The 461,373-nt window shown below is 41.9% G+C and carries 410 protein-coding genes, 2 tRNA genes, 3 pseudogenes and 1 riboswitch (2 of these 416 running past the window's edge); of the genes and pseudogenes, 208 read left to right on the forward strand and 207 right to left on the reverse strand.

The features are described from left to right. From ACT3IB_RS01595 to ACT3IB_RS01620, 6 genes are all read left to right on the forward strand, one after another. Positions 1-6,022, forward strand: the end of a protein-coding gene (locus ACT3IB_RS01595) for a translocation/assembly module TamB domain-containing protein (RefSeq protein ID WP_491537268.1). It extends 6,230 nt beyond the left edge of the window; the window shows 6,022 of its 12,252 coding nt (coding positions 6,231-12,252); the start codon falls outside the window, past its left edge; it ends in the stop codon at positions 6,020-6,022. A gap of 169 nt (positions 6,023-6,191) precedes the next feature. After that, a complete protein-coding gene (locus tag ACT3IB_RS01600; protein ID WP_491537269.1) occupies positions 6,192-8,198 on the forward strand; it encodes a fibronectin type III domain-containing protein in 2,007 nt (668 codons plus the stop codon). A 10-nt stretch (positions 8,199-8,208) separates the two neighbouring features. Continuing rightward, positions 8,209-10,278: a tetratricopeptide repeat protein gene (locus ACT3IB_RS01605; protein WP_491537270.1), complete on the forward strand. Its 2,070-nt coding sequence runs from the start codon at positions 8,209-8,211 to the stop codon at positions 10,276-10,278. 109 nt (positions 10,279-10,387) lie between these two features. Continuing rightward, positions 10,388-14,854, forward strand: coding sequence for an IPT/TIG domain-containing protein (locus ACT3IB_RS01610; protein WP_491537271.1), 4,467 nt, complete (start codon positions 10,388-10,390; stop codon positions 14,852-14,854). Between the two features lie 133 nt (positions 14,855-14,987). After that, complete coding sequence (locus ACT3IB_RS01615; RefSeq protein ID WP_491537272.1) at positions 14,988-16,736, forward strand: DUF1565 domain-containing protein; 1,749 nt, start codon at positions 14,988-14,990, stop codon at positions 16,734-16,736. A gap of 176 nt (positions 16,737-16,912) precedes the next feature. Continuing rightward, positions 16,913-18,529 (forward strand): IPT/TIG domain-containing protein, encoded by a 1,617-nt coding sequence (locus ACT3IB_RS01620; protein ID WP_491537273.1) that lies wholly within the window; start codon positions 16,913-16,915, stop codon positions 18,527-18,529. Between the two features lie 295 nt (positions 18,530-18,824). Here the strand turns inward: ACT3IB_RS01620 and ACT3IB_RS01625 are convergent, their stop codons facing one another. Next, complete coding sequence (locus tag ACT3IB_RS01625) at positions 18,825-19,373, reverse strand: hypothetical protein (RefSeq protein WP_491537274.1); 549 nt, start codon at positions 19,371-19,373, stop codon at positions 18,825-18,827. Between the two features lie 186 nt (positions 19,374-19,559). Between ACT3IB_RS01625 and gatB the strand changes: the two genes are divergently transcribed. The 4 genes from gatB to purD are packed head-to-tail and all read left to right on the forward strand — an operon-like array spanning position 19,560 to position 24,535. Next, positions 19,560-21,011, forward strand: a complete 1,452-nt coding sequence (gene gatB, locus ACT3IB_RS01630) for an Asp-tRNA(Asn)/Glu-tRNA(Gln) amidotransferase subunit GatB (protein WP_491537275.1) — start codon at positions 19,560-19,562, stop codon at positions 21,009-21,011. A 41-nt stretch (positions 21,012-21,052) separates the two neighbouring features. Then, positions 21,053-22,426, forward strand: a complete 1,374-nt coding sequence (locus ACT3IB_RS01635; RefSeq protein WP_491537276.1) for a TlpA family protein disulfide reductase — start codon at positions 21,053-21,055, stop codon at positions 22,424-22,426. Continuing rightward, entirely contained in the window at positions 22,423-23,193 is a 771-nt protein-coding gene (tpiA, locus tag ACT3IB_RS01640) for a triose-phosphate isomerase (protein ID WP_491537277.1), read from the forward strand. Before ACT3IB_RS01635 ends, tpiA begins: the two co-directional genes overlap by 4 nt. Before the next feature lie 58 nt (positions 23,194-23,251). Continuing rightward, positions 23,252-24,535 (forward strand): phosphoribosylamine--glycine ligase, encoded by a 1,284-nt coding sequence (purD, locus tag ACT3IB_RS01645; protein ID WP_491537278.1) that lies wholly within the window; start codon positions 23,252-23,254, stop codon positions 24,533-24,535. 16 nt (positions 24,536-24,551) lie between these two features. On the opposite strand, the gene ACT3IB_RS01650 is transcribed toward purD, so the two are convergent. From ACT3IB_RS01650 to ACT3IB_RS01660, 3 genes are read right to left on the reverse strand one after another with little or no spacing between them, the layout of a single operon-like run. Then, positions 24,552-26,066 carry an AMP-binding protein gene (locus ACT3IB_RS01650; protein ID WP_491537279.1) on the reverse strand — a complete coding sequence of 505 codons (1,515 nt, stop codon included), beginning with the start codon at positions 26,064-26,066 and terminating at the stop codon, positions 24,552-24,554. 2 nt (positions 26,067-26,068) lie between these two features. After that, complete coding sequence (menC, locus tag ACT3IB_RS01655; RefSeq protein ID WP_491537280.1) at positions 26,069-27,142, reverse strand: o-succinylbenzoate synthase; 1,074 nt, start codon at positions 27,140-27,142, stop codon at positions 26,069-26,071. Next, positions 27,139-28,035 (reverse strand): 1,4-dihydroxy-2-naphthoate polyprenyltransferase, encoded by an 897-nt coding sequence (locus ACT3IB_RS01660; protein ID WP_491537281.1) that lies wholly within the window; start codon positions 28,033-28,035, stop codon positions 27,139-27,141. Before ACT3IB_RS01660 ends, menC begins: the two co-directional genes overlap by 4 nt. 294 nt (positions 28,036-28,329) lie before the next feature. Here ACT3IB_RS01660 and ACT3IB_RS01665 point away from each other — a divergent pair, with 294 nt between their 5' ends. The 17 genes and pseudogenes from ACT3IB_RS01665 (at position 28,330) to ACT3IB_RS01745 (ending at position 49,424) form a co-directional block, all read left to right on the forward strand. Then, positions 28,330-30,501 carry a glutamine synthetase III family protein gene (locus ACT3IB_RS01665; RefSeq protein ID WP_491537282.1) on the forward strand — a complete coding sequence of 724 codons (2,172 nt, stop codon included), beginning with the start codon at positions 28,330-28,332 and terminating at the stop codon, positions 30,499-30,501. Between the two features lie 235 nt (positions 30,502-30,736). After that, positions 30,737-32,022: pseudogene (locus tag ACT3IB_RS01670) on the forward strand (amidohydrolase). A gap of 228 nt (positions 32,023-32,250) precedes the next feature. After that, on the forward strand, positions 32,251-32,880 hold the full coding sequence (locus ACT3IB_RS01675; RefSeq protein ID WP_491537283.1) for a rhomboid family intramembrane serine protease: 630 nt from the start codon (positions 32,251-32,253) through the stop codon (positions 32,878-32,880). Between the two features lie 59 nt (positions 32,881-32,939). Then, on the forward strand, positions 32,940-33,806 hold the full coding sequence (locus ACT3IB_RS01680) for a rhomboid family intramembrane serine protease (RefSeq protein ID WP_491537284.1): 867 nt from the start codon (positions 32,940-32,942) through the stop codon (positions 33,804-33,806). 74 nt (positions 33,807-33,880) lie between these two features. Further along, positions 33,881-35,140: a flavodoxin-dependent (E)-4-hydroxy-3-methylbut-2-enyl-diphosphate synthase gene (gene ispG / locus ACT3IB_RS01685; protein WP_491537285.1), complete on the forward strand. Its 1,260-nt coding sequence runs from the start codon at positions 33,881-33,883 to the stop codon at positions 35,138-35,140. A 76-nt stretch (positions 35,141-35,216) separates the two neighbouring features. Next, on the forward strand, positions 35,217-35,795 hold the full coding sequence (locus tag ACT3IB_RS01690) for a hypothetical protein (RefSeq protein WP_491537286.1): 579 nt from the start codon (positions 35,217-35,219) through the stop codon (positions 35,793-35,795). Between the two features lie 58 nt (positions 35,796-35,853). Further along, positions 35,854-36,624, forward strand: a complete 771-nt coding sequence (locus ACT3IB_RS01695; protein ID WP_491537287.1) for a tetratricopeptide repeat protein — start codon at positions 35,854-35,856, stop codon at positions 36,622-36,624. A gap of 85 nt (positions 36,625-36,709) precedes the next feature. After that, complete coding sequence (gene pfkA, locus ACT3IB_RS01700; protein ID WP_491537288.1) at positions 36,710-37,684, forward strand: 6-phosphofructokinase; 975 nt, start codon at positions 36,710-36,712, stop codon at positions 37,682-37,684. A gap of 24 nt (positions 37,685-37,708) precedes the next feature. Then, positions 37,709-39,484: a glycoside hydrolase family 13 protein gene (locus ACT3IB_RS01705; RefSeq protein WP_491537289.1), complete on the forward strand. Its 1,776-nt coding sequence runs from the start codon at positions 37,709-37,711 to the stop codon at positions 39,482-39,484. A gap of 2 nt (positions 39,485-39,486) precedes the next feature. Then, on the forward strand, positions 39,487-40,035 hold the full coding sequence (locus ACT3IB_RS01710) for a peroxiredoxin family protein (RefSeq protein ID WP_491537290.1): 549 nt from the start codon (positions 39,487-39,489) through the stop codon (positions 40,033-40,035). Beyond that, complete coding sequence (locus ACT3IB_RS01715) at positions 40,016-40,897, forward strand: aminotransferase class IV (protein WP_491537291.1); 882 nt, start codon at positions 40,016-40,018, stop codon at positions 40,895-40,897. Before ACT3IB_RS01710 ends, ACT3IB_RS01715 begins: the two co-directional genes overlap by 20 nt. Positions 40,898-40,902: 5 nt before the next feature. Then, entirely contained in the window at positions 40,903-42,183 is a 1,281-nt protein-coding gene (pabB, locus tag ACT3IB_RS01720) for an aminodeoxychorismate synthase component I (protein WP_491537292.1), read from the forward strand. A 159-nt stretch (positions 42,184-42,342) separates the two neighbouring features. Continuing rightward, a complete protein-coding gene (locus ACT3IB_RS01725) occupies positions 42,343-43,362 on the forward strand; it encodes a LacI family DNA-binding transcriptional regulator (RefSeq protein WP_491537293.1) in 1,020 nt (339 codons plus the stop codon). 15 nt (positions 43,363-43,377) lie between these two features. Further along, positions 43,378-44,040, forward strand: coding sequence for a beta-phosphoglucomutase (gene pgmB, locus ACT3IB_RS01730; protein ID WP_491537294.1), 663 nt, complete (start codon positions 43,378-43,380; stop codon positions 44,038-44,040). A gap of 37 nt (positions 44,041-44,077) precedes the next feature. Beyond that, a complete protein-coding gene (locus tag ACT3IB_RS01735; protein WP_491537295.1) occupies positions 44,078-46,399 on the forward strand; it encodes a family 65 glycosyl hydrolase domain-containing protein in 2,322 nt (773 codons plus the stop codon). Positions 46,400-46,431: 32 nt separating this feature from the next. Continuing rightward, positions 46,432-47,814 (forward strand): alpha-amylase family glycosyl hydrolase, encoded by a 1,383-nt coding sequence (locus tag ACT3IB_RS01740; RefSeq protein WP_491537296.1) that lies wholly within the window; start codon positions 46,432-46,434, stop codon positions 47,812-47,814. Between the two features lie 44 nt (positions 47,815-47,858). Next, positions 47,859-49,424: an MFS transporter gene (locus ACT3IB_RS01745; protein ID WP_491537297.1), complete on the forward strand. Its 1,566-nt coding sequence runs from the start codon at positions 47,859-47,861 to the stop codon at positions 49,422-49,424. Positions 49,425-49,566: 142 nt separating this feature from the next. Here ACT3IB_RS01745 and ACT3IB_RS01750 read toward each other — a convergent pair whose 3' ends face one another. From ACT3IB_RS01750 to ACT3IB_RS01780, 7 genes are all read right to left on the reverse strand, one after another. Then, positions 49,567-51,429 (reverse strand): glycoside hydrolase family 13 protein, encoded by a 1,863-nt coding sequence (locus tag ACT3IB_RS01750; RefSeq protein WP_491537298.1) that lies wholly within the window; start codon positions 51,427-51,429, stop codon positions 49,567-49,569. 34 nt (positions 51,430-51,463) lie between these two features. Further along, the gene (locus tag ACT3IB_RS01755) at positions 51,464-52,411 is read right to left on the reverse strand and encodes an alpha/beta hydrolase (RefSeq protein WP_491537299.1); all 948 of its coding nucleotides are present in this window, start codon (positions 52,409-52,411) and stop codon (positions 51,464-51,466) included. Between the two features lie 82 nt (positions 52,412-52,493). Next, a complete protein-coding gene (locus ACT3IB_RS01760; protein ID WP_491537300.1) occupies positions 52,494-52,928 on the reverse strand; it encodes a fibronectin type III domain-containing protein in 435 nt (144 codons plus the stop codon). Between the two features lie 11 nt (positions 52,929-52,939). Then, complete coding sequence (locus tag ACT3IB_RS01765; protein ID WP_491537301.1) at positions 52,940-56,761, reverse strand: alpha-amylase family glycosyl hydrolase; 3,822 nt, start codon at positions 56,759-56,761, stop codon at positions 52,940-52,942. Between the two features lie 71 nt (positions 56,762-56,832). Next, positions 56,833-57,882: a SusE domain-containing protein gene (locus ACT3IB_RS01770; protein ID WP_491537302.1), complete on the reverse strand. Its 1,050-nt coding sequence runs from the start codon at positions 57,880-57,882 to the stop codon at positions 56,833-56,835. Positions 57,883-57,933: 51 nt separating this feature from the next. Continuing rightward, positions 57,934-59,835, reverse strand: coding sequence for a RagB/SusD family nutrient uptake outer membrane protein (locus ACT3IB_RS01775; protein WP_491537303.1), 1,902 nt, complete (start codon positions 59,833-59,835; stop codon positions 57,934-57,936). Positions 59,836-59,860: 25 nt separating this feature from the next. Next, a complete protein-coding gene (locus tag ACT3IB_RS01780; protein WP_491537304.1) occupies positions 59,861-62,830 on the reverse strand; it encodes a SusC/RagA family TonB-linked outer membrane protein in 2,970 nt (989 codons plus the stop codon). A 350-nt stretch (positions 62,831-63,180) separates the two neighbouring features. On the opposite strand from ACT3IB_RS01780, the gene ACT3IB_RS01785 reads away from it, so the two are divergent. The 3 genes from ACT3IB_RS01785 to ACT3IB_RS01795 all read left to right on the forward strand — a co-directional run bounded on the left by ACT3IB_RS01785 (position 63,181) and on the right by ACT3IB_RS01795 (position 65,704). After that, entirely contained in the window at positions 63,181-64,677 is a 1,497-nt protein-coding gene (locus ACT3IB_RS01785; RefSeq protein ID WP_491537305.1) for a sigma 54-interacting transcriptional regulator, read from the forward strand. Between the two features lie 77 nt (positions 64,678-64,754). Continuing rightward, on the forward strand, positions 64,755-64,973 hold the full coding sequence (gene rpmE / locus ACT3IB_RS01790; RefSeq protein WP_491537306.1) for a 50S ribosomal protein L31: 219 nt from the start codon (positions 64,755-64,757) through the stop codon (positions 64,971-64,973). Between the two features lie 95 nt (positions 64,974-65,068). Continuing rightward, positions 65,069-65,704: an MBL fold metallo-hydrolase gene (locus tag ACT3IB_RS01795; protein ID WP_491537307.1), complete on the forward strand. Its 636-nt coding sequence runs from the start codon at positions 65,069-65,071 to the stop codon at positions 65,702-65,704. Positions 65,705-65,723: 19 nt separating this feature from the next. On the opposite strand, the gene ACT3IB_RS01800 is transcribed toward ACT3IB_RS01795, so the two are convergent. From ACT3IB_RS01800 to ACT3IB_RS01830, 7 genes are all read right to left on the reverse strand, one after another. Beyond that, positions 65,724-66,359, reverse strand: a complete 636-nt coding sequence (locus ACT3IB_RS01800; RefSeq protein WP_491537308.1) for a tetratricopeptide repeat protein — start codon at positions 66,357-66,359, stop codon at positions 65,724-65,726. A gap of 86 nt (positions 66,360-66,445) precedes the next feature. Further along, positions 66,446-66,964: an LPS assembly lipoprotein LptE gene (gene lptE / locus ACT3IB_RS01805; protein WP_491537309.1), complete on the reverse strand. Its 519-nt coding sequence runs from the start codon at positions 66,962-66,964 to the stop codon at positions 66,446-66,448. Beyond that, a complete protein-coding gene (locus tag ACT3IB_RS01810) occupies positions 66,951-68,255 on the reverse strand; it encodes a sigma-54 interaction domain-containing protein (protein ID WP_491537310.1) in 1,305 nt (434 codons plus the stop codon). Before ACT3IB_RS01810 ends, lptE begins: the two co-directional genes overlap by 14 nt. Positions 68,256-68,440: 185 nt before the next feature. Then, positions 68,441-69,808, reverse strand: coding sequence for a tRNA (N6-isopentenyl adenosine(37)-C2)-methylthiotransferase MiaB (gene miaB, locus ACT3IB_RS01815; RefSeq protein ID WP_491537311.1), 1,368 nt, complete (start codon positions 69,806-69,808; stop codon positions 68,441-68,443). A gap of 161 nt (positions 69,809-69,969) precedes the next feature. Beyond that, positions 69,970-70,611, reverse strand: coding sequence for an orotate phosphoribosyltransferase (pyrE, locus tag ACT3IB_RS01820; protein WP_491537312.1), 642 nt, complete (start codon positions 70,609-70,611; stop codon positions 69,970-69,972). A gap of 80 nt (positions 70,612-70,691) precedes the next feature. Continuing rightward, complete coding sequence (locus tag ACT3IB_RS01825; protein ID WP_491537313.1) at positions 70,692-71,165, reverse strand: phosphatidylglycerophosphatase A family protein; 474 nt, start codon at positions 71,163-71,165, stop codon at positions 70,692-70,694. Next, a complete protein-coding gene (locus tag ACT3IB_RS01830) occupies positions 71,152-71,748 on the reverse strand; it encodes a CDP-alcohol phosphatidyltransferase family protein (protein WP_491537314.1) in 597 nt (198 codons plus the stop codon). Before ACT3IB_RS01830 ends, ACT3IB_RS01825 begins: the two co-directional genes overlap by 14 nt. Positions 71,749-71,875: 127 nt before the next feature. Here ACT3IB_RS01830 and ACT3IB_RS01835 point away from each other — a divergent pair, with 127 nt between their 5' ends. The 3 genes from ACT3IB_RS01835 to ACT3IB_RS01845 are packed head-to-tail and all read left to right on the forward strand — an operon-like array spanning position 71,876 to position 76,146. Further along, positions 71,876-73,162 carry a competence/damage-inducible protein A gene (locus ACT3IB_RS01835; RefSeq protein WP_491537315.1) on the forward strand — a complete coding sequence of 429 codons (1,287 nt, stop codon included), beginning with the start codon at positions 71,876-71,878 and terminating at the stop codon, positions 73,160-73,162. Continuing rightward, positions 73,159-75,246, forward strand: a complete 2,088-nt coding sequence (locus tag ACT3IB_RS01840; protein WP_491537316.1) for a putative porin — start codon at positions 73,159-73,161, stop codon at positions 75,244-75,246. Before ACT3IB_RS01835 ends, ACT3IB_RS01840 begins: the two co-directional genes overlap by 4 nt. Positions 75,247-75,261: 15 nt before the next feature. Next, positions 75,262-76,146, forward strand: a complete 885-nt coding sequence (locus ACT3IB_RS01845; RefSeq protein WP_491537317.1) for a cell division protein FtsX — start codon at positions 75,262-75,264, stop codon at positions 76,144-76,146. 3 nt (positions 76,147-76,149) lie between these two features. On the opposite strand, the gene ACT3IB_RS01850 is transcribed toward ACT3IB_RS01845, so the two are convergent. Continuing rightward, positions 76,150-76,893 carry an NYN domain-containing protein gene (locus ACT3IB_RS01850; RefSeq protein ID WP_491537318.1) on the reverse strand — a complete coding sequence of 248 codons (744 nt, stop codon included), beginning with the start codon at positions 76,891-76,893 and terminating at the stop codon, positions 76,150-76,152. Between the two features lie 391 nt (positions 76,894-77,284). Here ACT3IB_RS01850 and ACT3IB_RS01855 point away from each other — a divergent pair, with 391 nt between their 5' ends. The 18 genes from ACT3IB_RS01855 (at position 77,285) to ACT3IB_RS01940 (ending at position 100,411) form a co-directional block, all read left to right on the forward strand. Beyond that, positions 77,285-78,214 (forward strand): PstS family phosphate ABC transporter substrate-binding protein, encoded by a 930-nt coding sequence (locus ACT3IB_RS01855; protein WP_491537319.1) that lies wholly within the window; start codon positions 77,285-77,287, stop codon positions 78,212-78,214. A 75-nt stretch (positions 78,215-78,289) separates the two neighbouring features. Beyond that, positions 78,290-79,165 (forward strand): phosphate ABC transporter permease subunit PstC, encoded by an 876-nt coding sequence (gene pstC, locus ACT3IB_RS01860; protein WP_491537320.1) that lies wholly within the window; start codon positions 78,290-78,292, stop codon positions 79,163-79,165. Then, positions 79,158-80,015, forward strand: coding sequence for a phosphate ABC transporter permease PstA (pstA, locus tag ACT3IB_RS01865; protein ID WP_491537321.1), 858 nt, complete (start codon positions 79,158-79,160; stop codon positions 80,013-80,015). Before pstC ends, pstA begins: the two co-directional genes overlap by 8 nt. A gap of 29 nt (positions 80,016-80,044) precedes the next feature. Then, a complete protein-coding gene (gene pstB, locus ACT3IB_RS01870; protein WP_491537322.1) occupies positions 80,045-80,875 on the forward strand; it encodes a phosphate ABC transporter ATP-binding protein PstB in 831 nt (276 codons plus the stop codon). A 42-nt stretch (positions 80,876-80,917) separates the two neighbouring features. Next, positions 80,918-81,622, forward strand: a complete 705-nt coding sequence (gene phoU / locus ACT3IB_RS01875; protein ID WP_491537323.1) for a phosphate signaling complex protein PhoU — start codon at positions 80,918-80,920, stop codon at positions 81,620-81,622. A 118-nt stretch (positions 81,623-81,740) separates the two neighbouring features. Further along, complete coding sequence (locus ACT3IB_RS01880; RefSeq protein WP_491537324.1) at positions 81,741-82,775, forward strand: hypothetical protein; 1,035 nt, start codon at positions 81,741-81,743, stop codon at positions 82,773-82,775. A gap of 97 nt (positions 82,776-82,872) precedes the next feature. Beyond that, on the forward strand, positions 82,873-83,901 hold the full coding sequence (locus tag ACT3IB_RS01885; protein ID WP_491537325.1) for a LacI family DNA-binding transcriptional regulator: 1,029 nt from the start codon (positions 82,873-82,875) through the stop codon (positions 83,899-83,901). 154 nt (positions 83,902-84,055) lie between these two features. Next, complete coding sequence (locus ACT3IB_RS01890) at positions 84,056-85,279, forward strand: glycoside hydrolase family 53 protein (protein WP_491537326.1); 1,224 nt, start codon at positions 84,056-84,058, stop codon at positions 85,277-85,279. Between the two features lie 6 nt (positions 85,280-85,285). After that, positions 85,286-87,697: a glycoside hydrolase family 2 protein gene (locus ACT3IB_RS01895; RefSeq protein WP_491537327.1), complete on the forward strand. Its 2,412-nt coding sequence runs from the start codon at positions 85,286-85,288 to the stop codon at positions 87,695-87,697. A 97-nt stretch (positions 87,698-87,794) separates the two neighbouring features. Next, positions 87,795-88,901, forward strand: a complete 1,107-nt coding sequence (locus tag ACT3IB_RS01900) for a glycoside hydrolase family 53 protein (RefSeq protein WP_491537328.1) — start codon at positions 87,795-87,797, stop codon at positions 88,899-88,901. A 39-nt stretch (positions 88,902-88,940) separates the two neighbouring features. Further along, a complete protein-coding gene (locus ACT3IB_RS01905; protein WP_491537329.1) occupies positions 88,941-89,924 on the forward strand; it encodes a DUF5107 domain-containing protein in 984 nt (327 codons plus the stop codon). Between the two features lie 24 nt (positions 89,925-89,948). Further along, positions 89,949-91,586, forward strand: a complete 1,638-nt coding sequence (locus tag ACT3IB_RS01910) for a sodium/sugar symporter (RefSeq protein WP_491537330.1) — start codon at positions 89,949-89,951, stop codon at positions 91,584-91,586. Positions 91,587-91,616: 30 nt separating this feature from the next. Continuing rightward, positions 91,617-92,798, forward strand: coding sequence for a galactokinase (locus ACT3IB_RS01915; RefSeq protein ID WP_491537331.1), 1,182 nt, complete (start codon positions 91,617-91,619; stop codon positions 92,796-92,798). A gap of 21 nt (positions 92,799-92,819) precedes the next feature. Beyond that, positions 92,820-93,863: a UDP-glucose--hexose-1-phosphate uridylyltransferase gene (locus ACT3IB_RS01920; protein ID WP_491537332.1), complete on the forward strand. Its 1,044-nt coding sequence runs from the start codon at positions 92,820-92,822 to the stop codon at positions 93,861-93,863. Positions 93,864-94,048: 185 nt separating this feature from the next. After that, positions 94,049-94,495, forward strand: coding sequence for a MarR family winged helix-turn-helix transcriptional regulator (locus tag ACT3IB_RS01925; RefSeq protein ID WP_491537333.1), 447 nt, complete (start codon positions 94,049-94,051; stop codon positions 94,493-94,495). Between the two features lie 58 nt (positions 94,496-94,553). Beyond that, complete coding sequence (locus ACT3IB_RS01930) at positions 94,554-95,741, forward strand: efflux RND transporter periplasmic adaptor subunit (RefSeq protein WP_491537334.1); 1,188 nt, start codon at positions 94,554-94,556, stop codon at positions 95,739-95,741. A gap of 45 nt (positions 95,742-95,786) precedes the next feature. Next, the gene (locus ACT3IB_RS01935) at positions 95,787-98,939 is read left to right on the forward strand and encodes an efflux RND transporter permease subunit (protein ID WP_491537335.1); all 3,153 of its coding nucleotides are present in this window, start codon (positions 95,787-95,789) and stop codon (positions 98,937-98,939) included. 32 nt (positions 98,940-98,971) lie between these two features. Further along, positions 98,972-100,411 (forward strand): efflux transporter outer membrane subunit, encoded by a 1,440-nt coding sequence (locus ACT3IB_RS01940; RefSeq protein WP_491537336.1) that lies wholly within the window; start codon positions 98,972-98,974, stop codon positions 100,409-100,411. Positions 100,412-100,545: 134 nt separating this feature from the next. Here ACT3IB_RS01940 and ACT3IB_RS01945 read toward each other — a convergent pair whose 3' ends face one another. Next, entirely contained in the window at positions 100,546-101,466 is a 921-nt protein-coding gene (locus tag ACT3IB_RS01945; protein WP_491537337.1) for a c-type cytochrome, read from the reverse strand. A gap of 188 nt (positions 101,467-101,654) precedes the next feature. Between ACT3IB_RS01945 and ACT3IB_RS01950 the strand changes: the two genes are divergently transcribed. From ACT3IB_RS01950 to ychF, 4 genes are all read left to right on the forward strand, one after another. Continuing rightward, positions 101,655-101,729: transfer RNA gene (locus tag ACT3IB_RS01950), tRNA-Val, on the forward strand. Between the two features lie 77 nt (positions 101,730-101,806). Further along, on the forward strand, positions 101,807-102,271 hold the full coding sequence (gene nusB, locus ACT3IB_RS01955) for a transcription antitermination factor NusB (protein ID WP_491537338.1): 465 nt from the start codon (positions 101,807-101,809) through the stop codon (positions 102,269-102,271). A 12-nt stretch (positions 102,272-102,283) separates the two neighbouring features. Then, entirely contained in the window at positions 102,284-102,949 is a 666-nt protein-coding gene (locus ACT3IB_RS01960) for a metallophosphoesterase family protein (RefSeq protein WP_491537339.1), read from the forward strand. 45 nt (positions 102,950-102,994) lie between these two features. Continuing rightward, positions 102,995-104,089, forward strand: a complete 1,095-nt coding sequence (gene ychF / locus ACT3IB_RS01965; protein WP_491537340.1) for a redox-regulated ATPase YchF — start codon at positions 102,995-102,997, stop codon at positions 104,087-104,089. 14 nt (positions 104,090-104,103) lie between these two features. On the opposite strand, the gene ACT3IB_RS01970 is transcribed toward ychF, so the two are convergent. From ACT3IB_RS01970 to deoC, 5 genes are all read right to left on the reverse strand, one after another. Beyond that, positions 104,104-105,288, reverse strand: a complete 1,185-nt coding sequence (locus ACT3IB_RS01970; protein WP_491537341.1) for a serine hydrolase domain-containing protein — start codon at positions 105,286-105,288, stop codon at positions 104,104-104,106. Between the two features lie 206 nt (positions 105,289-105,494). After that, positions 105,495-106,088 (reverse strand): SPOR domain-containing protein, encoded by a 594-nt coding sequence (locus tag ACT3IB_RS01975; RefSeq protein ID WP_491537342.1) that lies wholly within the window; start codon positions 106,086-106,088, stop codon positions 105,495-105,497. Between the two features lie 4 nt (positions 106,089-106,092). Then, positions 106,093-106,962: an aldehyde dehydrogenase family protein gene (locus ACT3IB_RS01980; protein WP_491537343.1), complete on the reverse strand. Its 870-nt coding sequence runs from the start codon at positions 106,960-106,962 to the stop codon at positions 106,093-106,095. 55 nt (positions 106,963-107,017) lie between these two features. Beyond that, positions 107,018-108,538: an aldehyde dehydrogenase family protein gene (locus ACT3IB_RS01985; protein WP_491537344.1), complete on the reverse strand. Its 1,521-nt coding sequence runs from the start codon at positions 108,536-108,538 to the stop codon at positions 107,018-107,020. A 78-nt stretch (positions 108,539-108,616) separates the two neighbouring features. After that, positions 108,617-109,516: a deoxyribose-phosphate aldolase gene (deoC, locus tag ACT3IB_RS01990; protein WP_491537345.1), complete on the reverse strand. Its 900-nt coding sequence runs from the start codon at positions 109,514-109,516 to the stop codon at positions 108,617-108,619. Positions 109,517-109,783: 267 nt separating this feature from the next. On the opposite strand from deoC, the gene ACT3IB_RS01995 reads away from it, so the two are divergent. Continuing rightward, positions 109,784-110,503, forward strand: a complete 720-nt coding sequence (locus ACT3IB_RS01995; RefSeq protein WP_491537346.1) for a hypothetical protein — start codon at positions 109,784-109,786, stop codon at positions 110,501-110,503. Positions 110,504-110,692: 189 nt separating this feature from the next. Here the strand turns inward: ACT3IB_RS01995 and ACT3IB_RS02000 are convergent, their stop codons facing one another. Continuing rightward, positions 110,693-111,349, reverse strand: a complete 657-nt coding sequence (locus ACT3IB_RS02000; protein ID WP_491537347.1) for a dienelactone hydrolase family protein — start codon at positions 111,347-111,349, stop codon at positions 110,693-110,695. A gap of 349 nt (positions 111,350-111,698) precedes the next feature. Between ACT3IB_RS02000 and ACT3IB_RS02005 the strand changes: the two genes are divergently transcribed. From ACT3IB_RS02005 to ACT3IB_RS02090, 18 genes are all read left to right on the forward strand, one after another. Next, on the forward strand, positions 111,699-113,093 hold the full coding sequence (locus ACT3IB_RS02005) for a PAS domain-containing sensor histidine kinase (RefSeq protein WP_491537348.1): 1,395 nt from the start codon (positions 111,699-111,701) through the stop codon (positions 113,091-113,093). Between the two features lie 18 nt (positions 113,094-113,111). After that, the gene (locus ACT3IB_RS02010; protein ID WP_491537349.1) at positions 113,112-113,783 is read left to right on the forward strand and encodes a response regulator; all 672 of its coding nucleotides are present in this window, start codon (positions 113,112-113,114) and stop codon (positions 113,781-113,783) included. Positions 113,784-114,011: 228 nt separating this feature from the next. Beyond that, positions 114,012-114,464, forward strand: a complete 453-nt coding sequence (locus ACT3IB_RS02015; protein WP_491537350.1) for an Hsp20/alpha crystallin family protein — start codon at positions 114,012-114,014, stop codon at positions 114,462-114,464. Between the two features lie 76 nt (positions 114,465-114,540). Then, positions 114,541-115,287 carry an SDR family NAD(P)-dependent oxidoreductase gene (locus ACT3IB_RS02020; RefSeq protein WP_491537351.1) on the forward strand — a complete coding sequence of 249 codons (747 nt, stop codon included), beginning with the start codon at positions 114,541-114,543 and terminating at the stop codon, positions 115,285-115,287. A gap of 15 nt (positions 115,288-115,302) precedes the next feature. After that, positions 115,303-117,714, forward strand: a complete 2,412-nt coding sequence (gene ppsA, locus ACT3IB_RS02025; protein WP_491537352.1) for a phosphoenolpyruvate synthase — start codon at positions 115,303-115,305, stop codon at positions 117,712-117,714. Continuing rightward, entirely contained in the window at positions 117,707-119,143 is a 1,437-nt protein-coding gene (gene atpD / locus ACT3IB_RS02030) for a F0F1 ATP synthase subunit beta (protein WP_491537353.1), read from the forward strand. The genes ppsA and atpD overlap by 8 nt, the downstream gene beginning before the upstream one ends. Then, on the forward strand, positions 119,140-119,544 hold the full coding sequence (locus ACT3IB_RS02035; protein WP_491537354.1) for a F0F1 ATP synthase subunit epsilon: 405 nt from the start codon (positions 119,140-119,142) through the stop codon (positions 119,542-119,544). The genes atpD and ACT3IB_RS02035 overlap by 4 nt, the downstream gene beginning before the upstream one ends. Positions 119,545-119,557: 13 nt before the next feature. Further along, on the forward strand, positions 119,558-119,857 hold the full coding sequence (locus tag ACT3IB_RS02040; RefSeq protein ID WP_491537355.1) for an AtpZ/AtpI family protein: 300 nt from the start codon (positions 119,558-119,560) through the stop codon (positions 119,855-119,857). Positions 119,858-119,878: 21 nt separating this feature from the next. Next, positions 119,879-120,169: an N-ATPase subunit AtpR gene (locus ACT3IB_RS02045; RefSeq protein WP_491537356.1), complete on the forward strand. Its 291-nt coding sequence runs from the start codon at positions 119,879-119,881 to the stop codon at positions 120,167-120,169. Between the two features lie 57 nt (positions 120,170-120,226). Then, positions 120,227-120,934, forward strand: coding sequence for a F0F1 ATP synthase subunit A (locus tag ACT3IB_RS02050; RefSeq protein ID WP_491537357.1), 708 nt, complete (start codon positions 120,227-120,229; stop codon positions 120,932-120,934). A 31-nt stretch (positions 120,935-120,965) separates the two neighbouring features. After that, positions 120,966-121,244 (forward strand): F0F1 ATP synthase subunit C, encoded by a 279-nt coding sequence (locus ACT3IB_RS02055; RefSeq protein ID WP_491537358.1) that lies wholly within the window; start codon positions 120,966-120,968, stop codon positions 121,242-121,244. A gap of 1 nt (position 121,245) precedes the next feature. After that, positions 121,246-122,046 carry a F0F1 ATP synthase subunit B family protein gene (locus ACT3IB_RS02060; RefSeq protein WP_491537359.1) on the forward strand — a complete coding sequence of 267 codons (801 nt, stop codon included), beginning with the start codon at positions 121,246-121,248 and terminating at the stop codon, positions 122,044-122,046. Positions 122,047-122,049: 3 nt separating this feature from the next. After that, positions 122,050-123,591, forward strand: a complete 1,542-nt coding sequence (locus tag ACT3IB_RS02065) for an alternate F1F0 ATPase, F1 subunit alpha (RefSeq protein ID WP_491537360.1) — start codon at positions 122,050-122,052, stop codon at positions 123,589-123,591. After that, positions 123,578-124,477, forward strand: a complete 900-nt coding sequence (locus ACT3IB_RS02070) for a F0F1 ATP synthase subunit gamma (protein ID WP_491537361.1) — start codon at positions 123,578-123,580, stop codon at positions 124,475-124,477. Before ACT3IB_RS02065 ends, ACT3IB_RS02070 begins: the two co-directional genes overlap by 14 nt. A 116-nt stretch (positions 124,478-124,593) precedes the next feature. Then, a complete protein-coding gene (locus ACT3IB_RS02075; protein WP_491537362.1) occupies positions 124,594-124,920 on the forward strand; it encodes a DUF5335 family protein in 327 nt (108 codons plus the stop codon). A 93-nt stretch (positions 124,921-125,013) separates the two neighbouring features. Continuing rightward, positions 125,014-133,632: a glycoside hydrolase family 94 protein gene (locus tag ACT3IB_RS02080; RefSeq protein ID WP_491537363.1), complete on the forward strand. Its 8,619-nt coding sequence runs from the start codon at positions 125,014-125,016 to the stop codon at positions 133,630-133,632. A gap of 133 nt (positions 133,633-133,765) precedes the next feature. Then, positions 133,766-134,902 carry a chemotaxis protein CheB gene (locus ACT3IB_RS02085; protein WP_491537364.1) on the forward strand — a complete coding sequence of 379 codons (1,137 nt, stop codon included), beginning with the start codon at positions 133,766-133,768 and terminating at the stop codon, positions 134,900-134,902. 45 nt (positions 134,903-134,947) lie between these two features. Further along, positions 134,948-137,608, forward strand: coding sequence for a cation-translocating P-type ATPase (locus ACT3IB_RS02090; RefSeq protein WP_491537365.1), 2,661 nt, complete (start codon positions 134,948-134,950; stop codon positions 137,606-137,608). 16 nt (positions 137,609-137,624) lie between these two features. Continuing rightward, a riboswitch (TPP riboswitch) is annotated at positions 137,625-137,721 on the reverse strand. 271 nt (positions 137,722-137,992) lie between these two features. On the opposite strand, the gene ACT3IB_RS02095 is transcribed toward ACT3IB_RS02090, so the two are convergent. Both ACT3IB_RS02095 and ACT3IB_RS02100 read right to left on the reverse strand, forming a co-directional pair. Next, positions 137,993-140,506, reverse strand: coding sequence for an efflux RND transporter permease subunit (locus tag ACT3IB_RS02095; protein WP_491537366.1), 2,514 nt, complete (start codon positions 140,504-140,506; stop codon positions 137,993-137,995). A 20-nt stretch (positions 140,507-140,526) separates the two neighbouring features. After that, a complete protein-coding gene (locus ACT3IB_RS02100) occupies positions 140,527-141,645 on the reverse strand; it encodes a DUF8173 domain-containing protein (protein WP_491537367.1) in 1,119 nt (372 codons plus the stop codon). A gap of 246 nt (positions 141,646-141,891) precedes the next feature. Here ACT3IB_RS02100 and ACT3IB_RS02105 point away from each other — a divergent pair, with 246 nt between their 5' ends. After that, complete coding sequence (locus ACT3IB_RS02105) at positions 141,892-142,311, forward strand: DUF1761 domain-containing protein (RefSeq protein ID WP_491537368.1); 420 nt, start codon at positions 141,892-141,894, stop codon at positions 142,309-142,311. 117 nt (positions 142,312-142,428) lie between these two features. Then, on the forward strand, positions 142,429-143,274 hold the full coding sequence (gene nfo, locus ACT3IB_RS02110) for a deoxyribonuclease IV (RefSeq protein ID WP_491537369.1): 846 nt from the start codon (positions 142,429-142,431) through the stop codon (positions 143,272-143,274). A gap of 130 nt (positions 143,275-143,404) precedes the next feature. Here the strand turns inward: nfo and ACT3IB_RS02115 are convergent, their stop codons facing one another. From ACT3IB_RS02115 to ACT3IB_RS02135, 5 genes are all read right to left on the reverse strand, one after another. Then, positions 143,405-144,334: an NAD-dependent epimerase/dehydratase family protein gene (locus tag ACT3IB_RS02115; protein ID WP_491537370.1), complete on the reverse strand. Its 930-nt coding sequence runs from the start codon at positions 144,332-144,334 to the stop codon at positions 143,405-143,407. A 225-nt stretch (positions 144,335-144,559) separates the two neighbouring features. After that, positions 144,560-145,309, reverse strand: coding sequence for a class I SAM-dependent methyltransferase (locus ACT3IB_RS02120; RefSeq protein WP_491537371.1), 750 nt, complete (start codon positions 145,307-145,309; stop codon positions 144,560-144,562). A gap of 1 nt (position 145,310) precedes the next feature. Next, positions 145,311-146,237, reverse strand: a complete 927-nt coding sequence (locus tag ACT3IB_RS02125; protein ID WP_491537372.1) for a DUF1684 domain-containing protein — start codon at positions 146,235-146,237, stop codon at positions 145,311-145,313. Between the two features lie 93 nt (positions 146,238-146,330). Beyond that, on the reverse strand, positions 146,331-146,942 hold the full coding sequence (locus ACT3IB_RS02130) for a hypothetical protein (RefSeq protein WP_491537373.1): 612 nt from the start codon (positions 146,940-146,942) through the stop codon (positions 146,331-146,333). After that, entirely contained in the window at positions 146,939-147,967 is a 1,029-nt protein-coding gene (locus ACT3IB_RS02135; RefSeq protein ID WP_491537374.1) for a glycosyltransferase family 2 protein, read from the reverse strand. The genes ACT3IB_RS02130 and ACT3IB_RS02135 overlap by 4 nt, the downstream gene beginning before the upstream one ends. A gap of 107 nt (positions 147,968-148,074) precedes the next feature. Here ACT3IB_RS02135 and ACT3IB_RS02140 point away from each other — a divergent pair, with 107 nt between their 5' ends. Beyond that, complete coding sequence (locus ACT3IB_RS02140; RefSeq protein ID WP_491537375.1) at positions 148,075-148,581, forward strand: metallophosphoesterase family protein; 507 nt, start codon at positions 148,075-148,077, stop codon at positions 148,579-148,581. Positions 148,582-148,583: 2 nt separating this feature from the next. Here ACT3IB_RS02140 and ACT3IB_RS02145 read toward each other — a convergent pair whose 3' ends face one another. Next, complete coding sequence (locus ACT3IB_RS02145) at positions 148,584-150,059, reverse strand: phytoene desaturase family protein (RefSeq protein ID WP_491537376.1); 1,476 nt, start codon at positions 150,057-150,059, stop codon at positions 148,584-148,586. 176 nt (positions 150,060-150,235) lie between these two features. Between ACT3IB_RS02145 and ACT3IB_RS02150 the strand changes: the two genes are divergently transcribed. After that, positions 150,236-151,735 (forward strand): S10 family peptidase, encoded by a 1,500-nt coding sequence (locus ACT3IB_RS02150; RefSeq protein ID WP_491537672.1) that lies wholly within the window; start codon positions 150,236-150,238, stop codon positions 151,733-151,735. A 20-nt stretch (positions 151,736-151,755) separates the two neighbouring features. On the opposite strand, the gene rlmD is transcribed toward ACT3IB_RS02150, so the two are convergent. The 4 genes from rlmD to ACT3IB_RS02170 form a co-directional block, all read right to left on the reverse strand. Further along, the gene (rlmD, locus tag ACT3IB_RS02155; RefSeq protein WP_491537377.1) at positions 151,756-153,165 is read right to left on the reverse strand and encodes a 23S rRNA (uracil(1939)-C(5))-methyltransferase RlmD; all 1,410 of its coding nucleotides are present in this window, start codon (positions 153,163-153,165) and stop codon (positions 151,756-151,758) included. A 32-nt stretch (positions 153,166-153,197) separates the two neighbouring features. Continuing rightward, a complete protein-coding gene (locus ACT3IB_RS02160; RefSeq protein ID WP_491537378.1) occupies positions 153,198-153,740 on the reverse strand; it encodes a cyclic nucleotide-binding domain-containing protein in 543 nt (180 codons plus the stop codon). A 73-nt stretch (positions 153,741-153,813) separates the two neighbouring features. Next, a complete protein-coding gene (locus tag ACT3IB_RS02165) occupies positions 153,814-156,264 on the reverse strand; it encodes a BamA/TamA family outer membrane protein (protein WP_491537379.1) in 2,451 nt (816 codons plus the stop codon). Between the two features lie 64 nt (positions 156,265-156,328). Then, entirely contained in the window at positions 156,329-156,583 is a 255-nt protein-coding gene (locus ACT3IB_RS02170; RefSeq protein ID WP_491537380.1) for a DUF2795 domain-containing protein, read from the reverse strand. A gap of 194 nt (positions 156,584-156,777) precedes the next feature. Here ACT3IB_RS02170 and ACT3IB_RS02175 point away from each other — a divergent pair, with 194 nt between their 5' ends. From ACT3IB_RS02175 to ACT3IB_RS02200, 6 genes are read left to right on the forward strand one after another with little or no spacing between them, the layout of a single operon-like run. Then, the gene (locus ACT3IB_RS02175) at positions 156,778-157,002 is read left to right on the forward strand and encodes a Sec-independent protein translocase subunit TatA/TatB (RefSeq protein WP_491537381.1); all 225 of its coding nucleotides are present in this window, start codon (positions 156,778-156,780) and stop codon (positions 157,000-157,002) included. Positions 157,003-157,022: 20 nt separating this feature from the next. Next, positions 157,023-158,555 carry an amidase family protein gene (locus tag ACT3IB_RS02180; RefSeq protein ID WP_491537382.1) on the forward strand — a complete coding sequence of 511 codons (1,533 nt, stop codon included), beginning with the start codon at positions 157,023-157,025 and terminating at the stop codon, positions 158,553-158,555. Positions 158,556-158,574: 19 nt separating this feature from the next. Further along, on the forward strand, positions 158,575-159,345 hold the full coding sequence (locus ACT3IB_RS02185) for an SDR family oxidoreductase (protein WP_491537383.1): 771 nt from the start codon (positions 158,575-158,577) through the stop codon (positions 159,343-159,345). Next, positions 159,338-160,324, forward strand: a complete 987-nt coding sequence (locus ACT3IB_RS02190) for a M28 family peptidase (protein WP_491537384.1) — start codon at positions 159,338-159,340, stop codon at positions 160,322-160,324. The genes ACT3IB_RS02185 and ACT3IB_RS02190 overlap by 8 nt, the downstream gene beginning before the upstream one ends. 23 nt (positions 160,325-160,347) lie before the next feature. Continuing rightward, a complete protein-coding gene (gene prmA / locus ACT3IB_RS02195) occupies positions 160,348-161,190 on the forward strand; it encodes a 50S ribosomal protein L11 methyltransferase (RefSeq protein WP_491537385.1) in 843 nt (280 codons plus the stop codon). After that, a complete protein-coding gene (locus ACT3IB_RS02200) occupies positions 161,187-162,098 on the forward strand; it encodes a Ppx/GppA phosphatase family protein (RefSeq protein ID WP_491537386.1) in 912 nt (303 codons plus the stop codon). Before prmA ends, ACT3IB_RS02200 begins: the two co-directional genes overlap by 4 nt. A gap of 59 nt (positions 162,099-162,157) precedes the next feature. On the opposite strand, the gene ACT3IB_RS02205 is transcribed toward ACT3IB_RS02200, so the two are convergent. After that, a complete protein-coding gene (locus ACT3IB_RS02205) occupies positions 162,158-162,646 on the reverse strand; it encodes an outer membrane beta-barrel protein (protein ID WP_491537387.1) in 489 nt (162 codons plus the stop codon). 282 nt (positions 162,647-162,928) lie between these two features. Between ACT3IB_RS02205 and ACT3IB_RS02210 the strand changes: the two genes are divergently transcribed. Next, positions 162,929-163,567 (forward strand): RNA polymerase sigma factor, encoded by a 639-nt coding sequence (locus ACT3IB_RS02210; RefSeq protein ID WP_491537388.1) that lies wholly within the window; start codon positions 162,929-162,931, stop codon positions 163,565-163,567. On the opposite strand, the gene queG is transcribed toward ACT3IB_RS02210, so the two are convergent. The 6 genes from queG to ACT3IB_RS02240 form a co-directional block, all read right to left on the reverse strand. After that, positions 163,564-164,523, reverse strand: a complete 960-nt coding sequence (gene queG / locus ACT3IB_RS02215; RefSeq protein ID WP_491537389.1) for a tRNA epoxyqueuosine(34) reductase QueG — start codon at positions 164,521-164,523, stop codon at positions 163,564-163,566. The genes ACT3IB_RS02210 and queG overlap by 4 nt on opposite strands. 45 nt (positions 164,524-164,568) lie before the next feature. Next, entirely contained in the window at positions 164,569-165,258 is a 690-nt protein-coding gene (locus tag ACT3IB_RS02220) for a hypothetical protein (protein WP_491537390.1), read from the reverse strand. Positions 165,259-165,372: 114 nt separating this feature from the next. Then, positions 165,373-166,056, reverse strand: a complete 684-nt coding sequence (ftsE, locus tag ACT3IB_RS02225) for a cell division ATP-binding protein FtsE (RefSeq protein ID WP_491537391.1) — start codon at positions 166,054-166,056, stop codon at positions 165,373-165,375. Further along, positions 166,038-166,832 carry a class I SAM-dependent DNA methyltransferase gene (locus ACT3IB_RS02230; RefSeq protein WP_491537392.1) on the reverse strand — a complete coding sequence of 265 codons (795 nt, stop codon included), beginning with the start codon at positions 166,830-166,832 and terminating at the stop codon, positions 166,038-166,040. The genes ftsE and ACT3IB_RS02230 overlap by 19 nt, the downstream gene beginning before the upstream one ends. Further along, complete coding sequence (gene pdxA / locus ACT3IB_RS02235) at positions 166,829-167,833, reverse strand: 4-hydroxythreonine-4-phosphate dehydrogenase PdxA (protein ID WP_491537393.1); 1,005 nt, start codon at positions 167,831-167,833, stop codon at positions 166,829-166,831. The genes ACT3IB_RS02230 and pdxA overlap by 4 nt, the downstream gene beginning before the upstream one ends. A 17-nt stretch (positions 167,834-167,850) precedes the next feature. After that, positions 167,851-169,260, reverse strand: coding sequence for a GWxTD domain-containing protein (locus ACT3IB_RS02240; protein WP_491537394.1), 1,410 nt, complete (start codon positions 169,258-169,260; stop codon positions 167,851-167,853). Between the two features lie 155 nt (positions 169,261-169,415). On the opposite strand from ACT3IB_RS02240, the gene ACT3IB_RS02245 reads away from it, so the two are divergent. Then, the gene (locus tag ACT3IB_RS02245; protein WP_491537395.1) at positions 169,416-171,050 is read left to right on the forward strand and encodes an acyl-CoA carboxylase subunit beta; all 1,635 of its coding nucleotides are present in this window, start codon (positions 169,416-169,418) and stop codon (positions 171,048-171,050) included. Positions 171,051-171,231: 181 nt separating this feature from the next. Beyond that, on the forward strand, positions 171,232-172,164 hold the full coding sequence (locus tag ACT3IB_RS02250) for a restriction system modified-DNA reader domain-containing protein (protein ID WP_491537396.1): 933 nt from the start codon (positions 171,232-171,234) through the stop codon (positions 172,162-172,164). A 163-nt stretch (positions 172,165-172,327) separates the two neighbouring features. On the opposite strand, the gene ACT3IB_RS02255 is transcribed toward ACT3IB_RS02250, so the two are convergent. After that, a complete protein-coding gene (locus ACT3IB_RS02255) occupies positions 172,328-173,554 on the reverse strand; it encodes an FtsX-like permease family protein (RefSeq protein WP_491537397.1) in 1,227 nt (408 codons plus the stop codon). 92 nt (positions 173,555-173,646) lie between these two features. Further along, positions 173,647-175,179 carry a lysine--tRNA ligase gene (gene lysS, locus ACT3IB_RS02260; RefSeq protein WP_491537398.1) on the reverse strand — a complete coding sequence of 511 codons (1,533 nt, stop codon included), beginning with the start codon at positions 175,177-175,179 and terminating at the stop codon, positions 173,647-173,649. Positions 175,180-175,845: 666 nt separating this feature from the next. On the opposite strand from lysS, the gene ACT3IB_RS02265 reads away from it, so the two are divergent. Then, entirely contained in the window at positions 175,846-176,100 is a 255-nt protein-coding gene (locus ACT3IB_RS02265) for a hypothetical protein (RefSeq protein WP_491537399.1), read from the forward strand. Positions 176,101-176,297: 197 nt separating this feature from the next. Here the strand turns inward: ACT3IB_RS02265 and ACT3IB_RS02270 are convergent, their stop codons facing one another. Further along, positions 176,298-176,702, reverse strand: a complete 405-nt coding sequence (locus ACT3IB_RS02270; protein WP_491537400.1) for a hypothetical protein — start codon at positions 176,700-176,702, stop codon at positions 176,298-176,300. Between the two features lie 239 nt (positions 176,703-176,941). Here ACT3IB_RS02270 and ACT3IB_RS02275 point away from each other — a divergent pair, with 239 nt between their 5' ends. From ACT3IB_RS02275 to ACT3IB_RS02315, 9 genes are all read left to right on the forward strand, one after another. Continuing rightward, a complete protein-coding gene (locus tag ACT3IB_RS02275) occupies positions 176,942-177,571 on the forward strand; it encodes a 4'-phosphopantetheinyl transferase family protein (RefSeq protein ID WP_491537401.1) in 630 nt (209 codons plus the stop codon). Between the two features lie 25 nt (positions 177,572-177,596). Further along, positions 177,597-178,361, forward strand: a complete 765-nt coding sequence (gene amrB / locus ACT3IB_RS02280; protein WP_491537402.1) for an AmmeMemoRadiSam system protein B — start codon at positions 177,597-177,599, stop codon at positions 178,359-178,361. 6 nt (positions 178,362-178,367) lie between these two features. Beyond that, positions 178,368-179,249 carry a Rossmann-like and DUF2520 domain-containing protein gene (locus tag ACT3IB_RS02285; RefSeq protein ID WP_491537403.1) on the forward strand — a complete coding sequence of 294 codons (882 nt, stop codon included), beginning with the start codon at positions 178,368-178,370 and terminating at the stop codon, positions 179,247-179,249. After that, positions 179,242-179,559 carry an MGMT family protein gene (locus ACT3IB_RS02290; RefSeq protein WP_491537404.1) on the forward strand — a complete coding sequence of 106 codons (318 nt, stop codon included), beginning with the start codon at positions 179,242-179,244 and terminating at the stop codon, positions 179,557-179,559. The genes ACT3IB_RS02285 and ACT3IB_RS02290 overlap by 8 nt, the downstream gene beginning before the upstream one ends. 9 nt (positions 179,560-179,568) lie before the next feature. Beyond that, positions 179,569-180,090: a TlpA family protein disulfide reductase gene (locus ACT3IB_RS02295; RefSeq protein ID WP_491537405.1), complete on the forward strand. Its 522-nt coding sequence runs from the start codon at positions 179,569-179,571 to the stop codon at positions 180,088-180,090. A 5-nt stretch (positions 180,091-180,095) separates the two neighbouring features. Beyond that, a complete protein-coding gene (locus ACT3IB_RS02300) occupies positions 180,096-180,722 on the forward strand; it encodes a redoxin family protein (protein ID WP_491537406.1) in 627 nt (208 codons plus the stop codon). A gap of 87 nt (positions 180,723-180,809) precedes the next feature. Next, positions 180,810-181,199 (forward strand): 6-pyruvoyl trahydropterin synthase family protein, encoded by a 390-nt coding sequence (locus ACT3IB_RS02305; protein WP_491537407.1) that lies wholly within the window; start codon positions 180,810-180,812, stop codon positions 181,197-181,199. Continuing rightward, a complete protein-coding gene (locus ACT3IB_RS02310) occupies positions 181,192-181,848 on the forward strand; it encodes a 7-carboxy-7-deazaguanine synthase QueE (RefSeq protein ID WP_491537408.1) in 657 nt (218 codons plus the stop codon). Before ACT3IB_RS02305 ends, ACT3IB_RS02310 begins: the two co-directional genes overlap by 8 nt. 80 nt (positions 181,849-181,928) lie before the next feature. Next, complete coding sequence (locus ACT3IB_RS02315) at positions 181,929-182,651, forward strand: SDR family NAD(P)-dependent oxidoreductase (protein WP_491537409.1); 723 nt, start codon at positions 181,929-181,931, stop codon at positions 182,649-182,651. A gap of 61 nt (positions 182,652-182,712) precedes the next feature. Here the strand turns inward: ACT3IB_RS02315 and ACT3IB_RS02320 are convergent, their stop codons facing one another. Next, positions 182,713-184,131, reverse strand: a complete 1,419-nt coding sequence (locus ACT3IB_RS02320) for an NAD-dependent malic enzyme (protein ID WP_491537410.1) — start codon at positions 184,129-184,131, stop codon at positions 182,713-182,715. A 307-nt stretch (positions 184,132-184,438) separates the two neighbouring features. Here ACT3IB_RS02320 and ACT3IB_RS02325 point away from each other — a divergent pair, with 307 nt between their 5' ends. The 4 genes from ACT3IB_RS02325 to ACT3IB_RS02340 all read left to right on the forward strand — a co-directional run bounded on the left by ACT3IB_RS02325 (position 184,439) and on the right by ACT3IB_RS02340 (position 189,466). After that, on the forward strand, positions 184,439-185,767 hold the full coding sequence (locus ACT3IB_RS02325; RefSeq protein WP_491537411.1) for an amidohydrolase family protein: 1,329 nt from the start codon (positions 184,439-184,441) through the stop codon (positions 185,765-185,767). 5 nt (positions 185,768-185,772) lie between these two features. Then, on the forward strand, positions 185,773-187,173 hold the full coding sequence (locus ACT3IB_RS02330) for an amidohydrolase family protein (RefSeq protein ID WP_491537412.1): 1,401 nt from the start codon (positions 185,773-185,775) through the stop codon (positions 187,171-187,173). A 5-nt stretch (positions 187,174-187,178) separates the two neighbouring features. Further along, positions 187,179-188,519, forward strand: coding sequence for an amidohydrolase family protein (locus ACT3IB_RS02335; protein WP_491537413.1), 1,341 nt, complete (start codon positions 187,179-187,181; stop codon positions 188,517-188,519). A 131-nt stretch (positions 188,520-188,650) separates the two neighbouring features. Continuing rightward, positions 188,651-189,466: a carbon-nitrogen hydrolase family protein gene (locus ACT3IB_RS02340; RefSeq protein ID WP_491537414.1), complete on the forward strand. Its 816-nt coding sequence runs from the start codon at positions 188,651-188,653 to the stop codon at positions 189,464-189,466. Between the two features lie 12 nt (positions 189,467-189,478). Here ACT3IB_RS02340 and ACT3IB_RS02345 read toward each other — a convergent pair whose 3' ends face one another. From ACT3IB_RS02345 to ACT3IB_RS02360, 4 genes are all read right to left on the reverse strand, one after another. After that, positions 189,479-190,639, reverse strand: a complete 1,161-nt coding sequence (locus tag ACT3IB_RS02345; protein ID WP_491537415.1) for a DUF445 domain-containing protein — start codon at positions 190,637-190,639, stop codon at positions 189,479-189,481. 79 nt (positions 190,640-190,718) lie between these two features. Beyond that, complete coding sequence (gene ybeY, locus ACT3IB_RS02350) at positions 190,719-191,171, reverse strand: rRNA maturation RNase YbeY (RefSeq protein ID WP_491537416.1); 453 nt, start codon at positions 191,169-191,171, stop codon at positions 190,719-190,721. 5 nt (positions 191,172-191,176) lie between these two features. Beyond that, on the reverse strand, positions 191,177-191,635 hold the full coding sequence (locus tag ACT3IB_RS02355) for a hypothetical protein (protein ID WP_491537417.1): 459 nt from the start codon (positions 191,633-191,635) through the stop codon (positions 191,177-191,179). A 106-nt stretch (positions 191,636-191,741) separates the two neighbouring features. Further along, positions 191,742-194,717 (reverse strand): protein O-mannosyl-transferase family, encoded by a 2,976-nt coding sequence (locus ACT3IB_RS02360; protein WP_491537418.1) that lies wholly within the window; start codon positions 194,715-194,717, stop codon positions 191,742-191,744. A 246-nt stretch (positions 194,718-194,963) separates the two neighbouring features. Here ACT3IB_RS02360 and ACT3IB_RS02365 point away from each other — a divergent pair, with 246 nt between their 5' ends. Continuing rightward, the gene (locus ACT3IB_RS02365; protein WP_491537419.1) at positions 194,964-196,466 is read left to right on the forward strand and encodes a sodium-dependent transporter; all 1,503 of its coding nucleotides are present in this window, start codon (positions 194,964-194,966) and stop codon (positions 196,464-196,466) included. Between the two features lie 3 nt (positions 196,467-196,469). Here the strand turns inward: ACT3IB_RS02365 and ACT3IB_RS02370 are convergent, their stop codons facing one another. The 4 genes from ACT3IB_RS02370 to ACT3IB_RS02385 form a co-directional block, all read right to left on the reverse strand. Next, complete coding sequence (locus ACT3IB_RS02370; RefSeq protein WP_491537420.1) at positions 196,470-197,006, reverse strand: PH domain-containing protein; 537 nt, start codon at positions 197,004-197,006, stop codon at positions 196,470-196,472. 63 nt (positions 197,007-197,069) lie between these two features. Then, on the reverse strand, positions 197,070-198,332 hold the full coding sequence (locus tag ACT3IB_RS02375) for an LA_2272 family surface repeat-containing protein (RefSeq protein ID WP_491537421.1): 1,263 nt from the start codon (positions 198,330-198,332) through the stop codon (positions 197,070-197,072). A gap of 103 nt (positions 198,333-198,435) precedes the next feature. Further along, positions 198,436-199,095 carry an acyloxyacyl hydrolase gene (locus ACT3IB_RS02380; protein ID WP_491537422.1) on the reverse strand — a complete coding sequence of 220 codons (660 nt, stop codon included), beginning with the start codon at positions 199,093-199,095 and terminating at the stop codon, positions 198,436-198,438. A gap of 48 nt (positions 199,096-199,143) precedes the next feature. Further along, positions 199,144-200,052, reverse strand: a complete 909-nt coding sequence (locus tag ACT3IB_RS02385; RefSeq protein ID WP_491537423.1) for a cation diffusion facilitator family transporter — start codon at positions 200,050-200,052, stop codon at positions 199,144-199,146. Between the two features lie 189 nt (positions 200,053-200,241). Between ACT3IB_RS02385 and ACT3IB_RS02390 the strand changes: the two genes are divergently transcribed. Beyond that, the gene (locus ACT3IB_RS02390) at positions 200,242-200,595 is read left to right on the forward strand and encodes a site-specific integrase (protein ID WP_491537424.1); all 354 of its coding nucleotides are present in this window, start codon (positions 200,242-200,244) and stop codon (positions 200,593-200,595) included. On the opposite strand, the gene tadA is transcribed toward ACT3IB_RS02390, so the two are convergent. Next, the gene (gene tadA / locus ACT3IB_RS02395) at positions 200,590-201,087 is read right to left on the reverse strand and encodes a tRNA adenosine(34) deaminase TadA (protein WP_491537425.1); all 498 of its coding nucleotides are present in this window, start codon (positions 201,085-201,087) and stop codon (positions 200,590-200,592) included. The two genes, ACT3IB_RS02390 and tadA, sit on opposite strands and share 6 nt — an antisense overlap. 68 nt (positions 201,088-201,155) lie before the next feature. Between tadA and ACT3IB_RS02400 the strand changes: the two genes are divergently transcribed. The 3 genes from ACT3IB_RS02400 (at position 201,156) to ACT3IB_RS02410 (ending at position 203,587) form a co-directional block, all read left to right on the forward strand. Continuing rightward, complete coding sequence (locus ACT3IB_RS02400; RefSeq protein WP_491537426.1) at positions 201,156-201,698, forward strand: adenine phosphoribosyltransferase; 543 nt, start codon at positions 201,156-201,158, stop codon at positions 201,696-201,698. A gap of 144 nt (positions 201,699-201,842) precedes the next feature. Next, a complete protein-coding gene (locus ACT3IB_RS02405; protein WP_491537427.1) occupies positions 201,843-202,340 on the forward strand; it encodes a hypothetical protein in 498 nt (165 codons plus the stop codon). A 2-nt stretch (positions 202,341-202,342) separates the two neighbouring features. Then, on the forward strand, positions 202,343-203,587 hold the full coding sequence (locus tag ACT3IB_RS02410; protein ID WP_491537428.1) for a hypothetical protein: 1,245 nt from the start codon (positions 202,343-202,345) through the stop codon (positions 203,585-203,587). Positions 203,588-203,646: 59 nt separating this feature from the next. Here the strand turns inward: ACT3IB_RS02410 and ACT3IB_RS02415 are convergent, their stop codons facing one another. Together ACT3IB_RS02415 and ACT3IB_RS02420 are read right to left on the reverse strand one after the other, a co-directional pair. Further along, on the reverse strand, positions 203,647-204,054 hold the full coding sequence (locus tag ACT3IB_RS02415) for a hypothetical protein (protein WP_491537429.1): 408 nt from the start codon (positions 204,052-204,054) through the stop codon (positions 203,647-203,649). Between the two features lie 6 nt (positions 204,055-204,060). Continuing rightward, positions 204,061-204,909: a 5'-nucleotidase, lipoprotein e(P4) family gene (locus ACT3IB_RS02420; RefSeq protein ID WP_491537430.1), complete on the reverse strand. Its 849-nt coding sequence runs from the start codon at positions 204,907-204,909 to the stop codon at positions 204,061-204,063. Between the two features lie 151 nt (positions 204,910-205,060). Between ACT3IB_RS02420 and ACT3IB_RS02425 the strand changes: the two genes are divergently transcribed. From ACT3IB_RS02425 to ACT3IB_RS02450, 6 genes are read left to right on the forward strand one after another with little or no spacing between them, the layout of a single operon-like run. Further along, complete coding sequence (locus ACT3IB_RS02425) at positions 205,061-205,522, forward strand: ATP-dependent zinc protease family protein (RefSeq protein WP_491537431.1); 462 nt, start codon at positions 205,061-205,063, stop codon at positions 205,520-205,522. Between the two features lie 6 nt (positions 205,523-205,528). After that, complete coding sequence (gene rimK / locus ACT3IB_RS02430; RefSeq protein WP_491537432.1) at positions 205,529-206,452, forward strand: 30S ribosomal protein S6--L-glutamate ligase; 924 nt, start codon at positions 205,529-205,531, stop codon at positions 206,450-206,452. After that, entirely contained in the window at positions 206,445-207,389 is a 945-nt protein-coding gene (locus ACT3IB_RS02435) for a succinylglutamate desuccinylase/aspartoacylase family protein (protein ID WP_491537433.1), read from the forward strand. The genes rimK and ACT3IB_RS02435 overlap by 8 nt, the downstream gene beginning before the upstream one ends. 27 nt (positions 207,390-207,416) lie before the next feature. Next, entirely contained in the window at positions 207,417-207,767 is a 351-nt protein-coding gene (locus ACT3IB_RS02440; protein ID WP_491537434.1) for a DUF952 domain-containing protein, read from the forward strand. Positions 207,768-207,769: 2 nt separating this feature from the next. Beyond that, on the forward strand, positions 207,770-208,621 hold the full coding sequence (locus ACT3IB_RS02445) for a zinc-binding metallopeptidase family protein (protein ID WP_491537435.1): 852 nt from the start codon (positions 207,770-207,772) through the stop codon (positions 208,619-208,621). Beyond that, the gene (locus ACT3IB_RS02450; RefSeq protein ID WP_491537436.1) at positions 208,618-209,493 is read left to right on the forward strand and encodes a diacylglycerol/lipid kinase family protein; all 876 of its coding nucleotides are present in this window, start codon (positions 208,618-208,620) and stop codon (positions 209,491-209,493) included. The genes ACT3IB_RS02445 and ACT3IB_RS02450 overlap by 4 nt, the downstream gene beginning before the upstream one ends. 4 nt (positions 209,494-209,497) lie before the next feature. On the opposite strand, the gene ACT3IB_RS02455 is transcribed toward ACT3IB_RS02450, so the two are convergent. From ACT3IB_RS02455 to ACT3IB_RS02520, 14 genes and pseudogenes are all read right to left on the reverse strand, one after another. Next, positions 209,498-209,947, reverse strand: a complete 450-nt coding sequence (locus ACT3IB_RS02455; protein WP_491537437.1) for a fasciclin domain-containing protein — start codon at positions 209,945-209,947, stop codon at positions 209,498-209,500. A gap of 808 nt (positions 209,948-210,755) precedes the next feature. Beyond that, positions 210,756-210,863: pseudogene (locus tag ACT3IB_RS02460) on the reverse strand (SDR family NAD(P)-dependent oxidoreductase); the annotation flags it as partial. Positions 210,864-210,891: 28 nt separating this feature from the next. Next, entirely contained in the window at positions 210,892-211,386 is a 495-nt protein-coding gene (locus ACT3IB_RS02465; RefSeq protein ID WP_491537438.1) for a cupin domain-containing protein, read from the reverse strand. Positions 211,387-211,446: 60 nt separating this feature from the next. Next, the gene (locus tag ACT3IB_RS02470; protein WP_491537673.1) at positions 211,447-211,851 is read right to left on the reverse strand and encodes a nuclear transport factor 2 family protein; all 405 of its coding nucleotides are present in this window, start codon (positions 211,849-211,851) and stop codon (positions 211,447-211,449) included. A 114-nt stretch (positions 211,852-211,965) separates the two neighbouring features. Further along, positions 211,966-212,325: pseudogene (locus ACT3IB_RS02475) on the reverse strand (cupin domain-containing protein); the annotation flags it as partial. Positions 212,326-212,336: 11 nt separating this feature from the next. Further along, on the reverse strand, positions 212,337-213,491 hold the full coding sequence (locus ACT3IB_RS02480; RefSeq protein ID WP_491537439.1) for an aldo/keto reductase: 1,155 nt from the start codon (positions 213,489-213,491) through the stop codon (positions 212,337-212,339). 25 nt (positions 213,492-213,516) lie between these two features. Continuing rightward, complete coding sequence (locus ACT3IB_RS02485) at positions 213,517-214,368, reverse strand: aldo/keto reductase (RefSeq protein ID WP_491537440.1); 852 nt, start codon at positions 214,366-214,368, stop codon at positions 213,517-213,519. A 22-nt stretch (positions 214,369-214,390) separates the two neighbouring features. After that, on the reverse strand, positions 214,391-215,374 hold the full coding sequence (locus ACT3IB_RS02490) for an aldo/keto reductase (protein WP_491537441.1): 984 nt from the start codon (positions 215,372-215,374) through the stop codon (positions 214,391-214,393). 74 nt (positions 215,375-215,448) lie between these two features. Next, complete coding sequence (locus ACT3IB_RS02495; RefSeq protein WP_491537442.1) at positions 215,449-216,072, reverse strand: flavodoxin; 624 nt, start codon at positions 216,070-216,072, stop codon at positions 215,449-215,451. Between the two features lie 64 nt (positions 216,073-216,136). Beyond that, positions 216,137-217,528 (reverse strand): PQQ-dependent sugar dehydrogenase, encoded by a 1,392-nt coding sequence (locus ACT3IB_RS02500; protein ID WP_491537443.1) that lies wholly within the window; start codon positions 217,526-217,528, stop codon positions 216,137-216,139. A 45-nt stretch (positions 217,529-217,573) separates the two neighbouring features. After that, positions 217,574-218,617 (reverse strand): SMP-30/gluconolactonase/LRE family protein, encoded by a 1,044-nt coding sequence (locus ACT3IB_RS02505; protein ID WP_491537444.1) that lies wholly within the window; start codon positions 218,615-218,617, stop codon positions 217,574-217,576. A gap of 80 nt (positions 218,618-218,697) precedes the next feature. Then, the gene (locus ACT3IB_RS02510) at positions 218,698-219,753 is read right to left on the reverse strand and encodes an alpha/beta hydrolase (RefSeq protein ID WP_491537674.1); all 1,056 of its coding nucleotides are present in this window, start codon (positions 219,751-219,753) and stop codon (positions 218,698-218,700) included. A 111-nt stretch (positions 219,754-219,864) separates the two neighbouring features. After that, positions 219,865-220,902: an alpha/beta hydrolase gene (locus ACT3IB_RS02515; RefSeq protein WP_491537445.1), complete on the reverse strand. Its 1,038-nt coding sequence runs from the start codon at positions 220,900-220,902 to the stop codon at positions 219,865-219,867. 34 nt (positions 220,903-220,936) lie between these two features. Next, positions 220,937-221,671 (reverse strand): carboxymuconolactone decarboxylase family protein, encoded by a 735-nt coding sequence (locus ACT3IB_RS02520; RefSeq protein ID WP_491537446.1) that lies wholly within the window; start codon positions 221,669-221,671, stop codon positions 220,937-220,939. Between the two features lie 192 nt (positions 221,672-221,863). Here ACT3IB_RS02520 and ACT3IB_RS02525 point away from each other — a divergent pair, with 192 nt between their 5' ends. Then, the gene (locus ACT3IB_RS02525) at positions 221,864-222,760 is read left to right on the forward strand and encodes a helix-turn-helix domain-containing protein (protein WP_491537447.1); all 897 of its coding nucleotides are present in this window, start codon (positions 221,864-221,866) and stop codon (positions 222,758-222,760) included. Positions 222,761-223,223: 463 nt separating this feature from the next. Here ACT3IB_RS02525 and ACT3IB_RS02530 read toward each other — a convergent pair whose 3' ends face one another. The 8 genes from ACT3IB_RS02530 to der all read right to left on the reverse strand — a co-directional run bounded on the left by ACT3IB_RS02530 (position 223,224) and on the right by der (position 230,955). Further along, the gene (locus ACT3IB_RS02530; protein ID WP_491537448.1) at positions 223,224-224,600 is read right to left on the reverse strand and encodes an FAD-binding oxidoreductase; all 1,377 of its coding nucleotides are present in this window, start codon (positions 224,598-224,600) and stop codon (positions 223,224-223,226) included. Positions 224,601-224,807: 207 nt separating this feature from the next. Continuing rightward, positions 224,808-225,317 carry a YybH family protein gene (locus tag ACT3IB_RS02535; RefSeq protein ID WP_491537449.1) on the reverse strand — a complete coding sequence of 170 codons (510 nt, stop codon included), beginning with the start codon at positions 225,315-225,317 and terminating at the stop codon, positions 224,808-224,810. Positions 225,318-225,489: 172 nt separating this feature from the next. Further along, complete coding sequence (locus tag ACT3IB_RS02540) at positions 225,490-226,593, reverse strand: nickel-binding protein (RefSeq protein WP_491537450.1); 1,104 nt, start codon at positions 226,591-226,593, stop codon at positions 225,490-225,492. Positions 226,594-227,167: 574 nt separating this feature from the next. Continuing rightward, positions 227,168-227,683 carry a redoxin domain-containing protein gene (locus ACT3IB_RS02545; RefSeq protein ID WP_491537451.1) on the reverse strand — a complete coding sequence of 172 codons (516 nt, stop codon included), beginning with the start codon at positions 227,681-227,683 and terminating at the stop codon, positions 227,168-227,170. Beyond that, entirely contained in the window at positions 227,643-228,269 is a 627-nt protein-coding gene (locus tag ACT3IB_RS02550; RefSeq protein ID WP_491537452.1) for a hypothetical protein, read from the reverse strand. The genes ACT3IB_RS02545 and ACT3IB_RS02550 overlap by 41 nt, the downstream gene beginning before the upstream one ends. 20 nt (positions 228,270-228,289) lie before the next feature. Next, complete coding sequence (locus tag ACT3IB_RS02555; protein ID WP_491537453.1) at positions 228,290-228,853, reverse strand: hypothetical protein; 564 nt, start codon at positions 228,851-228,853, stop codon at positions 228,290-228,292. A gap of 7 nt (positions 228,854-228,860) precedes the next feature. Then, complete coding sequence (locus ACT3IB_RS02560) at positions 228,861-229,559, reverse strand: NuoI/complex I 23 kDa subunit family protein (RefSeq protein WP_491537454.1); 699 nt, start codon at positions 229,557-229,559, stop codon at positions 228,861-228,863. Between the two features lie 88 nt (positions 229,560-229,647). Further along, the gene (gene der / locus ACT3IB_RS02565; protein ID WP_491537455.1) at positions 229,648-230,955 is read right to left on the reverse strand and encodes a ribosome biogenesis GTPase Der; all 1,308 of its coding nucleotides are present in this window, start codon (positions 230,953-230,955) and stop codon (positions 229,648-229,650) included. Positions 230,956-231,279: 324 nt separating this feature from the next. Here der and ACT3IB_RS02570 point away from each other — a divergent pair, with 324 nt between their 5' ends. From ACT3IB_RS02570 to ACT3IB_RS02600, 7 genes are all read left to right on the forward strand, one after another. Next, positions 231,280-232,551 (forward strand): lactate 2-monooxygenase, encoded by a 1,272-nt coding sequence (locus tag ACT3IB_RS02570; RefSeq protein WP_491537456.1) that lies wholly within the window; start codon positions 231,280-231,282, stop codon positions 232,549-232,551. A gap of 96 nt (positions 232,552-232,647) precedes the next feature. After that, positions 232,648-233,286, forward strand: coding sequence for a thymidine kinase (locus tag ACT3IB_RS02575; RefSeq protein WP_491537457.1), 639 nt, complete (start codon positions 232,648-232,650; stop codon positions 233,284-233,286). Continuing rightward, positions 233,283-234,617, forward strand: a complete 1,335-nt coding sequence (locus ACT3IB_RS02580; RefSeq protein ID WP_491537458.1) for a NupC/NupG family nucleoside CNT transporter — start codon at positions 233,283-233,285, stop codon at positions 234,615-234,617. The genes ACT3IB_RS02575 and ACT3IB_RS02580 overlap by 4 nt, the downstream gene beginning before the upstream one ends. Positions 234,618-234,623: 6 nt before the next feature. Then, complete coding sequence (locus tag ACT3IB_RS02585; protein WP_491537459.1) at positions 234,624-235,556, forward strand: peptidyl-prolyl cis-trans isomerase; 933 nt, start codon at positions 234,624-234,626, stop codon at positions 235,554-235,556. After that, complete coding sequence (locus tag ACT3IB_RS02590; protein WP_491537460.1) at positions 235,549-236,937, forward strand: peptidylprolyl isomerase; 1,389 nt, start codon at positions 235,549-235,551, stop codon at positions 236,935-236,937. Before ACT3IB_RS02585 ends, ACT3IB_RS02590 begins: the two co-directional genes overlap by 8 nt. Before the next feature lie 5 nt (positions 236,938-236,942). Next, positions 236,943-237,935: an AAA family ATPase gene (locus ACT3IB_RS02595; RefSeq protein ID WP_491537461.1), complete on the forward strand. Its 993-nt coding sequence runs from the start codon at positions 236,943-236,945 to the stop codon at positions 237,933-237,935. An 11-nt stretch (positions 237,936-237,946) separates the two neighbouring features. Further along, positions 237,947-240,070: a vWA domain-containing protein gene (locus ACT3IB_RS02600; protein ID WP_491537462.1), complete on the forward strand. Its 2,124-nt coding sequence runs from the start codon at positions 237,947-237,949 to the stop codon at positions 240,068-240,070. Positions 240,071-240,078: 8 nt separating this feature from the next. Here the strand turns inward: ACT3IB_RS02600 and ACT3IB_RS02605 are convergent, their stop codons facing one another. From ACT3IB_RS02605 to greA, 21 genes are all read right to left on the reverse strand, one after another. After that, positions 240,079-241,101, reverse strand: coding sequence for a S66 peptidase family protein (locus ACT3IB_RS02605; RefSeq protein ID WP_491537463.1), 1,023 nt, complete (start codon positions 241,099-241,101; stop codon positions 240,079-240,081). Continuing rightward, complete coding sequence (nadD, locus tag ACT3IB_RS02610) at positions 241,091-241,693, reverse strand: nicotinate (nicotinamide) nucleotide adenylyltransferase (protein ID WP_491537464.1); 603 nt, start codon at positions 241,691-241,693, stop codon at positions 241,091-241,093. The genes ACT3IB_RS02605 and nadD overlap by 11 nt, the downstream gene beginning before the upstream one ends. A gap of 5 nt (positions 241,694-241,698) precedes the next feature. After that, positions 241,699-242,583 carry an outer membrane protein assembly factor BamD gene (locus ACT3IB_RS02615; protein WP_491537465.1) on the reverse strand — a complete coding sequence of 295 codons (885 nt, stop codon included), beginning with the start codon at positions 242,581-242,583 and terminating at the stop codon, positions 241,699-241,701. 16 nt (positions 242,584-242,599) lie between these two features. Then, complete coding sequence (locus tag ACT3IB_RS02620) at positions 242,600-243,595, reverse strand: polyprenyl synthetase family protein (RefSeq protein WP_491537466.1); 996 nt, start codon at positions 243,593-243,595, stop codon at positions 242,600-242,602. Between the two features lie 65 nt (positions 243,596-243,660). After that, positions 243,661-244,683, reverse strand: coding sequence for a type 2 isopentenyl-diphosphate Delta-isomerase (fni, locus tag ACT3IB_RS02625; protein WP_491537467.1), 1,023 nt, complete (start codon positions 244,681-244,683; stop codon positions 243,661-243,663). 2 nt (positions 244,684-244,685) lie between these two features. After that, positions 244,686-245,414, reverse strand: a complete 729-nt coding sequence (locus tag ACT3IB_RS02630) for an SDR family NAD(P)-dependent oxidoreductase (RefSeq protein ID WP_491537468.1) — start codon at positions 245,412-245,414, stop codon at positions 244,686-244,688. A 78-nt stretch (positions 245,415-245,492) separates the two neighbouring features. Beyond that, positions 245,493-246,017, reverse strand: a complete 525-nt coding sequence (locus ACT3IB_RS02635) for a DUF2480 family protein (RefSeq protein ID WP_491537469.1) — start codon at positions 246,015-246,017, stop codon at positions 245,493-245,495. A gap of 3 nt (positions 246,018-246,020) precedes the next feature. Continuing rightward, a complete protein-coding gene (locus ACT3IB_RS02640; protein ID WP_491537470.1) occupies positions 246,021-246,359 on the reverse strand; it encodes a HesB/IscA family protein in 339 nt (112 codons plus the stop codon). A 15-nt stretch (positions 246,360-246,374) separates the two neighbouring features. Next, positions 246,375-246,926: a NifU family protein gene (locus ACT3IB_RS02645; RefSeq protein WP_491537471.1), complete on the reverse strand. Its 552-nt coding sequence runs from the start codon at positions 246,924-246,926 to the stop codon at positions 246,375-246,377. A gap of 87 nt (positions 246,927-247,013) precedes the next feature. Next, complete coding sequence (locus ACT3IB_RS02650; protein WP_491537472.1) at positions 247,014-248,261, reverse strand: cysteine desulfurase; 1,248 nt, start codon at positions 248,259-248,261, stop codon at positions 247,014-247,016. Positions 248,262-248,269: 8 nt separating this feature from the next. Continuing rightward, positions 248,270-249,604: a Fe-S cluster assembly protein SufD gene (sufD, locus tag ACT3IB_RS02655; RefSeq protein WP_491537473.1), complete on the reverse strand. Its 1,335-nt coding sequence runs from the start codon at positions 249,602-249,604 to the stop codon at positions 248,270-248,272. A 29-nt stretch (positions 249,605-249,633) separates the two neighbouring features. Continuing rightward, positions 249,634-250,398 (reverse strand): Fe-S cluster assembly ATPase SufC, encoded by a 765-nt coding sequence (gene sufC, locus ACT3IB_RS02660; RefSeq protein ID WP_491537474.1) that lies wholly within the window; start codon positions 250,396-250,398, stop codon positions 249,634-249,636. Positions 250,399-250,444: 46 nt separating this feature from the next. Next, positions 250,445-251,893 (reverse strand): Fe-S cluster assembly protein SufB, encoded by a 1,449-nt coding sequence (gene sufB / locus ACT3IB_RS02665; RefSeq protein ID WP_491537475.1) that lies wholly within the window; start codon positions 251,891-251,893, stop codon positions 250,445-250,447. 319 nt (positions 251,894-252,212) lie between these two features. Next, positions 252,213-253,199 carry a phosphate acetyltransferase gene (gene pta / locus ACT3IB_RS02670; RefSeq protein ID WP_491537476.1) on the reverse strand — a complete coding sequence of 329 codons (987 nt, stop codon included), beginning with the start codon at positions 253,197-253,199 and terminating at the stop codon, positions 252,213-252,215. 10 nt (positions 253,200-253,209) lie between these two features. Then, positions 253,210-253,986: an EamA family transporter gene (locus ACT3IB_RS02675; RefSeq protein WP_491537477.1), complete on the reverse strand. Its 777-nt coding sequence runs from the start codon at positions 253,984-253,986 to the stop codon at positions 253,210-253,212. An 80-nt stretch (positions 253,987-254,066) separates the two neighbouring features. Beyond that, a complete protein-coding gene (locus ACT3IB_RS02680) occupies positions 254,067-255,821 on the reverse strand; it encodes a caspase family protein (RefSeq protein ID WP_491537478.1) in 1,755 nt (584 codons plus the stop codon). 6 nt (positions 255,822-255,827) lie between these two features. Then, the gene (locus ACT3IB_RS02685) at positions 255,828-257,075 is read right to left on the reverse strand and encodes a hypothetical protein (protein WP_491537479.1); all 1,248 of its coding nucleotides are present in this window, start codon (positions 257,073-257,075) and stop codon (positions 255,828-255,830) included. Beyond that, a complete protein-coding gene (locus ACT3IB_RS02690) occupies positions 257,057-257,506 on the reverse strand; it encodes an NUDIX domain-containing protein (protein WP_491537480.1) in 450 nt (149 codons plus the stop codon). Before ACT3IB_RS02690 ends, ACT3IB_RS02685 begins: the two co-directional genes overlap by 19 nt. 8 nt (positions 257,507-257,514) lie before the next feature. After that, positions 257,515-258,465 (reverse strand): UDP-glucuronic acid decarboxylase family protein, encoded by a 951-nt coding sequence (locus ACT3IB_RS02695; protein WP_491537481.1) that lies wholly within the window; start codon positions 258,463-258,465, stop codon positions 257,515-257,517. Next, positions 258,455-259,789 carry a UDP-glucose dehydrogenase family protein gene (locus ACT3IB_RS02700; protein ID WP_491537482.1) on the reverse strand — a complete coding sequence of 445 codons (1,335 nt, stop codon included), beginning with the start codon at positions 259,787-259,789 and terminating at the stop codon, positions 258,455-258,457. Before ACT3IB_RS02700 ends, ACT3IB_RS02695 begins: the two co-directional genes overlap by 11 nt. After that, positions 259,790-260,260, reverse strand: coding sequence for a transcription elongation factor GreA (gene greA / locus ACT3IB_RS02705; protein ID WP_491537483.1), 471 nt, complete (start codon positions 260,258-260,260; stop codon positions 259,790-259,792). 180 nt (positions 260,261-260,440) lie between these two features. Between greA and ACT3IB_RS02710 the strand changes: the two genes are divergently transcribed. The 10 genes from ACT3IB_RS02710 to ACT3IB_RS02755 all read left to right on the forward strand — a co-directional run bounded on the left by ACT3IB_RS02710 (position 260,441) and on the right by ACT3IB_RS02755 (position 271,650). Continuing rightward, complete coding sequence (locus ACT3IB_RS02710) at positions 260,441-260,968, forward strand: TrmH family RNA methyltransferase (RefSeq protein ID WP_491537484.1); 528 nt, start codon at positions 260,441-260,443, stop codon at positions 260,966-260,968. A gap of 264 nt (positions 260,969-261,232) precedes the next feature. Beyond that, positions 261,233-261,481, forward strand: a complete 249-nt coding sequence (locus ACT3IB_RS02715; RefSeq protein ID WP_491537485.1) for a hypothetical protein — start codon at positions 261,233-261,235, stop codon at positions 261,479-261,481. Between the two features lie 227 nt (positions 261,482-261,708). Beyond that, positions 261,709-263,739 (forward strand): methionine--tRNA ligase, encoded by a 2,031-nt coding sequence (gene metG / locus ACT3IB_RS02720; RefSeq protein ID WP_491537486.1) that lies wholly within the window; start codon positions 261,709-261,711, stop codon positions 263,737-263,739. A gap of 192 nt (positions 263,740-263,931) precedes the next feature. Then, on the forward strand, positions 263,932-265,308 hold the full coding sequence (locus tag ACT3IB_RS02725; RefSeq protein ID WP_491537487.1) for a sodium-dependent transporter: 1,377 nt from the start codon (positions 263,932-263,934) through the stop codon (positions 265,306-265,308). A 66-nt stretch (positions 265,309-265,374) separates the two neighbouring features. After that, on the forward strand, positions 265,375-265,950 hold the full coding sequence (gene efp / locus ACT3IB_RS02730) for an elongation factor P (protein WP_491537488.1): 576 nt from the start codon (positions 265,375-265,377) through the stop codon (positions 265,948-265,950). A gap of 9 nt (positions 265,951-265,959) precedes the next feature. Next, positions 265,960-266,460, forward strand: a complete 501-nt coding sequence (gene accB / locus ACT3IB_RS02735) for an acetyl-CoA carboxylase biotin carboxyl carrier protein (RefSeq protein WP_491537489.1) — start codon at positions 265,960-265,962, stop codon at positions 266,458-266,460. Between the two features lie 16 nt (positions 266,461-266,476). Then, a complete protein-coding gene (accC, locus tag ACT3IB_RS02740; protein WP_491537490.1) occupies positions 266,477-267,823 on the forward strand; it encodes an acetyl-CoA carboxylase biotin carboxylase subunit in 1,347 nt (448 codons plus the stop codon). A gap of 15 nt (positions 267,824-267,838) precedes the next feature. Beyond that, positions 267,839-268,219 (forward strand): glycine cleavage system protein GcvH, encoded by a 381-nt coding sequence (gene gcvH, locus ACT3IB_RS02745; RefSeq protein WP_491537491.1) that lies wholly within the window; start codon positions 267,839-267,841, stop codon positions 268,217-268,219. 49 nt (positions 268,220-268,268) lie between these two features. After that, positions 268,269-269,819: a glutamine-hydrolyzing GMP synthase gene (gene guaA / locus ACT3IB_RS02750; RefSeq protein ID WP_491537492.1), complete on the forward strand. Its 1,551-nt coding sequence runs from the start codon at positions 268,269-268,271 to the stop codon at positions 269,817-269,819. 73 nt (positions 269,820-269,892) lie between these two features. After that, a complete protein-coding gene (locus ACT3IB_RS02755; protein ID WP_491537493.1) occupies positions 269,893-271,650 on the forward strand; it encodes an ABC transporter substrate-binding protein in 1,758 nt (585 codons plus the stop codon). A 2-nt stretch (positions 271,651-271,652) separates the two neighbouring features. Here ACT3IB_RS02755 and mltG read toward each other — a convergent pair whose 3' ends face one another. Then, positions 271,653-272,672 (reverse strand): endolytic transglycosylase MltG, encoded by a 1,020-nt coding sequence (gene mltG / locus ACT3IB_RS02760; protein WP_491537494.1) that lies wholly within the window; start codon positions 272,670-272,672, stop codon positions 271,653-271,655. A 72-nt stretch (positions 272,673-272,744) separates the two neighbouring features. After that, positions 272,745-273,470, reverse strand: coding sequence for a Bax inhibitor-1/YccA family protein (locus ACT3IB_RS02765; protein WP_491537495.1), 726 nt, complete (start codon positions 273,468-273,470; stop codon positions 272,745-272,747). 331 nt (positions 273,471-273,801) lie between these two features. Between ACT3IB_RS02765 and ACT3IB_RS02770 the strand changes: the two genes are divergently transcribed. Genes ACT3IB_RS02770 through ACT3IB_RS02790 form a run of 5 tightly spaced genes read left to right on the forward strand, consistent with a single transcriptional unit; the run spans position 273,802 to position 277,599 of the window. Then, positions 273,802-274,329: an RNA polymerase sigma factor gene (locus tag ACT3IB_RS02770; RefSeq protein ID WP_491537496.1), complete on the forward strand. Its 528-nt coding sequence runs from the start codon at positions 273,802-273,804 to the stop codon at positions 274,327-274,329. A 4-nt stretch (positions 274,330-274,333) separates the two neighbouring features. Beyond that, a complete protein-coding gene (locus tag ACT3IB_RS02775; protein WP_491537497.1) occupies positions 274,334-275,617 on the forward strand; it encodes an outer membrane beta-barrel protein in 1,284 nt (427 codons plus the stop codon). Positions 275,618-275,662: 45 nt separating this feature from the next. Next, on the forward strand, positions 275,663-276,154 hold the full coding sequence (locus ACT3IB_RS02780) for a c-type cytochrome domain-containing protein (protein ID WP_491537498.1): 492 nt from the start codon (positions 275,663-275,665) through the stop codon (positions 276,152-276,154). Between the two features lie 30 nt (positions 276,155-276,184). Then, the gene (locus ACT3IB_RS02785) at positions 276,185-276,742 is read left to right on the forward strand and encodes a YceI family protein (RefSeq protein WP_491537499.1); all 558 of its coding nucleotides are present in this window, start codon (positions 276,185-276,187) and stop codon (positions 276,740-276,742) included. 14 nt (positions 276,743-276,756) lie between these two features. Next, complete coding sequence (locus ACT3IB_RS02790; RefSeq protein ID WP_491537500.1) at positions 276,757-277,599, forward strand: DUF5777 family beta-barrel protein; 843 nt, start codon at positions 276,757-276,759, stop codon at positions 277,597-277,599. Positions 277,600-277,602: 3 nt separating this feature from the next. On the opposite strand, the gene ACT3IB_RS02795 is transcribed toward ACT3IB_RS02790, so the two are convergent. Both ACT3IB_RS02795 and ACT3IB_RS02800 read right to left on the reverse strand, forming a co-directional pair. Then, positions 277,603-277,947 (reverse strand): TM2 domain-containing protein, encoded by a 345-nt coding sequence (locus tag ACT3IB_RS02795; protein ID WP_491537501.1) that lies wholly within the window; start codon positions 277,945-277,947, stop codon positions 277,603-277,605. A 4-nt stretch (positions 277,948-277,951) separates the two neighbouring features. Next, positions 277,952-278,260, reverse strand: a complete 309-nt coding sequence (locus ACT3IB_RS02800; RefSeq protein ID WP_491537502.1) for a DUF2752 domain-containing protein — start codon at positions 278,258-278,260, stop codon at positions 277,952-277,954. 246 nt (positions 278,261-278,506) lie between these two features. On the opposite strand from ACT3IB_RS02800, the gene ACT3IB_RS02805 reads away from it, so the two are divergent. The 10 genes from ACT3IB_RS02805 (at position 278,507) to ACT3IB_RS02850 (ending at position 287,365) form a co-directional block, all read left to right on the forward strand. Next, entirely contained in the window at positions 278,507-280,513 is a 2,007-nt protein-coding gene (locus tag ACT3IB_RS02805; RefSeq protein ID WP_491537503.1) for a TonB-dependent receptor family protein, read from the forward strand. A gap of 94 nt (positions 280,514-280,607) precedes the next feature. After that, positions 280,608-281,198 carry a hypothetical protein gene (locus ACT3IB_RS02810; RefSeq protein ID WP_491537504.1) on the forward strand — a complete coding sequence of 197 codons (591 nt, stop codon included), beginning with the start codon at positions 280,608-280,610 and terminating at the stop codon, positions 281,196-281,198. A gap of 42 nt (positions 281,199-281,240) precedes the next feature. Continuing rightward, positions 281,241-281,567 (forward strand): hypothetical protein, encoded by a 327-nt coding sequence (locus tag ACT3IB_RS02815; RefSeq protein WP_491537505.1) that lies wholly within the window; start codon positions 281,241-281,243, stop codon positions 281,565-281,567. 549 nt (positions 281,568-282,116) lie between these two features. Further along, the gene (locus ACT3IB_RS02820) at positions 282,117-282,320 is read left to right on the forward strand and encodes a hypothetical protein (RefSeq protein WP_491537506.1); all 204 of its coding nucleotides are present in this window, start codon (positions 282,117-282,119) and stop codon (positions 282,318-282,320) included. 453 nt (positions 282,321-282,773) lie between these two features. Beyond that, the gene (locus ACT3IB_RS02825; RefSeq protein WP_491537507.1) at positions 282,774-282,950 is read left to right on the forward strand and encodes a YegP family protein; all 177 of its coding nucleotides are present in this window, start codon (positions 282,774-282,776) and stop codon (positions 282,948-282,950) included. A 247-nt stretch (positions 282,951-283,197) separates the two neighbouring features. Then, on the forward strand, positions 283,198-283,665 hold the full coding sequence (locus ACT3IB_RS02830; protein ID WP_491537508.1) for a GNAT family N-acetyltransferase: 468 nt from the start codon (positions 283,198-283,200) through the stop codon (positions 283,663-283,665). An 84-nt stretch (positions 283,666-283,749) separates the two neighbouring features. Next, a complete protein-coding gene (locus tag ACT3IB_RS02835; RefSeq protein ID WP_491537509.1) occupies positions 283,750-285,195 on the forward strand; it encodes a lipase maturation factor family protein in 1,446 nt (481 codons plus the stop codon). 73 nt (positions 285,196-285,268) lie between these two features. Beyond that, on the forward strand, positions 285,269-285,724 hold the full coding sequence (locus tag ACT3IB_RS02840; RefSeq protein ID WP_491537510.1) for a dCTP deaminase/dUTPase family protein: 456 nt from the start codon (positions 285,269-285,271) through the stop codon (positions 285,722-285,724). A gap of 43 nt (positions 285,725-285,767) precedes the next feature. Then, entirely contained in the window at positions 285,768-286,748 is a 981-nt protein-coding gene (locus ACT3IB_RS02845; protein WP_491537511.1) for a Gfo/Idh/MocA family protein, read from the forward strand. A gap of 62 nt (positions 286,749-286,810) precedes the next feature. Further along, complete coding sequence (locus tag ACT3IB_RS02850) at positions 286,811-287,365, forward strand: tetratricopeptide repeat protein (protein WP_491537512.1); 555 nt, start codon at positions 286,811-286,813, stop codon at positions 287,363-287,365. A 2-nt stretch (positions 287,366-287,367) separates the two neighbouring features. Here the strand turns inward: ACT3IB_RS02850 and ACT3IB_RS02855 are convergent, their stop codons facing one another. The 6 genes from ACT3IB_RS02855 to ACT3IB_RS02880 form a co-directional block, all read right to left on the reverse strand. Continuing rightward, on the reverse strand, positions 287,368-289,959 hold the full coding sequence (locus ACT3IB_RS02855) for an alpha/beta fold hydrolase (protein ID WP_491537513.1): 2,592 nt from the start codon (positions 289,957-289,959) through the stop codon (positions 287,368-287,370). Positions 289,960-289,982: 23 nt separating this feature from the next. Next, the gene (locus ACT3IB_RS02860) at positions 289,983-290,756 is read right to left on the reverse strand and encodes a lysophospholipid acyltransferase family protein (RefSeq protein WP_491537514.1); all 774 of its coding nucleotides are present in this window, start codon (positions 290,754-290,756) and stop codon (positions 289,983-289,985) included. Positions 290,757-290,767: 11 nt separating this feature from the next. Then, positions 290,768-291,529: a GNAT family N-acetyltransferase gene (locus tag ACT3IB_RS02865; protein ID WP_491537515.1), complete on the reverse strand. Its 762-nt coding sequence runs from the start codon at positions 291,527-291,529 to the stop codon at positions 290,768-290,770. 101 nt (positions 291,530-291,630) lie between these two features. Continuing rightward, entirely contained in the window at positions 291,631-291,963 is a 333-nt protein-coding gene (locus tag ACT3IB_RS02870) for a hypothetical protein (RefSeq protein WP_491537516.1), read from the reverse strand. 24 nt (positions 291,964-291,987) lie between these two features. Further along, positions 291,988-292,752, reverse strand: coding sequence for a ParA family protein (locus ACT3IB_RS02875; protein WP_491537517.1), 765 nt, complete (start codon positions 292,750-292,752; stop codon positions 291,988-291,990). 241 nt (positions 292,753-292,993) lie between these two features. Then, the gene (locus tag ACT3IB_RS02880; protein WP_322576172.1) at positions 292,994-293,122 is read right to left on the reverse strand and encodes a hypothetical protein; all 129 of its coding nucleotides are present in this window, start codon (positions 293,120-293,122) and stop codon (positions 292,994-292,996) included. Between the two features lie 123 nt (positions 293,123-293,245). Between ACT3IB_RS02880 and ACT3IB_RS02885 the strand changes: the two genes are divergently transcribed. From ACT3IB_RS02885 to ACT3IB_RS02895, 3 genes are all read left to right on the forward strand, one after another. Then, positions 293,246-293,737, forward strand: coding sequence for a hypothetical protein (locus tag ACT3IB_RS02885; protein WP_491537518.1), 492 nt, complete (start codon positions 293,246-293,248; stop codon positions 293,735-293,737). A gap of 87 nt (positions 293,738-293,824) precedes the next feature. After that, positions 293,825-295,042 carry a dipeptidase gene (locus ACT3IB_RS02890; RefSeq protein ID WP_491537519.1) on the forward strand — a complete coding sequence of 406 codons (1,218 nt, stop codon included), beginning with the start codon at positions 293,825-293,827 and terminating at the stop codon, positions 295,040-295,042. Between the two features lie 76 nt (positions 295,043-295,118). Beyond that, positions 295,119-296,216, forward strand: a complete 1,098-nt coding sequence (locus tag ACT3IB_RS02895; RefSeq protein WP_491537520.1) for an alanine racemase — start codon at positions 295,119-295,121, stop codon at positions 296,214-296,216. A 67-nt stretch (positions 296,217-296,283) separates the two neighbouring features. Here the strand turns inward: ACT3IB_RS02895 and ACT3IB_RS02900 are convergent, their stop codons facing one another. The 9 genes from ACT3IB_RS02900 to ACT3IB_RS02940 form a co-directional block, all read right to left on the reverse strand. After that, positions 296,284-298,218 carry a secretin GspD/PilQ domain-containing protein gene (locus tag ACT3IB_RS02900; protein ID WP_491537521.1) on the reverse strand — a complete coding sequence of 645 codons (1,935 nt, stop codon included), beginning with the start codon at positions 298,216-298,218 and terminating at the stop codon, positions 296,284-296,286. Position 298,219: 1 nt separating this feature from the next. Beyond that, positions 298,220-299,101, reverse strand: a complete 882-nt coding sequence (locus ACT3IB_RS02905; protein ID WP_491537522.1) for a hypothetical protein — start codon at positions 299,099-299,101, stop codon at positions 298,220-298,222. A gap of 17 nt (positions 299,102-299,118) precedes the next feature. Further along, positions 299,119-300,810: a PilN domain-containing protein gene (locus tag ACT3IB_RS02910; RefSeq protein WP_491537523.1), complete on the reverse strand. Its 1,692-nt coding sequence runs from the start codon at positions 300,808-300,810 to the stop codon at positions 299,119-299,121. Positions 300,811-300,833: 23 nt separating this feature from the next. After that, a complete protein-coding gene (locus tag ACT3IB_RS02915) occupies positions 300,834-302,084 on the reverse strand; it encodes a type IV pilus twitching motility protein PilT (RefSeq protein WP_491537524.1) in 1,251 nt (416 codons plus the stop codon). 240 nt (positions 302,085-302,324) lie between these two features. After that, the gene (locus ACT3IB_RS02920; RefSeq protein ID WP_491537525.1) at positions 302,325-302,828 is read right to left on the reverse strand and encodes a cyclic nucleotide-binding domain-containing protein; all 504 of its coding nucleotides are present in this window, start codon (positions 302,826-302,828) and stop codon (positions 302,325-302,327) included. 92 nt (positions 302,829-302,920) lie between these two features. Then, positions 302,921-304,693, reverse strand: coding sequence for a GspE/PulE family protein (locus tag ACT3IB_RS02925; RefSeq protein WP_491537526.1), 1,773 nt, complete (start codon positions 304,691-304,693; stop codon positions 302,921-302,923). A 164-nt stretch (positions 304,694-304,857) separates the two neighbouring features. Next, complete coding sequence (locus ACT3IB_RS02930) at positions 304,858-306,201, reverse strand: type II secretion system F family protein (RefSeq protein ID WP_491537527.1); 1,344 nt, start codon at positions 306,199-306,201, stop codon at positions 304,858-304,860. 91 nt (positions 306,202-306,292) lie between these two features. Further along, on the reverse strand, positions 306,293-307,768 hold the full coding sequence (locus ACT3IB_RS02935; protein WP_491537528.1) for an O-antigen ligase family protein: 1,476 nt from the start codon (positions 307,766-307,768) through the stop codon (positions 306,293-306,295). An 85-nt stretch (positions 307,769-307,853) separates the two neighbouring features. After that, positions 307,854-308,300 carry a hypothetical protein gene (locus ACT3IB_RS02940; protein ID WP_491537529.1) on the reverse strand — a complete coding sequence of 149 codons (447 nt, stop codon included), beginning with the start codon at positions 308,298-308,300 and terminating at the stop codon, positions 307,854-307,856. A gap of 879 nt (positions 308,301-309,179) precedes the next feature. Between ACT3IB_RS02940 and ACT3IB_RS02945 the strand changes: the two genes are divergently transcribed. From ACT3IB_RS02945 to ACT3IB_RS02975, 7 genes are all read left to right on the forward strand, one after another. After that, entirely contained in the window at positions 309,180-310,619 is a 1,440-nt protein-coding gene (locus ACT3IB_RS02945) for a carboxypeptidase regulatory-like domain-containing protein (protein ID WP_491537530.1), read from the forward strand. A gap of 174 nt (positions 310,620-310,793) precedes the next feature. Beyond that, positions 310,794-311,723: an acyl-CoA desaturase gene (locus tag ACT3IB_RS02950; RefSeq protein ID WP_491537531.1), complete on the forward strand. Its 930-nt coding sequence runs from the start codon at positions 310,794-310,796 to the stop codon at positions 311,721-311,723. A gap of 48 nt (positions 311,724-311,771) precedes the next feature. Further along, a complete protein-coding gene (locus tag ACT3IB_RS02955) occupies positions 311,772-312,395 on the forward strand; it encodes a carbonic anhydrase (RefSeq protein ID WP_491537532.1) in 624 nt (207 codons plus the stop codon). A 91-nt stretch (positions 312,396-312,486) separates the two neighbouring features. Continuing rightward, on the forward strand, positions 312,487-313,086 hold the full coding sequence (locus ACT3IB_RS02960; RefSeq protein ID WP_491537533.1) for a hypothetical protein: 600 nt from the start codon (positions 312,487-312,489) through the stop codon (positions 313,084-313,086). Between the two features lie 59 nt (positions 313,087-313,145). Beyond that, entirely contained in the window at positions 313,146-313,286 is a 141-nt protein-coding gene (locus ACT3IB_RS02965; protein ID WP_491537675.1) for an oxidoreductase-like domain-containing protein, read from the forward strand. 8 nt (positions 313,287-313,294) lie between these two features. Then, on the forward strand, positions 313,295-313,519 hold the full coding sequence (locus ACT3IB_RS02970) for a translation initiation factor (protein ID WP_491537534.1): 225 nt from the start codon (positions 313,295-313,297) through the stop codon (positions 313,517-313,519). Positions 313,520-313,553: 34 nt separating this feature from the next. Next, positions 313,554-313,733, forward strand: coding sequence for a hypothetical protein (locus ACT3IB_RS02975; protein ID WP_491537535.1), 180 nt, complete (start codon positions 313,554-313,556; stop codon positions 313,731-313,733). A gap of 3 nt (positions 313,734-313,736) precedes the next feature. Here ACT3IB_RS02975 and ACT3IB_RS02980 read toward each other — a convergent pair whose 3' ends face one another. The 4 genes from ACT3IB_RS02980 to nei all read right to left on the reverse strand — a co-directional run bounded on the left by ACT3IB_RS02980 (position 313,737) and on the right by nei (position 317,920). Next, entirely contained in the window at positions 313,737-314,654 is a 918-nt protein-coding gene (locus ACT3IB_RS02980) for a universal stress protein (RefSeq protein WP_491537536.1), read from the reverse strand. 30 nt (positions 314,655-314,684) lie between these two features. Further along, positions 314,685-316,313 (reverse strand): BCCT family transporter, encoded by a 1,629-nt coding sequence (locus tag ACT3IB_RS02985; RefSeq protein ID WP_491537537.1) that lies wholly within the window; start codon positions 316,311-316,313, stop codon positions 314,685-314,687. A gap of 167 nt (positions 316,314-316,480) precedes the next feature. Then, on the reverse strand, positions 316,481-316,975 hold the full coding sequence (locus tag ACT3IB_RS02990) for a putative metallopeptidase (RefSeq protein WP_445666094.1): 495 nt from the start codon (positions 316,973-316,975) through the stop codon (positions 316,481-316,483). Positions 316,976-317,095: 120 nt separating this feature from the next. Further along, the gene (gene nei / locus ACT3IB_RS02995) at positions 317,096-317,920 is read right to left on the reverse strand and encodes an endonuclease VIII (RefSeq protein WP_491537538.1); all 825 of its coding nucleotides are present in this window, start codon (positions 317,918-317,920) and stop codon (positions 317,096-317,098) included. A gap of 66 nt (positions 317,921-317,986) precedes the next feature. Between nei and ACT3IB_RS03000 the strand changes: the two genes are divergently transcribed. Continuing rightward, positions 317,987-318,385 carry a hypothetical protein gene (locus ACT3IB_RS03000; protein WP_491537539.1) on the forward strand — a complete coding sequence of 133 codons (399 nt, stop codon included), beginning with the start codon at positions 317,987-317,989 and terminating at the stop codon, positions 318,383-318,385. Beyond that, positions 318,378-319,589, forward strand: a complete 1,212-nt coding sequence (locus tag ACT3IB_RS03005) for a hypothetical protein (RefSeq protein WP_491537540.1) — start codon at positions 318,378-318,380, stop codon at positions 319,587-319,589. Before ACT3IB_RS03000 ends, ACT3IB_RS03005 begins: the two co-directional genes overlap by 8 nt. On the opposite strand, the gene ACT3IB_RS03010 is transcribed toward ACT3IB_RS03005, so the two are convergent. Genes ACT3IB_RS03010 through ACT3IB_RS03020 form a run of 3 tightly spaced genes read right to left on the reverse strand, consistent with a single transcriptional unit; the run spans position 319,586 to position 322,459 of the window. Then, entirely contained in the window at positions 319,586-320,362 is a 777-nt protein-coding gene (locus ACT3IB_RS03010; RefSeq protein WP_491537541.1) for a lysophospholipid acyltransferase family protein, read from the reverse strand. The genes ACT3IB_RS03005 and ACT3IB_RS03010 overlap by 4 nt on opposite strands. A 24-nt stretch (positions 320,363-320,386) precedes the next feature. Continuing rightward, positions 320,387-320,827, reverse strand: coding sequence for a hypothetical protein (locus tag ACT3IB_RS03015; protein ID WP_491537542.1), 441 nt, complete (start codon positions 320,825-320,827; stop codon positions 320,387-320,389). A 6-nt stretch (positions 320,828-320,833) separates the two neighbouring features. Further along, positions 320,834-322,459, reverse strand: a complete 1,626-nt coding sequence (locus ACT3IB_RS03020) for a DEAD/DEAH box helicase (RefSeq protein ID WP_491537543.1) — start codon at positions 322,457-322,459, stop codon at positions 320,834-320,836. 179 nt (positions 322,460-322,638) lie between these two features. Here ACT3IB_RS03020 and bamJ point away from each other — a divergent pair, with 179 nt between their 5' ends. Next, on the forward strand, positions 322,639-323,373 hold the full coding sequence (gene bamJ, locus ACT3IB_RS03025; RefSeq protein ID WP_491537544.1) for a BamJ family beta-barrel-assembly machinery protein: 735 nt from the start codon (positions 322,639-322,641) through the stop codon (positions 323,371-323,373). A gap of 69 nt (positions 323,374-323,442) precedes the next feature. On the opposite strand, the gene ACT3IB_RS03030 is transcribed toward bamJ, so the two are convergent. The 6 genes from ACT3IB_RS03030 to ACT3IB_RS03055 all read right to left on the reverse strand — a co-directional run bounded on the left by ACT3IB_RS03030 (position 323,443) and on the right by ACT3IB_RS03055 (position 334,940). Then, the gene (locus tag ACT3IB_RS03030) at positions 323,443-324,138 is read right to left on the reverse strand and encodes an inorganic pyrophosphatase (protein WP_491537545.1); all 696 of its coding nucleotides are present in this window, start codon (positions 324,136-324,138) and stop codon (positions 323,443-323,445) included. Positions 324,139-324,419: 281 nt separating this feature from the next. Next, positions 324,420-326,246, reverse strand: coding sequence for an exodeoxyribonuclease V subunit alpha (gene recD / locus ACT3IB_RS03035; RefSeq protein WP_491537546.1), 1,827 nt, complete (start codon positions 326,244-326,246; stop codon positions 324,420-324,422). Positions 326,247-326,250: 4 nt separating this feature from the next. Further along, positions 326,251-329,883 carry an exodeoxyribonuclease V subunit beta gene (recB, locus tag ACT3IB_RS03040; protein WP_491537547.1) on the reverse strand — a complete coding sequence of 1,211 codons (3,633 nt, stop codon included), beginning with the start codon at positions 329,881-329,883 and terminating at the stop codon, positions 326,251-326,253. A gap of 6 nt (positions 329,884-329,889) precedes the next feature. Next, on the reverse strand, positions 329,890-333,099 hold the full coding sequence (gene recC, locus ACT3IB_RS03045) for an exodeoxyribonuclease V subunit gamma (protein WP_491537548.1): 3,210 nt from the start codon (positions 333,097-333,099) through the stop codon (positions 329,890-329,892). A 152-nt stretch (positions 333,100-333,251) separates the two neighbouring features. Further along, the gene (locus tag ACT3IB_RS03050; RefSeq protein WP_491537549.1) at positions 333,252-333,998 is read right to left on the reverse strand and encodes a DUF1499 domain-containing protein; all 747 of its coding nucleotides are present in this window, start codon (positions 333,996-333,998) and stop codon (positions 333,252-333,254) included. 45 nt (positions 333,999-334,043) lie between these two features. Continuing rightward, a complete protein-coding gene (locus ACT3IB_RS03055) occupies positions 334,044-334,940 on the reverse strand; it encodes an EamA family transporter (protein WP_491537550.1) in 897 nt (298 codons plus the stop codon). Positions 334,941-335,132: 192 nt separating this feature from the next. On the opposite strand from ACT3IB_RS03055, the gene ACT3IB_RS03060 reads away from it, so the two are divergent. Beyond that, entirely contained in the window at positions 335,133-337,118 is a 1,986-nt protein-coding gene (locus tag ACT3IB_RS03060) for an alpha-ketoacid dehydrogenase subunit alpha/beta (RefSeq protein WP_491537551.1), read from the forward strand. A gap of 9 nt (positions 337,119-337,127) precedes the next feature. On the opposite strand, the gene ACT3IB_RS03065 is transcribed toward ACT3IB_RS03060, so the two are convergent. From ACT3IB_RS03065 to ACT3IB_RS03080, 4 genes are all read right to left on the reverse strand, one after another. After that, entirely contained in the window at positions 337,128-338,387 is a 1,260-nt protein-coding gene (locus tag ACT3IB_RS03065) for a SecDF P1 head subdomain-containing protein (protein ID WP_491537552.1), read from the reverse strand. A gap of 184 nt (positions 338,388-338,571) precedes the next feature. After that, positions 338,572-339,705, reverse strand: a complete 1,134-nt coding sequence (locus ACT3IB_RS03070; RefSeq protein ID WP_491537553.1) for a tRNA-queuosine alpha-mannosyltransferase domain-containing protein — start codon at positions 339,703-339,705, stop codon at positions 338,572-338,574. Positions 339,706-339,822: 117 nt separating this feature from the next. Beyond that, a complete protein-coding gene (gene mutL / locus ACT3IB_RS03075; protein WP_491537554.1) occupies positions 339,823-341,670 on the reverse strand; it encodes a DNA mismatch repair endonuclease MutL in 1,848 nt (615 codons plus the stop codon). A gap of 91 nt (positions 341,671-341,761) precedes the next feature. Further along, complete coding sequence (locus ACT3IB_RS03080; RefSeq protein WP_491537555.1) at positions 341,762-341,962, reverse strand: hypothetical protein; 201 nt, start codon at positions 341,960-341,962, stop codon at positions 341,762-341,764. 161 nt (positions 341,963-342,123) lie between these two features. On the opposite strand from ACT3IB_RS03080, the gene icd reads away from it, so the two are divergent. Then, positions 342,124-343,371, forward strand: a complete 1,248-nt coding sequence (gene icd / locus ACT3IB_RS03085; RefSeq protein WP_491537556.1) for an NADP-dependent isocitrate dehydrogenase — start codon at positions 342,124-342,126, stop codon at positions 343,369-343,371. Positions 343,372-343,452: 81 nt separating this feature from the next. On the opposite strand, the gene ACT3IB_RS03090 is transcribed toward icd, so the two are convergent. From ACT3IB_RS03090 to uvrC, 6 genes are all read right to left on the reverse strand, one after another. Further along, entirely contained in the window at positions 343,453-344,004 is a 552-nt protein-coding gene (locus tag ACT3IB_RS03090) for a hypothetical protein (protein ID WP_491537557.1), read from the reverse strand. A gap of 16 nt (positions 344,005-344,020) precedes the next feature. Next, positions 344,021-345,565 carry a trypsin-like peptidase domain-containing protein gene (locus ACT3IB_RS03095; protein ID WP_491537558.1) on the reverse strand — a complete coding sequence of 515 codons (1,545 nt, stop codon included), beginning with the start codon at positions 345,563-345,565 and terminating at the stop codon, positions 344,021-344,023. 2 nt (positions 345,566-345,567) lie between these two features. Beyond that, the gene (gene recO / locus ACT3IB_RS03100) at positions 345,568-346,305 is read right to left on the reverse strand and encodes a DNA repair protein RecO (RefSeq protein ID WP_491537559.1); all 738 of its coding nucleotides are present in this window, start codon (positions 346,303-346,305) and stop codon (positions 345,568-345,570) included. 70 nt (positions 346,306-346,375) lie between these two features. Continuing rightward, positions 346,376-347,062, reverse strand: a complete 687-nt coding sequence (locus ACT3IB_RS03105; protein ID WP_491537560.1) for an anti-sigma factor — start codon at positions 347,060-347,062, stop codon at positions 346,376-346,378. After that, the gene (locus ACT3IB_RS03110; protein WP_491537561.1) at positions 347,046-347,693 is read right to left on the reverse strand and encodes an RNA polymerase sigma factor; all 648 of its coding nucleotides are present in this window, start codon (positions 347,691-347,693) and stop codon (positions 347,046-347,048) included. Before ACT3IB_RS03110 ends, ACT3IB_RS03105 begins: the two co-directional genes overlap by 17 nt. Positions 347,694-348,133: 440 nt before the next feature. Then, positions 348,134-349,999: an excinuclease ABC subunit UvrC gene (gene uvrC / locus ACT3IB_RS03115; protein ID WP_491537562.1), complete on the reverse strand. Its 1,866-nt coding sequence runs from the start codon at positions 349,997-349,999 to the stop codon at positions 348,134-348,136. A 187-nt stretch (positions 350,000-350,186) separates the two neighbouring features. On the opposite strand from uvrC, the gene ACT3IB_RS03120 reads away from it, so the two are divergent. From ACT3IB_RS03120 to ACT3IB_RS03130, 3 genes are all read left to right on the forward strand, one after another. Next, the gene (locus tag ACT3IB_RS03120) at positions 350,187-350,879 is read left to right on the forward strand and encodes an RluA family pseudouridine synthase (RefSeq protein WP_491537563.1); all 693 of its coding nucleotides are present in this window, start codon (positions 350,187-350,189) and stop codon (positions 350,877-350,879) included. Between the two features lie 3 nt (positions 350,880-350,882). Next, on the forward strand, positions 350,883-351,761 hold the full coding sequence (locus ACT3IB_RS03125) for a class I SAM-dependent methyltransferase (RefSeq protein ID WP_491537564.1): 879 nt from the start codon (positions 350,883-350,885) through the stop codon (positions 351,759-351,761). Between the two features lie 128 nt (positions 351,762-351,889). Further along, on the forward strand, positions 351,890-352,798 hold the full coding sequence (locus ACT3IB_RS03130; protein WP_491537565.1) for an anti-sigma factor family protein: 909 nt from the start codon (positions 351,890-351,892) through the stop codon (positions 352,796-352,798). A 6-nt stretch (positions 352,799-352,804) separates the two neighbouring features. On the opposite strand, the gene ACT3IB_RS03135 is transcribed toward ACT3IB_RS03130, so the two are convergent. After that, on the reverse strand, positions 352,805-353,395 hold the full coding sequence (locus tag ACT3IB_RS03135) for a hypothetical protein (RefSeq protein WP_491537566.1): 591 nt from the start codon (positions 353,393-353,395) through the stop codon (positions 352,805-352,807). Between the two features lie 39 nt (positions 353,396-353,434). Further along, complete coding sequence (locus ACT3IB_RS03140) at positions 353,435-354,817, reverse strand: DNA recombination protein RmuC (RefSeq protein ID WP_491537567.1); 1,383 nt, start codon at positions 354,815-354,817, stop codon at positions 353,435-353,437. A gap of 254 nt (positions 354,818-355,071) precedes the next feature. On the opposite strand from ACT3IB_RS03140, the gene ACT3IB_RS03145 reads away from it, so the two are divergent. The 10 genes from ACT3IB_RS03145 to ACT3IB_RS03190 all read left to right on the forward strand — a co-directional run bounded on the left by ACT3IB_RS03145 (position 355,072) and on the right by ACT3IB_RS03190 (position 361,106). Further along, positions 355,072-355,281 carry a zinc ribbon domain-containing protein gene (locus tag ACT3IB_RS03145; protein ID WP_491537568.1) on the forward strand — a complete coding sequence of 70 codons (210 nt, stop codon included), beginning with the start codon at positions 355,072-355,074 and terminating at the stop codon, positions 355,279-355,281. A 139-nt stretch (positions 355,282-355,420) separates the two neighbouring features. Continuing rightward, positions 355,421-356,080, forward strand: coding sequence for a DsbA family oxidoreductase (locus ACT3IB_RS03150; protein WP_491537569.1), 660 nt, complete (start codon positions 355,421-355,423; stop codon positions 356,078-356,080). 103 nt (positions 356,081-356,183) lie between these two features. Then, positions 356,184-356,942 carry a lytic murein transglycosylase gene (locus ACT3IB_RS03155; RefSeq protein ID WP_491537570.1) on the forward strand — a complete coding sequence of 253 codons (759 nt, stop codon included), beginning with the start codon at positions 356,184-356,186 and terminating at the stop codon, positions 356,940-356,942. A gap of 12 nt (positions 356,943-356,954) precedes the next feature. Continuing rightward, positions 356,955-357,884, forward strand: a complete 930-nt coding sequence (locus tag ACT3IB_RS03160) for a matrixin family metalloprotease (protein ID WP_491537571.1) — start codon at positions 356,955-356,957, stop codon at positions 357,882-357,884. Positions 357,885-357,892: 8 nt separating this feature from the next. Beyond that, positions 357,893-358,405, forward strand: a complete 513-nt coding sequence (locus ACT3IB_RS03165; RefSeq protein ID WP_491537572.1) for a GNAT family N-acetyltransferase — start codon at positions 357,893-357,895, stop codon at positions 358,403-358,405. Positions 358,406-358,481: 76 nt separating this feature from the next. Continuing rightward, positions 358,482-358,829, forward strand: coding sequence for a cupin domain-containing protein (locus ACT3IB_RS03170; RefSeq protein WP_491537573.1), 348 nt, complete (start codon positions 358,482-358,484; stop codon positions 358,827-358,829). Between the two features lie 75 nt (positions 358,830-358,904). Then, positions 358,905-359,039 (forward strand): hypothetical protein, encoded by a 135-nt coding sequence (locus ACT3IB_RS03175; protein ID WP_491537574.1) that lies wholly within the window; start codon positions 358,905-358,907, stop codon positions 359,037-359,039. Continuing rightward, the gene (locus tag ACT3IB_RS03180; RefSeq protein ID WP_491537575.1) at positions 359,020-359,898 is read left to right on the forward strand and encodes a metal-dependent hydrolase; all 879 of its coding nucleotides are present in this window, start codon (positions 359,020-359,022) and stop codon (positions 359,896-359,898) included. Before ACT3IB_RS03175 ends, ACT3IB_RS03180 begins: the two co-directional genes overlap by 20 nt. Positions 359,899-359,980: 82 nt before the next feature. Continuing rightward, a complete protein-coding gene (locus tag ACT3IB_RS03185) occupies positions 359,981-360,823 on the forward strand; it encodes a CvfB family protein (protein ID WP_491537576.1) in 843 nt (280 codons plus the stop codon). Between the two features lie 136 nt (positions 360,824-360,959). Further along, positions 360,960-361,106: a hypothetical protein gene (locus tag ACT3IB_RS03190; RefSeq protein WP_491537577.1), complete on the forward strand. Its 147-nt coding sequence runs from the start codon at positions 360,960-360,962 to the stop codon at positions 361,104-361,106. A gap of 637 nt (positions 361,107-361,743) precedes the next feature. Here the strand turns inward: ACT3IB_RS03190 and ACT3IB_RS03195 are convergent. The 3 genes from ACT3IB_RS03195 to ACT3IB_RS03205 form a co-directional block, all read right to left on the reverse strand. Beyond that, positions 361,744-362,193: a hypothetical protein gene (locus ACT3IB_RS03195; RefSeq protein WP_491537578.1), complete on the reverse strand. Its 450-nt coding sequence runs from the start codon at positions 362,191-362,193 to the stop codon at positions 361,744-361,746. Between the two features lie 4 nt (positions 362,194-362,197). Then, positions 362,198-362,389, reverse strand: coding sequence for a hypothetical protein (locus ACT3IB_RS03200; protein ID WP_491537579.1), 192 nt, complete (start codon positions 362,387-362,389; stop codon positions 362,198-362,200). Positions 362,390-362,483: 94 nt separating this feature from the next. Further along, positions 362,484-363,122, reverse strand: a complete 639-nt coding sequence (locus ACT3IB_RS03205) for a SatD family protein (protein WP_491537580.1) — start codon at positions 363,120-363,122, stop codon at positions 362,484-362,486. A gap of 220 nt (positions 363,123-363,342) precedes the next feature. Here ACT3IB_RS03205 and ACT3IB_RS03210 point away from each other — a divergent pair, with 220 nt between their 5' ends. Then, a complete protein-coding gene (locus ACT3IB_RS03210; protein ID WP_491537581.1) occupies positions 363,343-366,051 on the forward strand; it encodes a UPF0182 family membrane protein in 2,709 nt (902 codons plus the stop codon). A gap of 33 nt (positions 366,052-366,084) precedes the next feature. Here the strand turns inward: ACT3IB_RS03210 and ACT3IB_RS03215 are convergent, their stop codons facing one another. After that, positions 366,085-368,556, reverse strand: coding sequence for a PAS domain S-box protein (locus ACT3IB_RS03215; RefSeq protein WP_491537582.1), 2,472 nt, complete (start codon positions 368,554-368,556; stop codon positions 366,085-366,087). Positions 368,557-368,764: 208 nt separating this feature from the next. Here ACT3IB_RS03215 and thrS point away from each other — a divergent pair, with 208 nt between their 5' ends. The 11 genes from thrS to ACT3IB_RS03270 all read left to right on the forward strand — a co-directional run bounded on the left by thrS (position 368,765) and on the right by ACT3IB_RS03270 (position 378,756). Continuing rightward, a complete protein-coding gene (gene thrS, locus ACT3IB_RS03220; RefSeq protein ID WP_491537583.1) occupies positions 368,765-370,711 on the forward strand; it encodes a threonine--tRNA ligase in 1,947 nt (648 codons plus the stop codon). 41 nt (positions 370,712-370,752) lie between these two features. Then, complete coding sequence (gene infC, locus ACT3IB_RS03225; RefSeq protein WP_491537676.1) at positions 370,753-371,313, forward strand: translation initiation factor IF-3; 561 nt, start codon at positions 370,753-370,755, stop codon at positions 371,311-371,313. A gap of 226 nt (positions 371,314-371,539) precedes the next feature. Next, entirely contained in the window at positions 371,540-371,737 is a 198-nt protein-coding gene (gene rpmI / locus ACT3IB_RS03230; RefSeq protein WP_491537584.1) for a 50S ribosomal protein L35, read from the forward strand. Positions 371,738-371,771: 34 nt separating this feature from the next. Next, positions 371,772-372,119, forward strand: a complete 348-nt coding sequence (rplT, locus tag ACT3IB_RS03235) for a 50S ribosomal protein L20 (RefSeq protein WP_342522742.1) — start codon at positions 371,772-371,774, stop codon at positions 372,117-372,119. A gap of 192 nt (positions 372,120-372,311) precedes the next feature. Further along, the gene (gene pheS, locus ACT3IB_RS03240) at positions 372,312-373,322 is read left to right on the forward strand and encodes a phenylalanine--tRNA ligase subunit alpha (RefSeq protein WP_491537585.1); all 1,011 of its coding nucleotides are present in this window, start codon (positions 372,312-372,314) and stop codon (positions 373,320-373,322) included. 106 nt (positions 373,323-373,428) lie between these two features. Continuing rightward, a complete protein-coding gene (gene pheT / locus ACT3IB_RS03245) occupies positions 373,429-375,837 on the forward strand; it encodes a phenylalanine--tRNA ligase subunit beta (RefSeq protein WP_491537586.1) in 2,409 nt (802 codons plus the stop codon). A 9-nt stretch (positions 375,838-375,846) separates the two neighbouring features. Beyond that, positions 375,847-376,104, forward strand: coding sequence for a hypothetical protein (locus ACT3IB_RS03250; RefSeq protein WP_491537587.1), 258 nt, complete (start codon positions 375,847-375,849; stop codon positions 376,102-376,104). Then, on the forward strand, positions 376,101-376,394 hold the full coding sequence (locus ACT3IB_RS03255; RefSeq protein WP_491537588.1) for a cell division protein ZapA: 294 nt from the start codon (positions 376,101-376,103) through the stop codon (positions 376,392-376,394). The genes ACT3IB_RS03250 and ACT3IB_RS03255 overlap by 4 nt, the downstream gene beginning before the upstream one ends. 88 nt (positions 376,395-376,482) lie before the next feature. Next, positions 376,483-377,304, forward strand: coding sequence for a TIGR00282 family metallophosphoesterase (locus ACT3IB_RS03260; RefSeq protein WP_491537589.1), 822 nt, complete (start codon positions 376,483-376,485; stop codon positions 377,302-377,304). Positions 377,305-377,313: 9 nt separating this feature from the next. After that, positions 377,314-377,997, forward strand: a complete 684-nt coding sequence (locus ACT3IB_RS03265; RefSeq protein ID WP_491537590.1) for an ABC transporter ATP-binding protein — start codon at positions 377,314-377,316, stop codon at positions 377,995-377,997. Positions 377,998-378,066: 69 nt separating this feature from the next. Further along, positions 378,067-378,756, forward strand: coding sequence for an outer membrane protein assembly factor BamD (locus ACT3IB_RS03270; protein ID WP_491537591.1), 690 nt, complete (start codon positions 378,067-378,069; stop codon positions 378,754-378,756). 124 nt (positions 378,757-378,880) lie between these two features. On the opposite strand, the gene ACT3IB_RS03275 is transcribed toward ACT3IB_RS03270, so the two are convergent. The 4 genes from ACT3IB_RS03275 to ACT3IB_RS03290 form a co-directional block, all read right to left on the reverse strand. Further along, a complete protein-coding gene (locus tag ACT3IB_RS03275; protein WP_491537592.1) occupies positions 378,881-379,657 on the reverse strand; it encodes a carboxylesterase family protein in 777 nt (258 codons plus the stop codon). A gap of 26 nt (positions 379,658-379,683) precedes the next feature. Further along, on the reverse strand, positions 379,684-383,178 hold the full coding sequence (locus ACT3IB_RS03280) for a methylmalonyl-CoA mutase family protein (RefSeq protein ID WP_491537593.1): 3,495 nt from the start codon (positions 383,176-383,178) through the stop codon (positions 379,684-379,686). Positions 383,179-383,269: 91 nt separating this feature from the next. Then, on the reverse strand, positions 383,270-385,822 hold the full coding sequence (gene mprF / locus ACT3IB_RS03285; protein WP_491537594.1) for a bifunctional lysylphosphatidylglycerol flippase/synthetase MprF: 2,553 nt from the start codon (positions 385,820-385,822) through the stop codon (positions 383,270-383,272). A gap of 26 nt (positions 385,823-385,848) precedes the next feature. Next, positions 385,849-387,471: an Ig-like domain-containing protein gene (locus tag ACT3IB_RS03290; RefSeq protein WP_491537595.1), complete on the reverse strand. Its 1,623-nt coding sequence runs from the start codon at positions 387,469-387,471 to the stop codon at positions 385,849-385,851. A 259-nt stretch (positions 387,472-387,730) separates the two neighbouring features. Here ACT3IB_RS03290 and ACT3IB_RS03295 point away from each other — a divergent pair, with 259 nt between their 5' ends. From ACT3IB_RS03295 to ACT3IB_RS03305, 3 genes are read left to right on the forward strand one after another with little or no spacing between them, the layout of a single operon-like run. Continuing rightward, positions 387,731-389,167 carry a nicotinate phosphoribosyltransferase gene (locus ACT3IB_RS03295; protein ID WP_491537596.1) on the forward strand — a complete coding sequence of 479 codons (1,437 nt, stop codon included), beginning with the start codon at positions 387,731-387,733 and terminating at the stop codon, positions 389,165-389,167. 10 nt (positions 389,168-389,177) lie between these two features. Next, positions 389,178-389,792 carry a bifunctional nicotinamidase/pyrazinamidase gene (gene pncA / locus ACT3IB_RS03300; protein WP_491537597.1) on the forward strand — a complete coding sequence of 205 codons (615 nt, stop codon included), beginning with the start codon at positions 389,178-389,180 and terminating at the stop codon, positions 389,790-389,792. A 2-nt stretch (positions 389,793-389,794) separates the two neighbouring features. After that, complete coding sequence (locus ACT3IB_RS03305; protein WP_491537598.1) at positions 389,795-390,886, forward strand: NAD(P)/FAD-dependent oxidoreductase; 1,092 nt, start codon at positions 389,795-389,797, stop codon at positions 390,884-390,886. Positions 390,887-390,901: 15 nt separating this feature from the next. Here ACT3IB_RS03305 and ACT3IB_RS03310 read toward each other — a convergent pair whose 3' ends face one another. The 8 genes from ACT3IB_RS03310 to ACT3IB_RS03345 form a co-directional block, all read right to left on the reverse strand. Then, positions 390,902-392,392, reverse strand: a complete 1,491-nt coding sequence (locus ACT3IB_RS03310; protein WP_491537599.1) for a DUF5723 family protein — start codon at positions 392,390-392,392, stop codon at positions 390,902-390,904. Positions 392,393-392,410: 18 nt separating this feature from the next. Beyond that, positions 392,411-394,627, reverse strand: a complete 2,217-nt coding sequence (locus ACT3IB_RS03315) for a hypothetical protein (RefSeq protein ID WP_491537600.1) — start codon at positions 394,625-394,627, stop codon at positions 392,411-392,413. A gap of 272 nt (positions 394,628-394,899) precedes the next feature. Next, positions 394,900-394,987 (reverse strand) — tRNA-Ser (locus tag ACT3IB_RS03320). 45 nt (positions 394,988-395,032) lie between these two features. Further along, entirely contained in the window at positions 395,033-395,716 is a 684-nt protein-coding gene (locus ACT3IB_RS03325; protein ID WP_491537601.1) for an energy transducer TonB, read from the reverse strand. Positions 395,717-395,878: 162 nt separating this feature from the next. Continuing rightward, positions 395,879-396,811: an N-acetylmuramic acid 6-phosphate etherase gene (gene murQ / locus ACT3IB_RS03330; RefSeq protein ID WP_491537602.1), complete on the reverse strand. Its 933-nt coding sequence runs from the start codon at positions 396,809-396,811 to the stop codon at positions 395,879-395,881. A 157-nt stretch (positions 396,812-396,968) separates the two neighbouring features. After that, complete coding sequence (gene accC / locus ACT3IB_RS03335; protein WP_491537603.1) at positions 396,969-398,480, reverse strand: acetyl-CoA carboxylase biotin carboxylase subunit; 1,512 nt, start codon at positions 398,478-398,480, stop codon at positions 396,969-396,971. Between the two features lie 9 nt (positions 398,481-398,489). Then, on the reverse strand, positions 398,490-399,200 hold the full coding sequence (locus tag ACT3IB_RS03340; RefSeq protein WP_491537604.1) for an alpha/beta hydrolase-fold protein: 711 nt from the start codon (positions 399,198-399,200) through the stop codon (positions 398,490-398,492). Between the two features lie 98 nt (positions 399,201-399,298). Then, positions 399,299-400,276 (reverse strand): phytoene/squalene synthase family protein, encoded by a 978-nt coding sequence (locus ACT3IB_RS03345; protein ID WP_491537605.1) that lies wholly within the window; start codon positions 400,274-400,276, stop codon positions 399,299-399,301. Between the two features lie 170 nt (positions 400,277-400,446). Here ACT3IB_RS03345 and ACT3IB_RS03350 point away from each other — a divergent pair, with 170 nt between their 5' ends. After that, positions 400,447-401,415, forward strand: a complete 969-nt coding sequence (locus tag ACT3IB_RS03350) for a phosphoribosylaminoimidazolesuccinocarboxamide synthase (protein ID WP_491537606.1) — start codon at positions 400,447-400,449, stop codon at positions 401,413-401,415. Positions 401,416-401,522: 107 nt separating this feature from the next. Here the strand turns inward: ACT3IB_RS03350 and ACT3IB_RS03355 are convergent, their stop codons facing one another. The 13 genes from ACT3IB_RS03355 to rimP all read right to left on the reverse strand — a co-directional run bounded on the left by ACT3IB_RS03355 (position 401,523) and on the right by rimP (position 416,129). After that, complete coding sequence (locus tag ACT3IB_RS03355) at positions 401,523-401,735, reverse strand: hypothetical protein (RefSeq protein ID WP_491537607.1); 213 nt, start codon at positions 401,733-401,735, stop codon at positions 401,523-401,525. 62 nt (positions 401,736-401,797) lie between these two features. Then, positions 401,798-402,412: a sigma-70 family RNA polymerase sigma factor gene (locus ACT3IB_RS03360; protein WP_491537608.1), complete on the reverse strand. Its 615-nt coding sequence runs from the start codon at positions 402,410-402,412 to the stop codon at positions 401,798-401,800. 75 nt (positions 402,413-402,487) lie between these two features. Beyond that, positions 402,488-403,546 carry a DNA polymerase III subunit delta gene (holA, locus tag ACT3IB_RS03365; RefSeq protein ID WP_491537609.1) on the reverse strand — a complete coding sequence of 353 codons (1,059 nt, stop codon included), beginning with the start codon at positions 403,544-403,546 and terminating at the stop codon, positions 402,488-402,490. Between the two features lie 67 nt (positions 403,547-403,613). Continuing rightward, positions 403,614-405,110 (reverse strand): asparagine--tRNA ligase, encoded by a 1,497-nt coding sequence (locus tag ACT3IB_RS03370; RefSeq protein ID WP_491537610.1) that lies wholly within the window; start codon positions 405,108-405,110, stop codon positions 403,614-403,616. An 87-nt stretch (positions 405,111-405,197) separates the two neighbouring features. Next, positions 405,198-406,457: a M16 family metallopeptidase gene (locus tag ACT3IB_RS03375; RefSeq protein WP_491537611.1), complete on the reverse strand. Its 1,260-nt coding sequence runs from the start codon at positions 406,455-406,457 to the stop codon at positions 405,198-405,200. 179 nt (positions 406,458-406,636) lie between these two features. After that, positions 406,637-408,757, reverse strand: a complete 2,121-nt coding sequence (gene pnp / locus ACT3IB_RS03380; protein ID WP_491537612.1) for a polyribonucleotide nucleotidyltransferase — start codon at positions 408,755-408,757, stop codon at positions 406,637-406,639. A gap of 147 nt (positions 408,758-408,904) precedes the next feature. Further along, the gene (gene rpsO, locus ACT3IB_RS03385; protein ID WP_491537613.1) at positions 408,905-409,174 is read right to left on the reverse strand and encodes a 30S ribosomal protein S15; all 270 of its coding nucleotides are present in this window, start codon (positions 409,172-409,174) and stop codon (positions 408,905-408,907) included. Positions 409,175-409,270: 96 nt separating this feature from the next. Further along, positions 409,271-410,206 carry a bifunctional riboflavin kinase/FAD synthetase gene (locus ACT3IB_RS03390; protein WP_491537614.1) on the reverse strand — a complete coding sequence of 312 codons (936 nt, stop codon included), beginning with the start codon at positions 410,204-410,206 and terminating at the stop codon, positions 409,271-409,273. A 26-nt stretch (positions 410,207-410,232) separates the two neighbouring features. Beyond that, the gene (gene truB, locus ACT3IB_RS03395; protein ID WP_491537615.1) at positions 410,233-410,994 is read right to left on the reverse strand and encodes a tRNA pseudouridine(55) synthase TruB; all 762 of its coding nucleotides are present in this window, start codon (positions 410,992-410,994) and stop codon (positions 410,233-410,235) included. A gap of 8 nt (positions 410,995-411,002) precedes the next feature. Further along, positions 411,003-411,383 carry a 30S ribosome-binding factor RbfA gene (gene rbfA / locus ACT3IB_RS03400; RefSeq protein ID WP_491537616.1) on the reverse strand — a complete coding sequence of 127 codons (381 nt, stop codon included), beginning with the start codon at positions 411,381-411,383 and terminating at the stop codon, positions 411,003-411,005. 23 nt (positions 411,384-411,406) lie between these two features. After that, the gene (infB, locus tag ACT3IB_RS03405) at positions 411,407-414,289 is read right to left on the reverse strand and encodes a translation initiation factor IF-2 (protein WP_491537617.1); all 2,883 of its coding nucleotides are present in this window, start codon (positions 414,287-414,289) and stop codon (positions 411,407-411,409) included. 100 nt (positions 414,290-414,389) lie between these two features. Next, entirely contained in the window at positions 414,390-415,643 is a 1,254-nt protein-coding gene (nusA, locus tag ACT3IB_RS03410) for a transcription termination factor NusA (RefSeq protein WP_491537618.1), read from the reverse strand. 24 nt (positions 415,644-415,667) lie between these two features. Beyond that, positions 415,668-416,129: a ribosome maturation factor RimP gene (gene rimP, locus ACT3IB_RS03415; RefSeq protein WP_491537619.1), complete on the reverse strand. Its 462-nt coding sequence runs from the start codon at positions 416,127-416,129 to the stop codon at positions 415,668-415,670. A 217-nt stretch (positions 416,130-416,346) separates the two neighbouring features. Here rimP and ACT3IB_RS03420 point away from each other — a divergent pair, with 217 nt between their 5' ends. After that, positions 416,347-416,832, forward strand: coding sequence for a DUF192 domain-containing protein (locus ACT3IB_RS03420; RefSeq protein WP_491537620.1), 486 nt, complete (start codon positions 416,347-416,349; stop codon positions 416,830-416,832). Positions 416,833-416,881: 49 nt separating this feature from the next. Here ACT3IB_RS03420 and fbp read toward each other — a convergent pair whose 3' ends face one another. The 4 genes from fbp to ACT3IB_RS03440 all read right to left on the reverse strand — a co-directional run bounded on the left by fbp (position 416,882) and on the right by ACT3IB_RS03440 (position 419,987). Next, positions 416,882-417,913, reverse strand: a complete 1,032-nt coding sequence (gene fbp, locus ACT3IB_RS03425) for a class 1 fructose-bisphosphatase (protein WP_491537621.1) — start codon at positions 417,911-417,913, stop codon at positions 416,882-416,884. Positions 417,914-417,974: 61 nt separating this feature from the next. Continuing rightward, positions 417,975-418,559, reverse strand: coding sequence for a dephospho-CoA kinase (coaE, locus tag ACT3IB_RS03430; RefSeq protein ID WP_491537622.1), 585 nt, complete (start codon positions 418,557-418,559; stop codon positions 417,975-417,977). Continuing rightward, positions 418,559-419,678, reverse strand: a protein-coding gene (gene prfB / locus ACT3IB_RS03435) for a peptide chain release factor 2 (protein WP_491537677.1) whose coding sequence is annotated in 2 segments (ribosomal slippage) — positions 418,559-419,617 and positions 419,619-419,678 — 1,119 coding nt in all. Because the reading frame shifts where the segments join, the coding sequence is not laid out codon by codon here. Before prfB ends, coaE begins: the two co-directional genes overlap by 1 nt. A gap of 54 nt (positions 419,679-419,732) precedes the next feature. Beyond that, a complete protein-coding gene (locus ACT3IB_RS03440) occupies positions 419,733-419,987 on the reverse strand; it encodes a DUF883 family protein (protein ID WP_491537623.1) in 255 nt (84 codons plus the stop codon). Between the two features lie 143 nt (positions 419,988-420,130). Here ACT3IB_RS03440 and ACT3IB_RS03445 point away from each other — a divergent pair, with 143 nt between their 5' ends. From ACT3IB_RS03445 to galE, 8 genes are all read left to right on the forward strand, one after another. Then, positions 420,131-421,297 carry a BtaA family protein gene (locus tag ACT3IB_RS03445; RefSeq protein ID WP_491537624.1) on the forward strand — a complete coding sequence of 389 codons (1,167 nt, stop codon included), beginning with the start codon at positions 420,131-420,133 and terminating at the stop codon, positions 421,295-421,297. Next, positions 421,294-421,929: a class I SAM-dependent methyltransferase gene (locus tag ACT3IB_RS03450; protein WP_491537625.1), complete on the forward strand. Its 636-nt coding sequence runs from the start codon at positions 421,294-421,296 to the stop codon at positions 421,927-421,929. The genes ACT3IB_RS03445 and ACT3IB_RS03450 overlap by 4 nt, the downstream gene beginning before the upstream one ends. 50 nt (positions 421,930-421,979) lie before the next feature. Next, positions 421,980-422,606, forward strand: a complete 627-nt coding sequence (locus ACT3IB_RS03455) for a tetratricopeptide repeat protein (RefSeq protein WP_491537626.1) — start codon at positions 421,980-421,982, stop codon at positions 422,604-422,606. A 293-nt stretch (positions 422,607-422,899) separates the two neighbouring features. Further along, entirely contained in the window at positions 422,900-423,286 is a 387-nt protein-coding gene (locus ACT3IB_RS03460; protein ID WP_491537627.1) for a VOC family protein, read from the forward strand. Between the two features lie 129 nt (positions 423,287-423,415). Next, the gene (locus tag ACT3IB_RS03465; RefSeq protein WP_491537628.1) at positions 423,416-424,210 is read left to right on the forward strand and encodes an alpha/beta hydrolase family protein; all 795 of its coding nucleotides are present in this window, start codon (positions 423,416-423,418) and stop codon (positions 424,208-424,210) included. Positions 424,211-424,314: 104 nt separating this feature from the next. Next, the gene (locus ACT3IB_RS03470; RefSeq protein WP_491537629.1) at positions 424,315-424,683 is read left to right on the forward strand and encodes an acyl-CoA thioesterase; all 369 of its coding nucleotides are present in this window, start codon (positions 424,315-424,317) and stop codon (positions 424,681-424,683) included. Positions 424,684-424,827: 144 nt separating this feature from the next. Further along, the gene (locus ACT3IB_RS03475; protein ID WP_491537630.1) at positions 424,828-425,181 is read left to right on the forward strand and encodes a taurine dioxygenase; all 354 of its coding nucleotides are present in this window, start codon (positions 424,828-424,830) and stop codon (positions 425,179-425,181) included. Positions 425,182-425,250: 69 nt separating this feature from the next. Next, positions 425,251-426,258, forward strand: a complete 1,008-nt coding sequence (galE, locus tag ACT3IB_RS03480; protein WP_491537631.1) for a UDP-glucose 4-epimerase GalE — start codon at positions 425,251-425,253, stop codon at positions 426,256-426,258. A gap of 4 nt (positions 426,259-426,262) precedes the next feature. Here the strand turns inward: galE and ACT3IB_RS03485 are convergent, their stop codons facing one another. The 10 genes from ACT3IB_RS03485 to trpE all read right to left on the reverse strand — a co-directional run bounded on the left by ACT3IB_RS03485 (position 426,263) and on the right by trpE (position 436,106). Further along, entirely contained in the window at positions 426,263-427,078 is an 816-nt protein-coding gene (locus tag ACT3IB_RS03485; protein ID WP_491537632.1) for a methyltransferase domain-containing protein, read from the reverse strand. Between the two features lie 52 nt (positions 427,079-427,130). Further along, positions 427,131-428,216 (reverse strand): DUF4837 family protein, encoded by a 1,086-nt coding sequence (locus tag ACT3IB_RS03490; RefSeq protein ID WP_491537633.1) that lies wholly within the window; start codon positions 428,214-428,216, stop codon positions 427,131-427,133. A 24-nt stretch (positions 428,217-428,240) separates the two neighbouring features. Next, complete coding sequence (trpA, locus tag ACT3IB_RS03495) at positions 428,241-429,053, reverse strand: tryptophan synthase subunit alpha (protein ID WP_491537634.1); 813 nt, start codon at positions 429,051-429,053, stop codon at positions 428,241-428,243. A 60-nt stretch (positions 429,054-429,113) separates the two neighbouring features. Then, positions 429,114-430,301, reverse strand: coding sequence for a tryptophan synthase subunit beta (gene trpB / locus ACT3IB_RS03500; RefSeq protein ID WP_491537635.1), 1,188 nt, complete (start codon positions 430,299-430,301; stop codon positions 429,114-429,116). Positions 430,302-430,376: 75 nt separating this feature from the next. After that, positions 430,377-431,051 (reverse strand): phosphoribosylanthranilate isomerase, encoded by a 675-nt coding sequence (locus tag ACT3IB_RS03505; protein WP_491537636.1) that lies wholly within the window; start codon positions 431,049-431,051, stop codon positions 430,377-430,379. Then, entirely contained in the window at positions 431,052-431,867 is an 816-nt protein-coding gene (trpC, locus tag ACT3IB_RS03510) for an indole-3-glycerol phosphate synthase TrpC (protein WP_491537637.1), read from the reverse strand. A gap of 3 nt (positions 431,868-431,870) precedes the next feature. After that, the gene (trpD, locus tag ACT3IB_RS03515) at positions 431,871-432,911 is read right to left on the reverse strand and encodes an anthranilate phosphoribosyltransferase (protein WP_491537638.1); all 1,041 of its coding nucleotides are present in this window, start codon (positions 432,909-432,911) and stop codon (positions 431,871-431,873) included. Further along, positions 432,908-433,501, reverse strand: a complete 594-nt coding sequence (locus ACT3IB_RS03520) for an anthranilate synthase component II (protein ID WP_491537639.1) — start codon at positions 433,499-433,501, stop codon at positions 432,908-432,910. Before ACT3IB_RS03520 ends, trpD begins: the two co-directional genes overlap by 4 nt. A gap of 5 nt (positions 433,502-433,506) precedes the next feature. Further along, positions 433,507-434,496 carry a tryptophan--tRNA ligase gene (trpS, locus tag ACT3IB_RS03525; RefSeq protein WP_491537640.1) on the reverse strand — a complete coding sequence of 330 codons (990 nt, stop codon included), beginning with the start codon at positions 434,494-434,496 and terminating at the stop codon, positions 433,507-433,509. Between the two features lie 134 nt (positions 434,497-434,630). Further along, positions 434,631-436,106 (reverse strand): anthranilate synthase component I, encoded by a 1,476-nt coding sequence (gene trpE, locus ACT3IB_RS03530; RefSeq protein ID WP_491537641.1) that lies wholly within the window; start codon positions 436,104-436,106, stop codon positions 434,631-434,633. Positions 436,107-436,513: 407 nt separating this feature from the next. Between trpE and ACT3IB_RS03535 the strand changes: the two genes are divergently transcribed. Then, on the forward strand, positions 436,514-437,467 hold the full coding sequence (locus ACT3IB_RS03535; protein WP_491537642.1) for a PorV/PorQ family protein: 954 nt from the start codon (positions 436,514-436,516) through the stop codon (positions 437,465-437,467). On the opposite strand, the gene pssA is transcribed toward ACT3IB_RS03535, so the two are convergent. From pssA to ACT3IB_RS03600, 13 genes are all read right to left on the reverse strand, one after another. Further along, on the reverse strand, positions 437,464-438,294 hold the full coding sequence (gene pssA / locus ACT3IB_RS03540) for a CDP-diacylglycerol--serine O-phosphatidyltransferase (RefSeq protein WP_491537643.1): 831 nt from the start codon (positions 438,292-438,294) through the stop codon (positions 437,464-437,466). The genes ACT3IB_RS03535 and pssA overlap by 4 nt on opposite strands. A gap of 1 nt (position 438,295) precedes the next feature. Further along, entirely contained in the window at positions 438,296-438,949 is a 654-nt protein-coding gene (locus tag ACT3IB_RS03545; protein WP_491537644.1) for a phosphatidylserine decarboxylase family protein, read from the reverse strand. Positions 438,950-438,965: 16 nt separating this feature from the next. Then, the gene (gene rseP, locus ACT3IB_RS03550; protein WP_491537645.1) at positions 438,966-440,303 is read right to left on the reverse strand and encodes an RIP metalloprotease RseP; all 1,338 of its coding nucleotides are present in this window, start codon (positions 440,301-440,303) and stop codon (positions 438,966-438,968) included. A gap of 15 nt (positions 440,304-440,318) precedes the next feature. Beyond that, positions 440,319-441,464 (reverse strand): 1-deoxy-D-xylulose-5-phosphate reductoisomerase, encoded by a 1,146-nt coding sequence (locus ACT3IB_RS03555; RefSeq protein ID WP_491537646.1) that lies wholly within the window; start codon positions 441,462-441,464, stop codon positions 440,319-440,321. An 85-nt stretch (positions 441,465-441,549) separates the two neighbouring features. Then, a complete protein-coding gene (locus tag ACT3IB_RS03560; RefSeq protein ID WP_491537647.1) occupies positions 441,550-442,389 on the reverse strand; it encodes a histone deacetylase family protein in 840 nt (279 codons plus the stop codon). 73 nt (positions 442,390-442,462) lie between these two features. Then, positions 442,463-443,227: a peptidoglycan editing factor PgeF gene (gene pgeF, locus ACT3IB_RS03565; RefSeq protein WP_491537648.1), complete on the reverse strand. Its 765-nt coding sequence runs from the start codon at positions 443,225-443,227 to the stop codon at positions 442,463-442,465. Further along, on the reverse strand, positions 443,208-444,068 hold the full coding sequence (locus ACT3IB_RS03570; RefSeq protein ID WP_491537649.1) for a shikimate dehydrogenase: 861 nt from the start codon (positions 444,066-444,068) through the stop codon (positions 443,208-443,210). The genes pgeF and ACT3IB_RS03570 overlap by 20 nt, the downstream gene beginning before the upstream one ends. A gap of 69 nt (positions 444,069-444,137) precedes the next feature. Beyond that, positions 444,138-444,647, reverse strand: a complete 510-nt coding sequence (locus ACT3IB_RS03575) for an SRPBCC family protein (protein ID WP_491537650.1) — start codon at positions 444,645-444,647, stop codon at positions 444,138-444,140. 273 nt (positions 444,648-444,920) lie between these two features. Then, entirely contained in the window at positions 444,921-445,526 is a 606-nt protein-coding gene (gene tmk, locus ACT3IB_RS03580; RefSeq protein ID WP_491537651.1) for a dTMP kinase, read from the reverse strand. 100 nt (positions 445,527-445,626) lie between these two features. Further along, positions 445,627-446,331, reverse strand: a complete 705-nt coding sequence (locus tag ACT3IB_RS03585) for a PspC domain-containing protein (RefSeq protein WP_491537652.1) — start codon at positions 446,329-446,331, stop codon at positions 445,627-445,629. A gap of 80 nt (positions 446,332-446,411) precedes the next feature. After that, positions 446,412-446,987: a 5-formyltetrahydrofolate cyclo-ligase gene (locus ACT3IB_RS03590; protein ID WP_491537653.1), complete on the reverse strand. Its 576-nt coding sequence runs from the start codon at positions 446,985-446,987 to the stop codon at positions 446,412-446,414. A 2-nt stretch (positions 446,988-446,989) separates the two neighbouring features. Beyond that, positions 446,990-448,606, reverse strand: coding sequence for a bacillithiol biosynthesis cysteine-adding enzyme BshC (bshC, locus tag ACT3IB_RS03595; protein WP_491537654.1), 1,617 nt, complete (start codon positions 448,604-448,606; stop codon positions 446,990-446,992). Between the two features lie 5 nt (positions 448,607-448,611). Then, positions 448,612-449,184, reverse strand: coding sequence for a bifunctional nuclease family protein (locus tag ACT3IB_RS03600; RefSeq protein ID WP_491537655.1), 573 nt, complete (start codon positions 449,182-449,184; stop codon positions 448,612-448,614). Positions 449,185-449,338: 154 nt separating this feature from the next. Between ACT3IB_RS03600 and ACT3IB_RS03605 the strand changes: the two genes are divergently transcribed. The 9 genes from ACT3IB_RS03605 (at position 449,339) to nuoH (ending at position 457,319) form a co-directional block, all read left to right on the forward strand. Further along, entirely contained in the window at positions 449,339-449,713 is a 375-nt protein-coding gene (locus ACT3IB_RS03605; protein ID WP_491537656.1) for an MTH938/NDUFAF3 family protein, read from the forward strand. A 175-nt stretch (positions 449,714-449,888) separates the two neighbouring features. Then, entirely contained in the window at positions 449,889-450,266 is a 378-nt protein-coding gene (locus ACT3IB_RS03610) for an NADH-quinone oxidoreductase subunit A (protein WP_491537657.1), read from the forward strand. Positions 450,267-450,287: 21 nt separating this feature from the next. Continuing rightward, positions 450,288-450,770, forward strand: coding sequence for an NADH-quinone oxidoreductase subunit B (locus ACT3IB_RS03615; RefSeq protein WP_322575111.1), 483 nt, complete (start codon positions 450,288-450,290; stop codon positions 450,768-450,770). A gap of 1 nt (position 450,771) precedes the next feature. Then, positions 450,772-451,284 carry an NADH-quinone oxidoreductase subunit C gene (locus tag ACT3IB_RS03620; protein ID WP_491537658.1) on the forward strand — a complete coding sequence of 171 codons (513 nt, stop codon included), beginning with the start codon at positions 450,772-450,774 and terminating at the stop codon, positions 451,282-451,284. 8 nt (positions 451,285-451,292) lie between these two features. After that, positions 451,293-452,585, forward strand: a complete 1,293-nt coding sequence (gene nuoD, locus ACT3IB_RS03625) for an NADH dehydrogenase (quinone) subunit D (RefSeq protein ID WP_491537659.1) — start codon at positions 451,293-451,295, stop codon at positions 452,583-452,585. A gap of 56 nt (positions 452,586-452,641) precedes the next feature. Continuing rightward, entirely contained in the window at positions 452,642-453,193 is a 552-nt protein-coding gene (locus tag ACT3IB_RS03630) for an NADH-quinone oxidoreductase subunit NuoE family protein (protein WP_491537660.1), read from the forward strand. Then, positions 453,193-454,482 (forward strand): NADH-quinone oxidoreductase subunit NuoF, encoded by a 1,290-nt coding sequence (nuoF, locus tag ACT3IB_RS03635; protein WP_491537661.1) that lies wholly within the window; start codon positions 453,193-453,195, stop codon positions 454,480-454,482. The genes ACT3IB_RS03630 and nuoF overlap by 1 nt, the downstream gene beginning before the upstream one ends. Before the next feature lie 73 nt (positions 454,483-454,555). After that, positions 454,556-456,295, forward strand: a complete 1,740-nt coding sequence (locus ACT3IB_RS03640; protein WP_491537662.1) for an NADH-quinone oxidoreductase subunit G — start codon at positions 454,556-454,558, stop codon at positions 456,293-456,295. A gap of 13 nt (positions 456,296-456,308) precedes the next feature. Next, positions 456,309-457,319, forward strand: a complete 1,011-nt coding sequence (gene nuoH / locus ACT3IB_RS03645) for an NADH-quinone oxidoreductase subunit NuoH (protein ID WP_491537663.1) — start codon at positions 456,309-456,311, stop codon at positions 457,317-457,319. Between the two features lie 82 nt (positions 457,320-457,401). Here the strand turns inward: nuoH and ACT3IB_RS03650 are convergent, their stop codons facing one another. The 4 genes from ACT3IB_RS03650 to ACT3IB_RS03665 all read right to left on the reverse strand — a co-directional run. After that, positions 457,402-458,484 carry an NAD-dependent epimerase gene (locus ACT3IB_RS03650; protein WP_491537664.1) on the reverse strand — a complete coding sequence of 361 codons (1,083 nt, stop codon included), beginning with the start codon at positions 458,482-458,484 and terminating at the stop codon, positions 457,402-457,404. A gap of 203 nt (positions 458,485-458,687) precedes the next feature. After that, the gene (rffA, locus tag ACT3IB_RS03655) at positions 458,688-459,881 is read right to left on the reverse strand and encodes a dTDP-4-amino-4,6-dideoxygalactose transaminase (RefSeq protein WP_491537665.1); all 1,194 of its coding nucleotides are present in this window, start codon (positions 459,879-459,881) and stop codon (positions 458,688-458,690) included. Positions 459,882-459,910: 29 nt separating this feature from the next. Next, the gene (gene rfbA, locus ACT3IB_RS03660) at positions 459,911-460,852 is read right to left on the reverse strand and encodes a glucose-1-phosphate thymidylyltransferase RfbA (RefSeq protein WP_491537678.1); all 942 of its coding nucleotides are present in this window, start codon (positions 460,850-460,852) and stop codon (positions 459,911-459,913) included. 29 nt (positions 460,853-460,881) lie between these two features. Next, a protein-coding gene (locus ACT3IB_RS03665) for a TDP-N-acetylfucosamine:lipid II N-acetylfucosaminyltransferase family protein (RefSeq protein ID WP_491537666.1) crosses the window boundary here: on the reverse strand, positions 460,882-461,373 show its 3' portion. 711 nt of this gene lie beyond the right edge of the window; only the last 492 of its 1,203 coding nucleotides appear in the window; its start codon lies beyond the right edge, outside the window; its stop codon occupies positions 460,882-460,884.

Consider the following 461,373-nt stretch of genomic DNA (forward strand, 5'->3'; position numbering starts at 1 on the left):
TAAAATACAGAACAAATCGTTCTATCTCGTTTTTAACGGTACCATATCAATGGAAGATGTATTGGGTGAACCGTTGGACGTGAGTGTTCAAAATCTTGAGGTAGGGGTGGATAATTATGATAGCAGTCCATCCATGCACTTTGCTTTGGGCGGTTCCTCAGGAACGTTGGCAGATCAAAGCTTTGTCCTATTTGAGGGGGCACTAAACGGTACCATTGAAAGTCCTACTGTTACTTTGACGGGACGCTCAATTGGGATCAGCTCAAATGCGGGTACCCTTACTTTCCTGGAGAAAGATATTGATTACCAAAACCTGACGCTCAACACTGACGGAGGATTTGATTTTGGCCAGATACAAGCCGGACAAATCGATCTCATTCCCGATTATTTGGAGATAAATTCAATGACTCTTACCAATAATAATGGCTTAAAACTTGATACAGACCTACAGGTAAGCCTGCCGGATCCCGTTGACCAATCCTCAACCACCACCATTAGTATTTACCGCGATTCGCAGAATCAGGTACAGGTCGATGCCACTGCGCCCACTTTCGACTTGCAGCAACAGTTTGTACTTGGCAGCTTCGGACATTTTAAGCTGACTGAAGTAGCGGCCGACATTGATCCTTACAACTGGAATCAGTCAGGTATTTATGCCAATGGGGAGTTGTATAAGCAGGGGCGAAACAGTCCAATCGTTACCTTTGGGGAAAGTGGGAATCTGACTGGCAATCCCGGCATCGGAATTTCTCCTGCTGATCAACCACCCGTGCAGTTTAATGCAACCGGGAATGGTGCATTCAATTTTAACTTCAGCATTTTTGATGTTAGCGTTGGTTTTGATCAGATATCAACTACGCAAAATGGCTTTGAAGTTGAGTTAAGTGGTTCAGCAGGAATAAACATGGGATCTCTGAGCAGCAGTTCGAGTTTAGGATTCGAAGGATTTGTGATTGATCAAAGCGGGGTGAAAGACACTGGAAATCTGGATGGTACCGGAAGTATTGATGTTCAAGGTATTGGCATGTTGGAAATTGGTCCATTCTTTTATGAGAAGTTTGCCAATGGCAAGCAGATAACTATTACGGATACCTCTCCCAAGGGACCAGATGAATTAAATGGTGATCGGGCTTCGGTTCCGCAGCGGCAAGAAGACGTTTCTGAGCTGCTCTGTTTTGGACCGTGTCCTGCACCAGATTATAGTAATTCAACCGCTGCAGCCCTTAAAATTACGATTAATGCGGGGACCGACGGCGGCAGCGGAAGCATCAGCGGAGGGGTTGAAAGTATTTATTTCATGAAGACGACCGATGGGGCTACAGAGTTTTTGGTTAATGACCTAAATACCAGCCTGATGGATAATTTTTCCATAACCGGAAATCTTCACTATATGAAAGATGGCAGTGACTTTCTGCTCCGTGCGGCGGCTTCTGGTAAATTCAGTTTCGGAGCGCCACAACCCCAAATAGTATCAGCAGCAGTAGCCGGGAAGTTTGCTAATATCGGCGGAGAAACCAGCTTTGGGCTTTTTGTAGCAGCACAATCGAGCGTAGGTATACCCATTGTGCCGGGTATTGTTGATCTCAAAGGTGCCGGAGCGGGTTTCTTTTGGAAACCTGAGCAGGCCGATATAGATATGGTACAAGGGGCAATGCCCACTGTGGGGCATACCTTGGTAGATTCAACTAAAATTAAATCAGCTAATAACCTGGATTTTGCCGCCTTTTTATACGCCAATTTGGGAATAGCAGGGGGCGGAGGAACAGGTCAGTATGTGGTTGAAGGAAGTACCTTCATTCAGATTACGAGCGCCAGCTTCTATATGGATGCCCGTGGGAATGTGCTGGGTATGGATGGCGGCTCAGATTCTTCTGCACCTGCCGGGACGATTGTTGAGGGGTCGATGTCGTTCACAGTGCAGAGTAACCCCAACTATATATACGGGACTATAGGAGTTGACATGGAGGTACCCGCTACTGTTGACGGAGAGGGGGGTATCGAATACTTTGCGAAAGATAATGGCAATAGAATTGATTGGGGGATTATGGGCAATGCCGATTATACCTTACTTAGTGGTGCCATGACCGGAGGAGGGGAGTTTCTTGCCTCTCGAGATGGTTTTCTACTCGAAGTAACGGCTGGTTTTGATGTGGACGTACCCGTAATTAAAGTTAAAAGTGAACTGACGGGTTCAGTGTGGATGATTACGGATCCCAGTTTTAGCATGCCGTTTGGGGCTTATGCCATTTTCGAAGGGAAAGCGTGTCTTGGAGTTTGTATAAGTGCAGAAGCTAAAGCTGCATTTGTGACCAAGCGACCATCAGGCTATGAGCTCTATGCGGCAGTTAAGGGGTGTGTAGATTTAAAAATTAAGGAAGCGTGCGTGGCAGCATGGGCCTCGTTGTCTAATGATGGGTTTAGGGGAGGATTTGGCAAGGGAAGCCATAACAACTTAATAGCAGAAGCCCGTTCGCAGCGCGATCAATTCAGGCAAAAAATCCAGTCGATGTTAGATGACATGGATGCTGTGCAACAGGAGATGAATCAGCCTCCTGAGTTCACCGGCCGGGCCTATAGCGGTAAACAACTTCGCAAAGCCGGTGCTAACTTCTATGCCATGGATTATTATGATCGGCTGTCGGCTGTAAATCTCATTCAAAATGAAGTAGAAACCAATTTTGTGACTGGAGCATCGTACCAGTTGCCGAGCAATTTCGGCCCGCTTATTACCGATGTGATGGAAGCACGCCGCATTTATAAGTTAGCTGATCTTTTACCTCAGCTTTCGCGCCAAGATGCGAAAACGGAAGTGGAAGATGCCATTACGAATGCCAAAACTCTTTCTAATCAGGTCAGTAGTAAATTGTCTGAGGGCCTGCAAACATCTATTGAAAATGTGGAAACGGCAGAGGCTGCTTTCGACGATATGCTCACCAGTATGGGGGAGTCACCGGTTTCAAACGTAAGGCGTCCCGCAATTTCTGAAAATGTATCGGAATCGCCTTCATTTAATGTGGATGAAACAAGAGCTGCCGATCAGGCCAGTAATACGGAGGCCCTGCGTGAGGAAATTGAAAAGCTTGACCAGCAGTTTAGGCAAAGTATTGCGGCTGTAGACTCAAGTCTGCAAGAGATGCATAGCCTGCTGAGCGCTGAATTTGAAGGAACGTTAAATGCGCCATCCCAGCAGCAGGGAACTGATTTGGGAGCGCTTAATCCTAATATTACTGGAGGAAATGGGGATAACAGTGGCAATACGCTGGGTTACACTCCAAGCGTAAATGCTTTGGCTCAGTCTTATTCTGATGTGTACTCAAAAATGCAGAAATACTTCGCTACACAGGCCAACTGGCGATGGATGGAACGGGGTTGGGTGCAAGATTTGCGGACTAAGGTGCAGCAGCAAAGAGGGCAGATTCAGAATGGTATTCAAACGCTCAACAGTGGGTTTAACAATGCCCTGTCGAACCGAAATCAATCTCCTGCCAACTTAACCAATGAGGCGTTCCGTGTGGCCCAGCGTAACCACGCTATTTTACGGTTTGCAAATGATAATTTTAGTAGCAATATCCCATTACCTTCATCTGGTGGATCGGTACCACAGCCGATCAACAATATTTATACGCAGCTTTCAAATCCTGGAAGTACAAGCACTCCTCTCAGCGACCTGCGTGATTCGGTGGCAACTGTTAATAATGATTTTTGGTATGAGATGCATAAGCAGGGCCTTGATTACTACTCTCAAAAAACAGCAAACGACGTTCGGGATGAAGTGTCTTCCATGGGGAATCAGATGACCGATGATTTAAGGACTGCCCATGAGAACCTAACGGAGCTGTTGGACCAGTTCTATACCAATAAATCGACGATGACTTCTATCTTATATAATATGATAGACAACTATCTGGCCTGGCGGCAGTCAGTGGATCTTACAGGATCTTCCGGTTCAACAAATTATTCTCAGCGTCTTCAGGATCTTTCGAATGAGTTAAAACCACCGCAAATTACGAATATCACAGCCAGTGCCGATCGTCCATCTAACGCTTATTTTGAATCTTATTTTAATATTACGGATATATCCTGGAGTGCTACACATCCCGTGAGAATTGTTGAGAACAGTGTGGATATCAAGGAGTTTGAGCAGAATGCAGGCGTATCAACAGGCCGAGATGATTATCTATCTGTTGGAGGTAATGAGTCTATTACGGTTTTTCCCTACAAACGGGCACACCCCCGTGGTGCAAACCCTTCCCAAAATTTGGTCGATTTCTATAATACACGCAAGATCAATGCCGGGGTTCGTGTGAGGGGCTACGCAGGTAATACAGCTATCCGGCGGGCAACATTTGATGTGGATGTAGGTCCGGGTGGGAGCACCGTTGGTAGTGGCGGTAGCGGATCAAGTGTATTAACCGAAGACACCACCCCTCCAGAAAAGCCCTCACTGTATATGGGATCCTATTACGAGAAATCTAGCCAAAGATTGTATAGCTTTGATCAAAATGAATTTATTAATAGAGAGAAATTTTGGACCTCAGATGGATCCATGATTAAACTGCAGATACACGCTCACGATCCCGAGTCAGATATTGCTACCTACGAGTATGCCGTAGGTACTTCCAAGGGCGGCACCGATGTGATTAACTGGACTGAACTACAGGGTACCCGTGAGTTTCTCTCGTATATTCCAACATCTCAGATGCTCGGGCAGACACGGCTCATTAACATGCAGGCAGGAACCGAATATTACGTAAGTGTGAGGGTGACTAATGGGGCTGGTGATTTGAGTCCGGTAAGAGAGAGCAGTATTCCAGTTATTTTTGACGATGAGGCCCCATCCAAGCCTGGTATGGCTTATACGCCAGTATTTAGCGGTCTTTTTACGGCAAACTTCGGCACCCCTGTTGATCCATTACTGCAAAGTGTTCCATCACCACTGGATGTTAGCACAGAGACCGTGGAGGATTGGGTTGATGTTGCTACACCTGAAATAACAACGAAATGGACGTCATCAAGTGATAACAATGAGGTGCAGTATTACGAATATATAATTTCTGAATCCGATGAAGTACCCTTAGAGGATTTTGATGATCCGCAGGCTGATACGACTGAAGATCTTCAAGTGACCTATACCGGGCAATTCAGCAGTTCACTACTTCAGGATTTTGAGACCGAACTTTACCTTCATGTGCGTGCCAAGGATTATGCTGGGAATTACAGTGAGGTGCTGACTATTGGTCCGCGCATAGCAACTGATCCCACGCCGCCTTCACAACCAAAGATGCGTGCCAAGGTTAACCCCAATGATGTGAAACTTTATTTCACGCAGTTGCCCTACGATTCGGAAACCGATATGGAGGGCATCCAATATGCAGTGGGTACGAGTCCCGGAGGTACCGATCTGCGTGATTGGCCGGAGGGTAAAACAGCTGATTTTGAGTGGGACAATAGTAAAAGCGGTAACTTGGTATTTTCCGGATGGGGAGGCGGCAGCCCGGATCGATATGTAACTATTCAAAAGTCGAACTTACCGCAAGGTGCCCGCTTTTATATCAGTTACCGGGCGGTGAATGGTCAGGGCATGAAGTCATCCGTGCGAGCTACCGGACCTATCAGTTTTGATGAGACGCACCCATCTTCTCCCTCGGTGGATGTTACCTATCGCAGCTCAGACGGGCAGTTGGAAATAGACGTAGATAATATTGAAGACCTGGAATCCGGCATTAAATCTGTAGCTTACTCTGTGCGGTATCCTAATTATTATTTGACTATCAAAGAATGGACTGAAATGCTCACCCAATCTGGTATAAGAAATGGCACATTTGATCTTTCAGAAACAGTCAATCTTAATGAAAATACAATCCAGGATTTCACCGATGTTTCAGTCATGATATACATCACCAATGGGGCCGGTCTGCAGCGAACTATCCGGCGTGATTTAACTTTTACTGACAGTTATCAGTTCAAAAACTATAATTCCAATACTGCAGGATCGTACTCATTACCTGGCCAAAGTTTTTGACAATTAATGATGGAAAGCTTGAAAGAATTACTTTATGGATTAATTCACAATATTGTTAATCGGAAATAAATGTGAGGATTGACTCTGGAAGAGGTCCGATTAGAACAAAGGCAAAAAGTATAATAGTAATTAGAATGTTGATTTTTTTGACAGGAATAAAACGAATAGCATGAAACAGATAATTATAATTTGCTTCTTAAGTTTAATTTTGAACGATTCTATTATAGCCCAGGAATCTGATCAATCAATATTTTCTGTTGCCCGCGAGGATGGTCGTGCTTTTGTGTATCATGGACAAACCATTCCGCTTTCACATGGTTTTAACGTGTACCGAAGCGCCAATGGAGAAGAGTGGAGCAAACTAACCGATAAGCCTTTTTATCCGGCTACCGATGGATATGACTTTAGAAATATGATTGATGATTTGTATCCACAGGCTGTCAGAATGGCTGAACGTAATGATCCACAGGCTGTTTTTCTGCGTCTACGGTCGGGTACAGATCTGGGACTGATTGCTACAGCCGCAAATCCCGAAATAGCTAAAGCTGTTGGGCGGCTTTATATTGATACTGAAGCACCTATTGGTGAAACCGTATATTATCGCTTTGAGATTGTTGATAATCTGGGTCGCGCTACCGGCGCAGAAATCAAAGGGCAGACCACCCTGGAACCGTTGCAGCCTCCCGCGCCCTCACAATTGAGAATTGAGAATAAAGCAGATCAAATCACCTTGAACTGGAACTATGTGCCGCAACAAAATCCGCAGGCTGAAAATGTGCTAAGGTTTGAAATATATTACCGTGAGGCTGGTAGTGAAGGTTGGCAGAAAGCTAATCAGGATTATGTGGCACGCACTATTGGTAATACAGAATTTCGATATCAATTTGAAGTCCCGCGCTTGGGAACTAATTACGTATTCAGAGTACATGCTGCCGATTTTAGTGGCCGGCTTTCTCCTCCCAGTGAGGAACTGACTGTTTCCATAACAGAGAATGTACCCCCTGGAATTATTCGTAACGTCAATGCTTCATTAAAAGACCGTAAAGCTGCACGGGTTACTTGGCCGGTGGCTACAGAACTTGATGTGGGGGGATATCATATTTATCGGGCCCGAGGTGATCAAGAGAATTATACAAAAATAACGGATAAACTTATTCCAGCTCTTCATACCGCGTATATTGACTCAACTATTCGGCCAGATCAGCAGTATCGTTACAGAGTAGCAGCCCTTGATACGCTTGGTAACGAGGGAGAAAAGAGTAATCCCGCAAATGTATTTGTAGTTGATTACCGTGTACCTGATCCAGTGTCTTCAATCTCAGCTGAGTACAGTGATAATGAAATGATACGGATACGTTGGGAGAGTACTGAAGTGCCCGGCGGTCTTCGGACCTATCAGCTACTTCGGCGACAAGTGAATCCACCCGGTGGGAGCTCCTACAGCCAGCTTAATGATGATTCGTTGTTGCAAACAACCTGGGCAGATTCTGGCATCGCCGGAGAACGTCTTGTGGAAGGGACTACCTTGGAATACGGTGTTTCCATTATGAGCGAAAATGGAAACCGCAGCGACACGGTGTATACCACGGTTAAAATTCCTGATGTGACCCCGCCCGAACCCCCAAACTTTGTTGAGGCGTCCATGCAAAAAGCACAGCGTGTGAGCCTTAAATGGCCAGCCTCAAAATCGCGTGATGTTATCAGATATCGTGTTTATCGCCGTGAGTTAGAGGAGTCTGTTGATTCCTTGCTTGCAGAAGTTACAAGAGGTAAGCGATACTTTCGGGATGAAGCCGTACCGCTTGGACAGAAATTCCGGTATTCTGTATCGGCAGTAGATTCACTGGACAATGAAAGTGTTGGCGTTGCCGATACACTTACGACACGCCGTACGCATGCTCCGGCTTCAGCCCGCAATGTACAGGCTGTATCTATCAACGAAAAGGTGCAGGTGGTGTGGGAGGGCGCATCAAATGAGCAGGTGGTTGGCTATAAAATTTATAGATCGGAGATCGCTACCGGTGTTTACGAGCCTGTAGGTCAAACGGAACGTGAAACAGTACGGTGGAGTGACCCTGAGGGTAAGGCCGGTCTGTGGTACAAAGTGTTTCCGGTGGACGCCTCTGGTCGGGAAGCACGGACGGCCAAGGCGACACAAGCTGTAGAACAAAAATAGTTTGCTAATTATGTTAAATGTCCAGCGTTTTTTAAAACTACTCTCTACTCCTTCAAAAGGAATTGTGATGATACTGTTTTTGATTGGGATAATCGGGACTTTAGATCTTCCTGAGGCTTCAGCCCAGTCACTTTCAGCAGAATTTTCAAGAGGGATGGAACTTTATCAGAATGGAGCGTATGAAAAAGCAATTCCAATTCTTGAAAGTGAGATCGAAAGGGATCCCCGCAACATAGATGCATATGTATATTTGGCATCATCTCAATTGGGAGCCAAACATTTTAAGGAAGTCGTTAAAACTGCTCAAAAAGGACTTGACATTGCTCCCGCCCATATCAGATTGATGCTTCTGGAGGCTGAAGCGCATTATCGGACAGATTATAAAAAAGCGATTCCGATCTACAAAAAAATTGCTAGCAAGTTGGAAGACGAAGAGAATCTGCAGCAACGAGGTATATCGCTTGCACAGATTAAGGCCTATTTGGGGCATTTATACCAGCGAAAAGGCAGTGAATCTTATAAAGCCAATCATCTAAATGCTGCCATTGCAGAGTATAAAACAGCCCTAAGCTATTCGCCTGACAGTCTAAATATTCATAACAACTTAGCGTATGTTATGCTGCAACAAAAGCAATGGGATGAGGCCGTAACGATGCTGGAAAAAGCGACCACCAAGTTCCCGGATTCTGAACGGTTGCTTATGATGAAAGCACAGGCTTATCGAGGTGCAAAGGAATTGCAACAAATGGCAGATACCTACCGGCAGCTGTATGAAAAGGATAAAGAGAACCTGAATTATGCACTTATCTACGGGCAGTCGCTATTGGCTGCTAATCAGGCTCAGAAAGCAAATGCTTTTTTGAATGGGTTGGTTCAAGAACATCCAAGAGAAGAAAAGCTTTACGAAGCACTAAAAAAGATGAATGATCAGCGGTTCGACTTTGCCGCAAAGCGGAATATTCTGGAACTGCAGAGACAGGCTTTTCCTGAGAATATAACGGTAGCTGAGGAACTTGCCGAGACTTATGTGCAGACGAAAGAGTTTGAATTGTCCCGTCAAGTATATGATTCTCTGGCAACAACAACTCAAAATGTAAAATTTGATATAGCCTCGGCCCAAACGTGGTTGTATGAAGAGGACTATCATAAAGCAGACTCGGTATATCAAGGATTGATAAACCAGTATCCGAAACAGCAGCAGGTATTGGTTGAGGCTGCCCGGGTTGCCGAGCAAATAGAAGAAAAAAATCGTGCATTAAGATTATTGGAGAAAGCATATGAAATAAATGAGCAACCAGAAATTGCACTAAACATTGCAGAACTTTTAACTGATCAAAATAAGGCATTAAGCTATACTCGAAAGCTCATGGGAACTCGTTATGAAGGGGTAGCTATATTCTATGAATTGAAAGATTCGCAAAAAAAGATAGATAATACGGTTCAAAAAGCAGAGAAAGCACTTATAAAAATGTTTCAACTTTATGCTTCACTGCAGAAAGAGTTATCTGGGCAGGCGAATAACGTCTTTGAGAGTCGTCAACTTAGACCACCGCCATTGTTGCAAAATAGACATAAGCTTACACAGCTAAATAAAGATATCGATGACTGGTATGACTACTTGGCTAATAACTTATCAGTGCCAAAGGCCCAAAAGATAATTAAAGGTGTGCAGTCTGAATATCCCGAAAGTCCCAAGCTTCATCTTTTTAAGGGTAAAGTTTTAATGAAGGCAGGTCATCTAAATTTAGCACAGCAATCATTCCAAAATGCAATACGGCAGGGAGCCCGTGATCCTGAAGTTTATTTTTTGCTGGGAGAAGTATTTAAGGATCGTAATAAGTTTTCGAAGTCTATTCTTTCTTATGAACGAGCATTAACTACAGATGCTTCATTTGAAAAAGCCTATCAAAAGATTGTGCAGACAAGCGAGCAGCAGGGGGCGCTGGATGAACTCTGCGATCGCTGGTCAAAACGTTATAAAAATAACAGCGATAACAAGATGCTTCGTGAATATTTGATATCGGCCCTGCACAAAGCCGATCGATTTGAAGAAGCAAAACATATAATTAATGAAGGATAAGTTACAGTACTTAGAAAATTACTGGTTCTATACTGAAATGAGCTTTTAAAGATGCAATTAACGTATATAAAACAAAGAGTATGCCTTATCCGACAAAAATCATAGCTTGATGCCTAGATTATTATTAAATATTTGTTTCATATTAATTGCATTTCTATTCATCAATATGGGCTGCAGAGATGTCAATCCTGTAGCATCAACAGATTCTGTGCAGGCTATTACATCGGTGGTACCTGCAGAGGCACCTTTTGGTGCAACGGTTCAAATCGGAGGTGAAGGATTTGGCAGTAACCTTTCTGATCAAGAGGTATATTTCAATAATACGTTAGCCCAAATTGAAGCTCTGAGTGATACCTCTATTCAGACTAAAGTACCACTTGAAGCTACAAGTGGTCCTGTAATGGTTATAACTAATAGTGGAGACACGCTTTCAGGACCTTCTTTTGCCGTAGACAGTACCAAAAATCTTTTCTTAAATATCGATTCCATTAACCCGACAAAGGGCCGTGCCGCTGATGAAGTTCAGATTGTTGGAAATGGATTCAATCCAAGTCCTGAAATGAATACGGTATTGTTTAACAATGTAAACGCGCCGGTTATCTCTGCTAGTGATACTATGCTAACAACCACGGTTACTCCCGAAGTCGAAACCGGTCCGGTTTCTGTTGTTGTAGATCAGGATACGGCTGTTGGTCCAGTGTTTACTGTTGAACGACTCAGTATTTCTGGGATTTCACCGGAATCGGGTCCGATTGGAACTGCGGTAACCATTTCCGGGAGCGGTTTTAGCAGTACTATTTCTGAAAACACCGTGACTTTTGCCGGAGTGGAAGCTCCAATAGAAACGGCTTCGGAAACCGAGCTGGTGGCTATTTTTCCTGATGGAGCAGAAACGGGCCCCGTAGCGGTAACCGTTGGAGATAACAATGTGAAGGGACCTACTTTTACAATTGAAGCGACTCAAAATCCTAAGAGCTTGCAGGTAATTACTGAAACGACGAATCCACCTGCTGGTTTTGATGGATACCGTTTATCAGTCACTGGAAGAGATCTTGTTTTCATTAATCCTAATGGTGAGAGAATATATTCAGATATTCTCGCGGATCAAGTGGAGGTTGAGTTGTTAAGTGTTCCAGAAACTTGTACCGTCTCTGGCCAAAATCCACGCACAATTAGTTTGAATAATCAGACTAACACAACAACCTTCAGCATAGAATGTGCGCAACCAGCGCCGCAAATTAGTAGCGTAACACCTGAATCAGGTTCTGTGGGAACACAAGTAACGATCAACGGAGAAAATTTCAGCACAACGCCTTCTGAAAATATCATCACATTTAATGGCACCGAAGCTCCGGTGAACAGCGCAAGTACAACTGAGCTTATAACAGAAGTTCCCGAAGGAGCCACAAATGGTCCGATTGAGGTTACTGTTAATGGACAAACTACCGAGGGACCTACATTTACGGTTGAGCCTGATGCTCCGGCCATCAGTTCGATAGATCCTCAAAACGGAGTTGTGGGAACCGAAGTAACCATCACGGGGGTGAATTTTAGTGGTACGCCTTCTGAGAATGTGATAACATTTAATGGAACACAAGCCCCGGTGAATAGTGCCAGCACTACCGAACTTCTAACTGAAGTTCCAGAAGGAGCTACTGACGGTCCAGTTGAGGTTTCAGTGGATGGTAAAACAGGTGCAGGTCCTGATTTTGATGTAGTAACGACCGGTTCACTTGATATAGTGATTGCAACTCAAGGTGAAGATCAAGACTCAAATGGTTACTTGGTTTCTATTGATGGAGCGGAAGGAGTACGGACAAGTATTAATGAAACTTATAACCAATCCGGATTGCAAGAGGGAACTCACCAAGTGGGTGTATCTGATATTGCTGATAATTGTTTTATTAACCAAGATCGGCCGAATCCCTATGATATAAATATTACAGCCGGACAAACCACTACCACTTATGTTGATGTTCAGTGTGAGGCGAAAAATGAACCCCCACAGGCAGCTTTTGAGCAGACTTGCATGAACCTTAATTGTGGTTTTGATGGCACATCATCCACGGATCCTGATGGTTCGATCTCAAGTTATGAATGGAATTTAGGGGATGGTACTACGGCTACCGGTGATTCAACTGTTCATGCTTACAGTACATCCGGGGGTTATGATGTTTCATTGACGGTGACTGATAATGAGGGAGCTACAAATACAGTAACAAAAAGCGTAACTGTAACAGAATTAGCAATAATAGGAATTTCTCCAAATTCTGGACCAATAGGAACAGAGGTAACCATTTCCGGAACTGGTTTTGGCACCGTTGATTCTTTAATTCAGGCTGGTTTTACAAGTGGAGAAACTATAGTAACAGCACCAATAAAATCACTGTCCCCAAATGAATTAATTGTAGATGTTCCGGGTGATGCCACAACCGGTCCTGTCTATGTGGCTCGCGGAGAGAATATGGAGCAAGGTCCTGAGTTTACGGTTGAGCAATCCAGAATGTTGGAGGTTGCAATTGCAACTACGGGCAATGAAATTGATCCGGATGGATATACACTTCGTGTTGAGGGTCAAGATGATCGTTTTGTAAAGGTCAATGATAATGTTACATATTCAAATCTTATTCTCGATGAAATACAAGTAGCACTGAACGGGCTAGCCGATAACTGTAGCGTTGAGGGTAATAACCCAAGAACAGTAACGCTTAATAATGCTGATAACGCTGGCTTCACACAGTTCGATGTTAGTTGTAGCGGACCTGCACCAACTATAGACAGTATTTCTCCCACATCAGGAACTACCAGCACGCAGGTAACGATTAGTGGAAGTAACTTTAGTTCAACTGCTTCCGATAATGTGGTCACCTTTAACGGGGTGCGTGCCGAACTGAACAGTGCTTCGACTACAGAATTGGTTGCATTTGTACCGTTTGATGCTACAACCGGCCCCGTTGAAGTAACGGTCAATGGACAAACAGTTACAGGTCCGACTTTTACTGTTATTACAACCGGCAGGCTCGAAGTCAATATTTCTACTACAGGTACAAGTATCGATCCCGATGGTTATGGCTTGATTTTGGATGGAGGGCCCGCCACTGCGGTGAGTGTAAATGATTTTGTGGGTTATGATGATTTATCAGAAGGCAGTCATTCAGTTGAACTCACAGATATTGCTTCTAACTGTTTCATTATGCAGGATCGGACTAACCCTTACGATGTAAATATTACAGCAGGTGACACAACAATTACGAATATCGATGTTCAGTGTGAGCAACCCAACCAAGCCCCCTCCGCAAATTTCAATAGCACGTGTTCAGGCGGTACTTGTGATTTTGATGGATCCGGATCGAACGATACCGACGGCTTTATTTCAAGCTATGATTGGAACTTTAGAGATGGGTTTAGTGGTGGCGGCCAAACGGTTACTCATACATATGAAACTTCTGGGACCTATACGGTTTCTCTCACGGTGACAGATAATGAAGGCGCTTCTGATACGATATCTGAGCAAATTTCGGTAACGGTAGGCGATGATGATTTAGATGCTGTGGTAGGTTCTAATCCCCGACTGGTATTTACCAATGATGGAAACGGAAATTTCACGCAAAGTGTGGAATTAGGGAATTTCCAGCCTGACGACATTGAGATGTCTGATGTAGACCGCGATAATGATCTTGATATCTTGATTGAAAGGGGGACAGGACTTGCTTTGTGGATTAATGACGGTACCGGACAATTTACGCTCAAGGCAGAATTTAGTGCTGATATGGACCAGTCTTACGATTTTGAAATGGGTGATCTAAATGGAGACGGATTCCCGGATATATTTCAAATAGGTTCCGGTGGTTCTTTGGCAGATCATCCCCATTGGGTATGGTTTAATAATGGAAGTGGGAATTTCACTGATTCGGGTCAGCGCCTGGGAGGGGAAAATAGCACCGAGGCAGATTTGGGAGATGTGGATGGAGACGGGGATTTGGATGCCTTTGTTACCAATGATGACAAGCAATATGGTAATGGAAATAATGCAAATAGAATTTGGATAAATGATGGAGAAGGTAATTTCGCCGATTCAGGATTACAATTGGGAGGTTTCTTGAGCGCAGATGTGAAACTCGGAGATTTGGACGGAGACGGCGATCTGGACGCTTATATCTTTAATGATGATGTGTTTGAGACCCAACAAAATCGAGTATATTTCAATAACGGAGATGGTATTTTAGAGGATTCTGGGCAACTGCTTGGGTCTTACAGGAGTATAAATGGTGCATTGGGAGATTTGGATGGTGATGGCGATCTCGATGCCTTTTTTGGTACTTTCGAAAATGGTAGTAGAGTATGGCTTAACGATGGTAGTGGTAAGTTCGTTAATAGTGATCAAATAATAGGAGGAAGTCGCGCAGCGAATGAGATCAAATTAGGAGATCTAGATGGTGACAAGGATCTGGATGCGTTAGTAATTAATGATTATACCACATTTATCTGGTTTAATGATGGTTCGGGAGTATTTACTAAAAGTGTTCAGATCCACGATAGGGGGGGATATTCGGGGGATCTTGGCGATGTCGATTAAAAGATGCATTAGCATTTTCTTTGGGTGGTTTTTTACTTTTTTCCTTTCGTCATAGTTTGACCTGTTTTTGAGTTCGGTTTCGTATCTAATACTGGAGGTACAAAATAAATACCGAATTCAAATTCATATTGCTATGAAAAATAAAGCTACGCTACTTTGTATTGTAATTTCAATCGCTTTAATTTTTGGGTGCAGTGATAGCAGTACGGGGCCTAGTAATGATAACGGAGGCGGAGATAATCCCTCTGCAGCAAGTGCAACAGCAGATGCTGGAAATGATTCAGATGAGATAGTAGGATTTGAGGTAATAGCAGATGGATCCGGTTCAAGTGGCAGTGGCAGCGTCAGCTATTCTTGGACAATAAGCAGTCAGCCGGCAAACAGCAGTGCTTCATTAAGCGATGCGAATTCAGAGAGTCCCAGTTTTATTCCGGATCTGCCCGGAGAGTATGAGCTACAGCTTGAGGTTACCTCAGATGGTGAGAGTGATACCGATGAAGTAGTTTTTTCGGCCATTGCCAAGCGCCTTTTTGTGAATGCTAACAATGGGAATGACGGAGATACCGATGGTTACCTTTCCGATACGCCTCTTAAAACCATTAATAGAGCATTGGAAATTTATGGCCAAAATGAATCAGATCCCTTTTTAGATATCGACACCCTACGAGTGGCCGAGGGATTATATGACCAAGCCAATGGTGAGAGTTTTCCAATGGATTTTTCCGGTAACCTTATTGTGAAGGGTAATCAAAATGTCGATCGGAATAATATTCATATTCTTAGTCCCGACGTCGATAGAGACCCGGCAGTAGAGCTTGGGGAAGGTGTCACTTTGCGTCATCTGCATATTGAGAATGGGTATACAGGAGGAACTTTCAATGGAGATCCTGATGCCGTATTTATTAAAAGTGGATCTTCGGTTGAGACCTCAAATGTGATTTTGGAGGATGTCTCAGTTACTATGAATGCTGAAGAGGGGGTAGCAATTTCAACCGGCTCATCAATGAATGTGGAAGTTAGAGGTTTTGAAGGTGCACGTAATACTATTAATGGGAAAAGTGTTGGTCAGGCATATGCAAACCGATTTAATAGCTCAGATACGCGGATTCATATCCAAGATACAGACGTAATAAATATGGGTGATGTTGAGGCCTTTGACATGGATGATGCTAATAATTTGAACCTTATTGTGACAAATACAACCGTAAGGCCGGGGGCATCTGTTATTGAACCCCCGACTGCTTTTCAGATAAATGCTGATAACTGCAGCTTGTCTCTTGATGGCGTTACGGTAACCACAAGCGACGGTACCGAAACTGGAAATCGATATCAGCGAGCGCTTGATATGGATGCCGACCAACCTAAAAGCAATATTGAAGTTCGAAACTCTACTTTCCAGTACACTTCAATCTCGACTATTGAACTGTATGCTGCCGATGTAAATATTATTGATACCATTATTGAAGGTACCAACACCGAAGAACGAGCAGCAGGTAGTATAACCTACTTAAGTAACGATGGTATTAAGCATCTCGACGGTTCGCTGAGGGTACGCGGTTCCACGATTAGAAATGTTTACGGCAATGCCATAGCTATTGAAGGCCCGGTAAGCCCAAATGATAACAATTTCACCGTCGACTTAGGAGCCGATGGATCAGCCGGGAATAATGTTTTTGAAAATATTGACGGTTGGGACATAGATCTTACCCGCGGTTCGGGAGAGGTATCTGGTGAAGTCCCGGCTATTGGCAATACGTGGTCAAATACGGCGGATCCCCGATGCGGTGCAGATCGCAGTCAGCCTGAAAATGGGGAGATTCAAGTGAGTGTCAGTGGAAATAGTCTTCGATGGGGCTTGGGAAGTGGTGAGGTCTGCAACTGACATTATATTCATGCATTCGTAAAATGCTCCGCCGTTTACTGAATTTAAAGTGGGTGGGCTAAATGGATTGATTAACAATTATCCTTAGTAAATAATTGAAAATTGAAGTCATGAAAAATATTACTATTACCAACATATGCAGACAGACACTGATTTTTCTTTCCTTATCAGTGATAATGATTTCTTGTGGAAGCAATGACGATCCAATATCTACCGATCCTGATCCCCAGATAGATAGTATTCAGCCCACTAGCGGACCGGTCGGATCCTCTGTTACAATTACTGGAAGTGGCTTTAGCCCAACAGTTTCTGTTAACACTGTCAGGTTTGCCGGAACGTCCGCTGATGTGAGCAGTGCCAGTGAATCACAGTTAATGGCTACTGTGCCCAGTAGCGCTGAATCTGGCAGGGTTGTAGTTTCGGTGAATGGTGCAACGGCTAGTGGTCCAGAGTTTACCGTAGAAGATCAAGCGCCAGGTATAAACTCAGTAGAACCGGAGAGTGGAAAGGTGGGCACCGAAGTGACGATAAGCGGAATAAATTTCAGCTCTACCGCATCTGAAAATTCAGTGAGCTTCAATGGGGTGGAAGCTACAATCCAAAGTGCAATGCCGGACGAGCTCAAAACGGAGGTTCCAATGGGAGCTACAGACGGGCCAATAGAGGTTACCGTGAATCAAAAGTCGGTGACAGGACCTAATTTTGATGTCATAACTGAAGGTGCTCTAAAGGTATCCACAAATACATCAGGTAAAATGCTTGATTCTGATGGTTATCGTTTGAGGATTAATCAAAATCGGGAATATTCAATCAATGCTAATGACGAGCGAATTTTCAGCAGTTTTTCTCAGGATCAATATAGTCTGAAAATATCTGATGTCGCAAATAATTGCTTTGTAGAAAACGAAAACCCGCATTCATTTTCTATTATTGCCGGTGATACAACTTCCGTTGCACTTGAAATTAATTGTAAGAAAGCGCTAAGGAATAAGATTGTATTTGCTAGCAATCCAGATTTACAGAATGCGGATCGCGATATTTATGTGATTAACCCAGATGGTTCAAATCAAGAAAAAATGTTTGATACACCTGAGATAGAAGATTTTCCGGAGATTTCAAATAGTGGTACTAAAGTGGTTTTTAGACAAACCAACAGTAGTGATAATAATTTATATGTAGCTGATGTGGATGGTTCCGGGTTACAACAGATCACGAATTTACTAAATTTTGCTTTTACTGCTTCCTGGTCGCCCGACGACTCTCAAATAATATTCAGTAATGGTACAGAGGAGGACGCGGAAATATATGTAGTAAATTCGGATGGAACGAATCTAACCCAGCTTACTGATGATACTGCCTGGAACCGATATCCTGAATGGGCACCGGATGGGTCTAAAATTGTTTTTGATAGCAATATCGACGGTGATTTTGAAATATATACCATGAACCCAGATGGAAGCAACGTCGAGAAATTAACAAATGACTCATACCGAAATTCTACTGCAAAGTGGTCACCGGATGGTAGTGAGCTCATTTTTGAAAGCACCAGAGACGGTAATCTTGGGGATATTTACAGAATGAATGCTGATGGGACTAATGTCCGACGAATAACGACAAATAATGGGGGAGCAAGTGCTCCAGATTGGTCACCTGACGGTTCAAGAATAGTATTTGAGGACAATAGAGATCTATTCATAATCAATTCCGATGGGTCGGGTTCAAGTTCTCAAATAACTAATAACCCAAATCCAAATTCGAACCAGATCGGTATTGCTGACTGGAGTACTAATTAAACCTCTCAACTAATATAGTTTTATTGTTTGGGTAAATTATTTTATAAGAATGAAATCTGAGTGGATAAAAGAGTCATTATTAATACGGGAAGCAACAATAGCATTGTTCTAGAAAGAAGTGACCCTTCGAACTACCAGCAAGTAGTTAACTACTGCTTTTCTTAATTACCTACTCTGATAGAGATAGATACCTTTGATGCCATCGCCTCAGGGCGGTGGCATTTTTATTTATTTTGACAGAAATAATCCAAGCAAATATGATGGTATTAAATATCTAATGATGTTAAAGTCAGTTTTATAAATTAAAATAGGTGGCTTGTTCTCTTGGAATTTGAATATTCGGATTTCGATTGCTGATGAAGCGCATTATGTCGGCTATATCGTCCACCTTTAGCGTGATTGATGCGGATTGATCTCCCAGTAATTTATAAAAGGATGCATCATCTTTTTTCTTATAAAGCAAATGATAGTTTGTGGAGAAGTCGAACAGGGCCTCATCGGCATCGCGCGGATTATGCGGAGCAAATTTCAGATGTTCAATACGATCAGCAGGGATCTGCAATGTATCGGTTTTTACGTCTCCTTTTTTGATATCGATAAGGAGTATATCATCGTCAAAATACAGAATGAAGTGATACAGCGGTTCTGATAGTTTGATAATACCGGCGAAGCTGATTCCAAATAATCCCAATGCTAACAGTTGTCTGATATTAAAAGGATACCACTCCATCGTAACAAAAGAGCCGACCAGCATATAGGTGCCTAACGCAGTGGCAACCAGGATGATTAATCCCCAGAAAAGGTGGTTGCTTTCTTCAAATACATGCAGTTCTTTGTGTCTCATTGTAGGTGCGTTACAATGTGTCGATTTTATATCAGAATGATTAATAAAAGTCCCAGACGTTTAATATCTTTGGTCATCAAAATGCGTTCACAAAAATAAACTTAGGTTTTCAGGTCATTTTGAACTTTTTCGGGATGGCCCGGTATTTTTAGAATATTCCATAAAGAGTAATATAAATTACAAGTAATGAGCAGTTCGGTTAACGATAATTACGAAGCAGTTATTGGGCTTGAAGTCCACGCCCAGCTATTAACAGAAAGTAAGGCTTTTGCCCCGGTTTCAACAGAATTTGGCGGATCACCCAACACGCAGGTTTCACCGCTTTGTTTAGGGCACCCCGGAACGCTGCCGGTACTCAATGAAAACCTGGTGCGCTATATAATCAAGATGGGGCTGGCAACCAACTGCGATATTGCCCGTAAATCAATTTTTGCCCGAAAAAATTATTTTTATCCGGATCTTCCCAAAGGGTATCAGATTTCTCAATACGACACGCCCATTTGTCACGATGGACATATTAATATAACGACGGATGGAGTGGATAAGGAAATCGGCATAACGCGTATACATATGGAGGAAGATGCCGGTAAATCTATTCATGACCAGGATCCTTTTAATACATTAATCGACCTAAATCGAGCGGGCGTCCCTCTTATTGAGATTGTATCTGAACCTGATATTCGGACAGCGAAGGAAGCATATGAGTATTTGAAGCGTATCAAGCAGATTGTGCAGTATTTGGAAATCTGTGACGGAAATATGGAAGAAGGAAGTCTGCGCTGCGATGCCAATGTCTCAGTCCGACCGAAAGGACAAGAAGAGTTCGGTACGAGAACAGAACTCAAAAATATGAACTCTTTTCGCAATGTGGAGCGAGCTATTGAATTCGAGATTGAGCGTCAGATAGAGCTCATCGAATCAGGTGGACAAGTGGTACAGCAGACGTTGCTTTGGGATGCCAACAAGATGGAAACTCGTACAATGCGTTCGAAAGAAGAAGCTCATGATTATCGCTACTTTCCCGAGCCGGATATTCCTCCGGTAGTGGTAACAGACGAGATGCTTGAAGATATCAAGGAAGAGTTGCCTGAGATGCCTGATGTGCGCAAACAGCGCTTTATTGACGAGTTTGCGATGAGTAGTGATGATGCGCAAACGCTGACCGAAGATCGGTATCTTGCGGACTTCTACGAGGAAGTACTGCTCCATGCGGGGAATCCGAAAGCAGTTTCCAATTTGATATTAACGGAGGTCTTGCGCACGTTAAATGATCAGAGTATTGGCATTCAGGAATTTCCTATTTCTGCGGAACGGATTGCGGGGCTGGTGCAGCTGAGAGAGGATGACAAAATTAACTCTTCAGCAATGACAGAAATTTATAATGCAATGCTTAAGGAGGAGAAGTCTGCCGAAGAGTTGGCAAAAGAAATGAATCTGGTGCAGGTTTCAGATACTGATTTCTTGGAGCCCATCGTTGATGAAGTTATCGAACAGCATCCTGATGAGGTAAAGCGCTATAGAAATGGTAAAAAGGGGTTGATTGGCTTTTTTATTGGACAGGTTATGCAGCGTTCGCAAGGCAAGGCTAATCCGGAAATGGTACGTGAGATGATTTCGAACCGTCTGGAGCAAGAGTAATATAGTTATCAAAAATAAAAATATTCATTCCAGTAAAATATATGCTAACTAAAGTAAAGTGCTTTTTTATTGTTCTGGTTATTGGGGTAACCAGTTGGGGATGTTCAAGCGAGACCGAAACTAAAACAGCACATGTCTCGGGCAGTTTTACGGTTTCCGATTCAATAGACTCAAGCGGTGACTTTTCAGGTATTGGATTTACTATCATCAAAAAAGATTCTGCCAATGCAGATGCTGATACACTTTACCATGCTGTTACTGATTCTAATGGTAGCTTTTCGGGGATGGCGACATTTCAGGAAAAACGCAGGTATCCCTTAATTATAAGTCGCAATAATAGAAACTTGGCGCGGGGTGGTGTTATACTAGCTGAGGACGACTCTGTTTTTATTACCGGACAGCTCCCCAATATCAGCGGAACGCTGAATATTGCATCACGTGAGCATGATGCAATGGATACCTATCAACGGTTGGGCAAGAATTTTAGCCGCGTTATGCAGGTGGCACGGGCCGGACAGCTTAAAGGAGATACCCTGCGCGAGGAGCTCCAAAAATGGACCAATCTGTATTGGGATGTTTACGAGGAAGAAAAGGGGACTTTTGCATCAAATTTCGCTGCTCGGGAAGCAATAAAAATCCTTGAAAGTTTCGATAAGCCCCAAATGATGAACCGCATTCGAATGGTTGATGATCACGATGATTTAAGTGATCTGGGAGCTACTTTTGGCAAACGGTATATGGCCGAAACCAAGGGACTCGATTCGGCGCTGGTATATCTGGATTCATTAGCACAAACAACGGAATCAGAAAATAGTTCTAAGCATATTGCCCGTGAAAGGATAAAACTGCTTTACGACAGTGCCCGTGTAGATAAAGCGCAGCAGCATCTGACTGCTTTTAAAGAGAAATATCCCGAAGATTCAACCAGTAACTGGGTTGAGTCTATGAGTTATGATATTAACTACTTATCTCCCGGTGATACTATTCCCGAGTTTGAGTTTTCGCAGAATGGAAAAGTTATTAGCCGTGATTCGCTTTCCGGAACGCCTTATATCCTTGAGGTTACCCGGTTGAGTAATCAATTATATCAGGAGCAGTTCGACCGGACCGTCGTCATTCACAGCATCTACAAAAACTATGGACTGGAGGTTGTAACTTTACCGCTTGATGAAAGCAAGGTTACCGTTGAGGCCTTTTTTGAAGAGCGCGTAAAGCCATGGCCGGTGGCCGATGCCCAAGCCTTTAACCGTGAAGAATTGCTGAAAAAATTTAATATCCGATTGATACCTACTCGCTTCTTGGTGGATGAGAATGGACGAATAGTTAGGAAGTATGTGGGCACTGAATTTGAAGATGTAATACAAGGTATTCAGAAAATCATTAATAAAGATAACAACGAGGAACCTGCATCATGAGACGATTTTTAATTGCCGGAAACTGGAAAATGAATTGTGGACCCAAGGAGACATCAACCCTTCTTCAGGGCATAAAAGATAGTATCGAAAATATGCCTGACGCCGTTGATGGTTTGGTATGTCCGCCAACTATTTCGCTGACTACAGCCTCAGTTGAATTGCAGGATATTGGAGGTCTTGCCTTGGGAGCCCAGAATGTTCATTCCGAAGATAATGGTGCCTATACGGGAGAAGTAAGCACCGAGATGCTTAAGGAGGTAAATTGTGAATATGTGATTTTGGGGCACTCCGAACGCCGTCAATATTTTTGGGAAACCGATAAAACAGTAAATGCTAAGGTTAACAAGGCGTTGAATGACGGAATAAAACCTGTGATTTGTGTTGGGGAGTCTCTGGAACAGCGTAAGGCTAATGAGCACAAACTGCGAGTTAAGAAACAGGTACAGGCAGCTTTAATTGATGTAGAAGTTGAGGATGCTTCTAATCTTGTTATAGCTTATGAACCTATTTGGGCGATTGGAACTGGGGAAACGGCAACCCCTGACCAAGCGCAAGAGATGCATAAGATGATTCGGGAAGTTATCGCAGACCTATATACTGATGAAGCCGCTGATGAGATTCGTATTTTATATGGTGGCAGTATGAAGCCTCATAACGCTGAAGAACTTCTGGAGCAACCTGATGTTGACGGTGGTTTAATCGGCGGCGCTTCACTTAAAGCTGATAGTTTTACGGATATTATCAATATTGCGGATGAACTTTCGTAGTGAATCTATCCTCCTGAAAAATATTATTTGAACCGTTTTTGAATTTAAGTAACTCTAAATGATGAATGTATTACTATTGGGCAGCGGCGGACGTGAACATGCAATGGCGTGGAGTATTGCTAAATCAGATCATTTGGATGAACTTTTTATTGCTCCCGGAAATCCCGGTACTGGTCAGGTAGGGACCAATGTAGATCTTGCTCTTTCGGATTTTGAGGAGATTCTGGCATTTATTGAAGAAAAGGAAGTTGCGTTAACCATTGTGGGTCCTGAAAAGCCATTGGTTGACGGCATTACGGATTTCCTGGAAGAAAAGGGACACAAGGTCTTCGGACCATCAAAGGTAGCGGCTCAGCTCGAAGGCAGTAAAAAGTTTGCCAATGAGTTCATGAAAGAGAATCGCATTCCTACAGCCGACTTCCAAACTTATGGACGGGATGAGTTTGATAAGGCGTTGAAAGTAATCAAAAGTAAGGATGAGTACCCGGTTGTCCTGAAAGCTGACGGTTTGGCCGGTGGAAAAGGCGTCTTTATATGTGAATCAGCCGAGGAGGTTGAAAAACGTTTAAATGAGTTGAAAGAAGATGAGCGTTTTCAGGAAGCAGCTCAAAAGTTAGTTGTTGAAGAGTTTTTAAGAGGAGATGAGGCCTCGGTATTTGTAATATCGGATGGGAAAACCGCTAAAATCTTACATTATGCCCAAGATCACAAGCGCATTGGAGAGGGGGATACAGGTCTTAACACAGGTGGAATGGGTGCTTATTGTCCTACTCCTGTAATAGGTGATCGCATGCTTCAGCGAGTGGAGAAAGAGATTATATTGCCTACCATATCAGCTATGTTGTTGGATGAACATCCGTATAAAGGGATTCTATACTGTGGATTAATGATAACCGAAGACGGTCCCAAAGTTGTTGAATTCAATTGTAGGTTGGGCGACCCTGAAGCCCAAGCGGTATTGCCTTCGTTGGAATCTGATTTTTTGGAACTAATGACTGCTGCCGTGAATGAACAGCTGAATACCAAAGAGGTTAACATTGATGATAAATATCGCTGTTGTGTTGTTATGGCTTCAGATGGATATCCGCTGGATTACGAAAAGGGAAAAGAGATTACAGGGTTAGATGATGTGGCTGAGGATGCTCTTGTATTTCATGCCGGAACCAGGGGCGAGGACGGGAAACTTTATAGCGATGGGGGACGAGTTCTGAGCGTTGTTGGTGCGGGAGATACCCTTCAGGATGCTATCAAGAATACATATACAGAAGTAAAAAAGATCAATTTTGAAAATAAATATTTCCGATCTGATATTGGGACCAAAGGCCTAAAATACATCAGCTAAAGAAGGTCGGTTATAGTTATGATTCTTCCTCTTTTTCAGTTTGGTTAAGAAATAAATCAGGCAATTTACTGCGGATAATTTTATCCGTCCGTGTTTTGGGAAGCTTGTTCACCTGAATGATCTCTTTTGGGATCTTATAATCGGCAACCTCTTTTTTTAAGTATTCTTTAATAGATGTCGAATTGATGGGTTCCCCGTTTTTTGTGACTACAGCTGCTACAACTTTTTGGCCCCACTCCTTATCATTTATTCCGAATACCGCAGCGTCTTTGATATCTGCTAGCTCTTTGAGCTTGGATTCAATTTCAAAAGGAGATACATTTTCTCCCCCTGTTACTATACGGTCGGAACGACGGGAATCAATAAAAAGCTGATTATTGGCATTAAAGTAACCAAAATCACCCGTTCTAAACCATCCATTCTTATCAAAAAAATCATTGTTGTCCAGATTTAAATATCCATCAAAAACCTGTGGACCCTTAATCCAAATTTCGCCTGTTGTATTAATGCTGACTGCTTCTTCATTTTTATCACGTATTTGAATTTTATTGGGTTCAAATACAGTTCCTACACTTTTTAAGGGTCCATACGTACCACTGGGCTTAAGTATCGGGTTGGCTGCAATTTGAGCACAGGTTTCTGTCATTCCGTAGCTTGGAACTAATGGAATGCCTTTATCTCTACACTCTTTGACAAGATCTGTTTCGATAGGACCGCCCCCAAGCAAAATTGCCTTGAAGTTTTGATGGACAAAAAAACCGGATCGTTCCAGCAAACGTTTAAGCATCGTTGGAACCAATGATGCTGCCTGGAAAAGCTTGTTTTCGGTTAAAAAAGTAGTGATCATTTTGGGATGAAAGCTTTTCATCCTGAAGATAGCAGATCCATAAAGGAGAGAACGCAAAATGATTGAAATTCCGCCGATATGATTTAAAGGCAAACAGAGCAGCCAGAAATGATTCTTTCGAGGTTTAAAGTTTTCGGCTGACGCTTTTGCTGCAAAAAGCATCTGGCGTCGTTTGAGGGGGACAATCTTTGGAGTTCCTGTAGTGGTTCCCGAAGTAAAAAAATATCCAAAAACGGTATCTGGATCAGTATCAGGTGTATAGTTTTTGGCTTCAAAACCCAGTACGACTTCTATATCTAATGATCGGGTTAAATCAACCTGTTTAATATCAATGGTATTGGGATGATCAATTTCTGCCTGCAGTTCTTGAGTAGTAAAAACCAACCCGGGATCAACTTTTTGAAATTGACGATTAAGTTCATTCGAGGTGGCTTTGGTATTAAAAGAGACGAAGGGAATACCGAGATTCCAGCATGAGGTTAATGCAAAAATGAGCGTGTCTGAAGAGGGAGCAAGAAATCCTACCGGTTTTTTAAAATCGTGATCAAAATCAAAGAGGAATTGCAGAAAAAAACGTTCAAATTTTTTGAGGTCGCCATATGAATGCAGGCCAAAGCTGGATCCCAAAAAGAGGTCATCTTCTCGGGGCGCAGAAAATGTTGGTATTTGATCTGAATTACCCACTTCTAAAAAAGTTTTGTAAAAAGCTGTTGTTGATCAAAATTGATCACCGGTATTTTTCGGGAAGATAAATTAATGGATCCTGCTGTAATAACATTTTTTTCAGGAAAAACATCTTCTGCTAATAAAAAGCCGGTTGATAGGCCATGAGCTGTATGTGGTGTTCCTAATCCCGCTGCCAATAAGCCAGTAAAATATCGTCCAACGCTACTTTCAAGGCTTGTTGTAACTACTATTTTATTGTTATGAGTGTTTGCAAGCCGTTTTGTTTCAATGTTTTTTCGGAAACTGCCAATAACCATCGGTTTTATAATAAGATATTTTGTAAAAGGAAGTAAGTTGGGCCAGTACGAATATTGAGTGGTCGATTCGTCCAGGGCAATAGGCAGTGAGGTATGCTGGGATAACTCTTCAAGTATTGCCGGCGTGATCTCTTTCAGTGGTTCTTCACAATATTCGATATCCAGTTTGTTGAGTTGATTGCAGTGATCGAGTGCTTCATCAAAATCCCAGGCTTGATTAGCATCAACTCTAATAGTTAGATCCGGATATTTTTTTCTGATTTTTTGAAGTAATGTAAGTTCTTTCTCAAAAAAGAGTCCAATCTTGCATTTTATCGTATTGAATCCTGATGCAACTTCGCGTGCTACGTTTTTTAGAACGCTTTCAGCTTGTAGGGAAATCAAAGTATTGACTTCAACTTTGGGAGAGATGCCTGTAAACAAATAAGAGAGTAGTGATTTTTCATTCTCACGGGCTTCGATCTGGTAGGCAAGTGCATCCAGACCAAACTGCAGCGACGGTGGAATTTCTTCATCCTGATAAAATTCTTGAAGCTTGGTAATTGGATTTGGCTCGGCTAATTTTTTACTGATTATGCCTTTATGGGAATTCAGCAGTATTTGAACTGATTTGTAGGACTCGGTTGAAAATCCGGGCAAAGGTGCTGCTTCTCCGTATAGTTGATTGTCTCCTGTTTGATATGATAAAATAAACCCCCTGCGATGATGAAAGGTTTGGCCACTAGTTTGCAGTGGTTTTGAAAAAGGGATCTTATATGAATAGCAGGAAAATTTCATAAATGATCTGCAATAATTCCGACGCTAAATAAGATTCCATAAAGGGTCATAAAGCGAGCAGTATGCTCCAATACTTTGTTGAACCTGTGCTTGTCATCCCAGAACCAAACTTTATAAAGTTGCAAAAATCCATAAGGACTGACCAAAAAAGGAAGAAATATGGCAGCGTTATAATCCAGTTGAAAATAAAAATGAGGAGGTATAGCCAATGCTAGTAATAACATCAGCAGGTATTCCCATCGGAGGGCATCCTCACCAAAAATAACGCCGAGCGTATTCTTTCCGGCTATCTTATCCTGTTCAATATCGCGCAGGTTGTTGATGACTAAAATATTTGTTGCCAGTCCGCCAACAGCTAGTGAAGCCCAAAACGAAGCATTACTCCACTCCAAAGCATTTACATAATAAGTGCCCATCACGGCAACAATCCCAAAGAAAATAAAGACAAAAACATCACCGAGCCCATTGTAGCCGAGTGGAAAGGGACCGCCGGTATAAAGAACTCCAAAAATGAGGGATGAGATGCCAATCCAGAAGATAGCCCAGCCGGCATGCCAAACGAGGTATAACCCTAACAAAAAAGCTACTCCCATTGTTATGATGGTGGCATTGCGCATGGCATCAGTAGAAATGAGTCCTTTTGCAGTAGCACGTTCAAAGCCGATGCGCTCGTCGGTATCGGCTCCCTTCTTGAAGTCAAAATAATCGTTGGCAAAGTTGGTGCCTATTTGAATAAGAAAAGCACAAAGCAGGGCAACAATGGTAGCATCCCACAAAAATAGCTGATCACGAAAAGCTATGGAGGCACCAACACAGACAGGGACAAAAGCAGCCGGTAGGGTTTGGGGACGCGCAGCTTTGATCCAAATGCTCAGCCTTTCTGAATTTATCATGTATATAATGAAGGAAAAGTTGTGGAAAAAGTTTGGGTCCAATTATAGGAATAAATTCCTCGCTTAAAAAAACAAGCTATTTTGTTTTTTAGTTAAATTTATTTAGCCCAAAATAGCAATAAGGTTATTTTTGGTTAAAAAAGTTAAATATAAGTTCTTTAATACCTTCAAAAATAATATGTTAATAAAAAAATAATTAAAAAATTTGTGTTATCGTTTGTGTAACGATTATATTAAGGGCAGTTAAAAATTCTAACAACAACTACACTTATTATTACTCCAATGACAAAAGCAATGAGACGATACGATCCTTTGGCGGCTGCTCGAAACTGGTCACCCAAATCTAATGGTGAAGGACGAGAGGCAATGAACATTACCGAAATATTCGGTAAAAATACGTTTCAGCAGGAAGACCTTGAAGAGCGGCTTCCTGAGGCGATTTGGAAGGATCTGGAAAAAACAATTGAGGAAGGGGAACAACTAAACTCTGAAGTGGCCGATGCTGTTGCTGTTGCAATGAAAGATTGGGCAACTGAGAAGGGAGCTACGCACTTTACCCACTGGTTCCAACCGTTGACAGGATTAACCGCTGAAAAACATGACAGCTTCATTACACCTAATCAGGGAGGTGGGGCAATTGCCGAATTTTCGGGATCAGATTTGATTCAGGGCGAACCGGATGCTTCCAGTTTCCCGAGTGGAGGATTGCGACAGACCTTTGAGGCTCGAGGTTATACGGCGTGGGATCCGACATCTCCGGCTTTTATTATGGAAAATGATAATGGTTGTTACTTGTGTATTCCTACAGCATTTGCTTCATGGTCGGGCGAAGCGCTTGACCATAAAACGCCTATTTTGCGTTCGAATGAAACATTGGATAAACAGACAAAAAGGGCTCTTAAACTTTTTGATGTTGAGGCCAAGAGAGTTACGTCTACGGTAGGATGTGAGCAGGAGTATTTCTTGATTGATCAGGAGTTTTTCTATCGGCGTCCAGATTTGATGACGGCCGGCCGAACTTTGGTTGGTGCCAAGCCTCCGCGCGGGCAAGAGCTTGATGATCATTACTTTGGCACTATCCAGGAACGGGTATTGTCGTTTATGCTTGAAGCTGAAAAAGAACTGTATAAACTCGGTATTCCTGTTAAAACAAGACACAATGAGGTAGCACCCGGACAATTTGAAATTGCCCCCATTTTTGAGACGTGTAACATTGCTGCTGATCATCAGCAGTTAATGATGATTACATTAAAGCGAATGGCTCGTAACTACGGCTTTGAATGCTTGCTGCATGAAAAACCTTTTGACGGATTAAACGGGAGCGGTAAACACCTTAACTGGTCGCTAAGTACCAGCGAGGGTATGAACTTGCTTGAACCGGGTGATAATCCGCATGATAATATGCAGTTTCTGTTTTTCTTTACCGCAATTTTAAAAGCAGTTTATGAACATCAGGACCTGCTTCGCATCAGTATTGCACATGCCGGTAATGATCACCGCCTTGGAGCAAATGAAGCTCCGCCGGCTATCATTTCAGCGTATATCGGCGAACAGCTTTCGGATGTTATTGACCAGCTGTTAAATGGTGGTGCTAAGGAGTCTAAGCAGGGTGGACTGCTGGGACTCGGAACTCCTGTGTTGCCTTCGCTACCGAAGCATGCTGGCGACCGTAATCGAACCTCACCCTTCGCTTTTACCGGGAATAAGTTTGAGTTCCGTGCTGTAGGATCCAGTCAATCTATCTCATTCCCCATTGTTGTGTTAAATACTATTGTGGCCGATGCCATTGATAAACTTTGCACTGACCTTGAGGAGAAAGTTGAAGATGGCGAACCCTTGGAAGAATCGCTGGGTGAAGTAATTCGAGGAGCACTTTCCGACTCTAAGGATATCATCTTTAATGGGGATGGATATTCCGAGGAATGGGAAAAAGAAGCGGAAAAACGAGGGTTGCTTAACCTGCGTACTACGATGGATGCGCTTCCAAAGCTTACGGATGATAAAAATATCGATCTGTTTGAAAGACACCAGGTGCTCAATAAGCGTGAGATACATTCAAGGCAAGAAATATGGGCTGAACAGTACTTGACGACGCTTAATATCGAGGCTGATACAACCGAATCGATGGCAAAAACCATGATTTATCCTGCTGCAGTGCGATACATGAATGAGCTTGCCGATAATGTGGAGCGCATTGATGATATTGGTCTTGAAAACAGGGGATCACTTGAGATGTTGAAAAAGGTGAACAGCGGATTGAATGATCTCAATGATGCTTTAGAGGAGCTTCGAGAGATTGTTCTGCAAGGTAATGGAGAATCGGTCTTGGAAAGTGCAACGTATGTGAAGGATAATGTTCGACCGGCTATGGTAAAGATTCGAGATTCGGTTGACTATCTGGAACGTCATGTGGCAGATGACTACTGGCCGCTACCTATTTATAGGGAAATGCTGTTTGTTAAATAACGGCATTTGATTAACGGTTATTTATTCAGCCCCCAGGGTATGTATATCCCCGGGGGTTTTCTATTTGGTAGTTACTGTGTCTTTGTATGTATGGGATTATGAGAGAATGGATTTGTTTTTTGCAGATTTGTAATTATTTCAACAAAATGAGAAGGGTTTATAACTACGACTTTGAATTAATCAAAATATTATGCATAAAACAGGAAGGGGACTGCTTATAGCAATTGCACTAATAATGGGGTCCCAATACTTGGTACTGGCACAACAAGAAGATCCCCCGAAACTGTATGAGAAGATTGATGAGCAGACCGACGAAATATTTAATCAGGTTGTCGATTGGCGGCGCCACTTTCATCAAAATCCTGAGCTGTCGAATAGGGAGACGAAAACGGCTGAATATATTGCAGATTATTTGCGGGATCTGGGAATGAAAGTTGAAACAGATATCGCACACACCGGAGTAGTAGGAGTTTTGAAAGGAGACAAAAAGGGACCGGTTGTAGGTTTGCGCGCTGATATTGATGCATTGCCGGTAAAGGAACGGACTGATGTCCCCTTAAGTCTACAAAAACGACCACCTATCTAGGCAAAGAAGTGGGCGTTAGCCACGCCTGTGGACATGATGCCCATATTGCAATGTTGATGGGCGCAGCAAAAATTCTAACTGACATGAAGGAGGATCTGCAGGGTACGGTAAAATTTATTTTTCAGCCTGCTGAAGAGGGGGCACCTCCGGGAGAGCAAGGTGGAGCCGAATTGATGGTGAAGGAAGGAGTGCTGAAAAATCCTGATGTTGATGTAATATTTGGACAGCATATCAACTCACAGACCGAAGTAGGAAAAATTCGATATCGCCCGGAAGGTACGATGGCGGCCTCTGACCGTTTTGTTATTACCGTAAATGGAAACCAAACTCATGGATCCACCCCCTGGACCGGTGTTGATCCTATCGTAACTTCAGCAAAGATTATCGAGGGATTGCAATCGATAATCAGTCGCCAAACTGAGCTTACAAAAGCAGCGGCGGTAATATCAGTGGGGAAAATTGAGGCAGGGGTTCGTAATAATATTATTCCTGAGAAAGCGGAGATGATAGGTACCATTCGCACGCTCGATCCTGGTATGCAGGATATCATACATAAAAAAATACGTCATGTAGTAACAAAGACAGCAGAAAGTATGGGAGCGACTGCTGAGATTGAAATTGAAAAGGGGTATCCGGTGACCTATAATGATCCTGATCTGACCGAGCAGATGTTACCTACGCTGCAGGGCATTGCTGGTTCAGAAGATGTTATTTTATCGGATGCCATTACCGGGGCCGAGGATTTTTCATTCTTCCAAAAAGAAGTACCCGGCTTATACTGGTTTGTCGGAGGAATGCCTGAGGGAATGGAGCCTTCTGAGGCTCCTCCTCATCATACTCCTGATTTTTATATTGAAGAAGAAGGTATGAAGCTGGGTATAAAATCAATGGTTGGTCTTACCGTTGATTATATGAATCATTATAACAGTCAGTAGCTGGATAATCAGCCCCGCCTTGTCAAACAAAGTGAGCGGTATTTTTGTTGTAGCATTATGCAGTCGCAATTTTTTGCGTTAATCATATCCTCATTAGAAAAATAACAACAATACGTTTCTGAATTCGTATCACTAATGGTCTTATTGTACAAAATATAAGCTGTTAGAATTGACGATCAGTACCCGTATATTCCACCAAAATAAATTACTAACAAATTTTATTTATTCTTGAATTATCAATCCCCACAATACAGTCCTAATACGCAACTCTCGATATTTCCTCCGGCAGTTAAACATCTGCTGATTATAAACTTACTGGCTTTTGTAGCATTAAGTACTCCTGTAGTGTCAGAGTATTTATTTACCTATGGAGCACTTTGGCCCATTGGTTCCGGACGATTTGGTGTTTGGCAACTTGTCTCATACATGTTTCTGCATGCAGGATTTGGACATATCTTTTTCAACCTCTTTGCACTGTGGATGTTCGGACAGGCTATCGAAAATTTTTGGGGTACCAATCGCTTTGTAGTCTATTATTTTTTAACTGGCATTGGTGCTGCTTTGCTGCACATGCTTATAGGCGGAGGGGGTGCTCCTACATTGGGGGCATCGGGAGCTGTCTATGGAATTCTTCTGGCTTTTGGGATGATGTTTCCCAACCGTCCAATTATGCTACTATTTCCACCTATTCCTATAAAAGCTAAGTATTTTGTTGCCATTTTTGGTGCTATTGAACTCATCAGCGGGTTAACAAGAGCCAACTCTGGTGTGGCTCACTTTGCGCACCTGGGAGGGATGCTTGTAGGCTTTATCCTGATAAAATATTGGGGATTAAAAAGTGAAGAATCTTACTACTAACAGGATATTTTTGTTAACTTTACTCTATGCAGCAACAGCATTAATTGCGGACGACCAATATGTATAACGACTCTTTCGGTAACTCAGTAAAGCGCGGCTATTGGGGATTGCCGGTGGCAATTCGTGTGATAATTACGATTAACGTAGCCGTTTTTATCCTCCAAACGCTGCTGAGTATTTTTAGTCCTGCCTACAGTAATTTATTTATTGATGCGTTTGCCTTTTATCCCGAGTGGCAGACCGCACTTTTTCAGCCCTGGAGAGCAGTTACCTATATGTTCTTACACGGAGGGGCGTTTCACCTGCTTTTTAATATGCTTTGGCTTTGGTGGTTGGGTCGTTCAGTTGAAGAATCGATTGGGCCCCGGACGTTTTCGGTCTTATTTTTTGGCGCCGGTATCGGCGGAGCGTTATTTAATATTATTGCGGCACCGGTATTGGGGTTCAATCCTGTAATTGGTGCCTCGGGTGCAGTTTACGGTATCATGGTTGCATTTGCGATGTTGTATCCTACCATGCCCATTATGCTTATTTTCTTTCCACCCATTCAGGCACGCTATGTAGTAGCCGGCCTCATTGCCATTGATGCTTTACTGTTGGGATCATCAGACGGTACTGCCCGAATTGTACACTTGGCCGGCGCTGGCATGGGTTATTTGTTGATGAAATATCATCGGCAGGGGAACGACCTCAGTCGCTGGGTATTACCAATTGAACAGTTTTGGTATCGCTTAAAAGGAACCTATCAAAAGAAGAACTCCAGTCCTAAAAATAAGAATATGTATTCTGTTTCTGATGTGGAAATTGTAGATGAAACGGATCAATCTGAGCTTGATGCTATTTTGGAAAAAATTTCTCAGAAGGGGTACGATGGTTTAACGGATGAGGAAAAGCAAAAACTCTTTGAGCTTAGCAAGAAAAATTAAATAGTACAATTTGAATGATTTTTACCGTACCTATGGTTCATTAGGGTACGATAAGAAAAAGGAATAAAGATATTATGTCTCACATAAAGCGAAGAGATTCTATTCAGGTAATGGTTGGCGATGTACCGGTAGGCGGAGGTGCGCCTATTGTGGTGCAGTCGATGACGAACACCGATACCTCTAATGTTGATGCTACTGCAGAGCAGATTAAGTACTTGCATAGAGAAGGGTCGGAAATTGTTCGTATTACTGTCAATAATGATGCTGCGGCAAAAGCAGTCCCCAAAATTAAGGAAAAACTGCTTGCTGAGGATGTAACGGTACCTATTGTCGGTGATTTTCATTACAACGGCCACAAGCTGTTGGTCGATTATCCTGAAGCGGCACAAGCTTTATCAAAGTTTCGCATCAATCCGGGCAACACCGGTACAAAAACGCGGGATGAGAACTTTTGTACTATTGTTGAGCAAGCAATAAAACATGATAAACCGGTTCGTATTGGAGTGAATTGGGGTTCGCTGGATCAGAAGTTATTGGCTAAGAAAATGGATGCCAACAGTGAACTCGAAGCGCCCAAGTCGTCCAAACAGGTCATGTTGGACACGATGGTTGAAAGTGCACGACGATCTGCCGAACTGGCCGAAAGCGTGGGACTTGCATCCAATAAAATTGTCATCAGCTGTAAAATGTCGCATGTACAGGATGTTGTGCATGTATATGAACGCATTGCCGAACTGCTTGATTATCCGTTACATGTAGGCCTTACCGAAGCAGGAATGGGCATGAAGGGAACAGTTTCAAGTACGGCTGCGCTTTCGGTATTATTGCAACAAGGAATCGGCGATACGATTCGTGTTTCGCTTACACCTAAACCGGGCGGAGACAGGGCCAAAGAGGTAAGAATCTGCCAACAGATTCTGCAATCACTGGGTATTCGTAATTTTGTTCCGCAAGTGACAGCCTGCCCCGGTTGTGGACGTACAAACAGTACCTATTTCCAAGAGCTTGCCGATGAAATACAGGATTATCTGCGCGAAATGATGCCGATCTGGCGCGATGTGTATCCCGGTGTAGAGGAGATGAATGTGGCGGTTATGGGATGTGTGGTAAACGGACCCGGTGAATCGCGTAATGCTAATATTGGTATTTCACTGCCCGGTACATTCGAAGAGCCAAAAGCACCCGTTTATATGGATGGTGATCACTACAAGACGCTACGCGGTGAAGGTATTGGCGAAGAATTTCGAAATATCCTGGATAATTATGTGATGCGTAATTATGGACAAACCAACGGGGAAGAAGAAAATGAACCCGCAGAAGAGGCATCCACATAACTGCAATTACGTTACTCCCATGGTCAAAAGGAAGTCCCTTTTCTTGTTCATTTTGCTTGCTGCATTGGTAAGTTCTGTGTCATGTTCTAAAGAGCAGGAACAGAAAGTTGATCAGCAGTATCTCAACTCACAAGACTATTCCGACTTCAGAAAAAGTACAGATGCGGAATTGAAAAGTAACAATGATTCCCAGAATTTAGCAGATGATTTAGTAAAAATATCGGATTGTGGCTACAGCCCTAACTTAGAATCTACCTTTTCACTGGACTGGGAAGTATTGGAAGAGTTAACAGCTAATAAAGAAGAATCATGCAGTGTTGAAAGGAAAGGCCAACAACTAACGCTGGCAGGTGTACAACCTTTTGGCACGCAGACAGTGCGATGGTTTTTATTAGAGCATCAGTCGGCTTACCGTGATGCTGAACTGATTACAGCTACTTTTAATGGAAAAGAGTTGCGGAGTTTTGACATTGTGGGGATATATGAACAGGTACCAGCACGAAGTATCCATACCGACATATCTGTGAATAGTAAGGGAAGTGTGATTTTTATTAGATCTGAAACAATTCGTGATATCAAGTATCCGTTAGAACAAAAAAATACCATTACAACCGAATATGAAATTGATGCCGATGGTAGTATCAATGAATTGTGATAAATATATTTACCCCGATTAATTCGACTAATACTAGTATAGAGTTAATATTAACGTTATGAGTATACTTCAAAAACATATTTTTTTGTTAGCATTCTTTCTTGTTACTCCATTAATGCTTTTGGCCCAGCAGGATATTGTGGATCAAAAACAGCGAGCCGACTCCCTATATGAGTCGTTTCAAGAAAAGCAGGCGCTGGAACTCTATCGCGATATTCTGGAAGAAGAGCCGGAAAACTATAAAGCACTTTGGCGGGCCAGCTTCTTGTATTCTCGGATTGGTAACAGGTTCAGTGATGAGGATGATCAAAAAGAATATTTTAATCGTGGGATTGAGCTTGCTGAACGTGCGCTCGGAGTCGATTCAACCGATGCCCAATCCCATTTCGTTATGGCTGTTGCCATGGGACGTAAAGCATTGATATCGGGAGCTCGCGAACGCGTAGCTGCATCGCGCGCTATTAAAAAACATGCTGACAAAGCCCTAGAATATGATAAAAACCATGCTGGAGCATGGCACGTACTTGGACGCTGGCATTTTAAGGTGGCAAATCTAAGTTGGGTGGAGCGTGCAGCAGCCAATACATTATTTGGGGGTATTCCCGGTGATGCAAGTAATCAGAAAGCTGCTGATGCTATCCAGAAGGCCATAGATCTTAATCAAAATAACATCTTATATTACTACGATCTGGCCAAGGTATATGAAGAAATGGGGCAGGCTCAACAAGCAATTTCAGTGTGTGAAAACGCAGTTGAGCTGGAAAGCCAAACTCCCGATGACCCCGGGTTAAAAGAACAATGCAGAAAACTTATTTATGATCTGCAATAATCGTTATGTTGTGCTGTTAAAATTTCACTTTTGGTATTTGCATTTAGCACATCGAAAAATTAAGAATTTCAATTCTCAGTAAAGAATGGAACGAATAGGTGTATTAACATCTGGCGGGGATGCGCCGGGCATGAATGCCGCCATACGTGCGGTCGTGCGAACTTGCGTGTATTACAATATAACGCCCTATGGTATTTACCAGGGCTATGAGGGACTAATCCAGAATGACATCGAAAAAATGGATGCCGGTTCAGTAAAGCATATAATTCACCAAGGAGGTACGATTTTAAAATCAGCTCGCAGTCTCGACTTCAAAACGGAAAAAGGCATGAAAAAGGCCTGGAAGAATGTTCAAAAGAATAATCTTGACGGGCTCGTGGTTATCGGTGGTGATGGTACATTTACCGGTGCAATGGAATTTGGCAAGAAGTTCGATTTACCCATTGTCGGGATTCCCGGAACCATTGACAACGATATTTATGGGACAGATTTTACCGTTGGGTTTGATACGGCTGTAAACACGGTTGTTGATGCCGTTGATAAAATCCGTGATACCGCAACTTCTCACAACAGATTGTTTTTTATCGAGGTAATGGGTCGTGATGCCGGATTTATCGCTGTGTATTCAGGCATTGCTGCTGGTGCTGAAGAGGTGCTCATTCCCGAGGAAGACCGAGGGGTCGAGAAACTTTTTGAGTCGCTGGCAAAAACATCTAAGCGTAATAAAACGTCACGGTTGGTCATTGTTGCAGAAGGAGATAATAATGGCAGTGTATATGATCTTGAAGAAAAAGTGAAAGATGAATTCGGGAATCGATATGAGACTAAAGTAACGATCTTGGGACATGTACAACGTGGTGGTCGACCGAGCTGTGCAGATCGGGTGTTGGCAAGCCGACTGGGGGTCATTTCGGTTGAGGCTTTGCGAGATGGTAAAGGAGATATCATGGTTGGTATCCGTGATCGGAAAATTAGTTATACCGATTTTGAAAAGGCAACGAAGCAAAATCCTAAAATGGAAAAAGAACTACTTCGTATTGCCGACATTATTTCTATTTAAGGATTCATACGCGTACTTAATTTGATGGAACACGGATTTGAACATACCTCGCACAACGGAAATCCCGTTGATAAGTCTTACGATGCACCTGAGTGGGCTAAACACGTAATTTGGTATCAAATATTTCCCGAGCGTTTTCGCAATGGAGATCCCTCTAACGATCCTACCCGCAAAAGAGTGGACGGACCTAAGGGATGGGAAATATCACCTTGGACTGGCGACTGGTACAAACGGGCTGGCTGGGAGCAATCATTAGGACATTCGTTTCGCGATGGGGTCTTTAAGCGTCGGTACGGTGGTGACATTCAGGGCATTATCGATAAGCTGGATTATCTTCAGGATTTAGGAATTGGTGGCATTTATCTAAACCCTGTATTTGATGCGGTGTCTCTTCATAAATATGATACTAGTAATTATCACCACATTGATCGCTTTTTTGGTCCTGATCCAGAAGGAGATGTAGAGATCATGAAGCAGGAGGATCCTGAAGATCCGGATACTTGGCAGTGGACATCGGCAGATAAGTTGTTCCTAAAGCTGATTGAAGCGGTCCATCAACGAGGAATGAAAATTATTATAGACGGAGTTTTTAATCACACAGGAACCGATTTTTGGGCTTTTCGGGACGTGAGAAAACATCAGTCAAATTCCAAGTATAAAAACTGGTACTCAATTAAGTCGTTTGCGGATGAAAATGACCAGAAATTCGATTACGAGGGATGGTGGGGTGTTAAAAGTTTACCCGAATTAAAAGAGATTGATGGTACCCTGATAAAACCTGTTCGAGAACATTTTTTTGCAATTACACGACGTTGGATGGATCCCGATGGGGATGGTGATCCGTCAGACGGCATCGACGGCTGGCGGTTGGATGTTCCCGAAGAAGTCGGGCAAAAATTTTGGAAAGAATGGAATGAAGTGGTTCGTAATATTAATCCCAAAGCCTATACGGTGGGAGAAATCTGGACGGACAAAGGTCGAAAGTGGGTCAACGGTGAACTCTTTACCGCGGCCATGAACTATCCCTTTACTGAGGCTGTGCAAAATTATATGATTGATCAGTCGTTGACTGTGTCTGATTTTATGAAGCGACTCCGGTCAATTCGGGAGGGATTACCCGAGGGTGCCGAATTCGTTCAACAGAATCTGATGGATAGTCATGATACGCCGCGTCTGGCATCGATGATTGTGAATCCCGGTCGTGAATTTGATACCAAAACCAAGCCCGAAGAGGGGTTTGACGTACGTAAACCGACCTCCGAAGAACGTCGCCTTCAAAGACTCATAGCGTTATTTCAATATACCTATGTTGGTGCTCCTATGATTTTTTACGGTACCGAAGCCGGCATGTGGGGAGCAGATGATCCCGATGACCGGAAGCCGATGCTTTGGCCGGAATTTGAATATGAGGATGAGCAAAGCCATCCGCTGGATAAGGAACGCCCCATTGATAAAAACTCATTTAATGAGGAATTATTTAACTGGTATAAAAAGTTAGGGGAAATCAGAAATAAGCACTTAGCATTGCAAAAGGGAAAATTCCAGGAATTGATTGTCGAAAATGATGCGAATGTATTCGCTTTTACCCGCTTTTTAAATAAACATATGTTTTGTTTGGTAGCTGTCAATCGTTCAAATCAGACACAAAAAATTAGCATACCACTTGATCATTTTGAGGTTGAAAAAGGAAAGCATCTTGAAAACATCGTAACGGGTAATCGAACAGAGGTAGCAAACAGTGAAGCAGTAATTACGCTTCCACCCATTGCTGGCGCTATATTATCTCCCGAAGAGAACTAATTATGCGTATAGATCCCAAATATTTTAATACTTTTTTGCTGATCGTTGCCATCGTGGCCACTTCCCTAATTGCCTATTTTATAATTAGCAATCGCAGTGCGGAAAAATCTGATTTTAAGCAGCGCATGTTAGCGCAGGATTCTCTTCAAACAACTTGGTGGAATAAAGTACAATCAGAAGACAGCCTACAAGTATCTGATTTTGAGGGAACTTATATTGTCTTGGATTTATGGTCGAATTGGTCAGATGCTTCACTTAAATCGCATACCGAACTGGCCAAAATTAAGCAGCAATACCCTGATGATCTGCAGGTTTTAGCAGCTGCTGTAGGGCTACAAAAGAAGGAAGTGGAAGAGTACATCCAAAAGCATCGGTTTCCCTTTCATTTTGTAGCAGGTTCCAGACAGTTCTCGGAGTTCAATATGCCCGGTTTGCCTGTCCAATTTGTGTACGATCAACAACTTGACCTTAAGCATGTATTCTTGGGATATTCGGATGATCGTCAATACGACAGCTTACGGGTGCTCATAAATGGTGGAAAGCAGCAATAACTGGCTTATTTTTGATGGTGACATTATTCCGGCGAATCAGCCGGTTGTGCCGGTAGTTTCTCGGGGATTGATGTATGGAGATGGTGTTTTTGAGACGCTTCGAATTTATAAGGGTAAAACGCTTTTCCTCGAGGACCATCTTACTCGCTTGCATTCAGGAATGCATATGCTGGGAATGCAGGTAGATACTTGTTTAAAAATTGATGCACTCAAAGAACTGATATGGAAACTGTTGGAAAAGCAGCAGTTGCTTGTTGTTGATGCTATTATTCGTCTTCAGGTGTGGAGGGACGGGCAGCGGGGCTATCATCCACAAGCTGATGGTAATATACATTACTCGATAACTGCCTCAGCCTGTCCGGAGGATTTTCGTCCCCTTACATTAGCTACTGTTAAGCAAAGGCGTATACCTTCTCAATCGATGCCATCATCGGCAAAATTCACAAACGGGATTAACTATATTATGGCTGCTCGGCAAGCTTCCGAGAAGGGAGGCGATGACGCCCTGATGCAAACAATCGACGGCTTTATTTCAGAGACGACCATTGCCAATATTTTTTGGGTGAAAGGGGATACTATTTTTACACCTGATAAAGAATGCGATCTTATTCCGGGGATCACGCGTAATATTATTTTAGAAATGATTGGAAAAAGTAATCGATGGAAATATCAAGAAGGTAAATATACACTCGATCATCTTTTGGATGCTGATTCGGTCTGGGTATGCAATTCAGTTCGAGAGGTATTAGCTGTAAAAAAAATTAATAATGTAAAGTTTGATGCTGGTCATCCTGCTATAGAAAAATTACAGGAGCGGTATACCGTATTTCGTGGAGCTAACACAAAGTTTTTAAAATCGTAAATGGGATGGCTGATCTGCTTTCATTGACGAATTATTTTGCCTCTCTTGGTAATGTTATCTTGTTGGAGTCTCAGTCGCAAGATCACCCTTCATCCCAGATTTCATATTTGGCCGCCCAGCCGGAGAGAATCATCAAGGCATATGACGATCAGATTTTTGAGATCAGCGGTACCAAAAAAGAGCAGTACACTCAAAATCCCTGGCAAGCATTGCAGGCATTCAGAAACCGGGTGGATGACTGGTTATTTGGATATTTGGGATATGACTTAAAGAATTATATCGAACAGTTAAGCTCATCTAATGCTGATCCGGTGGGAGCTCCGGATATGTATTTTATGGTCCCCGGATTTTTGTGGAGATACGATCATCATTCTGAAAAGGGAGAGGTAATACGTGGCAAAATGCCCAAAGAGACTGAAATTAAACAGGGTATTTCAGCTAAAAAAGAATGGGAGCTCAAAAGCATGCAATCACAGACAAGTCGAGGGTCCTATATTCCAAAAATAAAACATTCGCAGCATTTGATTGCTGAGGGGGATTTTTACGAAATTAATCTTTCGCATCAAATGAAAGCTCCTTTCAAAGGTTCTCCATGGCAATTATATCAAAAGATGCGTGAAATCGGTCCCGTGCCTTTTGGCAGTTTTTTACAGCTTGGTGAGCTTTCAATTTGTTGCCAGTCGCCCGAGCGATTTCTTCGAAAGGAGGGAGACACTGTTTATTCACAGCCAATTAAGGGGACGTCGAAACGGGGTGAATCTGTTGATGAAGATGAGTTTTTAAAGAAAGAGCTGACTTCATCAGAAAAAGAGCAGGCCGAAAATCTGATGATCGTTGATTTGGTCAGAAATGATTTGAGTAGAATCGCAAAAAAAGGAACAGTGAAAGTTCCTGAACTTTTTGCTATTCAGTCCTTTGGAACCGTGCATCAGTTGGTATCAACTGTCGTTGCCGAGGCAAAGGAGAAAGATCCGGTGACTATTCTGCGAGCTTGCTTCCCAATGGGTTCAATGACAGGAGCTCCTAAAATTAGCGCTATGAAATCAATTGAAGAACTTGAGGATGTTAAGAGGGGGGTATATTCAGGTGCTATAGGATATATCACCCCTGCTGGAGATTTTGATTTTAATGTTGTTATTAGGACAGCCATCATCAAAAAAAATTATTTGTATTACGCAGTTGGGGGTGCAATTACCAGTGACTCTAATCCCCGAAAAGAGTGGGAAGAAACCCAAATTAAAGCTCGCGCGCTCTTACATGTGTTTGAGAACTTGGAAAAAGAATAAGCACTTTTCATAAATCCTGTTATACGGCTCTGCAGGCCTATTATATCCATAAAATGAGAAGTTGCGAAATTCTTGAAATTGGTTATTATTAGAAATGTAAGCCCTTACATTTTTTACTTAAACTGTCATTTTAATCAGGATATTTAAAAGGATAATCAATTGGCTGGAAGTACAATATACGACATTGCAAAAAAAGCGGGCGTAAGCATAGCTACTGTTTCACGCGTTGTTAATAATAGTGATGGTATTGCGGATAAAACGAGAGAGAAAGTATTAAAAGTGGCTGATGAGTTGGGGTATTATCCACAGGCCTACGCCCAAGGACTGGCGCGTAAAAAAAAGAATATCATTATGGTGGTGGTGCCGGTATTATCCAACTACTTTTTTATGGAGGTTTTGGCAGGTATTCAGGATGAGATATCCAAGTACAATTATGATCTGAATATATTCAATGTGCAGAGCAATGGGGAAGGTAAGATGTTTTCCCAGGTAGAGAATATCATCAAACGCCAATGGGCCGATGGTTATCTTTTCATTTCAACACATTTGCGGGACGCCGAACTTGAGCAGCTTCAAAATTATGATATGCCGATTGCGCTTGTTGATGAGTCCTATCCCGGGATGGATTCTGTTTCTGTAGATAATGAAAAGGGCATTGAAAAAGCGATGCATTACTTTTTGAACAATGGGATGACCCGTATTGCTATGATCAGTGCTATGAAAACCTCGAAACCCGGAAGGCAGCGTATTGAAGGATATAAAAAAGCACTAAATGAGGCGGGCGTTGCTGTTGAGGAAGATCTTATTGTAACAGGCGATTCTATGTACCGCGATGGGTTTTCGGAACAGAACGGCTATGAGGCTATGATAAAACTGCTGGAGCTTCCAAATCCCCCACAGGCTTGTTTTTGTACCTCGGATATACAGGCTGTTGGAGCTATGAAAGCGATGGAAGAAAAAGGGATGGAGATACCCATTATTGGCTATGATGATATAACAATTTCGAATTTTATTGGTTTGTCGACCATACGTCAGCCAATGTATGATATGGGTGCTTTGGCAACAAAAAAACTTATGAAAAGAATGAAGAATAGAGAAGCAGAACCCGAGCATAAAGTTTTTGCACCGGAGCTGATTTTGCGATCCTCTACAGATAAAGAAATTAAAGAAGAAAGCTGATAAACATTGTAATCTATGATTAAACCTGACGCATGTATTTTTGATTTGGACGGGGTTATTGTTGAAACATCAGATGCTCATTTTAAAGCCTGGCAGCGACTTGCCGAATCGCTTGGGATATCTTTTGGTGAGGAATTTAATGAGCAGCTAAAAGGCGTGAGTCGACGCAAATCAATAGAAAAGATTTTGGCTATTGATGATCGAGAATTACCGGAGTCGGAAATTCAGCGACTGATGGATAAAAAGAATGGCTGGTATCAAGATGCCATTGCCGAATTAACACCCGGTGATATTCTTAATGGTGTTCCCGGTTTTTTAGAATCATTACAAGAGATGCAGATCCCTTTGGGAATCGGATCATCAAGCAAAAATGCACAGTATATCATTGACTATCTGCAGCTCAATGATACTTTTGGAGTAATTATTGACGGTACTAAAGTGGAAAATACTAAACCCGACCCCGAAGTATTTCTGAAAGGTGCAAAAGCATTGAATGCCGATCCCACTAAGACTATTGTTTTTGAGGATGCAGCATCGGGCGTAGAAGCGGCTAATAACGGCGGTTTTATGAGTGTTGGCGTTGGTTCTGAACAGTATTTGGGTGATGCCGATCTCGTTATTTCCAATTTTATTGGCTTAACACCGAAACAGTTGTTCAAAAAGCTCAATGACAAGTAACGGATAAGTAACAAGATTTTGATCTAAACATAGGATTATGGATAAGTATCTGGAAACTGACGAATGGAAAATTATTGAAAAAGGATTTGATCCGGAACGGCAGCGCTCATCTGAAAGTATTTTCAGTATTGGCAACGGACATATGGGGCAGCGAGCCAATTTTGAAGAGCATTACAGCGGTGATTCGCTTCAAGGCAGTTATATTGGTGGCATTTATTATCCCGACCCCACAAAAGTTGGGTGGTGGAAAAACGGCTATCCCGACTATTTTGCTAAGGTGCTTAATTCTGTGAATTGGATTGGTGTTGATGTCTACATCAACGGTCAGCAATTAGATCTGGCCGAGTGTACAGTTACTGATTTTACGCGCACTTTGGACATGAAAAAAGGGTTATTGGAGCGAAGTTTTGTTGCCGAGTTACAAAATGGTAATAAAGTGGCGGTAGAAGCATGCCGATTTGTGAGCATGGAACGCACCGAGGTCGGAGTGATTGAATATAGCATTAAGGCACTGAATTTTTCCGGTACCATTACGCTTACTCCTTATATCAATGGAGAAGTGTATAACGAAGATGCCAACTACGATGAGATATTTTGGGATGAGCGAACTCAGGATTCATTTGAAGATGGGGGAGTGGTAACAACACAAACAAAAAAGCTTGACTTCCATGTAGCAGCGGCAATGAAAAATGCCATCCATAAAAATGGAGAGTCTTTCGATCTTGATGCCACGGCTTCTGTTTCCTCGATGTATGTTGACCAAACCTTTGAAATTCCTGTTGAAGAAAATGACGTCTTTCAACTTCATAAATATTCCGTAGTTGCTTCTTCTTTGAATCATGATCGTAAGCGCTTACATGACCATGCCAGGCAAGCAGTGGAGGATACAGCTAAAGTCGGCTACCAACAGTTAAAGAAGGAGCATACTGCTTGCTGGAACAATATTTGGAAGGGCAGCGATGTGCATATCGAAGGTGATAAGGATGCCCAGCAGGGAATTAGATTCAATATTTTTCAGCTTTATCAAACCTATACCGGCGAAGATGAGCGCCTGAATATTGGTCCCAAAGGGTTTACAGGTGAAAAGTATGGCGGATGTACCTATTGGGATACCGAGGCATACTGTCTGCCTTTTTATTTGAATACAGCTCCCAACGAGGTGGCTCGGCAGCTGTTATGGTATCGGTATAGACATTTACCAAAAGCGATTGAAAATGCCGAAAAACTTGGCTTTTCCGATGGAGCAGCGCTTTACCCGATGGTAACAATGAACGGTGAGGAATGTCATAACGAATGGGAAATTACATTTGAGGAGGTCCACCGCAATGGTGCCATTGCGTATGCCATTTACAACTACATCCGGCATACAGGTGATGATTCATACCTCAAAGAAGCCGGCCTGGAGGTATTGATTGCTATTTCCAGATTCTGGAGCCAACGGTTTAACTTTTCGGAAAAGCGTCAAAAATATGTCATGCTTGGCGTTACCGGTCCCAACGAATATGAAAACAACATCAATAACAACTGGTACACCTCGTATATTGCCTGCTGGTGTATGCGATATACAATGGAAGCCATTGCAAAAGTTCGCGAAGAATCTCCCGAACGGTTCGAGGAAATTCAGCAGAAGACGTCTTATAAAGATGCTGAGACTGAACGGTGGAAGGATATTTTAGATCGAGTGTATCTTGGTGAAGATGAGGATCTCGGAATTTTCTTACAACAGGATAACTACTTGGATAAAGTGCAGCGAACGGCCGGTGAGCTTGAGAAAGGTGAACGCCCCATTAACCAGTATTGGTCGTGGGATCGCATACTGCGTTCGTGCTTTATCAAGCAAGGTGATGTGGTACAGGGTTTGTACTTTTTTGAAAATCATTTTGATGAGGATACTATTCGCCGCAATTTCGATTTTTACGAGCCCCGAACGCTGCATGAATCATCCCTTTCGCCCTGTATTCATGCTATAATTGCTTCAAAGCTTGGTTATAGTGATAAGGCCTACCAGCTGTATTTGCGTACAGCACGCCTCGATCTTGACGATTACAACAAGGAAGTACACCAGGGATTGCACATTACAAGCATGGCCGGTACCTGGATGTCGATCGTTGAAGGATTTGCCGGAAAACGCGCGAAAGAAGGGCAGTTGTATTTTTCACCATCACTGCCTGAAGAATGGAAGGCCTATTCCTTTAAGATTTTACACAAGGGCAATCGGCTTAATGTTCGGGTTGAACCTGAACAGGTTACCATAACCTGTGAAAAGGGCAGTGGATCAACATGTTATGTTTATGGAGATAAATATGAGATACCTCAAAATAAAGAAGTTGCAATATCAGCACCTGCATTGAGCAAATAACATCTTTTAAGATCAAATAAAATTATACCGCAATGAATAATCGTTCACCGTTTTATACCAGAATATTACCGCTTGTTTTACTGCTTTCCATCTCATTACTGACGTTGGGATGTACCGAATCCATTAAAGAGGATGTACAGGCTAGAGATCATATCGAGCATCCGGAATGGTCGAAAAGTGCCAATATGTATGAGGTTAATATCCGTCAGTATACCGAAGAAGGTACATTCAAAGCGTTTGAAGAGCATCTCCCGCGACTAAAAGAAATGGGGGTTGATGTTCTTTGGCTGATGCCCATTCATCCTATTGGAAAAGAAAAGCGTAAAGGAAAGCTTGGAAGCTATTACTCAATTCAGGATTACAAGGCGGTGAATCCCAATTTTGGGACGATGCAGGATTTCAAAGATCTGGTTAAGGCGACTCATGAGCACGATATGAAACTTTTTTTGGATTGGGTTCCTAACCATACCGCCTGGGATCATGCGTGGGTCGACGAACATCCCGAATATTACATGAAAGATTCTACCGGAGCAATTACCTATGAGGCCGATTGGACCGACATTGCTCAGCTCAATTACGAGAATAAGGAGCTATGGGATAAAATGATCGACAGAATGAAGTACTGGGTCGATGAGACTAATATAGACGGTTATAGAGTAGATCATGCAGGACATGATATTCCTCTGGATTTCTGGAAGAAGGCCATTCCCGAAGTAAATAAATCAAAAGAAGATTTTTTCTGGCTGGCTGAGTGGAATACGCCCGACATGCATCCCTGGTTTGATGCGACCTACACCTGGGAGTACTTTCATCTGACTACAGATATTGCAAAAGGCGAGGCTTCTGTTGATGAGATTACGGATTATATGGCCCAACAGAAAGAACGTTTCCCGTCCCATGCTTATCGACTCTATTTTACTACTAATCACGATGAAAACTCATGGAATGGAACCGACGAAGAACTCTTTGGTGATAATTTCGAGAATTTTGCTGTGATGGCGGCAACTATAGATGGCATGCCGCTGGTGTATAGCGGACAGGAAACCGCTCTTGATAAACGGTTGGAGTTTTTTGAAAGAGATCCCATTGAATGGGACGGATTTGAATATGAGGATTTCTACCGAACACTGTTCAAGCTGAAAGATCGAAATGAGGCGCTATGGAATGGTCAGTATGGCGGGGAATTCGTTGCTGTGCCTACCGAGTCCTCAGGACAGACATATGCTTATAAACGCGTGAAAGGGGATAATGAAGTTTTTGTAATCCTTAATTTCGAAGGCAGCGAGCAGAATATCTCCCTTCCCGGGCTTGAAGAATCTACCGAATATATCGATGTATTTAGGCAAGAGAATATTACAATAGACAAAGAAGGAGTGACACTCGATGCCCATAGTCATTTGGTGCTTGAAAAGTGATTCCAATAATAAATACGCTAATCTGATCCCCAAAAAGTGACGCTATGAATAAAAAAAATGAAAAGCCGAGACTAAGTTTCTGGGAAATATGGAATATGAGTTTTGGGTTTTTGGGCATCCAGTTTGGCTTTGCTCTCCAAAATGCAAACGTCAGTCGTATCTTTGAAACGCTCGGTGCCAGCGTTGATGATATTCCCATTCTCTGGATTGCTGCCCCCGTTACGGGATTGGTAGTGCAACCGATTATAGGTCACCTTAGTGACAGAACCTGGAACAGTATCGGGCGGCGAAGACCCTATTTTTTATTCGGAGCTATTTTTGCATCACTGGCACTGATTATCATGCCCAATTCTCCCGTTCTCTGGGTGGCAGCCGGTATGCTATGGATAATGGATGCCTCAATTAATATTTCGATGGAGCCTTTCCGTGCGTTCGTAGGCGATATGCTGCCTGCGGAACAGCATACCAAAGGGTTTGCCATGCAGACCTTCTTCATTGGTACCGGGGCCGTTGTTGCGTCGGCCTTACCTTATATTATGACCAACTGGGTAGGATTAGCCAATACCGCTGCTCCCGGCGAAATCCCGCCGGCCGTACAGTGGTCCTTTTATATTGGTGCTGCCACCTTTTTGGGTGCCGTCTTATGGACCGTTTGGACTACTGAGGAATATCCTCCTGAAGAACTCGAGCGGTACTCAGAAAATGAGCCAGGCGAAGAATCTATTATCGATGCTGCTAAAAAGGGAGAAGTTGATTCAGGAAATGCAAAGCGAAAATATACCATAGGATCCATTTTGATCGCTGTCGGACTTGCGTTAACCTATTATATTTACGGCGCTAAATTTGAGCAGGAGTTATATATATTCAGCATCGGTGTTTCTGTATTTGGGTTAGTGATGGCTGTGGCCGGGTTTATGCAGAAGAGTTTAGGTAAAGATGAACATGGATTAGTGGTAGTGGTCAGCGACTTTTTGAGTATGCCTAAGACGATGGTTCAGCTTTCTGCGGTACAGTTCTTTTCCTGGTTTGCCCTTTTTGCGATGTGGATTTATACTACCGCTGCCGTAACTTCTCATGTATATGGAACAAGTGATACGACCTCTGTGCTCTATAACGAAGGAGCTGACTGGGTGGGAATACTTTTTGCTATATACAACGGATTTGCCGCCATTATTGCTTTTGCTCTGCCATACTTTGCAAAACTTACAAGCCGCAAGATCGTACATGCCGTTTCGCTACTGATTGGTGGCGTAAGCCTGGCAAGTATCTATTTAATAAGTGATCCCATGATGCTCATTTTACCGATGCTGGGTATTGGTGTTGCTTGGGGCAGCATCCTGGCGATGCCGTATGCTATTCTCTCCGGCGCCATTCCTGCCAAGAAAATGGGGGTTTACATGGGATTGTTTAACTTTTTCATCGTTATTCCCCAAATTGTAGCAGCCAGTATTCTGGGAACAATGCTGAGAAATCTTTTTAACGGCGAAGCCATTTTTGCTCTCATCGCAGGAGGGGGGGCGATGGCATTTGCGGCACTCATGATGATTTTTGTAGATGACAAGGCCGCTCGGGAAATGAATGAGTCGGGAACCGTTGAAGCAACCGAGTAATTTGTTTATTACGTTAGATGGATGTATTCCCCTCGCATAATTTCAGTTGCTTTTTGGTTGTGAGGGGTAGTACCTACTACTTAATGCCCGTCATTATTTAAATGACGGGCATTTCAATAGTTTTGGTCAGCTACGTTCTGGGTTATTCCAGCTCCAGTATCAATACCGAACGAGATGAAACAGTTAATTCATCAAGTTGATAGTTTTTACCTGTAATAGCATCTGTTCCTTTGGTAAAGCCATCCAACTGTTCGTAAAAGTAATCTTTTTTTAAGGAAACAGCTTCTTCGCTTTTATTGAATGCAACCATCACCGATTCCTCTTCATTATAGCGAAAGTAAACATATACCCCGTCATGTTTGGGCGCATACTGCATCAGTTTTCCGTTGTGAATAACGGGATTGTTTTTTCGCCAGTTGACTAGCTTTTTTACATAATTTTGGGCTTGTTTTTGTTTGTCGGATAATCCTTCACCGGAAAACCCATTTTTTGTATCGCTTTTCCAACCACCCGGAAAATCTTCACGTATTTGTCCGTGATCATGATGTTTTTCATTGCTCATCAACAATTCTGTGCCGTAATAAAACTGCGGAACCCCGCGTATTGTCATAATGTAAGCCAGCCCCATTTTATAAAGGTCAAAGTCTTGTTCTACCTGCCGGTAAAATCGATCCATGTCATGATTATCGGGAAAAACAACCATATTATAAGGTTCCGGATAAGCATAGTCGAAGCTCAATGTCTCGTAAAGGTCAACGAATCCGCTGCCCCAGCTTTCTTCGCTGGTTAAAGCATCAACAAGGGTAATTTGAATGGGAAAGTCCATCAGGCTGGGCAGGCAAGAACTAAATTTGTCGGGCTTGTCGCTGCCGCGCTGCCATTTGGACAATACCAACGGATCAACCGCCCACTCTTCGCCTACGATGTTAAAGTTTGGGTACTCTTCCATAATACGACAAGTCCACTGCTCCATGAACTTTTGTCCGGCATAGGGATGGGTATCGTGACGTATACCTTCGAGATCTGCATATTCGATCCACCAGAGGCTGTTGTAAATCAGGTAATCGGCCAGCAGAGGGTTACTCTGGTTCAGGTCGGGCATTGACTTCACAAACCATCCGTCAGTCATTCTTTTCTTGTCAATATCAGCAGCGTAGGGATCATGCAGCGTCGTTCGGCGGTGGTTCGTCTCCTGATATTTATCGGGATAATGTACCCAATCGTCACTAGGGGGGTCATCCATCCACCAGTGGTTAGAGCCCGAATGGTTCATAATCATATCCATGATCAACTTAATGCCTCTCTTCTCGGCTTCCTTGCTTAGTTTTTTATAAAGCTCATTGTTCCCGAAGCGCGGATCTACTTTGTAATAATCGGTGGTGGCGTATCCATGGTAGGATGAGCTCTCCATGGCATTTTCCAGCACGGGATTTAACCAGATAGCCGTAAAACCCATCTTTTCGATATAATCCAAGTGATTGATAATGCCCTGAATATCACCACCGTGACGACCGTAATCGTCATCTCTGTCAAGGCTATCAACATATCCTGCTACACTGTCATTATTGGGATTTCCGTTGGCAAAGCGATCGGGCGTAATCAGGTACATTACATCCGAAGAGTTAAAGCCTTCTCGCTGGGCAGAATTTTGTTCACGCTCTTTAAGTTCGTATGCAAAGCTTAATTCAGTTTTTCCATTTTTTGAAAGCGTAATATCAAACTCTCCGGGGGCAGTATCTTTAGAGATATTTAGATAGACAAACAAGTAGTTATCGTTTTCTACTTTTTGAATGCGTTTGATTGTCACTCCCTGATAGTCGACGGCAGGAGAGAGGTCGCCAATATTATCACCATAGATCATGACCTGAAGTTCGGGATTTTCCATTCCAATCCACCAGTGGAGCGGTTCTACGCGTTCAATGGCATAGTCTTGGGCATCTGCTGAAAGATTGAATAGCAAGAGCAGTGCTAAAAATGTTGTTATAAAATGAAATGTACGCTTCATAGAAGTAGTGGTTAATTCTGATTGAAATTCGTGCCTACTTTTCTAACAAAAAAGTCAATGGTATATGTAGTCGATTTGACCAAGATTTTTCGGAGTGATCGGCTCCTTCAAATTCCCGGCTCATCCAGTTTTTGTTAGTATATCCTTTATCACGCATGATTTGATCAATACGATCTTGGTGGGGAGGATACAGTGAATCCAGCGTTGCTGTCCCATGATCAAAATAAATTTTATGATTTCCCGATGAAGGTAAATTGGCAGATAGATAGTCCTCGATAGCCCTGGGAATAATGGTATCGGATTCTGTAGTACCAACCCAGTGAGTGGATAAGCACCCAGCACCGCCAAATACATCCGGATATTCGCTTACAGCATAAATAGAAATAAGCCCGCCCATACTGGATCCCATCAAATAGGTATGCCCGGGGCCGGGTTGAGTTGAATAGGTACTGTCGACAAAAGGTTTGAGTTCACTGACGAGAAACTTCAAATAACGGTCTGCTTTCAAATTCACAGGACCTAACTTCATCAGCGAATCTCGCTGGGTCTTGGGGATATAATTGACAGCTTTCTCGGGGAAATACTCAGCAAATCGTTGATTATTATTGTTCCAGATCCCAACTATAATAACAGGTGAAATCTTATTTTCAGTAACTAACTTGCCTGCTACTTCATCTACTTTCCACTCTTGTTTATTCCAGGTTTTTGTAGAATCAAAAAGCATTTGTCCGTCATGCATATAGAGGACAGGATAATCGTTGTCGCTGTGGTAATTGTCTGGGAGCCAGACATCAATGTTTCGAGCATCTACAAAATTAGATGAGAAATGATACCGGTCTATATGCCCTGATGTTAGCTGTAAATTGTGGATGGTATCCTGCTGAATCTTATTTTGTTTAGGCTGTTCGGAGAAATCAGAATTGCAGCCAGACGCAAAAATAATTACCGATAGTGCCAATATTAGAGACCGGGCAGTTTTCATAGCATATTTATTATTTTACCATCATCATTTGATCCTCGTTTCTCCAACTGTTTAAACCAATAATATAATTCACAAATACTTCTCAAGGGCGGTCAGGTGGATCTGAAAATGGAGTAATCTCCAACTGGGAAGACATGGTACTTTCATGGTCATTTTCATCGACGGCCGTAAGCCGATAGTAGTAGGTTGTTCCATTCTCTACATCGGTGTCCGTATACTCAGCATTCTGTATCAGATTAGACCCGTTGATGGGGTCCATACCGGAGATACCTGAGATATTGCTGGTGGAACGGTATAAATGATACCCTGCCAGATCATCTTCGCTGTTGGCATTCCAGGTAAGCACTATTTCCTGATCTCCAGAAGTTCCATCCAGATTTGTCGGGGCAGATGGCGCTTCATCTGTGCCGTTACCCCCGCCATTACCCGGACCTGTTGACGAACCGCCACAGGAGGAGATTACCATCACGCCGCCCAGCATTAATATAATTGTTGGTATTAAGAATATGCGTCTCATAAAACTCTTGGCTATTTGATTAACGTCATTTTTTGAATAAAGCGCTGTTCTCCAATCTCAAAAACAGCAAAATACATCCCGCTGGCTCGTTGACTTCCATCAAACGTAACGGTATGAACTCCCGCTTGCCGGGTTTCATTGTTGATCAACGTGCTGACCTGTTGTCCCAGAATATTATATACCTGAACCTGTACCTCTGTTTGTTCCGGCAGTGAAAATCGCAGGGTAGTCGATGGGTTAAACGGATTGGGATAGTTAGGGTTGATTGTAATATTTTTGGGTAGGAATTTTTCTTGCTGTTCATTGATATACCGTGTATCTCCAATTACCAATAACATTGAAGTTTTTTCTTTATCGGGAGTAATCATTACTTCATTTCCGTTACCCAGACTGTATTTATTACCAGAATCGGTATCTAATAATGCCAGTTTAATACTCGGATTGTTATTCCATCCTTCGGCGCTAATGGTAACCGGTTCTCCGGGAGTAGCAGAAAGGGTGAGTTCTAATCGGTGTTCCTGCTTGTTTTGGTCACGGAAAATGTGGGCTAAAGAGTTAAGCCGAGAAGACTCCTCTTCTTTTGTATCAGTATTAAACCGCAATGAAGCACCTTCAAACCGCGAAGGGGGAGCTACGATATCAGCAGGCTGTTCTTCGGAGTTAACAAAAGTGAGGTTGCTCGAGGAGGTTATGTCACCGTTCTTTCGGGTAATCAGCTTGATTTCGCTTTGATCGGATTCCGGTTTTTTCTTGTTTGAAGTCTCCTCGAAAGGTATCAGCAGTTCACTTAATCCCTGATTATTCAAGAAGTAAAAAGCCTCTCCGGAACGAGCCGATACAAAATTAGTAGCCTGGCTAAAAGATCCATCAAAACTCCAGATAGGTGATAAGTTTCCGCCATTTGCCGAAGATACTTGACTCCATGCTACATCGGTGTGCAAGGGATTCGATATGATATTCCACCCATCATGGAGCGGAATTGAAGCTTGATTATTCTCATTTAGCTCTACGGTAGAAACGGTTTGACTATAAGTGAAATCTTCTTTGCTGGTGACCCAGAAACCATTACCTGAATTCATATTAAAAGTGGAACTGCCATCATACTTCACCATATAATTGGCATTCTCTCCATTGTCCCAGTACGCTTGCCAATCAACACTTGGAGTACCGTTTAAAACATTAGAAAGAGCTTCATTTGGTTGGCCGGGCAGGGCTACTAGTCGATAATCCTGTGGTGTGGATGCGCCATCAAATGCTTTTGAAATATCCAGATTGATCTGCGTTGGAAAAAAGTCAATTAGGTCGCCATCGGGTGCCTCAAACTTCTGGGAGGTGTAGATATGAAATTCACCGGCACTCATCGCAATGGTGGTATCCGTATTGTTCACCGAAAGGGTATCCCCGGAAAAGAAATCATACCAGTTTCCGGATTGCGAAAATTGGGGCTGTAGATCGGTATCCGTTACACCGAAATTACCGGCAATACGAACCTCCAATTCAGGATGACTGATCGCAATGCGCTTGGTGGCATCATTAACATCCATAGTTACATCGGAGGTATTCGACGTGAAAGCTTCGTGAGAATTACGAAGTCGAATTAATGCTTTGTATGTGTTATAGAGTTTCTTGCGGTTTTCATCTTGGTAATACTCCCAGCGGATTGGTTTTTCGCCCGTACGTCCATTCTGATTAATATCAACTTCATACCCAAGTTCCCCAAATTGCCAGAACATCTTGGGGCCGGGTACTGTGAAAAAGAAAGCCGATGATAGTTTTATTCGATTTAAAGCCGTGTTTAATTCTGTTATGTCATAAGATCCGCTGCTATTGCTGTTACCGTAATTGAGGTTTTCGTACATAATGCGCTGCTCGTCGTGGCTTTCCATATATCCCACCAGGTTGGGATTACTCCAATTCCTGTTTTTATGATAGATACCGGAAAAATCACTTTCATTCTCATATCCTATGGAGGCTTGCTTGTAGTTGTGGTGCATATTGCCCCAGAGTAGCATGCCGTAATCGGCTAATTCTTGTTCTTCACTGTTCGCTGTAAGATGCTCAAGAATTACATAGGAGGAGTCATCCACGGCCCATTGCTGGTCAGCCATTCGCTTTAGCAGTCGGATACGATCTTCATCACGAGCCCAGCCATCCCCGGCATTCTGCGTAAAGCCCTTGGTAAAATCAAAGCGGTAGCCATCGGCATTAAACTCCTCCAGCCAGTAGCGTGTTACTCGATCTACGTAGTACTGGGTAGCTTGGGATTCATGGTTGAAATCATATCCCCAGGAAAACGTTTGATTGGGAGATTGGACATTGAGATAAGGGTTCTCGGTAGTAGGTTGCCCATAGTCACCTTTGTTCCATAGCCGCACCAGCGGCGATTGTCCATATACGTGATTTAACACAATATCTAAAATGACAACGATGCCGCGGGAGTGGGCTTCATCGATAAAGGCTTTAAGGTCTTCGGCCGGACCGTAGTACTTATCGGGTGCTAAAAGAAAGGCCGAATTATATCCCCAGCTGATGTTGCCTTCAAACTCCATGACCGGCATCAGTTCAATAGCATTAACGCCCAGCCGGTCAAGATAATCGAGGGTGTCAGTTAGGGTTTGAAAATCATGATTTTCTACAAAATCCCGAACCAGCAATTCATAGACAACCAGGTTTTCTTTATTGGGACGATCATACACTTCGTGCTGCCATTGATAATCCGTTTTACCGGGTTGCAGAACGCTCACAGAAAAATCCGTCTGGTCGCCGGGGTAAGGTTTTAGATTCGGATAGGTTGCTTCGCTGATGTATTGGTCGTCGGGTTGGAGAACTTTTTCGGAATAGGGGTCAGCTACCCGAACTTCTCCATCCACAAAATATTGAAACCCATATTCTTCGCCGGGCGTAAGGCCAGAAATTTCAATCCAAAAATAGCTGCTGTCGGCATTGACAGTTTCTTTATTCATGAAGTAATTGGGATCCACTTCCCAATTCGTAAAATCACCGATTACGTATACAAAATCTTTGTTAGGCGCAAAAAGGGAAAGGCGAACCGTATTGTCATCCACATAAGTGATACCGTCTTGTAGGCCCTGCGGACGCACTTGCTGGGTAATTTCCGGGTTTACGACCAGTTGCTGAGTAACCTGATCGGTATTCGTACCATCGGTTCCCTCTAAACGTACTTCAAAGTTGCCGGCATTTTGAGCATTATAATCATACTGAATAGAATTACTATTTACTTGTGCAACCTGCTGATTGTCTACAAAAAGAGTAAGCTGCTCGTTACCGGTGTCGGTTGATGCAATCCCTTCGATGGTAACCGTACTGTTTTGTGAGGTAAATGCGGGATCGTCTGAGGGAGCGGTAATACTTACATTAAACTGATTTTGATATACCTCCGCGAAGATGTCTTCTCCGCCCGTAGCTTTTCCTTCGCGTGATCCGTCACTGCTCCGAAATACAAAAGCCATTTGTTCTATAGTTTCCCCTTCGGGAACACCGTAATAATCACGAATAGATGGGGTGATCTCCAGGGTATAGAGATTCGGATTATTGGCATCACGCTCCATCTTCGCTTTAGGAATATTTTCACCCCAATCAGCTACGACATACTTCCAGTCAGAACCATCAGTGCTTTGATCGGTAATAACCCCGGTATGGGCATAGACATCCCCGTCGTAACCTTCCAGACCGCCGGCGCCTTCGGTAGCATCAAAGGTAATCGTTACTGATTCTCCCGAAACAGGAAATTCCGGATTGGTTGTAATTACTTGTGCTTGGGCCGTAATAAAAAGCCCCAATATTAGGAGGAGTGTGGAGGTAATTCGTCGCATAACTGAATAATTAAGAAAAAGCCCACCCATCATTCGGATGAGTGGGCTTTAAAATAGATTGCGAATTAATGTTAGTTTTGGGTGATGCTATATGTATAAGGATCACCACTTAGATCTAACTCAATGGTATAATTGCCAGCAGATTCTATGGAGATATCAGCACCACCTTGTTCTAACGTGCCATCGGCACCATTGTCACCATAATTAATAGCCCAGTCATCATTGGCTCGGAATTTAATCAGGCCGGATGAGAGATCCGTAGTTATAGTCCAAACTTTGTTATTTGGATCATAGGTCATGTCTTGATCAGTTTCCCAGCTTCCGGTTGCATCACCAATTAAACCCCATTGTGTATTGGTTGCAGTATATTCCAAGCGATTTATGTTAACATTTATTTTATAATAACCTGGATCAGCCAGTTCAATGTTGGCACTTCCTGGCTCTAATGTTCCGTCGCCACTATCGTCGCCCCAATCAGCACTCCAATTACGCTCGGGGGTAAACTTAAATTGATTACCTCCATTAGCCATGTAAACATATCCCTCGTAATTATCAGTCAAGTCGACTGTTGTAAGGGCAGGGGCATCAGCTGGAGTCCAGTCACTGCCATAACTGCTGGCGCTTTGATAATTTCCAGGTACGTATATTCCCGGGCAATACTCACAAGTAGAAAATGGAGTAAAACCAAGTGTTATGGTTTCTGATACATAAGAGGTATCAGTTAACGTTGTTTTTACTCGAAAGTCTAGACTTGACTCTTCTAAAGGAGTAAAACCGAGTCCCAGCAGGTTAGCATTCATATCTCCAACCGTTACTGAATAAGAAGTACCGGTAGTTTTAGCAAATTCAATTGGGTCAGAGAAGTCATTCCCCGTTTCAACCATTTCTATGGTAACCTCGGGTGCAGCAGAAAATCCATAGTCGGGATTCTGCCATTCAAATGTAACCAGATTTTCATCTGATGCATCTTCAGAAAGTGTAAAGCTCTGACCGGATTCTGGAGAAGTAATTGAGGGTGAACCCGGATCATTGCTCATAACAGGCCCCATTTCCCCTTTGTCACAAGAGGAAAAAATCAGGAGCCCTGCAAGTAAGATTGATAATAGGCTAAGTTTCTTCATGATTATTCGTTTTTAGATTTAAAATCTTTTTTAATCAGATAATACCTTTGATTAATACCCATCGTTTTGGGTCAGGTTCAGATTTGAGTTCACCTCAGATGCCGGAATAGGAAATATCTCGTACTTTGAATCGGTACTACTTCCCGTGGACTCTTCACCTTTCCAGGCCCAGATATATTCATTTCCGGTATACTGGCCAAACCTTCTCAGATCAGTTCTGCGGTGTGCTTCCCAGTGTAGTTCACGACCGCGCTCATCAAGAATAAAATCAAGGGTTAATTCATTGGAGCTGATGTTTGCTACATCTGAACCATAGGCTCGTTCCCGAAGGTCATTAACCAAGGTAAGAGCTTTGTTCATATCTCCGGAGTTCCCTCGTAGGGTGGCTTCAGCATACATCAGGTACACATCGGCAAGACGGAACATGGGGAAGTCGATATCTACAAATTCAAGATCAGAACCAGTTTGGCCATTTTTAGTCAGATTCTTCCATTTGCTGAGTGCATAACCATTGGTAAACTCAGCTAAGGTTGGGATTTCCTTTTCCTGACCATCTGTATATAATGTGTTTCTATTATTGGCCAGTTCAACACTATATGTATTGTTGTTTAGGTTTACTGTAATATAGTGTCTTCCTGGCTGTTGGGCTCTTAAGTTAGAACCTCCTTGTTCAAGCGTGCCATCACCTTCATTATCCCCATAATCTACATTCCAGTTTGGGTCAGGAGTAAACTTAAATTCACTGCCGGTATTACTGATATAAATATATCCGTTATATATTCCATCATTATTATCATCTACAAGTGCCGGAGCATCAGATGGAGTCCAATCTGAACCATAACCACTTGAACTTTGATAACCACCTGGAACGTAAATTTCTGGATCTCCGTCTGGGTTTCCTACTGATTCGCCAGATTGACCTAGTACTTCGAATTTATCAGCGAATTCTGGTGTAACTCGGTGTCCGGCCCATGCAGAGTTGAGACCAAAGTCAGCAATGTCCATATTTCCACCTACTGCTGCATGAGCAATAAAGGTGGTTCCACCGTATGTTTGAGTATTTACGCCATCAAAGGGGATGGCAAAAATGACCCCATTGGCTTCATGGTTATCTGCGAGAAACAGATTCCCGTATTCATTTTCCAAGGTATAACCTCCTTGATCGATGACCTTGTTGGCATAGGTAACAGCATCATCATAACGAGCTTCGTCAATATATACTTCAGCATTGAGGTACAGCTTCGTTAGAAGGGTCCAAACGGCTGCTTGATCGGCACGACCATATTCATTTTGTCCCGGGGCAGGCATATTACCTTCGATCTCAGTGAGCTCTGTTTCAATATAACTGAAGAGCTCTTGAGCACCGATGGGTTCCGGCTGGTAAGCACCAACAGGATCGTCTTCGGTTACAAAGGGTACATTGCCGCCAAACATGTCAAGTGCATGCCAATAGCTGAGGGCGCGAAGGAATCGGGCCTCGGCAAGATACTGCTGCACTTGTTGATTGTCATTGCCTTGCGCGTTGCGAATAAACTCGTTGGCAAGAGCAATTTGATAGTAAATGCGACTGTAGAGCCCCATTACAAAGTCATTGGAAGATGTCCATGCCTGGTAATTATATGAAGGAAGACCGGGATCATTCCATCCGACAACGGCTTCGTCAGTTGGAATTTCCTGGGCTACCCACAGCTGACGAAGATAGCTTGAGAAGCCTTCGTCAATGCCCTGAATGTCAGGATCACCTGCGGGCCCTTGCTGTCCGGTAGTGGCAAAGCCTGCATACAATTTTGCAAGTACCTGCCGATAATTTTCCGGACTCGTATAAACAGATTCTGATGTTACAACATCCTCGTCGATGGGAGAGGTATTTAGATCATCCACACACGACGTAGCCGTAGCAACAAGCAGAGCGATTAATGCAATCGCAACGATTTTAAATTTTGTGTTTAACATAATGGTCGGATTTAGAAAATTTCAATTAAAAGTTCAGGCTTAATCCAAGGATAAAGGTGCGAGGCCGTGGATATACTTCATTGTCAATTCCACTGAAAACCTCAGGATCCAGCCCACTGTAATTGGTGATTACAAAGGCATTTTGCACGGTACCAGAAACACGCAGCGATTGAACCTGATCAAATAGGTTGTTGAATGTATATCCTACCGACATGTTATCCATGCGCAGGAAGGATGCATTTTCAACATAATGATCAGACATATACTGAGCGTTGCTGAAGCCATAGTCATTAATATCGCTCAATGCGTTATTTAAGTATCCCTGGCTGTTGTACATAAATTCATATACCGTATGGTTAGATGCTACGTTGTTGTAGACAAAGTTACCTACATTCGCTCGGGCAGAAAATGACGCATCCCAGTTTTTGTATTCAAACTTGGATGACAACCCAAAGGTGAAATCGGGAGCAGGGTCTTCATAACGGTATTTGTCATCGGCCGTTATTTGTCCGTCTTCATTACGATCAACATAAACACCGTCTAATGGGTTTCCATTTTCATCATAAACCTGTTCGTATACATAGAACGAACTTCGGGGATATCCCTCACTATGTATCTGAATATTATTACCGACACCACCCGAAATACCACCGGTTTCAACACCGATATAATCCTCGGATTGTACGTTTGTGAGCTTGGTGATTTCGTTAACGTTGTGTGTGGCATTAAATCCAACTTCAAGATAGGTATCCTCGGTAGAGATCAGCCGTCCTGTTATGTTGGCTTCAAGCCCCTGCACTTCGAGCGTACCAATGTTTGATAGAATTCGGTTCGTAAAGTTTGTGCCGGCAGGTACGGGAATCACGTTTAGCAGATCATCCGTTACCCGGTGGTAAGCTTCAAAAGAACCGAACAGTCGATCATTGAAGAAACCGTAATCCAGCGCAATATTATAGGTGGTTGTTTCTTCCCACTTGAGATTCGCATTGTATCCTTCCGGACGCAGTGTCGTAACAAACTGGTTACCGAATAGGTACCGTGCTGTTGGCTGACTTGCGGTATAACGTGCCAGGTAGGGATAATCACCTTCGTTAATGCGCTGTTGTCCGGTAATACCGTAACCTAATCGCAGTTTTAACTGCGAAAGATCTTCAAAGCCATCCATAAATGGTTCTTCATGGATTTTCCATGCCAGTGCAGCAGATGGAAACAGCCCCCATCGCTCATCCTCGGAGAATCGAGAAGTACCATCCTGACGAAGCGTTGCAGTCAATAGATACTTATCATTTAAGGTGTAGTTTAAACGACCGAAGAATGACACAATGTAGTGTTCGGTTTTAAAGTCGGTGTCCTCGTCAACTGCTACCGTATCTTGTATATTATAGTTGGTAACGTAGTTGGAGCTTTCTTCGTAGTGGTGCTCCCAGGAATATCCGGCGGTGACATCAAAGTTACTGTTAATAGATTCTACTTCCTTCTTATAGTTTAGATAGAAGTCGAGCAGTTCATTTTCCTTACGTTGATCATACTCCGTGCGAGTACCATTTGGCTGTCCCGGGCCAACATATTCAAAAGCAGCCTGGTCGGTAACCATATAATCACCGTTGCCCACATCTGAGTAATCATAACCTAAGTTCAGTGTAGCTGTTAGATTCTCCTCAAAGGGGAGGGTATAGTCAAACTTGGCATTACCGATAGATCGGTATACGGTCGACTCATCAATCGTTTGCTGCAACAATGCCAACGGGTTTGCTGGTGCAATATCAATGGGGTTGCCATTTTGATCCGTCCATGTATAGTAATTGCCAAAGTCATTATCAACGCTAACCGGCTTGGTCGGGTCAAAGGTCACAGCTGAGCCGATAGCACCGCGATTGGCAAAACGGTTGTCAACTTGTGAAGCCTTTATGTTGAGGTCAACTTTAAGGTCATCATCAAGGAATGTAGGGTTCACCGAGATAGAACCGGTTAAACGATCCATGTTAGATGTTTTAAGTATCCCGTTACTACCGTTGAATCCTAATGATACACGATAGGGAACACTTTTAAAGGCCCCTGTCAGGCTGATATTATGCTGTTGACTGAAGGCATTCTCGTAAATTTGGCTTTGCCAGTCGGTATCATTTTGACCAAGCAAGGCTTGTGCAGAAGGATTCAACTCATCTTCGACCACAGATCGAAATGCATCTGCAGAAAGAACGTCTAACTCCTCAGTTTTGGTTTGGAAAGAAAACTTTCCGGTATAAGAAACCTCTAGCGCCTGGTTAGCAGTTCCTCGTTTGGTAGTAATTAAGACTACACCGTTAGAGGCACGCGAACCGTAAATGGCTGTTGCCGAGGCGTCTTTTAGGATAGAAATTGACTCAATGTCATTCGGGTTAATCGTGTTGAGCGGATTTCTCATTCCCGATACGGCATTCCCGTCAAGAGGCACACCGTCAATTACAAACAGGGGATCGTTGCTTGCCGACAGGGAAGACCCTCCGCGAATTCGTATGGTAGCTCCGCTACCGGGTGCACCGTCATTTGATGTTACCGTAACACCAGCTGCCTTACCCTGGAAGAGTTCCTCGGGAGATGTGATCGCTCCTTCGTTAAAATCTTCTGAATTTACAGAGGTAACCGATCCGGTATTATCGTCCACTTCCTGTGTACCGTAACCGATAACCACAACATCTTCTAACTGTTGTACATCGGGTGAAAGGGCAACATCAATGGTTGTTCGTCCATTAATTGGAACTTCTTGCTTGACGAATCCTACAAAAGAAAATACCAGCGTATCTTGCAACGATGGTACATTTAAAGTATAGGTTCCGTTGGCGTTGGTAGCAGTTCCGCGTTCGGGCATGTTTTTAACGGTAATATTAACGCCCGGCAGGGATTCTCCTGACTGTGCGTCTGTTACCGTTCCCGATACGGAAGTCTGTGCTAATCCGGGAAGCGTGAGTCCCAGAACCAGACACGACGTAATGAGTAGCTTTTTGATAGGTATCATAGAGGTTGGTTTAGATTATTGTGGATAAGTCTTGAACATACTCTTTTAATAGAGGATAAAATGTGTTGATTATTTCAATTTATACTAAGGATGAAAGCGCTTACATGACGTATAAAAAATTTAAATCGTAACAGGATATGTAAGCGCTTTCATATCTCCTGATATCTAACAATTTATAAGGAGAGATTCAAGTAAATACGTACCCGATCGGTAATTTTTTTATACTGTAAATAAGCGGTTAATTTTTAGCAAGTATTGCGATAAAAAGATAAGGCCATTTTGATGAAATGATTCTACTTATTAATAGGTTGTTGGTAAATCAATAATGAAAAAAATAAGCAAGGTAGCAGATGGAAAAATTGCATAATACTATTCATACGTTAGGCGAATTAAAAAAGTCAGGCTGGCAGTCTGTTTCAGTCAAGGAAGAAATCAGGCAAAACTTAATCGAGAAAATACAATCAGGCGAAACGCTATTTCCTGATATTATGGGATATGACAAATCCGTAATCCCACAGCTGCAGCATGCTTTATTGGCAAAGCACGATATTATCTTACTGGGTCTTCGGGGCCAGGCAAAGACAAAAATACTGCGACAGCTCACTTCTTTTCTGGATGAGTATCTGCCTGTTATTGAGGGATCGGAGATCAACGACGACCCATATAATCCGGTGTCCAAGCATGCTCGCGAATTGGTAGAAGAAAAAGGGGATGAGACGCCTATTAACTGGATTCATCGCAGTCAGCGGTACGGGGAAAAGCTGGCGACCCCTGATACGGCTGTAGCTGATCTGATTGGAGATATTGATCCCATTAAAGCAGCGGCCGAAAAACTCACGCTGGCTGATGAAAATGTGATAAATTTTGGATTGGTTCCCCGCACGAATCGGGGGATTTTTGCCATCAATGAACTTCCTGACCTGCAACCCCGCATTCAGGTGGCACTCCTAAATATCATGCAGGAGCGTGATATTCAGATTCGAGGCTTTAATATACGTATTCCGCTGGATGTGCTGATGGTATTTTCTGCCAACCCCGAGGACTATACCAATCGTGGAAGTATTATTACCCCGCTGAAAGATCGTATCGATTCTCAAATTTTGACGCATTATCCCAAAGAGTTGGAAACAGGAATGAAAATCACACAACAGGAAGCCTGGATTTCGCGCGATGGAGCCGTGGATGTGACTATACCGCCTATAATAAAGGAGTTGCTGGAGCAGATTGCTTTCGAAGCCAGAGAGTCGGAATACATCGATCAAAAGAGTGGTGTTTCTACCCGGATGACGATTACGGCGATGGAGCAGCTTATTTCTGCAGCTGAACGCCGGGCACTGGTGAATAACGAATCAGAAACGGTGGCACGCATCACGGATGTGTTTCATGTTGTGCCTGCCCTGACCGGCAAGCTGGAATTGGTCTATGAAGGGGAACAGGAAGGAGCTATGAACGTGGCGAAGCATATTATCGGCAAAGCCATTAAGAAAACATTTGCCGGATATTTTCCTGATCCTGCTGAACAGAAAAAAAGTGATAAGAACATGTACCAGCCGGTGCTCGACTGGTTTGCCGATGGCCATACCTTGGATATCAGTGATAATATGAGTCGAAAAGAGTATCAAGCATTACTTGAAAATGTTAATGGTCTCTCATCATTAGCGGAGGAAAATTCATTACTCGATAAGGATAATGATAAGCATGTGCTGATGGACTTTGTTATTGAAGCACTCCACCAGCACTCAATGGTAGGAAAAGAGGATTTGGATAATGCTCGCAGCTACTCTGATATGCTGGGAAGTATGCTCGGATCTATTGATGATTTAGATGATTTCGAGGATTTTGAGTAGTGATTGTGATTGCAAGTAGGCTCCCAAAACCTTATATTTATCGACCGAATTAAGCAATAAAGAAATTTAATAATCCCATGAAAGACGGAATTCACCCAGAGTACAAAGAGATTACGGTTGTGATGAGCGATGGCACCGAATTTAAAACTCGCAGCACGATAGATACCGAAGACGGTGTATATCGCAGCGAGGTAGATTCTAAGAACCATCCTTTTTATACCGGCAATATGAACTTCCAGAAGAAAGCCGGTCGTATCGATCGCTTTAAGAAGCGTTACGGCAAGCAAGACGACTAAGGCTTGTTGGAAGATTAAGGAATTTAGGGATGCATTTCGTAAGGAGGTGCATCCCTTTTTTATTTGATTATGTTCTAATGTATTAAGCGTTATATATGAATGTCATTAAATTTACCGTCGGACCATTTGCTGAAAATACCTATCTGCTGACCGAAGGGGATCAGGCCCTGATTATAGATCCCGGGTTTTTGGAAGATTCAGAATATCAAAAGATGAAAACGAAAATTGATGATCTGGATGTAGAGCTGTTTGCTGTAGTGCTGACCCATGCTCATGTAGATCATGTATTGGGATTGCAGAGGGTGATTGATGATTTTGATATCCCTGTACATTTGAGTGATAAGGATCGACATCTTTGGAACAACTTTGGTTCCCAAGCAGCAATGTTTGGGTTCGCTTCTGATGGTTTTTCGTTTGATCCCGAGGTTTTACCAATCACGGATGAATGGAGCATCGGTAATTTTTCTTTCGATGTACGTTATACACCGGGCCATGCTCCGGACCATGTTTCACTTTATAGTAACTCTGACGGTATTGTGATTGCCGGGGATGCACTTTTTAGGGAGGGCATTGGTCGTACCGATCTGTATAAAGGAGATTTCAAAGTACTGGAACAATCTATTCAAGAGCAGTTATATTCGCTGCCGGATGATACGGTTGTGTATCCGGGCCATGGAGAAAAGACAACGATCGGGCATGAGAAGAAAGCTAATCCTTTTGTAAAGAAGTAGACGATGAGGCTCAGCCTTCCTATTCTTCGCTGCTGTCTTGCCCCTTAGCGGCTTTAAGCCGAATAATCTCTTCCTGGTATTGTTCTCTGTTACTGGGCCTTAATTCTTTGAGTCGTTCATACGTGCGAATGGCCGCATCCAGCTTGCCCTGTCGTTCATGGATTTGAGCCAGCGTTGCCGAAACAATATCATCAACATCATCGGTCGAGACGTTCTGATTATTTTCACCCTTTTTTTCTTCTTTTTTGTCAGGACGTATTCGCTTTGATTCAACAGAGGAGAGTTTTTGAATGAGCGAATCCAAATTTAAAACAGGTCCCGGTTCATTGATGGATTGGCTATCTTTTTTTGATGATATTTTTTCAGAATCAGGTGTCCATGCTTCAAAGGTATTGGGGTGACTCAGGTAATAATGCAACTTTTCGAAGAATGGGCTGCCCGGGGCAAAGATGCGGGCTTTTACAGCTTCATCAACAGCTTGGTCGTCCATCCCCTCTAAGTGATAAAACCATGCCAGCAAAAAATGCCCTACGGCATCAGGGCCTCTTTTTTTAAGTTGTTTTTGTAGGCGTTTTGTAGCTTCGATCGGCTCCTTGTCAAAATGTTCAGCATAAGAAGCCAGCGACTTTGGAATTTTAAACGGTAACTGAGGCATTTGTTGGTTTTTACTGATTCCCGACCAATTCTTTAATACTTATTATATAAATAGATTTGTGCTGCTCATCAAAATATTCTTCAACACTACCAGCCACTCACTGCGTCATTAAACATATTGTCAGCGATTTGATTGAGTGCTTCAACGGCTGCGTTTGTTTCTCCTTCAATGGGGTTTTCATTGGTATCATAGGTATCAGATCCATTGAAGGTGCTGCTCCATTCGGCCTGTTCTTTATCCGTATATTGAAAGGTAGCCCGTACCGAAATGGAAACTTCATTTAGGCTGCTTTGACCTTCACCGGTGACACTAAAAGGTTCATTGGCATAACTTATTATGGATCCTTCTAAAACGGCATCAGCAGAGTTTCGTGAGTTAGAGAGCTGCAGTTTTGTTTGATTGATAAATCGATTGACTAAGGCCGTATTAAGTTGATCACTCAGATTTCCAGTACCACCCGAAGATTGATCAGCAAAGAAAGGAATATAAACTGAGTTTACGTCATCGGGGATTGAAGTCCCGGTAAAGCTGTATCTAAAACAACCGCTTAACATAAAAGCGATGAGTAGTAGCGCAAGAATTCGCCGTTTGTTATTGTAAATCATACTGGTCGAGCTTGCGATAAAGAGTGCGTTCGCTTACACCTAACGCTTCGGAAGCCTTTCGACGATTGCCGTCGAATTTTTTTAGCGCCTGTTCAATTAGAAACTGCTCTGCTTTCTCAATTGAGGGGACTTCATCTTCGTTAAAAAATTGATAAAAAATATTTTCATCATCAGATTCTTCTTCCGAAATATCGGCCTCGGCAAACGATTCTACACCGCCAATTTCTTCATCCGCAGCATTACCGATATCTACATTCATATCCACATCAGACATATTGTTTTGGCTGAATTCGTCCTGGATGTTTTGGGGAAGGGCCTTCATATTCTTCTGGGAAAAGGTAGAGTAGAGGAAGGTTCCCAGCATTTCTTTTAAGTCCCCGATATCGCTTTGTAGTTCAACAAGTGCGCGATAAATCAATCGCTGATCGTCATTGCCGAATGCTCCGTTTGATCCTCCTTGCGAATCTTTATCAGCGAGGACAGGCAGATTATCGGCCGAGCCTTCATGTTGCCGTCCCTTGAGATACTTCTGGAGCTTTTCGGTATCAATAAATTGTGATTTTTCAAGCACTACCAGTTGTTCTGCTACATTACGGAGCTCGCGGACATTGCCCGGCCAGCGGTAGGATATTAAAAGTTCTTTGGCATCATCCGAAAAACCTTTGAAGACAGAGTCGTATTTGGCAGAGAATTCCGTAACAAACTTTCTGAAAATAGGGATTATATCATCAGGGCGCTCACGAAGAGGAGGGAGCTTTACTTTTACGGTATCGAGACGATAGTAAAGATCTTCGCGAAAATCATCGTCCTGAACCAATTGCCATAAATCCTTATTGGTGGCTGCTAATACCCGTACATCCGTTTTACGGACACTGCTTGATCCTACCCGAAAGTATTCTCCGGTTTCGAGTACCCGAAGTAATTTTACCTGAATATTGGCGGGAGTGTCGCCAATCTCATCCAGAAAGATGGTACCACCGTTGGCTTTTTCAAAATATCCTTCCCGTGCTTCATGAGCCCCGGTAAACGCTCCCTTTTCGTGACCGAACAGCTCACTTTCGATAATACCTTCGGGGATAGCACCACAGTTGACAATCACCATATTATTCTTGCTGCGGTGACTTATTTCGTGAATGGCTTTGGCCGTCACATCCTTACCTACGCCACTTTCACCTTCCAAAAGCACGGTGATATCGGTATCGGCCACCTGAATAACTTTGTCAATAACCTGCTTGAGCGCAACAGATTCTCCAATAAGTCCAAATCGTTCTTGAAATGCTTCACGATCCATAGGGGAGAAGCTCGTTTAAAATATTATTGTTAAAACTGTATCTATGGTTAAAGGTAATAATAACTGCTTTAGTTACATAAACATTCAAAGCAATTATGTAACTAGAACTGATTTACAAGCGTTTCTCACAAATTAATTTATTCCCCATTTACATGGGCTGACTAGTAGTAATCCAATCAAAAATGCTAAGCAGCCACTGTTTCTCGGCTATACTCTTGGATACTACTCTTTTTGATAACATCCCCCATCAAGGTGGCAGAGGTACAATCGGTAATTGTTACTTCCACATAGTCGCCTTTTTCGATGTGTTCTTCGCGGTCAAAAACGACCATTTTATTTGTGTCCGTACGTCCGCATAGCTGCTCATCGGAACGCTTGCTGGTACCTTCAACAAGTACCAAATGCCGGCGCCCGATTTCTTTCTTGTTGAGCTCCTCCTGAATGTTCATTTGTTGTTCAATGATCTCAGAGAGACGGCGTTTTTTAACGTCCTCCGGGACGTCATCTTCGTACTTGCGTTGGGCCAGTGTTCGTCCCCGTTCGGAGTAGGCAAACATATAGGCCAGGTCATACTTCACTTCGGCCATCAATGACATGGTGTCTTCATGCTCTTCTTCGGTTTCGCCACAGAAACCGGTGATGATATCTGTTGAAAGCGTAACGCCGGGAATGATATCGCGCATTTTTTCAACAAGATCTAAATACTGCTCGCGAGTATAGGGACGTCTCATACGTTCCAGCACCTCATTATTACCCGATTGCGCCGGAATATGAATATAGTTACAGAGGTTAGGTTGCTCGGCAATAATTTCGAGCAGTTCCTCTGGAAAATCTTTGGGGTGTGGAGACGAGAAGCGGATTCTCATTTCGGGATCTACCTGGCTGGCCTTGTACATCAGGTCAGCAAAAGAGTGCTCCCCATCATCATAGGAGTTAACATTTTGTCCCAACAGGGTAACCTCTTTATAACCTTGCTCACTGAGCTGTTGCAGTTCTTCAATAATACTTTCGGCCGTTCGGCTTCGCTCACGTCCACGTGTAAAAGGTACCACGCAGAAGGCGCACATATTATCGCAGCCGCGCATAATGGTAACAAATGCGCTGACGCCGTTATCATTACGGCGCACCGGCTTAATGTCGGCGTACGTTTCTTCGAGCGAGAGAATAGTATTGGCAGCCTTTTGCCCATTTTCAACATCCGATAGCAACTTTGGCAGATCGCGATAAGCATCAGGACCCACAACGAGATCAACAAGCTCTTCTTTTTCCATAATCTGCTCGCGGATACGCTCAGCCATGCAACCCAGTACGCCAACCGTCATGTCCCGATTTTGACGCTCCCGTTTCATCGCTTTGAACTCTTTTAGGCGATTCCAGACACGCTCTTCAGCATTTTCACGAATCGAGCAGGTATTGATAAAAATAATTTCGGCATCTTCTGGCTCATTCACCGGTTGCATGCCTTCCTCCATCAAAATAGAGTTGACGATTTCGGTATCAGAGACGTTCATCTGACAACCGTATGTCTCAATGTAAAAGTTGCGTTGATCCACTGTGAACAATGTTTTGTTCCTGATTATTTAGACTGATGAATATAAGAAGAGATTCGCTCTTTATGAAGCTGATAGTTGAAAAGGTAAAACGGATATTTATATGAAAATGACCCGCAAAGATTCATTATCTCCTCGAGTCTTAATCTATTAATTATCAATCCCTAATTTGGCCAGGTATCGGGGGTATTACGCCATTCGGCCAGTGTTTCGAGGTCTGATTCATTTACATAATCGTTATCACTGGCTACATCAATAAGGGTAGAATAGTCTGTAAGCGTAAACATAGGGACGCCCGCTTTCTCGAAGCGCTTGTTTGCTTTGTCAAATCCGTAGGTGAAAATGCTGAGTACAGCCTCGATTTCGGCGCCAATAAACTGCAGGGCTTCAACCACCGAAATTGCCGATCCGCCGGTGGAGATCAAATCCTCAATAACAACGGTTGTTTCTCCCTTTTGGATGCCACCCTCGATCTGGTTACCGAGTCCGTATGCTTTGGCCTTAGCGCGGACATATGACATGGGCTTATCCATATTTTCAGCCACCCATGCAGCGTGTGGAATACCGGCGGTAGCTGTACCCGTAATCACATCAACATCAGAGTACTCACTTGAAATAAAGTCAACGAACTTTTTGGATATTTTCTTACGGATTTTAGGATACCGCATAGTTAGTCTGTTATCACAGTATATGGGCGAATGCCATCCCGACGACCATGTAAAAGGGTCATTGGGGCGCAGGATAACCGCATTAATATCTAATAAATCAAGTGCTAACTCTTTTGCAAATGTTTGATCAATAATCATATAAAATTGTTTAGTAGTTCTCTTGCTAGAAGGCAACAATAATGATACAAAAAAGTTGCTACCGTTTGATTAGCATATTATTAAATAATTTCTAAAATGAATAAAAGTCCGTGTATACATAAAAAGGCATAGACGCCGGCTAATAGGTCGTCAGCTAAAATGCCCCAACCCCCGGGCAGGTTTTGCAATTTATTTACCCCGAGGGGTTTCTGTATATCAAAAAAGCGGAAGAAGATAAATCCAACGAGCAGCAAGAGCAGATCTTGTGAAAGGATTCCGCTAAAAGAGATGGCTACAAATGTCATGGCCTGTCCGGCAAATTCATCCATGACCAGGGGAGAGGGATCGCCGCCCCATTCTTTTTCGCACTCTTCGGATACCCATACAGTTATATAGGAAAATAGTACAGTTAAAAATGCCATGCCATACCATGGGCTGTATAAACCCACTATATAGATAGGGAATAGGGCAAAAAAGCTGCCCCAGGTTCCCGGTGCATTAGGTAAAAAGCCGGCGTTGAAAAAACTACCGAGTATCGGTTTAAGTTTTGGCATCTTTCTTTAGTGAAAATATTTTTCTATTGATAAAAATGTATTCAATGCCAGAATAAACGGTAATGGCAACGATGACCATCATCAGCCATCCCAATATTCCTGATTGAAGGAGTTGGACACAATAGCTGCTTAGCCATACATCTGTTTCGATAAAAACCCCCACCATAAGTATCAGGTAAAGGAAGAACATCTGGCTCAGGGTTTTTGCTTTGGCCGTCAGGCGGGTATCCATCGTGATGTTGCGGTAATCGGCCAACATTCGCATGCCGGTAACAAATATATCCCTGAAAACAATGATCCCAATTGCCCACCATGGAAACTGTGCGGGATCAATAAAGGGTAAACAGATAAAACCTGCAAAAGTTAAGAATTTGTCGGCCAACGGATCTAAAAATACCCCGTAATCAGTTTCGGCACCATACATACGGGCAATATAGCCGTCAAAAAAATCGGTGACCACGGCCACGGCAAAAATGCCTACACTTAGGGCACGCCATACCACTTCATCCTGCACATACAGGATTAAGAAGATGGGAGCCAAAATAATACGGATAGTACTTAATATGTTAGGTATTTGACGCACGGCCCAAAGATAGTAATTGTTATAGAGAATTAAATCTTTTTTGTGTTGGAATAATTAGCTTCGAAAAGCTGTCAGAGTTTGATATTTTGATCAACGATTTTTGCCGAATATAAAATTTATATGCTACATGCGGTGCCGAATATTATCTATAGGAAATGAATTATTGATTGGTGATACGGTAAATACCAACGCCAGCTGGTTGGGCGATGTGCTAACTGAGGCGGGCATTGATGTGACCCATATTTATACCATTGGTGATGACTTGGATACGATGAAAGGTATTTTATCGGAGGCATTATCTTCGACAGACCTGATTATAACGACCGGAGGACTTGGTCCCACACACGATGATATTACCAAACGTGCCGTCACTGAACTTTTTGATTGTGAGCTGGTGCTCGAAGATTCGGTACTGGAGTTTATTAAAAAGGTTTTTAAGAAGCGTAATATCCCTTTCAGTACGTCCAATTATCATCAAGCGGAGGTGCCTGATTGCTGCGAGGTACTCTTTAATACGCAGGGTACGGCGCCGGGCATGTGGTTTGATCAGGGATCAGTGAAGTTGGCAGTACTGCCGGGTGTCCCGCATGAAATGAAGCACCTGATGAATGAAAAGGTGATTCCAAAGATAAGAGCAATTAATGGGGATACAGAATTTCGTCGTTCACACTACATTACTACGGCCGGTATTGGTGAAAGTACGCTCAGTGACCAGATTGTTGGCCCACTTGGTGATGTGTTGCCCAACCATGTTAGCGTAGCTTATTTGCCGAGTCCACAGGGTACACGCATTAGAATTAGTGCGTACGGCAGTTCCGATAATGAAATTAATGAGCGGATAAATACTGTTCGAAACCATATTAAAAAGAAGGCTGGCAAATATATTATTGGTGAAGGCAAAGAACTTGATCTGCCGAAAGCGGTTGGTGACTTATTAGCGGAGCACGAGATGTTAATAAGTGTTGCAGAAAGCTGTACTGGCGGTTATCTGGCTAACGCAATTACAGATGTCCCTGGGAGTAGTCGCTATATGATGGGCGGTATTGTTGCCTATGCTAATAGGGTGAAGGTAGATCAGCTTGGAGTTTTACAGGATGATTTGAATAATCACGGTGCCGTGAGTAAACCCGTAGCTTTGCAAATGGCGAGAGGCGTTGCCGAAAGATTAGGGTCCAATTTCGGTATATCAACAACAGGCATTGCCGGCCCCGATGGGGGAACTGAAGAAAAACCGGTGGGTACCGTTTGGATTGGATTCTGGAGACAGGATGAGCATTTTGCATTGAAAGCTCGCTTTACGAATGATCGGCTGATCAACAAAGAGCGTTCGGCGGCGGTTGCTTTAGAAATAATCAGGCGATCAATCATGGGAATCGAAGAAATGCCATACGGACTTAAAAAGTATCCGGCTTGAAATTATTACGTGCTACATATTTGCTTTTAATATTGCTCACAGGTTGGCAGTCGGCGGCCATGGCGCAGGTTGATTCTACCACGGTCGATTCGGTAGCATTAAATTCTGCCGCAACAGATACGCTCTTTTTGTATCCTGTAGAATTTCCTACATCAGCTATTGATACCGTTGCACTTGATACTACAGCAACTGATACGCTTTTTCGGTTTCCATTAAACTTGGATGCGTTCAAGGACAGACCTCTCCAACCTGTAGCAGAAGAAGAGAAGAAGGAGCTTTTCAAGGTAAATCCATGGGAGTTTCATGCACCACTGGGGGCTGAACGAACGGCCACCGACAGCACATTGCGATGGCAATACTGGTCGGACTGGACCTACAGACTTAATCGAGAGCCGGGCGTTATCAGTTATCGTCTGGGGACCAATATTCGTTCAAATGCCGTACAGCGTAATGCTCACGAACCGCGCCATCAGCAGTTGTACTGGGAGGATATTTCGCTAAATGACCCCGTATCCGGAAACGTTAATTGGGAACTGATACCTCAAAATAAGATTGCTGATTTTTATTCTGATGATTTGGGTACAGTGCACGAATCACGGTTTTATCATCATCAATATTATATAAATAAGCCGCTTTCAAGGCTGATTTACAGCGAGAGCAAGTTCAATTACCGCAATCTGGAATTTGAGGTGAGCCATAATTTGTCGCAGCGGACCAATGTTGAGTTAAGCTACTGGGATCGGCGCTCCGGTGGAGAATATAGCAACTCTGAAATTACCGGACGTCAAATTTACCTTAAGGCGAGCCATCATTTGGATCAAAACAAATATCTGAAGTTAAACTACATTACCAACAATTATGATGTTGGGCAGCCTTTTGGATACAATATGTCGGATCTAGCGACTTTCAATTTTGATCGCTATTCCGCTTCTGCAATTCAGTCTTCAGCAACAACCAAGCGGAAAAACAATATTCTCGCATTAAATTATTATCAGCGTAATCCCGACAGTACGCAAACAGAAGACAATTTCAGAGCAGGGCTTTTCCATAGAAGTGATGAACGCTTTTTAACTCTACCGGGAGACAGTACAGGCTATAGCTTAACCACAGTGGGTATTAATGCGCGAAAATGGTGGCAATGGGGTGGTATACAGCTGGAGACGGGGGCTAAGGCTGATTACTCCTTTAATAAAACGCCGGAAAACAGAAGCTTTCCCGCTGACAACTGGGCTATGGCAAAAGCAGATGGTAGTTTACAGGTAGACTTTATCCCTTTTATTGATTTGATGGGAGATGCTGAAGTGCAGATGCGCTCCGATGGTTTCCAATCGTATCAGATTAATACTGAAGCAGAAATTTCTATTGGTGGATTCTCTTTAAAGACCGGGGCATCATCAGGAGCCATAATGCCCACACCGCAACAATTAAATTGGGATTCCGACCAGTTTCAGGGCAATCCAGATCTAAACAATGAAAAAATTCAGGATATACGGGGAACGCTGAGTTATGATTTTACGCCCGATATCAGGATTGGGCTTCGCGGACAGCACAAAGAGATTACTGATGGTATTATGATAGCAGACAGTCTCTTTACTAATGTAGAGAAGTATGCCTCACAATCAGCCACAGCTTTTTTTGAATGGAATTTGACGCACTTCGAATTTGAAGGTTCGGCTGTTTATCATCGCTTTACTGATAGTTACTTGTCGCCCTCCGGTAGCATCCCAATGTCTCCGCAGGAGCGGATTTGGGTGAAAGGCGGTGCCTACTGGAAGGGATATCTGTTTGATCGGGCTACTTATGTAAAAGCGGGTGTTTCCGGGATGGCGTCTCCATTTCGTTATCAAGCCGATCACTATAATCCCGAGCTAAACTATTGGCAGTCAATGAGCGACGATCAGCAGCTACCGATGTTCAATAGATTGGATGTCGATATTTCGGCTCGAGTGCGTTCTATCATGTTTATTTTACGGTGGGAAAATGTGCTTGACGATGTTAGTCAACTCGGCTACTTTGAAACTGCTCAATATCCCATGTCGCAAAGACGATTTATTTTTAGCGTGCGGGCACTTTTTAGAAATTAAAATGAGATTGATTCGATGAGTTTAGGTTACGTAGTTAAGGAAGGGATGGCCGGAATTGGCCGAGCAAAACTTGCGGCTTTTACTTCGATATTTTCGCTTTTTATTGCGGTATTGCTGTTGGGTTTACTGGCTCGATTGGGGTACAACGGCTACGAAGTTGCACAGTCGTTAAAAAAGTCGATAGATGTTGAAGTATTTTTGGTAGATTTGGATGAGCGGACCACTGATGAGCTGTCAGAGCGACTCAAAGATAAAGAGCTTGTTCAGGAGGTAACCTATATCTCAAAAGACAGCGCGGCCGCTGTTTTTGAAAAAGAATTTGGCTCCGCAGGAAGCTCGCTTGCAGATCTAAAATTTTTGCCCGCTTCTTTTAAATTGAACATTGATCCTAATGCGCAAATATCGCAGGTGGATTCGCTGGTTAACCAGGTTAAATCGTACCGTGGCGTGGATGAAGTACGGTTTAATCAACAGTTACTAAAGCGTATCGAATCCAACTTCGAAACGGCAGCAATGGTTGGGGGGGGGCTGGGGATCCTTATTTTGCTGGCTTCAATGATCCTAGTCTTTAATACCATTCGTCTTACCATTTATGCCAAGCGAGACCTCATTAAGGCGATGAAACTGGTTGGGGCTACAAATGGATTTATACGGCGTCCATTTGTGGTTGAAGGAATTATCCAGGGATTAATTGCCGGAATACTTTCGGTAGGACTCATGTATCTTGGGTTCCATTACATACTACCGGAATATATTCCACAGTTAGGCGTGTTGGAATGGCCTTTTGGACGTTGGTATTACCTTAGCGGCGCCATGTTGCTATTAGCAGTGTTTATGGGATTTTGGGGAAGTCAGTGGGCGGCCCGCAGGTTTATTAAAGAGACTTCTATTTCTGAATAATGCTTACTTGCGCTTGTCTTTCACATAGATAGCTTTTGATTGCCCTTCGCCAGTAGAGCGTTCTTCAATTTCAAAGAGTTTAATAGCCTTTACCAGGTTACCCAGTTTTCGATAGCCATAATTACGGGGATCAAATTCAGGAGACTGTTTGGCGATATAGCTTCCTACTTGTCCCAAATGTGCCCACCCGCTTTCATCAGATGAAGCCTCAATGGCATTGCGCATCAGATTGACAAGTTTGGTGTCTTGTTTCAGCTCATTGGTTGACATGCGTTGGATAGAAGAATCTTCATCAGTTTGCTCTTCACTTCGCAGTACCTCCGTATAAATAAATTTATCACAAGCCGCTACAAAGGGATCGGGGGTTTTTTGCTCACCAAATCCATATACATACAACCCGGCTTCGCGGATGCGGGCTGCTAGTTTGGTGAAATCACTATCACTCGAAACAATGCAAAACCCATCAAATTGATCGGTATAGAGTAGGTCCATGGCATCAATAATCATAGCACTGTCGGTCGCATTTTTACCGGTCGTATAACCAAACTGTTGGATGGGTTGAATGGAGTGATCGAGAAGATGATCTTTCCAACCGCGCAATTTTGGTGAAGTCCAGTCGCCATAAATGCGTTTAACATTGGCTGTGCCATATTTTGCAATTTCTGCCAAGAGTCCTTCTATGATTGAAGGTTGGGCATTATCAGCATCGATTAAGACGGCTAATTTATGTGATGTTTCCTGATCCATAAATTGAAATAACTCGAATTGAATTTGACATGATCTCTTTTGATACAAGAGGATCAATAAGTTACGATATTCAAGCTTAACTCCAAGACAGGGCGATTGGATTTTTTCAAGCCCAAGATTTTAAAACCTTTGGTGATCTAAACTTATAATAAAGGGAAGTATAAATAAGATTTCTCAGATTCGAAGCGGGAATAGATAATGATATCCCGATTTATGCACAGGAATTTACTGTCTGTCTATTGAAAAAGGCTTTTTATGGACATTAGAAAAGGGTTGGGGCTCAAGAATTAACATTGAGTTAACAATAGATTCGGAAATTTAAAATACATTTAGTCACAGAATTTCAGCACACAATCACATTCAAAAAAGTCAACTCAAAATATCCGAAATAATGATTAAAAAAGTATTTGCTCTCATCCTGTTTGGCGGACTGTTTTTATATTCCTGTGGTTCGGGTGGATCACAGCAAGAAATTAAAATCGATGGTTCTGGCACTGTTTATCCTATCACTGAAGCGGTAGCAGAAGAGTTTAGGAAGGTAGAACCCGACATTAGGGTTTCTGTGGGTTCATCCGGATCGGGTGCCGGATTTAAAAAATTTGTGCGGGGAGAAACCGACATTTCAAATTCGTCCCGAAAAATATCTGAGGAGGAAAAAGCGTTGGCAGAAGAAAATGGCATTGAGTACCAGCAATTTTCTATTGCATTAGACGGTATTTCGATCGTTGCTCACCCCGACAATGACTGGGTGAAAACACTTACGCCAGAAGAACTTAATGAGATTTGGAAAGCCAACAGTGAAGTGCAGCAGTGGAGCGATATTCGCGAGGGATGGCCGGATGAAGATATTCGTCTTTATGGTCCAAATACTGCTCATGGAACGTATGACTTTTTTACCGAAGTAATAAATGGAGAGTCGGGCGCCAGTCGGACTGATTATAATGCAGTGGCTGATTACAATGTGGCCGTACAGGGTATATCCTCCGATAAATATTCCCTCGGATATTTTGGATTGGCGTATTACGAAGAGAATGCAGATCAGCTCAAACTAATTGGGATTGATTCCGGAGATGGGGCAGTTGAACCATCGCTGGAAACTGTTAAAAACGGCACATATAAGCCGTTGTCACGGTCGCTGTATATCTATGTTGCTAAGAAAGCCGCAAAACGTCCCGCCGTGCAGAAATTCGTAGAATTTTATTTTGATAATGCCGGAGAATTAGCTCAGGATGTGGGATATGTGCCCATGCCAGCAGAGGATATTGATCAACAGAAGTCAGCATTTCGCAGTTTTGCTTCTGATACAGTAGCAGCAGATTAATTAATTGGAGTTCTCTGCTCTGATACGAAGATCCATATCTTGAAAGAGCGGAGAATTCACTCATTATCCTGGCTCATGAATATCAAAGAGAAAATAATTGAGAAGGTTCTGGCCCTATGTGCCTTGATAACCATTCTCACAACTGTTGGTATTATTGGGGTATTGTTATATGAGGCGATCGGTTTTTTTAGGGGAGTTCCAATTACCGATTTCTTAACCGGCACCGAATGGACGCCGTTATTTGCAGATAAGAAATACGGCATTCTGCCGCTGGTGTCAGGTACCTTATTAACCACTTTTATTGCCATAGCTGTAGCCCTGCCGGTTGGTTTGACCATTGCCATTTATTTAAATGAATATGCTCCCAAACGGTTTAAAAAGGTGCTAAAGCCGCTTCTTGAAGTCTTAGCAGTAGTGCCTACGGTAGTGTACGGTTTCTTTGCGCTGATGATTGTAACTCCTTTTCTTAAGCTTTTTATAACCGACTTGTCCGGATTTAATGCTCTTTCCCCGGGCATTGTTATGGGTATTATGATTATTCCCTTTGTCTCTTCATTAAGTGAGGATGCATTGGCTGCGGTACCGGACTCGCTGCGTCAGGCCTCCTATGGAATGGGCTCAACACGGTTTCAGACGGCTTTTCGAGTAATGGTCCCTGCAGCTTCGTCGGGTATCATGGTATCAATTATATTGGCTCTGTCTCGTGCTATAGGTGAAACCATGATTGTAGCTATTGCAGCCGGGCAAACACCGGTATTTACCTTTGATCCCACAGTACCCATTGAAACAATTACTGCTTATATAGTGAAGGTAAGCTCGGGTGATGTGCCCCAGGGAACCGTAGCTTACCAAACAATATTTGCCGCGGGAATCACCTTGTTTGTAGTCACATTTATCTTGAATAATATCAGTTACTGGATTAAAAACAGGTATCAGGAAAAGTATGAATAACGCTAAGATTAATAGAATAAAAGACAAGGCGTTTAAATACGTGGGGATCTTCTCCAGTATTATTGGGATCGTTATCCTCGCAATATTTATCGGTTTTGTGATCTATATGGGCGTGCAACGCCTGAGCTGGGATTTTATCGTTCAGTTGCCATCACGATTTGCCGAGGAGTCGGGGATATATACCGCCTGGATGGGTACCATTTGGATTATGGTATTTACAACACTAATCTCATTTCCACTTGGTGTGGGCGCCGGCATTTATTTAGAAGAGTACGCCAAGCAAAATCGGTGGAGTACTTTTCTTGAAATCAATATTTCTAACCTGGCCAGCGTGCCTTCCATTATTTATGGTCTGCTCGGTTTAGGAGTCTTCGTTCGCATGATGCAGATGGGCAATAGCATTTTGGCGGGAGCACTTACCTTATCACTATTGATTTTGCCGATCATTATCGTATCTACGCGAGAAGCTATTAAGGCCGTTCCAAGTTCTATTCGGGATGCCTCAAATGCGTTGGGTGCCTCTAAGTGGCAAACGATTTGGCACCAAGTATTGCCGGCTTCATTTGGCGGCATTTTGACGGGCGTGATCCTGGCGTTATCGCGTGCTATCGGTGAAACAGCGCCTCTCATAGTAGTTGGAGCGTTGGTATATGTACCTTTTGCACCACAAAATCCACTGGATGAATTCACGGTATTACCGGTACAAATTTATAACTGGGTATCGCGCCCGCAGGAAGAGTTTATAATCAATGCGGCAGCCGCTATTATTGTACTTCTGGGGATTACCTTTATGATGAATGGTATTGCGGTTTATTTGCGTAACAAGTGGCAGAGCAAAATGGAGTGGTAATCACGAATTTTAATTTTTAAGTGATCAGAATGGACTCAGAAACGACAAGTCAACAAACCCAAACATCACAAGTGGAAACAAGGCCAAAGCTGAATCCAAATAATCGTTCTTTTAAGCTTCAGGCTAAAAATATAGATGTTTTTTATGATGATTTTCAGGCTATTAAGAACATAAGCCTGGACATCGTCGAAAATTCAATTACTGCTTTTATTGGTCCGTCGGGATGTGGAAAATCAACATTTTTGCGATTGTTTAATCGCATGAATGACAATATTGATGGGTTCCAAATGAATGGTAATATCCTGATAGACAATAAGAATATTTATGACGAGTCAATAAAGGTAGAAGAACTTCGCAAAAAAGTTGGAATGGTTTTTCAAAAACCGAATCCGTTTCCAAAATCTATTTATGAAAATGTAGCTTATGGATTACGTATACAAGGGGTTAAAGATGAAGAGTTTATCGAAAGTCGAGTCATTGAATCCCTGAAACAGGCTACCCTTTACAGCGAAATAGAAGACAACCTGGAAAAACAGGCGCTCTCATTATCGGGGGGACAGCAGCAACGGCTTTGCATAGCCCGGGCTCTGGCGGTAAAACCCTCTATTTTATTGATGGATGAACCTACTTCAGCACTGGACCCCATCTCTTCGGGTAAAATTGAGGATTTAATTCACGAGCTTAAAAAGGAATTTACTATTGTTATTGTGACCCATAATATGCAACAGGCAGCCCGTGTTAGCGATAATACCGCTTTCCTCTATATGGGTAATTTGGTAGAATACGGTGATACTCAAAAAATATTTACAAATCCCGAAAAAGATCGCACACAGAATTATATTACCGGACGTTTCGGATAATAATTCATCAGTTAGTCAACTATTATATAAAAATTTATAAAGATGGCACCACAACATTTGGATAGCGAACTCAAGTTATTAAAAGACAATGTTTTAGAGTTGATGTTCTTGGTTAAAAATCAGCTTGAAAAGGGACAAAAATCTCTGCATGATTTTGACGAAGAGCTGGCCCACGAAATTATGGCCAATGAGAAACGAGTGGACAGCCTGGAGCTTACCATTGATCGGGATTGCGAAAATTTATTAGCTCTCCATAATCCGGTAGCCGTGGATTTACGTTTTGTGATGGCTTCTTTTAAGATCAATTCTGATTTAGAACGTATCGGCGATCATGCCAATAGTATTGCCAAATACATCGTGGATTTTGGTCATAAAATTGATGAAGAGACCTTGAAAACCATGCGTCTTGATGAGATGTATGATACGGCGAACAAGATGGTAAGCAACATTTTTAATGCCTTTATCACAGAAGATACCAGTCTTGCAAGAAAAGTTTTTCGTCTTGATGAAACGCTGAATCAAATCAATCGTGAGGTTTCGGGATCAACGGCAGAACTAATTGAACAGGATGTAAGTCAAACTAAAAATTATTTGTATCTCTTTTCCATCGTCAGAAAGCTGGAACGGGTGGGGGATCTATCCAAAAATATTGCCGAAGAACTTATCTTCTATCTTGAGGCTAAAGTGCTCAAGCATAAAAAGATGAAAACAAAAAATAATAACGACAACGGAGAATCAGATAGCTAGTTGTTTTATTTAAAGGATTAAAGCTGCAGCTCTAAAAAACCTATCGCAAAGTACCTAACCAACTTCTGCAGTTATACTAAGCACAAAAATTGATCAGCACATTTAAAAAAAATAAGCTATGAAACGTATTACAGCCCTGGGTTTACTATTTCTATGTTTTTTAACCACTGAAACAATTGCACAAATATCTTTAGGTGAGGATGCAAGCCTGAGCGGGCGGGTGTACAGTGATTACTACTGGATGGCTCAGCATCATGATGAAGATATTGAAGGCAAAAATGGATTTTGGATTCGTCGTATTTACGTAACCTACGATCGGGACTTAAATGAGGCCTTCTCAACTCGGGTCCGCCTCGAGATGAATTCAGCGGGTGATTTTCAGTCTGACCCGGAAATGATACCCAACGTAAAAGATGCATACTTAAAATGGCAGAATGAAAATCATCAGATTCTGGCGGGAATTTCATCCACTCCTACTTTTGGATTAACGGAAGATGTTTGGGGATATCGGTCAGTCCAAAAATCACCGCAGGATTTGTATGATTATGGCAGTTCACGGGATTTTGGACTAGCATTTAAAGGACAGTTTGGCCGGGACAAGGACCTTAACTATCACTTCTTTTTCGGTAACGGGAACAGTAACAAGCCCGAAATTGACCGAGGTAAAAAGGTGATGTTATCATTGGGATACGATCTTACCGACAACATTATTATAGAAGGGTATGCCGACTACAATAGCCAGACCAATGATCCGGACATTTACACCGGGCAGTTATTTGGCGGATATCAATCTGAAGATGTGAATGTAGGTGCGTTGTATTCTTACCAGTATCATGAAGGACAGCTGGGGTTACCAGCGAGAAAACTGGATCTCGTATCTGTCTTTACCAATTTTAAAATCAGTGAAACGACGAAAGGATATTTGCGTGCCGATCATCTTTTTGACGAATATAGAGGGGGAAGCGGTAATTCATATATTCCTTTTGCAGAGGGGGTTGAATCAACTTTCTTGGTTGCAGGGGCTGACTTTTCACTTGCCAATCAGGTACATTTGATGCCCAACTTGGAGGCGATTATATACGGTGAGAACAACCAGGGCATGTCTCCTGAAACCGATATAATACCGAGATTAACACTATATTGGTCCTTTTAATTAGTTGTTATCTTCAGATAGTATCATTCTGTATTAATAAAAAAGGATAAATATGATTACCTTAAGCGGGCACAAAGGGTAATTTAATACAAATCTTGTGGGCTCTAATGTAACGCTTAAACACATAGCTGAAGCGCTGGGCGTTTCGGCCATGACGGTTTCTCGTGCTTTGAACGACCGTGATAACGTTGATAAAAAAACCAAGCAGCGAATTCGGGAAAAAGCACAGAGCATGGGCTATACGCCCAATCGCGTGGCCAAAAGTCTGGTTTCTCGAAAAACTCACACGCTAGGGGTTGTGATACCTGAAATTACCCATGCATTTTTTCCCGAAGTGGTAAGGGGTATCGAAGAAGTGGCTTATAATTCTGATTATCAGCTTTTCCTCACTAATGCCAACGAGCAATTTGATCGCGAAAAGGAAGCAATTGAAACTCTGAGAAGCCAGCGTGTTGACGGATTGTTGATTTCCTCATCCCTTACCCGAGAGGATTATTCGTTTTATGAGAACATCATAGAGGGAGGGACAAAAATTGTTTTTTTTGACCGTTGCATTGAAGATATCGGCGCAAGTTGCGTTAGCGTTAATGATCGGGAGAGCAGCAAGAAAATTACTGAGCATTTGATTATTGAGCATGGTTACTCCCAAATCGCCCATTTGAGCGGGCCACAGAAAGTATCCATTGGTAAAGAGCGTCTTCAGGGATTTAAAGATGCACTTGATGCTCATGATTTAGCATGTAATAAAGATTGGATTATTCAGTCAGGCTTTCGTGAAGATACTGGGTATAAGGCAATGTGGAAGCTCTTGCAAGATAGTGCCGGCCATTTACCAGAGGCAGTAGTGGCTGTTAATGATCCTACTGCTATTGGAGCTATTGATGCCATTGGGGAATTTGGATTATCCATTCCAGATGATATTGCCATTGTTGGCTTTACGGACGATATCCGTTCTTCTTTGTTGGATGTTCCCTTGACGACCGTTCATCAACCTGCCTATAAAATGGGAGAACAGGCTGCTAAAAAGTTGATTACTTATATTGAAGATGATGATGCGGCGGTGGAAAAAATCGAGGTTCCCACTACTTTAAAAATACGATCTTCATGCGGTTGCCGCGCAGAGTAAAGACTCCTGAAGCTTTTTATTTCAAAAAGTTTATTAATCGTATTTGATATACTAATTTAGAGTCTTATATTTTTAAAACGGTATGTTATCGTTAACATATATCTAATTATTGCTCGGGGTGTAGCCGGTTACGCCCATTATTGAGGGTTTAATTATGTTGGTAAAAAAAATGCTGCTCCTTTTTTTCTGCTTGACCATCGTTTCTTGTCGGGGAGATTCGCCAACTGTCAACAGGGATAATAATAACGGAGGCAATGGTAACGAACCAACACCACCCGAGGAAACAACCGGGGATTTTGTAATGGGAGCCGACCTTTCTTATGTAAATCAGATTTTGGATCTGGGTGGTTCCTACCGCGATTCAGGCAAAGTCGAAAATCCCTATAAAATATTCAGTGATTATGGGACCGATGTGGCTCGATTCCGTCTGTGGCACAATCCGGAATGGACCGCAGAGTTATATGAAGGATCTGATAATCCCATGTACAACAATTTGGAAGATGTTACTGAGGCAATTCGCGAGTCAAAGGCACACGGTATGGAGGTGACGCTGGATTTTCACTATTCGGATACCTGGGCCGATCCCAAACAGCAAAATATTCCCAAGGCTTGGCGCGATATTACTGACTTGGATGAGTTGAAAGATGCCGTTTATGATTATACCAGGGAAACCCTCGAGCATCTTGACAGTGAGGGATTAATGCCTGAATACGTGCAAATAGGCAACGAAACCAACTGTGGACTGATGTACAGCAATGCACCTCAGGATTTTCCGGCGCTTAATGTGTGTGATGATAACTGGAGTAATGCCGGAGAAATTATTAATAGCGGTATTCAGGCGGTACGCGATGTCGCCTCCAGCAAAGATGGGGATACGAAAATCATACTACACATTGCCCAGCCCGAAAATGTATCTTGGTGGTTCGATAACATGACGACTACCGGTAATGTCTCCGATTTCGATATCATCGGGTTTTCCTATTATACCCCGTGGTCCGATGTCCAGCTCAAGGAAATTAGCGATTATATTGCTGATTTTCGTGATAGCTTCGATAAAGAAGTCATGATTGTAGAGACGGCTTACCCTTGGACGATGGATTATGCCGATGATTACAACAATCAATTTGGTCAGGATGCGCTTGTAAATGGATATCCGGCTACGAAAGAAGGTCAACGCGATTTTATGATCGACCTAACCAAAGAAGTTATGGAGGGCGGGGGCGCCGGACTTTTTTACTGGGAGCCGGCTTGGATAACCTCTGGTATAAAAACACAATGGGGCGCTGGCTCTTCGTGGGAAAATAATACGCTCTTCGATTTTGAGGGGAATACACATATTGGTTTTGAATTTTTGAGGCATGAACATGAACGCAATTAACTATTTATGAAATCAATGTTATCCATTTACAAATTCATACTTCTTATTCCATTGTTATTTATGGTGGGATGTCAGCCGGAGAGTGTAACGACGGATTTCTCCGATAACACTACAACAAATTTTAATAGCGACTGGCAGTTTGCCCGCGACATCGACACCACGGTGGTGGCGGACTATTTTGTTAGGGAGAGTGAAGTCAACTGGGAGAATATTTCCCTACCGCATACTGCTCATATCGAGCCCCTGGTGATTGAGGATCAGCAGTGGCAGGGAACGGCCTTTTATCGCAAATTTTTTGAGCTTGCATCTGAACACAACGACAAACGCATTGCCGTAAAATTTGGCGCGGCCATGCATGAGGCTGATGTCTATCTCAATGGCGAAAAACTGACCAAGCATAAGGGCGGATACCTGCCGTTTGTGGTGGATATTACCGATAAAGTACAATTTGATCAGGAAAACGTGCTGCTGGTGAAGCTCAATAATGAAGATAATCCCACCATCCCTCCCGGGAAACCCATCGACAATCTGGATTTCAATTATTTCAGCGGACTCTATCGTAACGCTTATCTGCTGATGGATGATAAGCTGCATATTTCTGATCCCATTTCCGCTGAGCGGGTAGCCGGTGGAGGATTACTGGTTCGAAGTTCGAAAGTATCGGATGAGTCGGCCATAGTTCATGTGCAGGCCGACCTGCTGAATTCAGGAAATCAGCCACAGTCAGGAGTAGTAAAAACCGTGCTTCGTGATAAGGATGGCAACGTTATAGGAGAAGCTCAAACATCCGCCAAAGAAATTGCTGCAGGAAATTTTAGGCAAATTGAGCAAGAATTTAGTGTTGAAAATCCCAGCTTGTGGTCGCCCGATAATCCGTATTTGTATTCGGTAACGGTAGAACTGGAAAAGGATGGAAAAGTCGTTGATTCCAAGCGGGAGAACGTCGGTATTCGTACCTTCCATTTTAACGAGGATGGACAATTTGTGTTGAATGGAGAAGTGCTGCAACTTCGGGGAACGAACCGCCATCAATCCTACCCGTATATCGGTTATGCGCTGTCGGATAAGGCCCAGTACCGGGATGCCTACAAAATTAAGAAAGCCGGATTTAACTTTATCCGCACGGCTCACTATCCGCCGTCGCCCACTTTTTTGGATGCCGCAGATAAACTCGGACTGCTTTTTATGAATGCTATTCCCGGCTGGCAATTTTTTGGCGATGAAGGATTTCAGCAGCTGGCCTACCGGGATGTCCGTCAGATGATTCGCCGAGATCGAAATCATCCAAGTATTGTACTTTGGGAGGCTTCCTTGAACGAATCAAATATGCCTGAGGCCTTTATGGATAGCGCTCATGCGATCGTCCATGACGAGCTGCCGTTCAATAATACATACTCTACTGGATGGATGGATTACGCTTATGATGTATTTATTCCCGCGCGTCAGCATGCCGATCCCCCGGAGTACTGGAATAATTACGAGACCGATAAACCCTATTTTATTGCTGAATATGGTGATTGGGAATACTATGCGCATAATGCCGGATTTAATCAGGATGAGTTTGAGGATCTCACAGAAGAAGCGCGTAATTCGCGTCAGTTGCGCGGGGACGGACAAAAGCGTTTAGCTCAACAGGCTTTAAATTTTCAGGAAGCGCACAACAGTAATCGAAGGGGGAATTCTTTCGGGGATGCCAACTGGGTAATGTATGACTATAACCGTGGCTATGCCGACAACCTGGAAGCTTCGGGCATTCGCGATATTTTCCGCATTCCCAAGTTTACCTATTACTTCTATCGAAGTCAGGCCGGACCAAATTTGAGTGATGATGCCAAATTCGGTAAACCAATGGTCTATATTGCTAACTATTGGTCGGATGAGGATTTCACCACGGCCAAAGTGTACAGCAACATCAAAGAGGTAGAGCTCTTTTTGAATGGGGAATCACTGGGACGACAATCGCCGGACAGCGACCGTGTTTCGAGCCATTTAAATCATCCGACCTTTACGTTTGAAATTAATGAATTTGAGCCTGGCACGCTGCGTGCTGTTGGATATATCGATGGTACAGAAGTGGCCGAGCATACCCAAATTACGCCCGGCGAACCATCTGCTATTGAACTGGATATCGACCTCAGTAATAAGCCTCTCGAAGCCGGACAAAAAGATGTGGTGTTTGTGTACGCTTCGGTAGTGGATGAAAACGGAACGGTTGTTCCTGATGCTGAAAATGATATCAGTTTTGAGGTAGAAGGAGGGGCAGAACTTGTTGGGCAGAATCCTATAAGTGCCGAAGCCGGTATTGCCACGATCTTGCTTCGAGCGGGTGATGAAGCGGATTTGGTAACAATCACTGCCACGAATGACGAATTAGAACAGGCAACCAGCCAGATAGAAATAGAATCTTACAAAGAATAAAAATCAGAAATTATCATTCCCTTTACGGGAAAAGCACTCGTATTTCCCCCTTCGAAGGGGGCAGGGGGATGATCAGCCAGTAAATAAATTATATCCTATGTTTCCACTTTTAAAAAAAGCCGCACTGATTACATTAATAGGAGTTTTAGCATTAGTTCAACCCGGATTTGCCCAAGACTCCACTAAATCCGAAGGTACCGCCGATATTACCTACGCTGTGGGCGCTGATATGTCTTTCCTTAAAAGTGCCGAAGATAATGGCAAGCAGTTCAAAGACAACGGGCAAGTAAAACCCGGACTAGATATTTTCAAAGCTCACGGCTACAACTGGATACGCCTCCGCCTGTTTCATTCTCCCAACGAGTTGCCCAACGACTTGGAATACACTATTGAATTAGCGCAAGAAGCAGAGAAGCGGGCATTCAAATTTCTGCTCGACTATCACTATGCCGACAGCTGGGCCGATCCCGGCAAACAGCCGATACCCGCCGCATGGAAAGGGTTGTCGGTAGATGTGTTAGCTGACTCAGTCTATCAATATACTAAGAATACGATTGAAGCTTTTCGGAAGGCAGGCGTCATGCCCGAAATGGTGCAGATCGGTAATGAAACACGTAACGGAATGCTTTGGCCTACAGGTAAGTTGCCTGAAAATTGGGACAACTTTGCCAAGCTGGTAAAAGCCGGGGTGGATGGCGTAGATGCCGGACGTGGGCAGGCCGCACGCCCACTGATTATGATACACTATGATCAGGGTGCAGATGCCGACGGCACCAAAAAATATTACGATAAGTTCAATTCTTATAATATTCCCTATGATATTATTGGACTTTCGTATTACCCATGGTGGCATGGAAATCTACTTGAGCTGCGCGAAAACCTATTATCACTGGTTGAAAATTTCACCAAGGATATTATTCTGGTAGAAACGGCCTACCACTGGCAACCATCCGAATATAAGGATGCGGTGGCTCCATATCCCGAAACGCCAGCCGGACAGCGCGAGTTTTTGGAATCCGTAAATGAGACGCTGCTCAATACCTCATCCCCCAAAATAAAGGGCATTTTTTGGTGGGAGCCAGCAGTAGAAGGGGGGCTGGGAGCACGAAGTTATTTCGATGAAGAGGGTAATGCTTTACCGGTGATGGATGTATTTAACAAATATCGACTGGGCCAAAAAGAAGAGCAGGGCATACCCGATTAGAAGAGATAAGTCTGAGATCGAACTAAATAAGATGTTATTATGGCTATTGATGTTTTAGATATGCAGCAAAAAAATCAACACACCATGCCGGTTGTAGAGATAGAAAATGAGAAACTTAAGATAGCGGTTATTCCGGATTTGGGGGGCAAAATGGTAAAATTGCAAAATAAACGGTCTGGCACGCAATTTTTGAAGGAGCCACGGATCGATTATCAGCTATTTTCAAAACCTCGTTATGGCGATAAGTTTCTTCCACCGAATGCAGCCGGATTTGATGAGTGTTTTCCCAATGTTGCGCCCTCGAAATATGAGTTCAAAGAAAAGGAAATTGATCTTCCCGATCATGGAGAGCTATGGACGAAAGCGTGGAAATACGAGGATCGTGAAGATGCGATATCATTGTGGACGCATGGCGAGCAGCTTAATTACCGGTTTGCTAAACATATCGAGCTCGATGGATCTCAAATTCAGATAACATACGAAGTGGAAAGTTTTGAGGAGGTTCCATTTGATTTTATCTGGTCGGCTCATCCGTTGCTGAAAATTAATGAGGGAGATGAGCTTCTTTTACCGGATGAGATTCGTGAAGTTATTTTGAATTGGTCATCAAATTCAGAAATTGGAGATCTTGGTGATCGGCTTTCATGGCCAAAAGTACTTGGGAATAATTCAAATATTGATTTTACTTATGTACAAAATAAATCGATGAATTTTGCAGCTAAATTATTTAGCAACCGGTTGAAAAAAGGTAGAGCAGGGCTTTACAAAAAACATAGTGATGAAAGCCTGGTGTTTTCTTTTAATACCGATCAGGTTCCTTTTTTGGGGATTTGGTTATGTTATGGTGGATGGCCCGAAGATGCTGGTTCAACAGAATATACTTTGGCTCTGGAACCCTGTAATGCACGTCCAGATTCTCTAAAGGAAGCCTGCAAATGGGGAGATCAGCTAAAAATATCACCGATGAGCATACAATGTTGGCAGGTTGATATTGAATTAATAGAAGGTAGACACAAAATTTAATAATTAGATTTACGGATACTCTTTATGGAATTTTCGCTAATTGACACGATTGTATTTTGCGCCTATGCTTTAATGATTGTCGGTATCGGTCTTTGGGTTTCACGAGAGGAAAAGGGATACCAAAAAACGGCAGAGGACTACTTTCTGGCAGGAAAGTCGCTTCCCTGGTGGGCTATTGGTGCTTCATTGATAGCTGCCAACATTTCGGCCGAGCAGATTATCGGGATGTCGGGTTCGGGCTTTGCCGTGGGTCTAGCTATCGCCTCCTACGAATGGATGGCAGCGGTTACACTGATTATTGTCGGTAAATACCTATTGCCGATTTTTATTGAGAAAGAAATTTTCACGATTCCGGAATTTGTTGAACAGCGTTTTAATACGACGCTTAAGACGATTTTAGCAGTTTTTTGGATCGCCCTCTTTGTTTTTGTGAATCTTACAACCGTGCTCTACTTGGGAGCATTGGCACTTGACACCATTATGGGTACGGGGGACGGTAGCTTGATGATGTATGCTCTGATTGGTCTGTCAGCAATAGCCGCTGCTTATTCGCTATATGGTGGCCTTTCGGCTGTAGCATGGACCGATGTGATACAGGTAGGGTTACTGGTTCTAGGTGGTTGTGTGGTTACTTTTGCTGGCCTCTACAACCTGACTCCCGATGGTGGTATTTTCAACGGTATTGCTCATCTTTATGAGGTGGCAGGGGACAAGTTTGATATGATTTTGGATCAATCAAATCCCGAGTTTAGTAATCTACCGGGCATCGCCGTATTAATCGGAGGGATGTGGGTTGCTAATTTGTATTATTGGGGATTCAACCAGTATATCATCCAGCGAACGTTGGCCGCAAAGTCATTAAAGGAGTCCCAAAAGGGGATTATTTTTGCCGGCTTTTTAAAGCTTATTATTCCCCTAATTGTGGTTATTCCCGGTATCATTGTGTACGTCTTGTTTACCCAGCCTGAGGGAACCACTCAGATTTCCGGTGTCGTCGATGTATTTACCAAAGCAGATGGAAGTATTCAATATGATAATGCCTATCCCTGGCTGATGAAGGTATTTCTGTCGCCCGGATTTCTTGGATTGGTGGTAGCAGCGCTTGCCGCGGCTATTGTTTCGTCCATGGCTTCGATGCTTAATTCAGTGGCGACTATTTTTACGATGGATATTTATATCCCGTATTTCAATAAAGATGCTACCGATAAACAGACGGTAAATATGGGACGAATATCCGCATCAATTGCCCTAATAACGGCTATTATTGTGGCACCACAGCTCGATAATGTGCCGCAGGTTTTTCAGTATATCCAAGAGTATACCGGCATGGTGAGTCCGGGCATACTGGCGGTATTTCTTATGGGACTATTCTGGAAGAAAACGACCTCCAAAGGGGCTATCTACGGGGTGCTTTCATCCATTGTAATTGCAGTGTTCTTAAAAACCCCGGCGGTTCAACTTCCGTTTTTGGATCAGATGCTGTATACGCTCATTCTCACAATCGTGATTATTATGGGCGTTAGCTTGACGACGAATCCGCATGATGAAGATCCCAAAGCCATACACACAACCGCCGAAATGTTTAAAACCAGCCCGGCCTTCAATATCGGGGCGTACATTATTCTGGTCATAGTGGCCGTATTATATGCTGTATTCTGGTAAGCAGAACACCAATGTTTTAATTATTGATTTATGGAGCAGTTGATTCAACAAATCGAAGAAGAGTTTCAAAGCCGTTTTGGGGATCGTTATGAGCTGGTAAAATCACCGGGACGGGTTAACCTTATAGGCGAACACACCGATTATAATGATGGATTTGTGTTGCCTGCTGCGGTTGATAAAAGCATTGTACTGGCGATATATCCAAATGATAAGAACACCTGTCGGTTTTATGCGGTGGATAAAGAGGAGTCATTTGAAACTGATATTTCCGAAGCTGTTGAGCAAAGTGATCTGGGATGGCCGAATTATCTGTTAGGAGTGGTCGACGAGCTCCGAAAGCATGGCTATAAGGTTGAGGGATTTGATTGTGTGTTCGGTGGGAATGTGCCCATTGGGGCGGGAATGTCATCGTCGGCGGCCTTAGAAGGCGGCGTATTATTTGGACTAGCGGAGCTCAACGATTGGGAGATTCCTCCGGTAGAAATGGCAAAAATAGCCCAAAAAGCAGAAAACGAATTTGTGGGTGTGCAGTGCGGCATCATGGATCAATTTGCCAGTTTAAATGGTAAGGAGGGATATGCCCTGAAGCTTGATTGCCGCAGCCTCGATTATGAGTATTTTCCATTTAACCGGGATGATATCCAGATCGTATTGTGTGATACGCAGGTGCGTCGTGAACTTGCTTCATCAGAATATAATGTGCGCCGGAAGCAATGCGAGCAGGGGGTAGAGACTTTGCAACAGTGGGATCCTGAAATTGAAAGCCTTCGGGATGTGGAGCTTTCTCTACTGTTTCGACACGAAAAGGATATGGATCCGACCATATTCAAGCGATGTAAATATGTGGTAGAAGAAAATAAACGAGTTATTCAGGCGTGTAATGACTTGCGGCAGGGGGCCTTGCATTCTTTTGGGCAACGAATGTATCAATCGCATGCCGGACTTCGCCACGAATATGAGGTTAGTTGCAAGGAGCTTGATGTCTTGGTTGATATTGCTCGTAATTTGAAAGGGGTATTCGGCGCTCGTATGATGGGCGGTGGATTTGGTGGGTGCACAATCAATATCGTTAAGAAAGATCATGTTGATTCTTTCACCAAGCAGGTCAGGGAAAAATATCAGCAGCAGATGGACAAACAGATAAAAGTATACCGAACGAACGTATCTTCCGGCACACACTTGATATCCGGGCAGAAGGTAACATCGTCGTAATTAATAATAGAGAGGAAATCTATGTCACTTGATCTCGATAACCATTCACATCGTCGCTGGAATCCATTAACCGGAGAATGGGTGCAAGTATCACCACACCGGGCCAAACGTCCGTGGCAGGGGCAAGAGGAGGAAACGCCCGGTGATACAAAACCTGAATATGATCCTGAATGTTATTTGTGTCCCGGTAACGATCGTGCGGGCGATGCCAGTAATCCGAAGTACAAATCTACTTTTGTATTTACCAACGATTTTAGCGCACTAAAGCCCGATGTGCCTTCTGAAGAGGTAAATACTGACGATTTGCTGGTTGCCAAAGGGGAGAAGGGTATTTGTCGGGTGATTTGCTTTTCGCCCCGTCACGATTTAACGCTGCCCGAGATGGAGCTTTCCCAAATCCGCGATGTGGTGGATCTGTGGGTTGATGAGTATACACAGTTGGGTAGTCGTGACTACATAAATTACGTGCAGATATTCGAGAACAAGGGCGAGATTATGGGGTGCAGCAACCCGCATCCGCATGGACAGATCTGGGCGCAGCAGACCATTCCCGATGAGCCCTCAAAAGAGTTGAAGCGACAGATTAAATATTACGAAGAGCACGGAAATACATTGCTATCAGACTATCTGGATTTAGAACTGGAACGGGATGAGCGAGTGGTGGTATCCAACGAACATTTTGTAGTAGTAGTGCCTTACTGGGCGTTCTGGCCGTTTGAAACATTATTGATTAGTCGCCGGCCGTTTGGACGTTTCACCGATATAAGTGAAGCCGAAAAGGATGGCTTGGCTGATATTGTGAAGCAGATTACGGTAAAATTCGATAACATATTCGAAGTCTCCTTTCCCTATTCCGCCGGATTCCATCCCGCTCCAACAGATGGAAAAGAGCATCCGGAATGGCATTTCCACATGCATTTTTATCCCCCGTTGTTGCGTTCCGCCACGGTAAAAAAGTTTCGGGTTGGATACGAAATGCTGGGAACGCCACAGCGCGATATAACGCCCGAAGCCAGTGCTGAACTCATTAAAGACTTATCAGATATTCATTACAAAGCAGAGTAACGGAAAACCATATAGTATACTTTCAGGGGCCCGGAATTAATCGGGCCTTTTTATTTTGAATACCGAAAAGTACTTATAAGGATATCAAACATATTGGGAGTAAATTTTTAGAACTTATTAGTTGATTATGTCAACTAAATATAGTTATCTTTGCTGATCTTATTTTATTGAACAGATATTAACTTATGGGTTTACGTCAAAAATTGTACTGTGAAACGACCGGATGCCGTATGGCTTATGTGGTCAAAGAAATGATCCGAAGTTTAAAAAAGCAATTTCAGAAAGAAGGAATTAATTTAACCATAGAACAGTTTTTTATCCTTAATATTTTAGATAACGAGGATGGACTTATTCTCCAGGAATTGGCTGAAATTGTGGATAGAGATAAGTCAGCAGTACTTCGACATATTGATGGGTTAGAAAAAAATCACTTCGTAACCCGGGTTAAAGATGAGAAGGATAAAAGAAGAAAATTGCTGTTAGTCACCAAGCCGGGTATTAAAGTTTTGGAAAAGGCTCGTGCTGTTGATCAACAGCTTGATAAAGCGATAACCGGGAAAATTGAAAACATTGAGACCAAAGAGTTTGAAGATGCGTTGTCAAAAATGTATGAATTTTTAAGTGACCAATAGTTGACGTTATCAATCAATTAAAGACCAATAAATAATTAATTTGAATAAGCAAAGTAACATGAGCAAATCGCATAGTTTGGGAATCACCTATTTGATTATCTTATCAGTAATACCTCTGTTAATTTCTTCTTGTGGAGGTGCGAATCAACAGCGTGGGCAGCAGCAGGTGCAACAATTTCCTGTGCTTGATCTTCAGCCTCGTAGTATTGAATTGACAAGTACCTATCCGGCAACACTGGAAGGGAAACAAACGGTTGAAATTCGTCCCCGCGTGCCCGGTTATATTGTAGAAATGCATGTGGATGAAGGCGATTGGGTATCCAAAGGCCAAGTACTGTTTACCTTGAATAACGAGGAGTATCAACAGGAGGTACGGTCGGCAAAAGCTGACATTCAGGCGGCCAAAGCACGAGTGAGTACAGCCGAGGATGAGGTGGAACGCTTGCAAAGTTTGGTAGACAAAGAGATCGTTAGTCAGTACCAGCTTCAATCCGCTAAAAATGAATTGGAATCGAATCAGGCGGCTTTAGCCCAGGCTGAATCCCGCCTAAAAAACGCTCAGGTAAATCTGGGTTATACTAAAGTTAAAAGTCCTGTTACCGGAATAATTGGAACCATTCCGTATCGTATTGGAAGTTTGGTGAATAGTTCTATTGCTCAACCAATGACAATTGTTTCTGATATCTCAGAGGTGTATGCCTATTTTTCTATGAGTGAGCGTGAGCTGTTGGAGATGGCGCAAACCGTATCTAGTAATGAAGGTAATAAAACAGTTCAGCAGCGGGTGGCAGAAATGCCTGAGGTGAAATTGTTGCTTGCCGATAATACAAAATACGAGCACAAGGGTAAGCTTAAATTGGCCAGTGGATTGATAGACAGAGAAACCGGGTCGGCTTCATTTCGTGCTACATTCCCAAATCCAAAAGAAATTCTGCGAAGCGGTGGATCAGGAAATGTGCAGATACCTTTTGACCAGGATGCAGCTATAGTCATCCCCAAAAGAGCTACTTACGAAATTCAAAATAAACGTTTTGCCTACGTTGTAACGGATAGCAGTACGGTTGAAAGTCGGGAAATTTCCTTACTGCCTGTCGATACGAAGCAGTTATTTGTTGTTAATGAGGGGCTTTCAAAAGGAGATCGTGTTATCAGCTCTGGAATTGCTCAGTTGGATGACGGTACAAAGATCCAGGCAAACCCTGTTGATGCAGACAGTTTATATCAGACTCTGTCGGCTAATAAGTAATACCCTGTCAAATTAATGTTTTTGTAAGTTTAGAGTTGTAATACAATGATTAAACGATTTATACAGCGACCGGTACTATCTACGGTTATTTCTATTATTCTTGTCATTCTGGGATATCTCGGCTATAACGCGCTGCCTGTTTCTCTGTATCCCGATATTGCTCCGCCAACCATTCAGGTTTCGGCAACTTATCCCGGTGCAAATGCCGAAACTGTATTAAACAGTGTTGTGGCTCCGCTTGAGGAACAGATCAATGGGGTGGAAGGAATGACTTATATGAGTTCCACGGCCAGTAACAACGGACGTGCTCAAATCCAGGTTTATTTCGAGCTCGGTACGGATCCGGATATCGCTGCGGTAAATGTGCAAAACCGTGTTTCGCAGGCTTCCAATCTGCTGCCACAAGAGGTAACACAGACTGGCGTTACTACTCAGAAACAGCAGACCAGCCGCTTGTTAATCTTTACCATGTATAGTCCTGAGGGTACTCATGACGGTACGTTTTTGGAAAATTATGCCCGTATTAATTTGATTCCGCGTCTTCAACGTGTAAATGGAGTGGGAACCGCCGATGCATTTGGTGCTAATACCTATTCGATGCGAATATGGATGAAGCCGGATAAAATGGCCTCCTACAATTTGGTGCCTTCGGATGTCATAACCGCTCTAAATGATCAGAGTTTTGTAGCGGCTCCCGGAACCATCGGAGAAAATAGTGGACAGGCTTTTCAGTATACCATGAAGTACAAGGGACGCCTTTCAACCGCGCCGGAGTACAGGGATATTATTATCCGCGAAGGTTCTGAAAACGGGGAGATGCTTCGCCTTGGAGATGTTGCCGAGGTGGAGTTGGGGTCCCAGACCTACAGTGTTCACAGTACTGCCAACGGTGGGCCCAGCGTGGGGATGTTTGTATCTAAAACAGCGGGCGCCAATGCCCAGGAAGTGGTCGAAAATGTGAAGGCCGAAATTGAGGCGGCATCAGCAGATTTCCCTGACGATATCGAATATACCACCGTGTTTGATGCAAACAGCTTTTTGACGGCATCCATCAACAAGCTATTTGTGACCTTTTTAGAGGCCTTTATCCTTGTATTTATTGTGGTATTTGTGTTTTTACAGGACTGGCGATCAACCTTAATTCCTGCTATTGCTGTACCGGTGTCTATTATCGGAACCTTTTTCTTCCTCAACATATTTGGATATAGCGTCAATTTATTAACGCTCTTTGCGTTGGTGCTGGCGATTGGAATTGTAGTAGATGACGCCATTATTGTGGTGGAGATTATTCATGCCAAGCTCGAGGAGGGGGCCGAGTCGGGAATGGAGGCTGCTATTGAGGGAATGGATGAAATTGCAGGCGCCATCGTTTCCATCACATTGGTTATGGCCGCAATATTTGTTCCCGTAACGTTCATAACAGGATCTACGGGAGTTTTCTTTCAACAGTTTGGTATTACCCTGGCAACGGCTATCATCATATCCGCAGTTAACGCTCTGACGTTAAGTCCGGCATTGTGTGCTTTGGTGCTTAAACCCGAGCAAAAACAGATCGGTGAAAAGAAGTCATTTGTTGATCGTTTTGCCATCGCTTTTAATGCAGTTTTTGAAGTAGGAAAGTATCGTTACCGGAAGGTGTTGGGCTTTTTTACGCGTAATGCTTGGGCAGCTGTAGCTGTTGTTATTGCCGCTATTGGAATTTTTGGGTTTTTGTTTCAAACGACGCCTACGGGCTTTGTTCCTGACGAAGACCAAGGAACATTCTTCGCAAATGTAAGTCTGCCGCCGTCGGCTTCACTGGAACGGACCAAAGATGTGATGGCTGAGATTGACCAGATTATGGCGGATACCGAAGTTATTGATTCTCGTCTTGCAATATCAGGATTCGGACTTCTAAGTGGATCCGGAAGTCAGTATGGATTTATTGTCGGCAAGCTAAAGCATTGGGATGATCGAGATATGGATGTTAACGCGGCAATCAACTTGTTGAGAAAAAAAACGTCGGGTTTAAAAGAGGCTAATATATCCTTTTTTGCTCCACCGGTTATCTCGGGCTTTGGAAACACCAGTGGCTTTACGGTAAATATTCAGGATCGATCAAGTGGTTCGCTTGAACAGTTAGATCAAGTAAGTAAAAGAGTCCAGCAGAAACTGTTTCAACGTCCTGAGATACAATATGCGTCATCATATTTTCAGACCGATTACCCACAATATATGGTAAATGTTGATGTGCCGAAGGCCCAGCGGGCCGGGTTTTCCGTACAGTCAATTATGAATGTGATGCAGTCGTATTACGGTGGATTGTACGTTTCCAATTTTACTCGTTTTGGTAAACTGTACCGCGTATATGTACAGGCAGATGCCGAAGCTCGGGGCTCTGAAGAAAGTTTACAGCAGATTTCAGTCCGCAATCAAAATGGACAGATGGCGCCTCTGAGCTCGTTTGTAGATCTTGAGCGCGTATACGGGCCACAAAATATATCACGATTTAATCTCTTTAATTCTGTGGAGGTGACCGGGGCCACCAATCCGGGGTACAGTTCCGGTGATGCTATACAGGCGATTGAAGAAATTTTTGAGGAAGAAATCTCTGATGACTATTCCTATGCCTATTCCGGACTGACGAGGGAAGAAAGTCAGTCCAGCGGGCAAGAAATTGTCATTTTTGCGCTTTGCCTACTCTTTGTCTACTTCTTTCTGAGTGCTCAATATGAAAGCTATTTGGTGCCTTGGGCAGTAATTTTGCCGCTTCCAATCGGACTGATGGGATCATTTATTTTTGCCAACATCTTTGGGGTAGCCAATAATATCTACCTGCAAATTTCGGCCATTATGTTGATGGGACTCTTAGCTAAGAACGCCATTCTGGTGGTCGAGTTTGGTCTTCAGCGTCGCCGAGAAGAGGGTATGAGTATTGTAAAGGCCGCTATTGACGGGGCTGAAGCTCGACTTCGACCAATCCTGATGACCTCTTTTGCTTTTATTGCTGGTTTGCTTCCTTTGGCCTTGGCAACGGGTATTAACGCAAATGCGAATCAATCTATTGGTATCGGTACAGCAGGAGGAATGTTCATTGGAACCTTTGTTGGATTGCTGGTGATACCGGTTCTTTTCATCATCTTTCAAAAGCTTCAGGAAAAGATTTCAGGTCCGCCGGAAGTCGTTAAAAAACGCAGAGAAAAAATTATAAATCCGTGATTAACGAATCTACAAATTATTTAACTGACTCTATGTTTTATCGTCATTATTCTACATTGATAGCGGCGCTGGTTATTATGGTTTCATTATCGTCATGTATTGCCACTAAATCGTACGAGCAGCCGGAAATGCAGTCCGAAAACTTGTACCCTTTTGAAAAGGTGAAAATGGATAGCACAACGCTGGCCGATATGCCTTGGCAAGAGGTGTTTAAGGATCCCCAACTGCGAGATCTTATTCAGGAAGCACTGCAAAATAATCTTCAGCTTCGGAGTGCCATCGAGCAAATTCGTATTGCAGAAGCTGACTTTTATCAGGGGCAAATGAGCATGTTGCCGACATTGTCTTTAGGAGCTGATGCCTCGTATAATGAGCAATCCGATAATGCCAGCAGTTTCGGTGGGGTAGGAATTGGATCAATTCCAGCCAGTGAGCGTTATTCAGTTTCTATGAGCTCCAGCTGGGAGCTTGATGTATGGGGAAAACTGACCAGTGCCAAGCAAGCAAGTTTTGCCGCATTGTTACAGGCAGAAGCCACGCGTCGAGCGGTGCAAACGCGGCTCATAGCTCAAGTTGCAAATTCCTACTATCGATTGTTGGCTCTTGACAAGCAGTTGGAAATTACCAAAGAAACCGTCAAAAATCGCAGGCAGGATGTTGAGGCTATCAGAAGTTTAAAAGAAAGTGGATTGGTAACAGGGGTTTCGTTACAGCAAAGTATAGCCAATCGCTATGCAGCTGAAGTGACGATTCCGGAATTACGCCAGCAGATTACGGAACAAGAACATGCACTTAGCATTTTGCTTGGCCGAGCTCCCGGAAGTATTCAACGTAACAGCTTAGCAGAACAGTCTCCTATAGATTCACTTGCTACCGGTGTCCCTGCACAATTGCTAAGAAATCGGCCCGATATTATTGCAGCAGAGCATTCGTTCCGATCTGCTTTTGAAATCACGAACAATGCCAGGGCCCAATTTTATCCTTCGTTTCGCCTTACGGCGGAAGGCGGCTATCAAAGCCTGAAAACGGATGATCTCTTTCAGCCGGGTTCAGTATTCTACAACCTGATTGCCGGTATTACACAGCCTATTTTAAATAGGGGGCAAAACAAAGCGCAATTAAAACGAAGTAAAGCCCGGCAAGAACAGGCCAAATTAGAACTTCGAAGCACAATCATTACTGCCAGCAGTGAAGTATCAAATGCCTTGAGCTCATATAACAATGCGGAAGAGAAAAGAGAACTGAGCAGAAGACAGCTGGAGGCTCTGGAAAAGGCTGTTGAGTACTCTCGGGAGTTATTGCAATATGGCGAAGCAAATTACACTGAAGTGTTGACAGCACAGCAGAATTATTTGTCAGCTCAGTTATCTGATATCAATAATAAGCTACAGCAATTGACCGCTGGGGTAAACCTTTATCGTGCTCTGGGTGGTGGATGGAATAAATCTGTTATCCAACAAAGTGACGAATAGTAATTCAATGAGTTTTTTTTGAGAACCTATAAAGCACAGTAGTCTAACCTGCTACTGTGTATCCCTAACGAGAGTCGCACTGTGAAAGGTGCGACTTTCCTTTATCTATGTGGTTCAATGAAAGAAATCTTTTCCTATTCACCTAATAGCTCATTCGGTTGCCATGGCATATTGCGATTTTGATAGGTTTTGGAAATTTCGATAACCTCTTCCTGGGTTATTTGAGGATGATCCCCATCACTTTTATCACGCAGATAATTAATTATAGCTGCTATTTCTGCCATGCTGAGTCGGGCTTTAAAAGAAGGCATTGTTCCATTGTAGGATGCTCCACTGACTTGAATTTTGCCACTCAATCCATCCATGACAATTCGAACCGGAACCGACTTTTCAGCGGTTATCCATTCTGAATTAACAAGAGGGGGAAAGGCATTGCCAATTCCCTGTGCACTGCTGCCATGACAAGAGGCACAGTTTTGAGTATAAAGGTTGGCGCCATTTAAAAAGGCAGGATCTGCATTTTGATTGACGGGCTCATTCGAAGATGGATTGTTTCCGGGAACCATGTTCTTCATCTTGCCATATCCTTCGCCCATTTTTCGATGCTGTTTCGCTTTTCGGGGGTGATTCATTTGCTCATGTTGGCGGGCCATTTGGTCATGCATGCTCTGCATTTGACTATACCATTCCCGACTCATTTTGTTTTGCATCTGCCTGCGCACCTGACGGCGCTTTCGCATTTTCTTATTATCCTGCTGCATGCCCATCCCTTTTTTCTTATGGCCGGACATCATGTGTTTGTGATTCTCAGACATCTGTTGATGCATTTTCCGCATTTGTGAGTAGAGCATTTTCATTTCATCTGGCATAGAAGCAGAATCTTTCTCGAATTGCGTAAGCATCGTTCTATGTGATTGCTGCATTGATTTAAAGGTCGACTGCATCTGTTGTTGTTGTGATCTACTCATCTGGGAAGAATCATCCATTTGACATCCGGACAGTAAAGCGAATATCATAAAAAGTGTAACTCCAAGAAGTGCCGATGGTAATTTCATAAATATGGGATTATTAGATTCTGAATATTTTATACAATAAAACAAAATGTTGATGTCAGTGCGAGTTATAAATTGGTACTTTTCTCTAAAAATAATGATGCAATATTAATGACGAAACAAGGTTGTCATCAAAGGTAAAAGATGTGTATATTTAGCGCTCTTGAATTGATGTAATGCCCCTCAATTTTGGGTGCTTAGCTCAGTTGGTTTAGAGCGCTACCCCGACACGGTAGAGGTCACTGGTTCGAATCCAGTAGCACCCACATACAGCTAAAGCCTGTTGCCCCATAGGGTATGACAGGCTTTTTCATTTTGACGGAAAAATTGGTGACAGATAGAAATGGCACAACGCAGAGAAGCACGAGAAGTAGTTTTACAGGCCCTTTATGCCAATGAGATAGGAAAAGGGAAATGGGAGGATATTATCAAATCGGTGATAAAACCGAGGTTGTCGAATGACACCGAGATCTTCAAATTTGCCGAGCGATTGTTTCTTAAAATCGTAAATAATCAAGATGAGATTGACGAAATTATCCAGAAGCATCTAAATAACTGGCGGTTGGGTCGACTCAATGCAATTGATCGTTTGTTGCTGCGTATAGCTATTACTGAGTTTCTATATTACGAGCAGATTCCAACCAAGGTATCCATCAATGAGGCTATTGAAATTGCTAAGAAGTATTCGACAAAGAAATCGGGGAATTTTATCAACGGCATTTTAGATTCTGCACTTGAACAGCTCAAAAGCGATGGCCGTATTAATAAAAAAGGCCGTGGACTTATTGAATCTTCCTTCAAATCATAAGGATATTCTATCGTGAGTGATCAGAAATATATAGCGATTGGTGATATCCATGGTTGTTTTCATTCTATGAAAGCTCTGTTGGAAAAGCTGGAGCCTTATTACGACCGTCAGTTCGTTTTTGTTGGGGACTACATAGATCGAGGTCCGGGATCTAAACAAGTCGTAGATTACCTGTTGGATTTTAGAGAAAAGGTTGACTGTGTTTTTTTGCGGGGTAATCATGAGCAGATGCTTTTGGATGCGCTCCATCAGAATAGAAAGGACTTATGGCTTATGAATGGGGGTAGGGCTACTATAGAATCGTATGAGCGAGAGGGGATAGAAATGAAGCTACCTGAAAGCCATAAGGAATTTTATGAAAATACGCGTTTGTATTACGACACCGAGCATTACTTTTTTGTCCATGCCGGCCTTTCACCCGCGAGAACGATAGCCGACAGCATTGAAGATGAAAATGAAGTACAGGAATTTTTATGGGAACGCTCTCATCTAAATGCGTTTGAAACTCCTTGGGAAAAAACGGTGGTATTTGGACATACGCCCCGCCCCAAACCTATTCAAAAAGAGAATATGATTGGCATAGATACCGGTTGTGTTTTTGATAGGGTGGGATACGGAAAATTAACAGCTGTGAAGTTGCCCGAAGAAGAATTTTTGCAGCAAACAGCAATCGACTGATTTTTTAATAACTAATTGATTAATATTTTTAACTACTTGTAATACATGAGTTTACGATGTGGAATTGTAGGACTTCCTAACGTAGGAAAGTCCACTTTGTTTAATGCGTTAAGTGATGCCGGTGCTGATGCGGCAAATTTCCCTTTTTGTACTATTGACCCCAATATCGGTGTAGTACCCGTCCCTGATGAACGGCTTGATACCTTGTATGATATTGTGGGATCGGAAGAAAAAATACCGACCAGCGTCGAATTTGTTGATATCGCAGGATTGGTAAAGGGGGCATCCGAAGGCAAGGGAAAAGGGAATGCTTTCTTATCTCATATACGCGAGGTGGACTTGATCGTGCATGTGGTTCGCTGTTTTGATGATGAAAACGTAGTACATGTTGAAGGAGATGTTAATCCCAAACGTGACATTCACATTATTGAAGATGAGCTTATCCTTAAAGATCTTGAAACCGTTGAAAAACGTTATGAAAAGCTCAAAAAGGAAGCCAAAAGCGGCGAAAAAGAGACTCTTCAAAAGCTGGAAATTGTGGAGCGACTAAAGGAGCATCTTGAAACGGGGAACGCTGCTCGTGCTTTCGATGCCGATGAAGAAGAGCGAAAGGCTTATCAAGAGTTGTTTCTGCTTTCTGACAAACCGGTGCTTTATGCTTGCAATGTTTCGGAAGAAGATCTTGATGACGGTAACGAATGGGTAGATGAGGTCAAAGAGATTGCCGCGCGTTTTGATGATGAAGTCGTAACCTTTTGTGCGAAAATCGAGGAAGAAATAGCCGAACTTGACGATGATGAACGGCAAATGTTTTTGGAAGAACTCGGAGTTGAAAGTGCCGGATTGGAGCGCTTGATTCGTGCGGCTTATAAAGAGCTGGGATTGATTACCTATTTCACCACAGGTCCAAAAGAAACACGAGCCTGGACCGTACGTAAAGGAGCCAAGGCACCCGAAGCCGCAGGGGTAATCCACAGTGATTTCGAACGTGGATTTATTCGCGCTGAAACGGTCAGCTATGAGACCTATAAAGAGCTCGGTTCAGAAAAGGCCGTTAAGAATGCCGGAGAAATGCGTCAGGAGGGAAAAGATTACATCGTCCAGGATGGAGATGTAATGCTTTTCCGTTTTAATGTCTGACGCTGGAGCATCGCTCAATTTTCTTTTGCAAACTGGTACACCATTTTTGGAAAGGTTCCAAAGTAATCAGTCTTTGGGTTAAAATCTTCGGTTCTTTGTATCATGCGAACCGCTACTATGTTTTCACTGGGATAAATGACTATATATTGACCAAGGTCACCGGATGCTTTATAACCAATAGCAGGGCCGCTGATTGATTTTGAATAAGGAGCTATGTCTCGGCCTAATGTGGCTTTACGAAATTCAACCATTTGTTTTCTATTTTTAAATTCACTTCGAATGGCATCTACTACGCCTCCTTGGGTGTCATATTCTCCTTTGATACTTTCCATTTTCGTTATAAAACGTTCCGGTACATCGGCTTCTTTCATTTCATTAATTTGTTCATCGCCTATGAGATATTTCTTATTTTTTTGAATTCGCCACCAAAGCAAACCGTATTCATTGGTATTTGAAGGTGTGTCATTTAACATTGTATTTATCCATTGTTTATCAATCAATTGGTTCCCATTCCAAGCACCTTTTTGCAGTACCAATTGACCAATTTTTGCCAGATCATAGGCGTGCATTTGCAACCCGGACATTGCTACATGATTTCCTTCCTCATCGGTTGCCCATTGGTAATCTGTGATATTCATCGTATTGAATAAATTCTTTTGTAGATAGTCATCAATAGGCTCACCAGTCACTTTTTTTATGATACCTGATAGAATATTCACCGCCTTGTTGTTGTAACTGAATGTCGATCCAGGATCATTGACGACGGAAGCACAGAGCCCGAGTTGGATTTTATCAGCTGCAGGATTTACCTCAACATTGGCATTTTTAACATTTTGTAGGCCGGAGGTATGGTTCATTAAATGTTTAATTGTTATGTCTTTTTTCTGACCTTGCTGCCATTCTGGATAATATTCGGCTACCGGCACATCAATGGAATCAATAACCCCATCAGAAAAAAGTTTTGTCATGGCCAGCCCAACTACCGACTTTGTAACTGACATGGTCTGTATTTTTTTGGTTTTATTGTCAGAGTAGAATTCCACAACCTTCTCACCGTCTTTGAGTACCACCAGTGCATCGGAGTTGGATTTCTTTGCTGATTTGAGAAGTGGTTTATATTCTTTTTCAACAACCTGTCCCATTAAAAGAGAAGGAAATACGCAAAGCAGTACAATGGCTTGTAGAGTAAGCTTTCTCATAATATGAATGAATTTTATTGTGAATAGCATCTTGATTACGAAAAGAGAAAGGTTCTGTTTCACGGAAATCCTTATGCTGTGACCACCTGTAAATAGCTATGGTAGGATAGGGAGTAACACTGATATGGAAATCTCACAATACACTCTTAAAATTGAGAAAAGGAGAGTGTTACTAACTTAACTTCAGGATAGAATCAATGTGCAGGTCAAAAATCGTCTTCTTGAGTAGCAGTTGTATCTTTTTTGATAAACGAGAATGATGCCGTATCGGCAGGTACATCAGAAGGTTCAATTCGGTCATGCACCACCCATGCATCCGGATACCGTTTTTTAATTAAACGGGAAAATCTATTGGCTTGTTCTCTGATTTGAAAATCTCCCACATGCACTTTGAATTGCGGTTGCCGAAATGAGACATAGGCATCCGCTTCATAGCCGGTAATAGTGGAATCGGACCACATCCGAAATGAATTGGCAACTGAATCAGCCTGTTCAACATTGCGGGTAGAAAGAATCTGTATGCGGTAGCCATCATATGGATTTCGATTGACCTGCTCTCCGGCTGAATCGGCCTTCAAATATATATCCGGGATATCCTGTTTTTGGGATAAATATACATCACTCAAGCTACTTCTGGTTGCATCAAGCATCGCTACAAATTTGGACAATGGTTCGTCGCCTTCAGTTGCAGTAGGATCTTCCTGATCGGGAGTTGTTTGCTCGGTTGTTTTACAACTGATGATTCCAACAACCAACAGGATAATAAAAGAGAGTGAAAAGCAGCGAGAAAAATAATTCATAAAATTAAAGGCCTACCGGATGCCACGTTGTTTTCGTTTCTTGGAAATCAGTGATGTAATAGGGAGATTGTGCTTCTTCTGACAGCCAATCCTCTATGGGTCTGCGTCTAACCCGCTTAAGGTTTAAAGTGGCGTTCTCCTCAATTTGTTTCCGTTGGTCTTGTTCAATGTCCGGATCGGTATAAAAGAATGCATTTACATCTTTATGGGTGGTCATATGTTCTAAAAGTTCATCTCTGAACCCCGTCAAAATATTGACTACTCCGCCGGGAACGTCCGAAGAATTAAGTACTTCTGCAAAACTGATGGCACTTAACGGATACTTCTCAGATGCCAGGATCACACAGGTGTTGCCACCTATGATAACTGGAGCCATCACAGAAACCAATCCTAAAAGCGGACGTTCTTCAGGCGCCCAAATATTTACGACACCCATCGGTTCAGGCATCGAAAAGTTAAAATGAGAGCTTGAAACAGGGTTTATGGTACCAAATACCTGCTGATATTTATCCGACCAGCCGGCATAGTAAATAAGACGGTCAATAGAAGCTTCAACTTCAGCTTTTGCCTTTTTTGTTTTATAACCAATCATTTCCAGCTCTTCTACAAATTGAGCTTTACGCGTTTCAAGCATTTCGGCGATGCGGTACAAAATTTGTCCACGGTTATATGCGCTGCGACCATTCCAGTCTTTCTGAGCATTGCGGGCTGCAACAACAGCATCTCTTAGATCTTTCCGGGAACATTGGCAGGCATTGGCTAAAATATTCTTATCTCCATCGTAGATCTTGTAATAACGTCCGGATTCTGTCCGTGGGAAATTGCCACCGACATATGTTTTATAGGTTTTTAAAACTTCAATTCTGTCAGACATAATATGCTATTTTAAAATCATTCTCATTTTAAGCGTAAGCCAGTAATGTATTTGGTTACTGCAATTTAACGTACGGATACAATCCCTGCAGACCGCCTTCACGACCTTCACCACTTTCTTTGTAGCCGCCAAAGGGAGAAGTAGGATCAAATTTGTTATACGTATTCGACCAAACCACGCCGTTACGAATTTCACTGCCGGTTTTGAAAATCTTGGATCCTTTATCCGTCCAAACACCACCAGCCAAGCCATAGGGGGTATTGTTGGCTTTTTGGATTCCTTCTTCGGCTGTACGGAATGTTTGAACGGTCAAAACCGGTCCAAAAATTTCTTCCTGTACAATGCGATTAGACTGCCCCACATTGGTGAACAGGGTGGGGCGACAGAAATAACCAGTCTCGGGAATTTGGCAGGAGCTTTGATACATCTCTGCACCCTCATTAACGCCAATTTCCAGATACTCGCTAATTTTGTTGTATTGCTGCTCAGAGTTAATGGCACCGATATCGGTATTCTTATCCAGTGGATCACCAACGATTAGCGTTTCCATACGGTCACGCAGTTTTTGGATTACGGTATCGGAAACCCCTTCTTGCACAAACAGGCGCGATCCGGCACAGCACACATGTCCCTGATTGAAGAAAATGGCATTAACGATACCCTCGACAGCTTGATCCAGCGGAGCATCTTCAAAAATAATATTCGGTCCTTTGCCACCAAGCTCAAGGGTATAGCGCTTGTCAGTCCCTGCCAACGATTTTTTGATGATCTTTCCGACTTCAGTAGATCCGGTAAATGCAATCTTGTCGATATCGTCATGATTGACAATTGCAGACCCCGTTTGTCCGGCACCAGTTACAATATTAACCACGCCATCGGGTAATCCGGCATCCTGACATAATTCTGCAAATTTTAGCGCTGTTAGGGAGGTCGTTTCTGCGGGCTTAAGAACAACAGTATTGCCCGTTGCAAGGGCAGGGGCAACTTTCCAGGCCAGCATTAGAAGAGGAAAGTTCCATGGAATAATTTGTCCCGCAACTCCGAGTGGTTCGGCTTTTTTGCCGGGAAAAGCGTAATCAAGCTTGTCAGCCCATCCTGCGTAGTAGAAGAAATGAGCAGCAGCAAGAGGCACATCGACATCCCGCGATTCTCGGATGGGCTTTCCGCCGTCCATACTTTCGAGTATGGCAAACTCCCGAGCACGTTCCTGAATAAGCCGGGCTAATCGGAAGATATACTTGCCCCGTTCTCTAGCTTCCAGTGTTGACCAGCTTTTGTCAAAAGCATGGCGTGCTGCTTTTACCGCTTTATTAATATCCTGCTGTGTAGCTTCGGCAAAAGAAGTTAACTTTTCTTCTGTGGCGGGATTCAATGAATCAAAATAGCGGCCTTTCTCGGGAGTAATGAATTCTCCACCGATGAATAGATCATACTGATCTTTATATTCCACGTGTTCTGCGCTTTGGGGGGCGTCATTATATTCCCAAAAACCATCAAAATTCAGTTTTGAACTTGGAGAAGTAGGTTTATAGGGTTTTTCTTCAACAGCTTCAGCTTGTTTTGAATCTTCAGACATAGCAATAAAATCTATAAAAGTTAATTAATCATAATCGTTGTATCAGGAACGTATGTAAACATCCGGCAGCAGTCTTGTTTAGTCATTTGAAAAGTATTCCACACCCTGATAGACTCCTGTTTGTTGTTTTACGATCTGCATTAACAGGTCATTGGTTAGTGAACTGGCGCCAAAACGGAAATATTCGGGGGTTAACCAATCAGTACCGAGTGTTTCCTTGACAAGCACTAAATATTGGATGGCTTGTTTGGCCTTACGGATGCCGCCCGCCGGTTTCATACCCACCATGCGTCCAGTATCATAAAAATAGTCACGAATTGCTTCAAGCATCACTAACGTTACCGGCTGTGTGGCGGCGGGTTTTACTTTTCCGGTGGATGTTTTAATAAAATCAGCACCGGCATGCATGGCCAAGTCGCTCGCTTTTCGTACGTTTTCATACGTTTGAAGTTCCCCGGTCTCTAAAATTACTTTTAAGTGAGCATCTCCACAGGCTTCTTTGACAGCCACGATTTCATCATACACATAGCTGTAATTGCCTTTCAAAAACTCACCGCGGGATATCACCATATCCACTTCATCAGCTCCGTCCTCGACCACTTGTTTCGTTTCCTCGATTTTGGCCTCAAGCGTACTCATTCCACTGGGAAATGCTGTGGCTACACTCGCAATATTGATGTCTGTTCCGCGTAGCGCTTTTTTAGCTACAGGCACCATATTAGGATAGACGCAGACGGCGGCAACAGTGGGAAGATCAGGAAGCGCAACATGAGGTTCCTTAGCTTTTTGACAAAGCTGGATCACCTTTCCCGGTGTATCCATACCCTCTAACGTGGTTAAGTCAATCATGCTGAGAGCCAGTTTCAGGGCCTGCACCTTAGATTCTTTTTTAATACTTCTGGAGTTGAGTCGAGCTACTCGTTCTTCAACGCCTACTTCATCGATGGGTACCGTTTTTGTGACTTCAGAAATCTTCAAAATGAAATTGTTCTTTGTTAATGCTGAAAGAGCGTCAAGTGCAGCATAAAAATGTACTTTTGTTTCCTTTTGAAGGTAAGAATAGATTGTAATTCCCCCAAAATATAACAATGATTTAATCGGGCTAATAAGTTTCTGAGGTTGTACAGCCTGTAGGTTTTTCCCTTATACCACGGGTGTACAAAATTTAGTATTCTGCAAAGCATAAATCTTAAAAGGGGAGGTCAAGTGAATGATATTGAGAGCTATGAGAAGGTATTAATTAATATGTCACCCAAACAATGGCCTGCATTTCTTATGGAGCACGCCTTTATTTCGGGAAATAAGATAAATGTTGAACTTGCAGAGACATTCGCCAGGGTAGGTACTTTGATGGATTTTAAACGATTTGTCCGCATAGACCACATTGAGGCACCTGAGGGAACAGCAGAGGCTTTTTTAACCTATTGCGGTGTTTTAGGATACGGAATGTACTTATCGAAATATTATGATCAGGGATTGCTTAATCAGCTGCGGGAGTGTGCAAATGATCCCAGACTTACTACTCGAAAAGCGGTTCTTAAAGCCTTGCGATATATCGGGCAAAAAAACTTTCATCGACTGATTGAGTACACTGCTGAATGGAAAAACGGAACGCCTCTGGAGCAGCGTGCCAGCTTGGCTGCTGTTTGTTGCGCTGAACTTTTAAAGGATGAGGAGTCAGTTCTTGAAGTCTTGGAGTTGTTGGAATGGGTTACAGCAACATTTGTAGGCAATTTTGTATGGAATCATGATTATAAAGTGTTGCAGGACGAGGTTGCCTGCTGTTGGGCCAGGGTGGTTGCTGACAATCCAATAAGGGGAAAACAAAAGATGGAGCGTTGGATGAAAGAAGAGTACCCAATGGTAAAAACTATTATGAAAAAAAGTTTGCTGAATGATTCGCTTCAGACTTGTGAACATGAATGGGCAAATGAGTGGCTTAGCAAGGTTAGAAAAATCAACTAGTGGTAAATCCCACATTAGTAATAGACTAAACAACTACAACTAAGATTTGTTTCTGGAAGATTAGAAATCTATACTGCAATAGTTGATTAATTTATTGGAAGCTTAGAGAGAGGTCCTTACTTCAGAGTTTTAGGGAGATGCTTTGAAGTAGTGCGCTTGGGGAGATGGGATAACACTCATCTCCCTTTTCTATATCGTCATTTTTTCTTGCCTGGCAGGCATATATTTTTTTAGCCATGAACTGATAATCTTGGCCACTTTCTCTTGTTTACCAATTTCCTCAAACAAGTGGGAAGCACTTGGAATAATGGCCAGCTGTTTTTGCCCTTTTACATACTTTAGTAAATGTTGGTTTATGTTTAAAGTTTGGAAATCAAGCTCACCTACAATAAACAAGCTTGGGCAGGATATTCCGGTAAGCTCTTTTCGAACGAGATCTACACGTCCACTTACCGAGATAATGGCCTCTACGATATGGGATGGCAACTTGTTTACAACTTCAATAGCAACGGCTGCTCCTGTTCCGCTTCCCAGATATGCGATATGTAATTTTTGATATTGTGAATGCCCGTTAATCCACTGGGTAGCTGTCAATAACCCCTCGGTTAAGAGTGTCATATCTTTAAGATTATCCGGCTGCTTGGCATTTCCTTCCCTTAAATCAAACATAAGTGTACCCAAACCTTCTTTTTGCAAATACTTGGCTATGGCGTGCTCATGTGGACTTTCTGATGTGTTTCCCCATCCATGGGCAAAAATAACTAAAGAGCGAGCCTTAACGGGTAAAACCATGGTACCGGTAATGTAAAAACTACGAAAAGGCAGTTGAAGTTTAATCTCGTACATATGATTACACTGTTTATAATTCTGATTTTCTATAGTTAAAATATCGAATTCTTATTAGTGACTTTAGAGGGTATTTAATCCTATCTGAAAGGAAAAATCGATGTTATGTAAGAAATACCCTGTAGGGATTTTCTTATTTCCTTTGTTTTGGTAGCAATAAATTGATGTGGGGAATATCCCCGCCTACTGTAAGGGAGGTTCTATTATATTACATATCTCAATTGGTTGGTATAATAATAAACGCAGCTTTCCCCTCTCATATCTGTGAGATGAAATATATATGAAGATGTGGATGTAATAATGACTTTTGTACGAATAAGGTGTATTATCTTATAAAAAGAGAGCAAATATGATACAGAATGAAATAACAGAAACTCCTGATCCCCGTCAGATTTTGGAGCACATAAATCAGGGGGTTATTAGTACAGATTTAGATGGGACTGTTACATTCTGGAATAGTGCATGCGAACAAATATTCGGCTATTCAAGCGAAGAAATGCTCAATAAGCCGTTAAGCAAAATATATCCTTTTGTAGCGGAACAAAGATATTACAAGGACATTCGAAAGTTAAATTCAGGAGAGGAAGTACAAGGACAATGGAAAAGTATTACTAAAGAGGGTGAAATAATCTGGGTTGATGTTTATGCCAGACCGCTGGTGGGTGATGATGGAAAGCCCGAGTCTATCATTGCTTCTGCACACGATATTGGCAAATTGAAGAAGATTGAACAGAAACTGGAAGAAAACAAAGCTCGGGCCCAAACAATTTTGGAGACAACGGTGGATGGAATAATTACTACTGATATTGAAGGTCGTATTCTGGATTTTAATCATTCTGCTTCTCGCATCTTTGGATATAGCGAAGAAGAAGTCATAGGTAAAAATGTGAATATACTTATACCGGAACCAAAAAGTTCGAGTGATAATTATGTAACGAGATATTCTGAAACAGAGGAAAAACGTGCGATTGGATACCGGAGAGAGATGGTTGGGCAGCGGAAAGATGGATCCACATTTCCGCTGGAGCTGTCGGTCAGTGAGGTTGAATGGGAAGGAAATCGACTGTTTACAGGAGTGGTTAATGATATCAGTGAACGCCGACGCCTTGAGCGGGAAATATTACGCATTTCAGAGGAAGAGCGCAGAAGTTTGGGGCAAGATCTGCATGACGGACTCGGCCAAATGTTGACCGGTATATATCTAATTAGCAAAAACTTAGCTAAAAAACTGGAGTCTAACGGGATACAAGGTGCTGGTGAAGTGCAGGAAATCGCTGATTTGATAAAAGAGGCTGATGAATATGCGAAGGCTTTGGCGCATGGATTGGTCTATATTGATTTTAAGAAAGAGGGGCTTGATACTGCATTAGATCAGTTGGCACAACAAGTAGAAAAACTTTTTGATGTACAATGCACAATTAATAATGAGCATGATATTAATATTCATAATAATATGCAGGGCATGCATTTATACAGAATAGCTCAGGAATCAATTAGTAATGCTGTAAAGCATGGGAAAGCCAGCAATATTGCGATAGATCTAAAAGAGGAAGATGGTTCTTTACAACTCTCAGTAAAGGATGACGGAATTGGATTTAGTGAATCCCAGAAGAACAAAAAGAAAAAAGGAATGGGTATAAATATAATGCGATATCGTGCGAGCATATTATCGGGCCGTATTGAAATTTTTGAAACCGAAGATCAGCTAACTAAAGTCGTATGTACCATTCCATATAACAATTAGAAAATAAGGTGAACTCTTATGTCAACCCAATTTAAAAAAAGTATTGTTGTAGTTGATGATCATCCTTTAATGCGTAAGGGACTTGCCCTTACCCTTGATTCTGATCCTGCATATGAGGTGATTGAGCAACTTGATCGCGGCGAAGAACTTATTCAAAGACTAGATGAACTCAGTCCCGATTTGATTATTGTGGATGTATCGCTTCCCGGGATGAGCGGCCTTGAATTGGTAAAACATATAATATCGCAAAAGGAAGACCAGAAGATGCTGGTTGTTTCACGACATGATGAATCGCTTTATGCTGAGCGGGTTATCCGGGCCGGAGCAAAAGGTTATGTGATGAAGCTGGAAGCCAGTGAAGTATTGCTTAAGGCCGTTAGGAAGGTTTTGAATGGCGGCATCTACGTTAGTGAGGAAGTAAGCGAGCGGTTACTGTTGGGAATGGCACGCGGTCAAAAGGAGGTGATGGAATCTCCCATTGAAAAACTTAGCGATCGCGAACTGGAAGTTTTTGAACTGACCGGCAAAGGCAACAGTACTCGTGATATTGCCGAAAAACTGCATCTCTCAGTAAAAACTGTGGAATCGTATCGCGCCCGCATAAAAACAAAACTTAACCTGGAGAATGCTACCGAGCTGATGGTTCATGCTGTTAAATGGGTGGAAAACGAGCATTCCGGTATTTATTAAAATATATTGATGACTGGGACTTGATATCCTTGTTGTCGGTTATAAAAAAGGGCGAAATTTGGTCAGTTTTGCGTAGGGAATTCACCTATTTGTAAAATTCTTTTTCACTTACAGCTCTACCATAGAACCTATTGCACATCTACTGCCTTGCATGTTTTATGTTCAACTTCAGTGGGATTTTCCCATGACATGACAACATAAATCACAAAAGAAAGGATAGGAGTTATTATGAAACAACTAACCAGATATCAGCCCACGACTGCCCCGGTAAGCAATTTGCGTAGAGAAATGGATCGCATTTTTAATGAGCTTATTCCCTTTAGCTGGAGACTTGATGAAAATGAAGCAGGAATGACTGCCTGGACCCCAACAACCGATATGTTTGAAACGGATGGAGAATATATTGTAGAAGTGGAGTTGCCAGGACTCTCCAAAAAAGATATTCAAATCAACTGCCAGGATAATGTGTTATCTATTGAAGGTGAACGTAAAAAAACTCACAAAGAAGAACGCCCGGGATATTTGCGTAGCGAGCGTTCATTCGGATCTTTCAAACGGTCTATAATTCTGCCGGCTTCAATTGTAGAAGATAAAGTAAAAGCCGTATTTAAAGAGGGCATATTAAGAGTAACCGTTCCAAAAGCTGAAAAAAGCAAGCGCAAAGAAGTACCTATTGAATAGTTAAAGATGCAATGTCAGGTTCTGGGGCTGCGTTTCAAGCGCAGCCCCTTTTAATATTTCATCAACGTAGACGGGTATGAAAAAAGTGGCACTAATAACGGGGGCAGCTTCTGGAATTGGCAAGGCAACAGCTTTTAAATTTGTTGAAAACGGATATCGTGTAGCTATTTCTGATTGTGATGAAAAGGGAGTTAATGTTGTTGGCCAACAAATTATAGAACGGGGAGGAGAGGCAATAGTAAAACCGTGCGATATTTCTGATCCCGGACAAGTTGCGTCAATGATAAAGTATGTAGTGCAAGAATTTGGTCAGCTTGATGTAGCCTGTAATAACGCGGGAATAGAAGGTAAAATGGCTAAAACAGCTGAGTACACTATTGAAGAATGGGATCACGTCCTCAATATCAATCTTAGGGGTCAGTGGCTATGTATGAAATACGAAATTCCTGAAATGATAGAACGGGGAGGAGTGGTCATTAATGTTTCTTCCATATTAGGAACCGTTGGTACAGCTCAGACACCGGCCTATACGGCAAGTAAACATGCCTTGGTGGGCCTTACCAAGGTTGCTGCTCTTGATTATGCTGAAAATAACATCCGAGTAAATGCCGTTGGTCCCGGGTACATCGAAACACCCATGCTTGAACGGGCTGGAATATTGTCAGATCCGGATATTAGAGCCAAAGCTGTAGGCTTGCATCCATTAGGAAGGTTGGGGACAGCCCGTGAAGTTGCCAACGCCATTGTTTGGCTTGCCTCTGAGGAAGCTTCATTTATAACAGGACATACCCTTTTAATTGACGGAGGATATATCGCTCAATAACTCAAGGAATAGATTATGGATAGCTCTCAAATACCATTTGTATATTGGCTGTACGATGTGGATCAAAATAATGTAGCAGAGGTGGGCGGGAAAAATGCATCTCTGGGAGAGATGTTGAAGCATCTAACAAGCAAAAATATTAATGTGCCACTGGGCTTTGCTACAACCTCAGAATGTTATCGTAAGTTTATTGATGATAATGATTTAAGAGAACCAATTAAAAATTATTTAGATCAATATCACCGCCAGAAAATAACCGTGGAGGAAGCCGGTAGAGCAATTCGAAAACTTATTGGAAATGGGATATTTCCAATCTCTATTGCCGAAGATATCCGCAATTTTTACCGGCAGTTATGTGAAAGATATGATATGCCAAGTGTGGATGTTGCGGTCCGCAGTAGTGCGACGGCTGAAGATCTGCCCGGTGCAAGTTTTGCAGGATTACAGGAAACCTATCTGAATATTCGAGGCGAAGAAGACCTATTGAAAGCATGTCGTAAGTGTTATGCCTCATTATTTACCGCTCGAGCTATAGTTTATCGCGAAGAAAAAGGATTTGATCATTTTAAGGTTGCTCTTTCGGTTGGGGTTCAGAAGATGATCAGGGCCAATAATTCTTGTTCCGGAGTCATTTTTACGCTGGATACGGAATCGGGATTTCCCGAAGTCGTTATCATCAATGGGGCCTGGGGACTGGGTGAAAATATTGTTCTTGGAGTGGTAAATCCCGATGAGTACACTGTTTTTAAACCTCTTCTCGATAAAAAGAGACTCACGCCAATACTTGAAAAAAAGCTGGGCAGTAAAGAGCAAAAACTGATTTATGCATTCAATGAAGACAGCAGAGTTCAAAATATTTCTACAACGGCCGAGGAACGGACTGCATTTGTATTATCGGACGACGAAGTTTTGATGCTTGCTCGCTGGGCTTCTACCATTGAAAAGCATTATGGGTACCCAATGGATATTGAATGGGTAAAGGATGATCGAACAGGGGAGTTATATATTGTTCAGGCACGACCCGAAACAGTTCATTCCATGGATCAAGATCAGCAAACTTTTCAGAACTACGTTTTAAAAGAGAAAGATGTTTCTCTTTTACTAACAGGACTAAGTATTGGTAATAAAATCGTTAACGGCACGGTAAAAAAAATTCATTCGGTTGATGATCTTGCCGATGTGAATAGCGATGATATTTTGGTTACTCAAATGACTGAGCCCGATTGGGTGCCTTCAATGAAAAGGGCTGCCGGCATTATTACCGATGCAGGAGGACGCACCTGTCATGCGGCTATTGTAAGTCGTGAGCTTGGTATACCTGCTATAGTGGGTACACAGCATGGCACTTCTATATTAAAAAACGATCAGTCTGTAACGCTATCGTGTGCCGAAGGAAATGAGGGGAAAGTTTTTGATGGGTTGCTGGATTATCAGGTCGAGGAGATTAATTTGGGCAAACTTCGAGTTCCTGAAACCAAGATTATGCTCAACCTGGCGGTTCCGGAATCGGCCTTTAAATGGTGGAAAATGCCCGTTCAGGGTGTTGGGCTGGCTAGGATGGAGTTTATTATCAATCAACATATTAAGATTCATCCAAAGGCATTAATTAATTTTGATAAGGTGTTACAGGAGCATGATCGAGAAAAAATCCGAAAGTTAACCCGTGGTTATGAGGACAAAACCACATTTTTTGTAGACCAGCTTTCCCAGGGGATTGCCAAAATAGCCGCTTCTCAATATCCCAATCCGGTAATTGTACGCACCAGTGATTTTAAGACCAACGAATATGCCGATCTGTTGGGTGGAAGCATGTTTGAGCCTAAAGAATCAAATCCGATGCTGGGATGGCGAGGTGCTTGCCGCTATTACAGTGAAGGATATGCCGAAGGATTTGCATTGGAGTGTAAGGCACTGAAGAAAGTCCGCGAGCAAATAGGACTGGACAACGTCATTGTTATGATCCCGTTTTGTCGCACGATTGATGAGGCCAAAAAAGTGTTAAAGGTCATGAAATCGCATGGGCTTAAACGTGGTCAAAAAGGACTTCAGATCTATATGATGAGTGAAATTCCTTCAAATGTAATTTTAGCTCGTGAATTTGCTAAATATTTTGATGGATTTTCTATTGGGTCCAATGATTTGACTCAACTGATTTTGGGAGTGGATCGCGATTCCGCAGAGTTGTCGTACCTGTTTGACGAAAAAAATGAAGCGGTCAAAGAAGCCATCAGGCAAATAATTGATCGAGCTCATGAAAAGGGGATTACGGTCGGCTTCTGCGGACAGGCACCGAGTGATGATCCAGCTTATTCAGCATTTTTAGTTGAGGCAGGTATCGATTCTATATCCGTAAATCCCGATAGTGTGGTAGATGTATTGCAGGCTGTCGGTAAGGCAGAGAAAAAGGTGAGGGCTGCCCATGTATAGCACGAAAAATCATACCGCAAAAGATCTGTCGCAAGATAAGCAGGTTAAAGAAACAAGCAGTGGAAGGGTTATTCGTATTCGCGGAAGTGTCATAGATGTTTTGTTTGATGATGAATTGCCTGCTATAGATACCAAGCTCATTATTAAGCGTGAAAATGCTGTTGGAGTAGTTGCGGAAGTCGTTGCTCACATAGATGGTAAAACAGTTCGTTGCATGGCCCTGCATCCCACTCAGGGATTATCCCGAGGGATGGAAGTTCAAAATAATGGTGAGCCCCTTAGTGTGCCGGTAGGCAGAGAGCTGCTGGGGAGAGTGGTTAATATTTTTGGTGATCCGCTTGACTTTGGAGATCCGATAACGGCCCAAAAAAAATCGATACACAGTAAAAGCATTCCGCTGACCTCACATTCCCGAAGCAGCGAAATTTTACATACGGGCATAAAAGCGATAGACCTTTTAGCGCCTATTCAGCGTGGTGGTAAAGCCGGATTGTTTGGCGGAGCCGGAGTCGGAAAAACGGTGCTCATCATGGAATTAATCCGTAATATTGTGGAGGGATATCAGGGGATAAGTATTTTTTGTGGCATTGGGGAGCGTTGTAGAGAAGCTGAAGAGTTGTATCGAGAAATTAGTGAGTCAGGAGTGCTCCCTAATACATTGATGTTGTTTGGTCAAATGAATGAAGCCCCGGGGGCACGGTTTCGAGTGGGACATGCTGCTTTAACAATGGCAGAGTATTTTCGAGACTGTGAACGTCGTGATGTTTTGCTCCTTATTGATAATATTTTCCGTTTTGTACAGGCAGGGGCAGAAGTTTCAGGTTTGATGGGGAAAATTTCCTCCCGCATGGGATATCAGCCGACCATGGGAACAGAACTTGCAGAGCTTGAAGAACGAATAAGCAGTACTAAAAACGGAGCCATTACTTCGGTACAGGCGGTTTATGTTCCAGCTGATGATTTTACTGATCCGGCAGTAGTACACACCTTTGCTCATCTTTCCGCATTTATAGTGCTTTCCAGAGAACGGGCCAGCCTTGGTTTATATCCGGCCATAGATTTGCTTGAATCGGGATCAAAGATGCTTTCACAAGCCGTTGTGGGGCAACGCCATTACCGAATTGCGCAGCAGGTTAAAGAGACTTTGGCGTATTATGAGGAGCTGAAAGATATCATTTCGATGCTGGGATTAGAAGAGCTGGCTCCGGAAGATCAGCGTTTGGTAAAACGAGCACGTCGGCTGGAGCGTTTTTTTACTCAGCCGTTTTCGGTTACCGAACAGTTTACGGGGACCGAAGGGGTAATGGTATCACTTGAAGATACTATCGAAGGGTGTGACGCTATTTTGCAGGATGAATTTCCGGATATGGATGAACAGGATTTTTACATGATTGGATCGATTAAAAGTGCAATAGATAAGAAGGTATGAGTGATAGGCATATGACATTGAACATTATGACACCGGAACAAAAGAAGACGTTCCAGGGAGTTGAAAAAATTATAGCCGAAGCACAGAATGGTTCATTCTGTTTAAAACCACGCCATATCGATTATGTATCAGCACTGGCTCCGGGAATACTGAATTTTATGATTGGTGAGAAGGAAACTTTTATGGCTATCAATTCAGGAATTCTCATAAAGCAAGCTGACCACGTTTTTATATCTGTACGGCACGCCATAGAAGGGCACAATCTTGATGATTTGGAAAGGGTCGTTCAAGAAGAATTTTATGTATTAGATAAGAAAGAACAAGAAACACAAATAGCACTTGAACAGCTACAGGCTGATTTTATTCGACGGTTTGTAGAGCTGCAAAAAATCAGGAATTAACGTCGTATGTAATATGGCTGAACAAGATCACAAAACCGAAAAGCAGTTTGAAGAGCAGATAAAAGAAAAATCCCGGCGTAAGATTGAGGCACGCAAGCAGAAAGATCGTGGTCTTTGGTACGGGGTTGGCATGTTTGGTCTTGTAGGATGGTCGGTTACTATGCCAACGTTGCTTTTTCTTGCGTTGGGTATATGGATTGATGCTCGATATCCAAGCCAGTATTCATGGACGTTGATGCTACTTGTGATTGGTATTGCCATAGGCTGTTTAAATGCTTGGTATTGGGTTAGCAGTGAGAGTCAACAAAAATGATAAAATATAAGGGTGTTGGTTATGGGTACGATATTCGCAGTTTTAGTCAGTTTTTTAGCAGGCATTGCAATGGGATATCTATTTTTCTGGGGACTCTGGAAAACCGTGGAATCCATACCAACAATAAAACATCCCTATTTCTGGATTTTTGTCAGCTTTTGTATTCGTATGACCATCGTTTTATCCGGATTTTATTTGTTGCTAAGGGTACAATGGCAGCTGATGGCCGTGGCATTACTCGGGTTTATTTTTGGCCGATTAGCGGTCACTCGAAAAACAATGGATCACTCAAAACCAATAAAAAGCGAATGATGTGGATACTGACATATCAATACCCAAGTATGATTATAATTTCTAATAAGGTAATCCATGGAGCTAACTACTGATCAGATCATTTTTTGGGAGTGGGGTATTGTCCGTATTACCGCTACGCTGGTGTACACTTGGGTAGTTATGGTGGTTTTGGTAAGTGGATCGTGGTTGATAAGTCGAAAACTACAATCTGATATTCAAATGAATCGGTGGCAAAACTTTTTGGAAGTACTTGTATCGATGATTAAAGATCAAATTCGAGAAGCAAGTCAGCAAAACCCGAACTACTATTTACCTTTTATCGGTACGCTTTTTTTATTCATTCTTGCATTAAACGTCTTAGATATTTTTCCGGGGATTTCAGCCCCCACAACATCATTGTCAACTACAGCGGCTTTAGCCAGCTGTGTATTTATAGCAGTGCCAATTTTTGGAATCGCCCGGCAAGGAGCAAAAGAATATTTTGCTCATTATATGCGGCCTTCACCCATTATGTTGCCCTTTAATATTATCGGAGAGCTTTCTCGTACTATTGCGTTGGCAATACGATTATTTGGAAATATGATGAGCGGAAGTCTGATTGTTGCCATTTTATTGAGCTTGGCACCGTTATTCTTTCCGGTATTAGTACAGGCGTTCGGGTTACTGATTGGTGTTATCCAGGCTTATGTGTTTTCAATTTTAGCTTTGGTGTATATTGCATCAGGACAGCGGGCCCATGAAGCTGACGAAAGTAGTTTATCAACAGAAATAAAAAAAGATTAGTAGTCTAATTTTAAAAAAATAGAGAGTAATTATGGATTCAGTTAGTATCATCGGTATGGTATCAATTATTATTGCGGGCGTTACTATTGCTGTTGGATCAGTGGGGCCGGCACTTGGAGAAGGGAGAGCCCTTTCACAGGCGTTAAATGCTATTGCTCAACAGCCGGATGAGTCGAACACAATTACGAGAACTCTTTTTGTGGGACTTGCAATGGTAGAATCTACCGCTATTTACTGTTTTGTGATCTCATTAATTTTAATTTTTGCAAATCCTTTCTGGGATTATGTGATTCAGCTCGGTGGAGGATAGCGTGCAATTCGATTGGTTCACATTTGTTTCTCAGGTCATCAACTTTTTGATCCTCATTTGGTTGCTGCAACGTTTTCTGTTTAAGCCAATCAATAAGGCTATGGCCGATCGTGAGCAAAAAATCATTTCCGAACTTGAAGAAGCAAGGCAAACAAAATTGGATGCGGAACAACAGGAGCAAGAGCTAAAGAACCGACTTAATCAATTTGAAGAGCAAAAAGATGAGTTATTGGGAGATGCTCGAAAGCATGTTGAAGAAAAACGAAAACAATGGCTCGACGATTTGCGGGCGGAGATGATGGAGGTTCGCAATCGCTGGGAAGAAGCACTTGAAACGGAAAAGAAGTTATTTCTCGATCAATTAAGCAAAGAAACAGCAGCTCAAATTATCGATTTGATTGAACGGGTTCTACAAGATTTATCAGAACGTAACCTCGAGGAGCAAACCGTAGATTATTTCTGTGAAAGATTGGAACAGCTTCCGGATGAAAAGAAACAGCAGCTACAAAAAAATAGTCAGGCCCAACAGGTTAATAAGGCAGAAATAAATAGCTCGTTTCCATTGACCGGAGATCAAAAACATAAACTCACGAATTTACTGCGACAAGTTTCTGAAACAGAACTCGAAATTGCGTTTAAGCAATCCGATGAATTAGGATTTGGGATAGAAATTAATCTAAAGGGTTGGAGCATGACCTGGAACCTTGCAAGGTATATTGAACAACTCACGAAAGAGATCGATCAATTTTTGGTTGAGCAGTCAACTATTGATCAAGTTGCAGAATCAGAGTCAGTAAAATGACATATGGAAAAACCTATTTTTAAAAATATCATCGGAAATGTATTTGAGATTTTAGATCAAACACTTGAGGATCATACTCACGAGCCTGTTTTTGAAGAGATAGGAACCGTTCTGTCAGTTGCAGAGAGTACGGCCATTGTGGATGGATTGCCAAATGTAGGTGCAGAGGAGCTGATCTATTTTCCCAATAATATTTTAGGGATGGCTTATAATCTTGACCCAAATGCTGTTGGTGTTATCTTGTTGGATGATCCTCAATCTATTGAAGCTGGGCAAAAAGTTCATCGATCCGGGCGTATTTTAGATATTCCAGTAGGGGAATCACTACTTGGACGAGTGATTGATCCGCTTGGCCGTGCCCATGATGAAAAAGGACCTATCCGCACAGTCGATCGGTATCCGCTCGAGCGTCCTGCGCCACCGATTATGCACCGGGCCCCAGTTTCTACACCACTACAAACTGGCATTAAAACAATTGATGCGCTTATTCCTATCGGAAGAGGTCAGCGTGAGCTTGTACTCGGAGATCGCCAAACTGGAAAAACTGCTATTGCTTTAGATACAATAATTAATCAGGCTGAAACCGGGGTCATTTGCATATATTGCGCTATCGGTAAAGAAAGTGCTGATATAGCCAAAGTCATTAATGAGTTAGAATCCTATGATGCCCTTAAACATAGCATAGTTGTATCAGCACCGGGTAATTCGCCTGCCGGCATACAGTATATTGCTCCTTATGCAGCAACAAGTATCGGGGAGTATTTTATGGAACAGGGTAGAGATGTCTTTGTTGTTTATGACGATCTTACCTGGCATGCGCGGGCTTATCGTCAGCTTGCGCTACTGTTGCGTCGTCCGCCGGGTCGTGAGGCCTATCCCGGCGATATTTTTTATATCCATGCCCGGCTGCTGGAACGTGCCACCCATCTTAAAACTGAATTTGGGGGCGGATCTCTTACAGCTATGCCAATTATTGAGACCGAAGCTCAAAACATATCAGCATTTATCCCAACGAATCTGATTTCAATAACAGATGGGCAACTTTATTTATCTCCCGAGCTGTTTCAAAAAGATATCTTGCCAGCTATTGACATCGGAATTTCGGTCTCGCGGGTAGGTGGCAAAGCGCAACTCCCATATTATCGAAATGTGTCTAAGAATGTGCGATTGTCGTATACACAATTCCAAGAGCTTGAAGCATTTGCACGCTTTGGAGCTCGTATGGATGAGAAAACAAAACAGATCATTGAACGGGGCAAGCGGATACGAGAGATTCTTAAACAAAAACAATTTAACCCAATGCCTGTATATCAGCAGATTATTGAACTGTGGGCGGTAACCAAAGGTATGCTTGATGAACTTCCTATTTCAGCAATTGATAGTTTTAAAGAAAAGGTTGCCGAGATTTCACAGAATGAACTCGGTGAAATATCCAAGAAAATTGCGGCCGGTGATATTTTGACTGATGAGGAACGATCTGAACTGGATGATATTATTAAAAGAATTGTAGCCTCAATGGCGGGGGTAATATATGGAATTGATTAAAGACATATCACGCAAAATAAAGAGTGCCAAAGATTTAGAGTCTATAGTTAAGACAATGAAGGGGCTTGCTGCTGTAAGTGTTAATCAGTACGATCATGCTGTGGAATCAATAAAAAGTTATTACTTATCTATAGAGAAAGGGCTTCAAATTGTATTGCAAAGCCAGCCGCAATTGGGACAATTGATGAATGTTTCAGTGAATGAAGACTCTTCTGAACAGCTCTTGATTGTTTTTGGATCTGGTCAACCGTTGTGTGGCACGTTTAATGAGGTATTGGCTTCTTATGTAGATCAACATTCCAACAAATGGGGTAATGGTGTACAAATCGTTACTCTTGGACATCGTATTATTGCTAATTTGGAGCGCTATGGATATTCCGTTGAATATAGCTATGAGATGCCAAGTACCATTGAGCGTATCAATACAACGGTACAAGAGCTGGTAAGTGCAGTTCAGCAATTAAATACCAAGGGAGAAGTACCAGGCGTTCAGCTTTTTTATAATCATCCCGTGACGAACTCAGCTTTTGAGCCCAACTATCAACAGTTGTTACCGTTTGATGCTGGCTGGATTCAAACCATCGTTGGCAAGTCGTGGGAGGGACGAAGCATCCCTACCTATAGCATGGAATCGAGCATACTGTTATCTGAGCTGACCAGGCAATTACTCTTTGTTTCTCTATACCGTGCGCTTGCTTCGTCGTTATCGGCTGAAAATAATAGCAGGCTTATAGCAATGCAGATTGCTGAAAAAAAAATTGGGGATATGATTCATGATTTGACAAAAAAATATCAAATGCAGCGTCAGGTGGCTATAACCGAGGAGATCCTTGATATTACATCTAGCTTTGAGGTATTGAGAGAAGAGGACGATTCAAATTTATAACTGGCTGCTGTAAGGAATAAACGGACAATGAAGTGGGGTATAACCTGTAGTAAGTCATTGCTGTTTTTTTATACATATCTGTAATCCACCGAATTAATAAAGCACAGAGGGCCGTTATGGAATCCAAAAAAATTAGTAAACGTCAGTGGCAAAAGTATTTTGATACATTCTCATTAAAATACTTGAAAGATAAACAGCCGGAATACATTGAAATTCAAGTACTTTCGGAGGATATGGGAGCGCAGCATGAGATTAACTGGACGCCTCTGAAAGGCATCACTTACGATCCCAGAAGCGATATTCTTGAAATACAGATTGATAAACTGGATCACCTTATTTCTCATCCCCAAGAGATTTACGTAAATGAAGAGCAAAATGGTTGGCTTACGGGGATGATGGTGGTTCGCCGAGATGGTGAGAAAAGTATCATTGACATCAGGTAAACAGAAATATCAAAAAGGGACAGAAATCATTAATAGTACGGCTAAGAATACACGTATTTTGGTTTGGATTGTCCGGATTAATACTGCCCGGTTATGGCTACAGAAACACAAGTCCACTTTAATAAACAATATCTTGAAGAGGAGATACGCCAACTTGCCAAGTTGCAAGAGTTTACACTTGAGGCAAGGCCGATGCAATCTATTGATGAAAGATTGCTTTCGGCCAAGAAGATCCTCACTCAGACCTACACGGTATTAGCCCGTGCGGCCAAGCTTAATCGCGAGTTGAGTTCGGCGGGGGAATGGCTAATTGACAATTTCTACATTATACAGGAGCAGATTGTACAGCTACAGGCAGACCTGCCCAAATCATACTACGAAAAACTGCCCAGACTAACACAAGGCGAATTTAAAGGATATCCGAGAACCTACGAGATTATTCAGCTGTTAGCATCGATTAGTGACAACATCATCGATCGGGAAAATACTACCATCGCCATCCAGGCCTATCAGGAAGTAGATATTTTAAATTTGGCAGAGATGTGGTCGGTGCCGTTAATGAATCGATTTGCCCTTATTGAACGATTAGCTCAACGAAGCGAAAAACTGCTCAGAGATCGAAAGATACAGGATGATATTGATGGGCTGTTAAATGATAAAATATCAGGGAATATTGATGAGCCAGGGTTCTTGCTTCGAAAACTGTCTGAAATTGTTGATCAGAAGCACAACACCATACGCTATTTGGTGATTTTAGCTCAGCGCCTTCAGTCACGTGGCATGTTTACTGAAAATGAACGCCGGTGGTTCGACTATAAACTATCGCGCTGGGAAACCAACTTGGAAGAACAGCTCCGTAGCCGAATCCAACAAACCTCGCGGCTGCATTTGAGTATCCAGAATGCGATTTCGTCGCTGCGAGAAGTTTCAGAGACTGATTGGTCACTTTTTGTAGAAAGTTGTTCTGTTGTAGAGCGAATTCTACGACTAGACCCGGCTGATATGTATACTCGTATGGATTTTAGCACACGTGACCGGTACCGCAAAATAGTGGAGAAGCTTAGTGCTCATTCACAATATAGTGAGCAGGAAGTAGCAGAACACGCTTTGATGATGGCCGAAAGTGCTGCCCAGAACGGGACCGGTCAGCGCAGAAAAAAAATGCATATTGGCTATTATCTTTTAGATGACGGATATGCGACCCTCAGTCAAAAACTGGCTTACCAAAAACCCTTTGACGAACGTTTCCGAGAGCTTTTACAACGGTATCCTGCAATCTACTTTTTCTTTATCGGCATTCATTTTGCCATTCTTCTTGCTATAGTCGGAATCGTTACGAATATAATAGCCCGGGAAAGCTGGGTGATTATCCTTACCCTCATTATATCCTGGCTTCCTGCGCTTGACTTATCCATCGTTTCTACTAATCGACTGCTTTCTTTTCTGATTCCTCCCCGTATTCTGCCTAAACTCGAATTCAAAGGAATTATTCCCGATGAGTATCGGACTGTAGTAATTGTGCCAACCATGTTGTCATCAACAGCCGATGTAGAAGCGCAATTTGAACTCCTTGAAATTCGTGCTCTTGCCAATACTAACGAATCGCTACAATTTGCCATTGTTTCAGATTTTCTTGATGCCGAGACTGAAACCAAAGATAACGATGATGCTATTCTAGAAGCTTCCCGCAGGCAGATTAATCGCTTGAATGTTCAATACCACTCTAAGTATGGAGATAAGTTTCTGTTCTTTCATCGAAAGCGACTATGGAATAACTCGGAACAGAAGTGGATGGGATGGGAACGAAAGCGAGGCAAAATCGAGGAATTTAATCAACTATTAAAAAGTAACGATGCCCAAACGAGCTTTATTGAAATCCCGGATGATTTTTTAGCATCAACCAAAAAATTTCCGGTTCAATTTGTAATTACACTCGATGCTGATACTAAGCTGCCACCGGGTAGTGCTCAAATGCTAATTGGTACGGCCGCTCATCCGCTCAATAAAGCAGAGATTAATTCTGAAAAAAACATTGTTACGAAAGGCTACGGAATATTTCAGCCGCGCATATCTATCCCGCCTAAATCAGCCAATAAAACTATGTTTGCCAAAATATATTCCGGAAACGTGGGACTCGATCCTTATACTACCGCTGTCTCCGATATCTATCAGGATCTTTTTGGCGAAGGAGTGTTTACCGGCAAGGGACTTTACGATTTGGATGTTTTTGAAACAGTGCTCGGGAGTCGTTTTCCAGAAAACCAAGTACTATCGCATGACTTGCTAGAGAGTACATATGTACGTACGGCCTTACTTACAGATATAGAGCTCTTTGATGATTATCCCACAACCTATTTAAGTTTCTCAAAGCGGCTTCATCGATGGATTCGCGGAGATTGGCAGATATTGTTTTGGCTCTTCAGTAAAGTACCTAAAGGGGATAAAGAGAAGGAAAGGAATCCCATCAATAGTATTTCAAGATGGAAAATACTTGATAACCTTCGACGATCATTGAATCCAGCGGCATTGTTGTTGTTTTTATTGGCCGGATGGATTTTTCTGCCCGGCTCAGCGCTGATCTGGACGGGAGCGGTCTTTGGTATTGTGGCATTTCCCATATATTCGACGTTCTCAACCGATATATTCAAACGTCCGCAGCGAGTAGGATGGCGTCTGTATCTGGATAAAATTCGGGTTGATATTAAAATGAACACCATCCAATCGGTGACCAGCTTTTTGAACCTTCCCCATCAAGCGTTTATCTCCCTAGATGCCATCTTTAGATCACTTTATCGGCTGTTTGTTTCTGGAAAGCATTTACTGGAATGGACAACGGCTACCCAGGTCGAAAAGCAGCATGCTAATGGATCGTTATGGGATTACTGGAAAAAAATGATGCCCAATATTATATGGAGCGGTCTTTGTTTAGGGCTCGTAAGTGTTTTTAGTACTTCTGTATTATTTATTGCTATTCCCATTTGTTCAGGATGGTTACTGGCTCCGTATGGAACGTATATTTTGGGCCGCCCTCTGAAAAGTGAAAAACGAAGATTATCAGATAAACAGTATCACGAGCTACGCCAATACGCACGCAGAACCTGGCATTTCTTTGAGCAATATGTCAACGAAGAGCATTCTTGGCTGCCTCCAGATAATGTACAGGAAGAACCATATATAGGAGCTGTAGGACGCACATCACCAACCAATATGGGTTTAGCGCTGACAGCGGTATACTCTGCTTATGAGATGGGATATCTGACCCTGACTGAAATGGTGAGACGGCTCGATAACATGCTGTCTTCGATGAACAAACTCGAGCGGTATCGTGGACATTTTTATAACTGGTACAGCACTAAGTTAGGAGCAGTATTAAATCCAAATTATGTATCCACTGTTGATTCAGGAAATTTGGCTGCCGCACTGTTGGTTATTGAACAGGCTCTGAATCAATTGGACCAGAAACCTTGTCCTAATCCTGTGTTTTGGACTGGATTGCAAGATACCACTCAGGCATTGAATGATCTGCTTATCGAATACAACAAAAGCGTGAATTACAAAAATTTAGTTGATGAAGTTACCGCAAATACCAAGCAAATAAGTGATAAAATTCCGCAAAATTCACCGAAATCACTTGAAGAATGGGAAGAGATTTTGTTGGAAATACGGGAGAACGCCCAAAAATTAAAGGACCTTTCTGCTGTGGTTTTGGAGTACTCCTTGGAAGATCAAAAAAGCCATGAGTTAAGTGACTGGCTTCAATGTCCGTTGGTCCAGATACAAGGCCAGCTGGATGAAATAGAAAAACTAAAGAATAACAATGTCTCAGTATCTGATAACAGGGAAACCATAAAAAATACTGCGTACATTAATCTTCTTATAAGGGCTGGGCAGTTAAGTTCAATTTGTCGCGAGATGGTTCAAGAGATGGATTTTTCCCTTGTGTACGATTCCGACCGAGAGTTATTTAGCATTGGATATAATGTGGATCGGGCCCAGAGGGATAACAGTTATTATGATCTTTTGGCCAGTGAGGCACGTCTGGCATCATTTATTGCGATAGCAAAGGGAGAAGTGCCACCTGAGCACTGGTTTCGGCTAAGTCGACGACTGACAAGCATCGAGCGCAATGAAATTTTACTTTCATGGGGTGGAACAATGTTCGAATATCTGATGCCATTGCTGTTTATGTCAGAATTTGAAAATACGTTGCTTAGCAATACCTATGAAAATGTAGTTCTTTGGCAGCGAAATTATGGGTCGCTGAGGAATAAGCCCTGGGGATTTTCTGAAAGTGGATATAATGTGCGAAATTTGGAGTTGCATTATCAATACCGGGCATTTGGCGTACCTGGTTTAGGGTTGCGACGGGGGTTGGCCGAAGATTATGTAGTGGCACCCTATGCCGCGATGCTGGCGTTGATGGTTGATTCAAAACATGCGCTAAGTAATTTGCAAAAATTACGGGATGTGGGCGCATATGGTGCCAATGGTTTTTATGAAGCCGTGGACTATACACAACGGCACTTGGCAAAGGAGGACAGGAATGAAAGTGCTGTCGTTAAGATGTATATGGCACATCACCAAGGGATGAGTTTATTGGCGTTGTTAAATGTATTGGATAATAATCGCATACAGCAATTGTTCCATAATCATCCATTAGTTCAGTCTTGTGAATTACTTTTACAGGAACGTATTCCAAGAGGAATCCCCATTAAAGAACCCCGTCCCATTGACGTAGAGCTTGAACCAGCTGAAGAGGAGCGGGCAAAAAATGTTGTGGATCATGCCAGTATGGAAGCTCTTGATGATACACCGCCTCGAACACATATCCTTTCAAACGGACATTATTCGACGTTGATTACTCATTCAGGTACCGGCTATTCTTATTCTGGCGATTTGATGCTTAGCCGATGGCGACCAGATGTGGTAACCGATGATTACGGCATGTTTTTCTATATCCGGGATTTGGAAAGTGGTAATTACTGGTCAGCAGGTCATCAACCGGTTAAGCGAAAAGCTGATCGGTATGATACATGGTATCATGCCGGAAAGGTTCAAATTGCTCGTGTAGACGACTGGATTGAAACATTTATGGAGATATGTGTTTCACCGGAAGATAACATCGAGCTGCGAAAAATTACATTGACAAACTATTCTGAACGGCAGCGTAAGATTGAGATTACCAGCTATGCTGAAGTGGTTTTAAATACGCAGCAGGCTGATCGTTCTCATCCGGCATTTTCAAACTTATTTGTACAAACCGAATACCTTCAGGAGCATCATACTATTTTAGCAAAAAGACGTCCTCGGGCAGAGGATGAAGATCCCGTTTGGCTCGTGCATACGATCGCTAGTGAGGATACGGAAAGTTTTGCTGAAGAACTCCAGATTGAAACAGATCGTGAGCAATTTATCGGGCGAAACCGCTCCATGCAATCACCACGTGCCATGGAAAAAGGAACACGACTTAGTGGTAGAGTCGGAAATGTCAAAGATCCGATTGTAAGCATTCGAAGGGTGGTTACACTTAATTCCGGCGAAAAAAAGAATATAACCTTTGGTTTTGGAAGTGCTAACAATCGTGATGAGGCGGTAGCTATGGGAGATCAATATGACAATCCCTATGCCACGGATCGCGTTTTTGAACTTGCTTCTATTTACGGCAATGTTGAACTGGAGCATGTGGGCCTAAGTGGTGAGCAAGCCCAGTATATTCAACATCTTACAAGTTATCTTGTCTATAATTGTGAAGCACTGAGGGCCGATGAAGGTACGTTAATATTAAATAGAAAAACACAATCCGGACTCTGGGCACACGGAATATCAGGAGATGTTCCTATTTTGGTTTATCACATTGATGATAAAAAGTATATGAGGGAGGTTACGCTATTGCTTAAGGCACATCATTTTTGGCGGCAACGCGGCTTAATGGTGGATCTGGTTTTTATGAATGATCATCCACCGTCGTACGTAAATGAGCTCCAGGAATTAATTCAGCAACAATTACAACAAACCACCGATCAACATACCCAGCGAGAAAAGGGGGGAGTCTTTATCCTTCGTAGTGACGAATTAAGCCGAGAAGATAATGTACTTATCAATACAGTTGCTCATGTGGTTCTTGCCGGAAAATTACCCAATCTTAAACAGTTGAAAGAGCAGGGGCAAGTAGATGTTCCTGAAAAGCAGATGTCATCATACAAGCCTGTTAAACACGTGCGTGTTGAAAATGAAACAAAAAATGTAGGTGAGGATTTACTGTTTTACAACGGGTATGGAGGGTTTTCTCCGAATGGGAATGAATATGTTATCAGGCTCCGGACTGATCCAAATACCAAGAAATTGCGTTTTCCTCCGGCACCGTGGATTAATGTTATTGCAAATCCGGACTTTGGGTTGTTGACGACCGAAAAGGGATCCTCATATAGCTGGAGTAAAAATAGCAGAGAGAATAAGCTTACCCCATGGTCCAACGATACAGTGTTAGATCCATCCGGTGAAGCTATATATATACGTGATGAGGATGAAAAGCTATTCTGGTCACCCATGCCGCAACCAGTTCCGGGATGTGCTGATTACGAAATAAGACACGGACATGGATATTCTACCTATCGAAGTACCACCATGAATATTTCGCAAAATGTTACTACATGGGTAGACAAAGATGATCCGATAAAATTCGTAAAGCTCAGGCTTTCTAATGAAGGTTTAATGGATAAAAATTTAACTCTTTTTGGATATACCGACTGGGTGTTGGGGGTATTCCGGGAGAAAAGTACCCCACAGATTGTTTCATCTGTGGATGAAAAAAAACAAGCCATTTTTGCCCTTAATTTTTATAACAATGAGTTTGCGGGTCGGGCAGCTTTTTCGGGTTTTGTAACAGACACCTATATCCACTCAGTTTCATATTCTTCAGATCGACAGTCATTTATTGGTCGAAATCGAAATCTACAAAATCCAAGGGCTCTGAAGGATGACACCGTATTAAATGGACGCTTCGGGATGAGATTTGAATCGTGTGCAGCCCATCAGTTTTCTCTTGAATTGAAATCGGGGGAATCCGCTGAAATATATTTCTACCTGGGCGAAGTGCAAGACCAAGAGGAGGGGCGCAGTCTGATAAATAAGTATGAGCAACCTGAGACCATCAAGCAGTCACTCAGTGATGTGAAGGCATATTGGCGAAAGAAACTGGGTGGTATCAGAGTTAAAACTTCGGAGCCTGAGTTAAATATATTAATGAATGGCTGGCTGCAATATCAGAATATAGCTTGTCGAATGTGGGGGCGAACCGGATTTTACCAGGCGGGTGGGGCATTCGGATTTCGCGATCAGCTTCAGGATTCTACAGCGGCGTGTTATCTGGACCCTGAACTTACGCGTAAACAAATTCTGCTGCATGCCGCTCATCAGTTTGAGGAGGGAGATGTATTGCATTGGTGGCATCCCCCGACCGATAGAGGTATTCGCTCAATCATTACAGATGACCTGCTTTGGTTGCCCTACACAACGGCTTTTTATATGAATAAAACGGGAGATGACGCGATTTTAGATGAGCGGATGGCCTTTTTAAAAGCACGTCAGTTGTACGAAGGAGAACATGAGGCCTACTTGCAGCCGGAAGTATCTCATCAAAAGGCATCTTTATATGAACACTGTTGCCGTGCTATTGATCGTTCGCTGACTAAGGGAGCGCATGGCTTGCCACTAATAGGTGGGGGAGACTGGAATGATGGAATGAATCAGGTAGGGGTTGATGGAAAGGGAGAAAGCATCTGGCTGGGATTTTTCCTCTATACGATTTTGGATGATTTTATTCCGATCGTTAAAAAATTTAACGACCAAGACCGCCTTGAAAAATATCAAATCTATAAAAAAGAGCTCAAACAACATCTCAATAATGAAGGATGGGACGGCGAATGGTACCGACGGGCTTATTACGATGATGGAACACCGCTGGGATCAGCCCAAAACGATGAGTGTCGCATTGATGCAATTGCGCAGGCTTGGTCGGTAATTTCGGACGCCGGAACGCCTTCCAAAACGGGAAAAGCCCTGCTTGCTGCGGAACAGCATCTGGTATCAAAGCAAGATGGAATTATCAAATTACTTACTCCTGCCTTTGACCAAACAGAGAAAAACCCCGGCTATATCAAGGGATATATTCCGGGTGTGCGCGAAAATGGTGGTCAATATACCCATGCTGCTTTGTGGCTGGTTAAAGCATTTGCAGAAGCCGGAGAAATTGAGAAAGCCATTTTATATATGAAGATGCTTTTGCCCATAAACCATGCTTTAAATAGTATAGATGTAGAGCGTTATCAGGTTGAGCCTTATGCGGTTGCGGCTGATATATATGGGGAACATCCCCTCGTGGGGAGGGGGGGCTGGACTTGGTATACCGGTTCGGCGGGTTGGATGTACCGCGTGATTTTAGAATCTATTTTGGGCATAACCATTATTGAAGGAGATGATGTCCAAGTTACACCTACAATTGTTTCATCATGGAAAAAGTACGAGTGCTGGATTAAAAACAGTGATCGTGATATTACCTTACACATCGAAGTATTGAATCCCAATAAATTATCCAAAGGTACTATTACTGCATCACTGAATGGCTCTACCGTTACCGTAAAAAATGACCTGGTTACGTGCCCGTTTCCCGATAATAAAGGAGACCATAAATTAATAATAGCTATCGAAGAGTGAGTTTTTCTGTATTAATAGCGTGGTAGAATTTCTTACATCTATAATATAGTAGCACGTACATTTCTTTGGTTAATATTTATATATGTTCATTTTCATGGAACTCCAATTTGACTGCCCCAAAATTTAATTTGCTATGGATGCCATAAAGGTTCTCATAATTGATAAAAATATTCTCGTCAGAAGGGCAATAACCACCATTTTACAACAGCATGAAAAATTCCGCGTCTATTGGTTAAATGATGAGTTTGATACCGTTGAAGCCGTTATTCGCAATAAAGAACCTGACGTTGTTTTATTAAGTATCGAAAGTATCGAAGGTGAAGGGTTGGATATCTTGCAGAAAATACGGTCGATTTTTAGCAATTTGCCGGTTGTTGTTATAACCCCTCGCAATAACGAAGGTGCGAAGGCGGCGATAACAGCATTGCGGTTGGGTGCTATTGATTTTATTACTAAGCCAGAGTCAAAAAATCTGATTTTATTTGCCGAACGGCATCTTAAAAAGCGATTAGAGCCTTTAATTACGGCTATTTATGAGATGAAACAGCGTAAAAGTCTGGACAATTTAATGCTCGAATCACTGACTCAGCCCCAGAAAAGTTTTGAAGAAATTACCCCGGGCATTAGAGAACAACAGCCGATCGAAGTTGTGGTAATGGGAGGTTGTACTGGAGGCGTACAGGCATTATTCTCGATTTTAAGCAGTTTGCCAAAGGGTTTGGCGATGCCAGTGGTAGTTGTGCAGCATTTGCCGCGGACTTATACCGAATATTTAGCTACTTGTTTGGATGCCTTTTGCCAAATACCCGTCAGAGAAGTGCAGGATGGAGACAAGCTAACGGCAGGTACGGTTTATATCGCGCCCGGCGGATATCAATGTGAAATTACTCAGTCTGCTTCAGGTGTTGTGGCCTCAGTGTACCGCGGGCCGCGAGAAAATAATATGCGTCCTTCAATCGATGTGTTGTTTCGTTCTGTAGCTAAATTATATGGCACTAAGACCCTTGGAATCTTACTTAGTGGTTGTGGTTGCGATGGGTTGGCGGGTGCTGAGGAAATAAAAAAACACTCCGGACAGATTATCGTTCAGGATCCCCGATCTTCAATTGCTCCCAATTTACCTTTATCGGCTATTTCGAAGGGACTTACCAAAACTTATTCTCCACCGCAAAATATTGCGCAGCAAATAACTAAGTACTCAGCTCTTATTGGTAGTGATTATTATAATCCCCGGGAAAAAGATGTAATAAATACCAATTTTTTATTTTAGATTATCCATAGATATATATCATGCAGAATATGATTTCATTCATCTATGGACCGATCACCCGAAGGCAATCCTTTCTTTGAAAAACAACCCTGGGCGCTGGATATTCCGGATGTTCTTGGAACCTTGGAGGTTGATACAGAACGTGGGCTTTCAAAAGAGCAAGTGGAAGAGCGTCAGCAAAAGTATGGCCCCAACCAACTTCGCCGCCATAAAAAGAGGAGTATTGTAGAAATTCTGATTGATCAGCTTAAGAGTATAATAATTGTACTTTTGGCGGTTGCGGCCCTGTTTGCCTTTTGGCTGGGGGAATATGTAGATGCTTGGGCTATTGTAGCTGTTATCGTCATTAATACGGGGATTGGATTTATTACCGAGTTCCGTGCGGTTCGTTCCATGGAGGCCCTTTTCGAGCTTGGGAAAGTGAGTACAAGGGTCCGTCGTGCGAGTAAAATTATTGAAATCGATGCAGAAGCATTGGTACCGGGAGATATAGCCATCATTGAGGGTGGGGATATCATTACAGCCGATCTGCGAATCCTCCAAGAATCCAAGCTTCAAGCTGATGAATCAGCGCTGACGGGAGAAAGTTTACCGGTGTCAAAACAGGCTGATGCAGTTACCGATGATGCGGTACTGGCGGAGCGGAGTAGTATGCTTTATAAAGGAACTTCGATTACCCGTGGGGCCGGTGAAGCAGTTGTCGTATCAACAGGACTGGATACCGAGCTGGGAGAAATTTCATCGCTTGTGGAGGAAGCTGATGAAGAGCAAACACCGCTTGAAGAGCGACTAGATAGGCTTGGTTATCGATTAATAGCAGTAACGCTAATAATCGCGGCCTTTGTGGTGGGGTCAGGTATTTGGGCAGGAAAAGAATTGTATCTGATGGTTGAAACGGGCATTGCCCTTGCGGTTGCGGCTATTCCTGAAGGTTTGCCTATTGTAGCAACGATAGCCTTGGCTAAAGGAATTCGACTAATGGCTAAAAAAAATGCCTTGGTTAACCGACTCTCATCCGTAGAAACCTTAGGGGCTACCGGTATCATCTGTACGGATAAAACCGGCACATTAACAGAAAACAAAATGACGGCTACCGGCATTTATCTGTCAGGAGATTGGGACATATCTTTATCAGAGCAAACACTCAAGGGCAATAGTGATTTGCGCTTGGCTCTGGAAGTGGGGGTTCTTTGTAATAATGCTTCGCTTGATCATCAAGAAAAGGGTGGAACAGGTGATCCGCTGGAGGTTGCTTTGCTTGAGGCCGCGAAAAAGGCGGGGATCGAAATTGATGAACTCTTATCTCAATATCCCGAAGTACGAGAGGAAGCCTTTGATGCTAATGTAAAAATGATGGCCACTTGGAATCAGCAGAATAATGAAGCCTATCGTGTATGTGTGAAAGGCGCACCGGAAGCGGTTTTGTACGCCTGTAGCACCGTTATGGTGAATGGAGAAGTACAACCTTTACAAAATGAGGATCGCGAACAGTGGGATGAGCTTAACCTGCAATTGGGGCAGAAGGGACTGCGTATGTTGGCATTGGCAGTTAAAACAACTGAAATGACCAAAGGGAATCCCTACGAGGATTTAACGTTGGTAGGCTACGTTGCATTAAGCGATCCACCTCGCAGTGAGGTCAAACCTGCAATTTTGCGATGTCAGCAAGCAGGAATTCGAGTGGTAATGATAACAGGAGATCAAAAGGCAACAGCCGAATCTATTGCCGAGGCAGTAGGCATCGATTTAGATAATCGAGAAGCAATACATGGAAGAGATCTGCCCGATATTGCAGAGTTGAATATCGACAGCAGCGAGGCAAACCGGATCTACCGTACGTCGGTCTTTTCACGCGTGAGTCCCAATCAAAAACTAGATCTTATTGAGCTGTTCCAGAAGAAAGGGCAAATTGTAGCGATGACCGGAGATGGGGTCAATGATGCCCCAGCTCTAAAAAAGGCCGATATTGGCATTGCCATGGGGCAACGGGGCACCCAGGTGGCGCAAGAGGCCTCTGATATGGTGCTTACTGATGATGCTTTTTCTACCATTGTGAGTGCCATTGAACAGGGACGCGTCATTTTTAATAACATACGCCGCTTTATTTTTTATTTGATGTCGTGCAATGTAAGTGAAGTGATGGTTGTTGCTATGGCAACCGTCGTTGGTACAACTTTGCCTATACTGCCATTACAAATACTCTTTTTAAATTTGGTTACTGATGTTTTTCCTGCATTGGCTTTGGGAGTTGGTGAGGGAGAAGAAGGAATCATGCGAAAACCACCGCGTAATCCCGAACAGCCTATCTTGGGCAGCAGTGAGTGGATGGGTATAGCCGGTTATGCCTTTATTATCACCTTATCAGTTCTTGGATCACTTTTTATAGGGATGGAATATCTGTTATTATCTGCGGATGAAGCGGTAACCCTTTCGTTTTTAACGCTTGCGTTTGCCCAGCTATGGCATGTATTCAATATGCGAAGCAGTGATTCCAAATTTTGGGATAATACAATAACAACCAATAGCTATATTTGGGGAGCACTTCTACTGTGTACGGGGTTGCTCTTTATGGCGGTTTATGTACCGATCTTTAGTGATGTGCTAAAGGTTACGCCTCCCACGTTAACCGGGTGGACACTGGTTTTTGTCATGAGTGGAATTCCACTTTTGGTGGGACAACTGTGGAAGCATTTGGACCGAGGTTGAAATCAGTTGAATCAATAAAAAAAGCCAACAGTTTCCTTATTTCGGCATTACCCGAATTAAGTCTGGAGGTATAATCTCAGCCTTGATTTCTCAAAGCACCCTCAACTGCTGGCTCAACATCGATATTTGCGTATCGATATTTAATAGACCGTTGCACACCACTTGAAATGCCTGATTTAGGCCAATTCCAACCGAAGTCTCCGGTCATTGATTTGGACTTACCTTAAATATTATGCCGTAGCATTCATAAGGCTGTGCAATCTCAAAATGTCAAACTCTCTCTCAGTTTAGTCTGTTAATATTATAATATAATTCGAGGTTCCTGTCTGTAGGTATAACTTTGCATAGCATGTAGAAATTTGCACTACATAAAGGGAAATCAGATCAACCTTTCTTCGATTTATATTCAAAAACCGTTAGGATAGCAGGTAGTAAAAAAAGCGCTGCGAAAAGGGTTAATCCAATGCCTAATACCGCCATTTCTCCAATAGAACGCATTCCAGGATGTATTGAAAAAAGGAGACCGCCAAAGCCAAGCATGGTCGTAAGTGCGCTGATGGTGATATGTTCGCCTGTTGAAGTAAGAACTTTATGAATGGAACCTTTGCCTTCTTCCAGATATCGGTGGACCAAATGAATGCCACTGTCATCACCAATTCCCAAAACAGTAGGAAGGACCACAAGATTATAGAAGTTGAGTTTCCATCCAAAAATTTCAAGGAATCCAAACATCCAAAGAAAACTTGCTGTAAGAGGAAGTAGCGCAAAAATCATCCATTTTATTTTTCGTAATACGATTAACTTAAAGATGATGATAAACAAGATGGTAAGGGTGACCATAATGGGAGTTTCTTCGATCATAAGTCGGAGCATATCGGAGGCAACAATAGAGGTTGATCCCGCATAGAAGGTTTGGCCTCCGGGGATAGTTATTTCCCCGACATCATCAGCGAATAACATAGAATTTCGGCCGTCAGCTAATCCTACAGATGGATGTATTATAACTAATGTGCCGATTTCTCCGGTTTTGGAAGTAAATGGATCTATGATAAACCCCGGTACTTCGTTCAAGGGAATAGGATGCTCAGTAGAGGCTGCCCGTTGCAGTTGACCTATTTGTGAATCATCAGAATCCTTTAAAAAGGGGTCTTCAAGCAGATCACGAATACCACTTATACGGTTTAATTTTTTTTCAGCAGTTGTTGTATCTATCGGATAGCGATCCTGAAATGTTTCCACCGATCGTATGGTCGGAGTTAACGTGTCAGTAGTCATATAATCGCGCAACCGGTTGGCTACTGCAACAGCTTGAGTGGGAGTATCTACAATAACGTAAGCGGCATTACGGGTCTTCCGGTCGCTGTAGACCTTGTTCATTTCATTCCGCAATACATTGTATTCTTCGTATTCGGGTTCCAATTCTGCAAAATCATACTCGAATTTTAGGTTGGGTAGCTCAATGATAGTTATTGCTGTTGTGACAATGGCAAGAGCGATAATCACATAAGATATTATTGGTTTTGGGTCCGTTCGTGGTTTTTTCTTGTTGGGGGCTAGAGCATTTGTTGTTTTATGGGGATGGTCGGACAAGTTGAGCCAACCTATTTTTTCAAGAAGCACCAGTAAAGCGGGTAAAACAAATATATAGGCAATGATTGATAGAAGGAGTCCGACCCCCGCAATGAATCCGAATTCACTGAACCCCTTAAAGTCAGCCAACATAAGGATGAAAAATGCTGCGGCCGTGGTAAGCCCGACGATGGCTATGGCTTGTCCGGTGGTCATAAATGTTTTTACAAGTGCCTCAGGTATGGCACAGGATTCCCTTTCTTCGGTATATCGGGCAAAAAAGTGGATACCAAAGTCGATTCCCATTCCAAAAAGAAGCAAGCCCAGCGTAGCCGTCATGATCGTCAGCTTTTGATAGGCTAGCCAGGCAATTCCAAAGGTAAGCGCCAGGCTGAAGGCCATGGGAAGGGCAAGGATTAGTACGTGAGCCGGAATATATTTAAGCTGTTTAAGCAGCAGGCCTAAAGAAAAATAATCACCTGCATGAGCGCGGTAGCTTTTGTATTGAAAGTAGAGGACAACAAAGAATAAAAGCATTACGATGCCGGCACCAAATGAGTTAAAAACATCACGGGTGATTGTTTGTACTTCGATGAGTGTACGGATCAGCCTCCCTGCTAAAACAATTTTCATTTCCGGATGAAAGCCGGCGGGGTGTATTCTATCAATTAACCTTTGTAATTCACTGTAAGTATTACGTACAAATGTGAGGTCCGTTTGTGAACCGCTGGGAAAGAGCTTTACAGCAAGTGCAGTTGAATCGGGTGAAGTGGGATACTCTGATCCGATAAGTTCGTCATACACAGCACTGAGTTCATTGCCCAGGGAATCGAGATCTGAAGATTCCTCTTCATCCAGCTCAAAGTAAAATGGATTAGCCTCCTCTTTTGCCTCATCAATTTTTTGTTGTAGATAGTCTTCAAGATCATCCAACTCACTATCAGTAGCGAAATAGAGTGCATTTTCTTTGATAAAATTGATCTCTTTGCGAAATTCAGCTCGGATAAAGTAGGGGTTGCCACTGGATTGATCCATATTCAAAGCTTGAGGAATAAGCGTCTCAGCAAATCTTTTATTTGCCTCGAACGAAGGACTTTCGATAATTACTGCCACCTCATGCTCAGCGCCTACTTGTTCCTGTAACTTTTGTAGTGCCTGAACGCTGGGATAATCATCCGGGATAAGCTCAGAAAGATCGGTATCGATTCGTAGATTTGTGGCCAGCAAAAATCCCAGAACCCCTAAAAAAAGGGTACCAAAGAGGGCTGTAACCGGGAAACGAATGATAACTTCAAGAATTTTTCTTAGTCCTTTAAAAATCGTTTCCATGGCTTATGCCCTTGAAAGAGTTAAATGGCATTGCCCCTCATTTTCCAGAAATACCGCAGTAAAGAACCAAGGCCGAGAAAAACAAGAATTATATTAATAATGGGACCTGCATAGGGGATGATCGTGAGCAAAAAGATGATGCCCATGCCTACCACAAGCCCCCAGTAATGGTCAGCGAACGATTCAGTTTTGAAATATCGAATCACGGTAGTGCCTACCAGCAGAGCTACAAGCAGATAACTTATGAGCAATGCTATAGCGTATAACATCCAGATTAGTAAAGCCAAAGGAATTGTAAAGAAGAGTAGTAACAGGAGTATGCTTATAATAGGAATTCCCAAAAAAAGAAGTAGTCCTACACCCGTATTTTTTAGATAATGCTCTTTTGAAAATCGGTATAGATCAACTGATGATTGCGGAAAAATGATTAAAAGTAAGAACCCAATGATCAATACTGATACAGAAGCCCAGAGACGAATCAGAAGCATTATTCCCCATCCGCCTTGCTCTTCAACAATAATTGTGAGGTTTTCGGGGGCGTTTGGCAAGGTTTCAGCATCAATATCTTTATAACTGATAATGGTAGTAGCCCCAAGCGGGTTATAGTCTTGAGTAAAAGTAATATCATTAATATAGAGCTCTACGTAACGTTGAATAGTGCCACCAAGGGTAACATCGTTACCATAGATTCGAACCCAGCCTTCGATGAGCCCATTTTCAATCATAATTTCATTACCTGCAATAACAACATTTCCCCGGATCACGGCCTCTTGGGTTATTCGTATATCATTGCCTGCAATAAAAAGGTCGCCTTGGAGTTCTCCACTTATTGTTATGGAATCACCTGCTGCAATGGTCATATCTCCAACTGTTCCACTTAAGGTGATCGTTTCGGCAGCAATGATGGCATCGTCGGTTATAACACCACCAACCGTAATAGTTCTTGCACCTGCAAATAAGTCATCTTCCAAATAGCCGTAAATTTCAAGCACCTGTGCAGCAGAAAGCACGTTTTGGGAGAGGGTGTCTCCAGAGTTAATTTGTACAGTTGTCCCCAATTTGTAGGTCGATGGTTGCCCGATAAGTATTAACGGTAAGCTAAGTAGCAGTATCGCCCAAAAGATGATTTTTGATTTCATAAAGCCCGGGATTTTTTAAAAGCCATTAAAAATAAATACACCTTTTTGGCGGGCAAATGCCGTAGCGTATTTCCCTTTCAGGTTGTACCTGATTGATGTAAAATATTGTAGTATTAACCCCTACATATTTATCAGAAAAATTTTTTAATCTATTGAAACATAGTGTTTTACTAAAATTTATTATAATTGATAGGGGGTTTTGATTAATTTCGATTATCCAATAATTAAATAAATGGGGATACAGTTATGGACTTTTCAAATATTAATGTTTTGGCAGTATTAGTAGCTACACTTTCTACTTTTTTAGTGGGATGGCTTTGGTATGGACCTCTTTTTGGCAAAGCCTGGATGAATGCCGTGGGATTATCAGAGGAACAAATTCAGCAGGGAAACATGGCAAAAATATTTGGTTTTGCCTTTCTCTTTGAATTAATCATGGCATTTAATCTTGCAATATTTCTAACAGGATCGCCGGAGGCTGCTGAGATGATGAATGCTCAAATGGGAGCTTTTTACGGATTCTTGGCTGGATTCGGATGGGTGTTTTTTGCTTTGGCGGTTAATAGCTTATACGAACAAAAGTCCTGGAAATATATTTTTATTAATGGCGGTTATTGGACGGTTACTTTTACAGTAATGGGACTCATTTTGGGAGCCTGGAAGTAAATTATCAATTTATCCTCAGGAATTATTTTTGAGGGTCTGTACATTATTTGAATTTGCATGTCTTTTTAGATTATTTAGCACTCTTTTAAGTAGCCTTATAATCAATCAGTAGATTCAATGAAATATATTGGAGCCCATGTCAGTGCTGCCGGCGGTGTTGAGAATGTCCCGAAGCGAGCCCACAAAATAGGAGCCAAAGCGTTTGCCTTATTTACAAAAAATCAGCGCAGATGGGAAGGTCCGCCGCTCACCAAAGAAAATATCGATGGTTTCAAAAAAAGCTGTCAAGAATTGGGATATTCAATGGATTATGTGATGCCGCATGACAGCTATCTGATAAATCTTGGACATCCAGAAGAAGAGCAGCTGCAAAAGTCCAGAAATGCTTTTTTAGACGAAATGCAACGCTGCGAACAGTTGGGAATAAAACTTTTGAATTTTCATCCGGGTAATCATCTGAACAAAATGACCGTAGAGGAGTGCTTGGACCGTAATGCTGAGTCGCTGAACTGGGCGTTGGAACGAACAGAGGGGGTGACGGCTGTTATCGAAAATACGGCCGGCCAAGGTACGAGTGTAGGGTATAAATTTGAGTATCTGGCTAGAATTATTGATGGCGTTGATGATAAAAGCAGAGTAGGTGTATGTATAGATACCTGCCATGCTTTTGCAGCGGGATACGATTTATCTACCCAAAAGGGATTTAAGGTTTTTTGCCAAAGGTTTGAAGAGAAAATTGGATTTGAATATCTGAAGGGTATGCATCTAAATGATTCTCAAAAAGAACTCGGAAGCCGAGTGGATCGCCATGATAATATTGGAGAGGGACAGATTGGGATGAAGGGCTTTGAAATGCTGATGCAGGATGAACGCTTCGACAATATTCCAATGATTCTGGAAACCCCTAATACAGAGCGCTGGCCCGAGGAGATTGAACTCTTGTACAGCCTAACTGAAAGGTAGATTACCTTTCAGTTTGTAAGTCAAATCAATTTTGGGATTACTGCCATGGCTACTTTTTTAACTGGCTTAACCCAGCAGGTGTTAAAATAAGTACAGCATATCATATGAGTATACCAGTGCTATGCTGTACTTAGCTGTAATCCTGATTGACGATCTCTTTGATGCCTTTTTCGTATGGCGTGGGGGACATGCCAAATTGTGATTGAAACTTGGAGCTATCAAATACATAGTCCTGATTATATTGATACATCATTTCAACCATCTCGGCCATCAAGGAATTGAACCATCCCATTATTCGGACAAAAAACTTTGGAGCGGTCCGATACTTTGGTTCGACCTCTAATTCATTTGCAATCATTTGAATCCATTGTTTGCCGGTCGGTGGATTTGAAGCAGTAGGTAAGTGCCAGATCTGATTATAGGCCTCTGGATAATTTCCCAACAGCGCCGTGGCTTTACCGGCATCGGGAGTGTAGGTAAAAGAGTGCTTATAGTTAACTGAACCAAGCCAGTTCGCTTTTTTACCATTGGCAAGGGGTTCGAAAACCATCTCGGTGAGAATGCTGGTATTTTGTATCGATGGGCCATAAAAATCTGCCGAACGTGCAATCAATGCTTCGACCTCCCCGCTTTTAACGTGATCCATAACCATGTTAGCCAGCTTTTTGCGTACTCTGCCTTTTCGGCTCTTAGGATTCACAGGCGTGTTTTCGGTCATCTTTCCAATATGATCCGGATCATACATGTAGACATTATCAAAAAAGACCAGTCTTGAATCGTGGGTACTACAAGCATTTAATACGTTTTGCATAATCTTTGGCCATACCGATTCCCATACATCAGTGTCATAGGGTAGGCCCACCATTAAATATACCACTTCTGATCCTTTAACAGCTTCATCTGTCTGTAAGGCATCTGTTAAATCTGCCTCAAGCAGTTGATCGGTAGGATTAATCTTATTGGGATTTCTGCTAACTAAGCGAATATCTTCAGTGTAGTTTAATAGTGCTTTTGCCAGCTCTGTGCCTGCAGCACCACCGGTACCGAGAATTGTTTGCATAACTGAGTTCCTTTCATTTTAAGCTCAGGTTTTTATTTAAAAAATCTCAAAGGGTGATCAACCTGGGTAAGTTAATATTTTTGCGATTGGTGTCATAGTAAGCTTATTGTTTTCGGTAGGAGTAATTTACACGATCAAAGAGTTCAAGGCTATATATAAGCGGTAAGGAGCAAGAGATGAGAAGAGGTTAACGCTTGGAAGTTAAACCGGAAGACCGAAAAATAATTATTCTTTAATCTTTCCCAGCTGCATGAAAACCGGGAAAGTAACTTCCACTTTTTTTGGATTTCCAAGCTTTTGTCGGAGCCTCTCCATGGCACTTTCTGCTGGGTTCTTTGACTGTTCCGTTTTCATTTTCTGGATTGCGGACCAGCTGTTAAAATATCCTTCCAGCTGATCAAGCGACCAATCATAGGTGATTTGAAAGTCAGGCGTGGAAATTTCATCAAATGGAAAAGGAATATTTTGATAGTGATCGTCTAAATATTTTCGATTTTCATTGAAGTATGTACTAAAAGCTTCCTCATAGAGATCATCGATAATGAGATTACTTTGCTTGTCAATACGAACCATGCCATAGCCGATCACGGCCAGCAATGCATTTTTCCGGGCAGTTCTGCGTACTTCATCATAAAACCGGTTAAAATTAAGCCAGTGAATAGCCTGTGCTATGGTAATCAAATCGAAAGTGTCATCGGGTAGTCCGGAGTGTTCTGCGGGGGTATTTAGATAGGTGATATTCGCTTTCTCAGGAGCATAGCTAAGTTGATCTTCGCTGATGTCGTTGGCAAAAACCTGATCAAAATGATTTGCTATATATCCAGCTACCTGACCTGATCCGGTAGCACAATCCCAGGCTGTTTTCTTTTGATCAAGGCACTCAAAAATAAAGCTATACAGTTCATCGGGATAGTCAGGCCGATATTTCGCATATAGAGCTGCTTGCTTAGAAAAGCGTTTTTCTAATTTTGACATATTAATAGGTTTGAGTTTCTTCAAACATTTTTTCTCCGGCCGGGATGGCTATGTCCAGCTTGTTTTGGGATGGTGGCAGCGGACAGGTAGCATGTTCGGTAAACACGCAGGGTGGATTGTATGCTTTATTAAAATCAATGTAGGTAATATTATTTTCATCAGGCGTAGGAATATAGATATATCGACCGCCTCCATACGTCGATTCGCCGTTGGTTTTATCCCCAAAAATGATGAAAAACTTATCATCTTTTTTAGGATGATTTAGCGGTGCCAGGCTGTACTCTTCGCCATCAATTGAAAATTCGAGCATACCATAAAGAGTATCAGACATGCCCTCATTTAAGACATCGGGAACGGTTATGAGCTTGGGATCATCAAATGGTTTAAACTCTGCCTTTATCTTCCATTTTTGATCAATGGGGAAGCGTTCAATACCGTCAAATGCAGCCAAATTTGGGTGTTGTTCATCAACCAGACGGATGTAGTAATCGCCTCTTCGGTCAAGGAGATACCAGACCAGGCTTCCTTGTTTTAAAACCGTACCGGACCTTGCATTACCGGGTATCATCGTAACTTTAGAGACAGTATCCTGATCATTTGTGACCACGACATCGTCATCTATTTGTACGGTAATAGTTGTGTCTTTTTTGGTGATCGTGCCGATTGAGGGAGACGCTTTGGGAGGAAATACGAGATCGTTCGTTGAGTCTGAGCCAAAGCTTTGTGTTCCTTCTTCAAGTTTGTAAAGACCGGCCAGCTTTAGCCAATCTTCAGGTCCCAATAAGTTATCAATGCGGAGTTGATGCCATTCATTTACTTCCTTGGCGTATTCGGCCTCGGTTTGCTTCTGATTGGAGCTACAGCTCATGGCATAAAACACGATGAAAGTTGCAAGGAATACTACCCAGAATGGTGACCGATTAGTCATTATGCAAGTACTACTATAATTACCGGATTAAATGAAAAAGTTATAACAGAAAAAATATTATATGCGTTTATGGAAGTTGGATGATGGATCGATTCAATCCAATGATAAATCGAGATCTACCTGTTCATGGTTTTGATAAAAAAGTGGAATAAATATGGCCAACAGATAACACAGAACGCCAAATACAATAAAAGCAATACCAATTATAAAATCGTATTCCAGCGCATTCATGCGAACCAGCAAATTGTACCAGTCGTGCGATTCCTTTCCTAATCCGCCGATAAGAGGTAGTTGTCGGGCACTTCCATCCGCGGCATAAGTAGCCACATCAAGCCAGCTAAAACCGACTAGCAGATAAGAAAATTGCAGTCCTAAATATTTTCGATTGATCCAGCTGTAACCGAGAATTGCCAACGGCAGCAGTATTTGAAAAAGCGATCCGCCTAGAATAGTTAAAAACCGAAAGCCAAGCAGTCCAAAGAACGTGTGCCCAGCTTCGTGAACAATGAGTAAAAAAGTGTCGCCAAACAGATAGATAATATTCAGGGGAAAGGGATAACTATAATTTACTGCAAAAAAAATATTATAGTTCAGTGCCCAGTAAATTTGATGCAGGGAATAGAACATAAATGGTAGCATCAACAGGGAAGCCCACCATTTTTTTAAAAATGTAATAGCTTGTTCTTTGATTTTTTCGGAATTCATTTCCGGTTAAACATTTCACTGAATTTTCGTTTTCCTCTGATAAAGTATTGCCAGACAATCGAACTTTGGAGCATTACAGGCGGATTTTCTTCTATCTTTCGTTTCTGTTGCAGCAAGTGACGTTTTTGATAAGTAGCGTGGAACCCTTTCCAGAAATCGCAATGAGCACGAACGATAGCTTTAAATGACTCAGTATCTCTATCCGTAAGTGATTTAAAAGCTGATGCTATATCAAGGAAATACCGCCCAATAAATTGCCAGGCAATAGAATGGGCACTGCTGTTTTTCCAGATCATCCTGAGATTATTGCGGTAGTTGTAGTATAGTTTGCGAGGGGAGTCCATGGGCAGAGATCCACCGCCTAAATGATAGACAATGCTTTCAGGGCAGTAGCGAACGCGGTATCCCATATTCCACAGACGCCAGCAGAGATCAATTTCTTCCATGTGGAATTCAAAATCCTCATCAAAAGGACCAACCTCTTCAAATAGCTCTTTGCGAACAGCCAACGCGGCCCCGCTGGCCCAAAAGATATCCGATTCGTAGTCGTATTGTCCCTCGTCTTTTTCCAGGGAATCAAAAATGCGCCCGCGACAAAATGGATATCCAAACTGATCTAAAAATCCACCGGCTGCTCCGGCGTACTCGAAAGAGGAGGGGGCCTCATCCCAAAGCATTTTCGGTTGTACTGCTGCAACTCTGTTATCCTTTTGAAAACAGGTCGCAAGTTTGTTAAGCCAATCGGGTTCAACCCGAACATCGTTATTTAAAAAAATGAGGATGTCTCCCTCGGCATGGGGCACAGCTCTGTTATTTCCTCCACAGTATCCATAATTTTTGTCGAATTCTGCGATTTTTACATCGGGATAATGCTCTCTTATCCACTGTTTTGATCCATCGGTAGAGGCGTTATCGGCAAGAATAATTTCGTAGTGAGAGTAGTTAGTGGCAGCAACGCTCGGAAAATATGTTTTAAGATGATGTAACGCATTCCACGAAACAATAATGATACTAAAAAAGGGCATATTCGATTTTTAATAACCAAGAAATTGTTTTTCTTAATGTTTTCCTGCAATCATAAAAAGGCAAGAAAAAACGTTATCACGGAGCTGAAGATGATAAAGAATCGACTATGATCAAAGTTGGATTAATTTCGGACACCCATTCGTATCTTGATCCACAGGTGTTGGAGTATTTTGAGGATCGGGATGAAATTTGGCATGCCGGGGATTTTGGTACTTTAGAGATCGCTGATACCCTGAAGGATATAGCACCTTTAACAGGCGTGTATGGCAATATTGACGGACAAGACATCCGCCAGGAGTATCCGCTGCATCAGCGATTTTCACGCGATGGTATTGATTTTTGGATGACTCATATTGGGGGCACGTTGGGACGTTATTGTATTCCGATCAGAGAGGAAATGGAAAAAAATCCGCCAGATGTTTTTATCTGTGGCCATTCGCATATTTTGAAGATTGGTCGGGATCAGGACAAAGATAAGATGCTTTTTATTAATCCCGGCGCTGCCGGACGATATGGTTTCCAGGTTTATCGAACCTGCGTTCGCTTTAATATTGAAGACGGAAAAATCCAGGATGTTGAAGTGATTAATCTTGGTCAAAAAGGAGAACAATAGCCTTATTCTTCAAATCGATTAATCAGCTCTACGGCGTGAAAAGCCGAAAGTGTGACCAACGGTATTCCACCGCCTGGATGTGTACTACCGCCTACCAGATATAAACCTTTTACCGAGCGGCTTTTATTTTTGGGACGCATAAAAGCAGCCAGCTTGCTATTGGATGAGGTGCCGTAAATACTCCCTTTATTGCTACGATATTTTTGATAAAAATCTCTGGGAGTGATGGTTTTTGAGTATTGAATATGATCACTCAAATCTGTTAACCCGTGTTCCTGGAGCTTTCGGATAATCTGTCTTCTGTACCGTTGTTCTTCATTTTGCCAATTCATATTATCGCTCAGGTAGGGAGCATTCACCAGAACAAATAAATTTGAATTACCTTCAGGAGCATGCTGAGGATTTGTGTGGGAGGTGTTGGCAATGTAGATCGTGGGATCATCGGGCATAACTTTGTCCTCAAAAATTTGCTCAAATTCCCTCTCATAATCCTCTGAAAAGAAAATATTGTGATGGGTCAGTGCATTGTATGATTTATCAACTCCCAACATAAGTACAAAGCCGGAACAAGAGGGTTCTACATTGGCAGCTTTCTTCCGTTTCAGTAGCGAAACATCTTCTTTTTTTATTAAATGAAGGTAGGTTTCAGAAGCATCTGAATTGGAAACTACGATATCAGCTTTGTGAATACTACCTGTGCTATCAGTGACACCGGTAATTCGATTATCATCTGTATTAATTTTTGTTATCTCGGTATCATATTGAATGTTTGCACCCTTACTTTCTGCAAGTGAGGTAAGAGCTCTTACAAGTGTGTACATGCCTCCATTGAGATAGTATCCACCCAGAGAAATCTCAACATAAGGAATGACATTAAGGGTGGCCGGGGCTTGATAAGGTGAAGAACCGTTATAGGTCGTAAATCGCTTAAAAAATTGTCGCAGTTCTTGCGACTCAAATTGTTTGTCTATACGACCGGATACGGTTTGGAAGGCGTCAATTTTAAAAAAATCAGTAAAGTCGAGATTGCCCAAGTCCGAAAGCCCGTATAAAGGGTTATACAGGAAAGCATCTTTGGTGTGTTCGAAAAGCTGCTCTGCGTATGTTATAAATTGTTTATATGCCTGAACATCATTTGGGGCAAATTCTTGAATTTGGGCAGTATTTAAGCACGTATCTTGATAACAATCGAATTGTATGCCGTTCGGATAAAAATACCGACAAATGGGATCTACCGGCTCTATATCGAGATATTTACTTATGTTGCTATCACAGTACTCAAATAACTTTTCAAGAATGAATGGCATGGTAAGCAAGGAGGGACCGGTATCAAAGCGATAGCCATCAATTGAGAATTCATTAATTTTCCCGCCCGGTGAACTATTCTTTTCTAAAACTGTGACATCATGACCTTTGTGTGCTAACAGACAAGAGGCCGCAAGTCCACCGAGACCAGCGCCAATGATTTTAATATCCATATCACTTGATTATAAGAATTATAAGAGCAATTGTAACTATAGATTTTAATTCTTTGTAGCCTCAGAAGTGTTTTAACAATCTTTGACGTTTTAAAGAGGACGAATATTTGTATCTCAAAAATCGAAAACTATTTTATGGACTGATGAATCATAAATCTGTACTAAAATATTCTGATATGCAACGCTTCAATAACCATTATTCGAAACTTATTTTGGCCTTTTTACTTATATGGGGAGTTGGTACGGCAGAAGGACAGTCCCTAAGGGCGCCGGCCGATACATCAATTACAACGCAGCACGAACAAAATATTAATGGGAAAGATGTTACTTACACAGCTACGGTAGGAAATCAGCCGGTATGGGATGATGATGGCAAACCTATTGCCACGCTTTTTTACACCTATTACCAACGAACGGATATTGATGATACAGAACGACGCCCGCTTGTCATTTCCTTTAACGGCGGACCGGGTTCTGCCTCGGTTTGGATGCATATTGGATATACAGGGCCCAAGAAGGTAAAAATAAGTGATGAAGGTTTTCCTGTACAGCCTTATGGTGTGGAGAATAATCCGCATTCGATACTGGATGTGGCCGATATTTTATATGTCAATCCCGTAAACACCGGTTTTTCACGGATATTAGATCAAGAAGTCGAACGGGAAAAGTTTTTTGGAGTAAATGCTGATGTTGATTATTTGGCAGACTGGATCGATACTTTTGTCTCACGTAATAATCGGTGGAAATCGCCCAAATTTTTAATTGGTGAAAGCTATGGTACAACCCGTGTTTCCGGATTAGCTAATGAGTTGCAATCCTCACAGTGGATGTTCTTAAATGGCGTAATCCTGGTTTCTCCTACGGGTTTGGGTATTGATCGTGATGGACCGGTTAATGACGCGCTAACCCTGCCATATTTTACTGCAACGGCATGGTATCACAATGCTCTGCCGGATAAATTGCAGCAGCAGGATTTAAGTGAACTTTTACCGGAAGTAGAAAATTATACTGTTGATACTTATATCCCGGCGCTTACGCGTGGCGGAACGTTAAGTGACAAACAAAAAGAATCGATAGCCGAGAAAGTCGCTTTTTATTCCGGCATTGATGCAGAAAAGATTTTGGATCGTAATCTGCGCATGTCTACATCGTTTTTCTGGAAAGAATTGTTGCGAGATGAAAAAGAGCTTACCGTTGGCCGATTAGACTCCAGATACAGGGGGCAAGATCGCGAAAATGCTGGAAATCGCTATGGTTATGATCCTGCTCTAACTGCGTGGAATCATGCTTTTACACCTGCCATTAACGATTATTTGCGGAACAGCCTGGGTTACAAGACCGATCTACAATACTGGATGTTTGGTCCTGTGCATCCATGGGACCGTGACAGAAATAATACGGGGGAAAATTTGCGATCGGCTATGGCAGAAAATCCCTATCTCAATGTATTGGTTCAGTCAGGTTACTATGATGGTGGTACGCCTTATTTTGATGCTAAATATACTATTTGGAACATGGATCCTAGTGGTAAACTGCAGGATCGAATTTCTTTTGAAGGATACCGCAGCGGACACATGATGTATCTTCGGAAAGAAGATTTAAGTACTTCCAATCAAGATATTCGGGAGTTTATTCGTGAGTCGATTCCCGAGAAGGGGGCTCCAGCCAAGTATTGATCAGGCTATATAATTCTTGATTAATTCCTTAAACGAAGCTTAGCAACAGTTTCAATATGGTAGGTCTGTGGAAACATGTCGACTGGTTGTACTTCTTGTATTTGGTAAACTTCATTGAGTTCTTTTAAGTCTCGAGCCATGGTTGAGCTATTGCAGCTCACATACACGAGCTTGGGGACTTTTAATTCTTTGAGTCGTTCAACGACATCGGGATGCATGCCGGCACGGGGAGGATCGGTAATGAGACAATTGGGTTCACCAAACTCATCCGTAACTTCTTCGGTAAATACATCTTTCATATCTCCTTCAATAAAAGAGACATTTGTAACCTCATTATTTTCTGCATTTTTCCTGGCATTACTGATTGTTACTTCTTCTAACTCAATGCCGATAATGTGCTTGCAGTATTCACTTAGAAAAAGGCTAAGCGTACCTACACCACAGTAAAGGTCATAAAGAATGTCATTTTTACTAACATCAGCAAAGGATTTTGCAACTTCGTATAGTCGTTCTGCCTGGGCCGTATTTGTTTGGAAAAAAGCATTGGCATCAATGGTAAATTGATAAGGACCGATGTGATCAGTGATGAAGCCGGGCCCATGAAGAACTTTTTCGTATCGTCCTTCTGCGGTGGGAGAACGGGTATCATTCACATTGTTTACAATGGTCGTAATTTCTGGAAATTCATCCAACAGTGCATGAGTTAGGGCTTCCATCACATCCTGATCATCCTTATAGGTGACGATATTGACCATTAAGTCTTCGGTATGATGAGCCTTCCGTATTACTAGGTTCCGCATAAATCCTTCATGATCAATGCGATTGTATGGTTCAATATCGTACTCAATACACCATGAGCGTACAAAGTCAAGGATTTTGAAAGATATCGGATCTTGCAGATGACATTCATTGAGATTTAGGATCTTGTCAAACCGTCCCGGAGCATGTAAGCCCGCCGCAAAGCAGCGGTCACTGACAAACTCATCGCGATTAATTTCTTCTCGGCTTAACCACCGTTTGTGACCCATCGAATATTCCATTTTGTTGCGATAATAGAACTCATTATCACAGCCAATGGTCGGGTTTACCTCAAGATCTGTCAACCCACCAATGCGGTGCATGTGATCTTCAACCTGGTCGCGTTTAAACTTAAGTTGCTTTTTATAGGAGACATGCTGCCAGTTGCATCCGCCACAGTTTAGGGCATGCTGACATTTGGGTTCAATGCGATTGGGACCGGGCTCAATAACCTCAAGTAGTTTGGCCTCGCGGTAACTCTTTTTCTTTTTGATAATACGCGCCTTTACTCGGTCACCGGGAGCTGTATTGGGTACAAATATTGCCAACCCATCAATTTTACCAATTCCTTTGCCTTTATAAGCCGCCGAGTCGATGGTAAGCTCTACATCATCACCTTTTTTTATAGCCATTTGCTGCTATTAGTGTAATTCAAAAATTGATTTTATTCTTGGTCAGGTTCCATATATGTCTTGAATTGCAGCGAAAAGGCCCGTTCAGCAGAACTTGCCTTTTTGAGCTCTTTAGTTGTAATCTCGAGCTGTTTCATTGCAATCATAGCTAGTGTTTCCATAAACTTAACGCCAATGGTGGGATGCCGTTTTTTGAGCGTTTCAAAATCCGGTTTAAAGAATCCAAGAAGGGTACAATCGGTCAGGCATTTAGCACTTGAAATTCGCCGCAGTTCGTAGCCAATAGAAAGGGCTCCAAAGCTTTCCGGAGATTCAATAACATAGCTGTGTGTTTCTTCGTCTTGCGTACCGGGTTCGGGTTCTACAATAAGCTCTACCTTACCTTCCTCAACAAAGTACATGCCGGTACCGGGGTCGCCTTGGTAATAAATATATTCGTTCTCTTTGTATTGTCTGCGGTGACAATACTGCAAAAACTCTGATCGCTCAAGCATCGTCAAGTTTTTAAGAAAACGAGACTGGAAGATAAGATCGCTCTTATTTTTCAAATTGTTGAATTGCTTGGATCCAAACATGCCTTATGAATTTATTTATGGTTTGGCCGATCCATAATCTACTAAGCTATACGGACGGTAACAATTGATATTGTTAAAAAGAATGACCGATACCAAAGGTAAAATAGGGGGTTTTATCTTCAAACCATCCCTGTTGCAGGTCGTGGATTCGAAATGCAAAATCAAATCGAATGACTACGTATTCCCAGTCCAATCGTAAGCCAAGACCGGAACCTACCGCAATTTGTTTATAGAAATTATCAAAACGAAACTTTCCCAATTCCAGTAGTTGTTCCTTGGTGTTATCAGAGATTTGCTGCTGTTCATCCTGAGAAGGGTCGCTGGAAAATAGTTTTGTTTTTGGACCATACCACACATTACCGGCATCGGTAAACCAGGCAGCAATCCAATCAGCAGATAAAAAGTTTCCGATAACTTGTTGTCTTATCTCCATTTGTGAAAGTAATTTTATTTGCCCGCCGTTTATGGTTACATCATCTAAGGGGATACTACCGGGACCCAAGCTGTAAATATCCCATCCTCGTATGTCGTTAGCGCCCCCCGCATAAAAACGTTGATTCAAGGGGATGGTATTACTTTGTCCATAGGGCAGGGCTAATCCCAAAAACCCCCGATATCCCAGTACTGCATTATTCGATAATGGAATATATCGTCGGTAATCAGCTGTTCCTTTTACAAACCGACTGTATGCCAGACTGTTTTGGCTGCCGGGGAAAATAGCCGGTAAATTTCCCTCAAGGGTATCTGGGGTAACTATGAATTGATCTGTCAGATAGGGAATGTTACCCCCGGAAGCGATAGAATATTCACTAAAATAGCCGCGGTCCCTTTTAATCAAATCAGTTCTTTGGCTACGAAATGTATATCTGAGAATCGATGAAACCTGGGGTCGAAAATCTTCCTCAATTTGTCGGAGCTGAAACGAGTCTTCTCCAAAACGATTGCGAAGTGCTTCACTAAATTCAGGTGACGGATCGGTGTCAAGCAGATCGAGCTCGATAAGATCTAAAAAACTGGAATAACGCTGGTTGTGCTGCACCTCGTATCGAAGATTAAATCTGATATCCGAGTTAATATCGAAAAGCAGCTGATTCGATCGGGTAAAAGAAAGTGAATATCTGGTACGTCCGTTTGAGAAGAATATGTTATCATCAAGTGAGGAAAAAGGGAAAATTAAACGAGGCAGGGAATATTCTACCCGGGTTTCAAAGCTTTGAAAAAATCGTCCATCAAATGATTGTGAGCTGGAATCAGCTTCTGAGGCGATGTCACGAACTGTTTGAGAGCTTACATATTCAAAACTTCCGTTCACACCAATTTGAAAGTTCTCCGCTTTCCCAAAAAGATTATTGTTGGTGTATGTAACGCCGGCTCCCGATCCAAATCCATATCGCCTCATCCCAAACAGATTTAAGTTTACTGAATGTTTGGGTAGAGTTTGCAATGAAAACATGACGGGGATTTCATCCTTGGAGTAGTCGGGCAGCGACCCGTCTTCACTTAACCCAAACTGACGAATGTTGAGCATTCCAAGGTTCTGAAACTCATTGACCGTACGTATATAAAGCGAATGGTCAAAAATATCGCCGGGCTTAAACAATACCTGGTTGGTTAATAGCTTAAATCTGGTTTGGGCAGATTCTCCCTTTTCCAAAAAAATGGATCTATTGTTGATGGTAAAAGGAGATTGTCGAAGAGTATCCCGCTGATTGTAACGAAGGGTATCGCCCGGACCGCTAAGGCTAATATAAAGGTCTCCAAACCGGTATTGTTTTCCTGGGTTAATGGTGAAAAGGGCATCAAGCTGGTTAGGGCTGGTTGTATCTCTTTTGACCAGTAAGTTTACCGAATCGCGTTGTACGGCAGCATAACCGTTGTTTTTCAGGAAACTAATAAGTCGGTTACGCTCTGTATTGAGCTCATTCTCGGAATATTGCTTATTAACAGCAAATGTTGAGTCGTTTAACTGTTGCTCGGTCAAAGAACTTTCCCGCAAAAAACGGTTTATCTTTCGGGGTTCCTTAAATTCAGGAAGGCCGGTATATCCTAATGTTTTAATAGTAAAAGCGGGTCCTTCATCAATAAGGAAAGAAACTTCAACCCTGTTTTTCTTAAATTCAACGATATTGGTATCTACCGTAGCCTCTAAAAAACCGACCGTTTTATAATATTGCTTGATGCGCTCAATATCATTGGCTACTGTTGCACGATTTAGATACGAAGGAGGTTCTCCCCAACTATTTGTAAGTTGCCAAATGAAATACCAAGGAGTAAAACGTGGTATCCCCAGGAACTCTCGGTTTGTCTGGGTTCGGATTAACGTTTCAAGCGTATTGTCTTTTACATTGTCATTACCGGCAAAACGGACAATACGAACAACATTATCGGTAGTGTCGCTTTCAGTAGCTAGGTTCTGAGATACACCTCTGTCAAAAGGGATCAGCAAAAAAACGCTGAGCAGTACTGAGCCTATAAGAGCGCGCGAGAAAAAAGCTTTCAAGAGATTTGGGCTTATATCATTCAAAAAAAACGGTTGCATGAAAAATCATGCAACCGCAAAAATAAGTTCTTTTCAGATCAACTTCTTTTTAAACATCGTCGTAATTAAAGCCTTCATCGTCTTCGTTGTGGAAGAAATCCTCCTTACCGATATAGTCTGGCCAGATATCTTCTATACCTTCATATACAACATCTTCACCTTGTTCAATTTCTTCTAGTTCATATAAATTATCGAGTACCTGCTGAGGACTCCCATTACGTTCAGCCCACTCAATGAGCTCATCTCGGGTTGCGGGAAAAGGCGCCTCATCTAAAACGGCTGCTAATTCAACAGTCCAAATCATAAAATGTGTTACAGTTTTGATATGTTAAAGTTCTACTAAAATCTTATCTACCTATAAAAAGGTTAGACACATTAAATTCAAGTCAATTTTTAAGGAAAATGCAATTATTTTTTCCTTTTTATGACTCAAAGGTCTAATAAATTATTCTTATCTTCCCTTGTCATAATTGTAAACTAAAATCAAAGCAAATTATTATGGGAAGTTTCGGCGGAATGGAGATTTTGATTATCGGCCTGGCTATACTTCTTTTCTTTGGTGCCAAACGAATTCCTGAATTGGCACGTGGTCTTGGACAGGGCATGAAGGAATTCAAAAAAGCCTCTAATGAAATAAAAAGAGAGCTGGAAGAAGGCCAAAAAGAAGGTATGGATTCCAATTCCAACTCTGAAGAAAAGACACAAAAAGAGCAGCAAAATTAACTAAATCCATTTCTAATCCATTGAGTTTTACAAATTTCAGCCAGATCCAACAGGAAATTAAGTCTGGTAATGTTTCACTTTCAGGTATTGTACAGTCTTACATTGATAATATTGAACAGCATAATGATGAAATTAATGCAGTAGTCAGCATCGACAAAGAGAAAGCCCTTAATAGAGCTGGTGAGATACAACAACGTATTGAGGATGGGACAGCCGGTAAATTGGCTGGCATGGTAATCGGAGTTAAAGACCTTATCTGTGAGAAGGACAAACAAGTTACTTGTGCCTCCAATATTCTTTCTGATTTCGAAAGTGTTTATGATGCTACGGTTGTAGAACGGTTGCGCAATGAAGATGCTATTTTATTGGGACGCCTGAATATGGATGAGTTTGCAATGGGATCATCTACGGAAAATTCTATCTACGGTCCTGCAAAAAATCCTATTGATATTACCAAAGTCCCGGGTGGTTCTTCAGGAGGTAGTGCTGCGGCTGTTGCCGCCGAATTTTGTACAGCTTCTCTTGGTTCTGATACCGGTGGATCTATTCGACAGCCGGCTTCCTATTGCGGCGTGGTAGGGTTAAAGCCTACTTATGGAAGGGTTTCTCGTCATGGATTGGTAGCTTTTGCCTCTTCCTTTGATTGTATCGGGCCGCTTACCAATTCTGTGGATGATGCCGCCCGGATCCTTGAGGTTATCGCGGGTCCCGATCCCAATGACAACACCTCTTCTAGTCGAACGGTGCCTGACTATACGAAATTCACAGAAAATTTAGACTCTAATGTTAAAATTGGGGTTCCGGAAGAGTATTTTGGTGAAGGATTGGATGAAGAGATACGCGATGGCATCAATAGCAGACTCAGTGACCTCGAAGAATCCGGTGCTGAGCTGGTTCCTATTCATCTGCCGCACATGAAATACAGCATCGCTACCTATTATATTCTAGCTACGGCCGAAGCATCAAGCAATTTGGCGCGTTATGATGGCATTCGGTATGGCCACCGTGCCGATATTGATGATGTGGAGAAAGATCTTAAAGAAGAGCAAGAGGCTTTAGAAGAACAGATTAAGCAGGCTAAGGGAGAAAAAAAGCAACAGTTGGTTGATCAACTGAATGATATGGATTCTTCGCTGATCAGGCTTTATAAGAAAAGCCGCACTGAGGGTTTTGGTCCCGAGGTTAAGCGCAGAATTATGCTCGGCACGTATGTGCTTAGCGCTGGCTACTATGATGAATATTATGCTAAAGCCCAGAAAGTACGTCGTTTGATCAAACAGGATTTTACCGAAGCCTTTGAGGAAGTGGATGTTATCGTATCACCAACGGCACCAACTACAGCATTCGATTTGGGTGCAAATCAGGATAACCCGGTACAAATGTATTTGAATGATATTTATACCACCTCGGCCAATCTGGCCGGCATTTGTGGCATTAACGTTCCTGCAGGGATTCATTCCAATGGTTTGCCGTACGGTATGCAATTGATGGCTAATGCATTCGAAGAGGGTAAATTGTTTAATGCGGCCAAATTAATTGAACAGCTAAATTAAGTTTTTTGAATATATTCTTATGCAAAATCGGATTGAGGGCAAATGGACGTTTATCACAGGAGCTACGGCGGGAATAGGTAAAGCCATTTCGAAAATATTTGCTGAGTCGGGCAGTCACCTTGTGTTAAACGGACGTCGAGAAAACCGTCTTGAAGAGTTAAAGCAACAGTTAGAGAAGCATTTTAATGTTGATGTTGTTTTGGCTCCGTTTGATGTAAGAGATCGTGAGGCAGCACAACAGTTTTTAAATAGCTTTTCAGAACCCATTGATATCCTAGTTAATAATGCCGGGCTTGCCAAAGGAGTGGATGCTGTTTTTGACGCTGATCACGAAGACTGGGACACCATGATTGATACCAATATCAAAGGGGTTCTAAATATGACCCGCCTGATTTCACCACAAATGAAAGAGCGGAACCGGGGTCATATTATCAATATTGGATCTATTGCCGGTCACGAAAGCTATTCGGGCGGATCGGTATATTGTGCTACCAAACATGCGGTGAAAGGATTTACAGAAGCTACAAAGAAAGACCTGCATGGCACCAATGTGCGGGTAAGTATGGTTTCTCCGGGCTTGGTAGAAACAGAATTTAGCGAAGTTCGGTTCAAGGGAGATAAAGAGCAGGCTGATGAAGTCTATGAAGGTATAAAACCTTTGGTAGCCAAAGATATCGCCGAAATTGTCCATTTCATGGCTAATCGACCGCCTCATGTAAATATCATGGACACGATCGTTTTGCCCGTCGCTCAGTCGTCATCAACGATGGTGCATAGAGATAATGACTGATTTTCGGATTTTTTTACTTCTTCTTGGAGCTGCTTTAATTTTCTTCTCGTGCAGTGAAGGAGAAAAGAAGCGTTTGAACTTTGAAGAGCAGGGACGCGAAGTTCCCACATTTAATGCTGACAGCGCCTATCATTTTATAGAACGCCAAGTAGCTTTTGGTCCTCGGAATCCCAACTCAAAGGGACATCAGCAAGCCAAGGAATATTTTCTTAATTCACTTCAACAATACGCCGGCCGGCGATATGTGTACGCTCAGAACTTTACTGCTAGGGGATACGGTGGCGATACGCTGGCGCTTTCTAATATTATTGCTTCATTTAATCCACAGAGCAGTGACCGTATTATGCTTTGCGCCCACTGGGATACGCGTCCCCGTGCCGACAAAGATTCTGGCAATCAAAATGAACCCATTCTGGGGGCCGATGACGGAGCTAGCGGGGTAGGAATATTATTAGAATTTGCAAGACTTTTTCAAGAGCATCCCCCACCCATTGGGGTAGATATTGTACTGTTTGACGGTGAGGATTATGGGAAAGAAGGGGATTTGTCTAAATACTTTTTGGGTTCACGGCATTGGGCTAACAATCCACCTGTTAATGGATATTCTCCCCGCTTTAGTATCTTATTGGATATGGTAGGGGGACAAAATGCCCAATTCCCAAAGGAGGGTTATTCCATGCAGTTCGCACCGGCATTGGTTAATGAGATATGGTCTATTGCTGAGGAAGAAGGTTATGAAGAGCTTTTCATACAAAAGGTGGGTAATAAAATTTCTGATGATCATGTTGTAATCAATCGTATACTCGGTATCCCAACCATTGATATCATTCGTCATAACCCAAGTTCCGATAATTCTCAATTTGCTCCTTATTGGCATACACATGGTGATGACTTATCCATTATCAGCAAAAAAACACTGGATGGAGTAGGTGATACACTGCTGGAATTAATATATAATCGATTGAATGTTTCAGAGTAAAGTTTCTTCCTGAAATCACAAAAATGAAGTATTTAAAACTGGTTATACATATTGCTGATAAGTATCAAGAGCCTTTTATAGCTGAACTTTTTGATATAGGTTTTGATGGATTTGAGCAGCGTGATGATCAGGTTATTACCTATATTCTCAAAAAAGATTTTGGTATTAGCGACCGAGAGCGTATTGATACACTGCTTGCTGCGTATCCCGGTGATGGATTTATCGAATCTGAAGAAGTGGTAGCTGATCAAAATTGGAATCAGCAGTGGGAAGAGACCATTAAGGCGCAAACAGTCGGTCGTTTTTTTATTAAACCAACTTGGTCGGAAGAAACAACACCAAAAGATAAAATCCTGCTTGAGATCGATCCGAAAATGTCCTTCGGTACGGGCTACCATGAAACCACACGACTGATATTAAAATTGCTGCCCAATGTAATTACAGATAACGATTTTGTTATTGATGCGGGTACAGGGACAGGAATTTTATCGATTGCGGCTATAAAACTCGGAGCACGTAAGGCTTTTGCTTTTGATATTGATGAATGGAGCATATCAAACACCAGGGAGAATATTTTACTTAATGGGGTAGATCAGCATGTTGAAGTAAAAAAAGGATCTTCGGAAGTCCTGTCAGAGCCAAGCAAGGCAGATGTTGTTTTGGCAAATATTGAACGAAACACGATTCTTGAGATTTTTTCCGATTTGGACGCTATTCTTAAAAAGGGAGGGGGTTTGGTACTTTCTGGGCTGCTTGAAAAAGATAAATCATCCATTCTGCCTGTCTTGGAAGATACATATCAGGTTCTGGCTATCCCACAAGAAAATGAATGGATTGCTATTCAGGCAGAAAAGACGATCGTATGAAAGCATCAATCGATATCGGCACAAATACTGTTCTGCTGTTGGTTGCAGAAGTTCAGGGAAACGATCTTACAGTTTTTGATGAGCAGCAGCAAGTTCCGCGTTTGGGGACCGGTGTTGATGAGAAGAAGGAGCTTTCCGTGGCAGCTATGCAACGAGTTATAGAATCACTGAAGGAATTTCAGGAGATGGTCAACGCAAACTATCTTGAAGTGGATGAAATTTTTGTGACTGCAACTAGTGCTGTCCGTGATGCCGGTAACAGAACTGACTTTATTGAGTTGGTAAAGCAGGAAACAGGATTGGAAATTCAAGTATTAAGTGGGGAAGAGGAGGCGGAATACACGTTTTTGGGAGCCCAAAGCATGCTTGGTACTATTAATGGCCCCAAATTGATCATTGACATAGGTGGGGGTAGTACTGAGGTTGCTTATGGAGAACAACGACTGCAAAATCGTTATTCATACGACATGGGTTGTGTCCGTTTTACAGAACGATTTTTGAAAAATAATCCGCCAACAGATTCTCAAATCCAGGAATGTCGGGATGAGATTAAAAACGTGCTGGCTGAGTACGAGTTCACTACTGCCAATCAGGCAACCCTGGTTGGCGTAGCAGGAACAGTTACCTCATTGGCCTTTATTGATTTAGAACTAAGTTCGTACGATACCGAGATGTTATCAGGACACCCTATTAGCAAAACAAGCCTTGAAAAGTACATTCGAAGATTTTGTGAATATACATCGACCAAACTAGAACAAAAGTATCCGTCGGTAATGAAGGGGAGAGCTGATATTTTCTTAGCGGGACTTCTGATACTGAATGAATTTATGGAAGGGTACCATGTTGAAAAACTCGTAACATCAACGGGTGGTATTCGACATGGTTCTATCTTAGTGAATAGGAAATAAATAAAAATGGCGTTTCTTTTGGAGAAACGCCATTGATTAACAAAATACACGAACCTGTATTACAGACCGAATCGCAACCCTGCCGAAAGATCTACTTGATCCCAGTCACTGATTGCATATTTTAGCTCGGCATAGAGGCTCGCAAAGCCTAAACCGAACTCTGCTCCGCCGCCAAGGTTTAGTCCGGCTTCAGAATCTGATACCGTAATCCCACCTCCGGAAACTTCCTGACTTATATAGTTTAAACCCGCCAAGGCATACACTTTTGCGTTGACCTGTGAAAATAAGGCGTAATGTACGTTTGCATTGAGTTCCCAAAGGGTATTATCAACTCCACTTGGCGAATCGGGGAAAAAGTATTTAAAATCGGCAGCGCCTCTAAAGTCGCTGGTTAATCCCGCTACAGCGCCGACTTCAACACCAATACTTTCAACTTCAGTTCCATAAACAAGTCCCCCACCTAATTTGAAATCTTGAGCTTGTAGAGTAGAACTGTAAATAAAAAATAATCCAAAAGTTAGAATTGATAGTTTTATTATTCTCTTCATAGCATGTTTATTTGGTTATGGTTGGTATCCCTCTATTTATTTCGACCACAAGGAATTTCCTCAATCTTTAATCCAAGATAATATCAAAATTAAATCTCACATAAAAGAGTATTAACTAAAACGGTTCATTAAGTAATGATCGGCAATTTTGTTGTAAACTATATTATTAATCGTCTTAGATTAGTGATAATGGAAAAATGATTTGAGTGGGAATAAAGCGACACTTTTGCTAAGTTTGAGCCCAAATTAAACAAAGTAATTGTTTTCCTGTCATAAGTGGGAATGTCTGACTCAAACGCTTCGAACTCACAAACATCTGACTCGCCTCGAGAAAATGCATCCGAAAGCAGCCTTGAGGATGATGTACTTGTTAAAAAAGCTAAAGGAGGGGATGAAAAAGCCTATAAAAAGCTTGTTGACAAGTACGAGCGTGCTCTCTACTTCCATATCTTGAAAATGGTGAAAGATCGTGAACAGGTCGAAGATCTGGTACAAGAAGCTTTTGTCAAGGCATTTGATAACTTAAATACCTACAGTACCAATTACGCTTTTTCAACGTGGTTATACCGTATTGCTACTAACAATACTATCGATTACCTGCGTAAGAAGAAGCTAAAAACACTCTCCATTGATAAGCCGATGAAAACCAAGGATGGTGAGATGGAGATGCAGCTGCCTGACGAGTCGGCCAGTACCGACCGGGATATTATCAAAAAGCAGCGCAAACAAATTGTACAAAACGCTATAGATGATCTTCCTGAGAAATATCGAAAAGTGATTGAGTTACGGCATATGGAGGAGAAAAGCTATAAAGAAATTTCAGATCTCCTTGATAAACCATTAGGCACGGTGAAGGCGCATATATTCAGAGCTCGCGAACTGCTTTACAAAGCTCTTAAAGATAAGCGACATCGCTTCTAACATTCTTCTTTATCTTGATGCAGGCTTTGCGATGCTGCGGCTACATTATCTTTATACTTCTCAAATTTTGCACGTCTGATGGCACTACCCTCGAAAAGAGCATCATATTGGGGAATGTCGAGCTCTTCCCAGTAATTGATGTCATGATCTAAAATTTTTTCCCGGGGAAACAAATCCTCCATTTCACCATAGGTGGCATTACGGTTCCAGGGACAAACATCCTGGCAAATATCACATCCGAACATCCATCCTGCGAGATCATCACGATGCTCTTCGGGAATTTCTTCTTTTAGTTCGATAGTCAGATAGGAGATACACTTGGTAGCATCTACCCTGTAAGGTTCATAGATGGCGTTGGTGGGGCAAGCATCAATACAGCGGGTACAACTGCCACAGTGGTCTGTTACAGGAGTGTCATAGTTAAATTTGGCATCGACGATCATCTCACCGATAAAAAAGAAAGAACCTATATTTTTATTTAGAATATTTGAGTTTTTGCCCATCCACCCGAGTCCAGATTTTACCGCCCAGGCTTTATCTAGTACAGGAGCGGAATCAACAAAAACACGTCCTTCCAATCCGCCCAATAGTTCTTTCGTTTGCGCAAAAAGCTTCTTCAGCTTCTTTTTGTATACTTTGTGGTAGTCGCGTCCCTGTGCATATTTGGCAATTTTGGGCTTATCCTTCTGTTGTATTTGGCGTTCATGATCGGGGTGAAAATAGCTGCCAATTACTGATACAACGGACTTAGATCCGGGAACGAGTTTTGTAGGATCCACTCTTTTTTCAAAGTGATTTTCCATCCAGCCCATTGTTCCGTGTCGCTCTTGGTTCAGCCATTCTCTTAGGCGGCGTTCTTCTTTTTCAAGCCGACCGGCTTTGGAAAATCCACAAGCATTAAACCCTAGTCGAAGGGCATATTCTCGTACTTTTTGGGTCCGCTCTCGGAGATTCATTTCACCAAAAATTTGACACCGTTGTTTTGATGAAAGGTAACGTATTTAAAAAGAAATGTTTAACAGTTTTACCGAAGGAGAATAGGAATTGCGGATTTCCAAATTGCTGCTATTCATCTGGCTTGTTTTGGTAAGTTCTATCGAAGGAACTGCTAATTGTGAATGACCTCCTGAAAAATTTAATACAGCTGATTGGGAAGATTTTTTTTTGATACTCATGCTGTTGGCAATGATTCCTCCGACAATTACAGCAGAAAAGGCAAGACCTACACTCAATGTTTTTGGAGTGTCGCTGTTGAATGAATTCTCTGACAATAGGGTTCCTCCGATTCCAACCCCGGCACCCACTAAATTGCCTAACATGATATACCCGAAAGAAGCATCATAGGAACTAGAGTTCGCAACCAAATATATTCCGAGTCCACCACCTGCTAAATATCCTATTGAAGTTCCTAGTAACACAGGACCAATAGCATCTAAATCATTGTTAAAGCCGTTTGCCGCAAATCCACCAACACCTCCTAAAAGTCCACCGGCAGCACCTAGTACAACACCTGAACCGAATTGTAACCACAATCTAGAAATGGAGGGATTGTATGCAGCAGTATTGCTTTTTAAAGATATAGCTTCGGGTTGTATGGATGAAGTTGCATAGGTACTGCTTTGAGCTGATACAGGATAAGCAGAAAGAAATATTATGGTGCTCATGAGAATGGAAGCCTTAAAAGATTTCATAAAAGAGCAGAATTTATGAACAGTTCAATGGCATTTTACAATCGATGGTAATCGAAAAATTCAGGCCTTCCCAAATATGAGATATAAGCCGCAAAATATATTTATGAGCCGTTTTTATAGCTTATCAGGAGATATGTCATTGATTTTCCCGTTTTCCAATTTTAAAGTGCGATAGGGATATTGTTTTACAGTATCGTAATCATGGGTTACCATAAGTACGGCCATACCCCTGTTATTAATCTGTTTGAGGAGTTCCATAATTTCAGCCGACGCACCGGGATCTAAATTACCGGTAGGTTCGTCAGCCAGCATAATACGCGGCTCATTGGCCAAAGCCCGGGCAATAACAACACGCTGTTTTTCACCACCCGATAGATCATTGGGCATGTTTTTTCGCTTGTGGCTTAATCCAACCATTCCCAGTACTTCGAGCACTCGCTGTTTGATGTAACTTTTCTTTTCACCGGTTACTTGCAGTGAAAAAGCCACATTGTCATAAACCGATCGATCAGGTAGAAGTTGAAAATCCTGGAATACGATACCAAGCCTGCGCCGCAGATAGGGCACCTTTTTATCGGGGAGGGAGGTAACATCCATATCGGCCACGCGAACATCACCGGAATCAGGTAATAAATCCCGATAAATAAGCCGAAGAAATGAACTTTTACCGGCGCCGGTTTGACCGATTAGATAGGTAAAATCACCGTTTTCGAGTGAAAAGTTAACATTGTCGAGCACCGACTGGTGGTCATATGATACTGTTACGTTTGAAAATTCTATTACTGATTGCTGGGACATTGTAATACCATTGTGATTCGTAAACTATGGTCATCGGCTTCCTCAAAGTCGAAACCGCTGTATTTTGCTCGTATGTTATACGCTGTTTGATCGATAATATCAAGCATTTGTTGGAGGGTATAGATCCTTTGCTGATGAACTTCACTGAATTCCTGTTCAACGGTTTCCTGATCGTCGCCCAGTTTTTCTATTCGAAAGGTGTTTTCGTGCAGTTGATTCTCGGGATCATAACTGCTTTTCCGAAAATAGCGATAGTTGTCATCGGTATATCCCTCTTCGTTATTTAGATATTCGATCGCTTGGATAGAATTTTTAGGCGTGGTAAAATCAAAAATGAGTAATCCCCCGGGGTTAAGGACTGATATCGTCTCATTGAGAAAAGTAAGGACCTCGTCAGCATTTTGAATATAGTTGATGCTGTCAAAGACACTAAAAGCAGCGTCAAAAGTTCGATCGAGCTGCAGATCCAAAAAATCCATAACTTTAAAATCGACATTACACCGCATGGTTTTATTTTTCTCACGGGCTTTTTGGATCATCTGCGATGACTTGTCGGTTCCTACTACGTTATAGCACTCCAGCTCATCCAAGAATAGAGAAACAGAGCCTGTACCACAAGCCAACTCCAGAATATCTACGGGATTAGGATGATGCTGCAGCATGATGGCATCGATAAAATCCGCCCACAACTCGTAATCTACATCCTCCATAACTGCGTCATAAATATCGGCCAGCTTGGAGTATTGTGGCTGTTGCTTGGTATTATCGGTGCTCATCCTCGTTTCACCCGTTCATTTCGATGTTCAATAAGTTTTGAAGCAAGGTTGAGAGCTTCGATGAATGATGAAGGATTTGCCTTGTTTTGTCCGGCAATGTCGTAGGCTGTACCGTGGTCGGGCGATGTACGAATAATCGGTAGCCCTGCAGTAAAATTTACGCCTCCGCCAAAAGAGAGGGTCTTAAATGGGATTAACCCCTGATCGTGATACATCGCCACTATACCGTCGTATTGTTGATATTTTCTATTACCAAAAAATCCATCGGCGGGATATGGACCAAAAACCGAGAGTCCTTCGGACTGTAGCTCCGTTATAACAGGAGTAATGATATCCATTTCTTCGGTACCGATGATGCCACCGTCACCGGCATGAGGATTGAGACCAAGTACAGCGATACTAGGCGACGAAATATTGAAATCATTTCGCAACGTTTTATGCATTATCCGAATATATTTTTTCACCAAATCTGCAGAGAGGGTGGATGCAACATCCGAAAGGGGGATATGCCCGGTTACAAGCCCCACCCGCAAGTTATCGTGCACCAACATCATCATAAAATCAGTAGTATCCGTCTTTTCGGCTAAGAATTCGGTATGTCCCGGTATATGATATCCCGCTAAGTTTACGGCTTCTTTTGATATTGGAGCGGTAACCAGGGCATGAGCTTGTTTTGATGTGCATAATGCAATTCCCTGTTCAACCGCCAGCATTGCGTGCTTCCCGGATTGTTTGGAAAAGTCCCCGGGTTTAACTGTGATTTCCTCATCTGTGTATGTTTGCAGTAAGTTTATCTTCTTATCGACCACCTCGTCGATGGATTGGGCATGATGATAATCCAGCGATACAGAAAGGGTATTGAGCCAAAAATCCATCGCTTTTTTTGAGGCCAGAATAATGGGCGTAGTATCTGCCAATGAGAGTTTACGCAACGATTTGATTACAACTTCTGGCCCTATTCCATTTATATCTCCAATGCTTATGGCAATGCGTTTCTGCATACTTTAGGTTTACGCAATTATCTTGATTGATTGGAAACAAGTTTGAAATCTCCAAAACCGGTTGTTGCCTTAAAAACAAACTGCCGATTGGGATAGGTCCATATTTCTGTTGTCGCACCTTCTTTGGGAAACTTGCGATTGATATCTTGTGGTGGACCAAATTTAATGTACACTTCCCCTCGATCGCTATTGTAGCCAACCGTATTTTCGGTGGTGAAATTCTTATAGGTGTAGTCAATGCGCTGATAATATTCCGACATCAGTTCATTAATCTGGGTATTTGGTGTAGGGTCGCGTTCTTTCCAGAATGACCGGAACTTTTTCTCTCGTTCAGCTGGAGTTCCACTGTCGATTTTTCGAATAGTTTCCTTATTAGCGATAAATCGAAGCATGTCAATGGCAATATCCAAATTTAATAAACTGGTGGGCATATCGTTCCATTGAGAGCGAAAGGTATCTCGGGCTATAATATCTCCGGCAGTATTTTTTATCGAAAACTGATATAATGAATTTTCGAATTCACTATTGGGTACCTTAAAAATGGCATAAGTATAGCCATTATCTGCTTCATTGAGCTTTAGATAAGGCTTTCCTTCGGCATGAAGCAACTGGGGATGGACATCTGTTTTGATATGCTTATCTGTCAGTTTCTCTGAAAACACATTGCTTTGTTTGGTCGTATCATCTCGCAAAGCACTTAGTTTGATAATATCCAGGGTGTAAGTTTCATCCGCCTTATACTGTGGTAGATACGCAATAGCATAAAAATCTTGAGCATAATCAACAGTATTCCCTGTCGTGTTTAGGATAAAACGGGACGATTCAGACTTGTCAGTAGATGTAGGACTAACAAGAATGCTACCAGTTTTTTTATCTCTGTAAGACGTAATGTTAACCCTTTGTGTCCGTGAAATTCGGCTATCGGTCTGGTCGCCTCGTTTCATTTGCAACACGTAATTATATGTACCGGGGTTAAGACTTACTTTTATATAACCATTTAAAAACTGGTCGTCAGACTGACTACTTTCATAGTCTTTTGCATAAACAGTATCAGCCCAAAAAGCACGTCCGGCTGGCTCTAATCCCTCAACAGAAATATTTCCCTTTTTCTTTTCGTCGTTATTGGATTCTGCTTTAAAAACTTCCAGCATCAGATCCATGGAGCTGAAATATTTGTTATCTGATGAGCGGTCCCTGTTTTTCTTAAAAGGAAGTGAGCTGTAAGGCACATGAAAAATAACGACAAATTGTACAGCTCCATTCTCATCATTTCCTGGCAGAGTGAGATAGTCAAATGATGCCTGCTGCTGTTGACGCATAGCCAGATCTTGATAGCTGACATTACGCTGTCCGTAAAGCTCCGCAACAGATATGAGTGAGAACATAATAACGAACAGGGTCGCCAAGTACTTTTTGGAGTTTTTCACAAGCTGATAACTTTTTTGGTGGATTATAATCTAAAAGGAAACTAAAGAACTTTTGGTGAAATAGATAGAATCAATACTTTCGAGATTGCTAAATTTCGTTATTTTTGAAATGCTTCAATGATTCCAACTATTATCTAAAATAATAAATTGCATCTATGAGTTCCCAAGATTCCAATGGTTCATCTCCCCAGGATTTAAAGTCATTTATTCAAGAGATAAATAAAACTGAGGAGGAGATTAAAAAGGGCGGGGGAGAAAAACGAATTAAAAAACAGCATAATAAAGGAAAACTTACTGCCCGCGAACGCATCAATATGTTAATCGATGATGAAACCCAACTCTATGAGCTTGGATTATGGGCCGGATATGAGATGTATGAAGATGAAGGGGGATGTCCTTCCGGGGGCGTAGTAACCGGAATTGGAACTGTTTCGGGGCGTGATTGCGTGATTGTTGCGAATGATGCTACAGTGAAAGCGGGAGCTTGGTTTCCCATCACCGCAAAAAAGAATTTGCGAGCGCAGGAAATTGCGCTGGAGAATAAGCTTCCTATTCTTTATTTGGTGGATTCAGCCGGTGTTTATCTGCCCATGCAGGATGAGATTTTTCCCGATAAGGAGCACTTCGGGCGAATATTCCGAAACAATGCTCGACTAAGTGCAGAAGGGATCCCACAGATTGCGGCTATCATGGGCAGTTGCGTAGCCGGTGGGGCATACCTTCCTATCATGAGTGATGAGGCGCTCATTGTGGATGGAACCGGCAGCGTCTTTTTAGCGGGTAGTTACCTGGTAAAAGCGGCCATCGGCGAAGAGGTGGATAATGAGACCCTGGGCGGTGCGACTACGCATACCGAAATTAGTGGGGTTACAGATTATAAGATGGAGGATGATGAGGAATGTCTTGCGACGGTACGCGACCTCGTTGATAAGCTGGGTCCGTTTGATAAAGCCGGATTTAACCGAAAGGATTCGGTAGAACCGGCTCGTGATGCAACCGAAATCTTTAATGTTTTTCCGGATGATCGTACCAAGCCGTATGATATGAATAAAGTTCTGGAATGTATTGTCGATGAAGATTCATTTACGGAATTCAAAAAGGGATATGGTCAAACGTTAATTACGGGCTTTGCCCGTGTGGACGGTTGGAGCGTGGGGATTGTAGCAAATCAACGAAAGGTGACACGTACTAAGAAAGGTGAAATGCAGGTAGGCGGTGTTATATATTCTGATTCCGCCGATAAAGCAGCCCGGTTTATCATGAACTGTAATCAAAAGAAAATTCCCATTGTATTTTTGCAGGATGTCTCCGGGTTTATGATTGGTAAGCGCGCAGAGCACGGAGGTATTATAAAGGATGGGGCCAAAATGGTGAATGCGGTATCCAATAGTACCGTACCTAAAATCACAATCGTGGTTGGTAACAGCTATGGTGCGGGTAACTATGCCATGTGCGGACGTGCCTATGATCCCCGTTTTATGTATGCTTGGCCCTCAGCACAAATTGCGGTTATGGGAGGGACGCAAGCCGCTAAAGTGCTGACCCAAATTCGTGTTTCTACCTTGGAGAAGAAGGGTAAAGAAATTACAGAAGAGGAGGAGCAAGAGATCATGAAGGAGATCAGCGAACGTTATGAGCACCAGACTGATGTTCGTTATGCTGCCGCCCGTCTTTGGGTTGATGGTATTATCAATCCGATGAATACCCGTGATCGTATTTCTCATGCTATAAAATGCGCAAACCACAATCCCGATATCGAAGAATTTAAAACCGGTGTTATGCAGGTGTAGGGAAAAATTTTAATCTAATTCCTACATGATTGTCATTCCGAATTAAGTAAACCGAAGTCAAATAAGCTATCAATTTTTTTTTGCAACTTAACTTTGCTCTACACTTGGACTCTCCCCACCGCTTGCAAGTTTGAGACCATATTTAGTAATGTTATACCAAAATTTATGAAATTGAATTGACATGCTGATTTTAAATGACAGAAAATTCATCAAGTCACCATTTGATGATGAGGCTGAACTTGAGCAGGTTGTTATAGAAAATTACGAACATATTTTTGGCCCCTCATCTATTTATTTGCCGAAAAAGAAGATTAAGACCGGGGACGGTGCAGGAACTATTCCCGATGGATTTGCCATAGATTTAGCATCCAAGAAATGGTATTTGGTTGAAGCTGAATTACTACATCATACTGTTTGGAATCATATTGCACCGCAAGTTTCCAAACAAGTTATTGCCTCTCTTCAACCTTATTCAAAAAAGATCATCCAAGATTTAGCAGTAGAAACTTATTCAAGTGATGAAACAGCTAAAGAAAAATTTCAAGAATTGGGTATTAAAGAGTTAAATGTTCGAAAGGTTATTCAGGACATCATAGAAAAAGAACCAGTTATTGGAGTTCCAATTGACAATATTTCGTCAGATTTAAAAGAGTGGGCAAGAACTTTAAAGTATAATGTAAAACTCTGGGTTATCTCTAAGTTTGTGGAGTTTAAAAACTCATCAAACGTTGTATATGAATTTCCAGAAGAGTTTAAGCCTGAAATCGATACCGAAAAAGAAGATAGAGTTGATGAATCAGATCAAGGCATTACAAGGTATGATGTATCAATTTCAGATTTAATTGAAGAGGATTTTATTTCGGCTAATCAACAATTAATTATGGATTATAATCCTAGAAATGGTGAACAAAAACGATACTCTGCATTAGTACACGACGATGGCTCGCTCGAAGTATTGGGACAAAAATTTAGCAGTCCAAGCTATGCTGCATTAGCAGGCATTCAAGATGCTGGCAGTGATCGACAAACTGTCAATGGTTGGACCAGTTGGAAAACAGAGAATGGAAAACTAATTGCCGATTTACGAGAGGACTATCTGAAACAAACAGAGTAATTAATTTGACAATCCGTGTAATAGGTGGGAAGTATCTTAGCTATCAGTAGAGATCTATTCAGTTTGCTTAATAGATTTAAACGAAAGGGAACCTTTTTCAGATCTTCTAAACCTTATTTTAAAAGAATACACATTCCGCTGCTTTGTTGCAGAATAGATAACCCTACCGCCCGTAAGCAATAACCTTAAGCGGATCGGTTTTGGATGCTATGCGAGCCGGCAGCCAGGAGGCAAGAGCACAGAGAAAAAGCGTAACGCCGGTAACCAGTACAAAGTCGAGCATGTGCGGCTCAACGGGAGCATAGGCCATATAGTAATTCTGTTCAGAAAGCGGAATAATATGATAGGTCGACTGGAGCCAGGCAAAGGACAGGGAAAGGAAAATTCCAATGAATAATCCAACTACAGCTACGAATAATCCCTCCAACAAAAAGATACCTCGAATACTTTTATCACTGGCGCCTATGGTTTTTAGAATACCGATATCACGGGTTCTTTCAAGCACCATCATTAATACGGTACCAATCAGATTAAAGGCCGCTACAATAATCATTACAGCTATGACAAAGGGGATCGTCTGTTCTTGCAGGTCAACCCATGCAAAGATATTGCTATACCGCTCATAAATCGTTTCTGAGAAATAAGGATAACTGAGTTGACCATCCAGTTTTTTACCGAGAGATTCTATTTGAGACTTGTTTTTGAGACGAATTTCTATGGCTGAGGCTTCTTCAGGTGATTTGAGGAAAAACTTCTGAACATATGGTCTGGCTGACAACGCCAGGACATCATCAAATTGGCCTATACCCGTCTGATAGATTCCAGAAAGATGAAACTGTTCAATTTCGGGCGAACTCAACGGGGATGGCAGGCCATCAACCGTGTAAGCGGTGAGGGTGGAATTTATATCCACGTTAAGTGTTTGCGCTAACTTCGAACCAATAACGATTCCCGGACGACCGGCACTGTCGGTACTTAAATCGTAGGTTCCCTTCGTTATGTAATCTCTGATGTCTGTTACGTCTCCTTCTTTATCCACACCTTTAAGCAGTGTTCCGGTAACGTCATCAGAACCTTGAATCATGGTTTGACCATTTACAACAGCCTGTGCTTCGCTGATCTCAGGATAGGCATCTAGCTCTTTTAAAAGGGTGTCAGCCCGTTCTATCGGTCTACCTCCAAACGAGGTTACGGTTACGTGAGGGGCGAAACCAAGGACTTTATTGTCGATAACGGATTTAAACCCGTGAACAACCGATAATGCTATAAGTAGTCCGGCCGAACCTACGGCAACACCAGTAATAGCCATCACCTTAATAAAGGATAGAAAACGGGAGCCTTTCCGTTTACCCTTGAAATATCGTTTGGCTAAATACCACTCGAAGTTCATTTGTGTTGTTGGTTAAAGATTATTAGTTCATCGGTTGCTGACTTTGGATGCTCCATTAGTATATCAACAATCGATAACCAATAATTGTAAAACTATTTTTCCGGTTTCATTTGTGGGAAGAACAAGACATCACGGATGGAATCTGAATCCGTCATAATCATAGCCAAGCGATCAATACCAATACCAAGTCCAGCGGTAGGAGGCATGCCGTATTCTAAGGCCTGAAGGAAATCCTCGTCGATCGCCATGGCTTCTTCATCACCTTCGGACCGCAGTCGCGCCTGCTCTTCAAAACGTTCGCGCTGATCCACCGGATCGTTGAGTTCAGAAAATGCATTAGCAATTTCTTTACCGTTGCAGATGCATTCAAATCGTTCCACGAGTCCTTCTTTTTCGCGGTGCTTTTTAGCAAGCGGACTCATTTCTATGGGATAATCCGTTATAAATGTGGGCTGTATAAGCTTTGGCTCAACGTATTCTCCAAAGATTTCATCAATAATTTTACCCTTTCCAAAACTGTCTTCAAGTTCAACATCCAAGTCCTTGGCAATTACTTTTAATTCCTCTAAATCTTTGCCATAAAGATCTTTACCGGTTTCATCTTCAATAGCTTCAAACATTGGGATACGAGGCCAGGGAGCCGAGAAGTCGATCTCGTTATCGCCAACCGTAACAGTAGTTGAGCCATGGAGGGCTTTTGCTACTGATTCAATCATATTCTCCACAAACTCCATCATCCAGTTATAATCCTTGTAGGCTACATAAAGTTCAACCTGGGTAAATTCGGGATTATGGAAGCGTGAAAGCCCCTCGTTACGAAAGTCTTTCGAAAATTCATAGACACCATCATACCCGCCAACAATTAGTCGCTTTAGATACAACTCGTTGGCAATACGTAAATACAGCTTCATGTCTAAGGCGTTATGGTGCGTCACAAAAGGTTCTGCCGAGGCACCGCCGTAAATAGGTTGCAGGATGGGCGTTTCAACCTCCATATATCCCTTGTCGTTCATGTAGTCGCGCATGGCTTGGACCATATCAGTTCGCTGTTGAAATACATCGCGAACTTCTGGGTTAACAATCAGGTCCAGATAACGTTGACGATAGCGCTGCTCTTTATCCGTAAAAGCATCATAAACCTTTGTTTCACCGTCTTCTTCAACTTCTTTAGGGAGAGGAATGGGGCGGAGGGTTTTGCTGAGCAGTGTAAATTCTTTGGCATAGACGGTGGTTTCACCGGTACCGGTTTTAAATACATGTCCTTTAATACCAACGATATCCCCAATGTCAGTAAGTCGTTTGAAGACTTCATTATACTCTTCTTTGCCAACATCGTTCTTGCGGATATACACCTGGATTTGTCCTTCGGAGTCCTGCAGATTGAAGAACGTAGATCCGCCCATAATGCGTCGCGTCATAACACGACCGGCAATAGCAACTTTCTCGACGTCTTCTTCATCCTGATCGTCCTGTTTAATGAACTCTGGTCGATCTAAGATCTGTTTACTCTTGTGGGTAACCTCAAAATCATAGGGATAGGGATCGTATCCCATTTCCCGGAGTTCCTGTAATTTTTGCAGACGTATTTCGTGTTGTTCGCTTACTGAGGACTCAGTATTGCTCATGAGAAAGTCGAATTGATTTCGTTTTTACAATGGTTTATTAAGTCGCTAAAAATAAAGAATTCATGACAAAAGTGTGATTTTTTTCTTAGCCATAATTTGATGTTCTTAGATTCATAAAATGGATAGAAAAATTGTATTTAAAAGCAGCATGGTTAATGTTGTAAAGAAGAGTAAAGTTAACAGTAGCAATATCAAAGAGACCATGATCATCGAAATCTGCCTGTTATATTATTTCTATGATTTTGGATCTATTCTTCTAATCTGATTTTGATAACGTATGAACTTGGAATTAGTATTTTGAATGCATACAATTCTTATACTAATAAAAGACGGTTAATAAACATTTGAGAAAGAAATTGAAGTCCTGAGAGGAGTAGTTTCGTACTGATTTGCATTTTTTATATAAGGCACTTAACCTTATTTAAAATTCAATTGATGTTTCAAATGCTATTATTTGCAAGTTTTTTACTTCAGTAATATGGTAGAATTTGGGGTATTTTCAGTACGTTCTTTTTAAAGTATAGTTTAGATTACAATTCAATAATCTGGATTAAAAAACCTTTAAATAGTAGCATTTTGTTCATGAAATAATAAAGTTATTGCTGGTCAAACTAAGGAAAGCAATCGATCACAAAGAGATCGAATTAGAGAGTAAAAATTTTAAATATGGAAGAAGTTATGAATAAGCGTTTGTTTCATTCGCTGACTCAACAGCTCAAATATGAGGTTTTTTTCGTAACCGACGTTGGTGAGCCTTACTACGATGCTCCAAATGAATTAGAAATCGTAGAGTTTAGCTATAAGGGTCAACAATGCGAATTGATTCTTAATGGGTCTATTAAGCTTAAAACTCAGCAAAACGATAAAGATATTGGTTCATATCAAGAATTATTGCAGGGGCTAATGCAATCTTCACGATAAGGGCCTTTTAGCATAGGCAACTGGTACAGGTTTAACGGAATTTATACCTCGGTTACTTCTTTTAATTTCCCTTTCTTAAGCTTTACAGATTAATCACATCCTGAGAAAATAATATCGATTCAAACTAATGTTAAGTTAACTGGATCAGTTTATAGATTTTTAGAATGGCTTAAGACTGATTAAAAGGCTGCAGTTAATTATTTATCCCTTTTATATATACTTGTATAACAATCCGCGCATCTATCTCTTAGAACCAACGTATCTTTTTGATTGCGCTCAATCCACTGATCGGGTAGATGTGGCCCCCTTGCAGTATTATATTGTATCATGATACTACCGCTTTGCCTGGAGAGGGAATATTGTCCGGAAGCGACCATTGTATCAGCCCGGAAAAATGAAAATTTGTTGTCATTACTGAAAAGTAGTTGCTGTTGCGAATACCCGGTTGAATCTGGTGTTACCGTGTGACCGGCAAAACCGCCTGTTGATTTAACCCACTCCCATTTTCCTGTAATATCCGATTCTCCTGAATTGCCCCCAAATATTGAGCAGGAGGTTAGACTCAATAGAAATGTTAGGAGCAAGATGGCATATAACTTCATAAAAACTTCTCTTTTATTTTCAGTAGACTAACATATTCGGATAACATCCCAAAAATAGCAAATTCACCTAATAAATATTTTCAAGGCCACTGAGACTGTTTAAGTCAGAAGGTTTTGAATGGTTGTTAGGTGAGTGATACCAGAATGAATTTTGCACTTATTATTTCATCAAAATTAATAGTTTCAGAAGAGCATAAAATTAAAGATGTTCTTTTGTTTTAGTTGAATAAGCAAAGGCTATGAGTAATCGGATATTAGAAATAAAAGATTGGTTGCCGTTTGAGGCGGATTTTTCTATGTCGGAGATTATTCCGGTTTCTTCTGAAGCCATAAGTCAACTCAGTACAGAGGAAAAACGTGAACTTGAGCTTTGCAAAAATCAAAAGCGTCAGCGTGAGTTTGTGACCTCTCGGATCACTTTAAAAAAGATGGCTGGACAAGTAGGGCATGGAAAGGATTTTGAAATTCTGAAGGATAAACTGGGACAGCCTTATGGAAAAGCAGGGTCTGAAAAGTTCTTTGCCAGCATTGCACATTCAGATGACTTCGTATTTTGTGGATTATCTTTGGAGTATCCTATCGGGGTTGATCTTGAACCTGTAGATCGAACTGTGCCTGTAAGGCTCGAACAGCGGATTACCCATCTCAAAGAAACCGATAGTATTACTGAAATACCCCTCATTCGCCTTTGGACTATCAAAGAAGCCTATATAAAACTCCGTGGACAAGGGTTGCGCATGAATATGAATGAGGTGCACATAGAACGGGAATCCGACCGGATATTTACTGAAATAAATAATGATAAAAGAGCTAAAATTTGTAGTTTTGAATTCAAAAATAATTGGTTAGCCGTCGCATTTTATCATTAATTAAAATTATCAGAATAACTTTTTTATGAATATCACTTCGTATTCCCGCAAACAAATCCAGGAAGGACTTGATAAAGCGCGGGAGCGCAATGAAGGAGTCAATGACCATATCCGCTTACTTTTTGCACCTGAAAAGATTAACGATGATAATTTTGAGCGGGCATGCGACATTTACAGCCGGTTGGATATGTCGAATTATGATACCGTGGTTATCGTAGAATCCTACGATAAAAAATTAGACAAAAAGTTGCCGATGGCGTCTAATTCTTTCTTTGAAACGCCGCTCGGTAAAGTGCCGGTCAATGACTATATGCGTAATGAGTTCTGTGATGAAGATGACGATTTCTTTATTCACGATGAAGCTTTTACCAAGAATATCAGCCTATTTCACCAGCTGATGTTCTTGCAGACGCTTTCAGATGATTTTAAAGCCCTGAGCGTACAAATTGCAGATCCCGATCCTTCCATTGTAAAAGAAGTCGGATATGTGCTCGAAGAGGTACTTGCATCACGAAGTGCATTGCTGATATTTAGTTGTGAGCTTGACAACGATCGAAAAAAAGAATTTAAAAAGGTTGTTGAAATGGTAGAGTCCGAAAATGAGTCAGGCCTTATGAATTATTTAAATAGTGGAGAATCACATATTAAAGGTACTACATCATTTATTGCAGGGATTATTGTTGCTAATAAATGGAAACTCGACCTTCACTTTTTGCGAGGTCAATACGAAGATTATACCGGCAGTCTTTTAACCGGATATGCCGATCACCAAAAAGTAGTCTTTTCATAGACCATTATGCCAACACCTGAGATCACAATTATTGGTGCAGGTGGATTGGGTAAATCTTTGGCAAGAGCACTATCAGCAGCTGAAATTCCCCTTAAAAGTATTTTTAACCGTACAGCCGACAAGGCTGAAAAACTTGCAGTTGAACTTGACGTAAACATATCGGGATCCTTCCCATCGGACAGCGACGAGTTAGGTAATCTCACATTTATTACGGTTTCTGATTCAGCTATTAATGAAATTGTTGAACTGCTGACTGCTCTTTCGGACGATTTTGAGAGTAAAACAATTGTGCATTGTTCGGGGAATGAGTCGGCAAGTTTACTTAAGCCGATAAAATCAAAGGGAGGGATTATTGCCTCTTTCCATCCATTACAGACATTCACCGACAATTTGGGGTCATCTGCTGACTTTGAGGATATCTATTTTAGTCTACAGGGGGATGAATATGCTTTTCCCTTGCTTAATCAGATTGCCCAAAAGCTAGGGGCACATACGTTAGAAGTTACCGAAACACAAAAATCCCATTTACATGCTGCAGCTGTAATGGCCTCTAATTACTTAAACACGCTTTTAAATGCAGCAGTAGAAATAGCATCAGGCAGCGATCTTGCTCCGGAGGAAGCAAAAAAAGCGCTGTTGCCGCTGGTAAAGACGACACTTCAAAATATTGAGAGCCAATCTTTTGAGGAAGCTCTCAGCGGTCCTATTAAACGTGGAGACTTGCAGACAGTAGAGCAGCATCTAAGTTTAATGAAAGACAAGCCGGAATTATTAACATTATACTGTACGTTAGGACAAATGACGGCTGTTAATGCAAGAAAATATCAGCATATTGACCAAGAAGCTGTTAAAAAAATTCTGAATATGTTGAAGAGTAGTCATGAATGATTATTACCAGCGCGTTTATAGGGTTGTCGAACAAATACCCTCTGGCAGGGTGACCACGTATGGTGCTATTGCTCGTTACCTGGGAATTGCATCAGGTGCTCGGATGGTGGGATATGCTCTCAATAAAGCAGTGGAAACGAAGATACCGGCGCATCGTGTTGTCAATAGAAATGGGGAACTAACCGGACGCTATCATTTTCCGGATGATACTATGCGGGAGCGTTTAAAACAGGAGAGCGTTAATTTTATTGACGATTATCAAGTAGATATCGAACGCCATTTGTGGGATCCTACTGAAGAAATAGAATGAGTAAAAAATATGTTAAATTTTAAGCACCAAGCACTTTTTCTCTGTTTTGTTATACTGATGATCTTAGCTTTAGCAAGTGAGTCTTTGGCACAGAACACATCAGATGTAGAGCTGTTAAAAGATGCCTCCGGGCAGGATTTGCAAAAAGTTATCAGGTCATATCAAGGTCAAAAGGCAGTGTTAGTAAATGTTTGGGCCACGTGGTGTGCACCCTGTATCGAAGAATTCCCTTATATAGTAGATTTACAACAAAAATATCAAGATCAACTACAGGTTGTTTTTGTATCGGCTGATTTCCCCAGCCAGCGCGACAAGGCTCTGGACTTTTTGCAAGATCAAAATGTAGATTGGACCACCTATTTTAAGACGGGAAAAGATCAGCCTTTTATCGAAGCATTATCAGATGACTGGAGTGGGGCACTGCCTTTTACAAAAATTTTGGACGCAGAAGGAAAGCTTGTTAGCAGTTGGGAACAAGGCGCAGAATACGAAAAGTTTGAACGCTACATAAAAAAAGCAATAAATAACTGACCATCATGAAATTACAAAATTTATCTTATGTATTATTTATCCTACTGGCGGTTGTATTGCTGGCATTTTTACCGGTCGAGAATCAACTTGCCGATAGGTTGGAGATTGGAGCCAAAGCACCACTTGCAGATGTGGAGGTCACGGATGTTTCGGGAGAAGTGCTAACGCTTGAAGAAGTGGCAGGCGAAAATGGATTGCTTGTGAACTTTTCATGCAATACCTGTCCATGGGTCGAAGCCTGGGAAGATCGCTATAATCCCATCTCCAAAATGGCCAAAGAAAATGGGATAGGGGTTATCATGTTGAATCCCAATGCGGCTATTCGAGACAATGGGGAATCGATGGAAGATATGAAGGCACGGGCTAAATCCAGCGGTTACGATTTTTATTATGCGTTAGATGAAGGAGCGAAGATGGCGGATGCTTTTGGCGCAACCCGCACACCTGATATATTTCTATTTAACAGTGATATGGAGCTGATGTATACCGGTGCTATTGATGACAACGCCAAATCTGCTCAAGAAGTTGAACAACCTTATCTTAAGGATGCCATCCAAAACCTGGTGGCAGGCAAGGAAATCAATCCCAAGACAACCAAGGCACTGGGATGTACGATTAAGTGGCCTAAGTAATTCCTAATTGTCTCAATATTTCCTTATTTTTGAAGGCTTGTCAACGACGACAAGCCTTTTCTTTTGGAACGAATTAATATAGAGTGAATGCCCACTTGGACCTTACATACTGAATTTAAGTTTGATGCCGCTCATCTTATTGAGGGCTACGACGGTAAATGCGGTCGTATGCATGGACACAGCTATAAAGTGCATATCTCCGCAAAATCACATAAACTGAATCCTTCGAAGTATCTGGATACGGATGACATGGTTTGTGATTTCAAAGAGTTAAAATGGGCCTCCAAAGGGGCTGAAAAAGGAGGATTAGATCACTCGGTATTGAATGAGGAAATGCCGGTGAATCCCACTGCAGAACGTATTGCGGAATTTATATACAAGGAAACCCAGCAACGTATTCCAGAAGATATTGAACTAAATGTTACTGTTTGGGAAACTGAAAATAGTTGGGTTGAATACACAGAGGAAAATGTTTAACGAATTTGATCAGGAAAAATTGGAAGGGCTCATTGATCAGGATGAGATGCTATCGGTAAGATATCCTTTGGTGGAGGATTTCTATACCATACAGGGCGAAGGAGCTCACAGCGGACGTCCGGCTTATTTTATCCGTACAGCAGGATGTGATGTGAATTGTTGGTGGTGTGATGTTAAGGAAAGCTGGGATGAAGACCAGCATCCGCCAAAGACGGTGAAAGAAATTGTGCAGGGAGCTAAAGATAGCGGCGCTGAATTTGCTGTTATCACCGGCGGTGAACCTTTATTACATGATCTTGATCCGCTTACTTTCCAATTAAAGCAAGCCGGCATCCAAGTACATATTGAAACCAGTGGCTCCTCACCGATATCAGGTTATTTAGACTGGATTACGCTTTCTCCCAAGCGCTTTAAAGAACCTCTGGATGATATCTTTCCCTATGTAGATGAACTAAAAGTAGTTGTGCTGACCAATAAAGATCTGGAATGGGCCGAAAAAAATGCGGCAAGATGTCCTGACAGTACTCAGCTGCTTCTACAGCCCGAGTGGGAAAAGGAGGGAGCGGTAGAGTTGATTGTTGATTACGTAAAAGAAAATCCCCGGTGGGGCATAAGCCTGCAAACTCACAAATTTATGGGGGTTCGCTAATAAATTTAAGTCTTGGCGCATGAAAATGAGGCGGTCTGAACTTGTTTTAGGATTCACACTTTAATAATAAAAATACATTCTTGACTTCAGATCAAAATCATTCCGTAGTTATAACCGGTGCCAGTCGCGGTATAGGCCGGCGGATTGCACAAGCTTTTGCCCGAGAAACGGACTACGCACTTCTGCTTATTTCACGAACCAAATCCGATTTAAAAGATACCAAAACTATTTGCCGTAATATTGGGGAGAATCTTGTCGAGATTGCTGCTTTGGATGCTGCAGATCAAAGGTCTGTACAAAAGTTACAGTTACCGAATAATTTTCCATTGCCGAAGATTATCATAAATAATGCCGGTTCATTTTTGCTAAAATCATTGCAAAAAACGATGCACGAAGAGTTTGTTCAGCAAATACAGGCAAACCTGTATTCAGCTGTGAATATTACACAGCGTTTTCTGAACGACCTTAAAAGTAAACCTCATGGATTAGTAATCAACATCTGCTCAGTGGGTGCCGTAGAGGGACTCGAAGACAGCGGGGCTTACTCTGCTTCAAAACATGCTTTATTGGGTTATACACGTTCTCTTCGAAAAGAACTGATGGAAACTAAAGTCGGAGTGACGGCCATTAATTTAGGGCAAACGCAATCTACATCTTGGGAAGGCTCACTTATTGATCGTGATCTCTTAATCGATCCCGATGATGTAGCAAAAATTATTCTCAATTTAATTCAGCTGTCACCGCGTACAGTTGTTGAGGAGATTCTCGTCAAGCCTCAGCATGGACGTGTGCCTCCAATGTGATAGAACCGGAAACTATTCCGATCCTGCTTGCTAAGCCTAAAATTCAGGAACTTTAGATGTCTTAAGGTTGTGGTCGTTGAGCTACTCCACTTTTATAAGCCGCATTTTTAACCTCTGTAGATACTTTCCGAACGACCTCTTTATTGAAAACGCTGGGCACGATATATTCTTCGCTGAGTCCTTCATGATCAATACATTCTGCAATGGCATGAGCCGCAGCCAGCTTCATCTCTTCGTTAATATCAGTAGCTCGTGCATCTAGAGCGCCGCGGAAAAGTCCCGGGAATGCCAGCACATTGTTGATCTGGTTTGGATAATCACTTCGTCCGGTGGCAATAATTCGGGCAATCCCCTGTATTTCTTCAGGCATAATCTCGGGAACCGGGTTCGCAAGCGCAAAAACGATAGGATCATCGGCCATTTGTTCAACTGCTTCGACGGGAACAGTACCCGGCCCACTTACTCCAATGAGCAAGTCAGCATCCTCGGTAGCATCCAGCAGGGAGCCCGACAGGTTATCAGGGTTGGTATTTTTGGCAACCCATTGTTTACTGGAATTAAGCTCATCGATTTTATCTCGGTTGATAATTCCGCTTCTGTCGCAGCACAAAATTTCTTTCGCACCGGCTTCTAACAGTATCTTCGTGATAGCTACACCTGCTGCACCGACACCAACAATCACTGTGCGTAGGTCAGAGAGGTCTTTGCCAACAACCTTTAAAGCATTTATAGTCGCAGCCAACGCTACAACAGCCGTACCGTGCTGATCATCATGAAAAACGGGGATATCCAGTTCTTTTTTAAGCTTTGCTTCGATTTCAAAGCAGCGTGGTGCTCCGATGTCTTCCAGGTTTATTCCGCCAAAACCAGGGGACATCCATTTCACAGCATTGACAATCTCATCAACTTCTTGGGTTTGCAGGCAGATAGGATAAGCATCAACATCCGCAAATTCTTTAAACAACATGGCCTTGCCTTCCATAACCGGCATGGCAGCTTCAGGGCCAATGTCACCAAGTCCTAACACCGCTGATCCATCACTGACCACCGCTACGGAATTTTCTTTTATCGTGAGTGAATGGACTTTTTCTTTTTCTTTGGCAATAGCTTCGCAGACACGTCCTACTCCAGGGGTATAGGCCATAGAGAGGGAGTCACGGGTATCGACTGGTACTTTGTTTTCAATTCGTATTTTGCCTCCGAGGTGGAGCAGAAATACACGGTCAGATACATTCCTAACCTTGACGCCGTCGATAGCTTTAACAGCTTCAACAATGGCTTTGGAGTGTTCCTCATCACGGGCGCTCACAGTCAAATCCCTAACTTTATATTCTCCTTTAACTTCGACTACATCAACCGCCCCGGGATCTGCCTTATGATCTGCGATTTTACTTAAAATCTTAGCCAGCATACCTGGTTTATTTTTAATATATAAACGCATGGTAAAACTATAACTGACACTGGGTTGTACTTCACTCATTGGGTATTTCTTTTCTGTTTTAAATAAATTCTAAACTCTAAATTTTAAACAGCAAAGTTACAATCCTTATAACTGTGCAACAAATTCTATTCTATGGATTTTACTTATTGCATGAATGATTATTGAAGAATCTTTAATACAACTGGCAATAGATTGTTCTCGGTAATAAAATGGACAACTGCAGATAGAAACCAAACTGTGCTAGTCGGGCATTTTTTGCTTTACATCTTTTTTCTTTTCGAAACTTTCAAATAACAATCATAATCATATATTCAGATTGATTTAAATTTTTATTAAAACATCTTTTATGAAGAAAACAGCTCATATTACTGCTTTTTGTTTTGCTTTCTTGCTGATGTTCGCATTGCAGGGATGGTCCCAGTCGTCGCCGGCTGAGGCTTTTGAAAATGTGACAATCCACACAGCTGATGGAAACATAATCAAAAGTGGAACTATCGTTTGGAGAAATGGGATAATTACGAACGTTGGCAAAAATATTGATATCCCCTTTGATGCCTATGTTTGGGATGGTGGGGATAGTCTGCATGTATATCCCGGATTTATCGATGGACATGCGCTCTGGGGGAGTCCGGATGTAGATGAAGATGTGGAAACACCCGATGAACCCGGCAATCCAGGTTATGGACGTGCTGGAATTCAGCCTGAACGGGCAATCTCACAGCTCTTACAAGCAGGTGACAAGTCTTTTGCCGAAGCGCCTAAAAAGGGGTTTACAACCGCCGCTTTGGGGCTTAAAGGACAGATGCTTCCTGGTCAGGTCGACCTCTTTTTTATCAATGGCAAAGAAACTGAGAACCTACTTTTAAAACAGGGAGTAGGAATGACGGCCCAGTTTGAAGAGGCACAGGGGCAAGCCTATCCCTCTACAACCATGGGGATCATGAGTCAGTTTCGACAACTTTTTAATGATGCTAAAGCCCTGCAACAACAGGAGCGTTATTTCGCTTCGGTTTCATCGAATTATCCTGCTCCAAAACAGAACAAAGTACTTGAAGCGCTGTACCCGGTAATAGGCAAGCAGCAACCATTCTATTTTGTAGTAGATACCAAAGAAAATATTGAACGCGTATTTACCCTGCAGGATGAACTCGGTTTTGAAGTAATAATCATATCCGGAAAGGAGGCATACAAGAAGGCAAATGAGTTGAAAAAGCGCGATATCCCGGTATTGGCAAGTATTGATCTTCCTGAAGAACCTGAGTGGCGAACACAAGAAGAGGATGAAGCTATGCCTGAAATTACCGAGGAGATGCGCATCTTCAGAGATAGGCAGGAAGCAGCCTATAAAGCAGATATCCAAAATATTGCAAAACTGATCGATAGTGGTGTAAAGGTTGGATTTGCTTCTAATGGATTGGAGCTTTCCGAGATCAACAAGAATCTCATGACCTTGAAAGAGGAGAGCGATCTTGAAGATGAAGACATATTGCGCATGTTGACGCAATCGACAGTCGACATTCTGGGATACAGCAACCAGCTTGGTAATATTGACGAAGGTCGTATCGCCAGCTTTACCGTATTTAACAAGCCGTTTATGGAAGAAAAAGCTCAAGCACTTTACTCCATTACGGATGGAAAGCTTACTGAATTTGAACAAGAATCTTCCGAAGAATAAGGATTATGAAGAAGTTACTGTTAACAATATTAGTTTTTTATTTTAGTCTAGCGGCTTATGCCCAGGATAAGGGATCTGTTCTTATCAAAAATGGAACCCTTATTACGATTACTAATGGGAATATGACGAATACCGATCTCTTAATCGAGGAAGGTGTTATCACTGAAATTGGAGAAGATATCTCTGCCCCCGATGGCGTAGAAATCGTCGATGCCTCCGACAAATATGTGATGCCGGGTATTATTGATGCCCACTCACATATTGCGGGCGTGGATATCAACGAATGGACTAATCCCGTTACGGCAGAGGTTAGCATGCAAGAGTCCATTGATCCCAATGATATTAATATTTATTGGGCGCTGGCCGGCGGTGTTACCTCTATCCATTTGATGCATGGCTCGGCCAATGTGATTGGCGGACAAAATGAAACGCTTAAGCTTCGTTATGGTACTGGCATGGACGAGATGCGTTTTGAAGATGCCTCTCGAACGATCAAATTTGCTCTTGGAGAAAATCCAACGCGTGTCCATGGACAGGGGTTTGACGTACAACCACGGACTCGTATGGGGGTTGAACAGGTGATTCGAGATCACTTTGATGCTGCGATCGATTACAAGCGAAATCGGCAGGAATTTTTAGATGCCAAACGGGCCTTTGAAAATGGAAGCCGCACAACCCCGCCCGTCCCGGTTGCCAAGAATGAGCGTCTCGAAGTGTTGGTTGGTATTTTAGAAGGCGAAGTACTAGTACATACGCACTCATACAGGGCTGATGAAATTACTATGTTGATGCGCGTTTTTAATGATTATGGGATCGAAGACTATACATTTCAGCACGCCAATGAGGCCTTCAAGGTAGCGCCCGAACTCAAGAAGAACGGTGCCTATACTTCGGTTTTTGCTGATTGGTGGGCTTATAAGTTTGAAGTATACTATTCGACCGCTTACAACGCTTCCATACTTAATGCGAATGGGGTCAAAAACAGCATCAACTCCGACAGCGGTGAACTGATCCGTCACCTTAATCACGAGGCTGCCAAAGCTGTTCATTATGGTAATACATCCAAGCAAGATGCTCTTAAGATGATTACCATCAATCCCGCAACCCAGTTGGGAATAGACGAAAAGGTGGGGAGTTTAGAAGTTGGCAAACATGGAGATGTAGCCATCTGGGATGGTCATCCGTTGAGTATCTACAGTAAAACCTTGAAAACATATGTAGACGGTAAGAAATATTTTGACCGTGCTGAAGATGCCGATGATATGCGACTAAAGGTTGATGCCGAACAGGATTTTGATGAGGCATCCGGACGGTGGTACAATGAAAACGGTCGCCATTCAGAAACATGCCTGAGAGGAGCAGAAATTCGTTTCAGCAAACAAGGCATGAAACTTCAAGGCAATTAATTACAATGAGCAAAGATATAGAAATTATTATGACGTATTTGAAAAGCACAATATCAGCTTGTCTCTTGGTACTCTTTTTGGGGATGAACGCTGAAGCACAAATTACCGAAAAGGCTGAATTCGGGAAGTTTGCTATTACTAGTGCTACAATCCATACCGTCACTAATGGAATAATTGAAAATGGGACGGTATTGATTAAGAATGAGCAAATTTTCGAGGTAGGCAGGGATATCAATATACCATCAGAGTATGAGCAGATTGACGCTTCGGGTAAGCACGTGTATCCTGGTTTTTTTGATTCGGGCACGCAACTCGGACTTCAAGAGATCGGAGCGGTCGCGGTGACTAACGATCAGGCCGAACTGGGAGATTTTAATCCTCATGTGAGAGCTTTTACGGCTATTAACCCAAGCAGCGTAAATATCCCCGTGACGAGGGTTAACGGCGTAACACATGTTATTTCCATGCCCGTTTCCGGACGATTGGCAGGCAAGGCTACCCTTATTGATCTCTATGGGTATTCTCCTGACTCTATGGCGGTTAGTCCAAATGCAGGCTTGCACCTAAACTGGCCGACATCCAAAAAAGGGGGCTGGTGGGATGAGCGATCAGACGAGGAAGTCAAAAAAGAATATAAGGAAGATCTCAAAAAGCTTAATGATTTCATATCGCGAGCTCAATTTTATAATAAAATGATGACAGATTTTGAAAAAAATCCCAATAATAAGCAGCAGCCCGACATGGATAAAAAGATGCAGGCGATGCGAGAGGTGGTAAAAGGCGAAATACCGGTTATCATTTCAGTGGATGCCAAAAGTGATATTTTAAATGTCATTGAATGGACAAAAAAATATCCCGATATGCAGTTTGTGCTGGCAGGAGTAAGAGATGGCTGGCGCGTGGCTGATGAAATTGCCGAAGCCGGTCTTCCGTGTCTGGTATCAACGTTGTATACACCCGAACGCGATTATGACAATTATCAGCGTCCCTATCAGAATCCAGGCAAACTGAATGCAGCGGGCGTCAAGGTTGCTATTGCAACCGGCGAAGTTGAGAATGTGAGAAATGCACCTTATCACGCTGGATTTGCAGCCAGTTATGGCTTAGGCAAGCAGGAAGCACTGAAGGCGATCACTATTAACGCCGCAGAAATTTTTGGGGTTAGCGATAAACTTGGGAGCATTGAAGAGGGCAAGCAGGCGAATCTTTTTATCGCTGACGGCGATCCCTTTGAGCCGATGAATCATATTACGGATGTTTTCATTCGTGGGAATAAGATCCCAATGGTGAGCCGACATATACAGCTTTATGAACAGTATTTAAATAGGGGAGCAAAAGCCAATTAATATATCTTTCCTAAACAATTTTACAGGAGCGGCATGAATAGTGCCGCTCCTTTTTTATTTTATAATGATTTAAACTATCGAAAGCTGATAATTTAAAATTCAAGACTGGAATTACTTTTTGACGACTCATTATGTTTTCTGATCCTTACAAAGCGGCAGTTATACAGATGAACAGCCAAACGAATCTGCAGGCTAATTTAGATTCAGCCTACCACTACATTGAAGAGTCCGTAGAAAGAGGCGCTAAAGTGGTGGGATTGCCCGAGAATTTTGCCTTTTTGGGTGGGCTGTCGATGCGGATGAAAAAAGCGGATACCATTGCTGAGAAAGTGCCACAATTTCTTTCTGAGACAGCAAAGGAGTTTGATATTTACATTGTGGGCGGGAGCTATCCCGTTCCGGCCGGTAATGGAAAAGTCTACAATCATTCTCCGCTTTATGCGCCTGATGGTAAAGAGCTAAAGAGCTATAACAAAATTCATCTATTTGATGTGAATCTGGATGATGGGGAATCCTATCGGGAGTCTGATTATGTGAAGGTAGGCGACCCTGAGGCAGTTATCTATGAGAGTGATAAAATAGGGAACTGGGGGCTTTCGGTTTGCTATGATCTTCGCTTTCCTGAGCTTTATCGAAAACTGGTTGCTGGCGGGTCGGAAATATTGTCTATTCCTTCTGCATTTACTTATACAACCGGCCAAGATCATTGGCAACCGTTGTTAAGAGCCCGCGCCATTGAGAACACCTGCTACGTTTGTGCTCCGGCACAAACCGGTCTGCACGGTAAGAATCGGAAAACCTGGGGGCACGCTATGATTATTGATCCATGGGGTCGTGTAGTGGCAGATGCAGGTCAAGAGCCGGGAGTTGCGGTTGCAGAAATAGATCCCGGTATTATCCAAAAGGTTCGCGGCCAGATTCCGTCTCTCAAACATCGAAGGATGTAAATTAGTATCCAATTAATAACTGTTTGTGTATTGATACAATAGCTGATCTAACAGCAATAGCGTTGCAGATAAGCTGACCAATACTACTACACTTAGCAAAGGCTCCCAGATAACGAATCCACCGATAAAACCTAATATAGCGCCCAGGTATTGAATATATCGCAGCTGTTCATTAGTGGCCGATCGGATAATAGTTGAGATGTGCTGTTCATCATAACTTCGCAGGTTTTCCTCCACCAACGAATGTACGTTCAGCTGATTGATAAGCTTATAAAGCAGAGTAGTTACGATATTTTCGATGGCATTACTGTTTTCGTCAATTTTACGCGGAAGCTGATCCAACAAATCATCAAGTTTATCGAGTCCGTTTTCAACCGATGTAGGAATTTGCACCAACGCTTCTTCAATGATTGACTGCATTTCCCGTCCCTTTACGAAGGTATAGGTCTTAAAAGCGATTTTTTCGAATGATTTGTTATGCAAGGCTTCCTCAATCTGGGTAAGAATACGTTTGGCAAGTGCTACTCTAATCTCAGGATCAGCAATCATCTCATCAATATATTGTACAACCCACTGTTTGATATCTTTTCTGAATTCGGGATCATCAATAATATTCTTAATATATCGGGTCGAAAGTTCACGATAACGACCAATGATATTAGATTGCGTTATTTTCTTCTTTATGATCTCAGGATTGATCAAATCCTCAGAGACAGCCTGTGCCAGTCGGTAAGCTATTCGGTTTTTCTGTGCCGGAATAAGACCATGTCCAAAAATGGGACGTTTTTTGGCCGGCTTAAAAAGCATGGTAATGGCCAGCCAGTTGGTTAAAAATCCGATTAACCCACTAACGCTGAGTATTTTTAATAGCCCCTCGAATTGAAGTTCCCGCCCCCACAAAGAAGTTGATAATCCATCAAAATCCCAGAAAAAAGAGACCCCGAATAAGACTACTAACAGATAAGGAATAATAGAAAGGGCCGATATGAACGTACTGCTGTAGATCTGTTTCCGTACTGGCTGCTGTTGATGGCTTCTCTTTTTAGTAAGATCCTCAATTTGTGTATACCGATTAACGATCTTCCACAAATTTAGGGCATGTTCTTTTGTCTTTTTTTTGGCTGTATCCAGCGCGCCGTCAGATTTATTATCGGGAAGGTGCTCTATGCTCATACCGTTAGAAATAATTAGACTGTTGACGGAATGCTGTACGTAAATATGGGCAAGGAGTTTAGGATCTGCAAAACGGAAATTACTTTTCCCGTTTCTCAGCCATATCAAGATAGAATTCTTCTTTTTTGGTCATCTGCTCTTTTTGCTCGGTGGATTGATCTTCATAACCTGTTAAATGTAATAGACCATGAATATAAATCCGTCCAAACTCCCTATCTATAGATTCATCAAATTCTTGTGCCTGCTCAATGATTCGTGGGGCACAGCAGAACAGTGTGCCTTCAATATCTTGGTTATGATCTGATTCGTCATATCGAAAGCTAATGATATCAGTAACATAATTCCGGTCCAGATGCTCACTGTTGATCTGGACAATGGCATCTTCATCTACATAGACAACCTCAACAAATTTAAAGCTGCAGTCTTCCTTTTTCGAGATTTGTTTAGCTATCTCTTCACAAAAAGATTGGTCTAGGGGAATGGCGAGGCTTGTTTGGTTGAAGATTTGAATATCGGAAAGTTTATCGGCCATCGATATCAATCTTCATCAAAAGAGAAGTTGTCCAGGTTCACTGATTCGGTAAGTGATAGGGCGATAGCGCTCATCATCAGATCTTCAGGGAGCTTGGTGAAATCGCTGTTCAAAATAGTTTCGCTCACATTGGCATATAAGCTACAACCGGCTCCTGTTTCTACAATGAGCCCCGAGGTACGCTCATTTTGACGTCCAAAGAAGGTTACTTGCTGGAGCATGTCGCTGGCAATAAAGGCTGTACAGTTATGTAACTGTAAAAACGTATTCTGCGCATACACCGAAACCATGTTAGAGTTTTCGCCTTTCACCTCAAGCCCAAGATGTATTTCCAAAGCAAGTCGCCGTTTTTCCTCTTCATTAACTACTTCAAGGCGAAACACATCATTACCAAGGGGCTTGGCCTTAGTTTCAAGCACTTCAGCAATTGCATCAATATTCTCTTTTGTAAATTGATGAACCATGGGTTTGCAATCTTATGCAATCATTATTTTTGATTCAATGGAATATACCATTCGCAACTCTAAATTAGAAATTCCTGCTATGCCATATAAAATAAGTTATAGCTTTTTATAGCTGGAACCTATCAAATTCCTTCTTGTTTTCTTCCTTTGTAGCCGGAACCGAAATACGATTACCCGTAATTGTATTAACACGTTCGTGCAATCCTTTGGCTTTTTCATCATCACCATTCATGAAATAAATACGCTGTATAATAGTGAGATGACTAATGGACCTTGAGATTTCACGGGCAATTCGTTGACGTTCTGAGCTAATGCTTTGCATCTGCTGCTTTAAGCGTCGTTGAGCCTTCATATTGGCATTATTACGCGCCTGTTCGGCTTCTTGTTTGAGTTGCGCTATCTTGTTTTGCATTTCATCGTATTCGGTAATGCTGCTTTCAAGATTTCCAAATATTCCTTCTTCGAGTTTTTGTGCTAGTTCAACTGCATTTTGGGTATCACCAACATCTGCATAACTATAGGCATAGAGAATGGTAGAGTTGATATTATTATCATTAATGTTGAAGGGAAGTTTTTCTTCCCCCCATTTCAGCCAGTAGCTGGCACTGTCAGGCATACCCATATCGCTGTATTTATTAGCCAGCTCGGTAATACTGAAGCGATAATTACCTAGCATGCGACGGATATTTTCATCGAAGTAATTATTGGGTTTATTCCATTCCCTGAACCGGAAGTTTGAAAGCCGTTTGGCATGAATACTTGCATCCATCCAACCGTAACCCTGCGACTGTCGGCGTTGAGGCACAACACGGAACGCTTTCCCTTCGAAACGGAAATAGGGCTGCAAGTTCATTTGACTCTGATTTGAAACCGTATTTGCAATGTAAACCGGTCGCAACCAATTATTATTACGCAGAATATTCAGAATAACCTCATCCTGTACTTGAGTATAGTGTCGCTGATTTCCCTGGCGATCTTGCCCGGCTGAACGTCCCTCATAGTACCAGGCGACTTCGTTATCAAGAGAATCTATGGGAATTTGGAAATGTATCTTAGATAAGTCCAACCCAAGATTCTTACTAGTATCAACGCCTGTTGCTTGTTTGTAATTCTGCATGCTGCTGAACGCATTTTTAAGCATGTCTTTGTTGACAGGTATTCTTAGCGTATCGGGATTATGCATCGAGAGCCCGCTGGTCAACTGTTCAACTTTCTCGTCATCAAAAGAAATAGGGAGGGGAGCAGATTCGTGAGACCACTGATCTCTTAGCTGCTTGATATACCAATCCGTATTAAGCAAACTCAGGCAGACAATGCGCACGTCAGTTCGAATTCCTTCAACCTCCTGCAGGTACCAGAGCGGGAAGGTATCATTATCGCCGTTAGTAAATAATATTGAGTTGGGAGCTGTCGAATTTAATAGGTTATAGGCATAATCCGGGGCGACATATCGGTCACCACGATCGTGATCATGGAAATTTTGCATACCCATCCACACCGGGGCAGCTAAAAACAATATCCCCAGAATGGCATAGGAAACGACCTTGCTAGACTTTAAATAATCCTTAACTAATTCTACTAATCCAATGCCGCCCATACCAATCCATATGGCAAAGGCAAAAAACGATCCCACATACGCATAGTCCCGTTCGCGCGGTTGCATGGGAGTTTGATTAAGATAAAAAATGATAGCCAGGCCAGTGAATACAAACAATGCCAATACCGAGAGTGCTCGTTTCCAATCATGTTGGAAGTGGAATAACATCCCAAAAATTCCAATCAAAAATGGTATATAGAAGTAACTGTTGTGGGCAGGGTTGTCTTCATGTTCAGTATCGGTAAAGCCAGCCTGCCACCCTGCATCTTGTATGTCGGCATCACGGCCAATAAAATTCCATGCAAAATACCGCCAGTACATATGGTTGAGCTGGTATCTTAAAAAGAAGTCCCAGTCGCTTGAATATTGCGCATACTGTTGCATATGTTGCGGATTGGAAGAATAACGACGCGGAAAGAAAGTTTCTTCATCACGATTAAGAGTCCCCTGACTGTTGTCGTAGGTATTACCTGTTAGCAGCGGTGTCTGCCCGTATTGTTCTCTTTCCAGATAATCAATAAAAGCTTCTACAGTTTCAGGATCGTTTTCGTCGATGGGGGGGTCGGCGATAGAACGAATAAAAATAAGCGAATAGGAGGAGTAGCCGATGAGGATCATCGTGTAGCAAATTAGTACTATATTGGCAATCCGATGGCCATTTTTATGGGTATAATAAAGTCCGAAACTCATTGCCATCAGAACCAGAATAATAAAGCCTAAGGGACCAATGAGTCCATAGCTGGCATTGGTGATCCATTCCATAAGACTGGGAACACCCTGTATGGTGCCGGGGTAAACAAGCAGAAAGGCACCTGCAGAAACAGCCATGAGTACCCCGAAAGACTGATAGCTAAATTCGTATTTTTTGAAATAAATTATCAGTGCTACAAAAAACAGAGCAAGGAGGTTAAGCAAGTGAATTCCCAATGCGATTCCGAAAAGGTAAGCGATAAGGATTATCCAGCGCTCATTGTAAGGCTCATCATGATTCTCGGCCCAGACCAGCGCCAGCCATACAACGGAGGCTGTAAATAACATTGAAAGGGCATAAACCTCGGCTTCTACAGCGCTAAACCAAAACGTATCAGTAACAGCAAAAGTAGCAGCTCCGAGAATCGCTCCCCCATACATTCCGATTTTATCGATAGTTAACATGTTATCAGGAGCTCCTTTCCACTCTCTGACCAATCGCACAGTAATAAGGTATAACAGCATAACGGTGAGAGCGGAACTTAGCACGCTAATAAAGTTTATGCTGGCTGCCACATAAGCGGTAGGCATAAACATGGAAAAGATACGTCCCAACAGGGAATAAAAGGGTGCTCCGGGAGGGTGGTTAACTTGCAGGCCATGACCAACGGCAATAAATTCCCCTGCATCCCAAAAGCTGGCCGTCGGGGCCATGGTAATGAAATATAAAATGAGAGAGGCAAAAAATGTGATTAAAGCTAACGTACGGTTGGTCGTCTTATGATTCGAAAACATTCGTACCTAATACCTTAAAATGCTGTTTAAAGAGATTTCATTAGCAGGCAATAATAGTCATAGGCATGATAGAATCAAAATGATAATAGCCCCATTTACCTACCGGGAAAAATTTTTAACGGCTATTAAATGGGAATATTTTTTAAAAGTAGTAATGATCGTAAGTGTCGGTTGCCACTTCGCAAAAAAATCATTAAAAATAGACGCAAGAAATTTAAAACCATTTAAGTATGTGGAGTATGCCTTATGAGCGGTAAAAATGGATCAGGGGATCTCTTTTCAACAAAATTGGGGCTTATTTTAAGTGTGCTGGGCATTGCCGTTGGGACAGGGAATATTTGGAGGTTCCCCCGTATTGCCGCACAGAATGGGGGTCAGGAGGGGGCCGGGGCTTTTCTTATTGCATGGATTACCTGTCTGTTTCTGTTCTCAATTCCATTGATCATTGCCGAATATGGCATCGGACGACATGGAAGAAAAGGCGTAATCGGTTCATTTGTAAATTTGGTAGGGAAAAAGTACGCCTGGATGGGTAGCTTTATTGGCTTTGTAGCTACCGCAATTATGTTTTATTACAGCGTAGTGGCAGGTTGGTGTCTCTATTATTTGATAGAATCCATCTTTTCGAGTCTGCCTGCAAGTATGGGGCAAGCCGAAACTATCTGGTATAGCTTTCAAGGGTCAATCTGGCCATCGGTTTTTCATGCAGTGATGATTGGTCTTGGTGGCCTCATTGTTGTCAAAGGCATTTCCTCGATTGAAAGAATTAACAAGGTGCTGATCCCATCATTATTGCTGGTTGTTGTAATTTCACTGATTCGAGCGGTAACGCTTCCCGGCAGTTTTCAAGGTATTGAATATCTCTTTACACCTGATTGGGCCACCTTAGCGCAGCCTAGCCTGTGGCTCGAAGCTCTAACACAAAACGCTTGGGATACCGGTGCAGCATGGGGACTAATTTTGACCTATGGAGCCTACATGCGTTCCAAGGATGATATAACCATTAGCGCATTCCAAACGGGTATTGGTAATAACATTGTATCGCTGCTGGCCGCTATGACTATTTTTGCTACGGTATTTGGTACTCTTGGCAGCAGCATGGGTAATGGAGAAATTTTAAATATCATGAAAACGTCGGGACCTGCATCTACAGGACTTACTTTTATGTGGATGCCCCAGCTTTTTAATGAAATGGCCGGTGGAAAATTATTTGCCATTCTTTTCTTCCTGGGATTAACTTTTGCGGCCTTTAGCTCGCTTATCTCGATGATTGAGCTGGCCAGCCGCGTTTTCGTAGATATGGGTTTTCCCCGAAAAAATGCCACTATCGCGATATGTATCACGGGTTTTCTATTAGGCATGCCTTCAGCAATTTCAACCGATATACTTGCTAATCAGGACTTTGTGTGGGCAGTTGGACTAATGGTTTCCGGGGCTTTTATGTCGTTTGCTATCATTAGATTTGATCCCGATAAATTTCGATCAACGATTGTCAATACCGGGAGTCAACGCTTTAATCTGGGAAAATGGTGGACGGTTATTATAAAGTATGTGGTGCCCGTTGAAGTGATTTCATTACTCATCTGGTGGATATACCTTAGTATAACATCCTATGCGCCTGATAGTTGGTACAATCCCCTAAGTGCATTTTCTGTTGCGACCATTGTCGTACAATGGGGCATAGCGATGGGGCTTTTTTACTTCTATAACGATAAAATTGCCGACAAAACGGTACGAGAATCCGATTAAAACCTATTTTGAATTCATTTTCTGATCTATTGATTGCAGAGAATCTCTAATTTCTTTTAGAATAGCGACGGTAGATTCATCTGTTTCACTTGCAGATGATGAATACTTATTATCGGTTACCTTGTCGCGTTGTTCTAAAACCTGGCTGCGAAAGTCCGAAGCATCTCTAATACCAATAAGGGTCAGGTCGGCCTGCCCCTGACCACTGCCGCCGGCCGTTTCGACTTTAAGAATGCTTAATCCAAAGTATTTAAGCAGAGGACCTTCTTTAAAAGTGAGGTCTTGAATCTTATCCAGGGGAATGGTCCGTTCTACATGAAAAAGTACGCCTTTCTCAAAACGTAGGGCTCGCGTTGTAAGTTCGGCGCTTAACCGATCAAAGTATTTGTTAATAAGTATAGGAGCTATTATCAGATAAATAGGCAGAAGAACTATTCCCACAATAGTGATGATTGAAAACAGGGTCCCGTAGATTAGTAAATACCTTTTGATACGAGGATTAAACTCCGCTTTTCGTAATACTTTTGGTTTAGCCGTCATAATCTATCTTTTTTATTGAGGTTTAAAATAACCCGACATTGTTAATGTATATGGTAGTTGCTTTTAAAACAATTCGATTCCCAGGGTTGCGCCAATCCAAAAAACATATTGGCGTCCCTTGGCTTTAATATCGAGTAGGCGGTAGGGGGCATAATCATTACTTTCTTGTAGTCGCGATATGAGCATATTGAAGGTAGGACCACCATAGAATTTAAAATCTTCATTCACCTCTTTTCCGAAAAGGAGACGATATTTTAAAATTGAATTTAGATCGTTGGTCCAGCTGCCTTCATTAATTTTGAAATATGAAAAATCAGAATACAGATCATATTTTTCATATTCATGCAATCTTCCAATGCTCCACCCGACCCGCCAAACGTCACGATTGATAAGCGGGTTAAATCCAATTGATAGCATGTTATAAATTTGTTCTGTTCCCAGTTTCATCCCGACATTGGTAAAGCCGGTTTCAGTAGTCCAAAGGTCAAGGTTTTTTCTCCCATCTCTGTAGTAGCTTACCAGACCAATGGGGAGGCCTTCAAACTCATTTCCATAATTTACTATTCCAGCCTGAATTCCTTGTCCCTGATTAACAATATTTACTGCGCCCAGCTGAATACCCTGAAAGAGTTGACTTATATTTACCGAACTCATACTAATTCCCTGGAAAGATTTTGAGTAGTTTAGTGCTCCTGATGTAATAATGCCCTGCATATCCTCACGTGCAATATTAGTAATTCCTCCAAACAATAAACCTTGCACATTACCACCAGAAATATTGCCGATACCTGAGACTAAAAGTCCCTGTATATCACTTCTGGCCATATTGAATGCACCGGCAGATTGCAGGCCCTGGATGCTACCACCCGACCAATTGCTAATTCCGGCAAATTGTAAACCCTGAATATCTGATGAGGCCCAGTTGCCGATTCCTGAAATTTGTACTCCCTGCATACTATTGCCGCTATAATTTCCGATTCCGGCAAATTGTACTCCTAAGGTATGCTTTCCGGAGTAATTGCCGATACCGGCTATTTGAACACCTGATGCATAATATTTATTGGCATTTATGAGGGGGCCAAACTCAAAGCCTTCGTGAAGGGCACCGTGGTAACCGCCCAAGATATTAAAAGAGTATTTTGAGGCGTAATCCAGGGCATCAATCCCGTTAGTACTAAGGCCGGGCACCAGGGTTATACGGTATGTGCGATATTTTAGATCGTAGTTTTTCCATTCTATATCTGTACTATCTTGTGCCTGTATTGATAAGGGAATAATCAGCAGGAAGGTAAATAATGCAACAACTTGAAATTTAATCTTACACATCGAATCTAGCAATAGAATTATTTTGGTTCGATTTTACATGGGCATTTACGAGAACCAGCATAAAATGTTATGGGAAAGGCTGTAACTGGTATTTTTTAGTAAATCAAAAGATTGTAAATCCGCTGTAAAAGATATTTGAGTCTATGCCGGGATTAATTTCACCTAAATGCCCGTTAGACATGTGGTGATACTTATATCCAAGTGAAAGAGAGATATGATCTAATACCATGATTTCTACGCCCACGCCCAATTCAAGGGTGAGATTAAATTGGACACCGCGACTATCAGGAAAGGGTTTTTTAAAATACATAAACCCCGTTGAGGATTTAAGGAAAGGCTGTATTGTATTGTGTTGGTTCAAATTAAATTGAAATCCCAGGGGAGTAATACCAATGCCGCTATAAGAACCCGCTTGATATCTCGGCGTATCAGAAAGAGTATAATTAGCTGCTAAGTTCGCTTCAGCAGTGTATTCGAGCAGATGCTTTGCATTGTATGTTACAAGCTTTCGGTTGTATCGAATGGTATAGATACTAAGCGTAGCTTTAGGAATTTTGCCCCAGAATCCCTTGGTAGAAGCAAAGGAGTATCCGATGATAAAATTCATTTCATGAATATCTGCATCTTTTTCGTTCACCCATGCAAATCGATCCGAAAAATTATCATCGGATTCTTGATTATCAGTATAAATTGGGGTTTGGGCGATACCACTCTCAAATACTGATAGTACAAAAAATGATACAATTAGTAGCTTCTTTATCATTCGAAAATATGCTGTTATACAATAGGTTAAAATGAAAATCTTAAATAATTATAGGTCACTTTCTTTTGCCTCTACAAACACACGTTTTACAAGAGGATACTCTTTTTTAATCTGGGAGGACAAAGTTGAGATATTTTTTTCTACGTTTGATACATCTGAGGTGTCTTTTAGATTTACGCTCAGATTAAGAAGGATGTAATTTGGGCCCATATGCATGGTTAATATCTCATTAACACCAGATATAAAATTATAGTTGGTTGCTAAATTCGTAATACCTGTTACTATTTCCGGATCAGCGCTTTCACCAATTAGCAGTCCCTTTGTTTCATAAGCGAGCCATACAGCAGTAACTCCCAGTATGAGTCCAATTACAATAGAGGCAATCCCGTCAAAAATAAGAAGCCCGGTGTATTGACCTAATGCAATCCCGATAAATGCCACAATTAATCCCAGCATAGCAGCCGAGTCCTCAAATAAAACGACAAATAAGGTCGGGTTTTTCTCTTTTCGTACGGCTTCGTAATATCCACGATCTCCACGAGCCTTATCAAATTCTTTCCAGGCAAAATACCAGGCAAAGCCTTCGAATATCATCGCCAATCCTAAAACAATATAGTTTATATACGGATTCTCAACAGGGTGAGGATCCATTAAGCTATGAATACCTTCATAGATCGAGATTCCGGCTCCTACTGCAAATATCATGATCGCAACAATAAAGCTCCAGAAGTATATCTCTTTACCGTGCCCAAAGGGAAACTGTTTATCCGCCGGTTTTTTAGCTTTTTTTAATCCTAATAAAAGTAACAGCTGATTTCCGGTATCAACCGTTGAGTGTATTCCTTCTGACATCATAGCGGAGCTGCCTGTGAAAACTGACGCTACAAATTTGGTGATAGCGATGAGCCCATTCCCAATTAATGCAGCATAAATAACTTTTTTGGAAGATGCGGCCATAACAGAATGAATTATTTACTGTAAAACGGTTAATTTGCTTTCTCATTTATAAATCCAATTATAGGTAAATAAATTGTGTTCCTAAAAGAGGATATTAAAAGGTTTTACCCATATCGCAGTCAAAAAAGGATGTAAGGATTAGCTTTCTCAGTGGTCTTACTTATAAACGCAATAAAAGAAGGGAGATCAATGGGAAAGTCGGTACTACTTAGTAAAATTCGTACAGAGATAAGAAGACAGGGAATGGGCTATCAAACTGAGCAAATGTATGTCGGGTGGATTACCCGGTATATTTACTATCATAATTTTGAACATCCAAAACGAATGAGAGAGGAAGAAGTGGTCGAATTTTTAAACTATCTTGTTATAAGGAGGGAAGTTCCCGACTCGGTCAAAACCCAAGCGCAACAAGCCATACAATTTCTCTATCGATATATTATTGGGCAACCATTAGCTTCTTTGAAAGGCGTTAAAAAGGGAAAAACCCCTTACATTTATCATTCGCGAAACATTGGCAGGAAAAAACGAATTTCTGCATCATAAACCGGTCTGCCCATTTCCTTCTGAACGACGTTCTTGAAAGAACTGCTTTAAAATCCACTCACAGTCCTCTTCCATAAATCCATGCATTACATCAACTTGGTGATTTAGCTTTTCGCTTGATGCAATATTATAGACACTACCACAACTTCCTGCCTTACCGTCCAGGGCACCAATTATCACTTGATCAATCTTTGCCCAAACAAGTGCGCCGGCACACATAGGGCAAGGTTCTAGAGTTACATAAAGTGTACAATCCTGAAGGTATTTTTGTCCAAGGGTTGAACATGCCGCAGAGATTGCCAGCATTTCAGCATGGGCGGTGGGGTCGTTCAGTCGTTCTGTCTGGTTATACCCTTTGCCAATGATATGATCATTTTTCACCACAATGGCACCAACCGGAACTTCTTTTTCCTCATAGGCCTGTTCTGCCAGAAAAAAAGCCTGTTGCATAAATCGAAGGTGTTTTTGAGTACCGGAAATATCAGAGTTCATTTAATTTGCTTCCTTGGGGATCAAATAGGTATTATCAGCGTGATAATCTGAATCAGAAAAAACGGCAAATGGACGGTGTTAAACAACAAGTAATTAGATTATTAAAAGAGAATATCCGCAATATTCCTGACTTTCCTAAACCGGGTATTCAGTTTAAGGATATAACCCCGCTGCTGCAGAACCCCGATACACTGGAACTTACCTCTCAAGTATTGGCTCGTCCATTTCGTCATATGGATATCGACTACGTACTGGGGTTGGAATCACGCGGGTTTTTGTTTGGAACAAACCTTGCTCAAGATCTCCATGCCGGATTTATTCCCGTCCGAAAGCCTGGAAAATTACCAGCTGAAACTGTATCAGCAACGTATGCGCTTGAATATGGGGAAGATATGATTGAAATGCATGAGGATGCATTTACGGAAGGCGACCGCATTCTTATTCACGACGATTTGATAGCCACAGGGGGGTCTGCTAAGGCTGCTACCCAGTTAGTCGAAAAGCTTGGAGGACACGTTGCGGGCTATTCCTTTATTATTGAATTGGAAGCCTTGCAGGGATGCGATCAGCTTCCAGATGATATCCCAAAGGATATTCTTATTTCTTTATAAGCGAATAATCATCTCTTTTGTTGATAAGTTCCCACTTTTCTAATCCATCAGTTCTTTTGAGGAACATTTGTTTATGATCCCATCTATAAGTAATTGAACGGCAAAATCATAGTTCAATTACCAACAAATATAACACACAATATCATGAAGTCATTCATACGAACGGTTATGTTGATAACTGTGATTGCAATGGTACTACTGACAGGGTGCACACAATCAATGGTTATCAGCAAGGTGGACTATTCGCAATCCATTGAATCGGTACTAGAGCCTGAAGAGGACGGCACTGTTCAAGATATCAAGCATGGGCTAACGTTTAATATCAAGCCTATTCAGTATGCCGAGACTCAAGACACTTCTTCTATAACCACAAAACAAGTCAGATATATCCGAGGACAGGAAGGATACTACTATATAACCGCCCCAAATTACAGTAATGTGTACGTTATGGCACCTGAAAAAGGAAAATTGGTTTTAAAAGAAACTCTAAAGACGACGGAAGAAGGCATTGCAAAACCTGCATTTAACCAGAGAATGACCCATATACAACTGCTTAATCGCTCTACTGGCGAAGTATGGAAGGTTTATGCAGAGAGCATTGAGAAAGAAGAATCCCAAATGGCTCAACGAGAGGTTAACTGATTATGAAAATTCGATACACAATAATATTGACGGTCGCACTCGGACTTTTTTCTTCAGCACTTTATGCCCAGGAAGCACAGTCGGATTATGAGATACAAAAAACATTTAAACAGCAATATGCCAACTACGAACAACAGATGGAAAATGTATCATCACCTGATAGTGCTGAAATGTTGATCGAATCAATCAAGCAATTTGATCAAAATTATAGTGAGCATGAAGAGTTGCTTGACAAAGCTTTATACCCAGATACGTACGACAAGCGAATGGAAAGTTTAAAGAAGTCATCAGTCCACACGCTGAGTAAGGTTAAAACTATTGCTAAGCAGCAAAAACAGCTTAATGAGCTTGAAGACCAGCTTGCATCATACGAACAGGATTTAAGCCAGCTCGACCAACAGACTGATTCTCTTAAGACGGCCATTCGCAAGTCTACTGAAAGCGAAAAAGAGCTGTCAAATATGGTACGAGAGTATCGCCAAAGATTAGAGAAGCGCGATGAGCTCATTTTAACGTTTATTGATTCAATGGTTGTAACGTATCAGAATATGGATTTGGATGCCTTACAGGAGATTGAAGATTATGATCAACGATCACGGATTAAGACAAATGATGCACTCAAATTGGTCCATGACATTTCCGATGAGAACATCCAAATCTTACAGCGGAATGCTTCGAATTTACAGCTGGATGATTACTTGCGGATGGCGGAGGTAAATCATCAATTCCAGGCCATGTGGAATAAGCTTGGCGATAAAATCCATGAGGTTTATGAAGGCGAGAATGCTGATATGCTTACTGAAAATATTAACACCAACTTAACTAAATGGGATAGCCTGTTACAGGCCAATACCATTGATGCAGTTAATGATTATTTTGTGCAGCAAGGCATTGAAACCACTGGCTTTAAGTCCGCTGATGAATTCAATGCAGCTTTACATTCTTACCTGGATCGAAAGATCAAGGAGGGTAGGGATAATCCTTCTGAAGCAAATTACAAGGATCTCCAACAATTCAAGGAGTTTTGGGATCGCGTCGAAGTGCAATGGACAAGCAGTTTGGCTTATGCCAACGTATTAAGTCGGGAACAAACCTCCGAACTTAATCAAAAAGTAGATGAATGGACCCAAATTGCACAACCCCAATCCAATAATATACTTGTCTATCTGCTCGGAGGCAGCGTTTTACTGGCTGTAGCATTAGGCGTCATGTTAATTCGCGAAAAGAAGAATAGAAAATCTAACTAAGCATTGTAAGGTTTAGTTACTATTAGAGTTAAGGTCCCGTTTTAATGAACGGGACCTTTTTATTTTTGACCATCAGTTGGTGCATCATCAGTTTTATCCTCCTTTAGCAACTTAATGAACAGCGACATGGAGCTTGTGATGGTGTAATATTCTTTACACGCCATAATTAGGACATACATAAGGATACCCCAAAAGGCTATTCCAATAGTCAGATCACTCCAATGCCAACTTTGACCAAATTCAATCAAGTGCCAGAACGAATACGAAGTGGCAATAAATATACTGAATGAAACCGCCCAGAATATATTTTGTGCTTTATCAATTTTACGCTCTGCAAATTCCTTAAGGCGATTCTCTTTTAATAATTGTTTGTCTTTATAGAGGAATAGGTTAGTGTAAATGGAGAATCCACCTCTAGTTTGAACCTCTTCTTTTAAAAACCTTTCAATGATTTTCGGACTGTTCATAGCAACTTATTTTCTCTTAGAATTAAGACGCGCTTTTTTTGCACTGTCAATTTGCGCGGGACTCAAAGAATCATCAAAATTGTAGAGCGCATTTTCCCAAGATCCATAAGCAGGGTTAGGTAGCACGTACCAGAATCTACCCCACTTATTCTTATTACTTTCAACAAGTTCATCTCGTTCCTTCTGAGAGATACCTTTTGCTGATATAAAATCGTTGAGATCATCCCCAAACAGCATGATAATACGGTAATTTTTAGCAACATATGCGCGACGTTCTGTTTTGGCTGAGGTCCAGTTTTCTTTTTCATTATTACTTAGGATACGGTCTTCATTCTCAGAAAGTGGAAATCCAAGTTCTTCCAGGTTTTGACGAGTCCCTTCCTCAACGTCAGCTTCCCGATTGGTTAGATAAAAAACAGCTACGCCTTGATTGGCCGCTCGTTGCGTAAATGTAACAGCCCCGGGCACAGGGTTAGCTTTTGCTTCCATCACCCAGTCATTCCATTGTTTAGGATCAAAGCTACTATTCTGTTTGATCATCCTGGCCTGAAAGGGAGAGTTGTCTAAGACCGTTTCATCAACATCTAAAATTACTGCAGGAGGCATGCCGCGTATTTCTTGATCTTCTTGATTGGGGTAGGCCGTCCAGTAAGAATCTTCAATGGCCATCCCTAAATTTGAGAGAGCTGTATTATAAACTGATTTGGTCAGTGCTTTATATTCAGCGGCATTTTGTGCCCAAAGTGTGGCGGAAGTGGTTGGATGTTGAAGCGTAGAGGAACTACTGCAAGAGACAAATAAAAAACCAATGAACAGAAAGCTAAACGGAATAAATTTGTGAAACATGCGAGACATAATGGGTCAATAATTGATGTTAAGCTTAACAACTGTAAAGTATTAAAAAGAGAGAAATTTAGAAGAAATGAATTTGGAAGTTCGCAGATGATACAAAGCCTAATAACTTGTATACTTAGGTGGGTTCATTAACAATTAATGTGATTGCAAAATGGCTGCTAAAAAAAAGGATCTCAAAATTATTGGCAGATTAGAACCAATCAATTTTCCCGAGTGGGATTTATATGGTATCGATGCAAAAATTGATACCGGAGCTTACACTTCGAGTCTGCATTGTCACCATATAAAACCGGTTCAAAACTATGACGGGGAATATGTTCGGTTCAACTTATTGGATCCATCACATGAAACGTATAATGACAAGCTTTTTGAGTTGCCTATACACCGTAAAAAGGTAGTTAAAAGTTCAAATGGATCGAGGGAAGAACGTTTTGTTGTAAAAACTAAGGTTCAACTTTCGGATAGGCTTTTGACGGCTGAATTGTCACTTACAGACCGTTCAGAGATGCGTTATCCTGTCTTGGTTGGGCGGAAATTAATCAATGGGCGGTTTCTTGTTGATGTATCCCAAAAGTATTTATCAAAAATGAAATCAAAGAACAGACATAATTAATTTTACATGCACATAGTTGTTTTATCTCGAAATTCTAAACTTTACTCAACCTCTCGCCTTACTGAAGCAATTGAAGAAGCCGGCCACGAAGCTACAGTTTTAGATCATCTTAAATGTGATATTGTAAGTGAAAAAGATAATCCATGTATTTACTATCGTGGGACCAAAGTTGCAGGCGTTGATGCCGTAATTCCCCGCATTGGTGCCTCCGTGACGTTTTATGGGTCTGCGGTTGTTAGACAGTTTGAGATGATGAAAGTATTTACCGCTGTCGAGTCACAAGCACTTGTACGATCGCGCGATAAGCTGCGAAGTCTGCAAATTATGGCTAGAGCAGGAGTGGGAATGCCTAAAACAGTGTTTACAAATTATTCTACAGAGGTTCGAAAAATTATTGAATCCGTAGGAGGTCCACCGCTGATCGTTAAATTACTAGAAGGTACGCAGGGCGTTGGGGTTGTCTTAGCACCCACTTTTAAAGCAGCCGAGTCGATTATACAGGCATTTCATAGTATGAAGGCCCGCGTAATTGTTCAGGAATTTATTGAAGAGGCTAAAGGCGAAGATATTAGAGCTTTTGTGGTCGATGGAAAAGTAGTAGGGGCTATGAAGCGAAAAGGAGTCGAAGGGGAGTTTCGATCTAACATCCACCGTGGGGGCAGCGGAGAGTTGATTAAGCTAACTAAGGAAGAGCGTCATGCTGCGCTTGTGGCTGCTCGCGCAATGGGCTTGTCGGTTGCCGGGGTAGACATGTTACAATCGGAACGAGGACCCCTTGTGCTCGAAGTAAACTCTTCACCCGGGTTGGAAGGCATTGAGTCGGCAACGGGTAAAAACATTGCCGGACGTATTATTTCATTTGTTGAACGTAAAGCTAAGGAAATAAAGAATAATCCCCGCAAGAGTCAGAACTTAACCAGAAATGCCTGAAACAATCACGATTAACAACTACAGGATTGAGCCAGGGGAAGAAAAAGAAATTCAGCTAAATATAGCCCGGCTGCCTACGTATACCAACATTGATCTGCCGGTCCATGTTTTCCGGTCTGAAAAGGATGGACCTACATTATTGCTCACCGGCGGACTTCACGGCGATGAATTAAACGGCATAGAAATTATCCGGCGGATGGTTGCTAAAGACCTGCTAATGCCCAAAAAAGGAAGTGTAATTGCGCTTCCTTTGGTTAACGTGTATGGGTTTATCCAAAATGTGCGTGGATTACCGGATGGTAAGGATATTAATCGCAGCTTCCCGGGCGTAAAGGGGGGATCACTGGCACGTTTGTTAGCCCATACGTTGATGAACGAGATCGTGCCTAAGATTGATTATGGCATCGATTTTCATACTGGTGGCTCAGCTAGATCCAATTATCCGCAAGTGCGATGTACATTGGATGTTGAAAAGAACAAGGAACTTGGAGAAGCTTTTGGAGCTCCTTTCGTGATTCATTCTTCACTCATTGAAAAATCTTTTCGAAAGGCGGCCCATAAGAAGGGTAAACATATCTTGGTTTATGAGGCCGGAGAATCCACACGCTTTTATGAATTTGGAATTCAGGAAGGTATTAATGGCACATTAAGACTGATGAAATATCTTGGAATGAGAAATGAAGCCCCAAAAGTCGTCCAGGAAACCAAGACATTTCGGAAGACTACATGGGTTAGAGCTAAATATGCCGGATTGTTCAGGCCAAAAATCGAACTCGGTGATAAGGTAAAAAAGCATCAGGTGCTGGGGCATATAAATGATCCCTATGGTAAAGAACAGTTCAAATTTACATGCCCACATAGTGGGCAGGTAATTGGCTTAAATTATGCTCCCGTAGTTCATAAAGGTGACGCGCTGTTACATTTAGCTTACGAATAATTTCAAATTTACTTTAACATATACTCTATGCGAGACGATCTATTATTTCATATTACTACCAAAGACGATTGGAAACAGTATAATAACAGTGGAAGTTATGAACCGGAATCCCTTGACAGCAATGGCTTTATTCATTTTTCAACGGGAGAACAAGTAGAAACTGCTGCAAACAGTTTTTTTGGAGATAAAGATGAAATTCTTCTACTTGTGATTGATGCTACCACACTTCACGATGATATTAAATATGAAAAGGATGAGGATACCGGGGAAAAATTTCCACATCTTTATAGTCCGCTTAATACCAATGCCATTATTGATAAAATAACTATTAAGGCTGAGAAAGACGGTACGTTCGATATTGCCTTTACAACAAACTAACAATGTTAGACCGGGCAGTAACACATATCACCGAAATTGCACAAATTCCTTCGTTTAGTACCTACGAAGAACGACTTCATCCTTACATCCGTCAGGTATTTAACGATATTTCTGCCCATGAAATTAATGTTAAGGGCAATAACCTGGTTTATAAAGTCGGTGACCAATCCGAGCTTCCGACAGTTGCACTAACCGCACATCTCGATAAAATTAACCATTACGGTACCGATTACCCAGATCCATTGCCCGTGGATATCACTAACAATCAAATTCAAGGGGCTATGGACGACAGTGCCGGGTTGGGAATGGTAGTAACCCTGGCAGAAATGGCTGACAGCCGTCAATGGCCAAATATGCTTTTTTTCTTTTCTGAAATGGAGGAGAAGAAAGGGCTTAAAGAACATCCGCAACTACTTAAGAATAACGGCAAAGGGTATACCAATGGGATGGGAGCTCGACGCATTGCCAAACAATGCCTAACCCTTGATGAAGTGCCGGATCAGGTTATTACTTTGGATACAACCCCGCTTTTTAAAGGTAACAATGGTATAGCGCTCTATGCCAATTACTGGGAGTTAAATAATCTTGATCCCAGCAAAAACCTCATCCAAAAAACAGAACAGGCGGTAAATCGGTTTTTGGCTATCGATTCTGATATCAAAGTAGATAATAACACCAATGATTATCTGCATTATGGAGAAGAATTTAATATTAACGATGGTCATGCAACAGTTTCAGTGGCATTAGAACCTTCCATTTATCCCTACCACCAAATAGGCGAACGGGTGTTTATCGATGACATTCGACGTTGTTTAAGCATATTAGAATCGTATCTAAATGATTCTATCTCGTGAAACGATATGCCTTTTTATACAATCCCGCTGCTCAGGGAGGTAAGTCAGAATTGAAATTGGAGCGTCTACAAACCTACATCACGGAATTTGATGATGCATATCTGTTTCACTCTAAAAAAATTGGAGATATTTCTGACTTCATTGAACAGAATTTTAATAAATTTGACGTATTTGTAGCTTGTGGCGGTGATGGGACGGTCCGTGAAGTAGCTACACGCCTTATAAATACTCAAAAACAGCTGGGTATTGTTCCTCTGGGAACTGGTAATGACCTCTGTAAAACTCTAACCATTCCGGTTAAGCTCAAACAGTCAATCTCTGTATTAAAACAAGCAAATACAGTCTCGATAGATGTGGGACAATGCAACGATTTTATCTTTTTAAATTCATTGGGGTTTGGTTTTGACGGACTTACCAACCGATATGCATTACAACTTAAACACTTACATCCGATTTTAGCTTATGCCATATCAGCACTTAAAGCAGTGGTAAACCACTCTTCATTTGATGTAACTATTGATAAAGGTGGGAATATTTCAAAAGAACGTGCTATCATGTTTTCACTGGCAAATGGAAGGGTAGAGGGCGGATCTTTTTGGATTGCACCCAATGCGTCAATTACAGATGGGGAACTGAATTCCGTATTAATAAAACCGTTATCAAAATGGCTTATTCCTATTTTTCTGCCCCTTTTTTTAATCAGAAAACCACAGTTAATTCCTCACGTAAAATCAGAAAAAGTTGATAAACTTACACTCAATTTTAGCAATGATGTCGACATTCATGCTGACGGGGAAATAATAAAATATAATTCAACTGATTTTAATATATCATTGATTCCCAATGCTTTAGAAGTAATTTGCCCTTTGTGATTTTCTAATCAATTACTCCATCAATGATGTGGATGACTCCATTATTTGCTTTGATATTAGAAACGCTTATTCTGTTCGATTCAATAGCCAGATTGCTGCCATTTTGATTTTGAATGGTAACAGTTTGACCGCTTAAACAAGTAATATCAGACATTGCCCGCAAGCTGCGCTCAGTAGCCATTCCTGTTAATATATGATTAAGTAAAAGGTTTGAATTTGACTTTTGGCCTAAGCTAAGTTCATCAAAAGCAGAGTTAGTAGGTGCAAACACCGTAAAAGGTCCGGATTCGTTTAAGCGTTCGCTGATGCCTTCATTTTCCAAGGCTTGAGCAAATTGGGTTGTTTGGTCATTTGATTTTAATTTTTCTAAGATAGATTGGGCTTGTATGTCAGAAAATGCAATAATACATGACAGGACAAGAGCTAATCCGAAAATTTTTTTTATAAACTTCATATTCTGAGTTTTAATTTTAAAACAATAAAACTTGATGAATGCAGATTGATATTTTTAAAAGTTCTATTCTAGTATAATGTCTTTTTTTTGAGATCCAAATATTAACATGCTAAACAAAACTCAATTAACTTATTGAATTCAACTATACAAATGATGTTCCAAAAACCTCAAAATAGTAAAAAATGGCCAGAATTTAGCTATTAACCGTAAATTAGACATACATAACCATTATAAATCTATTTAAGCTGCTTAGAATCAAAATTTAACAAATACCTTTAGTTAAACGATTCAAACGGGCATTTTCCAAGAAATAACAGCTTTTCAACCCAAATTTGTCAGCAGGGAGATAACTATTGATACCACATCAGTAATAGTTAAACAATTAAAAAAATTCAATGTATTGATAGGTTTCTATCGCTAAGATGAGAAGGCAATTACTTATTTAACAACAGAGATTCTTTCACTAGTTAATTAAAGAAAGATTGGATGTATAGAGTTATCATTTCTTTTGATCACATCCGATAACTAACTGAAATCCCCGTATGAACATCAGAACTATGTATTTGTCGTATAATTTATATTATGTAAAGTAGGTATATTTTTTATCAACGTTTCGTATATCCACTTTTATTCTTTTTAAAGAATTATTATTGAGAGACTATTGATTTCCGCCGGTGTTCGGTAGTCAAGCGTAGAATGCAGTCGCTGGCGATTATACCAGATCTCAATAAAGTTAAATATTACCTGACACAGTTTGTTATAATTATAGTGCTTGTGTTCTATCGGTTCTAACACAGCATATAGGTTATACTACGCTGGCTCCCTGTTCTGATAGATGCCAAGCCGTTGCCTCACCAAGGCCGCTGCTTGCTCCGGTTATGACGACGACTTTTCCTTCTATGTTTCTGTTACTCATAATTTTGGATTGAATCTTAGATTATTTTTTAGTTGATGCTATTGTATTCTTCATCGGATACGGGTTCTGCCCATTGAGCTCCCCCTTTATCAAGATTTGGACCGATGGCCGTATGCGTCATAGAATGTTCATGAGAAGCTCCGTGCCAATGTTTTGCATTGGTCGGGACTTTAATGACATCTCCTTCCTGAATAACCTGAATAGGTTTTCCTTCTATTTGGTGATAACCGGTTCCATCGGTCACAATGAGGATTTGTCCTCCTGGATGGCTATGCCAGTTTGATCGTGCTTTCGGTTCAAACTTCACCTTACCCCCGTTCGTGTTTAAATTATCATCTGGCTGTATTATCATATTTACCCACACTGTACCGGTAAAATTTCCTCCTGATACCTCGTTGCCTTCCGGCAGGATGGACGTCATATTATAATGTTTATCGGCGTCTGTCTGTGCCATTGCCTGGAAGGCGGGCAACAGCAACAGCGCAACCAAAACGGTTAAGCTTGATCTGTTAATGGTTTTCATAGTTGATTAATTTGAGATGAATGATTTGTTAATGGCCCTGAAAGCGGGCTATGTGTGAATCTAATTATCTTCTGAATTCATGAGCCTCGTAAATGACAAAGAGGATAGTTTCCAGTCTCCGCTTTGCTTTACATATACTTCGGTGACCTCAAAGGGATTGGTGACTTCATTTCCACCGACCTCAGCTAACAGCGTAATCCGGTTCAAGAGGACAGCCGTATCGTCCATTATTTCGACGGAGACCTCATGGATATCCGCTTTCTTATACCAAATACCACCACTTTCTATCACATTGAGTTCTTGTTCTTTGCCCCAGGATCCGCCCATATGGACAAATTTCGCTTTATCATGGAAGAGCGTAGAAAGAGTATCTGCATTTTTGTCTGCCATCCATTGCCATTTCTTCTTGGAGAGTTCTATGAGCTCCTTTTTTGTGCTTTGATTGCCTGATGATGGAGCGTTTATACTGTTGAACTCATCCTCGGGGACTGGTTCAAACCATTCTGTTGGTTCATCCCCAGTAATCGCAAGATAGGTTACACCTGTTTGAGGCGTTGCTGCGTGCCAGTGCTCAATTCCGGGAGGACACTTGATGACATCTCCCTTTTTAACGACCTGAACCTCCTCACCTCTTTCCTGGTAAAAGCCGGTTCCCTGCGTGATAAGTAATTGTTGGCCTGCCGGGTGCATATGCCAGTCCAATTTTGCCCCGGCTGCAAACGTTGCGACCACTACGTTAAAATCGAAAGTGCTATCGGTATCACTTAGGTGGTTGAGCCATACATCTCCGGTGTGATGAACATTAGGGGCTTTCTCCCCTTTTTGAAAGATAGAAGGATCCTGTGCTACAGCTTGGGCAAAAAGTGTGACACAAAATAACAGAGTAATTAGTAGTTTTTCCATAAATTTAGTTTTGATTTGCTTTTGACATTTCCTCATCGGGAGTTCAATTACTTCTGAGGCGCCTCTACTCCTGAAAACTGTAGTACGGAGTCTGGAAGTCGCTTTCCCTGAATTTGAATTTCTGAAACGGCTGAATTTAGCTCAGCAAGTTCTGAAGAGGTAAATTGAACAGAAGCCGCGCCAATATTTTGAAGCAGATGCGTCACATTGGTTGTTCCGGGGATTGGAACAATCCACGGTTTTTGTGCCATTAGCCAAGCCAGTGCAATTTGAGCGGGCGCTGCCTGTTTTCGTTCAGCCCATTCTCTAATCAGATCAACAAGCGCCAGGTTATTCGGCAGGTTATCAGGCGATAAGCGTGGTTCAACACCACGAATGTCGCCCTGAGCAAATCGGGTATTTTTGTCAATGGCACCAGTTAGGAACCCCACCCCAAGCGGGCTCCACGGAACAAAACCAATTCCCAGCTCCTCACAAGTCGGTATAACTTCCTCTTCAGGACCGCGCCACAACATAGAATATTCATTTTGCACAGCAGTGACAGGAAGTTCGGCATTGGCACGTTGCAAGGTATTCAGCCCCATCTCCGACAATCCCCAATGCAAAACTTTACCTTCGTCCATCAATTCTTTCACGGCACCGGCCACATCTTCAATCGGAACTTCAGGATCTACTCGGTGCTGGTAAAGTAAATCAATTCGGTCTGTACGAAGACGCCTAAGCATACCTTCGACAGCAGTCTTGATATGCTCCGGACGGCTATTAAGACCTGGACGGCGCTCACCTGTTTCCGGATCGATATTCCAGCCAAATTTGGATGTGATCACAACTTCATCCCGAAATGGTTCTATAGCCTCGCCGAGAATCCGTTCGCATTCATGAGGTCCGTATGCCTCAGCGGTATCAAAGAAGGTCACGCCCTTTTCGTAGGCAGTGCGAATAATATTGATCATGTTGGGCCGATACGGCACTGTCGTTTCATACCTGCGGTGCATATTCTGTACACCGAGTCCAATACTCGAAACCTCCAACAACCCAAGTTTTCGTTTTTCATTGATTTTTGTTGGTTCAGTTGTTGATTTATTTTTATCAGACTGACTCTGTGATGCGAATCCCATAAAAGGCAAGGATGCCAGTCCTGAGCCGGTTAATACTGCCTTAAGCATAAAATCGCGACGGCTAATGCTATTTTTCTTTCTCATTTATCTCTTTTTTAATCATTGATATTTAATCCTCTTCTAACGTACTGGCAAACCACTTGATGATTTCCGGATCGCGGTGATTGAAGAATTGACTTTCCCCGGTATCAAGCTTCTGGATCGATTCCATGTCTTCGTCAGATAATTCAAAATTGAAAACGTCAATATTTTCCTTCATTCGTTCTTTTCGAACGGTTTTGGGAATCACGACAACGCCCCGTTGGATAAGCCATCTTAAGACCACTTGGGCAGCTGATTTGTCATACTTCTTACCAATAGAAATCAACAGCTCATTGCTGAACGTGTTGTTCTTACCCTCAGCAAATGGAGCCCATGATTCATGTTGGACATCGTATTCTTCTAAAAACTTCTGATCGTTATGCCGTTGATAGAATGGATGCGTCTCAATTTGATTGACGACCGGAACAATCTCATTGTTGACGATCAGATCCATCACGCGATCGGGATGGAAGTTACTTACGCCAATGGCCTTCAATTTGCCCTCTTTATGCAGTTCTTCCAACGCACGCCATGAGCCATGTACATCACCATACGGTTGATGAATTAAATACAGGTCCAGGTAATTGGTTTGCAACCTATTCAACGAATCCTCAACAGCCTCCTTGGTTGCTTCATACCCAACATGCGAAATCCAAAGCTTGGAGGTGAGGAAAATCTCTTCTCTGTTAATCCCACTTTCTTTAATCGCTTCACCAACCGCTTCCTCATTTTGATAGGCTGCGGCTGTATCAATGGAGCGGTATCCCACATCAAGAGCATCCAACACACATCTCCTGCATTCCTCGTGGTCTGGTATCTGGTAGACCCCATACCCCATGATTGGCATTTCCACGCCATTATTTAATACTACATTCTTCATAATTTTTATATCCTTTTAGTTATTAATTTCCAGTGCGTTCTTGAAGCTCTTTTGGATATCGAGCACCTTGTATTTCAATATTCGACAACGCCCCATCAATTTGGCTAAGATCTTTTGATGACAGCGCGATATCAGCAGCTGCGATATTGCTTTTTAGATGTTTCAGTTTCGTCGTTCCGGGAATGGGGACAATCCACGGCTTTTGGGCCAGCACCCAGGCAATGGCAATCTGTGCCCGAGTTACCCCATGATCATCCGCAATGTTGCCAAGCAGCTCGACCAACTGTTGATTGGCTTTGCGGTTTTCCTTGTTAAATCGTGGCACAACATTTCGGAAGTCATTCTCACTAAATTCAGTATCCTCGTCGATGTCTCCTGTAAGAAAACCTTTACCAAGCGGACTGAAAGGGACGAAACCGATACCAAGCTCTTCGAGGGTGGGCAATAACTGTTCTTCCGGCTGCCTCCACCACATAGAGTATTCACTTTGCACGGCCGTGACCGGTTGAACGGCATGGGCCCGACGAATGGTACCTGCACCGGCTTCGGACATGCCAAAGTGCTTCACCTTTCCTTCTTCGATCAGCTCCTTCACCGTTCTCGCTACCTCTTCGATAGGTACGTCCGGATCCACACGGTGCTGATAGTACAGATCAATAACATCTGTATTCAGCCGCTGCAAGGAACCATCTACGGACCTTCGAATTTGTTCGGGATGGCTGTCCATTACCTGCCTGTCCTCTTCCATTTTGATGCCGAACTTTGTGGCAATCGTCACCTGATCGCGAATAGGCGCCAGTGCTTGCCCCACTAATTCTTCATTGGCAAAAGGACCATACACCTCGGCGGTATCAAAAAAGGTAACGCCCTTGTCGAAAGCCCTGCGGATAAGGCTAATCATTTCCTGCTTGTCTGGGGTTGGACCGTAGCCAAAGCTCATGCCCATGCACCCGAGTCCTACCGCTGAAACGTCCAAATCGCTATTTCCAAGTGTTCGTGCTTGCATGATAGTCTCTTTATTTAAATTGCGTTGATTCTTTTAATCTCAATATTTCAATTTCACAGATTTTAGTTGCGTCGTCACAACATCCCAATGCCTTTCAGCCAGCTGATTACTTCGGCCTTGGCTTCTTCTCTTCGTTCCCCTTTGATGGCAAGATAGATCCCATCGCGTTCCAATCCCCCTTTGGTAGAAAAGGCTTCGAGGATGTTGGAATCGGGGCAAAGATTTTCCACCTGTTGGATACTACTTCCCAAGCCGTATCCTCCATTGGTATTGAATGGAATTACCGTTTTGCCGCTTAAATCATATTCATTCAAAAAGCTTTTCATCGGCGGTGGCAGTTGCATATCCCACGTGGGAAAGCCAATAAACACCGTACCGTATTCTCCGATATTTTCAATCTTAGTTTTCAGAGGTGGCAGATACCCTCGCTCATTTTCGTTGTCCACCTGTGCTACGATTTTATCGTAATCTTCCGGATAAGGCGTTTCCAACTTGAGCTCGACCATCTCTCCGCCCACTTGTTGGTGGATAATCTCTGCTATGGCTTTGGTGTTTTCGGTACGAGTCAGATATACGATTAATACGTTTTCGTTATCAATTTCCTCAACAGCAGCCTCTCGTTCTTGTGCTGTTGATGAACACGACATCAGCCCAAGGAATGCTACCAGTAGCAGTGTGAATAAACCGTTGGATTTCATAATTGTTAAATCTGAATATCAATAATTAGAGTTAGTGGGTGGGATATCTCCACCCATATTAACTTTAATCGCTCTTTCCGGTGTACACCACGCGCCATATGCGACCTTTCTTGGAATCGGAAATATAGAACTCCCCGTTTGACCCCATCGCCAGACCCATCGGGCGATGCTCCGCCTGACCCGGGCTGGAGAGTGAATCTGTCCCGGCAAAGCCATCGGCAAAAGTCTCATAATCTCCCGCTGGCGCGCCATCTTCAAAGGGAACAAAAGAAACCTTATAACCTCTTTGCGGCAGTGGAGCGCGATTCCAGGACCCGTGGAAAGCAACAAATGCCCCATCCTGGTAACGATCTGGGAAATGCTCACCTCTGTAAAAGAGGAGGCCATTGGGTGCCCAGTGTCCCGGGAAAGCCACCACCGGATCGAGGTATTCTGAGCAACGCCCGACTTCCTGGCCATCACCACCGTATTCAGGAGAAAGCACTTTCTGCTCCTGGCGCTGGTCGTAATAGCAGTACGGCCAGCCTGCATTAGCGCCTTCCGTAAGCCGCAACATCTCTTCGGCGGGCAGCTCGGCATTATCCTCTGCGGTATAGAGGTCCGGCCAGAGTTGGTTGAGCTGGTCGCGACCGTGCTGCATCACATAGAGGGCATTGTCTTCGGTGTTCCAGTCGAGGCCTACGACATTGCGAATACCCGTAGCGTATCGAATACCATCGTCCTGCTGCGTCTGACCAAGCGAGTCAGCCGAGAATCGCCAGATGCCGGCCTGTCGCTCCAGTTGCGGGCAGGGATCAAATCCCGTAGAACCTGGCGTACGCGGTTCCTCCTGACAGGCATTTGAGGGAGCGCCGACATTTACATAGAGATGGCCACTTTCGTCAAAGGCGATAGACTTAGAATCATGTGCCCGTTGTTCCGGGAAGCCACTGACAACAATCTCCGGATCCCCTTCGGGAACAAGCGCGCCATTTTCCGGCATCGGCCAGCGATAGACGGACTGGGTATTGGAAGCCCAGAGATAACCGTCGTGGATCGCCATCCCCGTCTCCCACAGAATACCGCCCCCCATGGGGGTCCTGTCACTGAATCGCTCAATAACATCAGCTTTGAAATCACCGGTTGTATCACGAAGGGCCGCAATACCACCCTCTTCGCTACGTGTCTTCACGTAAATATCGCCATTGGATGCCACGGCAATGTGACGTGCAGGCCCAAGGCTATCAACGACAAGGCTCGCGCAGAATCCATCAGGCAGTGTAATTCCGCCATTATCCTCATCACACACGATCTCCGGATTCGCCTGGATCGACTCATTTTCGGGCGTTGGTTCGCTGCATCCGGCAATTAGTAGAACTGCAAACACAGACAGAATGGAAAACAGGTTGGAAATATTTGAAAAATTGCCAGCGTATTTACTTGCGGAAGAGTTCAAAAAGCTTTCTCGGTTATTCATAATATTCGTTTTTTATTTGGCAAAGAGTTGAATGAGGTTCCCTAATTAGTCAAGCGAAATAAACCCCAGGGTGTGTTGAGAAGTCATCGGGACTATAAGCTGGTTGGCTCCCGGATCATAACATATGGAAGCTGCACTTGGAATATTTTCGGCGATTAGCTCGGCGGCCCCGTCAGTATCAATTCGAGACACCCCACCGGCTATAACACTGCTTATATATTTGGTTCCGTCGGGCATGATTTCAATTCCATCTCCACCTCGCTGGACCGCGTGTTCTGTTTTTAGTAATTCACCATCAGGTGAAAAGGTCAATACTTCTGTATTCCCAAAATTTACTACCACTATATTTCCATCCTGATCCATTGCGATACCGTTTGGGATATTTATTGGATCACCAACAGCAAATTCAGAAATATTTCCTTCAGGTGAAATTTTCCAAACTTTCCAGGTTTTCGGATCAGCATCTTGTCCTAAGTCTCCGGTTTGGGTAGTGTAAATCGTTCCGTCTTCAGCAACCGTAATGTCATTGATCCATGGAGAATCTTTGATTCGAATATCATCCAAGGGCTTGCCCGTTTTCATATCAAACCGGCGAATAACAGCCACGCTCGGATCATCACTACCGGTTCCGCCATTGCGGTCAGCCACATAGAGAATGCCATTCGCAACAGTACTGCCCAGCGGCTCATTAAGTACAAGAGGGGGAGATAATTCACTGCGCCGGTTGGGACCTTGAACGCCAACCCATCGCGAAGTGTGTACCGATCCGTCGGAGTTGATGAAGGAAATCCAGGCATTGTTGGTCTGTACCCGTTGCGGGACACCTCGATTGGGTACCACAATGACCTCCCTCTCTGGATCATAGGTACAACTTTCTGCCGAACTTAGGGCTCCGTACACGGTTACATTCGAAGAGATCGGCTGAAACTCACCGTCGGAAGATATTCCAAGGGGACTGCCCACAGGATAGGACTCCGTTTGCTGATCCTGCGCAGTTGATGAATTGACCGAAATTCCCATCGTTAATACGATTGTGAGGACTACCATTTTGATAATCAAATGAAACGCTCGTGGGTTATTTTCTCTCATAAGTTGAGTTATTAGTGAGTTCAATTTTCAATTCTCCTGTATCACTCAAATCATTGTTTAACTTTTCTAACTTCTATCTTTTAATCCAAGTTCTTTTCCGCTAACCAGTCCGACAGTAAATCGGCTATTTCCACATTGTTTAAATCAGACATTGGAAAATGAGTATTTCCTTCAATGCCGATCTCCGGTAGATGAACGAGGGTGACATCACCACCATGTTTATTGACGGTATTCGTCCATTTTTCGGCCATGGAAAGAGCAGCCCGCCACTGCTCTTCTCCGGGATATTTTGAGGATTCATCCGGGATATAGTCTCCATAGTAGATAGCAATAGGTACTTCGGTTAAGCGCTCAAAGTCCGACATGGGGACTCCCCGTGCGCTTAGCTGACCTCCAAGGTAGGAGATGGGGTCAGGAACTTCCCCCTCGGGAAACACAAAATTACTTCCGGGCTCATAAGAGACAATACCTTTAATATTGTCATTCTCAAGTGCTGTGAGCCATCCCTGACCGCCACTATGGGAATGAGTTACGAGAATTCCGGGACCTATTTTATTAAATAATTCAGAAACAGCTTCAATGTTAACATCAATATCCAATGGTCCGGTGTCGGGTGTCATCTGCCGGTAAAACTGATTTAAAGCTTTCGGATCTTTTGAAAATTGAACACCGGAATAAAAGTCTGTACCGATTCCAAGCCTGAAAATTCCAAACCAGAGCTGATCATCTGTGGCAGCAGATATGGTTGTCGATTCTGTAGATCGACCTGCCAACCCTCTTCGTGGCTGATCAATCAGGTATACAGGATACCCGCGACGCAAGAACATGCTTTGGAATCCTTCCCGTCCGTCGGGCGTTGTTTGCCAAGTTTTCATGGACTGTCCGTATCCATGCCAAAAGACGAGCGGAAGTGCTCTCGGATTAGTTGGCACCTGATAGAATACAAAGGCGTGATCACCATGTAGAGTTTGTCCTTCCGTTGATTGATCTGTCGGATTAAAAGCTCCATGTTCAATAGGATCAAACGTGCCGGGACTTGTTTTAACGGTTCCTCCCACGGCAAAACTTCCCTGCTCCTTTATAATGATGGATTCTTCCGACCCCCTCTGGGCAGAACACGCTCCCATGAAGATCATTAGAATAAACAGGGCGATGTAACGCACTCTGTGTGCTGAATGCTTGGTAAAAGAGCGAGCTATGAACGGATATTTCATTTTAGCCTTGACTTAGATTTGATATCAAACTGATTAGAGGTTTTGGGAATAAAAGTCATTGAGTTTGCCCAGCGCCTGGCTTACATATTCAGGCACGTAGTATGTTTGAATATGCGTGGCTCCATCAATGACAAACAGTTCTTTATGGGTTGCCCCAGTCGCTTTGTTAAATGCTTCGTCAGCCATATACTTTGTTTGGGCGTCGCTTCCGGCCATCATCAGCAATGGTTGCTCAATCAAATCCATATTGGTAGCGGCATCCCACGTCATCAAATCAAGCAAACTACTCTTGGTGTACTTGAATGTAGAGTTGGGATGTGAGTGCGATCTGAAATAATACTTAAAGCCTTCACGGTAAAACCGGGTATCCACCTTGGCAAGCTCTTCATCAGTAATACTTGATACACCCACGTATTGTACCTCTCCACCAGCAGCCTGCTGAGCACGAGCTTCCGATGCTTCCTTTAAGCGTTTTTGAATAGTTTCTACTTGAGACTTCAGGAAACCATTGCGACGTACTTCACCAGTATTAAACATACTGAGCGTTGCCACGGCTTTAAATCGTTTGTCGGACTGAGCTGCTTTCAAGGTATAACCACCACCGCCACAAATTCCTAAAACTCCCAACCGGCTTGTATCTACTCCTGAGTATTGGATGATATAATCTGCCATTCCTCGGATATCCTCAATGCGGTTGGCGGGCTTATCCACATTACGTGGCTCCCCTCCACTGGCGCCCTGATAGGCCGCATCGGCCGCAATGGTGATATAACCAGATTCTGCCAAACGCTGTGCGTATAATCCGGCTACCTGCTCCTTGACCCCACCGTTAGGGTGAGCCACAACTACAGCTGGATAGCTCTCTGAGGGATCATAACCAGCCGGTGTATAAACATTGGCTGAAATTTCAATGTCATTCAGCTCGTAGGTTACAGGATGGATATGTACCTCATCTGCCACATTTTCTGTCAGGGCATCCCGATACACCAACCCAAAAGGATTATCAGGTTCGGTTTGCCCGAAAGAAACGGTGCTTAATGATGTTAGTATAATTACTAAAAGATATTTCATGGTTTTTTCATTGTCTTTTAAAATCGTTTACGGCTTATTCCGAAGTACTTATCCGGGATAATATTTCTCGTCCGACTTCTGCCTCTTCCTTCCCCACATTAGCCTCCATAATGGAGAACAGTTGCCGCAGTTGTGGTTCTGTTACGCCAATATTGAGTGCTATGCTCATATGGCTTCCCAGCATAGGTTCCACACCTCCGATACTACTGAGTACAGCAATTGTTACCAGTTCCCGCTGCTGATACGTCAAGACATCGCGATCAAAAATGTCCGCAAATAAATGCTCCTTGAGGAATCGGTCAATTGCTGGAGCAAAAGCCCCATATCCCGATTCCGGTTTCTCCCACTTTTCGCCGGTCAGCTCATACAGGGTTTCCAAACCTCGTTTGTACTTACTTTTCTCATCCGTGATCGGAGAGGCTTGGGGCCCCATTTCATCGGTAATGCCTTTATCTTCACGTTCATCCAATACATCCATAAAAGTGTTAAGCCCCCTGATGCTTCGTGGGAAACCGCTATAAGCATACAGGTGCACCAGGACTTCCTTAATTTCATTAATCGTAAGACCGGCATCCAAGCCACTCCGCAAAGCGCTTTCCAATTTGTTCAGATCACCCTTAGCGGTGTAGGCTGATATAAGAACGATAGCTTCTTGCGTTTCACTTAAGGCTTGATCTTCACCGGTACTGTTCTGTGCCTCTGTTGCGTTGGAGATACTCAACAGCGATACAATTAAAGCAATGGTAATCGGATTCTTTGCTGTTCTCATGTGTTTGGATATAGGGTTAATTGGTCCTGCTAATTTTCAATCTTTGACGATACAAAACTAAGGTAGTGTAATTCTTCGCCCTCTTCGTTATACCAATTACGGGATTACCAACCAATATTACGGATTGCACCTTTGCCGTTGTTTTCCCAATCTGGGAATGGTTACATTGGTATAAACCCAAAAAGAGCAGATATGTCACAAGTGTATAGATTTGATACCGTCAGCGACTATAATGACTTCAATAACCATGATACCTTACATCCCTTAGTCAGTGTGATCGATTTTTCCAAGGCGGAAAAGCGCACCGGCAAAAAGATGTACTTTGGGCTTTATTGCATTATTCTGAAAGATGTACAATGCGGCAACCTGAAATACGGGCGGCATTATTACGATTATCAGGAAGGAACCTTGGTCTTTATTTCACCGGGACAGGTTATTGATGTTGAACACAAAACAGAACCGTATCAACCCATGGGACATGGATTGGTTTTTCATCCGGATTTGATACACGGCACGTCGCTGGCTAACATTCAGAATCAGTACAATTTTTTCGGCTACGATACGAATGAGGCCCTGCACCTCTCAGAACGCGAGCAACAAATTGTGTTAGACTGCTTTTCAAAGGTAGAATCCGAACTAAGTCAGTCCATTGACAAGCACAGCAAGAAACTCATTGCCTCCAACATTGAACTGTTTTTGAATTACTGTGAACGATTTTATGATCGCCAATTCATTACCAGAGAAAATGTCAACAATGGGGTAGTAGCCGAATTTGAAGAACTATTGAACAATTACTTTGTATCCGACAAACCTCAAAAGGATGGTTTGCCCACTGTCGCCTATTTTGCGGAAGAATGTCATCTGTCGGCCAACTATTTTGGGGATTTGATCAAAAAAGAAACAGGGAAGTCAGCCCAGGAACACATTCAATTGAAAGTAATTGACATTGCCAAGGAACGTATTTTTGATCCGGATAAATCAATCAGCCAAATTGCGTATGAATTAGGATTCAGCTATCCGCAACATTTTAGCCGCATGTTCAAGGATCGCGTTGGCTCTTCACCGAGTGAATACCGGCAAGAAAATTAACGATATTTTGCTATAACACATTTCTGTTCACGACCGTAAAATAATTCAAAAGGAAGTTAATTTTACTACTTCCTAATAGTCACTACACATTTATAACGCCTAAAATATTGTTATTCAGTAAGTTATTTCAGTTATCTCAATTCCTAACTAAGTTCCTAATACATTTTTTATAATAAGGAACTAAAAATAAGCAGCATCTCGAGAGAAGTGAAGTTTAGGATACTCTTGGCAGGTATTATTTTAATTATCTCTCCCAAAGAAGTATCAAAATGGTTGTCCCAAAATGTTAGCTATAAATAAAAAAGGGACTCACAATAATTGAAATGTATACCAAGTAAAGCTGCGATTAGAGTTTAACAAGCCATATTTTGGTACAGATTTAAAGTTTTCTTAGATATTAATATGGTTGTCCGCCTATATTGAAAGACAATCGCTTTTAAATTTAGGTACTATCACATATGCATCAAATTGGCTTGATGTTTTGATTTACATGAAAAAAGTTACCCGGATCATATTTGGCTTTGATTTCAGCCAACCGTTTGTAATTGTCGCCATAGGAAACTTTGATTCGAGTTTCTCCCTCTTCCATCATAAAGTTGACGTATGCTCCTCCCTCGGCATGCGGTATCAATCCATTATAATAATCCTTGCACCACTTGGTAACTTTATCCGCATTTTCGGGGTCCGGATCTACGCCAACAATAACTTGAGCCCAGCGTGTATCCCGTTTTGCCCAAGCGGTGTCTTCTGATTGTACATCGTGGACAGTGCCATCGATTGGGTAGAGGTGCGTAGTTGAGTGCATCGAAGGGATCTTGGATCCATGGTTAATATTTTCACGAATCGCATCATCAGTCAGTTCTTTGATAAAATGAGATCTCCAGTACCACTGCATACCGGGCGGGTAGAGTTCGTCGAACATTCCGTTCAGAGCCGGCATTGGAATTTGGCTGACAAAATCAAGTATGGGCGGACCAAATTGCCGGATTGGCTTAAACACCGCTTCCGCTTCTTCCATCGGGCCGGTATAACACCAAACCACTCCGCAAACATTTTTCGAATGTAAATGTTCAGGAAATGGATCGCCAGGAGGAACAATCAGGAAGGCAAAAAAACCGTAAAGGTCATTCGAAGCATTTTTAGTGATTTCATCATAAAAGGTCAATGCCTCATGGGCCTGCTCGATGGGCCAGAACATCGGCCCGGCATAGACATTTTTGATGGGTAAAAGATTGAACGTGAAAGAAGTTACAATGCCAAAATTACCGCCACCTCCCCGGATTGCCCAGAACAGATCAGGATGACTGTTTTCATTGGCCGTAACCACTTTTCCGGAAGCGAGGACAACCTCAGCTTCTTGCAGCCGGTCAATTGTCAACCCGCCTTTACGGCTAAGATATCCTATTCCTCCTCCAAGCGTAAGCCCTCCAACACCCGTCGTGCCGATGATACCGCTTGGCAATGCCAGGCCATGCTCATGAGTAGCTTTGTCTACTTCTTTCAGTAAACATCCTGCTTGAACAACGACTGTTCGTGTATCCGGATCAACCTGGATATCCTTCATCAGGGACAAATCGATGACCATCCCCTCATCAACCAATGCAAGTCCGGGCCCATTGTGACCGCCGCCCCGAACAGATACTTCAATCCCTTCTTTCCGGGCAAATACTACGGCTGCCTGAACATCTTTTTTATTTTTACATTTTACAATCATGGCAGGCCGCTTGTCTATCATTGCATTGTAGATCGAACGCTCCTTGTCATAAGTATCATCTTGGGGCAAGATAACTTGAATTTTCAGTTTTTCTTGTAATTCTCTGATCGCTGTTGGTTGTTCCATATTAATTCCATAAAAAGAGGTTGTTTGATGTTACTCTAATCCTGTAAAAGATAGAATGTGATTGGTAGAATACGCCTTTTAGCCCTGAGAATTCTATAAATAAATAACAATTTTGATTCATGGGTGGGCTTTAATAAATAAGGACGCATCAAGGACCCCGCAAAAACAGCGGGAACGCTTGATGGTCCTTTAATGGCAATCCATGTTTTATCCTACATTCAAAGGCGAATGGTGTTCATGTGTAATTTTCCATCCATTGACAGTCTTGACGAATACCAAGGTTGTAGATCCCCATATCTGCATAACCTCTTCACCGATGGTCGGTCGAAAATCCGCATGAAAGGTGACCACTGCTACGTCGCCGTAAACAGATATTTTTAGATCACCGAGGTTATAGTCAAATCCGGAGATTGCTCCCACGAATCCTCGTTCATACGCTTCGTTTTCCTGGGAATTAAATCGGGGTTCGCTGTCTCTGAACTCCGTAAACTTTTCCCCATAAGCGTGATAGGAGATTAACTTATCGGCATCGTTATCCTGAATGCTTTTAAATATGCCGTCTAACACGGTTTGTATTTCAGCTTGGGATTCCTGGAATTGATCTGTGAGGAGGTTGAAGGGCTGGTCACTACATTCATTATCTGCTGCATTAACATCACATCCGACGATGATATAAAAGAGTGATATAATGAATACTAGGTTTTTTGTTGTGTTCATGATTGTATGGTTTTATGTGTTGGTTACATGCAAATTCTCCCATTGCTGGTTTAATATTGCGTTATCATGAATCAATATATCTGAGATGAAGGGCCTCATTCCATCACATTTCAATCAATAAATGTAAATTTTGATTCATAGTCCGCTGGAAGAAGGAAAGATCGGAGTAATGTTAAACGGCTATGCTTGATGCTTTGACACCAAATTTATCATGGAAGCATTTGGAGAAATAAGAAGGGCTGTGGTATCCGATTTCCAAAGCTATTTCAGAGAGATTGTATTTGTTTTCTTTAATGAGTGAAAGAGCTTTGTTTAAGCGAATATCACGAATGAATCTAACCGGGGACCGGTTGGTGAGAGCGGTTATTTTCCTGTAGAGTTGTGGACGGCTGATGCCCATATCTCGACTTAGGTAATCAACGCCAAAGTCATTCTCGGAAATCCTGTTCTCAACAATGTCTAGCAGGTTGTCTAAAAATTGCTGTTCCCCAGGCTTGATGGTTCGAAAGCTTATATGGGTTTTAATCAATTTATTCACATCGCAGAGTTCTTCAAAAAGTGTTGATGTGATAATTTCATTCTCTCCTGCAATTAAACATAAACGTTTGCTCATTCGTATGGCCTCTACAAAGAATCCCTCCTTCTTTGTTAAGGGCTGGCCTACACTAATCCCCATATTGAATGTGACATCAACTGAATCCGGATCAGAATTCCCATAGCCCTCCAGTAATTCTTTTTGAATTTCGTGAGCACATCGAAGCACTTTTTCAGGAGTTTTGAATACAGCGACGATACTATCGAAGCCACTTGTTCGAACTTCTTTTCCGTTGTATTCAGCAATCCATTGAAGGGCTATATTTTTGGATTTTTCAGGCAGTTTTAGCTGGTTAAAATTGATGGAATCTCTGCTACTGGTTTTTGTAATAATATCAAGAGTAAGGATATAGCGATAACCGGTATCTATCTTCCCATTTTCCTGACGAACTAGTCCTTGATCCACTTTTTGATTTTCTCCCATAAAAAGATCGTACATCCCACCTTCCACTTCAGTGATTTGGCAAGCCGTAACACCATTGGCTTCCCTGTGTGTGGCTGCACATGATTCCTTGTCCGGCCCTTCCATCAGGCAATATATGGTTCCGGCTTCTTCATTAAACCAGTATTGATGGTACTTGACTCCATACTTCTCCTGTACGGCCAAATCCTTGAGGTGGGCTTCTCGTGTGTCCTCCACAGACACCTCGTCGACAAAATGAATATCCATGTAAAGTGGCATGGTAGTATTTTTAGAGATGCTATCTACTCTTGTGCTCTTTTGATCCTAAATAGATAAAATGCCAGTTACTTATATATACACTATTCTTTGTTGATACCCTATTATTTTTTTCAATCGTTCGCTTTCCGCAAGGCGTCATAACCATGGCATCTATGGGACGAGGTAAAAAATTCGGTTTAGTTCTATGCGCTTGTTGTTCATGTTCTATGTTATAACTTAGCTAGTAGGCTCCGCCCCCCCCCATTATCCCAAGGCCATTAGGTATATTACTCAGATTGGGAAGATACTGTAAATTCCCTGACATTAGATTTGCTGGTAGGTTGCTCTGAAATCCAAGTATATCGACCTGGTTCTAATTTTACAGTAATAGGCAGTATTACCTCTTGGCATTTCATGTGTACCACATATAAAGGTAGCCGGAGCTGGGTTTCTCCGCTGTTGAAACAAGTCCTTCAGCATTGTTAAAGTCAAACCAATATATAATGTCCTGCAGATCAATAACTAACAGAACGCAAATAAAAGGTCTTCAGAGGAGCTTTCTAACAATTATTAGGAAATTCCAAATCCAAGATATTTAATCAAGATCGGTAAGCACTTTTTGCATTTGCTTGAAATCTGGTAGTTCACTGGCATCTTCTAAGATCTCTTGAAATCTAATGGTCCCCTCTTTATCAATCACAAATGATGCTCGTTTGGATACTCCCTTCATGCCATAAAAGTCATCGTAAAGTGCGTTATACTTTGATGATACTTCTTTGTTGAAATCACTGAGAAGCGTGAAATTTAAATTCTCACTCTTTTTAAATTCACGCAAACCAAAAAAACTATCGACACTTATCCCCACAACCTTGGCATCCAGCGAATCATATAGTTTCATGTTATCTCTTGCCGTGCAAAGCTCTTTGGTACACGTTCCGGAAAATGCTACTGGAAAAAATAAGAGAACTACGTTGGATCGTTCCTCAAAATCTGAAAGTGTAACTTGCTCTCCTTTTGTATTCTGCAAAGTAAAATCGGGAGCTTTAGAATCAATTTTTAGCGTCATAATTTTATGATGTTTGCGGAATTGTGTCTTTTTCAATCTGTTCATACCCATAAATGCTTGTCAGCATTGCTACGCTAAGCAGTAACTCCCAAATCCATTGATAGGTATCCTGTACCTCTGTTATGTTCCAAAAAAGGATATATGCAATCATAAAAAGAATTATTCCTGTAAGGACAAAAGCGTATACGGTTCTTCGATAGGTATAAACAGAGTACATCAGGAGCGCTACGGTAATTGCTCCTCCCTGGTAAATTATTAATAACCATGTTTTGATGGCATAGGTATCCTGAACGAGTAAATATGAGAGGATAATTAAAAGTGGCAATGCGGTATATATCATCGGGAACCGTGCAAAGACGGGTTTTGATTCCCGGATAAATATTGCCAGCGAACTAAGGACAAAAGCTAAACATGTTACATGTCCCCATTCTATTATGAATTCAGAGGCAGCCGTTACATTCGGGGCCGTCATCAAAAAATCCAAAACCACAGTAAACTGCATTACTGTAAAAATCGCGGATGCAATGGTAAGACCAAGAAACTTAAGTTGTCCCCTTTTGTTTGTAAGACTGAAAAATTTAGCTGCAACATAACCACTTACAAACAGGAGTAATAATGTTGCCCAGATCATACAGGTTGATTTAGCCAGTCTTAGTTTTCAGTGGGATGTTTATCTTGTCGGTGTGAACGTCGGTGTTCAATATCACGCTGCCGCTTCTTTTCTTGGTTGTAAATGCGAACTTGATCGGCAATATCTTTTAATATCCCCCTTTCAAACCGAATCATTTCTTGCATGAAATCGAAAAGAAGAAGTTGTTCACCGTCTCTATAAACCACTGTTTCCCAATCGATTAGCGATATATTCTTAGCAGCATTTACGAGCCCTGCCCTGTGCTTGGCAATCTTTTTAAGGATCCTGTGAACATCCTCTAATTTTTCCTCATCTTTCTCAAAATCTTCCTTAAAATGAGTAAAGTTATCGAGGTGAGTGGGACGAGGGTTATCAATGGCCTCTTCCATAATCGGCCGATAATAGGAAAGCTGCGCATGATCGATGAGCAACAACATTTCTGCAATTGAACGTCCCTCAGGAGGGGTTTTAGCATAAGGAACATCATCAATAACGTATTGCATCGCTTCGGCCTCATCTTGTAAATATGAGGCATCGTCTACCAAACGGTCAAGGTCTTCCTGTGAAATTTCCCGATCAGTCATGATTAGACTATCTCACCCATTCAGATTCGGGCTCAACATCGTCATTATGACGTTGCTGCTCAAGCATTTCAACGAGCGAAAGCCCGGAATGAAATTCCTCATCTCGGTCGCGAACGGAGTGAATATTGTTTTCTTCCTGAAAATCCCAGAACTGACCAAATTGACGATTTTTGTATTCACGCAAGAATTCAAGTCGCTCCTGCAGATCTTCTTTAGGAACGAGGAGTCGTTGTTTGTCATAAATAGCCTCTTCCCTCGACTCAAATACGATATCATAGTCCTTACTCATAACGATGGCTTCTTCCGGACAAACTTCTTCACAATACCCGCAGTAAATACACCGCAGCATATTAATTTCGAAAAAATCGGGATATCGTTCTTTGGGATCATCAGAATCCTCATTAGCTTGCATGCTGATAGCCAATGGCGGACAAGCTCTTGCACATAAACCGCATGCTACGCACCGTTCTTTGCCATTATCCTCAACCAACACCGGCCGTCCTCTAAATATAGACGGGGGTTCCCACTTTTCTTCGGGATACTGTAATGTTACACTGGGCTGGAACATCTGTTTAAGCGTGTACCACAACGCTTTAAAGATTTCGGGCAGATATAAATTTTCCAGAAAAGAAAATGAGCGCTCTCTGTCAAATTGTTCATTGAGCGCATTTGCTCTGGGTTGTTCTAAATTTTGTGGTGTTGGCATGAGTATACAATTAGAAATTGGTTGTTGCTCAACGTAATATCGCTGGAAAAATAACTGATTCAATGATTCACGTCAAAAGTAATATGAATTATTTCTGAACAAATCTCATCGTTATGGGAACTCCGACAAATCCAAACTCTTCTCGAATCCTGTTTTCAATAAAACGTCGATAACTGGCCGGCAGCTCCTCTGGTTTATTCATAAAAAACTTAAACACCGGTGGATTCGATTTTACCTGGGTGCCATATTTGATTTTTAGTTTAACTCCCCGCCGAACCGGTAAAGATTTTTCTTTTAAAATACGTTCGATAAAGTCGTTTAAATCAGAAGTCTTTATCGTCTTTTTTCGTTCCTGTAATACTTTGTCAGCTACCTCAATTACTTTATGGATTCGTTTTCTGTGTATCGCGGAAATAGATACAATAGGGATATATTTCATCATTGGTACACGACTGTACACGTACTCTTCAAATTCTTTGTGAATATTTGTATCCTTTTCGGGTACTAAATCCCACTTATTGAGTACAATGACGATCCCCTTGTTATACTTTGCAGCATCGCGCAAAATGCGTTTATCCTGCTCCTCAAACCCGCGCATGGCATCGAGCATAATAAGGGCAACATCACATTCTTTAAGTGCCCTGTCGGTTCTAACGGTACTGTAAAATTCTACATTCTCTTTAACCTTGGCTTTCTTCCTTAACCCAGCGGTATCGACGAGAATATATTCCTTCTCATTGTAAATTAGTTTACTGTTGATCGAATCGCGGGTCGTTCCCGGAATATCAGTCACGATACAGCGCTCATCATCCAGCAGCGCGTTAATAAAACTACTTTTACCTACATTAGGGCGTCCGACCACGGTTAATTTGGGGATGGGAGTTTCCGGCTCATCTTTTTCCTCCGGAAGCAACTTTACAACTTCATCGAGTAAATCACCCGTACCACGTCCGCTTAATGCTGAAATAGGATATAATTGTTCAAATCCCAGAGAGTAAAACTCGGTAGCATTGAGTTCCCGCTCCTCGTTATCAGCTTTGTTGGCCACCAGCAATACGGGTTTTTCCTCCTGCCTAAGAAGTTGGGCTACCGATTGATCGAGGCTGGTAATACCGGCCTCGGTATCCACCACAAACAGGATAAGATCAGACTCTTCAATGGCAATATGAATCTGCTCCCGGATACCCTGGATCATTACATCAGTCTCGTTCGGCAGGTATCCGCCGGTATCAATAACATTAAATTCACGGCCATTCCAGAATGATTCTCCGTAATGCCGGTCGCGGGTAACACCGTATTGATCATCGACAATAGCTTTACGGCTGCCGATTAGTCGATTAAATATTGTGGATTTGCCTACATTAGGCCGCCCTACGATTGAAACTACGGGGAGCATGTGGTATTTATTATTTATATTTTATTTTCAATGACAAGCCACAAAAATAAGGAAATTAACTGTTAAAGTAGAGTACAAACTCAATGCTTGAAACCTTTTATAATAGCTTCGGATTTATTGGTTCAATTACTGTCGCCTTTATTATTTTTCTTGTTTTTATTTTTTGGATGGCCGGCATTGCGGGCCTTTCTCAGCTGCCGGAGTCACGTAAAAAAAACTTAAAACTTGTATGTTCCATATTTTTCCCTCCATACCCTATTATATGGGTTTTCGTTGATATGTACCGGCAGAGCCAGCTTATGAAGGAAAAGGAAATTAAATAACATGGCTTCGGATAAACTATTTTCCAGAGAACGGCAGACCGATATCTTTTTGGGAAGCCTTCGAGGCAAGAACAGAACAATTCCGGTTTCTTTTGATAAACTCCGTAATGCTGCCAAAAATAAGATGTCAAAAGAGGCCTACGCTTATATTGCAGGTTCTGCGGGACGTGAAATTACTAAGAAGTCCAATCGCACCGATTTCAACCAGTGGAAAATTACGCCGCGCATGCTTAATGATGTTTCCCAATGCAGTACAGAGGTCTCGTTATTTGGGCGTCGCTATCCTGTTCCTTTTTTATTGGCCCCCATCGGGGTCTTGGACATGGCTCACCCAGAAGCAGACTTGGCGATAGCAAAAGCATCAAGTGCTGAAAACGTTCCTTTTATATTTTCAAACCAGGCGTCGGTTGATATGGAAACCTGTAGCTCTGTTATGGGGGATTCGCCACGCTGGTTTCAATTGTATTGGAGTACGTCTAACGATCTTGTTGAAAGTTTTGTGCGTCGAGCAGAATCGTGCGGTTGCGAAGCTATCGTACTTACGCTGGATACAACCATGCTGGGATGGCGTCCCCGAGATCTGGATCTTGATTACCTCCCCTTTTTACGGGGACGTGGTATCGCACAATATTCAAGTGATCCGGTATTTCGGGAGCTTATGAAAACATCACTGGGAGATGCTGACGAGCCACCCAGGCTGACATGGGAATCGATCAAGGCACTTATCAAAATGGCAAAAAATTATCCCGGAGGATTTTGGAGTAATCTGGTTTCAGAGAATCCCCGGAGAGCTGTTAAAACATTTATTGAGTGCTACTCGCGTCCTTCGTTGACATGGGATGACCTCTCCTTTTTGCGGTCTCTTACCGACTTGCCCATTCTATTGAAAGGCATCTTAAATCCCAGCGATGCGCGCAAAGCCATTGAAAGGGAAATGGACGGAATTATTGTATCAAATCACGGGGGGCGTCAGGTCGACGGTGCAGTAAGTGCTATTGAAGCATTGCCGGATATCACAAAAGAAGTAAACGGGGAAATTCCCATATTAATGGACAGCGGAATACGATCAGGCAGTGACATATTTAAGGCCATTGCATTAGGAGCTGATACAGTATTATTGGGACGACCTTATGCCTATGCCCTTGCTGTTGCCGGAGAACAAGGCGTGCAAGAAGTTATCCAGAACTACCGCGCTGAATTTGAATTAACGATGGCATTATCGGGATGCAGATCAGTGGATGAGATCAATGCTGATCGATTGCAGTCAGCGTAACATTTACTAAGAATTCATCTTTTTATTTTTACCCTTACAAAGATATATTCCATGCTTTAACAGCGGCACCCGGAATTATTTATAAAGAAAGTATTTATGCTTAGCGAACCTTCATTTGTACCACATAAAGTTGGCTGGATTGAAGTTATTTGTGGTGGGATGTTCAGCGGTAAAACCGAAGAGCTGATCAGACGCGCTAAACGAGCCCACATTGCCGGACAAAAAGTTGTGGTAGTAAAACCGAAGGTTGATGATCGCTATGATGAGGAAGATGTAGTCTCGCACAATAAAAATGTGTTGCCTGGATTGGTGGTCGATACAGCTGATCAAATTGTATTACTTACCGGTGAAGCTGAAGTTATTTGCATCGATGAAGCACAGTTTTTTGATAAGCAATTAATGAATGTAGCCAATACTCTTGCAAATGATGGTAAAAGAGTAATTGTAGCTGGTCTTGATATGGATTTCGAAGGGCGCCCCTTTGAACCTATGCCCCAAATGCTGGCCATTGCAGAATATGTAACCAAACTTCATGCGGTTTGTGCAGAAAGTGGAACGATGGCCCATTATTCACAACGCGTCGTAGAAAGCAAAGATCGCGTACTCGTTGGAGAAACAGATGCCTATGAGCCCCGAGCCAGACATTGTTATCGCCCTCCTGTCGACAAACGAAGAGGAAAGCCCATTCAGCCTATCCAGAAACAAGATAATACGAAAAAAGAAAACGAGTCATGATTGACATATTGCGTGGTATGATAGGAATGGCGGTTATTATCGGCATTTCAGTATTATTCAGTAAGAACAAAAAACACATTAATTGGCGTTTGGTCGGCACCGGCCTCGGAATACAGTTTGTTTTGGCTGTATTTATTTTAAAGGGACGACAAATGTCCGAATACTGGGCACCCTTGGGATGGCCCAAAGATTTCTTTAGCTGGGTGTCATCCTTCTTTGTAATTGTCTTAGATTTTACAACCGAAGGAGCTAAATTTATATTCGGTGATTTAGCAAAAAGTCCCGGTATGGAAGGTAGTATGGGTAACTTTTTTGCCTTCCAGGTATTGCCTACTATTATCTTTTTTGCCTCATTGACTGCCATATTATATCACTATGGAATTTTACAGCGTATTGTGAAATATATGGCTAAAGGAATGCAGAAAGTCATGGGAACCTCGGGTGCTGAGTCATTAGCAGTTATTTCAAATATATTTGTGGGGCAAACGGAATCTCCCCTAGTCATTGAACCCTATATTAAGAAGCTGACTAAATCTGAATTGTTGGCTGTAATGACCGGCGGAATGGCTACTATTGCAGGTGGAGTTATGGCCGCGTATGTACAGATGCTAGGTAACTCATACGCTCAGGCCCATGATGTTGCCCTAGATGTAGGCCGACTGATGTTTGCAGAACAATTGCTGGGGGCAAGTTTGATGGCAGCTCCTGCTGCCCTTGTTATCGCTAAAATTATGTATCCCGAAGTTGATGAGCCTGTAACAAAAGGAGAAGTCAATATGAGTGTTGAAAAAACAGATGCCAATGGCATTGATGCCGCTGCAAGCGGAGCTTCTACGGGCTTAAAACTAGCTGGAAATGTCGGAGCTATGTTATTGGCGTTTATAGCATTATTGGCAATGGGAAATTATTTTCTTGAGAGCTTTGGAAGCATTACCGGTATTAATGCAATGATTGCAGACGGTTCGCTGACAATTGAAAGAGTGCTTGGCTGGATTATTGCTCCTATTGCCTTTGTTGTAGGTGTTCCTTGGGCTGATGCGATCAATATGGGGTCTTTACTTGGAACAAAAGTAGTACTCAATGAATTTGTTGCCTACTTGCAATTATCAGAGATGGTAAGCGCTTCTGAGATTGGTGACAAAACGATTAGAATGGCTACCTTCGCTCTTTGTGGATTTGCAAACTTTTCCTCTATTGCTATTCAGATCGGAGGTATTGGTGGATTAGCCCCGAGTAGAAAATCCGAGCTTGCAGAGTTCGGTCTAAAAGCGGTATTAGCCGGTACACTTGCGAATTTAATGACGGCAACAATTGCCGGAATGTTATTTTAACCGACTATGAAATCAAATATATCATATAGATTCTCTTTGTTGATTATACTTGGAGCAGTGTTACCTCTGGCCTCTTGTCAGCAAACCACCCGGCAAAATGCAGACAATGCGCTAGCAAGAGTCGGAAACGAATATTTGCGGGTGGAGCAGGCAATTGATGATATTCCTGAAACTGTGTTATCCGAAGATAGTGTTAAGGCATTAACTCAGTACCGTGACAACTGGATTCGTCAGCAACTTTTGGTTCAAGAAGCAAAACGGCTCGGTTTAGAGCAAAAACCCGAAATCCAGCAAAAAATTGATCGTGCAAGGCAAGAAATATTGCGTCAGGCACTTAAAGACTATGTGTTGGCTTCTAAAGAACAGGATATGCAAATATCAGATGAGGAAGCTCGAACTTATTATCAGGCTAATAAAGAACAATTTGTACTTGAGGAAGATTTTGTAAAGTTTCGGCACATGCGTACTAAGACGATCAAAGAGGCTCGTAATGCCAAGCAAGATCTGCTAGACGGCGTGCCTTGGCCTGAAGTTGCCCGCACCTATGCTATTAATCCTTCAACTGTTATCAGCGAATCTGATCAGTATTGGCCAGTGTCAATGGCGGCACAGGATATTGATATCATGAACCGATATTTAACGGTAATCGGACAAAGTGAAATTTCGCCCATACAGCGTGTAAACGGGATATATCATTTTGTGCAGCTGATGGATACCAGATCTGAGGGGGATCACCCCAACCTGGAATGGCTTATAGAACAGATTAAAGATTGGATGGCTTTAAATAATCGACAACGAAATTTCAGTTCCTTTGTAAAGAATCTTTATCTTAAGGCCGAATCGAATAATGAAGTAGAGACTTTTAACGTTTTACCTACTAAACCTAACCAAAATTCAACGCTTGACGATACCCTTGAAAACAACTCAACGAATGAATAAAGCACATTTACTGCTCTTTTTTGTAGTTTCATTAATTTTAACTCCCCTCTTATCACAAGCACAAAATCAATCATCAAATAAAAAATTAGATCAGATTGTTGCTGTAGTCAATGATCATATTATCCTCAAATCGGATGTTGATCAGGAAGTACAGCAATACATGATGCAGCTTCAGCGACAGCAAAATCAGCAAATCTCATTTAGCAAAGAGATTTGGTATACGGTATTGGAAAATATTATCGACCGACATGTAATGCTTGATCAGTCGAAGCGAGATTCTATTACTGTTTCTGACGAAAGAGTTGATCAGCAAATAAATCAGCAAATAAACTCGTACGTTGAACAAGTGGGTAGCGAGCAAGCTCTGGAAGAACAAATGGGACAGAGTATTGTACAGATCCGGGCTGATTTACGTGATAATTACCGCGAACAGATGATTGTGCAGCAATTTCAGCAGCAAAAGCGCAGTAATGTTTCCATAACGCGCCCGGAAGTTGAAGCGTATTTTAATAAGATACCGCAAGATTCATTGCCTATGATACCGGAGCGAGTAGCTGTATCACAAATTGTTTCCGTTCCTCCTCCCTTGCAGAATGCTAGAGCAGAGGCTCGAAAGTTGGCAGAACAGTTGCGTGATTCAGTGCTTAATCATGGAAAAACAATTGAAGAGATGGCCAGAAAGTACAGTGATGGGCCTTCTGCCTCGTCTGATGGCAATCTCCCAATGATGTCTATGGATGACTTTGTTGCCGAGTATTCAGCTGCAGCATCGGCGCTTGAACCGGGTGATATCTCAAAGGTTGTGGAAACAAGCTTTGGATTTCATGTTATACGACTTAATAAACGTCAAGGGGATCAAATTGATACCAATCATATCCTTATTGAAGTTGATGATCAAAGCTATGATGATGAGGCCGCCAAAGAGGAATTGAGACAAATTCGAGACTCTGTACTCACCAATCAGGATATAACTTTTGCTCAGATGGCCAGACGCCATTCAGATGATCCGAATACCGCGCCACAGGGTGGTCGGGTGTTAAATCCACAAACCGGAGAGCGACTTATAGCTCTTGATCAACTCGATCCTGCTCTCTATCGAATTGTTCTTTTACTGGAAAAGGTGGGAGATATTTCCGAGCCAAAATCATTTACTATGGGCGAAGAAAATAACTCACAACGTGCCTTTCGCATTGTTCGGCTGGACAGGAGGATTGAAGAGCACAGAGCTAATTTAAAACAGGATTATACCCGTATTAAACAGGTTGCCCTGCAAGAGAAGCAGGCAGAATATATGAGTGACCTGTTGTCGGATTTGCGCGAAGATATGTATGTGGAATATAAAATTACGATTCCTGAGCGCTATAAAAATATTAATTATTAAATCCTATGAGCACTATACCTGAGGAATCGGTTGAAGCGGTAGATTTTTTTCAGGAATCTTTTGACAAGATTCGGAAAGAGGTAGGCAAAGTTATCGTTGGTCAACAAGAAATTCTTGACCAGCTTCTTATTTGTTTGTTTTCACGGGGACACTGTGTACTTATCGGGGTTCCGGGTCTTGCAAAAACGCTTCTTATCCGGACAGTATCTCAAACCCTGAATCTCAGCTTTAGCCGGATTCAATTTACGCCCGATCTTATGCCCGGGGATATTACAGGGACGGAAGTTATCGAAGATGATCGAGAAACCGGAAAAAAGAGCTTCAAGTTCGTCAAAGGCCCTATATTCGCCAACATCGTATTAGCTGATGAGATTAATCGTACGCCCCCCAAAACACAGGCAGCCCTTCTTGAAGGCATGCAGGAGTTTCATATAACTACCGCTGGGCATACCTATCCTCTTGAGCCTCCCTTCTTTGTACTGGCTACGCAAAATCCGATTGAACAGGAAGGCACCTATCCCCTTCCCGAAGCTCAGCTTGATCGCTTTATGTTTAATTTATGGCTCGACTATCCCTCTGTTGATGAGGAACAGGATATTGTTAGTCAAACGACCTCTCTTGGTGAGGCTGAAATCAATGCGGTCTTAAATGTCGAGCAAATTGTGGAATTGCAGGACTTAGTACGCAAAGTACCTGTTCCGGATGGAGTACTGAAATCAGCTGTTGAACTTGTGACCAAAAGTCGTCCGCAATCCGAAATAGCACCGGAATTTATTCAAAAGTTTATGAGCTGGGGGGCCGGTCCTCGTGCTTCTCAGTACCTGGTATTAGGAGGCAAAGCCCGTGCACTCTCGCGGGGACGATATAATGTTTCTGAAGATGACATCAGAGCTCTCGCAAAACCGGTTTTGCGTCACCGAATTGTCAATAATTATGCGGCCGAAGCAGAAGGATTAACTTCCGACAAACTGATTGATATGCTGCTTGACGAAATGTAAATACCATCACCGTGGACTTCATCTTTCAAGGATTTCAAGCTTCTCTCCCCTTTTGGGTTTACACGCTGATATTCATCTGCACCTTTCTCATTGCCTGGTGGTCGTATTCCAACATCAAGCAAATTGGCCGTACTTATTTTTATACACTTGTTTCTCTACGCAGCTGTGTATTTTTCATCCTGCTTTTACTTCTGGTAAATCCGTTTTTCAAGACAGAGGACACTTACTTTGAACCCGCTAATATTTTGGTGTTGCTTGATAATTCATCAAGTACGCAAATTGAAAAAAAGACATACCAAGGCAGCAAAAGTTATTCTGAGCTTTTACAAAACCTTGACTTTGCTGAGAAATCCAATATTAATTTTCAATTTTTCAAAATTGGTAGTCGTATAGAACAGACAAAAGTCGGCAGCCTTACTTTTGATCAAGATCAGACTGACCTATCATCTGCAATTGAAACAATTCGGGGAAAACAGAACGATATAAGTGCGGCGCTTCTCATTAGTGATGGAATTTATACCAAAGGTAAAAATCCCATTTATGAGACTTCTGATATCGGTATCCCCGTTTTTTCTATTGGCCTGGGAGATACCACATTCCAAAAAGATATTCTAGTTTCATCTATTTCCACAAATTCAACGGGATATCTTAACAGTACACAAAGCGTTAAAACAACGATTAACAGTAAAGGTTTTGAAGGTAATTCAATACCTGTTCACCTAAAAAGAGGTGATGAGATACTCTCAGAAAAAATCATTATCCCAAAAATAAGGAATAGCAGTCAGGAGATAAGTTTTGATCTGCAGCTGAATCAAGAAGGGTTGCAGCAATATGAAATTCATATTCCTACGCTTAGCAAAGAGTGGACTTCAGCTAATAATACGCAACGATTTACGGTAGACGTACAAGATGCTAAGCAGCAAATACTATCGCTTGCCTTGGAAATACACCCGGATGTACGATTTGTTCGATCACTTATATTAAAAGATAAAAATACGGAGCTTATAAATCGAACCTGGCTTAAAGGGGACGACTTTATTGAAGGAGATTTTACTTCTGTAATGGATTCTCTCGATTTGGCTATTATTCACGGTTATCCAAATGCAGGATTATCTGCAAAAGTTAAAGAGAAGTTAAGAGAAATCGGGGATAACATTCCACTGATTGTAATAGCCTCCCCCCGGTTTAGTCCTCAGCAATTTCAACAACAAATCACCGAACTCCCAGTTGATTTTAAAGGATCAAAGCAATACGGACAGATTGCACTTCGATCGGTATCCGAAACATCAGAACATCCTATCAGGGAACTTCCTGCTATTACGTTTGATCAACTTCCTGGCTTGGTGGGTCCGATAAAAAATATCAGCACGGCAAGCTATGCAAACATGCTATTCAGTAGTACTTATCAAGGTGAGCCAATTCAAACGCCTGTGATTGTTTCTCAGCAATTGGGAAATAAACGCCACATATTTGTTACTGCTTATAACTGGTATCATATGCATCAAAACCAAAATCCCCGGGTCCAAGCTTTTGCCAACCAGCTTTGGCAAAATATGATAAGCTGGACGGCTACCGATCCCGATGACAAACTGCTTGATATTCAGCCCCAGCAAGACTCTTTTTCAGGTACTGAACCACTAACTATTGAAGGCTATCTAAAAAATGAACGTGGTCAGAATGAGTCTGAGGCAAATATAACAATCTCGATCATTTCCGATACGTCAGCTGACCGAATGTATTCCATGGAAAATAGAGATGATGGGAATTATCATCTTTCCATTCCACCCTTGCCCGAAGGAATTTATACTTATGAAGCAACAGCTCAGAAAGGGGATCGAATACTGGATACCGAACGAGGCGAATTTTCCGTAAGTGCTTCTAATGCCGAATACATTGATATCAACAGAAATGAACAACTGCTGAAGCAAATAGCCGAAAATACGGGTGGAGAATATATGCCTTTTGATTCTGTGGATGGATTCTGGAATATCTTAGAAGAAAGGCAACTACTAGACCGTCAACAGAAAGTTGAAACAAATTTCTTTTACCTATATCAGCATATTGGCTGGTATATTCTCGTAATTATTTTTTTATGCAGCGAGTGGATATTGCGAAAATATTTATCACTGCCGTGAGCCTTCATTTAGGTAACGGCGTTTCCCTTTAGCTTGATAGTCCCTTCCTGAGCATCCATTTCAACACCTAAACCAACAGGTAGGGTAATCATATTGTCGATATGGCCAGTCATCGCTCCCGAAAATGCCGGAATACCCAGTGGTTTAATGTGATCATCAAAAACTTGTTGGAGGGTAAGACTATGAGGACTCGACATTTCGCAAGAGGCACATTGTCCAAAAATAAATCCAGAAATTTCTTCCAGAACGCCATTCAGTTTGAGTTGTGTTAACATACGATCGAGGCGGTATACATCTTCCCCGACATCTTCCAAAAAAAGAATGCTGTTATTCCAATTAGGAAGGTAGTCAGATCCCATCATAGCAGACAAGACGCTTAAATTTCCACCGAGAAGCGTGCCCTTTGCTTTCCCCGGGGTAATAACCGAAAATTCATCACATTCCTCGCAAAGCTTCTTATTTGGAATATCAAACAATCTTTGGCGTCCGGTTAAAACATCTTTGAAATGGTTTGTTGTGTAATTAGTCCATTTCGATTTCCCCACCGGACCGTGAAATGTCACCAGGCCTGTCTTTGAATAAATTGATAGCAATAAGGTTGTTATATCACTATAACCAACGAGGATTTTGGGATTTTTACGGATAATATCAAAATCAATGAATGGTAAAATGCGATTGCAGCCCCATCCACCTCGAAATGGCATGATGGCATCAACAGAATCATTTGCGAACATGGCATTGAGGTCGGCAGCCCGTTCTTTGTCCTTCCCCGCCAAATAGCCATACTTGTTGCGCGCATTTGGGCCTTCTTCCACCTCATAACCCAATTTCTTAACCTGGTCAATAATCTCATCATACTTTGTGGATTCAGGTAAAATAAAGCCCGGACTGATAAGTCCAATAGTGTCCCCTTCCTGTAGCTTTTTGGGCCTGATAGTGCTAGAAGCATCGGAGTGATGACCGGTATTTGCCAGTAATGACCCAAACCCTCCCACTGATAAAAGTTTTAAAAATCCCTTTCTATTCATCATTATTGCCCCTGTAAAGTTTTTCGTTATCAATGATAGTTTTAACTGACGAAGGGGTCAGTTCCGAAATATCATCTCCGTTGGCAACGGCATCCCTGATCATTGTTGAAGAAACTTCAATAGGTTCATGATCAACAAAGTGGACATGATTCCTTAGAATATTATCGATTTCTTCAGTATAGGTAGCCGGTCGTTTTGCTACAAGCAGGTCGGTATCTTTGAGGATCTTACGCCAGTCTTTCCACTGTTTGAAATCCCTCAGTGAATCCTCTCCAATACATAAATAAAAGATGTTGTTGGGATATTGCTCTTTCAGAAATTTGAGCGTCTGAATGGTATAAGATGGTTGGGGTAACTGCATTTCAAGGTCACTGATTTTTACATCATCAAAATCCTTGAAAGCTGTATGCAGCATTTTTAATCGAGATTGAAATGAAGTCTGTGCCTGTCCAGTTTTATGGGGAGGGTCGGGAGTAAGCAGAACCCAAAGCTCATCGAGTAAATCAGACTTTAAAAAAGATTTTGCTATGGCTAGGTGCCCATTATGAACGGGATCGAAGCTGCCGCCAAACAATCCAATTCTTTTCTGTTGCACAGCCATTAGTTTGCGTTGGTATCATTACTGACATCACCCTGCAAGTTTTCCTCACTTTCTTCAACAACAGGAGCCTCATCCGGTAGTTCGGCCAGCGCAGACCGAGCCTCGTCGACAAGTTCCTCTGCCTCTTGACGGTATTCGCCGTTGGGGAAAAGCTGAATAAATTTTTCGTACGCCTCTACTGCTTTTTGATAGCGTTCTCTTTGTTTAGATGCAACACTACGGTCAGCATAAATATTGTAAGTTTTAATCTCATCAACCAATGCTCGTTGTGCCCACTTTGTTTCGGGATACTTGTCAATAGTTAAATCATAATAAATGATTGCGGCTTCATATTTATCCGTACGCAAATATAAATCCGCTGAATGATACAGCTTCTTGGCAAGCTTTGTTCTCATTTCAGAAATATACTTTCCGGCTTCATCAGCTTTTTCTGAATCTGGGAAACGTGAATTATATAATTGAAATTTTTCTATTGCCTTACGGGTATGTTTTTGATCAAGTTTGTACCGAGGACTTAATTTATAATAACAATATGCTTCCTTAAATTGAGCTTCTTGCCGTCTTTCCACCTGGGGAAAAAGTGAAATGAACCGCTCATATTCTGAAGCTGCCAGTAGATATCGTTCATCGTTGTAATAAGATTCTGCCAGATAAAACTGTGCATCTTGGCCATATTCAGTGCCTCGAGCAATTTGAACAACCGTTTCAAAGGCTTCAGAAGCCTCGGTATAGTCCCCTTTGTCGTAAAATGCCATGGCTTTTTCGAATGCTACCTCCAGGGAGTCCCCTCTTTGTATCAAATCACTATTTTTACATGATGCAAATACAAATACAGCAAGAAATAGACAAGAAAGTTTGAATGTTAAAGTCGAAAGCTTATGCATTATTTTTATTTCTGATTTAATATTCACGAGAGATCAAGTGATTGAAAAAATTTATAATTTCATTTTTGTACTCCGAATCTTCAAACCGTTCAAGATGGTCCACCGCTTCTTGATAATGATACTGAACGGCATTTTTAGTGTCTTCAATAATATTTAGATCCTGATAAATCTTTATAACCGTATCGACATCTGCAGAACCGCCATTATTGTTCGACAGTATCTTTTGTAACTGTTTTTGCTGACTATTATTACATCGCTCCAATGCAAGAAGAGTTAGATATGTTTTTTTGCCCTCAATAATATCCCCACCCCTCTTTTTTCCAAACTTTTCAGGATCGGCAATTGCATCCAATAAATCATCCTGAATTTGAAAAGCAATTCCAGCTTCCTTGCCAACAAATCGCAACTCATCGATAGTATCCTCATCTGTTTCCGCAACGGCTCCTCCTATTGCTAATGCTCCGCTGATTAGGGCTGCCGTTTTACCCTCAATCATTTGAATATATTCTTCAATACGAACATCAGATTGATTTTCGAACATAAGGTCATAAGCCTGACCTTCACAAACTGTTTCCGCGCTATTCAAAAAGATATCAAGGATAGTACTATATTGGCCTTTGCTATATAAGTTCGAGTGGCCGTAATACTGCAGCTGTTTAAATGCCTTGGCGTACATTGCATCGCCGGATAAAATGGCTGTATTGGAATTCCATTTTTTGAAAACACTGGGGTTCCCTCTTCTCGTATCCGCTCTGTCCATAATATCATCATGTAATAACGTAAAATTATGGAGCAATTCTATGGATAGTGCTGCGGGTAACGCTTCATTAATCTCACCGCCACAAATACCACATCCTACCAATGTTAAATACGGGCGGACCCGTTTTCCGGCAAGTTCCAGGGTATAACGTACGGGATCATAAAGTAATGATGGTTCTTCGGGCAGATCCAATTCTGCCAGCTTTTCATCTATCAGATCAGAAAGTTTTTGCTGTCGTTCTGTAATCTTCAAATTCTTTTAAGGCTGAATTTACAAAAGGCCAAATATAAGTAATTTACAACAACATATTGACGCTGTTATCGCTTTAATTTTAAGTGATCAGGAACCAATTCAGAAGGTGTTTTACATCCTAATAATGTTAGAATGGTAACCAGCTGTTTGTACCACTGTTGATATAGTTGTTCTAATCCGTCATATCCACTTTCTACAACAGCTTTAATCACAGGTTGAGCGGAAGCAGCAAAATCGGATCCCAAACATAATGTTTTTGCAATATCTTGGCTCGACCGGATACCACCGGAAGCAATAAGTTCGAAATCGTATTCTTGTTTAAGATCTGCTAACTGCATAACACATTCCAGAGTTGGAATCCCCCAGTCATTGAAGTCATTATCAGGATTTTTGTTAGATATACGCTCATTTTCAACTTTTGCCCAGCTTGTGCCTCCTGCCCCGGCTACGTCAATAACCTCAACTCCAGCATCCAAGAGTCGTTTCCCAACTTCTGCTGAGATTCCTGCCCCGGTTTCTTTAACAATAATGGGTAGCGACGTATCGCGACAAAGTTGTGCTATGCCTTTTTCAATGCCCTTAAAATTACGGTCTCCTTCCGGCTGCATCAGTTCTTGAAGCGGATTCAGATGAACAATTACAGCATTAGCTTCAATAGAATCAACAAGCAACTTTAAATTCTCTTTTGATAATCCGCCCACCAATTGAGCACCACCGATATTTGAGGCAATAAAAGCGTTCGGTGCTTTTTCTCTTACAATAGAAAACGAAGAAGAGGTCTCGGGCTCTTCGAGCATTACCCGCTGACTTCCTACGCCGAAAGGCAAGTTATGGTTCTCACAAAACTCAGCAATAATAGCATTAACAGCTCCGGCATCTGTATATCCACCGGTCATCGAAGAAATAAAAAGAGGGAAAGAAAAAGTTTTGTTCAAAAAGCTAACCTCTGTTGAAACCTCATCAACATTGATTTCGGAAAGTGCATTATGGGCAAAATAATATTGTTCAAATCCGGTAGGAATTTGATAATCAACCTCACCGGAGGTTGTTAAATCTACGTGATCCTTCTTGCGGTCTTTTATACCCATGACTAAATCATATAGCTTCCGCCATTAATATGAAAGGTTGATCCTGTCATATGCGGAACTTTACCGCTTGCAAGAAATGCAACTAACTCCCCTACTTCATCAGGAGAGGTAATCTCGTCAAAGGCCATCCCCTCCGTTAAATATTCTTCGCCATAAACGTCAATAGAATCGATAGCCATATCGGTTTTAATAAAACCGGGAGCAATGGAATACGCAGAAATATCGTGTTCGCCGAAATCCCGGGCTACACTTTTCGTAAATGCCACAAGTCCACCTTTAGAGGCTGCATAAGCCGAATATTCCTGGGTGTCACCCCGATAGGCCGCTCGAGACGATATATTTATAAGATAGCCTCCCTCCTCATTTATCCAGCGATTTAGTGCCCATTTAGATAATAAAGCTGGGGATCGAAGATTAACTTGCATGGTCTGGTCCCACTTTTCGAGCCACGACTCGTCATCATTTTCAAAGCCGGCCTCCTTAAAAACACCAGCGTTGTTAATAAGCACATTGGGAGCGTGGTCCCTTTCAAATATTGGCTTTAATTCTGTTTCTACGGCAACGGGATCACCTAAATCAACATAAAGACTTTCAAAGTTATCGTGTTGAGTAAATTCTTTTGGAAATTCTGAGGATCGTGCAGTACCGAGAACATCGAAATCCTCTTTTAAAAGTGATTTTGTTATACTTTTACCGATACCGCGCGAAGCTCCGGTGACTAATGCGTACACAGTATTTTTAGTTCGTTATTATTGCTTTCTGTGAAGGTAAGGATCGGATGGAGGGCATCCAAAGATTTGGCAAAAATACTATGCCCTGTAGACAGGCACGTTAGAACATGCCTCACCATACATCAGTTTTTTTACATGTGGAACGAGCCGTTGTGTTGCATATAGATAAACACTTTCCGGAACAGGTTTTTCCTTGCTCGAACATCCCTTCAGTATTACAAACTTATCCTCATAACTACTCCAGTCAACATTATCTAACTTGCGCCGATAAAGTTCGAAAAGTATATTTTCTTTTTGACCTTTAAAAACCTCCTTGGCATAGCTAGCAAGGTGTTGGCCTACAAGCATATAGGCCCATTTTGATATTATTGCATCAGTAGAACAGTAAACAGCTACATATTGGTCTTGAAACTGGCTCCAATCAAAGTTATTAAGTTCATTCCTAAAATCATCTTCTTTCAGGATCATTCCCTTAAAGAGAAATTGTTTCAGATCAAGCTCGGCTTTTGGTGTATCATCGAAATACTTCTGAAGATCGATAGTTACCAGCTTGTCAGATTGTTTTACCTTATTGACAATTTCGCCTTTGGTATTGGTTGCCATAACTTAAATTGAGAATGATTCTCCGCACGAGCATGTGCGATTTGCATTCGGATTATGAAAGTGAAATCCTTCTCCGTTTAATCCATCTGTATAATCAAGCTCTGTCCCCGATAGGTATAAGAAACTTCGCATATCAACAACTAATTGTATTCCTTTATCTTCAAATTGTTGGTCCTCTTCATCTCCATTTTCGGGATTAGAATCGAATTCCAGATCGTAGGTTAAACCAGAACAGCCACCACTTACAACGCCCACACGTAGTATAGCATCCTCGGCAATTTTCTGCTCCTCGCGAATCTGCTTAATACGTTCTGCTGCACGATCTGTGATTGAAATGGACATAAAACTGCTTGCAATTTATACAGAGACTACCTGAATTTCAGGATCAATGCGTTTAACCATACTCTCTATGGCGTAGAGGGTACCGCTTGTTGCTGTAGGACAGGTTCCGCAGGCGCCTTGGTAGTGAACCTTGAGTCGATTGCCATCAAGGCCTAAGATCTTTAATCCGCCACCGTCAGCGAGTAAATATGGACGAACCTGCTCGTCTAGCATCTTGTTGATTTCCTGGAGTCGAGGATCATCTGTTTCCTGAACTTCTTTAGTAGCATGTACCTCTTCATCTTCAACAGCATCAGTCTGAGGTGTGGCCTCACGTATGGGCGGTGCCAATTGGCGAAGTAACTCTGACCATACTGCATCTCCATCTTGGGTTACAGTCACGTATTTATCCACATAATAGACATTGATCACGTGATCAATGGAAAATAGCGCTGAAGCAAGTTCATCATTTTGGGCATCAGAAGCATTTTCGAAGGATTTAGTAACTCCGTTGGTCAATGCTTCTCCCAATACGAAGCGCATGGCATCGGGATTGGGCGTACGTTCAATTTCTTTAATCTTAGGCATAATGGTTTGATCTAATAGCTTTAATTATTTCACTATTTAGAACGAATATAAATATAAAATAATTCAATTCACAGCACCAAGTTGATGCTATTCGAATAATGAAATTGCTTTCTCAATTCCTTCCACAAGACGATCGATGTCTTCTTTATTATTATAAAACGAGATTGAAGCTCGAGCAGTAGCAGATACATCGAACCGGCGCATTGTCGGTTGTGCACAATGGTGGCCGGTGCGTATCGCTATCCCCTGCTGATCTAGAATAGTTCCAATATCTGTAGCATGAATATTATCATGAACAAAAGATAATACCGAAGCCTTTTCTTTGGCAGTGCCAATTATGCGAATGCCATCGATTTTTTGCAGCTGTTTGGTACCATAGTTCAATAACCTTTGTTCATACTGAGCAATATTTTTCATTCCCACTTCATTGAGAAATGAAATACTCTCACCAAAACCAATTCCTGCAGCAATGGGCGGTGTTCCGGCTTCAAATTTGTGAGGCGTAATATTATAGGTCGTTTCTTCAAAGGAAACCTTATCAATCATGTCCCCGCCACCGCGATATGGGGGCATATCTTCAAGATATTTCTTTTTTCCGTAGAGAATACCGAATCCTGTAGGGCCGCACATTTTGTGAGCTGAAAACGCATAGAAGTCGGCGTCTAAATCCTGAACATCTACGGGAGTATGCGGTACAGCCTGCGCTCCATCCACCAGAACTGGAATATTTCGCTTGTGGGCTTCTGCTATCATCTTTTTGATGGGATGTACGGTTCCTAAAGCGTTAGAAACGTGACCCACAGCAAGAATCGCCGTATTATCATTGAGCAGCTCCAAAAAATCATCCCATAGGATATCACCATTATCATCAACGGGGATTACACGAATATTGGCCTGCTTTCGTTCGGCTATCATCTGCCAAGGAACAATATTGGCGTGATGCTCAATCTCGGAGAGCAATATATCATCCCCATTTTGAATAAATTGTTCGCCAAAGCTATTAGCTACAAGATTGATTGCATCGGTCGTGCCCGTAGTATAAATGATCTCTTCTTTATACCGAGCATTAATGAATTGCTGCACTTTTCTTCGCGTCAATTCATATGCGTCGGTAGCTTTTTGGCTAAGCGTATGGATACCACGGTGGACATTCGCATGTTCCTTCGTGTGGTATGCATGAATACGGTCTGCAACACGAGCAGGCATTTGACTGGAAGCTGCATTATCAAGGTAAACCAAAGGGTGTCCATTAACCTGTTGTTTTAGAACAGGAAATTGTTCTCGGATATGATCAAAATCCACATCCCCCTTCGATTTTGCTGCAGCTTCAGCCATAGATAACCTTAAACAGTTAACGTTGAATCAAGTTGATTTTCCGTGAATCGGTGGACTTCATCAACAAGCAGATCTTGAACGGAATCAACCGTAATATTTTCGATTGTTTCAAGTGCGAAAGCATAAATAAGCATTTCGCGTGCTTGTTGTTCATTAAGTCCACGACTCATCAGGTAAAAAAGTTCATCCTGGTCCAACTGTCCCACCGTAGCGCCGTGAGTACAAACAACGTCATCAGCAAAAATTTCGAGTTGTGGCTTGGTGTTTACCAGTCCTTTGCGAGAAAGCAACAGGTTTCGGTTTTCCTGGAATGAATCAATTTTTTGGGCATCTTTTCGGACAAAAATCTTACCGTTAAATACCGAGTGTGCGTTGCCATTAATCACACATTTGTGTAGTTGATGACTTTCGCAATGCGAAAATCGGTGATCCATTACCGAATGCGTATCAGAGACCTGATCGCCGTCGATCAACACCAGGCCGTCAACCGTGAATTCCACTTCTTCATCACGCTGAGAAATTCGCGGCTCGTTGCGTGAGAGCTTGGCACCACGGGTGATGGTATAAGACTCGTAATTTGCGTGATGATGTACAAAGACTGCCGTTCGAGCAATATGGATTGCTTCGCGGCTGTCGCGCTGTATCTTGGTATGTTTAACATATGATTCTTCCTCTGTATTAACCTCAACAACCGGAAGATTGAAATACTTGTTGTCTCCTAATCCGATATGATCTTCTACCACTGTTACCTCAGAATTCTTATCGGCGACAATCACACTGCGTGAAGTGGTAAAATATTGAGTGTCTGCATCGGTTTGCACAAATAGCAAATGCAAAGGTACATCAACAGTTAGTCCTTCCGGGACATAGACAAATACGCCATCTTTTAAGAAGGCTTTATTGAAAGAGGAGAACACATCTTCCTCAAAATTGTTCTCAACATACTTGTTGAGATGTTTTTTGAGGAGCTCATTATCTTCCTCAGCAAGTTTTGCAATATTTCCGATGAGTACTTCCTCGGGAAGGTCTTCTGTAGAAGAATGTTCCGCTGAAAAAGAACCGTTGACAAATGTCAACCGAGCTCCCTCACTTTCAGGAAGATAATGTTCACTGATATCCGGTACTTCTAAATCCAAATCGGAAGCCAGCTCGTAAGAATCCTTATAAAGATCTCTTAAGCTGATGAACTTCCAATCCTCAAGCTTTTTAGTCGGAAAAGGTGTATTCCGAACTTCCTCTGCTCCCTTGAGGCGGACCTCATCAAGGAATTTAGATTTTCCGTTTAACGAACCTTGGAAATTAAGTAAGTCTTGTAAAAACGTGCGTTCTTTTTGTTGCTTCACTTTACCCATTTGATTATAAAATTCTCTGTTTACAGTACAGATGCATCTTTGCTCAACCAGTCGTATCCTTCTTCTTCAAGCTTTATTGCAAGATCTTTATCGCCTGATTTTGCAATCTTGCCGTCAATCATTACGTGCACATAATCAGGGGTCACATAATCAAGAATACGTTGGTAGTGTGTGACCAACACCACAGCATTGTCTTCACCTGACAACTGATTGATACCATTGGCAACGATCTTTAGCGCATCAATATCCAATCCGGAATCAGTCTCATCCAGGAAGGATAGTTTTGGTTGCAAAACGGCCATCTGAAAAATCTCGTTTCGCTTTTTCTCACCGCCACTGAATCCGGCGTTAACGCTACGTTCGAGAAATTCCTCTTTCATGTCAACCAGTTCGAGCTGTTCACGAGCATGATCTTCAAATTGCAGGGGATCCAGCTCTTCGCGCCCTTGTTTCTGGGCTATAGTATTATACGCCTGACGAAGCAAATTTTTATTCGTTACGCCGGGCACTTCAACGGGATATTGGAAAGCAAGAAAAATGCCCAAGTGAGCACGTTCATCTGCTTCGAGCTCAAGAATGCTTTCACCGTTGAACAGAATATCGCCCTGAGTAACTTCATAGGCTTCATGTCCTGCAACAACTTTTGAAAGCGTACTCTTTCCACTTCCGTTTGGACCCATGATTGCATGGATCTCACCGTCATTAATTGTCAAGTTAACTCCTTTAAGGATCTTTTCTGATGGATCCTCTTCTACACAAACATGTAAATCTTTAATTTCTAACACTTTGACTTATTCCTCTAAGATTTTGATTAAAAAGTTCTTTGATCTGTTACCCTACGCTGCCTTCAAGCTTAATGCCGAGCAATTTATCTGCCTCAACGGCAAACTCCATCGGCAGCTCCTGCAATACTTCTTTGGCAAAACCATTAACGATGAGTGAAATAGCATCATCCTCATCCATTCCTCGCTGTTGTAGATAAAAAATCTGCTCCTCACCAACACGGCTGGTAGAAGCCTCGTGCTCAACCTTTGCAGTGGGATTAGCAGATTCAATATACGGGAAAGTATGGGCTCCGCAGGTTTGACCTATTAACATCGAGTCGCAAACCGAATAGTTCTGTGCACCATCTGCACGCGGACTTATCTTCACCAATCCGCGATAACTATTATTGGATTCTCCCGCAGATATGCCTTTCGAGATAATCGTACTCTTTGTGTTTTTACCAACGTGAATCATCTTGGTACCGGTATCAGCCTGTTGACGCTGATTTGTTACCGCTACGGAATAAAATTCCCCAACAGAGTTGTCGCCCTGCAGGATTACACTGGGATACTTCCATGTAATGGCTGAGCCGGTTTCAACCTGAGTCCAGGAAATTTTGGAGTTATCTCCGCGACAGTGTCCACGCTTGGTTACAAAGTTGAAAATACCGCCCTGCCCTTTTTCATCACCGGAGTACCAGTTCTGAATGGTAGAATACTTAATCTCAGCATCTTCGAGAGCTACCAGCTCAACAACGGCTGCGTGCAATTGATTTTCCTGATACATCGGTGCTGTACAACCTTCCAGATAACTTACATGGCTGTTATCCTCACAGATAATAAGTGTTCGTTCAAACTGTCCCGATTGCATGTTGTTTATGCGGAAGTAAGTAGAAAGCTCCATCGGGCAGACGGTATCTTCTGGAACGTACACAAACGATCCGTCAGAAAATACAGCAGAATTCAATGCAGCATAGAAGTTGTCACCTTTTGGGACAACCGTTCCCAAATATTCCTTAACAATTTCTGGATGATCCTGAATTGCTTCCGAAATAGAGCAGAAAATAACCCCTGCATCAGCAAGCTTCTCTTTGAAGGTTGTAAAAATAGACTCGCTGTCAAATACCGCATCTACAGCGATACCTTGCAGCTGCTTCTGTTCTTGAAGGGGAATACCCAGTTTTTCATACGTTTCAAGAATCTGGGGATCAACATCATCAAGACTTTCCGGTTTTTTGCCATCTTTCTTCTTGGGGGAAGAATAATATTGAATATTCTCAAAATCCGGCTTTTCATATTCAACATTGGGCCAATCAGGTTCTTCCATCTGCTTCCACTTTTCGAAAGCTTCAAGACGGAATTCCAAGACCCATTCCGGCTCGTCTTTACGACGAGAAATTTCCCGGATGATATCCTCATTTATGCCTGTGGGAAAATCTTCATACTCCACATCAGTGGTAAACCCATACTTATATTCACCACCAACCATGGATTCAAGCGCTTCAGTTTCACTCATAAGAAATTATTGCGGTAAATTTACGATTTCAGCAGTTCGATTTAATAAACAGTAGAACAAGATATTACGTTCGGAAATTAAATCTGGATTAAATCTAAGTAATCTTAATCGAACTAATAACTCAGTATCCAGATCAGAGCCTCAAACATAAGGATAATTGCATGTAACTTAAACTTAATTCGGCCACTTTTATTTAGTGCCCTATATAGTTTTTACTTCCTTAAAATCGAATAGTAACTGCTACTTTGCCAATTGAAAGTTGCTATCCATTTAATAAGTACCATTTATCACTATTACTATTTTAATATCATAAAAGTACTTATTCTCCCATCAGAATAGCCACACAAGCGGCATTTACAATATCCTGCCAGTCACATCCCCGTGAGAGATCCATCATAGGCTTGGCAAGGCCTTGCAGGATTGGTCCGGTAGCTGCTGCGCCCGCAAGGCGTTCTGTGATTTTATAGGCAATATTTCCGGCATCGAGATTGGGGAAAATAAACACGTTAGCCTCTCCTCTAATGGGTGAATCGGGAGCTTTGCGCTGGGCTACTTCGGGGACAAAGGCGGCATCAAATTGAAGTTCGCCATCAACTTGCAGCTCAGGGCTTTTTTTCTTGACAATTTTTGTCGCTTCTACCACTAAGTCAGTCCGCTCATGTTTTGCACTTCCCTTGGTAGAATATGAAAGCATAGCCACTTTGGGTTCTTTTTGAGTCAATAACTTATGCGTCCGAGCCGATTCAATAGCAATATCGGCAAGTTGTTCTGCATCGGGATACGGAACGACCCCACAGTCGGCATAAGTTAACGGCGGCTGATTTTGTAGTGCCATCAAAAAAGTACTTGATATCGTCTTAATCCCCTCCCGAATCCCCATACTGTGAATAGCTGCTCGAATAACGTCGCCAGTAGTAGCAATTGATCCAGCCACACAACCGTCAGCCTGACCCGATGCTACCAAAATAGCTCCCAAGTAAAGAGGATTATCCAGTTTGGCTCTGGCCTCCTCTCTGGTAATGCCCTTGTGCTTTCTCCTTTTGTATAGATGATCTGCAAGTGGGCTTTTGTTTATTGAATCACCGATAAACAAGCTTGATAAATCCTTTACTGTTTGTCTTTCATTCTTATGACATGAGGTAATAATTTCTTCTTTGTCCCCTAAGAGGTGGACATCACAAATGTTTTCTTTAACTAAATATGAAGCGGCCTGTAGCACTCTTGGGTCTCGGGCTTCCGGAAAAACTATGGTTCTATCCAATTTTGAAGCTCGTTTCCTTATCTGTTGAATAATTTCTTGATCCATAACCTTAAAACTAAATTAAAAATATTATCGCGATAACAGCCGTCGCAATACCAATCCACTGTTTCGTTGAAACTCGATCATTCCAAATAATCAATCCGAGAAACGTCCCGCCAAGAACATTTAAAATATTGACCACGGGATAGGCTATTGAACCGCTGATACCACCCAATGCATAAATTAAAAAAATTGAGGAATATAAATTCGGAATGCCGATAGCCGCTCCCAACAGAGCTTCCTTTTTAGTAATAAGTGGTCCTTTTTGAAGAAGTGCAACAATCAACCCGATAATAAAAGCTCCCAAAAATACCAATCCCATAAAGGTGAGTTCATTGAGATTCGTACTAAATTCTTCTTCGTATATTTTAAGCGAGAGGTCAGCAAATCCGGATAATACAAAGATTAAAATCAGTAGCCAGGAAGCACTGATGGAACCAATTTTAATATCATTCTTTTTGGGGATAAGTAATAGCATAGCTCCGAATACCCCTACAATACCTGCAGCTTTTAGTCCATTTAGGTATTCGGCATACCAATAGATCGATATTACCACCGGAATCAACAAAGACAGCCGCATTGCAGCAATAGTAATACCCACTCCGTTAGTGTGAACCGACTTACTATATGCTACAAAATTTCCAATAAAAAAGGCTCCAACAAGAATACAAAACGAGAGGAGAATAGTTGAATGACTGACAAATACAGCTCCCAGATCACTCTCGTATCCTACTAACAAGGCAAAAACCGCCGCCACTATATAATTGACGGTAAGCGTGTTAAGAGTACGCAAATTTTTTGTTTCAGTAACTTTAAGTAGGTGGGCAATGGTGAGAGAGCATACCGAACTCAAAACCAGGAATGCATACGCCATTATTGTCCGGCTAAATTCAATTGGGTATTGCCGAGAAGCAAGGGGTCCTGGGGACGATCAAAAAGTCGACGGGATGTGTACGATACATTACGTTCAAGATATTGATAGATATCCGAAAGGTTGGTTCGCCGCTCCTGGAGAGCTTTTGCAAAAAAGTAGGGGAAGATATGATGCTTTTTATCCTCCCCTTCCTCAGACATATATAAATGGGATGGATTATTTAACTGTGATCCCATCAATACCGAACTATTGGGATTCTTTGATAGCAGCGGCGAAACATTTCTTTCGATTATTTTCCTCGTTTCGTTTTCGGAGAAGGATTTATCTATGCTTTTACTTGCAAAATCAATATCACCTACCACCAATGTTTGTTCGGATGAGATGTTGCCTATTCGCCGAAAGATATCTGGTACTGATATCGTAGAATCAGATTGAGTTTCGGGCGACACCGTCAAAAATTGCAGCTCCTGCTTTTCCTTATCGATGGCGCCATATCCACTAATATATATAAACAGTTCGGTGCTGTCATTTGCCAGAGAACTCATAGATGAAAGGAGCGTATTAAGAGTGTCGCTACTGCTAATATCAGCCAATTGATAGATATTGTCTTCCGAGTACCCTAAAGCATTTTGCAGATACGTATGCATCAAACGCCCATCCCGCAGAGCATAATTGCGTTCTCCAAGCGTATCGGCATAGTTTTGGTTGATGAGCAATAATGCCTTGGCATTGGGATTTTCATCGCGCAATATTGGAATATTACTTTCGACATCAATCTCACCGAAAGGAACTCGGGGAACGGTTACAACCTGATCTTCGACCTCATAATCCTCTGAACGCCAAATAATACTGGCATCCGATTTTTTTATAAATGTTTCGGATATCCCATACATCACCTGATACCAGTCATCGTTGATACTGCTAATTCTAAGCTGACTCCCTTCAACAAGATCTGCTAGCACATTATCCGCATTTTCTTGTGGACTATTACGCAGTGCCGTAAGTTGCTTATTAACGACGGCGTAGGGTTGCAAAACAGAATCTACTGCATACTTATAACGGTACAGTGAATCTGCAAAGAGCACCTCAACCGTAGCATTTCCAACCTCTTGTCCCGAGAGTCGCAAATTATTCAGTACATTTCCAATCGGAATGTTAAGTATTCCATCGGGAATATCTTGATTGCTATCTTCAAAAATAATTAAATCGTTATAGAGCATATAAACCGATGCAGATGTATCAACCTTGGCATCAGCTTTAACGGAATCAATTTCTGTGGTTGTACCGGTAGCTCGCTTATAACGCTCCTCTCCCGTTGGCCGCGGTTCGCCGACGGGCTTCATGTTTAAAAATCCCGATGCAAGCATCAAGGCACTTATCCCATTTAGGGTCCATCGTTTTGTTGATGAGGAATGACTGCCAAAATCAGCAATATTCGCCAAATAAAAAGCCATTGTTGCCCCTCCAACCCCTAATGCCGTGGTTCCCGGCCGCAACCGATAATCTTGGATATTACGCTGCATTAAAACGCGCTGGGTATATTCGTATTCGGTCTCTGAGTAAAGTGCCAATGACAAGACCGGATTTTCAGGGGTCACCTTTTCAGTTTGTTGTAAGAAGTAGTTCTCTTCTACTACCTCATAGTCAGTTCGATCAATGGATTCTTTCTCCTTTACGGTCCAGCGAGCACTGGTACAGGCCCCCAAAAAGGAAAGCAGAACTACTGCAATTAGTATGTGATGAAATGTTCTCATCAATTGTTACAATGAAATTGTGGCTCCTATGCCAAATACCTGTCGGAATTTAAAGGCATTTTCTGATCCGGGATGAGAAAGCCAAAAAGGCATGTCGTAGCGCAAAACTAATCCACGCGATTTTCCAAGATAATCAGGAATATCTACAGATAACAAAAATCCGATCCCGGCATCAGATAACACATTATTTTCCTCAATACTCGTTAATCCAAGTGATGTTCCCGAATCCCAGAACAAATATGACCGGAGATCCATGAGGCCGCCAATCACGGGAACTTCTTTCAGTTTATTTTCTAAAGGGTTTGGGTAATCGAATTCAAGATTAAGGGCCGACATTGAGGTGTAAAGCGGCACATTTCCACTATTTAATGTTTCAATATCATCATTCAGATACCCTCTTAAATTGGGCCCTCCGCTAAACTGAATATTCCCAATTTGTATCCAGGCAGACGGAATAGTTCCCCGGGCCCTAGTGAGTCCACTTCCCATCCAGCTCCGGGCCGATTGAAAACTATGAGAAAACAAATATTCTGGTGCGGTGTTATCAGTAGCAAAGCCGGAGTATAATCGCCCCGAGATAGAAAAATGTTCAGAAAGATCAGCCTTCTGCCGGAAAATTACCTCACTTCTTAAAAATCGTTCAGCTTCCCCGGCAATATTTGCATCAAATGTAATAGAAAGTGCATACCTGCCAAATCCATTGGCATCCGTAAAATCAAAAGCTGCATTTGCTATATATAACCACTGATTTTGCCACAGGTCTTGATACAATAAGTAATCTTTATTGAAGCGATATTCCCCCCTTAGACCTATAGCTAATTCCTTGTAGTTCATCTCATTAAAACCGGTCTGCCAACGTTTATTAAAGGTCAGACCATGTGCTTGAAATCCGGTGCGATATGATGTTCTTGCAGAGATGCTTCCTTCATTTCCAAAATCGGATATGGCAGGAATAGGCTCAGTAAACTTCAAGTAATAAGAAACAGGTTCGGCAGGAAATTTTGTACCAAGCCAAAGCCCTGCGTTTAACCGGTGGGGGCCATCACCAAAAGTCCCGGGTACTTGTCCCCGAAGTCGTATTCCAACTCGAACACCATCCACCCTATTATACCAGACATCAGGAGCCGGCAAAAGTTCATAGGAAGAATCATTGCCTTGGGCATGCAATTCATCGGGAATATTAATTCCACCAAGAACAAGAATCAAAAATATTGTGAACCAGCGATAAAACGATTTTAAAATTCTATTATCCACTCGTTTAAAATTTGTTTAGATATTACAATATCAGCCAATAATTTCATTAGTCGCTTCTGTTCCGGCCATTGAATATAGGTATCTATCTCTTTTTGGGAAATCCATTTCCAGCTGACATGTTCATGATTCAAGACAATGGATCCCTCGTTGCTTATTTCAGCACCAAAAGCCGGAATCTGCAAAATGCTGTCACTATCGTGATCATAGAATTGGTTTAAGGACGGAATAGACCAAAAAAGATCGGGAGAACACGTGGTTTCTTCATTTAGTTCTCTTAATGCCGCATTAAAAAAGGTTTCCTCGGGATTGACTTTTCCCCCAACCATTCGCCACTGACGAGCATATTGTACATCAGATGCTCGTTTTAAAACGAGAAATTTCACCTCGTTGTATGTTTTTTTGTATGGATATACGTCAACGAGGCCTTTCATAATGTATTTTATTGGGAATCCAACACTTTCTTCTTGAAATATTCCAACGCAACTGACAACCCTTCCCTGCGATCATAGCTTGGTTCCCAGTCGAGAACTTCTTGTGCTTTACTGATGTCCGGCTGACGTATCTGTGGATCATCTTTGGGGAGTTCTTCAAAAATAATTTCACTGTCGGAGCCGGTGAGTTCAATAATTTCTTTGGCAAATTCAAGAATGGTAATTTCTTCGGGATTACCGATGTTTACCGGCTCAACATAATCCGACTGCGATAGTCGCCACACTCCTTCGACCAAGTCATCCACATACATAAACGAACGCGTCTGGGAGCCATCGCCATAGACCGTCAGCGGATTGCCTTTCAACGCCTGACGCATGAATGTGGGGAGTGCACGTCCGTCGTGTAATCGCATCCGTGATCCGTAGGTATTAAAAATGCGGACAATGCGCGTTTCTATACCATGAAAGCGGTGATAGGCCATGGTCATAGCTTCGGCAAAGCGTTTGGCTTCATCATAGACCCCGCGGTGTCCTATCGGGTTCACATTGCCCCAGTAATCTTCTTTCTGGGGATGGGTCATCGGATCACCATAGACTTCGCTGGTAGAGGCCAGCAAAAACCGAGCGCCTTTTTCTTTGGCCAGTCCCAACGCTTTGTGCGTCCCCAGCGAACCTACCTTGAGCGTCTGTATCGGCATCTCCAGGTAATCAACAGGAGAGGCAGGCGAAGCAAAGTGAAGAATTAGATCCAATTCTCCCTTCACGTGGATAAAGTTCGTTACATCGTGCTTAATGAACTCAAAGTCCTCATTTCCAATCAGGTGAGAAATATTTTCGGCACTGCCGGTAAGAAGGTTATCCATGCAAATAACCTTATAACCTTCATTCAGGTAGCGGTCACTTAAGTGCGATCCGAGAAATCCGGCACCGCCCGTAATAAGGACTCGTTTAGTTGACATTTATTGAAGGCCTCCCCACACTTATATAGGTAATGCCTGCTTTTTCGGCCCGTTGCAGGTCGTAGAGGTTGCGGCCGTCAAAAATGACCGGGTCCTTCATCTCGTCGGCGAAATTGTCCACGGTCGGCCGGCGGAACTCGTTCCACTCGGTGCAGATCACCAGCGCATCGATGTCATCCAGGGCTTCTTTCTGGTCGTGGACGAAGGTCGTATGATCCAACACCGCCTGGCTGGTCGCCGCCTTGAAGGTGCCAATGGCTTCCGGGTCGTAGGCCAGCAGCTTCGCTCCGCGGGTTACGAGCTCCTCGGCGATATACAGGGCCGGCGCCTCGCGGATGTCGTCGGTCTCGGGCTTGAACGACAGCCCCCATAGCCCAAAGCTCATCCCGCTGAAGTCGTCGGTGCCAAAATACTCCTCCATCTTCCTGACAATGGAGACCTTCTGGGCGTTGTTGACGTCCATCACCGCATCCACAATCTTAAAGTCGTAGCCGTGCTGGCCGGCCGTGTGGTGGATGGCCTGCACGTCTTTGGGGAAGCAGCTGCCCCCGTAGCCGATCCCGGCAAACAGGAAGCGCTTGCCGATGCGGGAGTCGGTGCCGATCCCGCGGCGGATGTGGTCGACGTTGGCGCCGACCCTCTCGCAGATATTGGCAATTTCGTTCATGAAGGTAATCTTGGTGGCCAGCATCGCATTGGCGGCGTACTTGGTGAGCTCGGCGCTGCGGCGGTCCATGACGATAATGGGATTCCCGGAGCGGACAAACGGCTCGTAGAGCATGGTCATGGTTTCGGCGGCCCGGTCGCTGCCGGTGCCGATGACCACGCGTTCGGGATATTTAAAGTCTTCGACGGCGGCCCCTTCGCGCAGAAACTCCGGGTTGGAGACCACATCAAACAGGGCGGGGTCCACGTGCTCGGCGATCAGGGCCTCCACGCGGTCGCCGGTGCCGACCGGCACGGTCGACTTGTTGACAATGACCGTATAGCTGTCGACGATGGGGCCGAGCTGCTCGGCCACGGCCATCACGGCACTGAGGTCGGCTTGTCCGTCGCCACCCGGCGGGGTCGGCAGGCACAAAAAGACGATGTCGGCCTGCGGGACGGCCTCGGAAATATCGGTGGTAAACTGCAGGCGCCCCTCCCGCTGGCTGCGGGCGAAGATCGTCTCCAGGCCCGGCTCGTAAATCGGGATCTGCCCGTCTTTGAGTTGCTGAACTTTCTGCTCATCAATATCCACGCACGTGACGTTGTTGCCCGAATCGGCGAAACAGGTGCCGCTCACCAATCCCACATATCCGGTGCCTATTACTGCTATGTTCATTTATCGCTCAATATTTTTGACTTCTAATTTTAATTTTCCGGCGGGAACATCTACTTCGAAGGCTTCCCCAATCTCTCTGCCCAGAATAGCTTTTCCAATCGGAGATTCAACAGAGATTTTATTCTTTTTGAAGTTCGCCTCATCCTTAGAGACAAGAGTATATTTAACTTCTTTCTCTACGTTATGATTATAAATCGTAACCGTTGAAAGTAGATAGGCCTTATCTGTTTTAATATCTTCTTCATCTAATATTCGGGCATTTGCAAGAGCATTTTCAAGTTCGGCAATTCTCTTTTCAAGCATTCCCTGAGCTTCTTTAGCAGCATCATATTCTGCATTTTCACTTAGATCCCCTTTTGCCCGTGCTTCGGCAATTTCCTCGGCAATTTCTTTTCGTCCTCGGGTCTTTAAATCTTTCAACTCCTCTTCGAGTTTTTCGTAGCCTTCTCGTGATAGATAATTCTTTTCCACGGTACTTTTCTTTCTTTGGTTTAAATCCTTGTTTGTGCAAGCTTTTAAATAATAAATGCCAGCCAAATAAGCTGACATTATCTTTGTAAAGCGCCTTAAAATACCATGATTTAGGCTCTGTTACCAAATCTAAATTTTGTACCTTCTTATTCAGATTTATAATTCCAAAAACACCTCATATTGGAGAAATTAAGTACTAAGGAAATACTTGAGCAAAACCTGGAACGCACAATCCCGGGTCGTCTGAATAAACTCAAAATCCTCCTCCATAACGTCAGAAGCATGCATAATGTGGGAGCTGCTTTTCGCAGCGCCGATGCCTTTGGAATTGATGAGATACTTCTGTCGGGATATACTCCTACTCCCCCGCGCCCCGAAATCGCCAAGACGGCAATCGGCGCTCAAAAACATGTTAACTGGCAGCAGATAGAATATCCCCAGAAATATATCGAAACCCTTAAAGAAAATGATTACCGCCTGGTAGGGATGGAGCAAATGACGAAAAGTATTTTGCTTCCTGATTATACGATCCCGGAAGAAAAAGATATCTGCCTGGTTTTTGGAAACGAAGTTACCGGACTTGATGAAGATATTCTACAATATATTGATGATTTCGTGGAGATCCCTCAATATGGGCATAAACATTCACTAAATGTGTCGGTGACTGTTGGGGTAACGTTATATAGTTTTTTAGTTAAATACTGGTAGGATAACTCACTTTCAATATCATCTATAGGCTATGTGCCAAAAGTATTTATTTTAGTCCGATCAGAAAACTTTTCTGCATGCTTATTGGATTTCACTTTCGACCATAACATAACGCATTGATTAGTGTGGGAGTACAAGTAGGTGTTTCATATTAATTGTCAAATGCCACAAATAAGTATTTTGAGCTATTGCTTTAGTTCTAAACCCACCGTAATATACAGCAAAACATCACTTCAGTCTTTTACTTAAGAACATTGGATCAGCATGAGCGAGTCTAGCAACAGTTTGCAACACTATTATAAAACCGGAAATTACAAAGGGTTCTACAAGATACGAGAGCGCGTCTACAAGCTTTCGGCAAAAACACATCTTACATTTAGCAATGGAGAGAAAGAGCTTTTCGCATCCGGACAATTTAAAGAAGAAGCTCTTAATAATATCTTTACTCAGATTGATGAAATCGTTGCCAAGGAAGAGTTTTCAGAAACCGAAAATGATCCTCAATGCTCATAAAAAATTAGCTATTTACAGAACTATACTAATTTGGCCTAACAAAGGTTTCCCTGCAAAACTTTATTCCCTAGAACATTGACGGCAAGTATCTCAAATCTAAATGCCATTACAGTCAACCTCTTCTTTAAAATCTGGCAAAGACTTAAATTAACCTATAAACCATTTTTAATTTTAGGGTTGATACTCTTATTTTCGAGCTCAGAAAATCAAACGTCAAATACCAGTCCATGTCCAAACGCACACTTGTTACTTCTGCCCTGCCCTATGCCAATGGCCCCATACATCTGGGACACCTTGCAGGAGCATATCTACCCGCCGACCTTTACGTTCGCTATAAGCGACTCACTGGCGAGGATATTATTCATATTTGTGGCTCAGATGAACATGGTGTGCCCATTACTATCGCAGCTGAAAAAGAAGGTATTAGTCCGCAGGATATTGTAGACAAATTTCACGAACGGAATAAGCAAATATTTAAGGATTTTGGGATTGACTTTGACTATTACGGTCGAACCAGTTCAGAAGTACATCACCAAACATCACAGGAGTTTTTCACTAAACTTTACAAAGATGATGTTTTCGTGCAGAAGACCGAAGAGCAGCTTTACGATCCCAAGGCCCAAATGTTCCTTCCGGATCGCTATGTAAAAGGCACTTGTCCCAATTGCGGATACGAAGAGGCTTATGGGGATCAATGCGAGAGCTGTGGAACCTCACTTTCTCCCACAGAACTCAAAAATCCTAAGAGTGCCATTACCGGTGATAAACCCGAGACTAAAGAAACAACACACTGGTATTTGCCGTTGGGGGATTTCCAAGAGCGTCTTGAAAAGTGGCTTGATACACGTGAAAACTGGAAGCCCAATGTGATGGGTCAGGTTAAAAGTTGGCTTAACGATGGACTTGCCGATCGTGCTGTAACTCGCGACTTGACCTGGGGTGTTCCGGTTCCCCTCGATGACGCCACAGGCAAAGTCCTGTACGTCTGGTTTGACGCCCCCATCGGATATATTTCGGCTACCAAAGAATGGGCAGCCGAACAAGGTAATCCCGATAAGTGGAAAACGTACTGGCAAGATGACGATACAGACCTCATTCATTTTATAGGTAAAGACAATATCGTATTCCACTGCATTATGTTTCCCGCTACGCTTATGGCGCATGGTAATTATGTACTTCCTAAAAATGTTCCGGCTAATGAGTTCTTAAATCTGGAAGGCAAAAAACTCTCAACTTCTAGAGGGTGGGCTGTTTGGCTGGATGAATACTTGGAAGATTTCGATGCTGACTTGTTACGCTATGTTCTGGGGACTACCCTGCCCGAAACTAAAGATTCCGATTTTTCCTGGGAGGATTTCCAGAACAAAGTAAACAGTGAACTAGCCGATGTGCTCGGTAATTTTGTATATCGCACCACATCATTCACTGAAAACTATTTTGACGGAAATGTTCCGGAACTAACCAATCCAACCGACAGGGACCGCGAAACGTTAGCTAAAATTGAGGAGCAAAAACAGAAGATCAGTCAGGCCTATGAACAGTTTAAGTTGCGCGAGGCAATTGCAGAAACGATGAATTTAGCACGCATCGGTAATAAGTATTTTACCGATATGGAGCCCTGGCAAACCCGGAAAGATGATCTTGAAACCTGTGGAAACACTTTGCATGTATGCCTACAGATTACTGCTGCTCTGAGCATTCTTTTTGATCCCATTCTGCCCGATAAAATGGCTGAATTGCGTAATGAGTTAAATGTTGTAGGTGATATCAACTGGGAAAAAGTTTCTGACAGCATTCTACAAAGTGGTTCTAAGATTAAAAAAGGAGCTATTCTATTTGAAAAGATTGAAGATGAAGAAATTGAAAAACAACTTACTAAATTGAAAGAACGAGAAGCCGAAAACAACAAGGAAGCCACAGAGTACACGCCACTCAAAGAAAATATGGAGTTTGACGATTTCGTGAAGATGGATCTGCGAGCCGGCAAAATAATTGAGGCATCGGCCATCGAGAAAGCAGACAAATTGCTCAAAATAAAAGTAGATCTTGGCTTTGAAGAACGTATCATTGTTTCGGGTATCTCCAATGATTTTACTCCTGATGAAATTGTTGGCCAAAAAGTTTGTGTTGTAGCTAATCTAGCTCCTAAGAAACTCATGGGTGTCGAAAGTAACGGAATGATTTTGATGGCCGAGGAAGAAGACGGGGCGCTACAATTTATAGAAACCGATGCTGAACCCGGAAGTGTCATTAAGTAATTATACTTTTTTATCGCTTCGATGTTTAAATCGATCTAAAAACTATGTAATGCCCTCAAAGTTCAATCGGAAACTGAATATTAACATCTTTTCAAAAATTTGATTTGTAAGTAAGCTTCTTGCATTACATTTTACGGCGACATTTTATTTCAATGTTTATAAACCAAAAATAAAGAAACGGGGATCTGACTTTTGGCTGATACAACATCTTCAACTCGGGGAAATTGGAATTCAAAATTAGGATTTATCTTGGCCGCAGCCGGATCGGCCGTTGGCTTGGGTAATATTTGGCGCTTTCCCACCGAGGTAGCATCCAATGGTGGCGGAGCCTTCCTCCTAATTTATCTATTGTGCTGTTTTGCGATTGGCTTTCCCGTAATGGTAGCAGAACTAAGTATTGGCCGAAAGACCAATCGGAATCCTGTAGGTGCCTTTAAAGCGCTAAGTTCCAATAAATTCTACCCGCTTATTGGTTTTTGGGGTGTGCTTTGTGGCGTAATGATTCTCTCCTTTTATATTGTAGTTGCAGGCTGGACGTTTAGCTATGTTTTTGAAGAAATTCTCTTTTTTACCGGATTTACTCAATGGGCCGCCCTATTTGCGGACGTCTCCCATGGCGTCAAAAATGCAATTTTTTCTGTAATCTTTATGGGTGCCACCGTCTCCATCATATTGGGAGGTGTGAGTGACGGCATTGAACGTGCAACCAAGTTTTTAATGCCTGTTTTAATCGGAATATTAGTCATAATGATTGGCTATGTTAGCTTTCAGCCTGGTGCAGGCGTAGGATTTGCTGAATATCTTAAACCTGACTTTTCGATGATATCAGCCCCTCTTGTTTTTAGTGCCATGGGGCAGGCTTTCTTTTCACTTTCTTTAGGGATGGGCGCTTTAATTACCTATGGATCCTATCTGAGCAAAAAAGAAAATATCCCCGAAGCAGCAGCTTATGTCACACTTGCTGATGTGGGCATTGCCTTTTTGGCCGGGCTTCTTATTATGCCGGCTATGTATATGGCCGAGTCGTTTGGAGTAAATATTTTTAACGATGCCGGAGAATTATTAGCAAGTACCGATCTTATTTTCCAGGTACTTCCGGCCCTCTTTCATAGCTTAAGTACTACAGCAGGAATTATTTTTGGCACCAGCTTTTTCCTGCTTTTGTCGATGGCGGCCCTTACATCAACTATCTCACTCCTTGAAGTTCCCACTTCTTATGTGATTGATGAATTCAATGTGCAACGCAAAAAAGCAGCTACTATGATCGGTGGTGGGATTTTAATTATATCACTAATTATTTCATTTGATATTTCTCTTATAAATACCATCGATTTCATCTTTAGTACAGTTGGGTTGCCCCTTGGTGGATTCTTAATTTGTTACTTCCTGGGGTACGTTTGGAAGGTTGAAAATGCTTTTAAAGAGTTAGAACAGGGATATCATGGATTACATACCTCTATGTTCAAAACCGTTTGGCCAATCTTCATAAAATATATAGCCCCACTTGCTATTCTATACAACCTGTTAGAGGCCATCGGATTAATAACGTATTTTAAAGAGCTATTTTAGGCTTGTTATCTTTCACGTCTCATGGTATTTTTGGGCACTGAATTTAAAGATCATTAATTAACGTTTATGGCAAAAGTTTCCACATCGAATTTTAGAACCGGAATGGTAATTGAGCTCAATAATGAGCTGTATGAGGTTATTGACTATCAGCACGTAAAACCCGGCAAGGGCGGTGCCTTTTTGCGCACCAAGTTGAAAGGTGTTGTAAACGAAAAGAATATCGAAAAAAAATTCCGGTCCGGCGAAGATGTTGAAGAAATTCGGGTGGAACATCAACCCTATCAGTTTCTATACAAGGATGGGAATTTGTACTATTTCATGCATCAGGAAACCTACCGGCAATTGCCTGTTTCCGAAGAAAATGTGAAGAAATCAGAATTTATTGCTGAAGGTCAAGTATGCACTTTGGTAATAGATGTTGATAACGAGGAAGTATTGTATGCGCAACCGCCTGATCACATTACCGTGAAAATAGCGAAGACTCGTCCGGGCCTCAAAGGTGATACCGCAACGGGTGGAAGCAAGCCGGCAACACTGGAATCAGGTGCCACAGTGCAGGTCCCTCTTTTTATTAACGAAGGCGAAGAAATAAAAGTCGACACACGAACATCAGAATATATTGAACGCGTAACATCAAACTAATTTTATATCATGGATTTAAAAGAAATTGAAAATCTTCTGGACCTCATTGCCAAAAGTGAAGTAAATGAAGTGTCTATTGAAGAAGGGGATTTCAAAATAAAGGTTAAGAAGAAACCTGATGTTAAAGAATCATCGGCCCCGCAACAAATGCCGATGCAATATCAGGTTCCGGCCCAACCCCAACAAGCGCCGCAACCCCAGCAGGTTCCTCAGCAGCCTCAACAATCATCGGGTGGGGATACATCCGGTGAATCAGATGGTGAAAATCAACCATCGGGCGACGTTGTTAAATCTCCAATAGTAGGAACTTTTTACCGTGCCCCTTCTCCAGACGATGATCCTTTTGTTCAGGTGGGCGATACAGTCGAAAAAGGACAAACATTGTGTATCGTTGAGGCAATGAAAATTATGAATGAAATAGAATCCGATTACTCCGGAGAGGTGAAAAAGATTCTTGTCGATGACGCCGAACCAGTAGAATACGATCAACCCTTATTTATCATCGGGTAAAATCAGTTAAAAATTCATGTTTAATAAAATTCTTATCGCCAACAGAGGCGAAATTGCACTTCGTATCATTCGCACATGTAAAGAGATGGGGATCCCCACGGTTGCGGTGTTTTCTACTGCTGATCGTGATAGCCTGCACGTAAAATTTGCCGATGAGGCGGTCTGTATTGGCCCGCCTTCCAGCAAAGAAAGCTATCTCAAAATCCCCAATATTTTATCGGCAGCAGAAATTACCAATGCTGATGCCGTTCATCCCGGCTATGGATTTTTATCAGAAAAGGCCGAATTTTCGCGAATCTGTGCCGAACACGACTTGAAATTTATCGGTCCATCACCAGAAAGCATTGATGCTATGGGGAACAAATCGATGGCTAAAGAAACCATGGAAAATAGTGGTGTTCCTACCGTTCCCGGCAGTGATGGCGTAGTAGAAAGCCTGGAAGAAGCGAGAGATATCTGTAATGAGATTGGATATCCCTGCATTATCAAGGCCTCATCAGGTGGCGGTGGTCGTGGGATGAGAGTAGTTCATGAGGAAGCCAGCCTCAAAAACGCCTACAGCATGTGTAAAAATGAGGCTGAAACCGCTTTTGATGATCCGGATGTCTACATTGAAAAATTTGTTGAAGATCCACACCACGTAGAGATCCAGGTATTAGCCGATCAGCATGGCAATGTGATCCATCTTGGAGAACGCGACTGTTCACTGCAGCGGCGTCATCAAAAAATTCTTGAGGAAGCCCCTTCTCCCCTCATGACTCCTGAACTACGCAAAAAAATGGGTGATGCTGCGGTAGATGCAGCCAAAGCCGTAGATTATGAAGGAGCGGGTACGGTAGAGTTTTTGGTTGATAAAGACCATAATTTCTACTTCATGGAGATGAATACACGCATTCAGGTTGAGCATCCGGTAACAGAAGAGATTACCAACTATGATCTAGTCGCTGAGCAAATCAAAGCGGCAGCCGGCCATAAAATGGAACAGAAAGAGCTTAAAATGCGCGGGCATGCTATTGAGTGCCGTATTAATGCTGAAGACCCGGAACATAATTTCCGCCCTTCTGCTGGACAAATTGAGGTGTTTCATACCCCCGGCGGACACAGTGTTCGTGTGGATACCCACGCCTATGCCGGCTATCGTATTCCCCCACATTATGACTCCATGATTGCAAAGCTGATCGTAAGTGCACCCACACGCGAAGATGCTATAAAACGCATGAAGCGATCGCTCGAAGAATTTATTATCGAGGGTGTTAAGACCACTATTCCCTATCACATTCAACTTATGGAAGATGAAAACTTTAAGAAGGGAACTTTTAACACCAAATATTTAGAAGAGTTTAAATTTAACCCCGACAACTGATTCAGATAAATTAATATGAGCTATCCCACCGATTTAAAATACACCAAAGAGCACGAATGGATCCGAGACAATGGTGACGGTACGGCAACTGTAGGTATCACCGATTTTGCACAAGGCGAACTCGGTGATATTGTATTTGTCGAAATAGAACCAGAAGGTTTTGAATTTGACCAAGACGAGGTTTTTGGAACTGTCGAGGCGGTTAAAACCGTTTCTGAACTCTTTGCTCCCGTAGCCGGAGAAATTATTGAAGCCAATAAGAAACTGGAAATGGAACCGGAATTGGTTAATGACGATCCCTATGGTGACGGTTGGATGGTAAAAATATCCATCGGGGATGAATCTCAGCTTGATGACTTAATGTCACCCGATGAATACAAAGAAATTGTAGCTTAATTTACGCTGGCACCCTTTGGGGTGCCTTTCTTTATTCTAATCTGTTTTTATGCAACACCGCCCGAACAACTGGATTCTTATTCTCGATTTTGGCTCCCAGTATACGCAACTCATTGCCCGACGCGTACGCGAGCTAAATGTATATTGTGAGATCCACCCCTTTAATAAAGATCTGGAAACTTTTTCCCACAATCCTCCGAACAGCGTTATCCTCTCCGGGGGTCCGAGCAGCGTTAATGACGAAAATGCTCCTGAACTAAATCAGGCTGTCTTTGACTGGGAAGTCCCAGTATTAGGCATTTGTTACGGGCTCCAAATTCTGGCTCACAACGAAATACCCGGTAGCGTAGAAAAAGCTGATCGGAGGGAATTTGGTCGCTCTGAACTTATTGTTGATGATGATTCGGATCTGCTTGCTGAAATTCCCGAAGAGTCGATTGTATGGATGAGTCACGGCGATCACATCAAAGAACTACCTGCCAATTATGAAATTATTGCCCATACCAATAATGCTCATGTAGCTGCCGTACGTCATGCCGAAAAGCCTGTATATGGCGTCCAGTTTCATCCCGAAGTCGTTCATACGGTACACGGAAAGCAGATCTTAAAGAATTTTGTTTACTCTATAAGTAAATTGAAAGGTAGTTGGACAGCGCAGTCATTTATTGAATCAACAGTGCAGGAGATTCGGGAAAAAGTTGGGGATGCTCGCGTAATCTGTGGTCTGAGTGGTGGTGTGGACTCAACCGTTGTTGCAACACTTGTTCACAAGGCTATTGGTGATCAGTTACAATGCATTTTTGTGGATAACGGAGTATTGCGTAAAAATGAATTTCGAGATGTGTCAGATGTATATGAAGAGCAATTGCATCTGCCGGTAGAAGGTATTGACGCCAGTGATAAATTCCTGGAGCGACTTAAAGGGGTCGTAGATCCCGAGATGAAACGAACCATTATCGGGGAAACCTTTATTGAGGTATTTGATGATGCGATTGCACATGATGATTCATATAACTATCTGGCCCAGGGTACCCTCTATCCTGATGTAATAGAAAGCATTTCGTTTAAGGGACCTTCGGCAACTATCAAATCACACCACAACGTAGGCGGTTTGCCGGATGAAATGAATCTCGATCTCATAGAACCGGTTCGTGAGCTTTTCAAAGATGAGGTTCGCAATGTGGGTCGTGAACTGGGAATTCCAGAACATTTTATTAAGCGGCACCCCTTCCCCGGGCCAGGATTAGCGATCCGGGTAATTTCTGATGTAGATCGCCAAAAGCTCGAAATACTTCGTGAGGCTGATGACATTTTTATCAGCGAATTACGTAAACAGGATCTATATGATGAAGTTTGGCAAGCACTAGCTGTACTACTTCCGGTTCAAAGTGTAGGCGTCATGGGTGACGAACGAACCTATGAATTTACCATTGGCTTGCGGGCGGTTACCAGCGTTGATGGGATGACGGCTGACTGGGCCCATCTGCCCCATCCATTTTTAGCACATGTATCAAATCGAATTATAAATGAGGTTCGCGGTATTAATCGCGTGGTATATGATGTTAGTTCCAAACCTCCTTCTACTATTGAGTGGGAATAGATCAAGAGAACAAAACCGCTTCAATTTAGTTAGTATAAGCAACACTGATACTGCTCCTAATTATTATTCAACTATGATTTTTACAATCCCCAAAAACCTGTTGGCACTTCTTTTTTCAATCGCAATATTGGTGATGTATCTGCCCGAAAATTCTCATGCCCAATCTATAGATGAGGGTATTGAATATTACCAACAAGGAGATTTTGAACAGGCTTTACAAGTATTTACGAAAATCAATTCTCCACAAGGAAGATTATTTGCAGGGAAGTCGTATTACAGCCTTGGTCAGTATTTGACAGCAAAAACATTTCTAAATCAGGTTAATAAAGAAGCTGAAGATGAAATCTATCTTGAAGCAGAATACACCACAGCCTTGGTTGACTTTCAGCTGGGCTTGTATGGTGAAGCATTAAATCGACTATATGATCTCAAAAATCGATCCTTAAAAACCCAACTTGTTGCCGATGGACGCCAACTTTACAACGAAATTTTAGGTTTCTTGACGCTCAATCAGCGAAAGAGGGCCTTCCAACAAGCGAAATCACCGGAAATTAAATATGATCTCATTAATGCGGCCATAGGGTCGGTGTCATTAGAGGATGCCCGTACTCTCTATTCCCAACTTCTTCATTCAAAAATTGATACTGCAAGTTCGGCCATGCGGGAGTTATCTGAAATTATTGCTGATTCTGTAAGTTATGCAACAGAACGCAGATACGGCCGTCAAGTTCGTGCCCCAAAAGGTATAGTGTATGATCTGGGAGCCGCTCTACCCTCTCACTCCGATTCCGGTTCTGAATTCCGGGTCTCTCGCGGTTTGCACTTTGGCTATGTCTTGGCCGCTGAAGAATTCAATCAGCAGCATACTGACAAAAAAGCATTTATTAGACACCAAAATACCGCTGCTAATATGGATTCCGCCGGTCATGCCATGACCAACCTGGCTTGGAATTATCATGCAGATGCTGTACTTGGGCCATTGTTTTCTGAACCGGCTCTCAAGATGGCTGACTTGGCTGAGCAGTATCAGATTCCGTTAATAGCTCCTTTGGCGAATTCAGACTCATTAAATTTGGATAATCCTTATGTCTATCAGGCGAATCCAACGTTTACCTCTCACGGGCGCAAAATGGCCGAGTACGCAGTCAAAAACTTGCAGATGGATACGTTGGCTGTATTAGCTGAAAAAAATTCACTGGGCGAAGCCTCAGCTTTTGCATTCAGAGACAGAGCTGAAAGACTGGGTGCTAAAGTTTCGTATTTCTTTGTTGAAGATTTGCAATCAAAGGGCTACGACCTTACGGACTACACCAAGTTCTTCACCTCAGACAGTGCCAAAATAGACAGCCTGAATAATTACCACTACTTAGATGGGATTTATGCACCATTTACAGGTCAGGCTGCCTCTACCCTTGCAGAATTGCTACTGGTAGATATGGAAGCCAAAAAAAGCAACATTCCTGTGATTGGTTCACAGGAATGGGGCAACTTTGATATTCCGGAAATACAGCTTAAAAATCAGCCGATTTATTTCTCTGAGAGCTACTATATTGATAAAAAAAGTACTCGGGTGAAACGGTTCAACGAAATGTTTAAACAACGATTTGATATGGAGCCTAATCGGTTTGCGATGATTGGTTATGATGTTGCTTCATATGTTTTAGAAACTCTTAACCGTGTTGAAAATCCCGCTTACTTAAAGAATGCTTTAAAAGCACAACCATTGTATGAAGGAATTATTGGCAACATCGATTTTAAAGGCAGACATATCAACCAAGAGGTAAAGATTTTTGAGTTCTCTGAAAATGGAACACGACCGGTTTTGAATTAGAATTAGTTCCCCCCCTGTTTTCGCTCATTCATTCGCTTGATGCGGTATTGCTCTTGCAGCCATTTTCGCCATTTTGCACTTTTTCGTTTGTGCTCCTCAAACGTTTTTGAGAATGCGTGCTCACCATTCGGTGTTGCTACCATGTATAAAAAATCATGGTTTTCCGGATAAATCGCCGCTCTGATGGATGTTAAATCGGGATTGGTGATAGGTCCCGGAGGTAAGCCGCGGTGTAAATAGGTATTGTAGGGATGATCAACTTGATAATCTTCATACAAAAGTCTTCTGCGTTCTCCCACGGCAAAATTTACGGTGGGATCTGCTTGCAGGCGCATCCCCTTGTTTAAACGGTTCCAATAAAGTCCGCTGATAATCCTCTTTTCTTCACTGTTACGAGCCTCCCATTCAATAATTGAAGCCAAAGTAACGATTTCGTTGACCGATCGATCCAACTCATCTAGTTGCTTTTGATAGGATTCAACCACAGCCTTATTAAATTCACTTAAAATCCGCTCAAAAAATGATTCTGGTGAAACGGTCCAGTATACCGAATAGGTATTGGGGAATAGCCTGCCAAGAACATCCTTTTTATCCAGATTATGCTGTACCAGAAAAGCAGAATCTTTGATGGCATGCTTGAATGCAAGCGAATCAAATTTAAGTTGATTGGATACTTTAGCTACAATATCCGCTTTGGATCTGCCCGGCAAAATCGTCACCGACACAGGATCTTGCATGCCCCTTGCCAGTTTTGATAAAAAAGCATCATAACCCATAGGGTCATCAACTAAATAATGTCCCTGCTGAAATCTTCTCCACCCAAAAATAGTTGCAGCCCATTCAAATTCCCTTTCGCTTTTAACTAGAGATGAATCCTGTAATATACGAGTTAACTCATCCAACTGTGTTGATTCCTCAAGATAAATATGTACCGGTTTATCCGCTGAAATCGCGTTTGAATCATATAGGCGGGACCAGCGCAATTCTGCTACAAAAAATATTGTAGCAAGGAGTATTAGCATTCCAAAAATAAATTCGTTGCCTGAAAACGGTATAAAACGCTTCTTAGTCAAAATAGATTGGTAATACTCCAATTATCTTCGTTGTAACTTGGCAAGCAGTCGTAATATTTCGATGTATAACCAGATCAAGGTGATCATCAGACCAAATGAAGTGTACCATTCAAAATACTTGGGAGCATTTGCCTGGGCTCCTTTTTCAATCATATCAAAATCCAGGACCAGATTTAGAGCAGCGACGCCCACAATAACAAGACTAAACCCGATGCCCATAAGTCCAGATCCATGGATAAGACTTATGTTTATTCCGAAAAAGCTTAATATAAAACTGGCCATGTAGACCAAAAAGATACCTCCTGTGGCGGCAACAACTCCTGTTCTAAACTTTTGGGTCACCTCTATAATCCCAGAGCGATACGCAAAAAGCATGGCTGCAAATACCCCCAGAGTTAATAAAATGGCATTATAGACTATGCCGGAATAAGCAGCCTCATACATAACCGAAATACCTCCCAGAAAAAGCCCTTCTAATCCGGCGTAAATCGGAGCTGTATATGGAGACCATTCTTTTTTAAAAATAGTAGCCAATGCGACAATGAATCCACCGATGGCCCCTCCCCAAATAAGTAACTGGGATGGCTGATACCAGCTTATGGATGCTCCCAGTAAAAGAATTAAAAAGAGCATTCCGGTTTTGTTTATGGTACCGCTCACCGTCATGTTGCCTTCTTCTGATGAAACGGCAGTTCGATTAATATTTTGGAATGTTTTTTCGCTTATTGTTGGGTTTCCGGATCTCATATAAGTATGTATGTTGGATTTTTTTGAGTGCCTAATATACAATCTCACTCATAGTAATAACAATATTTACTGTCAAAAATTTGTGTTTATTTCTCGTGCAACATAGGAAACATTAATTCGTAATGGTTAATGGAAGAGCAACAATTTGGAGTTATTTAGCTCCAAATGCCCTAAAGAAAGAGCTCCCGGCTTTGATCGGCTGGGAGCTTATATTTTTGTAATCCCTTCTTTCCCCTCAAATTATTTCATATTTCGAGGCAACCATTTCCATTAAAGTCTTGTATCATTAAGTAGAAGGTACCAAAAATCTATTAACGGGATAGGTTCTGTTTTGATCAAAAAGATCATAAAAGGCTGTCGAAAGAGGCAGCGGAAAAGCCAAAAAGAGCTATATAAAAAGTTTTATGCCTATGGCATGAGCATCACCCTGAGGTATGCCGATTCCAGGGAACAAGCAGCAGAAGTATTAAACGACGCTTTTATGAAGGTTTTTACCAATATCGAAAAGTATGATCCTGACCGTCCCTTTAAACCCTGGCTTCGACAAATAATTGTAAATACAGCTATCAATCAGTATCACAAAAATCAAAACAAGCTCCCGAAAACCGATTTAGAATCAATTAATCATAAACCTGCCCGGGAACAGGAAGTGCTAAGTGGCATTTCTTATGATGAGATTATAGAGATGGTTCAAGAGCTTACGCCCGCTTACAGAACAGTTTTTAACCTTTACGTAATTGAAGGGTTTAAGCATAAAGAAATTGCAGATATGCTTGATATTGCAGTAGGCACTTCTAAATCGAATTTGGCTAAAGCCAAAAAAAACCTGCAATCGATTGTAGAGAAAAATTTTATCTAAGAACATGACTAACCAAGAACATAACGATCCCCTTGAGGAATTCTTTAAAAAGAAGGTTCGGGAATACGATATAGAATATAAGGAAGAGGATTGGCATAAACTCGAACGCAGGCTTGACGCAGCGGAAGCGAATAACTACCGCCAAAGTTATTGGAAACGTTATTCAGCAGCAGCTGCAGTTATATTACTGCTTTCTATTTTGGCCTATTACACATATCAACAACAGCAATCAATTGATCAGCTAAATGAACAATTAACAAAAAGTGAGCAGGTAACAAATCCTCAACGTAGTCCTATTGATATATTACCGGATGGGCTCTTTGAATTTTCTTCTCCTCCCGATCCATCAAATGCGCAATCCAACGGTAAATTAAATCCGGAGCAACCTTCCGACAACCTTGCTAATGATTCAGCCAAAGGGAGGAACGCACAAAGTGAACAGGAATCAAGTAAAGACTCACAGCAGGAATTTGCCAATTCCGACTCGAACCAGAAATATATTGCCTTGGCTAAATTGTCGGACAGTATCCAGCTATCTGCCAGCAATATTGGTGATAATGTTCAAACATTTGCATTTAACGCTAACATATTAACTCCACCCAATACCACTGACCGATCAGCATCTGTCAGTCTTATTCCGGATCCGAAAAATTCTACTGGATTCAATGCTCAGAATCAGCTTCCCGGACGGGAAACGCCAAGACTTACGGTTGGGTTGATAGGAGGACCGGATTTGAGTACTGTTGGTGGAATTTCCAATTTCTATGATCCCGGTTATAAAATAGGTTTATCTGCTGAATATAGTCTTTCCAGAAACCTTGCCATATCTGTTGGTGCAATACATTCAAAGGTGCAATATACGGCCAGTGGCAACGATTATAATCCGCCCGAAGAATATTGGTCTTACGGAGAGTTACCATCTAAAACAGTCGGCAAATGTCTGCTTATTGATATTCCGATAAGCTTAAAATACAACGTAGTACATTTTGACCATTCAAGACTTTTTGCTACCGGTGGAGTCTCCTCCTACATCATGCTTAACGAGGATTATCGGTTCAATTATAACAGTTACACAACCGGTCAACAGCAACGCTGGCAAGAACGAACAGGAACCCGCCATTGGATGAGTAACGCTGTTTTCTCTGTTGGTTATGAAATGGACCTCAAAAAGCATGTAAGTTTTCGCATAGAACCATTTATCAAAGTTCCAGTGCAAGAAGTAGGATGGGCGAATGTTAAACTCTATTCAATGGGTTCATTCATATCGGTTAACTATAACATCTTTTGAGACTACTATCACTAAAATATAAAAGTCCCAAACCGGAGGATCCCAATGAAATATTTAAGATCTTATTTCATCACTGATGACCAATATAAAAGCCGTTTGTCATCTAAGTCCCGTTTTTTTATAACAGTTTGCCTCGGTTTTCTCACTCTTGTATTAATTTCCTGCGGTGGGGATGGAGGCAGTACCGGCCCAGATCAAGATCCCGATCCTGACCCGAACCCAAATCGAAATGTAAGTTTCTCTCAGGATATTTCTCCCATCTTTCAGTCCTCTTGTGCAACTAGTGGGTGCCATGATTCCGGTACACAAGAAAGCGGCGTCAATTTGAGCTCTTATAATGATGCTTTAAACAGCGTGGGAAATCAATATCAACAAGACGTAATAGATCCGGGCAATCCAGACGAAAGTCCGCTGGTTGATAAAATTGAGGCAAATCCCCAGATCGGACAACGTATGCCCTATCAGCGTGATCCATTACCTCAGGCAGATATAGATTCCATCAGAGCCTGGATAGCAGACGGTGCGCCGGATAATTAATCATATTTTGCATTACACACTAAGCTATTGATGAACAAAAGAAGGTACATATCATTCGGCTCCCTTTTTGCTCTACTGATTTTTGCGGCTCCCGTAACCGGCTCATCACAGAGCTATATGACGAAATCGGGCCATGTAGAGTTCGACTCATCAGTGCCCTTACACTCTTTTACAGGAAAATCTGACCACCTTGTTGGCAAAATAATACTGACTGACTCCATTGTAGATTTCTATGTAGACGTCAATACCTTAAAAACCGGCATCGACAAGAGAGATAACGACATGCTGAAAACACTTGAAGCCCAAAAATATCCATTTGCTGAATTTTATGGCAAGATCGTATCGGATTTTAAACCCATTGGCGATCAACCCCAGAAAGTTATGGTAGATGGTAAATTCTCTGTTCATGGCGTATCAAAACAAACAACAATAACCGGAACACTTAAAAAAGTACAAGAAGGAATTCATGTTGAGGCCTCATGGACACTCAACATGAAAGACTACAATATTGAACCTCCCGGAATTTTATTTTATCGCGTGAGTGAAAAAATTGAGGTTTCTATTTCTGCTACCTTAACTCCCAATTAATTTTTGGAAAAGCTATGAGAGATCAACTGAAATTTTACTTGGTACCTGTACTTTTACTTCTCTTTTCAATGCAGGGCACAGCTCAAATGGAAAGAGAAAGAGCAAATGTTGTGGAACCCGTAGAAACATTCTGGACCCCTACCCTGATTTCTCAAGCCACAACGGATCATCTGTCAGCTGGTAATTTAAACGTTACTATCATGCATAGTTTTGGAATAGCAACAACTAACCCTATTCAGAATTTCTTTGGGTTAGACAACGTACAAAACGTGCGCCTGGGACTGGATTACGGTATTACTGATCAGTGGACAGCGGGGATTGGGCGTTCTTCGCTGTTTAACGTCGTTGATTTTCGTACGAAATATGCCATTGTACAACAAAACACCAGTGGTTCAAAACCTATCAGTATATCGTTAAAAGCCGATTTAGGCATCGTAACACAACAAAACAGGCAACCATTTAAGGATGACTTAAGTACGTTGACATCGGCCATTATATCCAAAAAAGTAAATGAGCAGATTAGGCTACAGCTATCTCCAATGTATGGTTACTTCAGTTCTGTAAATGCAGGTAATCAAACACATTTGTTTTCAATTGGTTTGGGGTCACAAATTAATATATCTGATAGATTTGCCTTTATTGGAGAATACTATCCCATCATTGGAGAAAGAAATCCGGAAACCAAAAATGCTTTTTCCTTGGGATTAAATATCCAAACCGGTGGCCATGTATTCCAGCTATTTTTCGCCTCTACTCGATGGCATCTTGAGCAGTATGCGATAGCTCAGAATCGGGAACAATTTTGGGCCGGAGATTTCCGCTTCGGATTCAATGTAAACCGAATATTTGGCTTATAATTACTATTCAAGCAGTGACACAACTTCACGGGCAACGTCCCTGTTATATTCAAAAGCCAGGTTTTTATAGTTGATAACATCTACTATCGTCCCGATAAAACAGAGTCCCGCAGTAAACAGATATAATAATCCCATTCCCAATTGTCCAACAAGAAATCTATGGACTCCCGCTACTCCAAAAAAACCAATCAGTGCAGTTAATAACACAGTCTGTGGATCTTGTCTTCGTGCCCTGTAGACTTGAGTAAACCGATCGGCTGATTTTTCATCCATCGATTCCATTACTTTGGAGATATAAGCCGCCTCATCTCCCTCAAGTTCAGGTAAATAATCTATTACATTAGCCATGATATTATTTTATTTTGTTATGATTTAAATAATTTCGAGAAAATAAATACAATATTCTTCCTGATATAATAAGTAAAGCAAATGGTCCTAAAGTATTGGACTTCATAGCATTATAAATTTCACCTCTAAATATGAAAGATATCGAATGCCCTAATCCGTCTCCCGGGCAATAAGGAAAGCCAAGGTTTTCCAATAAACATAAACCCGGACCATTTGCAGTATACGGATCCATCAAAGCCAACAGCAACAGCCCAACACCAAAGGCCATAATTTCAAAATAATTCCGATATAAATATGTAATAATCTGTTTCATTACAATAATAACTACGGTAATTCATCTATTGAGGTTACAAAAACAATTAAACAAAAATTAAAAGTGTCAGAAATTTTTATTTGATTTAAACTCCCAACTAAGGAATTGCAATCTATCCCTGTTTGTTTAGTCGACTAATTTATCTAATGATCTAAGTTTTCTGTAAAGCGTATGATTAATCACTTTCGATTACCCCAAAACCTATTTCACCCATTAAATAGCTTTATCCGTTATCTAGCCATATATATGGCTTTATTTGTTTTTTTTACAGTTGCGGCTGATGCTCAAGAAGTTAACGACAGTTTGAAAGTTGATCTTGAGCCGATAGAAGTCACAGCAATGCATTCAGTGATCAGTTCAACAGATGCCCCAGCTGCGCTGAGCACCCTTTCCCGGGACGTAATAGATATTAACAGTAATGCCACACTTTCGCTTGAGGACATTAGTCACCAAATGCCGGGTATCTGGGTTAATGATCGTCAAAATTATGCACTTGGAGAACGCCTGACCATCAGAGGCATAGGTTGGCGTGCTGCTTTCGGCGTTCGCGGTGTTCAGGTTGTGCTTAATGATATTCCCTTGACTGTGGCTGACGGACAAACCATGCTCAATATTGTAGATCCTGCTTTTGTTCGTCGTGCCGAACTCCTAAGGGGACCTGCGGCAGCTTACTGGGGCAATAGCAGCGGTGGAGTCTTATATCTATCCACAAAACCACGGTATAAACAGGAGACTAACTTTCGATTGAAAACAATGGCTGGATCCTATGGCACAAAAAAGGTTGAAGGTGAGTTTTCTATTCGCAACCCAAATCATCAAATGACGGGGTATACCAGCTATTTGAATACTGACGGGTTCAGAGACTATAGTGCCGCACAGGTATTACGATCTGGAGTAACAGGATCTGTAAACCTAACATCAAAAAGTCATCTGCAATATCAGGGAGCGGCTATTTATATGCCAAAAGCACAACATCCCAGTGCATTAACTGCAACTGATGCACAAAATAACCCTACCGAAGCCGTCCCCTCCTTTGTTGACGCCGGGGCCGGCAAACAAATAACACAGGGACAAATCGGTCTTTCCTATATGCTACAAACAGATGCGGGCATACTTAATATAACGGGGTACACTATTTACAGAGATTTAACGAATCCATTGCCATTTGGAATTATTACTGTAGACCGATTGGCCGGTGGTCTGCGTGCTACTTTTGATAAAGAATGGGATTCTTTAAAAATAAAACTCGGCGTAGAATCAAAGTTCCAGAATGATGATCGGGAAGAGTTTGAAAATATCGGTGATGCCACACGTGGGGCCACTACCGTTAATCAGGTTGAACAGGTTTGGAACCAAGCCATCTTTTCAACAGCAACCTATTCGCTAGGCAAGTTCAATATTCTCGGAGGAATAAGATACGATCGGATAAATTTTAGTACCGATGCCAATACTGCATCACAATCCGGTGATCGTACCTTCCAATCTGTGAGCCCAAGCCTTGGAATCAATTACCGACCGGGCAGCCAAAATATATTTGCGAATCTTAGCACCTCATTCGAGGCTCCAACAACAACCGAACTGGTTAACAGACCCGGCGGTGGTAACGGCTTTAATCCTAATTTAAAACCTGAACAAACAATCGGTGTAGAAACCGGAATAAGGGGTCATATTCAATCACAAACATTAACTTATGATTTTACCTTTTACCAACTCTGGATCAAAGACCTCCTGTTCCCCTATCAACTCGAGACAAATGGGCCTACCTTCTATCGGAATCAGGGAGAAACCCGCCACACGGGTGTAGAGGCTCAAGTAGGATGGCAAATTCATCCGGATCTGAAAATATCAACCAACACAACTGTTACCGATGCAGAGTTTATACAGGCCCAAACTGTCGATAGTCTTTCTTTACGAGATAACGAAGTTCCGGGCATTGCTCCCTTTCGTCTAAATGGAAAAGTCAGCTGGAAGCCCGGGAACTTTTTACTTTCGATCACCTACAAACATGTAAGCGGTTATATGGCTGATAATCTGAATACGGCCAAAAACGACGCCTACAATATTTTTGATGCTTCTTTTAGCTTCAGAAAGCCTTTTAGCCCTCAAGGTATTGAGGTACAACCATTTATAAATGTCAACAATCTATTTGACACTCGGTATAATGGCTCCGTCACTGTAAATGCTTTTGGAGGACGGTATTTTGAACCAGCCCCCGGTAGAAGCTGGCAGGCGGGTATATCTATAAACTTTTAAAAACAACTAACCTATATAAATCCTTTCTAACTTGTAACAAATAGCACTTATGCTATCTTGTTAGTGTAGACATAATAGTAAACAGGAGCCTATTATGATTAAACACATTCTTTTTATCGTTTTACTGATTGGCGGTGTCTATTATTACTGGACAACACGTCCGGTAGAGCATGGACCCGGTGTAGTTGCCCCTGAAACCCCTGTTCAGGAAATCACTTACAACGCTGAAAAAATTACGTACAACGGTTTCAAAATAACTCCCAAAGCCAATATTGATCTTGAAGCGCGGGTACTCTCAATTAAAAATTATTATTTCGACAAGTATTCAGAACTTGTGCCTACCGATGTCGTTGTTGGCTGGGGACCGATGTCTGACGAGCGAAATTTAAATTCACTAATGGTTCGTCAGTCCGATCGTTCATTTTACTTTGAAATGGCAAAGCCCCCTATCGAAAAAAATGCAATGTGGAAACATGCCTCAAACATGCATCTCATTGGATCTACACAGCAAATAAAGGATAAAATAAGCTCGCTCAGAGAAGGACAAGTTATTCAGATCAATGGATACTTAGTAAATGCCACTTCACCTAAAGATGGATGGACCTTAAAAAGTTCTTTAAAACGAGATGATATCGGAAAAGATTCCAGTGAATTAGTTTGGATAAAAAGTCTTACTATTCTTTAATTGGATGCAATAAAAATCACATCCAATTAAGAATATACTGTTATGTCTTGGCTTAAAGATGTTATTGTTGATATCCTGGCGACAGCTGCCATAATCGCTGCAGTATTATCTTCTAACATCTTCTTGAAAGGTCTTGTTTGGGGATATACTGGACTTCTACTTTTCGTTAAATCACTTGTCTATTTTGGGGATGGTTTTATGAATATGATGAATAAAACCAAAACCTCGGCCCCCGATTGGTTTACTCACCTCTTATATGCCATTAACACTGGAGTATTGCTATATTTTCAATGGTGGTATGCCGGCATTGGTTGGGGGATAATTTGGCTCATCTCATATTTAACGCAGCAAAAAATAGATCAGAAATAGCTGTTTATCCCTAAAGCTCTTATTTATTCCATGATTATTGTTTGGAACAATAATATACCTGTGTACAGATATTGGTAATATTAGCAAGAAAGAATACAACTACAATGATATGAAGGATTACAAATGGAATTGCAAATATCAGCTGTTCCTCTTCTTTGTTTCACTTGCTAGTAAATCACTCTGAAACAAATTCACGCCTAACGAAGAATTTACTACCATCAAAAAATAATAAGCGTTTCGGTACCCTTTAGCTTGAGTAAGTCATGGGGTTCGTCAGTTTTGGTTCCTTCTTGAAATTCTTTCATTCCATATACTCCGATTAAATAAAAGAATAGCAGTAGCATTGAGGAGATAAGTGACCTCTAAATGTAAATTTATTTCTTAGTGATAACAGTACCATCATTTTTCAGTGATAATATTCTATAGGTGGGACGATATAAAAGTTGTGTCATCATTTATATTATATATTTAAACGGCAATAATCCCTTATTGCTTTGATAAATTTATGTTATGTTTTTAGCTGAATTGAAATCCCATATAAAATAATTAATGTCTATGGAAAAAATGGATCGGCTTCGCGATGCAATTACAGATTACATTAACGAAAACGGTGTAGAATACCAGCGTCTGCTTTTATCGAGAACCTTTTATACAAAGTTAAAAAAGGAAGCAGATGAACACGATGTGCCTATAGATCTTCCAAATATGGAGATTAAAGACAAGGTAGATTACGATTTCAAACTCCTCCCCTAACACCGGTTTGGGTTGGAACATCATGATCCATTTCAACCTATAAACCACAAAAAGGTTTATGTTCTGGATCGGTTCAGGTGCCCTGGTAATTATATATTTAAGCTTCCGAGCTTATATTAACAATAGAAACAAATTTCAAAAGAAGGTTATTCGCGATCAATATTCCCGGTTATATTTTTATCTGCTGCAAGCGATAAATATTACACTCATTATATCCGGACTTCTTTTTTTGATGCTTGCTATAGTTAGCCATGTTAATGGATTCGAAGTTATTTTTTCTTCGGAATACGATTATCACCTAAAGTTGATTAGCAGTTAAGCTTTTAATCAGAATTTCCTGCCAAATGCCCAAATAAAACACAAATTCGTACGTTCAAATTTTGTAAATAGTAAATAGAATTATTATCTACATAAGAAGTTATAATTTTAAGTAAATAAAGGTATCAAAGCTTTATGCCAAGATGTGAAATTTACCAAGATGCCAAAGGGGAATGGAGATGGAGACGAACCTCCAAAAATGGTGATATTGAAGCCTACTCCGATGGCGGATTTGAAGATAAAGAAGAATGTAAAAAAGACGGAAAGGAAAACGGCAACTGCACAAGCTACACACGAAGTAACTCTTACTAATCACTTTTTTACACTTATGAAGCTGCTCTCCAATAATGGGGAGCAGCTTTTTTTATTTGGTAAGTCACTCTGTATAAAGCATTTACCAAGAATGTCGGAAGAATCGCATTTATTCGGAATTTTATTAGAGTTTAAGTAGTTATTTTTGCTATACTTAAAGCTAATTTTACGAAGGTGAAGTTCACCCATTTGCAAAACTCCTGATAGTTAATACATTATCAGTTAAATCTCCCTTAACACCCTATCCATGGAAATACGACTCTACAAAAAAGGTGATATTGAACAAATTGCCCATCTGCTTGGCGACTCGGTAGGCATTTTAAATGCTGAAGGCTTTTCGGAAACAGAAATGCATTCAATAGCGCCGGACCATATTCATTTCAAAGACTGGGAAGAAACATGTCTAACTAAATTTACGGTTATAGCAGAAAGTAACGACCGAATCGTTGGCATCGGTCAAATTGAAAAGACCGGTCACATAAGCTGTTTTTACTGCCACCCCGACTATCGGGGCCAAGGTACCGGCAGACAACTTTATAGGGCTCTTGAGGAGTATGCTACGGCCAAGAATATCTCTACCATACATACCGAAACCAGTGCCTTAGACCGACCATTCTATTTCAAAATGGGTTTTTCTACCGTTCAAAAGCAGCGAGTTTTATTAAATGGTGAAATCCAATCAAACTTTGTGGTAGAAAAGCAATTACCCATTTGATATAAAATGTGGTGACTGCAATATTATATGATATATTCTTGTGTGAACATGCATTAAAGCTATCTTTGGATACAAGCTTGTGTTATGTTTGAAGGACTATATCAATCAGAATATTGGCTCAGTACTTTCATAATTCAACGTGGTCTGGGTTTTATCTATGTTATTGCATTTCTGGTTGCTATAAATCAATTCAGGCCACTATTGGGCGAAAACGGGTTGCTTCCCGTTCCCCGTTTTATAAACCGCATCCCGTTTAAGAAATCCCCCAGCATCTTTCATTGGCATTATTCTGATCGGTTTTTCGGTATTATTGCCTGGATAGGATTTGCCCTTGCTTTGGTTGCTGCCCTGGGTATCTCAGACACAGGACCTTTGTGGCTTTCAATGCTTATCTGGTTTTTGCTTTGGGTACTCTACCTATCAATTGTAAATATGGGTCAGTTATTTTACGGCTTTGGGTGGGAATCATTGCTTTTGGAAGCCGGATTTTATGCCATCTTCCTTGGTCCCATTAAATATGAAAGCTCGGTAGTAATGGTATTTGTTCTCCGGTGGCTGGTTTTCAGGGTCGAGTTTGGAGCCGGTCTCATAAAAATGCGGGGCGATAAATGCTGGCGCAACTTAACCTGCCTCAATTATCACCACGAAACCCAGCCAATGCCTAATCCATTAAGCAGATATTTTCATTTATTGCCCCAAAAAGTCCACAAGATTGAAACACTATTTAATCATATTGTACAATTGGGGGCCGTCTGGCTACTATTTTTACCGCAACCATTTGCTACTAGCGGAGCACTTTTGATTATCCTATCTCAGCTATATCTAATTATAAGCGGTAATTATGCTTGGTTAAACTGGTTGACGCTCATATTGGCATTCAGTGGAATAAGCAATAAGTATCTGGTTTATTTGTTCCCAATTTCTCCGCCGGCACAACTCTACACCAGTTCACTACTCGGAGTTCTTCTGATTGCTGTGGGCTTCATGGTAGCTTATTTGAGTATTGATCCCATCAAAAACATGATTTCTTCCCAGCAGCGGATGAATGCGAGCTTTAATCCGCTACATCTAGTCAATACCTATGGTGCATTCGGATCAGTAACACAGACCCGATATGAGATTGTGATTGAGGGTACAGCTGATCATCAGCTTAACGCAGATACAACCTGGAAAGCATATCAGTTTAAAGGTAAGCCCGGTAACCCTAAACAGATACCAATGCAGTGGGCCCCTTACCACCTTCGACTTGATTGGCAGATGTGGTTTGCAGCTATGACTCCCATTCGATCCAATAGCTGGCTTTTGAGATTTATTAAAAAACTGTTGAAAGGTGACAGACAAATGTTAAAACTTTTATCAAATAATCCTTTTAAGAATAAGAACCCCAAATACATACGAGCACGACTATTTAAATATATATTTAGCAATCATCGCGAATACAAAGAAACCGGTAACTGGTGGAATCGAAATTTTGAACGCATGTATCTTTCTCCACAATCAACGGATGATTTAGAACATATCAGTAATTAGTTATCCAAAAGGAATCATGAATTCTGTAAGATTTGTTAAACATGCCTAACCATCTGAAACAAAGTATTATACTATGTTTTTTCTAAAATCTGATGAGCTTCAAAACCATGTTCAATCTATTATTCACAAAGATACCCAGCAACACGAAACACACATTGATTTAACTGTAAATACGATCCACAAACTTACCAAGGCCGGTTCTCTTGACTTTGGGGGCAGTGAGTTCGATGCCGCAGAAACGGAGTTGATCAATCCTCAGAAAAATAAAGGAGATGAATATGGATGGTGGAATCTCTCGCAGGGACACTACCGTGCAACCATGAATGAAACGGTTAAAGAAGTGGAAGACACCATATCATTTATAAGTTTACATCCGCATGCCCGTAAAGCGGGTATTATTGCCAATACTTCAGTGTTATCTAACCAACAAAACGGGAGCCCCATAACACTCAACTTTATTACTCCTGATCCCGGATGCAATATTAAAGAAAATGCCCGTTTTGCAACTTTATATTTGTTGGCCAGCTAATATTTTGGGATACTAAGATCAATTTTTAACACACTAGCTATTAATGAATACTGTATCCTGGGGCATTCTGAGTACTGCAAAGATAGGCGTTGAGAAAGTTATACCAGCCATACAACAAGCTGAAAATTGTTTGGTTAACGGAATTGCTTCCCGATCGCAAAAAAAGGCAGATGCGGCTGCAAAAAAACTCCAGATCCCCACTGCATACGGGTCATACACAAAGCTGTTAAATGACCAAGCTATCGATGCTATTTATAATCCGCTGCCGAATCACTTACATGTTCCTTTAACTTTGAAGGCATTGAAGGCCGGCAAACACGTACTTTGCGAAAAACCTATCGCCATAAATAGTCAAGAGGCACAAAAGCTACTGCAAAAAGCAGGTGCATATCCGAATCTAAAAGTGATGGAAGCTTTTATGTATCGCTTTCATCCCCAGTGGAAGAAAGCGAAATCATTGGTTTCTGATGGAGAGATAGGTATCCTTAAGACAGTGAACTCGTTTTTCTCCTATTATAATGATGATCCCGAAAATATCCGTAATAAGTCTGATATGGGTGGAGGCGGACTTATGGATATAGGTTGTTATTGCATTTCACTGTCGCGATTTCTTTTTGAGGAGGAGCCAAACGATGTTTCGGGATGTTGGAAAACAGATCCGAATTTTGGAACGGATTATTTAGCATCCGGAACGCTTGAATTTGATTCCGGAACCGCTACATTTACCTGTGCTACGCAAACAGCACCCCATCAGAACGTGACCATAATGGGCACAAATGGTAGAATTGTTATTGAGATTCCGTTCAATGCTCCGCCGGATCAAACAACACGAATTTGGTTGTTTAAAGATGGTAAGACGAAAGAGATCACATTTCCACCTGTAAATCAATATACGCTCCAGGCTGAGTCATTCGCCGATGCTATCCTCAAAAACAATCCAGTGCCGACGTCGCTTACCGATGCAGTTAACAATATGATCGCCATTGATGCCTACAGAAAAAAGGTGAAGAGCTCATCAAATTAAACTTTCATCCACATAAAAAATTGGTATCTTAACTCCAGAAAACGAGGATTTTGTAAGAATTTATGGGTCAAAAGACAGAAAAAATTTATAACCGGGCTAAAGAAAATTTAGAAAAACAGAACCACGAACATGCTTTGCGACTGTTTAATGAAGTTTTAAACAGAGAGCCCGGTCATCCACAAGCACTTCGCAACAAGGCGCTTATCAAGGTAATGAATGAAGGTGGCGAAGAAGCTCAAAAATTTCTTCTGTTTGCTATTGATCAACAGCCGGATGATGATCAGCTTTATCAATTGCTGGGCACATTGTATCACAATAATGGGAAACCCCAGAAAGCGCTTGCGCAATTTAAAAAAGCCATCAATGTAAACGCTGATAATACCATTGCTCAAAAGGGAGCCGCCATGGTTCATGCTCACATGCTGGGGGAACATGAACAAGCTATTTTACACTTTACTAAGGCCCTTGAAAATGATCCGAAAGATGTAGAACTCCTATTTAACCGTGGGTGCAGCTACATGATATCCGAACAAATGGACAAGGCAGAGCAAGACTTACGAAAAGCTGCTGACCTTGAACATGAAAAAGCCAGCGAAATGTTAGAAAAATATTTTTAATGTTATTCTTTGGTTTTCACTAGGTTATTAAAAACCCGTTTTAGAAAGGGAAACACCGACGCAACCTCGCTCCCGCTATTCCGTAGTTGATTTCCTATTTCAAAAGCAATTTTCCACTGCTGCATCAATATTTTTTGTCCTTCAATAAAAGAATATTTATCGTCATAAATATTTGTTGATTCAGAGGTAACGCCATTCACTTCAACTATATTTAACTCCTCTCCTGCTTTTAGCTGTTTATAGTTTGGCACTTTAATATCAAACCTTCCAAATTGAAAACCCTCCGCTAACTTGCAGATTTTATTCATCTCTTTTGTCAAGGTCTTGGTGATGAGCTCGTTCCCGTCATAAAATATTGCCCCACGGGCATGGGTACCAATATTAAGGAGTGAAATTTGTTCTTCATCGTCGGGTATCTCAAACAAGCGATCTTCATTTTGCTCGAGATATTCTTTGCCCATATTGACTGTTTCATCCTTAGATAAAATGAGCTCTTGTAAAGTCTTTTGTCCATCGCCAATTACTTGTGGCAATTCTTTCTTAGTGATAGAAAAAATACACCCTTGCTCCTCAGAAGGTTTATGATAGTAGAAAATTCCTACTTCTTTGCCTTCGATAAATTCTTGTATGATGATATCATCAGAACATTCAGAAAGATAATCTTGTAAAGCATATCGATCATGAATAACCTTAACTCCCTTGCCTCTTTCTCCAACATCCGGTTTTAACACAACCGGAAACCTCAAATTATTCTGGCTCAAAAAATGAGCGGCAGATTCAAGCATGTTTTCAACTTCTTCATCAAAAGGGATCTTCTTATACGAAGCTACTGCTGAGGACTTCCCGAATAAATCTAAAATGGCACTTTTGGATTCTCCAACAAATCCACCGTCAGGAATAGCAGGATTAACAGCCGTGAATAATGTCAGACAACGATATTTAATCCCTAGATAAATAATGTAAAGGATTACGGGTGTGTAGATAACGACAGGCCACCAGTATTGCCAACGGGTTAATTTTCGATAACGGGACAGTAGCAGCCGTCGACCTTTATAACTGAAGGCGGGTATAACTAACTTTATAAACATAATGATAAATGCCACAGCTCCCAGAAACACCCAAATAGCGTAATCCTGATAAACCGTAAAATAACGTAGCAATTCATTACCAAGAAGCTTAGAAATACCCACAAGCATGGGGGTCCAGACAACTCCTGCAAGGATAAAATAAAAAATAAACATCCAGAAGCCGGCCCGTATTACCCCCGCACTAAAATAGGTTGGCATTCTGCTTCCCGGCAAAAATCTGGTCGCAATAATTATTGCAGGCCCTTTTACCTTGAACCATTGAGCACTTTTTTCAAGGTCCTTTTCTGATATAATCCATTTTAAAGGTGCTCGTTTGATGGCAGGCCTTCCAAGCACCCTTCCGGCCAAGTAAAGCCCTACATCCCAAATAAAAATTCCGAGAAAACAAGCCAATGTAGCAGGCCAAAATCCAATAAGTCCCCTGGCTACCAGTAATCCCGCCCCAATGCATGTTAAGTCCTCACTAATCAGCGTACCCAAAATGATAATTAACATGATGATCAAGAGTGAAACACCTTCGAATTTGGCAAACTCAACATTGGAAAACGACTTTCTGGCTTCTTCTAAACGCTCTTCTTTCGCATTATCTGCTGTAGTAGCAATACCTTTCTCAACATCAGCAACAAATAATTTAATAGCCTGACTAACCGAGTCGCTATGAGTTTCTAAGAGATCGTGATCTGCATTATATAGCTGCAGCTTACTCTGTGGAACAATTCGGTAATGCTCTTGTGCAGCGGCCAATGGCACTAAGGGATCTTCCTTGCCATGAAGTATGATCATGGGCTTACGGAGCTGTTTTAAGTAGGATCTTAGCGGCCTCTGATCAGATTCATAGTGTCTTTTTGCATAGGAAACATCAATATCGATAGCTTCAAAAAGCCCAAAATGCGGAACGGCGTTGTGCAACAGCCATACCGTCCCCAACTGTAACCCGTGTACAGCATGATTAAGTCGATAACTTCCTAATAACTCTAACTCCTGTACTCCTACAGAAGCAATAAGTCCTACTGATTTTATTTTATTGGGATGGTTGTGAGCCAAATGGATAGCACTGGGGCCACCAAGTCCAAAGCCAAACGCGTGGGCGCCGGAGATATTAAGCGTATCTAAAAATTGTGCCGTATATACTGATGAGGTCTCAAACGAATAGCTGGGCAAATTATCATTCCCACTTCCATAACCCGGCAAATGGGGTATAAGTATTCTCATTTCTGAAGACAGATCCGGAATAATTTCTTGAAATACGTCTGGCCCATCAGGCCCACCGGGCAACAATAATAAAATTGGCGGGTCATCTTTTGATCCCTTATAAATGTCCTGATAACCAATGCTAATTTCCTTATCAGAAATAGACTGGTCCGCATTGACGACCTGAAGCTGTACGGTTTTATTAGGTTCTTCTTGATCGGGCAGCGAACCTTGAAAAAAGCTTGTCACGAGATGAGAAATTGCCAGTGCGACAACATAAACAAGAACGTATCTTTTCCAACCCTTTAAGCTCATGACTATCCAATTAGTCTCCGCAATTAATTCTGAGGATCAACAATCGGTGTAAACAATTGTGATACTTGGTCGTGTAACTGTTTTGAGAGTATTTTTCTGTCATTTGCTGTAAGCTTGTCTCCAAATCTGATCGTAACATCAATCCTTTTAATTTTTAACAACTCCCAAAAGTGAGGTAAAAAAGCCATATCTCCCCACCAGCATATATGCGACCACGCGGGACGATCCGCATCCGAAGAGCAATATGTGACAGTTGCACACCTGACCGGCATTTCCTTTTTCGCCGGGTAGTTTAATAAAGAGGAATTAAAAGGCAAAACCCTTTCTCCTTTTGAGCTAGTCCCCTCTGGAAATAAAATAATACCCTCTGACTCAGAGATAGTATCTGCAATACGATTATTCAACCGACGAACGTCACTCTGTAACTTTCGGTCTATAAAAAGAACGCCCAAAGTACGGGTTCCCCATCCAAAAAATGGCCATGATGCCACTTCACTTTTTGCAATAAATGTTCCGTCTAAACAATACCAAAGTGGAACAACATCAATATAGCTTAAATGATTAGATACCAGAAAGAAAGGCGGATTAGGTGGTGATCCCTCACAGATAATATTAAGCCCCAAAAGTTGAGCAGTCAACGAAGCCCAAGCGGTTATTATTCGATTTTTCCATTTGGCAACCATCGAGGGTTTCACAAAACTAAAAAACAGATTACCTGCTGCAACCGAAAGCACTGTAGCTAAAGAAAGAAGAAAGAAAAGTATAAGACGAAGGCATGCCCTTACATTTTCGATCAATTTCCTCATAACTATTTGAAAAATAGCGTTTTTGAGCGCTCATCGAGGTTTTCAAGATCTACTAATATTAAGAAATCAATCGTCTTAAACTCTGTATCCAAAGCCGGTTTCGATAAAGTTTTAGCTCCTAAATTGAGGTAAAGATCAAATAGTTGAGGTAGCTTTACGTTTCTCCAAGCTTCGGCATCCCTTTCAACATCCGGACAATGATAGTCCTTTTTAGTATCAACAACTATAGAACTGTGTATGTGATCCTTTACCCGCAAATAATCCCACACCGTCCATCCCACGGCAGGATCGGTGCTTTGGATGGAGCAGCATCCCAATAAATAACGAAGAGCAGTCATTTCCATATACTTTGCTATTCCCCTCCATAACAAGTACAGCACACGCCCGTTGCGGTGTTCTTTTTGGATACAGGCCCGACCTACTTCTACCGACTTTTGCAATATTTTTTCAGGAATGGGCGAAAGATCAAATTCATCCGCTGTGTATAATCCATGGTGCTGAATTGCTTTCTCGTAAGTCTGTAATCTGTAAGTCCCTATTACAAGATCTGATTTACGATCCACAACAATAAGGTGATCGCATTGTAAATCATATTTATCAACATCAAGGCACCTACGGTGAGATTCCTCGAATCCTTCGCCAAGTTCAACATTAAACACACGATATCTCAGTGATTGAGCGGAACGCAGCTCTGCTTCTGTTTGAGCAAGCTGTAACTTATAGCGATTGGTTGTAAGAAGTGGTCCCGTTACCGTTTTTTCCACAAAAATAAAGCTCTATTATACTTGGCGACCCCTTAGGATAAGCAACTGAGCATTAAAAAGGAATCAAAAATGGTATAATCTCCAGACAGAATCCCGAGAAATCAATTATTATTAGCAATCCAGTTTTTAAGAGCTGATGTCACTAAAGCAGAATAATACATGTCATTATTATCAGCTATTGATTTTATTTTATCAATCAGGTCGGTTTCCAGGTAGTAGCTGACAATTTTCTTTTTATTCTTCTTTTCTTTTCGGGATCTGTTATTTGTTTTCCTTTTTTGATGATTGTTATCTCTTCTTTGTTTTTTTGCTATAACAGTCGTGTCGGTATCCTCCTTAGTTTTTGATACTCCTCGATCAGGAATAAAACCCATTGTACTCTTTTCTGATTTAAAGGCAATGGGACTACTCCCTAAACTCTTCTTCTTAGACATAATACCGTTATCCCTATTAGTGTTCTAGGCGTGCTGTAACTGACCATTTCTGATTTCCTGAGCCAGCGCCTTGTAATCTTTGGCCCCGTGGCTATCAGGTGCGTATTCAAAAATGGTTTTATGATGACTCGGTGCTTCTGCCAGAGCCACATTATCTCTGATTATAGTATCAAAAACCTTGTCACCGAAATAGTCCTTAATATGATCTACAACCTCATTATTGAGGTTTTTCCGCCCGTCAAATAATGTACAGATAATACCGCTGATCTCAATTTCAGGGTTCAACCGCTCCTTAACAATTTGGATAACATCCATCAGCTTTGAAAGCCCGTGCAATGCCAAATACTCTGATTGAAGTACGATAAATATTTCCTTAACAGCTGTGAAGGCATTGAGCGTCAGCAATCCCAGGTTAGGCGGACAGTCAATCAGGATATAATCGTAATCCTTGGATAAAGTGTTAAGCTTATTTTTAAGCAGCATCTCGCGAGCCGGTTCATTGGCAAACTCCATCTCTGCTCCTGACAAATCAATGGAAGAAGGCATAATATCAAATCCATTGTGATTTATAATAGCCTCATCCGCCTCAATATCGCCTTTGAGTACGTTGTAGATACTATTTTCTAAGCGGTTGGAACTAAGGCGTAACGAGTAGGTCAGGTTTGCCTGCGGATCCAAATCAACCAATAATACCTGGAATCCCTCCCGGGCAAGTCCGGCGCCAACATTAATCGTTGAGGTGGTTTTTCCAACTCCTCCTTTTTGATTGGTAAAAGCTATTGTTTTCATACGTACATACCGCTTGTAGATTCCCGAAATCAATTAATAATTATTAATCAGAGCAATGCCCTATGTATTTAATAGAGAACTCTGAGCGCCAATTGTTACAGAAATATTAAAATTTTTTAATATTTTCTGCAAATTACTTCTCTGTCACTTTAGAAGGGGTTTTAAATGAATCATTAATCAGATATTCTTATAAATGCAGTCTTAATTGATTTACAAACAGTTAATACTGTTCGATAAAGACCTACAAATTGGGAAAGAAATATCCTATGATAAATTGAATGGCATAAATAAGTGCAACCAGCCCGGCAGCAAATAAAATAACAGCTATAGCTATTGTTTTACCCTCAGAATCTTTCTTTTTTTTAGCCATAATTTGAATATTAGTTTTACCCGTTGGTTGACTAAATTCGTTATTAGAAATCTATCAGACCCGATGTTCAGTTGCAAGTTTAAATTGATCAATTTTCTCAACTATTAACCTTTATATCGCCTAATGGAAAAATCTATAACCATTTCAGAAGAGAATTATGACTTTTGGAAAACGGGATCCATCATTTCAGCAGTGTTGGCCGTAATTACATTTATTGTATTTTGGAATTTATCAGATCCTTTTTGGATAAGTGTTACCAGGTTGGGCGCATTTATTTTTTTTGCGATAACCATTCTCTGCTATTTGCAAGTTATGAATGGTCCCATTGAAATAATGCTAAAGGTTACTGGTAAAAAAATTCTGGTTTTATATCTAAAAAACGACAAAAAAGTCCAAGAAGAACAATTTAAAAAAGAAACCATAAAAGAAGTATTTCCAACTACTGCCGGGGTAAATTATTTATTGCGTAAACTTAAACCAACTCTGAAAACTTTTAAGATCAGCTTTACTGATACGGATAACGTGCTATATCTATTTGAGTTCGGCGGACGCCCTCTCCTGTTCAGCCAATCTTCCCAAAAAAAAGTTCTTCAATTATTTAAGAACTTTTTGTAATCCAAATTTTGTAAAATCTTATTTAAAATTTGGAAAGGACTATTTTTTGACCAACATTCAACAAACTTTTAACTAAAAAATTGAAGGATGAAGTGTATAAAGAATATTAGCGTTGTACTTTTACTGGTAATAGTGTTCGCAAGCTGTGCTAAAACCAATCAGTACCAAGAACAGGCAAATAAACTTGCACAAAAAGTAATTATTGTAGACGGACATATTGATGTTCCCTATCAATTAAAAAACGAATGGGTTGATGTTTCAAAAGCAGCACCCGAACTGGATTTTGATTACCCGCGAGCCAAAGAAGGAGGCCTGGATGCGCCATTTATGTCTATTTATATTCCCGTGGAATATCAGGAAACCGGTGGAGCCAAGACTGCTGCTGACAGCCTGATTGATATGGTGGAAGGAGTTGCAAATGACAATCCCGACAAGTTTGCTATCGCCACTTCTCCGGAAGAGATACAAGCCAATTTCAAAAAAGGATTGATTTCCCTGCCCTTGGGCATCGAAAACGGTGCTCCCGTTGGAGGAGATTTATCAAATGTGCAACACTTCTATGATCGTGGAGTCCGATATATTACACTTGCGCATGCAAAGGACAACCGCCTTAGTGACTCCTCATATGATACCACCGCGGACACGCATAACGGGTTAAGTGAGTATGGGAAAGAAGTGGTACAAGAAATGAACCGATTGGGAATAATGGTGGATGTGTCTCACATCACCGACAGCGCTTTTTATGATGTTATGGATGTAACCGAAGCACCGGTTGTGGCTACGCATTCCTCATGTAGACATTTTACCCCAGGATTTGAACGAAATATGAGTGATGATCTCATCAACCAACTGGGTAAAAATGGCGGGGTTATTATGATTAATTTTGGTTCTACCTTCTTGGATAGCACATCTCAAAATAGTCAGGAACAAGTGCGCCAGGAAATGGCACAACGTATTGAAGAAAAAGAGTTAGAGCCTGAAAGTGAAGAAGCTACCCAATTTCGGGAAGAATACTTTCAGGATAACTTCAAATTCAGTACTGTAGAAAAGGTAGCAGATCATATCGATCACGTTGTCGACCTGGTAGGCATTGACCATGTTGGATTGGGTTCGGATTACGATGGCGTGGGTCCAACCCTTCCAACGGGACTTAAGGATGTATCTACTTATCCCAATTTATTTACTGAGCTTTTAGAACGTGGGTATACGGAAAATGAAATTGAAAAAATTGCCTCCGGGAATGTTTTCAGAGTCTGGAATGAAGTAACCAAAGTTGCTGACAACATGCAGCAATCAGATAATTAATCTTTTTTATATTGTATTTAAAGCCTCGGTTAAGAATATTAGCCGGGGCTTTTTTAATTAAAGTAAATTTCTACTCATGCAGAAAATAACATCACCCGCCCTTATGTTGGATGAAGGTATTTGCAAGTCCAATATTAATCGGATGGCTGATAAAGCCCAAAAATATAACTTGCGATTAAAGCCACATATGAAAACCCACCAATCTAAGAGCGTGGGAAGATGGTTTAAAGACGCTGGGGTTAAGGCAATAACCGTTTCTTCGTTGGAAATGGCTCAATATTTTGCGGAAGATGGTTGGAAGAATATCACTATTGCTTTTCCCTGCAATATCGGTTGGGTACAAAAGATCAACGGACTTGCCCAAACTATCTCTTTAACGTTACTGATTAATAAGCCTGAAACTGCCAAATATTTAGAAAAGCACTTAGCAGATTCAATTGATGCTTATATCGAAATTGATACTGGTTCAGCCAGATCGGGATTGACTTCTGATAATATCTCAGAAATAAAAGACCTCCTAGCTGTTATTAATGACACCAAATATATTAATTGGATTGGATTTTACACTCATGCGGGGCATTCATATCGTTGCCGTTCGAAAGAAGATATTTCGGAAGTTCAAAGCTCAGTAATCAATCAGTTTGATTATTTAAGAAAGCATATTAAACCTGATTTTGGAGACTTTGAAATCTGTTCCGGTGATACCCCTTGTTGTTCTATTGCCGACGAATTTGGTCCTATTGATGCGATCAGCCCAGGCAACTTTGTATTTTATGATCTAATGCAAAATCAAATTGGCAGCTGTAGTTATGCTAACATTGCCGTCGCGATGAGTTGTCCTGTGGTGGATAAATATCCAAAAAGAAACGAATTGATCGTTCACGGTGGAGCGATCCACTTTTCCAAAGAGACATTAACTGAAAATGGTGTTGCTCACTACGGAACAGTTGCCCATAAAGTAGATAACTACTGGGAAGCTGTCGATGATTCATCATATCTTATTAAGCTCTCACAGGAACACGGTATTATTCGTTGCTCAAATCATGTACTCAAAAGCTATGACATCGGCGATACCATAACCATTTTACCGGTGCATTCCTGCCTTACCGCCAATCTAATGAAGCAATACCAGTTGGTGGATAAAAATCACACTATCATTAAAATGATGAAATAAATCATAAAAAAAGGCACCCAATTTGTTGAGTGCCTTTGAAATTTACGTCCTGTAAGGTGAATTAAATCTACTTTGCTTTATAAACCCAGGCTTCCGAATTCTCATATTGTCTGATATCGGCAAGTCCCTTTTTAGCACTCTCAAGATCATTAAAGCCCTGGTAAGTAACCAGATGGATATCTGTGTCCTGCATCTTAATTATTGAAGGATTAAAGCCTTTCTCAGCAAGCTCCTGCTTATGCTCTTCGGCATTTTCCATGACACGAAATGATCCCCCAATAATATAATAGGTAGAGAGTTCATTACTGTTTCCGGTAACATCTTCTTTACCTTCCGAATCGGCAGTTGCAGCATCACTTTCATGGCCAGCAGTATCGGGTTGAACATCTTCTTCACCACCAAGGTTAAGTTCGACTTTTTCCGTTTTAACTTCCGGATCCTTCATTGCCTCGGGAGGATCTTGTTGTTCGCTTTCTTCATCTAACGATTCCGACTCCGTATTCTCTGTTTGTTGATCAGCAGTGGAATCCATTTCATCTTTTTGCTCGGATTCGGGTTCAGGCTGTACTTCTTCCTGGTTTTTCTGAGGCTGTGGATTTTCTTCCTCCGGCTCACCGTCAAACATTTCCTGGAGGTCTTCATCCTTCTCCCTGTTCATAATTTCCTGACCTTCAGAGGCCTCTTTCTGCATTCGATTGCGTTCATCCTGCAGAACTTCATACTTATTCCTGAAATCTTCTTTACCATATCGATCGGGTATCGTAGGCTCTAGGGATGCCTGTATGAGTATTACAAGCTCCCTCATCTGGTAATCATGAGACTCGTATCCAAACAGGTATCGTAATCCAAAGAACCACGGCGGAAGATCCTTTAAGATAGGAATACCTCGTCGCACATCGGCGCGTTCGGTTCGGTACAGTCCGGCAATAACGGTTGCCTCTCCATCAAGCAGCAAGGCCTGTGTTTGAGCTTCCTGCTTGTTAATAATCGTGCTGACCGGGTCAGGTTGTGCCGATGAGCGTTCGGCCTCAATATCCAAGTGAATAAAGGTCGTATCTCTCTGGGTAAGAACCTGGGGCGTAACCGTAAGAATAGTACCGACCGAGAAAAATTGTTCCACAACATTGCCGGCGATATCTCGCTGTTTTATTGAGAAATCCTGTCCTACCTGAATATTCCCTTCCTGTCCGTCCATCACTTTTACCGTAGGTGAAGCAAGAATTTCGCCGAGATTATCCGCTTCAAAAGCACTAAATAAAGCCTGAACCTCTATTCCGGAATTCCCAACCTCTCCGAAATTAATGAGTGAATTAAAAACGTCTTGCGAAACACTTTGAGCCCCCTTAGAATTTACCTGGACAAAGGGGCCATCGGTTGTAATAGGAACTTGCTGGGTTTGACCTTGCTGGCCACCTCCACCTTGGCCTCCGCTGCTTGGCTCGTTAAGTAATCCTTCAGGTACATTTTCAGAAATAGTTGACCAGTCTACACCAATTTCCTGCAGGGCTCGGCGGTTACCTTCAAAAAAGATCGCATTAATTCGAACTTCGTGAGTTTGCGTAGTGGCCACCGGACCCTCTCCTTCTCCACCGCCTGCTGCGGCTTGAGAGGTTGCTTGGCCCGTGGCTCCCGCTTCGATAGATGCGCGGGTTACAATCTCAAAAAACTCCTGCTTGTCAACCAAATGGAGCTCCTTGACACGCAGAATTAGCTTTAATGCATCCATCCAATGCATAGGGGGCACTGAAATACCAATTTCGCCCTCAATATCCGTGCGGTTGATGACCGCCATATTCCGAAATTGTTGCGAAAACTCATTAATAACATCAACGGCACGAGCAAACGAAGTGGTTCTGTCAAATCGAACGACTTCTTCGGGGTTGGTATATTCTCTGAACTCTGCAGGCAGGTTATCCCGATTTTGACTATGCACACTGCCAATCGCAACAAATAGCAATGCCAGTGTAAAAAGAATAGTTTTTTGGTATCTAAAAGATTTCATATTAGTTACTGCTTTCATTTTCATCTTCATCATCATTATTAACCTGCAAGGTTATTCGCTCAACGATTCCACCTTTGTTAAGAGTAAAAGAAGCGGTTCCCTCATCAATATTTATTGATGAAAGTCTTCCGAGATATACCTCATCACCTTTGGTAAGTCGTTGCATTATTCCCTGTTGATCAAGCAAAAAGATCTTATTGGAACTTATCGCCAAAAGGTCACTATTTTCGACATTAATAAGATTATCTTCATTATCTTTGACCGACCTGATCAATGGATAAAATGGATTATTTACAGATCCAAGTAAATTGTTATTGATTGTCAGGTCGGTTTCGCCCAATAACTTTACGCGGTCATAGAAACTTTCCAAAGCAAACCGGTAATTTACTTTCCCATAGGAATCGAGCTCATTGATGGGGTTAACTGTAACACCACTGACTTTATTTAGTGGTTTGTTTAACTCAATTTGGCGCATAAAGTTGATAAAATTCCGGTAATAACCCTGCCCGGTAACCTGCATCGAAATGACTCCATACTGATTATAGGTCGTTGAATCTGAAAAACTAAAGGTAAACTCTGTATATGCCGATCCTGTACTTACCCGATCCAGAAAATCATAAACATTATCTTCGTTGCTGTTGGGATACAAGCCCTTATTATAGTTATTGAAAAATTTGGTAGCCTCCTTGAATTGGTTCTCAAGCATCGGCAACTGATCAGCTTTTTGTTGCTTCTGATTTAATTCCTGCTGTGTTTGTTCAACATTTTTTTCCAATTTTTCAAGCTTTGGCTGCTGAAAGAAATAAATATAGCTCCATCCCCCGCCTATAAAGGTGGTCAAGACAACAAGAAGAATGATTGTATTTCGTAGACCGTAGGACATATATCGTGTTTGCTAAATTATTTGCCAATCAGATTTTTAACTTCTTCCGGTGATGACGGTGAATAAATAGAATCAGATTCGGCAAAAGATTGTATCAGTATTGAAAAGGTATATACCTGCTTTTCGCGCATTTCTTCATTATTAACGTTCAGCAAGGTAGCTTCATCAAAAATATTGACAATTTCCGGAATTCGGTTCCTGTACAGAGTATACCCCTGAATAAAGGTACCATCTCCGGACTGAGAAAAAGAGGTTAACCAAGTGCTACCCACTGATTGAATTCCATTATTCAACAGATCAAGTTTTACCGACCACTCCTTGCTGCCTTGTGTGAGTGTATCGAGCATCGTCAATTTCTCTTTGAGAACTGACAAATCCTGCTGTAACACATCCACTTCATTCACAATCGGCTCCAATCGTTCGATCTGAGAGTTCATTTGATTTAATTCACTCTCGTAAGCATCAATCTGTCGAGCGTTCTGTGTATAGAAGTAATTAAAGGTAATGGGCGTCAAAAATATCAAAAACAGAATGAGCATTCCATGCCATTGCAGCTGAAATATCTTCTGGCGATCCTGCACATATTTAGGGATAAAGGATAACTTGGGAAACACCTCCTCTTTTGCCCCCGAAGCTGCTAATGCAGCACCAATTGCAGTTGTAAATGAAGGGATGCTGGAGGAATCTACGCTCATACTGTCAATGAACTCGTCCTTTATCGCCAAGTTCTCTACGTGGATATCCGGGAAATTCTGTTTAAAGAAATCTACCGCATCACTTCCTCTTGTATTATTAGCTAACAGAATACGATCCAAGCTGGGCACCTCTCCTGTATCCAACTGGAAAAGAATTTTACTAAAAACCGTATTCATGAAGGATTTTTTCTCTGTTCCTTCATTAATAATCGGAGAAACCAGCCAAATCTCTTCTCCTTTCATAAAAACAACGCGGCAGGTCTCTTTTCCAAACTGAATAATACCCGTCATTTCATCGGCCTCAAGCTCATAGTTAGCTTTTACCAACCCTACCAGTGCAGTCTCATCCGGAATAATGCTTTTGATATCCAGCTTTCCCGTATAAAGCTCGCGAGCCCGGTTTACAGCCTTTAGGGTAATAGATTCATCCTCGATAGAGCCGAGTAACAGGGATCCGTCTTCCCGAACTTCATAAGAATATTTATCCGAGGATTTTGGAGTGCCGTAGATCGATTCAAGTTTATCCTCGAGATCTTGAATAAGATCTTTTTCTTTAACTTCAGAAAAATCAGTATCCCTGATGACTTGAAAAATCGTGTGCCCCGCAGGAATATTTAATCCTAAGTAAACTTTCTCACTGTCTATATCAGATAGGATATTATAAATAAGAAGCTCATTGGATTGAGGGGTTTCGGCCTCCTCAACCATATCCAGCTCCATATCTTCATCTTCTTCCTCCTCTAATTCCGAAAGATCAAAGTCATCTTCAATATCCTCTTCTTCGTCCTCTTCAAGACCAAATATAGAATCAGCATCATCGTCCTCTTCGAAAACCACTTCTTGCTCAGTACCAGCATTCAGATCTCGGCTCTGTGCCTGCTGATCTATCTTTTCAACAAGTGAAAAGCGGTCTAACTTAACGATTTTAGCTGAACCACCTTCAACCCGCAGTCGTGCCACACGAATAAGGTCATCCTGAACTATAAGTCCTACATATTCATTTTTTCCAAACATCCCGTAAAGTTATCCGTCGTAGATTAATATTGGGTTTCTGAAATAAGCTGCTTTACCCGTTTTTTGTTATTGGCATTATTGATGGCTTCTTCTTTTGAAATTTTACCCTGATCATAAAGACGTTTAAGATCTTGCTCCATGGTCATCATCCCTTGTTCACCTCCCTCCATGAGCATCTGGTAAATCTCATTGACATTGTTATTTCTAATAGCCGCTTTTACAGAGCTTGTAACCATTAACACTTCTTTTGCCAGGACCCGCTTACCGTCAAGGCTGGGAATCAATTTTTGACTTATTACACATGTAAGAACATCGGCCAGGCGTGTACGCACGCGATTTTGCTCATCGGGAGGCACCTCACCAAGAATACGCTCGATACTCTCCATTGCCGAACTGGTGTGGAGCGTCCCAAATGTTTTGTGACCCGAATCGGTGATTTCGAGTGCCGTCATTATGGTTTCTGGATCACGAAGCTCCCCAATGACAATAATATCAGGATCTTGACGCAGTGCCTGTATAGCACCTTCCTTAAATGATTTAACATCTCGACCCACCTCACGATGGCGGACTACCGATTTTTTCGGTTCATGCACAAGCTCAACGGGAGAAGCAATAATGACAATATGAGAATCAACCGTCCGATTATTGGCATCAATTACCGTATCAAGGGTTGATGATTTACCCGACCCGGTAATTCCCGTAACAAGTGTCATGCCATACTTAAAGTATTTGAGGCTAAGCGCTTTTGCTACTTCGGGATGAAGATTAAGACCTTTAAACGGACGAATTTCGTTATCGATTTTACGCATGTTCAATGCCAAATGCTCCAGGTCAAAATACATGTCGGCACGATAACGACGAGCACCTGAAATTGAATCGGTGCCCGACAGGGAATACGAGAAGTCTAAATTTCGATTTTCAAGCAGATGCTCTCGCTGACTGGGCATGATCAAATTGTGCAGTAAAAAATCGGTTTCGATCAGAGAAAACTCGGGCGCATCTTTAGCCGGTGATTTATCACCATGGATACGATACCAGACTTTATTACCGCACCCCGGGCCTCCCAAATCAATATCAGAAGCTTCATTCTGATACATTTTTTTGAGAAGGATCTCAACAGCATCGCGAAGTTGTGCACGGGTTTCCTCATCCTGACTGTTAATAATCTTTCCAATTTCTCGATGGCGTTCCAACCCTCTTAAACTGTCACTGAGTTGTGCAGCAAGTGGTTTTATGACCTCTTTTACGCTATTTTTTTGTACCCCTACTTCCATCAATTGATCTGGTTGTTCTTACTTACCCATTTATATTCGTGGTCTACTGTTAATTAAGAACTGCAAAGCGGTTCTTTGTTACGAAATATTTTCAATGTTAATGAACATACATCTGTTTATTAATCCAAATAATTCATCGGATTTCTTCAGGCACACAACAAAACATTAAAAAATTTTAATATTTCCAAAATTATTTCAGGCTGCTGTAGCTGCAATGTCTAAATAAAAATGATGGAGCAGTTACCAGTTACTGTCGTCTAAAAGGCGCTTTTTGAGTTGCAACAACTGTACATTCATGTTGCTAATCTTTTGCTGCTGAATCTCAATAATATTCCGGGTAAAAATATTAAACAATTTTTCAGGCTTCTTTCGGAAAAAGTTCAACGCTTCGTATCGATCAAACTTTAACAGTTGTGATTCTCCCTCCGAAACCACCTTTGCCATCCTGTTATTTTTGCTAAAGAGAAAAGTTTCACCCAAGAAATTACCCTTGTTGAGCGTTGCAAGCTGGATATTATCTTTCCAAATAGAAACTTTGCCCTTTGTAATCAGATAAGCAGAGTTGACATACTCCTCTTCGTTAATAATCACATCATCCTGAACAAATCGCTCTTCGGTCCCCAGATTCAAGAATTCCATTATATCCTCATAATGAAAATTCCGTAACAACAAAGGCGGTTCTTTTAAAAACTGCCGTATATGTTCTGGCGTTGCCTCTTTTTCTGCTTGATTATCCGTTGCCATAACTTATCTCCGAATTTAACTTATGCTAACCCCTTAAAGACATTAATAATATTAATGATTATTTAGCTCTACCCTAAACGTCTAAGAGTTTTTTAATCTTCAATTGTAATTGCTGCAATTTCTTCAATAGTTGTAAGTCCGTTCTTAATACGTTCCCGACCGGAACCACGCAAACTTAACATTCCCTGGCTCATCGCATATTCTTTAATCGCGACTTCATCGATCTCGTCTCCTGACTCCAGGATCATTTTCCGAATCTCTTTGTCAAAATATAAGGCCTCCATAATTGCAGTACGCCCCTTATATCCATTCGTACACTTGTCACATCCCACAGCTTTATAAAAAGTAGTTTCTTCGTACTCTTCCTCTGTAAAGCCAATTCCTTTGGCCGATTCAATATGTGGTCGGTATTCTTCCTTGCAGTTCTTACAGAGTGTACGTATCAAACGCTGAGCCATAATCAGGTTTACGGCATTCGCGATCAAGAACGTCTCAACCCCCATCTTATAGAGTCGGGAGATAGCGCTGGGAGCATCATTCGTGTGCAGTGTAGAAAAGGTAAGGTGACCGGTGTTTGCCAACTTGATAGCGATTTCTGCGGTTTTAAGGTCGCGAATCTCACCTACAAGCACAATATCCGGGTCGTGACGCAAGATACCACGCATCGCCAGATCAAAGGTCATATGGTTACTAATTTTTAGCTGACGTGCACCGTCAATAAGATACTCAACCGGCTCCTCCACCGTGAGTACATTTACCTCGGGCGTAATCACATAATAAAGTGCGGCGACCAGCGTCGTTGACTTACCACTTCCCGTAGGCCCCGTAACAATGACAATACCCGAAGGTTTTTCAATCGCTTTAACAAAGTCTTCTTTCGCCTTTTTCTGAAGTCCCAATACATTCAAATCGGTAATAACTTCACGGTCATCAAGAATACGAATAACAATAGACTCAAATTTTCGATCGAACTGGGCACCTACCATCGGCATAATAGATACACGATAACGGATGTTGTGTCCGTCTACCTGACGCTGTATAAAACCATCCTGAGAAGCGTCCCGCTCAAAACGGTCTACGTTACGCGTCTTATCTTTAACAACCGCCGAAATGGCTTCCGGCTTTACATTATTTTGCTGATGCCATAGCTGTAACTTCCCGTCAATACGAAATCGAATATCGGTCGATGCCGGTCCGCACGGCACAATATGAATATCACTTACGCCCTTTCGAACTCCCTCCACAAGGAAACCCTCAACCAGAGAGTTGAGCATACTCTGGTTTATTTCTGCATCGATTTCCTCTTCGTCAATTTCGTCACTCTCTTCCTCGAGATCAGGCTCTTCATATTCAATTTCCTCAAGCAGATCCAAAAACTCATTCTTCTGCTCGTACACCTGCGTTAAAATCTGTTCTACCAGCTCATACCGGCAGTAGACAATATGGTGCTGTTTGAAGTTTAACTTGTTGACGATGTTTGAGAGCGTGGGATCAGATGGATCGGCAGCAGCAATTGTTAGGGTATTCTGACTTTGACGAATAGGTACTGCTTTTTGATGTACTAACTCATCTACAATTTCGCCTGGAAGTTCGTCAATATGGGATTTAATCTCCTCGATATCCTCATCATCGATAGAATCTTGGTTGGCAAACTCCTCTTCAAAAGCATAAATCGAGGCAATTTCACTCATTACCTCGTGCCTGTCGATACCGAGATCCTGATATAAAATTTGCCCCAGCCGACGGTTCGAGGTTTCCGGTTCTTCCCGTAAAATCGCCAACGCTTCGTTAAGCTGGTCTTCGGTAATAATATCCCTGTTAACCAGGATATCACCAATATGTCTGCGTGTATTAACTTTTCCCATTAAAAACCAACGGTTTGCTGAGTAGTCTGACGTTCATGAAAAAATACTTCCTCAATATACATGTTCATGATCGAAATGAAAGTAAAAAATCGGAGTCTTCATTATTTTCTCATAACAATGCACTTTTAGAATCTTTTTAAAGTTCCAAAAGAATTTCGCCTGTTTTACATTGCTCCTGAATTAGGTTGAATTAATGCAGATTCGGCAGAGACAATCGTAATGGCAATCAGGGCTATCATAATGAATATATTAACACCAAGACTGATCATATCCACAATGGTATCCATCTTATAGGTCGTCTGGGTTTCGTAATACTGTGCCAACTGCTTGGCATTTTGCTTAAGTGCCCCCGACTCAGCCCCCAATTTGAATCTGCTTATGGCCGTATCCGTAAACACGCCCGTAGCCTTGAGTGATTCTATAAGACCGGCCCCCTCTTTTAACATCATCTTTATCGCCACTTCTTTTATCTGCTTCTCCATGTATTTATTTCGGCAGGCTTCCGCAGCTACTCGGATCACCTCAATATTTTGTCCCGACCCACTATACAACGTGAAAAATACACGAGCAAATATTTCGATGCTGGTCTTGTGTATGAGATCACCGATCACCGGAATTTTAATGATATTTTTATCCCGCCATAACTGACCCCTGGGCGTTTGTGTCAGCCAATACCATGCCGCGGCAATGGGAATCACATGCGCCAGGGTAAGCATCAGCCAATTATTCTGCAGCCAGTAACTAAACTCAAGGGTAGCAGCCGTCATAGGTGGGAGCTTAATATCCATCTCTACAAAAGCTTCTGCGGTAGCGGGAAAAATATAGCCAACATAAAATAAAATGGTAGCGATGGTTGCTATAACAGTGATGGTCGGCATTAACAGCGATCGGCGCAGATTACTTTTAAATTCCGCGTCACGCTCCAAAAATTTTGCCGTACTTCTAAACACCTTCGCCATATTACCACTGGTGGAAGCAACGCTAAGCATATAAGCCGCAAATTCACCGAAGACATCCTCATGCTTGCCATAGACTTCATCCCCTTCTTTCCCATCTTTGAGATCTTTTTGAATGGTGGCAATAGTCTCTTTCATACGGGCGTTCGTAGTATCCTCGTGCAACAGTTCCAGAATTTCATCAAAGCTGAGCTGCTGCTCCAAAAGATCAGCGCTGAGACTAATAAAGGTTACGACCTCCTTCTGAGGAACCCCTCCTTTAAAATCAAACCACTTTTTATTAATGCGGATAACCTTATAACCCAGCTTAACCAAGGCTTTCTCTACTTCTTCTTTGGAAAAAGCCTCCTGCTCTCCGGTAACGGGATCTTTATTCCCTTTTTGAACCTTGTACTGGTAAGTTTCTTTTTTATCAATCCCCTTAACCTTGAAGCCGTTTTTTCTGGATAGCTTCTCCACCCTGTTTTCGGCTTCTTTTTTGCTGTCCGCCTCAAACTCTGACTTAATCATCTTGCCTTGCGGCGAAACAGCTCTAAGTCTAAACTCCGGCATAATCCCTGTTACTTATGTTTTGTAGATGACTTGTTATTGCAATTATCAGAATAATAATCCTTTGTTACAAATTAGATGTTGGTTAGAACTACTAATCTTCCTTAGGTAAATTCCAGATTAATCCTTGTCCCCAAAAACGAGGATACAATTGTGTAGTCTCAAAAGTTTCTTTATACACTTCGCGATTTTTATCTCTATTCATAAAATCATTAATAGAAAATAAACAAAATCCCAACACTGAAATAATCATGACATACTTCGTATAGTGAATTAAATTATCTAGCCCCGTGTAAACATTGGTTTCTTTTTTATAATACCATGCTACAAAATAAGAGGCTATCAAAATAAACCATATTTGACTCATAGGAGTATGAAAAATTCCACTAACAAAACCATGCAAAAGTGCAGCAATAATTGATCCCAGAAACCCCATCCTTAAGTATCTTTCATTGGGTGTTTTATCTTCAATGGTGGTATCAAAATCGACATATAACCACCTTAAAGTAATGCCTAAAAAGACAATCAATGACAAAAAAGATATTACGCCCCATTCTGCTAGTACTTGAATATAAAAATTATGGGGATGGGCAAAACTTGGGGTAGTTTCAACAAAAGCATAGTGATAAGGGCCAACACCTAGAATGGGATTTTTCAAAAAAATCTGCATTGATTCCATCCACATATCAATCCTGCCACTACTTGAAGACCGTAAAATTGATACTCCAGCATCATTTATAGGTAACAATAATGAATACAGAATGTAATATAGAAATCCTCCTGCAACAATAGATAGAAAAAGATTTTTAATATACTCCTTACTTTGTGACCAATACTTTATAAAAACAAACCCTATACCTGCAAAAACAGCTAAAGTTGTCCCACGTGCTCCTGAAGCGAATACCAGTACCCACCAAATAGTTAGTAGTGCAAAAATAAGTGAGTAGTATATTTTCTTTTTCCTAAAATAGGTTATTAAACCTAATAAGAGAGGAAAAGTCCAAGTTTGGGTATGATTGAAAAATCGGCGATGTGCAAAGTTAAGTACTTCTTTAGCTTCTAAAGCCAAATTATCAAACTGCAAATTATAACTCAATCGATCAGGCCAAAATGGAACCATTGGTGATAAATGAGCAGAAATATAATTGCCAATAAAATAGATGCTGTAACCTGTTGAAAAGATAACTGCAATTGCTAATATCGTTGTCTGATAAAATGAAATATCATTATGGAAATAATACCCTAAGTGAAGGACAACAAGAAAAATCACTAAATAGATTACCACTTCTCGTGCTGCTGCATAAGGTGAAAAGGCATTAAAAACCGAAAATATTCCAAAGGTGAAAAATATTACAAATACTATTGCCGCCTTTGGAGAAATAAAAAAACTTGATTGTTTCTCCCTAGATTCAGTAAGCTGTAAAAATAATATAATAGAAACTGTAAGAATTACTCCTACCTGTAGCAGACGTTTGGTATCGTAAAAAGCACCATCTAAAAAATTTATATATGGAGCAAAAACTAGGTAAAAGCCAACTATAAGACCTAAAAAGAGAAATCGAGACTTCATAAATCTATTCGCTTTTTATTATCAAATAAAAAAGGCCCTCAAATTAGAGGACCTTTTAAATCTTTAAAAAACAGTTAATTACAAATTAACTGTTCCAGCTGATATTATCAGCTTCAATTGATGCTTGTAAAGCTTCAACATCTGAATCACTATCATTACATCCGACATTTTCACCAGAGCCGTCATAACAACTTGATGGATAAACATCCAGTGTAAAATCAGTTGTTGAAGTGGCACTTATATCATAAGTTCCATTTTGATTGAAGGCAGTTGTATTAGAAGAACCTAAGTCTACAGGCACACCACTAATTTTAGTAAAATCGATATTACTGAAATCTTGTCCTCCCCCACCGAGTGCAGTCGGCTTCATGTAAAACTGCTGTGCAGCAGCTGCGATAGATAGCGCATCCTGTCGGGCAGCATCCACATTAGCAGAGTTTGCTGCACTTGAGAAAGTGTTAATAGCTACTACCGTAGCAATACCTACGATAATCGTTACCAAAATTACGAGTAAAAGTTGTTGTTGTCCCATGGTTATTTACCTATTTGTTAGATGATTGTTTATTAGTTAGGTCGTTTCTTTGATTGGTCCCGAAGAACCTTGAAAGACTGTTATGTTTATGTTCACTTCTAAAGAGCAAGCGAACAAGAGTTTGTTACAAATTTTTCGTTCAGTTCAAGGTTAAGTGTTCGCCGCAGACGATACAAGTTAATTTTTCTTTAACTATGTTGCTTTTTCTTAACGCAAAGATTACAGCCGGACGATACAAATGCAAGTAAAACATTAATTTTTTTTAATATTTCCGTATAATATGCCTTCCGCAGGCTTATATACCCGTTTTGTCTTCCGAGGCAAAACGATTCCAAGCCATCTATTGCAATTATAATCGCCTATTAAATTAATTATTAGAAGATCTAAATCTTAACGCGTTCTAATACCCTGTGATCGTCTCTCCCCTAAATTCAATGTTCAGGATTCCCTTGGTAAAATAGAATTCCCGTCCGATAATTATCTTAAGCCTATTCGAATCATTCGAACGCAAACCCAGCAGTCTAATGGATTGATATATCAGTTTACCAATCGAGATCTTTGCAAATTTATTGCCCTCATGGTCGTGATACCTTTGACAGTTCTTCCATTTCGACAACCTATCCCCTGTTCTCCAAAGGCAATTCGTCCAGTCGATCATTCAGAACAAGTAAAAACCAGCCAGGTGGGATGAACGGATTAAAAAATTTAAATTGTATTCTCACCCATCAGCATTTATTATTGTTGACAATACCGTTTGATCGCCTTAAGATTAAACCCAATATTAATTTTTTTTAATATTGGCAGTACCGTTGGTGATGGATACTTATTACATAAAGACTAAGCTATTTTCTTAACTCTATTTTCAAATCGTATAGTGCAATGAAAAATCGTCTACTTCTGCTATTTCCTCTCGCAATGATCGTGTTAATTCAAGCATGCGGAGCTGATGACTCTATTATTATTGCCGGTCAGGTTATAGAATCCGGAAATAATAACCCCATCAACAATGCTATTGTAGAAGTTACCGAACCTAGCAATCTGCAACAGACCGCAAACACTGATTCTTCGGGCAATTTTTCCTTTGATGTTAAACCCGGAAGTGAAACGGTGAATGTTACCCTCGAAGTGTCAAAGCCCGGTTATGAAACAAAAACAACGAGCTTTAAGATTTCGGAGGGTTCAGATATCGATGATCTGGTTATACGACTGGTATCCACTGATGACACCGGTGGCGATGATGGCGATGGAGAAGATGATCAGGTCGGCGGGCAAGCAGGCGGACCGGCGAACCTGGAACTGACTAATCTGAGCGAGAGCACGATCAGTGTCCGCGAAACCGGTGGGGACGTCAATGCAACCTTTACCTTTGAGGTGACCGACTCGGCCGGACGAGTGGTTGACTCCCCCGTTGATGTCAATTTTCAAATTTTAAGTGGTCCCGATGGTGGAGAACGTATTACCCCGCAAACAGCCACTACCGGTGTAGGAAGTCCTGAAGGAACGGTAAAATCGAACCTGGCAGCGGGCGACTCATCAGGTACCGTGCGTGTTGAAGCAGTTATCGAGCGACCGAATTATGGTATTACAATACGATCATCACCTGTTCTTATCTCAATATCCAGTGGATTTCCGGTTGAAAAGAACTTCAATGTGGCACCGCGGGTAAACAATTTTGACGCGTACGGCATTATTGCCGAAGGACATACGAACAGCATTACCGCCAGTGTCGGTGATTTGAAAGGAAACCCTGTTAAAGAAGGGACTGCCGTTTACTTTTCGGCGTCCAATGGCGGTCTGGTTAATGGTAGTGCTACTACCAATGAAAATGGATATGCCACCGTAAATCTTTCTGCTAATGGTAGTACCCCTTCAGGCCACCCCAACGGTCCCGGCTTTATTGATATTACGGCCGAAACCATCGACAAGGATAATAATCGTATTACCAATAAAACTACGTTATTACTTACCACTCCCAGGGCACAAATTGATGTAAGCCCCACCAACTTTAACATATCCAATGGCGCCAGCCAAACGTTTGATGTCACCATAACGGATATGAACGGATACCCCATGGCGGCGGACACCAGGATAGCCGTTACAACCGGTCAGGGCCTGACGGCCAGCGGCGATATCGTTGATTTAGAATTGGGGGATTATTTCCAACCCGGCCCCGGTTCTACACAGTTCCAGGTTACGGTTTCTGATCAGGATTCAGATGAGGTTGTCAGTTCTGACGGTAGCTTTACTATTACCGTCACCTCACCACTGGGAGAAACCACGACGAAAACTATTCGTGGAAGCCGCGCGAAAACACAATAGTTGCTAATCAATTTCGTAAAAGCCCTGTCAGTACTACAATCGCTGACAGGGTTTTTTAGTTTAAAGAACTGTTGAGCCATTACTCAACTCTCAATAATCAACTTTCCATTACCCGATAACAATTAGTATATTTTCCGCTTATTTTTGAACCTAAGCATTGGAATTGGTTGATACATGGAAGCACCCTATACTCCTAAAGAATACGATAAAGATCTCGATAACATTAACTGGGTCAGTGGCTTGCCCTTTGTTCTTTTGCATTTGGCAGTAGGACTAGTTTTCTGGGCAGGGTTCAGCTGGACAGCTCTAATTGCATTGCTTACCACCTATGTGGTGCGAATGTTTGCCATTACAGCCGGATTTCACCGTTATTTTTCCCATCAAACCTACAAAACCAGTCGGCCTTTTCAATTTATATTAGCTTGGTTGGGAACATCTGCAGCTCAAAAAGGTCCGCTTTGGTGGGCCGCCCATCACCGGCATCACCACAAACATGCGGATACCGAAAAAGATGTCCACTCTCCGGTTCAGCGCAGTTTCTGGTGGTCACACGTTGGATGGATTTTGAGTAATCGTTTTAAGGATACCAATTATAACATGGTCAAGGACTTGAAGAAGATCCCAGAACTTAATTTGCTTAATAAATATCACCTCATCCCTCCCATCCAACTGGCCATTGGTACTTTCGTGGCGGGTGAGCTGCTCAATTATTTCTTTCCATCCTTAGGTACCTCCGGATTTCAACTGCTGGTATATGGATTCATCATTAGCACGGTACTGCTCTATCACGGTACCTTTACTGTAAACTCACTAGCACATGTATTTGGCAAACGTCGTTTCGACACGACTGATGACAGCCGCAACAACTGGTTTATTTCGCTCATCACGCTTGGAGAAGGATGGCACAACAATCATCACCGGTTTCCATCATCAGAGCGACAGGGCTTTTATTGGTGGGAGTTCGACTTTTCTCATTATGCATTAAAAATTTTATCATGGCTTAACCTTGTTTGGGATTTACGAGTACCTCCCAAACGGGTATATGCTGAGGGCAAAATCTTTAAACGCCCGCCGGAAGTAATTGAACATCCCGGAGAACGATAATTGGCGGGAAATCTTACATAGTAATCTTAAAAACAACTATTCAGGTCTATGACTAATCTATCGCAACTTTTTGATCAAAACAACAAGTGGGCTGACAAGATCAAAGAACAGCAGTCGGACTTTTTTGAAGAATCAGCCAAAGGACAAAGTCCTGACTATTTATGGATTGGCTGTGCCGACAGCCGCGTCCCGCCCACTCAGCTAACCGGCCTTGGTCCCGGGGATCTTTTTGTACATCGGAATATCGCCAATGTGATCTCTCATTCAGACATCAATAGTCAATCTGTTCTGCAATATGCCGTAAGTGTACTTAAGGTAAAGCACGTTGTTATTTGTGGTCACTACGGGTGCGGCGGCGTTCAGGCAGCTTATGAAGATCAGGATCTGGGATTGATCGACAACTGGCTGGCTGATATTCAGGACATATATCGAAAACACAAAAACGAGATCGAGGATCATGACTCCGGAAATGAGAAGCTTAAGCGCTTCTGTGAGCTTAACGTATTAGCACAGGTTCAAAATACGTGTCACTCCCCTTTTGTTCAGCAAGCCTGGGCGGCCGGACAGGAGTTAAGCGTTCACGGACTCATTTATGATCTTGAAACCGGTTTGCTTAACGATTTGGATATCTGCGTTAGCTCTGCCGAAGAAGCTGCTAATTTGCAAAGTTAACTCTTCGGTCTGAAAGTTACGTTTCATATATTTAGATGAAATTTGAAAACACTGTAACTGCTTATCTAATTCTTTTAAAAATATTAGTCTGATGGATATTAAAACCCCCGAAAACAAGTTTCAGGATGTCTCTTATGGAGATGATACTTACAACGAACTGTTAGATCATCTCGAATCCGATGTCGAAAAAGACCGCCATCACCTAAGTCTGTTTCTGGGGATTTTTGAACCCAACAAGCAAAAGGCTCTAAAACAAATTGAGCAGCGATTAGACCGAAAGGTACACGTTGTGGATACATCAGACCTGTCATCCCGTATTGAATCCGAATCGTTTGAAAAGCTCGATGACTTTTTCGACAACATGGAAGAGTCCGACGATATTCTCTATTTTAAAAACGGCGAAAAACTCTGCGGTGTCTATACCAGCTACTCCCATTCTCATACAAAATATGCCACACCGCAAGAGCGTTACTTTTTGAATAAAGTCAAACAATTTAATGGATTAGTCATAGTTGATATCGAAGAATTCTCGGATGCTGACATGACCTTACGTCGTGCGGCTCATTCGATTGTATCGTTTACTTTGCCTGATTCAAAGTTAAAGCGTGCGTGGTGGCATCTTAAAAATTACTCTTTACATGGATTCCAGTTAAAAACCACCCGTCCCGAAGCATACGGCGAAACCGGATAAGGACGAATTTAAATTGACTATAAGCTTTTTATACTGACTTTGTATTGATGCGCAAACCCATGAAACCGCTCCCCACTGATTGTTGCAGCACGGGGTGTCCAAAATGCATATATGAGATCTATGAGGAGCAGTTGGAAAAGTATAACAAGTGGAAAGAAGAGCAGGAAGAAAATAAGATTAAAGAATCTAAACCAGAGTAACGACCATTATGGCTATTAATGTAAAGTTGGATACCAGCGGACGACGCGGAAAAACAGTTACAATGATCACGAATATTCAACATAATCCACAGGTTATTGAGAAGCTGGAAAAACAGCTCAAACAAAAATGCGGAGCCGGCGGAACAAGCTATGCCAAAACCATTGAAATTCAGGGCGACCACGTGGATAAAGTTCGTGCATTTTTGCAAGATGAAGGGTATAACGTCAAATAACCAAGGATTTTATAATTTAACGATATAATCTATTATGAGCCTGAATATTTCAGAACAAGAATACCAGGAGATTTTAGATCAGATCAAAGATGATGACAGTCCGGTCGGTATTGATGCCGGTAAAACACATGTGCTGATCCTTCAAAAACTGCTTCGAATTGAACGACGCCTGGAAGCCTTGGAAATGCGTTTCTTTGAAGAAGAGGAAGAATAATTTTTAATTCTTATCCAATAGGCTCTTCAATAAACCGATGTGCTCTTCTTTTTCCTTGTAAATGAGTACCGGTACGCCGAAATGATACTCTGCAAGGCTGTCTGCCATCTCATCAGTAAGTAAGGCAGCCGCAGACGTTTTGCTTTTTGCTCCCACCATAATTAAATCTGCCCGCGTTCGCAGGGTTAAATCATAAATTTGATCAGCATCCTTTCCATTATCATTGACCGTAAAGATACAATCCGGAATATTTTCCAGATCGTACCTTTCCTTAAACTTTTCGAACTTTTTATTCAGATGATTGTTCATCCGCTCGGAGTATTTGTCTGACGGGATATAAGGGAAAAATTGCTTGGGATAATGATACACATGCTGCACATGAAGATCTGCATCAACTGCTTCTGACATTCTTTGAGCCTGTTTTAGGGCCCTTGCAGAAGCCTTTGAAAAGGATATGGGAAGGTGAATATTCTCGAGTTTATATTGAGAGTTTTCGGCCACAAAAAGCAGCGAGCAATGAGCATATTTCGTGATTTTTCGGGCTAAAATACCTTCCCCCTCATACCCTGTTTTTTTGCCCAATACGAACAGGTCCGGATTATATTCATTCAAAGCTGACAACAAGGTTTCTGTAGTCTTACCCTCCCAGACTATGATATTTACTTGGGGGCTGTCAGAATCAAAATAGCGGTCTACCTTATTCTGTAATTCTTCCCTGATGATACTTTTAATTGATTTTGAGGTCTCCACTTCGGGAAACAATTCATTGAGTTCTTCTGAAATGCCTTCATCCTCAATAACATGAATAAAAGTAAGGTGATCGGGCTCATTAACACCGGATAAATAATCCAGATACCCTAATACCAAATTATCCATTTTCGTGAGATCAAGACCAACCATCCAATGATTAAAAGAATTCATAACCGGATACTTTAATACAATTATGCAATCTTATTCAGTAATATCTTCTTCTTGCTTTCTTATCAGTTTGGAAACCAACTCTTTATAAGATTTACGTTCTTTTTTCTCTTTATGGTTCAGCTTTCGCTGATGTTCCTGACTCAATCCCTTGTACAAGCTATAGCACATCAACAGCAAAATGAGGAGAAATGGAAGACCGGTGGTTATCGCAGCTGTTTGCAGAGCATTTAACCCTCCTCCAATTAGCAACACTGCTGCTACGGCTCCCTCGGTTTGAGCCCAAAAAATTCTCTGTCCAACAGGGGCATCCAGTTTTCCCCCGCTTGTCAAGCTGTCAATGACAAGCGATCCTGAGTCTGATGAGGTTACGAAAAAACTCATTACCAGAATGATGGCTACGATCGAGGTTATAAATCCCAAAGGAAATTGCTCGAGCAGTACAAAAAGTGCGGTTGCAACATTCTCTTGAACTGCCGTTCCTATGCTGCCAATTCCCTGCATCTCCAAATCAATAGCTGTTCCCCCGAATGCAGCAAGCCACAAGAAGGTAACGATACTCGGGGCAATGAGCACGCCCAGCACAAATTCTTTTACCGTTCTTCCTTTGGATATTCGGGCGATAAACATACCCACATAAGGCGACCATGAAATCCACCATGCCCAGTAGAAAACAGTCCAACTGTTTTGCCACGTTGATCCCTCATACGTTTCTGTCCAAAAGCTGTAGGTCAAAATATTGTTGGCGTAATGTCCGATATTTTGCACAAAGGAATCCATAATGTAGATAGTGGGACCTACAATCATCATAAAAACCAAAAACAGTAGTGCAATGCGAATATTTGCCTCGCTAAGTACGCGCACCCCCTTATCAATTCCTAAAATAACCGAAAGGGTAGCCACCATGGTAATTCCTATAATCAGTCCGACCTGCAGCCAGACGGTATCGGGAAAGGCAAAAAGATGATTCAAACCGGCACTCACTTGCTTTACGCCAAGTCCGAGCGAGGTAGCCAAACCAAAGAGGGTTGCCAGTACAGCGAGCGTGTCTATAACATCACCGATCCATCCTTCTATTCGATCCCCGAGTACGGGATAAAAAACCGATCTAAACGAGAGCGGTAATCCTCGGTTGAAAGCAAAAAAGGCCAGTGAAAGTGCGACGATGGCGTATATTCCCCAAGCATGAAACCCCCAGTGTAGATAGGTTAAACTCATTGCCTGGCGTGCGGCCTCTACCGTTTCTCCCTCTGCCATTGGGGGACTTAAGAAGTGATAGACAGGCTCTGCCACACTCCAAAACATGATCCCTATTCCCATTCCGGCACTAAAGAGCATGGCAAACCATGCGATAGTGCTGAACTCCGGTTTAGCATCGGCTCCGCCAATACGGATGCTGCCAAACCGACTGAATGCTAAGGCTAGTGAAAATATTAAGAAAGTATTTACAGATAGAATAAAGAGCCAACCCACGTTATTTGAAATATAACTCTGGATGCCCTCAAACATTGTTTGGGCCTGCTTACCCATTACCAGAGTAGCAACAATCATCGTAAGGATGAGAAAAACAGACGGCCAAAAGACGGGCTCGTGAACATCGAAATACTTCTTGATCCCCTTCTGCTCAGAATTTCCTTCTGGGTCTTCTGATCGTAAGCTCATTAAAAAATATTTTAATTAAGCGTTATCAAGTATGTATCTACTGTTGCTACCCTAATAAATATGGATAAGAAATAAAACGTTCAGTGCCTAAGAAATCAATGAATCGCTATCAATAAAAAAGGGATATGGAATGAACCATATCCCCAAAGAATACTGAAAAGAATAATTTACAGATTTACTTTGCTTTCTCTTTTGGGATCCAAATCGTAAAGCGATGATACCGTCGCCTGCACGGTTTTATACCAGTCGTTACCATACTTGTCATTGATCTCATAAAAGTCAGAAAAATCGGGCTTGCGCACCTTCATCTTCCATTCCTGGTTTTTAGCTTTATACACCGGGTCTACATGCAAAAGCTGATGGAATACGACCATCTCGCGGGTCTTTTGATCAAGCATATCCCACATTTCACCGGAAATTTCAATGAGATAGTTGTGTCCGGAGTAGTATTCAACCTCACGGGAAGCTTTTTTACACTTAGCTGCTTTATATTTCGAAAGATTGGGGTATACCAAAAAATAGCCGATGGAGGCAGGGCCAAAATCAAGACTCTCCCGCTCGATGACGGTTTCTGCAATTTTTGCAATTTCAGGAGATTCCATTAACTGCTTGTTGCTATGGGCTACCGTATCACCGGGCTTCAAAAAATCATTGTCTTTCATGGACGTACTTCTTCAATTTTAAAATTCAGAATTTCGTGGCTACCAAAGGTATGATTCTGCGGCGTTCTTTTCATCCGTAATAATCAAAAAGTATTGGTGTTATCCATCCTTCCGAAGGTATTACTTTTCGACCTGACAATTGGAACAGAAATAGATTTTACGTCCGCCTGTTTTATCTTCTTCAATAATAGAGCCACATTTATGGCAGCGGTCATCCGTACGTTTATAGACAAAATGACGATAGTCGCTGCGCGGAGCATTCTCTCGTTTAAGGGCTTCAACAATGCCCGGGTCATTTGTTATGCCGTCCGTTTCATATGATCGAGTAGCAAGCTTCACCGTAGCTTCAGCGAGCGCCTCTTTTTGTTCATCAGAATATGCGCGCAATTTCTTGTGGGGATTTACTTTTGCATAAAACATGATTTCACTGCGCAGGTAATTGCCTATGCCACTCACGAAACCCTGATCTAACAACAAGGTGGTCAGCTTTCTATTCTTAAACTCATCCGATTGGTACTGCTTAATAATATCCTCATAGGTAGTATCGGGATGCAGCACATCGGGACCCAACTTTTTAATATAGGAATGCTGGTCAACCTCTCCCCTGTCCAACATCTCAATGTCAGAAGCCGAATAGAGATAGGCCGACTTTTCACCGTTATGGATAGCAACACGAAGTGAGCGGTTAGTATCGGGCTGCTTTCCGGCATCCCTAACCATCCATTTTCCGTATAACTGATTGTGACTGTACATGACCTTGTTATTATCAAAAAAAGTAAGCAACGCCTTCCCGCGAGCCTCCACATTTTTAACGGATTTCCCTTTAAGCTTTGCTTCGTAATCCTTTAATTCATCAAAAGCAAAATACAGATCCTTAATGGGGCGATTTTTTAGTGCATTTGTTAATGAATCAGCAGTTCTCCAAATTTCCGGTCCTTCTGGCATATAGAGATTTTTTGTGTTAAAATTTCATTGATCTTACAACTTTAAGTTTTAAATCGTTCGCAAGTTATGGTCAGAACCATGGGCGCTATTGCGGCTGGGTATTTTTCCATTGCCGCTCTAAACAGCTTTATACATGTAATCACCTCTATTTATTTCCGAGCAGATATCACCCTCACGGGCATTAGCCACCTGCCGTCCACCTCATGGATAATAGGAATTACAATCTTACAATTTGCATTTGGCCTGTTCGGAGGATTACTTGCCACTACCGTAGCAAAAAAAGCCTCAAAGGTAATTTTGGGATTCATTTTGATTATGGTGGCGGTCTCACTCATCAACTATTCTGTGATGGCCGAGCATGAACCCCTCTGGTACCTGATTACGGCGCCTGCACTAACCATTGGCGGCATATATATGGGATACCGCCTCCAAACGCAAGAATCAAACACAACCTCCAATGAATAACAGTAAATATTTTTTCATTTTAGTGTTAGTAGGATTTTTCATCGGTTGTAATACGACCACCAAAAATCCCGTGCAATTCTCAAATCCCGCATCACCCAACAGTGTTTATCCTAACCTGTACAGTGCCGGAGACCAGCTGTATATGAGCTGGATCACCAAAAATGATAACAAAAACCATTCGCTCAATTACGCTTCATATTCCGATAACGAATGGACTACCCCCAAAACTATTGCAACAGATTCTACCTGGTTTGTAAACTGGGCCGACTTCCCTTCTGTCATTGCCGATAAAAATGGGCCTATAGCTGCTCACTGGCTAAATCTAAAAAATCCCGGACCTTTAGCCTATGATGTGCAAATTTCTACTGTTGAAGATTCTAATGGCTGGTCAGATGCTTTCATTCCACATGGCGACAGCACGACTACAGAACATGGTTTTGTATCGATGATACCATGGGACAATGGTTCTTTTTTGGCTGTTTGGCTTGATGGGCGTCAAACAGAGGGACGTTCTGATGAAGACTATTACAAACTCGACTATGCGATGACGCTCCGCGGAGCAATTATCAGCAGAAGCGGGACTATACAGCAGCGGTTTCTCATTGATGATGCAGTCTGCGATTGCTGCCCGACATCACTCGTAAAAACAACTGACGGAGCAGTCGTAGCCTATCGTAACAGAACCACCAACGAAATCCGAGATATCTATACCAGTCAATTTAACGGGGAAAAATGGACGAGTCCTAAAGCCGTTTATGACGATGGGTGGGAAGTTGGAGCCTGCCCGGTAAATGGTCCCCAACTGGCTGCTGAGGATTCATTAGTGGCAATCGCATGGCATACTGGGACAAATGATAATCCCACTGCTAAATATGCATACTCGATAGATAACGGGAGTTCATTCAGTAAACCCTTCACACTGAATAACGGCACATCGTTGGGACGCGTAGATACTGAAATATACCGGGGTATCTCATATCTGTCGTGGATGGAAAAAACAGGAAATCAAACAACACTAAAGCTGGCTTCTTTTAACAAAGATAAACCGATTACAAAATCTAAAACCGTTGCAAAACTCAATGAATCTCGAAGAACAGGGTTTCCACAAATGGAGCAATCAGGAAATAGCCTGATCTTTGCCTGGACAAATCCTGATACCGCGCAAACACAGGTGATCACAAAAAAGATGTCCCTCACTCCTTAAGATAAGTTATCAATTTCTTCCAACTCCTCGTTCCGCCACTCAGATAGCTGCTCCAAGATATCCTGTCGCACTTTATCGGTGAGCTCTCGGATATCTGATTTTTCAAAACTATCTGTAGATATGGGATCCAGGATCTTTAATTTGATGTGTTTGGCCACCCCAAACTTCCAACTGCGTTTTGGCAACGTATTCTGGGTTCCATCAATAACCATTGGCAAGATGGGTATTCCTTCCCGGATAGCAAGATCAAATGCCCCCGCTTTAAACCGATTTAGTTTACCATTGCGCGATCGGGTTCCCTCCGGAAAGAATATCACAGAACAATGATGGCTAAGATAATACCTTGCTTGTTGATAGGTCTGCTCCCTTCGGTCAGGAGCCTTTCGATCTACTGAAATATCACCGGCAAGTTTCATCATCCAGCCCACCACCGGAGTATCGAAGAGTTCTTTTTTAGCTACCCACTTCATCTCCCAGGGTAAATTAGAAATCAAGGGAATATCGGCCTGTGATAGATGGTTGCAGACCATGATATAAGGCTTGCGATCATCAACATCTTCGTATCCGGTGATCGTAATTTGCCAGTTCGGATTAATCTTGGAAATATATTTCCCAAGATTACGAAACAGTTTTCCTGTTCGATACCGAGCCGGGTCACGGTCAAAAAGACGGACGATTGCCAGCATGGGAAGCCATATCAGAACCAAGATCACCACCCCTATCCAAATTGCAAGTGATTTAACAGTCGATGATATCGAATCCTTTTTATCCATAACTAGAAAATGCGGTATACCATCCTAATCCTTAAACTCGTGTTTCAGCAAAACATTCTCGGGTATCTGCCACTTCAAAAGCGGTTGATCAGTTTTTAACTGGTAGTGACCGGAACTACCGTCGAGCATATATATTTCTATCCGGTCCGCCTTTGAAAGCACAGGCATAGCTACGTGAAAATCGATCTTTGGGTTGCTTCTGTATGCAGCTGAAAGATCAATTCGCTCAAAGTTAATCTTCTTCAGCACCTTTCCCTCTTCATTAAAAATATGCAATTGATACCGGCCCTGTTGTTGTGACTTTACAAAGATGTTCTTCCTTATCTGATAATCGACCACATGCAATTGCCCATTTCTCTCATTTAAAGCCAATGACAGTGTCTCGGATGAGGAATTATTATCTTTTGAACATCCCACAAGTAACAGTAGACACACAATCGAAAGGAAACAATGCCACCATTTCATATCCTATTAAAACTTTGGAAACATACTTTTGATAACGCCCCATATTCCTTTTGCCGGCTTTAAGGCTCTTCGATTTCTTGCAACAGCTTTTTCAATTATTTCGGGCTGAAAAATATCTTCTTCTTGTTGTTCTGCTTCCCTAATGTGATTGGGAATATTAATATTTTTACCCGATCGGGCTGAATTATTTTTCTTGGGAGAACTCTTTTTACTCTCGGGTTTCCCATTCTCTGATTTCTTTTGCTTTTGTGATTTTCCTTTGGTTCTACTCGGACGAGGCTTGCGCTCCTTTTTCTGCTTAGGCTTCTGTTTAGATTCTTGCTTTTCGGGCTTCTCAGTCTCCTCTTTTTGTTTTTTATCCTGCTTTTCTTTCTTCTTGTCAGACGCTTTAGCAAACTTACTTTCTTCCCTGGAAACGGGCTTATTTGGGGCCTCTTTCTTTTCCTGTTGGCCCGAATGTTGTCGAGATTCTTTCTTGGAAGAACGTTCCTTTTTCTCTCTTCCTTTCTCTTCCGATGAGCTTTCATCCGGAATATCCTTTATGGTCAGCTGATCGCCCACCACATTCTTGATAGCGTGGTAATATTTTTTGTCCTTGTTGCTGACAAAGGTAATGGCCGTTCCCTTTTTGTCGTAGCGTCCGGTACGACCAATTCGGTGAATATAGTCTTCAGGGTTATTAGGCACATCAAAATTAACAATAAGTGATACATCGTCGATATCAATTCCTCGCGATAGCACATCGGTCGCCACCATCACGGGATGTGTCTTATTCTTAAATAATCGCAGAGCCTCATTTCGCTCCTCTTGATCGCGATCACCGTGCATACTTACTGCATTCACCCCCCGCTTCTTGAGCATCCGCTCTACTTCGTCGGTGCCACGCTTGGTAGCACAAAACACGATAGCAGTCTTATATTTATCGGCGTCAAAAAGCTGTTCAAAGAGCGAAAGCTTTTGTTTGGGATGCACAAAATAGATCTGCTGATCAACACTGTCGGCCGGTTTCGATACCTCAAACTCTACTTCCACCGGATCTACCATTACCTGATCAACGACTTTCTGTACTTCCTCTACCATTGTAGCTGAAAACAGCATCGTTTGGCGCTTTTTGGGAAGCTGTTCCACGATTTTCATCACATCAGGCAAAAATCCCATATCGAGCATGCGATCAGCTTCATCCAACACCAAGTACTCCAGACCGCTGAAATCAAGGTTTAGCACATTCATCTGATCGATCAACCGCCCGGGGGTAGCTACAATAATATCAACGCCGGCACGAATAGCTTTGACCTGAGTTCCATAATCACTGCCGCCGGTTACCGTTGCCGAAGTGATTCCGGTATGATACCCCAAAGCAAAAATTTGTTCTTCAATCTGCTGGGCAAGCTCACGGGTTGGCGATAAAATAAGGGCTTGGGTATCGTCCGATTTGTTGTGTGTGATTTTCTGCAGCAGCGGGATTACAAAAGCACCTGTCTTACCCGTTCCCGTCTGTGCAGCCCCAATAACATCTTTACCGTCTAAAATTAATGGGATGCATTCTTCCTGGATGGGAGTAGGCTCACTGTATCGCAAATCCTTCAACCCCATCATGAGCTCATTGCTCAAACTAAACTTCTCGAAACTCAATATGCTTTCTTTTAATTTTTGATTTTGATGATATAAGATTCCTTTCTATAAGAAGCTCTAAGATACGATTTTCTAAGCAATTCACTTAACGTAGTCTGTAATTTTTTAAAAGGAAAAATTTAGATAACTTCGAACCCTGCTCAGAAATTCATAACAAAAATTAACTTTTAAGAACATTTATGAAGTACACAACTTACATTTTTTGTTTGATCATAGCCGGAGCACTTGCTTTGACCGGCTGTAATTCCAGCTCATCCGGCGAAGTATCGCTCCAAACCGAAGCTGATAGTCTCAGCTATAGCTTAGGCTTTCAAAACGGGCAATTTATGTCCGAAAGCGGCATGAGTGATGAGATTGATCCGGAGCTGGTAAAAGCCGGATTAGAGCAAGCTCTCAACAATCAAGAAGGACTAATGTCCGATATTGAAATGAAACAGGCAATCCAAAAGTTTCAGATTGAGGCGCGGCAAAAAGCTCAGCAAAAGAAAATCGAAGAAAGCAAGGGAAATAAAGAAGAAGGAGAAAAATTTCTTGCCGAAAACAAAGAGAAAGAAGGAGTTAAGGTTACCGATAGCGGGCTACAGTACAAAGTACTCGAAGAAGGTACCGGGGCATCTCCCGGCGAAGAGGATAAAGTACGTGTTGATTATGAAGGCACTCTGATAGATGGTACAGTATTCGACAGCTCCTACGAGCGGGGCGAACCTATGACTTTCCCTGTTAACAAGGTAATTCCCGGATGGACCGAAGGTCTCCAGCTTATGAAAGAAGGGGCAAAATATAAGTTCTTTATTCCGGGCGACCTGGCTTATGGACAAAATCCTCCGCCCCGAAGTCAAATAGGTGTAAATGAAACACTCATTTTTGAAGTTGAACTGCTCGAAGTAAATCCCGAAGATAGTTCGGGGCAATAATCTTATTTATTGCCAATTTTGTTAATGCCCGGCAGCTTTCAACAAGGTGCCGGGCTTTTCTTATTGTACCTACTCCAGTCCGGATCCGATAAGTTCAAATAATTCTTTCTTATCAATGTTAAAGCGGTTGTTGTAATCCTTCACGCTTCGGTTGATAACTTCCTTTGCTTCTTTTTGATTATAGATATGCGTAATCTCTACCTCCCTTTCCTCATCACTAAACGGGCGCTGCTTATACGTTAAAAAGTAGTGCGACAGTCGTTCTACGATATGCTTGGGAACACCTTGAATATCTCTCATGCCTCCAAACGAGGCATCCCCTTTCATCACAGCAATAATCTTATCATCGGCCTCTTCCCCGTCAATCATGCGAAATCCACCCACGGGAATCGCATCGAGGATGATGTTGCCATGCGGTATATTGCGTTCCGTAATTACACAGATATCCAGCGGATCCTGGTCACCATCAATATCATCTCTGCCCGTCTTTTGCATGCAATATTTACCGACAAGCTCATCACACAACGTCTGGGGAACAAATCCATACGGCATGGGGCAAATATTTGAAAACCGCTGTGGACGATCCACTTTGAGATATCCGCTGTCTTTGTCCAGCTCGTACTTCATGGTATCTCCCGGTACAATCTCGATAAAGACTTTTACGATATCCGGAGTTTTTTCTCCGATATCAATTCCGTGCCAGGGATGAGGTTTAGAGAAGAGTTTGGAAAGCTTTAAAAAGCGGCGAATTTGAGAGCGATTCATAACCTTTGGTAGATTGGAGATTAATTGCGTAGCCACAAGATATTAAAATAATTTGGGGCTAAGAAGGGCAAAAAATAAACAGGACCGGGATCAACCGGTCCTGTTTTGTACGTTGGCTTTTCGGGGTACAAATCAATGGTTACAATAGATAAGTAACCAGGGATCAGTATGTTCAATTATTATTACTCAAAACAATCAACTTTGTTCCAAAATATTTTCTTAATTTTTAAGCTGTCTCAACAGCTGTTCAACCATTTTATCTGGCACAAACTCATCCTCTTTTATGACCAAAGATAGTCTCTCAAACCCGATGAACGGCGAATTTTTCGTTGAATGCCTTTTTTTAGAACCTTTCGTTTACCCGCAATAGTAATTTTAGCGCGTGCCCTCGTAATAGCCGTATATAGGAGCTCCCTGTTCATTACCTTGGAAACTGTTCGCGGTAACACGAGCATCACTTCATCAAACTCCGATCCCTGGCTTTTATGGACCGTTAGGGCATAGGCTGTATTATGACTGGGCAGCCGACCGGGTACTATTCCCCGAACTTCTCCCTCACTTTCAAAAAACACTTTCAAGTCTCCATTATCATCCGGTAAACATAGCCCGGTATCTCCATTATACAGCTGCAGCGTATAGTCGTTGGTATTGATAATAACCGGTTTGCCGGGATACCATTGGTTGTATTTTGGAATTAATGACTTAGCTTGCAGTATTTGCTCTACAAGTTGATTTAGGTGTTCGTTACCCCACGGACCTTTGCGGTGGGCAGCCAAAATGCCAAACAAGTTAAACTTTTTAATAGCTTGCCGCGGATTGTCTGCATCTAAAATTTGTTGAAAATATGCTGGTATTCTCCCCTCTAAAAGGGACTTCAGCTTTGCATTATCATCAATATCTTCAAACTGAATATCTTCAATATTATCAGACTCAAGTAGCGTTATGGTTTGATCGGCATCTCCTTTGTTAACCTCCTTGCTCAATTGGGCAATGCCACTCTCCGATGAGAACCGGTAACTCTTGGTAAGCAATGTGATATTATCAGTCAGTGGATTAGGCTTTTCAACAACAAATTTATCCGAAATATCAAAGGATAAGGAATTCAGCCAGTTATCATTATTTTTGGAAAATTGATTTTCTTCTACATCACAAATATCTCCCAGCACCGATCCCGCCTCTACCGAAGCCAACTGGTCTTTATCTCCCAATAATATCAGACGAGCATCGTCGAGCAATGCTTCTGCCAATTTACTCATCAAAGCCTGGTCCACCATTGAGGCTTCATCCACTATTACCAGGTCGTATGGTACCGGGTTTTCGGCATCATGCTTAAACTTGGAACTGTAGCGGCGTGCTCCCAGGAGCTGATGAAGAGTTAATGCCTTTTCGGGAATGGCTTCTCGAATTTCATCAGAAACATCCAACCCCTCTTTAGCATTTGCTATTGAATCCTGAAGACGGGCCGCCGCCTTCCCGGTCGGAGCCGCCAGGGCAATATGCAGCTTTTTTTCTCTATCAAGATACTGTTCAACAATGAGTGCCAGCACACGAACCACAGTCGAAGTTTTCCCCGTTCCCGGTCCGCCTGAAATAATAGAAAGATAATTACGAACGGAGGTCGCTGCCGCCACCTGTTGCCAGTCAGGCTGTTGGGTTGAATTTAAAAAAAGTCGTTTCAATCCATCTTGCAATAACTTTTCATTGATATTGTTATCCTGCTTTTGGCTTCGATTTACCAAATCCCCAGCCAGCGTGTTTTCATAGTGCCACAGCTTGTGCATATACAAGCGGTCACCATCATCAAGAATCAGGGGTTTATATTCACCCGGCTTTCCAACTGCGGGGCATTCCAGCAAGGCCGAACGCCATAAATTCAGATCGGGTGCTCTTAAAGCAGTCTCTGATCGTTTATCCTCAAAGAGTAGTTCACCGGCGTACTCATCCAGCGGCAAACAGACATGTCCCTGCTGATACAAGTGACTAACCAGACAGCCTGCAAGTAATACATTTTCTGATATTTTAGGGTGTCGCTCCTTCAAAAGTCGGCTCAGTTCGAAATCAATGGGTCGAACCATCTCATTATCGCGCAGAGTTTCTAATTTTCTCATCGTATCATCCATTATTCCCACCCCTGATATAGTTGTCCAGCTTGCTAATCGTTTTACGATCAGGACAATCAAAGAAAATGCCTTCACGACCCTCTCTATTCATTCCTCGTAAAAAGAGATAGAATGCCCCCCCAAAATGATCATCATAAGAATAACCGGGCAATCGTTTCTTTAAAAATCGGTGAAGTGCCACTGTATAGATGTGATACTGTAGATCGTAGGAGGCCTCCCTCATCTCATGATCCAACTCATCCTGACGATAGTCTGATATTGAATATCCAAGATAATTGGTCTTGTAATCCAGCAGGTAATATTTTCCATCAAACTCAAAAGTCAAATCGATAAATCCTTTCAAAAAACCTGAGGCTGCTCGACCCTTGTTTTCCCAATCCGAAGTAGCTCCATCTCTGATTATTGATAATAGCTTCCGAGTTTCGATTTCATCATTCTCATAATAGAACTCCATCTCAGGAATCTGACGATTTTGAATCGAAGATAAGTTTAGCCCCCCTAAATCTTGATGAAGTGGTTTATCTATTACTAGATCCAGCATATCAGACACGGTATCTCTCCACTCTAAATCAATGCCGTTTAACTGTAACTGATTAGAAATCACCTCATACTTATCCTCCGATTTAGAAAAATAATTCTCAAAAATATTGTGAATACAAGTCCCCGGTTGCGGACCTTTTGGAAACGTAAACATATTTTTCTCCTCAGGCTGATCGGCGGTCTGCTCCTCTAACTTTCCATAATCCATAAACTGGTCATAATCAGGTACATCAGGATCATCATCCTCCATCCAGCTGCTCAGTGACGAAAAACTCGAGACTTGATAACTGGTAGCAAGAGGCAATGATCGCTCAAACTGCTTCACCTCTAGTGCTTGAGTCTGGGGATCATCATCCGTAGTCTCTTCGTTATTTCGACCAGCTTCCATCCCGTCTTTAAGGGTAAATAGATTGGGATGCTTTTTGCATAGATTGCCAATCGCTTGGTGCAGTTCATCACCAGACCATTCGACACCATTTTTTGCACCAAAGCCAACTTTATCTTTCAGCAGTGCAATAGCCTGATCAGGATCCTGCAGCATATATCCCAACGGAGAAAATTCAGAACCCCTCGAAAACTCCCACGAAAGATACAAACAATATTCTGCTCGTGTCATGGCTACATACGCGAGGCGTAAACTCTCCGCCAACTCTTCTTTTTCCTTATAAAACCGTTTTACCGACCGATCTGGATCCCTTTTCCCATTTAAATCAAAATAAGTAATATCCGGGTTTTCGGGATCGTGATATTCCAGCGGAATATCTTTGTTTTCTACTTTTGGCCCATGCCAAAGAAATGGACAAAACACAATGGGATACTGCAGTCCTTTACTTTTGTGCATTGTTACAATTTTTACCAGCGCCTCATCACTTTCCAGGCGCATCTGTTCTTCATCACTTTTATTTTTGCCTGTATCCTGTCGCTTACGGGCCAGCCATTGCAGTAAACTGCGTGTTCCTTCCCTATGCTTGCGCGATTCCTCCTCCAGCAACTCTCCCAAGTGCAATAAATTGGTCAGCCGTCGCTCTCCATCAGGGTATGTGATAACATGCTCCTGAATATTCAACTCTTTTAATAGCGAACGATACATTGCAGAAAACCCTTTTTCAGCCCACATCCGGTGCCAGTCTGTGAATTGCTGGAGCACCTCCGGCCAGATTTCGTCATCTTCCTCGATAGTGAATAACTGCTCGGCCGAATACGCCGTTAGCGGTAGTGACAAGGCTGTTTTAATAAGTATCTCATTCCCGGGCTCGGCTACTGCCTTCAGCAACTGTTGAAGGTGTGCCGCCTCATCACTTTCAAAAACACTTTGATCGCTATGACGCACGCTTTTTATCTCATATTCTTGAAGAGCGTTACTCATCAGGTCGGCCTGTTTATGCGTGCGGACCAATACTGCTATATCCTTTGCCTTAACCTGTTTCTTTCCAATGAGTATATCTCCCTTACCACCTTCCAAAAGTCGATTAATCTCTTTTGCAGTATCCTCTGCGACTTCTTTACGGGCATCTCCTTTATTTTGCGAATTCTGTCCCGGTTTCGAGAGCCTGCGAAAACGTATAGGCGGACGTTTTTTTTCGAATTCAGTCAGTTTCTTGTAATCATCTTCATTTTTGCCCCATGTTACTTCTTTGTACTCAATATCTTCTCCCACAGCAAATGGATCATCATGTCCGCCCCAAAACGCATTCAATCCCCGGAGCAGTTGCGGGATAGACCGGAAATTACGATTTAGCTTATATCGATTTTTCTCCGGAGCATCCCTGCGTGCTTTGATATAGGAATAGACATCCGCCCCCCGAAAACCATAAATCGACTGTTTGGGATCGCCAATCATAAACAATACGCCATCCGAATCCTTATAAATCGTGCGGAAAATATCGTATTGATTGGGGTCGGTATCCTGAAATTCATCGACCAGCGCAATAGGGTATTTCTGTCGCAGTTTTGAAGCCAATCGCGAACCCTGCTCCGTATCCAAAAGCGCATTGCGCAGCCGAAGCAGTAGATCATCATACGAAAGTACCTGCAGCTCTTCCTTTTTCTCGATAAGCTCCTTTCGTAAAAAGTTCAATAGTTCTTTTTTAAATAGTACATCGTAAAGCTTAAGTGAATGAGCAATTTCCCAATACTCATCAGCAAGTTTAAAAAACTTATGTTGCGGTGGATCAATCCCTTTCTTGACAGCCTTTTTCTTAAGACTGTCATTAATGTAACTTTGAATAAACCGCTCAAACTTATCAAAAACATTTATTGTAGCCGTTTCCGTGTAGAAGATTTCATCCATTTTGACAAACCAGCTTGACAACCAGTTCGATCTGTAATTGCTCATTTCATCTCTGCTCAACAAAGCCAAAAGTTCTGAACGCTCATCTTCCCAAATAAGCTTCATTTCGTTATGTAACGCCTGTAATTGTTCCAATCTTGATCCTACCTTTTCAATATGCCCATTTTCAGGCAAAACCTTTAGATAGGGCTTGGCGATAGCATTTTTCAACTCATCGGCCAGCGAATCAGGATTTGTACCCTGATCCATCAACAACTTCAATAATGGGTGTTTTTTGGAATCTTCGGAAACCTCTGCTACCCAGCTTCGCCAGTAGTCGTCCACAGCCTCCTGCACCAGTTCTTGGTCGTCGCCAATCATCTCGGCATCGTACATTGCACGACTCTCAAAAGCCTGCTCCTGCAGTGCCTGGTAACAAAATCCGTGGATGGTATAAATAGAGGCCTCATCAAACATGCGAACGGCCTTCCGGAGTTTTAAAACAGCTTTTTGGGGATTTTCAACTTCATCCAGCAAATTCTCCAGAAAGTCATCGGACTTTTTCGTTACCCGGCCCGTCCTTAAAACTTCAATCGACTCTCGAATACGACTCAGCAGGCGATCTTTAAGTTCTTTGGTAGCAGCCTCGGTATAGGTGACAACCAATATTTTCCCAACTGTTATATCCTTCTCAACAAGCACTCGTATATATAGCGAGGTAATATTATACGTTTTACCCGTCCCGGCACTGGCCTCCACCAGGTTAATTCCTGATAGGTTAATCTCGAAAGGTTCCAACAACTTCATTTCTTCCATTTCACCTTACCCCTCCTGCTGATCTAAAACCTCAAAAAACGGAGCCCATACTCTTTGGGCGATCTCATTAAATTCTTGACCAAAAGGATCTTTCCCGCCCGTCACCAACTTATAATAGGCATCATCTTTTTCGGCTGGAGCACCGTCCCAACTGGGATCCCATTCTTTTTCTGCATTCCGAATACCTTCTTCAATAGTCTTTCCCTCTTTGTAAACTGTTTCTGAAAATGCATACGACGACTTGCAATACAATTGGATGGGCTTCGCTAACCCTTGGCTGTATAAGTCCAACAGATCTGCAAGTATCGTTTGGGCCTCCTCACAAGCGGGCAGACTTATTTGCTCGAAAGAACCGTTATCCCAACTGAAATACTTACTGCGACCGGAATGCACATCGGGTTTTGAAAGCTGAAAAAGTACGTGCCGAATCCAGAAAGCAGTGCGGTATTTTGCTTTTGCTTTTCCAAAGCGATAGTCCATTTGTGCCCCTTGATAGATATTCTTCAGCTTCCCCACTATTCTAAATCCATTGATTTCAATATCGACATCAATATCATCCAAAGATTGGTCCTGAAGGCGACGCTGTATCTCCTCCCCAAACGCACGTACCTCTTGGGCTTTTTTCTCATATTCTTGCTCTCCACTCCATCCCTCGGGCAGCATATCTCGCGATTGCATCACTTTGCGATACTCTGCGAGCGATTGTTCTTTCAGAAAACGATCCAGCAATTCCTGTTTTACCTGATACCCCGAGAGATTATCCAACTCAAAAGGCTCGCGCTCATCAGTCAGAACATCTTGGTCTCGCAGATTTATGCCCAATCGATTCCGTAGCAAATATTTTGACGGATGCTGAAAAAATGAAATTAAATCTGATATCGAAAGCTGTTTCCACTCCTCTTTGGGTTCGGGCAAGGCATGGGCAAAAAAGTCAACGCCTTTCTTCTCGGATGATTCTATCTCCATCGCGATATTCTTGCGGGTTTGGGAATAGCTAAAGTAGGCATCGTCTTTAAAGTAGGCCGGACTAAATGCTTGCAAACGATGCTTTGTAACAAGATCGTCTGATGATATACCATAGTATTCTTCCAAATGATCAATGAATTCCCGAAGTACTACAGAAGGAGGAAAATCAGTATCTTGACGATTACTCTGTCCTACATAGCTGAAGTAAATTCCTTGTCGGGCCGAAAGCAGATTCTCTAAAAATAAGTAACGATCCTGTTCAGACTGAACCGGATCTCCAACCTGCGTTTCAAGGTGCATCAGATCAAATTCTATAGGAATCTTAGAACGGGGAAAAGCTCCTTCGTTCATCCCAATCATGCCAATAACTTTAAATGGGATACTCCGCATTGGCATCAGCGAACTGAATGTAACTCCACGACCAATACGTCCGCCACCGGTGGATTGTTGCTGTAATTGTTCAGCCAGCCAGTGACGTACAACAGAAAAGGGAACTTTATGATCATAACCGGCTAAAGCTGCATATTCTGTTAACTTGTTAATTCCTTTCCTAATGTTAGATAGTTCCCAGAAATAATCGCGATTACCCGGAATAAAAGTATCCGTGATCTGATTCAATATTTCTTTCCATTCTCCCGGAGTTCTGGGAGTATCTGTGCGATTGGCAATAGAAAAAAGCTGATTGAGAAAAAGTGACATTTTGCCGGCCAAAGATGCATCATCGGAGGTCTCCACTTCCCGGTAGGCATAAATGTCGTCATAGAGCTGGTCATCTGATGAATACATCGCATATCCCAGAAGAATACGTCGCAACCCTGCTCGCCACGTAAAATGATCGCTCGGGGGAAGATCCAAATCCTTTTTGTCATTGCCATCTATCCCCCACCTAATATTATTGTCTCCCACCCACTGCTCAATGCGATTCAACTCATCGTCAGTAAATCCAAAGGTCTCCAGTATAGGATCGCTATCAAGCAGATCAAGCACATCTGTAACTTTAAACCGACTCATACTGAGCTCCATTACTTTCAAAAAGGTTTCAGCAGCAGGCTGTTGGGCTCCGACCCCGCGATCTGCAATTGCGTAGGGGATTTCCGGCTGACCATTATCAGGAGCAGAAAGCACAGCCTCAATAAAGGGTGCATAGGTGTCAATGTCAGGCGTCATGATGAGAATCTCATCAGGGGTTAGCTTTGGATTATCATCAAGGAGGGACAGCAGCTGATCATAAAGGACTTCTACCTCCCGCATGGGGCTATGGCAGTTGTGAACCTGTATCGATTTATCTTCAACCGGTATTGCTAATTGACGCCCCGATAACGAGTTATCATTTACTAAGTCTGAGGTTACAGCCGAAAATAACGAATGTGCAGATTGCTCTGCCTCCTCAACAGAAACAATATCTACATCTGTATAGCTTGAAAACAAGGACATAAATGTAGTTCCTTCCTGTCCCATCGACTGTAGTAACGGATTATTAAACTTTCCGGTTTCTGTAATACGGGGATCCACAGCAAGATGATAAAAATGGACCTCCGTCAGTTTTGAGAGTTTGGTCATCGTTTTAAGAAATGCCGGAGAAACAGACGAAACGCCAAACACCGTGATACGATCGGGAAGCTGATCGGTCGGTAAACGATCTTCATCAATCGCTCTCCAAAGTCGTTCTTGTAATTCGGCTCGATGCAGATACTTTCCCTCATAATTTTCCCTCCAGTGACTCACCAATCTCCTCCAAAGTGCAGACTGCCACTTCTCGGCTTCTAAATTTTTAGTATGTAGCTTGTGCTGTTCCCAGTCCAGTATCATTTGTGGACGATAAATGAGGTATTGATCAAAGACATCAGCAATTTTGGAGGCCAGCTTCCAGCTGCGCATCGAACGCTTATCAGGATCTTCCTCTTTGATATAATGACGCAAATTTTCAAACTGATTCAGGAACTGCTTATCCTCAAAGCGTTCCATCAGCGTCCAGGTCATCGGTCCACGATCAGAAGGTAACGTTTGGGGAATATTATCATCCAGTAATCTAATCAGACTCCAGATACGCTCCGAGGGAAACTCAAAGGTAAGATTGGCTGCTATTCCCTTTTTTTCGGCCATCCGCAACGACAGCCACTGGCCAATACCATGATTCTGTACCACAAATACTTCTTCTGCCAGCAGGTTTGAAGGCGGATTTTTATCCAGTTTATCAAACAGCCGGTCGGCCAGGTTTTCCAATTCGGTACCGTAATAAAATGTGAGCATCTATGCCTCGCTTGATCGGGTATCTGCCTAATTTCTAAGTGATAGCAAAAACCGAAAAAACGGTACAAAAGTAAACACCAAAGGACACTGCCTCACACAATTATATGGTAATATATAAATCCATGAACCTAAATTTTAAGTAGTGGCTATCACTAATCTTTGACGGTATTTAAATAATCCCTGATACGCTCTGCGTTGACCCCGATATCACTTCGACCAATGCGCGAAACAGACCGCATATCAATTTTGGTACGACCAGCTGTATCAGCCGTATCTATCTGGATTACCACATCATCAATAAACCCAAACCAAGGTAACTTGTCGTAAGCTTCAATTATTCCACTATCTTTATCTTTAGTGACAATCTCTTCCCAAGGCATATCTTCTGCGGCGGCAAGCGCACGATCAAAAACCTCTCCATACTCCTGATCCAAATATAGTGTTTCAACATCGGGATAGGCTTCTCGCTGGAGATCTGCTTTTTCCTGATCTCCATAGGTAGTGTCATTAGGCGCGTTTGCCCTCAATGGCACGATGTTACGGAACTGGGGCGGATTCTCAATATTTGTACTGATATCGTGTATAGGGGGATACTTTTGGGCTTCAGTAAACCAGTAGCCAAGCGTCCCCATCACAGCTATACTCAAAATCACTCCAACAAACGTAATACCTACACCACTCACTTCCGGATTGTTGCGACGCGTGAACCCAAAAAACAGCGCCAGCGAAAATCCGATCAGAGCCAGTATGCCGCTTCCGGGCAGCAGCCAGGTAAATGCGGTACCCAGTCCCCACCAATTCCACTGATAGCCGTATCCCGAAAAAACTAATACCAACGCTGCTGCAATACCGAATCCCAAGCTTGTCCAGGCCCAGGTTGACCTTTTTTGTTTATCCATGATTTCAATAAAAGATTTCTGATTAATTTTGTGCTTTAAAAATCATTATCTGAGCGAAGCTGCATTTTTAAACTGTATCAACACAACGGCCGCCAGCACTAAAAGCATTCCCACAACTTGAAAAGCAGTTAACACCTCGCTAAATACAAAAACACCCAGTAAAGTAGCAACCAAAGGTTCGATCGTTGCTGCTATGGATGCCCGCCCACTTTCTATCATCGAGAGTCCCATCGTATAAAGGTAGTACGCCAAAGCAGTTGGCAAAAATCCAAGCCCTAGTATAGTTATCCATACATGAGAAGATTGCAGATCAGTCATAGAAATCGTTATCCCGCTCACAGGCAACATCACAACCGAAGCAAAAACAAAAGTATACACTATAACGGTAAGAGGATGATATTTTTTAAGCGCATGCTTGCCAAAGATACTGTAAAGCGCATAACCGAACCCAGATCCCAATCCCACAATAATACCGTACCACGAAATACGATCAGCGGTAACGGGAAATACTTTTATGACGAGCACACATCCCAACAGTGTTAGCGCAAGCGCCCCTAATTTTCGTGATGTTATTGGTTCGCCAAAAAAGATACGGGATAGAATCACCACAAAAGCAGGTCCGGTATACAACAAGATTACGGCAATAGATAATGAGGCTTCTTCGATAGCCGTAAAATAAGCCCAGCTAAAAAAGACAGTGCTGAAAATACCCGTACCCACAAAGCTCATTGTATCACGCAAATTAATTTTAAGAAGCTCAGCATTTGTGATTGCTACGAATACGAGAAGCATCACCGAAGCACTTACTACGCGCAATGTAACAATCTGAAGCGACGAAAAACCCGCTTGGAACAACTCATCAACGAAAAGTCCGATGATTCCCCAGAGTGCAGCACCCAAGAACACATAGATATAAGGGAGTCTGTCTTTAACTTTATACAAGTGATTCAGATATAATGATTATGTGTTGAATTGCACAGAGAATACAGAAAGTTACCCAAAAGCAACAACCATGATTAACTTTTAACCAAGCTTTGAAAAAATTTAGTTAGTCAGTTGCAATTATACTTTAACTGCTGCATGTTAGGCCTTTAAAATATCAGTTAACAATGTAGATATTTCCCCAAAAACTTAATGATTGAACCACAGAAACAAATTACTGAATCTGAAGCCCTTACTCTTTATAAAAACCTGCTTCTTCCCCGTCGTATCGAGGAACGCATGCTCAATCTGCTGCGTCAAAACAAAATCAGCAAATGGTTTTCCGGCATGGGTCAGGAAGCCATTTCGGTGGGTGTTACATCCGCCCTTTCTGATGAGGACTACCTGCTGCCCATGCACCGAAATCTGGGACTCTTTACCACTCGCGGCGTAGATCTGTACACCCTGTTTTGTCAACTTTTAGGCAAAGTGGACGGCTTTACGGGCGGACGTGACCGCTCGTTTCATTTTGGTGTACCCGAAAAACGAATTGCCGGCATGATTTCTCACCTTGCTGCCACCATGCCGGTTGCCGATGGTTTAGCCTTGGCTGCTAAGCTGCGCGATGAAAACTTTATTGCCGCAAGCTTTTGTGGGGATGGGGCAACCAGTGAAGGAGAATTTCATGAGGCGTTAAATCTGGCCGCCGTCTGGGAGCTTCCGGTCATTTTTGTAATTGAAAACAACGGCTACGGACTCTCCACTCCTACCAGCGAGCAATATGCTTGTGAGGATTTAGTAGATCGTGCTCAAGGCTACGGCATGCGAGGCGTTAAAATCGACGGTAATGACGTTTTTGCAGTGATGGATGCCGTATCTGAAGCCAAAGAACATGCACTAAGAGAAGGGCCTACTTTTATTGAAGCCAAAACCTTCCGTATGCGGGGGCATGAGGAAGCCTCAGGTACGTTTTACGTCCCCGATGAGAAGTTTGAAAAATGGGACAAAAAAGATCCCATTGATCGCTTTGCACAATGGCTCAAATACGAAGAAATTGTTTCGGATAATAAGGAGCTGGATAATATTCAAGATGAGATTGACGAGCATTTCTTACCTGAATTGGAACGTGCACTTAAGGCTGATGAGCCTGTTTTTGATCACAAAACGGAAAAAGATCGATTATTTTCTCCGGTAACATTGCCTGAAAGACCTGATAAAGAAAACTCCGCCTCTGAAAAGCGCTTTGTGGATGCCATTCAATTCTCGCTGCGGCAGGCCTTCGAGGAGGATGACAAATTTGTGATTATGGGTCAGGATATCGCCGAATACGGCGGCGTGTTTAAAATCACTGAGGATTTTGTAGATCAGTTTGGAAAAGAACGCATTCGAAACACGCCCATTATCGAAGCCGGTGCTTTGGGCTGCGCCCTGGGATTGGCATTGGAAGGGTTTAAACCTGTAGCCGAAATGCAGTTTGCCGATTTCATTTCCTGCGGATTTAACCAGATCATCAACAATATTTCCAAGGGCCAATATCGTTGGATGCCGCCCATCAACATTACTATTCGTGCTCCGCACGGGGCAGGCGTCGGAGCGGGACCGTTCCACTCTCAATCCCCCGAAGGCTGGTTTATGCAGCATCCGGGGCTTAAGATCGTGATTCCTTCGTCGGCTGAAGACGCACAAAACCTACTTTATAGTGCCCTCCATGATCCCAATCCAGTGCTCTTTTTCGAGCATAAAAAACTCTATCGAAGCATCCGTTCCACAACACCCGATCAGTGTGTTGCCGAAGAACTTGGTGAAGCGAACATAGTCCATGAAGGAACCGAGGCCACCATTATCACTTATGGAATGGGCGTCCACTGGGCACAAGAAATTGCGGACACGTATGCAGACCAAGGAACCGAAATTGAAATCGTTGATCTTCGATGCTTGGTTCCGCTGGATATGGAAACGGTTAAACAATCGGTGGCCAAAACAAATAAAGTACTGCTTCTTCAAGAGCCATCTACAACACTCGGGCCTATGAGTGAGCTTTCTTCCCTTATAACCGAAAAATGCTTCGAAGAGTTAGATGCTCCCGTAATGCGCTGTTCTTCGCTGGATATGCCTGTGCCCTTTAGTCCGAAGCTGGAGAAACATTACCTGGCGAAAGATCGACTGAAAGAGAAACTGGAGCAACTCCTTACATACTGATTCGTGCTATTAGTCGGCATCCGTAATCCGACGGAGAACTTTTTTAGCCTCTTCTTGCTTCTCATAAGGACCTAAAGAAAAATGTCCGCTGGAAATTCCGGTTTGTATCCTCGGGAATGAAGAAGATATAACTTCACCATCATGAACTATGGCCAGGCAGTTGCCGATATTATCAGTGGTTTTCTGAGCAAACTCCGAATGATAATCCTGTTTCAGCTGTACATCTACATAATATAATGGCTGATCTCTGTCTCCTTGGCTTTGAACTGCCTGATCAATCATTTCCGAACTTATTTCATAAAATAGCGTGTCGCGATCTGCTTTACTGAAACTTTGATCTCCTCTCTGTTGTGCGCTTTTAATTTGCGTTCGATACCGCTTCCATTTTTGTTCTTTAAAGGTTGCATTGTCTAACGATTTCAGTCTTTGCTTTATGGAATCCATAAGACGGTTCACCTTCTGCTGTTCACCTTTTGTAGCATAATGATTAGCCAGAACCATTTGAGCAGTGATACCCACCTCATTCTTATATTCTTCAGAAATCTTGGTCAGATAATCCACTGTTTCCTGCACCTCTTGAGCAGTCAGGGAGTCCATTCGTATCATATGGTACATTTTCTCAATCTGGCGACTGGCAAACCAGTTTTTGTACAGGCCATATCCGATATTTTGAAATTCTTCAATTAGTTCTTTTAACAAAGGAGTAATCTTTTCCTGTTCTCCTCTTAAGGAATATACCGCTAATTTTCCGGTGTAGGCATCAACAAGATCCGCTTTATACTCCGGCTGATCTTCGAATATGGAAATAGCGGTATCCAGATGTTTTTCAGCTTGATCCAAATACTCAGCCTCCTCTGTTTTCTGATATAGTCTTAGATAGGTACTGCCAAGAATATTATGTACAACGTATTCCAGCTCCGCATCCTTGCCAACGCGATCAGTATTGAGCAAAGTGCTCAGTTGCTCGATGCTTTCCTTCATCTCTTCTTTTGTCGCGTCTGGATTGGTAATCTCCTTAAAAGATAACTGTTCTTCATTCAGCATGGCAGTTACTTTATCCCGATCGATCTGGGCACCGGGAGCTTGAAAAATAGGCACGCCCTGTATTTTATCCATATTCGTTGTATCTGTAACAGCACGCTGACCAATATCATTAACCGTTTGTTGACGTTCCCTATCAGAATCGCCTGACTTTGTTTCACATGAGATAGCAAAAATTGCTAATAATAAAGCAAAACTAATCCCTAATAATATTCTCTTGATACGCATAGTAATTTTCCAATAACTTTTTGGGATTAATAATTATAGAATCTTAGCATGATCTCCTTAACTGTTTGTACTGTAAATACTTTATCTTTAGGAATTGTTGATAAATTAATTTCAGCTAAAATCTAAAAAAAATGAATTTGGCTGCAAATACGGTAGAGAGGAATGACATAAATAGATCAGAAAATCAAGACAAAGCCGAAGAAATATCCAGACCCAAGCAATCCTCGAACATCGCATCAAAAGTGTCAATGCGCTCTGACCAGTCGAGATGTTTGTTAATGTTTTGAAGGGAAGCTTTGGGAAGCGGTTTTGATTCTTCTGTCAACAGATCTTTGAGATAATGAAAAAGATCGTCCTCGGTGTCATACAAAACGGGTGCATGCAACAACGGTTTGTGCAGACTCTCGGGAATTAGTTCGGGGTAATGGAGCCGGTTAGGTACTAATGGATGACAACCACAATAAATAGCTTCCATGATCGCTACACAGAAAAATTCGTAGGTGGCCGTTGAAACGACAATATCACCACTATGGAGGAGCCTGCTATAGTTTTCGCGATCCTCAACATAGCCGAAATGGGTAATATGCCGGCCGTATCGTTCCCAAGCCTTTTCAAACTCTTCGGGTTTTTCATGCTGGGTATCGCCCGCCAGAATCAGATCGAAGGTAAGATCAATATCATTTAAGCGGTTTAGCACTCGAAAAAACATGGCGGGATTGCGATCGAACTGCCAGCGCTGATTCCAAACAATCACCGGATTGTCGTTTTCCTTTCGCTGATCGGGCTGAGCATCAAAGCGTTTTAAATCGAGTCCGGGATATAGCACAATACTCTTATCCGCGATCTTGTCAACCGGATAATAATATTTATCATCGGGATAGTTTTCCAAAAATTCAGGTAGTGCTTTCAGAAAATCATTACGGTGGAATTCAGACGAAAAAATCAGTCGATCCGCCGAAAGCATGCTTAAATAGTTGAGGTAGCAGTAGGTTTGATCGCGCTCCTCTCCTTCGGGCATCGGCTGGGTAAACTGATTTTCATGCATGTACATTACTTTGGGAATCTCAGCAAAGCGAGGATTAGTCAGTGACAGAAAAGCCGGTAGGTTTGTCATACTGCTGACCAACAGCAGATCAATCTCTTTTTCAACCTCCTGAGTCATTCCGGCCAGCACCACCGAATTGCCGTGCATTCGCCACTTTCGTCCCTTATAGCTAAGGTTGATCGGGATGATATTGTGCCGGGAATATTTTTCCAATCCCTTTAAAAATGCTTTATGGGAACCGCTAAAAAACGGTTCTACAGCCAGAATGTTCATTCAATAAATATTTTATGAACTCAAATAATCTGTTAAATGAGTTCTAATATTAAATTGTTTAGATCCTGAAAAAAACAGGATGACACGGTAAAGTAAATTAACACCACTTTTCGATATTTAACGAAAGCGTGCTTCAATATCCTCGAGCGGTATGTATTCCAACGTCGGTTTATTCAGTGGGTCATTATACGGCTCGTCACAGGCAAAAAGCTGATCGAGCAGGTTTTCCATCTCCATATCGGATAGTTTTTTTCCTTTGGGGATGGCTGTCTTTGAAGCAAAGGCAATAGCCAGCTTTCTACGCTCATCAAATTCAAACTTGCCGTCGAGCTCGCGATACTGTTGCAACATGGATTTCAAAACCGACTGCTCATCTCCCACATCGATATCTGCAGGCACTCCGCTGATCATGGCTGTATTACCACTCATCAACTGAATATTAAAGCCCATGCGCTGGATGATGGGATGCAATTCCTCAAGAAGCGAAAACTCTGATGCAGAAAACTCGATAGTCTGAGCAAAAAGTAGCTGCTGAGTACTTGGAATAGCAGCTTCTGTGGCACTCAATGCCTTTTCAAAAATGATACGCTTGTGGGCGGCGTGCTGATCAATCATACAGAGGCCGGAACGCGTCTGCGTTAAAATATATCGGTCGTGTAGCTGCCAGAAGCCACGATCGCGCATACGTTGCGGACGATTGCCTTGCTCAGACTCTTCCTGCTCCTTTCTATCAGCTTCATCAAAATCATACAGCTGCTTCGAGAAGTTATTCTGATCGCCCCGCTGTGATTTCGGTCGATCAAAATTTATACGCGACGGGAATTTTACCGGATCCTTCTTACCACTGTTTTGCTGTGTATTTTTTGCTCCGCCAAAACTGAAATCGGAAGAAAACCCCTTCGAAGAGGAGAAACTGGTCTCATCATCCCTATCCGGCACATCGGGAACCATAAACTCTTCATGCAGTGCTTTTTTTACGACTGACTTCGTCAACTTTATGACACTGCGTTCATCCTCAAATTTGACCTCTTCTTTTGCAGGATGCACATTCACGTCCACCTGCTTGGGATCAACCTCCAAAAATATAGCGTAGAAGGGGTAATCCTTTTCTCCGGTCCAAGCGTCATAAATATTTAAAATGATATGAGTAAGATAACGATGCTGAATCGGACGTCCGTTAACAAAAATAAACTGCTCACCTCGACTTCGTTTCGTAAGCTTGGGATCTGCCAGCACCCCATGTACGGTCAAATAGCTAGTCTCTTCCCTAAAGTGAATCAGGCTGGCCTTGTAGCTTTTGCCAAACATGTCGGTGATCCGATCTTTGATATTTTGCTCTTTGGGCAGATCGTAAATGGTATCAGTGTCAGCAATAAGCTCAAAACCCAAATCAGGGTTAGCAAGAGCAGCCTGTTGAACCGTTTTTAAGATATGCCGAAACTCGGTAGCATCGGTCTTTAAAAACTGCCGGCGTGCCCGAACATTATAGAAGAGGTTTCGGACGGCGACTGAAGTACCGCTTTCTACGGCAGCCGGTTCAAATGATTTTTCCTCTCCCCCCCAGATTTCATATTTCCACCCCATTTCGTCGCCGGGGCGCTTGGTCTTGAGGACCACCTGCGACACAGAAGCGATAGAAGCCATAGCCTCACCGCGAAAACCCAATGTTCGAACTTTAAACAGGTCGTCTACATCCTGAATTTTAGATGTGGCATGTTGTTCAAAACATAGCCGAATATCCTCTCTCCCCATTCCGCTACCATTATCAACCACTTGGATAAGCGTGCGCCCCGCGTTTTGAATAACAATTTTCAGATGATCGGCGCCGGCATCAATGGCATTATCCAGCAGTTCTTTAACCACCGAGCTGGGCCGTTGAATAACCTCACCGGCGGCAATTTTGTTGGAAATTTCGGGAGGGAGTTCTCGTATGATAGATTGTTCGGATTCCGTTTCCTGACTCAAATGTCTGTACGTCTTTTATTGTTTTTGAATTGGCGGGATAATACAAAATTCTGACTCTGGATATAAAAAATGTAATGAGCCGAATAAAGGATTACAGTAAATACATGATGTAAATGACAAGCGCTAATCCTAAGGCATATAGCATAACTGATCGTCCCTGGTGGTATTTCTTGTGGCTCCGTCGAATTTTAATTCGTTCGCGACGGCTTAACTCTTTCTCGGGATCATAGTACCGGTACTTGTATTTAAATTTTTTATTTTTGGGCCGGTAATCAAACATGCCTCTTATCATAACAGACTCCTTAACTTTACTGACTTTGTATTCTCAAAGCCCAATATAATGAGAATTTCACTCAATTTTTATCAATTCCCCTGCTACTGATTGCATGCAGATGGCGATTTTTTTTACTATACTTATTTTCCAAATTTAATTCGAAAATTATTCCAAAATTCATGAGTTACGAGAAGATTACACCTCCCGAATCTGGTACTAAAGTTGAAGTAAAAGCTGACGGTTCACTCGTTGTCCCCGACAATCCTGTTATCCCCTTTATACAAGGTGACGGCATTGGGATCGATATAACACCGACGATGCGTAATGTGCTGGACAGTGCTGTTGAGAAGGCCTATAACGGCAAAAAGAAAATTGAGTGGTTTGAAATTTATGCCGGAGAAAAGGCCGTTGATTTTTATGGGGAAGGAGAATGGCTTCCCGAGGATACGCTAAACGCAATTGAAGACTATAAAATTGCCATCAAAGGACCACTTACTACTCCTGTTGGCGGTGGAATTCGCTCACTGAATGTAGCTATTCGTCAGAAAAAAGATCTATTCGCCTGCGTGCGCCCGGTTAAATATTACAAAGGAACTCCAAGTCCGGTTAAGCATCCCGAAAAAACGGATATGGTTATTTTCCGTGAAAACACCGAAGATATTTATGCCGGTATTGAATATCAGACCGGAACGCCTGAAAATAAAAAGCTGAAAGACTTTCTTATCAATGAAATGGGCGTCGATCAAATTCGTTTCCCTGATACCACTTCTCTCGGTATTAAGCCCATTTCTGAGGAAGGTACCAAACGACTGGTTCGTTCTGCCATTGATTACGCCATATCTGAAGGACGGGATAATGTTACACTAGTCCATAAAGGAAATATCATGAAGTTTACGGAAGGAAGCTTCAAGGACTGGGGATATGAAGTTGCTCGCGAAGAATATGATGCTGAAGTAATCGGTGAAGGTCCCTGGTGCAAGTTGCCCAACGGCATTGTAATTAAAGATGTGATTGCTGATGCATTCTTACAGCAGATTCTTACTCGTCCCGATGAGTATGACGTAATTGCTACGATGAACCTGAACGGCGATTATGTATCTGATGCTTTGGCTGCCTGTGTAGGTGGTATCGGTATCGCACCCGGAGCAAACATCAATTATAACACCGGGTTGGCCGTATTTGAAGCCACACATGGTACTGCACCTAAGTACACCGGACAGGACAAAGTGAATCCCGGTTCGCTTATTCTTTCCGGGGTCATTATGCTTCGATATATGGGATGGAGTGAAGCGGCTGATCTCATCGAAAAAGGCATTGAGGGCTCGATCATGAAAAAGCGCGTTACCTACGATTTTGAACGCCTTATGGATGACGCAACGCTCCTTAAGTGTTCAGAATTTGGGGAAGAAATTATCGCTAACATGTAGCTGATCACTCCTTGAAAAACCAAAGCCCGCAAAGTCACTTACACTTTGCGGGCTTTTTTATTTCTTATATTTGTTGAATATCTAAAAATTGCTAAATGCTTTCGAATCTTTCATCGCATTCCAGGCTTTTTCGTGTCCGGCTAATCGTTTTCCAATACGGTCAATAAGCTCATCTTTCGGAACTCTGACCTCTGCGAAACCACGTACACTCTTATATCCCTCAACACTTTTTGCTTCTGTATTACCTAATTCAACCAGAGGATTAACAGCATTTTTAACCTTACGAAGTGCCATCAAAAATTTTGCATCGTCTAATCCAGATTCACTGCCATACTCTATAACTGCTTTAGAACGTATTTGTTCGAGTTTATCAGATATCGAGGATCTAAGCTTTTCTACCGCCCAAGATTCCGCTTTTTCAATAGAAGCAGCTGAATCCCCATCAATAGCTGTAGCGTAAGCTAAAAGGTTGTCGTCACCAGAAACAAATTCCTGTTGAGGATACCAAGACGGATAATCTGATACCTCTTTTTGAGTCTGACTTTGCTGTTTGGTCGTTTCTCCGGGGGCTGAACAAGAAATAAAAAATCCCACGAAGCCTAACATCGCAATTGATAAAATAATACGTCGCATCAAACTAACACCTGAACTATTTGGATTGTATGGTTTTTATGTTTCCATCCTGAGCCTGTACTTCAAATGAAATATTTTCTACAGACCCAGAATTTTGCGCTATAAAATGCTTCAAAGATTGCAGACCTTCAACTTTATGGTTATTAACTCTTAAAATTTTATCACCTTCTTCTAATCCCATACGATCCGCATCCGATCCGTTTACCACATCAACCACTATCAATTTGACTTGTTCCTGTTCTAAATTAGAAAGAGCCATAACCCGAAATCCCAACTCAAAAACGGCAAACTCAACTTCCTGAGCCTTTTCTTGGTTATTTATTTCGCCCTCTTTTTGCTGAGGCTCAATTGTTTCTCTGCGAGTCTGTTGATGGTCAGCAAGTTTTTCCTGCTCCCGCTCCAGCATTCCAAGCGCTACCTGCTTTTTCATCTCCTTGCCATTACGATAGATTTTAAGCTCCACGATATCTCCGGGATTCAGCACCGCTATCTTCTGCTGAAGCTGATTGGATTCATTAACCTCTTCTCCATTCACGCTTAAAATAACATCGTTGGTACGTAACCCGTGTTTTTCTGCTGCACTGCCGGGCGATATAGCTGATATATATACTCCTCGAATAGTACTCATACTTAACTGATCGGCTAGGTTGGCATCAATACTGACGATCGTCACCCCAAGCAGGGCTCGTCGTACATGTCCATATTCAATAATATCTTCGGCAACTTTTGATGCCAGGTTAGAAGGTACAGCAAATCCATATCCTTGATAGCTACCGCTTTGGGAAGCTATGGCCGTATTTACGCCGATTAGCTCACCGCTGGTATTAACCAATGCGCCACCACTGTTTCCCTTATTGATAGCAGCATCAGTTTGGATAAAACTCTCCACTCGCATCTGATCATCAATAATCTGTACATCTCGACTTAACGCACTCACTATGCCTGCTGTGACAGTTGATCGAAGTCTAAAGGGATTGCCAATAGCAAGAACCCACTCCCCCACACCTACCTCGTCAGAATTACCGATTGTGATTGCAGGTAGACCTCGGGCATCAATTTTTAAAACAGCCAAATCTGTAGTAGGATCCTGCCCGACAATTCGTCCCGTTAATTCTCGCTTATCATTTAGAACCACCTCTATCTCACTGTTTACGGCTCCATCGATAACGTGATTATTCGTCAAGATGTATCCATCACTGCTTATAATGATCCCAGATCCTACAGTTCGAGCACGTTTGGGCATCATATCTCCCCAAAAGCTGTCATCATCATGGAATTCATCATCCGGCATGTCATTTCTAGTAAGCGGAACCGTAGTTGTAATATAAACGACCGTCGGCGTCACCCGTTCAGCCACACGCTCAAAGAGGAAACGGGCATCAAGTTTTTCAAGCTGATCACTTGTAAATAAAGGTTCAGAACTGTGTTTTACTTCCGTAACGGCAACATCGGCCCGGTCATCAACAGGACTGTAGAAGCTATAAAAAGCGAATAAGGTACCCGCAACAATACCTATAAGGATGAGAAGAATACTGCTTAAATACCTATTACGAAATCCCATATCTACTCCTGCAATATTTGTTCAAAAATGGCATCAGATTTTCGAGCCTTAAGTCCTTCCACATGATATTTCAAGTAACGATCGAGATGCTCAATCAGCTGTCGCAATTCACCCGTTCCAAAATCTATATTAAACAATGTAGAACTTTTTGTCAGTAATGCTATTCGAATGTAGGTGAACTGATTTGGGGTTAATTTATACGAATGCGAGGAAACCTGTTCGTTAGTAACTAAACCGGATTCAAGGTTCAAATAGTTCGTTTTGTTATTTCCATTATTAGCATCCAGTTGAAGTCCAATACCTGTTAATTCAGCAAGCCGAATTTGAATATACGGAAAAAGTCCAGGGGGATGTACGTCCGCAGAATTAAGCCAGCTAAGCATCTTCTTTGTAAATTTAAATAACGGTTTGTTGATCTCATCCTCATGTAACAGCTGACTTATCAGTTCAATGGCCGAAGTCATAGTGGCCATCTTCTCAAAATCAGAGCGTAAGTTTTTATTTTTTACTGAATAACTTGCTTCTGACAGAATCTGTACCGAGCGGGACGATTTGTAGTAATAAACGACATCCAGAATGTTACCAATTTCGATTAGTCCCGAAAACTTGCTTTTTGGCTTTTTGACACCTCGAACCATCAGGGCAATTTTACCGTGTTCAAGGGTGAAAGCCGTAACTATTTTACTGGATTCTTGGTAATCTACAGATTTGAAAATTATTGCTTCGGTATGGGTAATCATCCTCTATCCATTTAAATCGCTATGTGTCAGATAGAGAAGTATAGAAGCTTTAGCGCTTAAAAAACAATACTTAATTTTTCGATCCTGTCAATTGTATTGATTTGACCCGGTTATTTTGAATAGACGGTTCTTGGATAAGCTGCAGTCTTTCAGTGGATCTCTGTAAAATAGTCTGAAATTGTTCTTGCTGATTGGAAAACTGATCCTCAAAACGGAGGATATCCTCGCGGTCAATCCACGGATCGATGTTACTGGTTTCAGGAGTAGTCGCAGTTGGCTGCTTTTGGAGGTTATTTTCTGCAAAGTGTATTGAATTAGAGCCGGTGTTCCCGGTACTTGCCTGATTAATACCTTGCGTTTGAGTAACGTCAGGTGCTGAAACAGAAGCCGTAGTTGCTTGCTCCGAATTGTTAGATTTTTTATCTCCACTGCCGATAAAAAACCAAGCTCCGCCGGCGGTAAGAGTAAGGGCCAATGTTGCAGCCACAGCATACTTATAGGCCGGCCTGAAGGTCTGATTCTGATTGCGATTTTTCTCGGCTTGTTCAGCAGCTTTTTCCTTTATGGCTTCGGTAACATCAGATGGAGGCTTAACCTCAGGCAGTTGGTCAAGCTTTTTGAGGGTCTGCCGCATGCTTTCTACTTCAATGAGCAGATCCTCATCCTCCATCATGGCCCGTTCCATTAATAGTTCTTCAGAAGGGTCCATCTCCTTCATCAGGTACCGAATACAATCATTATTATCCTCGTTCCGCATAACTGTTTTCTTCTTGTTCTTTTTCTTTATCAAAAAGTTTTCGAAGATTTATCAGCGCATACCGCATACGTCCCAGTGCGGTGTTAATAGAAACGTCTGTAAGTTCTGCAATTTCTTTAAACGGCATTTCATAATAATGTCGCAGCATAACTACTTGGCGTTGTTCCTCAGGAAGCTCGTCAATGTGACGCATTAAGCTATTTTTCGCTTCATCTTTTTCGAGCTGTTCCTGTGCGCTGATAAGATCTTCATCAGGCAAACGATCATAGAAATCAGTATTTGATTCTTTGTCGTAGTTAGAACTAACGTCCACAAACCGTTTTTGTTTTCTTAAATAATCGATTGTTGCATTATGAGCAATACGCATCACCCAGGCGATCCATTTCCCCTGTTCATTATACGTATCATCCATTTTAGTAATAACTTTTGTAAATGTCTCTTGGAAAATATCATCAGCTTTTCCCCCATCTTTTACCATACTGTAAATGTAGGAGTATATTTTTGTCTGGTGACGGTTCATTAATTCACTGAACGCCTGTTCGTCACCGTTTTGACGGTAAAATCGAACCAGATCCTTATCATCCAGCTGCTGATATTTTTTACTTATGTGTTTTGACTGTTCGAGTTTCATAGTAACCTCACGTCTGATTTAAGTAAATTAAGTCCCTTCTGCAAGCAATAGGTAACTATTGCCCGCATATTGACCTTATCCTGTAATCAGAACATAATTTTATTTACAAAGAGTTCATTGCCATCCTGTGATGTACTTACGAACTTTAGAATTATATGTTCCTCATCGGTTAAGATCATTTTATCAACATTGTTTTAAACATTGTAATTGAAGATCAACCGATTTTCCATCACATGTTAATGTTACAAGTACAGTGATTGCAATATTTATGCCGAAACCTTTATCCCTGACAGAACGCATTAGTAAAAGAAAATAATCTATTCTATACAATGATTTAAGAGATATAATACCTAAAAACAACATTATGCCTTCTTTCGGCTCCTTAAGCATCCAGATAGCAACCACGCTGGAAATAAATCTCTAATAGATAAGAATTATACTTATTCTTCTTCGGATGATGAATTATGAAAGTATTGATATACTTTCTGACCGGTTTTCTCTCCAATTTCCTCCTGCAAATCCGAAAGTGTGGTATTCTGTACAGATTTAACAGAACCGAATTCCTTGAGCAACTGTTGTGCTGTCTTCTTACCAATACCATTAATTTGGGTGAGCTCAGTCTTAATCGTCCGCTTTGAGCGTTTGTTACGATGAAAGGACACGGCAAAGCGGTGGGCTTCATCTCTTACCTTCTGCAATAATTTTAGCGCTGATGATTTCTTGGGGATCATGATAGCATTGGATTTTCCGGGCACAAACACTTCTTCCAACCGCTTAGCCAATCCAACAATTTCGCATTCCCCATAAAAACCAATCTCTTTGAGAGCCTGAACGGCACTGCTCAGCTGCCCCTTTCCCCCGTCCACAACTATAAGATCTGGAATTTGCTGCTCCTCATCCATAACCCTTTTATAGCGTCGGCTTAGCACCTCTTTCATGGATGCAAAATCATCAGGGCCCTCCACTGTTTTAATATTGAATCGCTTATATTCGCTCTTTTTGGTACGCGCATCCACAAAACAAACCATGGAAGCAACCGGATCACTACCTTGCAAGTTTGAATTGTCAAAACATTCAATACGCCGAGGCAACCGTTGAAGATCGAGCTGCTCCTTCAGTTCTTTTACCGAATGTGGAATCCGTTTCTGAGCTGCCTTTTCTTTTTCCAGTTTACGTTCGCCCAGTAGATACTTGGCATTTGAGAGTGCCATGCGAATCATCTTGGCCTTTTCTCCGCGTTGGGGACGATGTATTCGTACTTTTTTACCCCGTTCTTCCCATAAATACTGCGCCAACGGTTCCTCATTGACCAGTTCATCACTTACATATACTTCGTCGGGAATCCCCCCCGCATGCTGACCGGTATAGTAATCCTCGACAAATGACTGCAACATCCCTCCCTTTTGGAGATGCTCAATATTCTTCAGAAACCGATGAAATTTGCTGATTAGTTTTCCTTCTCTAACCTTAAACAGCACTCCGCAAGCCTCATTAATCTCTTCATCCACCTTGACAGCAAAAAGATCACGATCCACCTTTTTATCAGCCACCATCTTCATCTTCTTGCTGTATTTTTTGACGGCTTCAAGACTATCACGTATTTGAGCAGCCTGCTCAAACTCAAGCGCATCCGAGGCAATAGACATCTCCTCTTTAAGATCACGGATCAGAGCATCTGTTCTACCGTTGAGCATCCGTTCTACCTTATCAATGGTTGCCTGATATTTCTCCAGATCCCAATCACCGGAACAGCTTTCAAGGTAATCATCAAAGCAGGAATGCCACTTTGGGGGACCTTTGGTTCGGTCAATATTTTTGCGTGAAACCGCGCAGGTACATAGATCAAATGCCTTCCGAATGGTGTCCAGCATGCGCTTCATATGAGTGACACTATCATACGGACCATAATATTTGCTCCCGTCATTAATCACCGTGCGAGTAGGATAAACGCGCGGGCGTTCATCATTAGTTACACAGATGTACGGATATGATTTGTCATCCCGATATAGAATATTATACCGAGGGTGATGCTTTTTGATCAGGTTATTTTCAAGAATAAGTGCTTCAGCCTCAGAATCAGTAACAATAACTTCCAGGTCATCAATCTTACGTACCATTACGCGAATGCGTCCGTCATGGTCACTGGAGTTTTGAAAATAGGAACGCACACGGTTGCGTAGCCGTTTTGCCTTGCCTATATAAAGCAGTCGATCATTTTTATCTTTAAACATATACACTCCCGGTGAAAGCGGGAGATTATCAACTTTCTCTCCGACATCCACATCGGTGCTGTCACTATCACTCATTCGCTAAAATACTTTAGATTCTACTGATCAAATGACGACTGTAAATTTACTGATACTGATGCGTGATTGGAAACGCTTCCTTTTTATTTCTAGAGATTTATCACTGTACTTCTACTTCGATGCTGTATTTAAAATCATTAGTTTTGCATAGCTAAAAGTAGATTGCAGCCAGATATCATTCACTATCATGAAACAGACCCAAACTGATCCCAATATTCCTATTATTTACGAAGATGAGCACCTGCTTCTCATTGATAAACCGGCTGGTCTTCTATCCCAGGAAGATCAAACCGGCGATCCAGATGTTTTGACGTTGTGCAGGCAATATCTGAGCAGAGCAAAAAATAATATCCCTTTTCTGGGTTTAATTCACCGTCTCGACCGCCCGGTAAGCGGGCTCATGCTACTTGCAAAAAATAGAAAGTCCGCCGATAACCTCTCGAAACAGATTCGCGACCAGACTATACAAAAAACCTATTGGGCGGTAACGACGGGATCTCCGCCTCGAAATGGAGTCCTGACACATCGCCTCCACAAAAATCGAGAAACAAATATTGTTGAGGTCGTAACCGGCAATCAACAAAAGGGAAAACGAGCTGAACTTTCTTTTGCAAAACTGGAAGAATCAGATGACCTGCATTTACTCTCCATACATCTACAAACCGGTCGTCCCCACCAAATTCGCGTGCAACTGGCGCATGAGGGGTACCCCGTTTGGGGCGATTATAAATATGGCAATAACCAACCTGATGGACGCACAATGGCGCTAAGGGCTGTTGAACTTGTATTTGAACATCCCAAAACAACACAACATGTACATTTTGAACTGGCACCGCCAAGTGAACACCCTTGGTCGCAATTTTCCATCGCCCATCAATAGTTTATGAAACCTGATCAGCTGAGCAAAACGGCTTCGTTTATCGCTATCAAATTTTATGGATTGACTCGAATACCTGCATTTCAATCCCTTTTTGATGATTCAGTAGTCAATTTTTATGACCGTGTTGTGCGGAGCTTGCCATCTCCATTAAATTATTACCATTACTGGCTTAAACATCATTGGATCCGACAATTATATATTTGGTCTGAAGAACTTCTCTTACCGGGTGACCTGCTTCATATTATTGCACGCAAATTTTACATTCGGCAATTTGCAAATGAGTTAATAGATGATGGGTATGAACAAGTTATTGTCCTCGGAGCAGGATTTGATGACCTTGCACTTACCTATTCGCAAAAAGGATTCTCGTGCTTTGAGTTTGAAGTGCCTCATATGGCTAAACTCAAGCAACAGTTTTTACATAGATATTATCCGAACAGCAAGCATCCCGATATTATCAGTGCTCACCTGACAGAAAGTCAACAGAAATTACCATTTGGCTCTAATTCAAATATTCATCGGGATAAAAAAACCCTTTTTATTGCTGAAGGCTTCTTCGATTATCTGCATACAGATCTTGTCGGGACCATCCTAAACCACATGCAGGATTATTTTTCAGATAAACCCGCATTAATCACCACACATTTTGCCTTGAATGAGCTTCCGGTTCACCATCGATGGTCATTTAAAACTGGAGTTAAAGCCGTTGGTGAAGAGCTTAAGCTACATCAGGATATCAACGAATTTCGTAAACTACTTACGAAAAATGACTATGTCATTGAAGAACAATTAGATCATCGAACCATAGCTTCAAGGCTGCAACAAAAAATTGGCACAGATCTTCCGATGTTGCAAGGATTCTATTTGTTGATGAGCAAATAGATCCCTTTTTTATATCCATTTAGATGTAAAAATTAGATCAGAATTGGAACACAAGATTTAGCGACTATGTTGGGAAGATAGGTTATCGGCAAATCTATTAGATACCTATCAGATGAGCATAAAAAATTATGGATCGTAAATTAACAAAAACGGAAGCACTGGAGCTTTTAACTCCCGTAGTTGACAATGAAGTTAGTGCTGAGGAGCGCGATGCATTTCTCGAATACATCGCAAATGATGACGAGCTGAAGCACGAATATGAGTCTATGAAACGGATTAAAACACTCATAAGTAATCGGTGTCCGTCTGCAAACGCTCCAGACTCGCTTAAGAAGTTTTTATCAGATTTTTGCTCCTCCGACACCTCTGCTTCTGATGCTTCTGCAACTTACCATATTGACAGTAAAGAGTCTGTAAGTAGTCAAAAGCAACAAACCGATAATACAGCATCTGCTGAAGATTCCAAATGGTGGTATTATGCTGCTGCAGCTATTGTGGTGTTTACGATTTCGATATGGAGCTTTTTGAATTATGGAAGCTCAACAGTTGAAGATACTACTTATAGTATCGAAGAGTACGCTTACCAACATTTTATGAAGCACGATGGCGAGCTGGTCCCTCCCACTATCTCCACAGCCAGTCTGGGATCAGCCGAAATTGAACTTGCCCAAAATTATGACATGTCTATGACCATCCCGGAATTAGATAAAGCTCAATTCAAAGGGGTAGTTTTCGAGGAGTTTGTTCCCAATTTTAAAGCACCGATGCTGGAATATTATGTGCCGGGTGAAAACCAGTATATTTATATTTTTGCTTTCAACATTGATAAAATAGAACAGTTTGGCCAGCTGGTGCGTAATCAAGAAGCTGTAAAAACGTGTACAAAATCACGTGATTTTCATATCCGCAATGTTAACGGCAAACATGTTGTTTCCTGGAAATGGAATAACATCTGGTATGCCGCCATATCCAATCATGACGGCAATACGCTAGCCTCTCTTGTAAAACCACTGGCGTACGAACCCACAAAGGACTAAACTCTTCTAAAAACGAAGACTTGCAGTGAGCACCGGAGCAACCTCATCATTAACGACAGCTGGAGTTACATTAAGTGAGAATCTTCTGCCCCCAGAATTATACTCTTTTACAGAGGCATTTAAACTTATCATATTATAAATAAATCCAGCTAAAACAAGCCCCTCCCCAATCAACATTTTGGTATCAGTAAGTGATACTTTTTTATCATCCACCCCCAAGGTATTGGCAAAACGCTGACCAAAAATCTCCCTTGTGCCATCCACTAATAAAATTGTCCCTACTGCCCTGGCTCCCATTCCGATAACTCCGCGAGGATAATCTTCGGCATAAAAATTTCCGGTGGATGCTCCGACCACGATACCATAAAGCGAAAGATAAGCCCCCGTTTTTTGAACGGTGTTGTTTTCAAAGAGTGCAACAGCTGTTACACCTGCTCCAATAGAAAGTGCGGTGTTGGTTAAGGCGATGCTTCGAGCCTTTGAGACGGTTTTGCGCTGATCATTGCCAAACGGACGACTGATGCTAATCTCGCTCTGAGCATCAGCTGAAAATGAGACTCCCAACAGTAAACAGAAAAAAAGAATTGATTTTTGCATAAGGCGGAATATGAAAAGCTTAACGCAAAAAGAAAATTTTTAATCAGATTCTTTTTCTTCTATTCCATCATCGGCAGTATCAGGCGATTCTTCATGGTCAAGCATACTAGGGGATAGTTTTTTGCTGTTATTGGCACCCAATTTTCGCAGCTTGTCGGCTTGCCCAATCAAATCGCCCCTGCCGGTTTTAAGTCTATTCATTGCCTGATCATAGCTTTCCTGCGATTGGCGAATACGCATGCCGATCTCTTCAAGACTTTCAACAAAAAGCACAAACTTGTCATACAATTTTCCGCCTCGTTCAGCAATTTTTTGGGCATTCTTATTTTGATATTCCTGCTTCCACACGCTGTCGATAGTGGCAAGTGTTGCCAGCAGCGTAGAGGGACTTACAATCACGATGTTTTTGTCAAAAGCATCGTAATAGAGGCTGGAATCCTGTTGTAGCGCTACACCAAAAGCTGACTCAATCGGGACAAACATCAACACAAAATCAGGGCTGTTTCCACCATAAAGCTGCTCGTAATTTTTGCTGCTAAGTCCCTTTACATGACTGCGAAGTGAACTCACGTGTTGTTTTAAAGCTTGCTGACGCTCTTTTTCATTTTCTGCTGAACTGAATTGTTCATATGCTTTCAGCGAAACCTTGGAATCGATCACCAACCGTTTTTCATCCGGCAGATATACAACAACATCAGGATATAAGTTGCGACCGTCCTCACTACGATGATTTTCCTGTATTTCATACTCCCTGCCCTTCGTTAATCCAGACTTCTCAAGAATACGCTGCAGAATTACTTCGCCCCAGCTCCCCTGCGTCTTCGAATCCCCCTTTAAGGCACGGGTCAAATCCTTTGCTTCCTGCGCCATCTGCTGATTCATCTCTTTTAGATGTTCCAGATGCTGTTTCAACGAACTGCGTCCTTCAATATCTTCTTTATGTGTTTCCTCTACTTTCTTCTTAAACTCCTCCATTTTTTCGCCAAGCGGCTTCAAAAGCTGATCAAGCTTTTCTTTATTCTGCTCGGTAAATTTCTTTGATTTTTCCTCAAGGATTTTATTCGCCAAGTTCTCAAACTCATCTTTAAATCGCTCTTGCAGGTTTCTCATCTCTTCCTTTTGCTCATCGAGGCGTTCCTTCAAATTATCATTCACCGATTTAAGGCGGACATTTTCTTTCTCTGCTTCATTGGCCCGGCTCTGTTCTTTATGATAATTATTCTTGGCTTCAGAAACCTCGGCATCAAGTCGTTCATTGCGCTCTTCCAGGCGTGATATCGTCTGCATTGCCTGCTCTCGCTCTTTCTCCAGTTTATCAGCCTCTTCTTTGCTCAAGGCCTGACTGCCTTTACTCTTGAAATAGGCAATCGTATAGCCTAGAATCAGGCCGAGAATGATGTACAAAATTGATATTAATTCCATGAAGGTTTTTGTTGTTGGTAGTTCAAAATTGATTGATATATCCGAGCTGTAGTCAATATCACAGTTCTGATATCCAGATTCCAGTGTAGCTACAAATTATCGATCCACAATGACAACATACTGGCAGATTATCTATTTCACTAAGCAAGTAATTTCTTCGTGCAATTCAATACCCATTAATAGACATCTTGGATTTTGAAAGGTGTTTTTCTACCATTAGAAATCAAATTCATTTAACATAAATTCTTACTAAAATGCCTAAATCAAATTGGGAATGTCCCAAGTGTCAAAATCGAAGTTTCGAAACCGGACAAGTATCCGGAACCGGTGGATTTTTTTCAAAATTTTTTAACATTCAAACCCAGAAGTTTACAACCGTTACCTGTTTAAAATGTCATTACACAGAACTCTATAAAACAGACACCAGTACTTTGCATAATGTGCTCGACTTTCTTGGGAATTAAATCCAAAAAGTGCATATACTTTTTTCCGTATACCTTCTTGCCAAAATTATTAACACGCAAGAGGACTTAAAACGAATGGTTTTGGAAGCATTTTGATTATTTAATCTAAAATTAAGTTAAATACCAAGATAACAACTGTATGGAAGTAGAAATTTGGTCCGATATCATGTGCCCCTTTTGCTATATCGGCAAGCGGCGCTTCGAAAATGCCTTAGAAAATTTTGAATATAACAACGAGGTTAAAATAACCTGGCGCAGCTTTCAGTTGAATCCAGATATGGAAACCGATCCCCATGCCAATATCAACCAGTATCTGGCAGATGCCAAAGGCTGGTCGCTCGAACAGGCTCGACAAATGAATCAAAGGGTCACTGATATGGCGGCCGATGAAGGATTGGAATACAATATGGATCAGGCTGTAGTCGCTAATTCATTCGATGCCCATCGACTGATACAATTTTCCAAAGATCGAGGGAAGGCCAACGAGATGGAAGAAGCGCTTTTTAAAGCTTACTTTACCGACGGGAAAAATATTGCAGATCATCAAACGCTTATTGCGTTGGCAGAGGGCATCGGAATCGATCCGACTGAGGCGAAGAGCATACTGGGGAGTGAGAAATATGCTAACACGGTTAATCACGATATACAGCTTGCCCAAAATATCAATATCACCGGAGTACCCTTTTTCCTGTTCGATCGAAAATTTGCCGTATCAGGTGCCCGTGAAACAGAAGTATTTTTAAAAGCATTGAAACAATCCTGGAATGCGAAGGTTCGGGATCAACAGGAGGCCGAATAATAACATTTTTACAAGCATTTAATTTATGTAAAATGGCTTCCATTTGGGCCTAATTTTTCATAACTACATAAAGACGCGGCTATTAAAAAACAAAGGCAATATTATGTTCTTCAGACGACTCAAAGCCTACTTGGTATATGTTCTTCTTTTAATGCTCACCACCCCTGCTTTGGCGTATGAGGATCCTGATAATGAAAACCTTACAAACCTTATCTCGTATCTTGAGCAAAAAGGGTTTGATGTAAAATCATTACTGGATGATCCCCGCTTTGAACTGTATGAAGATATCGTCGATCGATTCACAAAATCTGCGGAGCGCAAATCGCAAAGTCTTGACTCGTATAAAAGAGTACTAAATTTTGAGGATAAAGCCCGTAAAATTGATGCCTTTATGGCAAATCACTCCAGTCAGCTGAAAAAAGCAGAACAAAAATACGGGATTCCCTCCTCTGTTATTGCTGCTATCATTGGAATAGAATCGGATTTTGGCGAAAATATTGGTTCCTATAACCCTTTTAATGCATATGTGTCGATGTATGCTAACGGATATCGCCAGGATTTTGCCAAAGCTCAAATCGAGGAGCTTTTGGAGTTCACCAAACGTAATAATATTGATGTACTGGACTTAAAATCGAGCTATGCCGGGGCTATGGCATTTGCTCAGTTTATCCCCTATTCACTTAATAAATGGTTTGTGGGAGAGGATATTTTTGACATGAATAATAATATCATGTCGGTCGGTAATTATCTGGCATATTTTAAGGAGCGGACAGGTGATATCGAAACAGCTGTGTTACGATATAATCCCAGTCGTTTATATACGAAAGCTGTTATGGACCTTGCCCGGCAAGCAGAATCATAATTACTCAATACAGTGAATTCCAAGATTTATTCAACCCTTTTTATTCTAGTTCTTTTTGGGGGATGGCTGTTTTTTAGCGATGGATTGACCATAGAGACTTCTGATCAAACATCTTCTTCTCCTTGCCAAGAACCACTCACCTATCGACTTGGAAATATCGATTCACGCTTTGATATCACTCAAAAAGAGGTGGTTGAGATCATGGATGAGGTTGAGGAATTATGGGAGTCATCATTAAAGAAAGACTTGATCAATTTTTCCCAAGATGGCCGAATAGCTTTAAATCTAGTCTACAGTGAGGAACAAAAACTAACAGATGCAGAACGGCAATTTTCGGATCGCATTACGGCAAAAGAGCAGCGGGCCTCTGTCGTTGAGCGCGAATATGAGCGGCTCTCTGATCGATATGAGAAAGCCGAACAAGATGTTCGCCAAACGTTAAATGAATACAACAGCAAGATCGAAGCATATAATAAATTGGCAAAAGAGAGGGACGGGAAAGAAGCAACATCAAATATTGTTGCCAGGTTTAAAACCCTTGAACAGGAGATTAACACTCTTGAGGCTTCGTTGAAACGAAAAAAACAAAGTCTTTCATCACTAAGAGAACGAACTAATGCCAAGACCAAACAGCTAAATGAACTCATTAAGGAGCATAATAACTTAATAGCAGAATATAATGATCGTTTTAGCAAGCCCAGAAAGTTTGACCAAGGACGATTTGTTAAACAAGGTAACAATCAGCAGATAAATATTTATCAGTTTGGCAATCGTGCTCAGCTCAAAACTGTGTTGGCTCACGAAGTGGGACATGCTTTGGGACTGGACCATGTCAATAATCCAAAATCAATAATGTATAGCATGATGGGTAAACAAAATATGGCAAATCTCCAGCTTACAGAAGAAGATATTTCGGCTCTCGAAAAGCACTGTAACATGTAGGCCTCATTATGACTATCCTTAAAACTGAGCGATTAACTATCCGAGAACTTACACCGAGTGACGCGCTATTTATTTTAGACTTATTAAACGAGCCGGCTTTTCACCAATATATTGGAGACAAAGGTATAAAGAATCGCGAAGGAGCTTTAGCATATTTGGAAGATGGTCCCATATCTAGTTATGAAAAGCACGGATATGGTCTTTATTTGGTAAAGGAAACCGCATCCAATTCTTCAATAGGTATTTGCGGACTTAAAAAAAGAGCAGTTCTCGAAATACCGGATCTGGGTTACGCTTTACTCAAGAAATACTGGGGACATGGATATGCCACCGAAGCCGGCCGGGCTGTAATCGACTATGCCGGTAAGGAACTGAAATTGTCTCGCATAGCAGCTATTACTCATCCTGATAATAAACAATCGATAAAAGTACTCACAAAACTCGGATTTCAATTCAAAGAAATTGTTAACCTTTCAGGATTTAATAGTCCGAATAAACTCTTTGAAATCGATCTTAATTAGCTTCTCTCCTTTGCAGTTTTCTGACTGCATGTTACATTACTTGGGTTAACAGACCCTCAAAAGAAAATTACTGACTATGGCTCAGAGAAAAATAAATCCCGCAGAAGTCGTAAATCTTTATACGCCCCCCAGTGATTTGCCCGAAGATGCTACCCTCGCGTTGATGAAAACACAGGATATGGAAGTCATACGGATGGTGATTCCCAAAGAAAAAGATATAACCGAACATAGCGTTAACGGGCAAATTTCGGTTCAGTGTTTAGAGGGAAAAACCGAATTTGGTGTTGAGGGCGAAAAACATGTGCTAACCAGCGGCGACTGGTTATACCTGAGCCGTAACCAACCGCATTCACTCAGAGCAATACGAGATTCTATTTTATTAGTCACCATTCTTTTTGTTGACAACAGTACGGAAGAAGAGTAAGAGATTGTCCTTCACCTGCTACCCGTAAATTTACTATCTTGGGCGTTTGTTAAACATTGACCATAGATCGTAAGAATGGATCCCGTTACGCATGGCCTTATTGGCGCCTCAGTATCTCAGTCAGTAGTATCAAAAGAGGAGTTACGTCCCGCAGCTATCATTGGTATTATATCTGCTATGCTTGCTGATTTTGGATGTATTTATTATTGATTCGGCAGATCCTCTGCTGAATATTGAACTCCATCGCCAGTTTTCTCATTCCTTTGTCTTTATTCCCGTAGGTGCCCTTATTGCAGCGGGATTGCTTTGGTACTTTTTCCGCAAGAAAATATCATTTCTAAAAATCTATCTGCTCAGTTTTTTAGGTTACGCTACTGCGGGCATTGTAGACACATTTACCAGTTACGGGACAAAGCTACTTTGGCCTTTCTTAGATACCCGTTATTCATGGGATCTAATTTCGGTTTTCGATCCCCTTTTTTCTGCCGTCATTTTGGGACTCGTCATATTTACGCTTTACAAAAAAAATCCCAAGATAAGCTGGTTTGTATGGGGGTGGATTGGCCTCTATCTATCATTAGCCGTAATACAACAGCACCGCGGTAAATCCATTGCAAAAGCAATAGCCGAGCAACAGAATCACGAAATAGAACAACTCGTAGTAAAACCGACACTTGGTAATCAGCTGTTATGGAGCATCCGTTATGTATCCCAAGACACTCTTTATGCTGATGGAGTTCGCCTTGGCTTGTTCAAAAATAAGGTCTACCAAGGCGATGCAGCACCTTTGCTTAACTGGAAACAACAGTATGATGAGTTTCAAGGAACAACGCTTTATAAAGATATTCAGCGTTTCGACAAACTTTCTGAAGGTTATTTGATACAACATCCCGATAAGAAAAATATTATCGGCGATGGTCGTTATGCCATGCTCCCCACGAATATGAGTCCGTTATGGGGAATTAAAGTCGATACTACCCAGCCCTATAAACACCTGTCCTTTAAAACATTCCGGGAAGCAAAACCTGCTGTTAAAGATCTTTATATTGATATGCTTCTTGGAAAATAAACTGTAGAATTTTTGTTGGGGAATCACTGCTTAGGCCCTTATCTTACCGCATTCAGTTTCACCCTTCATTTCAAACATTTACATGTTCAATCTCGGTACCTACCAAACACTCAACGTCGCACGCACAACAGAATACGGCTATTTTCTTCAGAACACCTCCACCCGCGGCGATGAAGAAGTCCTGCTCCCCAACAAACTTGCCTTTCGGGACTTACAGGAAGGTGAAAATGTTCGTGTATTTATTTATAAGGATGGTGAAGAACGCATTACCGCCACCATGCAGGATCCCAAAATAACCCTCAAGAGCTTTGCTTTTCTTAAAGTGAAAGACGCAAACTTTCACGGTGCGTATCTCGATTGGGGACTTGATAAAGATCTTTTTGTGCCTCATCGAGAGCAGGTTGGAAATATGCAAGAAGGACAATCATACCTGGTGTATATGTACCTGGATGAAAAGACCGATCGCCTTGCAGCCAGCGCAAAACTGGACAAATTTTTGGATAACGAAAATATTGCGGTTGAAGAAGGTGATAAAGTAGATCTATGGATATGGGATGAAACAGATCTTGGCTACAAGGTGATAATCAATGAAACACATGAGGGACTAGTATATCACAACGAGTTTTATCATGACGTATATACCGGGGAACAAACAACAGGATATATCAAGCAGATCAGAGATGATAATAAGATTGACGTCACCCTTCGTCCCATAGGATATAAAAAAGTGGGTCCCAATGCCGATTTTATCCTAAATCGACTTAAACAAGTTGGCGGGTATTTAGATCTTCATGACAAAAGTGATCCTGACGAAATTCACCGTCGACTTGAGATGAGTAAAAAGACCTTTAAAAAAGCGATTGGCCGGCTCTATAAAGAGAATATCATTCGAATTGAAGATGATGGTATTTATCTTGATAAATAATACTTAAAGTCTTTTTTAATAGATTTAAACACGTAGCCCACCCGGTAACTTTACTATTCTTTGCTAAATGGGGGAACATTTGTAATCTTGGCAGTATATAATGCAGGTATTCAAACCCAAATTAACCCCTGCAGTTATGATTGATAAATGGCTGGATCTACTGGAAGCTTACATTGGTATAGGTCTTGATTTTATTGCGACTTACCTGATGACCGTAGAAGGAATTGTGGCACTTATATTTGGCATTTTCTTCGTAGGATTAATGGCACAACTACGCTCCTGATTTAATTGAAGCATCGGTTATTTTGATGATAAGCTTCAATAATCACGTACATCTTGTGCTCCCTATAAGTGTTTTATATAAAATATTGTATTTTATTGTTAGTCATACATTTACACCATATCACTTAACTATAGTTTTCACTCCTTTTTTTAAAAGGACTTATTCATAAAGCCAATTATTACAATTACTTATGGCAAAATAAGCAAATACGACCCTATATATGGGTCTTCCCAAAAATTAAGGGCATCAATCCCTCCTTCTCGTATTTTTAAAAAGAAAGTACCAATGCCCCTGTAAATATTACTGGTACTAACTATAATAGCTCAGTATTCAGCTTATCTATTACTGCTTTTGGGATTTCTATTGACCTCCTCTTTCTTGGATGAAGAAGTCTTTTGAGCTTTTTTCTTTTCGGCTTTCTTAGCCTTTTTTCCTGATTTTGGATCCATGTTAAACCTCATAAAATTTAATATTTACTGTAGTCCTTTTGACAACAGTTAAATACCAAAAGAAACGGCTACTAATTCCACCTCTTTTGATTTAACATAAATTACATAAAAATAAGGGGTTAGAAGTAGGGGGTATTATCAAAAAAACCACTTTGAATTGTAATAATAATCCCTACAACCCTCTTTATCTATATCAGGGCTGATTTTACAAGAAAAGCAATTCCCAAGGCCAACAGAGCTGAAAGCAAAGTCCCAATCAAAACATATTCAGCAAAGGTGCGGCTTTCAAAATCTTTAAATCGTGTAACACCTTTAGCGGCTAAAATAAATCCGATCGCCGCAAATTGATTTAAGAGTACAAACAGGAATACAAAAATGCGCTCCAGCAACCCGATTATTCGTCCCGTATTGTATTCCTTTTTATCAACTTCTTTTGTCTTGCCCAATGATTTTAATCCGGCCACCTTTAGCACATATCGCAATATAATATTAGCTTCATTTAACACCATCAAAAGTCCAAAGATAAATAGATGGATAACTCCTGCCAGACTACCGGTTAAACCAGTATCAGGGAAAAATACGTCATCAATCACGGCTAAGAGATTAGCTGCCAATTCATTTGTTGATAGCTCAAACATGGGGCTACATAAAAATGCTATCACAATGATATGCATTAGCAGCATCAGCATGCGATTCCGGTTTACTCTTGCTTTCTGCTCTTCCAGCATCCACATTAAAATTGGATATCCGATCAAATAAAAAGCCAATAGCACCCAGCTTAGACTTATCGATAAAAACGGCAAACTCAATAGCGGGATGATCGTCATTATCCATAAATCCGATCGATTTATTCCCTCGTCTCGAGAGATAAGGTGTAGCCTGGAGAGCAGGATTACATTTAGAATCCCAAAAAATATAGCGTAGTTCATTACATTAATTTTTGATTTATCACTTCCGCAATATTATCGCTTAACTCACCCACAACATCCAGCATACCGGCATCTTTATTTTTGTAAAAGGCCGGTTTCGAAATTTCAAGGGCCTCAGAAATTTCCTTGTAGTCGTATCCTTCTTTCATCATGTGTAAGATGATCAAACGCCTATTGTTCCATCCTCTCATTTCTCCTGATAAAAGCTGTAAACTGTTATTTATAACGCGCAGTTCAGGCGAATCCTCCTCAAATCCAATATGAAATATATATCCGTTTTCCTTGAGTTTTTTTATACCCTGCCGAGCCCGATGAAAAACCGGGCCATCCATCCCAATAGCTTGCTCGGTATTGATGGGCGTATCTATATCTCCCACCGCCAAAGAAAACCGTACACCTATCGGATGTATGGCTGACATTACTTTCAACATCTGCACAAAAACTGTATCAGCCCTGTCAAACACTGCCTGGAATTCATCCCCAAGCGTAATTGTGTAAGGAGATACGATACTTTCTTTATACTTCGTATTAAGGTCTTGCAACTCATCCAATAATATCTCCTGCAAAGCCTCGCGATCCCTATCTTTAACTGACTTGGAATCTTCTATATCACCGATTAAGACGAGTAATTTCTCCATAAGGTATTTTTCTTTTTTAATATATAACCATTATAGTTTAAAATATCAAAGTTTAACCATTTTGGTTTAATAATAGAATTTTAACCCATTACAGTTAAAGAGTAGTAGCGGGTATTAACTTTTAATTGCCAGTGAAATTCTTATTTCTACGAAATGGTTGCTATTTTATATCTGCTAAAATGAGCGGTGGCAAATCAAACCAGAGATTAATAGATACAACATGGATAAGTCGTTAGGATCATCAAAACTATTTCGGATTCTTATTCCCCTGCTACTTATAGTCGTACTGATTGGGGTATTTTCGGATTGGATTATCGAATGGATGTGGTTGGATAACCTAGGATACGATCAGGTCTTTTGGACCATTAAGATAACGCAAGCATTGCTCCTTATTACGGCGCTGGTAACAGCCCTTATTTACGTGCTCCCAAACATGGGCAAGTTGGGAAAGAAATTCAGCACCATGCATTTTGGACAGTCCCCATTGGCCCAGCTAAAACTGCACGAAATCGACCCAAAAAAAATTAAAACGGTATTCTATGGGGCAGGAGCAGCGATAAGTGTTTTCTTTTCGCTGGCGTTTTTCATGCGGTGGGATACCTATTTTCGGTTTCACTGGAGTGAAATGTTCGGCCAGGTCGATCCTGTCTTCGGTCATGATATCGGTTTTTACGTATTTCGACTCCCTTTCTTGGAGCTTATCCAAAACAGCTTAACGTCGCTGGTCTTTTTTATCACTGTGGGTATAATCATCCTGTATATCTATTCGGGGGCTCTTTCCCTGCAATCCATACGTAATTTAAGCGCTAGTAAAAATGTTAAGAAGCATATCTTTATCAATTTAGGAATCTGGTTTCTACTGCTTTCATGGGGCTATTATCTTGAGCGTTATAACCTGCTTTATAACTCGACCGGAGCAGTATATGGTGCCAGCTATGTAGATATCAATATTCAACTGCCGGTTATCTGGCTTCTTTGCGGACTCACCTTCCTTATGGGATTGTTCTCATTCTTTCAATTATACAAGGATCGATTTAAATGGATTGTCTATGCAGCTGCCGGTACCATTCTGATTGGCGTAATAGGTAATGGATTATTACCGGGCATGGTTCAGAAATTTATAGTACAACCAAGTGAGCTGCAACTTGAGGAGCCATATATCGAGAACAGTATAGAGCAAACTCGTAAGGCCTATGCCCTCGATGAAATGAAAACTCAGCCCTACAGCGCGCAACCATCTGAAGAGATGGGCTGGCCCACTATCGAACGTAATGAGGAAACCATTGAAAATATCCGGTTGTGGGATCCAAGGCTGTTGATACAAACCTATCGGCAGCTGCAGGAAATAAGACTTTATTACCAATTTTATAACGTAGATGTAGATCGCTACCACACCAATGAAGGATACCTCCAAATGATGGTTGCAGCACGTGAACTTTCGGAGGAAATGCCTGAGGGTTCAGACACCTGGGTAAATCGACGATTACAATACACTCACGGGTATGGATTGGTAATGAGTCCCGTGGCGCAAGAGGGCTCGCAAGGTGATCCCCGCCTTGCCATCAAAGATATACCACCGGTAAGTGATATAGGACTGGAGGTTGATCAACCTGCCATTTATTATGGAGAACATAACGACGACTACAAAATCGTCAATACCAATATCCGGGAGCTTGATTATCCCCAGGGAGACGAAAACGTCTATACAAACTATCAAGGTAGCAGTGGTGTGCCTATTGGCAATATTTTTAAACGCTTACTATTTGCATGGAACTTTGGGGATATCAACATTCTGTTGACCGATTACATCAAGGATGACAGCAAGATTATTTTCTGGAAACGTATTCAAGATCGAGTCAAGAAAATAGCCCCTTTTCTGCGGATGGAAGATGATCCCTATGTAGTTTTAAATGAAGGAAAGTTATACTGGATACAGGATGCCTATACCACATCGGCCAACTTCCCCTATTCCGAACCATTTAACAATTCGTTCAATTATATCCGAAATTCAGTTAAAGTGGTTGTAGATGCCTATAATGGGTCGGTAGAATTTTATGTTTCCGACGATAACGATCCCATATTAAATATGTATAAGGATATTTTCCCGAACATGTTTAAGCCTATTGATGATATGCCGGGAACGCTAAAACAGCATGTTCGATACCCAATCCATTATTTTAAAGTCCAATTAGATAAGTACAACAAATATCACATGACCGAACCACAGGTATTTTACAATAATGAAGACCTGTGGACCCGCCCAAATGAAAAATACGGGGGCCAATCCATCAAAATGGAACCCTATTATGTCCTTACGAAGCTTCCGGACCAGAAAGAACTGCAGTATTTATTGATTAGTCCGCTTACGCCAAACAATCGTGACAATATGATTGGATGGATGGCTGCAAATTCTGATTACCCCAACTATGGTGAAGTATCGGTTTATCAACTACCTAAAGACCGTCTTATTTTGGGACCGGCCCAGATTGAAGCACGTATCGATCAGGACACCGAAATATCACGTCAGCTGGCACTGTGGGATCAGCGTGGATCGCGCGTTATTCGAGGCAACTTGATGGTAATTCCGATTGAGGATTCATTCATCTACGTAGAACCGGTCTTTCTGATTGCTGAAGGTGTTGACATCCCCCAGCTGCAGCGTGTCATTGCTACGACGGGCGAAAAAATTGCCATGCAGCCAACACTCTGGCAATCTATCGAAGCACTCTATGGTAAACGTGACGAGCGAATTGCTACTGCAGAAGTTGATACAACCACGGCTCTCCCAGACCAACCTGAAAGAGAGATAACTAAAGATTATTCACAGTTGCAATCCCTTTGGAGTGAGGCTCAAGAAGCGCTGAAAGATGGCAACTGGGAAGAATTTGGCAGAAAGATGAAAGAAATTGAAAACCAAATTAATCAATAAATCAATAAAATTGTTGGGCTTGCTGCCCAAAGATTAATGCTCTAATGTGAAGTGTAGTGCAAATTTAGTTCCCGGATTTTTATTGCTGAATTCAGCCTCGGCATCTAACTGTTCGGAAAGTGTATGTATTAATTTAATGCCCAATGACTCCGGATTTTCAAGATCAATCTGATCCGGTATACCTCTTCCATCATCCATAATTGAGAGATAGATCTTATCCCCTCTCCTATTTAAGTTGATTTCTATTTTACCTTTTTCTCTCTCTGGATATGCATGCTTGAACGAATTGGTAATAATTTCATTCAAAATAAGTCCACACGGTATTGCCTGGGTTATTGCAAGGTTAACCGGATCAACATTCATCAAAACATCTATATCGGTTTTTGAAGTACCCATCGAAGACAAAATAACCTCAGTTAATTCTTGTAAATACTGTTCAAAACTGATCTCCGATAAGTTTTCATTTTGATAGAGCTTTTCGTGAATTAACGCGATTGAATTCACTCGCATTTGACTAATTTCAAGTACATCAGCAGCCTCTTCCGAGTTGGTATTAAATGCTTGCAGCTCAAGCAAACCGGTTATGACTGCCAAATTATTTTTTACGCGATGATGGATTTCCGCCAATAGCACTTCCTTCTCCTTCAAAGACTTTTTTATCTTCTCCTCAGCCTCCTTTCGGTCACTTATATCGACATAAATTCCAAAAATTGCGACCGTTTTATCATTGACTATAACCGGTACGCCATAAATCAGCACATCCACATAGCTTCCATCCTTGCATACTCTTTTACCCGAATGGAAAGCTGGTTCTCCTTCAAAAATCGTATTTGAGATTTCACGAGCTTCTTTTTTCTCGTGCTCGGGAACAATAAGCTGATCTATATTGAGACCCTTAATTTCTTCCGTTCCATAACCAAAAGTTTCACTAAAAGCACGGTTTACCTGCCTGATCTCCTGTCGTTTATCCAAAAGCGCAATAGAAATGGGAGAATTTTGGAAAAGTTGACGGAACATTTCTTCGTTTTTGCGCAGCTCTTCTTCCGCCTCATATCGTTCACTAATATCACGGGCTATCGTTATCACGGCATTTTCACCAAAATAACTTCCATTACTGATAACTACCTCCTGAGGAAATATCTCACCGTTTTTTCGTTTGCCCCACCATTCAAAACTTTGTGTTTTTCCCTCAAGAGCCTTCACGACATGGGTTTTCATTTTATCCATATCCACTTTACCGGGGGCAGCCAAGGCCTTCGGTTTCTTGCCTATAAAGTAGGATTGATCATACCCGTACATCGCTACAGCACCACTATTTACTTCAAGAAAACGACCTTTACTATCTTGTATATATACGGCATCACTTATCGAATCGAAAAGATTTTGGAACGTCTCTACGCTGGAGCGATACTTGCGAAATACCTCTTTATTCTTGGTGATATCAACCAGGGTGCCAACAATAGCCGGCTTACCTTGGTACATTGTCTTGGAGCCGTATAAACTTGCATCGATAACGCGCCCTCCGTTGGTAACTCCCCTAACCTCATATTCCTCTTCAGCTTCTGGATTTCCATTGATTCGATCTCTCATATTGTCAATAATCAATCCCCTGTCATCGGGATGAGCAAGATCCTGGGGTTGAAACTCATCAATAATTTCTTGCTGACTGTATCCAAAAATTTCTGCAAATCTCGGGTTAACATATTTGAATTGGTCAGCCTGTATAAGAAAAACTCCGACCAATGATTTCTCGGAAAGGGTTCGAAATAAATTCTGCGATTCTTTGCGCTCACTAATATCAGTAACAAGTGAATGTACCGAATGCAGATTCTCATTCTCATCATAAATTAAAGAGTTATGCCACTCACAAATGATGGTTTCACCACTTTTTGTTTGCGATTTTCCCTCCACCGAATAATGAGTCTTTCTGTTTGCTATTGCTTCTTGCAGATTTTTTCTTGCCTGATCAATCTCATCATCGGCAATTAGTTTCTCCAGGAAGTTATCCCACCCGATAACTTCCTCTTCGCGCCACCCGAAAAGCTCTTCGGCCTTTTCAGACCAATCTTTAATTTTTTTGTCGGCATCCCACTCTATCCTTGCTAACGGAAAGTTCGACTCGTGAGTAATAAATTTCGGAAACTCCACACGTCGAACTTTATTCTTATCTACCAAGTCACTAACATCATGAGCAATAGCTATTTTGGCCGGAATCCCCTCGTGGTAAAATGTATGGTAAGTAAACTGAATATAGAGCGTATCCCCTTCTTTCGTCTGTTGTACCCATATCTTATCTGCACTGTTATCTTTGTCCGTTGCTCCATCAATTAGCTCCACTCTCTTTTCTTTTTCTCCAAGGTCATATACATCCATTGAAAGAAATTCATCGCGCGAATACCCGTAACAATTTATTGCCGCCTTGTTGACGTCTAAGATTGCTAAGGATTTATGATCAAGAATAAATATAGGTTGGTCATCAAAAAATGAGGGGGAATCGCTTTCCATCGCCTAAATTCTATATGCTTTTATTTAGCTATACCATCCGTGCCGTGATTATTATCGGCGATAATGTATAATTCTAAACAAATAAATAAAACTATTATTTCGGATTTTAATTTACCAGAAATGTATCTGTGCCTGTTTTCTAATTTTTATATCTTTACAAGCATTGCTTACAAGCACTAACATCTTATAAACGTATATTTATCTATTAATGCCTGAACAGATTACCATTACATTTCCAGACGGAAGCAAAAAACAGTTCCCAAAGGGAACTACCGGACGTGAAGTTGCTGAATCAATTTCAAAGGGTTTAGCTCGTGAAGCCCTCAGTATTACACTTGATGATGAAATCATGGATTTGGATCGACCAATAAATCGTGACGGTACCATTACAATTAATACCTGGGACAGCGAGGATGGTAAATACACATTCTGGCACTCGTCTGCGCATGTTTTGGCCGAAGCAATTCAAGAGCTTTATCCAAATGCGAAATTTGCTATCGGTCCGCCTGTCGAGAATGGGTTTTATTATGACATCGACTTTGGAAATCAAATGGTGCGCGAAGATGATCTCGAGAAGATAGAAAACAAAATGATTGAATTGGCTCGTGAGAAAAACGAGTTTACTCGCAAACCAATTTCCAAAGAAGAGGCGCTCGACTTCTACAAAGATGTGGATAACGAATATAAGATTGAACTGATAGAGGATCTCGAAGACGACAATATTACTTTTTATGAACAGGGGAATTTTACGGATCTGTGCCGTGGCCCCCATATTCCGGATACCGGTCGCATTAAGGCAGTAAAACTAACCAGTCTGGCTGGAGCGTACTGGCGTGGAGATGAAAATAATGAACAGCTCACGCGAATTTACGGAATCTCCTTCCCCAAGCAGAAATTGCTTAACCAACATATTGAACAGGTTGAGGAAGCTAAGAAACGAGACCACAAAAAGTTGGGAAAAGAACTGGGCATTTATATGATCGATCCTATGGTTGGTCAGGGATTACCTGTTTGGCTGCCGAACGGCACCGTTTTGCGACGTACGCTTGAAGCATTTTTGCGAGAGGAGCAGAAAAAACGGGGCTACCAAGAAGTTATTACTCCACACATTGGGAATCTTGAATTGTACCGAACCTCAGGCCACTTCCCATATTATAGAGAGTCCCAATACAATCCCATTGAAATGGGAGAAGACGGCGAAGGGTATCTGCTAAAACCGATGAACTGTCCGCATCATCATCGCATATACTCGAACGAACTACGCAGTTATCGTGATCTTCCAATGCGATTGGCAGAGTTTGGCAGCGTTTATCGTTACGAACAATCCGGGGAACTAAATGGATTGTCGCGGGTTCGCGGTTTTACGCAAGATGATGCTCATATCTACTGTACACACGACCAGCTCAAGGATGAGATCATCAATGTAATTGAATTAACGGAACTCGTATTCGGTACTTTTGAAATGCCCGTGGATATCCGCCTCTCTTACCGTGATGACAATGAAGATAAATACGGAGGGGCTGAAGAGTTTTGGGATCGGGCCGAACGCGAAATTAAAGAGGTAGCCGATGAAATGGATCTGGACTATAAAGTTGCACGCGGAGAAGCGAGCTTCTATGGACCTAAAATTGATTTCATCATCCGCGATGCTATTGGCCGAAAATGGCAACTGGGCACAATACAGGTAGATTATGTAATGCCCGAACGCTTTGATTTAACGTATGTTGGATCTGATAACAATAAACACCGTCCGGTCATTATTCACCGCGCACCGTTTGGTTCCATGGAACGGTTTACCAGCATTCTAATTGAACACTTTGCCGGTGACTTTCCAGTCTGGCTTGCACCAAAGCAGGTTCAAATTATACCGGTTTCAGACGATTTTAATGAGTATGCTTTTGAGTGTGCATCCAAGTTAAAAGAAGAAGATGTCCGCGTTGAAGTTGACACGAGAAGTGAACCAATAGGCGGAAAAATTCGGGATGCTGAAACGAGCAAGATTCCATATATGTTAATAGTAGGTGGTGATGAAGAGTCAGATGGAACCGTATCGGTTCGTCGCCACAAAGAAGGGGATATTGGAACTTTTGATTTTTCTGAATTTCTTTCTAATCTCACTACAGAGATTAAAAACAAAGACGTTCCCAAACATTAGATTTTAAAACGAATAATCGTAATAAAAACAAGAGGTAACTTATCGCAAGAACTAGAAGACGACGACCACGGGGCAATGATGATCGTCCCAATGCCAATGAAGAAATCCGCGCATCAAAAGTACGGGTGGTACACCCCGAAGATGTCGAAAAGGAACATGAGATTGTACCCATCGATCGCGCATTAGAAATCGCAGAATCGTATGGGCTCGATCTTGTAGAAGTAGCTCCCAATGCCAAGCCACCGGTTTGCAAGGTGCTGGATTTCGGTAAGTACATGTACAAAAAGAAAAAGAAGGAAAAAGAAGCTAAAAAGAAGCAGCATACCGTTCAGGTAAAAGAGCTTCGATTCCGGCCCAACACCGATGACCATGACCTGGAGTTTAAAACGCGTCACGCACGGGAATTTCTTGAAGGTGGAGATAAGGTGAAAGCTACGGTACAATTCCGAGGCCGTGACATGCTTTACACCGAAAAAGGAGAAGAGTTACTTCAGGATTTGGCTGAAAAATTAGATGATGTTAGCGAAATTGAATCTAAGCCAAATATGGAAGGTCGCCGAATGATTATGATGTTGGCGCCTACCGGCAAGGGCGGTTCATAGGTGGCTTGTATGATCTGAGTTGCCAATAATTATATTCAGATACTATTCTTACCATCACCCTGTTGAAGAGCATCTTCAGCAGGGTGTTCATGTAAATAGCATGCGTTTATGATTGAGTTATTCAATGCAGATTATTTTGAGAATAACTTTCGATTAAGAGTTTAATCTGTACCCTTAATTGCTTATCTTCCAAGCCATAATTCCAAAAAATTAAAGGTATTTCGTTATGCCAAAGATGAAATCACATAGTGGGGCTAAAAAGCGCTTTAAGAAAACCGGTTCCGGTAAGTATATGCGCAAAAAAGCCGGAAAGGCTCATATCCTCACGAAAAAAACAAGTAGAAAGAAGCGTAAACTCGGCAAGGTTACTGAGGTTGATGAAACCCAGAAAAAAAATGTCGAGCAAATGCTTCCATATAGTTAATCATTCAAATACTAACTCTTAAACATTAGACAAAATGCCACGATCAAGAAATAAGGTGGCTTCCCGTCGCCGTCGCCGCAAGATTTTAAAACAGGCGAAAGGTTACTGGGGCAAGCGAAAGAATGTTTATAAGTTTGCGAAGAACACGGTCGAAAAAGGGATGCTGTATCAGTATCGCGATCGTAAAGTTCGCAAACGTGAATTCAGAAAGCTCTGGATTACACGCATTAATGCTGCTGCCCGTCAAAATGGTACTACCTACTCGCGACTGATGGGAGCCTTAGGACAAAAAGATATTCAGATCAATCGCAAGGTCTTGGCTGATCTTGCCGTCAATGATCCGGAGACATTCACCGCTATTGTTGAAGAAGCTCAAAGCTAATAGCGTGTCAAGATCTAAAAAACCGGTCCCCTCGTATCTTCGGGAGGATCGGTTTTTTTATTTCTATTGAAGGGTTCCTACTAATTAAATAGATTCAACATATTCTAACGCAATGCGTCATACGCCCTATTTTCGCGAAAAACGTATTGCGTACTTCATGTATAGCTGAAATCATTTTCGACAGATATTTTTATGCTCGACGATATAAAACAATTAAAGCAAGAAGTTACCGACTACAGCATAACAAACGAAGAAGAGCTTGAAGAATTCCGACTGGAATTTCTCTCCCGGAATGGCAAAGTACAATCGATGTTTTCGCGGATGAGCGAAGTCCCGAATGAAAAGAAGGCCGAAGTGGGCCGGGCCATGAATGAGGTAAAAAATCTTGCTGAACAAACTTTTGAAAAAGCCGAAAAACGATTGGAGCGAGAAGAAGCGGCCGATCTAAAAGCAACTGATGATATTACCCTTCCGGCTCCGCCCTATTCATCAGGTTCTTACCATCCACTTACTCAAACGATGGAAGAGATGAAGAATATTTTCTATCGGCTCGGATTTTCGATAGCCGACGGCCCAGAAATTGAGGATGATTTTCACAACTTTACAGCATTGAACTTTCCTCCGAACCACCCTGCACGTGATGAGCAGGATACTTTTTTTATTGAAAAAAATGAGAACGGACAAGACTTGGTATTGCGCACACATACTTCTCCTGTTCAGATTCGACTAATGCAGGAGCACCCCCCTCCAATCCGTGCCATTATGCCGGGACGTGTATATCGTAATGAGGCCGTTTCGCCAAAATCCTACTTCCTCTTCCACCAGGTTGAGGCTCTCTATATTGATACTGATGTAAGCATTGCTGAACTCAAAGAAACGTTGATAAGCTTTGCTAAACTAATGTTTGGCTCTGATGTAAAATATCGAATTCGTCCGGGGTATTTCCCTTTTACAGAACCCAGTCTGGAAATGGATATCTGGTGGGAAACCAATGATCCTAACGACGAAGGAAAATGGCTTGAAATTCTTGGATCCGGGATGGTCGATCCGAACGTATTGCAAGCCGTAGATATTGATCCGGAAGAATATACCGGATTTGCCTGGGGCATGGGCGTTGAACGTATTGCCATGCTTCGTCATCAAATTGATGATATTCGCATATTTTATAACAACGACGTCCGATTTTTAGAACAATTTCATTAAATAAATACAACACAGTTGTCATCTCGACCGCAGGGAGAGATCTTATCCAACGTAAAGATATCTCGCTACCGCTCGATATGACATTCGTCAAATTATTTGTAGCTACATGAAGATTTCTTACAACTGGCTCAACGAATTTATTGATCTTGACCTCTCTCCTGAAGAAACAGCCGAAAAGCTTACGCTTATTGGCTTAGAGGTAGAAGAAGTAACACAGTTTGGAAGTAAGCTTGATGGGGTCGTCATAGGGGAAGTACTCGACGTTAGCGCCCATCCCAACGCCGATCGCTTGCGTATCTGTCAGGTTAATATTGGATCAGAACAGAATCAAATCATCTGCGGGGCCGATAATGTAGCTGCCGGACAAAAGGTACCGGTTGCCACGGTTGGCACTACCCTTCCGGTTGAAACAGATGACGGAGAACCATTCACTATCCGAAAAGCAAAGCTACGCGGAGAAAAGTCCAACGGGATGATCTGTGCGGAGGATGAGCTTGGGCTTGGGGATGATCACAGCGGCATTATGGTACTTGATGAAAGCCTTATCCCCGGCACTCCGCTGCATGAGGCAATTGACTTATATCAGGATTTTATTATTGATATTGAGCTTACTCCGAATCGTCCCGATGCCAGCTGTCATTTGGGAGTTGCCCGTGACTTAGCGGCGGCACTGAATCTGGAACTCAAAAGACCCTTTGATACTGATTTTGAAGAGGCCAACCCACTGAATGATTTTGATATAACGATTGTATCACCTGAAAAATGTCATCGCTATGTTGGAAAATTAGTTAAAAATGTAACCGTCAAGGAATCCCCCGATTGGCTGCAGAATCGACTTAAAACCATTGGTGTTCGCCCCATAAACAATATCGTTGATATCACAAATTATGTGATGTTTGAACTAGGACAACCTCTCCACGGTTTTGACGCGAACACAATCAAGGACAATAAGATTATCATTAAGGATTTTGATGAAGAAATAGAATTTGAAACACTGGATCATGTAAACCGAACCTGCTCAGCCGGAACGCTTTTTATTTGTGACGGAGAAGAGCCGGTGGCCATGGCAGGTATCATGGGCGGCGTAGACTCAGAAGTCAGCGAAAACACAACAAATGTTCTCATCGAGAGCGCCTATTTTGATCCCGCTACTATCCGGAAGACGGCCAAAGAACAGGTACTACAGTCAGATGCCTCCTATCGCTTTGAGCGAGGCGTAGATCCTCAGTTACAGCGTATTGCGGCTGAACGAGCAGCCGAACTAATGGTCGACACTGCAGGAGGTACCGTTGTTGATGCTTGCACAGACGTGCATCCCATAAAAACTGAAGCCAAAGAACTTCCCCTTCGTAAATCATACGTCAATCGTCTTTTGGGTACAGATTTTAGCACAGATAAAATTGAAGAGATACTGCAGGGACTTGAGTTTGAACTGATAGACAAAAATGAAAGCGCCCTAACCTATTCGATCCCCACATTCCGACCCGACTTAGAACGTGAGGTGGATCTAATCGAAGAAGTCGGACGTCTGTTTGATTACAACAACATTCCCACGCCCAAACACGGGAAGTTTACATCACCCGAACCACTAACCGATTGGGAACAGCTGTTGAGTAAAGCCAAGGAAACAGCTAAAGGAATGCAGTTTCGGGAAATTTATTCTAACTCACTGATGCCTGAAGAAGATGCCAGGTTGCTCGGAGATCTGGAAAACATGATTCACACCCTTAATCCCATATCTGCGGATATGACCACCCTGCGACCTTCCCTGCTGTACGGTTTTTTGACATCAGTAGCTTATAACTTCAATCGCAAAGTTCGACAGGTTCGTTTTTTTGAAGTGGGGAATGTTTTTGAAAAGGCTAATGAAGGAACGTATCATTCGAATATTAAGGAGCAAACTAATATCCTGTTTGGTCTGGCCGGATTTAAAACCATTGAACACTGGAAAACCGATCCAAAACACTATGATGTTTTTGATCTCAAAGCTCCGGTAGAGAACTTTTTACAACAGTTTGACCTTCTAGATGCTTTAACCCAAAAGGCCGATGATCAGAACAAATTGCTTTATACTTTTGAGGATTCAGAAATAGGACAAATCTTTGAAATACCCAAAGCGTTACGAGAAAATTACGATATTGAGCTACCAGCATTTGCTGCTGAACTTTCGCTTACAAAAATCCAAGAAGTACATCAGCAGATAAGCATCAAGCAATACCAGGAAGTATCAAAATTCCCGGCTTTTGATTTTGATTTTGGCGTTGTTGTTGATTCCCACGTCAAAGCCGGTGACCTGCTGGAAACTATTGAGAATACAGCCGGAGATTCACTTAAAGAACTGGATGTTTTTGACGTTTTCGAGGGAGAATCACTTGGAGAAAACAAAAAAAGTATTGCGTTCAGACTTTCTTTCCTTGATAAAGAAAAGACATTGACTATCAAGGATGTAGAACCTATAATTAATAAAGTTCTAAAGGTTCTTGAAAAGCAGTATTCAGCAAAACTTCGACAATAATTCCGAATTGTGTTATCAAACGAAAGTCCATATCAGGAGCAGTTCCACGAGTTACTTGACGAAATTCGTGAGGAGGTTCAGTCTCTGAATGATGAAATCAAGGACCTTAAAAAAGAGAACAGCGATCTGCGTTCTAAATTGAAAGAAATTCAGGATGGACAGACCGATATCTACTCTGCTATCTCGGAATCGGAGCGGCTTTCCCTGCGTCACCAAGTATTAGGCTTAATATCGAAAATTGATAATCATCTGGAGGACAATCAATGAAATCGATAAAAATAACGATACTTGGCAAGCAATACCCGCTTAAGGTTGAAGAATCTGAAGAAGAGGCAATGAAACGTATTGCCGGATACGTTGACGATAAATTTCGTCAATATAAAAAGGAGCTCAACAAACAGCCTGATACTACAATTATGACCCTTGCTGCCCTCAGCATCGCTGAAGAACTTTTTGAAGAACGAAAAAGAAACCGGGAGCTCAACCAGCAAGAGGATAAAACACTGAAAAATGTCAATAAGTCTCTTGAAAATTTTATTGAAGAGATACGCCAATAGTCTCTCAATTCAATTCTGATAAGGCCATTATTTTCCTTACTTTTACAGCTTCATTTTAGAAGCTATTTCTGTTTTAATTATCAACAGCATGTCGAAAGATCTGATTAATATACTTTTTGTTGGTGATATTGTAGGTGAGCCGGGGCTGAGTTTACTCGAGACGGTACTACCCGGATTTATTGATAAGTATGACGCTGACTTTGTTATCGCCAATGGTGAAAATTCGCACGAAGGAAAAGGCATTAACAGATCTATCATTAAGCGTCTATACGATCTGGGCGTTCATGTCATCACAGGTGGGAACCACTCTTTTGCCAAGTGGAAAGTTTTTGATTACATGAAAGAGGACGGTAATATTTTGCGCCCCATGAATTATCCCAAAGGAAATCCCGGCTATGGTTTTGGGGTCTATGATATTCCCAATTTCGACCATAAAATTGGCGTACTTAATCTGCAGGGCCGTACTTTTTTGCCGGATATTGACTGCCCATTTAATACAGCAGATTGGGTTATCGAGCGGATGAACCAAGAAACTGATATCGTTTTTATAGACTTCCATGCCGAAGCCACTGCTGAAAAACTGGCTTTGGCCTGGCACCTCGATGGTGATGTTTCGGTAATGGTGGGCACACACACTCATGTTCCTACCAACGATGCACGAATATTTCCGAAGGGAACGGGATATATCAGTGATGTGGGGATGACCGGCTCGTTTGACTCGGTTTTGGGTATGGACAAGAATGTATCTATGAATCGTTTTAAATTGGCTACACCTCATCGCTATCGGTTAGCTAATGGCAATAATCACCTTTGTGCCCTTCTTGCGAAAGTAGACACCGACACAGCCAAATGCGAATACATTGAGCCTATTGTTTACCCCGGATTTAACAGAAGCAACCTTGAAGAGTAATATTTTCCAATGTCGATTATTTTAGAAGGAAAAAATATTACCAAGCAGTACGAGACGGAGTCCGGTAATGGTACGTTAACCGTCTTGGATAATACCTCCATAGGTATTGAAAAGGGATCTATTTCAACTGTAATTGGCGTCAGCGGTAGCGGAAAAAGCACACTGCTTCATACCCTCGGAGGACTTGATAAACCCAATGCCGGCACCGTACTATGGGAAGAGAAATCTATTTATGATTTGGATCGAGAATCGCTGGCTAGTTTTAGAAATAACAAGTTAGGGTTTGTATTCCAATTTCATCATTTGTTACCCGAGTTCACTGCGCTTGAGAATATTATGATGCCTGCCCTTATCAGAGGGGAAACCCCCGAAAAAGCCGGACAGAGAGCTCGCTTCCTGTTAAGCGAGTTCGGCATCCCCGATCGGGCCGAACACCGCCCTACACAACTATCAGGGGGCGAGCAACAACGTGTGGCAATGGCCCGTGCTCTAATGAATAGCCCTGACTTAATCCTTGCTGATGAACCAACCGGTAATCTTGATGAGGACAACACCTCTGTGATTTTGGATTATCTCTTTAATCTGCGGGAAATTGAGGATGTCAGTATTCTCCTCATTACCCATGAAAAAGAAATCGCCAACAGATCTGATACCATTTATCAACTTTCTAAAGGCAAGCTAGAGATCCTTTAAATTTTACTATCAAAGAAAACAATCATATTTTCAGCTACTTCTGAAATCAACCGACAACAAGTTTAAACCATGAGTAAGAAACAAGTAAAAGAAGAATTAGAACAAGACGTACTCCTTGAAACTTTTTCAAAGGCCCAGAGTTTTTATGATCAAAATAAAAACACTGTCATTGGCACAGCTATAGCACTCATTATTCTTATTGGAGGCTCCTTGGGATATTATTACTACGCTGAAGCTCAAGAAAGTGAAGCACAAGAACTGATGGGATATGCTACACAAGCATACCTGCAAGGCAACTACGAAAAAGCCCTGACAGGCTCTGATACCGATTTCACAGTAGGGTTTGAACAGATCATCAATAACTACGGCATGACGGATGCCGCAAATCTTGCTCGCTATTATGCCGCTGTGAGTACTTATAAACTTGGTAATCCAAAGGAAGCTTTACAGTATATAGAAAATTATGAAGTGCCTGAAGGTATTATGGGAGTGGGTCCTCTCTCCTTCCATGCCGTTATTCATACCGAGCTGGGGAATCATGCTGAAGCCGCTGCACTGTATGTAAAAGCAGCAGAATGGGATGTCAATGATTCTACCACTCCTTATAATTACCTCGAAGCCGCAAATGCTTACCAAGATGCGGGAAGTACTGAAAAAGCCCAGCAATATGCTCAAAAAATTATAAATGAATATAGCAACAGCGACCAGGTAACAGAAGCAGAACGATTACTGGGTATGCTCGCAGCTACTGAAAAGTAGAATGTAATTCTTTGTTTTATTTAAAAAGCCCGAACTTTTATTATCAGGTTCGGGCTTTTTTATGTGCTTCAACAAATTCGAGAGATCTTTTATATGGTATTTAAACTATTAATCACCCGTCGAGTCATCGTTCTTTACTAAACATCCATTCATAAAGATGTGGGTTTCGATACGCTTGAACCCACGCTCCGATATGGTCCTCATCCGGATACTCTGTAAAGCCGGGTTCTCCACCGGCAATTCGTATAGCTTCGACCATAGAACGGGAAAACGCAGGGTGAACAACTTCATCCAGCGTCCCGTGGAAAACCCATAAAGGAATATCAGTAAGCATAAAAGCTCGGGTCAAATCTCCTCCACCGCAAATTGGAATGGCAGCAGCAAATTTATTGGGAAAACGCTGTATCAGATCGAACGTACCAAATCCTCCCATCGAAAGACCAGTCACATACAGACGATCAGAATCCACGGAGTACTTCTCCTGAAGCTCTTTCAGCAATGCAATCGTCATTCTCATTGGTGGACTCGGTTCTTCCGCCATAGGCTGAGTAAAAGAACTTGTGTCTCGAACAGAGCTTAATGTAGACCAATACTGTTCTTTTGGGACTTGTGGAGCAACAACAAAAGCGGGATATCGTTCTCTAAATTTGGGTTCTGCAAAATGTGATACCCCCCACTTTAATTGGCTATAGTTATCATTCCCTCGTTCTCCGGCCCCATGCAAAAATAAAACGAGCGGATAATTCTTGGTACTATCATAGTCAACAGGCTTTAAAAGCCGATATTTCAGTTCATTCCCAGTACTGTCTGCATATATTTTTGCCTCAAAATCAGTTATTTGAGCTTGTACAATGCCGAAAGACAGAAATAGTAATCCTGTAAAAATGCATATTTTCTTCATTTTGACCGATTGATAATTAGAAATGTTTACATATTTCGGCGGTACTGTCCACCAACTTCATAAAGTGCATTTGAAATTTGTCCCAGCGATGCCACTTTTACTGTTTCCATAAGCTCTTCAAAGATATTACCATTTTGGCGAGCCACTTCTTTCAGGCGTTCGATCGCTTCCTCTGCTTCGTCCTCATTACGCTCCCAAAAGGCTTCTACGCTATCGATTTGTTGTTCTTTTTCTTCTTTGGTAGAACGGATTAAGTCAACTTCTTTTTCGTCCTCTGCACTTTCGGCATCTTCATTTTTAAAGGTATTGACGCCGATAATCGGAAGTTCACCGCTGTGTTTTTTAGACTCATAATGCAGGCTCTCATCCTGAATCTTGCCCCGCTGATACATGCTTTCCATAGCCCCAAGTACACCGCCTCGCTCAGTAAGACGATCAAATTCGGAAAGAATAGCCTTTTCTACCAGGTCGGTTAATTCTTCAATAAAGTAAGAACCTTGATTAATATTTTCGTTCTTGGCCGGTCCCATTTCCTTATTAATGATCAGCTGAATAGCCAAGGCACGTCGCACCGATTCTTCAGTGGGAGTGGTAATGGCCTCATCATAAGCATTGGTATGCAATGAATTACAGTTGTCATATATAGCCATGAGCGCCTGTAAGGTCGTGCGAATATCATTAAACTGAATTTCCTGTGCATGTAATGAACGCCCACTGGTTTGAATGTGATATTTCAGCTTTTGTGATCGTTCGTTTGCGCCATATTTCTCCCGCATTGCCACCGCCCAGATACGTCGTGCCACACGACCAATGACCGCATACTCGGGATCGAGACCATTGCTAAAAAAGAAAGACAGGTTGTGGGCGAATTCATCCACATCCATACCGCGAGACAAATAATATTCTACATATGTAAACCCGTTAGCCAGTGTAAAGGCCGCCTGGGTTATAGGATTGGCACCAGCCTCAGCAATGTGATATCCTGAAATTGACACTGAGTAATAATTCCGCACCTCATGCTCTGTAAAATATTGCTGGATGTCGCCCATCATTTTCAGCGCAAATTCGGTAGAGAAAATACAGGTATTTTGCGCCTGATCTTCTTTCAGAATATCCGCCTGAACAGTTCCGCGAACCACCGAAAGCGCCTCTTCTTTGATTTCCTCATACGTTTCATCATCTATTAACTTATCACCGGTAATACCCAACAGACCTAATCCAAAGCCATCGTTGGTATCGGGCAATTCATTATTGTATTCCGGGGCTTCTACATCCCGCTCGTTAAAATGTTCTTTAATTTTTTCCTTTGCCTTTTCCCACTTACCATTTTCTTTGAGATATCGTTCTACTTCCTGGTCAATAGCCGTATTCATAAACATCGCCAGAATCATCGGGGCCGGACCATTAATCGTCATTGAAACCGACGTTTTCGGAGAGGTAAGCTCAAAGCCTGAGTAGAGCTTCTTCATATCATCAAGGGTACAAATACTAACCCCGGAGTTACCCACCTTTCCATAAATATCAGGTCGATGGTCAGGATCTTCGCCATACAGTGTTACTGAATCAAATGCTGTTGACAATCGCGCTGCGGGCATTCCTTCACTCAAATAATGAAAACGTTTATTGGTTCTCTCGGGATTTCCCTCTCCGGCAAACATCCGAGTAGGATCTTCTCCTTCGCGCTTAAATTCAAACACGCCGGCTGTAAAGGGATAATATCCGGGTAGATTTTCTTTAAGAGCAAATTTGAGCTGTTCTCCTTTGTGTTTTGTTTTGGGAAGAGCCACTCTAGGAATTTTAAGCCCACTGAGTGATTCCCGATACATTTTATTTTTAAAGGTTTTGTCACGAACCTGTACTTCTACATATTCTTGCTGATACTCTTCATAAAGATCGTCCCATTGTTCAAGGATCTTCTTGCAACGTGCATCCAACTTACTGAGCCAATGCTCCCGCATCGATTTAAGCTTTACTTTTAGCTCATCCTTCTCATCAGGATCCCAGCGATCAATTTGCTCAATGGTACCGGTTACATTTTCCAGTTTACTGGCAATATCAACCTGTTGTTCTGCCCAACTGTGATAATCACGAATGGTATCAGAAATATCTGACAAATAACGCTGACGTTTCCCGGGAATAATAGATTGTGCCTGTATATCTTCTGCCGGTTCAGGGTTGGTATACAACTCTGTTTCCCAATTAATACTGTAATGATCGTTAACGTTATCCACGATTGCTTTAAAAAGACGATTGACTCCCTCATCGTTAAATTGAGCTGCTATCGTGGGATACACCGGCATTGCTTCGGGATCAAGATCCCAGGCCCCTCTGTTGCGTTTCATCTGTTTGCGAACATCACGCAGTGCATCCAACGAGCCTTTCTTTTCAAACTTATTGAGGACCACCAATTCGGCCAAGTCCAACATATTTATCTTTTCCAACTGCGTTGCCGCCCCATACTCACTGGTCATTACATATAATGGGATATCCGAAATATTTACAATTTCAGTATCACTTTGACCAATGCCACTGGTTTCCACAATTACCAGATCAAAGCCAGCGGTTTTACAAACTTCAATAGCACCTTTTATGGCCTCACTGGTAGTTCGATTACTAGCCCGGGTTGCAAGGCTTCGCATGTACACACGCTCTGGATCGAGGCTGTTCATGCGGATTCGATCACCTAACAACGCTCCACCCGTGCGTATTTTTGAGGGATCAATGGAAATAACCGCAATATTTATATCGTCAAATTCCGTTAGAAAGCGCCTGATGAGTTCATCCGTGAGCGAACTTTTTCCCGCTCCACCCGTTCCGGTAATTCCGATCAACGGGATGGGATTCCCGTTCTTTTGAGATGGTATCAAATTTCCTTTGCCATCAAACAGCTGGTCATCCTTGAAAGAAATGACATCTTCGTGCTTATTCTCTAAGGCTGAAATACAACGAGCAATCGCTATTGTATCCCTTTTAGTAATATCCTGGGCGTTTACTTCTTCAACCTCAGCGGTATCAAAATCGCATTTTTCGAGCATGAAATTGATCATACCCTGTAGCCCCATTTTACTTCCATCCTCAACAGAAAATATGCGACATACTCCCGCCTCGTGCAGTTCCTCTATCTCTTCATCTACTATGACACCGCCGCCGCCACCAAAAACATTAATATGAGAAGCTCCACGCTCCTCAAGCAACTCCACCATGTATTTGAAGTACTCCATATGTCCGCCCTGATACGAGCTTACGGCAATACCTTGTACATCTTCTTGGATGGCACAGTCAACAATTTCCTGTACAGATCGGTTATGCCCGAGGTGAATTACCTCGGCCCCGCTACTCTGCAAAATACGACGCATAATATTAATACTGGCGTCATGGCCGTCAAAGAGACTGGCAGCCGTTACAAAACGAATCTTGTGATTGGCATCATAAACTTCCTGCTGACTACTATTTTTTGTTTTTGTGTGCTCTTCTGCAGCGGATTCGGTAGCTTGATCAGAGGTCATTGTGTCTTCAGACATAATATTTTTCTCAATTTCTGTTGTATGCTTTAGAACGGAAGGTAAGAAAATTAAGGGACATTATTTATCGGCTGGAACTTCATAAGCTACCTTACTTCTTTGTCATAATGCTATCAAAACCACCGGAAACAATATTGGTAAGATTTGACAGTGCACGAGGCATCGACCACCCTCCGGGACCAACTAAAAATTTAGGCTTCCAAGTTGGATTAAACTGACTTTTATATCTTCTTACCTTTTTAAAGCCATAGATATTTTCACCGTAGGTATACACAAAGCTGGCCAACTTATTCCACCCCGGTGAAAAATCATGTTCATCCATTCCCGAAAGCGGTGCCATACCTAAATTGAACCATTTAAATCCCTCCTGTTTTCCCCAAAGCATCGTATGAATTAACATATAATCAATAATGCCTGCCGGTGATTCTGGCCGATAACGAAGTAAATCGGTAGCCAACTCGTATTTGCCAGCCCCTTGCAGAACATTAGCAAACGCAAGCAGATTTTCTCCTTGTTTAACCACAGCTATAGGAAATTGGCTTAGATAATCTTCATCAAAATATCCAACCGAAAATCCTCGTTCTTTTTTATTTCTTGCCCGAAGGCTGATGTCTGAAATGGCTTTCAGATCAGATAAATAAGAGGGTACCGACTCCTGCGGTATGATTTCGAAACTGTAATTTCGTTGTTCAAGCTCTTGGTAACCCGACCAAACTTTATTATGGATGGATTTTTCCGGATCAAAACCGGGCAAACCGATATGCGCTTCCTCACCCAACTTGTAAAGAGTAAGCCCTAAATCCACATATTCTTCTAAATAATCCTCCCCCACCTGATAAAATATGGGACTATATCCCTGATTAGAACACTCATCATAAAATTCCCATATTAACTCCTCAGCCTCGTTGGCGGGGCCCACAGGATCTCCTAACGTTACCCAATTTTGCGCTTCCCTGGCGAACATTATAAAAGAAGAGTTGGAGTCATTGAGTAATAATTCTTTGTCCCCGAGCAGTACAAGATTGGATATTGAATGCAGTGATCTGCTACTAATATCTTTTGCAACCAGAAGTTCCTGTTCACCCGGCTCCTTTGTTTCTTTATGCTTTGGTCTAATTAATTTCAATAATCCCAAAATAACGGAAAACCCCAATACTGCAACCATTGCCCGCATATATCGAGGGGCATCCCCCATTAAAGAAAACTGCCACCAAAGTTCTTTCTGGTATTCAACGTGTCCATAGGAAAACATGCCAAGCCAAATGGCACTGGCCAATACCATCAAAATTAAGGTAAACCAACGAGCTGAAAAGAACTGGTCCATTAATGATGCTTTGCGATGAAATTCATCACGACAGGGGATCAGCGCAACAAGCATCACTGACAACATGGAAGCCTCTTCGTAATCAGCTCCTTTTAGCAATGAAAACAATATACCGAATACGAGCAGCCCAACCGTTAAGTGGTACGCACCATCACTACGACGCTGGAGCCCACTGGCCAATACCAGTAACGCAGCTCCAACCAAGCTGGCAAAAAAGTGCGACATCTCGATAACCGGCAACGGTACAAAATGCTGAAGCCACTCCATACGGGGAACTTCAGAAGGGACGGCCCCTGAAAAAAGTAGAATGGCCCCTCCGATAAACACGGAAAAACTCATCACCTGGGGCACAACACGAGGAACCCAGTTAGCGGCTTTGCGCTGCAATAGTTTTACTTTGCGTCGATTGACGATATACTCTTGATAACCCAACACAACTATTGCCCCCAATAGCGGCAGTATATAGTAAATAATGCGATATACTACCATGATTCCCAACACTTGAGATCCCGGTATAAAGTTGCCCAGGTATATCAGCATGATCGATTCAAATACACCAAGTCCACCAGGCACTTGACTAAATAACCCTGCGATCTGAGCCAGCATAAATATGCCGACAAAACTAAAAAAGTTGATCCCTACATCGGGCAACAACACAAACAGTACAGACGCCATCAAGAGCCAGTCTATCGACGCAATAACTACCTGCTGGAGTGAAAGTTTGAGGTTAGGAAACCGAAAGGTCCAGCTTTTAAACGAAATTTCATCCTTAACCTTTGCACTTGCAATCACATATCCTACTACCATTACCAACAGAATTATCCCCAGTACCCGAAGCGAGACAAATGGTACCGTTACATTATTCGGCAGGTTGGGCGTTGCAAACAGTAAAGCAAGGCCCCCAATCGAGCAAAAACCTATCCAAAGGGTGAATGCGCTAAATGCAACAATTTGGGTAACCTGCATGCCCGTAAATCCCCAAACCGAATAAATACGATATCGGATAGAACCACCTGTTATCAAAGCCAGACCGATATTGTGGCTAAATGCATAACCTACATAGCCTGCGCGAATAATTTTACCCGCCTCGAGCTTTTCTCCAATATATCGTACACCAAGAGCATCATATCCTGTTAAGAGCAGATAGCTCAAAAATGAGAGTACCAGCGAAAACAGAATATATTGATTGGGAATATCCGAAAGTTGGGTCAACACTTCAGACATCTCATACTGCTGCAGTTCCTGATCAAGGAACCACAACGCAAAGACGAAGAAGATTATACTTATGAATGGCGTTAGTTTTTTGAGCTTCTTTTTCATCAAACAGAGAGACTACAAATTCTGATCTAATTGGGGAATTTGATCGTAAGGTCGCCGGTAAGTCCTTTTTCTACCGGTACCTGTCTTCTAATATAGTAAGGTTCGGGTTTTTCAAATGGATCTACCTGCCCATAATCCCAGCGGCCGTTGGTATTTTCATCGTGATACACCGCCAGTTTATAACTTAGGGGCGGTAAATTATCGATTTCAATTTGATCTGTAAACACAGTATCCCTTTTAATTCCCGACTCTTCATTTTCTAAACTCAACCGAATATTACTACGTGTTGAATCTTCCATTATAATATTCAACGATCCCATTTGTGAGGAATGCCAGATTTCAGGATCAAACTTACGATAATCCTCCACGGCCGGATCCCAGACTCGAACCTCATACTCTACCCCGTCTTTCCATTGTTTATCAGGGATTATACGTAACACATTCTGTTCAGTATCAACATTTGGCCAGATATCAATAAGGGAATCTCCTTCCACAACTTTAAGCGAATCTATAATTGTAGATTCATTTATAGGCTTGGCATAAGTAATTTTAAACGGTTCCCCGGGGTAGTAACCTGACACTGTGTTTCTTTTTATGATTCTTTGTTGCGTAGTATCTTCTTGGGCGGAACCGGTAAATGAACCGGTATAATTGGCAACCGGGTTTTCTGATCCATCAAAAATACCGTTCATGCTTAGGCTGTAACTCGTCTCCTCTGCCAATGAATCCCTGCTGTGAGCGAACAAGATGTAAGGTCCATTTGGCTGAGTATATAGCGGCCAGGCAGGACCATACTCATTGCCCAAAGTATCTGTTATAACAATATTGGCAGTGTCAGATAGTACAATATCTTCACTAAACCGCATACGCATGCGATTTGATGAAAATAATCCCACGCCTTGCAAGGTCGGCTTAGTTGTATCTACTGAGGTGGAAAATAGTGTTCCAAGGGTATCCTTTTCCCCTTTTCCCAAGGTCACAAATTCTTTTTTGAACGGTTGTGCTCTTTCCTGCTGTGGATCCCAAATTTTATTTCTATTGCGATCATCTACCCAGAAAAGTTTAAATTTCCCTTGTGGAAGATAAGAGAATTGAAACTGTCCCGATGTATCTGTAGAGGCTATATAATCAGCTTTTGAGGTTAAATCATACGGCTCACGATAAAGTAAGACGCGCTTACCTTCCGATCCTTCTCCCGTCACTACATCAATAACTTTCCCGATAATCTCTCCTTCGTCAATTTCTGAACCTGTGGAAACTGCAATCTTTTTGGGGGAAGACATCCCATTATTATTCGTGTCAGTTAAGTCAGTCCCAACAGTTAAAATAAGTGTAGTTGAATCCGGGATTTGGCTCTCAAACTCCACTTCAGCAGACTTCCGTCCCCAGTCAATATTATATGAAATGCCAATATCAGGCTCGATAACTATGGCCTGATTGAGCGAAGAGCGCTCCACAAATTCAGAAAAATGAAGCGTAATACTTTGTCCTTTAAAGTTAGTTGTGCCCGTTTCAGGCTCGGTACGGATAATTTCTGGTCCCTTTTCATCAGCAGGACCCCCTGTTGGAGATGTAGGGGTAGCACAACTTGCAAGCATAACCCCCACTAAAACCAATATGACAATGAGCCAATTGCTATTAAAGTTCACAAACACCAGTTCTTACAATTAGTAAAATTTGGGTGCAAATATACAAATTATAACCACCTTTACAGATATAAAAACAGCTTTTTCCAACCAAAAATCAGAACTTATATATTTTAGTATAAGTAAATATAGCAAAGCATATGTACAATCAGTCATTTACATTCGTGCCTTAATCGTAACTGAATAATCACCAAAATAGTTACAGCTTCTATATTGTATTGGTTATCTTCCGATGGTTTTAATTTGTAACAGCATATATATTATGAGTTTAGTACAACCCGACCATTCAACATTACTTGAGCGCCCAGCGCTATATACTGATTATTATGAGCTTACAATGGCTCAGGGTTACTTCTTGGCAGGACGACAAAATGAAGAAGCCACCTTCGACTACTTCTTTCGTGATCTCCCGTTTAAAGGAGGTTATGTTATTTTTGCAGGTCTTGGAGATCTTCTCAAAACGTTGCGAGACTTCCGTTTTCACGAAGATGAAATTGCATATTTGGCCAAGCAAGGGTTTAGACAAGAGTTCCTTGAGTACTTGCGCAACTTTAATTTATCAGCCGATATTTTTTCCGCGAAAGAAGGAGAAATTGTTTTCCCTACCGAGCCTATTGTCCGCATAGAGGGCAATATAATCGAGGCTCAAATATTAGAGACTCTGCTGTTAAATATTCTAAACTTCGAGTCACTAATTGCCACAAAAGCTTCACGGATGAAATATGCTGCAGGTAATCGAAAGGTACTCGATTTTGGATTACGACGAGCCCAGGGATATGGCGGTATTCAAGCGAGTAAAGCAGCCTATATCGGTGGCGTTGAGGCCACGTCAAACGTATTCAGTTCTTTCCGGGATAATATTCCAGCTAATGGCACTATGGCACACTCCTGGATACAATCTTTTGACGATGAACTCACAGCATTTCGTCAATATGCTAAATATTATCCTGATGATTGTATTCTTTTGGTCGATACCTACGATACGCTTAACAGCGGAGTCCCCAATGCAATCAAAGTGGGTAAGGAATTGGAGAAAAAGGGGTATAATCTGAAAGGGATTCGATTAGATAGCGGTGACTTAGCTTATTTTTCCCGACAGGCTCGCAAACAGCTTGATGAAGCCGGGTTGGAATACGTTAAAATAGCAGCATCCAACCAACTTGATGAACGACTTATAAAAAGTTTGATAAGTCAGGATGCCCCAATTGACCTTTTTGGTGTTGGAACTCGTCTTGTCACCGGTCAGGATAGTCCCGCTTTGGATGGCGTATATAAGCTGGCATCTATTAATAATGAACCAAAGCTAAAAATATCTGAAAATATTGAGAAAATTACGCTTCCGGGACGCAAAAAGGTCATCCGATACAGCGGTGATGACGGCACTTTTTATGGCGATGGCATTGTTCTCAACAACGAAGAAAATGTTGAAACTATATATCATCCCCACTATCCAGCCAAGCATGCCACCGTTACAAACTTTAACGCCGAGTATCTGCTAAGCAAAGTTATGCAAAATGGTAAATTGATCATTGATATTCCTACCCCAAAAGAAAGCGCTACATACGCTAAACAGCGACTAACAAAAGTAATTCCCGAGCATAAGCGTTTTGACAATCCACATATTTATAAAGTGGGTATCAGCAAAAAATTGATGAATTTGCGTGACGATCTAACTCAAAAAATGAAGAACAAAAGGTAACGATTGTACTATGAAAGCTCTTTTGATTATAGATGTTCAGAATGATTTTTGTCCAGGCGGAGCACTCGAAGTTCCAAACGGTGATCAGATTATTCCAGCTATTAACAGACTTTCTGAACACTTTGATGTTGTCATACAAACCCAGGATTGGCACCCTGTGGGGCATTCTTCTTTTGCTTCCTCCCATCAGGGTAAAGAACCATTTGAAACCATCGAAATGCCTTATGGAGAACAGGTTCTTTGGCCCGACCACTGTGTTCAAAATAGCGGTGGATCCGATTTCCATCCTGATCTTGAAACTAACCGGTCCCAATTAATCATCCGCAAGGGATTTCGTAAAGAAATCGACTCCTATTCAGCTTTTTTTGAAAACGATAACAGTACCACTACCGGACTTTCAGGTTACCTGAAGGAACGCGGTATTGATACTCTTTTTGCCGTAGGATTAGCGACCGATTTTTGCGTAAAATGGTCCGTTATTGATGGCATCAAAGAAGGGTTTAAGGTTTTTGTAGTAGAAGATGCCGTAAAAGGAATTGATATTGAAGGCTCTGTGGATCAGGCTTGGGATCAGATGCTTGAAAAGGGAGCCCAAAAAGTCCGTTCAAAAGAATTGCTCACCTGAGTATGCCCCATCAAACAGATTATTGTATTCTCGGAGCCGGTATTGCAGGGCTTTCACTCGCTGATGCTTTAGCTGACCATGATATAAGCTGCATTCTTGTTGAAAAGAACGCTGTCGGATCAGGGGCCTCAGGAACTCCCGGAGGCTTAGTAAATCCCGCTACGGGTCGAAGAGCTAAAAAGGTATGGAAAGCTGAGTGGTGCTACGAGGCCATTGCCGCCAATCTCGAAAAAATACAGTCCCATTCTGATACAAACTTTTATTGGAATAACGGTTTACTCCGACCTGCCCTACTGGATAAAATGGCTCGAAAAATGAGAGCTCAACATGAAGCCACCACCTGGCCTGATGGCTGGTGCCAATGGAAGAGTAAGGAAGAAATCCAGGAAATTCATCCGGGGATAAAATGTGTAGGCGGGGGACTGTGGCTGCCCATTGGGCTAACGGTGGATATCGGATCATATATAAAGTCCTACGCCGATTATTTAGAGGCCTCCGGCATAGAAATAATTTGTGGAGAATCTCCATATCCTATCTCAGAAGATGATTATTGGATTCTTGAACTCGACCAAGTAACGATAAAAGCCAACCAGTTGGTTTTTGCGACGGGACATTCTATTGCCACCTCTCCTTTTTGGGACTGGATCCCACTCGAACTTATAAAGGGGCAAGTAGCCAAATTTAAAAAAGAACAAAGTTCTCTTCCTTTCTCTCATTCAATTTCAAGCTTGGGATATATTGCTAATTTAGATGAAGAAGATTCGTTTATACAGGGTAGTACCTACGAACACGATTTTACTCATTTAAATCCGGATGCGGAGGGGGAATCGTATCTTAGAAAACGGTTGCGGCGAACGCTTCCTCAGCTTGAAGAGCAATCTAAACTTATTGACCAATGGTCCGGTGTACGTACATCTACCCCTAATTTCAAACCTATATTGGGGATGCACCCTGCCTATTCTAACCTTCATCTATTCTCAGGACTTGGTTCAAAAGGCCTACTTTACGGAAAACTTCTTGCAGAGCACTATGCCAACCATCTTATTAAAAGTACTCCCCTATATCCTGAAGTAGATATAAACAGGTTTACTTAAAATATCTCGTAGATCTTAAAATCGAATTATCAGACCACTCCAGGCTCCACCCATACCCGAGCCTCTGTTTTCGGAATTCGGTACCGTTAAGCCGGCTACGGTAAATTCGAAATTACGCAGCTCTATACCCGTTCCAAAAGTAAAGCTCGAAGATGTTAGTCCCCCTGTTCTATACCCTGCTCGCAAAGGAATAATATCGAACAGTTTGTATTCAGCTCCTAATCCCAAAGCCAAACGAGGACTATTCATACCTGCTTCATACAACCCCTTTTGCAGATCAAAAACAAAACCAAGTTTTCCAGCTTGTAACTGGGCTCCAAAATTGAGCTTGGTAGGAAGTTTTTCAGTAATTTCCTTATTGCCAGACGGTTCATAACTCTGATAGATTTCTTGACGTACACTATCGGCGAAGTTGTCCGACAGCCCATTTTCTATGTCAATACCATCCCAGGTAAACGTTTCGTCTGCCGAAAATTGACCGGCATTACTGTCATAGGTAATGCTTCCAACATCTGTTATCGACAGACCAACCCGTAACTTTTTTTTCCCATCGATCCAAGCAAAAGCCCCTTTCAAAGGTCCCGCCAAATCCATTTCTATAGTTCCGCCTATATCAACACCAAGACCTGAACCCTGTGTCTCAGTAAAACTTGCCCCATCCGGATCCACAAAATCGCCAATTTCTCCGTTAAAATTAGGATCTTGCCGGGCTTGATAGTAATCCTCAAATTGATTGGTCAATTCTCCCACTGAAGTAAATGTGTAGGCAAAATCGTGAATTACCTCACTATCTGTAACTTGCAAAGTAGAATTGAAATCAATGCTCGAAGTGTAATGAGCTATAAGATACTTTGGTGCTACCCCGGCAAATACCTTGATATTCTCACCAATCCCAAAAAGAGCCGGAATTTCTAACAGCTGATACGAAAATCCCGCCGAAAGTTCACTAAAGGCAACACCTTTGCTATGAAAATTAACGGGTTCGGGCTCAGAAAAACGCTCTTGGCTTATGCCGGTGAGCAACACTTCCGAAAATCCTCTGTTTACCGACCCGGATAAAAGTGCTCGATTTCTAAAGGCAAGGCTTAAAGCCATGTTTTCTCCTCGCCATGCCCCTGCGAGTGGTATTACATCAACCTCCATGCCCATGGCCCTGCTATTTCCCATGGCTGTACCAAACCATTCATCAAGTGCTTCGGGGCCAACAACATCCCCAGTGGTAAAGTGCTGGTTGTATACAGAAACGTTCATCAACGGTCCCCCCGCCATTGCCGAAACTCCTCCTAAAACGCCAATAGAAGTTGAGGGTTTCGTATCCGCGTTGAGCATAAGATTCGCAGGATTAACAAAATTTGCATGATACGTATCAATATAGGCAGTGCCCGAGCCCCCCAATCCTAAACTCTGGGCGGAGTAATGACCCGATTGTGCCTGGGCTATTGCTCCCCATCCCAAAATGAAACCTGTTGCCACAAGAATCGATGCTAATTGCTTTAAAAAATTCATGACCTAATCCCTATTCCCTTAGTTAATTGTTGAGGTTATGCCAGCTTTCACTTTCACCTTAAAGGTAACTGTATCGTCCTCTCTTAAACTCACCGACTGTTGTTGTGGGCTGTTAATGGTGATATCCATGACCACCGCTCTCGTGCGATGTAATTCACTCATCTCACTCTCAGAAAAGCTAATCTCATATTCACCTTGTGCGACATCAGAAGAAAAACCATCCTGATTCGTTGAAGCTCCGTTGATAGCAATATCGCTTTTCGAGGTAATCTTCTTTCCATTCCAATTCAGCATAACCACATTCAAAATCATATCAAGCGGTAGTGCATTGGTATAATTGATAGTTATCGTTGCCTCAGAAAGCTTGCGATCTTCATCCTCCTCGGGAATATCTTCAAAGTTGGCATCTACAGTATCTTGATAAGTGGCATTATCAGCTGAAAAATCAAATGGTATTTCCACCCCGAACGAGGGATCAAAAATGACCGGATTGACTACAGTGCCTGTTTCTTCTGCTGCATTTACCTCTGCCACGCCAACAAAACGAATATTGGTAGGCAGGTTACTGAAGAATGCCGAAGCATTCGTATTTGTAGCATCAAATATATTACTCCCAGACGCTCCGTCCATAGGGTCCGGATTGGCAACTTTTTGCAGATCAAATTTAATTACCTGATTTTCATTAGCCGGTTGACCGCTGACCTGCAACTGAGAAGGAATTTCCTCACTTTCTACTTGATAGGGTGATCCGTCGGTACCTGTTAAAAACTCCGTGTTACCGCCTGTATCCGTTCCAACAATAACAGCATAAATCGTCGTTTGTACTCCAAGGTTCGAGTCGTAAAGCAAATTTAACACCGGATTCTCAAAAGTAATATTTGAAACCCGATCTGAGATTTCATCAATGCCGCCTATCTCTGTTAGCTCGGCTTCATTATCGTTAAATACATCAATATTTTCGACAGAATCGTTGGTTTGATCCTCATTAAGTAGGATTTGCTTTGGAACCACATATCCCTCAGCCCTACCAATTTGGAGGTTATTAATATCAACATCAGCCTGTATCTGATCCGTTTCTGCAATGGTGCGGGTTTCTGATCCCGATCCTTCCTGAGTATTTTCCGTAGTAGCATTTATCTCATAATTCACCGTATTTCCTTGAGCATATATACGATAGCCCGATAAATCATATGCATTATTTAGCGTACCGTTCCTTGGGATATTTGACAAGTCAATTACAAATGAATTTCCATTTGAATCAATAATATCGGGAAACGTGATAGCCAGATTTTCAATTGCAATATCTATATTATTGGCAATATCAAGTGCTAACTCTCCACCACTCAATTCTACAAAGTGACTCTCATTTTGAAACTCAAAACTGTCGTCACCAACAGTAGAAATTCCCGAACTGTTAAATGATTGGGATTCAATTGCTGCAGTCACCTGTGAAGCCACAAGATTTTGTCCGGAAACCTCATTAACCACTAAGTCGGATCCCTCCTCCTTCATGTCTTGCGAATTCCAGCTAACCGTAACATCCAAACTTAAATCAGATAATTGTGTAGAAGCCGGAATTTGAATTTCTGTCGTTCTACTCGGATCATCCCAGAAAAAACTGTCTGTGGCATCACCTTTAGTTCCTATGTTTGCGCTTCCAACAAAATTGGTCCCCGAATTTAATACTAACTCGAGCTCATCAATATTAAATCCAAGGTTATTGGTAAGTGTGATCTGAACTGCTCCATCCTCTTTAATAACAGCACTTTCAAAATAGTCGGTGTTAAAACTAATATTAACCGTTCCGGAACCGCCAGGTATTTGTTGTCCGGCAGGAGGTGAAGAAAAACCCGTAAAACTGTCGAATCCTGCCGAGCCCACATTTCCTGCTCCGGAATTGAAATTGGTTAGTCGCAGTTCTCCTACTTCAGCATTTAATGTAGCAGGCGTTACATCTACCTCCGGAATTACATCATTGAGATCTCCCAAATTGACTTCTTCTTCTTTAACCAATCTAACGAGTCCGTTCCCACCGGTAGAAAAAAGATTTGTAAAATCTTCTGAAGTTGTATCAATTAACGCTTCATCCGCTCCCAGAAATGGGTAGGTTTTTTCCATCGTAAGCGGAATTTCAAACTGGTTTTTAACTTTAAAATCTGGAGACTTAGGACGTTCGCAGGACCAATTAAAAAATGCAAACGTGAAAATAAGTATAAAGGGAAGTGAATTCTTCATCTTTCCTAACCGTCTGTTTAGTGATATAATTTATTTAACATCATGTACTTAAAATTGATATCCTCAATTCAATTAAAATGACATTAAATAATAAAATTTTACCTGTAGAATGATTGCTAATAAAATCAGTAATGCTGAGCGCAAACCCAATTTATTTTTTGATTTTATTACTCTTGATCAATGTTAAGACATGAAATTATCCTCAAAAAACGAAAAGGCTTTGTCCGACAAGCTTTTAACAGCCTGCCCAACAAAGCCTTCACATCGATGAGCGGAGAGGGAGGGATTCGAACCCTCGGTACGCGCTAGACGCACACACGCTTTCCAAGCGTGCGCCTTCGACCGCTCGGCCACCTCTCCAATAAAGAGTCGCAAATATAGGCTAATTTCTACCTGATTTCAATATTAAAATCCATAGGTAAAAATTTGCCTGGAGTATGCTTTGACCGGCTGACCTTTATTTCGTGCCGGACGAAATCTCCACTGTAAAGCAGCGGTCAATGTAGCCTCTGTAAGTCCATAATTTATGCGATCGACCCTTCTTTTTTCTCCCGACTCTTGATCATATAAGACAATTTCAGTAATACTGGCCTCCTCAACCTTACCATCTGTATCCACTAAAAAATTAACCCATATTTCAGCTTTAATATTTGCCTTTTTTGCGGCCTCGGGAACCGTTGGTTCTACAATATGGATGACCTGTGGAGCTATCTGTGGACTTGATACCGGTTCGTCGGCATCACCTTCGCTGCCAATCATTTCAACAGAGAGCGAATCAGAATATTCACTAACATTTAAATCGTCCAACTCAATAGGATCTTCCTCAATCACCTCATCGGTAGGTTCGGGAATTGGTGTTTGTGGTTTGGGCGGAGGAGGCGGACTATTTTGCTGTTCCGTTCGTACAACGTCTTCGAGAGCAATAGCATCATCCGAAAAATCAATTTGCTGATCCGATGAAGTTGATTCGTTAACAGGCCAAAGATTGAATACGGCGATCATCATTAATTCTACGATGACTATAGCCGTTAAAACACGAATCCGATATCCGTTTTTACTGTCGTCGGTATATTTTTTAAGATCAGACAAATTTATAGTATCGGATATCTAAACTGATTGTGGATGTAGAAGTTTTTTGTATTAACGAATAAACAAGGTGGTTTCATTCAATGGTGTATTGCACTATTTACGTTTACTGCAAATCGGGTTGGACGTAATAAACATTTAGAGACATATATACACTAAATCATGTCAGTCATGTTTTACGTCTTCCAACACCTTACGAATAAAACCGCCATGAGCCTCTAGTTTGTTTTCAGCTTCTTTTTTGTTTAGCCCCCCCAATGCCATAACCAATGCAGTTTTAACATGTCCGTCAGCCGAATACAACAGTTTTTCTGTTTCCTTATAATCCAGATCAGTGAACATCATAACAATCCGTTTTGAACGCTCATGTAATTTTTGATTGGAAAGCTGTAGATCAACCATCACATTTTCATATACTTTGCCTCTCCGAATATTTGCTCCCGTAGTTATCATATTTAGCACCATCTTTTGGGCCGTAGCACTTTTCATGCGAGTACTACCCATGATAACTTCTGGACCTACCGGGATATCAATTAACACATCTACATCGAGAGAAATCTGAGATCCCGGCACAGTTGTCACAAAAATCGTACTGCATTCATTTTCCCGAGCTTCTTTTAGAGCTCCATGCACATAAGGCGTACGCCCGCTGGCAGCCAATCCGCAAACAATATCGCCAGATGAAAGATCAATCTCCCGCAGAGCTTTGCGTCCATTAGCCTCAAAATCTTCCGCCCCTTCCTGGGCTTCAAACATAGCTTCTTTACCCCCGGCAATCAGTCCTACAACCTGCTCGGGATCAGATCCAAACGTGGGAGGACATTCGGCAGCATCAAGTATTCCCAGCCGTCCACTGGTACCGGCTCCCACATAGATCAAGCGCCCTCCCTCATCAAATGCTTTCTTGACCAAATCAATAGCTCGTGCAACTTGCGGTAGCTTTTTTTCAACCTCGTCGGCAACTTTTTTATCCTCGGCATTAATAAGACGAGCTATTTTCAGGGAATCGGCAACATCAATTTTCTTGGTATTGGGATTCCGTTGCTCGGTATCCAATTTTTTTAACTGATCAAAAAGCTCTTGGTCTTCTTCGTTCACCTTGTAAGAATTATTCTTGATACGATTTGTTTACTCACTTAAATTACTTGGTTTCGTGATACCAAAAAAGCAATACAAGTGATTCTCAACTAATACCAAAATTAAAAGCCGACGAATCAAAATATCGCCGGCTTGTAAAATGTAATAGGCATTCGCATTATTTCTGTTTGCTGCGGTGTTTCCACCATTTTGAGTGGACACCGTTTGGGGAATTACTTTTGAAATTTTGCTTCTCATCCTGACCATCACTTTCCATTTTGAGCAGTGCTGCGGCCAACGCCTTGACTTCAGAGCCATCAGTGTTTTCAGCATCCAGTTTCTCTTTGCTAAAGTGATCAGGAACAAAATGGGTATCATAATCACCCGAGGTAAATGACTCGTGCTGTAATACGTATTTACAAAATGGAATTGTCGTTCTACAACCCGCAATCTCATATTCATCCAGAGCACGTAACATTCGCTTTATAGCGTGATCCCGATCCGTGCCATAAGTACAAAGCTTCGAAATCATGGGGTCATAATTAATAGTCACCTTCTGCCCTTCCTCCACTCCGGAGTCAACACGCACACCATTACCAGAAGGGATACGGTGCTTGCTTAATGTACCCGTACTTGGCAAAAAGTTATCACGCGGATCTTCAGCGTAAATGCGGCATTCCACAGCATGACCTTTCATCTGAATCTCCTCTTGCTTGACGGGTAATTCTTTTCCTTCGGCCACCAATATCTGTAGTTCCACTAAATCCAGTCCTGTAATTAATTCTGTTACCGGATGCTCTACCTGCAGGCGCGTATTCATCTCAAGGAAATAAAAATTACGATCCGCATCTACCAAAAATTCAATCGTTCCTGCTCCCACATAGTCTACCGCTTCGGAAGCAGCAATTGCAGCTTCCGCCATTTCTGAACGTAATTCAGGCGTCAAAATGGAGCATGGCGCTTCTTCTATCACCTTCTGATGACGACGCTGTATCGAGCACTCCCGATCAAACACATGGAGCGTATTTCCATGTTCATCGGCAATAATCTGAAACTCAACATGACGGGGCTCAACCAAGTATTTTTCAATATATACACGATCATCACCAAAGGAATTACGTGCCTCCGACTTTGCGGCTTTAATACCAGACCGAAATTCATCTTTATTATTTACAATACGCATTCCTTTTCCACCGCCCCCGGCCGCTGCCTTAACCAGCACGGGATAACCGATTTCGTCGGCTATTTTTTCGGCCTCTTCAACATCTTCGAGCTCCTTTTTGGTGCCCGGTGGAAATGGAACGTTAGCTTTACTCATAATTTCGCGAGCAGCGGTTTTATCCCCCATTAATCGAATAGATTTCGCCCGGGGCCCAATAAAAATGATATCTTCTTCTCGGCATCGCTCGGAGAAATCACCATTTTCACTTAAAAATCCATAGCCGGGATGGATAGCATCTGCTCCGGTATCTTTGGCAGCCTGAATAATTTTATCGATAACCAGGTAGCTTTCTGAAGAAGAAGCAGGACCGATATGTATCGATTCATCAGCTTGTAACACATGCGGGGCATCGGCATCAGGCGTTGAGTATACCGCCACCGTTTTTTTACCCAGCTCTTTACACGTTCTAATTACACGTAACGCAATTTCGCCGCGATTAGCGACCAATATTTTATTAATGTCTGCCATAGTTACCTTTTAAATGATGTGCGTTTTTAACATTTGTGGCCATAATTTCCATTCATCTCCTCCATCAGACCAAATGTCGAGGTCATGATCTAAAAATTTCATTCGCATTACCTTATCCATTCGAACCGCATCGTCGATTCGCTTATCTCCTTCATAACTTACCAACCGAAAATCAATGTCCTGAACTTTATCAAGCAAAGACTTTTTATTCAAATTGGGTACGAAATCCATTGGATTACTGTAATAAACGTCGTCATCATAATAATCATCCATGTACGGTCTGATATCGTAAATACCGCTTATACCGATCGATTTGCCAAAAACTTCAGGGTATTTGAGAGCAGTTGTAACAGCATGATATCCGCCAAAATCAACACCACCGATGATAATAAATTTTATACTGTTTTGGTCTTTAATGTAGGGTACTACTTCCTCAACAATATACGATTCGTACTGTTGCTGGCGAACAACACGTTGTTCAGGAGATGCATTTTTATTCAACAGAGCTTCATCATCAATCGACGATAATACAAATAATTGATTGAACCCGTTTTCCAGCTGGTACGAGATTGAATCCGTCATCCCAAATTCTTCCCATTGCTTGCAACTAGCTCCTCTTGTAGGAATCCCAATTACCGGCGTTCCCGACTCTCCATAAACAGCCAGTTCCATGTCTTTTCCCAAACTGGGACTCCGCCATTTCTTAATTTTAGCTTCCATTCGTCTCCATTTTGTTAAGATCGGCAATAAAATTTGAATGGAATATAACAGTTCATATTGATTAGTGTAAACGCAGATCCTCCAATTCTTAGGTTAGATTAGGACTGCGCTACTTTCATCTGATAATATGCCCTGGGAAGAATGGAAAATTTCTCTGTAGCATTAAGATATGCTCGTTTATTAAACACATTGTAGTTATTCTCCTCAATTTTATCGAGAATACGTCCATAGTTTTGTCGGGCCAAATACACCGGTAAGCGACTGTCACTGCTAAGCAAGCCTATACCTTTGTCTGATCTCTGATAATATCTGCGCGTTCGCTTAATCTGAAAGTTTAATAATTCAATCACATTTTCTGTTCGCAGGTGATTAAATAGCTCTTCTTCTGATACATTAAAACGATCCAGATCTTCTTGCGGCAAGTATATTCTATTGCGTTGCAGATCTTCCCCAACATCCCGCAAAATATTTGTCAGCTGCATGGCTATACCCAAATCTACTGCATATCCCAAAGCTTCCTGTGATTGATACCCAAAAACCTGACTGGTCATCAACCCTACGATCGAGGCCACCTTAAACGAATAATCATACAATTCATCAAAGGTCTCATATCTGTTTTTAAACAGATCCATGCAAACACCTTCCATAAGTTCGAACGGCATTTCTATAGGGATATGATATTGCCTCAGTACATCGGAAAATGCAATCAATATATCATTATCATGAGCTTTGCCCTCATATGTATCCCGCAGTTTCTGTTTCCAGGATTCCAGTTTAAAGCGGATATCATCTTCGGTAAGTTCACGCTTTTCCAGTAAATCTTCGGCTTCGTCCACCAGATCATCAATATACCTGCATAAGCTATAGATGGCAAAAATACCACGCTGCTTATGATTAGGTAAAAAGCGCGTCGCCATGTAAAATGTCTTGGCATGATAACGAGTTATTGCCCTGCACTCGGCATAGGCCTCCTTCAGACGCTCATCGTTCAGCTCTTCAATAACCGAGCGATGAAAAGATGTACGCTGATACAGAGGCTTAAGCAACGCGTATGGTATTCGAAAAAGATCTGTCATCAATATCAATTAATTTCCTTTTATACCTATCAAAATGCTAAAATGATATAAAATAGTTCCTGTAAATTTTTATCGGCCTTCGAATTAGAATGATTTAATAAATTCATTTCTATTCTTGACAAGTTTTTATGATTTTCTACTGATCTCTTTTACAAAAAAATATTACTCTCGTGGATAATTCATCTCAAATTGATGCCAAAGCACTTAACAACTGTATCACTAAAACAAATGTTCCCGACTACCCTGAACCATACCGAGGCAAAGTGCGTGATGTGTACAAGTTAGGAAATAATCAGATTGGAATTGTGGCCAGTGATCGCATATCGGCTTTTGATTACATCATGAAACAGGCAATCCCCTACAAAGGACAAATTCTTAATGCTCTGGCTGAATTTTCTTTTCAGAAAGTGGATGATATTGTAAACACGCATATTATTGACGTACCCCATCCGAACGTTACAATCGCAAAAGAGTGCGAACCTATTCCCGTGGAGGTAGTTATTCGGGCCTGCTTAACGGGGCATGCAGCTCGTGTGTATAAAGCGGGGAAGCGAACGCTATGCGGCGTAGAGTTACCGGACGGTATGGTAGAAAATCAGAAATTTGAAGAGCCTATCCTTACACCGGCAACCAAAGCCGAAGAAGGTCACGACGAAGATATTTCAGAAAAAGAAATATTAGAGCACGGTATTGTTGATGAGAATATTTGGCAGGAAATACGAGAGAAAGCATTTAAAATTTTTGAGCGCGGCCAGCAAATAGCCAATAAACAGGGGCTAATCCTTGTGGATACCAAATACGAATTTGGGTTGTATAACGGAGAGGTCACCCTCATTGATGAGGTGCATACCGCAGACTCTTCGCGGTATTTTTATGCGGATGGATATGAGGAGCGTCTTGAAAAGGGGGAGCCTCAAAAACAGTTATCCAAGGAATTTCTCCGTGAATGGCTTATGGATCACGGCTTTCAAGGTAAAGAAGGACAAACACTACCGGATCTCCCCGATGAATTTCGAATCAAAGTATATAACCGGTATACCGAACTGTTTGAGAAACTTACCGGCAAATCGTTTGAACCAACCCCTATTGATATCAATTTTTTCAATAGTGAGCTAAATAAAATTTTTGATCAATATTGATTGATCCTGATACAAGTTCAGGATGACACGTTGCTCTTTTCGATATCTCATCCCAATGTTTTGCATTAGGATATTTTTTAGCCGATAATATAAAAGCCTTTCCGGAGCTACGCTGTTACTGAGGGTACATTAAGTTTATAAGCAAATCGAGCCAAGGCTTTTTTACCTTTCATCGCTTTACGAGCAAACACTCTCTCTTCTTCGTTTTGGGATAAATATTCTTCAAACGACTGTTTCTCCGCTCGCTCCAGGTTGCCATCCAGGTAATCAGTTAAGAAGTCAGTGAGTACTTTGTCACTGTCAAATGCTGTAGGTTTCATAGTAAAAAGGGTAATAGATTATTGTACAAGTTCAATACCTTATCTATTACCCTCTTACTGTACTATGCAGAAATTGTTTCCGGATAGACGTAATTTTCTAATAATTCCTGCAATTGTGCTCGTCCACGGTTGATTCGTGACTTTACCGTACCCATCGGCAGATCCGCTATTTCAGAAATTTCTTCGTACGATAATTGTTGAATATCCCGAAGCACTACAACTTCACGGAAATCATCACTAAGCTCTTCCAATGCTTTTTCAAGCTGATCCATACACATTTTTTCGTGTAGTGAATCATCCGGCAGAATTCCTGAATCTTCCAACTTCATAGGACGATCTTCAGAGTCATCAGGATCTTTGTGGATCGTTACTTTAGTCATGCGCTTTTTCTTTTTATACAAACTCTTAGCCAGGTTAATACCAATGGTATACATCCACGTCGAAAATTTCGCAATGCGTTCATAGGAATGGCGACTGCGAAACACGCGAAAAAAGGTTTCCTGCACTAAGTCTTCACAATCCTGATGATCATGCGTATAACGATACAAGAAATTGTGCAGGCGATCCTGATAGCGATCAACCAAAATATTGAATGCTTGTTCGTACCCGGACTGAAACTTTTCCATTAAATCTTCATCCGACATCTTACGTAATTCGGCCTTAGAAACAGCTTGCATAATGACCCCTATTTGATTGCAGTTAATAATTGCGGGGATCATCAGCGTTCCGCCAGGCGAAATAATAATGTTGTACTAGCCGATGATCCGTTTGATCATCAGGAGAAGTATCGTGGAGGGGTCCATCTTGGTAAAACCTTTGGATGCCCTGTCGGCATCTAACAATGCTTCAAATATTCTGGGCATATCGGCCAGTTGAAAAGCTGAAGCGTCTTTCCAAAGCTTGTTGAAGTACCAATTGTTGTTGATACCTAAGGTATTTTGAACTTGTTTTTTGGAATTACCCTGTCCAGCTAACCGGCGTATTTGCCAGATGTTTGAAAACACATTGTAAAAGAACCCCACGGAACGAATAATTTCTCCCGTGTTCGCTTTAGAGTGTTGCAACATCTGTTCCGCGATAAACAGGGCCTCATCCAGATTGCGCGAAAAGATAGCGTCTTTGAGCTCAAACACCGAATATTCGCGATATAGGCCGATTATTTTTTTTATTTCGCTCTCTGTGATGGTATCAGAAGTGTCCACAAAAGTGCACACTTTATCTATTTCTGTGGACAGTAACTGCAAGCTGTTGCCCACATATTGCGCCAGCATTTGGGCTGCCGGCGGTTCTATCTTTTTATTGTGATGCTTTTTAGCCCAACTTATGATCCAATCAGGTAGGCGATAGTCGGGCACTTCTTCAAATTCGTAAAATCCGGCGTGTTTCTTAAATGCTTTGCCAATTTTTGAACGACCGGAAGGCTTTTTGGTATCGATGCAAACAAAGAGCGTTGTGGGATTGGGTTGCTCCAAATAAGGGATCAAATCATTCACTTCTCCCTGGTACCCTTCGGCTTGTGCTCCGTAGCCGCTAAGCTCTTTAAAATCCCGGAGGATAACCACACGCTGCTCGGCCATCATCGGGAAACTACGAATGATTGAGAGGACTTTCTCGGGCGTCACATCCCGACCGTAGAGCAGATCAAAATTAAAGTCTTTTTGATCCTCGGGGATGAGTCCCTCAACCACTTCCTGCAACTTATCCAGAAAGAACTCCTCTTCGCCATAGAAAAAATACACGGGCTTCCTGTTCTCTGAACGAAGCTCATTCAGAATTTCGGAATAGAGTTCTATGCTGGTCTTTTTGGCCATGTTTGTTATCGGTTATTTGTTACTGGTTAATAGGCAAATCTAATAACCAATAACGATTAACAAATCACTACGGCGTGAGTCGTCCCATCATACGTGGGAACGGGATTGTCTCACGGACGTGATCCAAGCCGCACAGCCAGGCTACGGTTCGTTCTAATCCCAAGCCAAAGCCAGAATGTGGTACCGATCCATATTGTCGCAGATCCATATACCAACTGAACACATCTTCGTCTAATCCGTGCTCATTAATCCGCTTCCGGAGCGTTTCCAAATCATCCTCCCGCTCACTTCCGCCAATAATTTCGCCATAGCCTTCGGGGGCCAACATATCACAAGCCAGTGCCAACTTTTCGTCCTGGGGATCACGTTTCATGTAAAAGGCTTTAATTTCAGCAGGAAAACGATGGACCAAAATGGGGGTATCATACTTCATTGTGAGCAATGTTTCATCACTGCCACCAAAATCTTCGCCCCACTCAAAGTTAAGCGCCGATTCTCTCCAATCGGGGATATTTCGGAGATCTTCTGCAATTTCATCCAGTCGCTTGCCAATTTCTATGACGCGCTCATCGATCTGAGCCTTTCGCCATTTCTTGGCCTGCCCACGTTCCTTCTCAATCTCTTCCCGTTCTTCCTTAAGATCTTCCGCTTCCTGCTTGCGATCCTCTACCATCTGATCCAGCATTTCCGCCATTTCATCGCTCTTGAGCTGCTCAACGGCCTCGGTATAGGAAATACGAGGGTAATCCTCCTCCACCGTTTTGCGCAGCTTAGAGGTGTCGCGCTCCAAGATCTCGAGCTCTTTAGGACGACGATCAAGCACGCGCTTAACGATAAACTTGATGAAATCCTCTGCCAGATCCATATTCATATTCAGATCGTAAAACGCCATTTCGGGTTCGATCATCCAGAACTCGGTGAGGTGGCGACGGGTCTTACTTTTCTCGGCCCGAAATGTCGGTCCGAATGTGTAAATCAATCCGTGCGCCATTGCCATGGCTTCGCCGTAAAGCTGACCAGATTGTGTCAGATATGCTTGATCTTCGAAATATTCCGTCTCAAAAAGATTTGTTGTGCCCTCGGCCGCATTGCCGGTAAAGATTGGCGCATCCATCTGCACAAAACCGCGCTCCTGAAAAAAGGTGTGTATCGCATAAATAATCTCATTGCGCACGCGCATGGCCGCCCACTGCTTTTGACTGCGCAGCCACAGGTGACGGTTCTCCATCAAAAATTCAACGCCGTGCTCTTTGGGCGTAATGGGATAATCTTCAGCCACTTGGTAAATTTTGAGATCGGTAACCTGCAGCTCATGTCCACCGATACTGCGTTCATCCTCAACTACTTTTCCCGTAATTTCAAGTGATGTCTCTTGACGGAGGGACTCGGTTTGCTCCCAAACATCTTCACTCACGGCATCTTGCGCTACCACACATTGGCAGATCCCAGAACCGTCGCGCATCTCCACAAAATAGAGACTTCCACTGCTTCGGTAGTTATACACCCATCCTTTGAGCGTTACTTCTTCATCAACGTGATCAGACAAATTGCTGATATAAACCATGCTTCAACGAATAATTTTGTTAATACTTTTAGTAAAATGATGGTGCTCGAAACTAATCATTTCTGATCAGACTCGAAACGAAAATTCCTATGCTTCAGGCAACAGCAGTGCCTCGGAGAATAGCTCATTATCAAAGAAATCCTGGGCAAAATCCTGCACCTGGGCAGCCTCCACAGCATCAATCTTTTCCTGGAGCTCATCAAGTGTAACAAAGCGATCAAAATAGATTTCACTCTTGGCCAGTCGCGACATGCGATTGCTCATACTTTCTACCGAGAGCATCAACTTTCCTTTAAGCTGTGCTTTTGCTTCAGCCAACTCTTTTTGCGGGATGGGATTCTGCTTTAGTTTATCGAGTTCGGCTTCAATCAACTCCCGAACGTGATCCACATAATCCTTGTCGGTGCCCACATAAATGCCATATAAACCGGTATCGCTATACGATTGATTAAAGGAGGTAATCGTGTAACAATAGCCATATTTCTCCCGCACATTTTGATGCAATCGCGAACTCATTCCTCCACCCAATACCGTGTTGGCAAGCAATAGCCTGAATTTATCTTCATGATCATAATGCAAGCCCCGGCGCCCTGTTATCAAATGCGTTTGTTCGATCGGCTTAGTTAACTCTAAACCAGCAGCTTCATAATCCGGGAGCGGTGGGTTTTTGTCAACTGTATTATCTGACTCTACTTCGCTAAAATATTCAGTAACAAGTTCAACTACTCTAGCATGATCTACATTTCCTGCCACAGACACCAATAAATTTGATGGCTGATAACGATCATCCATATAATCATACAAATCCTGTCTTTCAAAAGCAGAAACTGTGTCTTCAAATCCAAGCGTGGAATTCCCCAATGGATGTCCCTTGAAAACCTGTCCGCTAAACTGTTCAAAAAGGTAGTCATTAGGGCTGTCCCGATACATTTTCATCTCTTCGATGACTACCTTTTTCTCCTTTTCTATTTCATCTTCCGGAAATGAAGGATGCAAAACCATATCCGTAAGTACATCCAAGGCACGTTCAAGCTGAGTGTTGAGGCACCGCGAATAGTAGCAGGTATATTCCGATGAAGTGAAAGCGTTCAAATATCCCCCGACGGACTCCATACTCATGGCAATATCCAGTGATGAACGATTATCGGTTCCTTTAAAAAGCATGTGCTCCAAAAAGTGGGTAACCCCGGCCATTTTATGTGATTCATTTCTGCTGCCGGTCTTAGCCCAAATTCCGACGGCTACGCTTTTTACACTATCGACGTGTTCGGTAACGATTTTTAGTCCGTTGTCTTGCGTCGTCTTATTTACAAAGTCGCTTTCTTTCATGCTTTGCCTTGAGCTCATACAAATAAATCCTTTAATAAATTTTTCTCGATCCGTAGCTCTGCTGCGAATCGTTAAGTTCAGTGTTTAATAGGTCCCGAAGCAGAGCATCGGGACCAGATAATAGCAATAAAATAAAACGCCATCCCGACAAATCGAGATGGCGCAAAATACAACTGATTTATGAAGATCTGATACGCTTAGTTGTTATCTCCATCTTCAGGAATCAACGCCTTTCGTGAGAGACGAAGTTTTCCACCGTGCTCAACTTTGAGCAGTTTGACTTCGAGCTCATCACCTACAGAAAGTACATCACGTACATTGTCAACATGTGAGTGATTAATTTCTGAGACATGGAGCAACCCATCTTTTCCAGGCACAATCTCAACAAAAGCACCGTAATCTTTAATCGCTTTTACTGTTCCCTGGTAGGTAGCACCTTCTTCGAGGTGTCCCACAATACCCTGGATGCGTTTCTTGGCTTCTTCAGCGTTAGAAAGTTGATCAGCGCTAATGGTAATTTTTCCTTTACCACGCTCCTCATCTTCCTCAACCCAGATTTCGGTGTTGGTTTCTTTCTGTAGCGTTTGGATAACTTTACCACCTGGTCCAATTACAGATCCAATATCATCCGCTTCGATCTCCATTTTAACGAACTGTGGAGCAAATTCAGAAATCTGTTCACGTGGCTCAGAAATGGTTTCTGCCATTTTATCCAAGATATGCAGGCGACCTTTTCGAGCTTGCTCAAGAGCTTCTTCGAGCTTCTCAAAAGAGATACCACTTACTTTCATATCCATCTGGCATGCGGTTATTCCATCGCGGCTACCGGCTGTTTTGAAGTCCATGTCGCCCATGAAATCTTCTTCGCCCCGGATATCAGAAAGAACTACTTCCTCGTCATCGCCGACAATCATACCCATTGCAATTCCGGCAACAGGCTTTTCAAGAGGAACGCCAGCATCCATAAGTGCCATGGAACCTCCACAAACAGAAGCCATAGAAGAAGAGCCGTTGGATTCGGTGATATCAGAAATTACACGAATTACATAACCGAATTCATCAAATGAAGGCATTAATTTGCTGATTGAGCGCTCGGCTAAGTGCCCATGACCAATTTCACGTCGGCCGGGTCCACGCATAAATCCAGCTTCGCCCACACTGTAGTTGGGGAAATTATAATGGAGGAAAAACTTCTTGTCTTCCTCAGTCAATAGCGTATCAACCGCCTGGGCATCTTTTTGTGTACCGAGTGTCACAGAAACAAGCGCCTGTGTTTCACCACGGGTAAAGATTGCAGAACCGTGCGTACGAGCGAGGTATCCAACCTGGGTCCAGATATCCCGAACATCTTCTGGAGAACGCCCGTCAATACGTTTCTTCTTTTCGAGAATCATATTACGGAGCTGCTCTTTCTCAATTTTACTGAGGATATCTTTAATCGTACCGCCTTCTTCAGCGTACTCTTCGGTTTCCGTCAGCTCTTCAACAACACTGTCTTTAATTTCTTGAAGTCCTTCGCTGTATTTCTCTTTGCCAAGGCCAACATTCACGTGTTCACGAATACGTTCTTCGGCTAATTCGTGAACCTTATTTTTGAGGTTTTCATCAACAGGTTCAGGCTCAAATTCACGCTTTTCTTTACCAAACTCATTGCGAAGTTCTTCTTGAAATGCACAAAGCTTTTTGATGGATTCATGAGCAGCTTTGATGGCATTGAGCATTTCTTCTTCAGAAATCTCTTCCATCTCTCCTTCCATCATAATCACGCTTTCAGCCGTACCACCGATTATCATATCGATGTCGCTCTTTTCCATCTCGCTGATGGTTGGGTTGATGATAAACTCTCCATCCACACGTCCAACACGAACTTCAGCAATAGGTCCTGCAAAAGGGACATCTGAAATGTGCAGAGCGGCAGAAGCTCCTACTCCACCTAACACATCACCGTCATGTTCTCCATCTGAGGAGAGTACAGAACAAATTATTTGCGTATCGAAACGGTATCCATCAGGAAAAAGTGGTCGAAGACTGCGATCGATCAGTCGACTGGAAAGAACTTCCTTGTCATTGGGACGTCCTTCTCGCTTAATAAATCCACCGGGAAACTTTCCGCCGGCAGAAAAACTTTCTCTCAGATCAACTGTTAGAGGGAAAAAGGGTTTATCAGTAGGCTCCTTTGAGCTTACCGCGGTACATAAAACCATGGTATCACCCATGCGAACCACAACAGCACCGTCGGCCTGCTTTGCAATGCGGCCAGTTTCTATAGATAACGTTTTGCCCGGTGCAAATTCTACACTTCTAAAATCTTCTTTCATCGTAATACGGTATTCAATTCAAAATTATAATAATCAACAAAGCTTAGGTAATGATTACAAAACTTTGTAGGTGATCAATTAGGAAGGGAGATACTGCAAAAAGTGCAGTATAAAAAAGGCACGTTATTGATAACGTGCCTTGAAAAGTTATTTGCGAATTCCTAAATCGCTAATAAGTTCTCGATATTTTTCGATTTCGTTATCTTTAAGGTAGTCGAGTAGTTTTCGTCGTTTCCCTACCAGTTTTAACAATCCTCTTCGTGAGTGGTGATCTTGTGTGTTTTCCTGAATGTGATCGGTAAGATCATTAATGCGCTCAGTAAGTATTGCAATCTGAGCTTCAGTAGATCCGGTATTCTCTTTTGATCCACCATATTTTTCAACAAGTTCCTGCTTTCGCTTCTTTGTTATCGCCATGTGATAATTGTATTCTTTTTGTCTTTTCTACAACTGTGTAAAATGTTCTTATAATAGCTAGCAAAGATAAGCGTTCATGCTGTATTTTGCAATATTTTAATACTTGCTAAGCAGTTCCTGTGACTGCTCTTTATCAGCTTTTAACTGCTCAATTAATTCTTGTTTCCCGCTAAATTTTTTCTCATCCCTGATACGTTTGAAAAATCGCACCTGTACCTCTTTACCATAAATATCTTCCTCAAATTCAAACAAATGTACTTCCAAGGTCTGCTGATCTCCATCAAATGTCGGACGGGTCCCAATATTCATCATTCCATCAAACCAACTACCATTAATACGAACTTTAACAGCGTACACCCCCTCTTTGGGTATAATTTTATTCACATGCTCGGGCTTAATGTTCGCGGTAGGAAAACCAATCTTCTTTCCTCTTTTATCACCATGTACTACCGTACCGTTAAGACGATATGGACGCTGTAAAAATTCAGTAGCCTGCTCAATATTTCCATTCTCACTAATTGCGTTTCGAATAGCCGTACTGCTTACTGTCTTCTCTCCTACTTCGTGTTTGGATACCACATAAGAATCAAAATTAAGTTCGTTTCCAAGTTTTTCAATGGTTTCGATGGTCCCCTCCCTATTGCGACCAAAATGATGATCGTACCCAATAACAAATTCGCTGACACCAATTTTTTTATGGATAATATCTCTAATAAACTCCTCAGAACTCAACAAAGAAAAGTCGCGATCGAACGGGATAACAACCATTCGGTCAATGCCTAATTCTTCCAGAATTTCGCAACGCTCCTCCAACGTAGTTAATAGTTTGATACCATCATCACCCGGATTGATAATATTTCTTGGATGGGGATCAAACGTAACTAAAACGCTTCTGGCCTCCTTTTCCTTGGCCTTAGCAACAACAGTATCAATTATTGCCCGATGGCCGGCATGGACTCCATCAAATGTACCAACTGTTAAAACTGTATTTCCTTCTCGTTCAACGTTTTCTAAAAAAACTAGTTCAGACATTGGTTATAAAAATTTGATGTCTCGAGTTAATGGAGATCAATATTTGATGCATAATTTTCGATGGAAAATATCTGCTCCATTTCCTTAATCGTCAAAGCATCAGTATTACTATATGTACCTATGGCGGTTCGTTTCAGTCCAACTAAGTGTCCAGCACTATCTAGTGAAGTGGCCAAATCATCAGCAAGCGTACGAATATACGTTCCTTTACTACATTTTACATACAACTCTAATCGTGGCAAATTACATTCCAATATGGTTGTGTCTTCGATAATTACCTGTCTGGGCTTCCGTTTTACCTCTTTCCCTTTACGGGCCAACTTATAAAGCGGGTCACCTTCATGCTTCAATGCCGAATACATGGGGGGGATCTGAACAATCAATCCCGAAAACTCATTATCTAATTTTTCCTGTATGCTCTTTCTGGATATATGATTAAAAGAAACGCGTTTGTCAGGCGTTGTCTCCGCATCAAGGCTGGGTGTTGATGAACCAAATGTAATGTTTGCTATATATTCTTTATCGGCTTCCTGAAAAGCTGAAACAGTTCGCGTTCCTTTACCACAGCACAATATAAGAAGACCTCTAGCCATAGGATCAAGTGTGCCGGCATGACCTATTTTTCGAATATTTGTGCATTTCCGCAAAAACTTAACAACCTGAAAACTACTCCACCTTTTGGGCTTGTCAATGAGGAAGGCAGCCCCTTCATCGTAATCAAAATTGGGGTCAGGCAAGTTCTGATTAGAAAATATGGGCAGTTCTTCGAGCGGAATTGCTTTTGCCATGAGCAGGCCTACTCTTCATCGTCTTCATTGGTTTCCCGCTGCTTTCTTTCCTTCCGGATTTTTTGGAACAGCTTTTCCATTTTCTCTACGTGTTCAGCTGTTTTATCATTGATGAAATGCAATTCAGGAATACGACGCACCTGATGACGAATTTTAGAGGCTAACTCTTTGCGGATAGCCGCATTTTGTTCTTCCAGATAGGCAAAAATAGCATCCTCATCTTTTCCGGGAGCATACACACTCAGCAATACCTTGGCAATAAGAAGATCGGGAGTAACATCTACCTTTGTAACGGTAATAAACGATCCACTTTGCTGGTAACTCTTCTGTATAATCTTACCAAGATCGCGCTTAATTACTGCACTCAGCCGTTCTGTACGAATACTCATATTCCTAAATTCCAATTAATGCGTTAGTCTTCGTCGCTTTTAACATCCTCGAGACTACGGCGTTCCTCAACAACTTCATAGTTCTCGATAACGTCACCAACTTTGATATCATTATAGTTTACAATACTGATACCGCATTCGTACCCACTTTTCACTTCTTTAACATCATCTTTAAAGCGTTTAAGTGCATCAATCTCCCCATCATAAATCACAACGCCATCGCGAACTACGCGGACAGGATTATTGCGATTAATTTTACCATCCGTGACATAACAGCCGGCAATAGTACCCACACTGGATACTTTAAAGATTTCTCTCACCTCTGCATTACCATACAGTCGTTCACTAATTTCAGGTGAAAGCATGCCTTCCATTGCATCCTTAACCTCATCAACGGCATCATAAATAACGCTAAAGAGTCGGATGTCTATCTCTTCCTCCTCGGCTACTTTTCGCGCATTCGAGGTTGGTCGTACCTGGAATCCGATAATAATTGCCTCCGAAGCAGATGCAAGCAGCACATCAGATTCGGTAATAGCTCCAGCTCCGGTATGTATGATATTCACAGAAACCTCCTCATTGCTTAGTTTCTGTAACGCTCCGGAAAGAGCTTCAATTGAGCCATCCACATCAGCCTTAATAATAAGATTGAGATCTTCAATCTCACCCAGTGCAAGACGACGAGAAAGATCATCAAGACTCATATGCTTGGATTGTCGCAGCTCTTGCTCACGCTTAATCTGCTGTCGCTGATTGGCAATCTCCTTGGCCTTCTTCTCATCATCGAGGGCAACCAGCTTATCGCCGGCCTGTGGAATATCATCAAATCCGGTTAGCTGCAGTGGCGTGGAAGGCCCTGCAGATTCAATCCGTTCTCCGAGCTCATTTTCCATCGCACGTACTCGACCAAAGCATGGTCCGGCTACAAATGGATCACCAACTTCGAGCGTACCATTTTGCACCAGAATATTTGAAACAATGCCCTTTCCTTTATCAACACGAGCTTCAAGAACCACTCCATCGGCATTACGATTAGGATTGGCCTTCAGCTCCATTAATTCAGCCTCAATAAGAACTTTTTCAAGCAGTTCAGGAATACCTTCTCCGGTTTTAGCGGATACCTCTGCTACCTGATTGGTACCGCCGTACTCTTCAACAATTACATCATGTTCGGCAAGCTGCTGTTTTATCTTATCGGGATTTGCGCCGGGTTTATCCATCTTGTTTATTGCAACAATGATCGAAACACCCGCTGCTTTAGCGTGATTGATCGCCTCGATTGTTTGCGGCATCACAGCATCATCAGCTGCAACTACAAGAATAACAATATCTGTTGCCTGAGCTCCACGCGAACGCATTGCGGTAAAAGCTTCGTGACCCGGAGTATCAAGGAATGTAATGGGACGACCATCATCAGTCGTTACCTCATAAGCACCTACGTGCTGGGTAATACCTCCGGCCTCACCTTCAGCAACCTGTGATTTACGAATATAATCGAGCAAAGAAGTTTTACCGTGATCAACGTGCCCCATTACTGTAATAATAGGCGCCCGAGGTTCAAGGTCTTCAGGATCATCTTCTTCTAATTCAATTTCTTCAATGGCATCATCGGCATCAACAAATTCAACTTCATAGCCATATTCTTCAGCGACAAGCTCAATCGTGCTGGCATCCAATCGCTGATTGATAGAGACCATCATGCCGAGATCCATGCAGGTCGTAATTACATCATTGGCTTTAACATCCATCAGTTCAGCCAAATCACTGACGGTTATAAACTCAGTAGCTTCAATGATTTGATCTTCAAGTTCTTCGAGCTCCTGCTGCAGCTGCTCTTCCTCCTCACGCTCTTCTTTGCGTTGACGACGACGTTTCTGGCGCTTACTACCAACGGTTTCAGACGACTGCATTTTCTGCAGCGTCTCTTTCATTTTTTGTTCTACATCTTCCTCATCAACTCGGCTACCACGCTTGCGTCGCTTCTTCTTACCTTTCTTTTTGCTTTTCTTCTTCTCTCGCTTTGACGACTTACTTTGAGATCCGTCCTCCTCTTGGTCTTGTCGATCCTTCTTGCGCTTACGTTTCTTACGTCGCTTAGGCTTGCTTTCATCAATTTTAACTTTTCCAACAACCTTTGTTCCCTTTAACCGACCGGCATGTCCACGTATTACGCCATGTTCTTGTTCTTCGTCTTCGTCCTCTTCTTCCTCGTCCTCATCCTCTTCTTCCTCATCTTCATCCTCTTTATCGTCATCTTCATCCTGATCTTCTTCTACCTCATCTTCATCATAATCTTCATCGTCCTCTTCAATATCTTCTTCATCAGGTTCTTCTTCTGAGGTATCCTCAGCTTCCTCAACCTCATCTTTTTCTTCAGCTTTTACCGCTTCCTGAGGTTCTTCAATTTCTTCCTCTTCCTGATCTTCCTCTTCAGAATCGTCTTCAGCCTCAACTTCTACCTCTTCTTTATCAGGTTCATCTGTATCTTCAGACTGATCTTCTTCAGAACCCTTAGCTTCTTCTGGTTCTTCCTGAACTTCCTCTTCAGGCTCTTCCTCATCTTTTGGTTTGATCCCCTCAATTTCTTCCTCTTCCTGGGGTTCAATAGGCAGATCCTCATCCTCAAGGGGTTCAAGATAATCTTCTACAGAAACACTTTGATTTCGGCTGGCACGAATCTGATTACGACGGTTCTCATACTCTTCTTTCGCTTTCTCATGTTCTTTGCTTTTTGCTTTATCAACACCATAAACCTCTTCCAGCGCCTCGTACATTTCGGGCGTAATTTTGGAGTTTGGTTTATTGTCAATTTCAAAGCCCTCATCCGATAACGAATCTACTATTGAGGAGGTAGAAACATTAAATTCGGATGCAACTTTGAATAATCTTCTTGTCTTCTTGGACATATATATTTGTTTCTGAAAAAGTACGTTCGTTATTATCTGTTACACTTTGTGAGAACCTTTAGTATAAGGTAAAACAGGATTCTTGGAAATGTAAGTTCAATTATTCTTCATCATCAAACTCATAAGCGATAATATCGATGATGCGCTCGGCTTCATCTTCAGAAATTTTACCTTCTGTCCGCCGAACAATTTCTTCCTCATCCAGTTCTAAAACCTGTCGTGCCGTATCACAACCAATCTCGTGAAGCGTTTCAATTACTTCGGGACCAAAATCAATTTCAAATTCTCCGAGATCAATATCGTCCTCTTCTTCCACTTCGCGATAAACATCAATTTCACAATTGGTGAGTTTGGAAGCGAGTCGGATATTTACTCCTCCCTTTCCTATGGCTTTTGAAACTTCATCAGCAGGAACTAATACTTTAGCATGTTCACCGTCATCACTCAGTTCTACACTCAACACTTTTGCCGGCTGCAATGCTCGTTTAATAAACTCATGCTTATCATCGGTATAATTAATGACATCAATATTTTCGTTTTGAAGCTCACGCACAATAGCATGGATACGAACTCCTTTCATGCCCACACATGCCCCCACGGGATCTACTCGCTCATCATGCGAAATTACGGCCACCTTTGATCGATCACCTGGTTCTCGAGCAATGCGTTCAAGGTCAATAATTCCGTCAAAAACCTCTGGAATTTCATTCTCAAACAATCGTTCTAAAAATAGCGGTGAAGTGCGGGAAATAATTACCGAGGGGTTTCCGTGATGACGCTTCACTTCTTTAACAACAGCACGGATAGTATCACCTTTGTGATAACGATCTTTATAGATCTGTTCATCTTTGGGGAGCGTAAGTTCTACGCCATTGTGATTCACCAACATCTCATGGTTGCGGATCTGATAAACATCCCCCAGAACAATTTCTCCCACACGATCAGAATATTCTTCGAATACATTATCCTTCTCAATTTCGCGAATACGCTGGGCCAACTGCTGCCGGGCCATCATTACTGCGCGCCGTCCGAAATCACGTATATCAAGCTCTTGTGCAAACTCGTCATAAAGTTCAAGCTCAGGGTCATGCTCCTGAGCTTCTTCCAATGTGATTTCCTGTACTTCATCGGTCAGCTCCTCTTCCGGTACAACCTCGCGAATATGAAGAATCTGAACTTCGCCGCGATCAGCATTTAAAATAACTTCAAACGCTTCATCAGAACCATATTTTTTGCGAATCATGGTTCGAAAAACATCTTCAAGGATCGATAGAAGAAGATCCTTATCAATATCTTTGTCTTTGGCAATCTCGGCAAAAGATTGAATAATCTGTTTGGAAATATCGTTTGACATCAGTTAGCTCCTGTCTGCTTAAAATTATTTAAATGAAGGAATTATTTTTGTCTCAACCAGGTCGTCAAATAAAATTTTCTTCGTTGACTCATCATCTATACCTACAACAACGTGGTCATCGTCAACCTCTTTTAAAGTACCTTCAACCTTGGTGTATTCACCGTCGTTTTTAAACTTAAATTTTGCTTTGCGCCCTACATTTTTGGGATATTGACGACGATCAACCAGCGGCCGGCTTAATCCCGGAGATGAAACATTAATACGGTATCTGCCAGAAAAAACATCATGAGCATCCATCAAAAAACTAAGCTCATTACTAACTTCCGCACATTCATCCATGTTTACACCGCGATCTTCGGCATCTATCGACACCCAAATTTCGGGTGTATCTCCGCCTTTAATCTCAACATCCACAAGAAAAAAATCAGTTGTTGATAATACTGATTCTGCAAGTTCTGAAATCTTATTTGTAACTTCGTTTTGCACGATTTTCTGATTTTTAGGTACAAAAAAAAGTGAGGACCTCTCGGCGCTCACTTTAAGTGATCAAAGATACCGTTAATACGTCTAAAAAACAACTGACCTGGGAACTCTTTTCCCACTTGTTTCATAGGTAGCAAAGTAACCATTAACTTTTTACAAGCATTGATCAAACTTTACTATACTTACAGTCGTAAAAATAATTGAAACCCATTTTACTAAAATGAGAAATACCTTCATACTGATAGCCGTCCTGTTTTCTTCCCTGACTTTTTTCAGCTGCTCGGAGCAAGAAAAAACAAATGACAACAAAAAAACTATCGGCCGCACCCTTACCTACGAAAAATCAGTTGCTTTTTTAGATGCCGATGATGATACCCTGGCTACCATTGATGTAGCAGTAGCCGATAACGATAAAGAGCGAAGCCAAGGATTAATGGATGTGCGTGAGATGCCATCCGATAAAGGCATGTTATTTATTTTTGACAAAAACCAACCCCGAAGCTTTTGGATGGCTAACACGCCCCTCTCATTGGATATCATGTTTGTAAATGAAAGTTTTGAAATTGTGCGTATCCACCAAAACGCTCAACCTTATTCCGAAAAAAGTTTTGAATCGGAGAAACCCGCAAAATATGTCATTGAAACAAATGGTGGATTTTCAGTTTCCCATGACATTCAAGAAGGGACAAAAGTACGGTTTGAATAAGTAATTTCTCCGTTGATTACAGAGTTGCCAATTTATCCCCTACGAGAACTTATGCATTAATTGTTTCTTGCTTATATTCATGAAGAAACTCTTTCACTTTTAAAACATTCTCTTTTGATCCAATAAAAATTGGGGTCCTTTGATGAATACTTTCAGGTTCAATTTCTAAAATACGCCCTTCCCCATCAATAGCCATTCCACCTGCCTGCTCAATTAAAAAGCTTAACGGATTACATTCATACATCAGACGCAGTTTACCGCTTGGGTATTGGCTGCTATTGGGATAAATAAAAATTCCACCGGTAATAAGTGTTCGATGCACATCCGCTACCATCGACCCAATATACCGTGCCTTATAAGGCCTGCTGGTATCCGGATCTTCAACCTGACAATACTTCACGTATTTTTTTAGTCCTTCATCCCAAGAGTGGTAACTACCTTCATTCACGCTATAGATAGTCCCGTGATCAGGTATCTTTACATCATCATCTGATAAAATAAATTCACCTATACTTGGGTCTAGGGTAAATACCGAAACTCCGAGGCCTGTTGTATATGCCATTAAGGTACTCGACCCATACAACACATAACCTGCCGCCACTTGCTTTACACCTGATTGCAACGCATCTTCTTCACTCAGCTGCTTGGTATCGGGGTTTTGGCGCATATAAATAGAAAAAATACTTCCTATAGAGACATTTACATCAATATTTGAAGAACCATCAAGCGGATCTAAGTAGACAATATATTTCCCCCCTTCATTATCAAGTTCGACAATTCCATCATTTTCTTCGGAAATGACCATACATGTAATTTCCGACCGGTTCAGCGCCGAAATAAGTTGCTTATCGGCGAAAAGGTCCAGCTTCTTTACTTCTTCGCCATGCACATTCGTTGATCCGTCTTCTCCCAATATATTTGTGATTCCAGCTTTGTTTACCTCTCTTGAAATAATTTTCGCTGCCAGACCAATATCGCGGAGTAATTGAGATAGTTCACCCGTGGCACCGGGAAATTTATTCTGTGCCTGAATGATATACTCTTCAAGCGTAATGACACGATTTTTTTTACGGTCTACCATACCTTCCCTCTTTTGCTAATCAATATTTATGATTTTTATGTATCTTTGTTTCACGCTCAGATTAAAAACTGTGATATATAATTTCGGCTTTCTTTTCCAGTTCCTCAAGTGTTCCATTGTTACGGATAACATAGTCTACCCGATCAGTCACTTTCTCAAAATTACGTTGTTTTTGTATACGCTGTCTTATTTCATCTTCAGAGCTGTTATCACGCTTTTTTACACGCTCAATTCGATGGTCTTCGTCAGCTAATACCAGTACGATATAGTCCAGTGAACCGGGTTCTAAATTCTCCAACAATAAAGCGGCTTCGTAAACAAAAATGTCGTACCCCTGTGCTTCAGCTTCCTCCACTTTCCGGGAAGCTGCTTCCGGCAGCTTCGGATGAACAATAGCATTTAATTCTTCAACACGTCCTTTTTCAAATGCTTCGTTTGCCAGATGCTCGGTGTTTAATTTCCCATCCTCTAAGAATGACTCTGATCCAAAACGATCAACCAACTGCTGTTTTACTTCGGTATTAGTTGCCATTACATGCTTTGCAAGATCATCAGCATTAAGAACATAAGCCCCTAATCTTGCCCAAATGTCACACACTGTGGACTTGCCACTACCAATACCACCGGTAACGCCTACAGTAATCATTATTCTGTTTGGTCGGATGCTGAAATAGTGAGCAGATACTCGTTGATAAACTCATCGAGCTCCCCATCCATAACCGCATCGGTGTTAGAGGTTTCGTAATCGGTACGATGATCTTTCACCATATTATAGGGATGAAATACATAAGACCGTATCTGTGAACCCCATTCTATATCTTTTTTCGAGTCTTCGAGCTTCTGCTTTTTGCGTTCTTTTATCTGCTTTTCCAACTCGTAAATCTTCGACTTCAGCAATGTCATCGCCTTTTCGCGATTCTGCTTCTGGGATCGTTCCTGCTGACACTCTGCAACTACCCGCTTCTCGGTACCATCAGAAAGCTCTCCTTCCCAAATTAGCCGGACTGCAGTTTCTGTTTTATTCACATGCTGGCCGCCCGCACCGCTCGCACGAAAACGCTGCAGCTCAACTTTACTCTCATCAATATCTACTTCGATAGTATCATCTACCAATGGAGATACAAACACCGAGCAGAATGAGGTATGTCGACGCGAATTGCTGTCGAAGGGAGAAATACGCACCAATCGATGCACCCCGCTTTCTGCTTTCAAAAATCCGTAGGCGAACTCTCCCTCAACCTGTATGGTTGCACTTTTCAGACCGGCAACATCGCCCTGCTGATATTCCATTACGGAAATCTCATAATCATGCTTCTTTGCCCACCGAGTGTACATGCGATACAACATCTCAGCCCAATCTTGGCTCTCGGTACCGCCGGCTCCCGGGTTAAAGGAGAGAACAGCATCACGGTGATCATCATCGCCGCGCAACATATTTCGCAATTCAAGATCTTCAACACCTTTCTCAAGCTTCTTGATCTCATTTTGCAACTCATCGCCTATATCTTCACCCTCATCAAGAAACTCTTGATAGACCTTGATGCTTTCACGCAGCTCATCCAACCGGTCCCAGCTTTTGACCATACTCTTTTCATGATCCAGCTTTTTCATTATACGACGGGCCTCATCGGGATCATCCCAAAAGCTTGGATCCTGCGTCTGCTCTTGAAGCTCGATAATATTTACTTTGCGTTGATCATAGTCAAAGATACCCCCTGAGCGCATCAACGCGCTCAAATAATTCGTCAATATTCTCTGAATTAATCGTTGTTGTACTCACAATAACCCTTCTTTTATTCCATTTAAAATTTAATGCTAATTACCTTCGTCCCAGTTTGCCCAGGATATATCCCAAAGCAATACCTCCTACAAAACCAATAAGAACACCTTCTTCAGGATGAGAACGAACGTATCGCCGGGCTTCACGATAATCCCGGTTTATCTCATCCTCAAGCTCATTACGTTCTTTCTTCAGTCGATCAATCAGCTTTTTATAGCCTTTAATTTTTTCGTGTTCCTTCTCCTCGGTTGTTGCTTCACTCTTCTCTTTCGATTTGTCCTTATTATCAGCCATAATTGTAGTCCTTTATTTTCGGGTTACTCAAAGATACAAATTCTGCATCGAATCACATTTTTAAATTATATTTTTTTGCCAGTAAAAACTCTCAAAAGTGATTCATATTATTTACATATGAAAACGTTAGTTTAAGCCGTTCCATGAAACTAATATCCGACATTGTTCAGCAGCTACAGCGGCGTATCTTTGACACGATCACCTCTGGCAACCTCGTATACAACACCTGTTGGGAGGATCCACGGATAGATCGAGCTCTGTTAAATCTTGACTCCAAAAGCAATATCCTGATGCTAACCAGCGCAGGAGATAACGCTTTGGACTATCTGCTTGATGACGTTGCTCATATTCATTGCGTTGATATTAATCCCACCCAAAATGCCCTGCTGGAACTTAAAAAAGCTGTTTTTAAAAACGGCAACCATACCCTTTTATGGGATTTTTTTGGGCAGGGGCAAAAATCTGGAGCTGAGTTCATCTATCGCCAACAATTAAGAACATTATTACCAGAGCAAGGACAGCAATTCTGGGATAGAAATATCTACAGCTTTAGTCCTCGGTCATCAAATGACAGCTTCTATTTCAGCGGTACTTCCGGAAAGGTGGCCCGCACTGTTTATAATCAGATTAAACGAAAAGGATTAACACCAGCTGTAGAAAACCTATTATCCGCCGCAAGTTTAGAAGAACAAGCGTATTATTTTCACGAAATTGAACCGCAGCTTTGGAATCCCTTTTCAAAATGGCTTATTGAACGTCATGCTACCATGACGATGCTTGGCGTGCCGGCCAGTCAACGGAAGATGATTGAACAACAGTACGAAAACGGCCTGCTGGAATTTATTCGCCAATCCTTGCGACAAGTATTTACAAAACTGCCGATCACAGATAATTATTTTTGGCGCGTGTACCTGACAGGGCATTATACCTCTGATTGTTGTCCTAAGTACTTACTAAGAAAAAACTTTCGGACTTTAGAAAAGCGCACCCATCGTATTGAAACTCAAACCTCTTCCCTGTTGCAAGCTCTTCAAAAAAGCAAGAAGACCTACTCTCATTTTGTATTGTTGGACCATCAAGACTGGATGGCATTTACGAAACCTGACCAACTTGCCAGCCAATGGAGACAAATACTGGACCATGCCCAAAGTGGTGCACGCATTTTATTTCGATCAGCCATGCCTAAACCTAACTTCCTGCCGAAGTTCGTTTTTGAGAACACTCGCTTTCATCCGGAATTGACAGAATCCCTGCACAAAAAGGATCGCGTCGGGACCTACGAATCCACCCATCTTGCCACAGTATTATGAGTAATAATTCCAAAGTATCAACTAAAAAGAAGCATATAGATAATATTACTTACTATTATCGGCTCCACTCCCGGATATATGATGCAACCCGATGGAGTTTTTTATTCGGACGATCAGCACTAATTAAACAAATCCCCTCCTTACCGACCAGTCCAAGTATTCTGGAGGTGGGATGTGGAACAGGTAAAAACATCATTCAGCTGAAACAGCGGTTTCCTGATGCACAAATTACGGGAGTGGACGTCTCTCCTCATATGCTTGAAAAGGCACGGCAAAAAAATGCAGGTTCTTCTATCAAACTTAAAAAAATGCGTTATGGCCCCGGTAGCCTAAATGAAGAAACCTACGATCTCATTTTACTTTCCTACTCACTGACTATGATGGGAACAGAATATTCCAAGCTGATAAGTGAGCTAAAAACCAATCTCAATCGGAATGGATATCTTGCGGTCGTTGATTTCCATACCTCCCCTTTTTCATGGTTTAAAACATGGATGGAAATTAATCACGTGGATTTTTCGGGTGATCTATATCCCCGCTTGAAAAATAATTTCGAGCCAAACCGAATAAGTTTTCACCGGGCCTACCTCGGACTTTGGAATTATTTTCAGTTTATTGGTAAAAAAAATTAAGCACTATTATCGAATGAGTTCATCTGCATCTTTTATTATCTTAGCCGACTATGAAAAAAATTGAACAACAGATCGCGCAAATAAAAAAAGAACTTGAAGAATCCCCCAACGACGGCGACCTGCTTAACGAACTGGGCATTGGATATCACATGCTCGGAGATTATGATCAGGCCATAGACTACTATCAACAGGCCCTCAAACAACAACCTAAAGCTGTTAGAATTCATTTTAACCTTGCCAATACATTTTATGAGAAAAAGGATATTGAAAAGGCCATAACTCACTACATGGATGCACTTGATATCAAACCCGATTATGTGCCTGCCTTAAATAATCTTGCGGATATCTATGAACTGGCAAATGAAGATGAAAAGGCCCGTGAATTATTTGAGTACATCACTGAAATAAATCCCGAAGATCCCATGGGATATTTCAATCTGGGTAACCATTATCTACGAAGTAATGATAGCATGGAAGCGGGTCGCTGTTACAAAAAAGCTATAGAGCTGGATCCCGAATTTCACGAGGCTTATAATAATATCGGATATTTGTTAAAGCACCTCGAACAGTATGAGGAGGCCATCTCCTATTTTGAGCAGTGCCTGGAAATTGCACCCGATTATGAGCCGGCAAAGAACGATTTAGAAGCCTGCCAAAAGGCTTTACAAAACTCCTGAGTTGAGTCCCAAAGACAACGATTTTCTGCATGGAACAACGGGAGGTGGAGAATACTTCCCGGGAACCCATTTTAGTCTTGGAGTAGAAGCGTAACTCAATTTTCTGATTAATGATAACGGTGGTGATTGCCTCTCAACGGGTGCTGCCTTAATCGGGCACCTACTACTTATAATCCAATCTGATTACCAGGTTCACAAGCCGCCGTTATCGGGCGGCTTTTTTTATTTGGGATACAAGTAATTTTAGTATAAAATGGCATTTGACCACACATAAATATTTAGTGTATAAGATTATGAAAAGAGTTATAGGTGTTGGAGGTATCTTTTTTAAAGCGGATAATCCTAAAGAATTGGCTACATGGTACAAAACCCATCTTGGCGTTCCTATCGATAAAAGTTATGGTGGGTATACATTTAATTGGAACAATAATACCGAGCGTCCCTCCAAGGGGTATACTATATGGAGTCCATTCCATAATGATACAGAATACCTAGAGCCCAGCAATAAAGATTTTATGTTTAATTTTATTGTGGATGATCTGAAAGAACTGGCTGAAGCACTAAAGTCGGAAGGAATTAACCTGATTGGAGATATTGAAGATACTGAATTTGGGTTATTCGCATGGATTATGGATCCGGAAGGAAACAAGGTTGAACTTTGGGAGCCTGTGGATGCATAATCTACACTCTAAAGGATTTATCTTAATCTCACCATAAAAACTTCTGTCATCGCGCCAGTAATACAAAATCATGTTACCATTAAAGCTGAAGACGGCTTTCCACTGAGAGCTACGACATTCAGTTCCAAAATGACAAACCAAAATAGAGCTTTGGTATTCGGTTCGGCGCTGGGGGTTCCCCGATATATTTATTTTAAGCTGGCCTCATTCTTTGCAGAACATGGTTTTTGTGTACTCTGTTTCGATTACCGCGGCGTGCATGAATCACAAAGTAATAGATTCTCCGGTTCAGAAATCCGCATGTACGACTGGGGGAATCTTGATATCAACGCTGCATTAGAATGGTCCATTGGATATTGGAATCCCAATAAACTTATCTACTTAGGACACAGCTGTGGGGGACAACTTTTAGGATTGGCAAACCAAGCTTCCAAAATTGATGCTGCCATCTTTATTGCTTCAGGATCAGGCTATTGGAAGTTATGGCCCTTTCCACATCAACTGGGCCTCTTGGGGGTTTGGCATTCAATAACCCTTATAGCACCTTGGTTTGAGGATTTTCCTGCGCGGACTTTACAACTTTCTTCTACCAATATTCCCGCGGGAGTAGCCAAAGAATGGGCCGATTGGGGAAAATCTAAAAATTATTTATGGGATTTTATTTCCAAACATGAGTTTCAACAGTATCGGAGTCTTAACTTTCCGCTTCTGTCATTAGGCTTTGCCGACGATCATTATTTTGGTCCGCCAAAAGCCGTTAAAAAGCTACTCGAATACTACCCTTCCACCCAACAGACCTTTAGGCAAATCAGACCCGAATCTTATAATAGAAAATCTATTGGGCATTTTGGATCTTTGAAACAAGACCTTCGGAAAACGCTCTGGCGGGAATTACTGCAATGGATTATAAATGTCAATGCATAGTATAGAAAAGTATTTATAATGCACTATCAGACTCTTATCTTCATCTAGTTTTTATAGATTGGTAAACAAAAGATTTGTAATAATTTTCAAACCGGTATTTAGCTATGCAATTTTTTAGTCGCAAACTAATTAAACCTCAGGATTTAAATGCCCATGGTACATTGTTCGGTGGAACTGTACTTAGCTGGGTTGATGAGGAATCAGCAATATTTGTTACCTGTCAGCTCGATAAAGGCAACATTGTAACCAAATATATGTCTGAAATCGATTTCGTTAGCTCGGCAGGACTTGGAGATATCATTGAAATTGGTATGGAAACGGTCAAATTCGGCAGGAGTTCAATAACAGTCCGATGTGAGGTACGCCATAAGTTTACGAAAGAAACCATCATCAAGATCGACAAAATTGTATTTGTACATCTTGTAGATGGAAAACCGGCACCTCATGGTATTAATGAACCTCAAAACGAATAGCATATTTAAATTCTCTAATATGAGTGAGAATGTAATAATATTTAAGCTTATTCGATTTCATTTTGTTAGTTTGAGGCGCTGCGTTATTTGTAACACAGCGTTAAACATCAGAAAAGCAATATCATCTAAGACAGGAGATCGTACATGAATTATCAGTTTATCGATGCCGATAAGATTATCGATATGCTTTTTAAGGACTCAGAGTATGTCGCTGAATTTTGTGAAGCCGGAGTTACTTCTTTTGATGAGTTTATCGAAAATTATCGCATACATCTTTTAGACAGAAATATGACCGATCTTCGAAAAGCCGGACACAAAATTAAGCCGGGTGCGCAAATGATGGGAGCTGATGAGGTCGTAGATGAATATGAGCACGCCAAAAATTTGCTCGATGATAATGCCGACAATGAAGAACTTGAAAAATCCGTTGATAAGATGAGCAGTATTTGTTCAACTATTCAAGAAGAACTAACCCACCTTGCGAAAGCACAGAATTAATGCTTTTTACCAGATAGTATCTATATTTGGTATGCATTAGAATTCACCAAACTTAAAACCCAATAAATTGTGAGCATTTTAGTCACCGGCGGTGCCGGTTTTATCGGTAGTCATACTGTTGTAGAACTGTTAGAGAATAACGAAGACGTCATCGTTGTTGACAACCTCAGCAACAGTAAGAGAGAAGCTCTTAATCGGGTAGAAGAAATCACGGGCAAGTCACTAACATTCTACAAAACTGACCTCCTTGATAAGGAAGGGCTAGATGAGGTTTTTACCAACCATGAGGTCGACTCGGTAATCCATTTTGCGGGATTTAAAGCAGTGGGCGAATCCGTAGAAAAACCTCTCTCCTATTATCACAACAATATTACCGGCACCATTTACCTATGCGAAGTGATGGCCCAACACAATGTTACAGATATTGTCTTCAGCTCTTCGGCCACGGTGTACGGTGATCCCGAAACAGTACCTATCCAAGAAGATTTTCCATTGACAGCTACTAATCCATATGGACGCACTAAGCTCTTTATTGAAAAGATACTACGCGATTTACATGTCTCTGACGACATCTGGAACATAGCCCTGCTCCGGTATTTCAATCCCGTGGGTGCTCATGAAAGCGGCCGTATTGGGGAAGATCCAAACGATATACCCAACAATCTGATGCCCTATATCACCCAGGTGGCAGTGGGCAAGCTTGACGAGCTTTCTGTTTTTGGGGATGATTATCCAACCCACGATGGCACAGGCGTTCGTGATTACATTCATGTTGTAGATTTGGCCATAGGACATCTTAAGGCACTTAAAAAATTACAAACAAATCCGGGGGTAGTAACTTATAATCTCGGTACCGGACAAGGATACAGTGTTCTGGATGTGGTAAATGCATTCGAGAAAGCCTCAGGACAAGACGTACCTTATAAAATAACCGATCGGCGTCCCGGAGATATCGCCAGTTGCTATGCAGATCCCACCAAAGCCGAAAAAGAACTCGGCTGGAAAGCAAAACGAGACATCGTAGATATGTGCAAAGATTCCTGGCGCTGGCAATCACAAAATCCCGAAGGATATTAACCTGTTACGAGTCGTAATCTCTTTTTACGGCCAAAAAGACGATATGATAGTCAACAGAAATTTTTCCCTCTGTTGAAGAATCCCAGTGGTCAACAAGAAGTGAGAGCTCTTTTGATGTTAACTGTCGGCCCTTCTTCAGGGTATTCATACCTAAACTTTTAAGTTGACCAAAAAAGTCTTTAGCACTTTCATACTCGTGGGTTATGGTATCTTCATAGTAATCCACCTGTGCTGGACCTACCGACATTTTGATGACCATCTCTTCAACATCGGGCAGTTCATTAGCTGTAAATGGCAATCCCAACTCTTGGCAATGCTTTTTCCACTTCGGGAAGCTCTCATTCCCGGGAAAGGACGCCAATAATAATCCGCCAGGTTTCGTAATTTCTAACCATTTTGCCAACGTTTGGGCCGGATGATTGAACCAGTGTGCAGTAAATCCACTCACCGTCATAGCGTAATACGGATCATCAACTTCGGGTACCCGTTCAGCATCACCTACCTTAAAGGTTAAATTATCATAGTCGGCAAACTTGGTCCGGCAGAATTGTGTCATACCTTCTGAAAGGTCCGTAACTTGGATTTCTCTACCGGGATATAAGTCAGCCACCCCCTTCGTCACAAATCCTGTTCCCGCTCCCAATTCGATAATTGGACCAGATGGTATAATATCTCTCCACGGCTGAAGCGAGGCAATAAGCCGCTCTGCCACTTCTTTTTGTACCGATGCATGCTCGTCATAATATGAAGCAGCTCTACCGAAAGAATCAGCTATTTCTGCCTTTACTCCACTATCAGTTAGGGAATGTTGGTCATCCATAAACTAAAAATCAACGAATATCTTATTCCTCTGATGCTATATTACCTTGATCCTACTGCCAGGTAGAATCGCTTTTAAAGGTACGAATCATGGCTCGGAACTGGCGCACAAAACGACGCTTATCATATTTGGGAGCAAATTGACCAAACTCCAACATAAATAAGCGCTGTGATTCTTCGTCATACACCGTCAAATTAACAAATGGGCCGGCCATGGCATCATTTGTCATGGTCCAAACGCCTAAGGTCTCAAATGCTAAATCACCGTTATGCATAAACTGCTCAGTCTCATGCGGACGGTTGTATGCCGTAGTTACATACGACTCCTCACGCGAACCGCGAATCCACTGCTCGTTGAGGGAATCTCGTTTGGTATTAATCCACTCTTCATCAACATGGGTAGCATCATCCATTTCTCTCCACCACATCCAAAACCAGCGATCATTTTCGGGGAGCGGACGTCGCATGGTCATGAAATGTTGTTCCAGGCCATTTTGAGAGTAGGTAGTATCAATATTTTTAATCCAGTCATGCTGAATTCGCATTCTCCACCCTTCTGCTTGCCATATACTATCGGCCAGGGCCACTTGCTCGCCTCGATCATAGATCTCGCGAGTATAGCGCTGAATCTCCTTATCTATTAAATTATTGGTTAGCGTTTCTTGAGAATTTCGAATCTGCTGTGCAAGTGTCGAATCTGACTGCCCGGATAACAGCATGAGCCACTGATCACGATACCAGTGATCTTTGAGTGGAAACGCAAATGACTCACCTTCTCGAACCTGTCGTTCAATTTCATCGCCTAATAACGCACGAAGCAGTTCTCCGGTATTTGTGGTGTCATCGATGGGAGCAGCCACAATCAAATTGCGATATCGCTTAAGCTGTTCCAGCTGCTTATTTGTATTAAAATCCTGAAATCGAAGATCAAAGCGCGGCGGTTTTCCCGGAATCGTCTGAATCCATCCCCCAAACGTTTCGCGCAAAGCTTTGGCCGTCTCACTTTCAAACTGGGTAGAGTCCATAATTACAACAACTTCACCAAAACTACCTCGAGCCTTTTGGCGGTAATCACCCTCACAGCCAACCCAAACAGTAACAAGAAGAATAAATACTGATAATTTTAATACTGATTTCATAGCCTTAATAATGACATTAAAATTTTATTCTTTACCATACTTTAACCTTCTAACAAAAGCAAACACCTCATCCTTCCATCCCTCCTCAGGATAATGTTCCCTAATGGTATCAATAAGCGCACTTCCTACAATATAGCCATCCATATCGGCTGCTATGCGCTGGGCATCTTCGTGGGATTTAATCCCAAACCCAACCATTTTCGGATTTTGGGTTACATTCTCTTTGACGCGTTCAATAAACCGCTGAACCGACTTTGCAACCTCTTCGCCCTCCCGTGCTCCTGTAACCCCCGTAACCGACACACAGTATACAAACCCCTGTGATTGCTCATCAATCTTGCGCATTCGCTTATCAGAGGTATTGGGAGCCACAAGATAAATCATTGGTAACCCGTTTTTATCGGCTTCGTTTTTTAAAATTCCCGATTCTTCTATCGGAATATCGGGGATAATGAGTCCATCAACGCCGGCATTTGCAGCATCTTCGCAAAATCCTTCCACACCATACCGTAGCACCGGATTAATATATCCCATTAAAATAATGGGAATCTGTGACTTCTCTCGCACTTGCTCTACAATGTGCAGAATCTTCTTCATCGTAATCCCCTGTTCTATTGCTACATTGCTTGAATATTGAATAGTCGGACCATCGGCTAAGGGATCACTAAAGGGCATGCCTAACTCAACCAGGTCAACCCCATTTTCCTCAAACCCTAAAATAAGATCAACGGTAGCTTGTGGATCGGGATATCCGGCCGTTAAAAACAGGCTCATGATTTTTTCTGAACCATCATGACGTTCAAAAAGCTGTGCTATTCTATTTTCTGTCTGAATCATAGATTAAGGGATTTGTAGATCCTGAACTTATTTCAAGATCACGCTAAAATTTTATTCAGCTTATAAATTCTTTGAGATCGTACTCATATCTTTATCGCCCCGACCAGAGCAATTCAACACCACAATTTCATCTTTAGATGTCCTGGGCATCAGCTCATCCAAATAAGCGACAGCATGAGCTGTTTCCAGCGCCGGAATAATACCCTCGGTTTCGGAAAGGAGTTTGACGCCATCCATCGCCTGATCATCAGAAATAGCTTTATAATGCACACGCTTGGTTTTATGTAGGTAAGAATGCTCAGGACCAATACCGGGATAATCAAGACCCGCTGAAATAGAGTGAGCCAGCTGAATTTGCCCCTCGGAGTTATGTAGCAAATAACTCATAGACCCATGGAGCACACCGGGTTGCCCTATACTAAGTGTAGCAGCCGTTTGGTCGGTATCTGCACCTAATCCTGCAGCTTCAAGTCCATACATTTGCACCGATTCATCCTCAATAAAAGGATAAAAAATGCCTATTGCGTTGGATCCGCCTCCCACACAAGCCAAGAGGTAGTCCGGGGATTTACGTCCTTCTGCCTTAGCTAATTGTCTGCGGGTTTCATCTCCAATCACCCGGTGGAAGTTTCGAACCATCTTGGGATACGGATGTGGTCCAACAACCGACCCAATAATATAAAACGTATCTTCAACATTGGTCACCCAATCACGAATAGCTTCGTTTGTAGCATCCTTAAGCGTTTGGGATCCACTAGTAACAGGACGCACTTCCGTGCCCAGCAACCGCATGCGTTCAACATTCAATTTTTGACGCTCCATATCCTCAGCACCCATATATACAATACAATCCACACCAAACTTTGCGCAAGCAGTAGCCGTGGCCACACCGTGCTGACCTGCTCCCGTTTCGGCAATTATTCGATCTTTGCCCATGCGCCGGGCAAGCAAAATCTGGCCAATGGCGTTATTGATTTTATGCGCTCCGGTATGACAAAGATCCTCCCGCTTTAGGTATATTTTGGCTTTCCCATAGTGATCGGTCAGACGATTGGCATAAGTTAACTTTGTCGGACGGCCCACATATTCATTAAGCAGTTGCCGATATTCCTTCTGGAAACTGTCATCATTCCAGGCATCATTATACGCCTCTTCCAGTTCTTCCAGTACGGGAATCAAAATTTCCGGGACAAACTTGCCTCCAAATTCGCCGTAATATCCTTCCTTCGTCGGTAAATCGTATTTCATAATCACATTTTTTCTATAGATCCTGAAACAAGTTCAGGATGATGCTTGCTGTTAAAATTCTAATCTCACTCAAAACTACAATTCCCCAACCTCTTGTTTCTCCCAGATATCACGCATCTCTTCCATAAAGGCATCAACCTTGTCAAAATCTTTTACCCCCGGTTTACCCTCTAATCCACTCGAAACATCTACTGCAAACGGATGAACCTCCTCACAAGCCTTGCGAATGTTATCCGGATTCAACCCACCCGCCAAAAAATACGGTATGCCCTGAGAAACCTGATCCAACACAGACCAATCAAAAGCCTGTCCCGTACCGCCCCACTTGCCCTCAATTTTTGTATCAAAAAGCAGATACTCCACATGGTCAAGATACGGTTCTATACGATCATCTAACTCTGATGCATTATCTTCTTCCGAAACATGGATAGCTTTAATCACCGGTTTATCAACCAGTGAACAATAATCCGGATTTTCATTACCGTGCAGCTGTACAAAATCAATCCCCGTTTGACGAGCAATCATATTCACATCATCCAACGGCTGATTCACAAAAACACCTACACATTCCGGTCCATGCAACCAATTGATCATCGCACCCGCCTTTGCGGGCGTAACGTGCCGCGGGCTATCTTCATAAAAAACAAACCCCATATAGTGCGCCAGTGCTCCTGAAATAAAGCGAGCATCTTCTAGCGTAGTGATTCCACAAATTTTTACTTTTGTTCGTTCTTCCGGATCTGCAAACATTTACTCTTTGCCTTCTTTGGTAATTAAATTGATTAATTTTGATTTCATTTCCTTTACCGCTTCGCCGGGATCTTGCTGACGCATAAAGTATTCTCCAATCAATGCGGCGTGAATGTCCTCGTCATAAAGCAGTTTCAAGTCTTCCGGTGTCCCAAGTCCACTTTCGGATACCAGCGCTGTATCCTCTGGAGCTTTATGCAGTAACTCAATACCGCGATGAAGATTAACCTCAAACGATCGCAAATCGCGATTATTTACACCCAAAATATCAGCATGATCAAAGTTAACATATTCGATATCCTCTTCCGAATAACATTCGACCAGAGCTTGTAAGCCAAACTCATTTGTGGCATGCAGAAGTTCATCAAGTTGGCTGCCCTCCATAATAGTTGCAATTAGTAAAACGGCATCTGCTCCATAAGATTTTGCCTCTTTTACCTGATAGGGATCCACGATAAAATCTTTGCGCAATACCGGAAGCTCCACTTCGCGTGAAACGATCTCCAGATACTCCAAACTTCCCTGGAAAGCCGGCTCATCTGTCAATACAGATATCGCAGAAGCTCCTCCCTCTTGGTATTGCCCGGCTATTTTTTGGGGATCAAAATCGGGGCGAATTAGTCCTTTTGACGGAGAAGCCTTTTTAATTTCTGCAATGATAGCCACATCGTTTTCAAGCTGCAGCGCTTTAGAAAAATCTAGCGGATTCTGTTCAAAAAGCTCCATATCTCCCAGATCACTAAAGCTTACTTTACGCTTCCGCTTTTTAAGATCAATTTTTGTCTGTTCAACTATTTCTTCGAGGATATTTGCCATAACTTACGGGGTCGACTCCATAATATCATTAGTAGCCTCACTCATCCGTTGTAAAACGTTCAGAGCAGCACCAGAATCAATACTTTCTGTGGCCATCTGTTTCGCTTGTTCAAGTGAGTCTGTCTTTCCCGAAACGTGAATTCCAAAAGCTGCATTAAGCAACACGATATTGCGGTGAGGATCTTCCCCCTTCCCTTGTAGAACAGACCGAATAATATCAGCATTGTAATACTGATCACCACCTTGTAACTCTTGCAAGCTGACAGGTTCGAAACCTAATGAAGAGGCGTTGAATTCCCGTTCCTCCACAAAAGAATTATCCTCAATTTCATGAATAAATGTAGGAGCACTCAGGCTAAACTCGTCCAACCCATCGCGGGCATGAACGCTAAATACTCGTTCTGAATCCAGATTAGATAGAATCATAGCTATCTGCTTCGCCGTTCGCTTATCAAAAGCTCCCACCACCTGTCGACGTACCCCGGCTGGATTAAGTAGCGGTCCCATCGTGTTAAAGAAAGATCGGATACCTAAAATTTGACGGGCCGGCATTACATGTTTCATTGCCGGGTGGAAGTTAGGCGCAAACATAAAACAGGCATTTACCTCCTCAAAAACCTGCTCGATCTGTTTCTTATGCAATGTAGCCACAATATCGAGCGCCTCCAGCACGTCTGCACTTCCACTCTTGCTCGATACGCTTCTATTACCGTGCTTTAGTACCGGAACACCCGCCCCGGCAACCACAAACATAGCAGCGGTAGAAATGTTAAATGTTCCCAGACCATCGCCTCCGGTGCCACACAAATCAACAGCTCCTTCAACGTCTACTTCGGGACTGACCGCTGCTTCTCGCATTACTTTGACAAAGGTGGTGAGTTCTTCGATGGTTTCCCCTTTTGAACGCATCCCCAGTAAAAAAGCCGAGGTTTTCTCGTCTTCTACTTTTCCCTCCAATATAGCCTGCAGAGCTGATCGCGCCTCTTCAGGAGTTAAATCCTGGCGCTGGGCCAGTTTCTCTAAAATCTGTTTAAAATCAATCATTTTATAGCAGTTTTAAATTCATTATCGGTCTGTAGCATCCAGTTTTTGATAATATTAGGTCCTTCGGTAGTTAGGATACTTTCGGGATGAAACTGTATGCCCTCAAGGGGCCATTGATTGTGGCGTACTCCCATAATTACCCCATCCTCACTGTGAGCAGACACTTCTAACTCCTCAGGAATTTGATCGGGATCTAACACTAACGAATGATAACGTGTAGCAGTAAAGCCATCCGGTATATTTTGAAATACCGATTTTCCATCATGATTTATTTGGGAAGTCTTGCCATGCATCAATTTGGGAGCATGAATTATTTTTCCTCCAAATACTTCCCCAATCGCCTGGTGACCAAGACACACCCCTAAAATGGGCGTCTCTCGACCCAACTCTTTGATTATTGGCTCGGTAATGCCCGCATCAGCCGGACGTCCCGGGCCGGGTGAAATTAGTATCCTGTCGGGATTCAGCTCCTTTACTTCCTCCACGGTAAGATCATCATTACGGATCACTTTGTAATCATCCGTATACTCCGCAACAATATGCACCAAGTTGTAAGTAAAGGAATCGTAATTGTCTATGATTAAAATCATAATTTTTAACTTGTGAAATCGTAGGTTTTAAACAATCCTGTAACCTCACGGACCGGTTCCATGACTTCTTCTGCACGTTCTCTGGCCTTCTTACCTCCTTCTTTGAGGATATCCCGAACGGTATCTAAGTCCTGAGATAACTCTTTGCGTTTGGCCCGTGCCTCTGCAAAATACTCCTCAATCATGCTCAACAATTCCTTCTTAGCATGCCCATAACCATAACCTCCATCACGGTACTTCTGTGCAATTTCTTTCTGTTTTTCCTCATCAGCAAAAAGTTTAATCAGCGCAAATACATTGCAACTTTCGGGGTCTTTGGGCTCATCCAATGGTGTCGAATCAGTTTGGATAGACATCACCTTTTTCTTTAGCTCCTTTCCCTCATCAAAAATGCCAACAGTGTTGCCATAGGATTTACTCATTTTTTGTCCGTCGATGCCCGGCACAACTGCCACGGATTCCAAAATATGCGGCTCAGGCAACTTTAAATACTCACCTCCATATTTGTGATTAAATTTGCCGGCCAAGTCTCTGCAAATTTCTATATTCTGCTTCTGATCCTGTCCGACGGGCACTAAGTCCGCATTATACATCAAAATATCTGCCGCCTGTAGAATAGGATATGTAAACAAACCAATGTTCGGTTTCAGTCCCTGTGCTACCTTATCTTTATAGGCAACGCCTTTTTCCATTAGACTTACCGGGCAAAAAGTTCCCAGAATCCACGCCAGCTCGGCGTGCTGAGGCACATCACTCTGAACAAAAAACGTCGCTTTATTGGGATCCAATCCCAGTGCCAGGTAATCAAGTGCAACATCTATGGTGTTCTGATAAATTTCTTCCCCGTCATTAATGGATGTCAGAGAGTGATAGTTTGCAATAAAATAAAAGGCATCGCCTTCTTCCTGCATTTGAATATGCTGTCGCAGCGCTCCAAAGTAGTTGCCTAAATGAAGTTTTCCCGACGATTGTATGCCTGATAATATTGTTTTCATTGGTGCTAGTTTTTCTAATTAATTATTTTAAAAAGTTGTTCGTTGTGTCATCTAGGAGTTATTTAAGGACCTATAATAATTATGGTCTAGATGCTAAAAGGAGTTCAGCATGACACTTTTTATTTTAAATCTATTCAATCTCCATCTGTTATTGACAAAGCAACGCTAAGCGCTTCTACCAGTGCCCCAGCCTTATCTTGTGTTTCCACATATTCCTTTTCAGGATCGCTATCAGCCACAATACCCGCACCGGCCTGAATATACACTTTTGACTCGGTAACAAGCATGGTTCGAATCACAATACAGGTATCCATATTCCCGGAAAAATCGAAATAACCAACAGCACCTGCGTACGGACCGCGCTTGGTGGGTTCCAGTTCGTCGATAATTTCCATGGCCCGGATTTTAGGCGCCCCGCTGACCGTCCCTGCCGGAAAACAGTGTTTAAGGGCATCAACCGCTGTTTTATTATCGGCCAATTCTCCCTTCACGTCCGACACAATATGCATAACGTGAGAGTACCGTTCGATCACCTGCTCGCGGACCGGCTTTACTGTGGCAGGTTTGCAGACACGTGAGAGATCGTTGCGTCCCAAATCGACCAGCATAACGTGCTCAGCTAATTCCTTGGGATCGTTTTTGAGATCTTCCTCCAGTTTTAAATCATCTTCTGGCGTGTTACCCCGGGGACGTGTCCCTGCAATTGGCAGTAACTGTGCGGTTTCATCCTGCACGCGGACCAATACCTCTGGCGATGAACCTACCAATCCAAAATCATCGAAATCAAGAAAGAACAGATACGGCGACGGATTTACCATCCGAAGCGCGCGATATAACATAAAGCGATCTCCACTAAAATCCGTTTCAAATCGTTGAGATAGCACTACCTGAAAGATATCACCCTCATAAATATACTCCTTGGCCTTTTCAACCATCTGCTCGAAGTCAGGCTTCGCAATATTACTGCTAAGATTATCCGGATTGATGGAGAACGAATCGGTTGAGCGCTCGGGCTGATAAACAAGTTCCTCCATATCATCAAGCGATTGCTGTGCATCTTTGAACAAAGCCTCAGCAGATTTTTCGTTCTTATCATCCACAAAAACTGTTTTAATGATAATCACCTGCTGTTTTACATGATCAAAAGCATACACTTCATCATAAAATGCCCAGATAGCCTCCGGGATATTCAGATCGTCTTTCGGAACATCGCCCAATTCTTCTACTTCGCGTACCGTATCATAGGATGAAAAACCAACAGCCCCTCCGGTCAATCGTGGCAAATCAGGCAGTTTAGGTTCACTGTGCTGAGTTGTTAATTCTTTAAGCGCATCAAAATACGGCCGTTCAAGAACTGCTTTGCTGTCATCTTGCTGCAAGCTTACCTGTTCCCCATCGTATTTTAGAACCTGATAGGGATTGCGTCCCAAAAAGGAGTATCGTGCTACTTGTTCTCCGCCTTCTACAGATTCCAACAAAAATGGATAATCAGCACCTTTACGCAGTGATAGAAAAAGTGAAACCGGCGTTAGTACGTCGGCCATTAGTCGCCGATAAACCGGCACGGCCGTATAATCTTTTGCTAATTTTTTAAATTTAGCTAATTGCATAAAATTTCTGTTATAGATGCTGAAACAAATTCAGCACACCATTTGATTATATCTCAGTCAATAAACAAAAAAGCCCACTCCAGTTTCCTGCAGTGGGCTCTAAAGAATTCTTTTCTTCAAACTAACTCATAAAAATGCCACTGCCTGCATATGTTGCTTAACAGGCCACCACCAACTGATATTTTTATGAGTCGATTTTTTCATAACGCTCTGAAGATAGTATCCGTCAAACCGAAAATCAAAAAGTTTATTTCGAAGTAATAACAACTATATTTGAGTGCTAATTAGATAGCTAGGATAATGATAATTCCAATATAAGAATACTTTTCTTCCCACGGGAAGTATCACTTGTCGAATAAAACGAACAATTATAAGATCCAAAACCACATTGGAAGAAACCTAAGACCATGAGTTGTAACTCTACAAGCATTTTAAGTTTTTTTGTGTTCCTATTTTTAGGAATTTCTGCTACTGCCCAAGATTCTGGTCTCGATATTTTGAGCATTGGTCCGGGCACACAAGCCTTGGGATTAAATGAGGCCGTAACCGCAGAACTCTTGGGAGCTACCAGTCTGTATTCCAACCCTGCCAACTTAGCGATAGAAAACAGTTCAACCCTCAATGCCGACTATACTTTGTGGATTGGCGACCTTACGAACACTCATGCCGGTGTAAACCTACGCAAAAACCATCGGGCTCTTGCCTTTGGATTCCTGACCTCAGAGGCCGATAATATACCGTTGCGAGGAAACCAACCGGGTCCGCCCGATGGAACGTTTAATATTAGCACTATTTCACTGAGCGGAGGCTATGCCCACCGGATAGGACCTTTAGCCTTGGGGATCACACTGCAATATTTGCGAGAAGAATATTACATTTATAACGCATCAGGATATACTGCTAGTTTGGGTACCGCGGGGGACTTTTTGAATGGTCGTATTCGGATCGGCGCCGCCTTATTAAACCTTGGAAAAATGAACAAGCTCAGAAACCAATCAACCGAACTTCCTACTACGCTCAGAACTGGGTTTAGTGCTAAGTTATTCTCCTTTACACCACCTCAGAATAAAAACTTTCCAATATCCATAGCATTAAAAAATGATCTCGTTTATCCGCTAAAGGATTCTCAGCAAACCACTCAGACAAATAGCTCTAATAACCTCTATACCAATATTGCAGTAGAGATTTTACTGGCAAATATTATTGCTTTAAGAACAGGTTATAAAACCGGAGATACCGTTCGTCCCTGGAGTGCGGGCCTGGGTTTGGATATGGAATCAATATCAGCAAATTATGCTATTATTCCTTTTAAGACGGGATTTGGGACCGTGCACTCCTTAGGCCTAAGCTACCGATTTTAGCCAGCGCTTTCATCAAAAAGCTCATCGTCACCAAAAGCCTCTTTCCAAAACAGGTAAGCTCCTACTAAGATCCCCTTCAGGATAAAAATGGAAAATACAATCATTAATCCCACTTCCTGAAAAAGAAGAATTAGTATTCCGTACACAATAAAAAGGGAAAGCTTAATTTTATGTTTTCGAACTGACTGTTTATCAAAACTTGGCATTTTATCAAAGGGAATAGTGCTAACCATCAGAAAGGAAAGAAGAATAATCAATGGAATTAAAATGGCGTTTATTCCGTATTCAAAGCTTTCAAATAACTCAAGCTGATTATAGAAAGTAAGATAAAAAGCAGCAATCATGATGGCCTGCCCCGGTATGGGAAGTCCTTTAAAAAAATCTTCCTGCGTTTCCTGAACATCCACATTATAGCGAGCCAGACGTACTGCTCCACAGAGTGGTGGCAAGGCACTTAGAATAATTCCTACAAATGGGAGTTCTGCCAGTCCGAATGAATACAACAGAAAACCCGGTGCCACTCCAAATGAGACTACATCGCTGATAGAATCTAACTCGATACCAAATTGGCTGGTGGCGTTAGAGAGGCGTGCCATAAATCCATCGAGCGCATCAAAGAGTCCCGCAAAAACAATAAGCCATGCCCCAAAAAACAAGCGTCCTTCAGCAATACTGATAATAGCCAAAAAACCGCAGAACAAATTCATCAACGTAAAAAAACTGGGAATGACGGTGCGAGGAATCTGCTTCCTTGAACGACCATTTTTTCTTTTTTTACGCTTTCTACGACGACGAAATCGTTTCCACTTTTGTATGGGATATTTCATCTTATGGGGTGATAGTAGCTAAAATTGTCTTTCCGGCTACGGCTTTTTCGCCTTCCGAGACATTCACCTCGACTTCCGGCGGAACAAGTATATCCATTCTGGAACCAAACTTCATCATTCCGAATTTATTTCCGACCTCGAGTTTATCCCCTTTTTCGATATGATAAACAATTCTACGTGCAAGAAGTCCGGTAATTTGTCTAAAAAATATTTTTGCCCCTGACGGATGCTTTACTCCAAAATCAGCACGCTCATTTAACTCCGAAGCCCGGTGATCATAAGCCGCAAGAAAAATCCCAGGCTCATATTCAAGATATTCCAGGGTCCCCGTTACCGGAATCCGATTCACGTGTACGTCAAGGGGAGAAAGAAAAATACTAATCTGGGTAGCAGGGCCTTTGATATATCTATCCTCTTCGACCTCTTTAATTTGTACAATTTTTCCATCAGCCGGTGAAAGTACCACATTATCATCTACGGTTATTTCCCGATCGGGATCACGAAAGAAATACAAAATAAAAGCAACCAACAAGGCCATGGCCGTATACAGAAGATAGGCTGTCCAATGGGGCTCAATGTATCGAGCAATTCCACTAACGATTAATGCAAAGATAACAGTTACAAATATAGTTGTATATCCCTCGCGTGCAAACATATATAGGTATATTTAGTTAGCCGAACTGTCGCAGAATATCATTGAAGGTAACAAAAATAAAGAGAGCTATGATGAGCAGAAATCCAATTTGCTGGAGTGCCATTCGTACTTTGGGAGAAGGCTCGCGCCGGGTAATTCCTTCATAGATCAAGAACACCAAATGACCGCCATCGAGTACGGGAATGGGTAAGATATTCATTATGGCAAGAGTAACACTGAGAAATGCCATAATATTCCAGAAGCCAGTAAACCCACCACTATCAGTAGCCTGTTTCGTTAACTGTGCAATAGCAACCGGACCACCTAAATTGTCCCGAACTGAGATGTCCCCAGAAAATAGCTTGGAGAAACCCCCAATAATGGCCGAAACAGTCTGATTTGTTCGATCAACACCTACATCAAAAGAGGCAAAAAGGTCATAATTAAATTTATCCACCTCAAAAACATCTGCTACTGAAGGGGCGTATATTCCCAACTTATTATTAGCACCAGGTTGGATAGAAAATTCTAATTGCTGACCTGATCGATCAACAACAAGAGAAACAGTATCTTTTGCGCTCCCTATTTCTTGAACCAAGTGAGACCAGTGTGATACTTTTTCCCCATTGATCTCTATGATACGATCTCCTGCCTGTAAACCTGCTTTGTCCGCAGGTGTTCCTTCAGCAACTTGACTAATTTTGCTGGGAAGAACATTGGCAACTGTAATTAATCCCTGTTGACCTATCTCATCAAGCAGACTATCAGCCACAGGAACTGTAACTTGCTGTCCATCTCTCATGACCATGTAACTTAGCGAAGAAGCCATCATTTTATTGGGTGAAAACAGATCCTGGAAATAAGGCACTTCTTCCCCATTCACACCTACCAACTTGTCGCCGGATTGAAATCCCACTTGAGCAGCCAGGGAGTTTTCTGCGACGTAAATACGGTCTACGCTATCGAGCTTAACCTTTGTTTCTCCATTCGAAAACGCCAATCCTGCATAAATAGCAACGGCTAGAATCATGTTAAAAATGACTCCTGCCGTAATCACAATAATACGCTGCCACACCGGCTTACTCCGGTATTCCCAGGGCTTAGGCTCTTCGTCCAGGTAATCATCGTCCATGCTTTCATCGATCATACCCGAAATTTTTACATAACCGCCCAATGGAGTAGCCCCAATACAGTAATCCGTCTCTCCTTTTTGGAAGCCCCAAATACGAGGAGGAAATCCGAGCGAAAAGCGCTCTACCCGCATTCCAAACAATTTAGCTGCTAAAAAGTGCCCCAACTCGTGAAAGAACACCAAAATTAAAAGGGCTGCCGCAAAAATTCCCAGCGTTGATAATAAACTTACAATCCACTCCATGAAACAAGATAATTCTTATATAGTTAGTGCCAGTTCTCTGGCTCGTTGATCTACGCTTTTCAATGATTCTAACGTAACTGGTCCCGAATTATTTAATTGATCCAAACACGATTCTATGATTTTTGGGATGTCAATATACGTAATTTCTTTATTCAGAAATCGCTCTACTGCTATCTCATTGGCCGCATTCAAAATAGCCGGTGCTAATCCTCCTTCTTGAATAGCTTCATTTGCTAAACGTAAGCAGGGAAACCGATCGTAGTCAACCGGTTCAAACGTCAAATCAAAAGCCGACTGCCAATCCAATCGAGGAGCATCAAGCGTTATACGCTCCGGATACGTAAGCGCATACAAAATAGGAACCTGCATGGTTGGGGGCCCCAGCTGGGCTTTACTTGATCCATCTGTAAACGTAACCACCGAGTGGATCACGCTTTGGGGATGAACAACCGCTTCAATTTTTTCTAACGGCATGTTAAACATCCAGTGAGCCTCAATTATTTCAAGCCCCTTATTCATCATCGTGGCCGAATCTATGGTAATTTTTGCCCCCATCAACCAGTTCGGATGGTCAAGTGCATCATCTACCGTAATATCTTGCATCTGTTTTTTTGACCAAGTACGAAATGGTCCTCCACTGGCCGTGATAACCAGCTTTTCTATTTTGTCGATGGGTTCTCCCACCAAACACTGAAGCATTGCGCTGTGTTCAGAATCTACCGGGATGAGCTGACTTCTGTCGTGCTTAATTAGCTCATTTATGATTTCTCCCCCAACAACCAGGGACTCTTTATTAGCCAGTGCCACCTTTTTACCTGCCTTTAAGGCTTCAATGGTAGGCTCAAAACCTGAATATCCTACCAAGCTGTTTAGTATTACATCAGCCTCCTCAAGCGTAGCAAGTTCAAGCAACTGCTCATGCCCAACAAGCAATTCTGTATTCGAGGGCATTTTTTCTCTTAATTCATCAGCATATTGATCACTAGCAACCAGCGCATACCGCGGCTGAAATTTCCGTACCTGTTCCAATAGTTTTTGCCAACTGCTGTTACAGCTGATACCCAGCACATTAAAACGATCAGGATGCTCCCGAACAATTTGCAGTGCCTGTTCACCGATCGAACCGGTGGAACCCAATATGACAATATTCTTCTGTTTCAAAAGCAGTAATTCAATTTCAAAAGAGCTCTGAAGATAGATAAAATGAGATAGAACTCAGAATCATTTATCACCTAAAAAAGTTCAGCTAATATTCCATTTCTTTGGCCATTTTGTACATCAAGCCATGGGCCAAAACAGTTTCTTTAAGTGTAGGTGCATATCCCCCTGAAAGTAATAATACAAGTGGCAAATTCTGCTGCACAACTTTTTGAATTACTAATCTGTCACGCCGTTGTAATCCTTTCTTCGTTAATGACAACCGTCCAAAATGATCAGTCTCAAGCGGATCAATTCCACCTAAATAAAATACCAAATCGGGATTAAAATCCTCAAAAATCACATCCAGGGCATCACCGAGGGTTTTTAAATATTGGTCATCTTTGGTGTTATCCGGTAATCCAATATCCAGCGAAGAAGGTGGTTTTTTAAAGGGATAGTTCTTTTCACCGTGAAGGGAAAAGGTAAAGACATTGGGATTATCCTTGAAAATAGCAGCAGTCCCGTTTCCCTGATGGACATCACAATCAATAACTAGAATATTTCTTGCCCACATTGATTGCTGTAACACCTTGATTGCAACGGCAACATCATTAAAGACACAGAACCCTTCACCAAAGTCTGCCATAGCATGATGTGTGCCCCCGGCCAGATTCCCCGCAATACCATCCTGCAAAGCCATTATCGCTGCATTGATTGTTCCCTGTACAGCCAAACGTGACCTGATCGCCAATCTTTTTGACCAAGGCAACCCTAAGCGACGTAATTTCTTTTTATTGAGATTGCCCTCCATTATGCCATTGGCATAATCTTGACTATGCACCATTTGTAAATTGGCCATATCAACCATTGACGGAGCGACAACATCAGAAGAAGCGATAATATTTTCTTCCAGCAAATATCGATGCAGTCCTTTAAATTTTTTCATTGGAAATATATGTTCATCGGGAATAGGTGCATAATATCCCGGAGCGTAAGAAACTCTCACAATATTCAGCTACTTATTCTGAAATTTGGATTAGCGCTAGCATCCGCCCGCTTTGATTTCCCTCTCTGCGATAAGAATAAAATTTATCGGCTTCGCTAATAGTACATTCTTCTCGTATTTCTATCTGAGCATCGGGGATGCCTTCATCCAAAAGCTGATGCTTTATGAAGTTCTTTAAATCAACATGGGGCTTCTCAAAATCGGCATAATTTACAAATCGGTCCGGAAACTGTTCTGCAACTTCCATTCCTACTTCAAAGTTCTTTAGTGAAATACAGGGACTTACAAACGCTTTTATAGTTGATGGAACTGCTCCCTGCGCTTTCATCTTTTGTATTCCCCCGGGAATTATATCTCCTACAGCTCCACGCCATCCTGCATGGAGCGCTGCTATTACATTATTTTCGTCATCCCATAGCAAAACTGCGGCACAGTCTGCCACCTGAATTCCAAGCGTTAACCCCGGTACCTTCGTGACTAATCCGTCTGTTGAAGGATAGGTACCTCCACCAGTTACAATTTGCACCCTATTGCTATGAACTTGGTCAGCATAGGCTACCCAATCAGCATCAATATTTAAGCTATTGAGTAAAGCCAACCTGTTTTGGGCAACCTGTTCTTTTTTCTCGGGGGTATTAAAGCCCAAATTTAATCCTGCAATGCCCTGCCCGGGGCGTTGAAACGCTTGGTTTTTAAGGGTAAACCAAGCCCGGATATCTTTATCCTCCTGCACAATTTGAGGAATAATGACAGAGAATTCAGTTTTCAAGTTTTTCATAAAGGGTATCTCGTATAATATTAACGGGGAACGGATGACCGGTCCACAGCTCAAAAGATTTACTACCCTGTTGAATCAACATCTCCAATCCATCTATCGTTTGGGCTCCGACTTTTGATGCTTGTTTTAAAAATTTTGTTTCAACAGGATTATACACAATATCATAACATATTTTTGCTTCAAGATAATGCTTCTCCTGATCACGAACCGGAGATGAATTCGTTTTGGGATGCATTCCCAAAGGGGTAGCATTGACAATCAACAACGCTTCATCGGCAAAGGAGGTCCAGTTTTCGTAAGACACAATTTGTACTTGGCGATAATCTCTGTAAGAAGTAATACGGCTCGGTGATCGCGACACTAAAAAAATTTCCCCAACTCCCATCTTAGTTAATCCATACACAATAGCCCTGGCTGCTCCCCCCGTCCCAAAAATTACAGCTGACGCCCCTTCCAGCTCAAACTCATAAGCTTGTAGTGGGTCAATAAATCCGGCATAATCTGTATTGTATCCCTTGAGCTGATATTCGTTTTTAACAATTGTATTAATGGCACCAATTTCTCGGGCTGAGGAGTCGATATCATCCATATAATCAGCGATCGACTGCTTATAAGGAATAGTAACATTTGCCCCCAAAAAGAGATCACTATTAAAAAAAGAAGCTAAATCAGTGAGCTCATTATGTTGTACATCTACGGCATAATACTTTGCATCGATGCCATGATGTTGTAAAGCAATATTATGCATCATTGGAGACCAACTATGCTCCACCGGATGGCCGAGGAGCAAATAATGAGGACGTTCACTATCGGTACTCTGAACAAATTGAGAAAGGGTCATACAATTTATAGACAAAAAAAATGCGCACTTTTCAGTGCGCATTTAAAAAGTTACTAAGTGTGAAATTAGTTATGCTGCTGCCTCTTCTTCGGCTTCTGCTTGAGCTTCAGCTTCCTCTTCTTCAATTTTTGCAATGGTGTCATCAGCCTTTTGTTTAAATGTTCCATCTTCAGCCTCTTCCTTAAAGCGCTGGAGATCTTTTTTCATCTGGGCAGGGAGTCCCTTGATAAAATTGGCTAATTCTTCGTCAGGCTCACCATAAAACGTTCGGTAATCGAGACTAAAATCAACTCGTGTACGCTCTCCATTATCAAGTGGCGTAAAACGAATCGTCCCGGTTTGGTTTAGATTACCATTGATAGTAATCCAAGCGAAACGAGTGTTTCGTAAATCATCAATGATGTTAGTGGTCCATTCGAAATTTTCGCCACCGAGTGTAGTAGAAAATTCGAATGTCTGAGAATTTATCTTGTTGACTTTTTCAATTCGTTCAAAGAAGTGAGGAAAGTAAGTTGGATCACTTAAGTATTCATAGACTTTGGCTAGAGGCAGGTCAACTTCAATTCTTTCGTGCGCCATAATTTATACTTCAGAGTTGGTTAAAATTAAAAATTGAAAGATATTCTAAGGAGATTTTCAATTTTGTAGTAAGGTTAATCCACAATGCGATAAAGATAAGCATTTTATCTGTTTTCAGCAATAAATTTCGCGCTTAAGTTTGAATCTATTTTTAAGACATCGATTAACTTTTCTGCATTGAGAGTCTCTATATCCCCAAAATTATCGCTTGTGAAAAAAATATTAAAACCCCTCTCCCTCCTGTCACTAAAAAACCTAAAGGAAAACCATTACCTAAGAGAAATACCTTTGATCAACATATTGCCAAATTTGATCATGAACTTTGTCAACAGGTTTTGTTGCATCAACAGTAATAAAACGATCTTCACGTGCTGCCAATTTATTATACCCCGCAATCACTTTTTCAAAAAAATCGTCACCCGCCAGCTCCATTCTGTCTTTTGTTCTAGCCATTCTTTTCTTGGCATCAACCAATGACAATTTCATGTAAATGGTCAAATCAGGCTTACGTTTATGACTGGCGATGGTATTTAGCTTTTGTATCTCTTGAAGAGGCACCGATTTTCTCCCATGCCCTTGATAAGCGGTTGTGGAGTCGAAAAACCGATCTAAAATAACGACTTTTCCCTCTTCAAGTCCCGGCAACACATTTTCTGCCATCAACTGAGAGCGAGAAGCAGAAAACAATAGAAGCTCTGTAACGGGATCGATTTCAAGATCTGGATTTAGTAATATCTGCCTAATTTGTTCCGAAACAACCGGACCTCCCGGGTCTCTATAGACATCTACGAGAGCACCTTTTTCTTCAAGACGCTTACGTAATTTCTCTATCTGAGTAGATTTGCCACTTCCGTCAATCCCTTCGAAGGTTATAAACACGTTATCACATTTTATATTCAAAAAACTGTCTTCTGAATATAAGAATCATCTAAGTTTCAACGAACTTGTTTTGTGATTGGAATAAGGCAACCCAAAAGCACTAGAATTCAAAATCGTCCATCATTTCCGGGGGCTCTTTGTCCAATGCTATGGCAAGTGCCAAATAAATCAGAAGCGAGGTTCCCCCGCCTGCAAACATAGTAATTATAAATAATGCTCGTATCACTCCCGCGCTAATTCCAAAGTATTTGCCCAATCCACCACAAACACCCGCAATTTTTTTATTCGTTCGGGACTTGTAAAGCTTTTTAGTCTGCTTAAAAGCATAGCTATCAAATTGTGATTTGCTACCTGAGGAGTTACTTTTCTTTTGATTCTTACGCTTACCTTTGGATCCCAAATCATTATTTAAGGTAAAATCTTCTTCTTGATCTTGCGACTGCCCAAAATCATAATCAAAATCATAGCTTCTTGATGATTGTTGCTTCTTCTTGGACTTCTTTTTGTCGCCTACGAAATATCCAAATCCCACCATTGTAACGATAATACCCCCAACGAGCGGCAATAGTTCAATAAGGCCGGAAAGATCAGGTCCGATGGATAATCCTATCGTTTGAATTATGAAAACCATTCCAACGAAAAACATGGCAATACCCGCAATTGTTGAAAAATTCCAGATATTTGTGTTTGACTTCTTCTCATCTTCGAGAAACTCATTCATCGTGGCCTGGAGTTCATGAGCCTCAAAGTCTAACAAAGAATCCGAATGCTGTTGCTTGGTCCGCTGTTTCATGTGATCTGCCATAAATTTATGCCCATTGTTATATTGTTAACAGCAAGTATTACGTATAAATATGGGGCTGTGTTACACTATGTGCAAGCAAATTAATCTTTAAGTAAGATACGCTTTTCTGTAATAATTTTATCCAGTGATATATCAAAATTTTCAGTTGGCAGCTGTTCAACAATAGTAATATCAAACGATAGTCCTATTTTCGGACATCGAACGTCTTTTAAAAAACGATCGTAGAATCCCTCTCCATATCCAATGCGGTTACATTGTTCATCTCCTCCAACCATGGGGACAATCACAAGATCAATTTTTTTCGGCGTTACCTCCTCCCCTTTCTTGGGTTCGAGAACTCCCCATTTGTTTTCTTCAAGATCGGAAAATAATTTTAGTCGAAGATGTGTAAGCGTACCACTTTCAAAATTAGTCACTGGTACTACAACATCCTTCCCTTTTTCAATCATTTCTTTGATGAGCACCCTGGTTTCGACTTCTCGGCGCTCATTCATGGATACATAACAATGGATTGTTTCAGCATTACGGTACTCTTTCTGCTCTTTTAATTCGTCAACAATATCTGCAGAAGCGCCATAGAATTCCGGTTCAGAAATTGTCTTCCTTTGATCTAATAACTGCTGCCGTAATTCTTCCTTCTTTTTATGAATATCCAAAACTACAGATATATTAGTTTATGGTGATCGAAATCCTCATTCGATTCAAGAGTATTTAACAGTTTATCCCAAATGTCAACGCCGTACTTATTCATAAAAAATATGCCCGCAACGGTTCGCTCTTGCAGCCCATCTCCCGGAAACAAATTGGCTTTAATTCTTCGAATTCGATTCAGCTGTGTTTGATCTTGCTTTTTCACTGAACGGTAAACCTTACCTTTCAATTTATTCAGCTCATTAACATATACAGAAGTTGCTTTTTCAGCTGCTGCCTCAAGTGTAGGATCTATTTCCGCAATATCTTTCTTTTTATTATCCGAGAGTTCCTCCACCCGCGACTGCCAGTCTTCAAATATGGCTTCAATATCATGCTGATCGGTTCTGTCCACATAATCAGATTCCAGATCTTCAATCCGTTTACCATATTCATGAAATTCGAATGGTAGTTCGCCAAGAATACGATTGATGGCCGGTTCAACCAGTGTGGCACTTAGCCGTGGAAAAATAATCGGCATCTCCATATCAAAACTTCGGTACATGCTTTTCATTTGCCCGTAATACGCGGTCTCTCCGGGGCCTGCAACGTATCCAACCGTTGGCAGCAGGGCATCCTGTACGATAGGTCGTAAAAACACATTGGGAGAAAAGCGATCCGGATGAGCATCTATTTCATTTATAAGTTGAGCAGTGCTCCATTCGACATTTCCATCAGTTTTCCAGCCATCACCGTTTCGACTTATTTTTGTACGCCCGGTTTCGTCATCAAGATAGAAAAGGTTGGAGTCATAAAGAGTGACTTGCTGATGGTAGTCCTCAGAAAGATCTGCACTTTTACTTTCGAGCTCATCTCTAATTTTATCAGCTTTTTCTATTGATGCTTTAAGATATGCCCCTGTTGCAGCTTTAACATCGTGATTATTGCTGCCGGCTAATACCAGGCCGTGCTTTGAAAACAGACGGCTGATGTATAATCCAAATGCTTCAAAAAATGAATGGTCGTCTTGAAAACATTCATCCAGCAACTCCCAGAGATCATCGGAAAAATCGGTATCATACAACGATTCCTTAAGCTGATTTCTGATCTCAGATATTTCATCGGGAAGCGATAAATCTGCAACGGTTGGCAGATGGTTATTTTTGGGGGGTAGAGAAAGGGACTTAGGCTCATCTTTTTCAATAATAGTAAGCTTACGAACCTCCTCATAATCATGATCTTCATCCGCAAGCCAAAACACCGGAACAACCGGACGACCATAATCTTTTTCGAGTTTTTGGGCGATGTGAATAGTGCTTATGGTTTTTAAGACCGTATATAAGGGACCGCCATAAATTCCCAATTGTTGACCAGTAACAACAACCAATGCATTCTCCTTTTCAAGGCGTTCAATGTTACGAATGGCCGCCTCATGGACATCAAACTGTTTGTTTAAAGCAAATAAAATAGACGCGGTCTGCTTCCGATCACCCTGAAATCCAAAATCATCTACTCGTTGTGAGATGGCTTTATGATCAAATGGATTGGTCTCAAAAAAGTTATTGACCTCATCAAAATTGTGAATATACGTTTTAAAAAGCTTCGAAAATGGAAGATCCTGAAAAGAGTAATTGGTAATCTGCAATGACCCTATCCTTTAAGTTTTTGAATTTCATCCCGAAGCCGAGCAGCCTTTTCATAGTTTTCGGTATCAATAGCAGTTTGGAGCTCATTCTCAAGACGCTCTAACTTGCTCATTTCTTTAGGTTGATCCTGAGATTGCGAACTGGTTGTTAAATCTCCGGTTGATTCCCCCTCCGAGACAATACCGGCTTCTTCCAAAATTTCACTTGCAACGTATATCGAAGCATCAAAACGAACAGCCAAAGCAATGGCATCACTGGGACGTGCATCTTGTTCCATCTCTTGGCCATTGTCATCATAGATGATTTTTGCGAAGAACGTACCTTCACTTAAATCATTTATGAATATCTGTTGTACATTCGACCCAAAATTCTGGATCATATTTTTTAGCAGATCATGTGTCATGGGTCGGGGCGGCTTTATGTGTTCCAATTCTAAAGCAATGGCCTGTGCTTCAAAGGTCCCTATAATGATTGGCAACCGGCGGTTGCCATCAACTTCATTTAAGATTAGCGCATAAGCTCCTCCGCTGCTTGGGCTTGTCGAAAGCCCTAATATGTCCATCTTGACTTTATCCAATGGTAAATCGTTTTCTTTTAATTAATGATGTGAAAATATTGCAAGTAAATTTACTGATTTTTACGGTACCCGTAAACTTTAGAATCAGGTTTAATAAACGTATTTTTCGAGCTAAATGTTTGATTAAATACAGATCAACTGTTAATGCTTAATTATGGCTATTAAAAAAGAATCACCGAAAATTAATTCCATAAAATGGGGTACCGTCAAAACAAGTGATGGAAATATTTATAAGGATGCAAAACTTTTCCCCGGTGGTTCACGCGAATGGGATTGGAATGAAACGGGCACCCATCATAATCCCGGCATTCAACCCGCTGATGTCAAGGAATTAGTGACAAAAGGCGCAAATGTCATTGTTCTATCGAAAGGATTTTATAGACGATTGGGAATAAGTGAACAAACAACTGATTTTCTCAACGAAAATGGCGTAACATTTTATATATTAGGCACGGAAGAAGCTGTGGAAAAATACAACGAGATCCGCGAAGAAAATTTGGCAGGGGCACTCATTCATTCCACCTGCTAAATAACCTAGACAAAACAAAAATCAAGTAACAATGTATATTCATTTTAAATAAGAAAGGTGTCCAAAATTTGTATGTTTTCAGATTCAGATGTCCTATATTCTTTGCCTAAATTTCATTGACATTACGACCCATTGCCACTAATTTCAGACTGATCAAAATTAATCTACATAACCAATGTTTGAGAACTACTTACCAATTGTAATTCTGGCCGGTGTCGCAGTCGTTTTGGCTATCGTTTTGATGGGGTTATCTCGTCTACTGGGGCCATTTCGCCCAAACAAAAACAAACTTGATCCATATGAGAGTGGCATGGATCCTGTTGGTGATGCGGCCGACCGCTATTCTATTGCTTTTTATCTGGTAGCAATGGAATTTATTGTCTTTGATCTTGAAGTTGTATTTATCTATCCATGGGCAGTGAATTTTCTCGAATACGGCGTTGGAACTATTGTTGCCATGGTTGTATTTATTCTTATCCTATTTGTCGGTCTGCTCTACACCATTAAAGTGGGCACGCTCGACTGGGATGCAAAGCAAGGAATGTTTAATTAATCAAATTTAGCCTATACACTTATGGGTATTGAAAGTTCACTTGGTGACGGTTTTCTCACCACTAAAGTTGATGCACTTACAAATTGGGCACGCTCGAATGCGGCTTGGCCTATGCCAATGGGATTAGCTTGTTGTGCCATCGAAATGATGGCTTTTGCCGGTCCAAAATATGACGCTGCTCGTTTTGGTTCTGAGGTAATGCGTTTTTCCCCCCGCCAGAGTGACGTCATGATTGTTGCAGGATGGGTAAACTATAAAATGGCACATGCTATTCGTCGTATTTGGGATCAAATGCCCGATCCCAAGTGGTGCATTGCTATGGGGGCTTGCGCATCAACCGGTGGCATGCATCGTTGCTATGGTGTAGTACAAGGTTGCGACAATTTTTTACCGGTAGACGCGTACATCTCCGGATGTCCACCGCGTCCTGATGCTCTCTTGCATGCCCTGATGAAAATACAAGACAAAATACGTACCGAACACTCCGTAACGCTCGATACTTAATATGGAATTAGAATTATCTAAAACACTCCAAAACACGGTTGATAAATTATCCGAGAAATTTGAGGATAGCTTTATCAAAGTTTACCAATCTACCGGGGATACGTTTATCCTTGTAGAACCTCAAAACATTGTAGATATATGTCGATATCTTAAAGAAGAACTACATTATATCTATTTAACCGACATCTTTGGCATTGATCGATTTACTTCAGAAAATCGCTTTGAGGTTGTGTATAATCTCATTTCATTGCGTAACCGTGAAAAACTTTTTCTAAAAGTACGTCTTCCGGAAGAAGAGCCGGTTATGGATTCTATTACGGATGTTTGGCAATCTGCCAGCTGGATGGAACGTGAGGTTTATGACATGTTTGGAGTGAAATTTGATAATCACCCCGACTTTCGTCGCATTTTTATGCCCGAGGATTACAACTATTATCCTTTGCGCAAAGAGTTTCCACTGTTGGGCATTCCGGGTTCTATTGAACTGCCAAATACAACGCCTGACACTGAGTAGTTTTAATTATGAGTAAAACAAGACTTGTCGACCAGCTAGATTCAAAATTTTTTGAGGAGCATCAGAACAAGCTCTATCAGGCTCTCGAAGATAAACACACAACAATCGAGATGCTTGATGAGGATGATCCGCTCAATACTAAAATGGTGCTTAACATGGGTCCACAGCACCCCGCCACCCATGGAGTGTTGCGCCTTATTCTACAATTGAGGGGAGAGCTTATTGAAAAGGCAAAAGTCGATATCGGATATCTGCATCGGGGGGTGGAGAAAATTGCAGAGAATAAAACGTACCAGGAGTTCATGCCTTATACCGATCGCATGGACTACCTTTCTCCGTATAGTAATAATGTTGCGCTTTGTACTGCAGTCGAAAAAATTGCAAACGTTGACGTACCAGAGCGTGCTCATTACATACGGATGATCGGTTGTGAGCTGGCCCGTATTTCTTCTCATCTACTCTGGCTTGGCACTATGGTCATGGATGCCGGCGCTGTATCATTCTTTATTTGGACCTTCCGAGAGCGTGAAAAACTTTACGATATTTTTGATAATATTGGTGGGCATCGCTTCACGATTTCTCATGCTCGCATCGGTGGTGTTGCCAATGATCTTACTGATGATGCTCTCGCAATGATAAAAGATTTTGTTAACGAGTTCCCGCAAGAGCTTAAAGATTTTCACGGACTGCTCGATCGTAATAAAATTTTCTTTGACAGGAACCGCGAAGTTGGAGTTTTAAAACCTGAGGATGCTTTAGAAATCGGGGCTACCGGTCCTACCCTCAGAGCATCGGGATATGCTTATGATCTCCGTGATTTTTCCCCCTATGCTCGTTATGATGAGGTGGACTTCGAAATCCCAACCCGACTCGAGGGCGACAATCTTGCACGATATTATGTACGGATGGAAGAGATGCACGAAAGTATTCGTATCATCCGTCAATGTCTTGATAAGCTTCCGAAAGGTCCCGTAAGAACGGATAACGCCAAACAGGCTTATCCTTCGAAGGATGAAGTTTATTACTCGATGGAAGGTATGATTCATGATTTTATGATGACGGATACCGGAATTTGTCCCCCCGAAGGTGCCGAGGCTTATCATGCCGTTGAAGGTCCTAAAGGTGAACTGGGATATTATATTCAAAGTAATGGAACCGGGCATCCATGGCGGCTAAAGATCAACTCTCCTTCATTTAAAAACTTACAAGCTCTTGAAGATATGCTTGATGGAGAGATGGTTGCTGATACAGTTGTAATTATTGGTGGAGTGGATCCCGTGTTGGGAGAAGCAGATAAATAAAACTAAAGTAGTGGGAATTTTCTCCCATTTCTCGAATCATAAGATAGCATAATTTAATGGCTGAATTGTCATTTACACAGGAAGAACTTGAAGAAATAGAACGCCTTAAGGCTAAATTTCCAACGGCCAAAGCTGCCACCCTTCGCGTTTTATGGGTTGCTCAGCAAAAATACGGGCATGTAGAAGCAGAAGTACAAAACTTAGTTGCTGATACACTGAACGTTCCTAAATCTCACGTACATGGTGTAGCTAGTTTTTATACACAGTATTATAAAGAAGAAAAAGGGGAATTTGTTCTGGACGTCTGTACCTGTCTAAGCTGTCAACTTTGTGGAGGCTATGATATTTTACATCACCTTGAAGAAGAATTAGGTATTGAAGCAGGCGAAACAACTGACGATGGCATGTTTACCATCCAGGAAGTTGAATGCCTCGGTGCATGTGGATATGCCCCCATGCTACAGGTAACAAATGGCGTTTATGTCAACAACCTGACTAAAGAGAAGGTTGATACCCTCTTAGAGAATCTTAAAAACGGTAATATGCCGGAGTTTGAATCGATGGCAATGCCGGAATTGGAAAAACGAAATCAAGCTGCCTCAAAATAATGGCTCAAGACTGGAAATCATTTGAACCACTGCTTATTCCTGATATTCCCAATCTGGAAAAGATTGATATATATGAGGAAAACGGTGGCTACGAAGCGCTCAAAAAAATATTAAATGACCGTGATACATGGTCGCGAAAAAGTGTTGTTGAAGAAGTAAAACAAGCAAATATTCGTGGTCGAGGCGGTGCCGGATTTAACGCCGGACTTAAATGGAGTTTCATGCCCGAGCCCGATGGCGGCCCCCGTTATTTGGCCTGTAATGGTGATGAATCTGAACCCGGGACCTTCAAAGACCGCAAAATCTTTGAGTACAATCCCCATCTTTTTATTGAAGGGGCACTTATTGCGTCATATGCAATGACCATTGATACTATTTATGTCTATATCCGCGGGGAATACATCTCATGGGTTGACATGTTTCAAAAAGCTGTTGATGATGCCTATGAAAAAGGATACCTAGGTGAAAATGTTTTAGGCACTGATGTTTCTATTGATTTAGAAGTTACTTACGGGGCCGGTGCCTATATTTGTGGTGAAGAAACAGCTATGCTTGAATCACTTGAAGGTAAACGAGGATATCCTCGTACCAAGCCCCCCTTCCCAGCCCAAAACGGCTTGTGGGGACGTCCGACAACGATCAATAATATCGAAACATTGGCTAATGTTCCGCTGGTGATCAACAATGGCGCCGACTGGTATGGTGATATTGGAGCCGAAGAACATCCCGGACCGGTTCTTTACGGAATTTCGGGTCATGTAAATCAGCCGGGAGTTTATGAATACCCAACCGGAGTACCTGTTTTGGACTTGATTAATGACGTGGCAGGTGGAATTCGAGGTGGTAAAGACCTTAAAGCCATTATTCCTGGAGGTTCATCTACTCCTCCTTTAAGAGCCGATCAACTTGATGGCGTAACCATGAACTCTGACTCTCTTAAAGATGTAGGGTCGATGATGGGTACAGCCGGATTGGTTGTGATGGACGAAGATACCGATATGGTAGAGGTGCTTTGGAGAATTGCCCATTTCTACCACCATGAATCATGCGGGCAGTGTACTCCCTGTCGTGATGGTACCGGCTGGCTCGAAAAAGTCTTAAAGAAGATCAAAGACGGAGAAGGAGAAATGAAAGATCTTGATCTTCTTCTTGATGTTGGCAACCAAATGGAGGGTCGTACGATATGTGCCCTTGCCGATGCTGCCGTATGGCCTGTACGTCATACCATCAACCGGTTTAGAGACGAATTTGAAGAACGATGCAAGAAATCTGTTCACGCAGTTGCGTGATTTAAATAACAAATCACAAATATCAAATTGCATGAGCGCAATTCGGTTTGTGAATTGAAATTTACTCAACATTATGCCAGAAGTATTTATAGACGGTAAACGTTACGAATATGATGAGGAAAAGGATGAAATGCTGCTCCAGTTCATTCTGGATCAGGGATTGGAAGTTCCCTTTTTCTGTTATCATCCATCTATGTCGATACCTGCCAATTGCCGGCAGTGTATGGTCAAAGTCGGTACCCCTGTAAAAGATCAAGAAACCGGGGAATATGAACTGGATGAAAATGGCGAACGTAAAATTCGTTGGTTTCCAAAGTTCCAAACTTCCTGCTCTACCCGTCTTCAAGATGGAATGGTAGTTCTTACACAAGAATCATCTGATGAAGTAGCGCGTGCACAAAAAGACACCCTGGAATTTATTCTTATCAATCACCCGTTGGATTGCCCTATCTGTGATCAGGCTGGTGAATGTCCGCTGCAAATTCAGACCTATAAATACGGACCTGAGGGAAGTCGTTTTGAAGTTAAAAAGGTACATAAACCCAAGCATGTAGACTTAGGTCCTCGTGTTACCCTTGATGCCGAACGCTGTATCAACTGTACTCGCTGTGTGCGCTTTACTGAGGAAATTAGCGAAACGCACCAGCTTACGATCGTTCAGCGGGGTGATGATAATTATCCTGCAACGGCACCCGGCGAAGAATTTGATGACCCCTACTCTCTCAATACTGTTGATATCTGCCCTGTAGGAGCACTTACCTCGACCGATTTTCGTTTCAAGGCTCGTGTTTGGGAAATGAATCAAACCCCCAGCATTGATATTACAAATGGAAAAGGATGTAATATCGACTTATGGACAAGAGACAATGAAGTGCTCCGGATCACTCCCCGACAAAATGAAGAAGTCAACGATTATTGGATGCCCGATGAGGGACGTCAGGCCTATAAACAGTTTAACGAGAATCGTGTTGACCGACCATCTATCAAGCTTGATGGCAATAATCAATCGAATACATCATGGAATAACGCCATTGAAACTTTTGCTGAGGTATTAGAAGCCAACGACCCCAATGATATTGCTGTCATCGGAAGTCCTCACGCATCGGTAGAAGAAAATTACGTTTTCAATAAGTTTTTTAATCTTTTGGGAGTGGATAATGCCAAGTTCACTTCGCATGTCATCCCCGGCTCAGGCGATGATTTTTTGATTACTGATGACCAGGCTCCAAACACCAATGGCTGCCGGGTAATTAATCTGGATGAAACGGAAGAATCATCCATACAGACAATCGCTGAGGCTGCTAAAGTAGTCATCATCTTATCAGATGATTTGATAGGACGCGATGTTCTTTCGGCCTCTAATCTCGATGAATCCTATACCATTTCGCTGGCAACCAATCACAATGAAACTACCAAAGCTTCAGACTTGGTCATTCCTATAACATGCGTTGCTGAACATGCCGCTAGTTATGTAAATGTGGATGGCCGCATTCAACGCTCCTACCCTGCCAAAGAAACAAAGTATACAAATCGACGACTCAACCTTGAGATGTCAGAAGGACGTCTTGACCGTTTTGGAACTAACTTTGATAATTGGGTCAGCGAAGAAAACAAGGTAGATTGCCTGCCCGTTTGGGATTTTCTCACTAAGCTTGGGGACCGTTTGGGACTCAATTTCAAGTACGACCATTCTCGAGAAATTTTCGCTGAGCTCAGAAATTCAATCGATGAACTCAGTGATATTACTTACGAGCGCATGGATGAAGAAAACGGCGTTCAATTACCAATCAAACAAAAAGAAGTAAAAGCTTAAATAAGACCTTTAAATGGAACCAGTAACAACAACGTCATATATTGTTTTAGGTGTTGCATTATTTATGCTGCTTAACTCTGCAGCCATTGCTGTTTATGCAGAACGGCGCATAGCGGCTTCTATTCAAAATCGACTTGGCCCTAATCGTGTAGGTCCATTTGGTCTCTTACAACCTATCGCAGATGTCGTAAAACTTCTTCTCAAAGAAGATGTGACTCCGGCCCGTGGTTTTAAAACAATACATGCTATTGCTCCTATGATTCCGGTTATCACTGCACTCATGACGGTTGCCGTGATACCCTTCGGAGATGGATTATATGCCACTGATATTAATGCTGCTGTTCTATACTTGCTTGCTGTCAACTCGCTCGGTGTTTATGGGGTAACGCTCGGCGGATGGGCCTCTAACAGCAAATACTCGTTGTTGGGAGGCTTACGTGCTGCTGCACAAATGATCAGTTATGAACTGCCTATGGGAATGGCTGTTGCCTCCTGTATACTCTTTGCGGGCTCATTGAGCATGATTGATGTTGTAAATTCACAAGAAATCTGGTGGAACATTTTTCGCAATCCCATTGGTGCTGTAATATTTATTGTAGCTGCTTTTGCTGAAGCAAACCGAACGCCTTTTGATTTGGTTGAAGCGGAACAGGAACTTGTGGGTGGATTTCATACTGAATACAGCGGAATGAAATTCGGAATGTTTTTCCTTGCTGAATATATGCACGTAATGATTGGCAGCATGCTGATCACTACCTTTTTCTTTGGCGGATATCATTTACCTTTTGCAGGCTATTGGCTGCCGGAAATGAGTTCTCTGGCAAAATCAATATTGGATGTTTCTGTCTTTACCCTTAAGACCTTTTTCTGGGCATTTGTCTATATCTGGGTACGCTGGACTATTCCACGATTTAAATATAACCAAGTGATGAAATTGGGCTGGAAACGCATGCTTCCCATTAGTATCCTGAATTTCATTGTATTAGCCATCATTATATATGCATGGCATCATTACTTGGGATAAATTTTTGAATAGAATACAAAAGGGCAGAAAACAAAAATGTTTTCTGCCCTTTTTATTTTCCCCATCATTTAAAATCACTTCTTCAACTTTTTAAAACCGATGCTGTTTTCCCAGCCTTGAGAAAGTAATCCTTATACCAATCAACGAACTCTTTAATTCCTCTCTCATACCCAACTTGCGGCTGGAAATTTATATAGTTGAAAAGGTCATCAACATCTGCCCACGTTTTTGGCACGTCACCGGGTTGCAATGGCAATAAATTCCTTTCTGCCTCAAATCCCAGCTGCTTTTCAATCTCATGGATAAAATCCATTAATTTCACAGGTTGGCTATTGCCGATATTAAATACCCGGTATGGGGCAAAACTGGTTGATGGTTCCGGATTATTACCTGACCAGCTTTGATTAGGAGTAGGCGGTTTAGGAATTAATCGGTGTATACTTTCAATAATATCATCGATGTAGGTAAAATCACGCTCCATATTTCCGAAATTAAAAACATTTATCGGCTCATCGTTAACGATCGCATCCGTAAATAAAAACAGCGCCATATCCGGACGACCCCACGGACCATAAACCGTAAAAAATCGCAATCCTGTAGTAGGAATTTTAAAAAGATTGGAATAGGTGTGTGCCATCAACTCATTTGCTTTTTTCGTAGCAGCATACAAACTCATTGGATGATCAATATTGTCTTTTGTCGAGAAAGGCATATTAGTATTTGCCCCATAAACGGAACTCGATGAGGCATAAATCAAATGCTGCAATGAAGAATTACGAGCAGCCTCCAAGATATTTAAAAAGCCCGTAATGTTACTATCTATATACTGGTGGGGATTTTTGAGACTATGGCGCACTCCCGCCTGTGCAGCCAGATTTACTACCACGTCAAAGTTTTCCTCCGCAAACAACTCATTTATAATATTGCCACTCTCAAGATCAGCTTTTATAAAACGGAAATTTTTTTTCGTTGCACTTTCTATAACTACTTCATCCGTAATAGATTCTTTAATTAATCCCAATTGTGCCAGCCGGGCAAATTTAAGATCCATAGAGTAGTAATCATTGATGTTATCAAGCCCAACAACTTCATACCCTTCTGAAACTAACCGCTTTGCTAAGTGAAACCCTATAAATCCCGCTGCACCCGTAACTAAAATTTTCATAATAAAATGCTCTCTAAGCTAAAGTAATTTTTTTGTTACGGTTAGATATATCTCAAAAAGCGTGCCATCACAGCTGTTAAATCCTCTTTACACTTTTGAAGCTAATCAAACAAGGAAGTATCTGATGATCAGATTGTGTGAAACGACAACATGAATATTTATTGAGTAAATATTACACCGTCCAGCAACACTACAGTTCATGGTTAGGCTTTTGATTCCATGGCCATTTTACGAAAACGATTATCGTTGCCATTAGAAGAAGTTGCCCAAAGTGTACATTTTTTAAGTGCTTCTATAATCCGTTGTTGGTCTCTTTTTGTCAGTTCATAAAAGAGTGGTAATCGCAGCAAACAATCGGTGTATTGGTCACTCATTGGTAGTGCCTTATCCATTCTAAAATTTGCATTCTTTGAATATTTGCTACTATGCAAACTCAAATAATGAGATACAGTATGGATGTCTAGATTGTTGAGCTGTTCAATCACTCGTTGCCTTTGTGATAAATTTTCAAAACAGAGATAATACATATGGGCATTATTATCAGCATAAGAAGGTATGCTTGGCTGTTTGATGTTATTGTAATTTGCCCATGGTTGCAGCTTTCTGTGGTATGTATTCCAAATTGCTTTCCTTTTTGCTTGAATATCTTCCATATTTTCTAATTGTGCCCATAAGAAGGCAGCCGTCATATCTGAGGGCAAAAAGGAAGATCCTGTATCTATCCATTCATATTTATTAACCTCTCCCCTGAAAAACTCAGCCCTGTTTGTTCCCTTTTCCCAAATAATTTCAGAGCGGTCAATAAATTGCTCATCGTTAATTGCAAGCAATCCCCCTTCTCCTGATATAACATTTTTGGTCTCATGAAATGAAAACGCCGCTAAGTGACCAATGCTACCTAAAGGCCTACCTTTATAATTTGACTCAATTGCCTGGGCTGCATCTTCAATCACAATAAGATCATATCGATTAGCCAGAGACATAATTTTGTCCATATCACAGGCTACACCGGCATAATGGACGGGCACTATCGCCTTTGTTTGAGGAGTAATAAGAGCTTCAAGTGAATCTTCCGCGATACCCGGATGGTCTTCTCTACTATCAGCAAACACAATTTTTGCACCTTGTCGCGCAAATGCTAATGCTGTTGATACAAATGTATAAGATGGAACAATCACTTCATCACCGGGCTTAAGATCAATCAGTAATGCACACATTTCCAATGCATCCGTACATGAGGTTGTAAGCAGCGCTTTTTTTAAGCCATACCTTTTTTCAAAAAACTGCTGACATTTCTGGGTATAAATCCCATTCCCGGAAATTTTTCCCGAATATACTGCCTGATACATATAGTGCATCTCTTTGCCGGTCAAATATGGTTTATTAAATGGAATCATAAGTAATTTCCCCTTCTACGTTATTAATTTTATCCCCAGCCTGGCACCACTTCCAAAGAACTATTTCGAGAATATTCCGAATTTTGTTCCCACTTAATTCTGTCATCGTTTATCAGCAGAGATTTCAGATATTCTCCATAGCTATTTTTACTCATATCACTGACTAATCCAAGTAGATGTGTATCATCAATCCATTTTCTTCGCCAGGCGATCTCTTCGGGACAAGATATTTTTAGGCCCTGTCTCTTTTCGATGATCTCAACAAACTGCGAAGCCTCCTGCATCGCTGCATGCGTTCCGGTGTCTAACCAGGCAAAACCTCGTCCCAAAATTTCTGCGCGTAATTCTTCCCGTTCCAAGTACATCTTGTTAATCGATGTAATTTCAAGTTCGCCACGGGCGGATGGCTCTACACGTTTTGCAAATTCTACTACCCGGTTGTCATAAAAATACAACCCGGTTACAGCAATGTTACTTTTAGGATGATCAGGCTTTTCTTCAATGCTAAGTACTCGATCACAGTTATCCACCTCGACTACTCCAAAACGATGAGGATCGCTAACGCGATACCCGAAAATCCGGGCTCCTCTAAAACTTTTAACCACATTTTCTAATAGAGGACGAAAACCGTGGCCATAAAAGATATTATCACCCAATATCAGGCATACATCATCATTGCCAATAAAATCTTCTCCAATGATAAAAGCTTGTGCTAGTCCCTCCGGATGTGGCTGTACTTTATAGCTGATAGAAATTCCCCACTCATAACCATCTCCTAATAATCGCTCGAAACTAGCTTTATCTTCCGGTGTGGTAATGATTAGAATATCTTTTATTCCGGCCAACATGAGTACCGACAAAGGGTAGTAAATCATGGGCTTGTCATATATAGGCATCAACTGCTTGGATATACCCTTTGTAACGGGATACAGCCGAGTTCCCGATCCCCCTGCCAAAATAATACCTTTCATCGCCTGATTATTTTTTGGAGATAATTTCCTCATAAGATCGCCTCTCTCTTTCTGTTCGTTGCTTCGTAATCAAATATATCTGTAAAAGCTTCTTGTATCCCATCTACCAAAACAGATGTGCCTAAAGTATTACTCAATGTCGTTCTGTTATGAGTTACTTGCTCATCACTTAGTGGCTGAAAAACACCCTTTGTAGCTATAAAATCCCTCTTAATTGAATAGATATAGCATCCCAGATCATTAAAATATTGGTAGATATTTGTATCATTGAGAAACACTTTAGAACCCATATAAAGGGCCGCAATTATGTTACCGACGGCCTGGGGACGGTAATGATTCATAATCACAATACCGCAATTGCTCATAATTCGATTATACTCTTCAATGGGTAGGAATGAGGTTAACGGTACAAAGCGGTCACCAAACTGTTTAGTACCTTCGTTTTTTATCTCACGGGCATATCTTGCACATCCATAACTCAATGGAGTAACAATTTTGCGACCCTTCAAATCGAATCCCGA

This window comes from Fodinibius sp. GM21 (assembly GCF_058386955.1).

Bases quoted from the DNA above. Each gene is read 5' to 3' on its own strand.
- ACT3IB_RS01600 (WP_491537269.1), top strand. From the start codon at position 6,192: ATGAAACAGATAATTATAATTTGCTTCTTAAGTTTAATTTTGAACGAT.
- ACT3IB_RS01605 (WP_491537270.1), top strand. From the start codon at position 8,209: ATGTTAAATGTCCAGCGTTTTTTAAAACTACTCTCTACTCCTTCAAAA.
- ACT3IB_RS01610 (WP_491537271.1), top strand. From the start codon at position 10,388: ATGCCTAGATTATTATTAAATATTTGTTTCATATTAATTGCATTTCTA.
- ACT3IB_RS01615 (WP_491537272.1), top strand. From the start codon at position 14,988: ATGAAAAATAAAGCTACGCTACTTTGTATTGTAATTTCAATCGCTTTA.
- ACT3IB_RS01620 (WP_491537273.1), top strand. From the start codon at position 16,913: ATGATTTCTTGTGGAAGCAATGACGATCCAATATCTACCGATCCTGAT.
- ACT3IB_RS01625 (WP_491537274.1), bottom strand. From the start codon at position 19,373: ATGAGACACAAAGAACTGCATGTATTTGAAGAAAGCAACCACCTTTTC.
- gatB (WP_491537275.1), top strand. From the start codon at position 19,560: ATGAGCAGTTCGGTTAACGATAATTACGAAGCAGTTATTGGGCTTGAA.
- ACT3IB_RS01635 (WP_491537276.1), top strand. From the start codon at position 21,053: ATGCTAACTAAAGTAAAGTGCTTTTTTATTGTTCTGGTTATTGGGGTA.
- tpiA (WP_491537277.1), top strand. From the start codon at position 22,423: ATGAGACGATTTTTAATTGCCGGAAACTGGAAAATGAATTGTGGACCC.
- purD (WP_491537278.1), top strand. From the start codon at position 23,252: ATGATGAATGTATTACTATTGGGCAGCGGCGGACGTGAACATGCAATG.
- menC (WP_491537280.1), bottom strand. From the start codon at position 27,142: ATGAAATTTTCCTGCTATTCATATAAGATCCCTTTTTCAAAACCACTG.
- ACT3IB_RS01660 (WP_491537281.1), bottom strand. From the start codon at position 28,035: ATGATAAATTCAGAAAGGCTGAGCATTTGGATCAAAGCTGCGCGTCCC.
- ACT3IB_RS01665 (WP_491537282.1), top strand. From the start codon at position 28,330: ATGAGACGATACGATCCTTTGGCGGCTGCTCGAAACTGGTCACCCAAA.
- ACT3IB_RS01680 (WP_491537284.1), top strand. From the start codon at position 32,940: ATGTATAACGACTCTTTCGGTAACTCAGTAAAGCGCGGCTATTGGGGA.
- ispG (WP_491537285.1), top strand. From the start codon at position 33,881: ATGTCTCACATAAAGCGAAGAGATTCTATTCAGGTAATGGTTGGCGAT.
- ACT3IB_RS01695 (WP_491537287.1), top strand. From the start codon at position 35,854: ATGAGTATACTTCAAAAACATATTTTTTTGTTAGCATTCTTTCTTGTT.
- pfkA (WP_491537288.1), top strand. From the start codon at position 36,710: ATGGAACGAATAGGTGTATTAACATCTGGCGGGGATGCGCCGGGCATG.
- ACT3IB_RS01705 (WP_491537289.1), top strand. From the start codon at position 37,709: ATGGAACACGGATTTGAACATACCTCGCACAACGGAAATCCCGTTGAT.
- ACT3IB_RS01710 (WP_491537290.1), top strand. From the start codon at position 39,487: ATGCGTATAGATCCCAAATATTTTAATACTTTTTTGCTGATCGTTGCC.
- ACT3IB_RS01715 (WP_491537291.1), top strand. From the start codon at position 40,016: ATGGTGGAAAGCAGCAATAACTGGCTTATTTTTGATGGTGACATTATT.
- pabB (WP_491537292.1), top strand. From the start codon at position 40,903: ATGGCTGATCTGCTTTCATTGACGAATTATTTTGCCTCTCTTGGTAAT.
- pgmB (WP_491537294.1), top strand. From the start codon at position 43,378: ATGATTAAACCTGACGCATGTATTTTTGATTTGGACGGGGTTATTGTT.
- ACT3IB_RS01735 (WP_491537295.1), top strand. From the start codon at position 44,078: ATGGATAAGTATCTGGAAACTGACGAATGGAAAATTATTGAAAAAGGA.
- ACT3IB_RS01740 (WP_491537296.1), top strand. From the start codon at position 46,432: ATGAATAATCGTTCACCGTTTTATACCAGAATATTACCGCTTGTTTTA.
- ACT3IB_RS01745 (WP_491537297.1), top strand. From the start codon at position 47,859: ATGAATAAAAAAAATGAAAAGCCGAGACTAAGTTTCTGGGAAATATGG.
- ACT3IB_RS01750 (WP_491537298.1), bottom strand. From the start codon at position 51,429: ATGAAGCGTACATTTCATTTTATAACAACATTTTTAGCACTGCTCTTG.
- ACT3IB_RS01755 (WP_491537299.1), bottom strand. From the start codon at position 52,411: ATGAAAACTGCCCGGTCTCTAATATTGGCACTATCGGTAATTATTTTT.
- ACT3IB_RS01760 (WP_491537300.1), bottom strand. From the start codon at position 52,928: ATGAGACGCATATTCTTAATACCAACAATTATATTAATGCTGGGCGGC.
- ACT3IB_RS01765 (WP_491537301.1), bottom strand. From the start codon at position 56,761: ATGCGACGAATTACCTCCACACTCCTCCTAATATTGGGGCTTTTTATT.
- ACT3IB_RS01770 (WP_491537302.1), bottom strand. From the start codon at position 57,882: ATGAAGAAACTTAGCCTATTATCAATCTTACTTGCAGGGCTCCTGATT.
- ACT3IB_RS01775 (WP_491537303.1), bottom strand. From the start codon at position 59,835: ATGTTAAACACAAAATTTAAAATCGTTGCGATTGCATTAATCGCTCTG.
- ACT3IB_RS01780 (WP_491537304.1), bottom strand. From the start codon at position 62,830: ATGATACCTATCAAAAAGCTACTCATTACGTCGTGTCTGGTTCTGGGA.
- ACT3IB_RS01785 (WP_491537305.1), top strand. From the start codon at position 63,181: ATGGAAAAATTGCATAATACTATTCATACGTTAGGCGAATTAAAAAAG.
- rpmE (WP_491537306.1), top strand. From the start codon at position 64,755: ATGAAAGACGGAATTCACCCAGAGTACAAAGAGATTACGGTTGTGATG.
- ACT3IB_RS01795 (WP_491537307.1), top strand. From the start codon at position 65,069: ATGAATGTCATTAAATTTACCGTCGGACCATTTGCTGAAAATACCTAT.
- ACT3IB_RS01800 (WP_491537308.1), bottom strand. From the start codon at position 66,359: ATGCCTCAGTTACCGTTTAAAATTCCAAAGTCGCTGGCTTCTTATGCT.
- lptE (WP_491537309.1), bottom strand. From the start codon at position 66,964: ATGATTTACAATAACAAACGGCGAATTCTTGCGCTACTACTCATCGCT.
- ACT3IB_RS01810 (WP_491537310.1), bottom strand. From the start codon at position 68,255: ATGGATCGTGAAGCATTTCAAGAACGATTTGGACTTATTGGAGAATCT.
- pyrE (WP_491537312.1), bottom strand. From the start codon at position 70,611: ATGATTATTGATCAAACATTTGCAAAAGAGTTAGCACTTGATTTATTA.
- ACT3IB_RS01825 (WP_491537313.1), bottom strand. From the start codon at position 71,165: ATGCCAAAACTTAAACCGATACTCGGTAGTTTTTTCAACGCCGGCTTT.
- ACT3IB_RS01835 (WP_491537315.1), top strand. From the start codon at position 71,876: ATGCGGTGCCGAATATTATCTATAGGAAATGAATTATTGATTGGTGAT.
- ACT3IB_RS01845 (WP_491537317.1), top strand. From the start codon at position 75,262: ATGAGTTTAGGTTACGTAGTTAAGGAAGGGATGGCCGGAATTGGCCGA.
- ACT3IB_RS01850 (WP_491537318.1), bottom strand. From the start codon at position 76,893: ATGGATCAGGAAACATCACATAAATTAGCCGTCTTAATCGATGCTGAT.
- ACT3IB_RS01855 (WP_491537319.1), top strand. From the start codon at position 77,285: ATGATTAAAAAAGTATTTGCTCTCATCCTGTTTGGCGGACTGTTTTTA.
- pstC (WP_491537320.1), top strand. From the start codon at position 78,290: ATGAATATCAAAGAGAAAATAATTGAGAAGGTTCTGGCCCTATGTGCC.
- pstA (WP_491537321.1), top strand. From the start codon at position 79,158: ATGAATAACGCTAAGATTAATAGAATAAAAGACAAGGCGTTTAAATAC.
- pstB (WP_491537322.1), top strand. From the start codon at position 80,045: ATGGACTCAGAAACGACAAGTCAACAAACCCAAACATCACAAGTGGAA.
- phoU (WP_491537323.1), top strand. From the start codon at position 80,918: ATGGCACCACAACATTTGGATAGCGAACTCAAGTTATTAAAAGACAAT.
- ACT3IB_RS01880 (WP_491537324.1), top strand. From the start codon at position 81,741: ATGAAACGTATTACAGCCCTGGGTTTACTATTTCTATGTTTTTTAACC.
- ACT3IB_RS01890 (WP_491537326.1), top strand. From the start codon at position 84,056: ATGTTGGTAAAAAAAATGCTGCTCCTTTTTTTCTGCTTGACCATCGTT.
- ACT3IB_RS01895 (WP_491537327.1), top strand. From the start codon at position 85,286: ATGAAATCAATGTTATCCATTTACAAATTCATACTTCTTATTCCATTG.
- ACT3IB_RS01900 (WP_491537328.1), top strand. From the start codon at position 87,795: ATGTTTCCACTTTTAAAAAAAGCCGCACTGATTACATTAATAGGAGTT.
- ACT3IB_RS01905 (WP_491537329.1), top strand. From the start codon at position 88,941: ATGGCTATTGATGTTTTAGATATGCAGCAAAAAAATCAACACACCATG.
- ACT3IB_RS01910 (WP_491537330.1), top strand. From the start codon at position 89,949: ATGGAATTTTCGCTAATTGACACGATTGTATTTTGCGCCTATGCTTTA.
- ACT3IB_RS01915 (WP_491537331.1), top strand. From the start codon at position 91,617: ATGGAGCAGTTGATTCAACAAATCGAAGAAGAGTTTCAAAGCCGTTTT.
- ACT3IB_RS01920 (WP_491537332.1), top strand. From the start codon at position 92,820: ATGTCACTTGATCTCGATAACCATTCACATCGTCGCTGGAATCCATTA.
- ACT3IB_RS01925 (WP_491537333.1), top strand. From the start codon at position 94,049: ATGGGTTTACGTCAAAAATTGTACTGTGAAACGACCGGATGCCGTATG.
- ACT3IB_RS01930 (WP_491537334.1), top strand. From the start codon at position 94,554: ATGAGCAAATCGCATAGTTTGGGAATCACCTATTTGATTATCTTATCA.
- ACT3IB_RS01935 (WP_491537335.1), top strand. From the start codon at position 95,787: ATGATTAAACGATTTATACAGCGACCGGTACTATCTACGGTTATTTCT.
- ACT3IB_RS01940 (WP_491537336.1), top strand. From the start codon at position 98,972: ATGTTTTATCGTCATTATTCTACATTGATAGCGGCGCTGGTTATTATG.
- ACT3IB_RS01945 (WP_491537337.1), bottom strand. From the start codon at position 101,466: ATGAAATTACCATCGGCACTTCTTGGAGTTACACTTTTTATGATATTC.
- nusB (WP_491537338.1), top strand. From the start codon at position 101,807: ATGGCACAACGCAGAGAAGCACGAGAAGTAGTTTTACAGGCCCTTTAT.
- ychF (WP_491537340.1), top strand. From the start codon at position 102,995: ATGAGTTTACGATGTGGAATTGTAGGACTTCCTAACGTAGGAAAGTCC.
- ACT3IB_RS01970 (WP_491537341.1), bottom strand. From the start codon at position 105,288: ATGAGAAAGCTTACTCTACAAGCCATTGTACTGCTTTGCGTATTTCCT.
- ACT3IB_RS01975 (WP_491537342.1), bottom strand. From the start codon at position 106,088: ATGAATTATTTTTCTCGCTGCTTTTCACTCTCTTTTATTATCCTGTTG.
- ACT3IB_RS01980 (WP_491537343.1), bottom strand. From the start codon at position 106,962: ATGTCTGACAGAATTGAAGTTTTAAAAACCTATAAAACATATGTCGGT.
- ACT3IB_RS01985 (WP_491537344.1), bottom strand. From the start codon at position 108,538: ATGTCTGAAGATTCAAAACAAGCTGAAGCTGTTGAAGAAAAACCCTAT.
- ACT3IB_RS01995 (WP_491537346.1), top strand. From the start codon at position 109,784: ATGTCACCCAAACAATGGCCTGCATTTCTTATGGAGCACGCCTTTATT.
- ACT3IB_RS02000 (WP_491537347.1), bottom strand. From the start codon at position 111,349: ATGTACGAGATTAAACTTCAACTGCCTTTTCGTAGTTTTTACATTACC.
- ACT3IB_RS02005 (WP_491537348.1), top strand. From the start codon at position 111,699: ATGATACAGAATGAAATAACAGAAACTCCTGATCCCCGTCAGATTTTG.
- ACT3IB_RS02010 (WP_491537349.1), top strand. From the start codon at position 113,112: ATGTCAACCCAATTTAAAAAAAGTATTGTTGTAGTTGATGATCATCCT.
- ACT3IB_RS02015 (WP_491537350.1), top strand. From the start codon at position 114,012: ATGAAACAACTAACCAGATATCAGCCCACGACTGCCCCGGTAAGCAAT.
- ACT3IB_RS02020 (WP_491537351.1), top strand. From the start codon at position 114,541: ATGAAAAAAGTGGCACTAATAACGGGGGCAGCTTCTGGAATTGGCAAG.
- ppsA (WP_491537352.1), top strand. From the start codon at position 115,303: ATGGATAGCTCTCAAATACCATTTGTATATTGGCTGTACGATGTGGAT.
- atpD (WP_491537353.1), top strand. From the start codon at position 117,707: ATGTATAGCACGAAAAATCATACCGCAAAAGATCTGTCGCAAGATAAG.
- ACT3IB_RS02035 (WP_491537354.1), top strand. From the start codon at position 119,140: ATGAGTGATAGGCATATGACATTGAACATTATGACACCGGAACAAAAG.
- ACT3IB_RS02040 (WP_491537355.1), top strand. From the start codon at position 119,558: ATGGCTGAACAAGATCACAAAACCGAAAAGCAGTTTGAAGAGCAGATA.
- ACT3IB_RS02045 (WP_491537356.1), top strand. From the start codon at position 119,879: ATGGGTACGATATTCGCAGTTTTAGTCAGTTTTTTAGCAGGCATTGCA.
- ACT3IB_RS02050 (WP_491537357.1), top strand. From the start codon at position 120,227: ATGGAGCTAACTACTGATCAGATCATTTTTTGGGAGTGGGGTATTGTC.
- ACT3IB_RS02055 (WP_491537358.1), top strand. From the start codon at position 120,966: ATGGATTCAGTTAGTATCATCGGTATGGTATCAATTATTATTGCGGGC.
- ACT3IB_RS02065 (WP_491537360.1), top strand. From the start codon at position 122,050: ATGGAAAAACCTATTTTTAAAAATATCATCGGAAATGTATTTGAGATT.
- ACT3IB_RS02070 (WP_491537361.1), top strand. From the start codon at position 123,578: ATGGAATTGATTAAAGACATATCACGCAAAATAAAGAGTGCCAAAGAT.
- ACT3IB_RS02075 (WP_491537362.1), top strand. From the start codon at position 124,594: ATGGAATCCAAAAAAATTAGTAAACGTCAGTGGCAAAAGTATTTTGAT.
- ACT3IB_RS02080 (WP_491537363.1), top strand. From the start codon at position 125,014: ATGGCTACAGAAACACAAGTCCACTTTAATAAACAATATCTTGAAGAG.
- ACT3IB_RS02085 (WP_491537364.1), top strand. From the start codon at position 133,766: ATGGATGCCATAAAGGTTCTCATAATTGATAAAAATATTCTCGTCAGA.
- ACT3IB_RS02090 (WP_491537365.1), top strand. From the start codon at position 134,948: ATGGACCGATCACCCGAAGGCAATCCTTTCTTTGAAAAACAACCCTGG.
- ACT3IB_RS02095 (WP_491537366.1), bottom strand. From the start codon at position 140,506: ATGGAAACGATTTTTAAAGGACTAAGAAAAATTCTTGAAGTTATCATT.
- ACT3IB_RS02100 (WP_491537367.1), bottom strand. From the start codon at position 141,645: ATGAAATCAAAAATCATCTTTTGGGCGATACTGCTACTTAGCTTACCG.
- ACT3IB_RS02105 (WP_491537368.1), top strand. From the start codon at position 141,892: ATGGACTTTTCAAATATTAATGTTTTGGCAGTATTAGTAGCTACACTT.
- nfo (WP_491537369.1), top strand. From the start codon at position 142,429: ATGAAATATATTGGAGCCCATGTCAGTGCTGCCGGCGGTGTTGAGAAT.
- ACT3IB_RS02115 (WP_491537370.1), bottom strand. From the start codon at position 144,334: ATGCAAACAATTCTCGGTACCGGTGGTGCTGCAGGCACAGAGCTGGCA.
- ACT3IB_RS02120 (WP_491537371.1), bottom strand. From the start codon at position 145,309: ATGTCAAAATTAGAAAAACGCTTTTCTAAGCAAGCAGCTCTATATGCG.
- ACT3IB_RS02125 (WP_491537372.1), bottom strand. From the start codon at position 146,237: ATGACTAATCGGTCACCATTCTGGGTAGTATTCCTTGCAACTTTCATC.
- ACT3IB_RS02130 (WP_491537373.1), bottom strand. From the start codon at position 146,942: ATGAATTCCGAAAAAATCAAAGAACAAGCTATTACATTTTTAAAAAAA.
- ACT3IB_RS02135 (WP_491537374.1), bottom strand. From the start codon at position 147,967: ATGCCCTTTTTTAGTATCATTATTGTTTCGTGGAATGCGTTACATCAT.
- ACT3IB_RS02140 (WP_491537375.1), top strand. From the start codon at position 148,075: ATGATCAAAGTTGGATTAATTTCGGACACCCATTCGTATCTTGATCCA.
- ACT3IB_RS02145 (WP_491537376.1), bottom strand. From the start codon at position 150,059: ATGGATATTAAAATCATTGGCGCTGGTCTCGGTGGACTTGCGGCCTCT.
- ACT3IB_RS02150 (WP_491537672.1), top strand. From the start codon at position 150,236: ATGCAACGCTTCAATAACCATTATTCGAAACTTATTTTGGCCTTTTTA.
- rlmD (WP_491537377.1), bottom strand. From the start codon at position 153,165: ATGGCTATAAAAAAAGGTGATGATGTAGAGCTTACCATCGACTCGGCG.
- ACT3IB_RS02160 (WP_491537378.1), bottom strand. From the start codon at position 153,740: ATGTTTGGATCCAAGCAATTCAACAATTTGAAAAATAAGAGCGATCTT.
- ACT3IB_RS02170 (WP_491537380.1), bottom strand. From the start codon at position 156,583: ATGATTTGGACTGTTGAATTAGCAGCCGTTTTAGATGAGGCGCCTTTT.
- ACT3IB_RS02175 (WP_491537381.1), top strand. From the start codon at position 156,778: ATGGGAAGTTTCGGCGGAATGGAGATTTTGATTATCGGCCTGGCTATA.
- ACT3IB_RS02185 (WP_491537383.1), top strand. From the start codon at position 158,575: ATGCAAAATCGGATTGAGGGCAAATGGACGTTTATCACAGGAGCTACG.
- ACT3IB_RS02190 (WP_491537384.1), top strand. From the start codon at position 159,338: ATGACTGATTTTCGGATTTTTTTACTTCTTCTTGGAGCTGCTTTAATT.
- prmA (WP_491537385.1), top strand. From the start codon at position 160,348: ATGAAGTATTTAAAACTGGTTATACATATTGCTGATAAGTATCAAGAG.
- ACT3IB_RS02200 (WP_491537386.1), top strand. From the start codon at position 161,187: ATGAAAGCATCAATCGATATCGGCACAAATACTGTTCTGCTGTTGGTT.
- ACT3IB_RS02205 (WP_491537387.1), bottom strand. From the start codon at position 162,646: ATGAAGAGAATAATAAAACTATCAATTCTAACTTTTGGATTATTTTTT.
- ACT3IB_RS02210 (WP_491537388.1), top strand. From the start codon at position 162,929: ATGTCTGACTCAAACGCTTCGAACTCACAAACATCTGACTCGCCTCGA.
- queG (WP_491537389.1), bottom strand. From the start codon at position 164,523: ATGAATCTCCGAGAGCGGACCCAAAAAGTACGAGAATATGCCCTTCGA.
- ACT3IB_RS02220 (WP_491537390.1), bottom strand. From the start codon at position 165,258: ATGAAATCTTTTAAGGCTTCCATTCTCATGAGCACCATAATATTTCTT.
- ftsE (WP_491537391.1), bottom strand. From the start codon at position 166,056: ATGTCCCAGCAATCAGTAATAGAATTTTCAAACGTAACAGTATCATAT.
- ACT3IB_RS02230 (WP_491537392.1), bottom strand. From the start codon at position 166,832: ATGAGCACCGATAATACCAAGCAACAGCCACAATACTCCAAGCTGGCC.
- pdxA (WP_491537393.1), bottom strand. From the start codon at position 167,833: ATGCAGAAACGCATTGCCATAAGCATTGGAGATATAAATGGAATAGGG.
- ACT3IB_RS02245 (WP_491537395.1), top strand. From the start codon at position 169,416: ATGAGTTCCCAAGATTCCAATGGTTCATCTCCCCAGGATTTAAAGTCA.
- ACT3IB_RS02250 (WP_491537396.1), top strand. From the start codon at position 171,232: ATGCTGATTTTAAATGACAGAAAATTCATCAAGTCACCATTTGATGAT.
- ACT3IB_RS02255 (WP_491537397.1), bottom strand. From the start codon at position 173,554: ATGAACTTCGAGTGGTATTTAGCCAAACGATATTTCAAGGGTAAACGG.
- lysS (WP_491537398.1), bottom strand. From the start codon at position 175,179: ATGAGCAATACTGAGTCCTCAGTAAGCGAACAACACGAAATACGTCTG.
- ACT3IB_RS02265 (WP_491537399.1), top strand. From the start codon at position 175,846: ATGGAAGAAGTTATGAATAAGCGTTTGTTTCATTCGCTGACTCAACAG.
- ACT3IB_RS02270 (WP_491537400.1), bottom strand. From the start codon at position 176,702: ATGAAGTTATATGCCATCTTGCTCCTAACATTTCTATTGAGTCTAACC.
- ACT3IB_RS02275 (WP_491537401.1), top strand. From the start codon at position 176,942: ATGAGTAATCGGATATTAGAAATAAAAGATTGGTTGCCGTTTGAGGCG.
- amrB (WP_491537402.1), top strand. From the start codon at position 177,597: ATGAATATCACTTCGTATTCCCGCAAACAAATCCAGGAAGGACTTGAT.
- ACT3IB_RS02285 (WP_491537403.1), top strand. From the start codon at position 178,368: ATGCCAACACCTGAGATCACAATTATTGGTGCAGGTGGATTGGGTAAA.
- ACT3IB_RS02290 (WP_491537404.1), top strand. From the start codon at position 179,242: ATGAATGATTATTACCAGCGCGTTTATAGGGTTGTCGAACAAATACCC.
- ACT3IB_RS02295 (WP_491537405.1), top strand. From the start codon at position 179,569: ATGTTAAATTTTAAGCACCAAGCACTTTTTCTCTGTTTTGTTATACTG.
- ACT3IB_RS02300 (WP_491537406.1), top strand. From the start codon at position 180,096: ATGAAATTACAAAATTTATCTTATGTATTATTTATCCTACTGGCGGTT.
- ACT3IB_RS02305 (WP_491537407.1), top strand. From the start codon at position 180,810: ATGCCCACTTGGACCTTACATACTGAATTTAAGTTTGATGCCGCTCAT.
- ACT3IB_RS02310 (WP_491537408.1), top strand. From the start codon at position 181,192: ATGTTTAACGAATTTGATCAGGAAAAATTGGAAGGGCTCATTGATCAG.
- ACT3IB_RS02320 (WP_491537410.1), bottom strand. From the start codon at position 184,131: ATGAGTGAAGTACAACCCAGTGTCAGTTATAGTTTTACCATGCGTTTA.
- ACT3IB_RS02325 (WP_491537411.1), top strand. From the start codon at position 184,439: ATGAAGAAAACAGCTCATATTACTGCTTTTTGTTTTGCTTTCTTGCTG.
- ACT3IB_RS02330 (WP_491537412.1), top strand. From the start codon at position 185,773: ATGAAGAAGTTACTGTTAACAATATTAGTTTTTTATTTTAGTCTAGCG.
- ACT3IB_RS02335 (WP_491537413.1), top strand. From the start codon at position 187,179: ATGAGCAAAGATATAGAAATTATTATGACGTATTTGAAAAGCACAATA.
- ACT3IB_RS02340 (WP_491537414.1), top strand. From the start codon at position 188,651: ATGTTTTCTGATCCTTACAAAGCGGCAGTTATACAGATGAACAGCCAA.
- ACT3IB_RS02345 (WP_491537415.1), bottom strand. From the start codon at position 190,639: ATGAGCATAGAGCACCTTCCCGATAATAAATCTGACGGCGCGCTGGAT.
- ybeY (WP_491537416.1), bottom strand. From the start codon at position 191,171: ATGGCCGATAAACTTTCCGATATTCAAATCTTCAACCAAACAAGCCTC.
- ACT3IB_RS02355 (WP_491537417.1), bottom strand. From the start codon at position 191,635: ATGGTTCATCAATTTACAAAAGAGAATATTGATGCAATTGCTGAAGTG.
- ACT3IB_RS02360 (WP_491537418.1), bottom strand. From the start codon at position 194,717: ATGTTTTCGAATCATAAGACGACCAACCGTACGTTAGCTTTAATCACA.
- ACT3IB_RS02365 (WP_491537419.1), top strand. From the start codon at position 194,964: ATGAGCGGTAAAAATGGATCAGGGGATCTCTTTTCAACAAAATTGGGG.
- ACT3IB_RS02370 (WP_491537420.1), bottom strand. From the start codon at position 197,006: ATGACGGCTAAACCAAAAGTATTACGAAAAGCGGAGTTTAATCCTCGT.
- ACT3IB_RS02375 (WP_491537421.1), bottom strand. From the start codon at position 198,332: ATGTGTAAGATTAAATTTCAAGTTGTTGCATTATTTACCTTCCTGCTG.
- ACT3IB_RS02380 (WP_491537422.1), bottom strand. From the start codon at position 199,095: ATGATAAAGAAGCTACTAATTGTATCATTTTTTGTACTATCAGTATTT.
- ACT3IB_RS02385 (WP_491537423.1), bottom strand. From the start codon at position 200,052: ATGGCCGCATCTTCCAAAAAAGTTATTTATGCTGCATTAATTGGGAAT.
- ACT3IB_RS02390 (WP_491537424.1), top strand. From the start codon at position 200,242: ATGGGAAAGTCGGTACTACTTAGTAAAATTCGTACAGAGATAAGAAGA.
- tadA (WP_491537425.1), bottom strand. From the start codon at position 201,087: ATGAACTCTGATATTTCCGGTACTCAAAAACACCTTCGATTTATGCAA.
- ACT3IB_RS02400 (WP_491537426.1), top strand. From the start codon at position 201,156: ATGGACGGTGTTAAACAACAAGTAATTAGATTATTAAAAGAGAATATC.
- ACT3IB_RS02405 (WP_491537427.1), top strand. From the start codon at position 201,843: ATGAAGTCATTCATACGAACGGTTATGTTGATAACTGTGATTGCAATG.
- ACT3IB_RS02410 (WP_491537428.1), top strand. From the start codon at position 202,343: ATGAAAATTCGATACACAATAATATTGACGGTCGCACTCGGACTTTTT.
- ACT3IB_RS02415 (WP_491537429.1), bottom strand. From the start codon at position 204,054: ATGAACAGTCCGAAAATCATTGAAAGGTTTTTAAAAGAAGAGGTTCAA.
- ACT3IB_RS02420 (WP_491537430.1), bottom strand. From the start codon at position 204,909: ATGTCTCGCATGTTTCACAAATTTATTCCGTTTAGCTTTCTGTTCATT.
- ACT3IB_RS02425 (WP_491537431.1), top strand. From the start codon at position 205,061: ATGGCTGCTAAAAAAAAGGATCTCAAAATTATTGGCAGATTAGAACCA.
- rimK (WP_491537432.1), top strand. From the start codon at position 205,529: ATGCACATAGTTGTTTTATCTCGAAATTCTAAACTTTACTCAACCTCT.
- ACT3IB_RS02435 (WP_491537433.1), top strand. From the start codon at position 206,445: ATGCCTGAAACAATCACGATTAACAACTACAGGATTGAGCCAGGGGAA.
- ACT3IB_RS02440 (WP_491537434.1), top strand. From the start codon at position 207,417: ATGCGAGACGATCTATTATTTCATATTACTACCAAAGACGATTGGAAA.
- ACT3IB_RS02445 (WP_491537435.1), top strand. From the start codon at position 207,770: ATGTTAGACCGGGCAGTAACACATATCACCGAAATTGCACAAATTCCT.
- ACT3IB_RS02455 (WP_491537437.1), bottom strand. From the start codon at position 209,947: ATGAAGTTTATAAAAAAAATTTTCGGATTAGCTCTTGTCCTGTCATGT.
- ACT3IB_RS02465 (WP_491537438.1), bottom strand. From the start codon at position 211,386: ATGAAAACCATTAACAGATCAAGCTTAACCGTTTTGGTTGCGCTGTTG.
- ACT3IB_RS02480 (WP_491537439.1), bottom strand. From the start codon at position 213,491: ATGAGAAAGAAAAATAGCATTAGCCGTCGCGATTTTATGCTTAAGGCA.
- ACT3IB_RS02485 (WP_491537440.1), bottom strand. From the start codon at position 214,368: ATGAAGAATGTAGTATTAAATAATGGCGTGGAAATGCCAATCATGGGG.
- ACT3IB_RS02490 (WP_491537441.1), bottom strand. From the start codon at position 215,374: ATGCAAGCACGAACACTTGGAAATAGCGATTTGGACGTTTCAGCGGTA.
- ACT3IB_RS02495 (WP_491537442.1), bottom strand. From the start codon at position 216,072: ATGAAATCCAACGGTTTATTCACACTGCTACTGGTAGCATTCCTTGGG.
- ACT3IB_RS02500 (WP_491537443.1), bottom strand. From the start codon at position 217,528: ATGAATAACCGAGAAAGCTTTTTGAACTCTTCCGCAAGTAAATACGCT.
- ACT3IB_RS02505 (WP_491537444.1), bottom strand. From the start codon at position 218,617: ATGAGAGAAAATAACCCACGAGCGTTTCATTTGATTATCAAAATGGTA.
- ACT3IB_RS02510 (WP_491537674.1), bottom strand. From the start codon at position 219,753: ATGATCTTCATGGGAGCGTGTTCTGCCCAGAGGGGGTCGGAAGAATCC.
- ACT3IB_RS02515 (WP_491537445.1), bottom strand. From the start codon at position 220,902: ATGAAATATCTTTTAGTAATTATACTAACATCATTAAGCACCGTTTCT.
- ACT3IB_RS02520 (WP_491537446.1), bottom strand. From the start codon at position 221,671: ATGAGAACAGCAAAGAATCCGATTACCATTGCTTTAATTGTATCGCTG.
- ACT3IB_RS02525 (WP_491537447.1), top strand. From the start codon at position 221,864: ATGTCACAAGTGTATAGATTTGATACCGTCAGCGACTATAATGACTTC.
- ACT3IB_RS02530 (WP_491537448.1), bottom strand. From the start codon at position 224,600: ATGGAACAACCAACAGCGATCAGAGAATTACAAGAAAAACTGAAAATT.
- ACT3IB_RS02535 (WP_491537449.1), bottom strand. From the start codon at position 225,317: ATGAACACAACAAAAAACCTAGTATTCATTATATCACTCTTTTATATC.
- ACT3IB_RS02540 (WP_491537450.1), bottom strand. From the start codon at position 226,593: ATGCCACTTTACATGGATATTCATTTTGTCGACGAGGTGTCTGTGGAG.
- ACT3IB_RS02545 (WP_491537451.1), bottom strand. From the start codon at position 227,683: ATGAACAGATTGAAAAAGACACAATTCCGCAAACATCATAAAATTATG.
- ACT3IB_RS02550 (WP_491537452.1), bottom strand. From the start codon at position 228,269: ATGATCTGGGCAACATTATTACTCCTGTTTGTAAGTGGTTATGTTGCA.
- ACT3IB_RS02555 (WP_491537453.1), bottom strand. From the start codon at position 228,853: ATGACTGATCGGGAAATTTCACAGGAAGACCTTGACCGTTTGGTAGAC.
- ACT3IB_RS02560 (WP_491537454.1), bottom strand. From the start codon at position 229,559: ATGCCAACACCACAAAATTTAGAACAACCCAGAGCAAATGCGCTCAAT.
- der (WP_491537455.1), bottom strand. From the start codon at position 230,955: ATGCTCCCCGTAGTTTCAATCGTAGGGCGGCCTAATGTAGGCAAATCC.
- ACT3IB_RS02570 (WP_491537456.1), top strand. From the start codon at position 231,280: ATGGCTTCGGATAAACTATTTTCCAGAGAACGGCAGACCGATATCTTT.
- ACT3IB_RS02575 (WP_491537457.1), top strand. From the start codon at position 232,648: ATGCTTAGCGAACCTTCATTTGTACCACATAAAGTTGGCTGGATTGAA.
- ACT3IB_RS02580 (WP_491537458.1), top strand. From the start codon at position 233,283: ATGATTGACATATTGCGTGGTATGATAGGAATGGCGGTTATTATCGGC.
- ACT3IB_RS02585 (WP_491537459.1), top strand. From the start codon at position 234,624: ATGAAATCAAATATATCATATAGATTCTCTTTGTTGATTATACTTGGA.
- ACT3IB_RS02590 (WP_491537460.1), top strand. From the start codon at position 235,549: ATGAATAAAGCACATTTACTGCTCTTTTTTGTAGTTTCATTAATTTTA.
- ACT3IB_RS02595 (WP_491537461.1), top strand. From the start codon at position 236,943: ATGAGCACTATACCTGAGGAATCGGTTGAAGCGGTAGATTTTTTTCAG.
- ACT3IB_RS02605 (WP_491537463.1), bottom strand. From the start codon at position 241,101: ATGATGAATAGAAAGGGATTTTTAAAACTTTTATCAGTGGGAGGGTTT.
- ACT3IB_RS02615 (WP_491537465.1), bottom strand. From the start codon at position 242,583: ATGCATAAGCTTTCGACTTTAACATTCAAACTTTCTTGTCTATTTCTT.
- fni (WP_491537467.1), bottom strand. From the start codon at position 244,683: ATGGGTATAAAAGACCGCAAGAAGGATCACGTAGATTTAACAACCTCC.
- ACT3IB_RS02635 (WP_491537469.1), bottom strand. From the start codon at position 246,017: ATGGCAACCAATACCAAAGGCGAAATTGTCAATAAGGTAAAACAATCT.
- ACT3IB_RS02640 (WP_491537470.1), bottom strand. From the start codon at position 246,359: ATGTCCATTTCAATCACAGATCGTGCAGCAGAACGTATTAAGCAGATT.
- ACT3IB_RS02645 (WP_491537471.1), bottom strand. From the start codon at position 246,926: ATGCCTAAGATTAAAGAAATTGAACGTACGCCCAATCCCGATGCCATG.
- ACT3IB_RS02650 (WP_491537472.1), bottom strand. From the start codon at position 248,261: ATGGCTGAAGCTGCAGCAAAATCGAAGGGGGATGTGGATTTTGATCAT.
- sufB (WP_491537475.1), bottom strand. From the start codon at position 251,893: ATGAGTGAAACTGAAGCGCTTGAATCCATGGTTGGTGGTGAATATAAG.
- pta (WP_491537476.1), bottom strand. From the start codon at position 253,199: ATGGATCAAGAAATTATTCAACAGATAAGGAAACGAGCTTCAAAATTG.
- ACT3IB_RS02680 (WP_491537478.1), bottom strand. From the start codon at position 255,821: ATGAGAACATTTCATCACATACTAATTGCAGTAGTTCTGCTTTCCTTT.
- ACT3IB_RS02690 (WP_491537480.1), bottom strand. From the start codon at position 257,506: ATGAAAGGCCTCGTTGACGTATATCCATACAAAAAAACATACAACGAG.
- ACT3IB_RS02695 (WP_491537481.1), bottom strand. From the start codon at position 258,465: ATGTCAACTAAACGAGTCCTTATTACGGGCGGTGCCGGATTTCTCGGA.
- ACT3IB_RS02700 (WP_491537482.1), bottom strand. From the start codon at position 259,789: ATGAACATAGCAGTAATAGGCACCGGATATGTGGGATTGGTGAGCGGC.
- ACT3IB_RS02715 (WP_491537485.1), top strand. From the start codon at position 261,233: ATGAGCGAGTCTAGCAACAGTTTGCAACACTATTATAAAACCGGAAAT.
- metG (WP_491537486.1), top strand. From the start codon at position 261,709: ATGTCCAAACGCACACTTGTTACTTCTGCCCTGCCCTATGCCAATGGC.
- efp (WP_491537488.1), top strand. From the start codon at position 265,375: ATGGCAAAAGTTTCCACATCGAATTTTAGAACCGGAATGGTAATTGAG.
- accB (WP_491537489.1), top strand. From the start codon at position 265,960: ATGGATTTAAAAGAAATTGAAAATCTTCTGGACCTCATTGCCAAAAGT.
- accC (WP_491537490.1), top strand. From the start codon at position 266,477: ATGTTTAATAAAATTCTTATCGCCAACAGAGGCGAAATTGCACTTCGT.
- gcvH (WP_491537491.1), top strand. From the start codon at position 267,839: ATGAGCTATCCCACCGATTTAAAATACACCAAAGAGCACGAATGGATC.
- guaA (WP_491537492.1), top strand. From the start codon at position 268,269: ATGCAACACCGCCCGAACAACTGGATTCTTATTCTCGATTTTGGCTCC.
- ACT3IB_RS02755 (WP_491537493.1), top strand. From the start codon at position 269,893: ATGATTTTTACAATCCCCAAAAACCTGTTGGCACTTCTTTTTTCAATC.
- mltG (WP_491537494.1), bottom strand. From the start codon at position 272,672: ATGCTAATACTCCTTGCTACAATATTTTTTGTAGCAGAATTGCGCTGG.
- ACT3IB_RS02765 (WP_491537495.1), bottom strand. From the start codon at position 273,470: ATGAGATCCGGAAACCCAACAATAAGCGAAAAAACATTCCAAAATATT.
- ACT3IB_RS02775 (WP_491537497.1), top strand. From the start codon at position 274,334: ATGACTAACCAAGAACATAACGATCCCCTTGAGGAATTCTTTAAAAAG.
- ACT3IB_RS02780 (WP_491537498.1), top strand. From the start codon at position 275,663: ATGAAATATTTAAGATCTTATTTCATCACTGATGACCAATATAAAAGC.
- ACT3IB_RS02785 (WP_491537499.1), top strand. From the start codon at position 276,185: ATGAACAAAAGAAGGTACATATCATTCGGCTCCCTTTTTGCTCTACTG.
- ACT3IB_RS02790 (WP_491537500.1), top strand. From the start codon at position 276,757: ATGAGAGATCAACTGAAATTTTACTTGGTACCTGTACTTTTACTTCTC.
- ACT3IB_RS02795 (WP_491537501.1), bottom strand. From the start codon at position 277,947: ATGGCTAATGTAATAGATTATTTACCTGAACTTGAGGGAGATGAGGCG.
- ACT3IB_RS02800 (WP_491537502.1), bottom strand. From the start codon at position 278,260: ATGAAACAGATTATTACATATTTATATCGGAATTATTTTGAAATTATG.
- ACT3IB_RS02805 (WP_491537503.1), top strand. From the start codon at position 278,507: ATGGCTTTATTTGTTTTTTTTACAGTTGCGGCTGATGCTCAAGAAGTT.
- ACT3IB_RS02810 (WP_491537504.1), top strand. From the start codon at position 280,608: ATGATTAAACACATTCTTTTTATCGTTTTACTGATTGGCGGTGTCTAT.
- ACT3IB_RS02815 (WP_491537505.1), top strand. From the start codon at position 281,241: ATGTCTTGGCTTAAAGATGTTATTGTTGATATCCTGGCGACAGCTGCC.
- ACT3IB_RS02820 (WP_491537506.1), top strand. From the start codon at position 282,117: ATGTCTATGGAAAAAATGGATCGGCTTCGCGATGCAATTACAGATTAC.
- ACT3IB_RS02825 (WP_491537507.1), top strand. From the start codon at position 282,774: ATGCCAAGATGTGAAATTTACCAAGATGCCAAAGGGGAATGGAGATGG.
- ACT3IB_RS02830 (WP_491537508.1), top strand. From the start codon at position 283,198: ATGGAAATACGACTCTACAAAAAAGGTGATATTGAACAAATTGCCCAT.
- ACT3IB_RS02835 (WP_491537509.1), top strand. From the start codon at position 283,750: ATGTTTGAAGGACTATATCAATCAGAATATTGGCTCAGTACTTTCATA.
- ACT3IB_RS02840 (WP_491537510.1), top strand. From the start codon at position 285,269: ATGTTTTTTCTAAAATCTGATGAGCTTCAAAACCATGTTCAATCTATT.
- ACT3IB_RS02845 (WP_491537511.1), top strand. From the start codon at position 285,768: ATGAATACTGTATCCTGGGGCATTCTGAGTACTGCAAAGATAGGCGTT.
- ACT3IB_RS02850 (WP_491537512.1), top strand. From the start codon at position 286,811: ATGGGTCAAAAGACAGAAAAAATTTATAACCGGGCTAAAGAAAATTTA.
- ACT3IB_RS02855 (WP_491537513.1), bottom strand. From the start codon at position 289,959: ATGAGCTTAAAGGGTTGGAAAAGATACGTTCTTGTTTATGTTGTCGCA.
- ACT3IB_RS02870 (WP_491537516.1), bottom strand. From the start codon at position 291,963: ATGTCTAAGAAGAAGAGTTTAGGGAGTAGTCCCATTGCCTTTAAATCA.
- ACT3IB_RS02875 (WP_491537517.1), bottom strand. From the start codon at position 292,752: ATGAAAACAATAGCTTTTACCAATCAAAAAGGAGGAGTTGGAAAAACC.
- ACT3IB_RS02880 (WP_322576172.1), bottom strand. From the start codon at position 293,122: ATGGCTAAAAAAAAGAAAGATTCTGAGGGTAAAACAATAGCTATAGCT.
- ACT3IB_RS02885 (WP_491537518.1), top strand. From the start codon at position 293,246: ATGGAAAAATCTATAACCATTTCAGAAGAGAATTATGACTTTTGGAAA.
- ACT3IB_RS02890 (WP_491537519.1), top strand. From the start codon at position 293,825: ATGAAGTGTATAAAGAATATTAGCGTTGTACTTTTACTGGTAATAGTG.
- ACT3IB_RS02895 (WP_491537520.1), top strand. From the start codon at position 295,119: ATGCAGAAAATAACATCACCCGCCCTTATGTTGGATGAAGGTATTTGC.
- ACT3IB_RS02900 (WP_491537521.1), bottom strand. From the start codon at position 298,218: ATGAAATCTTTTAGATACCAAAAAACTATTCTTTTTACACTGGCATTG.
- ACT3IB_RS02905 (WP_491537522.1), bottom strand. From the start codon at position 299,101: ATGTCCTACGGTCTACGAAATACAATCATTCTTCTTGTTGTCTTGACC.
- ACT3IB_RS02910 (WP_491537523.1), bottom strand. From the start codon at position 300,810: ATGTTTGGAAAAAATGAATATGTAGGACTTATAGTTCAGGATGACCTT.
- ACT3IB_RS02915 (WP_491537524.1), bottom strand. From the start codon at position 302,084: ATGGAAGTAGGGGTACAAAAAAATAGCGTAAAAGAGGTCATAAAACCA.
- ACT3IB_RS02920 (WP_491537525.1), bottom strand. From the start codon at position 302,828: ATGGCAACGGATAATCAAGCAGAAAAAGAGGCAACGCCAGAACATATA.
- ACT3IB_RS02925 (WP_491537526.1), bottom strand. From the start codon at position 304,693: ATGGGAAAAGTTAATACACGCAGACATATTGGTGATATCCTGGTTAAC.
- ACT3IB_RS02930 (WP_491537527.1), bottom strand. From the start codon at position 306,201: ATGCCGGAGTTTAGACTTAGAGCTGTTTCGCCGCAAGGCAAGATGATT.
- ACT3IB_RS02935 (WP_491537528.1), bottom strand. From the start codon at position 307,768: ATGAAGTCTCGATTTCTCTTTTTAGGTCTTATAGTTGGCTTTTACCTA.
- ACT3IB_RS02940 (WP_491537529.1), bottom strand. From the start codon at position 308,300: ATGGGACAACAACAACTTTTACTCGTAATTTTGGTAACGATTATCGTA.
- ACT3IB_RS02945 (WP_491537530.1), top strand. From the start codon at position 309,180: ATGAAAAATCGTCTACTTCTGCTATTTCCTCTCGCAATGATCGTGTTA.
- ACT3IB_RS02950 (WP_491537531.1), top strand. From the start codon at position 310,794: ATGGAAGCACCCTATACTCCTAAAGAATACGATAAAGATCTCGATAAC.
- ACT3IB_RS02955 (WP_491537532.1), top strand. From the start codon at position 311,772: ATGACTAATCTATCGCAACTTTTTGATCAAAACAACAAGTGGGCTGAC.
- ACT3IB_RS02960 (WP_491537533.1), top strand. From the start codon at position 312,487: ATGGATATTAAAACCCCCGAAAACAAGTTTCAGGATGTCTCTTATGGA.
- ACT3IB_RS02965 (WP_491537675.1), top strand. From the start codon at position 313,146: ATGAAACCGCTCCCCACTGATTGTTGCAGCACGGGGTGTCCAAAATGC.
- ACT3IB_RS02970 (WP_491537534.1), top strand. From the start codon at position 313,295: ATGGCTATTAATGTAAAGTTGGATACCAGCGGACGACGCGGAAAAACA.
- ACT3IB_RS02975 (WP_491537535.1), top strand. From the start codon at position 313,554: ATGAGCCTGAATATTTCAGAACAAGAATACCAGGAGATTTTAGATCAG.
- ACT3IB_RS02980 (WP_491537536.1), bottom strand. From the start codon at position 314,654: ATGAATTCTTTTAATCATTGGATGGTTGGTCTTGATCTCACGAAAATG.
- ACT3IB_RS02985 (WP_491537537.1), bottom strand. From the start codon at position 316,313: ATGAGCTTACGATCAGAAGACCCAGAAGGAAATTCTGAGCAGAAGGGG.
- ACT3IB_RS02990 (WP_445666094.1), bottom strand. From the start codon at position 316,975: ATGAAAGACAATGATTTTTTGAAGCCCGGTGATACGGTAGCCCATAGC.
- nei (WP_491537538.1), bottom strand. From the start codon at position 317,920: ATGCCAGAAGGACCGGAAATTTGGAGAACTGCTGATTCATTAACAAAT.
- ACT3IB_RS03000 (WP_491537539.1), top strand. From the start codon at position 317,987: ATGGTCAGAACCATGGGCGCTATTGCGGCTGGGTATTTTTCCATTGCC.
- ACT3IB_RS03005 (WP_491537540.1), top strand. From the start codon at position 318,378: ATGAATAACAGTAAATATTTTTTCATTTTAGTGTTAGTAGGATTTTTC.
- ACT3IB_RS03010 (WP_491537541.1), bottom strand. From the start codon at position 320,362: ATGGATAAAAAGGATTCGATATCATCGACTGTTAAATCACTTGCAATT.
- ACT3IB_RS03015 (WP_491537542.1), bottom strand. From the start codon at position 320,827: ATGAAATGGTGGCATTGTTTCCTTTCGATTGTGTGTCTACTGTTACTT.
- bamJ (WP_491537544.1), top strand. From the start codon at position 322,639: ATGAAGTACACAACTTACATTTTTTGTTTGATCATAGCCGGAGCACTT.
- ACT3IB_RS03030 (WP_491537545.1), bottom strand. From the start codon at position 324,138: ATGAATCGCTCTCAAATTCGCCGCTTTTTAAAGCTTTCCAAACTCTTC.
- recD (WP_491537546.1), bottom strand. From the start codon at position 326,246: ATGAGAAAATTAGAAACTCTGCGCGATAATGAGATGGTTCGACCCATT.
- recB (WP_491537547.1), bottom strand. From the start codon at position 329,883: ATGGAAGAAATGAAGTTGTTGGAACCTTTCGAGATTAACCTATCAGGA.
- recC (WP_491537548.1), bottom strand. From the start codon at position 333,099: ATGCTCACATTTTATTACGGTACCGAATTGGAAAACCTGGCCGACCGG.
- ACT3IB_RS03050 (WP_491537549.1), bottom strand. From the start codon at position 333,998: ATGGATAAACAAAAAAGGTCAACCTGGGCCTGGACAAGCTTGGGATTC.
- ACT3IB_RS03060 (WP_491537551.1), top strand. From the start codon at position 335,133: ATGATTGAACCACAGAAACAAATTACTGAATCTGAAGCCCTTACTCTT.
- ACT3IB_RS03065 (WP_491537552.1), bottom strand. From the start codon at position 338,387: ATGCGTATCAAGAGAATATTATTAGGGATTAGTTTTGCTTTATTATTA.
- ACT3IB_RS03070 (WP_491537553.1), bottom strand. From the start codon at position 339,705: ATGAACATTCTGGCTGTAGAACCGTTTTTTAGCGGTTCCCATAAAGCA.
- ACT3IB_RS03080 (WP_491537555.1), bottom strand. From the start codon at position 341,962: ATGATAAGAGGCATGTTTGATTACCGGCCCAAAAATAAAAAATTTAAA.
- icd (WP_491537556.1), top strand. From the start codon at position 342,124: ATGAGTTACGAGAAGATTACACCTCCCGAATCTGGTACTAAAGTTGAA.
- ACT3IB_RS03090 (WP_491537557.1), bottom strand. From the start codon at position 344,004: ATGCGACGTATTATTTTATCAATTGCGATGTTAGGCTTCGTGGGATTT.
- ACT3IB_RS03095 (WP_491537558.1), bottom strand. From the start codon at position 345,565: ATGGGATTTCGTAATAGGTATTTAAGCAGTATTCTTCTCATCCTTATA.
- recO (WP_491537559.1), bottom strand. From the start codon at position 346,305: ATGATTACCCATACCGAAGCAATAATTTTCAAATCTGTAGATTACCAA.
- ACT3IB_RS03105 (WP_491537560.1), bottom strand. From the start codon at position 347,062: ATGCGGAACGAGGATAATAATGATTGTATTCGGTACCTGATGAAGGAG.
- ACT3IB_RS03110 (WP_491537561.1), bottom strand. From the start codon at position 347,693: ATGAAACTCGAACAGTCAAAACACATAAGTAAAAAATATCAGCAGCTG.
- uvrC (WP_491537562.1), bottom strand. From the start codon at position 349,999: ATGAGTGATAGTGACAGCACCGATGTGGATGTCGGAGAGAAAGTTGAT.
- ACT3IB_RS03120 (WP_491537563.1), top strand. From the start codon at position 350,187: ATGAAACAGACCCAAACTGATCCCAATATTCCTATTATTTACGAAGAT.
- ACT3IB_RS03125 (WP_491537564.1), top strand. From the start codon at position 350,883: ATGAAACCTGATCAGCTGAGCAAAACGGCTTCGTTTATCGCTATCAAA.
- ACT3IB_RS03130 (WP_491537565.1), top strand. From the start codon at position 351,890: ATGGATCGTAAATTAACAAAAACGGAAGCACTGGAGCTTTTAACTCCC.
- ACT3IB_RS03135 (WP_491537566.1), bottom strand. From the start codon at position 353,395: ATGCAAAAATCAATTCTTTTTTTCTGTTTACTGTTGGGAGTCTCATTT.
- ACT3IB_RS03140 (WP_491537567.1), bottom strand. From the start codon at position 354,817: ATGGAATTAATATCAATTTTGTACATCATTCTCGGCCTGATTCTAGGC.
- ACT3IB_RS03145 (WP_491537568.1), top strand. From the start codon at position 355,072: ATGCCTAAATCAAATTGGGAATGTCCCAAGTGTCAAAATCGAAGTTTC.
- ACT3IB_RS03150 (WP_491537569.1), top strand. From the start codon at position 355,421: ATGGAAGTAGAAATTTGGTCCGATATCATGTGCCCCTTTTGCTATATC.
- ACT3IB_RS03155 (WP_491537570.1), top strand. From the start codon at position 356,184: ATGTTCTTCAGACGACTCAAAGCCTACTTGGTATATGTTCTTCTTTTA.
- ACT3IB_RS03165 (WP_491537572.1), top strand. From the start codon at position 357,893: ATGACTATCCTTAAAACTGAGCGATTAACTATCCGAGAACTTACACCG.
- ACT3IB_RS03170 (WP_491537573.1), top strand. From the start codon at position 358,482: ATGGCTCAGAGAAAAATAAATCCCGCAGAAGTCGTAAATCTTTATACG.
- ACT3IB_RS03175 (WP_491537574.1), top strand. From the start codon at position 358,905: ATGGATCCCGTTACGCATGGCCTTATTGGCGCCTCAGTATCTCAGTCA.
- ACT3IB_RS03185 (WP_491537576.1), top strand. From the start codon at position 359,981: ATGTTCAATCTCGGTACCTACCAAACACTCAACGTCGCACGCACAACA.
- ACT3IB_RS03190 (WP_491537577.1), top strand. From the start codon at position 360,960: ATGATTGATAAATGGCTGGATCTACTGGAAGCTTACATTGGTATAGGT.
- ACT3IB_RS03195 (WP_491537578.1), bottom strand. From the start codon at position 362,193: ATGTTTGAGCTATCAACAAATGAATTGGCAGCTAATCTCTTAGCCGTG.
- ACT3IB_RS03200 (WP_491537579.1), bottom strand. From the start codon at position 362,389: ATGGATAATGACGATCATCCCGCTATTGAGTTTGCCGTTTTTATCGAT.
- ACT3IB_RS03205 (WP_491537580.1), bottom strand. From the start codon at position 363,122: ATGGAGAAATTACTCGTCTTAATCGGTGATATAGAAGATTCCAAGTCA.
- ACT3IB_RS03210 (WP_491537581.1), top strand. From the start codon at position 363,343: ATGGATAAGTCGTTAGGATCATCAAAACTATTTCGGATTCTTATTCCC.
- ACT3IB_RS03215 (WP_491537582.1), bottom strand. From the start codon at position 368,556: ATGGAAAGCGATTCCCCCTCATTTTTTGATGACCAACCTATATTTATT.
- thrS (WP_491537583.1), top strand. From the start codon at position 368,765: ATGCCTGAACAGATTACCATTACATTTCCAGACGGAAGCAAAAAACAG.
- rpmI (WP_491537584.1), top strand. From the start codon at position 371,540: ATGCCAAAGATGAAATCACATAGTGGGGCTAAAAAGCGCTTTAAGAAA.
- rplT (WP_342522742.1), top strand. From the start codon at position 371,772: ATGCCACGATCAAGAAATAAGGTGGCTTCCCGTCGCCGTCGCCGCAAG.
- pheS (WP_491537585.1), top strand. From the start codon at position 372,312: ATGCTCGACGATATAAAACAATTAAAGCAAGAAGTTACCGACTACAGC.
- pheT (WP_491537586.1), top strand. From the start codon at position 373,429: ATGAAGATTTCTTACAACTGGCTCAACGAATTTATTGATCTTGACCTC.
- ACT3IB_RS03255 (WP_491537588.1), top strand. From the start codon at position 376,101: ATGAAATCGATAAAAATAACGATACTTGGCAAGCAATACCCGCTTAAG.
- ACT3IB_RS03260 (WP_491537589.1), top strand. From the start codon at position 376,483: ATGTCGAAAGATCTGATTAATATACTTTTTGTTGGTGATATTGTAGGT.
- ACT3IB_RS03265 (WP_491537590.1), top strand. From the start codon at position 377,314: ATGTCGATTATTTTAGAAGGAAAAAATATTACCAAGCAGTACGAGACG.
- ACT3IB_RS03270 (WP_491537591.1), top strand. From the start codon at position 378,067: ATGAGTAAGAAACAAGTAAAAGAAGAATTAGAACAAGACGTACTCCTT.
- ACT3IB_RS03275 (WP_491537592.1), bottom strand. From the start codon at position 379,657: ATGAAGAAAATATGCATTTTTACAGGATTACTATTTCTGTCTTTCGGC.
- ACT3IB_RS03280 (WP_491537593.1), bottom strand. From the start codon at position 383,178: ATGTCTGAAGACACAATGACCTCTGATCAAGCTACCGAATCCGCTGCA.
- mprF (WP_491537594.1), bottom strand. From the start codon at position 385,822: ATGAAAAAGAAGCTCAAAAAACTAACGCCATTCATAAGTATAATCTTC.
- ACT3IB_RS03295 (WP_491537596.1), top strand. From the start codon at position 387,731: ATGAGTTTAGTACAACCCGACCATTCAACATTACTTGAGCGCCCAGCG.
- pncA (WP_491537597.1), top strand. From the start codon at position 389,178: ATGAAAGCTCTTTTGATTATAGATGTTCAGAATGATTTTTGTCCAGGC.
- ACT3IB_RS03305 (WP_491537598.1), top strand. From the start codon at position 389,795: ATGCCCCATCAAACAGATTATTGTATTCTCGGAGCCGGTATTGCAGGG.
- ACT3IB_RS03310 (WP_491537599.1), bottom strand. From the start codon at position 392,392: ATGAATTTTTTAAAGCAATTAGCATCGATTCTTGTGGCAACAGGTTTC.
- ACT3IB_RS03315 (WP_491537600.1), bottom strand. From the start codon at position 394,627: ATGAAGAATTCACTTCCCTTTATACTTATTTTCACGTTTGCATTTTTT.
- accC (WP_491537603.1), bottom strand. From the start codon at position 398,480: ATGGCAGACATTAATAAAATATTGGTCGCTAATCGCGGCGAAATTGCG.
- ACT3IB_RS03340 (WP_491537604.1), bottom strand. From the start codon at position 399,200: ATGGAAGCTAAAATTAAGAAATGGCGGAGTCCCAGTTTGGGAAAAGAC.
- ACT3IB_RS03345 (WP_491537605.1), bottom strand. From the start codon at position 400,276: ATGACAGATCTTTTTCGAATACCATACGCGTTGCTTAAGCCTCTGTAT.
- ACT3IB_RS03355 (WP_491537607.1), bottom strand. From the start codon at position 401,735: ATGAAACCTACAGCATTTGACAGTGACAAAGTACTCACTGACTTCTTA.
- ACT3IB_RS03360 (WP_491537608.1), bottom strand. From the start codon at position 402,412: ATGCAAGCTGTTTCTAAGGCCGAATTACGTAAGATGTCGGATGAAGAT.
- holA (WP_491537609.1), bottom strand. From the start codon at position 403,546: ATGGCCAAAAAGACCAGCATAGAACTCTATTCCGAAATTCTGAATGAG.
- ACT3IB_RS03370 (WP_491537610.1), bottom strand. From the start codon at position 405,110: ATGGTTTATATCAGCAATTTGTCTGATCACGTTGATGAAGAAGTAACG.
- ACT3IB_RS03375 (WP_491537611.1), bottom strand. From the start codon at position 406,457: ATGAGCTCAAGGCAAAGCATGAAAGAAAGCGACTTTGTAAATAAGACG.
- pnp (WP_491537612.1), bottom strand. From the start codon at position 408,757: ATGAAAGAAGATTTTAGAAGTGTAGAATTTGCACCGGGCAAAACGTTA.
- rpsO (WP_491537613.1), bottom strand. From the start codon at position 409,174: ATGGCGATAACAAAGAAGCGAAAGCAGGAACTTGTTGAAAAATATGGT.
- ACT3IB_RS03390 (WP_491537614.1), bottom strand. From the start codon at position 410,206: ATGTCTGAACTAGTTTTTTTAGAAAACGTTGAACGAGAAGGAAATACA.
- truB (WP_491537615.1), bottom strand. From the start codon at position 410,994: ATGGCAAAAGCAATTCCGCTCGAAGAACTGCCCATATTTTCTAATCAG.
- rbfA (WP_491537616.1), bottom strand. From the start codon at position 411,383: ATGAGTATTCGTACAGAACGGCTGAGTGCAGTAATTAAGCGCGATCTT.
- infB (WP_491537617.1), bottom strand. From the start codon at position 414,289: ATGTCCAAGAAGACAAGAAGATTATTCAAAGTTGCATCCGAATTTAAT.
- nusA (WP_491537618.1), bottom strand. From the start codon at position 415,643: ATGTCAAACGATATTTCCAAACAGATTATTCAATCTTTTGCCGAGATT.
- ACT3IB_RS03420 (WP_491537620.1), top strand. From the start codon at position 416,347: ATGAGAAATACCTTCATACTGATAGCCGTCCTGTTTTCTTCCCTGACT.
- fbp (WP_491537621.1), bottom strand. From the start codon at position 417,913: ATGGTAGACCGTAAAAAAAATCGTGTCATTACGCTTGAAGAGTATATC.
- coaE (WP_491537622.1), bottom strand. From the start codon at position 418,559: ATGATTACTGTAGGCGTTACCGGTGGTATTGGTAGTGGCAAGTCCACA.
- ACT3IB_RS03440 (WP_491537623.1), bottom strand. From the start codon at position 419,987: ATGGCTGATAATAAGGACAAATCGAAAGAGAAGAGTGAAGCAACAACC.
- ACT3IB_RS03445 (WP_491537624.1), top strand. From the start codon at position 420,131: ATGAAACTAATATCCGACATTGTTCAGCAGCTACAGCGGCGTATCTTT.
- ACT3IB_RS03450 (WP_491537625.1), top strand. From the start codon at position 421,294: ATGAGTAATAATTCCAAAGTATCAACTAAAAAGAAGCATATAGATAAT.
- ACT3IB_RS03455 (WP_491537626.1), top strand. From the start codon at position 421,980: ATGAAAAAAATTGAACAACAGATCGCGCAAATAAAAAAAGAACTTGAA.
- ACT3IB_RS03460 (WP_491537627.1), top strand. From the start codon at position 422,900: ATGAAAAGAGTTATAGGTGTTGGAGGTATCTTTTTTAAAGCGGATAAT.
- ACT3IB_RS03465 (WP_491537628.1), top strand. From the start codon at position 423,416: ATGACAAACCAAAATAGAGCTTTGGTATTCGGTTCGGCGCTGGGGGTT.
- ACT3IB_RS03470 (WP_491537629.1), top strand. From the start codon at position 424,315: ATGCAATTTTTTAGTCGCAAACTAATTAAACCTCAGGATTTAAATGCC.
- ACT3IB_RS03475 (WP_491537630.1), top strand. From the start codon at position 424,828: ATGAATTATCAGTTTATCGATGCCGATAAGATTATCGATATGCTTTTT.
- ACT3IB_RS03485 (WP_491537632.1), bottom strand. From the start codon at position 427,078: ATGGATGACCAACATTCCCTAACTGATAGTGGAGTAAAGGCAGAAATA.
- ACT3IB_RS03490 (WP_491537633.1), bottom strand. From the start codon at position 428,216: ATGAAATCAGTATTAAAATTATCAGTATTTATTCTTCTTGTTACTGTT.
- trpA (WP_491537634.1), bottom strand. From the start codon at position 429,053: ATGATTCAGACAGAAAATAGAATAGCACAGCTTTTTGAACGTCATGAT.
- trpB (WP_491537635.1), bottom strand. From the start codon at position 430,301: ATGAAATACGATTTACCGACGAAGGAAGGATATTACGGCGAATTTGGA.
- ACT3IB_RS03505 (WP_491537636.1), bottom strand. From the start codon at position 431,051: ATGTTTGCAGATCCGGAAGAACGAACAAAAGTAAAAATTTGTGGAATC.
- trpC (WP_491537637.1), bottom strand. From the start codon at position 431,867: ATGGCAAATATCCTCGAAGAAATAGTTGAACAGACAAAAATTGATCTT.
- trpD (WP_491537638.1), bottom strand. From the start codon at position 432,911: ATGATTGATTTTAAACAGATTTTAGAGAAACTGGCCCAGCGCCAGGAT.
- ACT3IB_RS03520 (WP_491537639.1), bottom strand. From the start codon at position 433,501: ATGATTTTAATCATAGACAATTACGATTCCTTTACTTACAACTTGGTG.
- trpS (WP_491537640.1), bottom strand. From the start codon at position 434,496: ATGAAAACAATATTATCAGGCATACAATCGTCGGGAAAACTTCATTTA.
- trpE (WP_491537641.1), bottom strand. From the start codon at position 436,106: ATGCAATTAGCTAAATTTAAAAAATTAGCAAAAGATTATACGGCCGTG.
- ACT3IB_RS03535 (WP_491537642.1), top strand. From the start codon at position 436,514: ATGAGTTGTAACTCTACAAGCATTTTAAGTTTTTTTGTGTTCCTATTT.
- pssA (WP_491537643.1), bottom strand. From the start codon at position 438,294: ATGAAATATCCCATACAAAAGTGGAAACGATTTCGTCGTCGTAGAAAG.
- ACT3IB_RS03545 (WP_491537644.1), bottom strand. From the start codon at position 438,949: ATGTTTGCACGCGAGGGATATACAACTATATTTGTAACTGTTATCTTT.
- rseP (WP_491537645.1), bottom strand. From the start codon at position 440,303: ATGGAGTGGATTGTAAGTTTATTATCAACGCTGGGAATTTTTGCGGCA.
- ACT3IB_RS03560 (WP_491537647.1), bottom strand. From the start codon at position 442,389: ATGAAAAAATTTAAAGGACTGCATCGATATTTGCTGGAAGAAAATATT.
- pgeF (WP_491537648.1), bottom strand. From the start codon at position 443,227: ATGAAAAACTTGAAAACTGAATTCTCTGTCATTATTCCTCAAATTGTG.
- ACT3IB_RS03570 (WP_491537649.1), bottom strand. From the start codon at position 444,068: ATGACCCTTTCTCAATTTGTTCAGAGTACCGATAGTGAACGTCCTCAT.
- ACT3IB_RS03575 (WP_491537650.1), bottom strand. From the start codon at position 444,647: ATGGCGCACGAAAGAATTGAAGTTGACCTGCCTCTAGCCAAAGTCTAT.
- ACT3IB_RS03585 (WP_491537652.1), bottom strand. From the start codon at position 446,331: ATGGCAGATCACATGAAACAGCGGACCAAGCAACAGCATTCGGATTCT.
- ACT3IB_RS03605 (WP_491537656.1), top strand. From the start codon at position 449,339: ATGGCTATTAAAAAAGAATCACCGAAAATTAATTCCATAAAATGGGGT.
- ACT3IB_RS03610 (WP_491537657.1), top strand. From the start codon at position 449,889: ATGTTTGAGAACTACTTACCAATTGTAATTCTGGCCGGTGTCGCAGTC.
- ACT3IB_RS03615 (WP_322575111.1), top strand. From the start codon at position 450,288: ATGGGTATTGAAAGTTCACTTGGTGACGGTTTTCTCACCACTAAAGTT.
- ACT3IB_RS03620 (WP_491537658.1), top strand. From the start codon at position 450,772: ATGGAATTAGAATTATCTAAAACACTCCAAAACACGGTTGATAAATTA.
- nuoD (WP_491537659.1), top strand. From the start codon at position 451,293: ATGAGTAAAACAAGACTTGTCGACCAGCTAGATTCAAAATTTTTTGAG.
- ACT3IB_RS03630 (WP_491537660.1), top strand. From the start codon at position 452,642: ATGGCTGAATTGTCATTTACACAGGAAGAACTTGAAGAAATAGAACGC.
- nuoF (WP_491537661.1), top strand. From the start codon at position 453,193: ATGGCTCAAGACTGGAAATCATTTGAACCACTGCTTATTCCTGATATT.
- ACT3IB_RS03640 (WP_491537662.1), top strand. From the start codon at position 454,556: ATGCCAGAAGTATTTATAGACGGTAAACGTTACGAATATGATGAGGAA.
- nuoH (WP_491537663.1), top strand. From the start codon at position 456,309: ATGGAACCAGTAACAACAACGTCATATATTGTTTTAGGTGTTGCATTA.
- ACT3IB_RS03650 (WP_491537664.1), bottom strand. From the start codon at position 458,484: ATGAAAATTTTAGTTACGGGTGCAGCGGGATTTATAGGGTTTCACTTA.
- rffA (WP_491537665.1), bottom strand. From the start codon at position 459,881: ATGATTCCATTTAATAAACCATATTTGACCGGCAAAGAGATGCACTAT.
- rfbA (WP_491537678.1), bottom strand. From the start codon at position 460,852: ATGAAAGGTATTATTTTGGCAGGGGGATCGGGAACTCGGCTGTATCCC.